Source organism: Streptomyces sp. NPDC001843 (assembly GCF_042891955.1).
Taxonomy (GTDB): Bacteria; Actinomycetota; Actinomycetes; order Streptomycetales; family Streptomycetaceae; genus Streptomyces.
In genome coordinates this window covers 112982-506144 of record NZ_JBIATQ010000005.1, presented here as the reverse complement: position 1 = coordinate 506144, position 393163 = coordinate 112982, and the positions used below count along the sequence as shown (strand labels likewise).

Genomic DNA, 393163 nt, shown 5'->3' with positions numbered 1-393163 from the left:
GCGGAAATACCCACCGATCCGAGCGTGCAGCGCGTCCAGACCAGCCGCCCAGCGGTGCACCTCGTCAATCGTGACGTCCCCACCCATGCACAGTCCAACGAGAGTCCGGACCGCCGGTCACGGCAACTGCGGCTGCAGTACTAACCGGCGATCGTCGGCTATGTTGCGCCGCCCGCGTCGGTCTGAGGGCTCAGCGCGAACGGCCGGGTGGACGCGGAGCAGGGGCCTTCGCCACACCGGCTGGACGGCTGGCGGCGGCCGGGCGGACCGGCGGGAGAGGGCCGGCCTCGCCAGTGAGCCGGTCGTCGCACCACTGCAGGGCCTCGCCCACCGTGTCGAAGCCGCCCTCGCGCAGGGTGTGCGTCCACGTCTCGGTGTCGACCTCTTCGACCACGACACGGAACGGCGACGGGGCACGCTCGTTCAGGGCGCGCAGGGCCACGACGACGACCATGTCGTCCGGGTCGTCGCTGGTGTAGGAGTAGCCCATGGCGTACTGGTCGCCGTCGCCGGCGAGGCGTCGCTCCAGCGCTCGCGTGGCCTCGTCCGCCGGCGGCGGGCCCATCTCGGGGTCGAGGCCGATGGCGTCGTGCGGGCAGCCGCGGTGGATGAGCCAGGACTGCGCCATCGCGGGCAGCGGCAGCGGGACCTGCTCGAAGCTGAACGTCTGCTTCTCGTAGTCCCGTTGCAGATGCACGGCGAGCACCTGGGGCATGCCGGGGTGTCCCCAGGTCGCTGTGCGGTCGAACAGGACGTAGTAGCTGTGCGGCCCGTCGTGGTGTTCGGCGAGGGGGACGAGCATGTCCTCGTGGACGCCGACCTTGCGGTAGAAGTCGAGGTACTTCTCCTCGTCGGCGTCGAGGTCGTCCAGATCGAAGTCGGCTTGGGGAATGGACTTCCGGACCGGCTCCGGTTCGGTGGGAGACAACAAGGGACCTTTCGGTGGAGTTCAGCGCCGCCGCGCCGGGGTGGACGGCGATGTGCCGGGTCGAGCTGGGACCTTCCGCGCCTGCGTCGTGGCGGTCCCGCGGGCGGCGAACAGCGCGGCTCGTCCGGCGTCGGTGAGCACGACCGGCTGGCTGGCAGGTACGGGGTGGCCGGTGCCCCGGGGCGACCAGGCCGGCGTCCTCCAGCCGCCGTAGCTTGGCGTGGAGGATGCGGGTGCCGGAGGCGGCTGTGACGGACATCCGGCCGGTCAGCAGATGTTCGTAGAGCCTGGCGCCGCCGACGATGGCGAGCAGCACTGCCTGGTGGTCCATCGAGAGCTGCTGCGCGTCGGGCGCGGCGGACGCTGCCGCGGTCTCGATGGGCTCCAGGGCGGCGAGCACCGCCCGGGCGGCGGCGTCCCGCGCGTCGGCAGCCTCTTCCAGCTGGTCCACGGTGCGGTCGATGCGCGTGAACAGGGCGCCGTCGACGTCGAACTCACCGCTGAAAAGGCGGTTGAGGACGCGCAGGGAGAAGATGACGCCAGTCTGGGTCTTGGCCAGCTCCTGGTGCCGTTCGACCAGCAGGGCGTGCTGCTCGTCCAGGACGCCGCGGTCGCGGTGGGCCCACAGGGTGTCGATGTCGTGCCCGGTGGCGGCTTCGAGGCGATGGTCGAGCGGGGAGACCGCACGCCGGGTGGGTGTCGGCGCGGGTTCAAGGGGCATAGGCGACGCTCCGTGCGTTCAGCGGGTGGGATGGTGCGCGGGGTTCGGTGCGGGACGGGACAGACCCGGCGTCGCGGTGGGCGGCGGAGCAGGCCGGGGCACGGGCGCGCGAGGGGTCAGCTGCGGGGAACGGGAGCGTGCCGCGTGGGTGCGGGCGCTCAGCGGTCGGCGAGTCATGCCCAGACGGCGGCCGACCTCGTCGTAGACGTCGTTGCCCGCTCGCGGCCGGATCGCGACGACGTGGATCTCCTTGTGGTGGGCGGATTCCGCGGGCGCCGGGCGGACTCCGTAGACGACGCGCCAGTCCTTGCGCGAGTCCACGAAAAGCTTCCTGAAGCCCTCCAGGTCACCGTCGAGGCGCAACCCGAAGCGCTGCGCGTTCACGACTTCCTGCAGGTAAGCGAGGGTGAGGTCGCGTACGTCGCTTGGGGCCTGGAGGAGATCGGTCAGCGCGCGCGGGTCGAAGCTCAGTCCGAAGGCGGGCTGCCCCTGTCCCGCGGTCATGACGTCGGCTCGTCCGACTTGGCGGGCCCTGCGGCTTCCGCCGTGGCCGCCGTCTCCGTGCGTACGGAGGGCGGCGGGCCAGGCAGGAGACGGTGTGCAGGCCGGTCGGGAGAGGTCATGCAGGCCGACAGCGGGCCGCCCGGTGCACGGATCGCGGCGACGGCATGAGTGAGGAAGTCCCGGTGCCACACGAACAGGCCGGAGAGCCCGGATTCGGGGTCCTTGTGCTGCTGGTAGGCGAGCCACAAGGCATGCAGCCAGGCCACGACGTCGTCGTGCTCCTGCCACTGCAGGCACCAGGGCGCCGCGGTTGTGACCTCCGCCCCGTAGACCGGGAGGAAGAAGTCGTCAACCCAGTCGGACAGGGCGTCGAGTTCGTCCTCGCGTTCCTCTCCGTCCAGTTCCAGGATCGGACGGGGCTCCGATGGAGCAGCGGTTGGCGAGCCGCCGAGTCCCGGCATGCCGAACGCGGCGAACGGTGATCCACTCGGCGACGGGGCGGACGCGAGGTGGTCGAGTTGCTGAGCCTGTTGCGCCGACTGCTCCATGAGCCGCCGCACGCTCGCCTCGATTCCCTCCAGCTGCGGATCCGGAATACGAATCGGCTCCAACTCTCCATCGTCGGCGGGCTTTGTGGATTCGGGCATTGAGAAGTTCGGCCTTCTACGAGACGCGGAATGAGGGAAGTGCGGGGGCGCTCTCGCGCGCCGCCGCCGGCGGATTGCACGTTGCTTCAGCGGTATTCCGCCGACGCTGCGCGTGGGGGCTGGTCACGTGGCGACGGCCAAGGGCCCGTCTCAGGCTGTGAGAACCACGTCGTCCTGCGCGAGGGACTGGCGGATCGTCTCGGTGAGCCGGTCGGCCGCGATCGACGCGTAGTGCTCGGTCTTCTCCACGCCGATGAAGTCCCGGCCTTCCAGCATGGAGGCCACGCCCGTGGAGCCGGAACCGGCGCAGAAATCGAGGACCGTGCCGCCCTCGGGGCTGATCTTGACCAGCTCGCGCATCACCTCGACCGGCTTCTGTGTGATGTGCTGGCGCTTCGCACCCGAGGGCTGTGACGCCGAGTACATACCGGGCAGATAGACGGGGTTGCGGGAGCCGTCAATCGCCCCCTTGCTGGCCCAGACGATGAACTCGCAGTTCTGGGTGAACCGGCCCTTCTGGGGCCTGGCCTGCGGCTTGTGCCAGGCCAGGACACCGCGCCACAGCCATCCGGCAGCCTGGATCGCGTCCGTCGTGGTCGGGAGTTGGCGCCAGTCGGTGAACAGCAGGGCGGTCCCGCCGGTCTTGGTGAGGCGGTGGGCTTCGGTCATGATCTGCGTCAGCCAGAAGCCGTAGCTGCGCTGATCCATGTTCTCGCCGGTGAAGTCAGCGAGGCCGTTCTTGGAATCGGCGGAGGTGTATTTCTGCTTCGCGGAGCGCGTGGTGCGCTCCTTCGCGGTCCGGCCTCCGCTGTTGTACGGCGGGTCAGTGATGACGGAGTCGACGCAACCGTTCGGAAGGCCGGAGAGAACGGCCAGAGCATCGCCCTGGTGAAGGGAAAAAGGCAAAGAGGAACCCCGATTCGGGTGCGGATACGCGGAGGGAAATAGCCGCCTCGCATAGGAGTCCTCGCGGGCCGGAAGAGGGTGTGCAGAAGCCCAGGGCCGTAGACTGAGGAGGGCGAGGGGGGGTCCAAAAACTGTAGAGGCGAAACCGCCGACGACCAAGAAGTGCCCTGTCGAGGTATCGGTTTCCGGCACCTCACGCCGGCTATTTGGTCAACCGCCGATCCGCGCCTACTGTTTTTGAACCGCCCGGCGCACACCGCCGCTGGCTACTCCTCTGCCACACCTCACGGAGGTACCCCTTGCCTCGGCACACCTAGCTCACGGCCCGGCCACACGGAGCGAGCGGCAACTCGCCCCGGACCGGCCCGTCCCGATCGCCCACCCCGTCTGCCGCGCCCTTCCGAGACGCCTCGCGCACGCGGTACGCCGGACACCGCACCCCCAAGGACACGTTCATGACGTCGCGCTATCCACCCATGCCCGAAACCGCTGACCGGCGAGCGGTCCGCTCGGGTTGAAGGGGCTCGCCGCCGGCATCGGTGTCGTCTTCCTCTCCCCGATCCTGATCGCCGGCACCGGCATGATGTTGGCCTCCTCGGCCGACGCCGTGCAGAGCAGCGGCTCCTTCAACAACTGCCTGACCGACATCGACAGCGACAAGGTCGCCGAACAGGTCACCACGATCCTCGACGGCGCCTCCGGCAAGGACGTGCACGTCGAGGGCCTGGATCTGCCCGTCGAGCAGGTCCCCAACGCCCAGACCATCGTGGCCGCCGGCCTCTCCCTCGACGTCCCCAAGAAGGGACAGATCATCGCGCTGGCCACGGCGATGCAAGAGAGCCGACTGCGCAACCTCTCCTACGGCGACCGCGACTCCCTCGGCCTCTTCCAGCAGCGCCCATCCCAGGGCTGGGGCAGCGCCGAACAGATCCGCGACCCCACCTACGCGAGCGAGCAGTTCTACGAGCGCTTGCTCAAGGTGAGCGGGTGGCAGCAGATGGCCCTCACCCAGGCCGCACAAGCCGTGCAGAAGTCCGGCCTGCCGGACGCATACGCGCAGTGGGAGAAGCTGGCCACCGCGCTGCAAGGTGCCATCGCCAAGACCTTCCCCGGCGGCGGTGACGCGGAGGGCAAGGACACGGACCAGGACCAGGACCAGGACCACCAGCAGTCGGCCACGACCGGCTGCGCGCCGGGCCAGGACGGTTCCGGGTTCGACCGCATCCCCGAGGGGAGCGTCCCGAAGGGGTACTCGATCCCCAAGGATGCCGATCCGAAGGCGCGCAAGGCCATCGCCTGGGCGATGCAGCAGCTAGGCACGCTCTACCAGTGGGGCGGATCCTGCACGAACTCGCATGGCCCCGACCCCATGGGCCGCTGCGACTGCAGCTCGCTGATGCAGCAGGCGTACGCCCTCGCCGGCGTCACGCTCACTCGCACCACGTACACGCAGGTGGGCGAGGGCAAAGCGGTCTCGCCCGCCCACCTCAAGCCCGGTGACCTGATCTTCAGCCGCGGCAGCGCCGCACGGCCCGAGCACGTCGGCATGTACATGGGCGAGGGCCTCGTCATCGAGGCACCCCGCACCACCAAGCCGGTCCGGATCACCCCGATCAAGGACTGGACGATCCTCGCCGCCCGCCGCGTCCTCTGACGCCGCACCCGCCCGGCTTCGCCCCCGGGCGGTCCGGCCTTGGGCCACTTCCACGCCCTTCGCGCACCTCCTCCTCCGCTTTCACCTTCCCTGTCGGCCCTGGCTGGGCCCGCGTATGCAAGGAGCCCCACCACCCCTATGTCCGTCCCCCTCGCAGACCGCGTCATCCAGCTCGCCTTCGACCCAGGAATCTCGCCCAAGGGCGGTGGCCTGCCCGGCCTGAGCGTGCTGAAGAACGTCGTCAACTCGATCAACATGTTCGGGATCATCGCCGTCGTTGGCGCCCTCGCCGTCTCGCTGGGCGTATGGGCCTGGGGTCACCACACCGGTGGTCACCAGGCCGAGGCCAACGGGAAGAAGGGTGCCGTGGTCGCCGCTGGCGCCGCCCTCGGTCTGGGTGCCGCGAACGGCATCGTGGCCTTCTTCTCCGGCCTGGGCTCGCAGGTCCACTGATGCGGAAACGATCCTCCTTCCTCTCACTGTCCTCGTACGGCTCGGGGTGGTCGGCCCACCGACGCATCGCGATCGTCGCCGCCGCCGTCGCCGTCCTGCTCGCCATCGCCGGGGTCGTTGCCATGCTGACCGGGGGCGGGGCCAGCCAACAGGCTCCGGACACCGCGGCGCCTGCCCCAACCGGCAGCCCGTCCTCCTCCGAGGCCGCGCCGAAGCCTTCATCCGGATCCGGGTCGGTGCCCAAGCCGCCGCAGATCTCCGAGCCGGTCGCCTACGCCAAGGCAGCGGCCCGCATGCTGTGGTCCTACGACACCCGTGACACCAGCCGCGACGAGCAGCTCGCCGGCATGCGCGCCTGGATGACCACCGAGACCAAGTACGCCGACTGGGCCTCGCTCTCCGGCCAGGTTCCCGACCCGGTGCTGTGGTCGAGGATGGCCGACCAGGACCAGCACGCCACCGCCCACGTCACCGAGGGCCACTATCCCGGTGCGTTCAAGCAGGCGCTGGCCGAGGACCCGTCCGCGATCACCGAGGCGTACATCTACGTCATCACCGTCAACGGCAAGCAGACGCTCAGCTGGAAGAAGGGCGGTGGCGGGGCCGAGGAACGGGCCGTGACCCTCGCCGTCCAGTGCCGCCCGAACCACGACTGCACCCTGGCCGCCATCGCTCCGAGCGTCACTCAGTGACCCGCGCCTGAGACGAGAAAGGAGGAGTAACTCCCCGTGGGTTTCTGTGATTACCCCCTGGCTGACAAGTTGTGCGCGGTCGGTGACGCGGTGGATTTCGCCTCGGACCCCGGCAAGGCCATCGGTGAATGGATGGCGAAGTCCGCTGGCGAACTGGCCGCCGCAGCAGCCGATCTGGCCGCCGAGGCGGTCGACACCACCACCAAGGTCGACCTCAATGCCGGATGGTTCCGTGACAACTACGAGACGCTGCTGCCACTGGGCCTGGTCCTGCTGGTCGCCACGTTCTGCGCACAGCTGGTCCGGGCCGCCATCCGGCGCGACGGGCAAGCGCTGACACAAGCGTTCACCGGCACCATGAGCGGCGTCCTGTTCGCGTTCGGCGCCATCGCCCTGACCACGGTGGCCGTCGAAGTGGTCGACGCCGTCAGCGACGGCCTGTTCAAGACCGCGCACCTGAACATCGAGTCGGCCGTGCGCCGCATCATGAAGGTCAACCAGATCGGGGGACTCTCCGGCCTGGGCTGGCTCGTCCCGGTCGTCGCCGGGCTCGGCGCCGCCATCGGAGCCTTCCTCTACTGGTGCGTGATGATGGTCCGGAAAGTCGGCATCCTCGTCATGGTCACCCTCGCCGTCTTCGCGTCCGCCGGCGGCGGCTGGGAAGTCGCCCGGCGCTGGCGCAAGGGCTGGATCGAAGCCACCGCCACCCTCGTCGTCTCCAAGCTCCTGATGACCGTGATCTTCGTCCTCGGAATCGCCGCCATGGGCAAGACCGAAGCCAAGGACGGCATCGCCGCCCTCGCCGACGTCATGTCCGGCATCGTGATCATGATCCTGGTGCTGCTGTGCCCGTATGCGGTCTTCAAGTTCGTGCACTGGGCGGCCGACGGGACCGACGGGGAGTCCATCCACCGTGCCGGCGGCGCCGGTGCGCAGATCGCGAAGGCTCACGCCGAGAAGGCCGGCCGCAGGGCCGTCGCCGCGGCGGCCACCGCCGGAACCGGTGGCGCTGCCGCCGGCGCGGGTGCCGCACCGCAGGGCCCCGACGGCGGCGGCGGGTTCCCCGGCGACATCGCTGCCAACCCGACCGGCGGAGGCGGCGAGGACAAGGAGGGATCGCAGAGCGGCGGAACGGGTGCGTCGCCAGGCGGCGACGCGGTCAAGTCCGGCCTGGAGAAGGCCGTTCAGCCCGCGCCGACGAGCATGTCCGACGACACCAGCGGCCAGGTGGGCGGCAGCCCGCGGCCGGGCGGATCCGGCGCGAGTACCGCGTCAGGGCAGAGCGGCGGATGGCAGTCCACCCCGCCGACCACGACCCCGCCGCCGCAGGGCGAACCCCCGTCCTCCGGAACTCAGAACGCCCCGTCCAGCGGGGCGAGCGGGCCGCCGCCTCCGAGCGGCCTCTGATTCCCTGACCGACTCCCGGGGGCGGGACGTGCACGCGCCCTCCCGTCCCCGGGTTCAACCCGCGCCTCCAGGACCCGCCCCTTGACTGATATCTCCGTCGCCCCGGTCACGGTGAAGTTCCCGCACCGGAGCCGCCGCGGCATCCTCCTCGGCCTCTCCCTGCACCAACTCGTCCTCGTCTCCTGCACGCTGGCCCTTCTGCTGATGACGGTGATCTCCACCGGCTTGCTAGGCGCCATCGCCCTGGCCCCGCTGTGGGCGGCATCCGGCGCACTCGTCGCGATCCGCCGGCACGGCCGCTCCCTCATCGACTGGGCACCGATCGTCACCCGATACGCGCACCGCCGTCGTACCGGCCAGACCCTCTGGCTCGCCCGGCCCGTAACCCGTCCCCGGCAGGACGGCGTCCTCCACCTGCCCGGCACCGCCGCTTCCCTCAAGGTGGTCACCCCCGGCGACTCCGCCAACGGCGCCGCAGCCGTCCACGACCCGCACCAGCAGACCCTGACCGCCATCGCCCGCGTCACCAGCCGCGCCTTCGCCCTCCTCGACCCCGCCACCCAGAACCACAACGTGAGCAGCTGGGGCCGCGCGCTCGCCGGCATCGCCCGCACCGGGCACATCGCCACCGTCCAGGTGCTAGAACGCACCGTCCCCGACAGCGGCGACACCCTCGCCCGCCACTGGACCCACCACGGGCAGCCCCAGACCCCCGTCGCCGGGCAGATCTATTCCGAACTGGTCGCCTCGGCCGGCCCCGCCGCCGCCCCGCACGAGACCTACCTCGCCATCTCCCTCGACCTCAAGGCCGCCCGACGCCTGATCTCACAGGCAGGCGGAGGGCTGCCCGGGGCGTTCACCGTCATGGGGCAGACCACCGCCTCCATCGCGCAGGCCGCCCGCAACGCCGGGCTCCAGGTCACCGGCTGGCTGAGCGCGCGGGAAATCGCCGCCGTCATCCGCACCGCCTACGACCCGAAGGCCCTCGCCGGGCTCCAACAGTGGTCCGAGACCGGCCGCGCCGAGGCCGACCCCGCAGCCGCCGGTCCCGTCGTCCAGTTCGAGGAGTACGACCGCCTCGCCACCGACAGCGCGCGGCACGCGACGTACTGGGTGGAGAACTGGCCGAGGACCGAGATGGGAGCCGGATTCCTGCACGGGCTGATGTTCACGGCCGGCGTGCGCCGCAGCCTCTCGCTTATATACGTGCCGCAGGGCCTCGAGTCGGCACTGCGGGACGTCCAGCGCAAGAAGGCCGCGATCATCGCCGACGCCAACGAGCGCGCACGCCGCGGACAGGTCGATTCCGAAGAGGACTCCGTCGAGTACGCCGACGTCAAAACCCGCGAACGCCAGCTCATCGCCGGGCACGCGGATGTAGCACTGACCGGCCTGGTCACCGTCACCGCCGAGACCGACGCCCTCCTGGACGCCGCCTGCGCACAGATCGAGACCCACGCCGTCACCTCCGGCGTCGACCTTCGTCGGCTCAACTACCAGCAGCCGGACGCCTTCGCCCTCACCGCGCTCCCGCTCGCCCGCACCGCCCTGTGAACCAACCGCGCCCGTGTGCACCCTGCCCCACCGCACTCCGGGCACCCGCGACGGGGCGCCCCCCACTGCCCTGCCTACAGGCAGGAAGGACCACCACCTTTGACCTCTCCTACGCGCCCCGACGACGCGCACCCCTACCTCCGCGCCGCGAGCGCCGGCATCCGCCACCACGCACGGACCTTGGCACCGTCGGACGCGGACACGCCCAAGCCCGGAGATCGTCTGCACCTTGACGTGCTGCACGCCCACCTCACCGCTCTGCTCCAGCTTCTGGACCGGCTCGCCGACAACACCCAGCCCCCACACCCGGCCGCCGGACGTCACCTGGCCACCGCCCAAACCAGGCTCTGGCAGGCCACCAGCGAAGTCCACGCCGCCTTCCACCTGCTGCCCGGCACACCCCAGGCCGACGCCGAGACAAGCGCCTGCCATCCACAGCGGCTCCCCGAGGGCCCGCCCGTGCTGACGATCTGCCAGCGCCACCTCGCCGCCGGCCACGTCGTCCGCCGCAAGACCACCCCCACCGATCTCCGCCCGCACACCACGGCCTGCGTGCGATGAGCACCACCCGCAGAATCGAGGGCCCCCGATGAGCCACCGGCCCGCCCGTCGCGCCCGCCGCGCGTCCGCCAGCCCGCTGTTCACCCCCCACGGCACCGACCGCGCCAGCCGCAAGGCCGCCCGCCGCCAGCTCGCCGAGGCCACCGCCAAAGCCCGCGCCCAAGCAGGCGCCCACCAGAGTGACAGCCCGCCCGCCGAGCACCAGATGCCCGCCGCGCTCTACCCAGCGGGCGGACGCCCCGGGCCCGCCTCCGCGCGCGGGAACCGGCTGAAGCTGCCCGCCCACCGCATGACCACCGCGGTCGCGGCCGGCGCCTATCCCTTCCTCGCCGAAGGCGGACTCGGCGCCGAGGGCATCTACATCGGCCGCGACGTCCACGCAGAAGCGTCGTTCGTCTTCGACCCGTTCGCTCTGTACGGCAAGGTCGAGGGATTCACCAACCCGAACCTGCTGCTCGCCGGCGTGATCGGCCAGGGCAAGAGCGCCCTCGCGAAGTCCTTCGCGCTACGGTCGGTCGCCTTCGGATACCGCGTCTACGTACCGTGCGACCCGAAAGGCGAGTGGACGCCGGTCGCCGAGGCCCTCGGCGGCCGGTCCGTCGCCCTCGGTCCCGGACTGCCCGGACGCCTGAACCCCCTTGACGCGGCACCGCGCCCGGAGAGCGTGTCCAAGGCCGACTGGGTCGGCGAGATCCGCAAGCGGCGCCTGCTCCTGCTCGGCTCCCTTGCCCGCACCGTCCTGGGCCGGGACCTGATGCCCATGGAGCACACCGCGCTGGACGTCGCCCTCGACGCCGTCGTCACCCGCACCGCCGACACGCACCGCACCCCGCTCCTCGGCGACGTCGCCGCCACCCTCAACAACCCCCACGCGCTCGACGAGACTGCCGGGATGATGTCGGGCCAACTCGGCGACACCGCCCGCGACCTGGCCCACGCCATGCGGCGCCTGGTCCACGGTGACCTGGCCGGCATGTTCGACGCACCCTCCACCGTCGCCTTCGACCCGAGCGCACCGATGCTCACCATCGACCTGTCCCGCCTCGGCGGCTCCGGGGACGACACCGCCCTCGTCCTCGCCATGACCTGCGCGAGCGCATGGATGGAATCCGCCCTCTCCGACCCGAACGGCGGCCGGCGCTGGATCGTGTACGACGAGGCATGGAGGCTGATGCGGCACGTCGGCCTGCTCCAGCGGATGCAAGCCCAGTGGAAGCTCTCCCGCGGTCTCGGCATCGCCAACCTCATGGTGATACACCGGCTCAGCGACTTGCTCACCGCAGGTGACGCCGGATCACAAGGCCGGGCCCTGGCCGAGGGACTCCTCGCCGACTGCAGCACCCGGATCATCTACCGCCAGGAGACCGACCAGCTCCACGCCGCGGCCTCCCTGCTCGGCCTGACCTCCGTCGAGATGGACGCCATCGCGCACCTCAACCGAGGGCGCGGTTTGTGGAAAGTCGCAGGTCGGAGCTTCATTGTGCAGCACCTCCTGCACAGCCACGAACTGGCGCTCTTCGACACCGACGCCCGCATGCACTGAGGATCAAGAGGCCCGTGAAGCCCGACTTCCAACGCGACCTGATACCGACCGACGAGATGCTCCAGCTCATCGGCGCGCTCAACGCGATGAAGGACTCTGTCCTGGTCTGCCAACCCGACCGGCACTACCTCACGAACCGCATGGTCATCGACCATGCCTCGGCCCGCGCCTTCCTGCGGCACACCTCGGAATCCCTTCGTGACGCGGCCATGGAACTCGACGACCACCTCGGCTTCCAACGCTTCCTCGCGACACTCACCCGTCAGGACGGTCCGCCGGCGCCTCCGCCACCCAGGCCGGGCGGTCGCCACCGCTGACCGCGCCTACCCCGGAGCCGATCCACCCACGTCCCCAAGGAATGCTCTGAACCGCCCCTCTCATTTCAGCAACGCCGACTGGGCCAAATACCAGCAGTTTCAGGCCGAGCACGACGACCTCATGGCGCAAGTCGCCGACCGTGAAGCCCAGCTGAAACACGACCTGAAAACCGCCTACGACGAGTACGAACTCGACGTCAGTCCAGTTCCGAAGCCGGAAACCGACCTCGCTCGCCGAACGCCTCCGCCACACCGAACGGCGTCCCGCAGGAGAAGCCGTGGCCGCTGACGAGGTGAACGCCACGGACACCCGCGCGGCTCCGCTCGCGCCACTTCCCGACCACCGCGACGTGAACATGCCGTGGTGGCAGGAGCTGTGGCGTCGCCACGCGCACATCACCACGCCGCTGCGAGCGCGCGGACTGCCATGCGACATCGAGTTCGGCCTCAGCGCTTACATCGTGCGCGTCTCGCTCCCCGACGACAGCCACCTGATCATCAGTCCGCCGCAGGAACCACCCTCCAAGCGCCCGCCCGGAGATCCCGAGGGCTGGATCGCGACCCGCGAGCACCCCGACGACCAGACCCTGTTCGAGGTCCTCCACGACTCGGCCCCCGCCGACGACCCCGGCGCTCGCCAGCGGCCCGAAGCCCGCCACGGCGGCAGCGCCCAACCCCTGATCGACGCGATCGACCACCGCCTCGCCCAGCTCGGACTGCTACCGCACCCCTTCCTGCCCCACGAAGGCCCCCACGTGCACCCCGCCCAACCAACGCCCCCGCCCCCGGCCCGGGACATCCCCGGCACACCAGACCGTGGCCCCGTCTACGGCGACGCGCTGCGCGCTCTGACCGACCGGCTCAACGGAGCCGAGTCGCACGCGGATGCCGCTGCCCTGCTGCATCAGATCCTGGAACCCACCGACGGCCTGCTGGCACAGCTCGGCGATTTCTTCGAAGCAGCCGGCGAGAAGGCCAAGGAAGCCGGGGAGGACGACGGCTTCGACCTGTCCTACGACTTCGCCGACGCCGCCGCCGAGATCCGCAGCCTCGCAGAGCTCCTGCACGTGGCCGAGGACCGGATGCGGGCCCTCACCCCGCTCGCGCCCGCACCGCGGCTGCCCTCCACCCCGGCTCGTGCACCGTTCCTTCCGCCGCGAACCCTCCCGTCAGCGCCGCCGCGGCACACGCGCTGACCCCACACCGCCGCCTTCCTGGCGCCCACCACCAGCACGGCCCTTCCTCCGGCGTCGCCGAAGACTGCCCCAACGACCTTTCGACGCGCTAATTCTTCCCGCCCCGCAGATCCCTGGAGCCCTCATCCGCACCGCTCGCCGTACCCTGCCCCTCCTAACCGGCACCGCCTGCCTGGCCCTGGCCCTCACCGGCTGCGCTGGCGAAGACGGCCCCGCCCATGCCCGGCAAACGCCCAGCGCCAGCACCGCCCCGAATCCCGTGCCCGCTCTCAGAGCCGCCCAGGCCCGCGACGTCATCACCCGCTATTCGAAGATCAACAACGAGGCCAACGCCGACCGCGACCGGCGCCTGCTCGACACGGTCGAGGACGGCCCGCTGTACGCGATGTCCGTCTCGGACTACACCGAGACCGAAGGGCTCCCCACGGCGGACCGCAAGCCGTACAAGCCATGGTCCTACGACTCCGCGGACGCCAAGCTGTACATCCCGCGCGTGGGAGCCGGACAGGACCGCTGGTTCGCCGCCGCGCTCTCGGACCAGAAGGGCAAGGCCCCATCGCGGCTGGCCGTGTTCGCCGAACGCCCCCAGCACAAGCGCTGGGAGATGGTCTCCGTCGTCGACCTCGACAGCCCGGACCTGCCGGACATCGCCCTCGACCACGACGGATACGCGACGGCCGTCGCCTCCGACGGCAACAAGCACCTCGCCGCGGACGCCAAGCTGCTGCGCGCCGCGGTCCTCGACAACTTCGCCACCGGAGGCACGAACACCGGAACGAAGGTCTTCGCACCGACCAAGGCGAGCAAGCGGCAGATCGAAGTCCACGACAAGACAGGCACCCGCTACGGAACCCAGGGCACCACTGTCTTCGCCGGCGCCGCCAACCGCTACGCGGACGCCTACGCCCTCAAGACCACCGACGGCGGCGCGCTGATTCTCTTCTCCCACATGCACACCCAGACCGACGCCGTCGCACACTCCGGCCTGCAGATCAACCCCGGCAAGGACGACCGGGCCTGGCTCCACGACGTGCCCCGCACCTCCATCACGTACACGTTCGTGTGCAACGACGCTGCCACCGTCCCCGCGAAGGCCGAGCCCTCCCGCCTGACCGGCTACACCTGCGCCCGCACCGACGTCTCCGGCCCGCCGGTCCCGTCCTCTTCGGACCGCGCGTAGACGCACCCGCCCGCTACCGTGGCGGCCATCGAACATCCCCCCGCTCGCTTCGGGGAACCTCCTGTCCACACCTCCGTCATCGCCCGCCCCACCCTCGGTACGGGTGGCTATGCATCTCAGCGGCGTCGTTTTGAGGTGTCTGTGGGAGTCACCTCCTGACCGCGTTTTCGATGTCGCTTTGTTTTGAAGTCACCGAGGGGCTTGCGGTGGACGGTGGAGCGTGCCGCCTGCCCCATTGCCTCGGCCCTCAGTACGCCCCCCTCGGCCTACGGCACCATGCGCCCCCCTCGGCCTACGGCACCATGCGTCGCCCAGGGCCTGAACCGTTGCCCATGTCACAGCAAGGTCACGGGAAGGTTGGGTATTAGACGAAACCGGGCGAGACCGGAAAGGGAAAGCAAGGTGGACTGGGGACGGTTCGCGCAGCAGATGGCGTCGATGGCACGGGATCTGCTGGCTCAGGATTCGGTGGCGGCCACACTGGAACGGATCACCGCTTCGGCCACCGAGCTGGTCGACGGCTGCGACGAGGCCGGCATCCTCGTGCTGCACGGCACGAAGGTAGAGACTCTCGCCCCTACCAACGAGCTGGTCATCGACAGTCACCGGCTCCAAGAACGCCTGGCACAAGGCCCCTGTTTCGACGCCGCTCGCAACTCGCAAGGCGAGCGGGTCTACCGCATCGCCGACCTCACCGCCGAGGAGCAGCGGTGGCCCGCCTACGCCCCCCTGGCCCACAAGCTCGGGGTGGGCAGCATGATGGGCTTCCTGCTGTTCACCGAGGACCAGGACCTCGGTGCCCTGAACCTCTACTCCCGCGAGCCCGGTGCGTTCACCGCCACCAGCGAGACAGCCGGCCTACTGCTGGCCTCCCACGCCGCAGTCGCCTTCTCCAGCGCCCGCACCCACGCCCAGATGGAACAAGCCGTCGCCACCCGCCACACCATCGGCGAAGCCATGGGCATCCTCATGGGCGCCCGCCACGTCACCGAAGACCAAGCCTTCGACGTCCTGCGCCGCTACTCCCAAGAGAAGAACGTCAAACTCCGCGAGGTCGCCCACCGCATCTGCGAACAAGGCACCCTCTGACCAGCGGGCAGGAGCCGCTTCCCCGGCTCTCGGTCTGAGAGCCCGGAACCAGCTCCTCCGAAAGGAATTGCAGCTGCACCCAGTCCTTGCCGCCGAGTCGTTTGTCCGGCCGCCGCCCGACCTGGACGACAGCCCGAGCAGGCGATGAGGGGCTGCCGCAACGGCCACGGGTGTGAGTGGTACTGGAGTAACGCTGAGATTGATCACCGCCGGGAGCTGCTTCGATTGGGTCCGCAGCAGCCGATGGCATGATCCGATTTCTTCGGAGCAGGCGAGGCGGGTGCCGTCCGTTCGTCCCCAGCTCGTTGGACTGCCCTGAAGCTGGCGGGCTTCCATCTCGTCGATGAGGCGGACGACGCCGCGCCGGGGCTGAGAGTGAGCGAGGCGCCCGGAGGCGTGCTGGTGAGCTGGACGACGGCGCACGGGTTCACCGCGCTGGCAGCAGATCAGCGTGGGGCGTCCAGCGACGGGATGCGGGTTGTGGTGCAGGCCGCGGTGGCGGGCCTGCTGGTCCAGTGCGGGCACACGGTAGTGGAGACGTCGGACGGGAACGGCATCGTGGTGCTGGCGGACGGGCCGGCAGCCGGCGCGTACCGACTGCCCGAGGTCTCACCCCGTCACAGCTGACGGCCGGCAGCATCCCCGCCGGGGTCATCGGCCAGCACGATCGCCGTGGTGATCCGCCGTTCCCCGGGCGGGCTGCCCAGGCCCTTACCGACCGGTACCTCCCCACCTACGGGCAGGCCGTCCACACCCGCCAGACGGCAGCCATCGCTGCCGTGCTCGAGGACATCCGCTCCGAGCACGGCACCTGGCAGGCCATGAACGCCTCCGGACGATACGGCGCCGCCGCCCTCGGCGCCGCGACGGAGTTGTTCCTCAACCACCCCTGGCGCCGTTTCCTGGCCGTCGTCGACCACGCCCCGACGCTGCTCGACCGGTGCCGACCCGCGAGCAGCCCGTGGCCCGACGACGCCGCAGCCCTCTCCTGCAGCCCGGCCCACGCGCCGCGCCCTCTGACCCTTCCGCCCACGCCCCGAGGAGAACCCCGCCCCCTTGCGACCCGGCACCCACTTCACCTTCGGCGACCACGAGGAACACGGCTTCGTGGCCTCCTTCACCTCCTCCCTGCCCGCACACCTCGCCCACTGGTACCTGGAGCGCGAGCAGTTCGAGCCCGTTCCCGGAGAACCCGGCCTGTACCGGCTCAGCGAGCCCGAGCGCGACGGAGTCCGCCGCACCCGCCAAGCCGTCCACGACCTGCGCCGCCAGGGCTACACGGTGCAGGCCGACATCCGCCTCGACCCGTCCCTCTCGGCCAGCCCGCCACGCCCCGTTCGGCCCAACGGACTCCCGGAGCGCCGCAGCCGTCTCGCCCAGGCCGCCGCCGGCCGAACGACGCAGCGCTCAGGACCACCCACCACCTCCCCGGCGGCGGCCCGGCCGATCCCGCCGAAGCCCACGTACGCTCCGACCGTCCATTTGACGGCCGCGACCGGCGGGCGGTCTCGATGACACCCGCGAGCAGTCCGGCCCCCGACCGCCCCTTGCCGAGAGCTCCCGAACTGGCCAACGGGCATGCGACTTCCGCTTGCGGATGGTGGTCATCAACTGCGAGACCGAGGCCGCGCTCGACATGACACGCGGCCGCTACGGCCGTACCGTCCACGTACGCCGCAGCAGCCGCGCGGCCCACCGCGACAAGGCGGCCGTGTCGGCGTACGCCATCCACCTCGCCTCGCACGCCCGAGGCCCTCCTCGATGCCGCCCGCCTCGTGCTAGACGAGCTGCCACCCGCCAGGCATCTGACCGGGTGGCGGGCTGCTGGACAGCCTGGCTGCCTCCGCCGCCGAGATCCGCCGGGCCCTCGACCGGCTGGCTGCCCCCGGTTTCCAGGCCGAACGCACTCAGAGGGCGGTGCCCCGGGGAGGTCGAACGGTCCTTCCCCGTTCTCGGGACTGAGGGCTGGTCGAAGCGGTGTCACGGACGGCGCTTCGCCGGTGGTGGAGAGCGGCAGGGGCCTCACTAGCTCCTCGATGGGCAGAAAGAAGCGCTTTGAGCTGTTACCTCGCGTACCCAGGACAGGCTCTGTCCGCCTTAGCGGGCGGCGGGGCGGGGTTCCGGGCTTCACACAACATTTCCGTGCAAGGAGTCGCTGTCGCGGGCGTATCTGTGTGACGGTGGGGAAGACAACGAGACTGACCGGCATCCCTGGGTGCAGGTCTTTTGGGGAGATCGGGCGTTGCCTCCACCCCGGGCACCCAACCCCCGCCATCGTCGTACACCCCCAAGGGGGTGCTTCGCCTTTGGGCTCGCAACCCCCGGAAAGGGGGGCACGCCCCGCATGAACATCACCACCACCATCGACGGCGCCTCCGCACGCATCTGCCTCCGCGGGGAGATCGACTTCGACACCCTGCCCCCGCTGCGCGCCGCGTTCGACGCGCTCCCCCCGCAGGTGACCGACCTGCAGTGGGACCTGACCCTCACACCCTTCATGGACGTCGCCGGCCTCCACCTCTTCTTCGACCCCACCACCGGCGGCGGCCCCCAGCGCCGGGCGACCGTGACCGGCCTGCGCGCTCAGCCGCTACGTCTGCTGCTCACCGCGGCCGAGGTGAATCCCTCCGCCTTCGACCTCTTTCGGCTCCTGCCCGACGTACCCCCCGGTCGACTTCCGGCCTGCGGCCATGTGAGCGCCCCCAGCGCGGCTCTGTAGCTGGAGGCATACAGGGGGAGGACTCGGCGTTACCACATCTGGATCAAGCTGCGAGCGTCCCGGACCTCCGAACAGCGGCTTATCTCCTAGGCTGACGACCCAGTTCAAGGCGCGCGTCCACCACCCGAGTGGCCGGACCCGTGTGGCCGGCTACGTCACGGTCGTCGCCGACGACCGTGACGACCCTGCCGGCCACGGCGAGCTGCGCGAGGTCTCCCCGCACACCAGCATCAAAGTGCTCACGGTCGCGGAAACCCGGACGCCTGGGCGCTGGGGCAGATACTGCCAAAGCCGGTGGGCCAGGAGCTGGACGCGGCAGGCGGCGGCGCTCACATCGAGGCCGCGGAGCAGCCCGGGTAGAGCGGTCAGGCGTTCAGGGCCTGCTCGATGGTCGGGTGGCAAGGGATGACCGCGTCGACGCCGACCAGCTGCAGGACGCGCAGGACGGCGTCCTGGGCGCCGGCTATGCGCAGCCACCCCTGCCCTCCACTCACCTGCTGGTAGGCGGCGACGAAGATGTTGATGCCGCTGGAATCCATGAAGGTCACGCCGCTGAGGTCCACCACGATCCGCGGCAGCACTGTGCTGTCCTCGCCCAGCAGGGCTTCGCTGAGGACGTCCTTGACGTCGTGGTCGATCTCGCCCCGCAGGGTCACGACACGGACGCCGTCGACCACTTCGGGTTCGACGAAGAGCCGGTCAGGCCCATTGGCCTTCTGGTTGTCGGTCACCGTCTCCTCGACTGCATTTAGGCTTGCCCGGACAGAGCGTGCCCGCACGATTCTGCCGCACCGCCCCGGCGGGATGCGCTCAGGCAGCTGTGCCGAACGACACTCCTGTGGCATGCATGATGCCGCCGCGGGTACTGGCGCACGTCAAGGAGGAGTGAGGGCGACACGTGGGATCCGATGCTGATGGTGACGGCTGTACGGGGCAGGATGAGCACCTGATGCGCGCCGGCTACGCCCTGGACGGAGACGCCGGCTGCATCGCCGACGCCCGCCACCACGCCGTTGCCTTCCTCGACCAGGCCCAGGCCGACCATCACCTGCCCGTGCCGGCACGGGCCAGGGACTTCACCCAGCTGGTGGTCAGCGAGCTGGTCACCAACGCCCTCAAATACGCCCCCGGCCCCGTCCTGATGGAACTGCGCATCAACGCCCACGCCGTGGACGTCGTCGTATGGGACAGCGACCCCACGGTGCCCGCTGCCCGGGCGGCCGATCCCGGCAGGATCGGCCAGCACGGCCTGGAGATCGTCAAGGCCGTCACCGACGACCTGTTCATCGAGCAAGAGCCGGTCGGCAAGCACATCACGGCCCGTATCGCCCTGTCCGACACACCCAGCAGCGCCACAGCCGCCCGCAGGCGGACCTAGCGTCACGCTCGTGGCGTGCGAGACGAGGTCGCGCCGCTCATCCCCGCCGCCTTCTCCACCGGCACCTCCCTGGGTGGCCTCTCTACGGGCGTCGCACCTGGAGTCGGACCACCGCCGACCGGCTGATCATCTCCAGCGCCGCGTTTCTCGCCGGGTGGCTCCCGCTCGTAACAGCTGAATCGCTCGCACAGCCAAAGCGCACGTAGTCTAGAAGTACAGGCAGTCGCGCTCGCACGACACACAGGGCGCGTAATGGCAGTAGACATCCATTTCACGGCGTTCTTCGACGCCACCCCAAGCCCGTACCTGGTGCTGGACACGGACCTGGTGATCCACTACGCCAACCCGGCGTTCATGCAGAGTACCGGGCTGACGCGGGACGAGCTGATCGGGAAGAACTTCTTCGCCGCCCTGCCGGAAAACCCCGGCGCCCCCGCCGAAGACGCGGAACACAACCTCAAGACGTCACTGCTCCAGGTCCTGACCACCGGGAAGGCGGAAACCCTGGTGCTGCAGCGCTACGACGTTCCCGCCGCCGAGCAGCCAGGCGGGTTCGAGGAGCGCTGGTGGACCGATATCCACACCCCGATCTCCGGGCCCGACGGCGAAGTGAAATGGATCATCCAGCAGGCCGAGGACGTCACAGCCTTCGTCCACTCACGCCGGGCCCGCGAACTCATCTAGGAGTTCACCGAGCGGGAGAAGGGCATGGCAGCCGAGCTGTACGTGCGGGCCCTCGAACTGCACCGGCTGAACCAGGAACTGCGCCATGCCCACGCCCGCGAACAGCAGGTCGCCGTCACCTTGCAGGAAGCCATGCTCTCCGTCCCCGACCTGCACCGACACGACGACAACATCGCCGTGCGCTACCTGCCGGCGACCACCTCACTGAACGTGTGCGGCGACTGGTACGACATCGTCGACCTGCCACCCGACCGCTACGCCGCCGCGGTCGGAGACGTCGTCGGCCACGGCCTGCACGCCGCAGCCATCATGGGCATGCTCCGCAGCGCCCTGAGCGCAGCCATGCGCGCCATCCCCAGCCCCGCCCAGGCCGTGGAAGCCCTCGGCCTGTACGCCCGTTCCCTGGACGGCGCCATGGCCGCCACCGCGGTCCAGGTACTCATCGATCCCCGCACCAGGCTGATCATCTACAGCAACGCCGGCCACCCACCGCCCGTCCTGCTCCATCCCGACGGGACCTGCGAGCTGCTGGACAAGGCCACCGATACGCCGCTCGGCGCCCGCGAGCACCACGTCCCCCGCCCCCAGGCCGGCCTGTCCTACAAGCGGGGGGACACGCTGATGCTGTACACCGACGGCCTTATCGAACGCCGCGACGAAGACATCGACGCCAGCCTGACGCGCCTGACCACCGCCCTCGCCCAGGACATCGCCCTCGCCCCCGACGAACTGGCTGACGCACTGCTGGCCCGACTCGACGTCGCCGCTGGCATCCCTGATGACATCGCCCTCGTCATCATCCGCCTATGACCCCGTGCTGACTGTCGACAGCGCTCGACACCGACTCTGACAGGGATCAGAAACAGCTACTGACCACTGTTGCCCCTCGTCCCGGCGGGCCGGACCAGCGAGGCGTACGCGTGGCTGATCCTCGGCGGTCGGCGTCGGACAATCCGCGGGTACCGCCCTGGCCGGACACCTCGCCGAGCAGCCGCTCGCCAGCGCTGCCCTCCCCGCCACCGGCGCGGCCTTCGCCCTCGCCGTCCTTCTCGCCGCGCACCGACAGCTCCGCCCCACCGGGTGTCGGCCGCGCGGCCGACACCGCCGCCCGCTCCGAGGCCGGCACAAGACGCCCTGATCAGGGCGCACACCCACCACCTACCAACCCCTTTGAGGAGACCGACTTATGGCCGTGCGTACGCACTGGACCGTGGAGCACGCCTGCTCCCACCGCGTGGATCACGACCTGTCCAATCGCCCTGCCGACAAGCGGGCAGGCTTCGCCCGCTGGCTCGCGTCGAAGGACTGCACCAACTGCTGGAAGGCGGCGCGCGACGCCGACTCCAAGTCCAAGGAGGAGTGGCTCTCGACCAAGCGGACCGAGGAACAGCAGGCAGCCGTCGCGTGGGCGAAGCAGTTCGACATGCCGCAGCTGGAGGGCCCGGAGAAGGCCCTGGATTGGGGCGAGCGCTCCCGCCACCAGCTGATGACGGCCGCGCACACCGCGTCCGTCGTCGAGGGCACTTGGGACGAGGCGGACTGGGCGGAGCTGGAGGAGAAGGCCCGCTCCATCACCCGTGCCGGATGGTGGATCGACCAGCGCGACGCGGAAGGCACTGACCTGCTCGAACTCCTCGACGCGGCCCGTGAGGCGGACCGCGGGACGGAGAACCCGTTCCGCTGACGGCGGGGAAACATAGCCGGAGAACGCCGGTTAGCCAAACCGGCGTTCCTCCGGACTATTGATGCTCCCACCCCGCCAGCAATCGCGCGGAAGGAACTCATGTCCCAGCCCCCGCACACCTCAGCGTTCGCACCGACGCCCGACCCGCTCACCCCCGACCGGGACATCACCCACGCCCACTTCCAGGCCGGTGACACCGTCATCGTCCTGAAGGGGGTGGCCGGCGGAGAACTGTGGGGCGACGCGATGCGCGTCGTCGCCCCGTCCTGGCACACTCCGACCGACGAGGACGGGTGGCGGCTGCGTGATGCCACGGGCGGCGCCCAGTCCTACGTCACCGCCCACCCCCGCTACCTGGTGCACCTCTCACGCCGCTGCCCGGACTGTCTGATCTATCTCCGGGCCATGGAGGACACCCTCCTCGCCCGGTTCGCCGACCGCGACGAGCTGATCGACTGCGGCTGGTACACCACCACCGCCCTGGGCCAGCTCGTGCACATCGCCGACATGCGGAGCGGCCGGTGATCCCCCGCCCTCACGAGCGGACCCACCGGCCCCACGACCCGCTCGAAGAGGCGCTGGGGCGGCCTGTCTCACCAAACGAGGGCCTGACGGAGCACACGATCGTCGCCCACTGGCCCGGCCTGGATTACTTCACCCTGGACGACGAGCAGAGGATCTGGACGTCCGTCCAGTGGGCCGAGCACCTCGAAGACCCCTACCTGGAGCATCCGTTCGCCGCCAGCCCCGACGACGACCGGCGGGCGATCCTCCACCTCGACATCCGCCTTCAACCGGACGACCGGGAACTGACCGGCCCGGAGTGGGCCGGGGTCGCTCAACGGCTCGCGCGGGCCGCCGGCATCGAGATCCCCGGCAAGGAGCACGGCTGCCGGTGGATCGCCGTTCAGGCCCACCCGGGCGCCTCGACCTGATCGCCAACCTGATCCACCTCGACGGCGCGTGGCACGCTCCTCCCGCGGACAAACTGCGGCGCCTGGCTCATGAGGCACGCCGCATCGAACAGGACCTCCACCTGATCCCTGTCCGATCCGCCCCCCCTTCGCGGCCCGCCGTCCGCGCGGCGCTCACGGCGTCGGCCCAGCTCGCGACCATCCTCACACAGCTCGCTGACGAACAGGCCGGCCCTCTGGCCGCAGTACGCGGACTCGTCGAGCACACCTCGCACCGGATCGCCCCCCATCCGGGAGCAGCCAGCACCGATACGGCACACCGCCTGGAGCTGATCGCCCGCCGCCTCTACGCCATCCAGCAGGACCTGCACACCACCGCAACCCGCCTGGTCCAGCCCCATGCCGTCCCGGCCCCGGCCGCCGTCCGGCACAACGCCCAACGATCGCCGTAGGAGAAACGTCTCCTTGCTCCGCACCGACCGCTTCCTGGACATCCGCCGCGACCCGCACTCCGACGAACTCCTCGCCCGCGGCGGCGACTCCGAGGCGCACGGCATCCTCCAGCGCGCGGGCTTCGTCGCCGTCGTCCGCGTCCACGAGACGTACCACCGTGTCCCCAGCGGCCTGACGGAGGACGAGGAGTCCCGTCTCGTCACCGACGCCGTCGCCCGCCTGCGAGCAGCCGGATACCACGTCGACTGCGACGCGGACTACAACACCGACTCGCGTCCGGCCAGCTACCCGCCGCTGGGCTCCTCCGTCGCCCACGTCGCCGAGTGGATCCGCGATGCCACCACCACGGACGAGGCGGCCGATGCGCTGACCGAGCTGACCGCCGTCCACGACGGCGTCCTCTCCGCGCTGGAGGAAGTCCTCGCCGCCACCGCCGACTTCCACGACGGACTCGGCCAGGCGGCCAACCCATACATCGCCCGGCGGCTGCGCTACCTCGCTGATGAACACCTTCGCGTCATCCGTACCGACCTCTCCGAGACCCGCAACCAGCTCGCCGACCGGCATGCCGCGCACACCGGCCGTAGCACCTGCACCGGGGAAGTCCCGTCAACCGAGCAAGAGCGCTCCCCCGTGTGCGCCTGCCCGCCACCGCCGCGCAGCCTCCTGGTAACGCCGCCCCCGATGGCTGCCGGACTGCGACGCTGACTCCCACCTCGCCCAAGGACACCATGCACGACCACGCCACCTCCGAGCGCCTCGCCTCGTACGCCGACGTCCTCGCCGGCGAACTCCCCGACAGTTGGACCAGCTCCCACCTGCTGGCCGACGCCAAGGACGACCTCGCCGAACTCACCGACCGCATCTGGGACCTGGACATGGTCGCCGTCTCTCTCTCCGAGCACCCCCTGCAGCAGGCCGCCGTCCTGAGCCGACAGGACGGTGCGCAGCTCGTCCTTCTGGACCGGTACGGCGAGCGCGACGGCTTCCTCATCGCCGCCATCGCCCCGCGGGCCCTGCCCGACGAGGCGTACCGCGCCGTACCCGAGCCCAACGGCATCGTCCTGGCCGATGACCCGTTCCTGAGCGCCGAGCAGGTCGCCGGCGACCTGCTCGCCCGCTACGACAGCGCCCTCGCCCAGGTCCGCCACAACGCCCTCGGCGGCATTCAGCCCTCCCAGCCGGACCGGGTCGTCCTGACCTGGCAGCCTGACGGCAGCATCGCCACCGCCCCCGCCGACGACCGCACCGGCGCTGTCCTCATGGCCCACGACTTCGTCCACGACCCGCAGAGTGGCATCTACCGCCTGAGTGGCGACGACACCCAGGCCCAAGCCCGCGCCCTGCGCGAGATCGGCCCGCGCCTCGACGCGCTCGGCATCGGCACCGCTCTGCAGCATCCCGCAGGCCGGACCGCGCCCACCGCCTCCACCGCTTCCGTGCCGTCCGTCCCCGCAGGTCCCCGCACGCCGGCCACCCGGTCTCGGTGAAGCAGGTGGAGCCCCTGCATGCGAGATCAACTGCACGCCCGGCGTCTTCGACGAATCCGCCTACGGGCAGGCCGTACAGGACCTCCGCACCCGAGCGGGCTTCCCTTACGCGCGGCAACAGGCACCGGTCGGCTCCCTCCTCGCCTGCAACCCCGGCCCACCCCACCCCGTAAGGCGCCTGGGCGGTCCCGGCACCGCGCCGGGACCGCCCACCTCACCACCCGAGACCCGGAGAAACCCGTAGCAACCCGCACACCCCCACCGATCAGTAACCGGCTCAAGCCCCGGCTCGCCACGGCCCTCTTCCGCCGCTATCTGCGCGCCTGCATTCCGACCGGCCTCAACAACACCTCCCCGCTGGCCGGCGCTCGCCCGGAGGCCGTCCTCGCCGAGACACAGCGCGTCGGGCACCGCCACCACCACTGACCGTCCACCGCCCCGGAGGAGCATGTCCCACCCCACGCCCTACCCGGTGAGACTGGCCGACGAGATCACCCGTCAGCTCGGCCAGCTCGCCGATCACCTTTCTCAGCTTCCCCCGCCCCAGGCCGCGCAGGTCATCGCCCGCGTGCTCGACCCGGACACCGGAGTCCTCGGCGGCGTCACCCACCTCGTCGCCACCGGCAGCGTGTTCGCCAAGGACCAGGCAGAGCGAGGGGCGCTTCCCGCGGAGGTGTGGCTCGCTCTGGGCCGTGCCTCGAACGAACTCGGCGACATCACCCTCGACCTGGACGAACACAAAGACACCCTCCAGCGCGTCGGCGCCCAGCCCGCCACTACGGCGGCGAAGCCCCCGGCACCCGCACCGCTCGTCGTCCGGCGCCGCCGGTGAAGAAGAAGCAGTGGCAGGGCTGGGAACCCGGCGAGCAGGCCGAGCAGCACTACCTCATCCAGCCCCGTGCCCTGGCCGGCGGCGGCGACGTCCGGCACGTCTCGGAGTTCCTGCGCGGCTCCGGCTGGCGGGACAAGTCCAAGACGGGCGGCCCCCTGCACATGGAGAGCCCGGACAGCACCGTCCGCATCACCTACGACCGCTACGTCCTGCCCGGCGGGTGGACCATCCACGGCAGAGCAGACGGAACGAACGGCGAGTGGTCCGCCCACTTGGGCCGGCAAACGCCAGTGGAGATCGTCGCCGGCCTGACCGACGCCCTCACCCGCCCCCGCTCCGCCCACGCCCCCAATGTCTGGGCCCTGTTGCAGCAACAGAACTGGCGCACGCGCTTCGAGGGCCAGGACTACATGGCGACGAGCCCCGACGGCACCGCGTGGATGCAGTACCGGCAGAGCCCCGACGGGGCGCCGATGTGGTGGACCGGAGCGCAGGACAAGCAGGGCAACGGCTGGACGGCCAACTTCGCGCCGAACACCCCGATGCACCTGGTGCAAGCTTTCTCCGCCGAACTCGCCAGCCCGGACCCCGTGATGCGCCCACGCGGACGGGTGCCGCACAGCGCGCAGATTCGTACCTGGTCGGTGTCCGTGAAGCCCTCCCAGCTCAGCGCGTGGCAACAAGCCCGCATCACGGCCGCCCTCGCCGCCACCTGGGCCCGCAACAGCGCCCGAAGCACCCGGCCGCGCACCACCGCCCGTCCCTACACCCCGGCCGACGGCGCACGCACCCGCCGCTGACCGCACCAGTCCCGTCCCAAGGAGCCCGATGCCCCCACTCACCCCGGACACCATCCGTACCCTGACCGAAACGCTCGCGGACCTCACCGACTACCTGCGCGAGAACCCCGACACCGCAGAAGCCCTCACACTCGTGGAGCCCCTCCTCGACGAGTACACGGGCCTGCCCGTCCAGTTCGCCGACACGCTGCGCGCCCTCGCCCGCGCCGTACAGGAGAACCCGGACACGCCGCGCACGGCGCAGGGCGACCTTCTGATCACCGAGCTGCGCACGGCCGCGTGGGAGCTGGCCGACCAGCACACCCTCCACTACGTGCTGGACGATCTCCGTGACGTGTGCGGCAGTTCGCCGACGAGCGAGCAGGGATGCTGCTGGTGCCGCTGAGCGAACGGCAGCTCGCCGCCTTCGTCGACAAGCACGCCGTGCAGATCCCGTACGACACCAGCCCCCGCCACCTCGCCGGCCCCGGAGACGCCCGCCACGTCACCCACGGTCTGGCCGCCGCCGGATGGAACGCCGTCTCCGACCCCCTGAGCGCCGAGATCATCCTGGCGAGCCCTGACCTACGCCACCGGCTCCAGTTCGACCCGCAGTCCCGCACCTCGGCGTGGTGGCGGCTACGGGCGGAGCCCGTTGGCACCGAGCCCGGCTGGTACGCCGAGTTTGGCGAACTCGTGCCCGCCGAGGTCCTCGCCGCCTTCACCGACGCCCTCATCGCCCCGCCGCCACAACAGCCGGACCCGTGGCAGCAGGTGACCTCGGCAGGATGGCACCACGAGCCACACGGCGCGCGCTCGCCGGACTCCATGTGTCACATCGAACTCCGGCCATTGAGCGAATTCCACGACCAGCCGTCGTGGCACATCGAGACCCGCGAGCCCGGCCACGGGGAGTTTCCCGGCCCGCGTATCTGGCATGCCTACCTCGACGAGAACACCCCCGCTCACCTGGTCAGCGCGTTCCTCACCGCGCTGACCGACCGCAGCCCGCTCCATCGCGGCATGTTCGAGCGCACCGGCCACTACAGCGCCGTACAAGAGCCCAGCGCGCTACGCCCGCAGCAGGTGGTCGACGCCTACGCCACGCGCATCAAACACCTTCGCGCCCGGACACGCTCCGCCCGCCGCCAGCAGACGAAACCCGCGACGGCCCCGGCCCACGCCAGCACCGCGCAGCCGGCCGCTCGCCGCTGAACCGACAGGACCCCTCCTCATCTCCCGAGACCACCACACACACCGCGACTTCCTGCGCCACCTCGACCACTACGTGCGGGACAGCCAGAAGATCCTCGCCGCCTGGGACGCATACTCCGACGAGCACACCGACCTCGACGGCTGGCCCTACGACGACCACGCCTACGGCATGCGCAAGAACCAGCGCGACGCGGACACCGCCGAGGCGTTTGAGACGCTCCGCTACGGCGCCCGGCACCTGCTGGCCACGGCCGAGACACAGCTGGCCCAACTGCCGGACAACACGGTCCAGAGCCGCTGGTTCTACCAACTGGACGTCCTGCACACGGCCCTCGACCGGCTCGACGAACTGCACGAGCAATGGCTGCTCACCCGCGACGCCCTCACCACCACCGCCAAGCCCGGCACCGTCGAATTCGACGACGCCCTCGCCGAACATCACGCCCAATCCTGGAGCTACCTCGACGACTGGGCCACCCACGGCAAAGTGCTCCGGGAAGTCAACACCGCCGCCCGCAAGGCCCGTTCGCCCCTGGTCCCCACACAGGCCCTCGCAACCGCCCGGCGAACCGCAGCACGGAAGTGACCATGCCCCCGACTCCCGAGATCGTCGAGGTCGACTTCATCACCCCGCGCCACCTCGCCGGCGACGACCCCGCCTGGATCACCGTCCCCCTCCACCGCGCCTGCGGTGGAGTTACGGCGACACCCCCTGATGCCGCGCGTCCTGCTCTCCAGCCCCGACCAGCAAGCCCGGCACGCACCAGAAGGTCTGGCAGGCCCGCCTCGGCGCCCACCCGCCGCCATACCTCGTCGCCGCGCTCACCGTCGCGCTCGCCGACCCGAAGCGGGTGCACCGCGCCGACAGCGGGCGCAGTCCGTCGACGCTCGACCCGGACGGCGTCATCCGCCGGACGCCCGACGTACTCGCCGTGTATGTCGCCGTCGCGCTGGAAGACCGCGTCCACTCCCTCGCTGCTCGGCACACCACCACGCCGACAGCCCCGAGCCCCTCGCGGGCAGGCGCCGCCCATGCACGGCCTCAGCCGCTGACCCTCCCCTCCCCGCCCGGAAGCACGTAGCCCTTGCCCCCTTCCTCCTCCAGCAGCAACACCGACGGATACGACCTCGTCCTGCGCCTCCTCCTCGGCGTGCTTACCGTCGTCGTCCCCCTGTCCCACCTGGCCTGGCTGTCCGGCAACATCACCGCCTACCTCACCGGCACTAGCTGGGCCCCGTACCAACCGACCAAGGCCCTGCTCCATCCCGAGCAGGTCTGGCCCGCCGCAGGAGAAACACCCCTGCTGATCGGCGCCCGCATCGTCCCCGTTCTCCTGTTCCTCGCCCTCGGGGCGGGGGCGGGTCTCCTGTGGGCCCGGCACAAGAACCGAAGCGGCGGCCGGAAGAGGATCACCGACATGGCCAAGGCCAGGGACATCGAGCCGCTGATGGCCAAGGCGATCACCGACAAAGCCCGCTCCCTGCGCCCCAGCTTGAAGGACAGCAAGCACATCGACGCGAAGGACACCGGCATCCTCCTCGGCAACCTGCAGGGCAGCCGCCACGAGGTACGGATGGGGTTCGAGGACGTCGCCGTCGCGATCATGGCGCCCCGTTCCGGCAAGACCACCTCGCTCGCCATCCCCTCCATGCTCGGCGCACCCGGCCCGGTCCTGCTGACGTCGAACAAGGCCGCCGGCGACGCCTTCACCACTGCCTACGAGGCAAGGGCCCGGGCGGGGACGGTGTGGACCATGGACCCGCAGCAGATCGCGCACGCCGCCCGCGAGATGTGGTGGAACCCCCTCGCCAGCGCGAAGACCCTGGACGGGGCGAACCGGCTCGCCGGACACTTCCTCGCCGCAAGCGTCGATGCGTCCCAGCAGAGCGACTTCTGGTCGAAGGCCGGCAGCAACATCCTGTCCCAACTGCTGCTGGCCGCAGCGCTCGGCGAGCGCCCGATCACCGACATCATGCAGTGGCTCGCCTTCCCCGCCGACCGCACACCGCTCGACATCCTGCGCGACCACAACTTCGCCGCCGTCGCCGCTCAGCTCAAGGGCACGGTGGAGGGCCCGCCCGAGACCCGGGACGGCATCTACGAGACCGCTCGGCAGTACGCCTCCGCGCTCCTGAACGCGGAGATCGCCGCATGGGTGACCCCGCAGAAGGACGTCCCGGAATTCCGTCCGGAGCAGTTCGTCACGTCCACCGACACCCTGTTCCTGCTCAGCAAGGACGGCGGAGGCGGAGCCTCGGCGCTGATCGCCGCGTGCGCGGACTCGGTGATGCGGGCCGCGACCGCGCAGGCCGAACGTGCCGGCGGGCGCCTGGATCCGCCCATGCTGGCGATCCTCGACGAGGCTGCCAACGTGTGCAAGATCAGCGACTTGCCGGATCTGTACTCCCACCTCGGCAGCCGCGGGATCATCCCGATCACCATCCTCCAGTCCTACCGCCAGGGCCAGAAGGTGTGGGGAGACGCGGGCATGGACGCCATGTGGAGCGCTTCCACCGTCAAGGTGATCGGCAGCGGCATCGATGACCCCGACTTCGCCGACAAGCTGTCCCGCCTCATTGGCGACCACGACGTGGAGACCACGTCAACGTCGCACTCGGAGTCCGGCAAGAGCACGTCGGTGTCGATGCGGCAGGAGCGGATTCTGCCCGCTGACGCGATTCGCGCCCTCCCTAAGGGCACCGCCTTGTGCTTCGCCACCGGCATGCGCGCCGCCATGCTCGATCTTCGGCCGTGGTACCGGGAGCCCGGCGCGGAGGAGCTGTCCACGGCCTCCGCCCGTGCGTCGCAGGCGATCACCGCCCGCGCCGTCGCGAAGCACACGCCAACCCAGTCCGACTTCGGGAAGACCGTGTGAGCGACACCCCACTTCACCTGGTGCCGGTCCGCTCACGCCAGGCGAAAGAGTTCGTGCGGACCTGGCACCGCCCCCCACCGCCGCCTGCAGGGCAGATCTCGCCGTCGGTGCCGCCGACGAGACCGGCAACCTGCGCGCCGTCGCCGTCGGCCACTCGCCCCCACCCTCACCGCCGCCCGGCCCGCCATCAGCCTGCGTGTGCCAAGGCGGCACTCGCAGTAACCCGTTGACCGTGGCCCTCGCCCCTCCCCCCTTGCTACACACCCCGCCATTCCAGTCCGTCCCCGCGAGCCCACTGCCGTACTTCCCGGCCTGCAGCCCGCCGAATTCCTTGGATCACCGTGCCAATGCTGGACGTCCCCGACGTATTCATCGGATCCACCGACGACGGGCATACCTTTGTCATCCTCAACCGCCGCATCCGCGACGCCGACCGGCTGCTTACCGAGGCCGGCTTCCGCACACGTGAACTCCTCAGCCGCATGCTCTACCTGCTGCCACCGGGTACCGCGCAAGACGTACACCAGCGGGCCGGCGTCGCGATGTACAGGCTCCTGGCCCACACCCATGACCTCGTCGACCTTTCCTGGACGACCCGCTGGAGTCCCAACCAGCCTGCAGGCGGACCAGACCTGCACTTCCAGTTCGGTGACGGCACGGTTGCGGTGACCGCCTCGACCACCACCGCCCGGTCCCTGCTGGAGCAACACAGTTTCGTCCCCGCGGCAGACGGCGCGTCCTACCGCCCGCGGGACGGGCTGGACGAACGCGGACTGCTCGGCGCCGTCACCGCTGTCGAGGCGCACGCATACGCCCACGGCCTCAACGCCCGTGTCCGCCTGGGCATCCCCACACCAGCCGACCTCCCCGCCAGCGCCCGCCGCCGCTCTGCTGCCGCCGCCGGTCCGGGGACTGCGCCCTCGGCCCGTCGCCGCACCCGCTGACCTGCGGCGACAGTCCACCCTCCGAGAAAGGCACCTCCTGGCCACCACCGACCCCCTCCGCACCCTTCTCACCCAACCGCGATGCGCGCTCGGCGTGTTCGTTCCCGCCGGACTGCATCCGCCCAGAGCCGAGCGCCGTCAGCTCGACCAGATCGCACGAGCCGGTGCCGACGTGTTCGAGATCGGCCTCGCCCACCATGACGCCAGCCTCGACGGGCCCGTGATCCAAGCGGCCTACCGCCGCGCGCTGAGTCGCGGAAACGTCCTCGCTCGCGCCCTCCGCGCGGTCGAGCACGCCGCTGGCCTTCGGCCGACCGTCGTTATGACCTACTGGGACCCCGTCAGCCGGCACGGCCCCGAACACCTGGCCCGTCTGTTCGCTGACGCGGGTGCCGTGGGCGCGATGGTCGTAGACCTGCCCGACCACCAAGCACAGCGCTGGCAGGCCGCAGCGAAGGACGCAAACCTTCACACCCCACGCCTCGTGCCGCGCCAGATCGATGACACCGGCCTCGCCACCGTGGCCGCCGGTGCGTCGGGATGGCTTTACGCGCCCGCCAGCACCGCTCCAACCGGCTACCGCGGCCCGCTAGACGTCCCGTCGCTCGCCGACTTCACGACACGCCTTCGCGCCGCGAGCCCCCTGCCCGTCGTGTCGGGGGTCGGGATCTCCACCCCAGCCCTCGCGGCACGCGTCGCGCCACTGGTAGACGCCGTCGTCATCGGCACCCCCGTCGTCCGCGCCCTGATGACCGCCCCCGAGCGAGCCTCCGCTTCGACCGCCACGTTCGCCGGGGCCCTGAACCCGCACGCCACCACGGAGACCCGTGCCTGACTCCACCAACCTGGCCTCGGTCCTCACCCGAATCTCGTCCGACGCGTCGGACCTGCACCACGCCCTGTGCGTCCACCCTGCCAGCCACGGCGCATCCACACTGGCCGCGCGGATCACCGACGCCCAGCAACTCGCTGACACCGCCCTGCGGCTGTACCTCACCCTCAGCCCACAGGCGTCGCGGCCCTCACCTACGGACCTGCTGCTCCTTCACCAAGTCGCGCAGATCGCCAAGGCCGCCCAGGACGCCGCCGCCGAAATGACCGCTGCCCTTGCCCGCGGCGTGGAGAACGAGCGCCGCCAGGCCGGCGCCACGTCAGGACGGGTCGTCCTGATCGGGCCAACACCGCAGCAGTTCATCAAGTCGGCCGCCGACCTCCTCGACCACATCGCCTCCCTGTGCCACGCCATATCCCGCGACCGGCCGGAATCCTCCTGCCACTGACGCGACAGCCACGATTTGGGCACAGGCCCTCCCGTTTCCCCACCCCCAGGACAGCCCATTCCAGATCAGCCCCGATTCCGCGCCCTCTCTCTCGGCGCGGGAGTTCAGTCCAGCACTCTCCTCGCCCTATCAGCCGAGGGCATTCTCCCCAGAGTCGACTACGCAATTTTCGCCGACACCGGATGGGAACCCGAAGCGGTCTATGCACACCTTGACCGCCTGGAAGAGGCGATAGCCGTACCGGCCGGAATACCCGTACTCCGCGTGTCGACCGGAAATATCCGCCACGACGCCTTGAACCCGGATCACCGGTTCGCCTCCATGCCGCTCCACATTCTCAATCGGGACGGGCGACCTGGGATGACCCGACGGCAGTGCACCGGCGAATATAAGGTAAAGCCGATCAAGCAGAAGGTTCGCGAACTGCTCGGATACCCCTACCCGACCCGCATCCCGAAGGACGTCTTCGTCGAGCAATGGGTAGGAATCTCGATTGATGAATTCCACCGCGCGAAGGACGCGGACGTCAAGTACATGCGCAACCGGCATCCGCTTCTGGACATGTCCTGGAGCAGAGCCGAATGCGTGCGATACCTGACCTCGCTCGGTCTCGCCGATACGCCAAAGTCGAGTTGCCTAGGATGCCCGTTCCATGGAAATGCGCAGTGGAGGCACATCAGGGACACCTCGCCGTCCGAGTGGGCGGACGTCGTCGAATTCGACGCGGCCATCCGGCAGGGCAATGCCCGTGCCAATGCGTCAGGCAGCCGACTGCTCGGCGAGGCGTTCCTGCACCGCTCCCGCGTCCCGCTGAGCCAGGCACCGATCGACCACGTCACCGCAGCCGAGCGGGCCGCCCTGCGGATCGGTGCGGACGAGGCAGACGTCCTGGAGAACGGTGTCGAGGACGGCTGCTCGCCCTGGGCGTGCCGCGGCGACGCCGATGCGCTGACGCAGGACGACTTCGGGCTGGCCACGTGATACTCGACCTCTTCGCGGGGCCGGGCGGCTGGAGCAGAGCACTGCACGTCCTGGGCGTGCGCGACGTCGGGCTGGAATGGGACCAGTGGGCGTGCAAGACCCGTGCTGCGGCGGGGCAGTTGACCATCCGCACCGACGTGGCCATGTATCCGACCTGGCCCTTCATCGGCCGCACCCGCGGCGTGATCGCTTCCCCGCCGTGTCAGGCGTGGAGCATGGCCGGCAAGCGCCTTGGCCTGCTCGACCAGCCACTGGTGCACACGGCGGTCGAGGACCTGGCCTCTGGACGCGATACCCGCGAACGCCTCCTGGCGGCGTGCCGCGACGAGCGCTCCCTGCTCGCAGCCGAGCCGATGCGCTACCTGCATGCCCTGAACGCGGTCGGCGAGCCCGAATGGGTCGCCATGGAGGAAGTGCCGGACGTCCTGCCCCTGTGGAAGCAGTACGCGGCCGTACTGCGCGGGTGGGGTTTCTCCGTCTGGTACGGCATCCTCAACGCCGCCGACTTCGGCGTCCCGCAGACCAGGAAACGAGCGATACTCCTGGCCTCCCGCGTCCGTACGGCACAGCCGCCCACGCCCACGCACGCCCAAGTCGCCGAGGCGGAATCGCTGTTCGGCCCGGGCCGCGCCCGCTGGGTCAGCATGGCCGAAGCCCTGGGATGGGGCGCGACCGACCGGCCCGTCCCCACCGTCTGCGCAGGCGGCGGGCCGGGGGGCGGTCCCGAGCCGTTCCCGTCGGGCTCCCGCAAGACGCTGTCCGACGCCCGAGAGCGCGGCACCTGGATGCCCCGGCCGGACAGGGTGGTCCTGCAGTCCCGACGTGAAGGCGCGGGGTGGGCAGCCCGGCATGGCACACGCGAGAACCGTGCCGCCGACGCTCCGGCGCCCACGTTCACCGCCGAGGCCCACCGCTGGTCTTGGTCCCTGCGCAGCAACAACCAGGCCAACGCCACCGTCCGGTCCATCCAGGAACCAGCCGGCACCCTGTTCTTCGGGCACCGCGCGAACGAGTGCACCTGGGTCGCCGAACCCGCCACACCTTCGGCCAAGGACACGGATGCGCCAGCCGTTCCCGAGCCGATCAGGATCACCGCCCGCGAGGCCGGCCTCCTGCAGACCTTCCCCGCCGACTACCCCTGGGCCGGCAACAAAGGCCAAGTCTTCGGACAGATCGGCAACGCCGTTCCCCCGCTACTCGCCGGCCACCTCCTCGCCCCGCACCTCGGCGTCACCCTCGACCCCGACGACTTCACCCTCGCCGCCTGATGCCCCACGCCTCCGAACCCGACGAAGACGACCTCGACGCCATCCCACCGCCCCAGCCCGTGTTCCACGTAGAGCAGGCCGTCCTGGGAGCCCTCCTCCTCGACCCGCACCGCCTGGATGACGTGAGCGGCATCGCCGCCGACTCGTTCTCCACCGTCGCGCACGCCGCCCTGTACGCCGCGATCACCACGCTGCCGCGACCCGACCTCGCCGAGCATGCGAAGAACACCAAGTGGCTCGACCGCGTGCTCGCCACCAGCCGGGAGCAGGCACGCGGGCTGACCGCCTCCTACCTGCACACCCTCGTCCAGGTATGCCCCTGGCCCCGCCACGCCCCCGCCTATGCCCGGATGGTCGAGGCCGAGCACACCCGCCGCCGCCTGCAGACGGCCGCCGGACGCCTCGTCCGCACCGTCCACGATGTCTCCCTCTCGCATGCCGTCCAGACGGTGCTCGCCGAGGCCGACGCGCTCGCCGCGGTCGTGGACGACATCGCGAACCGCTTCCCGCCCCGCGCAGGCGTGCTGCCCCGCACCACGGCACCGCCGCCGCGCACCGCACCTGACCCCGCGGAGGCCGTCGAGGAGGAGCAGCTCCTGCTCGCGACCGCCACGGCCTACCCCTCAGACATCGACGCCGTTCCGTGGCTGCTCCCCGACGATCTCACCCTGCCACTGCACGCCAGCCTGTGGCAGTGCCTGACCGCCCTGGCCCGCCGCCACGAGCCCGTCGACCCCGTCACGGTCCTGTGGGAAGCCCAGCAGCGCGGCCTGCTGGACGACGGCAGTGAACCGGGCGAGGTCCTCCGCATGCTGGCCGAGCCGGCCGGTTCCGTCGAGCACTGGGGCGAGCGCGTCCTACAGCGCTCCCTCCTGACCACAACCGAGCACGCCGGCCGACGCATCGAGGCGTATGCCGCCGACCCAGCGAACACCCCTTTTCAGCTCGTCGTCGGCGCCCGCCGCGTCCTCGCCGACATCTCCGCCGTCCGCACCCGCTGGCAGCACGCCACCGGAGCCACCCCGCCACAACGGCTACGTCCCGCGCCCACCACCCGCGCCGGCCCGCCGACCACCACGGCCGCGCACGCCGCCCGCTCCACACGAGCCACCCGATAGCACCTGCGTACGCCGGTGGCCGGACCCGAAGGCCCGGCCACCGGCAGAACAGACGAGACCCACGTGACTGCCACCATCGACGCCCACGTCCGCCTCGACACCCACCCCACTCACCCAAGCGCCGTGCAGGCCGTCCTGACCGGCACGCAAGCCCGCATCGCCCTTACGGCTCTGGAGGCTGCGGACTGGAGCGTCGCCGCCACCAACGTCCTGGTCCTTGCCCGCATCGATCATGAGGAGCCCTACTGGGCCGACGACGCAGCCAAGCACCTGATCGCCGAAGGCATCACCGTCGAGATCACCCCGCGGCTCCAGGAAGCCATCAACGAGGAATGGACCTGGGCGAACTATCCGATGCCGTGGTGCACCCGCAGCGAAATCCGCGAGGTCTCCAACCAGGCACAGAAGATCCACGACGACATCCGCAACGGCCAGCTCCTTATCCACGCCCACGCTCACGACGGCCACACCACGGTCGCGGTCGGCACCTACCTCCACCGGGGCGGCAAGTCCGTCTACCTGCACGGCGAGGACCACCTGCGTCAGGTCGCAGACACCTTCGACTCGCCCGCAGAGGCACTGACGGCCTTCGAAAGTGTCCATGCAGCCGCGATGCGCCCCGGCCCGGCGCCCCTGACCGACACCGAACGCGCCGCCATCGAAGCGCGCTCCGTCTTCGACGTCACCACGGCCAAGTCCGAGCCTTCCCGACCGGTGCCGGAGACCGTCCCCGTCTACCTGGCCGATGCCGGCGACCACGACGCGCTCCTCGACACCTTCCTCGACGCGCACGACGAGTTCGAGAAGTGGCGGACCTGGTCGGACGACACGACCCACGCCATCCACGAGTCGCAGACCCTGCGCATCGAACGCGTCCACGAAGCCCCCGCCCACGAGACTGCCTGGACCGTGGCCGCCTACGAGACTCCCGTCTCCGACCGCATGTGGGTCCTCACCGCGACCGGCACCACCCCCGCCCCGGTGCTGCAGGATCTGTTCACCCACCTCGCCGACGGAAATGGCTGGGACACCGCTATCGGCGCACCGGTGAACGAGAAGATGGTCACCGCAGCCACCCAGCCGCTCTCAGACACCGGATGGAAGCACACCGTGGACGGGCGATGGATTCGCTGGACATCCCCCGACGGGGCCGCGGGCGTCCACTTCGACGCCTTCGCCGCACAGCACCCGAATCAGAACCTGGCCACCTGGACCATCTGGGCCGGCCCCGGTCCGGACCGGCCCACCTGGGCCATCACCGCGTCCCCGCACACCCCGAGTTCGCTGCTGGCGGGCCTATCCGAGGCCCTCGCCCAGGAGACCGGCACGCGCCAGGTCCAGCTGGGCCGCGAGCACAGGGCCCGTCTCGCCGCCAGTGCGCCGGCGGTTCCGGCGGTCACGGCAGGCCGCCCCGCCAGCCGTGCACGCTGATCATCAGCCCACACGAGCGGGACAACATAGCGCGGGATCGCCGGTTGGCCAAACCGGCGATCCCGCGCACCACAGATAGTCCACCGCCGCCCCGCGCCCGGACGTCGAAAGGCCCCACCGACGACCGCATACACAACACGAAGCGCAACCCGCCAGGAGACAGGCGGCGGCATCCGATCACGCAGCCGCGTAGCTCGCCCGGAACAGATCCTGCGCCCGCTCCACGTCCCTCGGCGTACGGAGCTGGACCTCCAGGTCACCCGTCCCGTGGTGACCGAGACCGGACACGTCCCGGGTGAAACCCGGAACGAGGTCGACCTCCTTCGGATCGACCTTCAGGTAGACCAGCAACTTGCTGCGCTGCGGCGGGCACAGGCAGGCGAAGTTCCGCAGCCGCTGATACGCCCGGTAGGTCTTGCGTTCAACCCGGTTCACGCCGTCCCCGAGCCCGAGCAGGACCTCGTCGACCGCGCCCGCCAACTCCATCATCGCCGCGCCCTGAACGTCGGTCGCTGCCCGGGCAACCGGCTGGCGCCGTGCCCGGCGGGCCACCTGAATGCCTCCGCTCACGGAGGCCACGATCTCAAGCCCGAGCAGGTCACTGCCGAAGAGTCGGTAGCGGACCAGGTCGATAGACCGCCGGTGCTCACGCACGGCATGCGCGTCGTAGCGCGTGAAGTCGCCTGCGATACAGATCAGACGAGGGCCGCTCCACAGGACCTGGGACGCGGCCGTCACCCCGAGCCGGTCGCGGACCAGGTACTCGAACTCGGCACGGTGGTCCATCAGCCACGCCAGGTAGAACAGACCCTGATTGATGGCGCCGGCGTCGACGCCGCGCTTGTACTCGACGATGACCGGCGATCCGTTCTCGTCCAGCCCGAGCGAGTCGATCCGGCCCCCGTGGACCGGACCGGTCGTGTACTCGCTCGCCAGGAACCGGACGCCCAGCAGCGTCTCCATGTGCATCTCGACGAGGCCCTGCACATCGGCCTCGATCTCAGCAAGACGCGGCATGACCTCGGTCATGCCGCTATTCATCGCGTCCGTGCGGAACAGCTTCAGGCCCGCCACCTTCCCCTCCTCGGCTCGGAGATCACCAACGCCGATGAGGTGCGGGATTGTTTCTGCGAGAGGCTTTGGGGGCGTGAAGATAGTGTGAGACCAATACGTCCTCCGCGACCCGGGGGACAGCGCCCTTTACGCAGGTCAGCCGCCGTCGCTCAGTGAATAGAGCACGTGCCTTACGAGCCCCCTGCGTCACATCTCGTCCACGATGAGCCCTCTGCCGCTACAGCCACTTTGCCACCTAAACAACAGTTACGGACCTCCTGCTCATATATCCGAGCCTTTGTCATCAATCGTCCCTTTTTGGCGAGTTGCTAGGTAGACCCATGCTGCCGCGCTGCTCCGCGACACCTGATTGCCTGATCTTTCTCCCTGTGATGTAGGTCCAGGTAGCCTTCTACCTGCTCATCAGCAGGTAGGGAGACACGTCACTCATGTACGAGCGCGGGATGCGGGTACGGCTCCGAGATCGCGTGTGGGAGGTCGAGGCTGTCCGCGGCGCAGGCAGCGAGACATTTCTGGATCTACGCCTGGCCGATGAGCGCCCCGGGCCACGCCACCTGACGGTGCTTGCCAGTAAGGAACCGACAATCAGCCTGGAGGCGCCGACCAAGCTACGCTTCGAGCCAGGTAACGCCGTCCTGCTTAATGAACTGCATGACGCGCTGGCCCTCACTATGGCCCACGGCCGCGGAGATCTTCTGGCGGTCGAGCACGGCCGGATCGATGTGGAGCCCTACCAGCTGGTGCCCGTCCTCGTCGGCATGCGTCAGCCGCGCGTACGCCTGCTGGTCGCGGATGATGTCGGTCTGGGCAAGACCATCGAGGCCGGCCTCTTGCTGATGGAGCTGGCCCGCCGTGGCCGCGCGGACCGCGTACTGATCGCCTGCCCAGCAGGGCTCCAAGACCAGTGGGTCGAGGAAATGCGTTACCGCTTCAACCTCAGCTTCGCCAAGGTCGATAGCAAGAAGTGGCTGGAGGTCCGCCGGGACAATCCGACCACGGTCAGTCCATGGACCGCCATCCCGTACGCGGTGTCATCGATCGACTACCTGAAGAACAACGTCGGGGCCATTCATGCCGCGCCCCCGTTCGATGTGGTGATCATCGACGAAGCCCATCACGTCGCCCGCGCTTATGCGGGCGAGGGGCGCTCCAGCGCCACCGACCGCAGCCGACTGGCCCGCGGACTGGCCGACCACAGCCGAGAGCTGCTCTTGCTGTCGGCCACGCCGCATAACGGGTACCAGGAGTCTTTCGCCAGCCTGCTCCAGCTCCTGTCTCCGCACCTGGCCGCCGATGACGGGCGGCTGGATCCCGAATTGGTCCAGCCCTACATTGTGCGTCGACTCAAGGACGACGTCACCCGCGGCGAACCGCCACAGCCCATCAGTCGACGCCTTCCACCACAGCCCATCGAGGTCCGCCCAACCAGCCGAGAGAAGGAGATCCACCAGCGGCTGCGCGGGCACAGCAAACGCACGCTGCACGCCCTGCGCGGCACGGACTCCTACTACGTGCAGGCATTCGCCCTGGAGGTGCTGCGCAAGCGCGCCCTGTCCAGCCCCTACGCGCTCTTGCAGAGCCTGCGCCGGCGAGCGGAGAGCCTCGGCATCACGCCGGTCGATCATGCCGGTCGGCAGCGCATGGACGTACTGCAGCAATACCGCGGGGACACCGCGCTTCCGGAAGCAGACCTGCGGGCCGCCGAGGAACTGGCACTGGAGGGCGTGGCCGCGCATCTCCCGGAGGACCATCTGCGCGAGGAGCAGCGCCTGGTCGGCAGGCTCCTGGACATGGTCGAGGCTCTCAGCCCCGGCGATGACAGCAAGCTCACCCGCCTACAGGGCTGGCTGGAGGGCTTCCGTGCCGGACGGCGGGGGGAGAGGGTCATCCTCTTCACCGAGTACCGCGACACACTGGACTACCTGGAGAAAAACCTGGGCCACGGGCCGTTGCTGCGGATCGACGGCTCCATCCCGCTGGCAAAACGTCGCGAAGTGCTGGAGAAGTTTTCCGCCACGCCCGGAGCAATCCTGCTGGCCACCGATGCCGCCGGCGAAGGGCTCAACCTGCAGGACGCCTGCCACGTTGTAGTTCACTACGAACTGCCATGGAACCCAAACCGGTTGGAACAGCGCAACGGCCGCGTCGACCGCTACGGCCAGCCGCACGTCGTCGAGATCAGCTACCTCTATCTGGCCGAGACTCGTGACGAGGAAATCCTTCAGCGGCTTCGCGACAAGCTTTCCACCATCACCAAGCAGCTCGGGTCCAGCAGCGACGTTCTGGGCGTCGCTGGCCGAAGCGACGTGATCGATGGTCTCCTGGAAGACATCGACGCTGGAGAACTGGAACAACGCCTGGAACGGGCAGTCCAGCAGGTCCGTGACTACCTCGAGCGCAGCGGTGCCCTCGTGCTTATGCAAAGCATGAAGAACGAGAAGCAGGTCGAGGGCGAGACCACGGCCGCCCTCGAACAGGCCCGCTGGCTTCTACCGGACTTCGACGAGTTCCGGCAACTGGTGGCCTCCGTGGTGAGGCAGTGCGGCGGCTCTGTTACGGGCAACGGTGACATCGTGACCATCGAGCCCGGACCTCTCCTCAAGCAGTATCCGCTCGTCCCCCAAGAGGCATTTCAGGCCACCTTCAGCCGCTCCGTCGCCCTTGAGCCTGAGCACCACGGAATTGCCTTCCTCACGCCAGCTCACCCCCTGGTACGGGCAGTCCTGCAGCGCGTCCGCACCCGCCTTTATGACGAGCGCGCCGCCAACCGCGTCGCCGTGCGGCCCGTGGCTGAGGGCCATGGCGGGTGGCTATTCACCTATGTCGCCCGAATCACCTCCGACGACGGTCGTGTCCTGGAAGAGCCGCTGGTACCCGTCTTCGTCCCTCGCAACGCCGATGGCACACCCGCCGCGCCCAGCCAGGACCCGACGGCAGACCTGCGCCGCCTGCGCCAGCGCCCCGCGACCTCGGGCAGCCTCGACATCATCGACAAGGCCCGTCAGGAACTAGCTCCTGGTTTCGACACCGCTGCCCTCGTCGGGCAGCAAGAAGCCTCTCGTCGAATCGCCGTCCGCGCCCAAGTCATGCGAGAACAATTGAGCGACCAATCTCAACGCCTACACGCCGACCTTGACCGCTGGCACTCGGCAGAACTCGCCGAGGCCGAGAGGCGTTTCGCCACGAGCGCGGGTGACAGTGTCCAGTTTGGCCTCTTCGCTGACACCGGACACGGTGCCTTTCACACCCTCGAAGAAGCCCGAGCCGCCGTCGACGACGAGTTTGGCCGACGCCGCAAGACTCTCAGCCGCGGCTACCAGGTTGCCGATGTCACCCCCGGTGAAGCAGTTGGCTGCATCGTGTGCGTGGAGGTGCCCGCATGCTGAACATCACCGTCGCGGGCACCACCCTGTCCACGTACTACCTTTCGGACCCGGCACTCTTCCTGCGCGAACAACACGACCGGGTCGGAGCCGACGACGCGGCAGACGGCATCCGTCACGCCAAGCGTGAGCTGCGGCGCCTGGTCGCCGATATCGACGAGACCAGCACTGCTGGAGAAACCCGCAAGCGCATGCTCACCTGGCTGTCGTGTTACGGCTGGAGCTTTGCCGGCAGCCTCCCGACCATAGAAGAACCCGTCCCCGGCCGCGCCAGTGCTCCCGACGGCCAACCCGGTTCAGCCGATCTCGTCTCCGTGCTGATCACCCCACCCGGGCAGCACCTGGATGCCTCGCCCACGGGCCGCCGCGCAGGCAAGCTGCGGCCCCAGCGTCAGGCCGAAGTGTGCGCACGCGAGCACCAGCTACCCGCCGTCCTGCTCAGCAACGGCAGCGAACTGCGTGTGATCAGACGCGATCCCGGGCTCGGTGGGGAAGCCAGCTACCTCTCAGTGGATCTCGCCGGCCTAGCCGAACTCGGTGATGACCACGAATGGCGTGTTCTGTGGGCCCTGTTGCGGCCCGAAGCCTTCGTCCCCGACCACACCGGCGAAATCCTGTGGAAGCGGGTCGAGGACGCCAGCTCCGACACCGCCACTGCCGTTAGTGAGAATCTTTCCGGCGGCGTGCGCACGGCCATCAGCGCCATCGCCAACGGCGCTCTTTACCACTGGCGGCAACGCCAGCAGCCCGTCCCCGAGCCACGCAACCTCTTCGCCGACGCCCTAAAGATTGCGTACCGGCTGCTGTTCGTCGCCTACGCAGAGGACCGGGGCCTCCTGCCCGTCGGCACCCCCTCCTACGACCGGGGCTACTCCCTGCGCGGCCTCCGGCGGGAGATCCTCACCGACGCCGGCTGGGCACCCGATGGCGGTCTTCTGTGGAACTCTCTTCAAGCGTCGTGGTCCCTGCTGCGTGACGGCGTCGACGCTGGCGAACTTCAGATCACCGGCTTCAATGGGGGCCTCTTCGACCCAGCCAAGTGCCCGCTGCTCGACGACCCGGCCATGACCATCGGTGACACCTTCGTCCGAGACGCGATCGACGCCCTCTCTTGGACCGAGGCCGAACGCCCCACCAGCAAAACAGCCGTGGGACGACGAGCAGTCAACTACCGCGAGCTTGGCGTCGAACAGCTGGGGAGTATTTACGAGGGGCTGCTCTCGTTCGAGCCTCAGATCGCCGACTCCCACAAGGCCCTTGCCCGCATTGGACGAGGACAGTCGGCCATCGTGCAGGTACTCGACGCCGAGGAGCTACCCAAGGGCGCCGAGACCCTAGAGACGTACGATCCCGGCACCTTTTACCTCTTCGAAGCCAGCGGTCAGCGCAAGGGCTCTGGTTCCTACTACACCGCCCGTCCGCTGGCTCACTTCGTCGTTGGCGAGACCCTCCGGCCCCTAGTCCAGGACGCCGCTCCGGAAGACATCCTCAACCTGCGGATCTGTGATCCCGCCATGGGATCGGGTGCCTTCCTCGTCCCGGCCGTGCACCAGTTGACCGAGGCTTACGGTGAAGCCTTGGCCCGAGAAGGCGAACTACTCGACCATAAATTGGACGACGCCGAGCGCGCCGCCTATCGTCGCCTCATCGTTGAACGCTGCGTCTATGGCGTGGATCTGAACCCGATGGCGGTCGAGCTGGCCAAGGTTTCCCTCTGGCTCACCACAGCGGCAGCAGGTAAGCCCCTGTCCTTCCTCGATGCGCATCTGCGCTGCGGTAACGCGGTGGTCGGAGCCGAGTTCGGCAGCTGGTCTGGCGTTCCTGCGCCAGCACAAGGCGGGCGATTCCAGCGCGCGGGTACGGAAGTCGGTGACCTTCAAGACTCACTGTTTGCCGTAGAGGAACCCGACCTCGCCTCTTTGGTGCGAGTACGTCAGGCTCTGGCAGCAGGACCTTCGGAAGACCGCCTCCAGATCCGTTCCAAAGAAAAGCGGTTCGAGCGTCTCATTGAAGGCGCTGATTTCACCAGGCTGCAAGCCCTCGGCGACTGGTGGGTGGCCCCCTACTTCTACAGCGAAGAACTCAAAGGAAACAGCGGGCAGTGGCTCGCATCCCACGATGCACTGAAGAGAGGAGAACCACTTCGCGAACATCTCACACATATCCCAGCCGATGTGCGATCCAGAGTCCGCCCCTTCCACTGGGAAGTCGAATTCCCTGAAGTCTTTTTCGGCGGCAACGGAGAACGCCGTCCCGATGCAGGCTTCGACGCCATACTTGGCAACCCGCCGTGGGAAGGCATCACTTTCAAGGCCGCAGAGTTTTACGGTAGGTTCGATCCTTCCTATGCACTACTCAAGAAGAAGGATGAGAAGCTCGATCGCCAACGTGAACTCGACAAGCGTCCCGAGATTTCGGCAGCTCGCGCTGAATTGGATGCCACGCTCGCTGGGGTAAAGAGCTTCATCAAGCAATCCGGCATCTATCGGATGCTCTATGCCCACGGAACCACGTTCAACTACTACCGCACCTTTTTGGAGCGGGAGCTCTCGTTGCTCGCCCCTAGCGGTCGGCTAGGCGTCGTCATCGACTCCGGAGTAGTGTCGGACGCAGCTACTGGCGGGCACCGCCGTGAGCTGCTTGACCACTGCTCCGTGGAGCACTTTGTGCTTTGCGACAACGTCAAGGGGATCTTCCCCATCCACAAAAGCGAACAGTTCCTTCTCCTCGTTGCCGAAAAGGGAGGAGGGACTGATCCGCTGCCTTTCACGAGCAACGTTTCCCAGCTCGACCACCTTCTCGACCTAGAGAACCGCACCCTCCCAATTACACGATCCACAATCGAAGCCCTAGCTCCCGAGACCTTGGCCATCCCCGACGCTCGCGATCCAGCACTTCTCGACGTACTGGCCACAATCTATTCCGGCCGTCCTTACCTACTGCAAAAGATGCCTGAGGGTGACTGGGAAATCGATTGGGGCCGGGAGCTGGACCTACACGACGACCGTCAAATCCTTTCCGCCACCGGGACCGGCATGCCGCTGCGCGAAGGTAAGCACATCCACCAATACGTACACGACTTCGCGGAGCCAACCTATTATCTTAAGGAAGAGATAGGCGAAGCCGCATTGGTTGCGCGGGCGCGTAAGCGCGCCAAGAAGAAGGATGTTCGCTCACTAGCACGCAGGCGGGGTGAACACTGCCTTCTTGAACCTGGGCCTCGCACTGGCGTCCTCGAGCTTCCTTCCGATCACTATCGTCCGTGCTTCCGAGAGACCGCACGAGGAAGCGATGAGCGCACACTGATCGCTACGGTCTTGCCGCCAGGAACAGTGGTCACACATGCTCTGCACTATTTCTACCGTTCCACCTGGGACGCTGCCGCGAACGGCTATCGGACCGTCCTCAACGCCCAGGCGATGGTTTACGTGGTAGCCCTGCTCAACAGCCTGACACTGGATTTCGTCGTACGCCGAAAAGCCAGCGCCCACGTAACAAAGTCAATCATGGCAACACTCCCGATCGCCGATGTCCCCCTGAGTGCCGGTCCTGGGGCAAGGATCGTGGATCTTTCGGGCCGCCTTACCTGTCGCTCCGCCGAATTTATAGAACTGGCCGAGGTACTGGGGGTGGAGTGCGCCCCGCTGCCCAAGGGCGAGGAGTACGTTTTGCGGGCAGAGCTCGATGCCCAGGTGGCCCAGCTCTACGGGCTGTCGGCGTCACAGCTGGAGCTGATCCTGGCTGACTTCCGGCAGAGCGCTGACACGGAGGGCAGTCCGGTACGGCCCGGCGAGGAGTACAAAGCGCTCGTCCGCGAGCACTTCGCGCGCTTGGCTGGCTGATCTTGGCCGCCAGTGCATGACGCGTTGTCAGTGGTCGGCACTACGCTCGATTCAAGTCGCAGGCGCGCTCCCTCCGTTCGGGAGCGTCCGCACTGCGGTGGGCGATCGACAACGGGTGTGGGTAGGAAGGGCGAAAGATGAATCCGCTGGAGCTGGCTGATCGGTTGCGTGAGGACTACCGGCGGTTCACCTGGACCACCTATCCCATCGCCGACTCTGGGCTGCGGTCCCGCCTGGAGCGGCTGGTGGATGACGAGGCGCTGCTGTGGCGCGGCCCGTACCTGTCTGTCCAGCCGCGCTTCCAGTTGGACGCTACGTTGTCCGACCTCGCGACGAGCATCAGCTTGCCGCCTGAGGTCACGACCGCCTTTCCTCGGGTAGAGCGACTGTTCACGCATCAGGTAACTGCGGTGACCCGGATCCGCCAGGGTTTGAACACGTTGGTGGCCACCGGTACCGGTTCGGGCAAGACCGAGTCCTTTCTCATCCCAGTTATCGCGCATGCCTACGAGAACAGGCACCGTCCCGGGGTGAAGGCGATTGCGCTGTACCCGATGAATGCCCTGGTTAACGACCAGGAGGACCGGATCAAGGCGGCGTGCGAGGCGCTGGGCCTGACGTATGGGGTCTACACGGGCGCGACGCCTACGCACGACCGGGCCCGGATGCAGGAGACGCCCCCGGACATCCTGCTGACCAACTACTCCATGCTGGAGTACATCCTGACGCGCCGGGAGGATCGGGAACTCTTCCGAAACGGGGTGCTGCGCCATCTGATCCTGGACGAGATCCACACCTACCAGGGCGCACTTGGCACCGAGATCGCCGGCCTGGTGCGGCGGCTTCGCGGTCATGTCGCCGATGAGGGGCTGATCTGTGTTGGCCTGTCCGCGACTGTGAGCGCGGGAGGCGACCACGCGGTCGATCTGCAGCGCACCGCAGAGTTCGCGAGCAGCTTGTTCGCCGCTCCCTTCGACGTGGACGGCATCATTGAAGAGACGGCCGTGCCACAGCCGGAGCCGGACGTGAGCCTGATCGGTCCGGCACCGGACCGCGACCAGCTTCGCCAGGCTCTTGCCGACGGCGGAAATACGTCGCGGCTGCGGGCCGTGCTGGGCGATCCACAGGCAAGTCCGGTGCTGGACCTGCTGCGAGCGCACCTGTCCGAGCCCAGCACGGTTGATGAGCTGATGGATCTTCTCGCGAGTCTGCCGCAGCGGCAGGGCGCAGACCGGGCAGCGCTAGAAGACGAAGTAGCCGGTTGGCTGCTACTCGGGGCGGACACCCACACCCCGGAGGGCCCGCCCGTCCTGGAGGCCAAGGTCCACCTGTTCCTGCGGAGCCTCCCCACGCCGGTGCGCTGTGCCGGGGAATCCGAGCATCTGTTGCTGGACGGTGCAACGACGTGTAGCCACGAAGGCTGTGGTGCGAAGGCCACGACCCCATTGGGGGTGTGCCTGGGCTGTGGTCAGGACTACGACCTGGAGCGGGATGACCTCGACGGCCCGGTCGCTCGCTATGTGGCCCGCCGTTTGACGGCCGATGAACCTTTGCAGGTTCCGCAGACCGGTGACCGGAACTGGTACCCGGCGCGCCGGTGCATGAGCTGCGGCAAGGACGCCAACGGTGCGACATGCCAGGGATGCGGAGCCACGACCCGCGAGGTCATTGTCGCGGTTCCAGAGCCCGATCGGCCACTCACACGGTGCCCGGTGTGCGGGTACCTCCGCTCGCATGGCGCGGTGCAGGAGTTCACTGCGCGTACTGCCGCCGCGGTCACTGCCGCCGCGTTCAGCCTGCACACGGGGCTGGCAGCGCAGAGCGATGACGAGATGCTACGACGCCTGCTGATCTTCGCCGACTCGCGGCAAGACACCGCATTCCAGGCAGGCTACCTGCGCGACCGATCCAGGGCCGTACAGGTGCGCCGCCTGATCGTGGAGAGCGTGTCTGACCGCGTCCGTAAGGAGGAGCCACCCGCGAGCTTCAACAGCCTTGTCGAAGACGTCTTCCGGCGCGGCCAGGACTCCGGTCTCTACGAAGACCCGGCGGGCAAGGACGCCCGCCGTCGGGCTCTGCGCGTGTGCGAGTGGGATCTACTCGGGGAGCTCGCCAGTGATGAGCGCCGGCCACCGACTCTGGAACGCCTCGGACTGGTCACGATCGGTTATCCGGGCCTGGAAGCGCTGAGCGATGAAGCACTCAAGCCGCTCACCGACACGTTGGGCGCGGACACCGCCGCGGCTCGCTGGCTTCTGGCCCGCATGCTAGATCTTGTGCGCACCCGCGGTGGGCTCGGCCATGACCTGCTCCAAAAGCGCCTGGACGCCAAGACGGAGGCCGAGCTCGTCGAGGCTGGCGCCACCATGGGGTTGGGACAGTCCGTCACTGGCTACGGCGAGACCAACATCAGGGTTCCGGGTGCCAATCCCCTGGCCATGAGCTCCAAGGGCGCGGCCGCACGTCTGGTACGGACCGCGTTCTCGAGCGTGACAAGCTCCGATGCGATCGAGCGGGGCGTGCGCAAGGCCGTGGACGTGCTGTCCGAGCACGAGCTGCTGAAAGGCACCCAGGTTGGCAGCGGCCGGCAGCGGGTCGTGCTGCGGCAGGTTCCGCCCCAGGCTGTGGAAATCAAGCCCGCCAGCGAGACCACTTACCGGTGCCGTGCCTGCCGGGCCGTGCAGCCTGGCCCTTCGCCGCAGAACAGGTGCGCGACGTTCAACTGCAAGGGCAGCATGGAGCCGTGGCAGGGCGACCCGGATGACCACGAGCGGCTGCTGGCCGCAAGCGACGCTCCGCTGGTCATTAAGGCCGAGGAGCACTCTGGGCAGGTGCCGCTGGAGGACCGCGAGCAGATTGAGGAGCGGTTCAAAGAGGGCGATCTCAACCTTCTGGTGTGCACCATGACGCTGGAGCTGGGCGTGGACCTGGGCCAGCTCCTCGCCGTCATCCTGCGGAACGTGCCCCCGCGTCCGAGTAACTACGCCCAACGCGCCGGCCGAGCCGGGCGACGGGAGGAGCGGGTCGCGCTCGTCGTTACCTTCGCCGGGGGCATGCCTCACGACAGCTACTACTATGCCCGGCCGGTGGAGATGATCCGCGGTGCCATCCGCCCGCCGGCGTTCCTGCTGGACAACCAGCGCGTGCTCAAGCGCCACGCCCGAGCCATGGCACTGGAGCTGTGCGGACAGAACCTCCCCCAGTGGATGCGGGGCCTGGTCACCGAGGACACGGACGGAAACCTCCACGGCATAGACGAAGTCAAGACCGCCCTCACGGCAAGGCGCGACCGCATCGCGGCCAAGATCTTCGCCGCCTTCCGCCTCGGCCTCGCCGAGGGCGACCTCCCTTGGCTCACCGAAAACTGGGCGAACGAGGTGGTCGACTCCTGGATAGACGACCTCAACGCAGACGTCGAGCCCTACCGCATCCGCCAAAAAGGCCTGCTGGAAGAGTGGATGCAGGCCGCCAGCAAGCCGGGAAACAAGGAAGCCTCCCGCGCACTCACCAGCATCAACGCCAGCCTTGAGGCCATGCGCAGCGGCGACCGCAACCGCGCGTACGTTCTGTCCTACCTCAGCTCCGTTGGCTTCCTTCCCTCCTACGCCTTCCCCACCGACACCACCAGCCTTGCGCTGGAACGCGAGACTGCCGAGCTGTCCCAGGACTCGGTCCAGGCGCTGAAGGATTACGCTCCCGGTCAGCTGGTCTACGCCCGTGGCGACAAGTGGCTCGTTGACCAAGTCGACTTCCGCCGCGCCAACCTGATCAACTCCGACGGCATCGGCGCTCTCGACCACATCAACCTGTGCAACCGCTGCGACACCGTGAACGCCCCGACCAGCGCGCACTGCCTGTCCTGCGACAGCGACGACCTGAGTCCTCAGCTCAGCGTGCCGATGCGCGCCATGCGCGCCTCACGCCGACAGCGGATCTCCGCCGATGAAGAGCACCGTTCCCGCTCCCCCTTCGAAGTCACCCACCACCTCGGCGCCCCCAACACCGCCGAGACCTACCTCTTCGAACGCGAGGGCCTGGTACTACAGTGGGAGCGCGGCGCGGATCTGACCGTCCTCAACCGCGGGCGCGTTACCAGAAACCAGAGCACCAGCGAGCGCTTCGTCATCTGCACCGGGTGCGGCTTGTGGTTCGACGCGATCCCAGGCGCCACCCCGACCCGCGCACAACGAGACCGCAAACAGTTCCACGACAAGATCTGCAGTAACCAGCGGCTCGAATACAGCATTCTGCAGGTCGACCGCCGCGTCGACTGTCTGCAGGTCCTCCCCGACCTAGAGGCACTCGACATCCGCCCGGACCGGCTCGAGGAGTTCCTCGCCAGCATCCGCGCCGCCCTGGATCTTGGCTGCCGCGTCATGCTCCAGGCCGGCGACGACGAAGTCGCGGGCTTCGACTGGCCCCGACCCGATCCGGAAAGCGACGAGGCCACCTTCCGACTCGCGGTTCTGTACGAAGACGTGCCCGGTGGTGCCGGTTACCTGCGCCAGCTCGCCGCCCGCTTCGGTGAAGTGGCCGCCGCCCTAGTCCCTGTGCTGGAGGGCTGTTCCTGCGAGCGCTCCTGCTACGCCTGCCTGCGCTCCTACGGCAACCAGTTGGAAGAAGACCTGCTCGACCGTCATGTGGCCGGTGACTTCCTGCGTCGCTTCGCTAATGCTCCGGCAGTGGACGGGCGTCGGGTGCCCGGCTACACGGACGCCTTCCACGGCCGCCCGCGGTCCGCAATCGAGCGGCGTCTGGCCATCGCGTTGATGGCCCTTGGAGCACCTCGCGGCCACGCCCAGTACAACTGGGGAGACCGTGGCTCCTCTGATGGAACGCCTCGCCCCGTTACGGTGGCCGACTTCGCCTGGCCCGACCAGAAAGTCGCCGTCTTCTGCGACGGCTGGAAGCACCACCACACCCCGGAGCGTCAGGCATCGGACAAGGCCAAGCGGGACGCCATGCGTGCCGATGGCTGGACCGTTCTGTCCTACTGGGGCGGGCAGATCGTCCGCAACGCCGAGCAGTGCGCCATAGAAATAATGGAGCGCCTCACCACTGAGTTCTGATCAACTCAATGGCCCCGGGAGCAACCGCCTTGAGGCGGTTGCTCCCGGGGCCGTCGCGTCAGGAGGGGCCAGCCACCGACCGGCTTGGCGCAAGAACCAGCGGAATCTCCTCGCCAATCCTCCCAGCCAAGCCACGGGCGAGACCAAGGGCATCAAGTTTTGCAGCCACCGGCTTGAGGGCCATCCGCATGGCGGAGAGCCGCTCCCTTTCGAATTCCTGGCGCGTAGTAGCGGGACCACGAGATTATCGCAGCACCGCGCAGCGATTCGAATACACGGCCGAGTAACCGAATTACTGTTCGCATTAAAGGAGTGTGTTGTCGGTGGGTTCCGGTATACCGGTCGACTATGAGTGTTACTCAGGATGCCGCGTCCTCCTTCGCCCATACGCAGCCTCGATCGGTTGACGGTGACTCCTCAAAGGACGACCCAGCGGCTGCTGCGGTGCCTGCGTCGCGTGACGCTGGCCCCGGCGAAAACAGAGACCCGCGGACCGCTCAGGACGATTACCTGCTGGTGGAGTTGTTGTGTGCCGCCTTGGCGAAAATCCGCCTCGAACGGCAGCGGGCCGGCATTCAAGCTACTGGCACGGACGGGTCGGGGCCGTTGCCACGTGCATGGCGTGATGCGCGGGGGCGCCTGTGGTGGAAGGCGCAGACACTGGGTTTGGAAGGGCCCGGCAACGACCTGGAACTGTTCGACTGGTGCCGTCGTCCGCTGGGATCGTGGCCTGTACCGCTGTCCCTAACCGAGGTCGATCTGGAAGCGGTGCTGCTGGAAGGCGATTCTCTGTCCGAATTCGCCGAGCAGGCGGCAGACCTGGTCCAGCACGCTGACGTCGAGGCGGAACTCGTTCAGAATCAGGTCTTTGCCGCCCTGATGCTGTGCGCACGGGTGAACGGTGGAGACGACGATGCTGTCCAGCGGGTCTACCGTCGGCTGCGACGCCTGTTGATCGACCATCCGGTGCTCAGCGACCGCGAGGTCCAGACGCTGGCGCGAAAACTACCAGCAGCGGATTCCGACCATGACTCGTTCCTCGCGAAGTTCATCCGCATCGCCTACGTTCACCACCCGGTCCAGGCGCCGGGTAAGGTTCGCCTGCGGCGCTGTGCCGACTGCCGTAATCCATTGGATGACAGGGCCCTTGGTTGTGGGACTCCCGGCTGCACGGGGGTGGCAGAGCGCTACGAAGTGGCGTGTCTGGGTGGCTATTGGACACAGCACCGGGCAACCCGCCAGTTCTTCCACGACCCGGGACTGCTGGAGGGCCGGCTGCTGGACCAGGTGAGAGAAATCGCCCACGAATGCCTGTGCGTCGAAGACTGGCCGTGCCTGGACGCGTGGGATATGGCAGTGACGTTCAAGGCCAAGGAGCCAGGTGCAGAGGCGGAGTGCTGGGCCGTCGACGCCAAGGACTGCTCAAGCCCAGCTCTGCTCGCCCGAGGATTTCGCTGCGATCCCCGCGTGCCAGCGCGGAGGCACATCATCGTCATCCCAATGCACCGCCTCAGAACTCCCGGCTACTGCGCGGATCTCGAGCGCGAACTGCAGGGCCGAGTTACCGGCGTCGAGGTCCTCGACGAGAAGACGTTCTTGCGGCAGGTCACCGTCCGTGCGCGCCAGGCAGGAGGAACGCGATGAGGGACACCCGTGCCTGGAGCAAGTCCCTGGTCAAGGAATTGGCGGACGACAGTGTGCGCCCCCTCCTCGGCCCACTCAAGCCCTGGGAGGTCTGCGCCCTTGAGGTGGGCCTCTCCTTCCTGGACGACCATCTGCCCGGCCGAGGCATCGGCGCGCTGTGGCCGGTGCTGTCCGGGTACATGCGCCTGGATGAGGACCTAGGCCCGCAGATCCGGACTCTGCGGGAGTTGATGGGCCCGCTCGCCAAGACCGGGACCATGCGGGAGAAACTCGATCAGTACGTGAAGCTCCCGGCCCAGGTACGCGGCTTTGAACCCTGTGACATGCCCGGCCACAAGCCGGAGTTGTCGACCGTATTCACACGCCGGCCCACCCCGTACGCCGCGGGCCGACATGACCTCTACCGTCAGACGCTGCAGAAGATCGCCCCCTACCAGACGGCCTCCCCGTACCGGCCAGCACCGCCTGGTTCGGTGTGCTTCTTCGAGCGGGCCGACGGCAGCAGGGAACAGATCCGCGTCCCCGAGACGCTCATCCCGGCGCCCGCTCCAGCCGTGCTGCCCGCAGCGGCCTCCCGGGCCCAGGAGCCCATCGCCCTCACACGAGAGGACTTCCGGTGGGCTGCCGAACAGATCGACAAGATCCTGGAAGCCCATCCGGAGATCGAAAACCGGGACTTCGTCAAACGGTTCGAGCAGATGGAAGCCCTGCAGGCCGACCACATCGAAGGCCATCTCTGCGACCAGCGGTGGTGGATGACCATCGACCGCTTGTGGCATGTGGTCGGCCTGATGAACAGTGGTAAGTCCACCTTGCTGGACCTGATCGCCTTCATCGTCGCCCACCGCGGCGGCAAGGTCGGGTTCGTCCTTGCCTCCGGCAGCGACGTGTTCGCCAAGGTCAGTTTCCTGCAAGCCCTGGGCATCGCGGCTGTGCCCATCTTCGGACGCACCCGGGAAGGCGTCCACAAGGACCGGTTCTGGCGCTCACTCCTCCACGACGGCGAGAAGACCTTCCCCACGGGTCTGGACCCTGCCGCGGCGTTCGCCGACGACCAGTGCTACTTGGAGGAGCTGCGGCTGACCAGTAGGGCCAACCGGGCCCCGCTGCCACGTGAGGATCGACCCTGCACAGGCCGGCTCACCGTGGCCGGCGAGAGCGGGCGTCGAGACTGCCCGCTTCTGTCCCGGTGTCCGTCGCATACGGCGGCACGCATGGTTGCCGATGCACAGGTGTGGGTGACGACCGCAGCGGGACTGGCGTCAACGAGGATGCCGCAGTCCCAGATCGAAGTCCGCGTCGCTGAAGCGGCCCAGCACCACCTGTCCGTCTTGCTCGTGGACGAAGCCGACACCGTGCAGCAGCAGTTCGACGACCGGTTTCTGCTGCACGAGATCCTTTCCCAGCCCGGCAGGGGCTGGAGTCACCGGGTGGGGGACCGAATCGGCCAGCGGCTTGAGCACTCCTGGTTCCTCGACCTCCTCGACCCGGAGGTGACGGCCAGCGACAAGCACTTCCGTCGGCACGATCAGGCCCTGACCGAGCTCTACCGGCTGGTCATCGCACCTGATGCGGATGCCCTGCGAGCTGTTATCGCCGAGGGACCGTTCACCGGGTACAGCCTCCTGCGGCGCCTGGCCCGCAGCCTTCATGGCCTTGGTGAACGAACCGACTTCACGGACAAGGCGGAACTGGAAAAAGCCGCCGACGAGTCTTTTGAAGAGCACTTCGCCTCGCTGCTCTCCGCTCCGTTCCAGGCTCCTGCGGCGAACTGGGCGGAGCTGATCGAGGCGATGACGGCAGCCCATGACACTCGTGTCTCGGCCCAGGAGGCCGCGGAGGCGTGGATCACCACCCACCAGCCCGCCATCGGCGAGGCGGATGTCCGAGGCGCGCTTGCGGAGTGGGCACAATTGCTGCAGGCCGGGGTGTGGGCCGCGCGGATCACTACGTCCTTCTTCGAAGTCGCCCAACGGCTGCCCGCCATTAGCTCCTCCCCGATCGGCGACGGGGAGGACTTCTGGAGCCGGCAGCCGCCGCGTGACCTGATGCCGTTCGTGCCCGAACAGGCTGCCGGGAACCTGATGGCGCTTCAGTGGCAGCCCAACCCCGGTGGTGATAGTGGATCGTTCAGCATCCTTTGGCTCCGCGGGGTTGGCCGCTGGCTGCTCTACCACCTCCATGATCTCCTGACGGTCGAGGGCATCGAGGGGCCACATGTCGTCCTTGCCTCCGCCACCAGCTGGATGCCCGCCTCGCCCCGCTTCCACCTGGACGTCGCCCCGAACCTGGTACTACGAGAGCCGGAAAAGGCCAGGGCTGCGCTGAAGCAGAGCAAGATGTTCTTCCGGCCACCGCGCTATCCCGACGGTCGTCCCGTCTTTACCTCGGGCACCGGCGGCAACCCCGCCCTCCACGCCCATGCCCTGTGCACGGCCGCCGACTGGATCTGCAACCCACCCCCCGGTGCGCGCGAGTCCCTGCTCCAGCAAGCCCGTCTGCGTTTGGCCCCCGACCGTCAGCAAGTCCTGTTTACCGTGCAGAGCACCCGCGACGCCCAGACCGTCGCCGACTACATCAACCACAAAACCCCGTACACGGCCCTGCACGTCATCCGCGACGACGACCCGCCCACCCGGCACAGCATCCCAAGGCGCCGCCTGCACGCCTTTGCCGCGTCCGGCGCCGACATCCTGGTTGCTGCCGAAGGCGCCGTCCAACGCGGCCACAACATCCTCAACGCCCGCCGCGTCGCCGCCCTCGGCGCGGTTTTCTACCTGGCCCGCATCCACCCGCCCGCCGACGACGCCACCTTCCCGCTTTCCCTGCTCAGCCGCGAGGCGATGCGCCGCCTCCGCGACCCTATTGAACTGGCCGACCCCCTGATCGATCCAGTCGACCTCGCGCGCAAACTCCGTTACGGCGAGCGCCGCCGATGGCAGCAGCGAGTCGGAGAGCCGGTGCTGTTCTCTCGCCTCACCGACCCGGTCGAACACGCGGCGTTCGTCGGCAACTTCCTCGTCCCCCTCCACCAAACGATCGGCCGCGGCATCCGCGGTAACGAACCGGTACTGGTGTACCTCTGCGACGCCGCCTTCGCGCCCCGCACCGCCACGCTCGACGAAACCGCCGCCGACACTCCGCGAACGAGCGTGATCGTCGCCACCCAGCAACTCCTACACGGCTGGCTCACCGATCCAGGCCCTACCGCCAGCCCGGCAGAACGCCTAGACCAAGCACTCGCCCACGCCTGCTGGGGCCTGGCCTCCCATCTCCTCGACAACATCGACTGGGGTCACCGCTGATGCCTGCCTACCGCGCCACCCAGGCCACCGTACTCACCTTCACCACCGGGGCCAGCTGGCCCATCACGGGCTACCGCGCGACCTGCCCGCCAGGGATGCTCAGCCTTCTCCAAGCAGCCTGGGAAGCCCGCCCAGGCCGCCGAACGCGCAACGGACCCGACAACCTGCCGACCAAGTCACTGAGGGACCTGCTCACCCTTATCGACCCAGACATCACCTCCGTGCACTGGGATCCACGCCATCCAGCCTGGCTTCGCGCGCGCACCAAGATCGACCCAGACCTGCTGCTGATCGCTATGTCGGCATGGGCCTCCGCTCACGTCGCACCCAACGTGCCGGACACCGACTGGTACGGCCGTCTTGAAGGCGCCGGCCAGATCGAATGGATGCCAGAAGACCTCGACCTGGCCCAGCACGGCCTCCACCCCAACGGCACCGCCAACCCTCCACCGCACGTCTTCGACCTCCTGCCCAGCCTCGTCGCCGAACACCTCACCACCACCGAACTCCGGCTCCTGAACCACCACCGTGATCTCCGCCTCGGCCCTACCCAAGCCGACGGCCGCCGCACCCTGCACCTCGGCCAACCCGAGCTCCTCATCGATGAAGACGGCGCGGCCGGCGCCAGCGTGGACGTCCTCACCTTCCACCTGGAAACCGTGCCCGGCGTCCCCGAAGTCCACCTCCACGTCGACCTGGGGATGACCCGCTTCGCGACGAACGCCATCGACTACATCCCCCGCCGCGGAAACGGGGACCCCACCGCCAGCGTCCTGCTCTCCGCCAAGGAGGGCTTCATCCACCGCCGCGAACGTCCCATGCTCCTGCAGAGCTCCGTCACCATCCGCCGACGCGGACAGGACAGCCTCTGGACCTGGCAACCGGGCGTCCCCAGCATCCTCGCCCGCCTCACCCACCACGAGCCACCCAGCCTCGACGAGCTGTGCAACGCCCCGGGCAACGCCGCAGCTCAGCCCTTCGCTGCCCACCTCGTCCACAGCACCGGCATGACCTACCGCCATCCGGACCAGGACGGCACCCCGCCGGCTCGTGCCACCCACGAGCACCCCGTCGGCCACGGCTACCAACCCCGCGACCACATGGAGGTTCTCACTCATGTCGCCCGACAGCTGGAGGACAAGGGCCTGGTCCCGCTGATGCCCACGCCCAAGGCGCGGACCCGTGCAAAGACGCGCCTGCCGATGCAGCTGCCCGAATCCCCCACGTACGAGATCGAAGTCTGGGCGTCCTCTGACCGCACCTGGCAGTGCCTGCAGACCGCCGCCAGCAAACTCGACCTGGCCCCCGCCACCGCAACAGCGGATCGCACCAGTTTCACCGGGCCGATCAACCTCACCCTCCACCGCCGCGACCCGCAAGACCTCACCGCCGGCCTGCCGCGCTCCACCGAGTCGGACCCAGCAGCCCGGCGAGCCGCCTACGAAGCCAGCGAGGCCGAGCGCACCACCCGAATCACCCGTGCATTCCCCCGCCTTGCCCACCCCATCGCCTGCATCGTGGAGATGGAAGGCGCGGCCTACTTCACCCGCACACGCCAACGCGACCCCAAGCCCCTCTTCAAGAAGGTGCTCCCAAGCCTCCGCCGCAACGTCCAGGGACTGCGCCCCATCCCGCCAGCAAACCTCAATCCCAGCAAAGCAACCCTCGCCAAGCGCTTCCCCGGCACCGACTTCTCCACGACCGACATCGAGCGCGCCACTTCCGCTCTCCGGGACGCCCTCCGCCAGGCGGGCCACCTGCCCAAACTCCCCGCCCCACCCGGCGTGAACGGCCCCTTCGAGCTGATCACCGTATGGCTTTCCCCGGCCGGCGAGCGGATGCTCGTGCCCATGCTGATCCGACAGCACACCCACGAGGAACCCACGGCACAGCTCATGACGACGGCCGGCAGCCCCGCCGATCACCCCATGCCGCTGACCGCACTACCGGAAGCCCTCGCGGCCGGACGCGGACGCGTACCCCGTACCGCACGCGCGGCCCTCGCCGACTTCCTCACCAACGCGCTGTCGCTGGACTCCACCGCCGACCGCCTGCTGCTCGTACGTCGCGCCCGGACGAGCGACAAGAACATCTGGCCCTGGCTACAGGACGGCCGCATCACCTTCGACCAGCTCGTGCTGCCGGGGATCGACATCACGGTCCCCAACGCGGACCCAGTCCGCCGCAAGCCGGGGGACCAACCGGGCCTGCGCATCATCCGGCTACGCGAGCGCAGCGACCGCTCTGCGGTACCCAGAGCCTTCGGCATCACCCAGGAAATGGTCAGCGCTGGCGACGACACCGACGAACTGATCCCTGTCACCCGACACGGACGATTCTCCGGCCTGGTCGAAGTCGGGGAACGCGCCTTTTGGGGCATTAACCCGCGCTCCGACCAGAATCAGACCCCCCTGACCCTCACCAAGCTCGATCCGGTCCAGACTGCCAACCGGACCTGGACCTGCTCCAACCCCAACTCGCTGGAGATCGTGCCTGCCTTCCTCCAGGACGGCGACAACCCGGCCGACTGGGCCATGTACGTCCATGCTCAGCGACGCCTCCACGCCCACACCACCATCGCCACCACCTGGCCCGCAATCATGCACCTAGCCGAACTGATGGAGGAATACATCTCCTGACCTCCCCGGCCGAGCCCGCCGTTGCTCGGTCATACACAGGCCGGGCACACCAGAAGACCACCACGACAAATGGCCTGCAAACGCGGCGGCGCGGAGGTGTGGCGGGCACCTTCCGCACATGTGCCTTACTCTCAGCCAGTCGCGGCGAGACTTCAGTCAGGTCGCGACTGGCGGTATGAGCACCAGCTCGGATGCGTCTGGAGCCGACTGGGAATCGCCCAAGGTCAGATCCGACCTCGTAGCGTCAGGAAGACAGCAAATCCGCAGGCAGCCGCACCGGCGGTGTGGCCTCGTAGAACGACCTCAACGGGGCCGTGACCGTGCTTGTTCGTAGCTCGTCGGACAGCAGGGTCTTGTCGAGTTCCAGCGGGAGATCCGGGCCCGTCGACACGGTTGTGACCAGCCAGCGCAGCAGCGTGTTGTGGGCTACGCGCCGCAACTGGTGCAATTCCTTTGTGTCGGCGTCGCCGGTGTCGTCACCGTGGGCGTACTTCGAGCGGCGCCCATAGGCCCTGCCCACGAGCCCTCTTGCTCTTCTGGTCAGCACCCGCCAGCACCGTGCTGATCAGCCCGTCCACGGCTGTTGCGAACGCGTTCAACCGTGGCAGGTCCATCTTGGTCACCCGCCACAGGCCGGTGTTACGCCTCTCGTACTCGATCTCCCTACCCGTGTCGTCGACGTGGATGGACCACGGGCACGGTGCCACCGTGGAGGTCTGCTCCGCGTTCTCGTTCGACGATGGACCAGGCGTTCATACGGAGCATGCCGCTGCTCAACAACAGCAAGGTCAGCAGCGGTCGCCAGTGCAGCAGTTCGGGCCGGGTGTGCATACCCAACAGAGGGAAGCGGTAGCCATTGACCAACGCCCTTTCATTGGACGTGGTTGGAGGACGAGCGCCCCCTCCAGAACGCTCTCGGCAGCGGGCGCATCCTCAACAGAGTCGGTAATAGAGTGCAGCGGCGGGCGCAGGTGACCCAGTTCGTCACGCCGGAGGGTGCGGAGGGTGCACTCACCGAGCGGGATGTCTGTGCCGACCGGGGCCTGGCCAACGAGGAACAGCCACTCTTCAAAGGCCCCCCGGGGCGCAGTGCAAAAAGTAGAGAAGCGCGCCGCCACCTGATCATCGTCGATGTCCGCACCGAATGAAACCCTGCTGTACCTGAGCGGGCTGAGCCGAGTGGCCCACGCCGTCGGCCAGCGGGGCCAGCGCGGCCACACAGTTCCTCACGCATGGCCAGGCCGGGAGGCCGACGAGGGGCCGCCAGTCCGACTCGTGTGTTCCCAGTGCCCTGGCCTCGCGTACCTGAGTCAGCCACCTCGTCAACTCGACTCGCAGTTTCGAGGTTTGGTCCATCTGCATCTGGCCGACTGTAGCGGGGTGCACCCGTGGAGCAGGATGGTCCCAAGCACTGGTTTGGTGCACACCTCAACCACGCGACCTACGGCACCAGTGAGTAGCCCTCGCCGACCCGCCTGGGTCGGCAGTCGCCTCGGCGGTGAGAAACAGCGCTCGGGCGGAAGCCGGGTCGATGCTCGGCCGACCATTCGGATGGCGGGCGTTGACATTCGGCTGGTCAAGCCGTCCGGGCCTGGGCCAGGTCGGCGAGGGATGCGGGCGCGCCCTGACGTTGGCGCATCCTTTCCCGCACGTTGAGGAGGTGTATTCGGCCTAGGCTGGCGTCAGGTCCTTCAATGCGCCCTGAAGGGCCGCCCCGGTCACCGGTGCCGCCTCAGCAACCTTCCGGAGGTCTTCACCGGTCAAGTACCGGTAGCTCTGCGGTGGATGGAACGGTCCCGAGGCTCGCAGCGCGGCCAGTGGTACCGGGTCCTCGAAGGTGATCGGTTCCTTGAGCAACAGACCGCTGGCCTGAGTCGCTCCACTCATGTACTCGTCGTACTCGCGACGACTGATCCCGGCACTCGTGCGGCTGGCCGACCAGACCTCCCGCGGGGAGGCCACTTGCACGGAAGCGATCCGAGCCATGCCCACGATGGCCATCGTGGGCGCGGTCGCATAGAGGAGTACTGGAGTTCCGGGCGGGACGGCGACGCGCTGCCGGCGGACCTCGACCGTCTTGGTTCCGGCCAGGATCGCCGTGGCGAACCGAGGGTGGACGGACAGCAGCATCGCGCGCTCCGGATCACTCACGTCTTTCGGTGCCCCTCTTCGTACATGGCCTGGAACAGTGCGTTGCTGATCTTTGACAGTTGCATCGGCGGTACCCACCGTAGCCCCAGTCCCTTGGCCAACGCGATCACTCGTGCATGCGTCACCTGTACGGGAAAGATCTCCGTGTCCGAAAACCTCAACGCCATGGCCTTGCCCGACACATCGGCTGCGGCACGCACTTCGGCATGACCATATACGCCCAGGTGTTCGAATTGCGAGAAGAGGGTGTCGGGGTCGTCGATGACCACCTCGTCGAGGCGCGAGCAGCCGATGACCATCTTGCCCTGGTGCCCGGAAGCCCCCTCGCTGACGTACCACAGGATCCGGGCGGGAACGCTCTCTCCGCGGTGTCCGGACGAGCGGTAGTAGACATGCTCGCGGCTGATGCCCAGTACGTCGTCACGGGGAACGAGCATGGCCGGAACGTCGAAGAGCTCCGTGGACCAGCGCGGCTTGATGGGCGCGATGAAGGAGGGAAGGGCCGTGTCGATCAGTTTGGCCGGCCACCACACCCGCTCGGCCACGCTCGCGATCTCGGGCGACACACGATCATCCAGTCGTGGCGTCGACCGCCTCATCCGCCCCGCGATCTCCGCAGCCTTCTCCGAGACCGCCTCAGCAGGTCCGCAGACGTCGACCAGAAGTGCGGTGAAGCCGCTCTCGTCCTCGGTGAAGCCGTCGGCGCCGGCAGCCGCCATAGCCGTCGGAGACAGGAACGGATCGGTGATACGGACCGCCTGTGCCCCCCGCTCCCGGCCAAGGCGCTTGAGCATGAACAGCAGTTGCCGTGCAAGTGTCTCCTCCAGCGGGTGCGACGCCGTACGGAGGAACGCGACGTTCAACGTGCGGCCGTCCATCGCCCAGACGTAAAGGGCCACCGGGTGCCCTTCTCCATCCCGGAGCAACTCCCTGCGCCACAGCACCCCGTCATTGGCGAGGCTTTTCAGCCGCTCCGCGAAGCCCGTTCCACGGTCGCCCTCGGCCTGGTCGAAGAAGGCGACCAGCTCTCCTTCACCGCCTGGCGCGATCTCCTCGGCGGAGAAGGCAGTGCCCATGAGATCCGCAGGACGGTACACCTGGGCCTGGCGCAATTCGTCCACATGCAGCGTGACCACCGCCGGGGAGACGACCTTGACCCGTGCGACGTCCCAGGCGATGTCCGCTAGAGCCGCCAGTGCGGGATCGCGCGTCACCAGCACCTGGATCCCGGCACACGACGTCTCGGCCACGTAGCGCAAGCGGGCGCGCTGCCGATCATCGAGGGGAACATCAGGCAGCTCCTTCCTCGCTGCCGCGGCCAGCTCCTCCAAGCGGATGGCAACGGCAGCGCTGTCGGGAGACAGTGACCGCAACTCGGCAAGACCCGCACGCTGATGGTTGCGTTCCTCACGCTCCTCGACATCGCGTACATCATGCAGAAGCTGCGGAGTGAACGCGAGCTCGATCAGGTCGGCGAGCCATCCCGCTTCGAGAGCACGCGCCTCAGCAACAGCGCGCTCCGCTCCCGTACCGCGCAGCCCGGCGAACATGCCGTGGTCGACGGTCACCACCAGCAACGCATCACTCTGGGCCTCGGTGAACAGATCCTCGTGCCCCAGGTCGAGCCACCAGGTGTCCAGAGTCTCCTTGTCCTTGCCCCGCCCCAGACTCTCACCCTTGGGAACAAAGCCAAGCGCCGTCCACATACCGCTGAGCCCGTAGTCGCGCCGGCACTTCGCACGAATACCGAGCCGATGAGCATGCCGCGCGCGGATCGCCTCGATCAGCTCACGAGCGACACCCTTGCCCCGGTGCTCCTCCGCCACGCACAAATGAGCCAACCGCACATACAGACTCCGTTTGGGCAGCCCGAAGAGCGCATAGCCGACGACCTCCTCGTCATCCAAGGCCACCAGCAGGCCGCCGTCCTCGGCGTGCTTACGGTAGGCAGGCGGCGTGAGCAGACCCAGATACTTCGTGTAGCGGTCGCCCAAAGCGATAACCATGTCCAGCAACTCCGACTGATCCGCAGACACCGGCAGCACTCTGATCGCCATGTTCCCCCTCCGGTTCCCTCAACCGACAATGCCCCAGGACGGCATACTGCCCAACAGCGTCCGTGCCGAGCCACTGATTGATCAAAACCGACTAACTGACGGGAATCCATCTACTCTTGTTTCGTTCGAACCGGTTGCCAGGCGGCGGTGACTTTCGCGTCTGGCTGTGGCATGACCGGCACCGACGGTTGCTCGCCGGCCGCAGCGGTGACTGAAGGCCCCGACCGAAGCCACCGGGCTGACTCGCCAGCAGCGCACGGAGGTCGAGCTGACGGCAACGGCGAAGATCGCCGCCCGCACGGACACCCAATGCGCTCGCACAATGGCGGCTCATCGCTCCCCGGCGAAGAGCCGACCTGGACCGGTCGCTCCAGGTCCCGTTGTGATTCAGCCAAGGTTGAAGCGGAGCCTCAGCTGGGTGCTAACCAGTTCGTAGCCTGCGAGGTCCGGAGCGCCGAATGGGTTGGGCAGCACGGTGATGGCGCGGCGGTCGCGGTCGAAGACATGGGAGACGTACACGATGAAGTACGTCTCTCCTGGGGCCAGCCGGGAAGCGCGTCGCACCTCCGACTCGCCCAGGATGATCTCTCCGCTGTCGCCCGTGGACGCCTTGACCTCGTAGAGGTAGGTCTCGTCGCCGTCGTGGATGAGGAAGTCGTAGCCGAGCCGGTCGTCCCCCGGCTGTGCCCCGGCGAGTCCGTGCACGCGCAGGCTGGACTTCCATGAGTCCTGTGGTTTGACTCCGAACTGCTTGTGCAGCCAGGCGGCCACCGCTGCCTCACCCGCGACGCCCACTGGCATGGTGCGGTCCTGGTCGTTGCCCGTGGCCTGGTAGGAACCGCGCTGCGGTCCCGTTCCGGGCTGTGACGGGGTGCGCGGCCGGGGAATGCGGGGGGCGAGCGTGGTCACGGCCGTGGCCGAAGTGGCGCGTTGTTCCGGTGTCAGGTCCGCGGCCACCTCACGGGCCAGTGCGGCCAGGTCGTCGGGGCCCGCCGGGACGAGCCTGCCGTTCAGGGCCACTTGGGGGCCGGGCACGGGTGCTCCGGACTGGCCTGTGCCCGCGGCCGTGCCGCTGTTCCCGGCAGGCGCCGACGAGCGCGTCGGGGGCAGCCCGAGTTGGGCGCGCCTGTCCGACAGGGGCATGTCCGTCGGCCAGTGGCCGTGGTGGCTGAGCCAGGTGATCAACGCCTTCGTGGATAGGACCTCGAAGTCCAGCAGTCCTTCGTCGTCCAGCGCTCGCAGCACCTCCTGCGGGGGCGGCGGCACCACGGTGTGGCTCGTCGGGTGCAGACGCTGCCATTCCTGGATCAGCTGCCGTAGACGCGGCAGGTGCTGGTGGACGGCGGTGGTGGATGCTTCGCGGACCTCGGTGAGCGGCGGCAGCGCGCGGGACGTCGGCGGTTGTGCGGGGAGCGATCGGGTCAGCCAGGCGTCGGCGTGAGCTTGGAGGAGCTGGTCGGTGAGGTCCCAGAGTGTCGTGTGCCAGGTCGGGTCCGGCGCGAGTGTGGGCAGGCCCCGCAGGCGCACGTAGGCGGCCAGGGACCGGCCGGAGCGGTGGACGTCGGCGTGGGCGTCTCTGATCCGCTCGGCGAGTGCGGGACGGTTTCGCTGGAGCCAGGTCGCGAACTGCCGTTCGTGCCGGTCGGTGTTGTCGATCTGCGGCAGACTCAGTGCGCGCCAGGCTCGGTTGGCCTCGGCCAGGGTTACGGACAGGGCCCTCAGCTGCCGTTCCGGATCGTCGTCGTCGAGGAGCCGCATGAGGCGTTCCGCGTCCGGTGCGCCGGCGCGGGCGGTGAGCCAGGTCAGGAGGGCTGCACGGTCGGGGAAGTCCTCGACGCGCTGTTGGAGTTCCTCCGCGAGGTCGAGGTCGAGGCAGGCGAGGAGCGGCACGAGCCGCGCGCTGCCGGAGCGCTGCGAGGCCCGCTCGGCGAGGACGGCGCGCAGTTGGTGCTGCCGCAGCTCCAGGACGTCCGCGAGATCCTCCTCGGACACGTCGTCCGTCTTCAGGCCCCGCTCCTCCAGCCGGGTCAGGGCCTTCCACAGGATGTCCGCGAGGTAGGGCGCACGGATGAGGGCGGCCAGGGCGGGGGCGGCGGTACGGAGCACCCGCCAGCCGGTGCGCGGCCCACTGTGCACGACGACGACACAGGGCCGGTCGGGGTGCGGGTGAAGCAGGGCGCGGTGTGTGCCGTTCTCGGTGAGACGGTGTCCGGCGATCCAGACGACGGCCTCGTCGGCCACGGTCACCTCGCAGCGGCGCAGCAGCCCGGTCGACTCGGCCACGGTCACAGGCTCCGTCCGGGACGCGCGCTCCTCGTCGAACTCCACCAGGGCCGCGACCAGGGTGAGCAGCCAGGGGCCCGCGTACTGGGTCAATGGCAGGCGCGTCGCCTCACGGACGGGCAGCCCGTCGGCCTGGATGTCGTGTGCGGCGTCGCCGCACCGTTGGACGTCGAACGTCGCCCCCTGGTCGAGGAAGGCGTGGACCCGGGCGCCCAGCGCCCTGTCCCTGATCGGGATCACAGGTACCGGGACGCGGTCCAGGAGTGCCCGGTTCTGGGCGCCGTCCGGGTCTGGGACGAAGACCGTCTCGTCCGTCTCCGCCGGGTCCAGCGGTTCGAGGGCACCAGCCCGGTGGACCAGCAGCCGGTGCGGTGGCGTGGCGGGCCCGCCGTCGGCGGTGCGTGTGCCGCCGTCCGCGGGCAGCAGCTGGGCCCAAGCCTTCTCGTACTCCTGCCCGATCTCGTGCGCGTGCCTGCCTTCACGCAGGTGCGGGCCGGCCTGCACCAGGTTGGGCAGATGGCTGAGCCGGTCGAGCGCGGTGCCGGGGTCGTCCCAGGAGCGGATGCCGAGCAGGCCGAGGCGTGTCACGAGCTTGGCGGACCGCCTGCTGCGCAAGGTGGCGGGCACCACGCTGAGGAGCGGGGGCGGGGACTGCGTGCCCTGCCACCACCAGGCCCGGCCCGCCGTGGCGAACACGGTCCCCTCAGCGGGGGTGCCCGGGGCGGTGGTCTGCGGGATCCACGGCGCTTGGGCTAGGAAGGCGGCCAGCGGGGTGGGCCAGTGGGTCCCCGCGGAGTCGGTGTGGCGTACGAAATGCATCTCCAGCGCGGAGTCCGGCCAGGAGAAAGCGAGGCCGTGCACGATGAGTTCCGCGTAGAGCCTGCGGTCCTCCTCACCGAAGGCGGCGTAGTCGTCCTGGCCGGGTAGCACGGCCGCGGAACGGGCGTGTGAGTGGTAGGCCACCTTGAGGTAGCCGACCCGCCGCCGGTTCGGCCAGCGCTCGGCGGTCGTCCGCCACTGTGGCAGCAGATCCCGTCGGTTCGGAACCCAGAAACGGGCGGGCCAGTTGAGATCCTGGCCTCGCACTTCGGTGCGGAAGACCTCGTGCCGGGGACGCAGGCCGTGGGCGACGCCGTGCTGTTCGAGGAAGCGCCGCATGGCCTCGACTGGGAGCGTGTCCCCGCACAGCTCCTCGGGGCGCGGGAGGAGCCGCTGTTCCGTCTGGGTGAGTACGGACGACAGTCCCCGGACGCGCTCCAGGAACCGGGTCAGAGTGTCATCGATGGAAGAGTGCTCACCGGGCCATCCCGGCCCGAACATGGCACGGCTCGCCTCCTGCCAGCCGCCCCGGGTCGGTACCCGGAGCCCCTTCAGCTGCGGAGCCTTGTGCCCCTCGGTCTCCAGCGCGTGGGAGACCGCGCAGGCGTAGCGAAGGCAGGCCAGGCGCACGCCGTCCTCGACTCCGCCCTCTCCGTCCGCCCTCAGTGCCGCGGCCACGACCTCGAGCACCCGCTCGGCGCCGTACTCGTGGACGAGGCCGGCGGTCCTGAGCCAGGTGCGGCCCTGCGCTCTGCGCTTGCGGCCCTTGCCGGTCCAGGCGATGCCCTCGTGCACGAAGTGCAGACGGCCGGACAGCCCGTCGGGCAGGGCCGGAAGGGAGCCGCCCCGCGGGGACTCCCGGTCGAAGAAGACGCCTTCCGCGCTGGCTGGTGCCAGCGCGGGCCCGGACGTGAGGATGATCCGCTTGCCGGTCAGGGCCGAGCCGCCGGGGAACTCCTGCGAGAGGTCGTAGTAGAAGTCCGCCCACCATCCAGGGTCGAAGGGGGCACGGGCGGCGGCCTCGGCGAGCCTCTCCGCCCAGGAGGCCAGGCGCTCCGGCGGCGGTTCGAGGCGCGTGCCCACACTCCTCGCGAGAGACACCAGCCGCCGCAGCCGTACGGAATGCAGCTGCGGGTCGAGGAGATCGATGACCCCGCTGGCGGCGACCGCGTGCGGGGTGAAGGCCGTGGCGTGCTCCTTGCCTTCCCACAGCACTGCCCGGTGCAGGGAGGTGCGCGTGCCGGACGCCGTGGCGATCACAGGGATGAACGGGACCTGGGCGATGCCGTGGCCCAGCCGCTGGAAGGCGGAAGTGAGCCGGGTCAGTGCCGTGGGCGACCGCCAGCACATCAGGTCGACCAGCGCTCCGGCGGGAACGGGGGCCCGTCCCTCGCCGGTGGCGAGTACCGCGCGGGCACACGTCTCAGCCACGGTGTCGAGCAGCAGGCCGTTCCACGGCACCGCCTCGTTATACGAGCGCCGGTTCATCTCGGCGAAGAACGGGGCGTGGACGAAGCCGCGCACGGGCGCCGGGATCTGCTCGCCCATCGGCAGGAAGGTGTACAGCCGTCCCTCCCGCAGGGGATCGGCGACCGGTACGGCGACGCGAACCTCGGCCTTCTTCTCCCAGGCCATCCAGTCTCGTCGCATCCCGCTCTTCTCGATCGACGCCGTGAGCGCCTCCCGGGCGCGGTCCGGGTCGGCCTTCCCGCAGACGACGATCAGTCGCATCCGCCGGCGCAAGGTGACCTGCTGCACCTTCAGGCCGCGTGCCTGGTGAAGCACCTCCACCTGGCGGTCATACGTCTTACCCCGGGTTTTCCCTGCGACCCGCCGCTCCAGCCGGACACGTTCCAGGCGGTCAAGAAACAGCTCGAACGGGGCGCTGCCATCCATGAGTTCCCGCATCTGTGCCCCGGCGGCCGAGCGCGCGTCGGCCGACTTCAGCGGCAGACGGACGACGGTGACGAAGCCCCGGCGCACGAAGTTGTGGACGCTCTTCGGTGCCTCCTCCAGAAAAACCGGCACCTTCAGAGTGAGCAGGTTCTCCTTCAAGTAGTCGGCGAGGTCAACGCGTTCGGGTGCCACCTCCCGAGCGAGCGCGTCGTAGTCGTCAAGCCGGGCGAACCGGAAGGTGAACCCGTCGGGGACCCGGGATCCCTCCCTGGCCACGCTGTAGACCTCGGGGGCGTCGCACAGGTGCAGCACGCTTTTGAAGCCCACGCCCTTGTGGCCAATCCCGGCGTCGGCACGCTTGCTGGACAGGGCGATGCTGCACAAATCCTTGAAGTTCTTGCCGCCGAACGGCTTGCCGCCATTGGCCACATAGAGGGTGCCGTGCTCACCCTCGTCCTCGTCCAGCCGGATCTCGATACGTCCGTCGGCGGCGCCGGCCAGGTGCGCGTCGTGCGCGTTCTGCAACAACTCGATGAGCACCCGGCCCTCGTACTCGGGCGCGATGATCGTCTCGGCCACCGCCTTGGCCTCGCGTGCCGCGTCCCGGCCGTCGTCCCAGTCCCGCAGACAGCCCCGCACCTCGATCAGTGCCTTGTCGTGAACGCGCTTGCGCACCGCGGTCCTACGGCGCTCCCGCACCCGCTCCGCCGACCCCCGCCGACCCCCCGCTGCCATACCGCTGCTCCCCACCCCGTGCGCCTCCCGCCCCGCTCTGCCGGTGATCCTACTGAGCGGGAAGGAGCCCTGAAGGGCGTTTGACGCGAGCGGCCCTGTTGACTCCGCAGCACCTGCAAAGCGGCGCAACATAGCGCGGGATTGCCGGTTAGCCAAACCGGCAATCCCGCGGATCATTAATGGCCCACCGCCAACACCTGCTCGCATGTCGGAAGGAATCGCGAAGATGACACCAGATCGACTCCGAGAGCCAAGATCCCTGGTCCCCCTTCAGCGCAACGACCCCGTCACCGATCGCCGCGCTCTCTCAGCTGGAATCGGTGTAACCGCTACCGGCCCTTACCGCTGTGCCGTTTTTGCCAGCTGACTCCGCAGTACGGGACCCCAGCCACCGACTCCAAGAATAGCGATACCGCCTGAGCAAGGAGAAACACTTCGAAATGCATCAAGAAAGCAAAGCGCCGTCAGGCCCCCGCTACAGCCCTATCCGCATTCGGGCTACCTGGGACGGAACAGGGAGCGTGGAAGATGCATCAAGGGCACTGGGATTCTCACGAGCGAAGGGCTACAACCTTGTTCGTCGCGGAGAGTTCCCCTGCCGCGTGCTGCGCATCGGCCGTACGACACGTGTCGTCACCGCGTCCCTGCTCCGCGTGCTCGAGAGCGGGGTGCCTGAATACAACGGTACCCACGCCGACCGCGACACGTCGTAGCACGATTCGCAGAAGCCCCCTCGGGGTGCTTCCCGAACGGCTTCGTCGTATCAAGGACCGCGTCGGCAGCTCGCACAGGAGCACGTCCGGCGCATCCGCGACCGGGACCTCGCCGACTACGACCGTCTGGAGGCCATCGCTGTCGCCCACGCCGCCGAGCAGGAGCTGAGCAAGGCGTGGTGGAGGGCGGCCTGCTGGATGCTCCGGCTGGCCCTGGCCGTCCGGGATGCCGACGCGAGAACCTGGTCGCCGAGGAGGTCCTCGATGATCTGCCACGCAGCCAGAGCGCGGTCGCCGACATCCTGCGCGAGGCCAGCCTTCTCCGTCCACGTCGACGCCGCCGTCCCGCCGAAGCCGCACCGCAGCTGTCGGCACTGCGACTGCTGGGGCTTCCGCTCCGTCTGCTCCGGCTGCAGCAGCTGGAGCACGTGGCCAGGCCGGCACCCGGTCGGCGACTGCCGCCGCTGCGGACGCCGCAGCGCCCCGCTAATGCTGGACGGCATCTGCCGGGCCTGCTGCCTGCACATCGACCGTCACGCCCCGACGCCCGGACCGAGACATGGACCCAGCTGTGGTTCGGCGGCGACCTCGCACTCAGACTCGCGCTCCGCCCCGGAGCGCTCGGCTATCCGGCGCCGCACGACAGGGCCCGGCAACGAGCCGCCGCTGCACGTCCGCCGGCACGAGCAATCTCGCCCCACCTGGTCAACCCGGCACAGACCGTCCTGTTTCACGCCGACGTACTGGACCTGCATCGCCGTCGGGGAACTGGACCGCCTGCCCTCCCTCACCTCCACGCGCTCGGCCGGCGTGAGACCCGATGCCTCCTCCTGACCGATCTCGACCTCGCTCGCGGTCGCCTGACGGCCCGGCGGGACCTCCGGCACACCGTCTACCTCGACGAAGTCACCCACATCTTCGCGAGTGACTGGCTCCGCGACCGCCACCGACGGTGGCCCTTGACGGCCAATCCCTACCTGCTGGTCAGCCAGCAGACCGTGGCGGACGACCGGCTGCCGCCCGTCTCCACCATGGTCATGAACGACATCTTCCGGCCGCTCGGCCTCACTCTGTCCAAGCTCCGCCAGGACCGCATCTTCGACGAGGCCAGCCAGACCGCCGACCCCGTCCACCTCATGCGCGTCTTCGGCATCGCCGCCGAGACCGCGATGAAGTACATCGACACCGCCCACCCAGAACGCCGGTCCACCCTCTGGCGATAACCATTCCTTGCCAGGAAACCCAGTTGGAGAGCTCGCTAGTCCGCTGCCAAGGTGGTTCCCGTGACCGAGAGCACCTTCTACTCCGACCGCGCTGGGCACGGCAGACCGCGCGTCAGCGAAATCATCACCACCGAGGCCTGGGCAGGAATCACAGTCCTGATCCAGCAGCGGATCAACGATGGCTCGCTCGCACGGGCCTTTCCCCGGTACGACTGTCCGGACGACCGCGGTCGCAACACCATCACCGGTGCGGACGAAGAGAAGTTCCTCCACTCTCTCAAAGCCCATGTCCCCAAGCTGGTCGAGCCCCCGGCGCCGCCTGATGAAGAGCAGCACACCGAGTCCGACGAGATCTTCTTTGACCGGCCCTCTCCAAGGGCTCACACCCAGGCACCGACTCGAGCTCCGCTTGATCCAGACAAGGCACCGGACACCGCCACCGCGCTGGATGTGGTCGACTTCGTCGCTCTCCACATCGAACAGCCGAGCCACAGCAAGCCCCATAGCTGGTGCTTCGAACACACCGACTACACCTTCGATACACAGCGAGCCAACCTGCACTTCAACGGCGGCCTGACGCCGGGACAGGAGCAGTTCCAACGCGACGTTAACCTGCTGTTCGCCAGGAACGGGATCGCCTTCGCCATCGGTGACGACATGCGCGTCCGACGGCTCGGGCCGCCCGAGGCGCGTCCGCTGGTCTCCGATTTCAGGCCCGACACCGGAGACCCACAGCTCGATGACAAGCTCAACGACGCGATGGCCCGGTTCTTGTCCAGGAACCCGCTCGACCGGCGGGACGCTCTTGAGAAGCTCTGGGACGCCTTCGAGCGGCTCAAGACTCTCGAACTCGGCGGGGACAAGAAGAAGGCATCCGCGGAACAGCTTCTGGTCCGTGCTGTCCCTGGCTTCGAACCGTTTCGCGACCTTCTGGAGACCGAGTTCAGGACACTGACGAGCACAGGCAACAACTTCACGATCCGGCACCACGAGCACGGCAAGCACGATCTCCCCGACGGCTCTGCCGTCGACTACCTGTTCGTCCGGCTTGCCTCGCTCATCTCTCTGGTCCTGCGCAACACCGGCCGCATGGATACCCAACAGGAGGCGAAATCGGCGGCAGGAACCCGCATCGACTGAACGGGTAGGCTTCCGACGATGCGTGGGTTCCACCCTGTCCACGTCCAGGAATCCGCGAACCCACGCGCTTCCAAGCCGGGAAGCATCGCCTACCACCACATCTCGGACACCTACATCGCGTTGTTCACGCACTTCATCCCGTGCGAGGTGTGGGAGGCCGTCTACATCATCGAGGGCCTGCTCAAGAACGCCTCCAAGGTCAAGCCCACCACCGTGCACGCGGATACCCAGGGCCAGTCTCTGCCTGTCTTCACCCTCACCCATCTGCTGGGCTTCGACCTGATGCCGAGGATCAGGGACTGGAAGGGGCTGACCTTCTACCGGCCCAGCAAGACCACCGAGTACGTGCACATCGACGCGCTGTTCGGCGAGGCAGGGAGGAACTCAATCGACTGGGAGTTGATCGCGTCCCAGTTCCGGCACCTGATGCGGGTGGCGGTCTCCGTGCGCGAGGGCGTCGTCTTATAGAACCGGGCAGATGTCCCCCAGGATGTTGCCCAACGGGTGTGGCTCTATCACCGACGCCCCTATAACGCGGGGGCGCGGGAAACCGGTCTGACCAGGTTAAAGACCTCGCGGGCGGCATACCGCTTGAGGCATCGGATGATCTCGCGTCGGGTCTTGCCCTCCTGGGTGCGGCGTTCGTAGTACGCCTGGGTGCGCGGGTCGTGGCGCAGGCGGGTGAACACGATGCGGTGCAGGGCTGCGTTCGCCTGCCGGTCGCCGCCGTGGTTGAGGCGGCGCGTGATGCGCCGCCCGGAGGAGTACTCGATGGGGCTGACTCCGCAAAGGGCAGCAAAGGACGCCTCGGTGTTCAGCCGCTCGGGATTGTCCCCCATGGTGATCAGGAGTGTGACGGCGCTGTCCGGGCCGATGCCCATCGGTAAGAGCAGCTGTGGGGCGTGGCGTTCGACGAGCCGGGTCAGGCGCTGGTTCAGCTCATCGATCTGCCCGGTGAGCTGCTCAACGCGCTCGGCGAGCATGCGCAACGTCAGGTGGGTGGCCTGGGTCACCGCGTCCTCGTCTCCCCCACCGCCGGGTAGGCCGAGGCGTGCGCAGGTGCGGAACAGCTCGCGGTTGCCCAGACTGGACAGCCGTTCCCGCAGGGCGGGATCGGCGATTACCAGGACGGCTTTGAGCTGGTTGATCGCCTGGGTACGGGCCTTGACCGCGGAGTCCTTGGCGAGTTTGTAGATCCGGGCGCTGTGCACCGGACCGTCGCCGGACTTGGCCCGGGCCCGGGCGCGGCCACTGAGCACGGCCCGCGCGGCGGCCTGCGCGTCGAGCGGGTCCGACTTCCCCAGTAGCCGGCGGGCTGAGCGGTCGGGGCGGTTCACCTCGAACACCTGGATCTGCTGGGCCAGCAGGTAGCGGGACAGGCCCGCGCCAAAGGTGCCGGTGCCCTCCACACCGGCCCGGCGCACCGTCCCCCGCTTGCGGGCCCACACGAGCAGCTGCCGATAGCCGGCCGCCGTCGCGGGAAAGGACTCCGTTCCCAGGATCTTCCCGAGCGGGGAGATCACGGCGGCAACATGCACCTCGCCGTGCGTGTCCACGCCCAGGACGACCTCGCGCCGAACGGGCGGATCCGTGCTCGAGGAGGTGCTGCGCTGTCTGGTCGTCATGATGGTTGGCCTCCCGCGTGGTGACGTGATGGGTGGATGGCACCGGCCTGCTCGGGCGGTCTGGACCGTGATGGCGCCTGAACTCGGCAAGGCCCCTATTGGGACACGCCCTGTGGCTCGGTGGCAGGCAGCATCCCGCAACGGCAGCCGACAGGTCCGTGACTGGACACTTCGGTCATAGATCTCACGAGTCAGACCCCCGCCCGGGACGGCACTGCGCAACCGTCCCATCGATGCCGGTACAGCGGCGTGACTCGATCACTGCCGGATGACTTCGGCCGAACGGATGCTCAACCTGACTGAGCGGGCTGACAAAGCGTTGACTCTCGTCCACTCCTGACCGGTATTGGCAGGGAGACGTCACGCAAGGAGGTGGTGCTCACCGGCTGCGGCAGCTGCGGCTCCACCGGCGCCCAGCGCAACCTGCTCGGCTTCAAGGACGGCATCGCCAACCCCGACGTCGCCTCGTTCCGAGAAAGCAACCGTCCCATATGGGGAGGGGGCGGCGCCGACGAGCCCGCCTGGGACAGGGGCGGCAGCTACCAGGTCATACGGATCATCCGCGTGCTCGTCGAGTTCTTGGACCTGTCTACCTCACCGAGCAGGAGAAGATGTTCGGCCGCCGCGAGGACACCGGCGCCCCGCTCGACAGCGTCAAGGAGACCGATGTCCCCAACTACGCCAAGGATTCGCACGGCAACCCGATCTCCCTCGACGCCCATATCCGCCTCGCCAACCCACGCACCGCCGCCACGGACGACTCCCGTATCCTGCGCCGCGGCTACAACTACGACCGCGGAATCGACGATGTCGGCAACCTCGGCATGGGCCTGGTCTTCTGCTGCGCCGGGCGGGAAGTGTGACGGCCGCCGCCCGGCGCCCCGATCACCTCACCCACTCGCACTCACGGTCATCTGGGCGCAGATCGTTTCGTGTCAGGGTCGGCTTCCCGAGTGGCGGCCCATGCGGAGAGCAGGCGCAGTCCTTCTTCGGAGGGTGAGCCGGGTTCGGCGGTGTAGATGGTGAGGGTGAGGCCGGGTTCTGCGGCCATCTCCAGGCCCTCGTAGGCGAGGGTGAGGTCGCCGACGGCGTGGTGGTGGAAGCGTTTGGTGCCGGTGCCGTGGTGGCGGACGTTGTGGGCGCCCCAGCGGGTGCGGAAGTCGTCGCTGCGGGTGGACAGCTCGCCGACGAGATCGTGGAGGTCCTTGTCGTGGGGGTTGCGGCCGGCTTCGGTGCGCAGGATGGCGACGGAGATGTCGGCGGCCTGGTCCCAGTCCGGGTAGAAGCGGCGCGAGGCGGGGTCGAGGAACTGGAACCGGGCCAGGTTCGCCTGGTTGCCGGCCGTGGCGTAGACGTCGGCGTAGAAGGCGCGGGCGAGCTGGTTGGTGGCGAGCAGGTCCATGCGGCCGTTGCGGACGAACGCGGGCCCCGCGGTGACGGCGTCCAGCACCCATTGCAGGCTGCGGTGCGACGTCCAGGCCCGGGTGGTGCGGCGGCGTGGCCGGGTGAGGGCGTCGGAGCCGTCGGCGGCCTGGGCGAGATTGAGCAGGTGGGCGCGTTCGGCGTCGTCGAGCTGGAGGGCGCGGGCGACGGCTTCGAGTACAGCGGGGGAGACGCCGGCGAGGTTGCCGCGCTCGAGCTTGGCGTAGTACTCCACGCTCACATCGGCCAGGGCGGCGACCTCGCTGCGGCGCAGTCCGGGAACCCGGCGGCGGATGCCGGATGGCAGGCCCGCCCGCTCGGGAGTGATCTTCGCGCGCCGCGAGGTGAGGAACTCGCGGACCTCCTCACGGTTGTCCATGCCTTCGACGGTACGTCCCGCCCGCCGCCGTAGGGGTGCACTGCCAGTACGCCCCTTGAGGGTGCCTCGCTCCGCGGCCCGGGAGCGGGTTACCTGGATGGCGTGGTGCTTCCGCCCGCTCCGTCCCGGCGGGACGAAGCGGGGAAAGCGCACCCGGTCCTGCACTCTGCGGCGGCCCCGGACATCCGGCGGCCGCACGCCATGGCACGCAAAGGAATCCCTCTCATGCGCGGCGCAGTGATCCACGCCCCCGGCGACGTCCGTTTCGAGACCCTGGACGACCCGAAGATCCTCCACCCGACCGACGCGATCATCCGTACGGCCGTGACCTGCGTATGCGGCTCCGACCTGTGGCCCTACCGCGGCGCGGAGCCGATCGGCGACCCGCATCCCATGGGACACGAGTACGTCGGCTTCGTCGAGGAGATCGGGTCCGAGGTCACCGCCGTCAAGCCGGGCCAGTTCGTCGTCGGCTCCTTCGCCACCTCGGACAACAGCTGCGCGAACTGCCGGAACGGCTTCCCGTCCAACTGCCTGCACCGCGAGTTCATGTCCACCTGCCAGGCCGACTACGTGCGCATCCCCAACGCCCAGGGCACCCTGGTCGCCACCGACGAGATCCCTGACGAGCGGTTCTGGCCGGGTCTGCTGGCCGTCTCCGACGTGATGGGCACCGGCTGGTGGGCCGCCGACGCCGCCGAGGTCGAGCCCGGCTCCACCGCCGTGGTCGTCGGCGACGGCGCGGTCGGGCTGTGCGCGGTGATCGCCGCCAAGGAGATGGGTGCCGAGCGCATCATCGTCATGAGCCGGCACGAGACGCGACAGAAGCTCGCCGAGGAGTTCGGCGCCACCGACATCGTCACCGAGCGCGGCGACGAGGGCGTGGCCCGGATCAAGGACATGACCGGTGGAATCGGCGCCGATGCGGTGCTGGAGTGTGTCGGCACCGCCCAGGCCATGCGGCAGGCCCTGCACTCGGCACGCCCCGGCGGCAACGTCGGCTTCGTTGGCGTCCCCCACGAGGTCGCCATCGACGGCCAGGAGCTGTTCTTCTCCCACGTCGGCCTGCGCGGTGGCCCCGCTCCGGTGCGCCGCTACCTGCCCGACCTGATCGACCGCATCCTGACCGGAGCGATCGACCCGGGCAAGGTCTTCGACCTCACCCTGCCTCTGGACCAGGTCGCCGAGGGCTACCGGGCCATGGACGAGCGCCGCGCCATCAAGGCACTCCTCAAGCCCTGACCCACCCACTCCGTCCTCCCGAACAGGAAGCAAGGAGCAAGCAACCGTGCAGATCACCCGCAGCTCGATCGACACCGTCAAGGGCCCCGCCGACTGGTTCACCGGCGACGTCTACATCGACCCCGTCGCCGCCGCACCCGAGCCCTCACGGGTCAGCGCCGCCCTGGTGCACTTCATGCCCGGCGCCCGCACCCACTGGCACCGCCACCCGCTCGGCCAGACCGTCTTCGTCACCGAGGGCATCGGCCTGTGCCAGCGCCGCGGCGGACCCATCGAGGTCATCCGGCCCGGCGACCGCGTCCTGTTCGAGGCCGACGAAGAGCACTGGCACGGCGCCGCGCCGAACCGGCTGATGGTCCACCTGGCCATCAACGAGAGCGACGCCGACCACGACGTCGTGCACTGGCTCACCCCCGTCACCGACGAGGAGTACGCCGCCGCACCGGCCACCAGCTGAACCTCGTACCGGGCCGTCGCATCCGACCGGCGCTCGCCTTCGGCACTGCCGCGCTCAGGATGCTGCGGCTGCTCACTCGCCCCAGCGGAGTTGGGAGGAACAGGCCCGTGCTTCGCGCCCTCCTCGCACTGTCCTGCTCGCCATCCTGGTCTGGCCCATGACGGCGTGCGACGATCCCCCGCCGCCTGCTGCGCCGTCCTCGCACCCGTCGACTTCCACGCGAGGCACATCGTCCGCACCGTCCGACAGGATCAACGCCATGCGCATTCGCCTGACGATCGACGGCCACAAGGCCGACGGCACCTTGAACGACAGCCCCGCCGGCCGCGACCTGGCCGGCCTGCTCCCGCTCACCCTCGCGCTGGAGGACTTCCACGGCACGGAGCGGATCGGCTACCCGCCACGCAAGCTCACCACCGACGGCGCCCCCCAGCCGTCCGCGGCGAAGGCCCGCGATCTGGCCTACTACGCGCCGTGGGGCAACCTGGCCGTCTTCTACCAGGACGGCCCGGCCCCCTCGGCCGACCTGCTGATCCTCGGCCACCTCGACGCCCCCGTCGAGCAGCTGGCAAGAGCCGAGCGGATCACCGTCGAGCCCGCCAGCTGAAGACCCTTTCCACCTGGCCATCCCTTCCACGACCACGGAAGTCGTCATGCCCCACACCGCTGCTCCTGCGCCGGGCAAGCCAGCCTCCCGGGGAGCCCTGCCGCTCCGGACCTGGCCGCCTCCGGCACCGGTTCACTGGGCGGGCACCGCGATCGGCGGCCGGCGCCCCATGACCGCGACGATCCCTGATCCTTCTGATGGCCCTGACCGGGTTCACGGTCAACCCGGTCGTCACCGCCCTCGCGGTCCGCTTCGCCGGGGACGCGCCCACCCTGACCTCGACGCCGACCACGTCCGCCTACAACGCCGGCTCAGCCCCGGCAGGCCAGGCCCTCGCCCCTCCCTCGGCGTGACCGGCCCCGCACTGGTCGGGGCGCCCTTAACGGGCCATACCTCGCTACCGCTGATCGCGCCGGTCACCGACGCGAAGCCCGGAGCGAACCGGATCGTCGCACGAGCACCCCCGACACTCGGCCCCCCGCACCACGGCAGGCCGCCGAAAGGACATCGACGCGATCCTGAATCCGCCCGGCCCAACACTCGCTTCGTCCAGCAGGAGGAACCCCGTGAACCCCACCTACGACTTCACCGGCCAAGTCGCCTTCATCACCGGCGCCAGCTCCGGCATGGGCCTGGCCACCGCCCGCGCCTTCGCCGCCTCCGGCGCCGCCGTCGCCCTCGCCGACATCGACGAGACGGCCGTGAACGCGGCGGCGAAGGACCTCACCGACGCGGGCCACCAGGCCCTCGCCCTGGTCTGCGACGTCAGCGACGAGGACCAGGTCGCCGCTGCCGTCGACCGCACCGTGGCCACCTTCGGTCGCCTCGACATGGCCTACAACAACGCCGGCATCCAGATCCCGCCCACCGACGCCGCCGACGAGTCCCTCGAGCAGTTCGAGAAGGTCCACGCCATCAACCTGCGCGGCGTCTGGGCGTCCATGAAGCACGAACTGCGCCACATGCGCGCGCAGGGCGGCGGCGCCATCGTCAACTGCTCCTCCCTCGGCGGCCTGGTCGGCATCCCCGGCCGCGCCTCCTACCACTCCACCAAGCACGGCGTGATCGGCCTGACCACAAGCGCCGCCCTCGAATACGCGCCCCGCGGCATCCGTATCAACGCCATCTGCCCCGGCACCATCGACACCCCCATGGTCAGCGACATGATCGCCAGGGGAGAACTCGACCGCGCCCAGGCCGAAGCCAACCAACCGATCAACCGGCTCGGCACCGCCGACGAGATGGCCCAGGCCGTCCTGTGGCTGTGCAGCCCCGGCGCGAGCTTCGTCGTCGGCGTCGCGCTCCCCGTCGACGGCGGCTACACCGCCCGCTGACAGCCCATGGACCCACCGTGAGCAGCGGCCGCCATCAGCGGCGCCGGAACCCGGCCGCTTTTCCTTCAACTCCCGCAAGGACAGCCTGCGGGGGTTCGCCTTTCACCTGGCATGACCTGCGCGACCAGCCGGGTGATGCCCTGCCAGAACACGCGTCAAGTGAACGTCATGACCTCCAGCCCATCCCCCTCCTCGGGTGGAACAGACCACCATGCCCGGCCAGCGCATGCGGTCGTAAAGCTGCCGCTGCACATGGCCTGATCCGGGATGACCCGTACGACCTGAGCAACCTCGCCGGCGCGTGGACCTGTACCGCACCGCCCTGCACAGTGCCTGCACGACGACCGCGCCACCTCAACCGGAACCACTCCCCCAGGTGTGGCCCGTGCTGCGCGAACTCGTCGGTCGCACCATCCGCACCGTGCGGGAAGACGCCTTCGCAGGCGGCTCCTGGCGGATGTGACTGCCCCTTGGCTCGCCATATCGCCTGGTCCACACCGGCGAGTACGCAGTGAGGAAGCACCACCTCGTGAGCCGTCCCCGCCAGCACGTCGAGGAGGGCGGACTCGTTCGCCTGGTTCGCCCAGCACGGGAACGCCTGCGACCCGGGCAATGCCGCCCTGGCCGGCTTTCCACCGCGCGGTCCCGCGTGCCTGGCGTTCGACGTGGCGCCGCGGGTCAGTCGGGCAGGGGCTCGGCGTAGTGGCGGCAGCCGTGGCGCTTGAGGTATGTCGTACAGGCGGTGTTCCAGCGCCTCAGGGCTGCTGTGCTCAGCGTCGGGGCGGATGGCTCCCGGGATGATCAACTGGGTGGTGTGAATGTTCTCCGAGGCGAGGGCGTCGTGCAGCATGCGGGCGTAGGCGCTCTCGGCGGCGAAGGCGATCGAGGTGCCGGCGCGGTCCGGGTGGGGGCGTGCGGCGCTGCCGCCGTTGAACAGAAGGGTGCCGCCGCCGAGTCGCGCATGCCGAGCAGGACGGTATGCACGCGGGGACGGGGCCCTTGACGGAGAAGCGAGGGGCGCGTCGAGGTCGTCGGCAGTCCTGCCGACGACCGGCTTCGTGAAGTCTGCGCGGGGTACCAGGCTGTACTGCAGGATTTCGATGGACCCCAGGGGTGGCTGCCGCCGCGTACAGGGCCGCGTCCAGGGACTCGATGTCGAGGACGTCGCGGTGAAGATGCCGTCGCCGGCCAGCTCGGCGGTCAGCCCGTCCAGCTTCCCGGCGCTGAGGGAGGTGAGGGCGAGGGGGTGTCCGGCGGTTCCGAAGCGGCGGTCGGTGGCGAGCCCCAGGCCGGCGCCGACGAGGGCGAAGGTCGTCATGGTGAGTCCTTGTCGATGGAGGGGCTTCGCTCGGGCTTGGGAAGGACCTTGCCTGCACGGCGCTCGGATCGCCGCGCGCACTGCTCTATGCCGAGCCCCACATGCCAGGGCAGGAGCGAAATGCGGAGACAGGCATCCAGGGAGGGAGACATCCCGGGTGGAAACCCTCCCTCCTTCCTCTGGTGCGTTCGGTGTCACGCTGAGCGGCATGACCGGCAATGTTCCCCTACAACGAGCTGGGAGAATTTCTCAAGAAACGTCGCGCCGAGCTGAGCACGCGCACTGTGGGCCTGCCCGACAACGGCGGCCCCCGCCGGGTCGCCGGGCTGCGCCGCGAAGAGGTCGCCCAGCACGCCAGCATCAGCACCGGCTACTACACGCATCTCGAACAGGGCCGTATGCAGGCGTCCGCGCCCGTGCTGGACGCGCTCGCCCGGGTGCTCCGTCTCGACGACGAACGGGGCTTTCTCTTCCAGCTCGTCGGCAAGACCACCACCCACACCGGCAGGAGGCGGCGGCAGAAGATCCAGCCGCAGTTGCAGCGCGTGCTGGACGGCGGGCGCGCGGGGTCAAACCCCGGGCACCGTGCCCGCCGGCTGCTCTTCCACGCGTTCCCGCGCGGCACCGTAGGCCCGGGAGATGCCGCTGCCCAACGCATGGACACCGGCCACATCACGGGCCGCCATCCCGGCGATCTTCTCGACCACACCCTCGGCGATCGTGGTTTGACCCCGCGCGCCCGGGTCGCCGCGCTTCACGCCGGCGTTCTTCCTGGTCCCCTCGCCCATGGACTCCGCTCCGGATGCCTCGGGGCGGTTCTGCTGTCCGCTCTCGGTCATGGCCGGTCGTCCCTTTCCCAGAAGAGGTGACAGCCGCCCGCTTTTCCACCTCAGGTCCGTTTGGCTGGCACTGCTCCAGGGATACGGCAGACGTGGGACCGCCCCACCGAACAGGTGGCATGAGCAGCCGCAGCAGGGTGGTTCCGGCAGTCTGGGCACAGCAGGTCAGCGGAAGAACGCGGTAAGAGAAGGGGTGAGAACCGATGACGGATGACGGATGGCCCCAGGCCGTACGGCAGCAACTCGGCCTGGGCCGACTACTGCCGCTCGGCGGGCCGGAGGACGGGTCCTGGATCACCGAACGAGCCGCTGGCGGGGTACTGAGCCGCGCAGCCTCCGGAGTATCCGGGATTCGGCCGGGCACGCTGCGGATTCGCCTGGCCGACCCGGAAGCAGCGCCGGAGCCAAGTGTCCCGGCGCCCCGGACTGCACTGCCGCCCGGACCGCTGCGGATCGAGGCGGATTTCTCGGCGCAGGCGCGGCAGCCCCTGCCCCAGGTCGCGGAGCAGCTGCGGCATACGCTGTTCGCAGCGGCTGTTGAACGTCTCGGGCTGGTAGTGGCCGAGGTCGATCTGCATGTGACGGACCTGCTGGAGGTGCCGCGGTCGGCGCAGCAGCCGACCGCGGCCGAAGCCTGCGAAAGTGCAGCGGGAGAAACCAGTGCCTCGCACGTCGCGGTCACCAAGCCCGAGCACCCGTCGCCCGGGCCGGTGCCTGTGCGGGACCCGGCAGCGGAGCTGGCCACCGTTGCCATGGCTGTCCCCGGTGTGACCCGCCTCGCCCCCGTTCCAGGAGTGCCCGGGCCCGTGGCCAGGGGAGGTCTTGCGTGCCCCGTCCGGATCGAGGACAGCGACGAGCCCCCAGGCAGACACGTCCAGATCCATCTGGCGGTCGCCGAGACTCATCGCGCCCTTGATGTCTCCCTCGCCGTCCGGGCGGCGGTGGCCGCGGCAGCGGAAGGGGACGCCCCCGGTCCGGTGACCGTCGCCGTCCTGGTGACAGCGGTGGAGCCGGGTCAGGTCCTGCCGACATGATCTACAGGATGAACACGGAAACCGCGTCTCAACCGGCACCACGCCCCTCCCAATCACGTGGGCAAGGATCCGGACGTCGAGGTGGGCGCGTTGGGGTGGAGACAGGCCCAGGCCGTCGAACGCGAGGGCTTCGCACTTTTGTGACGAAACGTCAGGCAAGGCTTTTCTCGATGCCGTTGCTGGAGGGCTTCGCGCTGAAGGTCGCCAGCATCATGGGCCTCAAGCGGCAGCCAGCACGTGGGGGCTGTCGAGCGGTCGCTGCTCGCCGCGCACCTGATCGGTTACGCGGACCTGCTGTCGTCGGCGATGCCGGTGGGTGTCGCCGCGGTCTTCGCGCTGCTGCATCACGCGCTGTTCGGGCTGCACCTGGGCTGCTCCTTCGCGCCGAACCACAAGGGTATGCCGATGCCTGAGGCGGACGGCGAACGGCGGGGGCATCTACGCTGCCAGGTGCTGACCTCGCGCAATGTGCGGGGCGGACGGGTGACCGACTGGTCCCTGGGCGGTCTGAACTACCTGGTGGAGCATCACCTCTTTCCGAGCATGCCGCGCCACAGCCTGCGCCTGACCCGGCCTGTGGTGCGCGAGCGACGCTGCCACCGACTCGGCGTGCCGTACACCGAGGCGGGCCTGATCGACTCCAATGTCCGCGCTGCGGCATACGCACGCGGTCGGCGCTCCGCTGCGGGCAACTCGATAAGCGGCGGCCGACTGCGCCACGGCGTGGCCTGTTGCGCAGTCGGCCGGCGGAGGGTCAGGTGCTGAGCAGGCGGTCGAAGAAGGACCGGTACTGCTGCAGGGCTTTGCGCAGGTCCTCGGTGGCGACCTCCTCGCCGCGGTGCCATTGACCTTCCAGCCCGTGCTTGTGGTCGGCGAATGTGGTGGCGAGCAGCTGCATCACCTCGGCGACGAGCGCGTCTGCCGCACGCACCGACTGCTGCGGGTCATCGACGAATCCCTGCTGGATCTCCTGCCACCTGGTCCGGAGGTCCTCTGTCTCCTGGGGTCCGAGAAGCGGGGCGGTATCGGGCTTCTGCGCGGACGCGTCGTGTCCGCCGGCTGCGGCGTCCGGCTCCCCTTCGGCCGCGTCCGTGATTCTGGTCCTGGGCGCAGCCCGGTCGGCTGCGGGGGCTGCCGTCAGGTCATCGTCGGGGGGTTGTTGCGGTGCATCTGTCCGGGGCCGGGCGATGTCCTCGGTGGACAGACCCTCTTGGCCGGGCTCGGCATACTCGTCGCGCCCGAATGGTCCTTCTCTCTGCATGTCCCTTCACCTCCATGCGGTGGTCACGCTCCCGGCTGCTGGGCACTATCGGCGTTCCTTGTCCGCCGAAGCGGTGCCGCCGTCGTGCAGCAGTTCCTCGAACAACGCCCGGTAGTGGACCATCGCGCTCCGCAGTTCTTCGGTGGAGGTCTCCCTGCTGCCGGCGCGCTCGTTGATCTCGTGGGCGATGCGGTAGTGCTGCAGCGTTTGGGCGTGTTCGACCGAGAGATCCCGCTTTTGCTGCTCGTAACCCTCGGTCGGGTAGCCCCGCTCGCTCATGAGCGTGATCACGAGCCGGTCCGCCTCGCCCACGGCCTGGTCGGGACGGTCGACGAAGTGTTCCTGCACGCTGGTCCAGTCCCGGGCGTACCGGTCCCGCACCGTCGAGGGCAGTGGCCTGATCTCCAGCGTTTCATGCCGCTCCTCCCTCGCCCTCAGGTCGCGGTCGGCCGCGCCACGGCTCTGCTTCGCCTCGACCGTGCGCTCGTATTCCGGCCCGAAACGTTCCCGCAGCCGCTGGCGCCGGATCGTGGTCCGCAGGACCAGCGCGACCACGACCAGGATGACCACGACAGCCACGATGATGACGATGGTCGACATCGCATCCTCCACTCCTTACAGCCCACGACCGGCAGCCATGTTTCAGAAACAACTGAGCCGCATGCAGCTCGGCGCCCCCCGCACGACAGGCTTCAGCGGCCCCTGGTGACGTACGCGGTGCGCCGCACTCTCACCGGGACTTCCCCACACGATCTTGATCTCACGGGTGAGCACGCAACGATGCGTGCCACACACGGCCGTCGTTACACCACCAGCAAGCGGCTCTATGACGCGCGGGACTTCATCGCCGTGCGGGTGTCGAGGCCCTCTACCAGTAGTGCCGTCGCCCGCGGACCCCATGCCCCACAGCGCCCAGGAGCAACAAGATCAGTCCAATGACGAGCAGGATGATCCCGATGGTCCACAGTATGGCGATCTTGGCCAGGAACCCGATGACGAGCAGAATGACTCCCAGGGCGATCACGGTGTCCTCCGATCTCGCACAGTGCTCTCCCTCTCACTGTGGCGCTCGCCTGCCCCCACGGCAACCGCTTCCAAATCCCGCTGACCTCCTGATGTTTCAGGCCGTCCGGGCGAGATGCCTTCGCTGTGGCGGTCGCCGGTCTCCGGTCTCCGGTCTCCGGTCTCCGGGGTGGAACCGGGTGGATGGGTGGGGTGTTCCCGGCCGGAGGCCGGGTGCAAGCTGATCACGGGGATCGATAATCATTCCCGTTTTGATCGTGATCGCCAAGGTCGCGGCGGAGCCGTCGGGCCAGGCGGCCCGCAGCGGCGTTCGCCGAGACCATGTGGCATTTCGGAGTGCCATCCGAGGAGGTGCTGACCGGCGCAGCGGGGAGTAGTGCACTGGCCGGTTCACCAAGCCCGCCCCGGCTGGGTGCTCTTCGAGCGCCAATACGGCGCGACCCACCAAGCCCTCGCTCGCTACGGCCACCTGGAAGATCGAGCGGTGTCCCGGTCGATGGTCTCCAGCGAGTGGGCAGCCAGCCCCGGGGAATCCTGCCGTCCCTGCCGCGGTGGCTTGACGGACGGCGCGGTTCTACCGTGGGTGTAGCAGGTAGATCCTTGGAGCGGGTCATGATCGTCGTCCTCGGACTCATCGTCTTGATCGCCGCGGTAGTCGTCGGCCTGGCCGGTGTTCTCACCAACCGCGGCAGCGGGCATGAACTCACCGGCGGATTCTCGGTATTCGGCCACGCCATGACCGGCTCGACCGGCACGCTGTTCTTGTACGGCATCGTCGTCGGAGCGGCGGCCCTGTTCGGGCTGAGCCTGCTCTTGACCGGTGCACGCCGCCGCTCTTCTCGCCGGAGCAGCGCATCGCGCCGCGGAGGCAACCAGTCGCGCCGCGAGACAACCTTTGCCGGGAGGGGCCGCGACGACCAGGGCGACCAACGCGAGCCCGCCCGCGCGGAGAACGCGAACGCGCAGGCGGACTCAAGCCACGGTGATCGCGCTCCCGCCCCGGACGGCAGTCGTCGGAGCAGACTGCACCTGGCCGGGCACCGATCCGCCCCCCAGTAGACCGCCCCCACGCGCAGACCGGTGGCCGACCCGGCAACATGGATCTTCCTGCCACCGGACCCCAGCAGACAACTCACCCAGAGTGGCAACCCATGAGTATCGCGAAGAAGCTCGCGCACAAAGCCGAAGCAATGAAAGGCGGCGCCAAGAAGACGACCGGTCGCGCCACCGGCAGTCGGCGCCTGCAGGCCGAAGGCCGCGGAGACCAAGCCAAGGGCAACATCAAGCAGGCTGGGGCGAAGATCAAGGACATCTTCAAGCACTGACCACTCCACCCCGGCCCGGCGAAGTACGGGTCGACGGTTCCAGCCGGGCCCGGCGAAGGTAGGGGGCGACGGTTCCAGTAGGGGCCGTTCCGCCAGGGGTGGACGCCGTGCAGAGCGGGGACTTTTGCTGTCTGCGGGGAGCTTTGGTGTCCGCCAGTGGGTGGGTGATCGTTTCCGCCGCCGGGGAGATCAAGGTACCGCCGCCACGTGCTGCTTCTCCCGCCGTGGGTTCGCTGAGAGCAGGTGTTCACCATGGATTGGCTGACAAGGCTTCCTGGCATCGCACGGCTGATGCGTACGCACGTGTGGCGGGCGTACGAGCGGCTGGCCAAGACCCACTGGGCCCGGCTCGCCGCCGCCATCACCTACATCAGTTTCGTCGCCCTCTTTCCGCTGATCACTGCGGGCGCGGCGATCGGCGCCAAGCTGCTGAGCAAGGACCAGCTCAGCAAGCTCCAGGACAAGATCGCCGGCCAGGCACCGGGCCTCTCCAACCTGCTGAACCTGAAGGGCCTCGTCGCGCACGCCGGAACCGTCGGGCTCATCGCCGGCGCGCTGCTGCTCGTGATCGGCATCAACTGGGTCGGCGCCCTGCGCGGGTGCCTGCGTGCGGTCTGGGAAAAGGAGCAGGACCCGGGAAACCCGATCCTGCTCAGGCTCAAGGACACCGGGGTGCTGGTCGGTCTCGGCGTGGTCGGGCTGATCGCGATGGGCAGTTCGGTGTTCGCGAACAGCGCGGTCGGCTGGGCCGCCGACAAGGTCGGGATCGAGGGCGGGGCGGGACGGGCGCTGCTGTTCTTCGCCGGCCTGGCGATCGCCCTGCTCGTCGACTTCCTGCTCCTGATCTACGTGCTCACCCGGCTGCCGCGGGTGCATCCCGGCCGGCGTGCGGTCGTGGTCGCCGGTCTGATCGGTGCGGTCGGCTTCGAACTGCTCAAGCTGCTGCTGACCGGCTATTTTCAGGGCGTCGCAGGGAAGAGCATGTACGGCGCCTTCGCCGTCCCGGTCGCCGTCGTGCTGTGGATCAACCTCATGGCCAGGCTGCTGCTGTACTGCGCCGCTTGGACGGCAACGGGCACAGCAGCGGAGTCCAGCGGAGCAGACGCAGGTGAGGGCCCGGTTCCCGGGACCAGACCCGCAGTGACCGACGAGCCCCAGCGGGCAGCGGAAGGCGGCGGTCCACCAACAACACCGCGCAGGCCCTGATGCCGAGCGGTCCTCGACCCGCCCCGGCGGTGAGTACCCGCCGGCACCCACCGAAGGGGATTGGGCTCCTGCCAGATCCTGCTTCATTCCCACGACGAGGGCGCGCCAAAAATCCGCCGCAACGGCCACACTGGGGCAGCATGCCGAAGGGCCAGGGGGTGGACGGGCCGCCGACGACGAGTCGGTGAGCGCGTTCACAGAGTGTCGCAGTACTCGTGACTCACATTGAGTCCGAGCAGGTTGACACCTTCCGGTTCACCCGATCGACCTCTTTCCGATGGTCCGATCAGATGCTACGGAGTTGCATGGACGAGCGGGGTGGGGTCCGGCCAGCAGCGCGCTACCCGGCTCGCCCCAGACGAAGCGACCCACGGCCCACCGGGGTCTCAACCAGGGCAGAGGCCGATGTACGAGATAATCGCCGACCCTGCAACGACCGGTGCCGGAGTCATCTGGCACGTCAGGACCAAGAGCGATGCCCGCACCACACTGTGCGGACAGGAGGTCGCACAAACCGTGCGTGCCAGACCCGTCCTCGATGACACGCCGGCCGAACGCTACTGCTCGCCGTGCATGGCCGTCGTCCGCGCGAGGATGCGGTCTGATGCACGCTGATCGGGCGCACGCCTCACCGGCGTCGGGCGTCCGGGCGTGAGCAGCTCCGGGCTCCGAGGTCCCGTCTCATCCTCGCCGTTTCAGGGCACGTGCCACGCGCGGGAGTTCCTCGTGCAGCAGCCGGCCTACCAGGGCACCGCCGAAGACGACGACGCCCACACCGACCAGCCAGGACTGGATGACCAGGACGGTTCCGACGGGGCCGTAGGTGACGGCGTTGGACACGATCAGCGGCGAGTAGACGAGCCGGGAGAAGACCCTGAGACCGAGCAGCCCGACCATGGTGGCCACTGCGCCGGGCAACAGAGCGCGCCAGCGAACCCGCCCGCCCAGCAGTATGCGCTGCGACCACCAGAAGAACAGGACGGCGCTCAGCGATGCAACGAACGCGCCGGCCAGGGATTCAGGTCGCAGCGTGGTGGTGGCGGAAGCGAAGAGATAGCCGATGAGTACGCCGAGCCACACCACATGGCGCCACCTGGCCCACCAGCGGGCCGGGGGCAAATCCCAGACCTTCTCATAGCCGGACTGAACCGCTACCCCGAAGGCCAGGCCGAAAGCGGCGAGGACGGCGATTCCGAACGCGGTCGTGGTCCGCAGAGCCTGACCGGGACGAATGAACAACTGCTCCACATGTTCCCTGGAGGTCGTCGACACGCCGAGTCCTTCCCCCAGCCACTGCGCGAATCCCCGCCCATGCTTTGGATCGGCCGAAGAGACAATGATCAGCAGCGGCACCAGCGTGAGGAACCCCAGCGCCGCGAAGCCCAGCGAACGCTGCCCCAAGCCCAGGTCGCTACTCCGCCGCCATCCACGTCCAATTGGTGAATGGCTGATCACGCGGCCCAGCCATTCGAGCAGAGAGGAACGGCCCGCAGCACCCGGGGTCTTCATCGGCATGCCTGTCGACTACCACGGTCGACCCCGGTGCCCCGCGAGGGCGCGACGCAGCTGCCCGAACGGCTCAGGACGAGGCCCCGATCCAGGAAGCCGGTATCCGTGAGTGCGCAACCACAACATCGTGGATCCCAGGGGCCACAACATCGCCAAACGGCCCGTGATGATCATGCTCTTCGCCGCGATCACCGCCCTGCTGTACTGGGCGGCACCCAACGTCAAACGCACGTTCCGGTGGATCAGCCCGGCAGCCTCATTCCCATCGCCCTCTGGCTCATCGCCTCCGCCACGTTCGCCTCCTACGTGGCGCACTTGAGCAGCTACCACAAGACCTACGGCGAATTGGCCGCGATCATCATCTTCCTGGTCTGGATGTGGATCTCCAACCTTGCCATCCTGCTCGGCCCGGAATTCAACGCCGAACTCGAACGCGCCGGGCCATCGACAGCCCGCCCGGGGAAAAGTCCTACGTCGAGAGCCCCGCGACACCCGCAAACTCTGGCAAGCACCCCTGGCTGGTGTGCCGGTCTCAGGGATGTGGGTACCCGGCTGCCGCCTCGCTTCCGGCACACCGACGGACGCGGCCCATCAGCCGGGAAGGACACACCGACAGCATGACCACGCATACCCCGCCCCGTCGCCCGCCTCCCCCCGCAGGCGGCAGTGATTTCGCCCGGCTGTCCAAGAAGATCGCCGAGGCCGGCCTGATGAACAGGCGTCCCGGCTACTACACCGTCCGCTCCGTCGCCGTGGCCGTCGCGTATGCCGGTGGTTGGAGCGCGTTCGTCCTCATCGGCGTCGACTGGTGGACTCTAGCGGTCGCCGCGTTCCTCGCCGTGATGTTCGGACAGGTCGCTCTGCTCGCCCACGACGTCGCCCACCGCCAGGTCTTCCGCCGGCGCCGGCCCAGCGAGACGGCCGGCCGCATCGCCGGGGCCGCGATCGGGATGGGCTATGGATGGTGGCAGGACAAACACACCCGCCACCATGCCAACCCCAACCACGAGGGCCTCGACCCCGACATCGCCCCCGACCTGCTCGTGTGGTCCCCAGACCAGGGCCGCCTCGCGACCGGACTACCGAGGCTCATCGGCCGCTGGCAGGCGTTCCTCTTCTTCCCCCTGCTCGTTCTGGAAGGACTCAACCTGCACGTCTCGAGCGCGCGGGCACTGTCCAACCGCGCACTGAAGAACCGCGCCCTGGACGGCACGCTGCTCTACGGGCACATCGCCGCCTATCTGACCGCAGTGTTCCTCGTCCTTCCGCCCGGCATGGCGATCGCGTTCCTGGCCGTCAACCAGGGCCTGTTCGGCCTCTACCTCGGTTGTCTGTTCGCCCCCAACCACAAGGGCATGCCGATCCTGACCGGCAACGATCGCCCCGACTTCCTGCGCCGCCAGGTCCTCACCGCCCGCAACGTACGCGGCAGCTGGTTCACCGACCTCGCCCTGGGCGGACTGAACCACCAGATCGAACACCACCTGTTCCCCAGCATGCCCAGCCCCCACCTGCGCACGGCCCGGCCCATCGTCCGCCGCTACTGCCAGGACCTGGGAGTCGACTATCTGGAAACCGGACTGATCGCCTCCTACCGGCAAGCACTCGCCAGTCTCCACCGGGCAGGAGCGCCACTGCGGCGAGCCCGTATCAGCAGCGCCCGAGCATGACGCACCGGCGCCAGCGGCGTACTCCAGAGCCTGGTCCCGGTGCCCGGCTGCAGTGATCCGGTGAAGCGCAACTGCCGGAACAGCCCCGTCGGCTTCCCGGCTGGCCGGGTCGCGCAGAAGTAGACCGGGATGTTGGTGGCCACGGTGAAGGCGTGGTGGGCGGCCATCTCGGAACCCTGGTCCCAGGCCAGTGATTGACCAGGTGCCGGGGCAGCGTCTGGATGGTGATCTGCAGGGCCGTGTTGACGTCTTCGGCGCCGCTGCCCTGGGGAGGTGGACGAGCAGCACGTAGCGGGTGGCCCGCTCGACGAGAGTGCCGAGGATCATGAACCATGGGGTGGGAGAAACACGGCCGACGAGAAGCAGCCTGCCGGTGTGGCTTGCGCCGCCCGGCCCGTGCGCAGGGCTCCGGCCAGCTCACGGCGCAGTTCCCCGCGGCCCTGGACGTAGAGGGCCTGGTAGATCGTCTCGTGAACCACGTGCATCTCCGGCCGGTCGGGAAACCGTCTTCGAAGAGCGTGACAGATCTGTTCCGGGCTCCACCGCATCGCCAGGTGAGCCTGGATGAAGTCCCGCAGTTCGGTGCTCTGGCCGATCTTGCCGGCCTTGGGACGGGGCCGGCGCTGGTCGGCCCTGCGCTGGGCGGCGTGGGAACGGTAGGCCCACCGGGTGCGGTCGCCGCGCAGCGGCGTGCCGCTACGGGACGATCACACACAGCCGGACGAAATCTGAGGAGATGCCCCTCGCGGGGAAGGAGGATACCGCCCCAGCCGTACGGGTTTCCGTCGATGCCGGCACGAGAGGCAGTCGATCAGGCGACACTGCACGAGCGGCAGCACTACCGCGAGGCGATCATGAAGATCCTGTACGAGGCCATCCTATGAGGACGGTGTCGTCGCCGACCACGCGGTCCGGAGTGTGCCAGCGCACGTCGTACATGCAGCCGAGGGGTTCCAGGAGGCGGATGACGGCGGCAGAGGGGTCGAGTTGGCCGCGGTCGACGCCGTGGCGAGCGCTGGTGGGGTCGGTGTGGTGGAGGTTGTGCCGGCTCTCGCCGAAGGACAGCAGGGCGAGGGGCCACAGGTTCGTGGCCCGGTCTGGCGCCGGGTGCGGAACGGGCGCTCACCGATCAGGTGACAGAGGGAGTTCACGCTCCAGGTGACGTGGCGAAAAGCGCGATGCGCACAAGTCCCGCCACAGCAGGGCGGTACGTTGTCCAGCCACGTACCGCCGATGGCCCAGCCCACCGCGAACGGGAGGGCGAGCATGAGGACGCACAGCGCCGGGCAGGCGCGGGCGACGGCGCAGATGTCGCGGTCGGCCAGCAAGTCGGGAGCGTACCGGTCGGCGGGTGTGCCGCCCGCGCCGTCCGGTACGCCGTAGCCGACGCAGCCACCACCGACACATCCGGCCCGGCCACCACCGCCGTCCTCATCACAGAAACCGCAGCCTAGCCAGGCGTCAACGGCAGCTCGACACGTTGGGCCTCATCCGGTCCCGCCTCTCCGGCCTCACCCTCGGGCGCAGGTCACACCACAGCACCGCCTGACCGGACGTACAGACACCCCCTCGGCCTTGCTCTACTGTCGGCGCCCCAGCACTCTCCGGATCAGCAGGAAGGCCGCAACGGCGATTAGGGCCATCCCGATGAGGATCACGAGGACCCCGACGACGACCAGGACCGTCCCAAGCAGGATCAGAAGCGCCCCGATGGTGAGAAGAAACATCGCGAGAACGGTCACGGTCGCCTCCTGTCCCCCTCCGACTCTGGCCCTTTCCGCCCCTCCATCGCAAACACATCCGGACAAATACACGAATGTCCTCCCCTCGGCAGTGCCCGCCTGCTGGGGTCCGGCCCATTCACGGGCCGGCCTCGGTCTGCCGTGGAAGCGCGCGGATCGCTCCACAAGCCTGTTCTGTCACGGCGTGAGACCTGCCTGGCAGGGAACCCGCATTGCTGGCCCAGGACGGACAGGCGCAGTACTTCGAAGCCGGGCAGGGGCTCCTCCTTGGCGCCGGTTCGAGCACCGTCGGCAGCCGACCGAACGCCGCGCAGTCGCTGCCGCCGGGTTCCACCCTGCTGCTCTACACCGACGGCCTGATCGAAATCCCCGGTAGCGACCTCGACACCGGCCTCACCCGTCTGCGCCGCCACGCCCTTGCTCTCGCCCACGAACCGCTCGACACCCTGTGCGATCAGCTACTCGACCACATGCCACCCGGCAACACCGACGACGTGGCCCTGCTCGCCCTGCGGATGCCGTCCTGAATCATGACGTGTGCAACTGCAGGCGTGGACATTGATCTTGAAGGGATCTGGTGTGACGTGGACGCGACCGCTTCCAGTACCGGCCGCACGACCACGCACCGAGTTCACCGACGCTGGGTCGGTCGCGTGGACGCGGTTCGCGATCCGCCCGGCCTCGGAGAGACATGCCGTGCCGTAGACACTCCTCAAAGACGATTGGATTTGCAGGAGCGAAGGGTGCCTCCCGGTTGGGCGCGGAGAGTCCCTGGGTGACAGGCTGTGCCTCGGCCGGCAGAGCGGCGGCGTCGCCCCCTGCTTGCTTCGCGTGCTCAGGAGGGGAGAAGCCGGGCGCAACGGTGCCCTCGACGGACGTTGCACGCACCTATATGAGAAGCCCCGTCGGACCGCACCGGCGAGGCTTCTCGTCGAACACGGCTATCACATGCCCCTATAACGCGGGGGCGCGGGAAACCGGTCTGACCAGGTTAAAGACCTCGCGGGCGACATACCGCTTGAGGCATCGGATGATCTCGCGCCGGGTCTTGCCTTCCTGGGTGCGGCGTTCGTAGTACGCCTGGGTTCGGGGGTCGTGGCGCAGGCGGGTGAACACGATGCGGTGCAGGGCGGCGTTGGCCTGCCGGTCGCCGCCGTGGTTGAGCCGTCGCGTGATGCGCCGCCCGGAGGAGTACTCGATGGGGCTGACTCCGCAAAGGGCAGCAAAGGACGCCTCGGTGTTCAGCCGCTCGGGATTGTCCCCCATGGTGATCAGGAGAGTGACGGCGCTGTCCGGGCCGATGCCCACCGGTACGAGCAGTTGCGGCGCGTGGCGTTCGACGAGTCGGGTCAGGCGTTGGTTCAGCTCGTTGATCTGCCCGGTGAGCTGTTCGATGCGTTCGGCGAGCATGCGTAATGTCATGTGGGTGGCCTGGACCACCGCGTCCTCGTCTCCCCCACCATCGGGTGGGCTGAGGGTCGCGCAGGTGCGGAACAGCTCGGCATTGCCCAAGCTCGACAACCGTTCCCGCAGGGCGGGGTCCGCGATCACTAGGACGGCCTTGAGCTGGTTGATCGCCTGTGTGCGGGCCTTGACCGCGGAGTCCTTGGCGAGTTTGTAGATCCGGGCGCCTTGCACGGGTCCGTCGCCGGACTTGGCCTGGGCCCGGGTGCGACCGCTGAGCACGGCTCGCGCTGCGGCCTGCGCATCGAGCGGGTCCGACTTGCCGAGCAGACGGCGGGCTGTGCGGTCAGGCCGATTCACTTCGAACACCTGGACATGCTGGGCCAGCAGGTAGCGGGACAGGCCCGCGCCGAAGGTACCGGTGCCCTCCACACCGGCCCGGCGCACCGTCCCCCGCCTGCGGGCCCACACGAGCAGCCGACGGTAGCCGGCCACCGTCGCCGGAAAGGACTCGGTGCCAAGGACCTTCCCCAGCGGGGAGATTACGGCGGCGACGTGAACCTCACCGTGCGTGTCCACGCCGAGCACGACTTCTCTCCGCACGGGAGGATCCGTACTGGAGGAGGTGCTGCGTTGTCTGGTCGTCATGGTGGTTCGCCTCCCGCAGGGTGACACGCTGAGTGGATGGCACCGGCCCGCTCGGGCGGTCTGAACCGTGATGGCGCCTGGAACTCGGCAAGGCCCCTATTGGGACACGCCCTGTGGCTCGGTGACAGCAGAAGCCAGCCCGCAACGACGGTCGACAAGCCTGTGACTGGACACTTCGGTCAAAGATCTCAAGAGTCAGACCCCCGTCCGGGACGGCATCGCGCAACCGTCGCATCGATCCCGGCGTATCGGCATCTACCGACCACAGCCGGATGGCTTCGCCCGAACCAATGCCCAACCTGGCCGGAGCAGGCTGAGAATGAGTTGACTCCCCGCCCACTCGCGACCGGCAATGACAGACAGCCGTCTGGGCCGCCTTACGGTCGCCCTCCATCGGCCATCGCACGAACGGCTTCGAGCCCTCATTCTGGTGCACGGTTGTCCGCAAGTCATGGCGCGGGCTGCCAAAGAGGCTGCCTAGCAACTCGGCAAAGGCACCGGCGAGTGCTTGGGAACTCGGTCTACTCGAGTAACGGGGAACAGCAGCACCGCACGAAGGGGCGCCCGCGTGGAAGGCATGGCGCATGTGGGCGCTGCCGGACCCGATGCTCGCGGCCCCCGTCACCGACCCGGCGCCGCCCGATGGGTGGGCCGCCGAGGAGAAGTGGGACGGTTCTCCAGACACCTCGTGATGTCTCATTCGCGTTGGCACCGTTCACCCAGGTCACGACTGGTCCTTCGTGCGTGCGGCTGAGGCTTGCCGGGTGTCTGCGCCGCTGCTGACGTGCCGCTGGGTCTCCTGGGGGCCGTGCCAGTCCAGGCAGACGGCGGTGGCATCGTCTTCGAGCCGGCCGTCGGCGGCGTCCCGGACCGCGGACGTCAGCGCCAGCGCGGTCTCCCTCGGGTGCAGATTCCGGGTGCACCCCAGCAGGGCGGGCAGATCGACCTTCTCTCCGTGACGTTCGAGCATGCCGTCGGTGAACATGAGCAGACGGTCACCGGGCCGCAGGTCGAGGTCCTGCACACGGTACGGGTGGGGAGTCAGCTCAGACAGCCCGAAGGGATGGTCCACCTCGCAGGCAATCGTCTCCACAGCCCCGTCGCGCATGCGCAGCGGCCAGGGATGACCGGCGTTGACGAACCGGGCCCGCCCGGTATGGAGATTGATGCGCAGGAGCTGCCCGGTGGCATGACCGTGGCCGTGTTCGATCAGTGCCTGGTCTGCCCGGTGGGCCTGTTCGCCCAGGCCGGTGCCCGCCCGGCGGGCACCGCGCAGGGCGCCCACCAGGACCGTGGCGGCCAGGGCGGAATCCATGTCGTGGCCCATGGGATCGGTCACCGACACGTGCAAGGTGTCGCGGTCCACGGTGTAGTCGAAGGTGTCGCCGCTGAGGTCCTCGGAGGGCTCCAGGTTCCCGCACAGGGTGAACTGTGCGGCCTCGCACGACAGCGACAGGGGCAGCAGCTGGTACTGGATTTCAGCCGCCAGGGTGGCCGGCTTGGACCGTTTGCCCCAGGTGTAGAGATCGGTGAAGCGGCCGTTGGCGATCACGATGTAGGCCAGGATGTGGGCGGCTTCCCCGACTGCGTCGAGCACGTCCTCGCCAGGGCCGGTCGGCAGGAGCAGTTCCAGCAGCCCGATCGCATCCCCGCGGTTGGTGACGGGCACGATCACCCGCTGCCCCTCGCCGGTCGCGTCCTGATACAGGCGCTGGGTACGGATCACCTCCTCGTAGACACTGCCGAACAGGGGAACCCGCTCGGCCTGCCGCCCACCCTGAGTGGGAGCGGTGGACAGCCGAGCCACCGCCTTCCCTGTCAGGTCCACGATGAGGAAAGAGACCTTAGTGGCCTCGAAACGCCGCCGCAGGTCCTCCGCGATCACGTCGACGGCGTCCGCCGGCGCCGCTGTCTCCGCTGCTGTCAGCAATCGGGTGAGCCCACTTTGTCCACCGCTCACGACCGCAGTCCCTTCCGCAACCCCCCACCAGCTTGGTAATAACCGCAGTGAGCGTCAATCCGTGAACAGTCACGCTCCGGCGTTCGCCCGCGGACGGGGCCGCCACGGCTGCTCTGTACAAAAGCGGCTCGACGGGCCCATGTCCTAGGAGACACGCCAGAGTCTGGATAACGATCGCTGGAGAGCGCTGCTCTCTCTGGATGCCGGGCGTTTGGTGTTGCGCTCGCGCAGGGACAGGAACCTCGCACCTTCCTTCCCCGAGGTTCGTTCCGGGCACGGTCCAGCTGCCGACGCGACGGCCCTGGACGGCGAGCTGGTCGTACGGGAAATCCAGCAGGCTCGCCTTCGAGCGACTCCAGGGTCGCCTCCAGCGGCGCGGTGCCGGCACTGCCCGGCTCGCCGAGCAGTGGCCCGCCCACTTCGTTACTGGAGTACGCGCAGGTTCCTGGGGGGACTCTGAGTGCGATCGCTTGCGTCTTAGCAGGCCGGAGACCTGTGTTCGACATGTCCCTCCGTGGCTGGATTTTCCGTAGAAACTCGCAGAATCCGCGAGTGGCACTCGTAATCTGCGTGATCGTGGATGAATCCGGAACCCGTCGCGTAACGGCGGTGCTAAGGCCGACGGACGAGCATGGCGGGGCCGGTCTGGCTGAGGTCTTCCAGCTGCATCGTGTTCGAGGCGAGCGGACTGGGATGTCGGAGCGGGACTACTTCTTCGACACGCTCGCCGAGTACCAGTGGGCGCGCGATGCCGCAGGCTTGGTGCCGGAATCGGTCGACAAGCTCGTGAAGCCCGTGATCGAAATCTGTGAGTACCTGGATCTCGCACCGTGGCGCCTGCAGCCGCGGGACCTGGACCGCTACTTCGCCGGACCGGGCAAGCGGGCGCGTTCCACCGTGCGCAGCAAGATCAACTGTATCGACGGGTACTTCGCGTTCCTTGAGCAACGGTATGCCGGTGAGATCAGCCGTCGTTTCGGCGTGGTCGTGGAGTCACCCGTCGATCCGTTCAACCGGCCACGCCACCGTGGCGACTTCGGGCTGCGGGTGCCGCCGTCGCAGCAGGCCATGCGCGAGTTCTTCGCCGCGTGGCGGCGTGCCCTGCCGCAGGCGCGCAAGGAGGCGGTCGCGTGCCGCGACTATGTCATGGCGAAGATCGCCTATTTGTCGGGGGTACGGGCGGCGGAACTGTGCGGGGTGTGCATGCGCGATGTGCACTGGGAGTCGGGCCAGTGGGGCCGCTTCCTCGTGCAGGGCAAGGGAGCCCGCGGGTCAGGGCCACGGCAGCGCGAGGCCTTTATGTTCGAAGAGGGGCGGGAACTGCTGTGGTGGTACGTGGAGGAGGTGCGCGGGTTGTTCCGCGATGACCCTGAGCACCCCTCGGCGCCACTATTCCCCTCCGAGCGGTTGCCCGTTGCGGTGGCAGCGCTGAACATGCCGGTCGCACCGAAGATGGTGCCCTCGACGTTCCGACGGGCGCTGAGGACGGCCTCGGCAGCACATCTTCCCGGCCCGGTGGATGAGTTGTTTCCTCATTTGCTGCGTCACGCGTGCGCGACGCACAACTATGAGCGGGGGATGTCGCTGTGGGAGGTGCAGCGATTGCTGGGCCACTGGTGGAGTACGACCACGGTCCGGTATCTCCTGACAGCGCAAGGCGATCCGGAACAGGCGGCGCGGCGGGCGTCGGCCGAACGGGCAGGGCAGCGGCTGGTGGCAGACACAGGGAGCCTTCGGTGAAATGGAATCTGCGCTGGGTGGCGGCGCGGCAGGACATCTGGCGTCCGACGGACTTGCTGGTGGCTTTTCGACGGGTTGGCTTCCACCCGTCGTTGAGCAAAGTGTCCGCCTTGTGGGGCGGCACGCCGGTCACGGTGCGGCTGGAAGACCTGGATCTGATCTGTCAGGCACTGGGATGCACGGTGGCCGATCTCCTGGAGGCCGAACCGGCCGCCACCGGCGCTGGGGAGGCGGGGGTAATTACCCGGGCGGCCGCAGGTGAAGAAGGCGGCTCTGGCCCGGTGCGTCCGATGCCGCGACGCGATGGCCCGCGACGCCTGCAGCCCCCGAACTGAGCCGCGCGAATGGAGCGGATGAGGCAGTGCGAGGACTGCCTGGCATTGGCCCCGGGCTCGTCCCGGCGCAGCTGGCGGTGCCGCGGGTGCCAACTGTGGCGTCGCCAGTACCCGCAGCGCGGGGTGTGCCCCCGCTGCCGGTACCAACAGCACCTCGGTCAGGACGGACTGTGCCGCGGGTGCGTGCTGAGCGTGCGCGACGAACAGGCCACAGACACCGTGCTCGATTTTCCGGCTCCGACACAGCTTTGGCTGCTGTTTCCCGGCGCGGCGCGGGAGGCTTGGCGCCTGGGCCGGCTGGCCGCTGAACGACCTTTGGAGTCCCGCCGATGTGTGCTGCCGGCGGTCATGCCCGGACAGCAGGTGCTGTTCCCAGTGCTCCGCCGGCTTGGCGCGCCGGAACTGGTCGATCTGGCCGGAAGGCGCTGGCCCGAGGAGGAGGCGCTCAAGCAGCACACGCTGGTGCTGGCGCGGCAGCGCGGCGTGGGCCGGGAGTGGTGTGCGCAGGTGGGGCAGCGGCTGCGTCTGGCGCTGGCTGTGCGGGATGCCGAGGGCGAGAGGAAGGTCTCGCGCGAGATCCTCGACCAGGGCCGCGGGATGCAGTTCGGTGCGGCCGCCGCACAGGAAGTCCTGGAATACGCGGGCCTGTGGCACGGCCCGACGCAGGTGACCGACCAGATGCGCCCGCACCGTAAGGGAGTGCCCGCCGGCATCGTGACAGGCTGCGCGGATTGCGGCAGCTGGGGTATCACCACCCGCCTGTGCAATGCCTGCGTCGGCTGGCATCGTGGTGAGCACCGCTCGATGGGCCGGTGCTCCCGCTGCGCCCGCGACGGCCTGCCTGTGCACCCGAAAGAGGGCCTTTGTCGTGGGTGTCTGGCGTTCGTGCGAAACGTGCGTCCGACGCCCGCGGGCTTCACCCAGCTCACCTTCGCCGGATCGCTTGCCCACCAGCTGGTGGGCAAGACAGCGAAGCCGCCCCTGACGCCGGCCGTGGAGCACGACGGTCACGCCGCCTCGCTGTCCACCTGTGATCACGTGATCCAGGGGCAAACCACCCTACTGTCCGTCCCACGCGATTGGAGAGCCGTTCACGCTGTGCCTCACGGCGCCTTGCCGCCGCTCAGCTCCGAAGCAGTAGTGCTGCTGGAGCAGTTCACGGTCTGTCTTCCCGCCACAGCCGGGGGACAGCAGAATCACGCCCACTCCATCGAGCTCCTGCACCGCGTGCTGGCCTACACCGGCATGGCGGAACCCATCGCCGAGCGGGACGTGCGGACGCTCGCGGCCCTGGGGCCGAAAGTCTCCCTGCACCGGATCGTGTTCTTTCTGCACGAGCGCGGCCTGCTCGAACCCGACCGCCAGCGGGCAACAGCCGCCGCCCCTTCGCTTGCCCGCCTGGACAAGGCCCGCATGGACGCCCGCCACCGCCAGGCCATCGAAGACAAGCTCCAACGGCTTCCCGACGCCATGGCTGGCCAGGTGCGGACGTGGATCGCCGTCCGCCGGGGAGAAGGTCGCCGGCCCCACCCTCCCGCCGACTACACACGCATCCGGCGCGACCTGAACGTCGTGCTTCCGGTCCTGACCCTTTGGAGCCAGGACGGGCTGGATCTGCGGCAGATCACCACAGGGGACGTGACGTCCGCGCTCAGCGACCGACGGGGACACCAAGCCCGCGGTGTCCACCACGTCTTGCTCAGCATCTTCCGCGCCCTCAAACAAGAACGCGTCGTCTTCGCGAACCCGCTCGCCAGGCTCTCCCTCACCACACCCGTGCGCCTTCCCGAACCACTTCCCAGCGACCGGCTGCGCGGCCTGCTGGACGTGATCGACAGCGCGATGGGGCGCCTGGCCGTCGGCCTGGTCGCCGTCCACGCCATCAAGGTCACCGACGTCGCCCAGCTCCCTCTGACCGCGCTCGACCTCGCCCACGCCACTCTCCACCTTCGCCTGCGTGGACAGCCGCACACGGTCTACCTCGACACACTGACCCGCCGCCTGGTGGACGACTGGCTCCACGAGCGGCAGCAGCAGTGGCCCGCCTCTCCCAATCCACACCTGCTGGTCACGACGCACTCAGCGCACCACCCCGCCCTCCCACCCGTCAGCTACTGCGCCCTGCGCCACGCATTCGACCGCACCGGAATCACCCCTCGCCAGCTGTGGAGCGACCGAGTACTGGACGAGGCCCGACAAACCGCCGATCCCGTACACCTGGTGCAGTTGTTCGGTATCCATCCAGGCACCGCTGTCCGCTACGTCCACACCGCGCATCCCGACAAGGCGCTGCCCCGGATCCGCTGACCGGGCAGCGCTGTCCAGCCCCTCTACAGCCGCATGCCTTGACCGGGAGTGTCATGAATCAGGTGTGAGCCTCCACGAAGGAGTCACCTGATGAGTACGACGATGGATCACCGGATCGAGACCTCCAGCAGCGTGTCGCTTGCCGTGGCCGCCAGCAGTGTTGAGGGTGCCGACGTGAAGTCGATGCCGGTATCGCCGAACGGTCTGTCCAGCGAACTGCTGGAGGAGCTCGCCGCGCTCGCGGCTGAGAAGGTCCGCGGGGAAGGGCTGCGGCTGATGGGCGACGGTGGACTGCTGCCCGAGCTGGCCCAGCACCTGATGCAGGCCGCCCTGGAAGCCGAGATGGACGAACACCTGGCCGCCGAGGCCGGCCGGACCAGCGGGCGCGGGTCCCGCTCGGGCGGCAACATGCGCAACGGCTACCAGGCCAAGGAGGTCATGACGGAGGTCGGCGCGGTGACGGTGCAGGTCCCCAGAGACCGGCTGGGCACCTTCCGGCCCCGGATGCTGCCCGCGCACCCGCACCGGCGCGCTGGACGACCTGGTGATCCCGCTGACCGCAAAGGGCCTGACCTCCGGCGAGATCGTCTCCCACCTCGCCCAGACCTACGGGATGACGACCACGAAGGAGCCCATCTCCACGATCACCGACAAGGCCCGACCGCCGAGCGCCGCTGGGGTGCCGGAGCAGGTCTCTCCCCCGGAACTCCCGATCTGCCCTCGCACTCCCCCTGTTGGTCAAACGCTGGCAGGACACCGATGCAGCGTTGGACGACCGCTGGGGGATGTGTGGGCAAAGGTGTTGGAAATTAACCCGAAGTGGGGCGATCTCCGCCCCTTGGGACCCGCACATCCACAGCGGCGCCTCACCGAAGCGGGGGACCGCCCACAGTCCAGCGGGTGCCGACAAGGTGCCGGGGCGTCATGCGCTGCCCAGCGGCTGGTGGCAGAACTTCCTCCAGCGCGGTTCGGGGCCGTGCGCCAACCGTGCGGGCGGGGTCATCCCGCGACGACTGCCATCCGGTCGCTGATCTCGTCGGCTGTGGTGAGGACTTTCTGGGCGATCTCCGTCTCGGCTTCCGGGTAGATCCGGGAGGCGAGGGCGGCGACGCTGACTGCGGCGACGACTTGTTTGTTCTCGTCGCGGATCGGGGCAGCGATGCCAACCACGTCGGGGTCGAGTTCGCCGCGGGTGACGGAGTAGCCGAGGCGGCGGATCCGGCCGAGGCGTTCCATCAGGGCGTCGACGTCGGTGAGGGTGGCCGGGGTGAAGCGGCGCAGTACGGCGTTCTCCAGCAGTCTGCGGGCTTCTTCTTCGGGGCTCCAGGCGAGCAGGACGAGGGCGGAGGCGCCGGCGTTGATGGGCAGGGCGCTGCCGCGTTCGTAGGAGATGCGCACCGCGCGGGTGCTTTCCGCGCGGTCGACGCAGACCACCAGGTCCCCGGTGCGCCGGGTCAGCAGCACGGTCTCGTGCACGTCCTCGGCAAGCGTCTCCATCGACGGCTGCGCGACCTCGGAGAGGCCGTAGCTGCGGCGGGCCAACCGGGCGATCTCCAGCACCCGCAGGCCGAGCCGGAAGCCGCCGCCGGGGGCTTCTTCGAGGAAGCGCCCGTTCACCAGGCTCTGGAGGTAGCGATAGGCGGTGGAGCGTGCCACGCCGAGGTGATCGGCAACGGCGGTTCCGGAGATGACGAGGTGGACGTCGTCGAACATGGCCAGAATGTCGAGTGCCCGGTCGGCCGTGGAGTTGCGGTCGCGGTAACTGGGGGACGCGTTTCCTGACATGCGAGACACTGTAGCGGATGGTCGCGGGCCGTTGCGGGCCGCGCCCATCCGCCCGCCTGTCCGGTCTACAGCCGGTCCTTGACGACGGTGTTGCGCAGCTCTCCGATGCCTTCGACCGCGGTGACGAGTTCCTGTCCGGGGCGCAGGAAGACCTTCGGGTCGCGGCCGGCGCCGACGCCGCCCGGGGTGCCGGTGAGGATCAGGTCGCCAGGCAGCAGCGTGATGATGGTGCTGACGTAAGCGATGGTGTCGGCGACGTCGAAGAGCAGGTCGGCGGTGTTGGACTTCTGCATGGTGTGGCCGTCGACGCTGCAGGAGATGTCCAAACCGGAGGCGCCGAGCGGGAGTTCGTCCGTGGTGACGAGGACGGGGCCGACCGGGGTGGTGGCCTCGAAGGTCTTGCCGGAGAGGAACTCCCTGGTGCGGTGCTGCCAGTCGCGGACGGTGACGTCGTTGGCGACCGTGTATCCGGCGACGTGCTCCAGGGCCTTCTCGCGCGGCACGTGACGGCCGGGGCGTCCGATCACCACCCCCAACTCGGCCTCCCAGTCGAGGTCGTCGCTGACGGGCGGCATGTGGATGTCGTCGTGTGCGCCGATGAGAGCACCGTCGTACTTCGCGAAGAGGGTGGGGTGGGCGGGGGTGGGGCGGCCCATCTCCTTGATGTGGGTGGCGTAGTTCAGGCCGAGGCAGATGATCTTGTTGGGGTGAGGGACGAGCGGGGCGAGCGACACTTCGGCCAGGGGCAGGCGCTCGCTGTCCGCGGTGGCCGCCCGCTGCGGCCAGTCGTCTCCTGCGGCGAGCAGCGCGCCGACGTCGGAGAAGGGAAGCAGGACGAGTTCGTCTCCGTCCTGCCGGGCGGCGGCGGCGGTCCCGTGGTCGTGGGCGACACGGACGGTGCTGAGCCTCATCGGCGTACTCCTGGGGAATCAGGCTGGATCTCGGGGTCGGGAATGGTGAGGGCCGGGAAGGGGGAGGTGAAGTGCCGAAGCTTCGCGTCGACGTACTCGGCCTTATCCGGGGTGAACACGGCGGCCACCAGACGGTCGGGGCGTACGAGGACGAAGTGCCCGGCCAACCCGGTGAAGAGGGCGTCCAGCTGACCGTCGGCGTCGGCGATCTCTGCCCGGCCGGCACGGTCGCGCGGTGCGCGGTCGTCCAGGAGGACATCCACGGAGACGGCGTCCGGGAGACCGGTCCGTGCTACGGCGGTCCAGTCGGCGTCGGTCACGCCGACCCCCAGCAGGCTCCAGCCCTGTCCCAAGACGTCATCGAGCCGTATGACGTGGTGGTCCTGTCCCCGCAGCACCCGCGGCTGCGGCAGCATCGTGCCGACGAGCCCGCGGCCCGGTCCGTCGATGCCGACGACGGCGCCCGATGTCGCGCGGGTGTCGGGGCGGTAGCGCATCTCTGTGAGGTAGCGGCGTCCGGGTGGTGTGTACATGGCAGTGCGTATCAGCAGGTCGCGCAGGAGGGCGCGGGGGCGGCTGGTGGTCATGACGATCCGGCCGAGGCGTACGGAGAGGTCGATCACGGCCCGGGCATGGGGACGCCGCTCGGTGTCGTAGGTGTCGAGCAGCCTGTCGTTCGCCCGGCCCGCCAGGACCTCGCTGATCTTCCAGCAGAGGTTGGCCGCGTCCCGGACACCGGAGTTGAGGCCCTGCCCCGCGAACGGCGGCATCATGTGCGCGGCGTCGCCGAGCAGGAAGCAGCGGCCGTCGCGCAGGCGGTCCGCCAGCAGCGCGTGGAAGCTGTACGCGACCGCGCGCTCGACCTGCTCGGATGTGATCTCCCGGTAGGGCGCGAGGAGTTCGCGCACCAACGAGAACGGCGGCGGGGTGCCGGCGTCGCACTCGCCCGGCTTCAGGCGGAACTCGTAGCGGCAACGTCCGTCCCGTCCTGCGACGATGACGACGGGGCGGTCGGGGTCGCCGTGGTGCATGCCGAAACGCTGGTCGTGCGTGTCCTGAAGAGTGTCGACCACCAGCCACACGTCCGGGAAACTGCGACCCTGCATCGGGATGGACAGCAGGTCGCGTAGGGTGCTGCGGCCGCCGTCGCAGCCGAGGACGTAGGACACGTCCAGTTTCTCGACCGGCCCGTCCTCCCCGCCCGTACGCAGCATGACGCGCACCAGGTCGGAATGCTGGGTGACGACATCTGTCAGGCGGGTGTCGAAGCGGACGTCGACGGTGGGGAGGCGGCGCAGTTCCTCGCGCAGCACTCGTTCCAGGTCGGGCTGGGCGAAGGGGTTCTTGAAGGGATGTCCGTAGCGCTGGTCGCTGGTGCCGCGGGCGTGGAAGAGCATTCGCCCACCGATGCCGAAGTACCTCGTCCCGGTGCCCGGCACCAGGATCGGGTAGACGGCCTCGTCGAGACCATCGGCCGACTGAAGGGTGCGCAGCGACTCGTCGTCGAGGCTGATCGCCTTGGCGTCGTTGCTGGTGGTGGTGTTGCGTTCCACCAGCAGCACCCGTACGCCCCGGGAGCCCAGCAGGTGGGCGGCCGTCAGTCCGGTCGGGCCTGCGCCCACGACGAGCACGTCCGGTGGTGGCGGTGTCATGAGGGACCTTCCGTCGTTCCGCCGGCTACTGGACCGGCTGGTAGGCCGGGCCGCCCTCGCTCAGCAGCCGCTCGACCTCAGCGAAGATCTCCTCGGGGGACAGGTCGAGATCGAGGGTCTTGCGGAACGGCTGGCGTACATCACGCTCCAGCCGGAGGTAGACCTCGTTGCGGTTGCCCTCGGGGTCGAAGAAGTAGATGCCGATCGCGTTGCCGTGGGTGACCTCCTGCTGGACCTCGATGCCCTCGGCGCGGAACCGGTGGTGGAAGTCGATGATCGACTCCAGGGAGTCCACGCGCCACGACACCTGGTGGGTCAGCTTGGCACCGGCGGGTGCGGTTCGGCCCCGCTGCAGGACGAACTCGTGGTGCTCCTCCTCGGGGCACGAGGAGAAGAACACGATGCCCTTCTCCTCGTCCTCGTCGGTGACGGTCAGACCCAGCACCCGCTCGTAGAAGTCGCGCATCTTCTCCAGGTCGTCGACCCAGAAGCCGGTGTGCCCCAGTCCGGTTATAACCATGATGCGTCTCCTTTTGCAGGACTAAGGTTTCGTTTTACAGGACGTTAGATCTCCAGGCGGCCGAGGTCAACCGCGAGGAAACAGCGTCTGCCTCTTGACGTCACACGCCCTTTCAGTGCAGCGTCCTGCATAACGAGATACACGTCCGAATAAGCGGGACGTCGGCACTGCTTTTGGGAGCTGCCGGGACCGCTGAAGTCACTACTGGAGGCGCGCCTCATGGCCCATTCCGATGCCGGGCGAGCCAGCTCGGCCACCGTCGTCCGGGCTGCTCGCCGGGATCGACGTCCCGTCGAGGCACTGCGAAGTCACTGACCGATAAGGCCCGGCCGTGACCCGCGCGGGCGCCCGCAGCACGGCCGTCCACCGACCCGCGGGCCCGACTCACCCCGAGGAGATCCCCGTGTTCCGCTTCTATCGCAGCACCACGTCCCGGACGGCCGGGCTGCACGGCGTCGCGCTCCTGATTCCGCGGGCCGTGACCGGGTGGCTGTTCGTCCTGCACGGCCTCTACAAGTTCGGCCTCACCTTGGCGGCTGGAAGGTCGGCGTCCTCCAGCCTCTCGGGCTGCCGGTACCAGGCCTGCCGAGCGGGCCCCCCGGTGTTCGAGATCGCCGTCGGCGTCCTGCTGATCGTCGGGCTGGAACACCGGTGTCCTCGGCCCCAACGGCGTCGGGGGAGCCGAGATCGACTTCACGTACCTCGTGGTCGGCTTGCTGATCTTCGCCGCCGGACCGGGTGCGCCGGCTCTGTCTGGAGCCTTCCGCAAGGTAAGACCACGGCTGTGACCTGAGACACCGCGCAACACAATTTTCGCGATACGACACATAACCTTCGCGTCACGACGCGCTACTCGAACGGGACACCATGACGCTTTTGGACAGCAGCACCTGGGACGGCCGCATCTTCTCCGGCTCGGGCGAGTGGATCAGCGGCTCCGGCGAGGTGTACGACGCCGTCGAGCCCGCAACGGGCAAGAGACTGGCGCGTGTCGGCTCTGCCACGCGGGCCGACGTGGACAAGGCGGTGGAGCAGGCGGTGCGGGCCCAGCGGGAGTGGGCCGCTCGGCCGTACTCGGACCGCGCGGCCGTGCTGCGCCGAGCCGCGCGTCTCTTCGAGGAGCACCAGCAGGAGATCGAGACCTGGCTGATGCGCGAGTCCGGAGCGATCCGGCCGTTCGCCGCCCTGCAGGTCACCAGCGGTGGTGCGGAGGAGTGTCACGAGGCCGCCGCCCTCGCCGGGGCGCCCTACGGTGAGCTGCTGCGTTCCGGGCAGCAGCGGCTGTCCTTCTCCCGCCGTGTCCCTGTCGGCGTGGTCGGGGTGATCGCCCCGTTCAACGTCCCGGTCATCCTGGCCATGCGGGCGGTCGCTCCGGCGCTGGCCCTGGGCAACGCGGTCGTTCTCAAGCCGGACCCGCGGACCGCGATCAGCGGCGGTGTCGTCTTCGCCCGGGTCTTCGAGGAGGCGGGTCTGCCGCCCGGTCTGCTGCACGTCCTGCCCGGCGGCGCGGACGTCGGCGCGGCCGTCGTCGAACACCCGCAGATCCCCGTCATCGCCTTCACCGGCTCCACCCGGGCCGGACGCGCCATCGGCATCGCCGCGGCCGAGCACCTCAAGCGGGTCCACCTGGAGCTGGGCGGGAACTCCGCGCTCGTCATCATGGACGACGTCGACCTGGAGAAGGCCGCCTCGGTGGGCGCCTGGGGATCCTTCGTGCACGCCGGCCAGATCTGCATGGCCAGCAGCCGCCACCTCGTGCACACCTCGGTCGCCGACGACTACACCGCCCTGCTCGCCCAGCACGCCGACGCGCTCCCGGTCGGCGACCCGGTCGGTGAGAACGTCGCCCTCGGACCGGTCATCGACGCCGGCCAGCGCGACAACATCCACCGCATCGTCACCGAGACGGTCGAGGCGGGCGCCCGGCTGGCCGCGGGCGGCACCTACGAGGACCTGTTCTACCGGCCGACCGTGCTCACCGACGTACCGCTCACCGCACCCGCCTACGCACAGGAAATCTTCGGCCCCGTGGCGCCCGTCGTCCCCTTCCAGGACCTCGACGAGGCGGCCCGCCTGGCCGCCGGCACCGAATACGGGCTGTCCCTCGGCATCCTCACCCGGGACGTCATGAAGGGCCTCGCCCTGGCCGAACGCGTGCCCAGCGGGCTGGTCCACATCAACGACCAGACCGTCAACGACGAGGCGCTCATCCCGTTCGGCGGGGTCGGCGACTCCGGCACCGGATCCCGCCACGGCGGCGCCGCCGCCAACCTCGAAGCCTTCACCGAACAGCAGTGGGTCACCGTACGGGGCGAACTCCCGCAGTACCCCTTCTGACCACCCCAACCCCCAAAGCTGTACGGAGAGTTCCATGCCCATGGACCCCATCACCGTCGTCCCCCGGCAGACGCGGAAAGCCGACGCGAGAGCCGACTGGCCCACCGACAACAAATTCCTCAACGGACCCTTCGCGCCCTGGACGGAGGAGAGCGAGGGGTATGACCTGGAGGTGGACGGCGAGATACCGGCCGACCTTGCGGGCGCGCTGTTCCGCGTCTCCTCCAACCCCCGCTTTCAGCCCCGCAACACCGACCTCTACCACTGGTGGGAGGGCGACGGCATGGTGTGCGGCATCTACCTGCGCGAGGGCCGGGCCGCCTACCGCACACGTTGGGTGGAGACCGACTCGATGAAGGTCGAGGTGGAGGCCGGAGAAGCGATCTACAGCGGCTTCGTCAACGGCGGCACTCCCGCTCGACTGCCCGAGGGAGCCCCGCCCGCCAAAAACGTCGCCAACATCAACGCAGGCCTCTTCGACGACCACCTGATCGTCTACTTCGAGGGCGGACTGCCGCACGCGCTGGACCCCGAGACCCTGCGCACCATTGGCACGTACGACTTCCACGGCGGCATCGACGTGCTGTGCACCGGCCACTACAAGACCGACCCGGACAGCGGCGACATGCTGTTCTTCGCCGCCGTCGGACCGACGATCACCTGGTACCGCGCCGACGTGAAGACCGCCGAGATCATCGACTCGCACTCCTTCGACATCGGTGTGCCGGTCCTCATGCACGACTTCACCGTCAGCGACACCTACGCCGTCTTCTTCGTCACCCCGGCCCAGTTCCGCCTCGACCTGGTCGCGCAGAGCAGGCCCGGCGTGGTCTGGGACGAGGACTCCCTCGAACACGGCGTGCAGATCGTCCTGATGAACCGCCACACCCACGAGGTCACCTGGCACGAGCTCGGCGGCCACTGGGCCAACACCCACTTCTTCAACGCCTACGAGCAGGACGGTCGGCTGGTCATCGACGGCCACCGCATCAGCCGGCTCGGCACCCCGATCGACCGCATCGGTACACCGGTGACCTCCCACGAGTGGTTCCCCCCGGCCCAGCCCTACCGGTGGCGCGTCGACCTGGCGACCGGAAAAGCCACCGAGGAGATGATCAGCGGCGTCCTCGGGGAGTTCCCCAAGATCAACGACGCGTACACGGGCCGCCCCAACCGCTACGGCTACTTCGTCACCACTCGCGGCCTGGCCGACGACATCATGTCCGACGGACTGGCCCGCCACGACTACCTCCTGGACCGCACCACGGTCGTCGAAGGCCCGGACGGCCTCACCAGCCCCGGCGAACCGGTCTTCGTCGCCCGCGAGAACGCCCGCGCCGAGGACGACGGCTACCTGCTCTCCCTGTGGTGGAATCGCAGCACCAACCTCAGCGAACTGCTGATCCACGACGCCGCCGACCTGCGCCGCACCCCGCTGGCCCGGGTCAAGCTCCCCAGCCGAGTGCCCTTCGGCTTCCACGGCAGCTGGGCCGACCACGCCACCCTGGACCGCGCCATCGCCGTCCACCGCGGCAACGACTGACGGCCATGCGAGACCTCGCGGGCAAGACCGCCTTCATCACCGGCGGAGACAGCGGGATCGGTCTCGGCGTGGCACAGTCGCTGTGCCACGCCGGAATGAACGTCATCATCTGCGGAGTCGTCCCGGAGACGCTTCAGAGCGCGCAACGCGAGCTCGCGCGCATCGGCAAGGCCGAGGCCATCGAGCTCGACGTACGCGACCGGGAGGCGTTCGCCGCCCTCGCCGACCGACTCGACCGTGGCTACGGCGGCGTGGACGTGCTGGTCAACAACGCGGGCGTCGGATTCCTCGCACCGGTGGCCGAGGCGACGTTCGAACAGTGGGACTGGGTGCTCGACATCAACCTCACGGGCGTCTTCAACGGCATACGGACCTTCCTGCCGCGCATGCTGGCCTCCGGCCGCCCCGGGCACATCGTCTCGACCGCGTCGATCGGCGGTCTGCTGGGCACACCCGGAGCGCTCTACGTGGCCGCGAAATTCGGTGTGGTGGGGCTGATGGAGGCGCTGGCAGCCGAACTTTGGGACACCCCGGTGAACGTCTCCGTCCTGACGCCGGGAATCGTCCGAACCAACATCCACAAGGGACCGCCACCCCCCGGCGAGCCGCGGCCGCACGCGCCGGGCGCCACCGCGGAGGCCGATCTGCACGAGACGGCGATTCAGCCGCGGGAAGTCGGCGAGCGGGTCCTGCAAGCGATCCGAGAGGAAAGGCTCTACGTGCTGACGCATGCCGAGCATCGGGAACTGCTCGCCCGCCGGTTCGACGCGATCCTCGCATCGGTCCCCACCGACCAGGGGGACCCGCGCCGTGCCGCGGTGGAGAGGACGGTCCTCGCCAACCCCATCTACGACGAGATCCTGACCGCGGCGGAGGCCCGACAGTGACGACGCACGACATGGAGGGCTCGGTCGTGCTCGTGACCGGTGCCGGCTCGGGCATCGGGCGGGCGGCGGCGGAGCTGTTCGCCGAGCGCGGTGCCTCCGTCGTCGCGGCAGACCGCTCCGAATCCGGCGCGGACACCGTCGCCACCATCACCGCGGCCGGCGGCAAGGCCGTCTTCGTCCAGGTGGACGTCTCGGTCGAGAAAGAGGTCGAGAACATGGTGGCCACGGCGGTCGACACCTACGGTGCCCTGAACGCCGCGTTCAACAACGCGGGCATCGCGCCGCCGGTCGGCCCGATCGAGCAGCTCAGCAGCGACAGCTGGGAGCTGTCCGAGGCGGTGAACCTGCGTGGCGTCTGGCTGTGCATGAAGCACGAGCTGGCCGTCATGGTGCGGCAGGGACACGGCGCGATCGTGAACACCTCGTCGGTCGCCGGCCTGGTGGGCAACCCCGGTGGCGGGGCCGCGTACTCCGCCTTCAAGCACGGCATCGTCGGGCTGACCAGGTCCGCGGCCGCCGAGCACGGCCGGCACGGGATCCGCGTCAACGCGATAGCCCCGGGCATCACCCGCACCGGAATGCTGCGGCACCTGGAGGAACACGAGAACCTCGACGCCGCCGCCGTCGCCGCCGGGACCCCGCTCGGCCGCGTGGCCGAGCCGCGGGAGGTCGCCGAAGCCGCGTACTGGCTCGCTTCACCGAAGTCGAGTTTCGTCACCGGCCATGTCATGGCCGTCGACGGCGGCGAAACCTGCGTCTGACGCCCGGCGTCAGGAAAGGAAGCAGCATCCATGACTCGTGTGACCGGCGGCGACCTCGTCGTCCGTATCCTCCAACAGGCCGGTGTCGACCGGATGTTCGGCATCAACGGCGCGCACATCGACTCCGTGTACCAAGCCGCGCTCGACCATCGGCTGCCCATCGTGGACGTGCGGCACGAGATGAACGCGGGCCATGCGGCGGAGGGCTACGCCCGGGTGCGCAATGCCCTCGGGGTCGCGTTGCTCACTGCCGGCGGCGGGTTCACCAACGCGGTGACGTCGATGGCCAACGCACACCTGGACCGCACTCCCGTGCTCTACCTCGCCGCGTCCGGACCGCTCGCCGACGACCAGACCAACACCCTGCAGGCGGGCCTTGACCAGGTTGCCATCGCGACGCCCGTCACCAAGTGGGCGCACCGGGTGACACGTGCGTCGCTGATCCCCCGCATCCTGGCCCGCGCGATCCGCACCGCGCTGTCCGCGCCCCGCGGGCCGGTGCTCGTGGACATCCCCTGGGACGTGCTGACCGAGCAGATCGACCTGCCCGACCTGGCGACGGAACTCCTGAACGGGGCCGATCATGGGCCCGGGCTCTCACAGGCCGGGGCGCAGCAGATCCTCGGGATGCTGTCGGAGGCCCGGCGGCCCGTGATCATCGCCGGATCCGAGGTGCCGAGATCCGGCGCCGACGCCGAGCTACGGGCCTTCGCCGAGCGACTCGGCGTACCCCTGATGTCGGACTACGAGGGCCTTGGCGCGATCACGCTCAGCCCCGTGAACTTCGGTCTGCTGCAGGGGCTGAACGGGCTGCCGTCCGGAGCAGAGCCCGACCTGGTGATCATGGCGGGGCTCCGGTTCGGCCTCACGACTGCGCACGGCTCGGGTGCGCTGATCCCGCGCGGCGCGCGGGTGGTGCAGATCGATCCCTCCGGTGGCGAGCTGGGACTCCTGCAGCCGGTCGCGCTGTCGGTCGCCGCAGATCCGCTGCCCGTGTTCCAGGATCTCAACCGGGAACTCGCGGCCGGGCAGGCCACCGGTCCGGATCTGGCGGGCTGGCGGAACACCCTGCGGGCGCATCTTCAGCGGCGGCGCGAGGCCGTGGCCGCGCAGGTCGTCCACGACGAGCGCATCCACCCGTACGACACGGTACGCGCCATCGCCGCGGCGGTGCCCGAGTCGTCGGTGGTCGTCGCCGACGGCGCGCTCACCTACCTCTGGCTGTCGGAGACGATCTCCGAGACGCCGGTGTCCGCGTTCCTCTGCCACGGCTATCTCGGCTCCATGGGAGTCGGGATGGGAGTAGCGCTGGGAGCACAGGCGGCCGCTCGTGACACGAACGTCGTGCTCGTGACCGGTGACGGGTCCGTCGGCTACAGCCTCGGCGAGTTCGACTCGATGGTGCGCGCCGGGCTCGGAGCGGTCGTCGTCGTGCTCAACAACCGGGCGTGGGGCGCCACTCTGCATGCGCAGGAGATCATTCACGGCAAGGACAGGGTGGTCAACAACCGGCTGGAGAACGGCTCCTACGCCGCCGCCGCGATCGCGCTGGGTGCGGACGGCCACCAGGTCCGCACACTCGACGAACTCGCGCCCACCCTCGCCAAGGCTCTGCAGAGCGGGCGGCCGTCCTGCGTGGAGGTGCACGTGAGTCTCGACCCGATCCCGCCGGAGGAACGGGTGATCATGGGCGGCAGCCCGTTCTGAGCGTGCCCCTGCCACCACGCCCGCAGCGCGGGAAGTGGTGCGACAGCGGCCGGGAGCGGACCACGCTTCCGATACGTCATGGAGCCGGTCGACTGTGCCGGCTCACGATTCATCAGGGACTTGCCATGTTGTTCGACTTCGGCCAACCGACCGACGGCCTCATCCAGATGGCGTTCGTCGTCGAGGACCTCGACGCGGCGATGGCTCGGTTCAGCGAGAGCTTCCGGGTCGGGCCGTGGACGGTCCTGCGCGACTTCGCGGGCGAGAATCCCCGCTACCGGGGTGAACCCGCCCAGGCACGCGCGCACGTGGCGCTCGGTTTCGGCGGGCACATGCAGTACGAACTCATCCAGCCCGTCGACGACCTGCCGTCCGTGCATCGTGACGTGATCACCCAACGGGGATACGGCTTCCACCATTTCGGCTACGCCACGACCGCCTTCGACGAGGCGGTGGAGGCGATGCACCGGAGAGGGTACGAAACCGTGTTCACGGCCTCCGTCGGGTCGGACTCCCGTGTCGCCTATTTCGACACCCGCGACATCCTTCCCGGCATGACCGAGCTCATCGAAGCGAGCCCGGGCCTCAACGAAGCCTTCACCGACATGTACAGGGAATCCCTCGGCCAGGTCAGTCGGCCCCGGTGAGCCTCCCGTTCATCCGGCTCGCCGAAGTGAACGTGAGCTCTGCGGCGAAGTGACCGAAGACGGTGTCGTCACCGTAGTCGGCCGGCCAGGTCTGACCGACGCCGTCCCCCGGAGCTGTCCTGGGCGGCCGGCTGCGAGGTGCCGCCGGAACCGTCGGCGGCGGCGAAGGAAGCGGCCGCACCCGCGGCCAGGACGAGGGGCAGCCGGACGGCGGCAAGCGATGTGCGGGACGGCTGCATCGGAATTCGTCCACCCGTAAAGGTGAGTTCGAAGAGGTGGGCCGGCGGCATGAAGGCGCTGCGCGACCACGAGGGCTGAGGCGCGCCCCTGAGGCGAGGGCCGCAGGTTGGCGAGGCGCTCCAGGCGCGAGTTCCGCGGGCGCGCTCGCAAGTAATCCTGAAAGACCGGACCTTGCTCCTGATAACCCGGACCTCTCTAGCATCAATGAGAGGCTCTGGCGGCCACCGGGGAGTCGCCTCCTCTGGCGATGCGCGGGATCGCAGTGTCCCCCACAGGGGGTGGTGCCGGATAACCGCCTGTGCCGTGCGATGACGTGCCGGCCGCAGATCGAAGCGTCTATCGTCCGGTATCCCTTGGCCTGGAAGCCAGCACCCCGGACCGTCTGTCGGATCCGTCGGCCAGTCGGCGGCCCGTTACGGCGCCGATGCGCTGCCTGCCGACCCTACATCGCGACCCTCGGTGGTGGTGACGCACCTCTTCTGAATGTCCCGTAAATTAGGACTAGCGTTTCGACATGAGGGACCGTACGCTTCGCGGAAGTTACGGTCAACCACTCGCCGCGTGACATCGGGGGCATTCCCGGCGCGGCGGTGAGGAGTCACGGCATGAACAGACTGGATGCTGAGACGACCCCCCACGCCGGGGGTGGCGATGCCGATGTGTCGTCCCCGCCAGGGGCCGAACCTCGTACCGCAGCCTCGTCCGCAACCCTGCGAGGCACCTCGCCCGGAGCCCCTCTTCAGGTGCGAGGACTCGCCAAGCGTTTCGGCGGTGTCACGGCTCTCGACGGCGTCGACCTCTCGGTGGCGTCCGGAGAGGCAGTCGCTGTCATCGGTCCCAACGGCGCGGGCAAGAGCACACTGCTCAAACTGATCTCCGGAGTTCACCGCCCGACCGAGGGCGAGGTCTGGCTGGGAAAGCAGCGACTGGACCGGATGCCGGTGCACCGCATCACCCGCACCGGTGTCGCGCTGGCCCACCAGGTCCCGCGGCCCTTCCACGGACTGACCGTCCGGGACAACGTACGCATCGGAGCCATGGCGGGCCGACCGCACCTGCACTCCGACGAGATCGACGAGATCCTCGCTCAGTGCCGACTGGACACCAAGGCGTCCCGTCCCGCTGACTCCCTGCGGGTCCTGGACCTGAAGCGACTGGAGGTGGCGCGGGCCCTGGCCACCCGTCCCCGGTTGCTCATGTTCGACGAGGTCGCGGCGGGGCTCGTCGGCCGCGAGCTGGACGAGGCGATCGACCTGATCCGCCAGGTCCACGCCCAGGGCATCACCGTGCTTCTGGTCGAGCACATCGAGCGGGTGGTACGAGAACTCGTCGACCGTGTCTTGGTCCTCAACTGGGGCCGCCCCATGGCCGAGGGCGCACCCGCCGAGATCGCCGCCAACGAGGAAGTGCGTGCCGTTTACCTCGGCGACGGCGACGAGACGCGGACGCCTGCCGCCCGACGTGCGGCCACCCCCACGGCATCGGATGCCGCTGTTGTACTCGCTCTCGAATCGGTCAGCGCCGGTTACGGCGACATGCTCGCACTGCGGGACTTCTCGGTGCGCGTCCAGGCCGGGCAGATTGTGACCGTGCTGGGTGCCAACGGGGCCGGCAAGTCGACTCTGTGCGCCACGATCATGGGCGCCGTCGAGGCGAGGTCGGGATCCGTGCACGCCCTCGGCCAGGACATCACCGGCATGGCCACCCACCACCGGGCGCGCCTGGGCATCGCCCACTGCCAGGAAGGCCGCCGTATCTTCACCGGCCTCACCGTCGCCGAGAACCTGATGCTCGGTGCCCCGCTGGCACTGGCCAGGGATGAGGTACGCGGTCGTATGGAGCGTGTCCACGCGATCTTCCCGGTGCTGGCCGAACGCGCCGACCAGCCGGCCGGGACCATGTCCGGCGGCCAGCAGCAGATGCTGGCCGTGGGACGGGCCCTCATGGCCGACCCTCAGGTGCTGATCTGCGACGAGATCTCGCTCGGGCTCGCACCGGTGGCCATCGACGCCCTGTACAGGGCGCTGGCCGAGATCAACTCCCAGGGCGTCGCGATCGTGCTGGTGGAGCAGAACGTCAAGCGGGCGCTGGGCATCGCCGACCACGCCGTCGTGCTCTCCCGCGGACGTGTCTCCTACAGCGGCAGCCCCGAGGCCCTGCTCAGCGACCAGGCCCTGGACGCCGCCTACTTCGGCACCGCCGACGACGCATCCGCCGCCGGCTCCTCCCCACCCCCCGTCCCCTCCGCTCCCCATCCGCTCAGCGCATCCGAAGGAGACCTCTCGTGATCAGATCCACCACCCGCCGCATCCACGCACTCGGCGCGGCCGCACTGCTAGCCGCGACCGCGGGCTGTGCGGGCAACGCCTCGAGCAGCAGCGGCGGCAAGAACGACGACGGCGGCCCCATCGTCATCGGGACCAGCATCTCGCTGTCCGGCACCACCGTCCTCAACCAGATCCGCGACGGCTACCTCCTGGCCGTGCAGAAGGTGAACGCCGAGGGCGGCCTGGAAGTGGGCGGCAAGAAGCGGAAGGTCGAGCTGAAGGTGCTCGACAACCGCACTGACACCAACACCATGGTCCAGCAGGTGCGTTCCCTGGCGCTCACGGACCACGTCGTGGGGCTGCTGGGCTCGTGCTGCCAACAGAACATCGACATGCAGGGCCAGGCCGACGCGCTGAAGGTGCCGCTGGTGATGGGCGCCCTCCCCGTCGAGCTGTTGCCCAAGGGCAAGGGCTACACCTGGGACTCCTTCCAGTCACTCGCCGACGGGGCCAAAGACTTCTACACCGTCGCCACCGGGGCCAAGACCGACAAGAAGACGCTGATCGTCACCAACAATGACGCACAGGGCATATCCACCGGCAAGCTGTGGGGTGCCACCGGCACGAAGGCCGGTTTCACCATCGCCGCCACCAAGGCCGTCCCCACCGGCACCACCGACTTCTCCGACGTCATCAAGGCCGGGAAGTCCTCGCACGCGCAGGTGCTGATCGCAGCCATGGCCCCTCCGGACTGCTTCGCGATGTGGAAGCAGATGAAAGCCCTGGCCTACAAGCCCAAGGTCGCCGTCGGCGTGCAGTGCGCGCAGACGCCCGGCTGGGGCTCCCTCGGCAAGCTCGGCGACGGCACCCTCGTCCAGCTGAACTGGTCCGACACGGCCGGCCTGCCGGAGACGAACCTCATCGTCAGCAAGTACGGCAAGAAGTACACCAACCTCACCGACCTCGGCTCGGTCGCCCTCGGACTGCACGAGGCGACCATCCTCCTGGACGCCATCAAGTCCGCCGGAAGCACCGACGCCGACGCCATCAACAAGGCACTGGCCAAGAGCACCACCGTCTCCGCGCAGGGCCCCGTGAAGTTCGTGGACAACAAGAGCGTGACCCCCACCTTCATCGGTCAATGGGAAGGCGGCGCCATCAAGCAGGTCTGGCCGGCCAAGGGCGGTTCCCCGCTCGCCTCGCTGACCGGGCTCGGCTGAGGCCCGGCATGAGCGCGCCACGACCCGCCACGAGCGTGAACGAACGGAGCACATCGTGACCCTCGACGTCCTGGCCGCCGGTATCCTCTCCGGCGGCCTCTACGCCCTGATCGGACTAGGCATCTCCCTGGTGTTCGGCGTACTGGGCCTGATGAACCTGGCCCACGGCGAACTCGTCATCGCTGGCGCCTACTTGGCATCCCTGCTGGTGGTGGACTCCGGCTGGGACCCGTTGCTGGCCCTGCCCCTCGCCATGGCGGGCGTCGCCCTGATCGCCTATCCCCTCCAGCGGTATCTGCTCACCCCTCTCCTGAGAGGGGACAAGAGCGCGCCGCTGGTGGGCACCTTCGGGCTGTCCCTGCTCGCCCAGGCACTGTTCCAGGGCGTGTTCGGCACCCACCCCAAGAGTCTGCCCGCCTCCTACGCCGACTCGGGCATCTCCGTCCTCGGCCTGCGGATCCAGACGATCTATCTCATTGCCTTCGCGCTGACCACCGTCCTGTGCGCCGCCACCCACCTCGTCCTGACCCGTACGCGTGCCGGAAGCGCGGTCCGGGCGGCCTCGGCAGACCCGGCCACCGCCGCCGTGCTCGGCATCAACGTGTCGACGGTGTACGCCATGACCTTCGCCGGAGCCGCGGCCCTGGCCGCAGCCGGAGGAGTCCTGACCGGCGTCGCCCAGAGCTTCACTCCCACCAGCGGGCTGCCACTGCTGCTGACCGGCATGGCCGTGATGGCCCTGGCCGGCATCGGCAGCGTCGGCGGGGTCCTCCTCGCCGGCATCGCTCTCGGCGTCCTGCAGTCGGCCAGTGTCCAGCTGTTCGGCGGCGGCATGCGCGACGTCGTCGTCTACCTCGCCTTCTTCCTCGTCCTCGCCGTACGCCCCCAGGGCCTGTTCCGAAAGGCGGCCACCGGATGAAAACCCCGTCCGTCCCAACAGGCGCATCGAAGGCCCTGTGGCCCGCGGCCTCCCTCGCGGCCCTCACCGTCGCCGCTTTTGCGCTCGCCCCGGCGCTCTCCCTGGGACAGCTGGACCTGAGCGTCACCCTGCTGACGTATCTGACCATCACCCAGGCCTGGAACGTCCTCGCTGGCTTCAGCGGCCAGATCTCCCTCGGCGCCGCCGCGTTCATGGCGACCGGCGGCTACACCACCGCCCTGACCCTGGTCCACACCGGCCTGCCCTGGCCCGTCGCTTTCCTCGGCGCGGGCGTCGGCGCGGCACTGCTCGCCCTGCTGCTCGCCGTACCGCTGCTGCGGCTGCGCGGCGACTACTTCGCCGTGGGCACCCTGGCCGTCTCCATCGCCATCCAGGCCCTGCTCAGCAACTGGAACTGGGCCGGCGGTGCCAGCGGCCTCACTCTCCCCACGGAGCGGATCCCCAGCGGCGGCAACCTGTACCAGATCACGGTCCTCGTCACCGCCCTGGCCATGGCGCTCACGCTCTACGTCCGGCACAGCGCCTTCGGACTGCGGCTCACCGCCGTACGCGACAACGAGCCGGCCGCTGCGGGCCTCGGTGTGTCCGTCTACTGGCACCGGCTCGCCGCACTGGTCCCCACCAGCGCGCTCACGGGGCTGGCCGGAGCAGTGATCGCCTTCCAGTTTGTCGTCATCTCCCCAGACGGCGTGGCCAGCGTCAACTGGAGCCTGAACGCCGTCCTGATGTCCGTGGTCGGCGGCGCGGGCACCGTGCTCGGACCTGTCGTCGGCGTGGGTGTCGTCTACTACGGGCTGACCCGTCTGCTCCAGGACCAGCAGACGCTGTCCCTGGTCATCGAAGGTCTCCTGCTGGTCCTGATCGTGCGGTTCGCCCCGCAAGGAGTCTGGCCCCTCGTCTGCCGCGCGGTACGGTTCCCGGCCGCCCGTCGGCGGGTCTCGCCGGCCACTGCGGAGACCGGCTCTGACAGCAGCCCCCAGAGGGTGTGTCAACCTTAACGGCTCTGGCCCGTAGTCGATGGTAACGCGGAGTAGCCGTCAGGGCAGGAGGATGCGGTGGCGGAGGAGGTGGAATCCGGCGCGTCCGTGCATCTGTCGCATGATCCTCTTGGTGCGGGTGTTGACGCCTTCTGTGCGGCCGTTGTGGTAGGGCAGGGTGAGGCCGGCGTTCACGGCGGCCCGGTCGATTCGAGACCATTGGTGAAGCTGCGCACGTGAGGCAGGCCGATGGCCCGGGCGGTCGTGATCCATCCGATGAGTTTCACGTCGTTGCCCTCGGCTGGTTTCAGCAGGGTGGCGAAGCCGCGTACGAGATCGGCGAGTGCGGTCATCTCCGGGCAGGCCGCAGAGATCTTCTCCAGCAGGGCCGTTTCCTTCGGGCGCAGGTTTTCGGGATCGGTGAGCAGGAGGCGGCTGGCGTGACGTGGGGTGGTGACGGGCGGTCGCCTTCGGCGCGGCCCTGGTTGACGTAGCGGACCAGCAGATTGGCGCTGCCGGTGTAGCCCAACTCCCGGATTTCTTCAAGGAGGTGGGTGACCGGGACGGCGGGATCTTTGGCACGGCGCCGGCGCAGGTGCTCGCGGTAGGGGTCGACGAGGGTGGGCCGGTAGGCGGGGCGATGCGCAGGGCCTGGGGTTCGGGCATGCGGGCGTAGCGTTTGACGGTTTTCAGGGCCAGGTTGAGGCGGCGGGAGCAGTCGAGCAGGCCGACGCCCTGGCCGAGGAGATCGGCGCAGACTGGCTTCCTCGGGGAGCCAGCTACAGATCCGCAATCCAGGGGTGCCCCGGGTGTACGCGGTCGAGTAGCTCGGCCAGGGTCTCGCGCTGAGCCGGGGACATGTGTGGGACGGTCGCGTTGAAGTCTGATTGATCTTTGCGACGGGCGTGCTTTGCCTTGAACAGCAGGACCAGTTCGGGCGCCAGATACGGGATGCCGTCTCGGGTGCGGTGGATGACGTCGCTGTAGGGAAGCCGGATCCTCTCATCTCGTCGGCAGATCCAGGTGTCGCCGTCGTGCGGTTCGCGGAACACGTCGAGCAGGTAGTTGCCGGTGGCCGGATCGCGGAGCCAAGTCTGATGTACGGCGGCCAGCACCTCCGGTATGGCGTCCTCCCAGATCCGGCCACTGCCTACCGCGTCGAAGACGTATCCGGGGAAGCGGTAGCGGACCTCAGGAAAGCGCGCGGCCGGAATCGCGATCTCGATGTCCCCATGAGCGCGCGTTTGCCTGCCACGGAAGAGGTCCAGCGCCCAGCCCGCGGCCACGTACCAGGGCGTGCCGATCCCGGCCAACTGCTGCGCAACCTCACTCGGGGTCCAGCAAGACGACCACTTGACGTGGAGGGCGTCGATCTCGCCGGGTGACAGTTCAATCCCGCCGCTGGGCAGTTGCTCGCTCACCGCAGGAATCTATCAGCGGTCTCCAAGGGAGCCCCAGGCCAAGATCGATAAAACAGGCCAGCGGCACCCGGAGCCGGACATGGTGCATGCTCTAACCCGTCCGCGATATCGCCGAGATCACCGGCCAACACGCGAGTTCCCCTCCACGCAGGGCCGAGATTCTGCGAACCGGTGCGCTTCCGCCTTCGACTTGTTGCGCCTGGCGGGCACCGACACGACCAGGTGGCCGTACGCGGGCGCCAGGGCGGCTGCTCCGGAACGCCTTTTTGCCGAACAGAACCTCACCACGCCGTGGGCGCTGTGCCCGTCGTTCCCCCCGCTGACCTGGGGATTCACGAAACTGCGGACAGGGCCTGAAAGCGGCCAGGGCAACTTGTCGCCCCAGCCGGACGGGAGCCGACCGCAGGTCCACCGCGGCCCGGTCGGTGAGGCGGGGAGCAAGGCTGCGGCTCAACCGGGCGAGGGCCTCGTCCACCTCCAGAGTCTGACCGAGCACGTCGGGACCAGCCGTCCGTCACCACGCAGGCACCTGTCGTCGTCCCCGCGTGCCGCACGCCTCCCGGCCAGCGCCCACAACAGCGGGCAGCGCTCCCGCGGGACGAGGGCACCTCCCGGGTCACGATGGCACAGATCGTGCGTGGAACTCCCCGTCGCCACCCGCCACACCAACGGCGGGGCCATGGGCGCCATCGCGGGGCGCCGTCACTGCGGTCACGTCAGCGGCTCCCCCGGCTCGTTGGCTGAACCGGAGGAGCCTGAGTCGAGCCGGCCCCATGGATGCGCTGCTGAACGCGGCCCACCTCCGGGTCCCCCTCCCGAGTCCCCCGCACCCGAATGCCTGCCGCGATGTCCGACAGGCGCTCAATCGGAGCCGCGACCGGTCGTGCGCAGAACCCCGGGAGGAGGGGATGCTCTGGGACGCCACGATCAGGACGTCTTTTTCCGGCTGCGGTTGATGCACTCCGAACGCACGGCCGTCCGCGTCGGCACCGGGGAGCCTCGAACCGACTCTGAAGACGGTCAGCCGAGCCAGGACGACACCACCCGGCCTCGTGATCCTGCCCCGGCGTCTGGTGGTCGAGCAGTCCTTCGCCCGATCAGGCGCGCCCGCAGGCACCGCGACCATGGACGGAACATCCCTCGATCCGAGCGGTACTGATCGTCGCAGGGCAGGGCCCACCGTCATGGCCGAGTTGAAACCTGAGTGAGCTCCGCTCCAACGGCCGCTGCGCGCCGTGGAACGGGATGCACGAAAACGGCAACCTGGGGTAATAGTCGAACTGTCGTCCTCGCAATTCCGTACGGCACCGGCGACCCGGACGGGAAACCCGAGGTCTGGGATGTGACCATGATGGAAGACTCTTCGAACGGCACCCCGATGCGGCTCGAGGGGCACTTGGTTCCGGCACGGACACCGCTCCTGAACAAGATCAGCGAGTTGCAGACGGAAATCGGTCAGCTGCAGGAGGCCGTCGTCTCCCACACCGTGGTGGACCAAGCGATCGGTGTGGTCATCACCCTCGGTGGCCTGCGTCCCGAGCAGGGCTTCCAACTGCTACGAGAGGTCTCACAGCACACCAATACAAAACTGCGGCAGGTCTCCGAACTGATCGTGGAGTGGGTACACAGCGAACAGCTGCCCGATGAGATCCGCACCTCCCTGGACAAGGCACTGGCCACCGCACGGTCCATCTGAACGCAGCACAGCTCTGCCGCCCGCGTTCCGAGCCGGACGGCAGGGCGGGCGGACGGTTGAATGCCAGCTCACTTCCGAACCCGCACGCGACGCGACCTCCGCTCAACGCGTCCCCGAACCCATCTGACCAAAACGTCGCACGCCAGACTTACCGGCGGTCGCTGATGACGCACGCTCCGGAGCACTCGCCGGCGTGCCCGCAAGGGCCCCACGATCACGGAGTCTCCCCCGAGTCGCGCGAACGGTTGCGTGGTTGCCGTGTGCAGCGGATCGGACGCCTCCTGCGCGGCCGGCAGCCGCCCGGCCGACAACAGGAGCGGGCCGGCGCCGCGAAGCACCCGGGACAGCGGGCCCGTCGCCGTCTCCGGCACCGGCGGCAACGGTCCCGTCAGGCCGGTCAGGGCCGCGTCGGGGTCAAACAGACCCGCTCGGCGGCGCCGTCCTCGTCCACCAGACCGGCCGCGGACCAGTCGGCCAGTTCCGGCACCAGCACGCGGCACACCCGTCTGAGCCCCTCGACTGCGTCCAGCGTGCTCGACAGCGCCGCCGCGCTCCGGGTGGCGAACGCCAGCTGGTCGAGCGCCGCTCGCAGCGCCGCGTCCGCGTCATCCTCGTCCATGGCGACCACCTGCCCGCCTGGTGGCCCCGCGGCCGCTTCCGCCCTGGGAAACCAGCTTGCCGAACGACGGTTCGTGGGGCCTGTGCTCGCGCCGCCGCTCATGCCGCGTCGCGCCAGGCGGCGACACCGGTCACCGTGACCGCGACGGTGACCGGCTCCGCGGCAGCGTGGGTGGCGAGGTGGGTGACGAGGGCGGCTGTCACCCGGTCGTGGATGTTTCGGGCGATGTCCAGCGCCCGCCGACCCTCCGTCAAAACGCAGCGCACCTCGATGTGCCATCCCGCCCCGTCCGGCGCCCGGTCGGCCCGTATGCCGGCCTCGGGTGGCGTGGTGTCCGCCCGGGTGGGCGCGGCGGCTGCCGCGAGGCGCCGGGCGAGGCGGGGTTGCAGGGCGGCCACGCCAGGAACCGCGAGGGCTGCCTCGGCCGCGACGCCGAGGAGCGCGGTGGTGCCGGTGGCGGTCATCATGCGCCACCGCCCGTCGGGAGGCGGGGACCTGGGGTCGGCCCCGGTTCCAGAACGTCGGCCACGGTGATGTCGACGGCTGTCACCGTAAGCCCCAGGTCCTGTCCGGCCGAGTGGAGGACCGTTCGGCGTACCTGGTGGACCCGGTCGGGCAGCGGGCGGTCGAGGGCGGCGGCCAGAGTCATGGTCACCCGCACGTCGGTGCCGTTGCCCTCGGGTACGAGCCGGCAGGTCGCGGCCCTGGCACCGGGGACCGTGTCCGCGGCCCGCCTCAGCACCTTCGCCGCGGCGCTCTCGGCGATCCGCAGGTCCCGGTCGGGGTCGGCCAGGGGCAGCAGCCGCCCGAACCGGACCTCTGCCCTGACGACGTCCATGACCCGGTCGGCGAGTGCGTGCAGGCCCGGAGGGTCCTCGTCGCGCAGCGTCCGGGCGGCCGCGTTCACCGTGGCCAGTCCCTCGACCGCCTCTCGGCAGTATGGACAGGACACCGGGTGCGGGTCCGCGGCCGGTGGTGCGTCCCGCGCCTGTTCCCAGACCCGGCTGAGCAGGCGGCCGCAGGGCAGTACCTCGTCGCCTGCGATCGGGGACACGTCGGCGGCGGCCCAGCCGTTGCGGGGCCCGTCGGCTCCGGGCGGTTCGGGAGGCCGCGTGTGCGGGTCGTCTAGCGCCATGAGCCCATCGCCTCCTGCAGGGATCGGCGTGCCCTGAACAGTCTGCCGCGTACCGTCTGCTCGTCGGTACGCGTCACGTGCGCTATCTCCTTGTAGGGCAGGCCCTGCACCTCCCTCAGGATCCAGCAGACCCGCTGTCCGGCGTCCAGCTCGGCGAGCGCGCGGAACAGGGCGGCCATGGCCGCGTCCTCCTCGGCGGTCCGGGCGGGCTGGCTCCACGCGTCGCCCGCCGCGGGTTCGGCGACGGTGTCCAGGGAAAGAGGCGGCGGCCGTCGGTGGCACATGGTCTGGCAGCGGTTGACGGTGATCCGGTACATCCAGGTGTGGAACTCCGCCCTGTGGCGGTATTCCGGCAGGTGGCGCCAGGCGCTGACGAAGGCGTCCTGAACGGCCTCTTCTGCGTCCTGGGGGTTGCCCAGCATGCAACGGGCCAGGGTCAGGAGGGACCGGCTGTGCCGCTGGACGAGAACGGCGAAGGAGTCCTCGTCCCCCTCGGCCGCCCGTACCGCCAGCAGGCGGTCGGGCAGGTCGCACCCCAGTCGTGGGGAAGCAGTGCGTTCGATCATGACGCTCCCACGCAGGCTCGGAACGATCGTGTACCCCTGATACGAGTTGTGACGCACATCACATGCCAGACGCGTGAGGATTGTGCCGCCCGGTATGTCCAACGTTCGACGGGCACCATTCCGGTGTCCGGCCGACCGATCGAGGCGACCGCCATGACGGACAACATCACCAGCGTCGGCGGGGGCAGCCGGCCCGAAGCGGACGTGAGCGCGCTCAAGGGCCGCACCGGGGCCGGGGCTCCGGCCGAGACACGGGGCAGGACCACCATCGCGGACGGTGTGGTGGCCAAGATCGCGGGCATGGCCGCCCGCGAGGTACCGGGCATCCACAGCCTGGGCGCGGGGATGGCCCGCGCCTTCGGCGCCATGCGCGAACGCGTCCCCGGCGCAGGCGGAGGCGGAGGCGGAGCGGTCACCCGCGGCGTCAAGGTCGAGGTCGGGGAACGGCAGGCCGCGGTGGACCTGGACGTCGTCGTCGAGTACGGCGTCTCCATCGTCGACGTCGCGGGCGGCGTACGCACCAACGTCATCAGCGCCGTGGAGCGGATGACGGGCCTGGAGGTCGTCGAGGTGAACATCGCCGTCGACGACGTCCATCTGCCTGACGACGAGGAGGAACAGACCGAACCGAACGAGGGCCGCGTGAGGTGACCGCTGCCAGGAGCACCGCCGTGTCCTCGGGCCCGAGCGGATGATCACGGCGAGAGGGACGCTCGCGAGACGGGTGAGTGCGAGATGAACACAGCAACGACGGGACTCGCGGCCGGCATGGCCCTCGGCTTCGCCGGCTACTTCGGCGGCTTCTGGGCGTTTCTGCTGGTGCTGGTCCTGGGCGCGGCGGGGCTGATCGTCGGCCTCGTCGTACAGGGCGACCTGGACCTCCGGACACGGAGGCAGCGGTGAAGACCCAGCCCGGTTCCCCCGGTGAGGGGTCGGGCCCGCCGGCGCCGGCCGCCGGGCTGCCGCCCCCGGCCGAGCGGGGCGCCACCGTCATCCCGGACAGGGTGGTCGCCCGTATCGCCGCGCAGGCCGCGCGCGCGGCGCAGGCGCGGCGCGCCGCGGTACCGCCCGATCGGGGCGGACCTGCGGCACCCCACGCCTCCGCCGCCGTCCGTACCGGATCGGTGCGCCTGCATCTGACCATGGACCTGCCCTACCCCACCGACATCCCGCGTGTCTGCGAGCGGATCCAGCGGGACGTCGCCGAACGGGTCGCCCAGCTGACCGGGCTGCGAGTGGGAGAGGTCCTCCTCACCGTCCGGCGGCTGGTGACCGCCACCGACTCGAGCCGGGGGCGGGTCCGGTGAGCGGCCGGGCGGCCCGGGTCAGCCGTGCAGGAAGGGCGATCGTGATGACATCCGGTCCACATCCCCCGGGCCGCGGCTCCGCGTCGTCCGGGCACCGTGCCGCAGTGCCGCTGACGAAGGAGCCCGACCCTCCCGAACGCGACGTGTCCACCTCCGACCTCACAGCCGGTGAGCGCGAAGGAGGACACCGAACACATCGCAAGTGGTCCGCGCGCCGCGTCACGGCGGCGATGGTCGCCGCGGTGATCCTCGTGGCCGCGGTCGCGGCGCTCGTCGACGTCGTCGCCGTACGGGTGGGACGTCCGGCGGCGGCCTGGCGGCGGCACCTGGCCGACGAACTGGCGACCCGCCCGGTGGACGACGTGTGGATGCTGACGGGGGCCGCCGTGGCCGCCGCCGTCGGCGTCTGGCTGATCGTCCTGGCCCTCACCCCCGGTCAGCGACGCTGGCTGCCCCTGCGCTCACCCGCCGGCTGCCCGCGATTGCGGGCCTTCGTGGACCGCAACAGCGCCGCCGTCCTGCTGCGCGACGCCGCCATGCGGGTCCCCGGAGTCGGCGCGGCGCACGTCATGGTGGGCCGCCACCGCATCAAAGCCCGCGCGGACGTCCGCTTCCGAGACCCCCGACAGGTGAAGGACGACCTCACCGCCGTCCTCGACGAGGAGCGCGACCGGCTCGCCCTCGCCCGTCCTCCCCGCATCGCCGTACGGACGCGGCGACGCACCCGCTGACACAAACCCGGAGCACCGGAGCCCGCCATGACGCCGCGATCCGCCCTCAACCGCACCCTGCTGGCCCTCGCCGGACTGGTTTTCCTCGGCGGCGGACTGCTCATCCTCTTCGCCGGGCTCGACCTCTACCGGCGGCACGATCTGGCCCCACCCGCCGGCTGGCCCCTGACCACCCCGGCCGACGTCCTGCTCGGCTCCGCCGACCGGGCACGCTGGAGCAGCCAGGGCTGGTGGTGGTGGCCCGCGGTCATCGCCGCCCTCGTCCTCACCGCCCTGCTCGCCCTGTGGTGGCTGCTCGCCCAGCTGAGCCGACACCGCCCCGGCTCACTGCCCGTCGGCGGCACACCCCCGCAGGAAGGCGTCGAACTGCGCGACCGCGCACTCAGCGAAGCGATCGCGAACGAAGCCGGCGCCCTGCCAGGGGTAGGCCATGCGGCCGTAGTCATCACCGGCCGACCGGCCCGCCACCGCACCCGCATTGACCTCACCCTCACCCCCGAGGGCACGCCCGGCGCCACTCTCGGTGCCCTGTGCGAAGGCCCGATCGGCACCGCGCGTCGGTCCACCGGCCTCATCTACATGCCCGCCGAGGTCCGCCTACAGGTCAGCCGCCACGGACCACACCGTGTGGAGTAAGGAGGAGATCGGCCGTTCCCGCCGACGCCCTTGCGGCCCATAGCAGTTCGCGGGCGCGCCGGCACCACCCCCCGAAGGAGACATCATGATCATCCTGGGCGTCATTCTGCTCGTCGTCGGCTTCCTCACCGGCCTGTCCATCCTGTGGACCATCGGGATCATCCTGCTGGTCGTCGGAGCCATCCTGTGGATCCTCGGCGCGATGGGACACGCCGTCGCCGGCCGACGCCACTACTGGTAGGCGGGATCACCGCCCTGCAGGGCAGTCATCCATGCTGCGGGCAGGCCGGCAGACGGCGCGGACCCCACCAAGATGTTCGCGGCGGCGGACGGCGACGGCGAAGAGGTCGATCCGCCTGAGGCCGCCGCCGGTGCCGGCCAGCCGCCGCGGCTCGGACGCGGGGCGCCCGGTGGCCGTTGTGCCGGTCCTCGCCGCACGAGCGCACGGCCGACTCGTTGGGGAGTCGGTGGATCGGCCCCCACGGTCCGGGCGGAAGTTCCCCACCGCGTCGGCCGGTGAGTCTCCGTCGGGAGTTCGTATGCACAGCACCTTCGTGAGGATCCGCCCGAACGTCCCCCGGGGCCACGGCGATGACGGGCGGTGAGCGGCAAGGACCCGCGGAAGGCTCCACCCGGTCGGAGTGCTTCGGGGAGGAGTTTCTGGGAGTCCTGCTGGACCAGGGGCACGAGTTGCCGCCGCACCAGCTCGGTCCGCTCGTCGCACGGCAGATCGGCAGGCTCGACGGCCGCGAGACCTCTATCTTCCTGCAGGACTACGGCCAGGTGTGGCTCGTCCCCCTGCCGGGCGACGGGCTGGCGGCCGGGGAACCGCAGCCGATCGACGGCTCCGACGCCGGACGCGCCTTCCGGGAAGCGCGTCCCGTCGAGGTTTCGCAGGCCGACGGTGTGCGGGTCTATCTGCCCCTGCTGGACGGTGGCGACCAGGTGGGCGTCATGGCCGTCACCCTGGACCGTCTCCAGGACGACGAGCGACGGCTGCTGCGCAGGCTCGCCTCACTCGTGGCCGACATGCTGGTGACCAAGCACGGTTACACCGATCTGTTCTTCCGGCTGCGGCGCAGAGAACCGATGAGTGTGGCGGCGGAGATCCAGTGGTCGCTGCTGCCACCGCTGGCGATGTCCACGCCCCGGGTCGAGCTGGCCGGGATGCTGGAACCCGCCTACGACGTGGCCGGCGACAGCTTCGACTACGCCCTCAACGGCGATGTCCTGCATGTGGCCATGGTCGACGCGATGGGCCACGGACTGGACGCCGCCACGATGGCCACGGTGGTCATCGGAGCCTACCGGCATGCCCGGCGCAGCAGCGTCGGCCTGTCGGAGATCTATACGTTCATGGACCGGGCCGTCGCCGATCAGTTCGGCCCCGACCACTTCGTGACCGCTCAGATGATGCGGCTCAACACGGCAACGGGCAGGCTTCAGTGGGTCAACGCCGGACATCCCGCTCCTCTGTTGATCCGTGGACACCGTGTCGTACGACGGCTGGAGGGCCCGACGACGCTGCCCGTCGGTTTCGGCGGTCACGAGCCCCGGATCAGTGAAGTGGCTCTCATGCCCGGCGACCGGATCCTGTGCTTCACCGACGGACTGATAGAGGAGCGCGATGTCGGCGGTGAGGAATTCGGTGAGGAGCAGCTCATCGGGTGGGTGAACCGCCTTGAGCCCACGGCCCAGCAGATCCGGACGGTGGCGCGCTCCCTCTCCCACACGCTGCAACGGGCGCGGGGCGGGATCACGACGGACGATGCGACGCTCCTGCTGATCGAATGGTGCGGGACCGCCACCGACGACCTCGCCCTCCCGGAGTGAGCCGGCCTCCCACCCCCAAGGAAAGGCCGACGGCACGCAGCCTTTCCCCCACCGCCGATCTCTCACACTCCTGCTGCCGCGGTGGGCACGTGACGGGTGACCGGTCCGTCAGGAGTGCGTGAGGCGGGGTGGGGGGCGTCGTGTCCGCCTTCGGAGTCCCAGACCGCCTCCCGGAGCGAGTCCGAGTCGGCCGCTGCCTCTGCCGCGGCCCGGAAACGTTCGGCCTCATGGATCAGGCCGGTCGCCGTGAGGCTCCGCGACGGGTCGGTGGCCGTGGCCATGAGCCGGGCTGCGGTGGCCGGGGCTGTCTCCGGTGGGATCACCAGCAGGTCCCAGCGGCCGAAGGTGTGGGACAGCAGCAACAGCTTGTGCGGGTCCTGCCCGGCGTTGGACCAGCCGACGCGCACCATGTGGCCGTGCGCGGGCACTTCACCCGGGATGACCGGCCACAACGTGCGGCTCACCGCTATCCGGGTGATCCGCCCCCACAGCGGGTCGAGACATTCGACGAGCGCCGGGAGCTCCTCCGTCAGGTTGCGCGAACGGGGCCACCAGGCACCGTCGATCAGGGCCGGAGGGGCGCCGGCCCGCGCCAGCGTGAGTCGGAGCGGTGACGAAGAAGGGGCCCGGTCTCCGACTGCGGGTGTGAACGGAATGGTCGCGGTCATGACGCGGACCCAACCCCGGGCCGGTCACGGCCGGCCCGGTTGCCATGAATCGCCGAGAACGACCCGGCGTGGAAGCCGGTGTACGAGATGCTCTCGGTAATCACCAGGATACTCCTCGCCGAGGCCCGGCGGACTGGCGGGGAGTGACGGGCTGAACGGAACGACACACGTCACAGAGCCAGGGGAGTGCTGGGCCGGGGCATGCGGGCCGTCGGGCGTGAGACCGGTCCGGGAGCCGGCATACGAAGGGCCCCGGCGCCCTCGGCCCACTGCCGCCGGTATCGACAGCCGCTTCACCGAATGCGGCGGCGTCTCCACAACCGCCCCGGCGTGTGCGGAGTACCGTGGACAGCACCGAGGGCATTTCGCACACCGGCTTCCACGCCGGGTCGTTCTCGGCGAGAGACGAAACCCGGGTCGCCGCCAAGGCGGCCCGGAGACGGGTCCGCATCATGTCGGCGACCTTGCACCAACTCCTGCCACACCACGAGCCCGTCGCAGCCCCGGCCGCGCGTCTCGCGCTGAAGACCGACGGCCCGTCGCGCGGCCTCCTGGACGGTGCCTGGTGGCCCCGCTCCCGGGACCTGCTGAGCGAGCTGCCCGCACTGACCGATGTGCTGGACCCTCTGTGGGGCCGCATCACCCGCATCGCCGTCAACCCGAAGTACTGGCCGGTCATCCCGCACGAGATCCCCGTGGGCGGTCATGTCGTCAAGGTCGGATGGTTCACCCCGGAGATCGACCCGCACAAGCTGCTGCTGCTCTCCTACGGCACCGGCCGCTGGGACCTGCTGGTCATCCCGCCCGAGACCGAGACGGAGTCGGCGGCCCGCCTGATGGCGGCCGCGTCCGACTACGACGGCCCACCGCTGACCGCAAGCGCTCTCATGGCCGCGGACGAGACCCGGCACGCCGTCTCCGCCGCCGACCGGCCACTCGAACCCGACGAGGCAGGGAAGTACGGGGAGGACGGCCCCGCCTCAGCGGCCGTTCCGGCACGGACGGATCGCGCCAGTCGCCTGGTCATCGGCATGTGAGACGGCCGCCACGACCGGTGCCTTCCTGGGCTTCGGCCCTGCCTCCGCGAGCCGGCGCAGGCACATGCAGGGGTCTCGACCGGCGGATCCCCGCCCCACGTGGTCCTCGTCCCGAGGAGCAGTACATGCAAGCCCTGATCGTTCTCATCGTCGTGATCGGTCTTCTGGCCGTCCTGGCCCTCGCCCTGTCCGTGAAGGTCGTCAAGCAGTACGAGAAGGGAGTGCTGTTCCGCTTCGGCCGACTCGTCGGAACACGCTCCCCGGGGCTGCGGTTCATCATCCCGTTCGTCGACACCCTGCACCGGGTGTCGCTGCGGGTCGTCACCATGCCGATCCAGTCCCAGGGCATCATCACCCGGGACAACGTGAGCGTGGACGTGTCGGCGGTCGCCTACTTCCGGGTCGTCGACGCCGTGAAGTCGGTCGTCGCCGTGGAGAACGTCAACGCGGCGATCAACCAGATCGCCCAGACCACCCTGCGGAAGGTCGTCGGCCGGCACACGCTCGACGAGACGCTGTCGGAGACGGACCGTATCAACCTGGACATCCGCCAGATCCTCGACGTCACCACCGTCGACTGGGGTGTGCAGGTCACGCTGGTCGAGCTCAAGGACATCCAGCTGCCCGACACCATGAAGCGCGCCATGGCCCGCCAGGCCGAGGCCGAGCGGGAGAAGCGAGCGAAGATCATCAACGCGGAGGGCGAGTCCCTGGCCGCAGCCGCGCTCGGCGACGCCTCGGACACCATGATGGCCCACCCTCTGGCGCTTCAACTGCGCAATCTCCAGAGCCTGGTGGAGATCGGTGTCGACCAGAACACCACCGTCGTCTTCCCGGCCCCCCTCATGAGCACGATCGGCGAGCTCGGCTCCTTCCTCGCCCGGGAAACCGCTGCCGCCGCACCCGCCGCGGCAGCGCCACCGGCCGGCACCGGCCGCACCGACAAGTCCCTCAGCCCGGCAGGCAGCGCGCCCGGCACCGCGGCGTGAAGCCGACTACGGCCCGAGCGATCCGTGGCACCAGGGAGGATTCGTGACCGTCGCCTGTCGCGCGCGTCCTCCGGGCACCGGCTGATGATGGGGGTACGGCCGAACACGCGGAGCTGATCATGACGGGTTGGCGGGTCAGGGACTACACCGAGGACGATCTCGAAGCGGTGATCCGTGTCGACATGCAGAGCGGCACGACCGAGGAGCCGCCGCTCTTCCCGCTCTCGGACGCCGTGACGGCTCTCCAGACCCGCCACCCGGCTGTGGTGGCCACGGCCGACGACGTGCTGATCGGCGCCGCGGTGAGCAGGCTAGAGGGCGAACGGGCATGGATCCTGCGCATCTGCCTGGCGCCCGGCTGGCGGCAGCACGGGCTGGGCAGCGCCCTGGTCACCGCCCTTGAGCAACGGCTCTTCGCCGCCGGCGTCCGAGCGGTGCACGCCGTCCTGCCCGAGGGCGAGACCGGTGCCACCGCCCTGCGCAACTGCGACTTCGGCGCCCGCCCCGGACTGGTGTTCTTCGAAAAGCGCGGGCCGGTGACCCCGCAGTCGGCCGGCACACTGTCCTCGCTCGGAGCGGAGCTGCCGCCAGGGGGACTGTGGCAGAAGGTCGCGGGGATGCAACGGGAGAAGCGGCTCATCGAGCGGCGCCTGGTCCTGCCGCTGGCCCATCCCGAACTGGCCGCCCAGCACGGAGTGGAACTGCCACGGGCGGTGATGCTGTTCGGCCCACCCGGGACCGGCAAGAGCACGTTCGCGCACGCGATCGCCAGCCGCCTGGGATGGCCTTTCCTCGAACTGTTCCCCGCCCGTCTGGCCGCCGAGTACGGCCTGGCGACCGGGCTCAACCGGCGCTTCGACGAGATCGCCCGGCTCGACCGCGTCCTCGTCTTCATCGACGAGGTCGAGGAGATCGCCGGCGAACGCGGCGGCGCGGACGCGACCGCTGTCGGCGTCGTCAACGAACTGCTCAAAGCGATCGTCCGGTTCCGTAGCCAGGACGGGCGGCTGCTCGTCTGTGCCACGAACAACGTGACCACGCTCGACTCCGCGTTCCTACGCCACGGCCGCTTCGACTACGTCCTCCCGATCGGCCCTCCCGACCACACCGCCAGGACCGCACTGTGGGAGAGCTACCTGGCCCGAGCGGGGGCGCAGGCCGACAGCGCGGTACTCGCTTCCGCCAGCGAGGGGTTCACCCCCGCCGACATCGCCCACGCTGCGCGAACCGTCTCCCAGGCCCAGTTCGAGCGCACCTTCGACACCGGAACCCGGACCACCCCCACCACCGACGACTACCTGGACATGATCCGCGACACCAAGCCCACGGTCAGCGCCGCCACGGCCCAGGAATTCGCCCAGCAGACCGAGAAGTTCGCCCGCATTTAGGGTCCATGCCGACGGGGAGTGAGTCGATCCGCGACGAACGTGTCAGAGCGGCGTAGGAGGCGTGTCGCCGCCCGTATCGATGAGGATCTGTCCGGCCTCGGTGACGTTGTCGGCCCGTACGGCCCTGGCCATCGCGGCGCGTGCCGCGTCGGGCGACGTGCCCGGAGGGACCAGCATCAGGGAGAAATGGTCCCGGTCGCCCCGGGTGACGAGGACGGTGCCGTCACCGACCGGGAAGGAATCGATGTGGACGACACGGCCGTCGACCATCACCCGGGTCGGCAGTCCGTCCCAGGCGCTCCCGTCCAGACCGACCCGGGTGATGGGCCCGAGGTGCTCGGTCAACGCGGAGATCAGCGAGGGGAGCTCGGCACCTATGTCCCGGGACCGCGGCCACCATGCGCCGTCCAGTATTCCCTCGCGCGCGTGCGTCGTCTCCAGCCTCAGCAGGGCCGTCCCCGGTCTCACGGACCGGTGAACGGCGTCCGGCAGGAGCCGGGGGAGATGATCGGAGGTGTCCGAGTCGGCCATGATGTCCGCCCGTCGTAAAGGTCAGTGCGACCGCAGAGCATGCGACCGCCTACGACCCTGCTCGCTCACCGTACTCCGCACGACGCTCGCGCGAGCACCTCACCGCACGGCGCGGTTACGGAGACGGGCAACGGCTCCGGCGTATACCCGCCGGAGCCGCCCTTCCGGGTCATTGCACGTGAGCGTGCGCCGACCCACTTTCCACGTTACGCCAAAGGGACTAATCCGACATGAAGGATCCTTGCGAAGGTTCGCTTCGGTCCGAGAACGCGACGCGGCGGCTCAGCCACGCCCTTCCTCTTCCGTCTCCATCTGCCGGATCCCCTGGTGCGTCAGCGTGATCATCGCGGGCGTGTTGCCCCTCCCCCAGTCCACGACGACCCAGCCTTCGCCCGCCAGGTACATGCAGGCAGCGGCCATGTCCTGCTCAGGGATGCCGAGGTCGGTGCGGAGCTTCGCCCCATCGACGCCCAGGAGGCGATTGCCCTCGGCGGCTTGGTACAGAGCCTGCATGATCCTCTCGCGGTACGCCTTCCGGTCTCGCAATATCGCCATGACGCGCCTTCCTCTGCCGTCCGTCGGGCCGAAGTCGATGTCATCCGCGGCAGCCGTCGCGGTGGGGCGCATCGCAACGCTCGCGTCCACCGTCGACCGACGGCGCCTCCGGGGCCGACGCCCGACCCCCGGCAGAACATCGCTGTAGTGGAAGGCAGCGATCCGTTCGTCGTGCTGACCGTTGAGCTGGTGGATCAGAACGACTCCGACGGCGATCAGGACGACCAGCACGGCCACGGCGATGACGAGCACGGGATCTCACCTCCGCCGACCGGCGGGCGAAGGCCCCGCCGAGCCGATGGGCCGGGGCAGGGACGACGGGCGACCTGCTCCGCCGTCGGTCTCCCAGGCTTCCTCCCTGTTTCGTGCATCGATCCTGTCTGCCGCTTGCTCCCGGGCCGGGACATCGATGCCGTCGCCGGCCATCAGCTGCGCGGCGGCGTCAGCACCGGTTTCCGGCGGAATCACCAGCACGTCCCGGTGGCCGTCAGCGGAGAAGAGAGTGAGTCTGTGCGGATCCTGCTCCTCGGTGGACCAGTCCACCCGCACGGTGCGCCCGGCGTCGGACACCCAGTGCGGCAGGACGGGCCAGTAGGCCGGGTGCACGGTGACACCCGTGATACGACCCCAGAGATCGCCCAGTGCGGCCGTCAGGGTGGGCAGCTCACGGGTGAGGGCACGGGAGCGAGGCCACCACATGCCGTCCAGCCCGCCCGGCGCGGGTCTCAGGGACAGCCGGGCCGCCGGCGACGGCGTGCGCCTGCTCGATGTCGTACGGTCAATGGTCACGGCCATGGCGCGGACCTGTCCCCGGGCTCGTGGGTGCGGCCCGGTGCTGTCGATCACCGGAAACGGCACCCGCAGCGGAGCCGGTGCGCGAAAAACTCCCGGTGTCTTCACACTACTCCGCTCACCGGCCCGAAAAGCCCGCCATGACCAGGTAGTTTCCTGCCTTCGGGACCTGGTCGCCGGTGCCGATGCCGGTCAGAGCCAGTCCTTGCGCTTGAACGTCAGATACAGCAATGCGGACAGGAGCACGATGACGGCGGCGGAGGTGATGAAGCCCGACTCGTGGCCGAAACCGGGATAGGGGAGGTTCTGGCCGTAGTAGCCGGTGATCGCGGTGGGAACGGCGATGATCGCGGCCCAGCTCGTCACCTTCTTCATGATCAGATTCATGCTGTTGGCCTGGACCGAGAGGTTCGTCTCCATGACCGAGGCCACCAGGTCCCGCAGTGATTCCGTCCACTCGGTCGCACGCAGCACGTGGTCGTAGACGTCCTGGTAGTACGGGACGAGAGGGTCGGTGATCAGGTGCAGGCCGGGGCGCATGAGCCCGTTGACCACCTCGCGCATCGGAAGCACGACGCGGCGCAGCCGGACGAGCGATTTGCGCAGTGCGAAGACCCGGCGCTGCACGGCTTCGATCTCACGGCGCCCGGCCGCGAAGAGCAGGCCCTCCAGCTCCTCGATGCCGTCGTCCAGTTGCTGGACGGCGGCGAAGTGTCCGTCCACGAGATGGTCGAGCAGGCCGTGCAGCAGGAATCCGACGCCGTGGCCGGCCAGATCCGGGCTCTCGTCCCAGCGGGCGACGACGTCCTCGATGTCGAGGCCGTCGTCCTTGCGGACGGTGATCATGGCCTGGCCGGTGAGGAATACGGCGATCTCGCTGTACGTCAGCTGCGCACCGTCCGGGCTGACGGCCACGGCATAGGCGCTGAGGAACTCGTGGGTGCGATAGCGGTCGAGTTTCGGCCGCTGTCCACGCTGGGCGGCATCCTCCAGAGCCAGTTCGTGGATGCCGAACTCCTGACCGAGCATGGTGAGTTCAGCGGCTCCGGGCCGGTGCAGGTCCAGCCACAGGACCGACCCCGGATCAGCGAGATGCGCAGGGACGTCACTGACGGGAAAGTCCTCCAGGACCAGAGTGCCGTCGTGATACAGCCGGGTACGCGTCACCATGGCCCGAGGCTAGTGTCTTATACCCCTTTCATGCCGCTTCGCCCCGATTGCCAGCGCGGCAGGTTCATCGACAGCGGCCACCCTCCGGGGAGGATCTCACGACGTCAAAGCCCGGCGACATCCGCAGGCTCCGACCGACGAGCACCAGGGTGCCGGTCCGAAGGCAGGAATGCGGGTACCCGGCTACGGCATCGCATCCGGCGTACACCGCCCGACCGGATGCGGCCCGTCAACCGGGAAGGACACGCCGACAGCATGACCGCGCACACCCCTCCCCGTCGCCCGCCTCCCCCCGCAGGCGGCAGTGATTTCGCCCGCCTGTCCAAGAAGATAGCCGAGGCCGGCCTGATGAACCGGCGCCCCGGCTACTACATGGTCCGGTCCATCGCCGTGGCCGTCGCCTACGCCGGGGGCTGGGGGGCGTTCGTCGTCATCGGCGCCGGCTGGTGGACCCTGGCGGTCGCCGCGTTCCTCGCCATGATGTTCGGCCAGGTGGCTCTGCTCGCCCACGACGTCGCCCACCGCCAGGTCTTCCGCCGGCGCCGGCCCAGCGAGACGGCCGGCCGCATCGCAGGGGCCGCGATCGGGATGGGCTACGGATGGTGGCAGGACAAGCACACCCGCCACCACGCCAACCCCAACCACGAGGACCTCGACCCCGACATCGCCCCCGACCTGCTCGTGTGGTCCCAGGACCAGGCCCGCGCCTCGACCGGACTGCCGAGGCTCCTCGGCCGCCGGCAGGCGTTCCTCTTCTTTCCCCTGCTCCTGCTCGAAGGGGTCAACCTTCATGTCTCCAGCGCGCGAGCACTTGGCAACCGCGCCCTGAAGAACCGCGCCCTGGACGGCACGCTGCTCTACGGGCACACCGCCGCCTACCTGACCGCAGTGTTCCTCGTCCTCCCACCCGGCATGGCGATCGCGTTCCTGGCCGTCCACCAGTGCCTGTTCGGCCTCTACCTCGGTTGTCTGTTCGCCCCCAACCACAAGGGCATGCCGATCCTGACCGGCAACGACCGCCCCGACTTCCTGCGCCGCCAGGTCCTCACCGCACGCAACGTACGCGGCAGCTGGTTCACCGACCTCGCCCTGGGCGGCCTGAACCACCAGATCGAACACCACCTGTTCCCCAGCATGCCCAGCCCCCACCTGCGCAAGGCCCGGCCCCTCGTCCGCCACTACTGCCAGGACCTGGGAGTCGACTACCTGGAAACCGGACTGATCGCCTCCTACCGGCAAGCACTCACCAGCCTCCACCGAGCAGGAGCGCCACTGCGGCGAGCCCGTATCGGCAGCGCCCCAGCATGACGCACCGGCGCCGGCGGCGTACTCCAGAGCCCTGTCCCGGTGCCCGGCTGCGGTGATCCGGTGAAACGCAACTGCTGCGCCGCCTCACGGCTCCCCTCATTGATGGGCGCAATCGCAAATCCAGCGTCCCGTGAGCATCACAAGAGCACGAACTGTGCGCGGAGCCGAACGCGGTCATTGCGCGCAAGCAAAAAGCGCGGTGCGCACAGGTCCCGCCCACAGCAGGCGGTTGAGCCACGTACCGCCGATGGCCCAGCCCACCGCGAGCGGCAGGGCGAGCGTGAGGACGCACAGCGCTGGGAAGGCGCGGGCGACGGCCCGGATGTCGCGGTCGGCCAGCGGTCGGGAGCGTAACGGTCGGCGGGTGTGCCGCCCGCGCCGTCCGGGCCGCCGTAGCCGACGCAGCCACCACCGACACATCCGGCCCGGCCACCACCGCCGTCCTCATCACAGAAACCGCAGCCTAGCCAGGCGCCAACGGCAGCTCGACGCGTTGGGCCTCATCCGGTCCCGCCTCTCCGGCCTCACCTCGGGCGCAGGTCACACCACAGCACCGCCTGACCGGACGCACAGACACCCCCTCGGCCTTGCCATTTCTACTGTCGGCGGCCCAGCACTCTCCGGATCAGCAGGAAGGCCGCAACGGCGATCAGGGCCATCCCCATGAGGATCACGAGGACCCCGACGACGACCAGGACCGTCCCAAGCAGTATCAGAAGCGCCCCGATGATGAGAAGAAACATCGCGAGAACGGTCACGGTCACCTCCTGTCCCCCCTCCGACTCTGGCCCTTTCCGACCCTCCATCGCAAACACATCCGGACAAATACACGAATGTCCTTCCCTCGGCAGTGCCCGCCTGCTGGGGTCCGGCCCATTCACGGGCCGGCCTCCGTTCTGCCGTGGAAGCGCGCGGATCGCTCCACAAGCCTGTCCTGTCACGGCATGAGACCTGCCTGGCAGGGAACCCGCATCTAGACAATGAGCCTGGGGTCTGCCGCACGATCGGGTGACATCTGAACTGGCTTGCCCTGTGGGGTAGGTGGGAAGGATGTCGCTGTGCCCAAGCCCTATCCGGAGGAGTTCCGCCAGGACGTTGTGCGGGTCGCGAGGAACCGCGGGCCGGGTGTGACAGTCGAGCAGGTGGCCACCGACTTCGGAGTCCATCCGATGACGTTGTGGAAGTGGATGCGTCGCGCGGACATCGACGACGGGACCAAGCCCGGAACGACCAGCCAGGAGAGCGCCGAGCTTCGGCAAGCGCGTCGGCGGATCAAGCTGCTGGAGCAGGAGAACGAGGTCCTGCGCAGGGCCGCGGCCTACCTGTCGCAGGCCCATCTGCCGGGAAAAGGATCTACCCGCTCGTGAAGGAGCTGGCCGGGGACGGGGTGCCCGTCACGGTCGCGTGCCGGGTGCTGAAGCTCGCCAGACAGCCCTACTACCGCTGGCTGGACCAGCCGGTGTCCGACGCCATGCTGGAGGAGGCGTATCGCGCGAACGCGCTGTTCGACGCGCACCGTGACGACCCGGAGTTCGGCTACCGCTTCCTGGCCGACGAGGCGCGCGGCTCCGGAGCCGTGATGGCGGACCGGACTGCATGGCGGATCTGCCGGGACAACCGCTGGTGGAGCGTGTTCGGCAAGAAGCGCGGCAAGGGCAAGAAGGCTGGCCCGCCGGTGCACGACGACCTCGTCCGCCGTGACTTCACCGCGACCGGTGCGAACCGGCTGTGGCTCGCCGACATCACCGAGCACGCCACCGGCCAAGGCAAGCTCTACCTCTGCGCGATCAAGGACGCCTTCAGCAATAGGATCGTGGGCTACTCCATCGACGAGCGGATGAAGTCCCGCCTGGCCGTGACCGCCCTCGACAACGCCGTGACCCGGCGTGGAGACGTCGACGGCTGCATTCTGCACAGCGATCGCGGATCGCAGTTCCGCTCCCGGAAGTTCGTCCGGGCGCTCAACCGCCACCGGATGGCCGGGTCGATAGGGAGAGTCGGAGCTGCCGGCGACAACGCGGCCATGGAGTCATTCTTCAGCCTGCTGCAGAAGAACGTCCTCGACCGCCGTGTCTGGGCCACCCGCGAAGAACTCCGGATCGCGATCGTGACCTGGATCGAGCGGACCTACCACCGGCGCCGCAGACAAGCCTCAATCGGCCGGCTGACCCCCATCGAATTCGAGACCGTCATGACCACGCCGGCCCTCCAAGCCGCGTGACTGCACCTGTCACCCGAACCTGCATCAGGCCCATTCGTCGAAACTTGGGAGAAGCGTGAAGCGCATAAAGCCAGACGTAGCCAGGCTCGTCGCCTGGCGCGCACTACAGACTGGAGTGGAACCATCCCAGTTCAGCTGCCGGTGGCCAGCCAGCCGATCCGGCCTCCCGCACTCACTGACCCGGTCGCACTGGGAGGGGCCGCACCCCTCGTACGGACGGATGAGCGGGTGCGATCGCAAATCGGACACCCGAGAGAGTCACAGGCACGCGGACCGTACGAGTCACCGACCATCGCGCGCAGCCAGCGCGTTCGATCTCGACACAGGAGCCGCACCGGAGTGCTCCGATGCGGCTTCGCCGTCTCACGGATCCGCGCAGAGTCCCGGCAGGACGGACCTCGGTGGAGCCTCGCGGACGCCCCTATAACGCGGGGATGTGGGAAACCGGTCTGACCAGGTTGAAGACCTCGCGGGCTGCATATCGCTTGAGGCATCGGATGATCTCACGTCGGGTCTTGCCCTCCTGGGTACGGCGTTCGTAGTACGCCTGGGTGCGCGGGTCGTGGCGCAGGCGGGTGAACACGATGCGGTGCAGGGCAGCGTTGGCCTGGCGGTCTCCGCCGTGGTTGAGCCGGCGCGTGCTCCGCCGGCCGGAGGAGTACTCGATGGGACTGACTCCGCAAAGGGCAGCAAAGGACGCCTCGGTGTTCAGTCGCTCGGGGTTGTCCCCCATGGTGATCAGGAGAGTGACGGCGCTGTCCGGGCCGATACCCACCGGTACGAGTAGCTGTGGGGCGTGGTGTTCGACGAGCTGGGTCAGGCGTTGGTTCAGCTCATTGATCTGCCCGGTGAGCTGTTCGATACGCTCCGCGAGCATTCTCAGGGTCATATGGGTGGCCTGGGCCACCGCGTTCTCGCCGTCTTCGCTGTCGTCTGGCCCGAGGCGTGCGCAGGTGCGGAACAGCTCGCGGTTGCCGAGGCTGGACAGTCGTTCCCGCAGTGCGGGATCGGCGATGACCAGGACGGCTTTGAGCTGGTTGATCGCCTGGGTACGGGCCTTGACCGCGGAGTCTTTGGCGAGCTTGAAGATCCGGGCGCTGTGCACCGGACCGTCGCCGGACTTGGCCCGGGCCCGGGCACGACCGCTGAGCACGGCCCGCGCGGCGGCCTGAGCGTCGAGCGGGTCCGACTTCCCGAGCAGCCGGCGGGCCGAGCGGTCGGGCCGGTTCACTTCGTACACCTGGACGTGCTGGGCGAGCAGGTAGCGGGACAGGCCCGCTCCGAAGGTGCCGGTGCCCTCCACTCCGGCACGGCGCACCGCCCCCCGCTTACGGGCCCAGACGAGCAGTCGGCGGTAGCCGGCCGCCGTCGCCGGAAAGGACTCGGTGCCCAGGACCTTCCCCAGCGGGGAGACCACGGCTGCGACGTGAACCTCGCCGTGCGTGTCCACGCCCAGGACGACCTCGCCCCGATTGGGAGGATCCGTGCTGGAGGGGGTGCTGCGCTCTCTGGTCGTCATGGTGGTTCGCCTCCCGCGTGGTGACGTGCTGGGTGGATGGCACCGGCCCGCTCGGGCGGTCTGAACCGTGATGGCGCCTGATCGTCGGCAAGGCCCCTATAGGGACACGCCCTGTGGCTCGGTGACAGCAGGCACCATCCCGCACCGGCAGTCGACACGCCTGTGACTGGACACTTCGGTCATAGATCTCATGAGTCAGACCCCCGCCGGGGACGGCGCTGCGCAACCTTCCCACCAGTACCGTCACATAAGCATCGTCCGATCACTCTCGGAAGACTTTGCCCGGACCGGTGACCAACTGCTACCGCAAGACGTGAGGAGGGCCTGCTTCCTCGTCCGCTCGCCACTGGCACTGACAGACACCGAGTTAACCGCCGCACCGGCGCGTGCGCGGAGTCAAGACGGCGGCTGCGCGGGCGGATCGCAGGCCGTCCAGTGCGGGCTGCTCGCTTGGCTGCCCATGCGGGCAGCGCTGCTCCTGTCTGCGACCGAGGCGAAACGGGTCAAGCGTCCAGGTCACTGGACGCCGTTCGGGGAAAGAGCGGCCTGCAACGTGCTCAGTGTCTCGGCGAACTGCGCCGGGCCGATTCGGAGGCCGCCGATCCGATCTGTCTTCGCAGCTCGACTTCGAAGACCTTGACAGCCCCGCTCACCAAGTCCCGCACGCCTGGTGGCAGCTCGATGAGCATGGAGCGCCGGTCGTCCGGGTGCGGGTGACGCCGGCAGTATCCGGCCGCCTCGATACGGTCCACCACCTTGGTGGTGCCGCCGGCCGTGATGGCGAATTCCTGGACGATGTCGTGGGTCCTGCACCCAGGGTGCCGGGCGAGGAACCGCATGCCCAGGAACCCGGTGAGGGCAGGCCGTAGTCCGCGCGCAGCCGGTGTCCAGGGTGTTCCACAGCTTGGTCTCGAACCACACCAGGTCCTCATGCAGCCGCTTGAAGTCGGTCAACGGGCGCCTTTCGCTGGGGGGCACGGGTGTGCTCAGCGGGTGGAGGCGGCGCGGTCGAGCCACTCGCGGGCAGGCCGCGCGCTTGCTGAGGGTGAGTCCGGAGACCGTGCGGCGGTGGGGCGGGCGCCGGTCGGCTGCCGATGGGGCGGACGGGGCTAGGAACCGTGGATGCGAGGCCTGAAACTCTGCCCGTAACCGGTTCAGCCGAGGGTGAGCAGTTCCTCGTGGAAGCCGCCGAACTCCCGCTCGTCGTCAATGAGATGGATTTCCAGGATCCAGTGGCAGCGACGGCCGGCCTTGTCGGTGCGCCGCAGCGGGGTGTCGTTGGCGGGAGTGATGTACGACTCCGTGTCCGCGCCGTCGATCCACTCGTGCGGGAACTCGCCCACCAGGTGCCCGGCGTGCCAGCCGCCCAGCTTCCACCCGGCCTCCTTGGCCAGCCGCTCAACCTCGGCGTGCAGGCGAGCGCCGGTGATGTCGGGATCGGCCTCGAAGAAGCGCTTGCCGGCCGCGAACACGTTCGGCAGGTCGCCGGCCAGCCGGTGCTTGACCGGGTCGTCGCCCAGGACGAACGTCCGCCCGAAGTCGGCCTCGTATTCCTCGAAGATCGGCCCGAAGTCGGCGAAGACGATGTCGTCCGTGCCGATCGCGCGGTCCGGCGGGTTCTCCCGGTACGGCTTGAGCGTGTTCGGCCCGGACCGCACGATCCGCTTGTGCCAGTGCCGGGTCGTGCCGAACAGCTCATTCGCCAGGTCCCGGACGCGGTCGCTGACCGCCCGCTCGCTCTCGCCCGGCGCGATGAGCCCGTGCTCCTCGATCTCCGTGAAGAGCCGTGCGGCCTTCCCCTGGGCGTCCAGCAGCCGTGCGGCACGCGTGAGTTCGTCATCAGCCATGGTCGCGAACGTATGGTTGCCCATCCTTGGCGGGCAACCGAATAGAACGCGTGGAGAGGCGGGCTTCGAGCACGTGAACGGGACGATGCGTGACAGACTCAGGTCGATTCCGGTGTTCGAGGGTGTGGGTGCGGCCGCAGCCCGCTTCGAGCAGGACGGTGTCCCGGACAACCCACTGCCCGCGATCGGTGAGTGGATTTTCGCGGCGGCCGCGGCCGGACAGCTGGAACCGCACGCCATGAGCCTGTGCACGGTCGACGCGTCGGGGGTTCCCTCCAGCAGGGTCCTGATCGTCAAGGACATCGACGACGAGCACCTGTACTTCGCGACCCCGTCCGACAGCCGCAAGGGCCTCGACATCGCGGCGAATCCACACGTGGCGGCCCACTTCCACTGGCCCCTCGTGGGGTGGCAGATACGGATCGTGGGGACCGCGGCCGACCAGGGCCGTGCCGCCTCCGAGGACGACTTCGCCGAACGGGGCCGCGGCTCCCGGCTCGCCGCTCACCTGCACCGGCCCGGCCCTCTCCCGGACCGGCGGGCCGCCTCGCCGAGTTCGAACGCCTCGACTCCCGCTACGGGGAGGAGGTGCCGTGTACGCCGACCTGGACGCTGTACGCCGTCACCCCCACCGAGGTGGAGTTCTGGGAGGCGAGCGTCGACCGGGTCCACCACCGGCTGGTCTACCGCAGGGACACACCCGGCGCGGGCTGGCGGCGCGAGCTGCTGTGGCCCTGAGACACCCGGCGGTTCGTCCAGGCGGTGCCCGCGCGCACCGCACCGAGCAGCCGCCAGGGACCGGGGCCGGGGCCGACTGCGTAGCCGTCCATGGCCGCGGTGTCGAAGCCGGGCAGTGGCTGGTCCGTGCGCAGCCCGCCGTCGGCCAGCGTCAGTCCGGCCGCCCCGGCGAGGGGGACGTGCCGGGCGGGCAGGGGTGCCGGGGCGGTGTGGGCCAGGTCGCGGGTGCGCGCCCCCGGCACGTCGCGGTACGAGGTGGTGGTCACCGGTTCTGCGTCTGCGGTGAGGACGGTCATGCCGGTCAGCCTGCCGCTTTGCCTCTGACGGCACGTCGGGTTGCCGGCGTGCTCCCGTCCGCTCATCCGCGGCCGGAAGGGGCGGTGAGGCGGCCTGGGCTCACGATCAACCGGATCGCGCCGTGGAACTGGGGCTGGGTGCGCAGCTGCCCGTACTTCTCGTCCCGGGCTCCGGAGGCCAGTACCTCCATCGCGCGTTCCGCGACGCCCGGTTCGAGGAAGCCCCATGCGGACTGGGCGAGGCGGACGGCCGGGTCCAGGAAGGGCTCGGGGCGGGCGTAGTACGCCTCGGTGAAGCCGTCGGCGCAGTCGGCGGGGACAGGCACGGCGTGAACCTCGTGTCCGGGCCGAGTGCGTCGGTGATGGTGTCGATCGCCGGGTAGCGGGCGGCCTCCGCGCGCTGGAGTTCGGGAACGTGGTCCATCAGCCACAGCCGTCCCAGCTCGGCACGGTCGAAGGTCAGCACGGCCACCGGTCCGCGCGCGACACGGCGCATCTCGCGCAGCCCGGCCACCGGATCCGGCCACTGGTGGACGGTCACCATGGCCATGGCGGCGTCCACCGAGTCGTCCTCGAACGGCAGGTGCTGGGCGACACCGTGGATCGCCGGTGCCAGGTGCGCCGGGCGCTGGGCGCGCATCGCCGCCGACGGCTCGACGGGCAGGACGTGCCGGTCGGACGGTCCGTATGAGCCGGTGCCCGCACTGACGTTCACCACTGTGCGGGCGTCTCCGAGGGCGGCGTGCACCCGGGCCGCGATACGCGGATCGGGGCGGCGTATGCGGGAGTATCCGGCACCGACCAGCGCGTAGTCCGTGTCACCCGTCAGCTGCGGCATACCAACTCCGTCTTGGCCCGAAGGGTGTGGACGTCATCCGATGCGCACGGCGCGGGCCAGGAACTGCCGGGGCGCGTCCTCGTAACAGGTCGGTGCCCAGCCCGCCGCGTCGAGCGAGGGGCGCAGGTTCTCCTCGGCCAGCGGGTCGTCCGGGTCGAGGGGGCGGCCGGAAGTGAAGAAGGTGCGGGTCGCGGTCAGGGCCGCGCGGTCGGCGACGAGGGCGGCGAAGCCCGCTCCGAGCACAGGCGAAAGTCGATTGGGTCGATTCCGATCGGTGCCGTACAGTTCACGGTACCGACGCGGGGTGGAGCAGCTCGGTAGCTCGCTGGGCTCATAACCCAGAGGTCGCAGGTTCAAATCCTGTCCCCGCTACTCAAACGTGAAGGCCCGGTATGCACCGGGCCTTCACTGCGTGTGTGCCGGGTCGGACCTGGCTCTCCGCGAACAGGGCACCGCGGTCGCAGAAGGCGTCAACGCACTGGGCTGCACCGACGGCGTACGCCGCCTCAGCCACCGTGCTCACAAAATCGCGGATCTGCCGCGAGGAGGCAATCCGCTTACACGGCGCAGCCTGCCGTCCTGCCGGGAGGTGCATCGACGGATAAGACCACGCCAGCCATGGACAGACAGCAGGACCATGGGCATCGCTGTTGTCGTGGCCGGCTTTCGGTCGTCCCGATCAGTGCTGCGATCCCGGTACCTGGCCGCCTCGCGCCGATGCGGCGCCCGCGCTCAGTAGCGGAGGACGGCAAGGGCGCCGTCAATAGTTGGTGAGGCGGAAGGAACAACCGACGGCCCTGATGCGGTGTCGGACGGTCAGGAGCACGGTGATGCCCAGAAGGAGTGGCCTCGTGTCGGCGGGCATCCCGTTCACAGCTGTGCTTCGCCGTCGGGGGGCGGGAACGGCCAGGACGGCGGTGTCGACGTTCATCCCGGGGCCGAAGGCGGTGAGGGGGCTGCGGCGCGCTCACCCAGCACGTGCCGGCACTGTCGAACTCCCGCCGGATGACTTTCGCGGGATCTGCCTGTCACCCGGCAGACACAGATGGTTCACCGGGCAGGCATGGGTAACCCGGCAGATGGCCCCCACCGGCTGCGCAGAGCACTGGTCGGCGGCGGCCCGAAGCCACCCGCGCTGGAGGAACCTCGTGAACGGCGAATCGACCATCCCATCCTGCGAGACGCGCTTCCCCGCAGTCAGGGCGAGCATCACCGCGGCCCGGCACTGGGTCCGCGACTGCGTGGACGGTTTCGGCGGCCCGCTGCGCCAGCACCGGATGATCGAGACCGCCGAACTGCTCGTCTCGGAACTGATCACCAATGCCATCCGCCACGGCTCCGGTCCGCCCATGATCCAGCTCACCTGGAATGGGCGGTGGTTGCGCATAGCCGTCAGCGATTCCAGCGACCGCTGGCCCCGCAAGCGCGCTACTGCGAACACCGAGCCCGGCGGTTTTGGCATGCAACTACTCGACCGACTCGCCCGACGCTGGGGCGTCACCGCGGCTCACCCCGGCAAAACGGTTTGGGCCGAACTCAGCCTCGACTCCTGAGCACGGTGGCCGAGCTGACCACCAACAGCGTCGTCCCCGGCGCCGGCTCGGGCACGCTGCGGATCCGGGCCGAGAGCGACCGGATCGGCTGCGAGGTCCACGACGGCGGACTCGCGCCACATATCGCCGTCCTCCTCCCCTGCCACCCCACCGCCGAGCATGCCCCGGCCCCAGTAGGGACTCAGGAGTAGGCCGTCGTTGCTGCGGGGTCGGGGCTCGGTCCGGCCGGACGGCTGCGATTGCTGTGCCAGTCCAGTATCAGGACCGTGGCGTCGTCCTTGAGGTTGCCGTGGCAGGCGTCGAGCACCGCGGCGGTCAGGGTCCGGACGGCTTCTCGCGGGTGCAGCGCGCGGGTGTCGTGGATGACCGAGGCCAGGTCGACGGCCGCGGCACCGCGTTCCTGCATTCCGTCGGTGAGCAGGACCAGGCGGTCCCCGGGTCTCAGGAGTAGTTCCTGTAGGCGGTAGGTGGTGGGTGCCGCCACCCCGAAGGGCAGGTTGACGGCGAGTTCCACCTCTTCAACGGCGTTGTCACGCAGCAGCAGGGGCCGGGGGTGGCCGGCGTTGACCAGTTCGCACAGGCCCGTTGCGAGGTGGACGCACAGCAGCTGTCCGGTGGCCAGCCCGCGGCTGTGGCTCAGCAGGGCCTCGTGGGCGTGGCGAGCCTGCTTGAGGGCGTCACAGCCGCTGCGACGTGCCCGCCGCAGCGCGCCGACCAGCAAGCTGGCCAAGAGAGCGGAGTTCGTGTCGTGACCCATGGCGTCGGTGATCGACAGGTGCAGAGTGTCGCGGTCCAGCGTGTAGTCGTAGGTGTCGCCACCGATGTCGTCGGCCGGGACCAGTCCGGCGGCCAGAGTGAACTGGGCCGCCTCGCAGCAGGAGGCCGAGGGAAGCAACTGGTGCTGGATCTCCGCCGCCAGGCTGGTCTCGGTGGTGCGCCGACCCTGGTGGTACAGATCGGTGAAGCGGCGGTCCGTGACGATGATGTAGGCCAGCGCGTGGGCCGCGTGACGGACCTGGCGCAGCACGGTGTCGTCTGCGGACTGCAGGCTCATCTCCAGGACGCCGATGCAGTCGCCGCGGTTGGTGACGGGCGTGATGACGCGTTGCCCGCCTTGGCCGTCCGGTTCCACATGCTGGCGCTGACTTTGCAGAACGCTGTCGTAGACGCTGCCCTGCAGGTCGATCGGCTCGCCTGGGTCGGCGGCCTTGTCACCGGTCGCGGCGAGGCGTACCAGCCGCTGGCCGATGAGGTCGACGAACAGGAAGGACACGGCCTCGGCACCGAACCGCTTCTGCAGGTCGTGTGCCACCACGTCGACGGACTCACCGGGCGGGGCCGCTTCCGCAGCGGCCAGCAACTCGCCCAGTTCCAGGTCTCCACCCTTCACAGCAACCTCCTGTCGGTTGCCGCACCTTCTTCCCCGAGCCTGTGCAACCTCACATATTCCGCCCATTTTGCCTGGTCAGAGCGGGATTCCAGATCGGTGCGAGCGCATCCCGCCTTCGTCAGGCGACGTTCGTACGGGGGCCGCTCATCCCAGAAGCCGGCACCCGCCTGTCCGACCGAAAGATCATCAAGGGGCCGTTAGCCGCCTGACGTCGCGACCGCCTCCGACGGCGGGAGACGGGGGCAGGTGCCGGCACGGCCGGGTTCGGGGGGATGTTTGTTCGGGCGTGATCGGTGCAGACGATGAGCTGACACAGTCTTTATTTGACGAAGTGAAGAGGCATCATGGGCATCATCGCGTGGATCATTATCGGCCTGCTCGCCGGCGCCATCGCCAAGGCTTTGATGCCGGGCAAGGACCCGGGCGGCATCATCGTCACCATGCTCATCGGCATCGTCGGCGGTCTGCTCGGCGGCTGGCTCGGCAAGGTCGTCTTCGGTGTCGACTCCATCGACGGGTTCTTCGATCTCTCCACCTGGATCGCCGCGATCGCCGGCTCCGTCATCCTGCTCGCCCTCTACCGCCTCGTCACCGGCAACCGGCATTCGCACCGTCACGCGACCCGTTGAAGGCCCAACGGCTCCGGACACACCTGGACGGCTCCCTTCCTGTTCGCAGGGCGGGAGCCGTCCCCGTGTTTCCAGCCGGGCCACCGTGGCTCGGCCGTCGGTTGCCGGCATCCTGGGTCCACCGCGTCCCCCCTCCGTCCGAACCGGCGTCTGTGCAGGTCGGTGGCATGATCGTGCTTCTCGTGGGCAGGCGACCGGCTGTCCTGCGTCTCAGCTGCACTCGTGCCGCCCGTCTCTACGGCGAAGGGTAGGGGGCCTCAGTCCACGTCATACCGACCAGGTGGCCGGCATCGGGGGGGGACGCCGTCAGCGGCTCGCTGGCGCTGTCGGGCGGCAACGCGCACCTGTGCTCCCCGCTGATCCGCTGGGACTGCACACCGCCGTTCACCATCACTCCTGGCACGGCCACCAGCGACAAGCAGGGTGCCTGAAAGCTTCCGGCTCACCCGGGTCTGCCGGGCAGGCCGTCGCTTCACCCTTGCCGCTGTCCCGCACCTACCCGGCGGGCGGCGACCACCGTGCCGCGGGCTCACCGCGGGCGGCCCGGGAAATGCGGAGGGCCTGGGCGAAGGTCCTCTCGTCGTAGGCCGGGGACTCCCTGTCCTGGCGCGTCCTCGGCCTCTGCTTCAATGCCCCTGGCGGGCGACAGCCGCACCGTCCGTGCTCCGGCCGGCCGGTGTCCCGCGGGGACCTCGCCGACGGTCGGCGAGCCGAGAGAAGGGCCCCCAGACGTGGACGAATTGATCAGAGTGGCCGTCGGCCCGGTGGAGCGCGGCCCCGCCGTGAGCGCGGTCGGCGCCGGGACGAACCACTTCTCCGCGCCCGAGGTGAGGGAGGCCGCCACGGACACGGTCGGCAAAGGCCGCGCCCGCCCGGTGCTCCCGCCGACGCGAGTGACCGGCAATGCCAGGGGCGTGCCGGTGCTCGCGCCGTCCGCTGCCCATGTCCTCGACGTGAGCGGGGCGGCCACGCCGCGGCCGGTCCGGCCCACCGGGGAGCAAGCCCTCGCCACGCACCGCGGCCATGGGGGTACGGCATGACGGCCGCCGCCGAGCGCAGCGCGGTACTGCCGCCCGAGCGCTCCCAGCGGCTCAGACGGCGCCTGGAGCGGCTGATCGGGGTGGCCGCGACCGAAGGAAACGAGCTCGTGCCGCTGCGCAACGGGGACCGGATATTCCCCGCCATGCTGGAGGCGATCAAGGGCGCCCGGTACACCATCGACATGATGACCTTCGTCTACTGGCGCGGTGAGATCGCGCACGAGTTCGCCGGCGCCCTCGCCGACCGGGCCCGCGCGGGCGTGCGGGTGCGACTGCTGCTGGACGGGTTCGGGGCCAAGGAGATCGAGCGGGAGCTGCTGGAGCGGATGGGCGCCGCCGGGGTACAGGTGGCCTGGTTCCGCAGGCCGCTGTGGCTGTCGCCGCTGAAGCAGAACCACCGCTGCCATCGCAAGGCGCTCGTCGTGGACGAGCACACCGCTTTCACCGGCGGCGTCGGCATCGCCGAGGAGTGGTGCGGCGACGCCCGCCATCCGGGTGAGTGGCGCGACACCCACGTCCGTCTGCGCGGTCCCGCCGTCGACGGCGTCGCCGCCGCCTTCGCGCAGAACTGGGCGGAGTGCTGCGACGACCTGTACGACGAGCGCGACCGCTTCGCCGAACACGAGCAGCACGGCACCAGCGTCGTCCAGGTCGTGCGCGGCTCCGCGAGCCTGGGCTGGCAGGACATGCAGACCCTGCTGCGCGTCGTGCTCACGTCCGCCGAGCGCCGCTTCCGCCTGGCCACCGCCTATTTCGCGCCCGACACCTACTTCGTCGGCCTGCTGTGCGCGACCGCCCGGCGCGGAGTGGACGTCGAGATCCTGCTTCCGGGCCCGCACACCGACCAACGGGCCTGCCGACTGGCCGGTCAGGGCCACTACGCCCGTCTCCTCGACGCCGGAGTGAGGATTTTCGAGTACCAGCCGACCATGATGCATGCCAAGATCATTACGGTGGACGGGATCGCCTCGCTCATCGGCTCCACCAACTTCAACCGGCGTTCCATGGACCACGACGAGGAAGTCATGCTCGCCGTCCTCGACGAGGAGTTCACCGCCACCCTCGACCACGACTATGACGACGACCTGACCAGCGCCGCCCCGGTCGACCCGGGCCGCTGGCGTCGTCGCGCGGCCGTGCAACGACTGCGCGAGACCGCCGTCGTGCCCGTACGCCGCTTCCTGTGACGGGTTGCGCGGTCCCTTGGCCGGCTTCGGGCCTTCGTGGCGGGTCGGGAACCAGCGGGGCGGTGATGCGCTCGGCGTAGGCGCGCACCTCGGGCAGGTAGCGCGACAGCGTGTTGCCACGGACAGTCGACGTACCACTGGGCTCGCGCCAACCGGTCACGCCGTGTACCGGATCCTGCCCCTGCACCCACGTAGCAGCTACCTGCCCGGCCTCCGGGCGTAGACCGTGGGTGCGACGTCTTCGGCTCTCCGATCCGGCGAACGCCAGCGGTCGAGTGCCATGCGCAGGGCCGCGTCCGCCTTGTGGCCCTGCGGAGCATCACCGGGGGCGCGGGTCGACTCGCCCGACCCGAAATGAAGAACAACCCTGGCCGGCCGGAGTTCCACGAACCGGAGGGTAGTCCTCGGCCTGACTCCGCCACCGCGTCATCGCTGTCGTGGGTCGAACCGCGCAGTCCGCCTCCGTCCGGCACTGCCCCGTCACCTGCCTGGCGCCGTCGTACCGTCAGTTCCGCGCACTGTTCCTGCCAGTGGCTCGTTGGGACACGCGAGACACCGATCGGCTCCGGCCCGCTGACCACTGCGGCAGACGGTAAGGGCCCGGTGTCCCGAAGCCGGGATGCCGGTCCCTTACCGGGGCGCGCGATCAGGCGGGGCGGATGTTCTCAGCCTGCGGCCCCTTCTGGCCCTGCGTGACGTCGAACTCGACCTTCTGGCCCTCCTGCAGCTCGCGGTATCCCTGGCTGGCGATGTTGGAGTAGTGGGCGAAGACGTCGGGGCCGCCGCCCTCCTGCTCGATGAAGCCGAAGCCCTTCTCGCTGTTGAACCACTTCACTGTGCCCTTGGCCATGACTGTCCCCTTTCCGGGAAACCGGGCACGCACTCTGCGCGACCGGGAGGTGATCGCCCTGGTCCGGAGAGGCGCTGCACAGCAAGAACGCCCGTGAGGCGATCACGGGCGAACGGAACTTCGGAACCACGACTGCTGATCACAACGCTATAACGGCATGACGGAAGCCGCTAGCGAAGACGGGCCAGCCGGGCCGAGTTCGATGGGGCACCACACCGGCTTCCTGCATGGCGGGCGGGGGCGGCGGGCGCTTCGGGGACACCGCCATCTGTCTGCCCGGCGAAGGAAGCCGCCTCGGGGCCAAGGCTTCCGCGTAGCCGGATGGCGTCCGATGTGTGGCTGAGCGAGGCCAACTTCGACAGGAGCAAGAACCTTCGCGTGCACGCCAGGCCATGGGAGGGGGCGGCGGTACCCCGCCATGGTGCGAGACCGCCGCCCCATCCCTCCCAGCCCTTGCTTCATCTATCGAAACTCGATAGATTCCCATCGCAAGTCGATGGAAGGATGGGCCATGGGAAAGCTGACAGTGAGTGCGCTGCGCGCCGTGCTCGTGGTCATGCTCGCCGGCACCGTGTTCGTACAAGCCGGGATGGTGTGGGCGCTGGTCACCAGGAGCGATCCGGAGGACGGGTCGCTTCCGCTGACCCCGCTGCGCGTGATCACGATCCTGGGCATGGTCTCGGTCCAGGTCGCCGTGGTCTGCGTATGGCGGCTGGTGGCGATGGTGCGACGCGGAACCGTGTTCTCCCACGCCGCCTTCCGGTACGTGGACGGCGTGATCGGCGCGATCGTGGCGGCTGCCCTCGTGTGGTTCGCGGTCACGGCCGTCAATGCGCCGGGTCAGCGGGACGACCCGGGCGTCACCCTCATCATGGGCGGGGTAGGCGTGGCCGTCCTGGGGGTCGCGCTCATCGTGCTTGTGCTGCGGATGCTGCTCGCCCAGGCTGTCGCGACCGCGTGCGCGGTGCTGGCCGGAGCGACCTCCCTGCTGGCGGTGGGTGAGTGGATCACCGACGCCCCGCCGTCCGTCCTGGATCGCCTTGGCGTACGACCCGATCCGCTGTCCCCAAAGCGGTGCGTGCCAGCGGAGGCGACGGTGCGGCGGCTGCTGGCCCGCATCGACGGCGACGCGTTGGCTCCGCACCCCGCGCCATGGCGACCTGGCGCAACCTCGCCATCGGCGCCCTTCGCCTCGCCGTGAAGAGCAGCATCGCCGCCGGCCTCCGGCGCAACGCCCGCGACGCCAGTCGACCGCTCGCCCTCCTCGGACCCACGTGATCACGAAACGGACGTCACACGACTACGCCGAAGCCCTGGCCTCGGGGCCCTCTCAGCCCACTTGCTCCTGAGCACCGAGGGCGCCCGAGTCTCGACTACTGCGAGTGCACCAGTGCCGAGGCCCGCCGGGAGGCAGCGAACGCCGGAAAACACGACAGGATGCACGAGATCTTCTCCAGCACCGGGCGAACGGTTCGGCCACGGAAAGTGGTGTGGTACCGCTTTCACCACTCCCTGTCCCCGATCGCCGGCGTGATCCGATCGTGCCGAGGCACCCACTGCGGGTGCCCCGCTCCGCCGGGAAAAGGAGATCGCACAGGCAAGGGATCACCTGTCCCGCTCTCCGGGTACCGTCGCGAACTCGCGGCCGAAACCGTGGGGGGACCGGGTGACATGGCGGCGGTGCACCCCGCCCGCGACGCGCGCACGGGCATGCGCACGTCGCGGGGTACTGCACGGGACGCGCGAATGGATAGCGCGAGTGCCGGTGAAGCGGTCAGATCGCGGGACTCATCGACTCAGCCGCCGCTCTTGCGCCTGAACGACCGCTGGCTCGCAGCCGGGCCATGCGCCGAACGCACCTTCGACGCATCGGACTTGGCGGCGGTATCAGCGGCGTCCGCCTGCGCACCGCGCTTGCGCGCCAGGGCTTCACGGAACTTCCGCTTGAGGTCGTAGTTGCCGTCGCTGTCCGGCGCCAAAGGGGACGTCTCCGGGGCAGCCGGCTCCGAACCTTCCGTAGATACGGGCTCTGCGGTCATGGTGACCTCCTGGGTTCGGGGATGGGCAAGCACAGCTTGTCATGCCGAGCGCAGTGCGAGGCCCCGACGACGTCGTCCTGCTGCGTTTCGGCGGGCATCCCTCTCGCGGCCGAAGGCGTTGACTTCGTAGGTGAGGCGCACAGGACGGCTTCGGGCCGGACCGTGGGTTGTCGATCCCGTGGCCAGGCTGCCAGGGGGGCTCTCAGCCGTTGCGACGCACGAGGGCGGCCCTGCGGGCCTCGGCGAGTTTGCGGGCCTCGCCGGCCTTTCGGGACGTGCCGCGGGCGCCGCGGGAGGTGCCCTTGCTGGTGCCGAGGCCGCGGAAGGGGGCGTTGGTGTTCTTGGGCCGGGGGACGGCGGGCCCGCCGTCGAGCGGGATCCCGGAGGGAGTCCTGGCGCCGGTGATCCGGCTCAGCTCCGCCTCGCCCGAGCACACCTTGGTGACGGTCGGCTCGATGCCGGCCCCGGCCATCATGCGGCTCGTCTCGCGGCGCTGGCCCGCCAGTACGAGCGTGACCACGCTGCCGGACCCACCAGCGCGGGCGGTGCGGCCCGCCCGGTGCACATAGTCCTTGGCATCGGTGGGCGGGTCGACATTGACCACGAGATCGAGGTCGTCGACGTGCAGGCCACGGGCCGCGACATTGGTCGCCACCAGAACGGTGATCTGGCCGTTCTTGAACTGCGCCAGGGTCCGTGTGCGCTGTGGCTGGGACTTGCCGCTGTGCAGGGCCCCGGCGTGCACCCCGCTGGCCCGCAGATGCCGGGTGAGCTGGTCGACGGCATGCTTGGTGTCGAGGAACAGCAGTACGCGGCCGTCGCGGGCGGCGATTTCCGTGGTGACGGCGTAGCGGTCAGGGCCGTGGACGACCAGCACGTGGTGCTCCATCGTCGTGACCGTGCCCGCGGCCGGGTCGACCGAGTGGACGACGGGGTCGTGGAGGTAGCGGCGGACCAGTTGATCGACGTCGCGATCGAGAGTGGCCGAGAAGAGCATCCGCTGACCGTCGGGGTGCACCTGGTCGAGCACGTCGGCAACCTGCGGCAGGAATCCCAAGTCGCACATCTGATCGGCCTCGTCCAGCGCGGTGATTCTCACCCGTCCCAGGCGGCAGGCGTTGCGCTCGATCAGGTCGTGCAGGCGTCCGGGGGTGGCGACGACCACCTCGGCTCCCTGGCGCAGCGCGGTGACCTGCCGGCCGATCGACGTTCCGCCGACGACCGTGGCGATCCGCAGCCGCAGTGCCTGGGCGTACGGCGCCAGCGCCTGGGTGACCTGTTGGGCCAACTCCCGGGTAGGCACCAGGATCAGAGCAAGGGGCTGCTTCGGTTCCGCGCGCCGCCCGGCCGTCCGTACGAGCAGCGGCAGGCCGAAAGCGAGCGTCTTGCCTGATCCGGTGCGCCCGCGTCCCAGGATGTCGCGCCCCTCGAGGGCATCGGGCAGTGTGGCGGCCTGGATCGGAAAGGGGTCGCGCACCCCGAGTTCGCTCAGTGTCCGCAGCACCTCCGTCGGCAGTTCCAGGCCGGCGAAGGTGACGGCCGGGGGTGACGCCGGGGTCGTTGCCTCGAGCTGGGCGGGACTGCCGTGCACGATGCCGGAGTCATTGGGATGCTTCATGAAGAGCCTTCCGCAAGGGAACGTACCGAGGAAGGCCCGGCAGGTATGAACAGCCCCCGCACAAGCCGAGCGGAACCGGCAGAATCGCCCACCGCGACGACCACGCAAACGCGTGAGACTAACACATGGCATAACTTTGCCCAGCGCAGTGGTCTGACCTCCAGCGCGTTGCGGTTCTACGCCGACTCCGGGCTGCTGCCCCCTGCCGGACGTCGACCCGATCTCGGGCCACCGCTACTACAGCGCTGACCAGGTGGCCCGGGCGACCGTGCTGCGCCAGTTCCGTGAGATTGCCTGCCCCGCGCTGGTGTCGAGGCGGTACTGGGTTCCGGGGCTGCCGAGGTATCCCGGCTCGCGTCACTGGGCGAGGTCACCACCCGAGTGACGGTCTAGGAACTGCTCCTGCGAGCCCTGGAAGAACACCCCGGCGAGCGCATCGCGCTGCACCGCAGTGACGGTCACGGTACCGCTGTCGGTCCCCACCACGACGCCGCCGGCGTCGACGTAGCTCACCGAGACCAGCTGTACGCCCGAGCCGACGGCCGTGAACGTCGCAGGGCCGGCGACTCCGGCCACCACCGGCAGTGTCTGGGGGTGGCGCCGTCGTAGGCGAAGACGGCCGAGGTGGCCCCGGCGGGCGCGCCGGTGACGATGGCCACGAAGGTCGAGCAAGCCGCCACCGTTGAGGGAATGATGGTTACTGCCATGAGAGCAGCCCCTTTTGCGGAGAGTCGGGTGTGGGCTGCCGCATACGGCCGCACGCCTTGCTGGCGCGGTTCAGGCATTCACCTGTCGGGCGCCCATGCGTGTGGACAACGATCCAGCGATCGCCGTCTGACACCACGACAGAGGATGGGCACCCACAGTCGGTTACTCCAATTACAGTCACACAAGCCAAATCCCGACCATATGCAGGAATCGGATTAACTCGAACGGTCTAACATTCGCCCTATCAAATACCACACTGAACACAGCAAAAACACCGTGATCAGAAAGCACATGACCGGCAGCATCCCCCTCATGTCACGTAGGTCCCTCGGGTGGTTGGTTGCGGTGAACCTTTACCGGTGACTGGCCTGATCTGTCTTCCGGGCACCGGCAGTGGCAGACCGATGCCTGTCTTCCTCCCAGGGAGGAGATTGGCCGGTCACCGGGTCCGAACCGAGGTGCGGTGGCGGATGTGCGCTGCTCACGCGGTGCCGGACCCCAGCCACCTGCCGCAAGCGCGGCGGGCACCAGGCCGGCTGCCAGCCGCGAACCCATCGTTCGACCTCGGCTGCTTTCTCCGATTCCGTAGGAGTCGCGCATCCTTGGGCGAACGGCTGAGTGCGCGTGTCGGAGAGCAGATCGAGTGCGACGCTGGACCAGGAGCGTTTTCCCATCCTCCCAGTCTTGAAGGACGTTTTCTTCCGGCGGGCAGGAGGAAATCGCTGCACTGAATTGGGCATGCAGTGGGGCGATTCCCGGCGCCAACGGCACCACGATCACGGCCGAGTCGTCACACGACCATGAACAGCCCGCCGACCAGAGGCCCGTGCGCCCCCCTGGGACAGGTGTCGTCTCAGACACCTCCAGACCTCCCGCGTGGTGACGTGCTGGGTGGATGGCACCGGCCTGCTCGGGCGGTCTGAACCGTGATGGCGCCGGATCGCCGGCAAGCCGACCCGTCACCCGATCAGTGGCCACGCTGAAAAGCTCAGTGAACATCGCCCGGAGATTGTGTGAGCAAAGGCGCGCCACCGAGACCGCGGCGTGCCCGTACAGCCGGGCGTCCGCCCTGGTCGCAGGGGTCGGGCGGCCCCGACCCCGCTGAAGCACCGGGTGGGGGCTCGATTGCCTGTGCGAAGTTACTTGCTCATACCGGTCTATGCTGGCGCCGGGCTGCGCAGGGTGTCGGCCGATTGCCTTTCCGTCCAGCAGTTTTGACAGGAGCGGGGCGCGCCACCGCTCGTAGAGACGTTCGTACAGGGACACGCGAAATTGATCAGGCACTTGTTGGGCAGACGAAAGATCGCGAACCAGAAGAAGGGCGCGCTCGCCGGCCTCTCGGTGCCGCAGAGTGCGGGCCTCCTCAGCTTCCGCGTCATCGACCCGGTCGGTGAGCCCCTGGGACAGGCGCAGTACACGCTGAACGACAGCCAGGGGCGCAAGGTCGTCGCAGGGGAGACGGACCCGTACGGCTGGGGCGTCGTCGTGGTCCCCGTCGGCGAGTACCGCATGTCGGTCTCGGCGGACGGCTTCGCCGCGCACCTGGGACACGCGTCCGTGCGAGAGGGGGGTGCGCCCGTTGCGCTCGGCGACCTCACCCTGCATGCCGCGCCCACGCTGCCCCTGCCCGAACCGGGCGAGTGGGAGATCGAGGCCGCGCACACCCGAATAGGCTTCACCGCCCGCCACATCGGTCTCGGCCGCGTGTACGGCGGCTTCGGCAACTTTGCCGGGGCCATCAGGGTCGGCAGCACCATGGAGCACACCGCGATGCACGTCGTCATCGACGCGGCATCGATCGACACCAACGTCAAGATGCGTGACAACCACCTGCGGTCCGGGGACTTCCTCGATGTGGAGAACTTCCCGACCCTGGAGTTCTACAGCGACCGCTTCGTGCACCGCGGCGGCCAGAACTGGGTGATCACGGGCGGTCTCACCCTCCATGGGGTGACCCGCACGGTGACCCTCGACGCGCAGTACAACGGCGTGCGGGTGGGCATGGAGGGCGAGACCCGCGCCGCCATCCACGCCACGACCGAACTGCACCGCGAGGACTACGACATCAACTGGCAGACCATGCTGGCGCGCAACATCGCCGTGGTCGGCTCGAACATCAAGGTCGACCTGGACATCCAGGTCGTCCCCAAGGGCACCGAGCTGCAATTCAAGTAACGCAGAGGTGAACGCTCACCCTCCCCTCGCCGTGGAGGAGGTCACCGTCACCGTGTTCGGAACCGCGTTCTCACACATCGACGCTCTGACGACCTCGTTGGGGAACCGGTAACGACTGCTGTGGTCGGCAAGACCGGAGCACCGTGCCCGATGCCCTGGCCCACCCAGGCAGGTTGCGGTAGCCATGGTGCTCCAGACTTTGGCGTGTCGCATGAGACATCAACTCGGCGCTCGGTGCACCTTTCGGTGACGAGCCAGGATCACGGGTGGAAGCCCGCAGGGACTGTGCGTTTACCGACTCCCCGAGCGGCCCAGGAGGGTGGGACGTGGAGACATCCCACCCCGGCTGGGTCTCATCGGATGTGCTTCGCCGGCTTGGTGGCGGCGTTGAGCAGGTACTCCAGCGGGCCGCGGCGGAAGAAGCGGGACCAGATCGCGGCGAACAGGATGGCTCCGAGGACGAACATGAGCAGCGGTACCCAGGATTGCTGGGTGTCGGTCCCGGCGGGCACGGACAGCGCTGACTGTGCGACGAAGTGGCCGACGTAGGCCGTCAGGGACATGGTGCCCACGGCGATCACGGGTTTGGCCAGGCGGCGCAGTCGCGGCAGGCGGTCCATCGCCACCGTCGCGCCAATGATCACGAGGATCGCGACGCCCACAGCCACACGGCGGGGTGGCACCCACCAGTCGGCAGGGACATCACAACCTTCTGCCGGATACCCCACGACCGGCCCGGTCTCCAGCCTGAGCGGCATGACACATCACCCGGACTCCCCGCCGACCGACGCACCGTCCCCCGCGGGCGAGCGCAGTGAGCCCTCGACGGGCGCGCCCGGCGTGGGCCGGATGATCGGGCTGGACCTGGCCCGCGGCCTGGCCGTCTTCGGCATGTACGCGGTCCACGTGGGGGCCGCCCCGAGCCAGGGCGGTGTCATCGGCTTCCTGATGGAGTTGGCGCAAGGCCGCTCCTCCGCCCTGTTCGCCGTGCTGGCCGGCTTCGCGGTCGCCCTCATCACCGGGCGCCGCACACCGAAGACCGGCCTGGCCGGCCGTCAGGCCGTCGCCAAGGTCGTCATCCGGGCCGTGATCCTGTTGGCCCTGGGCACGGCCCTGACCATGACCGGCACCCCGGTCGTGCCGGTCCTCGCCTTCTACGGGCTGTTCTTCCTGCTCGTGCTGCCGCTGTACAGGCTGAGCGCCAAGCCGCTGGCACTGATCGCCGCAGCATGGGCCCTGGTGGGCCCCCACTGCTGTACGCGGTGAAGCCGTTGGTCGGCGGCCGCGCGTTCCCCACCATCGGTCACGCCGACGGCATCGTCTCGCTGCTCTTCACCGGCGGCTATCCGGCCCTGACCTGGGTCCCGTTCGTCCTCGCCGGCATGGCCGTCGCCCGCCTCGACCTGGCCGCCACCGCCGTACGCATACGCCTCGCGCTCACCGGCGTCGCCCTCGCCGTCACCGGTTACGGCGGCTCCTGGCTGGCGCTGCGTTTCGTGCCCGGTGCCGCCCAAGCCGTCCGGGAAGCCGCAGGGCGAGCAGGCATGTCGTCCGTGCCGTCCGCACCGCCCGGCAGCGACGGCGTCTTCGGCGACACCCCCGCAGGGATGCTGGTCGCCTCCCCGCACAGCGAGGCGACGCTGTCCATCGTGGGCAACACCGGCGTGGCGATCCTGGTGATCACCGCGTGCCTGGCCGCCATGGACACCTTCCCCCGGCTGCGCCGGCTGTCGGGGCCGTCAGCGCCGACAGGGACGGGGTGGGCAGCCACCGGGCTCGTGTCAGCTCGCGGATCTGGCCGACGCCACCGCCCTGACCAGTACCTTCTCCGACGCCCTGCACTGGAGTGCTCACGCGGGGCGGCCCCGATGACGTTCCACGGACCTGACCGACTACACCACTTCGCGGGACCATCCATGGGCGCACGCGTCCCGGTGCGGACGGAGTTCTGTGGCGGGCCTGCCGGCCGCCACTTGGCGGGGAAACCTCCGCCAGTCGGGGGATGGGGCCGGACGGTCGGCAGCAGCAAGACTGGCGGAAGTCGGGTGCTGGAGACTGCCCCGGCCCCGTGGGGGCCTGGGGAGGTCCCGGGGCGGCCGAGGCATCCCCCGCGCATCGGCCGCCCCGTCCCATGACGTTGTGCATGGCATTGGCGCCGGTCACCGCACTCGCGGCGACGGGCTCCACTGCGTTTCGGGCCTTGGCTCTTGCTTCCACGGGCCACTGCTGTGCCTGACGCCAGGTTCGGCCATGGGCCGACCCGGCCCCGCGGCGTGGCTTGGATCAGGTGGTCCGACTAGGGGGTGTTTTGCTCCCCGTCGATCACGCATTGCCCGCCTCGGCGTTCTCGCTGCCGGGGCCGCTCTCCTATTTTCCTGCCTCCCAGGTTGCGTGAGTGCAAAGCCAAACTCGGCGGCTAGTGGCACCGTAGGCCCCGGACCTGAAATCGGGCGGGGTTGCGCCGCGTGCGGCTGACGGCCCCGAGGGTGCGGGCAGAGCGGACGCCCTTCAAGTGCTCGATTGCCTGGCGCCAGGGCGCGTACGCGTGCTCGATACGAACGCGCTTCACGGCGACGATGGTCGCGCTGGAGCATTCGTCTGGTTCATTTCGCCGATCATCCGCCACAGGCGCAGCGCCCGGCTTCGGTGTTGGCGCGCCATGTGGTGGAGGCCGGCGGCGGCGTCCAGGTCGCCGATCAGTTGCCAGCATGTGGCCTCGTCCTGGCGGTCGCCGTGCCGGTGGAACAGGCCCGCCGCGCGCTCCAACGCCGCGCTCGCCTGGTCCCGGTCGTCTTGACCGGCGTGCACGCGGCCGACTTCCAGCAGCGTGTACGCGGCGCACCGCTCGTCGGCCAGTTCCTCGAAGGTGGCCAGCGCCTGCCCCAGGCAGCGCAGCGCCTCGTCCGGATCACCGCGCCGATCGTGCAACCGGCTGAACCGCCGCAGCACCACAGCCACGCGGTGCTCGTCATCAAGGTCTCTGGCCAGGCGCAAGGCTCCGGTGAACCAGGACTCCGCCTCTTCGAGTTGACCCTGCATGAGTCGCATCACGGCCATGGAGCAGGACAGCTGCGCCTCGATGTGCCGGTCGCCTTCACCGACCGCGATGGCCAGCGCTCGCTCCACACGTTCGAGTGCTTCGTCGTCACGTCCCTGCACCCGGCTGACCGTACTGAGCGTCGCCACCGACAACGCCTCGCCGAGCTTGTCCCCACCGTCCCGGCACAGCTCGATGGAGGACTCCAGGGCGCGGGTGGCTCGGTCGAACTCGTCTTGGTAGATGTGCAGCTGGCCAAGTCCGCGTAGCAGCACCGATGCCCCGCGCGCGTTGCCGGCGGCCTCGGCCGCGTCCAACGCGAGTCGGTGCCCGTGCTGCCAGTCCTGATAGAGACACCGGTGGTCGTAGTAGGTCGCCGTGCCAGCCGCCAGCTCCCAGGCCAACTCGTCCAGGCCCCAGTCCACGGCCAGTTTCACGGCGCCGAGCAGGTTGTCGCGCTCCGCGTCGAACCAGCCGAACGGATCGGCCATGAGCCGGTCCACGAGCGCCTCGGGCAGTGACCGGCGCGGCGCCGAACCGGGCGCGGCGGCCAGCAGCCCGCCCGGCAACCGGTCGGTGCCGCGCCTGACCAGATCGAGCCAGACGGAGAGCACCCGGATGATCGCGTCCCGCTTGTCCTCCGCCGGCAGCGGGGCGGCGATCTCCACGGCACAGGTCCTGATCAGGTCGTGCAGCCGGTAGCGCGGCTGGCCGATGGCATCGGTGGCGGTCAGCCGCACCAGGCTGGCGTCGACGAGGGTTTCCAGCACCTCCTCGCCGTCCGAGCGGTCCAGCAGCGGGCCGACCACCCAGCCGGGCAGGGTGTAGGCGCCGAGCAGACCCAGCAGGCTCAGCGCGCGTACCGCGTCGGCCGGCAGCAGCCGTAGGCTCAGTTCGACGCTGGCTCGCACACTGAGGTCCCCGATCCTCAGCTCGGCCAGCCGCCGGGACTCATCCTCGATCCGTTCCCGCAGCACCCGCAGCGACCAAGCCGGACGGCCCGTGAGCTTGCCGCTGGCGATCCGGATCGCCAGCGGCAGGTTGCCGCAGCAGTCGAGGATCGCGTCGGCCTCCCCCGGTTCCCGCTCGACCCGCCGCCGCCCGACAATGCCCGTGAACAACTCCCGCGCCTCGGCCGGGCTCAGTACGTCCAGGTCGATGTGCCGAGCGCCGGGAAGTTGCGTCAGCAGAGTGCGGCTGGTGATCAACACGGCACAGCCCTCGGCGCCGGGCAGCAAGGGCAGCACCTGATTGGCGTGACCGGCATCGTCCAGCACCACCAGCATGTGACGGTCCACCAGCAACGATCGGTAGAGCGCGGCTCGTTCGGCCAGGCCGTTCGGGATCGCGCTGCCGGCGATCGAGAGCGCACGCAGTGCTTCGGCCAGCATCAGCCCCGGGTCCCGTGGCTCGTCCGATGTTGCCGCGAGGTTGAGGTAGAGCTGGCCGTCGGGGAAGTTGGCGCTCGCCAGCCGCGCAGCGTGCGTCACCAGGCAGGACTTGCCGACACCGGGGCCGCCCACGATGACGGCCACGGGGGCCCGGTTCGGCACCGACCCGTCGAGCAGTCCGGCGATCTCGGCCAGTGCCTCGGCCCGGCCCACGAAGTCGGGCACGTCGAGGGGAAGTTGACGCACCGGCAACGCCATTGCCGACCCGGGGGCCGCCGGGGCAGGACTCTCCGGTGGCGTGGCCGAGGGGGCAATTGCTGGGATCGTAACCGTCAGGGCGGGATCTGCGGTCAGGATGCGCTGATGCAGCGCCTGCAGCGGCGGGGTGGGGTCGACGCCAAGTTCGTCGGCCAGTGTCCGGCGCAGCCGCTCGTACACCTGCAGCGCCTCGCCCTGCCTTCGACACCGGTAGAGGGCGACCATCAGGTGTTCGGCGACCTGCTCGTCGTAGGGGTGCTCGCGGAGCAGATCGGTCAGTTCATCGATGACCTCTCGATGACGCCCCAGGTCGAGTTCGATGGCCAGGCACTGTTTGTGCGTGGCCGCGCGTTTCTCGTTCAGCCGTGCCGCATCCATCTCCAGGGCTTGGCTGGGAGTGTCGACCAAGGCGCTTCCGCGCCAGCAGGCGAGCGCCCGCCGCAGCGCCACTGCTGTCTCCAACGGGGCCGTGTGCTGTTCGGCAAGATGTCGCTGGTGGTCGAACTCCAGTAGGTCGAGCTGATCTTGAGCCAGGTGGATCTCGTAGCCGCCGCGTCGCGTGCTGATCAGGGTGCCGGGTGCTCCGCAGGCGACGAGGTTGCGGCGCAGCCCGGAGACAGCGTCCTGGACCTGGCGGACCGCAGTGGCGGGCTCGTTCGTGTCCCACATCACGGCGACGAGCCGTTCCATGGCGACGATGTTGTTGGCGTCGATCAGAAGTGCTGCCAGCATCTTGGCCTGCCGGGGCCCGTTCAGCAGGACCGTGCGCCCGGCGATCTGGGCGTGCAACGGCCCCAGTAAGCCGAATCTCATGCTCCCCCTGGTACGTGACGATGAGCGCCCATCCCCCTGGCTGACCTCGCCCTAGGACGAATCTAGGACGGCCGACGGATCGGTGTCCATAGCGTCTTCGCAGCACGGCTCACCGAAGACGCGTGGGCAGGCAATGGGTGCGGAGGGTGCCTTCGCCCGGTACCTCGGCAGCATCCGGGCCGGTATGCCGGGATCAGAAGCAGCCTCCCCGCTTCGCAGGGTGGCCCGGCCGGCGAACTCCGCCGCGCCCGCGGCCGCACACGCACCGCCGCACAGTCCGCACGCACCACTGCACGGCTCCATACGCACCGCCGCACCACTTCCGATCGGCGAAACGATAGAAGGAGCACTGATCGATGATGCTTCGCAAGTGGAAGACCTTCGGCGCACTGGCAGTCGCAGGTTGCTGCGCCACGATCGGCCTCACCACGGGCACCGCTGAGGCGCAGACGGTGATAACGACCAGCAACGTCATGGGCGACCCCCTCCCGTACAACGACTCCGGCAGAACCGGCCAATACCAGTTCGTGGCGAACAATTGGGACAGCCGCTACCAGCGCTACCAGCAGTCGTTCGTCTGGGTGTCCGGGCAGGACGGCGGCAAGGACAGGGCTCACTGCCTCCGGGGCAACGGCGGTGGAAACTGGTACGAGTCCTCGATCGTCGCGCGCAACGGTACGAACTCCTCGCACTACGACTGCACCAACAACGGCACCTACAACCAGGGTTTCGACCAGGTGGGCGTCAATCTGAGCAACTGGTGACAGGCGCCTGAGCAGGCGGCGGAAGCCCTGGTGCGCCCCCGTTCGGAGCGCACCAGGGCACGCCAGTGGAAGGAGGAGGCCCGGACGATGCTGGGCAAACACAAGACGCTTGCCGTCGCGCTGACCGTGATCATTGCCGCGATGGTCGCGGCGGGGTTCGCGTATTTCCCGTCCGACGACCGTCAGACGGCCCGGGCGACGGCCAACACCCGCCGTTTCGTGCTGATCCTGGCAGGTGCTTCCGGCCAGTCGGAGTCGGAAGAATTCGACCTTGAGGTTGCCGCTCGCACGGAGGCCCTGACATCCACATGCATGAAGTCGCACGGCTTCCGGTACCTGCCCAAGGACCCGCACAGCGTGGTCGATGTCGAGGACGCAACAGACTTTTCGAGCCTCGACTACGCACGCAAGCACGGGTTCGGAATATCCCTGTTCCCCCACTTCACCCCTGAAGCCCCGGCAGCCAAGAGCTACCTGAAGACCCTTTCCGCTGCTTCCCTCAAGGCTTACGATGCGGCCCTTCCGGGATGCGTCGACAGCTCACAGCGCACGACCGAAAAGGAATACGGAATCCCGGAGGCGAACTCCGAGTGGGCCCGGGTGGACGGTGAGGTGCAACACGACGGACGTTACCGATCGGCACTTGAGACGTGGAGATCCTGTGCGGCGGCGGCCGGCCATCCGGCGCAATCCCGTCTCGCGCTCATCGCGGACCTGCGCAAGGAATACACGTCCGTTATGGCCGGGATTCAGAAGGGGGACCAAATGCTATCCCAGGACCAGTTGGCGGCACTGGCCACTCAGAATCCTACGTGGCGGAAGTTCCATCAATCGGAACTCAATGCCGCCGCGGCGACATTTCACTGCTCGCAAGCCGCCGATCGGAAATATGTGTCCATATTCCTCCAGTACCTGAACCGGAACAGTTGAGGGCGGCGCGCCAGAGATCTTCAATGGTGCGGGTTGCATCGGGCCGTGACGGTTGTCGTGGTCCGCGCCGTGCCGGGAGGATGAGGTATCCCGATAGCGGTGGATCGACGGCTGAGGAACGGGCTCGGCCTGAGCAAGTCCGGCTCGCGGCTGCCGACCTGATCGAGTGCGGGGCCAGTGACCGGCAGGTGGCCCGACGGTTCAGGGTGACCCGGATGTCGGCGAACCGCCGGCGGCGGGCGTTGGCTTCGGGCGGCCGGCATGGCCCTTGCCTCCAACGGTCCGGCGGCGCCCGCTGCAAGCTCGACCCGCGACAACTCCGCCTGCTGGAGACGGTGCTGGATGCTGGCCCTGCAGCATTCGGCCGGCCTGACCGGCGCTGGACGCCGGCGCGGATCGCTGGCGTCGTGCGTCGCCGGTTCGGCGTCGAGTACACCCTGGCCGGGACGGACCTGCCGCTGCACCGCATCGGCTGGAGCGTGCAGGTCCCTTCCCGCAAGGCCACCGAGCGGGACGAGGCGAAGATCGCCGCCACCACTGCCCCTGCGCGAGCGGAGCACCACAGCGGCTCGACCACGTGATGGCGAAGGCGGTCAGAGGCGGCGACGCCCCCACCGTCGCCGCCAAGGCGATCGTCGCGGCAGCGACCGATGCGAAGCCGAAGCCGCGCTATACCGCCGGTCCTCTGGCCGGACGCGCTCGGGTTCTGCGCCGCTTCACCCCCGCTGGGGTCTTCGACAAGCGGATCCGCAAGATGAACCAGCTGGCCGGCTGACGCACAAATTTCCCCGTCCACGCTGCTCAAACGGCTGCGGTCGGGGTCGCAGAAGCGCCACCTCGCCGGCGCCCCGATGAGGACGGCGGGTGACGGTGGCGACGAACAGGGTCGAGTCGTTCAACCGGATCTCGCAGGCCATCGCCGAGATCGTCCGCCAGATGCTTCAAGGGGCTGGACGATCACACCGGAGGAACCCCGTGAGGACCTGGCCAAGACGTACTTTGACGCTGCGAGACGTGCGAGCGCTTCCGGTGGGGACCGGCCCGGGAAGTCAGGTCGTGCGGCGACTGGAGCAGCCGCCGCGTCCAACGCGGTGTGCACGGCCGTAGCCCCCGAGCCCGGCGCCAGGAGTAGTGCGCGGGAGAGCCGCCACTTGACCGGATGGTGCCTCCGTTTTACTGTGGAAGCCGTACGGAGGTAGCCTCCGTTTTACGGTAGTGCCAGGAGGGCGTTATGAGTGCCGGTGGACAGCAGGGGCGCAAGCCTCGCGCGGACGTCCAGCGCAACCGTGCCGCCCTCCTGGAAGCGGCGCAGCGGCACTTCCTGAAGTACGGGGTCGGCACCTCTCTGGAAGCGGTGGCCAAGGAGGCGGGCGTCGGACCCGGCACCTTGTACCGGCACTTCCCCACCCGGGAAGCGCTGCTGGCGGCCGTGCTGCAGACGCGCTCCGAGGAACTGGTGGCCCGCCAGGAGGAGATCGCGCGGCTCGCCGACGCCGACGAGGCGCTGGAGCAGTGGCTGCGCGCGCTGGAGGAGTACTTCAGCGCGTTCAGCGGACTGCCAGAGCCGCTCATGGCCGCGGCCAGGGCGCAGGATCCGGACAACCCGCTCACGCTCCCCTGCGACACCGTCATCTCCGCGACGGAGGAGTATGTGCAGGCCGCTCAACGGACGGGGTCCGTCCGCGAGTCGGTGAAGGGGTACGACCTGTTCCTCGCGGCCATCTCCGTCGCCTGGCTCAAGGGTGCCGGTGCCGCGGAGGAGGAGTCGCTGGACCGCGTTCGCGCGCTCATCGCCGCCGGCTACCGCGAACGGGACACCCAGGCGTAGGGCCCCCCGCTGCCGATCACCGGGCGCCCGGAAAGCTCCGGGCGGTGTCCGACGTCTCCACCACGCAGTGATCACTTTGCACCCCCTCCATCTCTGGGAGTGGTGCAACCTATTGAAGGACAAATCATGAGAATTACTGTCATCGGCGCTGGTGCGATCGGCGGCAATCTCGCCCGCAAGCTCCGCGAAGCCGGTCACGACGTCCAGGTGGCCGACGCCCGCGGGCCCGAGGCCGTCGCGCCCGCCCTGCTGGAGACCGGCGCCCGTGCCGTGGCACTCGAGGACGCCGTCGAGGACAGGGACGCCGTGATCCTGGCCATTCCCTTCGGAGTGGCGGGACAACTGGCCGACCTGTTCGCCTCCGTCGCCGCCGAGACGGTGGTCATCGACACCTCCAACTACTACCCGCACCTGGGCGGGCGGATCGAGGCGGTGGAGGACGGTGTGGTGGAGAGCGTGTACACCTCTGAGCTCCTTGGGCGCCCCGTGGTCAAGGCGTGGAACGCCGGCCTGGCCGAAACCCAGCGAACGAAGGGTGTCCCCGCGGGCACCCCGGGCCGCATCGCCCTCCCGGTCGCCGGCGATTCCGAGGAAGCCAAGCGCGTGGCCATGCGCCTGGTGGACGACACCGGCTTCGACCCCTACGACGCGGGAGCACTGGCCGACTCCTGGCGTCAGCAGCCCATGGGCCCCGCCTACTGCACCGAGCTGACCCTGGATGAGCTTCCGGCGGCCCTGGCCGCGGCCGATCGCGTCAAGGACGCGGCCGTCCGGGACAGCATGGCCGAACGCTTCGCCGCCCTCGGCGCCAATCCCACCCTGGAGGACGTCGTCGAGATGAACCGCGCCGCCCACCGGTGACGACGCCTGCCGTCGGCCGCGGCGCACACCCCGCACGAGAGGTCCCCCTACCGCTCCTCCCGCACGGAGCGCATCACGGCCGGTTCGGCATGCCAGCGCCCCGCTTGCTCGCCCTGATCTCGACACACAAGGAGCGCGGCCCCCAGCGGCTCTGCATGCCGGCCACCGTGCAGGCGAAGCCGGGTGCCCTGCGAACCGGCACACCGCGTCATTCCGAAGAAACGCGGAACTCGAATTCGGCACGGTCCCACGGCACGGCGGGCGGGTTCGCGAGCGCGGTCCCGGTCCGCACCGCACCGGCGCGGTGGTAGAAGTCCTCGGCGGGAGGATGCGAAACGACCTTGACACGGTCGAGCCCGGCGGCACGGGCCTCGGACTGCATGTGCGCGACGAGCAGCCGTCCAATACCCCGTCCTTGCGCGTCGTCGGCGACGAACAGCAGGTCGAGCTCCGGTGGAGCGAGGACGAGCGAGTAGAACCCGAGGACCCGGCCTCCATGCTCGTCGGCGCCGACGGCCACAAAGGTGCGGTGGGCCTCGATGTAATCAGGCCCGACCCGGTAGCCCGCGACTGCGGCTGCGTACTTGCCCGCGTAGGCGTCTGAGCCGCGCACGAGCCGTGTGAGCCGTTTGGCATCCCGCGCAACGGCCCTTCGTATCACGATGGGCCGGCTGCTCCGGGAGTTGCGTGAACTCATCGGGAGAGTATTTCGCACCAGGGCGTGCCGTCGTACGGCGGGTCGGCCGCTGGGGGCAGCATTCCGGCTGGGCAGTATTCCTGCACCGCTCTCGGGAACCGCCTGCCCAGGCCCCGATCGCCCCAGTCACTGCCGCCGCATCGGCCGCCCGCCGACGGCGACTTGGACGCCAGGCCAGGAGACGCTGAACTCTGCACCAGTAAAGGGATGCGATGCGACCTGGTCGATTGCATCAGGTTCCCGGGCCGTGTTGCGCATCGGCCGTACAACGCGTGCCGTCGCCGTGTCCTTGCTTCCGGTGGCTCCCACCAACTGCATCGACTCCCCCAGACCAGCACCTCCTGACCCGGCATTACGCGCTCATCTCGGGCTGGCCTGGACACCCACAGAAGACTGCAAGAGGAGAACCCCAGCCGGTGCGCGGCTGGGGTCCTCGAGGCGGTGAGTATCGATCAGCGGGGCGGGTCAGCGCTGCAGGGTGAGGAGGCCCGGCCGCCACGGCAGTTGGTCGTAGGGGCCGTTCGCGGAGGGGGACTTCCCCTGGTAGAGGAACTGCAGGTTGCAGGGGTCGATGGTCATGGTCTGGTCGGGGTTGTTTCGGACCAGGTCACCGTGGCTGATGTCGTTGGTCCAGTTGGCACCGCTGTTGGCCTTGCCCGCGAAGGGGTTGCTCTCGCTGGCGGCCTGCGGGGTCCACGAACCGCTCAGGCTGGAGGCCGTGAACGAGCGGAAGTAGCGCTGCTCGTTCGCACCCCGAGCCTCGACGATCATGAGGTACTGGTTCTGGCCCTGGACCTTGTAGACCTGCGGCGCCTCGAACAGGTTTTTCACCGAGTCGCTCATGACCGTCGTGTACGACGAGCCGAAGTTGCCCGGGAAGTTCCCGATCGGCATGCTCGCCCGGTAGATCTTGCCGTTGTCACCGGCGAAGAACAGGTACATGTTCTGGCCGTCGGCGATCAGGGTCTGGTCGATCGGAGCGGCGCCGGGGATGCTGCCGGTGAACAGCGGCTGCGGCGCGGACCAGCCGTTGGGGTTGGTGGGGTCGCTCGACGTGCGGTAGATGAAGGGCCACGCACCCCACTGGTAGGCCAGCACCCAGATGTTCTTGGGTGCGAAGTAGAAGAGCGTGGGCGCCACGGCGGACTGGCTCATCCCGGTCTGACCGGCCGACGCCATGTCCGACCAGTTCGTGAAGGGGCTGAAACTCATCGAGCCGTAGGAGGATCCCGACACGTTCGACGCGTAGACCAGGTGCTTGCCGTTGTACACCACGTTGGTGAAGTCCTTCAGCGAAACCCACCCGTTCTTCGGCTGCGCCAACGCACCCGTCGATGTCCACCGGTACGTCGACGGAAGGGAACACGTGCCGCCCCCCGGCGGGGTCGACCCGGACAGGCCGGTCCACTTCTGGTTGCCGCCGCCGTTGCACGTCCAGATCTGCACCGCCGTGCCGTTGGCCGTACCGGCGCCCGTGACGTCCAGGCACAGCCCGGACTCCACTCCGACGATCGTGCCGTCGGAGTTCACCCGCCACTGCTGGTTCGCACCGCCGCTACAGGTCCAGATCTGCACCCGGGTACCCGCAGCGGTGGCGTGGCCGGGGACATCCAGGCACTTGTTGCCGTACACGGTCAGCTGGTTGCTGTCCGTCAGCGTCCACTGCTGGTTGGTCCCGCCCGAGCAGTCCCGGATCTGCAGGTACGTGCCGTCGGTCTGATCGGCGTTCGGCACGTCGAGACACCGGCCGGAACCGACGCCGCGCAAAGCGCCGTTGGTGGCCGCCTGAGCCGGGTTGGCGACGAGCGTCGCCGCCAGCACGACCAGGGCCGCAACCGCGGTGGCGAGCACCGCGGGCACATGTCCGCGGCTGAGACTTCGTCTGCGCATGGGGTCCTCGCAGTCCTTGGGTTCAGGGCGTGGAGAGTTCGAACCGCGTGACGCGGACCGAACCACCGAGCGCCTGGGTGGCGTGGTTGAAGAGGGCGAACCGGTAGCCCATGAAGAACCGCCAGTCGTTGCCCATGGAGAAGTCGGGTCCGAGGCGGGTGAAGGTGGTGCCGTCGGTGCTGTAGGAGAAGGTCCCCGGGCGTGCCGCGCCGGGACGGATGTCCGCGCTCGCGCGCAGCCAGATACGGCTGCCCGGGACTGCCGCGCCCGCGAGCTCCCGACCGGTGCCGGTGGTGTTCCAGCTGCCGTCCATGGCCAGCCCGCCGACCATCACGACGCGCGTTGCTCCGCCATCGCGTTTGAGGCCGATCCAGGCCGAGGAGTCACGCAGCAGCGCGAGTCCGGCCCGGTCGCCGTCACGCATCGCGGAGTGGTCGAGCTGGACCGTGGCGGTGGAGGTGGGGCCCTGGATGCGGTGCGTGAGGGTGTTACGGGCCCAGTACAGGTCGTCGGTGACCGTCGCGGTCCGCAGGGTGAGACCGTTGTCGACCGACCACTTGCTGTTGTCCGGGTTGTGGTTCCACTCCCACCTCGGCTTGAGGGAGGTGCCGTCGAAGGTGTCGACACCGGTCATGGGGGTGACCTGGCGGGGCGGCGGCGGCACGGCGGGACTGGGATAGGAGGTGCCCCATGCGCCGTTCACCGACTGGACGACGGGCCAGCCGTCCCGGGTCCAGGTGACGGGTGCCAGCGCGGGCACCCGGCCGCCGGGGTAGGCGTCGACGAATGCCAGGTAGTACCAGGCGCCGTTCTGCGTCTGCACCAGACCGCCCTGGTGCGGGACGCCACCGCCGGGGATCGGCCCGCGCAGGTCGAGGAGCACCTGCCGCATCGTGTACGGACCGAAGGGGCCGCCCGAGGATTTCAGGATGTACTGCCCGTTCGCGGGGCGGGTCAGGAAGATGTAGTACTGCCCATTGATCTTGTAGAAGCGGGAGCCTTCCAGGGTGCCGACGCTCGACGGGGCCGTGAACACCTGCTGCGTGCGGACCTGGGTGCGGCCGTCGGGGGAGAGCTGGGCCACGCTGATCGTGGTGTTGCCGTACGCCACGTACAGGGTGTCGTCGCTGTCGACCAGAAGTCCCGCGTCGTAGTAGGGCGTACTGATCGTCGTCAGCCGGTTCCACGGGCCCTCGACGGCCGTCGCCGTGTAGATGTACGTCCGGGCGAAGTCGATCTGGCCCAGCCAGTAGAACGTCCTGTTGCTCGGACGATAGGCCAGCGATGACGCCCAGATCCCTCTGACATAGCCACGGGCCCCGTTCAGGTCGTACTTGGCGCCGAAGTCCAGGACCGGCACCGAGTGGCCGGCGATCTCCCAGTGCACCAGGTCGTACGAGCGCAGGACGGGCGCGCCCGGCGAGTAGTGCATGGTCGAAGCCGAGGCGTAGTAGGTGTCTCCGACGCGGATGACGTCGATGTCCGCGAAGTCCTGCCAGATCACCGGGTTCGTGTACTCCCCGGCGGCGGGCGCCGCCCCTGGGGCGGGAGCGGCTGCGGCGCGGAAGGCGCCCGCCAGTGGGAGAACCGCGCCGGTGGCGAAGCCGGTGGCAGCCGCCAGCGCGCGACGACGCGATAAATAGTGATGAGGCCATGACATATGCATGTACGGCGTACTCCTTGCGGCTCGGGCCTTTGCGGTGGGTGTGATCCGGAGGTGCCCTGCTGTGCGAGTGGAGCGGCCTGGCTTGTTCGCAGTTACGAACAACAGTCGAGGTGTCGAGCAACCTGGATGATTAGGGAACCAGTGAACCGCGTCAATACCTCTCGCATGATTCGCGAACGACGTCGAAACATTCGCCCATCTGGACGGCACTTTGGTGCGGAAAGTCGGTCCGGTTTCGTGGATGGTGTTGACATCGGCGGGTGTCGCTCTACCATCCCTGCCAGCCCGACTTTCCGAATGATGTCCGAACTTTCGAACCCTCTACAGGTGATCGTCTCGTGGGGTTTCCGGCGACAGCGGCCGTCCGTGACTCACATGCCGTGCGACGCACCGAGGCCGGTCAACGCGCCGACCGGATCGAGATCGGGCGTGCCGCGCGGCCACCAGTCGTTCCGGCCCGGTTCGGATTCGTACGCGTACCACAACCCGTCCCGACCGAAACGGAGTTGGACGTCTCCCCGCGGATGGGTGAGGTGGTTGCGCCAGGGGCGGAAGGCCGGGAGGTCGGCGGCGAGCAGGAGCGGGCGGGCCCGGTCGAAGCGGCCCGCCGGCGGGTCCCAGGGCTCCTCGAGGACGGTGAGTCCGTCCAGCCCGCCCTGCCGCCAGGCGGCGACCGCGCGTGCCAGGTCGGCCGGGGTGCGGCCGGTGGCGGCGGCCAGTGCGGAGTACAGCGTGCGGGTGGCGGCGGTCAGCCCGGAGCCTGGGCGGGCGGCCGCCTGGCGCACCGCGTCCTGCCAGAGGGTCAGTTCACCGACCGGGTCACGGCCGGTGGTCAGCAGGGCGTGGGCGCGGGCGGCGGCGTCGGTCGCCAGCTGGTCCAGCGCGAACGGGTCGGGGCCGCCCGGCGCCGCCGGATACACCGGGGGCTGCTGCGGATGCGGCGGCACGGGCAACGGCGGGGGCAGCGGGGGGAGTTCGCGTGGCGTGAGGACCTCGGTGGCGCGGACGCCCGGGAGGGACTCCGGCTGCCGTTCCCGGGCGGCGCGGGCCGCTCGGGTGGCGCTGCGGCGGGACAGCGCGTCGAGCAGGTCGCGTTCGCCCCGGCCGCGCAGCAGGAGCAGCACGAAGGGGTCGGCGTCGAGCAGCCGGGCCGTCTGGTAGCACAGCGCCGCCGCGTGCTTGCAGGGGTGGCCGGAGTCGGGGCAGCTGCAATAGGGGGCCAGGTCGCCGGGGCCGGGCAGCAGGGGGACACCGCAGTCGGCGAGGGAGTGCGGCAGCTCCTTGTCGAGCAGGGCGGCGATGTGGCCCGGACGGTCGGCGGCCGCGTCCAGGAACCGCTCCCAGTCGGCCTCCTCCAGCGTGCGCAGCCGGACCTGCACGCGGTAGGGCCGCGGGCGGCTGCCGCGTACGTACGCCAGGACGAGGCCCGGCGTCACGGTGATCGCGTCCACGTGCCCCTGCTCGGCGTAACCGCGTCCCCGCGCCAGCCGCTTGATGTCGAGCGCGCCCTCTTCCAACGCGTCGGCCCACGCGTTGCCCCACCAGGTCTCGGCGAACCGGCCGTCCTGCGGCGAGCGGGGCGGGAAGGCGGGGAAGGTCCGGCGCAGGTCGTGGTCGCGGTGCGGGGTGGCCATGGTGTGGGGGACGGGCGGCGGGGGCGGCGCGGGAGACTCCGGCGGGGTGGGGGCAGGTGGGCGCTGGGGCGTGCCGCCCTGGGGCGTGGGGGTGTCCGAGTGCGCCGGGGTGTCCGGGGTCGGTGCGCGGTCCGGCAGGCCGGCCGGTGGGGCGGGCGCGGCCGTTCCGGCCGCCGGGTCGCCGGTGTCGGCCGTCTCACCGGGTCCGTCCGGCTCGTCCGACATCGTCGGCATCCGGAAGGCGGTCGCGAGGAACTCCCGCATGTCACGGGCCCTCTCGCTCCGCTCGGCGGGCGAGAGCGCGGGCCGGCGGGCCGGGGCCGCGGCCGCTCGGGGCGAGCGCCGCGGGGACGAAGAGTCCGCCTCGGGTGTCCCGGTGTCCGCCGCGGACTCCCGCGCGGCCCGGCGAGCGGCTCGCAAGGCGTCCCGGGCGACGTCCCCGGGGCGTCCGCCCTGTCCCGCCGCACCGCGTCCGCCCGGAGCGGTGAGAGGGGCAGTGCGCTCGCCGGTCTCCGGCACCGCGTCCTCCGGCGGGCCGGGGAAGTCCCCGCGCGGCGTCGATCCGGCGCCCTCCAGTTCCGCGCCACGCCGGGCGGCGACGGCGGAGCGCAGCGCCGCCCGTGCGGCGTCTGAGGGCCTCGGCGTCAGCCGCTCGTCCGCGGTTTCCCCAGAGCGGATCGCGCCCTCGGGCGCCTGCGAGCCTTCCGGGACCGTGACCTCGGGTACCTGTCCCGCCACCCGGCAGGCATCCCCAGGAGCCGACGGCTCCACCCGGACCTCGCGCTGGGACCGCTCGGCTTCCGACCGGACCCCCGCCTCCGGCCGGACCGCGCCCCCGGGCGCCTCGGGTGCCGCCGGGGCCCCGGGCGGGCTGTCGGGTGTCTCCGGCTGTGCGGTGGGGGCACATTCGCCGGGCGCGGCTCCGCCGCGCCGCTCACGTGCCTCCCGCAGGGCCCGGCGTGCGGCGTCGGCCGGGCGGACCGTCCCGCCCGTCATGACGGCCTCCTCAGGGACACCAGGTCGGACAGTTCACGGTCGGTCAGTTCGGTCAGGGCCGCCTCCCCGGAGCCCAGGATCGCGTCGGCGAGGGCCCGCTTGGCCTGGAGCATCTCGGCGACGCGGTCCTCGACCGTGCCCTCGGTGACCAGGCGGTGGACCTGGACGGGCTGGGTCTGGCCGATGCGGTAGGCGCGGTCGGTGGCCTGCTCCTCGACGGCCGGGTTCCACCAGCGGTCGAAGTGGATGACGTGGCCCGCGCGGGTGAGGTTCAGGCCGGTCCCCGCGGCCTTGAGGGAGAGGACGAGGATCGGCGTCTCACCGCTCTGGAAGCGGTCCACCATGCGTTCCCGCTCGGGGACCGGTGTGCCGCCGTGCAGGAGGTCGACCGGGATCGCGCGGGCGGCGAGGTGGGCGGTGATCAGGCGGGCCATGCCCACGTACTGCGTGAAGACCAGCGCCGAGCCGTCCTCGGCGAGCAGGGTGTCCAGCAGTTCGTCCAGCAGTGCCAGTTTGCCGGAACGCCTGGACAGCCCCTCGGGGTGTGCCTCCTCCTTCAGGTAGAGCGCGGGGTGGTCGCAGATCTGCTTCAGGGCGCCCAGCAGTTTCAGCACCAGGCCCCGGCGCGCGATCCCGCCCGCGGTCTCGATGGCCAGCATGGACTCCCGCACCACCGCCTCGTACAGCGCGGCCTGTTCGCGGGTGAGCGGGACCGGGTGGTCGGTCTCCGTCTTGGGCGGCAGCTCCGGGACGATCCCCGGGTCGGACTTCTTGCGGCGCAGCAGGAAGGGGCGGACGAGCCGGGCGAGACGGGCGACGGCCTCCTCGTCCTCGCCGTTCTCCACCGCGCGTGCGTGCCGGGCCCGGAAGGCCTTGAGGGGGCCGAGGAGGCCGGGGGTGGTCCAGTCGAGCAGGGCCCAGAGTTCGGAGAGGTTGTTCTCCACCGGGGTGCCGGTCAGTGCCACGCGCGCGGGAGACGGGATGGTGCGCAGCGCCTTGGCGGTCGCCGAGTACGGGTTCTTGACGTGCTGGGCCTCGTCCGCGACGACCATGCCCCACGTCTGTTCGGCCAGGCTCGGTGCCGTGGAGCGCATGGTGCCGTACGTGGTGAGGACGAACCCCCCGTCGAGTGCGTCGAGGCCGTCCAGGGTGCGGTCCGGGCCGTGGAAGCGGCGGACGGGGACGCCGGGCGCGAACCGGGCGATCTCGCGCTGCCAGTTGCCCAGCAGGGAGGCGGGGCAGATCACGAGGGTGGGTTCGGTGCGGGCCCGTTTCAGGTGGAGGGCGATCACCGTGATGGTCTTGCCCAGGCCCATGTCGTCGGCGAGGCAGCCGCCGAGCCCTAGGGAGGTCATCAGCTCGAGCCAGGCGAGGCCGCGGAGCTGGTAGTCGCGGAGCGTGGCGTCGAGGCCCGCGGGCGGCGCGGCGGGCCGGATCCCGGCCGTGAGGCGGTCGCGCAGGGCGGCGAGCGCGCCGACGGGCACGGCCTGGACGGTCTCGCCGTCGACCTCGGCGCTGCCGGTGAGCGCCACGGACAGGGCGTCCACCGGGTCGAGCAGGCCCAGTTCACGCTTGCGGGCGCGGCGGACCAGGGCGGGGTCGACGAGCACCCAGCGGTCGCGCAGCCGGACGACCGGGCGGTGTGCCTCCGCCAGTGCGTCCATCTCGCCCTCGGTCAGCGGGTCGCCGCCCAGCGCCAGCTGCCAGCGGAACTGCAGCAGTTCCTCGCTCTCGAAGAACCCGGTTCCGTCGGTCGCCGAGCCCGGCGCCGGACGGACCACGGCGGCGGCGCTCAGGTCCTGCGCGAGGTCCCTGGGCCAGTGCACGGCGACCCCGGCCGCGGCGAGCCTGGTCGCCGCCACGCCGAGCAGTTCGCCGAGCTCGTCCTCGGACAGGGCGAGCACGTCGGGCACCTCCCGCTCGGCGAGCCGGTCCAGCGGCGGCCAGACCCGGGCGGCGCGGCGGACCGCGAGAGCCGCGTCCACGCGCGCGCGTGGCCCGAACGCGCTGTCGGCCTCCCCCGCCCACAGGGCCGTCGCGTCGGCCACCAGCGTGGGGTCGGCGAGGCTGTGCACCTGGACGATCGCCGCGCCCGCGCCTCGCGCACCCGTGTCGTCGGCGTCGCCGTCGAAGAGGTCGTACGCCGACAGGTCCAGACGCAGTGAGATCCGCACGCCCGCGTCCATGCCGGCGGCGACCTCGGCGGCCCAGTCGTGGGCGTCGGGCAGCGACTGGGGTTCGCGGGCGGCGAAGGGTCTGCCGGAGGTGTGGGGCGCGGCCGGGGTGCGGGGCAGGGTGTCCGCGACCGCGTCCAGGAAGGAGCGCATCAGCGCCTCCGGCTCGGGCAGCCGCAGCGGGCCCGGACCGGGCAGTGGCACGGCGTGGCCCTCGGCGGGCAGGGCGGCGGCCACGGTGCGCAGGTGGGCGATGTCGCCGGGTTCCAGGGGGCCGGCGCGCCAGGCGTCGTGCCCGGCGGGGGTCAGCCCGGGCAGCAGACGGCCGCGGGCGGCCAGCCCCAGGGCGTGCAGGGCGGCGGCTCCCCAGCAGGCGGTGGCCGGGTGGGCGGCCGGGTCGTGGCGGGCCCGCACCAGCAGCGGAAGAGCCTTGTCGAGCGGCAGGGACAGGGCGGGCACCTGCCTGCGGCGCACGGCCGAGCCGTGCCGTCGTACGACCGTCAGCTCGTCGCGTCGGACATCCGCCCTCTCCCCGGACTCCGTGGGCTGCGAGGACTCCGTGGCCGGGGGATGGTCGTCGCCCGGGTCCCAGAAGGCGATCCGGCCCTCGCGCGGGAGGGGCGCGGGCAGATAGACGGCCGCGAGCCGCAGCGGGACGCACTCCCCGGTCCCGGCGCGCCCGGCAACCGCAACCGTGCCGCTCATACGTTCTGCCACCTCTCGCCGCCGCGTCGGATCCGTCGTCTTCGACTGTACGGGCGGGGTCTGACAACCGGCCCCGGCGGCGGGTCGGTGCCGCTCGTCAGGGGACGGTGCGGGAGACGACGTACACCATCGGCAGGTTCGGATCGGAAAGGTTCACGACCACGTCCTGGGTGGGTGCCGGGTTCTTCTGCTTGTGGGTGAGGCCCCACCAGGGGCCGGGGCCGGTGAAGGTCCAGCCGGTGATCTTCCGGTCGCGGGCGCCGATGCTGACGTCGCCCTTCTTCAGGTCGTCCCGGCTGACCTGCATGCCCTCCAGGAAGCTGTCCAGGCCGGCGCTGTTGGTGCGGAACTGCACGTAGAGACGGCTGGTCTTCCAGTTGTTCGTCTCGTAGTAGGCGATCCGGTCGGCCGGGTGCGGGACGGGCACCCGGTAGAGGCGGCGCTGCACCTTCGACGGCCAGCCCGCGGTGAGGCCGGTCGCCGAGTACTTCTTCTCCTTGTCCTTGCCGCTGTCCCGGCTCTGGTTGGCGGAGATCACCAGGTAACCGGCCGGGACGCCGATGAGCAGGACGATGATCAGCAGGGTGAGTGCCCTGCGCCTGACCCGGTGGCGCGGGTCCTCGGGCGGGCGGCGCGGCTCGTCCGGGGGCGCGGCCTGGCGGGGCAGCGACGCGGTCATGCGGTGTCCCGGGTGCCGCGGGCCTGGGCGTACCGCTCGTAGCGTTCGTACCGCTCCACCCGGCGCCGCTTGGCGCGCCGGAAGCGCCGGGCGACCAGGCGGGCCAGGTCGGCGGCGCCCACCATGCCGGCTTCCGGGCCGAGCTGGGCGCGGGTGATGCGGGCCTCGGGCCGGTAGCCGCGACCGGTGAGATGGCGCTTGAAGGCGTCCCGGGCCGGGCCGATCAGCAGGTCGTCGGCGGCGCTGACACCGCCGCCGATCACGAAGCAGGACGGGTCGAGGGCGGCGGCCAGGTTGGCGATGCCCACGCCGAGCCACTGTCCGATGTCCTGCAGCAGCTCGATGCACATCGCGTCGCCCTCACGGGCCAGCTCGGTGATCATCGGGCCGGTGATGTCGCCGATGTTCCCCTTGACGTGCTCGATGATCCCGTACGCCACCGGGGAGTCTGCGGCGGCCAGCTCGCGCGCCTCGCGGACCAGCGCGTTGCCGGAGCTGTACTGCTCCCAGCAGCCGCGGTTGCCGCACGGGCAGCGGTGGCCGGAGGGTACGACCTGCATGTGACCGAACTCACCGGCGACGCCGTACTTGCCGCGCTTGACCTGACCGTCCTCCAGGATCGCGCCGCCGATGCCGGTGCCCAGCGTGATCATGACCAGGTGGTCCTCGCCGCGGCCGGCGCCGAAGCGCCACTCGGCCCAGGCGGCGGTGTTGGCGTCGTTGTCCACGAGGACCGGCACCGAGAGCCGTCCCGACAGGCGGTCGCGGAGGGGCTCGTTGCGCCACGACAGGTGGGGGGCGAACAGGACGCGGTTGCGGTCGGCGTCGACCCAGCCGGCGGCGCCGATGCCGACCGCGTGCACGTCGTGCCGGTCGGACAGGTCCAGGACCAGTTCGGCGATGGTGTCCTCGACGACCTTCGGGCTCTTGGACTTGTCCGGGGTCTCCGTGCGGACCTTCTCCAGGATGTTGCCGTCGGCGTCCACGACGCCCGCCATGACCTTGGTGCCACCGATGTCGATGCCGACCGTGGGCACTCGGGGCGCGGTCAGGAGGGACCGGCGTTCCCGCGTACCGGCCGTGCGCAGGACGGTGGCTCGGCGGGAGCCGATGGGGGCGGTGAGGTCGCGGTAGGTGCTCATCGCCGCCGATTCTGCCTCACGCGCGCGTGCCGTGCCGTACTGGGGAGCGGTGGGGCGGCCCGGCCGTTTCCGGCGCACGGGTGCCTGCGGCCGGGCGCGCCCGGCAGCAGGAGCGGCGCCCGCCCCGAGTGCGGCCGTCCGGGCCGTGAGCGCCACGGACCCCGGGGGCCGCGTGGTCACATTGTCCGGACATCGGGACCGGTCCGGCCGCCGGGACGTCAAGGTCGCACGAGCAGCTGGAACTCGAAGGAGTAGCGCGTGGGACGGTAGGTGTGGTCGCCGAACTCGACCGCGCGGCCGGTGTCGTCGAAGGTGGTGCGCCGCATCGTGAGCAGCGGGGCGCCCTCCGTCTCGGCCAGCCGCTCGGCCTCCTCGGCCGTGGCACCCCGGGCGCCGATGGACTGCCGAGCGCTGTGCAGGGTGATCCCGGCGGACCGCATCAGACGGTACAGGCCGGTCGCCTCCAGCTGCGCGGTGTCCAGGTCGAGCAGGCCGGGCGGCAGGTGGTTGACCAGGTACGCCATGGGCTCCCCGTGCGCCAGGCGCAGCCGCTCGACGCGGTGCACATCGCTGCCCTCGACGACCCCGAGCGCCGCCGCGACCTCGGCGGACGCCGGGACGACGGTGTTGACCAGCACCTTGGTCGCGGGGCGCTGCCCGGCCGCCTCCAGGTCGTCGTAGAGGCTGCTGAGCTCGAGCGGGCGCTTGACCTGGCTGTGCACGACCTGTGTGCCGACACCGCGGCGGCGGACGAGGAGCCCCTTGTCGACGAGGGACTGGATGGCCTGGCGGACGGTGGGCCGGGACAGGCCGAGCCGTGCGGCGAGCTCGATCTCGTTGCCGAGCAGGCTGCCCGGGGTGAGTGCTCCGTGCTCGATCGCGGCCTCCAGCTGCTGGGACAGCTGGAAGTACAAGGGCACCGGCGAACTCCGGTCCACACTGAGGTCGAGCGACACGGTGGGGTCCACATCTGGTTTCGGCACGGGCAGAGCGTAGCCCCGTGGATGGTTGACGGGAAGTCGTGTAGTCCGGTTGTCCGGACATGCGCATTGACAGCGTACGGTGTCGCCCCTCACTTTGTTTTCATGCGCATCGGGGTCATCGGTACGGGCCGCATAGGCACCATCCACGCGAAGACGCTCAGCCGCCATCGCGAGGTCGGCTCCCTGATCCTCACGGACGCTGAGCCGGCACGGGCCCAGGAGCTCGCGCACCGCCTCGGCGAGACGGCCGCGCCCGGGATGGACGAGATCTTCAGGTGGGGCGTGGACGCCGTGGTGATCACGACGGCGACCTCGGCACACGCCGAACTGATCGGTCGGGCAGCGCGGTCGGGGCTGCCGGTCTTCTGCGAGAAGCCGATCGCGCTCGACCTGCCGGGCACTCTGCAGGCGCTGGCCGAGGTCGAGGCGGCCGGCACGGTCCTGCAGATGGGTTTCCAGCGGCGGTTCGACACGGGCTACGCCGGCGCCCGCGAGGCGGTCCGCTCGGGGCGGCTCGGGCGGCTGCACACCGTACGGGCACTGACCTCCGACCAGTCCCCGCCCCCCGCCGACTGGCTGCCGCTGTCCGGCGGGCTGTACAGGGACACGCTGATCCACGACTTCGACGCGCTGCGCTGGGTGACCGGGCGGGAGGTCGTCGACGTGTACGCGACCGGGTCCGACCGGGGTCCCGCGATGTTCCGGGAGGCCGGGGACGTCGACACGGGTGCCGCCCTGCTCACGCTCGACGACGGCGTACTCGCCACGGTGACGGCGACGCGGCTGAACGGCGCCGGCTACGACGTCCGCATGGAGCTGGCCGGGGAACTCGACCAGATCGTCGTCGGCCTGGACGACCGTACGCCGATCGCCTCCACCGAGCCGACCGGGCCGCCGGCCGCGGACAAGCCGTGGACCGGCTTCCTGGAGCGTTTCGGCCCCGCGTACGAGGCCGAGCTGTGCGCCTTCGTCGACGTCGTCCGCGGCGAGCGCGCCAACCCCTGCGACGGCCGCGAGGCCCTGCAGGCGCTGCGGGTGGCCGAGGCGTGCGAACTGTCCCGCCGGGAGCACCGGCCGGTGCGGCTGGCGGAGATACCGGGCGTGCGGGAGCCGGTGACGTGGTGACACGCCGGTGCGGCTCCGCTACCAGCGCACCGGCAGACTCCGGACCCCGCGCATCAGGGGGCCCGGCAGCCAGTGGCCGGGTGAGCCGTCCAGCGCCAGGCCGGGGGCGCGCTCCAGCAGGGCACCGATCGCCGTGCGGGCCTCCAGGCGGGCCAGGGGCGCGCCCAGGCAGTAGTGGATGCCGTGCCCGAAGGCGAGGTGGCCGCGGGCGTTGCGGCGGATGTCGAAGCGGTCCGGGTCGGGGAAGCGGGCCGCGTCCCGGTCGGCCGCGGTGAGGCAGATCATCACCGGCTCCCCCTGCCCGACGCGGGTGCCGCCGATCTCCAGGGGTTCGGCGGCGTACCTGAAGGTCGCGTTCTCCACCGGCCCCTCGTAGCGCAGGATCTCCTCGACGGCACCGTCGAGGAGGGTCATGTCGGCGCGCAGCGCGGCGAGCTGGCCGGGGTGGGTGAGCAGGGCCAGAACGCCGTTGGTGATGAGGTTGACGGTGGTCTCGTGGCCGGCGATCAGCAGGACGAAGGCCATGCCGCGCAGTTCCTGCGGGGACAGCCGGTCGCCGTCCTCCGCCGTCGTACGGATCAGCTCGCTCAGCAGGTCGCCGTCCGGTCCGGTGCACCGCTTGTCCTCGATCAGTTCGGTGAGGTACTCGGCGAGCCGGGCGAAGGCGTCGCGCTCGCTCTCCGCGCTGGTGGGGGCGACGGCTTCGGTCGACAGCTTCCGGAACTCCGCGCGGTCCATATGGGGGACGCCGAGCAGTTCGCAGATCACGGTGATCGGCAGCGGGTAGGCGAGGCAGTCCACGAGGTCGGCCCGGCCGCGCGGCAGCATCGCGTCGAGCAGTTCGCCCGTGATCTCCGCGATTCTCGCCCGCAGTTCCGCCACCCGGCGTGCGGTGAACGCGCGGGTGACGAGCGCGCGCAGGCGCGTGTGCTGCGGCGGGTCGGTGGCCAGCAGGTACTTGCCGACGAGTTCCTCGTCGAGGAACGTCATCCCGATCCTGCTGCCGTCCTTGGACAGCCGCGGGTCGGCCAGCGCCGAACGTGCCTCCTCGTGCCCCACGACGAGCCAGGTCTCGTAGTCCTCGTCGGGCGGCGGTAACCGCACGCGGTGCACCGGGCCCAGCTCCCGCAGCCGCGCGTACACCGGATGCGGGTCGTCGCGGAACCCGTCCCCGAACTCCGCCAGTTCGATCACCGTGGTCATGGCCTCCCCTTCCGGACTGCTCCCTCGAGACCTCCCGGTACCCGGATAACGCCCGGCGGGCGCGATTGGTGCCTGAGTGCCGGGGCGGGGTGGCGGTCACATGTGCGGGGCCAGCCGGAGGAGCACGGCCGTGTCGGGGCGCGGGAGGCTGACGGCGAGTTCTCCCTCGGCCGCGTTCCACTCCGTTTCCGCGTCGGCTGTCCCCGGGTGGAGCACGGCCGGGCGCAGGGGAACGCCGCGCAGGTGGGGGATGGTGAGCGTGCGGTGTCCGGCGCCGGGCCCCCTTCGCCACACCGTGAGGAGGGTGGACTCACTCCCCCGCAGTCCGTGCGCGATCCAGGCGTCCTCCCAGGCCGGCAGGCCGAGCGGCCAGAAGGGGCGGGCGCCCGGGATGTCCGGCCGGATCTCCTTGTACACGCGGATCGCCGCGCGTACGAGGTCCAGCTGGTCGTCGTTCATGCGGTCGAGGAAGCCGGAGAGATGGATCCGGCCCAGCAGGGCCCCGGTGAGGGTGAAGGCGATCCGGTCGGGGGTGTCGTCGGGCTGGGGGTATGCCCACACGGCCGCCTGCTCGGGCGTCACGGCGGTGGCGGCCGCGGCGGCGATGGGCGGGTAGCGCAGGGGGTCCTGCTGGTCGCTGGTGGACTGGAGCTGGGCCACGGCCAGTTGCGCGTAGTCCATGCGCAGCCCGCCGGAACCGCAGTTCTCCAGGACCAGGCCGGGGTGCCGGTCCAGTAGGGCGGACATCCAGTCGAGGTGGGCACGGTGGTGTCCGAGCAGTCCGGCGCCGGGGCTTTCGAGACCGCTCTCCGTACCAGGGCCGATGTTGATGTTGTAGTCGAGTTTGAGGTAGCCGACGCCCCATTCGCCCACCAGCCGGTCGACGACCGCGTCGAGGTGGGCGCGTGCCGCGGGGTGGCGCAGGTCCAGGTGGTGCCGGCCGTGTTCGGTGACGCGGATGCCGCCGCGCCGGAAGAACGCCTCGGACGGCAGGGTGCGCGCCAGCGGACTGCGGACGCCGACGACTTCGGGCTCGAGCCACAGTCCGGGGGTCATGCCGTGTCGCCCGATGGCGTCCAGGACCTCCTGGATGCCGCCGGGGAAACGGCCCGGGGCGGGCTCCCAGGCGCCCACGGCGTCCCACCAGCCCTGGGCGTCGTCGTCGTACCAGCCCGCGTCGACGACGAAGACCTCGGCGCCGGCGGCTGCCGCCGCCTCGATGAGCGGCATCAGCTTCTCGGTGGTCGGGTCACCCATGAGGGTGTTCATGTAGTCGTTGTAGATCACCGGGAGCGTCCGCTGGTCGGGGTGCTCGCGGCGGATCCGCCTGCGGTAGCCGGTGAGTTCACCGAAGGCGGCGTCGAGGCCGCCCTCCTCGGTCCGGACGAGGACCGCGGGGACCGTGTGGAACTCCTCGCCGGGTGCGAGGGTGTGGTGCCACTGGTGATGGGCGTCGTCGGGACCGAACAGGGCGAGGTAGGCCGCGCCTTCACGTTCGCCGGTCTCGAACCGCCACCCCGCGCTGGACTCGATCTGCCAGAGCCAGGCGCCGCCGTCCCGATCGGTCAGCGCGCCGACGGGCAGGTGGCGGCCGGTCGACCAGCTGCCCTGCGAGGAGCGCTCGAAACAGCCGCGCCCCTCGTGCCCGTGGGCGGACCTGTTCAGCGGGACGACCTGGTCGCGGAAGGCGGCCCGGCGCCAGCGGCATTCGGCGAGCCACTCGTTGTCCGCCCAGTGGAGTGTCAGGCCGTCGAGGCCGCCGTCCTCGTCGGAGATGCCGCCGAGGGTCAGGGTGGTCACGCTCTCCAGCCGCAGCGGTACGCCGCCCTCGTTGGCCAGGCGCACCCGTGAGCGCAGGAAGCCGGTCCCGGGGCGGACCTCGAGGACGACATCGGCGACCAGACCGGTCAGGGCGTCCGCCAGCCGGATCGTCGTCCGTTCCATGCCCCCGTCCTGGACGGTCGTATGGTCCCGGTAGGTGAGGCGGTCGCCGATCGCGGTCTCGATGAAGCGCTCGCCCGACCACAGGCGGCCGTGGCCGGTGGCGGTCGCTTCGACGAGCGGGACCAGCCCGGCCCAGTCCTGCTCGGGCCTGCCCAGCCTGACCGAGCCGGTCCCGTCCACGACGGCGTGCAGCTCGAGCTCCGGATGCGACCAGACGTGGGATCTCTCGACTGTTCCGACGGCAGCGGTCAAGGCTTTCGCCCCTTCTGGGATGGTTCGGTTCCGTGGCGGTGCCACCAGTGCGCCGCCGGGGCTCTAGGGGAGTTCGTAGGAGCCGTACTCGGGACGCCCGGCGAAGTCGTACGACTGGACGGAGACGCCCGCTGCCGTCACGCGCCCACCGGTGTGCCGGAAGGCGGTGGGCACGGCGCCCTCCGGGAAGAGGCGGCGGCCGGCGCCCAGGACGACGGGGAAGGTGAGCAGATGGATCGTGTCGACCAGGTCGAGGCCGAGCAGGGACTGGACGAGGGCGCCGCTGCCGTGGACCTGCAGCTGGCCCTCGGTGCTCTGCTTGAGGTCGGTGACCTCCTCGGCGAGGTCACCGGTGAGCGTGGTGGTCCGGGACCAGCCGGAGGTGTCGAGGTCCGTGGCGGAGACGACGTACTTCGGCAGGCCGTTCAGCCGGCCCGCGATCGGGTCGTGCGGGTCGGTCACCTTCGGCCAGTAGGAGGCGAAGATGTCGTAGGTGCGGCGGCCGAGGAGGAACGCGCCCGCCCGGTCGAAGACCTCGGTCATGAACCGGCCGAAGTCCTCGTCCCCGTACGGAACGCTCCAGCCGCCCTGCTCGAAGCCGCCGCTGGGATCCTCCTGGGGGCCGCCGGGCGCCTGGTAGACGCCGTCGAGGGTGACGAACGTGGTGACGACGAGCTTGCCCATGTCGGGTGCCTTCTTCCTGGGGTCGGGTCAGCTGTCATCACTTCAGACCGCACCGGGGCCCGCAACTCATCACTGCGCTGTCCGGGTCTCACCCCGCGTTCGTCGAGAACAGTCCTCCGGTCGGCCCCTGCTTGTCGCCGCCCTGCGCCTTCTTCAGGGCGTTGGCGAGGCCCTCGATGGTCAGGGACTGCAGGATGACCCGGCCGCTGCCCTCCAGGGTGGCCAGGGACAGGCCCTCGCCGCCGAAGACGGCGTTCATGATCCCCTGGCGGTTCAGGCCGCCTACCCGCTGGACGCCGTACCGGATGCCCTCCTCGAAGGCGACGACACAGCCGGTGTCGACCTCGATGCGGCCGCCGAAGTCGGCCGGGTCGAGGTCGATGAAGTTGCCCGCGCCGGCGATGATCACCGTTCCGTACCCGGTGAACTTCTCCAGGACGAAGCCCTCGCCGCCGCTCATCCCGGTCCGTCCGCCCTGGAAGGCGATGCCGAAGTCGACGGTGGACTCGGCGGCGACGAAGGCGTCCTTCTCCGCGAACCACGCGCGCGTCCCGTCGAGTTCCAGGGCACGCATCTCGCCGGGCAGCACGCCCGCGAAGCCGACGGTGCCCTCTCCCCCCTGGGCGGTGAAGTACTGGAACGCCAGCGACTCGCCGGCCAGCATGCGCTGGCCGACCTGCATCGCGGTGCCCATGGCCTGGCGCAGCATGCCGCCCATCCCGCCGCTCCCGCCGCCCTGGGACCGGCCGCCGTTGTCCGACGGTCCGCTCAGGCGGGTCTCCATGGTCACGTTGGCCGTCTTGAACAGGAACTTCCCGGCCTCGCAGTACACGGTCTGGCCGGGGCTGAGATTGACGACCGCCATCTGCATGGCGTTGCCGACGATTTCTTGCTGAAGGGTCACGACGGGAGAACGCGAGAGGTGGAGGGAAGAGTTCCGGCCACGCGAGATCGGTGTCCGATCACCGCCAGCGGTTTCCCGGCGGGGCCGCTGGGATGGACCCATGACATCCACGACCACGCAGCACGAAACCCTGAACGGCAAGGTGGCCCTGGTGACCGGCGGCAGCCGGGGCATCGGTGCGGCCACGGCCCTGCGGCTCGCCCGTCAGGGCGCGGACGTCGCCGTGACGTACGTGAACGGCAAGGAGGCGGCGGCCGACGTCGTACGGGCCGTCGAGGCGCTGGGGCGCCGGGCGGTGGCCCTGCGCGCGGACTCGGCGGACGCTCAGGAGGCGGCGGACGCCGTGGAGCGCACGGCACGGGAGCTGGGCGGGCCGGACATCCTGGTGAACAACGCGGGCATCGGCGTGCTCGGCCCGCTGGACGGCCTGCCGCTCGCCGACGTGGACCGGGTGCTGGCCGTCAACGTGCGCGGGGTGTTCCTGACCTCCCAGGCGGCCGCCGCGCGTATGACGGCCGGGGGCCGGATCATCACGATCGGGACGTGCATGTCGCAGCGGGTGCCGGGGCCCGGCGGGACGCTGTACGCGATGAGCAAGTCGGCGCTGATCGGGCTGACCAAGGCACTGGCACGGGAGCTGGGGCCGCGCGGGATCACGGCGAACATCGTTCATCCGGGGCCGATCGACACCGACATGAACCCGGCGGACGGGCCGTACGCGGCGGACCAGGCGGCGATGACGGCGCTGGGCCGGTTCGGGCGGGCGGAGGAGGTGGCGGCCACCGTCACGCACCTGTCCGGAGCCGCCTACGTCACGGGTGCCGAGTTCTCCGTGGACGGGGGGCACGCGGCCTGAGCCGGGGCCCCTGGGGGCTGAGGTTTCCTGGTCCGGCGTTCAACCGCCCAGTTCCCGGTGGAGCGCCGCCAGCTCCGTCGCCCCCTTCTCCGTCAGTGAGCCGAACAGCCTCAGCCGGGAGATCCCCCCGTCCGGGTATATGTCCACGCGCGCGTGCGTGCCGACCGCGGGGGTCGGGAGGACGAAGCGGTGGTTGGTGTCGGGCTGGAGGCGGGTTCGGGGCAGGGCTTGGTGCCACTCGCCGTGCTCGCCGTCCTTGAGGGAGACGGATGCCCAGCCCGCGCTGTTGCCCTTCAGATACGCCGTGTCGATCTCGACGGCGCGGATCCGCGCCTGGGCGGTCAGTCGGTAGCGGATCCAGTCGTTGCCGCGGTCGCGGCGGCGGCGGGTCTCCCAGCCGTCGTCCATCTTGTGGGAGCGGCCCGGCCGGATGGTGTTGCCGGCCGGGGAGTAGAAGAGGTCGGAGGCGTCCTCGACCCGGCCGCCGTTCTCCAGGGCGACCACGTCGAAGGTGCCGAGGACGTGCAGCCACTTCGGGTCCGGGACGACCTCGCCGTACACGCGCAGTCGGGCGATGCCGCCGTCGGGGTGCTGGTTGATCCGCAGATGCGTGACCCGCTGCTCCACGGACACGGGGAAACCGTTCGCCGCGTGGCCGCCCACCGGGGTGCGCGGGACGAGCGTCGTCCACTTCACGTCCGCGGACAGCAGGTGCTCCGGGGACGGGGAGCCGGGCACCGAGGTGCCCTCGATCGACACCGCCTGCGGGTAGTTGCCCCGGAAGTGGGCCGTGTCGACGACGATGCCGCGGACCACGCCGGGCGCGCCCAGGCGGACCAGCGCCCAGTCGTGGTCCTCGGCGGTGGGCCAGGGCTGCTCGGCCGAGACACCGCGGCGGCGGCGGGTCTCCCAGCCGTCCATGATCTTGCCCTTGTGCCCGAAGCGTTCGGGGTCGAACTCGGCCCGCCCGGGCAGCAGCAGGTTCTCCCGCTGGGCGAAGAACTCGTCGTTGGTGGCGATGACACCCGCGCCGAGCCGCCGGTCGGCGAGATCGGCGTGGTGGGTGAACGGGAAGTCGGCGGTGCGGTAGTCCGCGTACGGGTCACCGCCCCGGTAGGGGTCCGCGTCGCCGGTGAAGGTGGCAGTCGCCGTCACGTTGATCAGGGTTCCTTTCGGTGCCGGCCGCCGGTGCGGGCGGGGATCAGCGGGGACGGGTCAGCAGTCGGCCCTTCGGCTCCGTGAACTCGCCGTCGTGGAAGATGCGTTCGCCGCGCAGCCAGGTGGACTTCACCACGCCGTGCAACGTCCGGCCCGTGTACGCCGTGACGCGGTTGCGGTGCTGCAGGGCCGCGGGGTCCACGGTGAACGTCTCGTCGGGGGCGAGGACGGCGAAGTCGGCGTCGCGGCCGGCTGCGATGGCCCCCTTCCGGTCGAGGCCCACGAGGGCCGCCGTGCGGGTCGACGTCCAGTGGACGACGTCCTCCAGGCCGTGACCGCGCCCGCGCGCCCCGGTCCACACGGCCGCCAGGCTGAGCTGGAGGCCGGAGATGCCGCCCCAGGCGGTGGCGAAGTCGCCGGTCTTCAGGTCGGCGGTCGACGGCGAGTGGTCGGTCACCACGCAGTCGACGGTGCCGTCGGCCAGCGCCTGCCACAGCAGGTCCTGGTTGGCGGCCTCACGGATGGGCGGACAGCACTTGAACTCGCTCGCGCCGTCGGGGACCTCCTCGGCGGTCAGGGTGAGGTAGTGCGGGCAGGTCTCGGCCGTGACGCGGACGCCGTCGGCCTTGGCGGCGGCGATCAGCGGCAGTGCGTCGCCGGAGGACAGGTGCAGCACGTGCACGCGCGCGTCCAGGCGCCGGGCCTGGCCGATCAGGCTCGCGATGGCAGTGTCCTCGGCGTGGCGCGGCCGGGAGGCGAGGAAGTCGGCGTACCGGGGGCCGCCCCGCTGCGGGGCGGCGTCCAGGTGGCGCGGGTCCTCGGCGTGCACGACGAGCAGCCCGCCGAATCCGGCGATCTCGGCCAGCGACCGGGCGAGCCCGTCCTGGTCCAGGTGGGGGAACTCGTCGACGCCGGACGGGGACAGGAAGGCCTTGAAACCGAGGACGCCGGCTTCGTGCAGCGGGCGCAGGTCCTTGACGTTGTCGGGCAGGGCGCCGCCCCAGAAGCCGACGTCGACGTGTGCCTTGCCGGCGGCGGCCCGCTGCTTCGTGCGGAGGTGGTCGACCGTGGTGGTCGGCGGGAGGGAGTTGAGCGGCATGTCGACGAGGGTGGTGATGCCGCCGGCCGCCGCCGCGCGCGTGGCGGTCCAGAAGCCCTCCCACTCGGCGCGGCCGGGATCGTTGACGTGCACGTGGGTGTCGACCAGCCCGGGGAGCAGGACGTCGTCGCCGAAGTCCTCCAGGGCGGCGCCCTCGGGCAGGGGTTCGTCGTGGGGCAGGACGGCCGTGATCGTGCCCCGGGCGACCGCGACCGAGGCCGCGCGCGTCCCCTCCGGGGTGACCACGCGTGTCGAGCGCAGCACCAGTTCGGCCTCGGACACCCGGACCCCTCTCCGTCGCCGACGACTCCCGGAAATCGGGATGTACACCCACGTAAAGGTCTTCAACGTTCTGTTGAAGGAGTCTTCACTCCCGTTCCACCTCAGTCAAGAGGCACACTGCTGCCCGGCGCCACCGGCCAGGTCGGTCTGGACTGTTCCGCAACACGGAATTAATGTTCCGGAATACAGAATGCCGCCCGAAGCCGCCCGAAGGGAACAGTCCGTGCCGCCGTCCAGCGCCAGCAGCACCGGCTCCGCCAAGTCCGCGAGCGGCGGGGTTCAGTCCCTCGAGCGCGCCTTCGATCTGCTGGAGCGGATGGCGGACGCGGGCGGCGAGGTCGGGCTCAGTGAACTCTCGGCGAGCAGCGGGCTGCCGCTGCCCACCATCCACCGCCTCATGCGCACGCTCGTGGCCGGCGGGTACGTACGCCAGCAGGCGAACCGGCGCTACGCCCTGGGTCCGCGTCTGATCCGCCTGGGCGAGTCGGCCTCCCGGCTGCTCGGCACCTGGGCCCGCCCCCACCTCGCCCGTCTGGTCGAGGAGACCGGCGAAACGGCGAACGTGGCGCTGCTCGACGGGGACGAGATCGTGTACGTGGCACAGGTGCCGTCGAAGCACTCGATGCGCATGTTCACCGAGGTGGGACGGCGCGTCCTGCCGCACTCGACGGGCGTCGGGAAGGCCCTGCTCGCCGATGTCCCGGACGACGAGGTGCGCGCCCTGCTGGCCCGCACCGGCATGCCGGCCGCGACGGAGAAGACCATCACGACGCCGGAGGGCTTCCTGGCCGCCCTGGCGGACGTGCGCCGCCAGGGCTACGCGGTCGACGACAACGAGCAGGAGATGGGGGTCCGCTGCCTCGCGGTCGCCGTCCCCGGCTCCCCCACCGCCACCGCCGTCTCCATCTCCGGCCCGGCCGGCCGCGTCACCGAGGCGGCCACGGAGCGGATCGTGCCGGTGCTGCGGCAGGTCGCGGCGGAGCTCTCCCGGTCCCTGTCGTCCTGAGCGGGACCCGCACGTCAGACGCGCGGCGCCTCACCGAACAGGTCCACGGCGGCGCGGACCTCCGACAGCCCCCGCGAGAGGGCGCTGACGGAGCCGACCGCGCTGGCGATCAGTAACAGAGAGCGGCGCAGCCGCGGTATCTCCGGCACGCCGCCGGCCGCCATCGCGGCCAGCGCGGCGAGTTCGTCCTCGGCGATCGCCCGGTCGGGGAACTCCACCGGGTGTGCGGCGAGTTCACGCCGCAGCCGGGACACCGCGGTCCGCAGTCCCGTCACTCTCGGATCCTCGTCGCTGCCGGTCACTGGCGTCTGCCCCAAGCTCCGCAACACAGCCCTCCCCCTCGCGCTCCGTCGTGCGCCCGCGCTTCCCATGCCCCCGGCGCACGCCCCCCGCGGCACTGGACGCGGGCCAGTAAACGCCAACCGGTGCGGGCTGCGCCAGCGTGCGGACCGAAATTCAGTCCTTGGAAACCGGCCGCTCCCCTCGAAGTCGGGTATCCAGGACGCATGACGGAGAACCACCATCGGGTCGCCGGGCTGCTGCTGGCCGCGGGCGGCGGGAGACGGCTGGGCGGACACCCCAAGGCGCTGCTCGAACACCGGGGCCGGCTCCTGGTGGAGCACGCGGCCGGAGTCCTGCGCGCGGCCGGCTGCGCACCCGTGCACGTGGTCCTGGGGGCCGGCGCGGACGTCGTACGGCAACGGGCGGACCTGTCCGGATGCATGCTCGTCGACAACCCGGCATGGCAGGAGGGCATGGGCACGTCGCTGCGGGCGGGACTGGACTCGCTGGCCGGCAGCGGCGCGCGGGCCGCGCTCGTCCTGCTCGTGGACCAGCCGGGCATCGGGCCGGAGGCGGTCGCGCGGGTGCTCGGCGCCTACCGGGACGAGACCTCGCTCGTCTCGGCGGCGTACGACGGTGCGCGCGGCCACCCCGTACTGCTCGGCGCGGCGCACTGGGCGGGCATCGCGGCGACCGCGACGGGCGACCGGGGGGCGCGCGCGTATCTACGGCAGCGGTCCGGGGCCGTCGGGCTCGTCGAATGCGGGGACGTGGCACGGCCGTACGACATCGACACGGAGGCCGACCTCGCCCGCCTCGAGCGATCGACGGATCATTGATGTTCCACGATGAGGAAACTAGTATCCATTCTCCAGAAGGGTCGCCGGTCGTTTCAGATGGTTCCACCTGAAGGAGTGACAGCTCATGTCCGCACCAGCGCCGTCCGGACCGGTCGTCGTCGACGCCGACCCCCTGCCCCGGCAGGAGGAGGTCCTGACCGCTGCGGCGCTCGCCTTCGTGGCCGAACTGCACCGGCGGTTCACTCCGCGCCGCGACGAGCTCCTCGCCCGCCGTGCCGAGCGGCGGGCCGAGATCGCCCGCACCTGTACGCTCGACTTCCTGCCCGAGACCGCCGCGATCCGCGCGGACGACTCCTGGAAGGTGGCCCCGGCCCCCGCCGCCCTCGAAGACCGCCGGGTGGAGATCACCGGCCCCACCGACCGCAGGATGACCGTCAACGCGCTCAACTCCGGGGCGCGGGTCTGGCTCGCCGACTTCGAAGACGCCTCCGCCCCCACCTGGGAGAACGTGGTCCTCGGGCAGCTCAACCTGATCGACGCCTACACGCGGAACATCGACTTCACCGACCCCGGGTCCGGCAAGTCGTACGCGCTGCGCCCCGACGAGGAGCTGGCGACCGTCGTGATGCGCCCGCGCGGCTGGCACCTGGACGAGCGTCATCTCGTCGACGCCGACGGCCGCCGGATCCCCGGCGCGTTCGTCGACTTCGGGCTGTACTTCTTCCACAACGCACGGCGCCTGCTCGAGCTCGGCAAGGGGCCCTACTTCTACCTGCCGAAGACCGAGTCGCACCTGGAGGCCCGCCTCTGGAACGACGTGTTCGTCTTCGCGCAGGACTACATCGGCGTCCCGCAGGGCACCGTCCGCGCCACCGTCCTGATCGAGACGATCACGGCCGCGTACGAGATGGAGGAGATCCTCTACGAACTGCGCGACCACGCCTCGGGGTTGAACGCGGGCCGCTGGGACTACCTGTTCTCCATCGTCAAGAACTTCCGTGACGGCGGGCCCAGGTTCGTCCTGCCGGACCGGGCCGCGGTCACGATGACGGCCCCGTTCATGCGCGCGTACACCGAGCTCCTCGTCCGCACCTGCCACCGGCGCGGCGCGCACGCGATCGGCGGCATGGCGGCGTTCATCCCCTCGCGCCGGGACCCGGAGGTCAACAAGGTCGCCTTCGAGAAGGTCCGCGCCGACAAGGACCGCGAGGCGAACGACGGCTTCGACGGCTCCTGGGTCGCCCACCCCGACCTGGTCCCGATCGCCATGGAGTCCTTCGACAAGGTGCTCGGCGACAGGCCGCACCAGAAGGACCGGTTGCGCGAGGACGTCCACGTCGAGGCGGCCGACCTGATCGCGATCGACTCCCTGGACGCCAGGCCGACGTACGACGGCCTCGTCAACGCGGTCCAGGTCGGGATCCGTTACATCGAGGCGTGGCTGCGCGGCCTCGGCGCGGTCGCCATCTTCAACCTCATGGAGGACGCGGCCACCGCCGAGATCTCCCGCTCGCAGATCTGGCAGTGGATCAACGCGGGAGTCGAGTTCGAGCACGACGGGACCACGGTGCGGGCCACACCGGAGCTGGCCCGGAAGGTCGCCGCCGGGGAACTCGCCGCGATCCGCGCGGAGACGGGCGAGGAGGCGTTCGCGGCCGGGCACTGGCAGCAGGCCCACGACCTGCTGCTGAAGGTCGCCCTCGACGAGGACTACGCGGACTTCCTGACGCTGCCGGCGTACGAGCAGCTGACGGGCTGACCTTTCCGGCGACGGCTCACCCCAGGTGGACCGACCAGTCCTGTTCCGCGGCCGGCTTGCCGTGCAGGTCGGGGACCCGCTTGAGCCAGTTCGGCCGGCCCTGCTGGGTGCGTTCCGCTCGGCGTGCCTCCTCGGCGGCGAGTTCCGCCCGGGTGGGGAAGCCGGTCGGCAGCCAGGCCGCGGAGGCCCGCACGCGCGCGTGGAGGTGGTCCACGTACGCCGCCCGGACGTCGTCCGGCGTCGCGAAGCCCTCCTCGCCGGCCAGCCAGGCGTCCGGGACCTCGGCCGCGACGTCCCGCAGCAGCTCCCGGGTGACCTTCCCGGCCAGCTCTGCGTCGGCGGCCCGCACATCGGGGGCGTAGCGGCCGAGCGCGTGGTGGCGGAAGTCGTACGCCTTCGCGGGGTCGGAGGCACCCCAGCGGTGGTGGAAGATGAGCGCGGCACCGTGGTCGATGAGCCACAGGCGCGGCGGGACCGTCCCGAGGGTCGGCCAGACCATGAGGTTGGAGCTGTGGACCGTACGGTCGACGTTCACGGTCAGGGCGTCCAGCCAGACGATCCTGCCCGCCTCGACCGGGTCCACCGGGAAGGTCTCGGCGACCTCGGGGGTGAAGTCCCTGGCACCCGGCAGGTAGTCCATTCCCAGGTTGGTCCCGGCGCTGGCGCCGTGCAGTTCCCGCACCTCCTGGTGGGGTTCGTGGGCGGCGATCGCCGGATCGAAGTGGACGAGGACGAGTTCGGGGAAGCGCAGGCCCAGGGCACGGGCCAGTTCCCCCACGATCACCTCGGCGACGAGGGCCTTGCGGCCCTGCGCGGAGCCGGTGAACTTCACGACGTACGTGCCCAGGTCGTCGGCCTCGACGACGCCGGGGACGGAGCCGCCGGAGCGCAGGGGTGCGATGTAGCGGTTGGCAGTGACCTCTCTCAGCATTTTCCAAGGTCCCATCGCCGGCATGAAGTGAACATAGTAACCAGGAGTGACAGTCGGGCGGTCGAGACCGTCGGCCGTCGCCCGCCGGGTGAGCCGATCGTCAGCGTTCGGCCCGGGGCTCCCCGGCGGTCCAGTCCCAATCGGTGATCGTGGTGCGCAGCAGCCGGGCGGTGGTCGACAGGTGGCTTCCGGTACCCCAGTAGAGGGTGACCGTGCGACGGCAGTCGGGGCTGTCGACGGGGATCCAGGCGCCGGGGGCGTGCGGGAAGCTGCGGCCGGCGAAGGCGGGGACGAGACCGATGCCCAGTCCCGCGCTGATCAGGTGGGCGATGGCGCTGTGTTCGTCGCTCTCGCAGACGATCTTCGGAGTGAGGCCCCGGGCGGCGAAGAGCCGGACGAGCAGCCGGCGCAGCCAGTGTCCCTCGCGGGCGGTGACGAAGGGCTGGTCGGCGAGTTCATCGATGGTCACGGACGTACGGCCCGCCAGTGGGTGATCGAGTGGCATGCCCACACCCACCGCCTCGTCGAACAGTTGCACCGCCTCCAGGCCCTCGGCGTGGATCGACTGCGAGGCGACACAGAAATCGACCTCTTGGGCACGCAGGCGACGGGCCATCTCCTCGGGTGGCGACCAGTGGAGCTCGATCTCGACGGCGGGGTGCGCGCGCTTGAAGGCCGCCAGTGGCCCGGTGAGGGTGAGGAAGGTCTCCGACGCCAGTCTCACGGTGCCCAGGCCCTCGCGGGTGGCCTCGACGACGGCACGCCGCCCCGCCTCGAGTTCACCCAGGGCGCGTTCGACATGATCGCGGAAGATCTTGCCGCTGTCGTTCAGCCGGAGGCGACCGCCCCGATCAAACAGAGGTACGCCCAGTTCGCTCTCCAGCCGGGCGATGGTCCGGCTCAGCGACGGCTGGGCGATGCGAAGTTCCTCGGCGGCCCGGCTGAGGTGCTCCAGGCGTGCCACCACCAGGAACTGCTTGAGGGGGCTCAGCTCCATCATGCCTCCTGATGCATAGCACCATAGCAATATTCATCTTGGACAAGATAACGCACGAGTCATAGCGTCAAGCCGTGAGCCACCGGGATCTCACCCCGAAGGGAACGGCTATGACCGCACAGCACGAGGTGGACGAGGCCAAGATCCGCCGGCACATCGGCAAGATCGCCGAAGGACTCCAGGACAAGGATCTCGAGGGCCTGAAGCGGCTCTACGCGACGGACATCGTCTCCTTCGACGTCCAGCCCCCGCTTCAGCACGTGGGAGTCGAGGCGAAGCTCAGGAACTGGGCGCCCGTGTTCACGTCCTTCGAGACCGTGACCTATGAGGTCCGCGATCTGACACTCACCGTGGGCGACGAACTGGCCTTCGGGCACGCCTTCGCCCGCCTCGGCGGCACGCTCGAGGACGGGACGCCGATCAGCGGTATGTGGGTCAGGGTCACCTACTGCCTCCGGAAGATCGACGGCACATGGCTGATCGTGCACGACCAGGTCTCGGTACCGCTCGACGTCTCGACCGGAACCGGAGTGATCGACCTCGAGCCCTGATCCCACCACCCCCGCCGCGTCGCCACGACACCACATCCATGGAGGAAGATCATGAACCCCGTCCCCGCGACGATCGAGATCCCGGGTTACCAGGTCGGCACCTGGAAGGCCGACCCGGTGCACTCCGAGATCGCCTTCACCGTCCGGCACCTCATGATCAGCAAGACACGTGGCCGGTTCACCTCCTACGACGTCACCCTGGTCACGAGCGAGGACCTGCTGAGCTCTTCGGTCACCGCGACGATCGACCTCGCGTCCATCGACACCGGCAACGAAATGCGTGACAACCACCTTCGCACCGCCGACTACCTCGAGATCGAGAAGTACCCCACGATGAGCTACCGCTCGACCGGCGTCCGCCGGACCGCCGACGGTTGGGCCGTCGACGGTGAGCTGACGTTGCACGGCGTCACACGGCGGGTACCAATGGCCGTCGAGGTGAACGGGTTCGGCCCGGACCCGTGGGGCGGACAGCGGGCCGGCTTCTCCGCCACCGCGGAGATCGACCGGCACGACTTCGGCATCGACCTCCGCACCCCGCTGGAAGCCGGTGGCGTCACGGTCGGCGACAAGGTGTCGATCAGCCTGGAGATCCAGGCCGTTCTCCAGAAGCCGGACGGCGTACCCGCCTCCGACGGCGAGTGAGGAGCGCGGCTCATGGTCACAACCGGCAGACTCCGCCGGGCCGCGTCGGCCCGATCCGATGCCGCGCATGGCAGACGGTCCTCTGCATGGACATTACGTGCGGTGGTCAGCGCGCACACCGTCGCGCTCTTCGGTCAGCCCGTGTTCGCCGGCGTCTATCTGAGCGGTGACTACGACGCCCTGCGCTGGCACGCGCTCGGCGCCGACGTCGTCACCTCCCTCGGCTACGTTCAGTTGGTCGCGGCGATCGCGGTCTGGGTCCGGCTGCGCCAGGTCTGGCCGTTCGCCGCCACGCTGGCGTTGGTGGCGGCCGAGACGGTGCAGTACTTCGCCGGCCTGGACGGAGCGCTGTGGCTGCACCTCCCCCTGGGCGTGCTGACCGTCGTGGCGCTCGCCGTGCTGTTCATCGCCGTATGGCGGCAGCCCCTCCTGCAGCCGGCCCCGCACACGGCTTCGGCCCAGCGCGAGGAGGACATCAGTGTCTGAGATGCATGAGGCTCGTGAACTCGGCAGGCGCCGGGTCCTCGGCATCGGCGGCGCGCTCGGGCTGACGGCGGTCACCGGACTGGCGACCGCGGCGCGCCTGGCACGCCGCCCGGCCGCCACCGGCGACCAGTTGCGAAGCGGTGTCCCGCTGCCGCCCGCGTTCCAGGTGCCGTTGCCGCTGCCGTCCGTCCTCGAGCCGGTCGGCGCCTCGGGCGGCGTGGACCGGTACGAGATCACCCAGCGGGAGGCGGCCCTGGAAATCCTGCCCGGCGTCAGGACGCCGATGTGGACCTACGGTGGGACGTTCCCGGGTCCGACGATCGAGGCGCGCCGCGGCCGCCCGGTCACGGTGACGCATCACAACGAGCTGCCCGTACCGACAGTCGTGCACCTGCACGGCGGACGGACCCCGGCCGCCTCCGACGGCTATCCGACCGACCTCGTCCTGCCGAAGAACTGGCCGGAACCCTCGACCCACACGATGCACGGCATGCGCGGCACGCACGGCACGAGCGGCATGGACGACATGCGGGGCATGCACGATCCGAAGGCCGTGGTGACCAGGCTGACGCGGGACTACACGTTCCCGATGGACCAGCGGCCGACGCTGCTCTGGTACCACGACCACCGAATGGACTTCACCGCCCCCGCGATCTGGCGCGGCCTCGCCGGGCTGCACATCATCCGCGACGATGCCGAGGACTCGCTCGGTCTGCCCTTCGGGCCGCGCGAACTGCCGCTCATGATCGCCGATCGGGCGTTCGACGACCACGGCAACCTGCGCTACCCCTCCCTCGACCCGGCCCTGCGCGAACAGCCAGGTGTGGAGGAGGCCTACCTCGCGGGAGTCCTCGGCGACGTGATCCTGGTCAACGGCGCCCCGTGGCCCGTGCACGAGGTCGACGCCGTCCGGCACCGACTGCGCGTCCTGAACGCGTCCAACGCCCGCCACTACGACCTCGAAGCGGTCACCGACGACGGACGCCGCCTCGACCTCGTCCAGGTCGGCGCCGACCAGGGGCTGCTCACCACGCCGGTCACCCACCGCTCCCTGCCGATCGCCCCGGCTGAACGCTACGACGTGGTCGTGGACTTCGCGGGCGTCCCGGTCGGCGGCCGCGTCCGGATCGTCAACCGGCTGGGCTCCGGGCGCACTCGGGACGTCATGGCCTTCCGGGTCGCGCGCAAGGCCGCCGACCACAGCCGCATCCCCCGCCGCCTCTCCCACGACCTGCCGGCCTGGCGCCGGTCGGACGCCACGCGGACACGCGACTTCTCCTTCCGCGCCGGACGCATGCGCGGAGGCCACGGATGGCTGATCGGAGGGCTCCCGTTCGACCCGTCCCGCTCCGACGTCACCACCCGGCTCGGCGACATCGAGGTGTGGCGGCTGATCGCGGACGTCCACCACCCCGTCCACCTTCACCAGGTCGGGTTCCGGGTGCTGGCGCGCAGCGGAAGCAGGCCGCTCCCCCACGACGCGGGACTCAAGGACACCGTCTCGCTCCGCCCGGGTGAATCGGCGGAGATCATCACCCGCTTCGACGGCTATCGCGGCCGCTACCTCTTCCACTGCCACAACGCCGAACACGAGGACATGGGAATGATGGCCAACCTCGAGATCATCTGACTCCCGGGTCGCATGGAGTCAGGTACGGGCCAGCGGGTTGGGCAGCGGCAGGTAGCGGGCGTCCGCGCCGTCCGCCCCGGTCCAGCGCAGCAGCAGGTTGGTCTTGCCGGGCAGGGTGGGCGAGGCGAGCAGCGCGGGGATCTCCGGGAGGTCGTGGGCGGCGAGGGCGCGGCGGGCGGCGGGCCACGGGTCCAGGCCCGGGTGGTGCTCGGCCAGGGCGGCGGCGATCTCGGTGAGGTGGTTGACGACGAGGCAGTACACCAGCCGTTCCCAGCCGGCCGCGCGGGAGACGTCGGGCAGCAGTTTCACGCCCTCGGCGTCCCGGAACAGCGCCTGGACCGGCATGCCGGAGGTGTCGACGGCGACCAGGGTGTTCTGCAGGTGCGCCTCCAGCACCACGCCGTGCTCGGCGAAGGCGGTCAGGGCCGGGGGGACGACCTGGTGCAGGTAGGCCTCCCACCAGGCCGCCGGGTCGGCGGCGTGTGCGAGGGGGTTGCCGTCGAAGCCCTCGACGAGTCCGGCGGCGAGCAGCGGGGTCGCGCCGGGGAGCAGGTGGTCGCGCAGGCCGTCGCGGACCAGGACGGCGAGTTCCTCGAAGGCGAAGGCGGCGGTGCGGTAGCCGCGGTCACCCATCCAGGCCGCCGGGCCGGTCCACACGGTGAAGGCGTGGGTCACGGCCGTGTCCGCACGGCGCAGTTTCGCCAGGTCGTGGCGCCACAGGCGGCGGATGTCGTTGGTGATGCGCACGTCCAGGCTGAACTTCAGGTGGAGGTCGCGGCGCGGCTCGTAGACGGTGCGCACCGCCGCCGTCGGCCAGACCGGGAACGGGGCCGTGCCCAGGCGGATCAGGCGGCCGTCGGCGAAGGCCGGTTCGAGGCCGGGGCCGGTGAGGTCGAGCTGCCAGGGGTGGGCGGGCAGCAGCCGGTAGCCGGGCGGGGCCGTGCCGAGGGTGTCGAGCGGGGTGGTGTCGCCCTCCTCGGCCACCTGGTCCTCGCGCACGCCGAGCAGCACCAGGGGGAACCGGGCGTGAGCCTCCGGGGCGTAGGGCAGCCATGCGGTGACGGGGCCCCCGCCGCGCGCCTTGGGCGCGGGATGGTGAGGATGGCCTGTGATGAGGGACTGTTCCGAACGCAGGTACGGGTCGGTGGGCGGCGTCGTCCGGGCGCGCGCGGCGAGCAGCGCGGCGACCGCCTCCCGGCTGTCGATCATCTCGGTGGGCAGGTCGTCGTTGGTCAGTCCGGTGTGCCGCCGCAGTTCCTCGGCGACCAGTTTGACCAGCTCGGCGTGGCCGACGCGCCGCCAGGTGCCCTCGTTGCGCACCTCCGGCTCGGCGGGCCGCCGCTCGCCGCGCACCCGCAGCAGGCGGCCGGTGCCGGGCAGCCGGTACACCCGCCGCTCCCCCGTCGTGGCGAGCGGTTCGGCGACCTCCCGCAGCAGACAGTTCAGCAGGGGCGCGGACGCGTACGCGTCGGCACTGGGGTGCATGTGGTCCACGCGATCCATTCGTTCTTCGTGCGGGGGCGGCTTAGCCCCGGGGTCCGATCGCGATCAGTATGTCTGTCGTCCCTGGCATTCCCGCCCGTTCTACTCCGTACCCGAGGAGCCGACCGTGTACCGCCCGCCCGTCTCCCAGCACCGCCCTTCCGAGGAAGGCCCTTCGGGCTCCCCCGCCGCCGAGGCCGAGATGGCCGAGGAACTGGCCGCCGTCCGGCCGGATCTGGTGCCCCGGTACACGGCCGCGCTGCCGGGTGCGCGGGCGGCGGTGCTGACCCGCCTGTGGCGGGCGCTCGCGCACGAGCCGCTGCCCTGGGTCACCCGCCGGGCGGCCGGGCCGGGAGGCGTGACGCTGTCGCTGGCCGACGGGCGGGCGCTGCGCGGCCCGTACGCGGACCCGTACGCGACCGACGCGTACGCCGGCGTCGTCCACCTCGACGGTGTGGCGTACGACGACCCGGCCCGGCTGATGACGGACCTCGCGGTGCCGCACTGCACCGCCTTCGCCGCCGAGCTGGGGAACAGTGCCGCGTCGATGGCGCTCTCCCGGGCGGGGGCGCCGAACCCCTCGGGGGATTGGCCGGGGCAGGACTGGGAGTGGGAGCAGCGGGTGGTCGACGGGCACCCCTTCCATCCCAACTGCCGGTCCCGGCCGGGTTTCTCCGTGGCCGAGCAACTCTCCCACGCGCCGGAGCACCGGCCGGTGGTGGAGCTCGGGACGGTCCCGGTCCCGGCCCGGGAGTGCCTGGTGGCCGGGGCGTGGCCGGACGAACTGCGGGACGGGGAGCGGCTGCTGGTACCGGTGCACCCGTGGCAGGCGGCACACGTGCTGAGGCGCCCGTACGACCCCTGGTCCCCCGCCCATCCCCTGATGTCGCTGCGCACCCTCTCGCTGCCCGGGGCGGTGCACGTCAAGACCGCGCTGAGCGCCCGGCTGACGTCCTCGGTGCGGGACATCTCGGCGTACTCGGTGGAGGTGTCGGCGACGCTGTCGGCGTTCGCGGAGGACCTGGCGGCCCGTACGGACGGCCTGTTGCACGTGACGCGGACCCTGGGCGCGGTGACCGCCGGCTCCCCCGACCTCGCGGCGGTGCTGCGCGAGTCGCCGCAGGTGTACGCCGCCGCGGGCGAGCGCGTCCTGCCGGTGGCCGCCCTCGCCGGCACGGATCTGCCCCGATCCCCCGCCTGGCTGGCCGACTTCGCACGCCTCGCCCTCCGGGTGGGCCTACGCCTGCTGGAGCTGGGCGTGGCCCTGGAGGCCCACGGCCAGAACCTGCTGGTCGTCCTGGCCCCCGACGGCGGCCCTCGCCGCCTGGTCTACCGCGATCTCGCCGACATCCGGATCAGCCCGGACCGGCTGGCCCGCGGCGGTGTCCGAGTGCCCGATCTGACGGGCCGGCTGATCACCGATGACGAAACGGCCCTGCGTCGCAAGCTGTTCGGCTCCCTGGTGGCCGGCGCCCTCGCCGGGACGGCCGGTTCCGGTGCGGCCCTGGGCGCGGCGCTGGAGGCGGCCGTACGGGATCTGACGCCCGGTCCGGACGTGACAGCCCTGCGTGAAGAGCCGGTTCCCGCCAAGGCGTTGACGCTGATGCGGTTGTCCCCCCGGACGCCCGGCGACCAGTGGGCGGCCCTGCCCAACCCGCTCGTTTTGGAGCACGGCACCCGAGATCAATAAGATCCGCCGATGATCAGAAGACAACGGCTGGCGGCAGGGATCTGTGCCCTGCTCGCCGCGCTGACGGCAGGGCTCGCTTTCCCCGCCGGGGCGGTGGCCGACGAGACGGACGACAAGGCCGCTCCCAAGGTGGAACTCGTGCTGGACGTCAGCGGTTCCATGCGTGCCCGGGACATCGACGGCGGGTCGCGGATGGCCGCGGCGAAGCAGGCGTTCAACGAGGTGCTCGACGCGACGCCCGAGGAGGTCCAGCTCGGCATCCGGACGCTGGGCGCCAACTACCGCGGCAATGACCGGAAGACCGGTTGCAAGGACACCGCGCAGCTCTACCCGGTCGGTCCGCTGGACCGGACCGAGGCCAAGACGGCGGTGGCCACCCTGACGCCGACCGGCTGGACCCCGATCGGTCCCGCGCTGCTGAAGGCGGCCGGAGATCTCGACGGTGGTGACGGTACCCGCCGGATCGTCCTGATCAGCGACGGCGAGGACACCTGCCAGCCGCTGGACCCGTGCGAGGTGGCCCGCGAGATAGCCGCCAAGGGCATCGGGCTGACCATCGACACGCTGGGGCTGGTGCCCGACGCCAAGACCCGTGAGCAGCTCAGCTGCATCGCGGACGCCACCGGCGGCACCTACACCGACGTGCGGCACAAGGAAGAACTCAGCGACCGCGTCGGTCAGTTGGTGGACCGGGCGGCCGATCCGGTGGTGACGCCGGTGGCCACGGAGGGCGCGAAGCAGTGCGCGAGCGCGCCTTCGTTGAAGTCCGGCCTCTACACGGACCGCGAGGAGTTCGGGCAGCAGCGCTGGTACAAGGTGGACGTCGACCCCGGCCAGGAGCTGCGCGCCTCGGTGAGCGTGGCCGACGACCGGGCGACCAACCCGGACTACGGCGTGCTGCTGCGGGCGGTCACGGTGCACGGCCGCGAGATCGTGCGCGGCGAGGCCGCGGGCAACGGCCGTACGGACGTGATCTCGACGGGGCTGCGCTACCCGAGACCGGAGAGCGACGACGAGGACGCTCCCGCCGAGACCGTTTGTCTGCAGGTCACCAACTCCTACTCGGCGCCCGCCGGTGTGAAGACCACGCCCGGTATGCCGCTGGAGCTCACCGTCGACGTCGTGGACGGTCCGGACAAGGCGAGCGACGTGGCCTCCTTCGGTCTCGGTCGCGGCTGGTGGCTGCTCGGCGTGCTGGTGCTCATCGGCTTCGTCGCGGGTCTGCTGTGGGGCTGGCTGTCGCGCTGGCGGGTCGCGGTCTGGAGGACGAACTGATGCGCATCACACGTGTACTGAGTGCCGCGTTGCTGGCCCTCGGGGCCACTCTGGGCCTGGCCGCGGGCCCCGCGGTCGCCGACTCCTCGCCGTCCCCGAGCGCCTCGGACGACGGCAAGGCGCCCACCCAGGCGGGCACCTCGTTCCGTACGGCGACCGAGATCGACCAGGGTGAGCAGGCGACCGCCAGCGGTTCCACCGGCGACTACCTGTACTGGTCGTTCCCGGCCGACTCCGGTCAGCGTCCCACGGTGAAGGCGAAGGTGAAGCTGCCCGGCACGCAGGCCGCGCAGACCTGGCAGATCGACGTGTACGACGGTCTGCGCCGCCGTCAGTCCTGCCAGTACGGCGCCCAGACCCGCACCGCCGCGCAGGGCGCCTCCGCCGTGGAGCTGGCCTGCGTCCTGCGCACGGTGCGCGCCTGGTCGGAGCCGTGGGCGAACGACCCGCTGCCGGGGGCGTACTACATCCGGCTGACGGTCCTCGACCTGGGCTCCTCCGACCTCGGCAAGCCCGTGAACGCCGAGGTCCGCGTCGACTCCAAGGACATCGGCGGCTCGGCCGCGGTGGACGGCTCGCTGGGCAAGCCGCTGGTCCCCGGGATCTCCGCCAAGTCCCAGGGGGGCGAGGACGGTTCTGGGAAGTCGGCCGTGCTGTCCGCCGTCGAGCCGGACGACGGCTGGTCCTCCGGCTGGTGGTCCGACCGCTGGGTGTGGACCGCGGTGGGCGGTGTGCTGGCCGCGCTCGCCGGTATCGGCGGATACGCGCTGACCCGCGGCTCGGGACGGCCCCCTGGGGTGCCACCGAACGCCTGATCCACCCGGGAGGGCCCGCCACCGGCGGGCCCTCCGCTCTTTCTCACGCCTCCCGCAGCGCCTTGGCCACCGCGCCGTCCCCGGTCACCTCGACCCGCCCGTCCCGCACCGCCTCCCCCAGCCCCAGCTCGCCGCGCGCGAGGGCCGTGCAGGTCCCGGCGTCCGTCACGAGCCGGGCGTCGGGCTCACCGGGAGCCGGTCCGTCGCCGTACACCGGCCCGTCCCCGGCGCCGGGGTGCAGGTGGAAAACACCTTCGTCCAGCCGGACTTCGACGAGCCCCGCCTCCCCCTCCAGCTCCCGCAGCAGCGGCAGCGCGAACCAGTGGGCGCGCACCGCGTCGGTGGGCCGCCGCTCCCCCAGCTCGGGCCCGCCCCACTCGCCCAGCGCCTGCAGCACCGGCAGCAAGTCCCGCCCCTGCCGGGTGAGTTCGTACACGTAGGCAGCCCCTGGTGGAGGCAGCCGGCGCCGTGTCGAGAGCCCGTCCCGCTCCATGTCCTTCAGCCGCGAGGCGAGTACGTCCGTGCTGACGCCGGGCAGGTCGGCGTGCAGGTCCGTGTAGCGGCGGGGACCGGCGAGCAGCTCCCGGACGATCAGCAGGGTCCAGCGGTCGCCCACGAGGTCGAGGGCGCGGGCGGCTGAGCAGTACTGGTCGTAGCTTCGGCGAGGTGACATGTCCCGCAGTCTAGACATGTCGTTGGACTTTCCAAGCGGGGACTTGGTAAAACCAAGCAACACACCGAACCGGAGGGGCGAGCGCGCATGGAGTTCCGGCAGTCGAACAAGCTCAGCGAGGTCTGCTACGAGATCCGCGGCCCGGTGATCGAGCACGCCGACGCGCTGGAGGCGGCGGGGCACAGCGTGCTGCGCCTGAACACCGGAAACCCCGCGGTCTTCGGCTTCGAGGCGCCGGAGGAGATCCTCCAGGACATGATCCGCATGCTGCCGCAGGCCCACGGCTACACGGACTCGCGCGGCATCCTCTCCGCCCGCCGGGCGGTCGCCGGGCGCTACCAGGCCCTCGGCCTGGAGGTCGGCGTCGACGACGTGTTCCTCGGCAACGGCGTGTCCGAGCTGGTGTCGATGGCCGTACAGGCCCTGGTGGAGGACGGCGACGAAATCCTCATCCCGGCCCCGGACTTCCCCCTCTGGACGGCGGTCACGACCCTGGCCGGCGGCAAGGCGGTGCACTACCTCTGCGACGAACAGGCCGACTGGTACCCGGACCTGGACGACATGGCGGCGAAGATCACCGACCGCACCAAGGCCGTCGTCATCATCAACCCGAACAACCCCACCGGCGCGGTCTACCCGAAGGAGATCGTCGAGGGCATCCTCGACCTCGCCCGCCGGCACGGCCTGATGGTGTTCGCCGACGAGATCTACGACCAGATCCTGTACGACGACGCCGTGCACCACTCGGCCGCCGCGCTCGCCCCCGACCTGGTCGTCCTCACCTTCTGCGGCCTGTCGAAGACCTACCGGGTGGCGGGCTTCCGCTCCGGCTGGCTGGTGGTGACCGGCCCGAAGCAGCACGCGAAGGACTACCTGGAGGGCCTGACCATGCTGGCCTCCATGCGGCTGTGCGCCAACGCGCCCGCACAGTACGCCATCCAGGCCGCGCTCGGCGGGCGGCAGTCCATCCGCGAACTGACCTTGCCGGGCGGGAGGTTGTACGAGCAGCGCAACGTGGCCTGGGAGAAGCTCAACGAGATTCCGGGCGTGTCCTGCGTGAAGCCCAAGGGAGCGCTCTACGCCTTCGCCCGCATCGACCCCAAGGTGCACCCCATCCACGACGACGAGAAGTTCGTCCTGGACCTGCTGCTGCGCGAGAAGATCCAAGTCGTCCAGGGCACCGGCTTCAACTGGCCCACGCCCGACCACTTCCGCATCCTGACCCTGCCGTACGCGGACGATCTGGAGGCGGCGATCGGACGGATCGGGCGGTTCCTGAGCGGGTACCGGCAGTAGCCGGGCCGGCAGGCCGTCATGCGGACCTGACCGTGATGTCTGCGTCGGATGTGCTCAGGTCCAACGCGTACTTGGCGGACGGGTCGGTGGGCACGGAGATGTGAGGGCTGCCGCTGGTGACGTTGGTGGATACCCGATAGGGGCCGGTGGGCGCGGTGACGGTGACGTCACCATCGGAGGTCTTCACCCACACGTTCTGCGCCACCGCCGGGCTGATGGAGACCGAGCCGTTGGACGTCCTGGCCCTGACCCCGCCGCCTCTGAGGCCCTTCGCCTCGACCTCGCCGTTCGAGGTGCGCAGGTCGACCGGCCCGGTCGCGCCGTCCACGGTCATGTCCCCGTTGGTGGTGGACACCTTCACCTCGCCCACGGCGGACAGGTCCACGTCCCCGTTCGTCGTCGAACCGGTCACCGGCAGGTCCGCCGGCACGTCGACGGTGTAGTCCACCGAGCAGTGCCGACCGCAGCCGGCGAGCACCAGGACACCGTTCTCGACACGGTAGGTCGGTGACGTCGGCTTGTCGCCCCGGTAGGTGACCTTGCGGTGGACCGACACCTTCGTGGCGCCCTCGGTGCCGCGCACCTCGAGCCCGCCGTCCTGGTCGTCCAGTCGCACCCCGGTGATCTTCCCCGACACGGCGTGGTCGTCCTTGAAGGTCTTGTCGTCGAGCGCACCGCACGCCCCGAGCACTCCTGTCGCGATCACGGTCACGGACGCAGCCGCGAGTAAGCGGAGCCGCTGGTGCATGAGTGTCTCCCCGTGTGCACAAGTCGCCGAGCGCGTCGGCGGTGTGGTCGAATCACCAGGTCGGACTCATGATCGAATCCGCCATGGCGGCGACGCTACAACGCGCGCGACGAGCCCCGCCATGGGGATATCCCCCCATGTCGCGAGGGCCCATGAGGCGGACGCCGCGCAGGTCAGTCAGTCACCTGTAGATCTTGCCGGGCTCGGCCTTGGACGGAGCGAGCAACTGGGAGACGGTCACGAAGGTGTAGCCCTGCTTGCGGAGCGCCTTCAGGATCGAAGGCATGGCCGGAACGGTGCCCTTGTGCAGCGGGTGGAGCAGGATGATCCCGTCTCGGTCGGCGCCGTCGAGCACGCGCTTGGTGATCAGCGCGGAGTCGTCCGTCTCGTAGTCCTTCGCGGTCACCGTCCACAGCACCTGCGCCATTCCCAGTTCCTTCGCGACCTTGGAGACGCGGTCGTCGGTGCGGCCCTGGGGCGGGCGCATCAGCGTCGGCTCACTGCCGGTGAGACCCGAGATGGCCCGTGCCGTGCGGCGCAGCTCCTCGCGGATCTGCGCATCGGAGACATCGGTCAGTACCGCGTGCGTCCAGGTGTGGTCCCCGATCTCGTGGCCGTCCTTGGCGATCCGCCGCACCACATCCGGGTACTTGTGGATGCGCCGGCCCTCCAGGAAGAACGTCGACGGCGCCTTGTACTTCTTCAGGAGGTCCATCAACCGGTCGGTGGGTTCGCCCGGGTTGCCGTCGAAGGTGAGCGCGATGCACTTGACCTTCCGGCAGTCCGACTGCCCCGCCGGTACGCCTGCTGAGGGCGCGGCCCGGTCACGTTCCTCGCGCGGAGAGAGCGTCTCCATCTTGTTCGCCTGGATGACCATGACGACGGTCACCGTCACGGCCGCCACAACGGCCAGGGTCAGGAGTATGAGCAGGCGAGGCCGTCTCTTCAGGATCTTCACGTCAAGGAGAAGATCTCAACACCAAAAGGGTTGCCCAGCGGTCTCGATAGTGAGGCAGAACACGTGCGTGCAGCGCTTTCAAGCGAGCTGCGGCGCGACCTCGGCCCCTTGCGTTGTGAGATGACCTCAAGTCCAAAGCCCGATGATCAAGGCAACGGCGGTGACGGTGCTGAGGAACGCCGTGGGGTGACGGCCCGATCCGAAGGCGCCCCCGGCCCGCGCCACGCCGTACTTGGTGGAGCCAAAGGCGCCTCGCCGTACGGCCCTTGGGAGCTCTACCTCAGCCAACCTGCCCCGTCGGCCGCACCGTGATGTGGTTGATGTCCACGTCCGCGGGCTGGTTGACGGCGAAGACGATGGTGTCCGCGATCTGCTCGGCGGTCATCGTGGCGGCTGCCTCGGGGGTGCCGCCCCGGGCCTGCCAGAAGGGGGTGTCCACGATGCCGGGGGCGACAACGGTGACGCCGACTCCGTCCTGGCCGACCAGGAGGCGGGTGTTCTCGGCGAGGGCGTGGGCGGCCCACTTGGTGACGGAGTAGAGGTTGCCGGGAGTGTGGCGGACGCCGGCGACCGAGCCGATGATCACGATTCGGCCCTTGGAGGCCCTCAGGTGGGGCAGGGTCTCCTGGATCAGCAGGGCGGGGCCCAGGACGTTGGTGAGGATCATGGCGCGCATGTCCTCAGGGGCGTGGGTCTCCAGGTTGCCGGGCAGGGAGAAACCGGCGTTGGCTATGACATTGTCCAGCCGGCCCCAGGTGTCCAGCACGTGGCGGACGGCGGCGGCGACGTCATCTGCTTCACCGGCGTCGCCGGTGATCGTCAGCAGCCGCTCGCCCGCCCCCGCGATGGTGGCGAAGGCGGCCAACTTGCCCACGTCGCGTCCGGTGACGGCCACGCGGTGGCCCTGCTTGAGCAGGGCGCGGGCGGTGGCGGCGCCGATTCCGGTCGAGCCACCCGTGATCAGCGTGACGGGTTCCATGGGACGGCCTCCTCGGCGACGGGGTCATCGGGGCAAAGCGCCTGCACTCTACCCAGCGGTCTTCGACGCTCGCTCCCGGCTTTCTCGGACGGCTTGGCCTCCACGGCCCGGCATCCGATCGACCAGGGGCCGTCCGACGCTGCTGCCGTACGCGGACGACCTGGAAGCGGCGATCGGGTGGATCGGGCGGTTTCCGAGTGGTTGTCGGCAGTAACGGAACGACAGTTGACCTCAACCGTGCTTCAGGTTCTACGGTCAAAGTCATGACAGAGATCATTCCCCAGCGCTACCACCGCTCGGTGGTGCCGCACATCATGGTGTCCGACGCGGACGCCGCCATCGCCTTCTACACCACCGCCTTCGGGGCGGTCGAGGAGTTCCGGCTCGCCCATCCGCAGGGAGGCATCATGCACGCCGAGATCCGGATCGGCGAGTCCGCGCTGATGCTCGGTGACGTCTCGGAAGGGCCGTTCACCGCTCCGGCCGCGCTCGGTGGCACCTCGGTCGCCCTGCACGTGTTCGTATCCGACGTGGACGAGCTGGCGAAACGGGCGGTGACGGCGGGCGCCGAGCTGGTCCAGGCACCCGCCGACCAGTTCCACGGCGACCGTACGGCGATCCTGCGGGACCCCTACGGCCACCTGTGGGTGTTCCTGACCCACCTGGAGAACCCGTCGGAGGAGGAACTGCTCCGCGGCCTGGCGGCATCCGACCACGGTCGCCCGTAGCAGGGCGGCGGCACGGCGGTCAGCCCAGGGCGACCTCGCACCAGACCGTCTTGGTGTACGGGTCCTGGCAGGTCGTGCCCCAGTGGGTGGACAACGCCTCGACGAGGAGGAGGCCCCGGCCGGACTCGCTTTCAGGTGAGGTCGACCGGAGGGTGCCGGGGGCGGGTGGGCGGCTGTCGGCGCGGGCGTCGGTCACCTCGATACGGACCGTGGGGCCCTCCCGGTGGAGGGTGATCCGCAGCCGGAAGTCCCGGCCCGGCACCCGGCCGTACACAACGGCGTTCGTGGCGAGTTCGGCCACCAGCAGTGTGGCGGTGCGGTTGGCCTCGCAGTCGTACGGCCAGCCCCATGCATGGAGCCGCTCGGCCGCGAGGTGGCGGGCGAGACGCGCGCCCTTGGGGGTGGCCGAGAGACGGATGGTGAAGTGGTGCGTGGGGACGGTGCGTTCATCCGTTGTGGGGGCGATATCGGCGTTCATGTCGCCCAGAGTGGTCGGCTCTTCCTACCTTGAACAGCAACGACGCCAGTACGGAGCGTTGCTGTCCGGTCACCGTCCGGGCTTGTCCGGAGGGTGACGCGTGACGCTGCGGTCCTGTGGGGCGTTGGGTAGCGGCTGGATGTGGAGGTGGGTGCATGGAAGCGCACGGCGGCGAGGACGAGGAGTCGGCGGCCGTACTGCGGACGGTCGGCAAGGTCGTCAAGATGTGGCGGGAGCGGAAGGCGCTCACCCAGGCCGAGTTGGGGGCGGCCATCGGGTACAGCGAGGAGCAGGTGTCCTCGGTCGAGCGGGGGCGGCGGGCACCGAAGCCGCAGTTCCTCGAGGCGGCCGACCGGGTGCTGGACGCGGGCGGGATGATCGCGGGGCTGAAGAAGGACGTGGAGGAGGCCCGGTACCCGAAGAAGGTGCGGGATCTGGCGAAGTTGGAGGGGGAGGCGGTTGAGATCTGCGCCTACGACAACTCCGTCGTCAACGGCCTCCTACAGACCGAGGAGTACCTGAGGGCCGTGTTCGGCTCGCGGCGACCCGCTTTCTCCGAGGAGGAGGTGGAGCAGCTTGTTGCCGCGCGGCTGGCACGGCAGACGATCATCGACGCAAAACAGATGACCCCCGCCTTCAGCTTCGTGCATGATGAGGCTGCGCTGCGGAGGCGGGTCGGGGGCAGAATGGTGCTACGCCGACAGCTCGAACGGCTGTTGGACATCGGGCAAAGGCGGAATGTGGAGATCCAGGTACTCCCCATGGATCGCGAGGACAACGCCGGTCTCGGCGGACCTTTCCACCTCCTGCGGCTCAGGGAGGGTGCCACGGTGGGGCACAACGAGGTACAGCGGACCAGTCGACTGATCTCGGAGCCCAAGGAGGTCCAGATCCTGGAGCTGCGCTATGGAGTCATCCGCGCCCAAGCCCTTCCGCCGCGAGAGTCCCTGGCCTTCATCGAGAAAGTCCTTGGAGAGACATGAGCGTGCAGCCCCCGGCCGGTCACGGCTCCGAGTTGGAATGGTTCAAAAGCAGCTACAGCACCGACGACGGGCCCGCCTGCGTCGAGGTCGCTTCCGCCCTGGGCACCATCCACGTACGGGACTCGAAGCACAGGCAAGGCCCCCAACTCGCCTTCGGCCGGCAGGAATGGGCCGCCTTCGTCTCGTACGCCGCTGATCACTGACCCTCAACCTGCCAGCGGTGACCCCACACGGTGAGCCGTGCCGTCGGCGTCCACGTACGCGAACTCCCGGAGGTTGTAGGGCGTGTCGGCCGGCTCGACGAAGCGGCCCTCGACACCGGAGGCCTTCCACTCCGCGTAGACGGCGTCGGCGTCGCTCACGTAGAGGTAGAGGACGGCTCCCGTGCGGTGAGGGTCGTGCTCGGACCACTCCGAGAGGTGGACCGACACCGAGCCCCGCTCGACGAAGCCGTAGCGATCCGGACCCTCGTAGCGTTGCGCCGTGAAGCCCAGACGGCGGTACCGATCCAGAGCGGCATCAAGGTCCCGGACGGGGACGACGGGGGCGACGCTGCTGAAGACGACTTCCGGCATCCGGGCAGTCTCGCAGACAGACACCCCCGAACGCAGCGGCGAATCAGGCCCCGTGGGCGCACCGGTCCAGTTCCTCACCGATGGCCGTGCGCAGCCCGTCGTGTCGCGGGCCGAGCCGGTGGCGCTCGTCGCTCCACGTCTCGCGTGGGTACAGCCACACCGGGAGCCCGACCAGGTCGGCCGGCTCCCATTCGTAGCGCGGCCACACGTGCGCGTGGAGGAAGTCGTCGGTGTTGCCGAGGATCTCCAGGTTCACGCGCCGGAAGGCGGGGTCCAGCCGTCGGCAGGCCCGCTCGACGGCCTCGCCGAGCCGGTCCATGTCCGCCAGGAAGTCCAGGCGCCGATGCCTGGGCAGGTCCGACAGCCGCCGCACCGCCGGGTCGTCCGCCAGCAGCACCGTGTACCCGGGAAGGAACTGGACGTCGCCGATCACGGCGAAGCCCGCGTCCAGGCGCCGCAGCACCGTGGGGTTCTCGCCCCGGAGGGCGCTGCCGATCCGGTCGTTGCGCCAGTCGTCGCTCATGACCCGCGACTTTATCGGGCCGCGGCGGCCGTCTGGCCCAGCCGGACCTGCGGCTCGCGGGTGGCCTGTGGCACGGTGCTGACAGGCGAGCGGGAAGGGCGCGGGCGTGGGTGATCTCTTTCTCGTCCGGCACGGTGAGACCGAGTGGTCGCGGTCCGGGCGGCACACCGGGTGGACGGACGTGCCCCTGACCGAGCAGGGGCGGGAAGAGGCGCGGCGGCTGGTGCCGCTGGTCCGGGAGCTGCGGATCGGGGCGGCGTTCGTCAGTCCGTCGCGGCGGGCGCGGGAGACCGCCGAGCTCATCGGGGTGGACGACGCCCGAGTCGATGCCGATCTACGGGAATGGGACTACGGCGGGTACGAGGGTGTCACCACCCCGGAGATCCAGCACACCCGGCCCGGCTGGTTCCTGTTCACCGACGGGGTCGCGCCGGGGCCGCCCGAGCACCCCGGTGAGACCCCGGAGCAGGTCGGGGAGCGCGCCGACCGGATGCTGGCCAAGGTGGACGCCGCCGACACCGACGTGCTGCTGGTGGCGCACGGTCACTTCCTGCGGGTCCTCACCGCCCGTCGGCTGGGGCTGCCGCCGCGGGACGGGGCGCTGTTCCAGTTGGCGACCGGGACACTGTGCCGAATGGGCACGGAGCACGGGCGGCCGGTGATCGCGGGATGGAACATCAGGCCGCAGACGTAGAGTGCCGATGCAACCCAGCTCCTACCGCTGGCCTCCGCCGAACCCTGGCTGACGCGCCTGACGCGGCAAGCGTCGGCAACCTGGGTTTGATCAGGCGCTCGGCTTGCGGCGCCGGCCCCGGACAGATGCACCAAGGGTGAAAGCGCGCGACTTGCCCGTTCTGCAAGGGCGGCTACTGACACTCTGCTGACGGTGGTGACCGGTCAGCCCGTCGTACCGCGCAGTCGGGGGCGCAGGTTGCCACACGGGGTGGCAGACATGCTGAGGGGGACGGCGTGAAACGGGCGCGCGAAGTGCCACGTCACGTGGCATGCGTGATGGACGGGAACGGCCGGTGGGCGGCGCAGCGGTCGCTGCCGCGCACGTCGGGGCATCGTGCCGCGGAGACCACGGTGATCGACGTCATCGAGGCGGCTAGGGCGGCGGGTGTCGAATGGTTGAGCCTGTACGCCTTTTCCACCGAGAACTGGCGCCGGCCGAACGCCGAAGTCGACTTCCTCATGCAACTGGTGCGCCGCGTGGTACGAAAGCACGCTCCGCTCCTGCACGCGCGCGGGATCCGCTGCCGCTTCCTGGGTGTCACGGACCCGCGGATTCCCCCGGCACTGGCCCGGGACTTCGCCGACCTGACGACCCTGACCGGTGACAACCGGGGCATGACGCTGACCGTCGCGTTCGATCACGGGGGGCGCAGGGACATCGTCGAGGCCGCACGGTCGCTGATCCACAGCGGAATACCGGCCGAGGCCGTGACCGAACAGAGCTTCGCCGCCCATCTGCCCTTCCCCGACACTCCCGACGTCGACCTGGTCATCCGGACCTCGGGTGAACAGCGCATCTCCAATTTCATGCTCTGGCAGGTCGCCTACGCCGAATGGGTGTTCCCGCCGGTGCTGTGGCCCGACTTCCGCGCGCCGCACTTCCTTCAGTGCCTGCACACGTACCGACAACGCGATCGCCGCTTCGGCGGCGTGCTGCCGAACCAGAACGGAGAAGTGTGACCGTGAGCAACGCAGACGGCGGCCACCCCAGCGGCGGAACCGGCGACGGCGCCACCGGCCAGGGGAGCGGCTCCCAGGAGGTGCCGGACACCGCCCAAGACGCGAGTCCCCTGTTCGGCCCGGGCTCGCAGTTCGGCGAACTCTGCAACGACCCGCGCTGGGCCCTGGCCATGATCCGGGCCACCGTGCTGGAAGCCGCTCACCCGCAGATCGGCGCGGCCCTGCTCGACAGCTCCACCTTCGTCGCCCATCCCTGGCGCCGGTTGCGCAACACCCTCCTGAGCCTGCAGCGCATGTTCGGCGCCGACGACCACGTGCGGCTCAGGGAGGCGGCACGGCTCAACCGCCTGCACGGACGGCTGAACGGAACCGACGCACGAAACCGGCCCTACGACGCGATGGACCCCGGTGTGCGGGCCTGGGTGGTCGCGACGCTGTTCGAGAGCACCGTCACCATGTGCCGGCTGAGCGGACAGCCCCTCGAACAGGCCGTCATGGAGCGGCTGTACCGCGAGTTCCAGGCGTTCCTCGGCGTGTTGGGGGACGCCCCCGGCCAACTGCCGGACAGCCTGAACGAGTTCTGGATCTACTACGACCGTGTGGTCGAGGAGGAGCTGGAGAACACGGAGGCGATGCGCGTCATCCTCTACAAGCTCTTCGACCACCTCCCGGCTCCGCCTCTGCTGAGCGGCCTGCCCACCCTGTGGGCGACGGGCCGCGCCCTGGCCGGTCCGGTCATCGGAGCGATCACTGTGGCGTCCCTCCCGGAGCCCTTCCGCCGACGGGCCGGACTGCCGGAAATGCCCGGCGCCCAGACTCTGATGCAAGGTGCCTACCTGGCCGTCGGCCTGACCCGTTTCCTCCCTGAGGACTGGATCCGGCCAGAACGTGTCGCCGACCTGCTGGCCCTCTCCCCCGGAAGTGACGACCCGCGAGCAAGGACGATCAGCGCCCTGGCCGACCGGATGAAGCGAGCCGGGGCCCTGCTCAGGCTCATCACCCCCCTCACGGCGCCACCGGAGCCCGCGGCACGAACCGGGACGCAGCGCAGCGCAGAGGAGTTCTTCCACGAGGTCCTGGACCAGACCGGCGACGGCCATGTGGACTGGCCGGACCTCGCCGCCATGGCCCGCGAGCTGTCCAGCCGCCTCGACCTGGACGAGCCCGAGGAAACCAGGCTCTACAACGCCTACGCCGAGTGGTGGCGCGAGCTCCAGTCCGGCCTCGACGCGGACGGAGACGGCCGCATCAGCGCACAGGAGTACGCCACGGCGGTTCCGTCCCTGGCCGGGCCCGCGCTGATCAGGGTGGCCGAGGTCCTCTTCGACGTCACCGACGTGGACGGCGACCAGAGCATCGACGCGGACGAATACCGGGCACTGTTCCGGACGGCGTTCCACCGCGACACCACCGGCTCCGACGGAACGTACACCCGCAGTGCGTTCGTCAAGGACTTCCTGTCCTTCATGGCCGGCCAGCAGCGTTCTACCCCTTACGACCCGCTGCTGGCCGAAGCCTGACCACCGACCGGGCCCGCGACGGCCCGGTCATGCAGTGGCCGAAGCCGACCGTGGCCCCGCGGTGCCGTACCGGCGCTGACGGTTGCCGTATTCGGTGATGGCTCGCCACAGGTCTCGCCGGTCGACGTCCGGCCAGTAGTCGGACGTGAAGTGGAGTTCGGCGTAGGCGGCGTGCCAGGGAAGGAAGTTGGAGGTGCGCTGCTCGCCTCCGGTGCGCCAGAGCAGGTCGACGCTCGGCATGTCGGGGAAGGGCAGGTGACGTGCGACGTCGTCCTCACCGACGAGGTCGGGGTCGAGGTCGCCGGCCCGCGCCGCTCGGGCGAGGGCCGCGGCGGCGCGGGTGATCTCGTCCCGGCCGCCGTAGTTGAAGCAGAGGGTGCAGACCAGGCCGGTACGGGTGCGGGTGGTGGCCTCCTTGTGCCGCAGGGACTCGACGAGGTCGGCCGGCAGTTTCTCCGGGCGGCCGGACCAGCGCAGGCACATGTCCAGGTCACGGAAGGGGTCGTCGTGCAGCTCCTGCTGCAGGGTGTTCATGAGGCCCGTGACCTCCTCCGTGTCGCGCCTCCAGTTCTCGGTGGAGAACGCGTACACGGTCAGGTGGGGCAGGCCGATCTCCAATGCGCCGTAGACGATGTCGTGCAGGGCGGCGACGCCGGCGCGATGGCCTTCGGAGCGGGGCAGGCCGCGGTGTTCGGCCCAGCGGCCGTTGCCGTCCATGATGATGGCCACGTGGGTCGGCATGGTCTCGGCGCTGATCCGCGGGGGCCGGCAGCCACTGGGGTGGCTGGGCGGTTGCTGGAACGTCCTCGCCCCCGGAGACAGGGGCGCCGTAGTACGGGATCCGCTTGCCGTGGGACGTCGTGGGGCGGGAACGGTGACCGGGGTCAGGCTCCAGGCCAGGGCCGACCTGACGCGCGCGGGAACGAAGATGCGTCCACGCGTCGCAAGCGAGGGACGCGCCTCGGAGCGGAGCAGGGCCGGGCCTGCCGACTCGACGGCGTCGAGCTGGGCGAGGAGCAGGTCGGCCAGCGTCCTGACCAGGGTGGCGGGCCCCGGGTGCATTCCGTGGGTCAGGCCGGGCTGGGTCACCCAGCGGCGGGCGATGCCCGTCAATTCGGTGACCAGCGCCGCCGCTCCCTCGGTCCACCGGCGGTGCCGCAGGTAGCGCCCGGCGTCGCGCAGCCGGGCGGCGAGTTCCCAGAACCGCTGGTAGGTGTCCCAGTCGAAGCCCTGGTAGGGCTCGTCCAGCAGCAGCACCTGCGGATGGTGCATGAGGGCCAGGGTCAGGTTCAGTTTTCTGTCGCGTCCCGCCGCTGAGCACCCCGGCGCGTACGTCGGCGTACTCGGCGAATCCCAGGACGTCCATCGCCTCCTCGGCATGGCCCAGGTCGGCCAGGCCGAAGGCGGTTCTGAAGAACTCCAGGTGCTGCCGAACGGTGAAGGCGTCGTTGAGGACGGCGTGCTGCGGGCAGTACCCGAAGCGGCCGCTGTGCCGGACGGTGCCGCGGCAGGGGCGCAGCTCCCCGGAGAGGATCCTGAGCAGAGTCGACTTGCCCGCGCCGTTCTCGCCGACGATTCCGACCAGCGCGCCGTGCGGCAGATCGAAGTCGATCCCGCGCAGCACCGTGCGCCGACGATAGGAGTGATGTAAGTCCCTGACCTTCACGCGGTCGCCCCGCTCAAAGCCCCTCCAGGCAGGTCGACTGTGGACAACCGGCACCGCCCCGAGAAGCACCAACAGGGTTGCGCGGTATGTGCGTTGCCGCCGCCCCGCTCGAGCGACACACAGACCGTACAGCCGCAGAAACGACGATTCAGTCGTCGGCGAGTCAATCCCCTCAATCGGGTGACAGCAGACGGTCGGGACCCGAGTCGGACTGACCGGATGCGCCGGCGGAAGGTTGCCGATCGAGTCGGCTGTCCGTGCCCGGTCGTAGGCTGCCAAGTGAGCCGATCGCCGGGGAGGAGCACGACGTGAGCCGTTCGCCGACCGCCGCGCAGCGGCGGGTGATCGATGCCGCCGATCCCGTCACCGGGCGGCTGAGGGGTACGGAGGCCCAGCTCGCGGGGCTGGTCGCGCGGGGGCTGGCCTTCCGGCATCCGCGGCCGCCGCACGACCACTTCCTGACGCCTGCCGGGCACCGGGTACGAGAAGCGGTGCCGGAGGAGGGCGGCGAGGCGGTGGTGCGGTCCGCGGCCGCGGGTGGTGGGGTTTTCGCGGCCCGCGTCGGAGGGGACGACGAGGAGGCCGCCGGGCCGTCCCGGGTGCGCGAGGTGAACAGCGCGTGGCAGGGACTCGTCGAGCTGCGCCGGATGACCAACCCGGACGGGGCCACGGACCGGCCGTGCTCCTGGGAGCGTACGCATCTGGTGCGGGCCGCCGCGCTCGCCCTGGAGGCGGCCGGGCACCGTCCGGCGGGCCGGGGCAGCGACGGCTACCGGGTGCGCGAGACCCCGCAGCCGGAGGCGGTCGCCGTGTACGCGCCGGACGGGGAGGCGCTGCGGGCCTGCGCGGCCACTCTGGAGCGGGCCGGCTGGCAGGCCGGGGAGTACACGGAGCCCCGGACGAGGGCGCGTTATCTGCTGGCATCGCCACGACGGGCGTGAGGCGCATGCCAGGATCGGTCGACCGGTAATCCGAACGCGAGAAGGGAAAGCAGTGACCGAACCGTTTTCCGTCCGTGTGACCGTCCGCGGCTACGAGACCGACGTACAGGGTCACCTCAACCAGGCGGTGTACCTCAACTACGCGGAGCACGCCCGCTGGACGCTGCTGAAGGCCGCCGGAATCAGCCAGGCCGAGCTGATGGGCCGGAGTGTGGGCCCGGTGGCGCTGGAGACCACCATCCGCTACCGGAGCGAACTGCTCGCCGGCGACGAGGTCGACGTGACGTGCGAGTTCGAGTGGGGCGGCGGCAAGACCTTCCGGATCCTGCAGGAGGTCCGCAAGACCGACGGCACGGTGGCCGCCGAGATCACGGCGGTGGGCGGGATGATGGATCTGAAGGCCAGGAAACTGGTCGCGGACCCGCGGGAGCTCTTCAAGGAGCTGACCGCGAACCCCGGCCTGTTCGGCCTGTAGGCCGCACCGCACCGCCTACGCGTCGAGCAGCTCCGGCCGGGTGCTGCCGGCCGGGCTCCTGCTGATCGCGGGGGGCATGGCCCTGCTGGGCCGCGCGCCGGCCGACGGCTCGTACCTCTCCGATGTCCTGCCCGCGCTGCTCCTGCTGTCCGCCGGTTTCGCCGCCGCGATGCCGGCCCTGACCGGAACGGCCATGTCGGCGGCGCGGGAGGAGGACGCGGGCCTCGCCTCCGGACTGTTCAACACCACACAGGTGGTGGGCGGTTCCCTGGGGCTGGCGGTGCTGTCCACGCTCGCGGCGGGCCGCATCGGGGAGCTGGTCGACCGGGGCGCGGACCTGGTACCCGCCACCGCGGAGGGCTACCGACTGGCGTTCCGGGTCGCCACGGGCATCGCGTCGCAGCGCTCACGCCGGCGGCGGTCGCCCTGCGGACGCCGCGTCAGGACGGTGCGAAAGCCGGCCTGTGATCCTCGGCCCACTCCCGGTAGGTGCGCGCCGGGCGTCCCAGTGCCTCCGGCAGGTCCTCGGTGACCACGGCGTTGCCGCCCTCCTCGATGAACCGGGCGGCGGCCGCCAGGCTGTCCGCGTATCCCTCGCCCAGGCCCGAGGCGAGCAGCAGTTCACGCCGCTGCTCCGGCGTCGGCTCCTGGAGGCGCACCGGACGACCGAGGACCTCCCCGAGGATGGTGGCCTGTTCACTGGGCCTGAGCGTCTCGGGGCCGGTCAGGGTGTACGTACGGCCCGTGTGCCGCCCGTCGAGCAGGGCGGCCACCGCGAGTTCGGACACGTCCCGGGGGTCGACGACGCCCTGCTCGCCGTCGCTCATGATGTTGGGTGCGGGGGCACCCACCCGGACGGCTTCGGCCCAGCTCAGCGTGTTGGAGGCGAAGGACGAGGGGCGCAGGACGGTCCATTCGAGGCCGCTCGCACGGACGGCCTCCTCGCCGGGCCGGTGCCAGGTGCCGAACAGGCCGTACCGGGGGTCCCCGGTGCCGATCGCGGAGAGTTTCACGAGCCGCCGCACCCCCGCCGCCTTCGCCGCTTCCACCAGCCCCCGGTCGTGTTCGGCGTCGTCCGGCCCGAACACGCCGACCAGGAAGGCGGCCTCCGCGCCCGCCATCGCCGCCTCGACCGAGGACCGGTCGCGGTGGTGGCCGGGCGCGGTCTCCACGCCCGAGGGCACCCGGGCCGCCGCCGGGTCGCGGGTCAGGGCACGTACCTTCTCGCCGCGCGCCGCGAGCTGTCGTACCACTTCACTGCCGATGGTGCCCGTGGCACCCGTCACGAGGATCATGTCCACCACGATGCGGTGCGCAGGTCCCCAACTCTTGGAAATTCCGGCACGGTTGGTGGACCCGGACGGTCCCGCGTCGCGCTTACGGTGGAGGGGTGACGAACACGGTGTTGCGAGAGGTCCTGCCCACGCCCGAGGTGCTGCGTCCGTGGGTGGCGGGTATCGGATCCGTGTCGGTGGCCGCCGGGCAGGCCGAGCCGTACGTCCATGTGCCGGACACCGCCACCAAGGTGGTCCTGCGGGTCGGCGCGGACGGCCGTCGAAGCGTCCTGGTCGTGGGACCGCAGGCCCGCGCCTCGTACCACCTGACCAAGCGCTTCGCCTCGTGCGTCGAGGTGCGGCTGGCACCCGGCACCGCCCGGCCCCTGCTCGGTGTCCCCGCGGTCGAACTCATGGGACGTGCGGTGCGCCTGGACGAACTGCCGGCCGGCGCGGCCCGCCGGCTGGCCGACGAGCTGCGCCGGCTGGACCCCGACGAGGCGGTCGGTCACCTGACGGAGGTACTCCCCGAGCGGCTCGCCACCGCCGCCGACCGCTCGCGTACCGAGCTGGTCCGGGCCGGGGTCGACGCGTTGTCCTCCCGGATCGGACGGGTCCCCGGTCCAGTGACCGAAGTGGCCCGTGAATTCGCCGTCAGCGAGCGCCAGTTGCGCAACCTCTTCGCCGAGGGCGTCGGCCTCTCCCCCAAGCACTACGCGCGTGTCGACCGGGTCCGGACGGTCCTGCGCCGGGCCGGAAGCGTCGCCTGGGCCGAACTCGCCGCCGCCACCGGCTACTACGACCAGGCGCACATGACGTCCGACTTCCGCACCCTGATGGGCGTTCCGCCCCGCTCCTACTTCACGGGCCGGCTCCCCGAGGCCACGCCCTGCGCGATGCCCCGGCGCGCCTCATGACGTGGCCGGGGCCACACGGGTCGGTACCGGTACCTGGTTGAAGCCGTAGTACAGGGCGATCAGTCCGTGCGCGGCCAGGGTCAGCGGCGCCGAGACGAAGGCCAGGCCGACCGTCACCGGATAGGCCAGGGACCCCAGGGCGAACCGTACGCGCGTCGCCCTGGCCGCCGGGACGTCGACGCGGGCGTCGAAGAGGTGCCCGGTGCGGGTGAGGTGCCACCACAGGGCCTGGAAGGTGAACGCCATGGCGACCATCACCAGGCTGTAGACCGCCGCCGCCACGTGTGAGGCGCCCTCCTCCCGGAGGTACTCCGCGAGCATCGCCGTCGGCCAGGGCACCGCGGCCACCACCATCAGCACCAGCAGGTTCAGGAACATCAGCGTGCGGTCGACGCGGGCGACATAGCTGAAGAGCTGGTGGTGGTTGACCCACATGATGCCGATGACCAGGAAGCTCACCACATAGGCGGCGTACGACGGCCACTGCGCGCCGAGCGCGTGCCAGAGTCCGCCGTGCGCACCGGCGTCGGGGACTTTGATCTCCAGGATGAGCAGCGTGATGGCGATGGCGAAGACACCGTCGCTGAAGGCCTCGACACGGCCGGACTCGTTCATGGCACACAGGGTGCACCATCGGGGACGAGGTCCTCCCCCGCTTTCTCAGCCCCCCGCTTTCTCAGCCCCCGGCGGCGATCCGGGCGAGCCGCTGGGCCTCCTGACGGGTGGAGCGGGCGATCGCGTCCTCGTCGACGGTGAGGAGGCGGCCGTTCTCGACGATCTGCCGGCCGTTCACGAAGGACGCGGTGACCGGGGCGGCCGCGCCGAGGACCAGCGCGGTCACGGGGTCGGCGATCGAGGCGTGGGCGAGGGTGTCGAGCTTCCACAGCACCAGGTCGGCGAGTTTGCCGGGCTCCAGGGAGCCGGTCTCGGCGGCGCGGCCGAGCACCTGGGCGCCGCCGTACGTGCCGAGGCGCAGCGCCTGCCGGGCGTTCAGGGCCGCTTCGCGGTGCTTGCCGAGGCGGTTGACGAGGAGGGCGTTGCGCAGTTCGGTGTGCAGCTCGCCGGACTCGTTGGAGGCGGTGCCGTCGACACCGAGGCCGACCGGGACACCGGCCGCGAGCATGTCCGGGACCCGGGCGATACCGGCGGCGAGGCGGGCGTTGGAGGAGGGGCAGTGGGCGACGCCGGTCCCGGTGCGGGCGAAGGCGGCGATGTCGGAGTCGTTCATGTGGACGCAGTGCGCCATCCACACGTCCTCGCCGAGCCAGCCGGTGGACTCGAGGTAGTCGGTGGGGCCCATGCCGAACTGTTCCTGGCAGAACTTCTCCTCCTCCACGGTCTCCGAGCCGTGGGTGTGCAGCCGTACGCCGAGGCGGCGGGCCAGTTCGGCGCCTTCCTTGAGCAGTTCGGTGGAGACGGAGAAGGGCGAGCAGGGGGCGACGGCGACCTGGGTCATCGCGTCGGAGGAGGGGTCGTGGTGCTGCCCGACGGTCGCCTCCGTCGCGGCGAGGGCGCCTTCGAGGGTCTCGACGGCGAAGTCCGGGGGCAGGCCGCCGTCCTTCTCGCCGCGGTCCATGGAGCCGCGGGCGAGGGTGAAGCGGACGCCCGTCTCACGGGCGGCGCGGATGATCGCACCGGACAGGTCGCCGGCAGTCTTCGGGAAGACGTAGTGGTGGTCCATGGCGGTGGTGACACCGCCGCGGGCCATCATCGCCAGCGAGCCCTGGGCGGCCGCGTACACCATCGGCTCGTCGATGCGGGCCCACGTCGGGTACAGCGCGACCAGCCAGTCGAAGAGGTTGTGGTCCGTGGCCAGGCCCCGGGTGATCCACTGGTAGAAGTGGTGGTGGGTGTTGACCAGGCCCGGGGTGACCAGGTGCCCGGTGGCGTCGACGCGGCGTACGACGTTCTCCAGGCCCTCCGGGGCCCTGCCCGCGCCGAGCGACTCGATGCGGTTGCCGGCGATGACGACGTGTCCCTCGGCGTACTCGGTGTCATGGGCGTCGACGGTGGCGATCGCGGCGTTCTCGATGACGACGCGCTGGGCTGCTGCCATGGTCAGGTCCTTCAGAGGTTCGTGAGGTCCGTCGGGATCTTCGCCTCGCAGCCGTCCCTGAGGACGGTGGCCTCGATCAGGCCGTAGGGGCGGTCGGCGGCGAAGTACACCGCACCGTCGGCGGTGTCGTTCTCCAGCCCGAACGGCGCGAGGTCGACGAGGAAGTGGTGCTTGTTCGGCAGCGAGAAGCGGACCTCGTCGATCTCGCCCCGGTTGTCGATGACGCGCGCGCCCATGGCGTAGAGGGTCTGCTGCAGCGAGAGGGAGTACGTCTCGGCGAAGGCCCGGAGCAGGTGCCGCTTGGTCTGCTCGTAGGAATCGTCCCAGTCGGGCGCCTCCTGCTCGTCGTCGGTCCAGTGGTAGCGCCAGCGGCCGGACACCTCCGTGGCGAGGACGCGGTCGTGCGCTTCGGGAAGCGTCGTGTACTTGTCCTTCACGAAACCCCAGAACTCGGAGTCGGTCGAGTTCAGCACGGTGAGGTCCGTCAGCCCGGAGACCACCTCCCACGCCTCGCCGTCGTAGGTGATCTGCGCCAGCCGGGTCTCCTGGCCCCTGCGGACGAAGGAGTGCGCGCCCTTCCCGGAGTGCTCGATCCGCTCCCAGGCGTACTCCTGGATGCGGATGCGGGCCCGGTGGATGGGTTCCTGCGAGGTGACGAAGTGGCGGGCGAGATGGATGCCGAACTGCTCGGCGGACTCGATGCCGTGCTCCTTGGCGAACGCGTACACCGTGTTCTTGGTGGTGTCGGTCGGCAGGACGTTGGCGTTCGAGCCGGAGTAGTGGACCTCCTCCATGTCGCCGCTCAGCGACACCGACACGCCCAGGTCCTTGATGTGGTGGGTGGCGCCGTCCCGCGTGATCTTCACGACCCGGTTCTCGGCCTTGCCGTACTGGTTCTGTCCCAGGATGGGCATCTGGCTAGCTCCCTCGGTATACGGAGTAACCGAACGGGTTGAGCAGCAGCGGCACGTGGTAGTGCTCACCGGGCCGCACGGCGAAGGTGACGACCACTTCGGGGAAGAACACCGCCTGCCCGTCGTCGGACTTCTCCGGGTACGACTCCAGGTACGGCTCCACGGCGAAGTCGAGCCGTACGTGGCTGGTCCCCTCCGGCGGCGCCGGAAGGTCCCGGCACCGCCCGTCCGCGTCGGTCACGGAGCCGCCGAGCGCCTGCCACCGCGCGTCGCGGCCCGCGCGGGCGGCGAGGTGGACGGCGACGCCCGCGGCGGGGCGGCCGGCGGAGGTGTCCAGGATGTGCGTGGACACGGAGGCCGTGGTGCTGGTGCTGGTGCTCATGCGATCAGGCGTCCTCTTCGACGAGTCGGGCCAGCCGGATGCGGTTGATCCTGCCCAGTTCGGCGCGGACGATCTCCCGTTCCTGCTCCGGCGCGTTGCCGATCCGCTCCTTGAGCGCGTCCCGCATCTGCTCGCCGGTCAGGCCGGTGGCGCAGATGAGGAAGACGTGGCCGAACCTGTCCTGGTAGGCCAGGTTCAGTTCGAGCATCTCCGCCTTCAGCTCCTTGGTGGTGCCCTCCATGCCGCTCTGCTCCCGGGCGGAGGCCGGATCGCCCGGCTTCGGACGGCCGATCGGCGGATGCCCGGCCATCGCCTCCCCCAGGTCCGCGGCGCTCAGCCCGGCCGTGGCGGCGTCGCCGGCGGCGTAGAGGTCCTCGGCCGTGGCGTACGGGCGGGCGGCCAGCAGCGTCGTGGCCCACGCGGTGGCGGCGCACACCTCGTGGAGGGCGGCGAAGGCCGCGTGCTCCTCCAGCGCGTTGAACCGGGCCAGGCCCGAAGGCATGGAAGTCGAAGTCACCGGAGCCTCCGTGGCAGCGACGGGCCTATGTGCGGAACGGGCTGCCGACAGCTAACGCCCCTCGGAATCATCGCGTCAACAGTTTGTTGAAAATTCCGGGTTACGAGACCGCCGCTCAGCGGCGGTTGAGGTAGTTGTAGACCGTGAAGCGGCTCACCCCGAGGGCGCTGGCGACGGTCTCCACGCCGTGCCGTACCGAGAAGGCGCCGCGTGCCTCGAGTACCCGTACGACCTCCTGCTTGTCCTTGCGGTCCAGGTCGGCCAGCGGCTTGCCCTGCTTGCGCTCCATGGCGGCCAGGATGTGGTCGAGGGAGTCGGCGAGCTGGGGCAGGCGTACGGCGACGACGTCGACGCCCTCCCAGGCGAGCACCACGTCGTCGGGGCCTGCCTCGTCCGGCGGCAGCAGTTCCCCGCCCATCGCGTCGACCAGCGGCTTCACGGCCGTGATGAACGGCTCGTCCCCGCTCACGTGTCGCTCTTCCCGGTCACGTCACCCTCTCCGATCACGTTGACCTGGAGCGAGATCCGGGTGGCGCCGGCCTCCATGGTCCTGCGCAGCAGCGTGTCCACGGCCGCGAGGACGGCGTCCGCGCCTCCTTCCACCGTGTTGCCGAAGGGGCCGACGTCCACGGAGTCCAGCCCGGCCGTCTCCACGACCTCCCGGGCCACCAGCGCGTGCGCGGGTGTCTCGTCCAGGTCGAAGGGTTCGGTGGTGAACTCCACTCTCAGTCGCACTGTGCCCCCAAACACCCCTTTGACCTGTACTTGTACCCCGAACACCCATTGCGGGGGCACATCAGGGCACGATGCGACCCTAGCCGACCGGAGACGTTTTGAGAGGGGCGTAGCAACGATGACGAACGGCGATGCCGTCGTACTCGACGACCCGGTGGGCGAGTCGCTGCGTGGTCACCACGCGGTTCTCGCCCGCCGGCTCGGTCGGGGCGGGTTCGCCGACATGTTCAGCTGCCCGGCGACCCCGCCGAAAGGCTCCGGCCGCGCGGATGGACGGAGATCAGCGCCGTCTGCACGGCTCCCGAGGCGCGCGGCCGAGGCCACGCCGTCCGCCTCGCGAGCGCGCTCGTCGCACGGACACTCCGCCGGGACGAACGCCCCTTCCTGCACGTGGCCGAGGCGAACACCGGTGCGATCGCGCTCTACGAGCGGCTCGGCTTCACAAGCCGGAGGGAGGTGACCTTCCGCGGGTTCCGTACTCCGTGACGGCTCCGGGGCGAGGGTCACCGCGATGCCCTCCCCTTGCGCAGGAACCGCCGCAGCCGGGTCAGCGGCCAGGTGTTGATCACCTCGTCGGCGGTGAGCCAGCCGCGCTGCGCGGTGCCGATGCCGTAGCGCAGGTTGGCGAGGTGGAGGACGGAGTGGGCGTCGCTGTCCACGGCGAACCGCACCCCGTGCCGCCTGGCCCGCAGGATGTCCTCGTCGCGCAGGTCCAGCCGGTCCGGGTGGGCGTTGATCTCCAGGGCCGTGCCGGTGCGGGCGCAGGCGGCGAACACCGCGTCGAGGTCGGCGTCGACACCCTGCCGTTTGCCGATGATCCGGGTGGTGGGGTGGCCGATGACGTTGACGTACGGGTTCTCGCAGGCGCGTACGAGCCGGCGGGTCATGGCCTCGCGGTCCTGGTGGAAGTGCGAGTGCACCGAGGCCACGCACAGGTCGAAGCCGGCGAGGAACCGGGCGGGCCAGTCCACTTCGCCGTCGGGGCCGATGTTCAGTTCGGCGCCGTGCAGCAGCCGGAGGCCGCCGCGTGCCCCGCGGGTGGGGTACGCGCCGTCGAGTTCCCGGACCTGCTCGCGCTGGGCCAGCATCCGCTCGTCGGTCATGCGCTGCATGGCCATGTCGGGGCCGTGGTCGGTGATCGCATAGTAGGCGTAGCCGCGCCGGGCGGCCGCCTCGGCCATCTCCTCCAGCGGGGCGAGCCCGTCGGTGAGGTCGGTGTGGCTGTGCAGGTCGCCCCGGACGTCCGCCTCGGTCACCAGACCGGGCAGCTCGCCGCGCAGCCCGGCCTCGATCTCCCCGCGGTCCTCGCGCAGCGTGGGCGGGATCCACGGCAGGCCGAGCCGGGCGTACACCTCTTCCTCCGTCTCGGAGACGACCTTCTCTCCGCTCTCGACGTCGAAGACGCCGTACTCGGAGAGCTTCAGCCCCTGGTGGACGGCCAGTTCCCGGGTGCGGATGTTGTGGGCCTTGGAGCCGGTGAAGTACTGCAGCGCCGCTCCCCAGGAGTCCAGCGGCACGACACGCAGATCGACGGCGAGGCCTTTGGCGGTGCGCACGGACGTCTTCTTCTCGCCGTGCGCGATCACTTCGGTGACGTACGGCAGCTCGGTGAACGCCCGCATGACCGGCGCCGGCGTCCCTGAGGCGACGAGGACGTCTATGTCGCCGATCGTCTCGCGCAATCTGCGCAGCGACCCGGCGTACGCGCACCGCAGGCAGCCCGTCAGCTCGGACAGCGCGGCCACGATGGAGTCGGCGAGGTCGGATGCCACGTCGAGCTGGACCCGGTCGCCGGAGGACCGCAGGAGTTCGATCCCGTGGAGGATGTTCTCCTCGGTCCTCGGGCCGAAGCCCTTCAGGTCGCGCAGCCGCTCCTGGTGGACGGCGTCGGCCAGCTCGTCGACCGAGGAGATGCCCAGCTCCTCGTACACCGTCAGCGCCTTCTTCGGTCCGAGCGTGGGGATGGCCGTCAGCCGCCGGACCCCGGCGGGGATCTTCGCCCGCAGTTCCTCGACGGCGGACACGCTGCCGCTGTCGAAGTACTCGAGGACCTTGTGGGCGATCGACTTGCCGACGCCCGGGATCTCCTGGAGGCCCTTGAGGTCGAGCGTGGAGACGTCGGCGTGGTGGCCGCCGATCGCGCGGGCGGCCTTCTCGTGGACGCGTGCCCTGAACGCGTCCCCGCCGGTGATCGAGATCAGGTCCGCGTACTCCTGCAGCAGCGCGGCGACCTCGTCGTTGGACCGAGCCACACCTTCAGGGTAGGCAGGCGGCGACGGACGCGCCGCCCTCCCGCGTAGAGCTGACGAGAGCAGTCCGCGGTTCACAGGGAGGGGTCACGACGTGGCAGGGCACAGGGTCAGGGGCGCGCGGGGTACGGCGGTCGCGGCGGCGGCGATGGCGGCGCTGACCGCCTCACAGGCGCCGGGGGCGGTGCCGGCACGGGCCGACATGCCGGTGGGGCGGCCGGCGGCCGGGTACGGACAGGACGTGTCCGGGGGCGGCCCGTACCGTACGGAGCTGCCGCCGCTGACGCGGAAGCACCCGGGTGGAGCGTCGGTGCCCGGCGCCGCGGCGCTGCCCGCGATCGTCTTCGCGGCCTACCGGCACGCCGAGGCGGAGCTCGCCCGGACCGCGCCCGGCTGCCGGCTCCGGTGGCAGTTGCTGGCGGCGATCGGCCAGGTGGAGTCGGGGCAGGCGGACGGCGGCCGGGTGGGAGCGGACGGCACGACCGTCACACCGATCCTGGGCCCGCGGCTGGACGGCGGCGCCTTCGCCGTCGTACCGGACACGGACGGCGGCGCCTACGACGGGGACGGGACGTACGACCGCGCGGTCGGGCCGATGCAGTTCATCCCGTCCACCTGGGCCCGCTGGGGCGCCGACGGGAACGGTGACGGGCGGGCCGACCCGGACAACGTGTTCGACGCGGCGCTGGCCGCCGGGCGGTATCTGTGCGCGGCCGGGAGGGACCTGTCCGATCCGGCCGGACTCGACCGGGCGGTGCTCGGCTACAACCACTCGGAGGCGTATCTGCGGACGGTGCGGGCCTGGTACGCGTACTTCCTGGAAGGTCACCTCGTGGTACCGGACCGCCCGGCCACGGTGGCGTCGCGGCCCCCGGCCCGCCGCGCCGCCCCTCGGCCGGAATCCACCCCGAAGGCGGAACCGTCGCCCCGCCGCAGGGCCACCCCGTCCCCGGCACCCTCCGCCCCGGCCTCACCGGCCCCCTCCAACTCCCGTCCGCCGACCGGGAAAACGGCGAAACCGCTGGTCCCCGTACCCGACCCGGTGACCGTTCTGCCCACCGGCGACCTGCTGCCCAGCGGCGGTCCGGTGCCCCGTGTCGGCAGGGAATCGATGGGCCTCACCCCCTCCACAACCGCGCCTACCGGGCGGTAATGTCGCGCTCACCCGCCGGACGGGACGATTCCGGCGGGGGAGCGCGAAGGGGCCCCTCATGGCGAGTGACATGCCTGCGGAGACGCCGGCCGCCGACGAGCGCTGGCAGCGCATGTGGAGCCACCGCGAGCACCTGCTCAAGGTGGCCCGGCGCCGGTCGATGAGCCAGGAGGACGCCGAGGACGCGGTGCACGAGGCGATGCTGCGCGCCGCCGAGCGGCCCGACCTGGACGACGAGCGGCTCGCCGCCTGGCTGACGACCGTCACGATGCGGCTGTGCGTGGACCGCTACCGGCAGGTCAACCGTGAGGCGGAGGTGCGCACCAGCCCGACGCTGATCACGCCCGGGCCGGTGCCGGTCGAGGAGGCCGTGTGCGACCGGGCCGAGGCCCGATGGCTGGCCGTGCGCAGCGGGGAGCTGCCCGCCCGGCAGGCGGAGGCGCTGTGGCTGAAGTCCGAGGACCTGGACGTGGGCCAGGTGGCCGTCAAGATGGGCCTGAGCTACCGGACCGTCGAGTCGCTCCTCGCCCGGGCCCGGCGGACGCTGCGGAACTCGCTGGCCGCGACGCTCGGGGTCGCCGTGTTCCTCGCCGGGCGGGTGCGGCTGCGGGCGGGCGGCAAGGCGGTGGCGGTGGCGTCGACGGCGGCGACCCTGGCGGTGGCCGGGTTCGTGCTGCCGTACGCGATGCACGGTGACCCGCCGCCGGGTACGACGCCGCTGCCCGCCGCGTCTCCCGCGTCCGGGACCACCCCCGAGGCCGTACGGCCCGGCGGCTCCCGGCCGCCCGTCCCGGCCGTCCCGGCCGTCCGGGAGTTGTCGGCCACCGCGACGCCTCGCGGGGCGGCGCCGTCGGCCGGCGCCCCCGGGCGATCGCTGCTGCCGCTGTCGGTGCCACCCCTGCCGGCCGCCTCGCTGTCACCGGTGCCGACCGTTCCCGAGGTGCCGAGCGTGTCGAAGCTCCCGAGCGTGCCCGCCCTGCCCGCCCTCCCGGGCGCGTCCGCGGCGCCCACGACGCTGCCGGCGCTCCCGAAGGCCTCCGTCACTCCCTCTGTCCCGATCTCCGTACCGCCCCTCACCCCACTGCCGTAGGCAGCCGAAAAAAGTTCCCCTCTCCCGCGACGGACCCCCGCCCCCTCCCCGTAGAGCAGATGTCGGAGCTGCTCCACGGGCCGAGAGGTGGACCGGATGGGTGTCGAGATCTGTGTCGAAGGGCTGACCAAGTCCTTCGGTCACCAGGTCATCTGGCAGGACGTCTCGCTGACGCTGCCCGCCGGGGAGGTCTCCGTCATGCTCGGCCCGTCGGGCACCGGCAAGTCGGTCTTCCTCAAGACGCTCGTGGGCCTGCTGAAGCCGGACCGGGGCTCGGTGACGATCGCGGGACGGGACATCACCCGGCTCCGCGAGCACGAGCTGTACGAGGTGCGGAAGCTGTTCGGCGTGCTGTTCCAGGACGGCGCGCTGTTCGGCTCGATGAACCTGTACGACAACATCGCCTTCCCGCTGCGCGAGCACACCCGGAAGCCGGAGAGCCAGATCCGGCGCATCGTGCTGGAGAAGATGGACATGGTCGGGCTGATCGGCGCGGAGGGGAAGCTGCCCGGTGAGATCTCCGGCGGGATGCGCAAGCGGGCCGGTCTCGCCCGCGCCCTCGTCCTCGATCCGGAGATCATCCTGTTCGACGAGCCCGACTCCGGCCTCGACCCGGTGCGCGTCGCCTATCTCAACCAGCTCATCGTCGACCTCAACGCCCAGATCGACGCGACCTTCCTGATCGTCACGCACGACATCGCCTCGGCCCGCCAGGTCCCGGACAACATCGGCCTGCTGTTCCGGCGGGAACTCGTCATGTTCGGGCCGCGCGAGGAACTGCTGACCAGTGACGAGCCGGTGGTCCGGCAGTTCCTGAACGGCCGGATGCAGGGCCCCATCGGCATGGCGGAGGAGAAGGACGCGGCCCAGGTCGAGCAGGAGCTGGCCGAGCTCGGCGACGGCGGCACCGCACAAGCCCCCGGCAGCCAGGCACTCCCTCCCCGCCTGCTGCCGGGACCGGCCATCACCCGGCCGCCCCGCTGGGAGGCGATCGCACGGCACGAGGCCGAGCTGCGCCACCGGAAGGCGGTCGCCGGGGCATGAGACTGTCACCGACCGGAGCTCTCCGGCAGTCGGGGAACCTGTTCGCGATGGCGTTGGACGTCATGCGCACCATCCCCCGACGGCCGTTCCAGACAAGGGAGTTCATCCAGCAGGCCTGGTTCGTCGCGAGCGTCACCATCCTGCCCACGGCCCTCGTGTCCATCCCGTTCGGCGCGGTGATCGCGCTGCAGATCGGCAGTCTGACCCGGCAGCTGGGCGCCCAGTCGTTCTCCGGGGCCGCCTCGGTGCTGGCGGTGCTGCGGGAGGCGTCGCCGATCGTCACGGCGCTGCTGATCGCGGGCGCCGGCGGCACGGCGATCTGCGCGGATCTAGGGGCGCGGAAGATCCGCGACGAGATCGACGCGATGCAGGTGCTGGGCATCGACCCGATCCACCGGCTGGTCGTGCCGCGCGTACTGGCCTCGATGGTGGTGGCGGTGCTGCTCAACGGCCTGGTGTCGGTGGTCGGCGTGGCGGGCGGCTACTTCTTCAACGTCGTGCTGCAGCACGGCACACCCGGCGCCTACCTGGCGTCGTTCACCACCCTCGCCCAGCTCTCCGACCTGTGGGCGGCGGAGATCAAGGCGCTGGTGTTCGGGGCGATCGCTGCCGTCGTCGCCTCGTACAAGGGGCTCACCGCGAAGGGCGGCCCGAAGGGTGTGGGCGACGCCGTGAACCAGTCCGTGGTGATCACCTTCATGTTGCTGTTCGTGACGAACTTCGTGATGACCGCGGTGTACTTCCAGGTCGTCCCGCAGAGGGGCTGAGGCATGGCACTGCTGAAAGAACTGGAGGAGCTGGGCGGCCAGCTCTCCTTCTACGGCCGCTCGCTGGCGTGGACCGGCCGGACGCTGCGCCGCTACAAGAAGGAGATCCTGCGGCTGCTCGCCGAGGTGAGCTTCGGCCGCGGCGCCCTCGCCGTGGTGGGGGGCACGGTCGGGGTGATCGCCTTCCTGTCGTTCTTCACCGGCACGGAGGTGGGCCTGCAGGGCTACGCCGCGCTGAACCAGCTCGGCACCTCGAACTTCGTGGCGTTCCTGTCGGCGTACTTCAACACCCGGGAGATAGCCCCGCTGGTGGCGGGACTCGCGCTGTCCGCGACGGTCGGCGCCGGCTTCACCGCGCAGCTCGGCGCGATGCGGATCAGCGAGGAGACCGACGCCCTCGAGGTGATGGGCGTGCCCTCGCTGCCGTTCCTGGTGACCACCCGGATGATCGCCGGTTTCGTCGCCGTCATCCCGCTGTACGTCATCGGGCTGCTGTCCTCGTACCTGGCCGCCCGCACCATCACCACCGGCTACTACGGGCAGTCGGCGGGCACCTACGACCACTACTTCCACCAGTACCTGCCGCCGGTCGACGTGCTGTGGTCGTTCGGGAAGGTGCTGGTCTTCGCCGTCCTGATCATTCTGGTGCACTGCTACTACGGCTACCACGCGAGCGGCGGCCCGGCGGGCGTCGGCGTCGCGGTGGGCCGCGCCGTGCGGACCTCGATCGTCGCGATCAACGTCCTGGACTTCTTCCTGTCGCTGGCGATCTGGGGCGCCAACACGACGGTACGGATCGCGGGGTGAGCCGGGTGAGAGTACTGAGACTGCGGTTGTACGGCGTGCTGTTCATCGCCGTGCTCGCCCTGCTGCTGTCGCTGTCGGTCGCCGTGTACCGGCAGGTGTTCACCCCCGCCGTACGGATCGAGCTGCGGGCCGACAGCCTCGGCAACCAGCTCGAGCCGATGGCCGACGTCAAGCTGCGCGGGCTGCTGGTCGGCGAGGTGCGCGGGGTGCACGCCGACGGCAGGAAGGCGACGCTCGACATCGCGCTCAAGCCGGAGTACGTCGCCGACATCCCCGCCGACGTGCACGCGCGCCTGCTGCCGAAGACGCTGTTCGGCGAGAAGTACGTCGACCTGGTCGAGCCCGCGCACTCCGCCTCCCCGGCGGTTCGTCCCATCCGTGCCGGTGACGTCATCACCCAGGACCGCACCCGCGTGGGCATCGAACTGCAGCAGCTGATGAACGACCTGCTGCCGCTGCTGCGGACCGTGCAACCCGGCAAGCTCGACGCCACGCTGTCCGCCTTCGCCACCGCCCTGGAGGGGCGTGGCGACCGGATCGGCGACAACCTCACACGCGTGGAGGCCTATCTGCACCGCCTCAACCCCCATCTTCCCACGCTCACCGAGGACTTCGCCCGGCTGGCCGACGTGGCCGAGGTCTACGGCGACGCCGCTCCGGACCTGCTGTCGATCCTGCGCGACACGGTCACCACCAGCCGCACCCTGGTCGAGGAGCGCGAGCACATCGCGTCCGCGCTCACCACGACCACCGGGATGGCCGCCACCGCCGGGGACTTCCTGGACGCGAACGGCGACCGGTTGATCACCCTCGGCCGGGTCTCCCGCCCCACGCTGGAGCTCTTCGCCCGCTACTCCCCCGAGTACCCCTGCCTGTTCGCCGGCCTGGTCCGCGAGGAGCAGGCCTCCGAGCAGGCGTTCCGGGGCGGCGAGATGCACATCACGCTGGAGGCGGTGCGTCCGCAGGGGGCGTACCGGCCGGGTGAGGAGCCCCGCTACGCCGACCGGTCCGGGCCGAACTGCCGTGACCTGCCGCATCCTCCCGTGCCCGCGCCGGGTGTTCACCTCGACGACGGTTCGAAGCAGCCGGGTTCGTCCGGTCCGCCCGGCGTCTCCGCCACCCGGGCCGAGCAGCGTGCCGTCGGCTCGCTGGTGTCTCCGGTGCTGGGTGTGCCCGCCGACGAGGTGCCGCCGGTCACGACGCTGCTGTTCGGGCCGCTGGCCCGCGGGACGGCGGTGAGTGTCGCATGAGCACCGCAGGAGCCCGGCAGACCGCCGCCCCACTGATCAAGTTCTCTCTCTTCGCGCTGGTGACGATCCTGGCGACGGCGCTGCTCGCCGCGACCATCGTCAATGTCTCCTTCGCCCCCGAGCACACCTACCGAGCGGTGTTCAGCGACGTCACCGGGCTGGAGAGGGGCGACGACATCCGGGTGGCCGGAGTGCGGGTCGGCGAGGTGAAAAGCATCGGGATCAAGGACCGGACGCTGGCGGAGATCACCTTCAGCGTCGGCGCGGACCGGCCGCTGCTGACCAGCACGCACGCGGTCATCCGGTACCGGAACCTGGTGGGGCAGCGGTACGTCGCCCTGACCGAGGGTGCGGGCGACGGCACCCAGCTGAAGCCCGGGGCCACGATCCCGCTCTCGCGCACCCAGCCGGCCCTGGACCTGAACGCGCTGCTGAACGGCTTCAAGCCCCTGTTCGCCGCGCTCAGCCCAAGGGACGTCAACCAGCTCGCCAGCGAGATCATCAGGGCGCTGCAGGGCGAGGGCGGCACGGTCGACAGCCTGCTGGTGCACACGGCCTCCCTCACCACGACGTTGGCCGACCGGGACAAGCTGATCGGCTCGGTGATCGACAACCTGAACACGGTGCTGGGCACGCTGGACAAGCGGGGCGCCCGCTTCTCCGAACTACTGGTCCAGTTGCGGCGGGTGGTCTCCGGTCTGTCCGCCGACCGCAAACCCATCGGTGAGTCGCTGGTGAACATCGGCGACCTGACGGACGCCACCTCGGGGCTGCTGAAGGACGCGCGGCCGCCGCTGAAGGACGACATCGCCGGGTTGGCCGGCCTCACCGGAACGCTGAACGACAACGAGAAGACGGTGGAGGGCGTGCTGAAGCGGCTGCCGGACAAACTCAACGCCCTGACGGGGGTCGCGTCCTACGGCTCCTGGTTCAACTTCTACCTCTGCGACTTCGACGGCCGGATCGTGCTGCCGAAGACGAAGCAGGTGCTCACCCCGGATCTGCGGGTGGCGAGGGCGAGGTGCGGAGCATGACCGGTACGAAGCGCATGCCCCGCACCAAGCGTCCGGAGCCGCTGATCAAGGTCCGCGTCGACCCGCCGAAGCTGCCCAGGCCACGGCTGCCTCGCCGGGTGCCCCGACCCCGCGGACCCGAGCCGTTGGTGAGAGTGCGCGTCGATCCGCCGCGGATCAGGCTTCCCCGGATCCGTCGGCCCCACCCGGTTCCCTTCCGTGACCGCAACCCCGTGGTGATCGGTGCCGTGGGTCTCACCGTCCTCGCGCTGCTGGCCGTGGCCGCGTTCAACGCCGACAGCCTGCCGTTCATCGGTGACGGCAGGACGTACAGCGCGGCCTTCTCCGAGGCGGGCGGTCTGAAGCCCGGGGACGAGGTGCGGATCGCCGGGGTGAAGGTCGGCAAGGTCGAGGACGTCGACCTGGACGGCGACCACGTCAAGGTCACCCTCAAGGTGAAGGGCGATCCGGCGTTCGGCACCGAGACCGGTGCGGCGATCCGGGTCAGGACGATCCTCGGCGCGAAGTACCTGGCGCTCCTCCCCAAGGGACCGGGGCAGTTGAAGCCCGGCAGCGAAATCCCCCTGGGACGGACGGTCGCCGCGTACGACGTCGTACAGGCGTTCAGCGACCTGACCACCACCTCGGAGAAGATCGACACCGGGCGGCTGGCGAAGGCCCTGGACACCATCTCCACCACCTTCCAGGACTCGCCCCCCGAGGTACGCGCGTCCATCAAGGGCCTGTCGAGGATCTCCCGGACGGTGGCCTCGCGGGACAAGGCGCTCGGCGAACTCCTCCGCCACGCGAAGGGCACCACGGGTGTGCTGGCCGACCGCTCCGCGGACCTGACCGCGCTGGTCGACGACGGCGACAAGCTCTTCCAGGAGATCAGCAGGCGGCGCACGGCGATCCACAAGCTGCTGAAGACCTCCGCCGCGCTCGGCATCGAGCTCTCCGGCGTGGTCCAGGACAACGACAAGGAGATCGGGCCCGCGCTTAGGGGCCTGAAGCAAGTGGTGCAGATGCTCGAACGCAACCAGGCCGGTCTCGACCGCAGCGTCAGGCTGCTCGCGCCCTATGTGCGGGTGTTCACCAACACCCTCGGCAACGGACGCTGGTTCGACTCCTACGTCCAGAACCTCGTCGCCGCTCCGGTGGCACCGCGGACGGGAGGCACCCGATGAGAAGGATGCGCGGACGCCTGGCCCTGCTCACCGCGCTGGCCCTGGTCGCCGCCCTCGCCTTCGTCCTGTGGCCGCGGCCCGCGAAGACGCACGTCACCGCGTACTTCCCGCGCACCGTCGGCATCTACCCCGGCTCGGACGTCCGCGTCCTCGGCGTGCGGATCGGCCAGGTCGGGAAGATCACCCCAGAGGGCGACCGGGTGCGGGTGGAGCTGGAGTACGACGCCGGGCGCAGGGTCCCCGTCGACGCCAGGGCGGCGATCATCAACTCCTCGGTGGTCAGCGACCGTTACGTGCAGTTGCTGCCGGCGTACCGGAAGGGCCCGGCTCTGCGCGACGGCGCCGTCATCCCCGAGTCGCGCACCGCGGTGCCCGTCGAACTCGACCGTGTCTTCGACAGCCTGCACACGACCGCCGACGCGCTCGGTCCCCAGGGTGCCAACAAGGACGGCTCCCTGTCGCGGCTGCTCAAGGTGAGCGCGGACAACCTCGACGGGCAGGGCGGGAATCTCAACCGGACGGTCCAGGACCTCTCGCAGGCGGTCACCACACTGTCCGACGGCCGCACCGACCTGTTCGGCACGGTGCGCAACCTGCAGGTGTTCACGGCGGCGCTCGCCGCCGACGACCAGAACGTGCGGTCCTTCAACACCAGCCTCGCGGGCGTCGCGAAACAGCTCGCGGGCGAGCGCGAGGACCTCGCTGCGGCGCTCACCAACCTGGGGACGGCGCTCGGCGACGTCGCCGCCTTCGTGAAGAGGAACAAGGAGTCGCTGACCTCGAACGTGCGCGGCCTCAGCAAGGTGACCAAGGTGCTCGTCACGGAACGGGCCGCGCTGGACGAGCTGTTGCGGGTGGCCCCCACGGGTCTGTCGAACCTGAACAACGCCTACAACCCGTCCGCCGGCACCCTCGACACCCGCGACAACGCCCAGCAGGCGCAGGATCCGGCGTCCGTGCTGTGCTCCGTGCTGAGGACCACCGGCGACACGGGCGGCAAGAACCCCGACTGCACGGAGCTGAAGCAACTCTTCGACTCCCTGCCCGCGTTGCCGAAGACCGGCGCGGTGACGGGGACGACCGACCGGACGCTCGGCGGGATCCTGGGGGCGGGGGCATGAACCTGCGGCGCAAGGGCGGCTCGATCGTCTGGGCGGCGGCCGGTTCGCTGCTGCTGTCCGGCTGCGCCTTCAACGGCTGGTACGACATTCCGCTGCCCGGCGGGGCCGCCGACGACGGCCACGCGTACCACGTCACCGTCGAGTTCCGTGACGTCCTCGACCTGGTGCCGCAGTCGGCGGTGAAGGTCGACGACGTCACCGTGGGAGCCGTGGAGAAGGTGCAGCTGGACGGCTGGCACGCGCGGGTGCGGCTGCGGATCGCCGACTCGGTGAAGCTGCCCGCCAACGCGGTCGCCGAGCTGCGGCAGACCAGTCTGCTCGGCGAGAAGTACGTGGCGCTCGCCGCCCCGGCCGGTACCGCCGCGGTGGGCCGGCTCCAGGACGGCGACCGCATCCCGCTGTCCCGCAGCGGCCGCAACCCGGAGGTCGAGGAGGTGCTGTCCGCGCTGTCCGCCCTGCTCAACGGCGGTGGGGTGGCCCAGCTGAAGACGATCACCGTGGAGCTGAACAAGGCCCTGGACGGCCGGGAGAACCGGGTCCGGTCCCTGCTGAAGGAGCTCGACACCTTCATCGGCTCCCTGGACGACCAGCGCAGGGACATCGTCCACGCGATCGAAGCCGTCGACCGGCTCGCGGGGCGGCTCGGGAAGGAGAAGAAGACCATCGCCGAGGCCGTCGACACCATGCCGCCCGCGCTGAAGGTCCTCGCCGGCCAGCGGCGCGATCTGACGAAGATGCTCACCGCCCTGGGGAAGCTCGGCAAGACCGGCACCCAGGTGGTCACCGCCTCGCACGACGACACGGTGGCCGACCTCGAGCAGCTCCGGCCGATCCTGCAGCAGCTGAACAAGGCGGGCAGCGACCTGCCGAACTCCCTCGAGCTGCTCACCACTTACCCGTTCCCCCGCAACGCCGCGGACGCCGTCAAGGGCGACTACGTCAACCTGCACATCACCGCCGACCTCGACCTGTCCGACCTCTACGGCAATCTGGCGAGTGGCGACTCGGGGAAGGGCAAGGGTGGTTCGAAGAAGCCCGGGGCCCCCGGCGTGCCGGATCTCCCGGGCGTCCCGCACCTGCCGAGCGTCCCGACACCGAGCGCGCTGCCGAGCACACCGAGCCTGCCGTCGGCGCCGTCCGTGCCGTCGGCCCCCTCCGGCGGCGGGCCGAGCGGGCCGCTGTGCCCGCCGGTGTGCACCAGCGCCTACACCACAGGCGCGAGACCACCAGAGGGGATCGACCTCGCGCTCGCCGAGCTGATGCTGAAGGGGGTCCAGCCGTGATCACCCGTACCGTCAAGGCGCAGTTGGTCGCCTTCTGCGCGCTCACCGCCGTCGGGGTGGGCTATGTCGGCGCCGAGTACACCGGCCTGGCCGACGACGTCCTGGACCGCGGCTACACGGTGCGGGCGGACTTCGCCGACTCCGGGGGCGTCTTCCCCGGTGCCGAGGTCACCTACCGCGGGGTGCCGGTGGGCCGCGTCGGCGCGCTGGGACTGACCGGCGCCGACGGCGTCTCCGTCGCCCTGGATATCGACGACGGGGCGCCGCGGATCCCCGCGGACACCCTTGCCGTGGTGGCGAACCGTTCGGCGGTGGGCGAGCAGTACGTCGACCTGCAGCCGCGTACGTCCAAGGGTCCCTATCTCCTCGACGGCAGCACCATCCCGCGCGACAGCACCCGTCTGCCGCTGCCGACCACGGACCTGGTGCTCAGCCTGGACCGGCTGGTGAACTCGGTCGGCAAGAACGATCTGCGGGTCACCGTCGACGAGTTGGGCAAGGCGTTCTCCGGCACCGGCCCGAACCTGAGCCGGCTGGTGGACTCGGGCAACGCGCTCGTGGAGTCGGCGTCCGAGTCGCTGCCGGAGACCGTCTCGCTGATCGACGACTCGCACAAGGTCCTGAAGACACAGGCCGACCAGGGCTCGTCGATCAAATCGTTCGCACACGATCTGGCCCTGCTCACCGCGCAGCTGAAATCGAGCGATGGCGACCTGCGGAAGCTGATCGGCAACGCCACCCCGGCCGCCCAGCAGGTCGACTCGCTGCTGAGCTCCACCGGGCCCCGGCTGTCGGTCCTGCTGGCCAACCTGATCAGCGGCGGCCAGGTCACCCTGGCCCACCTGCCCGGCGTGGAGCAGGCCCTCGTCACCTTCCCGGCGCTGGTGGCGGGCAGCTACACGGTCGTACCGGGCGACGGCACCACGCACTTCGGGCTGGTGCTGAACGTCGACGACCCGCCGCCATGCACCCAGGGGTACGGCACGAGCCGGCGGGACCCCGCCGATACGAGCACGCGCGCGGCGAACACCGACGCGCGCTGCACGGCCCCGCGCGGCGGCAGGACGTCGGTGCGGGGCGCGCAGAACGCCCCCGGCGCGCGGACCGCGTCCGGCGGGGCGAACCAGGCGGCGTACGTCACGCCGTACGACCCGGAGACCGGCACCGCGACCGGTCCGGACGGAAGGCCCGTCGAGATCGGCTCGACGGGCGGCCAGCAGACGGTGTTCGGAAAGGAGTCGTGGCAATGGCTGCTCGTTGGACCGATGGAGTGAGCAGGCGCCTGTCGGGCAGAGCCGTGCCGGTGGGGCTCGCCCTGGCGACCGCGCTGACGGCCGTGCCGGCGGTCTGGCTGGGCCTCGCCCTCCACCAGCAGCACGAGACGGCACAGCGGCGCCAGGACGTGCTGGCCGCGGCCCGTCAGTCGGCGCTGAACTTCACCTCGCTCGACTACCGGCACTACGACCGGGACAGCGCGAACGTCCTCAAGGGCGCCACCGGCGACTTCAAGAAGCAGTTCACCGCGCAGACGGCGCAGTTGACCAAGCTCGTCGCCGAGAACAGGTCCGTCTCCGAGGGCCAGGTCCTCGACGCCGGCATCATCCGGTCGGACGCCCACTCGGCCCGCGTTCTGGTGGTCGCCGACAGCAAGGTGACCAACACCGCCGCGCCCAGGGGGCAGGCCCGCACCTACCGGCTGCAGCTGGAGCTGGTGCACCGGGGCGGGCGCTGGCTGACGTCCGACGTCGAGTTCGTGGGCTGACAGCCACCACCAGTGAAGGAGTCCGACCATGGCGATCCCGACCACCCGAAGCCGCGGCCCGGCCGCCCCGGCCCGCCGTAGGATGACCGCGGCCGCCCGCGCCGCGGCCAAGCGGGTCGAGCAACGCAGCCCGGGCGTCCGGGACGCCCCGCCCGAGCCGTCACCGAGGTCCCCCGAGGGCGGGGCCGCGCCGCCTCCGTCACGGCGGTGGCTGCTCACCGTGGTGCTCGGCGCCCTCCTCGTCATCGCCCTGGTCGTGGTCTGCCTGCTCGGGTGGCAGTACCGGGAGGGACGGCGCGCGGAGGCCGCGCGGGACGCGGCGCTCACCGCCGCGCGGAAGGCCGCACCGGTCGTGCTGTCGTACGACTACCGGCACTTGGACCAGGACTTCGCCCGCGCCCGGGAGCGGCTGACCGGGCACTTCCGTGACGAGTACCGGAAGACCACGACGACTGTCGTCGGGCCGACGGCCAGGAAGTACCACGGGGTGGTGCGGGCGACGGTCGCCGAACCCGCTAGCGGTGGCGTCCCCGCGGCCTCCGTCGTGTCGGCCTCACCGGACCGCGCCGTGGTGCTGCTCTTCGTCAACCAGGTCACGCAGAGCACCCAGGTCTCGGGCTCCCGCCTGGATCTGAACCGGGTACGGATGACGATGACCCGCACGTCCGGGGGCTGGAAGGTGAGCGCCGTCGACGCGCTCTGAGTACCCCTCGTCTCTGGGCGGGCTGGAGGGAGAGCTGCGCCAGGTGTGCCGTCTCGGGACGTTCAGCGGTCGCCCGGCCCCGTTCGCAGCAGGGCCGCTCCTAGGGGGGTCAAGGTGTGCAGGACCGTGTTCGCGTGGCGGTGGCTGGTGATCAGGCCGGCGTCGCGCAGTACGGCGGTGTGATGGCTTGCCGTCGTGGGTGTCACGCCGGCCCGGCGGGCGGCCTCGGTGGTGGTGGAGCCGGTCGCGCTGGCTCTCAGGATGGCGGCGCGGGTGGGGCCGAGCAGCACGTTCAGCGGTGGTGAGTCGGCGTGCGGGGTCGTCGCCGGCAGGTGGTGGAGGGGGTAGAGCAGAACGGGCGGGAGTCCGGGGTCGGCCAGGGCGACGGGCGCGTGCCAGCAGAAGTAGGAGGGGATCAGCAGCAGTCCCCGTCCGTCGAGGTGGACGTCGCGGTGGTCCGGATACGGGTCGATCTCCAGGACCGGTGGCCGCCAGCGGATCGTGGGGCCCAGTCCGGTGAGCACGCCCTCGGTCCCGGCGTGGAACAGGGTGTGGGCGTGCCGGGCCCGCTCGGCGTGCAGGCATTCCTGGATGCGGTCCTCGTGGGGGGCGATCACGGCACGGTGGTAGGCGCGCAGGGCGCCCACCAGTTGCTCACGCATGTCCTGCTCGCCGAGCCGGTGCACCCAGGCCGGGGCACCGACGGCCCGGGTGAGTGCCTCGACCTCCCGCACGACCCGTTCGTACGGCGTCGCCAGCACCGCCTCCAGCCCGGCGTCCAGTCCCTGGGTGCCCTCCGGCGGCGTCAGGAAGTCGGGGAAGTAGCCGGCGCGCGGGAAGAGCGGCAACAGGAAGGTCTTCACGGTCCGTTCGAGCCCGGTCCGGCGCAGCGAGGCGCGTGAGGTACGGAACCAGTGCGCGTAGGCCCAGCGGCCTTCGCGGGTCTGGAGCCGGTGCAGACTGACCGCGATCTCCCAGAGCGCATGCGGTTCGGTCGCGACTCTGACTCTGGTGAGGTCCTCGGACGTGAAGTGAAAGCGGAGCATCCGTTTCCCCGTGCGTCACCGTTGCCGACCTGCGAACTGTCAGTGCACTCGCACGAGCATGACAGTGACATGCCGAGCGTGAAACATGGATTCCCGCCAGCCGTAGGAGCCTCGGCACCGTCCACCAGAAAGGGCACGGGATGTCCTCGTACGAGCAGGAGCACGACCGGAAGTCCAGCCGCACACCCCGCCGGGGCCGCAGGGCCCTCGCCGCCGCCGCGCTCACCTTCGCCACGGGCGCCCTGGGCCTGATCGCACCGAACACCGCGAGTGCCTCGACGCAGGCGGCGTGGGACTGTCCGAGCGGCAATCTGTGTGTGTGGACCGGCAGCAACGGCACGGGCCACCGGTGCAACTGGTTGGACGCCGACCCGGACTGGTGGAACGGCAGCATCCAGTGTTCGTGGTCCGACACCCAGAACGTCGGGTCGGCCAAGAACAACGGCACGTCGTCCTCGTACAACTTCGTCGTCCTCTACACGGGCGCCAATTACAGCGGTGACTACTACTGCCTCGCGCAGCACGGCGACACCTGGTCGGACGTCGGCATCAGGTTCCGCTCCCACCGCTGGCGGACCACCTGCGGCTGACCGGACAGCACGCGTCGGCGGGCCCCGGCACTCCGGGACCCGCCGACGCGTGCCGCCCGGCGTGCGGATCGGTGCCGCACGCAGCAGCCTGAAGACATGGCACATTCACCGACCCCGCATCCGCACATCGTGGTGCACTCCCCGGCCCTGGACGGCTCGCGGCGGGTCACCGAGGGTGACGTGACCCTGGGGCTCGCCTCCCATCTGGACGACGTGATCGAGATCCTGCGGCTGGCCGACCTGGACCGTGCCGAGGTCGAGGAGGGCGACCTCGTCGAGTGGCAGGGCGGCGGACCGGACGACTGGCCGGGACTCTCCGAGTACGACGTGTAGGAGCGGTTCTGCGGCGGACGAGACAGGGCCATTCGGCGGACAAGCGGGTCCGGCTGGACGACGATGGGGTCATGTCCGAGAGTGTGCCGGTGCGCTGCCCGGCCTGCCGGCGTGAGCACGTCTACACCGCGCCTTCGTACCCTTGCGCCTGCGGGGCCCCGGTCAGCCCGCCGCTGGCCAGGGGGGCCACGCCCGTCACCGTCGTGCACCGGGCCTGGGACGACGACTGGGTCACCGTGCGCTGCGCGTCCTGCGGCCGCCACGACCAGTGGCCGCACCCGGAGCTGGGCTGCCCGTGCGGGACCGTGCTGCGCCTCCCGGTCTCCGGTGTGCCGTCGGCGACCGGACCCCGGCCGGGCCCCCTTCCGGCCCCCCGCCCGCCGCTCCGTCCGATGACCATCCGCACCCCGCGCGACGCGGTCACCGCCGCCGCGCTCTACCTGCGCCGGCTCGGCTACCGCGACATCCGCCGCGCCGACCGGCGTCCCCCGTCCGGCGTCGGTCTGGCCGCCCCCGGGCTGCTGGCCCAGGTCGACCCGATCGTGCGCGCGGCCTCGCTGCGGGACGTGGAGTGCCTGTGGCTGACGGCCATGGCACAGGCCGCGAGGTGCGTCTACTTCTCCCTCGCCGGGTACGCCGACGCCGCCCGGGACCGCGCCGACGGCCTCGGCGTCCCCTTGTTCGTGCTGGACCTCACGGGCACCCCGCAGCCGGTGAACCCGGTCGCCGACGACCTGGACGCCACGGCCGTCTGAGGGCCGGAGAGCTACTGCCTTCCGTACCTCTCCCGCAGCTCCACCTTGCGGACCTTCCCGGACACCGTCATCGGGAAGGTGTCGAGGATCTCCACCCGGCTCGGCACCTTGTAGTGCGCGAGCCGTCCGGCACAGAAGCCGCGCACGTCCTCCAGCGTCGGCGGGTCGGCCGGGTCGCGCGGGACGACACAGGCCAGCACCTCCTCCCCGTACGTCTCGTGCGGCACGCCGACGACCTGGACGTCCCGGATGCCGGGATGGGTGTAGAGGAACTCCTCGACCTCGCGCGGGTAGACGTTCTCGCCGCCCCGGATGATCATGTCCTTGATACGGCCGACGATCTCGACGTACCCGTCCTCCCGCATCACCGCCAGGTCCCCGGTGTGCATCCAGCGTCCCGCGTCGATCGCCTCGGCGGTCTTCTCCGGCTCGTTCCAGTAGCCGAGCATCACGCTGTAGCCGCGGGTGCACAACTCCCCTGCCGTGCCACGCGGTCGGGTCACCCCGCTGACCGGCTCGACGATCTTCACCTCCAGGTGCGGGAGCACCCGGCCGACCGTGCCCGTGCGGTGTTCCAGGTCGTCGTCGATCCGTGTCTGCAGCGACACCGGGGAGGTCTCGGTCATGCCGTAGCAGATGGAGACCTCCGCCATGTGCATCTCGGCGACCACCCGTTTCATCACCTCCACCGGGCAGGGCGAGCCCGCCATGATGCCGGTGCGCAGCGAGGAGAGGTCGTACGTCGCGAAGTCGGGGAGGTTCAGCTCCGCGATGAACATGGTGGGCACGCCGTACAGCGAGGTGCAGCGCTCCGACTGGACCGCCTCCAGCGTGGCCTTCGGGTCGAAGGACGGTGCCGGGATCACCATGCAGGCGCCGTGCGAGGTGGCCGCCAGATTGCCCATGACCATGCCGAAGCAGTGGTAGAAGGGGACCGGGATGCAGATCCTGTCCTGCTCGGTGTAGCGGATCAACTCTCCCACGAAGTAACCGTTGTTGAGGATGTTGTGGTGGGAGAGGGTGGCCCCCTTGGGGAAGCCCGTCGTGCCCGAGGTGTACTGGATGTTGATGGGGTCGTCGCAGGACAACTCGGCCGCCCGCGCCAGCAGTTCGGGACGCCGGTCCGGTGTCCCGCGCCGGAGCACCGCGTCCCAGCTCGGGTCGCCGATGTAGACGGTCTCCCGCAACTTGGGGCATCTGCCGCGCACTTCCTCGACCATCGCCCGGTAGTCACTGCTCTTGTGGCTGAGGGAGGAGAACAGCAGGGAGATCCCGGCCTGGTTCAGGACGTACTCCACCTCGTGGGTGCGGTAGGCCGGGTTGATGTTGACCATGACCGCGCCGATCCGGGCGGTGGCGTACTGGACCAGCACCCACTCGGCGCAGTTGACCGCCCAGAGGCCGACCCGGTCACCCTTGGCGACGCCGCTCGCCAGCAGCGCGCACGCCAGCCGGTCGACGTCGGCGGCGAAACCGGCGTACGTCCAGCGCCGCCCGGACGCCACGTCGACCAGTGCCTCGCGGTCCGGCCAGGCGGCGACCGCCCGGTCCAGGTTCGCCCCGATGGTGTCGCCGAGCAGGGCGGTGGCGCCGGTCCCGTGCGTGTACGACGGTTCGCTCACCGGAAGTCCTCCTCGCGGTACTCCCTGTCCGAACCCGCGGCCGTGGCCTCGCGCAGCTCGATCCGGCGGATCTTGCCGGAGACGGTCTTGGGCAGCTCGCCGAACTCCAGCCGGCGGATGCGCTTGTAGGGGGCGAGGACCTCACGGGAGTGCTCGAAGAGCACCTTCGCGGTGTCGGCGCCGGGCTGCCAGCCCTCGGCGAGGACGACGTACGCCTTGGGCACGGCCAGGCGTAGCTCGTCCGGCGCGGGCACGACGGCCGCCTCGGCCACCGCCTCGTGTTCCAGCAGGGCGCTCTCCAGCTCGAACGGGCTGATCTTGTAGTCGGAGGCCTTGAAGACGTCGTCGGAACGCCCGATGTACGTCAGATATCCGTCCTCGTCGCGGGACGCGACGTCGCCTGTGCGGTAGTAGCCGCCGGCCATCGCCTCCGCCGTGCGGTCCGCGTCGCCGTGGTACCCGGCCATCAGTCCGACCGGCCGGGCGGACAGGTCGAGAGCGATCTCGCCCTCGGGCGCGCCGGGGGCGCCGGAGACCGGGTCCAGCAGTTCCACCTTGTAGCCGGGGCTGGGCCGGCCCATGGAGCCGGTCTTCAGGGGCTGGCCGGGGCTGTTGGACACCTGCACGGCGGTCTCGGTCTGGCCGAAGCCGTCCCGGATGGTGACGCCCCAGGCCTGCCGCACCTGCTCGATGACCTCGGGGTTGAGCGGCTCACCCGCGGCGGCGGCCTCGCGGGGCGGGGTGGCGAGCTGACCGAGGTCGGCCTGGATGAGCATGCGCCACACGGTCGGCGGGGCGCAGAACGTGGTCACCCGGGCCCGGTCCATCTCGGCCATCAGCCGGGCCGGGTCGAAACGGGTGTAGTTGACGATGAAGACGGTCGCCTCCGCGTTCCACGGGGCGAAGAGGTTGGACCAGGCGTGCTTGGCCCAGCCGGGCGAGGAGATGTTCAGGTGGACGTCACCGGGCTTCAGGCCGAGCCAGTACATGGTGGCCAGGTGCCCGATCGGGTACGAGGTGTGGGTGTGCTCGACCAGCTTGGGCTGGGCGGTGGTGCCCGAGGTGAAGTAGAGCATCAGCGGGTCGTCGGCGAGGGTGGGCCCGTCGGGGAGGAACTCGGCGGGCGCGGTGTACCCGTCCTCGTACGGCTCCCAGCCCTCCTCGGGCAAGCCGCCGACGGCGATCCGGGTGTAGGCACCGGGCACCTCGGCGAACTTCGCGGTGTCCTCCGCGCGCGCGATCACATGCCTGACCCGGCCCCGCTCGACACGGTCGCGCAGATCGGCGGGGCCGAGCAGCGGGGTGGCGGGGATGACGACCGCGCGCAGCTTCATCGCGGCCAGCGCCGTCTCCCACAGCTCGGTCTGGTTGCCGAGCATGACCAGTACACGGTCCTCGGCCTCGACGCCACGCGCCCGCAGTCGGTTCGCGACCCGGTTGGAACGCTCGGCGAGCTCCGCGAAGGACAGCCGGGTCTCGGTGCCGTCCTCCTCGACGATGTGCAGGGCGGTGCGGTCGTTGCCGTACGCGATGACGTCGAACCAGTCCAGCGCCCAGTTGAAGTGCTCGGGGCGCGGCCAGTCGAAGCCCTCGTACGCCGTGGCGTAGTCGTCGCGGTGCTCCAGCAGGAAGTCCCGCGCACTGCGGAAGAGCTCCGTCGCCGTCATCTGTCCTCCTTCTTGCCGGACCATTGCCGGGCGGCTCTCTGGCATCGTGTAATCCGTGATGCAGGTCTCACTACCCCCGAACGGGGGTGTGGACTGCACGATGCCGCGACGAAGGGGCGAAGAGGTGACAGCAGACGCCGCCGGAGCGGTGGAGATACGCGGTGCGCTGGCCCGGCTGCGACGTGCGACCGGGCTCCCGGTCGCCTTCGGCGGCCTGGTCGACGCGGGCCGGCCGCGGATGCGGATCAGCGAACTGAGCGGCACGGCCACCGTGGCCCTGCGCTCGCTGGCGGTGACCTCCGGCAACGGGCTGGGCGGCAAGGCGGTGGCGCTGGCCCGGCCGTGCGCGGTGACGGACTACTCCGTCTCCCGGCAGATCAGCCACGAGTACGACATCCCGGTGGCCGCCGAAGGCCTGCGTTCGGTGCTGGCCGTGCCGGTGGTGGTGCGGCGCCGGGTGCGGGGCGTGCTGTACGGCGCGCTGCGCACGGCCCAGCCACTGGGCGACCGGACGCTGAGCGAGGCGGTCGCGGCGGCACGGGACGTGGAGCAGGCGCTGGTGGTCCGGGAGGAGGCGCGGGGCCTGCTGGCCGCGGCCCGGCCGGAGCCCGCGCCCGGTGCGAGGCAGGTGAGCCGGGAGCAGGTGCGCGAGGCGCACGCCGCGCTGCTCGCGCTGGCCCCGCGGATCACCGACCCGGAGCTGCGGGCCGAGCTGCTGGCGGCCTGCGGCCTGCTGACCGGGCCGAGTCCGGCCGCCGGCCCGAGCCTGGCCCCCCGCGAATTGGACGTCCTGGCCTGCGTCGCGGACGGTGCGACCAACGCGGCGGTGGCCGGGCGGCTGGGCCTGCGACCGGAGACGGTCAAGGGCTATCTGCGTTCGGCCATGCGCAAACTGAACGCCCACACCCGCGGCGAGGCGGTCGCCACGGCCCGCCGCACCGGTCTGCTGCCCTGACCTGTCGGCGGCGCACCATGAGCCCCCTTTCTATTCATGCGGCCGTGCTTTGAATTTACTTATGCCTGGCCGCTGTAATTACCCTCACCACGCCTTCCGCCAGTATTTCGGGGTTTGTTGCCTAGAATTTGGCCCGGACACGACACACGAGGGGAGCGGTGACCGTGCGACGGGACTTCCAGGAGCCTGCTCGATGCCGCCCCGACCTGGTCATCGCCCGGGAGGAACTGTTCACGGCCGCCCACGAGCAGCTCACCCGAGGCGGCAGCGTCCTGCTCCACGGCCCCGCCGGAATAGGGAAATCGACCGTCCTGCGGGCGCTGGCGGCGGAATACGGCGGTGCCGCCCACACCGTGTTGCGCTGCTCGGCCACCGAGTCCGAATCCCACCTCCCCTTCCTCGCGCTCGCCGACCTCCTCGGCCTGGTCCTCGACCGGGTGTCCGCCCGGCTGCCCTCCGCCCAGGCCACCGCCTTGGAGTCCGCGCTCACCGGCCGCGGCGAGTCCAGCCTCCAGCGCGACGGCCTCGCCCTGCGGCTCGCCGTGCTGTCCGCGCTGCGCGCGCTGGCCGCCGAGGGCACCGTCCTCGTGGTCGCCGACGACCTGCAGTGGCTGGACCCGGCCAGCGCCGAACTCCTCGGCTTCGCCGCCCGCCGCCTGGGCGACACCCCGGTCCAACTGCTGTGCGCGGTGCGCACCGAGGGTCAGGAGTACGACCGTCATCTACGCGCGTCCCCGCCCGACACCCTCGCCGTCCGGCTGGGCCCCCTGACCCGCACCCAGGTCTCCGCCCTGCTCGACCACCGCGGCTACTCGGGCCTGCCCCGCTCCACCGTCCGCGAGATCCACCGCACCAGCGGCGGCAACCCGCTCTTCGCCCTGGAGCTCGGCCGCGCCATCGCCGAGAACCCCACCCCGCCGAGGCCCGGCGAGCCGCTGCCGGTGCCCACCTCGCTGCGCGCCCTGGTGCTCAGCCGCCTCGACATGCTCTCCGTGGAGGCCCGCCGCACGCTGCTGGTGGCGAGCGCGGGGGCGCGGCCCACACCCGCCCTGCTGCACGCGGCCGGCCGGGAGAACGCCGAGGCCGAGTGCGCCCAGGCCGCCGAACTCGGCCTGCTGGCCACCGAGCCGGAAGACCCCGCCGTACGGTTCGCGCACCCGCTGATCTCCGCCGCCCTGTACGCCGAGGCCCCCGCCCACGAGCGGCGGGCCGCGCACGCCGCGCTGTCCACCGCCGCCCCGGACCCGATAGAGCGGGCCCGCCACCTGGCGCTGGCCACCACCGGCACCGACCCGGAGACGGCCGCCCGGCTCGCCGAGGCCGCCGCGCTGTCCCGGGACCGCGGGGCGCCGTCCGTCGCCGCGCAGCTCGGTCTGCTCGCCGCCCGGCACACCCCCGCCGACGGCCTGCCCGGCCCGGACGAGCGCCGGTTGCAGGCCGCCGAGGACGCCATCACCGCCGGGGAGGTCGACCTCGCCCGGGACATCGCCCGCGAGGTGCTGACCCGGGCGACCGTGCCCGCCGACCGGGTGCGGGCCTGGATGGTCGTGATCGAGACCGCCGGCCACACCATGACCGAGGTCGACGCGGTCTTCCCGCAGGCCCTGGCCGACGCCGGCGACGACCCGCGCCTGCTCGCCCTCGTGCACTACCAGATGGCATGGCGGGCGCTGATCGTGGAGGGCGACTTCACCGAGGCCCGCCAGGCCGCCGCGCACACCGCGGAGCTCGCCGAGCGTGGCGGCGACCGGCGCACCGAGCTGCTGGCGCTGGCCTTCCTGGCGCAGATCGAGACCCTGATGGGCCATCCGGCGGCCCCCCTCACCATCAAGCGCGCCATGAAGGAGCCGCAGGACCCGAGGGTGGCGTGCCATCACAACGGCGCCGGCAGCGCCCGGTTCCGCTGGCTGGTCATGGGCGACCAGCTGGCCGAGGCGCGAGCGACGGTCACCGCCCTGCTGCGCGAGGTGCGACGGCGCGGCTCGGTGGAGAGCGAGGTGCACTTCCTGCGCGGGCTCGCCGAGACCGAACTGCGCTCCGGGCACTGCGGCCGGGCACTGGAGCTGGCCCGCGAGAGCCTCGCCCTGGCCCGGGACTCCGGGATCGGCGAGACGGCCTCCGGCATGCTCACCTCCCTCGCGGAGGCCTCCGGCGGCGATGTCGACCGGGCGCTCGCGCTGGCCCGGGAGGCGGTGGAGCACGCCGAGCAGGACGGCGACCAGATGTACCTGTCCCGGGCCCTGGGCGCACTCGGCTACGCCCAGCTGGTGGCCGGGGACCCGGCGGGCGCGGTGCGCTCGCTGCGCCGGGTGCGGGAGCTGGAGGGCGCCCTGGGCATCACCGACCCGGCACGCGGCCGCTGGCACGGAGACCTCGCCGAGGCTCTCGTGCGGATCGGCTCGCACGATGAGGCACAGGACGTCATCGAGGTCACCCGCGCACACGCGCTGCGGCTCGGCCGGGAGAGCGTGCTCGCGGTGCTGGACCGCGCCGAGGCCCTGGTCCGCGCCGCCCAGGGCGAACGCGACGCGGCGATCGCCCAGTTGACGTCGGCCCAGGACCGGCTCGCCAAGCTCGGCCACGGCCTGGAGGAGGCCCGGGCCGCCTTCCTGCTGGCCCAGCTGCGCGCCGCACGGCCGGGACCGACGGCGTACGACGAGGCCGCCCGGCTGTTCCGCCGGTGCCGGGCACTGCCCTGGCTGCGCCAGGTGGAGGCGGCCGTCAGCGCGCCTGAGCCCGATCCGGAGCCGGTGGTCGCCCCGCCCGCCGCGCTCGACGCGCTGGAGGGACTGGCCTCGATGGAGCGTCAGGTCGCGGCCCTCGTCATGGAGGGCGCCACCAACCGGGAGATCGCCGCCCGCCTGTTCATCAGCGTCAAGACGGTCGAGGCGACGCTGACCCGGGTCTACCGCAAGCTGGGGATCCGTTCGCGGGTGGACATCGTCCGATTGGCGGCAGGACGCCGCGCGAAGTGACAACCCGCCAGGTTTACTGAGCCGGACCGAGGGTTTTCCCTGCCCCACTCCACTAGGGGGTTCCCTCATTGGGAGGAGGCTGTTCCGGGTCCTAGCTTGAACCCATGCCGCTCGCCCGGGCATACGGGGGTCGGTCCCGCGACCTTCGTGCTTCACCCCACCCGCGCGTCCCCCCACCGGCAACCCCACTGAGGAGACTCATGTTCGGGCTCAACCGCGCAAGAAAGACCGCCGCCGTCGTCGCGGCGACCGCTGCCGCCGCCGCGACCGCACTGCTCGCCGCCCCCACCGCTGTGGCCGCCCCCGAGCCCATCGTCGGTGGCACGACGACCACGACGACGGCGTACCCGTTCATGATGCAGATCACCGACGCCTCCGGTAACCAGTTCTGTGGCGGCACCCTGGTGGCGGCGAAGAAGGTCGTCACGGCCGCGCACTGCATGGTCGGCGAGACCACCGGCGGCGTCCGGGTGGTCGGCGGCCGGACGTACCTCAACGGCACCAACGGCACGGTCAGCAAGGTCAGCAAGATCTGGATCAACCCGGACTACACCGACGCCACCAACGGCGACGACGTGGCCGTGCTGACCCTGTCGACGTCGATGTCGTACACCCCGGCGTCGTACGTCTCCTCCTCCCAGACCGGTGTGTACGCGGCCGGGACCACGGCCCGCATCCTCGGCTGGGGCACCACCTCGGAGAACGGCAGCTCCTCCAACCAGCTGCGGACCGCGACCGTGCCCATCGTGTCCGACTCGAGCTGCAAGAGCTCCTACGGTTCGGACTTCGTCCAGACCGACATGGTTTGCGCCGGATACACCTCCGGCGGTGTGGACACCTGCCAGGGCGACAGCGGCGGTCCCCTGCTCATCGGGGGCGTCCTGGCAGGGATCACTTCCTGGGGAGAGGGGTGCGCGGAGGCCGGTTACCCGGGTGTCTACACCCGGCTGACCACCTTCTCGAACCTGGTGACCGCGCAGGTCAACTCGTAACCGGGAAAGCTTCCCGAGCATCCCTCGGGTAGATGACAGGGGGGCGCTGCGGGCCTCCACGAGCGGCCCGCAACGCCCCCCTTTCCATGGTCCCGGGCGGCCTCACCGCCCTACGACGGTGCCGAAGCGTATGTCGTACGACTCCCCGGGGTGCATCGTCTCCAGCATCCGGCTCCCCTCCTGGGCCACCTCCTCGCGCTGAGCCCCGGTCAGCGGGCCGAGGAGCTCGACGACCAGCGCCTCGCCGTCCAGCTTCCACAGGCCGGCCAGGAAGCCGTCAACGAGCAGGACGCGGTGGGCCTGGTTGCCCTGCCAGTTGCGTCCCCGGTGCTCCGGGGGGACGACGCGTGTGCGGTCGGCGTGGGACAGGAGCAGGTTGTCGAACTCGGGCAGGAAACGGGGCGGGGCCGGGGTGTCCGGGTCGGGGCGCGGCGCGTCGGGCAGGTCGAAGAGTTCCACGCCGCCCACGTCCCGGAAGGTGACGAGCCGTGGGCGCAGGCGTTCGAAGGCCGCGCCCAGCCGGGTGAGGCCCGCCCAGGTCTGCATGTCCTGCACGGATGCCGGCCCGAAGGCGGCGAGGTAGCGCAGTACGACGGCGTCCGGGGCCGGGGAAGGCTCGGCGGGACGGCCCAGCCAGTGCTCGGCGGTGGTCAGGGCGACCTGGCCGCTGTGCCCCCACAGGCCGCGCGGGGTGACCTGGACGAGCGGCAGCCTGCAGCGGGCGGCGACGGCGAGGGCCCGGGCGTCGGCGTGGGGCCATCGGGCGGACAGGGCCTCGCGCAACTGTGCCATGGTGCGCGGCTCGGCCTCCACCAGATCACGGGCGAGCGCGGCGAGTTCGTCCAGGTCGACTCCGGTGAGCCCCTTGCGGAAGGAGTTCAGCTCACGGTCTCGGGCCGGCTGCACCAGCGGGCGCAGGGTGAGGCAGTCGTCGGCCGTATGGGTGTGGATGGTCGAGCGCAGCGTGACGACTCGGGCGACCGTGCGGTCCGCCATGAGCCGGGAGAGGTCCTCGGGCAGGAACCCGTCGAGCCGGGCGGCGAGCGCGTAGTAGGGCGGTTTGACGTTCTGCGCCTGCAGCCCCACCAGATGCTCCACGGCATCCCGGGCGGACAGGGCCGAACGGCGCAGCAGCAGTTGCCGGTCGAGGGTCGCGCGGCTCAGGGCGCGGGGGCCGAGCACCGGGGCCGGCGCGGTCGTCGTCCTGTTCGTGCTCCGCTTCGTCATGACCGCACGCTAACGCCCATCGCGGACACCCTCGGTCCGCAATCGCTCGGCGACTCCCACCGGTTTCCGCACCGCGCATCCGGCCCCGGTCGGCGGGCCGTGGGTATCCTGCTGGCTGATCACGCCGACGCAGGCCTACCGAGAGGCAGCTCTCGATGCACGAGCGACGCGCCCTCCCCGTCTCGAGGACCCTCCGTAGATCCGTCTGGCGGCGCGGCCTGCCCCCGGAGGAGCCGGCGGCCGGGGAGTCGCCGGCGCCGTCCCCCGGGCCTGCCGCCCCGGCCGAGACCGCGAGCGTCGTCCAGGCGGCCCTGTACCGCGACGGGGTGCGCGTCGGCACCCCCGAGACCCTTGCCGACACCTATCACGAGTTGCGCGAGCAGCCGTCGGGCATGGCGTGGATCGGGCTCGCCCGCCCCACGGAGCAGGAACTCCATTCCCTCGCCGCGGAGTTCGGTCTGCATCCGCTCGCGGTCGAGGACGCGATGGAGGCGCACCAGCGGCCGAAGCTGGAGCGGTACGGCGACACGCTGTTCGTCGTGCTGCGCGCGGCCCGCTATCTGGACGCGCCCGAGGAGGTCGACTTCGGCGAGCTGCACGTCTTCGTGGGCCGCGACTTCGTCATCACCGTCCGGCACGGCGCCGCCCCGGACCTCTCCGCCGTCCGCCGCCGTATGGAGGACTCCCCCGAGCTGCTGCGGCTCGGCCCGGAAGCGGTGCTGTACGCCATCCTCGACGCGGTCGTGGACGGCTACGCGCCGGTCGTCGCGGGCGTCCAGAACGACATCGACGAGATCGAGACGGAGGTGTTCCGCGGCGACCCCGAGGTCTCCCGCCGTATCTACGAACTCTCCCGCGAGACGGTCGAGTTCCAGCGCGCGACCCGGCCCCTGGTCGGCATGCTGCACGCCCTGATGGCCGGCTTCGCCAAGTACGGGACGGACGAGGAACTCCAGCGCTACCTCCGCGACGTCGCCGACCACGTCACCCACACCAGTGAACGCGTCGACGGCTTCCGCCAGGCCCTCACCGAGATCCTCACGGTGAACGCCACCCTGGTCTCCCAGCAGCAGAACGCGGAGATGCGGGCGCTCGCGGAGGCGGGCTTCGAGCAGAACGAAGAGGTCAAGAAGATCTCGAGCTGGGCGGCGATCCTGTTCGCGCCCACGCTCGTCGGGACCATCTACGGCATGAACTTCCGGCACATGCCCGAGCTGGGCTGGTTCTTCGGGTATCCCTTCGCGATCGTCCTGATGGGGGTCGTCTGCACCGCCCTGTACGTCGTCTTCAAGCGGCGGGACTGGCTCTAGGCGGGGCTCCTGCCCCCCTCAGGATCCGGTGGCGCACACCGACCCCAGCCAGGTCAGGTCCGACTCGCTGCTGAGCGCGACCAGGTTCCTGAGCAGGGAGTCCAGGCGGCGCGGGTCGGCCAGGAAGTCGATGGTGGCCCGGGCGAAGGCGTCGCGCACCGAGGGGGGCATGGCGTCGGAGGCGTCGAAGCAGTGCATGGCCTGCTGATCGCGCAGGGTGTGGGCGAGCGAGCGGCGCTGCTTGTCCGGGTAGTCGCTCTCCTTGACACCGGCGTTGACGGAGAAGCCGGTCCCCCCGCGACTCCACTGCCGCTGTGCCTCGGCGGACGCCAGGTAGCGGATGAGCTCCCGGGACTGCGGAGTCGAGTTCAGCAGGGCGACCAGGTCACCGGAGACCTCCCAGTCGTGGGAGTCGGCCTTTCCGCCCAGCAGCGGGGAGGACGACCGGTACACGCCCTTCCTCTTCTGCCAGCCCTTCTTGGCGCCGACGAAGGAGCCCTGGTGTTCCAGACTGCACTTCCCCTCGCCGGCCAGGGCGGACGCATCGCCGTAGTCGGTCTCCAGAGCGCGCCCGACGAGGTCCGGGTCACCTTCGGCGCGGACCATGTTCCTCCAGGCGTTCCAGGCTTTCCGCACGGGCGGGGAGGTCCAGGGGAGCGCGCCGCTCGCCCACTGGTCGTACGTCCGCGAGCCGTAACGCTGGAGGAGGATGTCCTCGATCCAGTCCGTGCCCGGCCAGCCGCTGGTGGCGCCGGAGCCCATCCCCAGGCACCACTGGCCCGGCTCATGGGCGGCTCTCACGAGCTGCTTCTCGCTCGTCCCGCTGGGGTACCAGACGATGCTCTTGAGATCCGCCTTCAGCGGGAACCAGTAGACCTTGCCGCCGAACGAGGGGGTCCAGGAGGCGCCGAAGGCGTTCTTGGGTATCAGATCGCCGACGGGCTTGAGCCGGCGATCGTGATAGTAGGAGGCGAGTTCGCCGGGACCGGTGAGGACGGCGATGTCGGGCTGGGTGCCCGCTTCCACGTCGGCGCTGAGCACCTGGCTCTCGGCGGAGCTGCCCTGGTAGTCGACGTGGATGTGATGCCGCTTCTCGAAGGGGGCGAGCACGTCCGCCTGGAACCGCCGCGCCTCGGCGCCGGTCCAGTTGGCCAACAGGGTCACCGTCGGTTCCTTGCCGAAGTGGCGCACGGCCACGACCGCGGCGACCGCGACCAGGGCCAGACAGCTCGCCACGGCGACGACGGTGCGGACCATGCGGCGGGAGGGGCCGCGCCGGCGGGCGGGGACGGCCGAGGTGCGGCCGTCGTCAGGGGCGCTCACCGGGGGACGAACCGGTAGTCGTTGAGGTGGCGTCGCAGGACCGAATCGGTCAGTGCCATGAGCACGATCCCTCCTATGAGGATCCACACGGCTGCCGCCGCACGGAAGCCGGTGTTCGCCAGGTGGTCGGCGACCTGCCGCCCCACCTCGGGGATGTCGGACCCGTGTCCCCCCGGGAGCCGGTGGCGTGTGTCCGCCATACCCTGGTGCGTCCACAGGGTGAAGAGCACCAGCGTCACGGTCCCGCCGCCGAGGAGGGCTCCGGCCGCCAGCAGGGGCCTGCTGTACCGGCGGTGGAACCGGCGGCGCAGGAAGACCTGGGTCTCCAGCAGCGCGGCGGCCAGGGTGAGCACGAGCAGCAGGGCGACGCTCCAGCCGAGCCAGAGCGACCAGCCGAAGCGGGTCTGGCTGTTCACCATGGCCAGCTGCCGCTTCTGCAGCGTCTCCAGCCGGGGCAGGATTCCGGTGTCCTTGTCGCGCAGCATGCTGCGGGCGTAGTGGAGGTATGCCCTTCGTAGCGGGCTGCCGTCGGGCTCGCCCAACGCCTTGTAGACGTTGCCGGTGTAGCCGGCGATCAGTCCGGTGACCGTGTTCAGGGTCTGCCGGCCGGACGCGCCGCCCACCACGTCGGCGGCGGCTGCTGCCAGGCTCTGCGAGGCAACCGAGATCTGCGTCTGCATCTCATCGATGGAGGGAGTGCGGGACTTGGCCTCGTCGTCGGCATTCGTGAGCGCGAAGTGTGCCGTGTCGATGGCCAGTACGGCGGGCGCGCTGTCGGTGCGCAGCGGGTCGGCGTCGCCGTGCACCCCCTCGTAGGAGAGGAACAGGGCGAGGGTGAGCGCTGCGCTGAGGCCGAGCAGCAGCCGGTGGCGCAGGGTCAGCTCGCGGGCCGTCGTGCTGCCCGCGCCGCCACCGCGGTGGCCGCCGATCCGGTCGAGGAGGCGGGACAGGGCGGCCGGGGCGGGCTGTTCCACCGTGTCGCGGGCCGGTGTCGCCGCCCTCATGCGGACTCGCCCAACGGCCTGCCGCACTTGCCGCCGCAGAAACGGGACCCGGTCGGGCCGAGCCAGCCGCAGTGCGGGCACTCCATCAGCCCGCCGGCGCCGTCAGCGGCCGGTCCGGGGCCGACGGGAGGGTATTCAGGGGCGCCCTCCGGTTCGTGCGAGGTGGTCCTGGCGCTGGAGAGGAGCTGATGCTCCCAGTCGACGCCCTTCAGTCCGTCGCGGACATGGACCTCGTGCGGGGGTTCGGCGTCCCGGTCGGCGACCCGCAGCAGCTCGTCCCGCAGCCGCGCGTCGCCGAGCCGGTCGGCGAGCGAAAGGGCCCTGGCGAGTTCCTCACCCGCCCGCGCACGGCCGTCCGCGCCCCGCCGCCAGGCCCGGTAGGCCTCGGCGACCGCCTCGTAGCACTGCCGGTAGAGCCGATGGCGCTCCACACCGGGGTGGGGCGCGGAGACGTCGTCGGGGTTGTCGCTCCAGTTGACCAGGATCGGCTGCGGGGCGGGCAGCCGTACGGAGGGCTTCGTGCCGGGTACGAGCAGTTCGACGGCGGCGAGCTGGAGGTCCTCGCCGAGTTCCCGGCCGGAGGGGTCGGCGGTGAGGACGACCTGGTACTGCCGGACCTCGTCGGTCCAGCCCCGGGTGACGTAGTCGGTGCCGCCGGCGTCCGGCTCGGCGCCGGCGGGGCGGAGCTCCTGTTCGCTCGGCACCACCTGTTTGACCTCCCGGATCTCGGTGCCCCGGGCGGGGGTCAGCCGGATGCGCACCTCGGGGAGCGCGGTGCCGAGCACTCTGCCCATCAGCTCCTCGTACGCCGCGGGCAGCTCGGACTCCTCCCGGACCGCGGCCGCGTGTCCCTGGAGCCGGCCGGCGATGTGCAGCAGGAGCTCCGCGTCCCAGTCGTCGCCGATGCCCCAGACGTCACAGACGAACTGCTGCTCGCAGGCGCGGAGCACGGTCTCCAGCCGTTTGTGCGTCCTGCGTTCGTCGTGCTCGTTGCGTCCGTCCGTGAGCAGCAGGACGTGCTTGACGGGCGCCTGCTGCTCCTGCAGCAGCAGCCGGGCGAGGTCGAGCCAGGGGCCGATGGCCGTGCCGCCGTCCGCGTCCAGCAGCCGTACGGCGTACTCGGCGGCCGCGCGCTCCCGCGGGTCGGCGACGGCCAGCACTCCGGTGCCGGAGGGATGGACCACGGTCGCCTCGTAGCGCCCGGACAGCACCGCGAAGGCGGCGCCGTCGGGCAGCAGCCGGACGGCGGCGACCGTGGCGTCCTTGGCGGCGTGCAGTTTCGTCTCGGGGTGCAGCATCGACTTCGAGGTGTCGATGATCAGGACCTGGGCCAGGGCGGCGCCCAGCCCCTCGCGCCGGCCGGACGCGGGGCCGCCGGTGCTTCTGACCCCGACCTCCAGGATGGCGTGCATCTCCGCACGGCCGGGCGGGCCGGCCGATGCCGGCACGGTGGACAGGTGCTTGTTCTGGCCGACCTTCAGAGTCACCTCTACGGCGCCGGTCTCGCTCATCGCGGAACTCCCCCTCGGTCCACGCTCGTTCGGTACACGCTCATGCGCTGCGCGCTCATGGCGCTCGGTCAGAAGTTGGTCATCGGACGGACGGTGTTGGCCAGGTCCAGCAGCCGGCCGTGCTCGTCCGCGGTGTGCGCCTGTCCGGCCAGCCGGCGGAAGGACTGCTCCAGCAGTTCCCGGAGCGCGTTCTCGGTGCCGGACCCGAACAGCGTTCCGGCCGGGAAGTCGGGCCCCCAGCCCTGCTCTGGCCAGCAGCCGAGGACGTTCTCCCGCACCTCGGCGACCAGCCGTGCCCGGGACGCGCCGTCGCTCTCTCCGCCGTCGAGGCGGAGCAGGGGCAGCCGCCGGGCCGCGTCCCTCAGGTCGGCGACGGACGGCGGGCGGCCCCGCAGGGTGCCGGCCCGGATGCGTACGGCGGCGACCCGGGCGGTTTCGTAGTGCCGGGAGGTGGAGGGGACGTCGTCGAGGACCCGTACCGCCTCATCGCGCCGGCCGGAGGCCAGATGGCCGCGGGCCAGTCCGAACGCGGCCGGGGCGTGGCCGAAGTCCCTTTTCCACACGGCCTCGTAGAACCTCATGGCCCGGTCGGTCTGGGCCTCTCGGTTCAGCTCCTCACCGCCGGCCGCGTAGGTCTCGGCGTGCCGCTCCGCGCAGTAGCCGAGGGCGAGCTTGGGCACGTACTCGCCGGGCAGCGCCTGGAACACCGCGTCGAAGCGCTTGCCGGCCGCCTTCACGTCCGATCCGCTGAGGTGCAGGACACCGCGGTGCCAGGAGATCCGCCAGTCGTATCTGGCGTCCTGCTCGCCGAGCTGGGTCGCGGCCTCGGCGAGCCATTTCTCGGCCTTGTCCTGCCGCCCTGCGCGGAGGTAGGCGCGGCACAGCCACAGCGCGGTCTCGACGGTGCCGAGCCGGGACTCGCGCCGCCACTGCTCGGCGACCCGGTCGGGGGCGTCCGGCGGGAAGGTGTCCAGCAGCAGGGCCGCGCCGTCGCCGGGGTCGGGGACGGGCTGGGGCAGGGCGCCGGCCACCTCGGCGGCGGGCGGTGCGCTGAAGGAGAGTCCGCGCGGGGGGCCGCCACCGGTGCGGTCCGTCCAGTGACCGAGTGGGGGAATGGCACCGAGACCGGCGTCGAGCACGGCGTCCGTGAGCGAGAACCGGGTGGAGCTCTCGGGCAGTTGCTCACCGAACTGCAGTGAGCGGAACTCCCTGAGTACCTCCCACAGTTGGCGGGACATCTCGGCCGCCGAGTGGAATCTGGCCCGGGGTTCGCCGTGGGTGGCCCGCTCGATGATCAACCGGAAGGAGTCCGCGGCGAGGCCGGGAGCCGGCTCGGCGCTGCGGGCCAGTTCGCCCAGGGTCCTGCCCACCGTGTAGAGGTCGGTGTCGACGTGCCAGCCGCGCTTCTTGATCTCCTCGGGGGGCGGCGCGTAGTGCTTGGTGTACACGGGTCTGGAGTGGTGGTCGCCGATCGCGCGGACCGCGCCCAGGTCGACGACCTTTATCTCCCGTCCGAAGTGGACGACGTTGGAGGGCTTCATGTCGCAGTAGAGCAGCCCGCGTTCGTGCATGTACTGCAGCGCGCCGAGGATCTTGCAGCCGTAGGTGAGGACGTGGTCGAGGCGGGGGCGGCCGTTGAAGACGTGGGTGAGGTCGGCGGAGTCGAAGAGCCGTTTCAGGGAGCGGCCGGCGATGTAGTCCATGACCAGGTAGCCGCTTCGGGGGCGGTCGGGGACCTGGTGTTCGGTGTAGGTGATGAGCCGGACGATGTCGGGGTGGTGCAGCTCGGTGAGCGAGCGCTGTTCCTCGACCGCCTTGTGACGGGCCAGGGCGTCGTGGACGTTGAGGAGGCCCTTGAGCACCACGTGCATGCCCTGCGCCTGGGTGTCCGCGGCGAGGTGGACCCAGGAGAGGCCGCTGTCCGGGAGGGAGCCCAGGATCCGGTAGTGGTCGACCTCGTCGCCGGGGTTCAGTTCGGGCAGGAAGGAGTAGGGCGTGCCGCACCGCGGGCAGCGGCCGGTGAGCCGGGGCTGCTGGCCGCCGTAGCCGACGCCGACCGTCATGGTGCAGCCGTTGAAGCCGCACGGGCGGCCCTCGGTCGGTGGCAGGTGCTCCTCGGCGAGGAGTTCGTCCAGGTCCGGGACCGGAACGTCGGGCAGTACGACGAGGCCGTGCTGGTCGAGTCCGCCGGTGCCGGCCACGGCGTGGACGGGGGACAGGGTCTGGCGTGCACGGCGCTTCCCGGCCGGGGGGCGCGACGGGTCGCGGGGTTTGTCCTGTCCCCGTTCGCGGGGCGGGCTCGTGTCGCGGTGGCCGCAGGTGCCGCAGAAACCCGTGGCCATGATGCGGCCCGTGCAGCCGGGCCGGTTGCAGGTCGTCACGACGCCCCCTTCCCGCCGGCGCTGCCGGGACCGGGAGCCCCGCCCGCGCCGCGCAGGCGCCACGGTCCCCGGGCGGCGGGGGCGGCCGGGGAGACGCCTGCCGCACTCGCGCCGCCGTGCGCACCCGGGACGCCTCGACCCGGGTCCGGGTCGGCGCCGCGGTCACGGGCCGTGTCGTCGGCGTCGGCGTCGGCGTCGGCGAGGGCGTCGGCGGGGGCCGCCACCCCGGGGCCGTCACCGGTGCCGCCCGGTACCGCCTCCCCGTCCGGACGTCCGGCCCCGAAGGCGACGAACGCCTCGACCGCGGCCTCGGCCTCCTCGATGTCGCAGGGTGTGCGGCGCAGCAGGCGCAGGGCGGATTCGTAGAGCCGGTAGGCCTCCAGGTCCCGGGGGATGTCCGGCGGCCCGGGTCTCTGCCGCCACAGGGCCCAGACCCCGGCGACCCGGCCGCGCAGTTCGTCACGGCGCCTCAGACGGGAGTCGAGGGCGTCGACGGCCTGCTCCAGGCGCCGTCTGCGGCGGCGGGCGGCCGCCTCGTAGACGAACAGGTCCTCGGCGTGCCGTGGTTCGGGTACCTGACGGGCCGCCACCTGTTCGCGCAGGACGAGGGTGCGCCGGAAGCCGTCGTCGGCCCGGGCGATCAGCTCCTGGGTGCCGGGCTGCGGCAGCACGCGGTCGAGACGCTCGTGCAGGGCCGGGCCGAGCCGGTCGGTGATCCGGTCGAGTTCGGCGCGCATCCTGCTCCAGCGCTCCGGCAACGGCCGCCGCACCAGGGTCTCCTCGGCCTGTGCGGCGAGCCCGTCCTCTTCGCGGAACACCAGCAGCAGCCGGGCCCCCTGGTCGGCGAGCCGCTCCAGCAGGCCGAGCAGCGGGGCGGGCTCGGCCGCCATGTCGACGCCCACGAGGACGGCGGCGAGCGGTGTGCGCGCCTCGGCGATCTGCTGCGGCAGACCGCCGAGCGGATCCATGGGGACACCGAGCCGTTCGGCGACGCGTTCGCAGACCTGGTCGACGGTCATGCCCTGGACGCCGAGGGCCAGGTCGTGGCTGCCGGCCGGGGGAACCGTGGCAGGCGGGTCGTCGGAGAACCGGCTGGTGTTGCGCCGGGTGCGCAGTTCGCGGTCGGCCAGCGTGATGGCCCGGCCCAGGGTCCAGGCCCGGCGGCCGCTGGCCGGGACGACGGTGACCAGCACCGGCCATCCCTCGCCGCGGAACCAGCCCGCCAGTTCGGTGGCGAACTCCACGTCCAGTTCGCCGGTGCCCTGCTTGGGGTGCAGCCCGGGGTCGACGGCGGACCGGCCGGCGGTCCAGGCGCCGACCTGAGGGAGGTGGCGGAGGATGGTCTCGGCGGGGCTCATGTACGTGAAGAGCGAGGGACGCCCCTCGTCGACGCTGAGCACGATGCCGATGACCCGGCCCGTCGCGAGGTCGACGACGCCCCCGCCGCTGAATCCGGGGCTGGCCAGTTCCCCGGGGGTGTCGGGACGGAGCTGGACCTGACCGTCCCGGCCCCGGCCGCCGACGACGGTGCCGCCGTGCCACCGGCCGCCGTCGTCGCCCCACGGGAAGCCGTACATCCGGACGCCCTGCCGTGCGGTGGCGAGACGGTGCAGCCGGGTGGCGTCCTCGGCGGGTCTGGGTTCGGCGAGGCGGAGCAGGGCGAGGTCGCCGGCGCGGTCGCCGAAGGCGTCCGTCTCCTCCGGGATCCACTCCCGCTCGCTGACGGACGCCGACACCGCCGGAACGGTGTCGGCCGCGGCCCCGACGAAGCGGACGACGTAGTGCCGTCCCGGCTCGACGACATGGGCGCAGGTGAGCACCCGGTCGGGGCTCAGCAGCACCCCCGCGCCCACCACGTGTCCCTCCGCGTGGTGGATGCGGGCGATCCACCGCGGTGTGCGTAAGTCCAGTTCGACGGCTCGCTCCCCCGTGCCTGCCATGTCTTGTGAGGTTACTCCCGATGACTCTCAGGTACCACTGATGTGCACAGAGTCCCCGCAGACGGAGGTGACGGCGGACGACGCCGGACAGCGGGAGACCGGCGGGTCAGTGCGCGTGCAGGGCGTCGAGCACCTCGGCGTCGGTCATCTGCCCGAAGTCCTCGTACCACTGGCCGACGGCGGTGAAGGAAGCCGGCCGGTGCACGCAGACCACGTCGTCGGCCTCGTCGCGCAGCAGGTCCAGCGAGGCGGGGGGGCCGACGGGCACGGCCAGGACGAGGCGGGCGGGCGCCCGGCGGCGTACGTGTCGCAGGGCGGCGCGTGCGGTGGAGCCGGTGGCCAGCCCGTCGTCGACGACGATCACGGTGCGTCCGGTGAGGTCGGGCGGCGGGCGGCCCTGCCGGTAGCGCCGCTCGCGGCGGTGCAGTTCGGCGCGTTCACGCGCCACCACCGGGGCGAGCGCCGCCTCGCTCAGGCCGAGCCGCCGCACGGTCTCCTCGTCGAGGAGCGGCGGGTCGTCCCCGGCGATCGCGCCGACGCCGAACTCCTCGTGGAAGGGGGCGCCGATCTTGCGTACGACGAGTACGTCGAGGGGGGCGTCCAGCGCCCGCGCGACCTCCTCGGCCACCGCGACGCCACCGCGGGGCAGGGCCAGGACGAAGGGGTCCGGCAGGGTGCCCTGCTCCTGCTCGACGCGCAGCCGTGCGGCCAGTTCCCGTCCGGCCTGTCTGCGGTCCTGGAAGCGCATCTGTCTTCCTCTCGCGGGGCTGGGTCTTCTCCTTCCATGGTGGCTGCAAATCGCCGTATACGGGACATACGAGGTGTACCGGCGATGGAGCCGGCGGTTCCCTACGATCGTGCCGTGGTCACCTTCCTCCTCGAACGCACGGCACCGCTTCCCGCCGACGAGGCGTGGCGCCGGCTCACTCGGTGGTCGCGGCACGGCGACGCCGTCCCCCTGACCCGGATCAGCGTGGTCACGGACCCGCCGACCCGTGAGGGCACGCTGGTCGTGGCGCGTTCCGGGGTCGGACCGCTCGCCTTCGACGACCCCATGGAGGTCACCGTCTGGCGCCCGCCGCGGGACGGCGAGCCCGGACTGTGCCGCCTGGTCAAGCGGGGCCGCGTGGTGCTGGGCTGGGCCGAACTGGAGGTGCACCCGGGCCCCGGCGGCCGTACGCGCGTCCTGTGGCGGGAGGAACTGCGGGTACGCGGACTGCCCGCCGCCTTCGACCGGCCCCTGGCCGCGGCGTCCCGCGCGGTGTTCGGACGGGCGGTGAACGCGCTGCTGCGCAGGCCGTGACGGGGCTCCCCCCATCAGTGCGGGGCTAGGCCACCTCGCCGATCCGCCGGGTCGGTGCCGGGTTCGTGTCGTGGTGGATCGGTGTGTGCGCGCCGGTCAGCGGCACGCCGGTGCCGCCGCGCCGGTGCGCGACGATCTCCGCGGCGATGGACAGAGCGGTCTCCTCCGGCGTACGGGCGCCGAGGTCGAGCCCGATCGGTGAGTGCAGACGGGCCAGTTCCAGTTCGGTGACACCGACCTCGCGCAGGCGCTCGTTGCGGTCGAGGTGGGTCCGGCGGGAGCCCATCGCGCCGACGTACGCCACGGGCAGACGCAGCGCCAGCTTCAGCAGCGGTACGTCGAACTTCGCGTCGTGAGTCAGCACGCACAGGACGGTACGGCGGTCGACGTGCGTGCGCTCCAGGTACTGGTGGGGCCACTCCACGACGATCTCGTCCGCCTCGGGGAAACGGGCCCGGGTGGCGAAGACGGGACGGGCGTCGCACACGGTCACGTGGTGGTTCAGGAACTTGCCGACGCGGACCAGCGCGGACGCGAAGTCGATCGCGCCGAAGACGATCATCCGGGGCGGCGGGACCGACGACTCGACCAGTACCGTCAGCGGGGCCCCGCAGCGGGAGCCCTGTGCGCCGATCTCCAGGGTGCCGGTACGGCCCGCGTCCAGGAGGGCCGTCGTCTCGGCGGCCACCGTGCGGTCCAGCTCGGGCCGCCCGCCGAAACCGCCCTCGCGGGAGCCGTCGGCCCGCACCAGCAGCGCCCTGCCGAGGAGTGCGGCCGGGCCCGCGACGATCCGCGCCACCGCCACCGCCTCCCCGCGCGCGGCGGCGGCGAGCGCGGCCGCGGCCACCGTACGGACGGGGTCCCCCGCCCGCACCGGCGTGACCAGGATGTCGATGACTCCGCCGCAGGTCAGGCCGACGGCGAAGGCGTCCTCGTCGCTGTACCCGAAGCGCTCCCGCACGGGCTCGCCGTCCTCCAGGGCCTGCCGGCACAGGTCGTACACGGCGCCCTCCACACAGCCGCCGGAGACCGAGCCGATCGCCGTGCCGTCGGAGTCCACCGCGAGGGCGGCGCCGGGCCGGCGCGGGGCGCTCCCGCCGACCGCCACCACGGTGGCGACGGCGAAGTCACGGCCCTGTGCGACCCACCGGTGCAGTTCCTCGGCGATGTCCAGCATCTGTCGGTTCTCCTCGATCGCGGCGGCTCTCCATCAGGTTGGAGGGTGAAACGGCCCGGGAAGATGCCTCAGCACACTCACCTGCTCGACTCTCGTCGGATCATGTACCCGTGAGGTGTTCCGGACGGACCGGCGTCCGGTTCAGCTCCAGCCCCGTCGCGTCGCGGATCGCCGCGAGGACGGCCGGGGTCGACGACAGGGTGGGGGCCTCGCCGACGCCGCGCAGCCCGTACGGAGCGTGGTGGTCGGCGAGTTCGAGGACGTCGACCGGGATGGCCGGCGTGTCCAGGATGGTCGGGATCAGATAGTCCGTGAAGGAGGGGTTCCTGACCTTCGCCGTCCTCGGATCGACGATGATCTCCTCCATCACCGCCACGCCCAGACCCTGGGTGGTGCCGCCCTGGATCTGGCCGGTGACCGACAGCGGGTTGAGCGCCTTGCCGACGTCCTGGGCGCAGGCCAGCTCGACGACCTTCACCAGGCCGAGCTCGGTGTCGACCTCGACGACGGCCCGGTGCGCGGCGAAGGAGTACTGGACGTGGCCGTTGCCCTGGCCGGTGCGCAGGTCGAAGGGCTCGGTCGGGCGGTGCCGCCACTCGGCCTCGACCTCGACGACCTCGCCGTCGAGCACGTCCGCCAGGTCGGCGAGGACCTCGCCCGCGTCGGTGACGACCTTGCCGCCCTCCAGGAGCAGCTCGGCGGTGGCCCAGGCGGGGTGGTACGTACCGAACCTGCGGCGGCCGAGGTCCAGGATCCTCTCGCGCACCAGCGCGCAGGAGTTCCTGACGGCGCCGCCGGTGACGTAGGTCTGGCGTGACGCGGAGGTGGAACCGGCGCTGCCCACCCGGGTGTCCGCCGGGTGGATGGTGACCTGGGCGACTCCCAGCTCGGTCCGGGCGATCTGCGCGTGCACGGTGACGCCGCCCTGGCCGACCTCCGCCATCGCCGTGTGCACGGTGGCGACGGGTTCGCCCGCGACGACCTCCATACGGACCCGGGCGGTGGAGTAGTCGTCGAAGCCCTCGGAGAAGCCGACGTTCTTGATGCCGACCGCGTAGCCCACACCTCGTACGACGCCTTCGCCGTGCGTGGTGTTGGACAGACCGCCGGGAAGCTGCCGTACGTCCGCGCCCTCGCTGCTCTCCCACTGGCGCTCCGGCGGCATGGGCATCGCCTTGACCCGGCGCAGGAGTTCGGCGACGGGAGCGGGCGAGTCCACCGGCTGGCCCGTCGGCATGAGCGTGCCCTGCTCCATGGCGTTCAGCCGGCGCAGCTCCACCGGGTCCATGCCGAGCCGCTTCGCCAGCTTGTCCATCTGCGCCTCGTACGCGAAACACGCCTGGACGGCGCCGAAGCCGCGCATGGCCCCGCAGGGTGGGTTGTTGGTGTAGAGGGCGAGGGCCTCGACGGCGACGTCGTCGACCCGGTACGGGCCGACGCCGAGGGAGGCGGCGTTGCCCACGACGGCCGGGGATGAGGACGCGTACGCGCCGCCGTCGAGGACGATCCGGGCTCTGACGTGCGTCAGCCTGCCGTCCTTGGTGGCGCCGTGCTCGTAGTACAGCTTCGCGGGATGGCGGTGGACGTGCCCGAAGAAGGACTCGAAGCGGTTGTAGACGATCTTGACGGGTTTGCCGGTGCGCAGGGCCAGCAGGCAGGCGTGGATCTGCATCGACAGGTCCTCGCGGCCGCCGAAGGCGCCGCCGACGCCCGCCAGGGTCATCCGGACCTTGTCCTCGGGCAGACCGAGGACGGGTGCGATCTGGCGGAGGTCCGCGTGCAGCCACTGGGTGGCGATGTAGAGGTGGACGCCGCCGTCCTCCTCGGGTACGGCCAGCCCGGACTCCGGGCCGAGGAAGGCCTGGTCCTGCATGCCGAAGTGGTACTCGCCCGTCACGATCACATCGGCCCGCTTCGCGGCCTCGTCGGCGTCGCCGCGGACGATCGGCTGGCGGTGCACGATGTTGGGGTGCGGGACGTGGCCGATGTGGTGGTCGGTGCGGTTGTCGTGGACGAGGACCGCGTCCGGTGCGGTGGCGGAGGCCTCGTCGGTGATCACCGGCAGCTCGCGGTACTCGACCCTGATCTTCGCGGCGGCGCGGCGGGCGGTCTCCGGGTGGTCGGCGGCGACGATCGCGACCGGCTCGCCGTGGTGGCGGACCTTGCCGTGCGCGAGGACCGGGGTGTCCTGGATCTCCAGGCCGTAGTTCCGTACGCCGGTCGGCAGGTCGTCGTAGGTCATGACGGCGTACACGCCCGGCGTGGCCAGGGCCTCGGCCGTGTCGATGGAGACGATCTCGGCGTGGGCGACGGTGGAGCGCAGGATCTGGCCCCAGAGCATGTCCTCGTGCCACATGTCGGACGAGTAAGCGAACTCGCCGGTGACCTTGAGGGTGCCGTCGGGGCGGAGCGTGGACTCCCCGACGCCGCCCTCGGTCCGCGCGTCCTGGGTGATCTCGGTGGGAGCGCCGTTGGGCATCGGGGTCAGACCGCCTCTCCCTGCCGGGCGGCCGCCAGGCGGACCGCGTCCATGATCTTCTCGTAGCCGGTGCAGCGGCACAGGTTCCCCGAGAGGGCCTCGCGGATGTCCTCGTCGGTCGGGTCCGGGTTGCGCTCCAGCATCTCGTCGGCGGCGACCAGCAGGCCCGGGGTGCAGAAGCCGCACTGGACGGCGCCGGCGTCGATGAAGGCCTGCTGGATCGGGGCGAGCCGGGGGCCCTCGCCGGTCCGGGAGTCGGTGCACCCGCCGGTCCGGGAGTCGGTGCCCGCCGCCCGCGTCGTACCGCACGACCGCTGCTCGGCGTGGTCCGCCAGCCCCTCGACCGTCACGACCTCACGGCCCTCCACCTGCCCCGCCGCGACCAGACAGGAGCACACCAGTACGCCGTCCAGCCGGACCGTGCAGGAACCGCACTCGCCCTGCTCGCAGGCGTTCTTCGAACCGGGGAGGCCGAGGCGCTCCCTGAGCACGTACAGCAGGGACTCGCCCTCCCAGACGTCGTCGGCCCGGTGCGGACGTCCGTTGACGGTGAATTCGACGCGCATCAGGCGGCTCCCTCCGTGCCACGGCGGGCGCCGCGGTACGACTCCCAGGTCCAGGTCAGCGTGCGCCGGGCCATGACGCCGACCGCGTGGCGGCGGTAGCTCGCGGTGCCCCGGACGTCGTCGATCGGGTTGCAGGCGGCGGAGCACAGGTCCGCGAACCGCTTGGCGACCGAGGGCGTGATGATCCTGCCGTTGTCCCAGAAGCCGCCCTCCTCGAGCGCAGCGTTCAGGAACTCCTCGGCGGTCTTCGCCCGTACGGGGGTCGGGGCGGCGGAGCCGATGCCGGTGCGCACGGTGCGCGTCGCGGGGTGCAGTGCGAGGCCGAAGGCGCAGACCGCGATGACCATGGCGTTGCGGGTGCCGACCTTCGAGTACTGCTGCGGGCCGTCGGCCTTCTTGATGTGCACCGCCCGGATCAGTTCGTCGGGCGCCAGCGCGTTGCGCTTCACACCGGTGTAGAACTCGTCGATCGGGATCAGCCGGGAGCCGCGCACCGACTCGGCCTCGACCTGCGCGCCCGCCGCGAGCAGCGCGGGGTGGGCGTCACCGGCCGGGGAGGCGGTGCCCAGGTTGCCGCCGACGCCGCCGCGGTTGCGGATCTGCGGGGAGGCGACCGTGTGCGAGGCGAGGGCCAGGCCCGGCAGTTCGGCCCGCAGGTCCTCCATGATCCGGGTGTAGGGGACCGAGGCGCCCAGCCGCACGCTGTCCTCGCCGACCTCCCATTCGTAGAGGTCGGTGACGCGGTTCAGGTCGAGGAGGTACTCGGGTCTGCGGTGGTCGAAGTTGATCTCGACCATCACGTCGGTGCCGCCCGCGATGGGCACGGCGGTGGGGTGCTCGGCCTTCGCGGCGAGCGCCTCCTCCCAGCCGGCGGGGCGAAGGAAGTCCATGACCGGCTCTCTTCCTCGTCTCGGTCGTACGGTTCGAGCCAGATCGGGTGCGGTGGGCCCGGCTCGCACTTGAGCTGTTCACGCTGGACGGGGCCAGTACACCGCGCTGTGCTCCGACGGGGTCAGTCACGGAAACCATGAAGGAGTTCGCTGGCCAGAGCGATCGTCTTGTAGATTCGTATGAACCGAGGTCATCGGCAACCTCTGCGTCTTCCCGTGGAAACATCACCGGGCCCGGACCCCACGAGACCCACCAGACCCTCCAGAATCCATCGTAGTTTTCGAGACACAGAACGGCGGACGAGAATGCGGCTGCGCGCACTGCTGGACACCGACGCGCTGGGCCTGCGGCTGCTCGGCGGCGAGGACGAGCTGGACCGCGCCGTCCGCGGCGTGATGACCACCGACCTGCGGGACCCCAGCCGCTACCTCTCCGGCGGTGAGCTGGTGCTGACGGGTCTGGCCTGGCGCCGGGACGCCGCGGACTCCGAGCCTTTCGTACGGATCCTGGTGCAGGCCGGCGTGGCCGCCCTCGCCGCCGGTGAGGCCGAGCTCGGGGACGTCCCGGACGACCTGGTCGTGGCCTGCGCCCGGCACCGGCTGCCGCTGTTCGCGGTGCACGAGTCGGTTGCGTTCGCGACGATCACCGAGCACGTCGTACGGCAGGTCTCCGGTGAGCGCGCCGGGGACCTCGCGGCCGTGGTGGACCGGCACCGCCGGATGATGACGTCCGGCCCGGCCGGCGGCGGCCCGGACGTCGTCCTGGACCTGCTCGGCTCGGACCTGGACCTGCGCGCCTGGGTGCTGTCGCCGACCGGCCGCCTCATCGCGGGCCCCAAGACCCCCGGCCCGGCGCTGCCCGCCGATATGTGCGCCCGGCTCGCCGCCGAGCACCTCGCCGCCCAGCGCACCGGCCGCCGCGGGCCGCACCGGACCGCGCTGGGCCATACGACGTACTCCCTCTTCCCGATCCGCAGCGGCGGCCGCTCCCCGCAGGCCGCTCGGGACGTACGCGAGACGGTGCTGTCGGACTGGCTGCTGGCCGTCGAGGCCGACGCCGGTGACTGGCCCGGGGAGCGCCTGGACCTGCTGCAGGGCGTCACGCAGCTGATCGCGGTGGAGCGGGACCGGCGGGACGCGGCGCGCACGGTCCGGCGGCGGCTCGCGCAGGAGGTCCTGGAGCTGGTGCAGACGGGTGCGCCGCCCGCCGAGATCGCGGCCCGGCTGCGGGTCGCGGCGCCGGTGCTGCTGCCGGGCCTCGGCGCGGCCCCGCACTGGCAGGTGGTGGTGGCCCGCGTCGAGTGGGACGGCGGGGAGGTCGACGGCGGACAGGTGGCCCAGTCGCTGCTGGAGGAGGTCCTGGTGGATCCCCGGACGACCGGGCCCGAGCCCTCCGACCGGATCGCCGTCGCGCACTCCGGTGACGAGGCGGTCGCGCTGGTGCCGCTTCCGGCGGTGTCCGTCGAGCACGACGGCTCGGAGGCCGGGGTCCTCGCCGAGGCGCTCCTGGAGTCCGTGCGGCAGCCGCTGTCGGCGGGGCTCGACGACGACGGGCGGGTCACACTCGGCGTCAGCGCGGCCGTGCACTCGGCGGAGGGGCTGCGTGGGGCGCTGGAGGAGGCCCGGCACGCCCGGCGGGTGGCGGCGGCCCGCCCGGGCCGGGTGTGCGCGGCGGGCCACCAGGAGCTGGCCTCGCACGTATTGCTGCTCCCCTTCGTCCCGGACGACGTACGCCGGGCGTTCACCGCACGGCTCCTGGACCCCCTCCGGGACTACGACCGCCGGCACCGGGCCGAGCTGATACCGACCCTGGAGGCGTTCCTCGACTGCGACGGCTCCTGGACCCGCTGCGCCACCCGGCTGCACCTGCACGTCAACACGCTGCGCTACCGCGTGGGCCGGATCGAGCAGTTGACGGGGCGTGACCTGTCCCGGCTGGAGGACAAGCTCGACTTCTTCCTGGCGCTGCGGATGAGCTGAGCGCGGCAAGTGATCCGGGAGCAGATCACTCCCGTCACTTTGTGAAAACTTTCACCCAGCCCCTTGGCCCGGCCGTCGATCGGTGCTGGAATGCGGCCACCACTCAGAAGCTCGATGGCGTGCTCGAGGAGGGCAACGTGGCGCACTCCGCCATGTCTGGGAACGGAACGACCGCCGGTGACGATCCTCTCCAGACCGCGGTATGGCGGTTGCGCTCGCGGGCCTGCTGGGCCGACGCGGCGGCCCTGCTCCGGCCGGACACCGCCGCCGCCGCGCTGCAGCGCGCCGGGCTGCTCGTGGAACGGTGCCTGTACACCGAGCGGGGGTGGCAGGAGGCGGAGGACGCGCTGCGCACCGCCGAGGCGCTGGCCCGGGACGACGAGGCGCGGGGGGCCGCCGCCTGCGAGCGCGGGCAGCTCGCCTACGCGGCCACCCTGCACGGGGTGCGCGACCGGGCCGACGAGGCGCGGGCCGCGCTCGGCCGGGCCGCCGCGCTGATCCCGCCGGACGCTGCCGGCCGGGCCCTGCTGGACTTCCGGCGCGGGCTGATCGCCGAGAACCTGGCCCGTTCACCGCAGGCGGCCCGCGCCGCCTACCGCCGGGCCCACGTCGGCGCCGCCGCGCACTCCGATCCGCTGCTGCTGTCCTTCACCTGGCGGCATCTGGCGGGACTCGCCCTGCGGGACGGCGAGTTGGCGGAGGCCCGGCACGGTTTCGCCGAGTCCCTCCGCATCCGCGAGGAGCTCGGCTACCTGGTGGGCACGGCCCCCGCGCTGGCCTCCCTGGCGGACACGGAGACCGAGCCGGAGGCGTCCCGCCTGCGCGAGGAGGCCCGCCGTCTGTTCCGCCTGCTCGGCGGCGTGCCCACGTGGCTGGCCCGGCAGCTGGCGCCGCCGACGCCGGGGGTGGCCACCGCCTGAGGGGAAACTCAGAGCCGCCTGAGAGGTTGCTGTGCCAGGCTGGCGCGCCCGAGCCCCGGAGGGAACGCCCCGATGAACCTCATCAACGGACTGCCCGCGCACGTCCTCCTCGTCCATGTCGTGGTCGTACTGGTGCCGTTGACCGCGCTGGCCCTGGTGGCCAGTGCGCTGTGGCCGCCGGCCGCCCGCAGACTGGGCGTGCTGCTGCCGCTGCTCGCGCTCGTGTCGCTGGTCAGCGTTCCGCTGACCACGCACGCCGGTGAATGGCTCGAGGCGCATGTCGAGAGCAACGCGCTGGTGCGGCGGCACACCGAACTGGGCGACGGGCTGCTGCCCTGGGCCCTCGGACTGTTCGTGCTGGCGGCGGTGGTGTGGTGGGCGGGCCGGCGGGCCGGTGCGGCGTCGGCCGGTGCCGTGGAGGGCGACGGCGCGGGGATTGCCACCCGGTGGGCGGCCTCGCCGGTGCGGGTCGTCGTGGCGGTGCTGTCGCTGGCCGTTGCCGCGGGCGCCGTGGTCGACGTCTACCGCATCGGCGACTCCGGCGCGAAGGCCGCGTGGCACGACAGCTTCTCCAAGACCGCGAGCCACTCGGGGGACGGGGACTGACGGGGGGCTGACGGGGTTTTTCGCCCCCTCCGCCCCTACCCTTTCCCGTCCCAGGGGCTCCGCCCCTTCAGCCCCGCCAGGGGGCTGTGCCCCCTGGGACCCCCGCGGGGCTCCGTCCCCGCACCCCGCCAGGCCTTCGGCCCCGGACCCCGCCAAGCCTTCGGCCGCGGACCCCGCCGGGGCTTCGCCCCCGGGCCCCACCAGGGGTTCGCACCGGGGCTCATCGGCCTGGACGGCCTCGCTGTCGAAACTCCCCGGGGGACCCCGAGAGGGGCTGGGTGGGGCAGGCCAGTGTTCGGCCCTGCCTGACGAAGTGGGCGTGCCCTCAGACCGCGCCCGCGAAGTGTTCCCCCACCAGGGCCCGCACGGTCGCCAGGTCCTCGGCGATCAGCGCGTCCAGCAAGGCCGTGTGCTCGGCCGCGTCCGCGACGAGGTCGGCGCGGCCATGCCGTACGGGGCCGCCGACGAGGGGCCACTGCGCCCGTCGGTGCAGATCCTCCGCGATCTGCACGAGCTGCTCGTTCCCGGACAGGCCCAGCACCGCCCGGTGGAAGGCCCGGTCGGACTCGGCGTACGTCGCCGGGCACCCCGAGGTCGCCGCACGGGCCGTCTCCTCGGCCAGCGGTCTGAGCTCGGCCCAGCGTTCCGCGGGCACCGTGCGGGCGAGCCGCATCATCACCGGCACCTCGATCAGCGCCCGGACCTCGGCCAGTTCGGCCAGCTCCCGCGCGCCGCGCACCGCCACCCGGAAACCCCGGTTGGGCACGACCTCCACCGCGCCCTCCAGGGTCAGCTGCTGCATGGCCTCCCGTACGGGCGTCGCGGAGACCCCGAACCGCTCCCCGAGCGCTGGCGCGGAGTACACCTCGCCGGGCTTCAGGTCTCCCGCCACCAGCGCGTGACGCAGGGCGTCGAGGATCTGGCCGCGCACCGAGGACCGCTGCACCGCCGAGCGGGGCCGCGGGACGGGCGGCTCGCCGTGCGTGTGCTCGCCGCGTGCCACCGGGGGACGTGGGTTCTCCCATTGCCGGTCCACGTCCTGCGCCCGGGTCTGCCGCGGCACGCGGGCCCCGTCCCGGAGGCCCGGCACGCCCGTGTCGCCGGAGCCCTGCACGCCCTGCTTCACGGGGTCCTCCTCCGGCTTGTCGGCACTTGGGGTCATTACGACGAGTTGTTACTCGTCCGTCAAGCACCTTAGGCGCACGGGGCGACAGTTCAAACTTCCCCACCTGTCAGTAAGGTTAGGCTTGCCTGGCTTCAAATGCCGTTCGCCCGCCCGTCCCCCGAATCGGTGGTGCCCCGTGCCCGTCCCGGCCTCGCCCTTCTCCGCCGCCTACGCCCGCCTCGCCGAGGTGTACCCGGGCCTGACCGTCACGGAGCTGGGCCCCGAGGAGCCCGCCCCGCGCGGCGGCGACTGGATCCGGACCGCCTCGCTCACGGACGACGGGGCGGACCTCGCGGCCTTCCTGGCCTGGGACGAGGCGCAGGTGCTGCGGGACTACGGACAGCGGGCCCGGCCCGACGTCGTGGCGAGCTTCGGGCTGCACCGCTACGCCTGGCCCGCCTGCCTGCTGATCACCGTGCCGTGGTTCCTGAACCGGCGGGTGCCCCGGCTGCCCGTGACCCACGTCTCGTACGACCGCACCGCCGGCCGCATGGCCGTCCGCCCCGCCTCCTTCGCCTGTCTCCCGGGCGATCCGGCGGCGGCGTCGCCCGGCGCGGTCGTGGTGCCGGACGAGGAGGCGCTGCGGGCCGAGGTGCGGGCGGCGGCGGCCGAGCACCTGGAGCCCGTGCTCGCCGGGTTCGGACCGCGGATGCGGCGGCGCGGGCGAGCACTGTGGGGCATGGCGACCGACGAGCTGGTCGAGGGGCTGTGGTACGTCGCCCACCTGCTCGGCGAGGAGGAGCGGGCCGTGCGGGAGCTGGAACTGCTGCTGCCGGGCGCCACCCGGCCGTACGTCGGCTCCGCCGCCTTCCGCACCCTCGCCGGCCCGGACGGCGACCCCCTGCCCACTCGGGACCGGGCGAGCTGCTGCATGTTCTACACCCTGCGCCCCGAGGACACGTGCGCCACCTGCCCGCGCACCTGCGACACCGACCGCATCGCCAAACTGACCTCAGCCGCCGCCGCTTGAGGCACCCTCAGGGTGGGACCGGTTTTCCGGTCCACTAGGATCACCGCGGTCGGAGCACCCACAGGGATCCGCCGCACGTCCCGCAGACGGGCAGGTGATTCACACATTCCTCACCCGTCACGGGAACTTTCCGCGGAACCATCCGCACGGGTACTCTTATTCGAACGCAACTCCCGCCCCTCAAGCGGCAGTTCGAGCAGAACGCTGCCCTGCGCATCCCCTTGCACCTCCTTGGCGGCCTCTTGCCCCGAAACCCCCTGAGGGCCGGTGGGGTTGGGCCACTATGGCGGGCGTTACGCCCTATCCCAATGCAAGGGACCCCAGATGAGACTGACCGACATATCGCTGAACTGGCTGCTACCCGGCGCCGTGCTGCTCCTGGGCATGCTGGCGGCGGTGGCGGTGCTCGCGCGCGGCAAGCGCTCCTCCGGGGAGAACGCGAGCGCGGACGACTCGTGGGAGCGCAGCGAAGAGCGCCGCAGGCGCAAGGAAGCCATATACGGCACGGCCTCCTACGTCCTTCTGTTCTGCTGTGCGGCGGTCGCCGCCGCCCTCTCCTTCCACGGCCTGGTCGGCTTCGGCCAGCAGAACCTCGGTCTGACCGGCGGCTGGGAGTACCTGGTCCCGTTCGGCCTGGACGGGGCGGCGATGTTCTGCTCCGTGCTCGCGGTGCGCGAGGCCAGCCACGGTGACGCGGCACTCGGCTCCCGCATCCTCGTATGGACGTTCGCCGGCGCCGCCGCCTGGTTCAACTGGGTGCACGCCCCGAGGGGCGTCGGCCACGCGGGCGCCCCGCAGTTCTTCTCCGGTATGTCGCTGTCGGCGGCGGTGCTCTTCGACCGCGCCCTGAAGCAGACCCGCCGGGCCGCGCTGCGCGAGCAGGGCCTGGTGCCGCGTCCGCTGCCGCAGATCCGTGTCGTCCGCTGGATGCGGGCACCCCGGGAGACCTACAAGGCCTGGTCGCTGATGCTCCTGGAGGGCGTACGCAGCCTGGACGAGGCGGTCGAGGAGGTGCGCGAGGACAAGCGCCAGAAGGAGGAGACGCGCCGTCGTCGCCGCGACCAGCAGCGGGTCGAGCGCGCCCAGCTCAAGGCGATCAGCCGCGGCCACCGGGGCTTCGCCGGCCGCGGGGGCGGCCGCCAGGTGGAGGCCCAGGCCACGCTGGAGCGCGTCTCCGACCAGGTCACCGCGGAGCCTGCCATATCCACGCCCGAGCCGCTGCCCGTTCGCTCACGGCCCTCCCTTCAACCGGCCCGCACAGGGGCTGACCCAGTGACGGTCGACCTGACCGCGGAGGACGACACCATGGCCCTGCCGCGCCTCGACTCCCTGGAGCGCAAGCTCAAGGACCTCGAGCAGCAGTTCGGCTAGCCATCAGGAGCCGGACCACCGGGGCGGGGGCGTGACCTTCAAGGTCACGCCCCCGCCCCGTTCATGACCCGGTGCCGTTCACGCGGCCTCCGCGTCGAGTTCGAACCACACCGCCTTTCCCACCCCGTGGGCCCGTACGCCCCACGCGTCCGCGAGGGACTGCACCAGGAGCAGGCCCCGGCCATGCGTGCCGTCGTCGGCGTCCGGCATGCACAGGCGGGGCCTGCGGGCGACGAAGTCCCGTACCTCCACGCGTAATCCGTGTTGTCCGACCACGGCCGTCAGTAAGGCCTCGTGGTCGGTGTGCACGAGCGCGTTGGTGACGAGTTCGCTGGTGAGCAGTTCGGCTATCTCGGAGCGCCCCGGCTTTCCCCAGTGCGTGAGGAGTTCGCGCAGCGCCCTGCGGGCCTCGGGTACCGCCCGCAGGTCCGCCCGTCCCAGTCTCCGCCTCAGTTGGGGCGGTCGCGTCCGTTCCGTCTCGTCGGCATCTTCCCCCGCCTGCCTCGTGGAGGAGACCCCGATGGTCACGGGTCCGCCTCCTCGTGCCTGCCTCTTCATGTCCCCCGCCCGCACGCCGTCGCCGTTGCCCCTCCTGGTCGAACACGTTCACGGGGATCCATGCCCCATGAGCCGATGGGCAGTCATGTCGTGTCCCTGATGACCAGCGGTTCGGCCACGGGTCCACCGCGGCTGAGGCGCGGCTCGAGCGCCGGGGCAAGCGCGTTCCGGGCGAACCTGCCCCTCCAGTACGTCACGGGCGTCCCGGCACGCCGGAGTCGGGCACCCGCTTCCCGTCCCGGCGACCGCGGTCGGCCCCGTGAATCTGGCCGGAATCCACCGGTCGCCGGGCGCCTGGCCGGGCACGGCGGCCGTCACGGAACCGGGGTCATGCCTCCCACACCGCGGCCACCGTGCGGTCGTCGGCGTAGCCCTTCACCCGTACCTGGGTGTCCGCGAGGAACTCCGCGAGGCCGGGCGCGGCGCGGCCGGACCAGCGTCGTGCCAGATAGGCACAGAGGGCGGCCTCGCCGCGCAGCGGGTCGGCGAGGCCCTCGGTGCACATCAGCAGCGCGTCACCCGGCCGGGCGACGGAGGCGCGGAAGCGGAACGGTTCGCGAGGCGGCTGCGGGGCCGGTTCGAAGGGGCTCGGCGGTGTCGGTATGCCGAGGTCCATGGTGAGCCGGTCGCCCTCCGGCGTCTCGGCCGGCGGCGAGCCGAAGCCGACGACGGGCTCGCCGGCCGTGGCGGCGGCGGTGACCTGCGGCTCCATGTCCTGCCACTGGCCGCCGCGCAACCGGAACAGTCCGCCCGCGCCGACGCCGAAGAACACGCGCGTACGGCAGTCGGGATGGGCGGGCAGCAGCAGGCACCGCAGGGTGGCCCCGTACTCCTCCGGGTCGACGCCCTGTTCCGTGGCGCTGGCGCGGAGTCTGCCGAGGCTGCGGTCGGTGAGCCGGTGCAGGCCTGACTTGAGGTCGCCGCGTCGGCCGGCCCGGATGTCCTCCACCAGCCTTGCGTGACTGCGTCCGACGGCCCGCCCGATCCACTGACATGCCTCGGCCGCCGCCCGGTGCGCACCCGGCGTGGCGCGGGCTCCGGTCGCCATCGCCACCAGGACCAGAGCCTGTTCCCCGCTGCCGAACCGCGCGGTCAGCAGCGAGTCACGGCGCGGCTCACCCCTGAACCGCGCGGAGTCCCCGCGCACGGACGCGGCCCGCAGTGTGCAGGCCCCGTAGCGCGCCCCGTCCAGCACGGTGTCCGCGACCAGTTCGGCCAGCTCCTCCGGGTCGGCGGCGGGCAGCGCGGTGGGTTCGGGGTCGTAGGTCGGCGGCCCGGAGCCGACGTAGTCGACGCCGACGGGGGGCGGCGGCTGGGCGGGGAGGTCGAGGTGGGTGGCGGGGTGAGGGTCCGCGGGGGCGTCCACGGTGCCCTCCGGGGCGGAGGGGGTCACGGCGAGCTCGGCCGGCTCGGCGGGCTGCGGTGGTGCCGAGGGCGGCGGCGGTTCGGCGGGGGCGCGGGACGCGGTCGCCGCCGGGGGCTCCTCGTGCGGCGCCTCCGTGAACCCGGGAGGCTTTGGACCGGGCGGGAGGGTGGTGGGGGCGGGAGGTGTGGCGGGGAGCGGGTTCCACGGGGGGCGCTGCGGCGGGACCGCGTTCCCGCGGGGCGCCTCCGGTGGTGCGGTTGCCGCCGTGGGCCGGTCACCGGAGTTCTCGTCGGGCCCGCCGGGGCCTCCGTCCGTGCCCTCCTCCCGCACACCGGTTCCACCCGGCGGGTCGCCGACCGCTCCCGCCGCCGAGGCGAAGCGGTCGTCCAGGGAATCGGCCTCGGCCGTGGGGCCCGTGTCCGGGGCCGACTCGTCGTACAACTGCCGCCACCAATCGTCTTCATGACGGGTCGGCCTGCCCCCCTGCTGCTTCATGCCCCCAATTGTCCACCGCCCGGGCCGGATGAAAACGGGGCATCCGGAAAATCCGGCGCGGCTTCCGGCCTTGCGTGACGCGCCGAGTGAACCGTCGAACGGCCGTACGTGGGAGGCGAGTTGATGAAGGGAGGTGCGGTGGTGCCGAGTGGGTCACCTCATCCGAGGACCAGGCCCGCCAGGTCGACCGTGTGGGCCAGCGCCCGTGCGCCCGCGTCGTCGAAGTGCAGGTGGTCCCCGGAGTCGTAGGCGGGCAGGATCCGCTGCGGCCGGCGCGGATCGCGGACGGCCGCGTCGAAGTCGGCCACGGCGTCGAAGGTGCCGCCCGTCCGGATGAAGGCGTTGACCTGCTCCCGTACCGCCTCCCTCGCCGTGGTGAAGGCCGGATGACCGCCGTACGGAGTGAGGGTGGCCCCGACGACCCGGATCCCGCGGGCGTGCGCGCGGGCCACGATCGTCCGGTAGGCCTCCTCGAAGGCCCGGACGTCGCCGGCCTGGGGGGTGCCCCTGATGATGTCGTTGATGCCCTCCAGCAGGATCAGCGTCCGCACCCCGGCCCGCGTGAGGGCATCGGCGTCGAGCCGGGCCAGGGCACTCGGCCCTGTGCCGTCGAGCAGCAGACGGTTGCCGGCGATCCCGGCGTTGAGCACTCCCGGGCGGCGGGGCGGGGGCAGCGTGCGCAGGCGCTCGGCGAGCAGGTCGGGCCAGCGGTGGTTGGTGTCGGGGGTGGTACCGGTGCCGTCGGTGAGGGAGTCTCCGAACGCGACGACACTGCCGGCGACCGGGCCGCGGACGTCGACGCCGGTGACGTAGTACCAGTGTCCGGTGGTGACCGTGTACGCGCTGCCGTCCTCGTCGGCGGCCACGCCGTCGCGGCCGCTGCCGTTGTCGCCATCGCCGCCGCCGTCGGGGGCGATGTAGCCGTCGCCGTCGCCGTCGGGGGCGATGTAGCCGGTTTGAAGGGCGGTGCGGTGGTAGGTGGCGGGGCCCGCGGCGGTGGGGCGGACGGTGACGAGCAGATCGGCGGCGGCCGGTACCGCCAGCCGCACCGGGTCGGTGACCAGGTCCCGGCCCGGCGGGACGGTGACGGCCCGGGAGCCGTGGAAGGTGGCGGTGCGCATCGAGCCGGGTACGGCGTCCGGGCCCCCCGCCCGCCGCAGGGCGACCGTGACCGCGCCGAGGGTCAGGGGCGCGGTGCCGAGCCGGTTGCTCACACGGATCCGCAGAACCCGCCCGCCGACACTGAGGTGCACCACGTTGCGGATGGCGGCACCGGGAAGCGCGGCCCCGGTGCCGGTGGGCGCGGCCTCCCAGCTGCCGGTCCAGGCGCGCCGGACGGCGAAGTCCCGGGGAGGGGCGGAACCGGCCCCGGTCGCCGCGGTCGCCGTCCCCATCAGCGTGACGACCGCCGCCGCGAGGACCCGCCCGCCCTTGACCATGCCCGCGCCCGCCCTTCCCACCGATCCGCCGGAGGCGACCGTGCCACACGCCGGACACGCACTGACGGAGCATCACCGGGGGCCCACCCGCACGGCCGAGCGCGGGGCGGACCGACGGTCCTAGGTCGCAGAGCCGATGCGCCGGGCGGGTCGGCGTGTTTGGCTGGCGGCATGACCGAATTCAGCGCGGCCGAGCGCGCCTATCTCCGATCGCAGCGGCTGGGGCGGCTGGCCACCGTCGACCCGCACGGTCAGCCGCAGGCGAATCCCGTGGGTTTCTTCCCGCAGGACGACGGCACGATCCTGGTCGGCGGTTTCGCGATGGGCCGCAGCAAGAAGTGGCGCAACCTGCAGCGGAATCCCAAAGTCGCCCTCGTCGTCGACGACATCGTCAGCCTTGAACCCTGGCGGGTCCGCGGCGTCGACATCCGCGGCGAAGCCGAACTCCTCACCGGTCCCCACGACTTGGGCCCGCACTTCAGCGAGGAGGTGATCCGCATCCATCCGCTGCGGGTCCACAGCTGGGGGCTGGAGGACCAGGTGCCCTAGAAGCCCCGCTCCCCCGCCGCCGCCAGGTGCTGGACGGCGTACGACCGCCAGGGCCGCCAGTGGTCCGGGAGGTCGGTGCCGGGCGGGGACACGTCGGGGTCGCCCAGGGCGCGGACGCGGACGGCGGCGACGACCGCCGGATCCATGCCGGGCAGGGCGAGCAGCGCCGCCTCGGTGTGGTCCCGGTCGGCGCCCGGGTCGAGCCGTAGCCGGCCATCGGCGAGCGCGGCGGCCAGCGCCCCCAGGGTGCCGTGCGGCTCGGCCTCGGCGAGCACGTCGGGCTCCGGGAAGAGATGGGTGAGGCTGCCGCAGGGGGCGTCCAGCGCCTTTCCGTACCGCAGCACGAGGCGTTCGGCCTCCGCCCGCCCGACCAGCGCCCGCACCGCGAGCTCGGCCGGGTCGGCGGTGCCGGGCGAGCGCAGGCCCGGCCGGGCGGCCACCAGCGGGGCGAGCCTCGGGTCGGCGCCGAGCCGCTCGTCGACGGCGTACGGGTCGGCGTCCAGGTCGAACAGCCGCCGCAGCCGCTGCACGGCGGTCGTCAGGTCCCGCAGGTCCGTGAGGTGCAGCCGGGCGTCGAGCCAGCCGCCGGGATGGCCGGCCGGCCGTGTGCCCGGCCCGCCCGTGCGCTCCTCCACGGCGACGACACCGGTGCCGTACGGCAGCCGCAGCGTGCGCCGGTAGGTACGGCCGCCGGGCGGGCCGCCCACCTCTTCGACACCCGGTACGGCCTCCCGCTGGAGCAGGTCGAAGACGGCACCGGACCGGTACGGGCCCCGGTACGCCAGCCGCAGCGGGATCCCCGCGCCCGGTGTGGCCGCCCGGCGGCCCCGGGCCGGCCCCCTCGGCGCGGCGGCCCGCAGCTCGCTCGGCGTGGCGGCGTACACCGCGCGGATCGTGTCGTTGAACTGCCGCACGCTGGCGAAACCGGCCGCGAACGCGATCTCGGTGACCGGCAGCCCGGTGGTCTGCAACAGCACGCGCGCGGTGTGCGCCCGCTGGGCGCGGGCCAGCGCGACCGGGCCGGCGCCCAGCTCGGCGGTGAGCTGCCGCTGCACCTGCCGGGCGCTGTACCCCAGTCGTGCGGCGAGCCCCGCGACGCCCTCCCGGTCGACGACACCGTCGCCGATCAGCCGCATCGCGCGGCCCACCACGTCGGCGCGCACGTTCCACTCGGCGGACCCGGGCACGGCATCCGGCCGGCACCGCCGGCAGGCCCGGAACCCGGCTCCCTGCGCGGCGGCGGCCGTCGCGAAGAACCGCACGTTGTGCCGCTTCGGGGTCACCGCCGGGCAACTGGGCCGGCAGTAGATCCCGGTGGTCTCGACGGCGAAGAAGAACTCCCCGTCGAACCGGGCGTCCCGGCTGCGGACGGCTTCGTACCTGGTGTCGTCGTCCGTCATGTCCTTCAGTGTGGGCGAGAGCAGGGCCCGTGGCTGGCGGAAATCGGACATGTGCCTGATCCCGCCGCCTGTCAACCACCACCCCGGCCGGCATCATCCAGCCCGTCCGGCGCCAGAGGACGAGGCCGTTCAGGCCGAAGCGGGGCCTGGGGGCGGCAGCCCCCAGCGACGGCAAGGGAAAACCGCGCCTCCTACCGCCACCCCCTCCGCTTGGCCTCCATCGCGGCCTTACCGGCGGCACCCTTCCGTTTCCAGTCCCGCCGAAGCTCCGCACGGACCCGCGCATCGGTCTTGGCGACGATCCACTGGTTCTCCCGGACGAGCTTGCGGTAGCTCTCCAGCCGCCGTACCGGCAGTTCCCCGGAGTCGACGGCGGCCAGCACCGCGCATCCCGGTTCACTCTCGTGCGCGCAGTCGTGGAACCGGCATTCCCCCGCCAGTTCCTGGATCTCGGTGAACACCTGTCCGACGCCCGTCTCGGCGTCGAACAGTCCCACCCCGCGCAGCCCGGGCGTGTCGATCAGCACGCCCCCGCCGGGCAGCGCGAGCAGGTTGCGCGTGGTCGTGGTGTGGCGTCCCTTGCCGTCCACGTCCCGGGCGGCCCGGACGTCCATCACGTCCTCGCCGAGCAGCGCGTTGGCGAGCGTGGACTTGCCGGCCCCCGACTGCCCGAGCAGCACGGACGTACCGCCGGCGACCAGCGCGACGAGCATGTCCAGCCCTTCTCCGTGCAGCGCGCTGACGGTCAGCACCGGCACGCCGGGCGCCGCCGTCTCCACGTCCTGCACGAGGTACGACAGCGCCACGGGGTCCGGCACCAGGTCGGCCTTGGTCAGCACGACCACCGGTTGCGCCCCGGACTCCCAGGCGAGGGCGAGGAACCGCTCGATCCGGCCGAGGTCGACCTCGAGGGCGAGCGAGACGGCGACGACGGCGTGGTCGACGTTGGCGGCGAGGATCTGCCCCTCGGACCGCTTGGAGGAGGTGGACCGCACGAAGGCGGTGCGGCGCGGCAGATACGTCCGTACGTAGCGCGGGTTGCCGCCGGGGTCGACGGCGACCCAGTCACCGGTGCACACGACCCGCATCGGGTCGTGCGGGGTGACGAAGGCGGTGTCGGCCCGCACGACCCCGTCGGCGGTGATCACGTCGCACTGGCCCCGGTCGACCCGGACCACACGGCCGGGCAGCAGGCCTTCGGACGCGTGGGGGGCGAACTCGTCCGCCCAGGCCTCGTCCCAGCCGTAGGGTACGAGGGAGGCGACAGCTGAGCTGGAAATCAAGGGTGACCCTTCACAAGGGCGGCCCCGGCTTCCGCGCACGCGCGCGGAGAAGAAGGTGTCGGATCAGCCGGTGGCCACGGAGGTGGACTTGACGAACTTCCGGATGCGGGCAGCGCCCATCACAGAGACAGCCATCGGTCACACCTCCACGACCATGCCGAACCACCGCGACAACTCGACCAGCTGCCGCGCGAACACTGACGACCCTAGAGGTGAACGGGCAGGCCTCGCCAACGAATTACTCCCCCTGCTCTGCAGTGCCGGCTAGCCGATCCTCACCGGGGGAGCTCCGCAGCCGGCACCCGGGGCCCACCGACAGCACCGCCTCCGCCTTGCGGAATCGCTCGGCCGTGACCGACCGTTCTGCTGGACTACCACCTTGACCGGGGCCCGTCCGCAGGCGCGTAGGGCCGTTCGTCCAGCCGCCACCACGTTGCCGGGAAGAGCCATCCATGACCACGAAGCACCCGACGATCCGGGCACTCCGGGGAATCGACGCGTCGCCCTGGGCCGATCTGAAGCACAACCACGGGACCGCAGAGGACGTCCCGGGACTGCTGCGCGACATCGCCGCCGGTGACAAGGACGGGAGAGAGGGCGAAGAGGCGGCATACGAGCTGCTCGACCGTCTCTTTCACCAGGGCGGCTGGATCTGCCCCGCCGCGACGGCCGCACTCCCGTACGTGTTGGCCCTGGCCGCGGTACCGACGGTGCAGCAACGACTGACCCTGCTCGAACTGATCGAGAGGCTGGCTGATACGGCGGCGACCGCAGAGCCCCGCTTCGTGGATCCGAACTGGTCGGACGCCTGGGCACAGTCCCGGCCCATCGTCGTGGCTCTGTCCGCCGACCCGGCCCCCGAGGTGCGCCGCGCGGCTGTCGCCATCCTGGCCGTGGCGCCCGAACCGGTCACGCCCACCCTGATGCTGCTGCGGGAGCGCTGGGAGCAGGACGACGATCGGACGACCCGGCTCGCGGCACTGGTCGCGCTGGGCCAGGTGGCGGCGAGCGCCTCGCCGGACGAGCTCGGCCGGGTGGCCTCTCTCCTCGACTCCCTGCTCACCACAGGGGAGCCGGCCGTGAGGCTGGCCGCACTCCACGCTCTCGGATCCGTGGACCCCGACGCGCCCGGCCGCCACCTCGACCTGCTCATCGACACGCTCACCGCACTACAGGCAACGACCGAGCTGCCCGCAGCCTGGGCGGGCGCGACCCTGACCGGCCTCACCCGTAAGAGCTACAACCTGGTGGCCGACAAACCTGAGGCAGCCGCCACCTTCGTCACCCGACTCGCAGCGCCGTCCAGGCCGGTGGAGCTTCGCGCCGCTGCGCTGGAACGCGCCGGTCTGCTGCTGGCGCAGCGGCACTCCCCGGCCACGGACCTGCTACCGGTGCTGGCGCAGAGCCTGGAGGCGGCGGAACCCGAGATCCGGGTTCAGGCCGCACACCTGCTCGCAGCCCTGGGCACCGTCTCGGCCCCCTACACCGAGCAGTTGGCCGCCCACCTGGCCGACCACGGGTCCCGGCCGTCACGGCGAGCCGCGGACACGGTCGCGGACAACGCCCTGTGGGCGCTGAGCCGATGGGGAGATCCGCGCTGTCTGCCCGGACTCGTCGACCGACTCTTCGCGCGCAGGGCGGTCTTCGCGACGCACGGGTCGCACTACTCGCCCGGCTTCCTCTACTTCCCCACGCTCCCGGGCATGCACGAGGTGCTGATGCCGCTGCGCGCTCACGCGGATGAGCTGCTGCCCGACCTCCGGGCGCTGCTGCGTCGAGTCCACGCGTCCGACGACCACGAGGCGGTACGCGCGTGCGCGCAGGTCCTCGCCGCCTGGGGGCCGGCGGCGCTTCCCGCCCTGCCGGAGCTGACTGGTCTGTTGGCCCACCCGCAGGTGCGGCGCTTCGCCGCCGAGGCGCTCGCGTCCATCGGCCCCGGGGCCGCCGAAGCTCTTCCGGAACTGCGTCGCGCGGAAGCGGGCATCGCGGCGGGGACGCGCGCGGAGGCAGCAGAACGACAACTGTTCGTGTGGGCACGGGCCAGGCTCGGCGACGACCCGCAGCCCGCCCTGGAGTTGCTCGGAGCGGCCCTCGAGGAGGACAGAGTGTTCCACGCCGCGATCCGGCACATGGGGGACCTCGGTCCGCGAGCCGTCGGCCAGGCCGACCGTCTGCACCGCCTCATGGAGAGGGCGCATGCCGAGAGCTGGGAGAAGGTCGAGGCGGCGATCGCGCTGTGGAAGGTCACGGGCGCGCCGGAACCCGGCCTCCAGTCGCTCGAACAGGCCGTCCTTCCTCTGGCCCAGGGCCGGTACCTGCCGGTGATGCGTCGAGCTGTGGAGGGACTGGCCGGCATCGGCCGGCTGGGTGCCGAGACGCGCTGCGCGCTCGAGGCCGCCCTGACCCTCGACCGTCGACTGACCTCGTCGGGAAGCTGGCGGAGTTTCGTCGAAGACGAGCAGATCCGCCAGGCCGTGCACCAACTGCTCCTCACCGTCGACTGATCGGCCCTGAGGGTACGCCTCCCGTCGGCTTCGACACGCTTTGCGACAGTCGGCTCACGGTGCTGTGCGGACGGTGCCGTACCGGGCACGGAATGGTTGCGGCATGGGCTTCGCACCACGCCGGCGCCGGGGCTGGGGCAGCATGACGGCCCATGAGCAGAGACCGTTACGTCGACTTCCTGCGCGCATGGGCGATCGTGCTGGTGGTGCTCGGCCACTGGCTGATCACCGCCCTGGTCCGTGAGCCCGGTGGGCAGATCACCGCGCCGGAGCTGCTGGCGGCCGTTCCCTGGACCCAGTGGCTGACCCTCGCCTTCCAGATCATGCCGCTGTTCTTCCTGGCCGGGGGCCATGCCGCGAGCGGTTCCTGGTCGCGTGCCCGGGCTGCGGAGGCCACAGCCTCCGGGTGGCTGGGGCGGCGAGCGCTGCGGCTGCTGCTTCCGGCGGGTGTCTACAGCGGCTTGGTGCTGCTCGCCGTCGGTATCTGTTCGGTGGCCGGTGTGGACGCGGACACGCTCCAGCTGGTGGGATGGGCGATGGCGATGCAGTTCTGGTTCCTGCCCGTGTATCTGCTGCTCAGCGCCCTGACACCGGCTCTGCATGCGGCGCACCGACGCTGGGGGCTTCTCGTTCCGTCGGCGGTGGGGGGTGTCGCCCTGGTGGTCGACACCCTGGTGGTGACGGTGCACGCGCCGTATGTCGGGCTGCTCAACTACGTACTCGTGTGGGGTGTCGCCTATCAGCTGGGCTTCTCCTGGCGTGACGGCCTGCTGACCGGGCGCCGGCTCGTGCCGCTCACCATGGCGGCGGGCGGCGGACTGGCCTTCGCCGCGCTCGTCGCCCTGGGGCCGTTCCCCGTCAGCCTGATCCTGGTGACCGGGCAGACCCCCAGCAACACCAACCCGCCGTCGGCGGCGATGCTGGCGTGGGTGGTGGCCCAGGTCGGCATCTGCCTCCTCGTGGCTCCTCCGGTGCGGCGGCTGCTGGACCACGAGCGGGTGTGGCGCCTGGTGCGCCCCACGGGCGCGGCCAGCATGACGCTGTACCTGTGGCACATGCTGCCCGTGCTGGCGGTCGCCGCCGCCTTCTACCTGACCGGCCTCGCCCCCGAGCCGACGCTCGGTTCCGCGGCGTGGTGGGGACTGCGGGCGCCGTGGCTGCTGGTACTCGGCGTCGTGCTGGCCTGTGTCGTGTCCGCGCTGACACCGTTGGAACGCGGGCTGGCGGTGCTGTACGAGCGGACCAGTCCGGATGCCGGCCTGCGCCGTGCCTGGCCGCTGTGGCTCGGCCTCGCCATGAACGTCACCGCTCTGGGCCGCTTCGCCGTGCGCGGCTTCGCGCCCGACGGCCGGTTCCCCGTGCTGCCGGCGACGGGCCTGGCGCTGGGCACGGCGCTGGTGATGCTCACTCGGTGGACGGCGGCACGCCGGCTCGGGCAGCCCGAGGCGGAGCAGACTCCGAGCCGTGTGTGAGAGCGTCCGGGTACGGTGCAACCGAATGATGAATTGCAAAATTTAGCAATTGCCTAGATGCTTTGCTGGCTGTGTCCGCAGCCAGCCGCGGCCACAGCCTTTCGCGCCTGCCCGAACGGGGCTCGCAGAAGAGGACGAGGGAGCGTGTCCGTGTCGCTGCACCAGGCCAAGGGGATCGAGCTGCCCCTCCACACCGCCGGTTTCCGCGTCACCGGACCGGAGACGTGATGTCCGTACAGCTGGCAGCCCTGCCCCACCGGCACGTGCTCACGCTGCCCGCCGAACCGGCCGCCGTACGCATCGCCCGCGAGACGGCCGAGCAGGCCTGGACCGAGTGGGGCGTCGGGCCGCGACACCCAGTGGTGGACCCGGCCCTGCTGATTCTCGCCGAGCTGATCACCAACAGCGTCCGGCACGCCGCCACCCTCTCCCCCACGGTGACCGTGATCTACGCGGCCGGCCCGGACTGCCTGGTGCTCGGCGTCCATGACCGCCACCCCTACCAGCCGCTGCTGTACGGGGCGGTCACTGGCACCGGGAAAGGCGGCCTGGCCGCCGTCATGGAACTCACCCTCGCCCGGGGCGGCACAGCGGTGGTCCGCGGCGACGCCGACGGCGGTGGCAAAGGAATCTGGATCACTCTCCCCCTCTGAACGGGACGGCCGAGGCCGCCCAGCGTCCGGCACACGCCGCGGAGGTGTGGATTCGGCGTGGTCGGTGCGGCAGGCGAGGATGGGGCACATGTTGTCGACGAATGGGCGCATGCGAGAGGCCGCGGCCCGGCCGGTGGGGCCGTGCCGCTGTGCCGGGGAGGGGACGGCACGGTGAGCACGCCGCTGTACCGGTTGAAGGCCGAGTTCTTCAAAACCCTCGGCCACCCCGCCCGCATCCGCGTCCTGGAACTGCTGAGCGAGCGCGAGCACGCGGTGGCGGAGATGCTGCCCGAGGTGGGCATCGAGCCGGCGCACCTGTCCCAGCAGCTGGCCGTGCTGCGGCGGGCGAACCTGGTGCGGACACGGAAGGAGGGGTCGAACGTGTACTACTCGCTGGCCAGCCCGGAGGTGGCGGAGCTGCTGCGGGTGGCGCGCTCGATCCTGTCGGGCGTGCTGGCCGGACAGGCGGAGCTGCTCGCCGACCTGAAGGCGACCCAGCCGGAGAGGAGACCGCCGTCCTGACGACGCCCCTCGGACGCTGATCGCTTTCCCGGCGACGGGACACCACCCGTTCCCCGCGACCGCCCGGTCCCGTACCGGGACGCATCCAGCAGGTCGATACAGCAGGAATATGTGTCAAAGTGGACGAGTGAGACAGGAGAGGGTGCCTGTCATGTCCTCATGTTTCGAACGCCGCAGTCCCGCCACCGACTCCCTCACCATCAACCTGGGGAGCGAGGAGTACGCGGACCTGTTCGACCAGGCCCCGGTGATCTTCGCTGCTCTCCGTGGCCCCGGACACCTGCTGGAGGCGGCGAACCCGGCGTTCTTCGAGACCGTCGGCTGCGACCGCGACCGCGTCGGCGAGCCGATCGCGCAAGTGGCTCCGGAACTCGCCGCGCAGGGCGTCATCGACCGGCTCGACGAGGTCTACCGCACCGGTGTCCCGTACCGGACCCGGAACGGACGGCTGCTGCTGGGCGGCCCGGGCAGGCAGCGGGAAGGGTTCTTCGACTCCACCTACGAGCCCCGCCGGGACGCGATGGGCGGCACGGACGGGGTGGTGGTGATCGCGGTCGAGACCACCGCGTACCACCACGCGCGTCTCCTGGCCGCCGAGCAACGTGTGCTGCTGGAGCAGATCGCGGGCGACGCCCCGCTGGACGAGACCCTTGCCCGCATGGCCACGGCGATCGAGGCGCTCTCCCCGGACCTGATCGTCTCGGTACTGCTCGTCGACCCGGACGGACAGCGGCTGCGGCACGGCACCGCTCCGCGCCTGCCCGACTTCTACAACGAGGCGATCGACGGCACACCCATCGCCGAGGGCGCCGGCTCGTGCGGCACGGCCGCCCACCGGCGCCGACCGGTGACCGTCACCGACATCGCCACCGATCCGCTGTGGCGGGACTACCGCGAACTGGCGTCGCGGGCCGGGGTCGCGGCGTGCTGGTCCACTCCGATCCAGGGCGCGGACGGCCGGCTGCTGGGCACCTTCGCGATGTACCACCGCACCCCCAAGGTGCCCGCGGACAAGGACGTGGCGCTCAGCGCGGCGTTCGCCCGCATCGCCGCGCTGGCCGTCGAACGCCACTCCGCGATGGAGGCGAGCCGGGCCGCCCAGGAGCGCGAGAGGGAAGCCCGGGAGGATCTGGCCTTCCTGCTGGAGGCCAGCACCGCCATAGCGAGCGAGACGCACTATTCCGACAGTCTGCAGCGCATGGCGCGGCTGACCGTTCCGGCTCTGGCGCCGCTGTGTTCCGTCCATGTGGTCGAACGCGCCCAGCCGCAGCGCATCGCCATCGCCACGTCGACCCGGGACGGGGAAGAGCTCCTCGCGTCCCCCGCACTGCGTGCCGAGGTGGACGCCGCGGTTGCCCGCGTGCTGGCCTCGGGCGCCACCGAGACCGTGCGCACCGGGGACCGCTGCTCGCAGCTCGGCGTCACGGGTTACGTGTGCGTGCCCCTGGCCACCCGGGGCCGCGCCTTCGGAGTGCTGACTCTCCTGGTCACCGGGCGGCCCTTGGACCGTCGCACGATCGCCCTGGCGCAGGAGCTCGCCCGCCGGACCGCGTCGAGCGCCGACAACGCCCACCAGTTCACCGACCGCGTCCGGCTGGCACGCGATCTGCAGGCGGGCCTGCTGCCTCCGGAGCTGCCCAGGATTCCCGGGGCCACCCTGGCGGCCTCGTACCATCCGGCGGGTGAAGGGCTCGATGTCGGCGGCGACTTCTACGACGTCTTCCCGCTGCCCGGCGACCGTTGGGCGCTCATGATCGGCGATGTGTCCGGGCGCGGCGCGCTGGCCGCCACGACCACCGGAATCGTCCGCCACACCGCACGCGCCGCCGCTCGTCTCCTGAACGACCCGGTGGCCGTGGTCGCCGCCATCAACGACGCATTGGCTCGGAGCACCACCGATGAGGACCAGTTCGTCACGCTGGTCTACGGCGAGTTGCGACGCACCGCCTCCCACCTCGCGCTACGCCTGATCCGCGCGGGCCACGTCCCGCCGCTCGTGCGCCGCGCCGACGGCACGGTCGTGGAGTTCGCCGAACCGGGCCGGCTGCTGGGCATCGGTCCCGACCCCGGCTTCCGGGCGTGCGGTGTCGAACTGCACCCGGGTGACAGCCTGGTCCTGGTCACCGACGGCCTCACCGAGGCACGTTCGGCCGACGGCGAGTTCTTCGGTGAGGACCGTCTGACCGGTGCGCTTGCCGCCGTCCGGGCCGGCCGGCCCACCGCCGCCGCCCTCATCGAGTCCGTCACCGCCGCGGTCACCGCGTTCGCGGGCAATGCCACTGTCGACGACCAGGCCATACTGGTCGTCACCGCGACCTGACGGTCCGGGCCGGCGGGGTCCGCCCGAGCACGTCACCGCGCGCAGCTGCTGCCGTTGAGCGTGAAGTCGTACGGCTCCGCGTTCTTGCCGTGCCAGGAGCCGAGGAATCCGAAGGACAGGCTGCCGTCCGCGGCGACCGACTTGTTGTAGTCGGCGGCCTCGGCGGTGACGCGGGAGCCGTGCTGGTCGAGGTTCGCGTCCCACATCTGACCGACCGTCTGGCCGTTGTGGAAGGACCATGCGACGCGCCAGCCGGACAGGGCCTCGGTGGTGGTGACGGTGACGGTGGCCTGGAAACCGCCGGGCCACTGGTTGACGAGGTCGTACTGGACCCGGCAGACGGGCGCGGCGTCGGAGTCGGAAGGGTGCGGACTGGGACTGGCGTGGGCGGTGGAGGAGGAGGTGCCCTGCGGTTCCGGGTCGGAGTCCGCGGGGTCGGACTTGGTGACCGGGCCACGCGTGGTGGCGGCGGCGGAGCGGGATGCGGAGGCCGAGGGCAGCGGGCCGGCGGTCGGCAGGGAGGGGCTGGGGTCGGCGACCGGCTGTCGGTCGTCGTGGGCGGCCGCGCCGGTGTCGTCGGAGGAGCCGAACGGCATCATCGACACGCCGAGCGCCAGCAGCGACAGCAGCACCGCGGCGCCGAGCAGGCCGTGGCGCACCACCCGGCTGCGCTCGGTGCCGTCCGTGGGCTCCCCGCTCTCCAGGGCCTTCTTCTTGGGGCGGTCCGTCCCTTGGCGCACCTCCACCGCGCGACGCCTGCGCTCCAGGTAGGCGAGGCCGCCCCAGCCGATCACACCGCCGGCCAGGGCCGCGGGCGCGCCGCCGCCGTGCAGCCGCAGGCAGGCGGCGGCTTCCGCGCACTGGACGCAGGTGGCGAGGTGCCGGGAGAGGTCGCCCGGCGTCTCGGCGGCGGGTGAGCGGGTGACCGCGTCGAGGAGACGCGCGTAGCTGCGGCACTGCGCGTCCATCGGCGAGTCGACGTGGGCGCGGTGGCAGCGGTCCCGGAACAGGGCACGTACCTGGTCCAGTTCGAGGGCCGCGGCGGCCGGGTCGAGGCCCAGGCGGCGGGCGACGTCGGGCAGCGGCATCGCCTCCACCTCGGCCAGCCACAGCAGCGACGCGTCCGCCTCCTGCATGTCCTTGAGACCGCGCAGGGCGACCGGGCGCATCAGGGGCGGTCCGGTGTAGCGGGCCGCCTTGTCGGAGTTGAGCCACAGCCTCAGGTCGGGGTCGAGCCGGTGGCCGAGGCCGCCGGCCTCCCAGGCCGCCGCCGTGGTGCGTACGGCGGTGAGCAGCAGGGGGATCATCGGCAGCCGGGCCGACCTGCGACCGGCACCGCGCCCGGTTGCCGCATCGGCGGCCCGGGCCTCCTGTATGCCGAGCGCGAAGGCGTCGGTGGCCAGCTGGTTGGCCGAGGCCGCGCCGGAGGTGCACAGATCGGCATAGGAGAGCACCGCGTCCCAGTACTCGGAGAACAGCGCGGCCTCGGCGGCGTCCTGAGGCTTCGGCAGGTCGGGCATGGGTCTCCTGCATCCACGAGCGAGGTCAACTCACCATGTATTCAGCGGAGTTGGGGGAACCTCACGGCAGGGCCCGAGCTTTTCACGTCGTCGACACAACTGACAAGCGGCATATTCAAAACCGGTTGCCGATGACATCGCGACAGGTTTTCCCTACGCTCCGTCACCAACGGTTGCCCGGTCCTCAATCGCCGTACCCGGTCGCCGGACCGCGATCCACGACCCCCGCCCCGCGTGTCAGCCGATGATACGGACACCGACAACCGGTACGGGCGCGGGGTCGTGGATCGCGGTCCGGTCGCCGGAACGCCGCCGCGTCCGCCGTGACCCACATCTCCGGCGTCTTGTACGGACGCGACCGCGTTTCGACTCAACCGTCCGTCGCGGGAGTTCTACGCCTCCACCGGTTCCTGTGCCGGAAGGCTGTCCATGAAGGAGCTGACGGAGAACACGGCGCGGCCGGGGCCGGGCGGGCCGTAGCCGGGCGGGGAGGACAGGCCGAAGTCGTCCATCGTCTGCCGGTAGGCCTGCAGCAGCCGGATGTGGTACTCCAGCGGTGCGCCCTGCGGGTTGGCCTTGCCGAGCGGGGTGGTGGGCTCCGGGCACCAGGTGGTGAAGCGGGGCGTGATGCCGTGCGACATGAAGAAGCGCAGGCCCTCGGTCGTCGACGCGATCGCCTCGTCGACGGTGGTGAAGCCGAACGGCTCGGCCATCTCCACCCCCGCGACGAAGTTGGGGATGACGTTGCGCGCGCCGAAGACCTCCGCCGAGTCCAGGATCCGCTTGTGCCACTCGTCGCGGCCGACGTAGCGCTCCTTGCCCGGGCAGTACAGCTCGAACAGACGGCGGTCCCAGACCTCGTAGTTCGGGTGGTAGATCTGTACGCCGTAGTCCTTGAACCGCTGCACGTCGTCGCGCGGCAGCGCCTGGGCCACGACCTTGCCGATCCAGCGACCCGGGAAACGCTCCTCGATGGCCTTGGCGTAGTGGCCGTAGAAGTCGGCCTCGTCGCGCCCGGCGACCGTCTTGGTGATCGCGCCGCCGGTGAGGGTGTAGGCGGTGGACGCCTTCTGGGTGTCGTAGCGGTCGATGATCTCCAGGGCCTCGAGGACCTCTTCGACGTCCTTGACTCCTGTATACGGTCGACCGGCCGCCTTGTGCTGGCGCCAGTTGTGGTTGATGTCGCAGTACTGGCACTCCTCCTTGGCGCCGAAGTACTGGCAGACCCGGAAGACGGTGAGGTAGATCAGATAGCCCCACTGGATGGTCGGGGCGACCTCCATCACGGACTTCCCGTTGGACAGGGTGTGCCGGTAGTACTCCGGCATCGGCGGCACGCCGACGTCCGCGATCCTTCGGCCGTCCAGGTACAGCCCGAGCATCCCCTCGTCGTCGGCGGCGACCCGGTAGGGGGAGGCCGGGTTGACGCGTACGGAGACGACGGTGCGGCGCAGGTCGTACGGGCCTCCGGTGAGGATGATCTCCTCCGGGGGGCGCCTGAGCGCGGCCTCGCCGAGCTCGGGCAGGGTGCCGTGGTCGAAGGAGAAGATGAAGTACGACTTCGGCTTGACCTCGCCGCTCTCGTTGTCCGACAGCGCGGACGCGTCGAAGGCGACCCCGCCGCGGAGCAGGTCCTCCTTGAAGACGGCTTCCCGCGGCACGTGCGGGAACCGCTCCATCAGATCCTCGACCAGCGCGGTGCGGCTGCCCATCCGTATCTCCTCCCGGCGTACGCGTTCGACTCCTCACGGTATGCCCCTGCCTGTACGGCTGTCCGGCCGGGTCCCCCCAAGGGCGTAGCGGTCAGCCGGTGCCGGGGCGCCGGGTCGAGTCCCGCAGCACCACGTGCGTGCCCAGCACCAGGTGCTGGCCGTCGGGCAGCTCGTCGCGGTGCAGGGCCAGGCGGACCGCGGCGCGGCCCAGCTCCTCCTGGGGGACGTGGACGGTGGTGAGCGCGGGGTACACGTCGCGGGCGACCGGGATGTCGTCGTACCCGGCGACCGCGATGTCCTCGGGGATGCGGCGGCCGGCCTCGCGAAGGGCCTGGATCACCCCGGTGGCGATCATGTCGGTGGCGGCGAAGACCGCGGTGAACCCGCTGGCGGAGGCGAGGAGTTCGTGGGTGGCCCGGTAGCCGTACGAGCGGGAGAAGGCGCCGTCGACGATCAGTGCGGGGTCCGGGGTGAGACCGAGGAGTTCGTGGGCGCGGGTGAAGCCGCGGATGCGCTGGCCGCTGGTGGACAGGCCGGGGACCCGGCCGAGGTAGGCGATGCGCCGGTGACCGGCCGAGAGCAGATGGGTGGTCAGGGCGAAGGCGCCGCCCTCGTTGTCGTAGTCCACGACCGTGGCGGGCACGCCCGGCCCGAGCGGCGGGCGGCCGACCAGGACCAGCCGCGAGCCCGCCCGGTCCAGGGCGTGCGCGAAGTGGGTCATGCGGTCCTGGTAGGCCTTGTCCTCCCAGGCGCCGCCGACCACGATCACCGCGTCGGCCCGCTGCTCCCGCATGGTCTCGACGACGGCGAGGATGCGGCGCGGGTCGCCGTGCGTGGTGCACAGCATGCACAGGCGGCCCTCCTCGGAGGCCTGCTCCTCGACCCCGCGGGCGATGTGGGCGTAGAAGGGGCCGGTGACGTCGTCGACGACGAAGGCGACCGTCTTGTTGGTGGCGCCGCCCAGGGCACGGGCGTGCGCGTTGACCACGTAGTCCAGTTCGCGCATGGCCTTCAGGACCCTGGCGCGGGTGGCCTCGGCCACCGGGTAGGTTCCGCCGAGGACGCGGGAGACGGTCGAGGCGGAGACCCCGGCGCGCGCGGCGACGTCCCGCACGGTCGAGGCGTCCCCGGCCGCCGTCTGCGTCCGCTTCGCCGTCGTCACGCCGCCCGCTCCAGCACCGTGTGGTCGATCGCGTGGACCAGCTCGTCCCCGCTCACCAGCCGTGCGGCCTCGTCCACGACCGTCTGTCCGAGGCGGGCCACCTCGTTGCCCTGGGAACCGGCGAGATGGGGCGTGATGAAGGCGTTGGGCAGGTCGAACAGCGGTGAGTCGGCGGGCAGCGGCTCGGGGTCGGTGACGTCGAGGACGGCGCTCAGCCGTCCGCCGCGCAGCTCCGTGACCAGGGCGTCGTGGTCGACGAGCGCGCCCCGGGCGGTGTTGATCAGGACCGCACCGTTAGGCATCAGGGCGAGCTCGCGGGCGCCGATGAGATGCCGGGTCTCCGGGGTCTGCGGGGCGTGCACGGTGACGATGTCCGAGGTGCGCAGCAGCTCGTGCAGCGGGACGAGGGGGACGCCGAGCCGTGTGGCCTCCACCTCGTCGACGTAGGGGTCGGACAGGCTCACCCGCAGGTCGTAGGGGCGCAGCAGCTCGATCAGCCGGCGGCCGATGCGCGAGGCGCCCACGATGCCGACGCGGCGGCCGTAGTTGCCGATGCCGGGGAGGATGTCGCCGTACGGGAACTCGCGGCGGGTGCGGAGCTGGTCGCGGTAGCCGAAGACGTCCTTCCCCGCGAGCAGGATCATGGCGAGGGTGTACTCGGCGACGGGCAGCGCGTTGGCGCCGGCGGCCGAGGAGACCGCGATGCCCCGCTGCCAGACCTCCGGTGTGGTGAAGCCCTTGACCGAGCCGGCCGCGTGCAGCACCGCGCGGAGCCTCGGGGCCGCGTCCAGGACGGCCGCGTCCAGTCGAGGGCAGCCCCAGCCGGTGATGAGCACCTCGGTGCGGGCCAGCGCCTGACGGATCCGTGGATCGGCGAAGTCCTGCGCCACCAGAGTGGGATCGATTTCTACGCACTCGCGCAGCCGCGCGAGCACCTCCGGCGGGAAGATGTGCGGCACGTTCTGGTCCGTCATGGCGAACAATGCCTGTGGACGCTCGGGCAAGGAAGTGGCCTTCCGGCTCGGTGACGCATGGATAGCAACCGGTCTCTACGGTAGGCGGCGGCGAATGAGAGGGTCAATGGAAACGCACTCACCGGGAGGGGCAGGGATGACTCAGTCGGTCACCAACTGGGCGCGCAACATCACCTACACGGCCAAGGAGTTCCACCGTCCGCACTCGCCGGCCGAGCTCGCGGCCCTGGTCGCGGGCAACGCGAAGGCGCGGGTGCTGGGCAGCGGGCACTCCTTCAACACGATCGCCGACCCGGGTGCCGACGGCATCCTGCTGTCGATCGCCGGTCTGCCGCCGGTGCTCGACGTGGACACCGCGGCCCGTACGGTACGGGTCTCGGGCGGCGTCCGGTACGCGGAGCTGGCCCGCGCCGTCCACGCGCACGGCCTCGCCCTGCCCAACATGGCGTCCCTGCCGCACATCTCGGTGGCCGGTTCGGTGGCGACCGGCACCCACGGCTCCGGCGTCGGCAACGGGCCGCTGGCCTCGGCTGTGCGCGAGGTGGAACTGGTCGTCGCGGACGGCGCGACGGTGCGGTTCGCGCGCGGTGAGGACGGCTTCGACGGGGCGGTGACCTCTCTCGGGGCGCTGGGCGTGGTCACCCTGCTGACGCTGGACCTGGAACCGGCCTACGAGGTCGAGCAGCGGGTCTTCACCGAGCTGCCACTGGAGGGGCTGGACTTCGAGGCGGTGGCGGGGTCCGCGTACAGCGTGAGTCTGTTCACCGACGCGCGGGCGGCGGGCTTCCGGCAGGTGTGGGTGAAGCGGCGCACCGACCAGGCGGCGGTGGACTTCCCGTGGGCCGCGCCGGCCACCGAGGCGCTGCATCCGGTACCGGGGATGCCGGCGGTGAACTGCACCGAACAGTTCGGGGTGCCGGGGCCGTGGCACGAGCGGCTGCCGCACTTCCGCGCGGAGTTCACGCCGAGCAGCGGGGCGGAGCTGCAGTCGGAGTATCTGCTGCCGCGGTCGGCCGCACTCGATGTGCTGTATGCGATCGACGGGATCCGGGATACGGTCGCCCCCGTACTGCAGACCTGTGAGGTGCGGACGGTCGCCGCCGACCGGCAGTGGCTGAGCCCGGCCCACGGGCGGGACTCGGTGGCCGTGCACTTCACCTGGATCGAGGACGCGGCGGCGGTGCTGCCCGTGGTGCGGCGGGTGGAGGAGGCGCTGGCCGGCTTCGATCCGCGGCCGCACTGGGGGAAGGTGTATGCCATGTCCGCGGACGATCTCCGTCGGCGGTATACACGTCTCGGCGACTTCCTGGCGCTCGCGAAGTCCCTGGACCCGAGCGGCAAGTTCACCAACGCCTTCGTCCGGGACGCCCTGGGCGCCTGACCGGGTAGCGGGCAGACTTTATAAAGCCCCTTTCCTAACCCCTTGTCGAAAGCCTCGGCCACCCCATAGCCTTGCGCCGCGCCGGTGCCGATGCCGCCCGGCACGGCCTGGCAGCGATGGGAGGGGCAGCCTTCGTGAAGCGCACGTCACGGGACATCCGCACCGCGAACCGCTACGAGGTGTTGCGCCAGATCATCGCCGAGTCTCCCACCTCCCGCCAGGAGCTGGCGGCCGCCACCGGGCTGAGCCTGGCCACGGTCGCCACCCTGGTCGGCGAGCTGCTCGACCTCAGGATGATCACCGAGGTCGGTTTCGAGGACTCGGCGGGAGGCCGCCCCCGGGGACTCGTGGCCGTCAACGCGTCGGGGGGCGCGTTGATCGGCGTGGACATCGCGGAGACGTACGTCCATGTGGAGCTGTTCGACCTCGCGCTGAACGTGCTGGCGCGCGCGGAGGAGGACATGCGCCCGGGCGAGAGCCGCCCCGAGCAGGTGGTCGGCCATGTCGCCGCCGCGGTCGGCTCGGTGGTCGCGCAGGCCGGGGTGGAGGCGGCACGCGTGCTCGGGGTCGGGGTGAGCGTGCCGGGGCAGGTGGACCGGGACACCGGAATCGCCGAGTACGCGCCCAACTGGGACTGGCACGACGTACCACTGCTCGACCTGCTCTCCGAGCACATCGCCTACCCCCTCTACCTGGACAATCCGCTGCGCGCCTGCGCGGTGGCCGAGCTGTGGTTCGGGGCCGCGCGCGGGCGCGGGAACGCCGTGGTGGTGAACCTCGGCACCGGAGTCGGCGCCGGTCTCGCGCTCGGCGGCGGACTGCACCGGGGGGTCAGCAACAGCGCCGGCGAGTGGGGTCACACCACGCTCGTGCTGGACGGGCGGCTGTGCCACTGCGGCAACCACGGCTGTGTGGAGACGTACGTGGGCGCGCCCGGCATCATGCAGAACCTGCGCGAGCTCAGCCCGCAGAGCACGCTGCTGCACCCCGAGGACCAGACGGCCACCGTCGACGCCCTGGCCCGGGGGGTCGCCGCACACGACCCCGTGGCCGTCAAGGTCGTCCGTGACACCGCCCGCTATCTCGGTGCCGGTATCGCCGATCTGGTCAACCTGCTCAACCCCGAGGTGGTCGTGCTCAGCAGCTGGGTCGCCGCCCGGCTCGGTGAGCCGCTGCTCGACGAAGTGCGCGAGGCCGTCGCCCGGCACGCGCTCAGGCGGCCGCTGGCCGCCACCGAGATCGTCCTCTCCCCGATCCCCACCGATCCGGTGTGCCTGGGCGCGGCGACGTTCGCGCTGGAGGGCGCGCTGCAGTCCGTCGGGCAGAGGACCCACGCAAAGCGCACCACCCCCGCAAGGAGCCGTACCGCCCCACCTTCATGACGACGGAAGGGATGCACGTGCCTCACCCCCGCACCAAACCCACCCGCTCGAGGAGACCGCTCCTCCTGACGGCCGCAGCCGCACTCGCCGTCACCGGACCCCTGGTGTCCGCTCCCGCCGCCTCGGCCGCCACCCCCACGGCGGCCGAGGTCTCCCCCCACGCCGCCCAGACCATCGACGACATCGGTGCCTCCGGCGCCTGGTGGGTCAACGACCTGCAGCACTTCTCGCCCAAGGTCCAGGCCCGGGTCGCGAAACTGCTGTTCTCCTCCAAGGGCCTGTCCCTGAGCTCGTACCGCTACAACATCGGTGGTGGCGGCGTCGCCGTCACCACCCCGGCCCGGGCCGCCGAGGACTTCCTGAAGTCCGACGGCGGCTACGACTGGAGCAGGGACAAAGGCGGCCGCACGTTCCTCCAGTACGCCGCGAAGTACGGCGTCAAGGACCTGATCGGGTTCGTCAACAGCGCGCCCGCCCGGTGGACGACCAACGGGCAGAGCTGCGGTGGGCAGCTGAAGGCCGAGAACGAGACGGACTTCGCCAAGTACATAGCCGACGTCACCGACCACTTCGCCGGCGAGGGCGTGCAGCTGGACTACATCAGTCCCTTCAACGAGCCGGACAACAGCTTCGCGGACTGCGGCCAGGAAGGCATGCCCGTACCGGTCGACCAGCGTGACGACATCGTGCGCGCGCTGGGTGCAGAGCAGAGGGCACGGCACCAGAAGACCGGCATCATCGCGGACGAGTCCAGCAAGACGACGCAGTTCACCTCCGAGCTCCCGCAGTGGATGTCGCAGCCGGACACCGCGCAGTACGTGTCCGCGCTGGCCCACCACACGTACAACAACCCCGACGACGGCCAGCTCGGCAACGTCTACGAGACGGCCAAGGCGGTCGGCAAGAAGTCCTGGGCCACCGAGATCTGCTGTTTCGGCAAGGGCTCGACCGGCTGGAACCAGGAGTACGACCCGACCATCGACAACGCCCTGTTGATGTCCCGGATCATCTACAAGGACTTCGCGAGCTCCCACGACTCGGCGTTCCAGTGGTGGGTGGCGCTCGCGAGCGGGTACGGCACCGATCCGAACACCAGGAACGACGAGGGCTGGAACGACGGCCTGATCTACTACGACCCCGACTACGCGACGAACGGCAACCAGAGCCTGTACTTCACCAAGCGGTACTACGCGCTCGGCCAGTACAGCAAGTTCGTGACACCGGGGTCGGTGGCGCACGACGTGACCGGGGCGCCGGCCGGGGTCGAGGTGTCCTCGTACGACCGGAACGGCAAGTGGGTGGTCGTGGTCAACAACCACAACACCACGGACACCACCCTGAACCTGCACTTCAACAGCAAGGCACCGAAGCGGGCCAGGGAGGCTGTCCGTACGTCGGCCACCGAGAACTGGGCGGACGTCGCCAAGCCGTCCGTCAGCGGCGGCACGGTGTCCGCCACCCTCGCCGCACGGTCGGTGACGACGTACGTCTTCGACCAGAAGGGGCACGACAGCTCGGCCGTGACCGGCGCCTGGCAGGGCAAGCAGTCGGGCAAGTGCCTGACGGCGAACGCCTCCGGGGCCACGATCAGCACCTGCACGGGCGAGGCCGGGCAGTCGTGGTCCTACGACGCCAGGGGCGCCCTGAAGGGCTCGAACGGGTACCTCACGGCCGGGAGCGCCGGTCTGACGACATCGGCCGCCTACACCGGTGACGTGAACCAGCGCTGGCTGCTCAACGCCAACGGGCAGATCCTCAGCGAGGCGTCGGGCAAGTGCCTGGACGTCAGCGGGCAGTCGACCGCGGACGGCGGCAAGGTGATCCTCTACAGCTGCAACGGCGGCAGCAACGAGGTGTGGCCCAGGCAGTAGCCGCCCCTTCCCCATGACCGAGGGCCGCCGGCATCCCTGACCCGGCGGCCCTCAACGCCTTTGCCGTCTCACCTTGTTCGTAATGCCGAACCGTACACAACGCTTCGAGCAGACTTCGTCCAACCCCTTGCCGAAGCCTTAGCCGAAGGTTAACGTCCCGCACCGCAGGCACAGCAATTCCAGCCAACGGGCGCTGAAGCAAAGAGCCGCAGCACCACGCGACAAGACAAGGACGTCAGCATGTCGGCAATGAGCAGCAGTAACTGGGACCGCCGATCGATCTTCAAGGCCGCCGCGGGCCTGGCCGCCGCCGGCACGCTGGCCGCGTGCGGCAGCAACAACGGCCGGAGCGGCGGCAGCGGCTCGGGCAAGCAGCTCACCCAGTTCTTCCACGCCTACGGCGAGGCGGGCACCCAGCAGGCTCTCAAGCGGTACGCGGCGGCCTACAAGGACGCGAACGTGACCACGCAGTGGATCACCAGCGCCGACTTCGAGAACAAGCTCTTCGCGACGCTGCTCACCAAGAACGCGCCCGACCTGTTCGAGTTCCACCCGCAGATCCAGATGGTCAAGAGCGGCCAGGTGGCGGACCTCAGCGACATCATCGACCCGGTCAAGGACGACTTCAACGCGGCCGACATCAAGTCGCACACGGTCGACGGCAAGATCTACGGCGTCCGGATGATCGACGACCCGCAGTTCTTCTTCTACCGCAAGTCGATGCTGGAGAAGGCGAACGTCAAGGTCCCGACGACGTTCGACGAGCTGATGGAGGCCGCCGCCAAGCTCACCACCGGCAAGGTCAAGGGCCTCTACATCGGCAACGACCTGCACGCGGTCATCAACCCGATGATCTGGTCGGCGGGCGCCGACACCCTCGACGAGAAGAACCAGATCGCCTACCACACGCCCGGCGTCGTCGAGGGCATCAAGAAGATGCGCAAGCTGTTCACCAGCGGCCACCTCCTGCTCGGCGCCCCGACCGACTACTGGGACCCGTCCGCGCTCAACCAGGGCCTGTGCGCGATCCAGTTCTGCGGAATGTGGGCGATGCCCCAGTTCCAGCAGGCGCTCGGCGACGACTGGGGGATCTTCCCCTTCCCGAAGGTCACGGACAACGGCAAGCAGTCGGTCTACAACGGCGGCTGGTCGATGTTCGTCAACGCCAAGGGCAAGAACGTCGACGCGGCCAAGGAGTACGTGAAGTGGCTGTGGATCGACCAGAAGAAGTACCAGGAGGACTGGGCCACTTCGTACGGCTTCCACATCCCGCCGCGCAAGTCCATAGCCGCCACCGCCACCAAGCTCAAGTCGGGCAACGCGGCCGAGGGCGTCAAGCTCTTCAACGAGTTCGGGCACTTCGACAACATCGGCTGGACCCAGGCCATGATCACCGCGCTGGAGGACGTCTTCGCCGACTCCGTCCGCAAGGGCGGTGACCCGGAGGCGGCCCTCGACAAGGCCGACAAGGCGGTCAACCGCGAGCTGAAGAAGCTCTTCGGATAGACCGCGGACGGAAAACAACCATGTCGACGACCACGACGCGCGACCTCGCGCGCCCCGCCCCGGCGAAGCCTTCCAAGGCCAAGCCGCGGCGGGGTCTGCGGGCCAGCAGCACCTTCAACTTCTGGCTCTTCTCCGCCCCGTTCCTGATCGGGCTGGCGATCTTCGTCTACGTCCCGATCGGCTGGAGCGTCTACCTCAGCTTCTTCGACGCCCGCTTCACCGTCACGCCGAGCAAGTTCATCGGCTTCGACAACTACCACTTCATGCTGACGAACGACGACTTCGTCGGCTCCCTGGGCACCTTCACCGTCTTCGCCGCGTTCATCGTGCCCACCACCTGGGCGATGTCACTGGGCCTGGCCCTGCTGGTGAACCGGCTCCGGTTCATGCGGGCGTTCTTCCGCTCGGTCTTCTTCCTGCCCACCGCCTGCAGCTATGTCGCCGCCTCGCTGATCTGGAAGATGTCCATCTTCAACGGCGTCCGCTTCGGCCTCGCCAACACGGTCCTCGGCTGGTTCGGGATCGACAACATCGCCTGGCTGATCACCCCCGACCCGCCCTGGTACTGGCTGGTCATCGTCACCGCCCGCCTGTGGCTCCAGTCCGGCTTCTACATGATCCTGTTCCTGGCCGCACTGCAGAACATCCCGCAGGAGCTGTACGAGGCCGCCGCCATCGACGGCGCCAAGCCCGGCTGGCAGACCTTCCGGCACATCACGCTGCCCCAGCTGCGCGCCACCTCGACCGCGGTGATCCTGCTGCTGCTCGTCGCCGCCTACCAGGCCTTCGACGAGTTCTTCAACCTGCTGGCGAAGACGACCTGGGGCCGTCCGCCGCTCGTTGAGCTGTACTACCGCGCCCTGGGCGAGAACCAGGACTACGGGGCCGGCAGCGCCGGCGCCGTCATCCTGACCGTACTGATCTGCGTGGTCACCCTGTTCCAGGGCAAGATCATGGGCTTCGGAAGGGGGGAGGAGTCCAAGTGACCACCACCGCACCAGAGACGGGCAGGACCGCGCCGCCGTCGAACAAGCCCCGCCGCACCAGGCGCGGGGGCGGCGTCATGGGCAACACCGGCCTCTACATCGCCGTCAGTGTCGCCGCCTTCCTGTTCCTGATCCCGTTCTACATCATGGTCCGCAACGCTCTCACCACGGACCCCGAGATCACCGGGGAGCACTGGCAGATCTTCCCCACGCACCTGCAGTGGGGGAACTTCAGCGAGCTGTTCAACGACCCCATGGTGCCCTTCGGCCGGTCGCTGCTGAACTCCGCGATCGTCGCCGTCCTGCACACCAGCGGCGTCCTGCTGATCTGCTCCCTCGCCGGCTACGCCCTGGCCCGCATCCCCTACAAGCACGCCAACAAGGTGTTCTACGCGGTCCTCGGCACCCTGATGGTCCCGACCGCCGTGACCTTCGTCCCCAGCTTCGTGCTGGTGTCGTCGCTCGGCTGGGTGGACAGCTACCGGGGTCTGATCATCCCGGGTCTGTTCAGCGGTTTCACCTGCTTCCTGTTCCGGCAGTACTTCCTCGGGTTCCCGAAGGAGCTGGAGGAGGCGGCGCGCGTGGACGGACTGGGCTACTGGGGCGCATACTGGCGTGTCGTCGTGCCGAACTCGCTGAACTTCTTCGCGGCGATCGCCACCATCACGTTCATCAGCGGCTGGAACTCCTTCCTGTGGCCGCTGGTCATCGGTCAGAGCCCGGACTCGTGGACCGTCCAGGTCGCGCTGTCGAACTACATGACCAACCAGACCGTCGTCTTCCACACGATCTTCATGGCCACCGCAATTTCCATCCTGCCCCTGTTGTTCGTCTTCCTCTTCCTCCAGCGCTGGCTGGTCCAGGGGATCGCACAGACCGGTATCAAGGGCTGAGCTAGGAGACCGATGTCTTTCCGTACCACCACCGACTACGTCGAGGACGTCTCGCCGGGCGGCGGCAGCCTGCCGCCGCGCGCCTGGTACGCGTCCTCGGACGCGAAGTCCCTGTCGCTGAACGGCAACTGGCGTTTCAGACTGTCCGCGACGGTCGACGCCGAGGACGACTCCTTCGCGGCGCGAGGGTACGACGCCGGTGACTGGGCGGAGGTGTCGGTCCCCGGCCACTGGGTCCTCCAGGGGCACGGCTCCCCCATCTACACCAACCACCTCTATCCCTTCCCGGTCGACCCGCCGCGGGTACCGACCGAGAACCCGACCGGCGACCACCTGCGGTTCTTCGACCTCCCCGAGGACTGGGACCTGGAGGCCGGCGGGGCGGTGCTCCGCTTCGACGGTGTCGAGTCCTGCGCCCGCGTCTGGCTGAACGGCACCGACATCGGCGAGTTCAAGGGCTCGCGGCTGCCGCACGAGTTCGCGGTCGGCCATCTGCTGAAGCCCGCCGGCAATGTGCTGGCCGTCCGCGTCCACCAGTGGTCGGCGGGCTCCTACCTGGAGGACCAGGACCAGTGGTGGCTGCCGGGCATCTTCCGTGACGTGACGCTGCTGCACCGCCCGGCGGGCGCCGTCCTCGACTTCTTCGTGCACGCCTCCTACGACCACGTCACGGGCGAGGGCACCCTGCGCGTCGACTCCGACGTCGACGGGCGGGTGACCGTGCCCGCCCTGGACATCGATGTCGCGACCGGCGAGCCGGTGACGGTGCCGGTCGAGGCGTGGACGGCGGAGACGCCGAAGCTGTACGACGGTGTCCTGGTCACCGAGGGCGAGCGCGTCCCGCTGCGCATCGGCTTCCGCACGGTCGTCCTCCAGGACGGCCTCATCAAGGTCAACGGGAAGCCCATCCTCTTCAAGGGCGTCAACCGTCACGAGTGGCACCCCGAGAAGGGCCGCGCGCTGGACCTGGAGACCATGCGCGAGGACGTGCTGCTGATGAAGCGGCACAACATCAACGCCGTCCGCACCTCCCACTACCCGCCGCACCCGGCCTTCCTCGACCTGTGCGACGAGTACGGGCTGTGGGTGATCGACGAGTGCGACCTGGAGACCCACGGCTTCACCGAGCAGGCCTGGCGGGACAACCCCGTCGACGACGACCGCTGGACCCCGGCCCTGCTCGACCGCGCCGCCCGCATGGTGGAGCGCGACAAGAACCACCCGTCCGTCGTCGTCTGGTCCCTCGGCAACGAGGCGGGCACCGGTCGTGGCCTGACCGCCATGGCCGAGTGGATCCACGGCCGGGACTCCTCGCGGCTGGTGCACTACGAGGGCGACATCGACTGCCGTGACACCGACATGTACTCGCGGATGTACGCGAGCCACGCCGAGGTCGAGTCGATCGGCAAGGAGCTGGACGGCGGTACGCACAAGCGCCGTGAACTGCCCTTCATCCTCTGCGAGTACGGGCACGCCATGGGCAACGGCCCCGGCGGCATCGCCGACTACCAGCGGATCTTCGAGTCCTACGACCGGCTCCAGGGCGGTTTCATCTGGGAGTGGATCGACCACGGCATCGAGGACGAGCGGTACGGCTTCGCGTATGGCGGCGACTTCGGCGAGGAGCTGCACGACGGCAACTTCGTCTGCGACGGGCTGCTCTTCCCCGACCGGCGGCCCTCCCCCGGTCTGGTCGAGTACAAGAAGGTGATCGAGCCGGTCCGTATCGGTGGCGACCTCGCCGACGGGACCGTACGGATCACCAACAAGCACGACTTCGCCGACCTGTCCGGGCTGGTTTTCGAGTGGTCGTACCAGGTGGACGGCGAGACGGTCGAGTCGGGCCCGCTGTCCGTGCCGGTGCTCGCCGCCGGTGAGTCGGCCGACGTGAAGCTGCCTCAGGCGCCCGCGGCGGGGATCGGTGAGACGCAGTGGACGGTAAGGGCGCTGCTCGCCGCCGACACGGCGTGGGGTCCGAAGGGCCATGTGGTGGGTTGGGGCCAGTTCCCCGTCTCCGCCCGGCAGGTGCCGTCGGTCGCCGCGACCGCCGGGCCGGTGAGCGGCGAGGAGCTGATCACCCTGGGCCCGGCCTCTTTCGACGCCCGCACCGGGGCGCTCCGGGCGGTCGGCCCGGTCGAGGTCACCGGGCTGCGTCTCGACGTGTGGCGGGCGACCACCGACAACGACGACGGCGCGGCCTGGCAGACCGACATCCGCCACGCCGAGCTGTGGCGCAAGTTCGGCCTGCACCGCATGCGGCACCGCCTCGACGCGGTGGAGGCCGGTGAGAACGCCCTCACCGTGCGGACGCGGGTGGCGCCGGCCGCCTGGGAGGTGGGACTGTCGACGGTGTACCGGTGGACGTCGGACGGAGATCGTCTACAGCTGACCGTCTCCGTGACGCCGGAAGGCGACTGGACCCAGCTGCCGCTGCCCCGGCTCGGTATCCGTTTCGGGCTGTCCGGCGCGGACACCGACGCGGTGAGCTGGTTCGGCGGCGGTCCCGGCGAGGCGTACCCGGACACCCGGGCGGCGTCGATGGCCGGCCGCTGGCAGTCGACGGTCGACGGTATGCAGACCCCGTATGTCCGTCCGCAGGAGAACGGTGCCCGAGCCGACGTCCGCTGGGCGGAGCTCGGCGGGCTGCGCATCGAGGGCGACCCGGAGTTCTTCTTCAGCGCCCGGCGCTGGACCACCGAGCAACTGGACGCCGCCGCCCACCGCACCGATCTCACCCCGGGCGAGACGGTCTGGGTCCACCTCGACCACGGCCAGCACGGCATCGGCACCGCCTCCTGCGGCCCTGGCCCGCTGCCGCAGTACCACCTGATCGCCGAGCCCGCCGAGTTCTCGTTCGTCTTCTCGGAGACCGACGGACCGACAGGGTCCTGAGACACCGGCAGGGCTCTCAGGGCCACCGCCCGCACCCGCGTACGACCATGCGCCCGTAAAACCAGTGGCGCATGTGACGTACGCGGGTGTGGGCTTGTTCCGTCCCCCGCTGTTTCCCGCTGTTTCCCGCCGCCGAAGGAGACACGTCTGGCCATGAATGTGACCGGTAACATCGAGGTCCGCGGTCTCTCCCGCACCTTCCACACCACCGTCCGCCGCCCCGGCTTCACAGGTGCGCTCAGGTCCCTGGTCAACCCCGAGCGCGTCGCCAAGCACGCCGTCTCCGACATCTCCTTCGACGTCGCCCCGGGCGAGCTCCTCGCCCTGCTCGGCCCGAACGGTGCGGGCAAGTCCACCACCATCAAGATGCTGACCGGCATCCTCACCCCCACCGCCGGCGAGGCGCGGGTCGCGGGCGTGGTGCCGTACGAGGAACGCGAACGCAACGCCCGCAACATCGGGGCGGTGTTCGGGCAGCGCACCCAGCTGTGGTGGGACCTGCCCGTGCGGGAGTCGTTCGCGATCCTGCGGGACATATACGAAGTGCCCAAGAAGGAGCACGCCGCACGGCTCGCGGAGTTCGACGAGCTGCTGGAGCTGTCCTCGTTCTGGGACACCCGGGTGCGTCACCTCTCCCTGGGCCAGCGGGTGCGCTGCGACCTGGCCGCCGCCCTGCTGCACGATCCGCCGGTCGTCTTCCTCGACGAGCCGACCATCGGCATGGACGTGGTGGTCAAGGAACAGGTGCGCGAGTTCCTCCGGTACCAGGTCGCCGAGCGCGGCCGTACCGTGCTGCTGACCACGCACGACATGACCGAGGTGGAGCGGCTCGCCGAGCGGGTCGTACTGGTCAACCACGGGCGGCTGGTGCTGGACGGCACGCTGGACGAGATCCGCAGGAGGTTCGGCTCGACGTGGCAGGTGCGGGTGACGCTCGCGGATCCGCACGCCGAGATCGTGCCGCTGCCCGGTGTGGCGGTGGTGCGGCGCGAGGGTCCGCAGGTGGTGTTCGGCCCCGAGGGCACCGACGGCTCCGCCGCGCCGACGGTGCACCAGGCGCTGAAGCTGGTCGTCGAGCGGTACGAGGTGACGGACATAGCCCTGGACGAGGCCGACCTGGAGGACGTCATGCGGGCCGCCTACGCGCACGCCGAGGCGGTGTGACATGGCGATCCCCGTCGCCTGGCGCGCCGCGCGCGTCACCCCGCTCGGCGAGCTGTACACCCCGCCCCGCGTCACCGCCGCTCTGCTCAGACTGAGCGTCCAGGTGGTGCTGGTGGCGTCCCTGTGGCGCGGCCTGTACGCGCACACCGGTACGACGGCCGGGCTCACCCGCGACCAGGCGGTCACCTACGCCGTGCTGGCCGTGCTCGCCTCCCGCCTGCGGGAGCTGGACCAGTACGCGGCCCGGGACTCGGTCGTGCAGCACCTGCACTACGGCACCATCGTGTACTGGTACATGCGTCCGCTGTCGCCCCACCGCTACTACGCGCTGCGCGCGCTGGGCGAGCAGCTGTACGGCTTCGTGTGGGCCTTCGCCGGATACCTGGTGTGTCTCGCGGTCGGCGTGGTCGAGCCTCCCCGGTCGGCCGCCGTGGCCGGGGTGTTCGCGCTGAGCCTGCTGCTCGGGCAGTGGGTGCTGCACTACGTGATGCTGCTCATCGACCAGTTGTGCTTCTGGACGCTGCGCAACGACGCCGCCATCCTCATCCTCGTCTTCGCGCAGAACCTGCTGTCCGGCGTGTACGCGCCGCTGTGGTTCTTCCCGCACTGGTTCGTGGTGCTGAGCGGCTTCCTGCCGTTCCAGGCCACGCTGAGCGTGCCGCTGTCGCTGTACGTGGGCCGCATCCCGCTGGCGGACGCGGGCGCCCAGCTCGCCGTCCAGGCCGGCTGGGTGGTGGCCCTGCGGTTCCTCACCCGGTTCCTGTGGCGGCGGGCCGGCCGCCGTGTCGTCTCGCAGGGAGGCTGACCGTGAACGCCGTACGGATCGCCTGGCGCATCACGCGTCTCAACTTCCGCGCCCAACTGGAGTACCGCACCGAGTTCCTGATGATGATCGCGATCGGCGCGGTCTGGCAGGTGTCGGTGATCGTCTTCGCGACGGTGCTGCTGACCCGGTTCACCGGCATGGGCGGCTGGGACAGCTCCGACGTCCTCCTCATCCCCGCCACCCGCATGCTGGCACACGGCCTGTTCGTGCTGATCCTAGGCCGGATGCACGGCTTGGGCCGGCACATCCAGGAGGGGAGGATCGACGGATACCTGCTGCGGCCCATGCCGGTCCACCGCCAGATCCAGCTGCAGTTCTTCCCGACGAACGCGATCGGCGACCTGACGGTGGCCACGGGCCTGATGGTGGGCGCCCTGGGCCGCAGCCACCTGGACTGGACGGCCGGCCGGACCACCTACCTGATCCTGGCCGTCCTCGGCGGGATGCTCATGGAGGCGGCCCTGTTCACGGTGGTCGCCGCGGCCTCGCTGCGCTTCCCGGCGGCCGGCTACTGGGGCTTCTGGCTGGAGGAGCTGCTCGGCACCTTCGGCAGCTATCCGCTGAACGTCCTGCCGAGGGCGGTGGGCGGGTTCCTGACGTACGGCCTGCCGCTGGCGTTCGTCGCCTACTTCCCGGCGGCGGTGCTCACGGGCCACGGCCACCAGACCGGGGCCCCGTACTGGCTGGCCGCCGCGTCACCGCTGCTGGGCGCCGTCGCCTACCTGTTGTCCCGGCTGCTGTGGCGGTGGAGCCTCAACCACTACACGGGGGTGAACGGATGACGGACGGCACCTTGCCGCCGCCGTACGCCGACGAAGCCGCCCGGTGGAGCCGGCTGGCCGCCCTGCTGCCCGATCCGGTGGACGTGGACGTGGTGCAGGGCTGCTGGGACATCGGTGAGCAGGAGGACGGGCTCACGGTGCTGGTGGAGAAGATCCACGAACAGGGCTTGGCCGTGGACGAGTCGGCGCGGGCCGAGCTGGCGGTGATGGCCGAGCAGTGGGGGGTGTGGGACCAGCTCGGCCCGGACATCGCCCGGTGCGGACCGGCCGCGGACGCCGCCCGGCTGCGGGTGTTCCCGGACGACGCCGGGGAGCCGCTCCCCGCCGGGTCCGTACTGACGGACCTTCCGGCGCCGGGCCTGTTCCTGGTCCCGTGGATCTGCTGCGCCCGCTGCGGCCGGGTCCTGGCCCGGGGCCACCGGCTGGAGGAGTGGGGAGAGCTGTCGTACCTCCCACTCTGCTACGTCGTGTTCACCCCCGGCGGCACTCCCGCGCCCACGGTGCACGACCACGAGGAGCGCGGCGCCGCCTGGTCGGCCCTCGCGGCCGTGACTGCGGGCTGTCCGGTGCGGCGGCACCAGGACGTCACGCACAAATGTTGAACAGTTTTCTCAACTGGCCTTCAAAAACGGGTCCGTTGACATGAACATGGGCCCCATGCGACCCATGAGACAACTCCTCGGCACCCTCGCGGCGGGCGCGCTCGCCCTGGCCGGGCTCACCGCGTCGGCCGGCACCGCGCAGGCGGAGACCGCTGCCGCCTCCGGCACCTTCAACGTGCTGACCTACAACGTGGCCGGCCTCCCCGAGGGCCTCAGCTCCAGCCATCCGGCGACCAACACGCCCCTGATCTCGCCTCGGCTGGCGCCCTACGACATCGTGAACGTCCAGGAGGACTTCAACTACCACGCGGCCCTGTACGCGGGCGACAACCACCCCTACCGCACCGCGACCAGCGGGGGCGCGGCCTTCGGTGACGGTCTCAACACCCTGTCCCGCTACCCCCTCGACGACTTCGAGCGCGTCAAGTGGAACAGCTGCACGGGCACCAACTGCCTGACCCCGAAGGGCTTCACGCTGGCCCGGGTGCGGCTGGCCGAAGGCGTCTACGTCGACCTGTACAACGCCCACCCCAACGCGGACGACACCGACGACGCCCTCGCCGCCCGCCGTGCCAACATCGCGCAGCTCTCCGCCTTCATCCGGGCCAACTCCGCGGGCAACGCCGTCATCGTCATGGGTGACACCAACACCCGCTACACCCGCACCGGCGACAACATCCGCACACTCGTGGACGACAACGGGCTCACGGACGCGTGGGTGAAGCTGATCAAGGGCGGTACGGCCCCGGCACAGGGCGCGGACCCCCTGCTGTGCCCGACCTCCGCGCCGTCGAACGACTGCGAGGTCGTCGACAAGGTCCTCTACCGGAGCAGCGACCTCGTCTCCCTCTCCGCCACCCGTTACAACGACGAATGGGCGTCCTTCCTGGACTCCTCCGGCGGCAACCTCTCCGACCACTTCCCGCACACCGTCGACTTCTCGTACACCCTCAACTCCAGGCTGCGGGCGAGCGACTTCTTCGGCGGTCCCCACGGCACCGCCTTCAACGACGCCGACGACCTGCCCGCCACTCCCTCACCGCGCACTCTCACCCTGCGCGGCGGCTCCCGTCTCGACGGCGTGTCGCTGACCCACGACGGCGGTACCGCCCTGTCCCACGGCGGTACGGGTGGCACGGCGGCCTCGCTCACCCTCTCCTCCGGCGAGCACCTCACCTCCGTGAAGCTGACGGAGGGTCAGAAGGACGGCCACACCCGGATCTTCTCCGCCGCCTTCACGACCGACAAGGGCCGCACCCTGTCGTCCGGGACGGCGGCAACGGACACCACCACCCTCACCGCCCCGTCCGGCTGGCAGATCGTGGGCTTCACGGGCCGCGCGGGACAGGAGATCGACAAGCTGGGCGTGCTGTACGCACCGATCGGCTGAGGCCCGCACGGAGGGGCCATCCACCAAACCTAGATGCCCTAGGATGCAACCTAGGCATCCAAGGAGGTGGTGGCCCATGGTCCGGGCGGGACTCACCGTCGAGCGACTTGTCGCGGCGGCAGCCGAACTCGCCGACGAGGCCGGTTTCGAGAACGTCACCCTGTCGGCGCTGGCCCGCCGGTTCGGGGTGAAGGACGCGAGTCTGTACTCGCACGTGAAGAACCTGCAGGATCTGCGCACCCGGCTCGCGCTGTACGCGGGCGGCGAGATGGTCGAGCGGATCGCGGCGGCCGTGGCCGGGCGGGCCGGGAAGGACGCGCTGGTCGCCTTCGCGGGGGCGTACCGGGAGTACGCCCTCGAGCGGCCCGGCCGGTACGCGGCCACCCAGATCCGCATCGACCAGGAACTGGTCGCCGACTCCCCCGCCCTGCGCCGCACCGCCGAGGTCACCTACGGCATGCTCCGTGCCTACGACCTCGACGAGCCCGACCTCACCGACGCCGTACGCCTGTTGCGCAGCACGTTCCACGGCTACTGCGTCCTGGAGTCCACCGGCGGCTTCGGCGCCCCCCGTGACGTACAGGCCTCCTGGGAACGGGCCGTCGACGCCCTGCACATCGCCCTCGCGCACTGGCCCCGGGAGACGGACCGAGAGAAGGACCGAGAGAAGGACCGCGATGACTGAGCCGCACTACGACATCGCCGGCAGCGGACCCGTACTGCTCGTCGTCCCCGGCGGGGCCGGGCATCCGATGGGGCTCGGCCCGGTCACCGAGCGGCTGGCCGAGCGGTTCACTGTGGTGACGTACGACCCGCTCGGTCTCGCCCACGGACGGCTCGGCCGCCCGGTCGCGGACCAGCGGGTGGCGGACTGGAGCGAGGGGGCGTACGCCGTGCTGGAGGAGGTGCTCGCGGCGGGCGAGTCCGCGTACGCCCTCGGGATGAGCTCCGGCGCGATCGCGGCCCTCGACCTGCTCGCCCGGCACCCCGGGCGGCTGCGGCACGTCGTCGCGCACGAACCGCCGTGCGTGACGCTGCTGCCGGACGGGGCGGAGCAACGGGCCCGGCTGATCGAGGGGTTGCGGGCGGGACAGACGTCGGCCGAGGGACCCATGGCGGTGTTCCTCGCCCACGTCCTGGAGCCGTTCTCCGCGTACGCGCCGGCCTTCACCGCGTCCCCCGGCCGCCTCACGGTGGCCGCCGGGGCCGGCTCCCGGGGCCAGGTCCTTCACGACACCGCCGCGTCGGTGGCCGAGCGGACCGGCGGGACCTTCACCGAGTTCCCCGGCGGGCACCTCGGCGCACTCGAACATCCCGTGGCGTTCGCCGACCGGGTCACCGGGGCGCTGATCCCGTCCCGCTGAGGGCGCGGTCAGCCCGGTCGGCGCACCAGCGCCTGTACGTCGTCGTACGAGGGTGCCGTGCCGTGCGGTGCCCGGCCGCCGCGGATGTCGGTCATCGCGTCCAGCGCGGCGCCCAGTGCCCGGCGGTAGAGCAGGGAACCGAGGCTGACGCGGCTCACCCCCAGGTCGGCGAGGCGGGCGACGGCGGGCCCGGCCGGCGAGTAGAGGATGTTGAGGGGGACGTCGAGGTGCCGGACCAGCTCGGTGATCCCCCGCGGGTCGGTCAGTCCGGGGACGAACACCCCGTCGGCACCGGCTTGCCGGTAGGCGTCCAGGCGGGACAGCGTGCCCTCCCCGTCGCCCAGCCAGTACGTGTCCGTCCGCGCGTTCACGAAGAGACCGGGGGCGGCCGACTTCACCGCCGCGATCTTCGCCGCGTGCCGGTCGGACGGCCCGTTGCCGTCCTCGAGGTTGATGCCGACGGCGCCCACGGCCCACAGCTCGCGTGCCAGTTCCCCCACCTCGTCGGGGTCGTCGCTGAAGCCGCCCTCCGCGTCCACGGACAGCAGGAACGGCTCGGCGCCGAGGCCCAGGGCGAGCCGCAGGGTCTCCTCGCGGGTCGCGGCGGCACCGTCGGGCAGTCCCGCCGCCGCCGCGACACCGAGACTGGTGGTGCCGATCGCGGGGAAGCCCCGGGCCGCGAGGGCCACCGCCGAGGCGTGGTCCCAGGCGTTCGGCAGAAGCAGGGGTTCGCCCGGGCGGTGGAGTGCGGCGAACGCCGTCACGACAGGTCACCGATGGCGTCGGCGTAGTACGTGGACCCGGCGAGGTGGTGGGCGAGTTCGCGGAAGCTCCAGCCCTCTCCGGGCGAGGCGTCGAGCTGCTCCACGGTCAGTGCGTCCAGGCGGTGCGCCCAGATCCGGGCGAGGCGGGTGAGGCGGCTGCGGGCCTCGTCGAGGTCCTCGGCCGTGAAGGGCGCGAGGTCGGCCGCAGTGGTGATGGCGGAGGCGTGCCAGTGGTCGGGCTGCGGCTCGGCGCCCGCCAGCCGGGACTCCAGTTCGGCCAGGTGGTCGACCAGGTGGTCGGCCACTCGGCGGATCGCCTTGTGCGGGGTGTAGACGCGGTCGTCGACGTGGGCGACGGTCCCGTCCCACGCGGTCCAGGTGGCGGCCAGGGCGAGCACGTGGTCGACCATGGCGGTGACGGACCGCGCGGGGGTGCCGGGTGTCGCGTCGGGTGTCGTGTCGGGTGCGGTGTCGGTCATGCTCCGAACGCTAGGCGCGCGTCTCTTCGGTGCCGGCCGAAGTGTGCGCGCCGACGGGTCCTACTGCGCGCGCTCCCCCGCGCTGCGCTCCACGCAGAACTCGTTCCCCTCGGGATCGACGAGGACCGCCCAGCCGCTGCCGTCCGGCTTGCGGTGGTCGTCGACCAGCTGGGCGCCGAGGGCGAGCAGCCGTTCGACCTCCGCGTCACGGGTGCGGTCCTGCGGCTGGATGTCGAGGTGGACCCGGCTCTTGACGTTCTTGGCGTCCGGCACGGCGACGAAGAGCATCCCCGCACCCTCGATCAGCACCTCCTCGTCACCCGGGTGGTCCTCCTCGTGCAGGGGCAGTTCCAGTACCTGGGACCAGAAGGCGGCGAGCGCGTAGGCGTCGGCGCAGTGGACAGTGATGTGACGGATTCTGGAAGTCATGGGCATGGATTGTCGTGGAGGTCCGTGCAAAAGCTAAACGAATTTGACGACCCGTCGCCCGTCTGACGCCCTGACAGATGCCTGCATCAGCTCGGCCATCCGGCGCATGACCTCCACGGGCAGCGCCGGATTGCGGGCAGCCGTCTCCGCGTTGCCGGTGCCCCGCAGCAACCGGGTCAGGATCCGGACCGGCAGACAGGGGTGGAGGGCGGCCGCCTGCCGTACGTGCTCGTGGGGGTCCTCGAGCAGCCGCGCGGCGGCCACGGCCGGCAGCCGCGGGTCGGTCGCGGCACGGTACCGTACCTCCTCACTGGTGTCCCGGCTCAGTCGCTCCACCAGGTCCGGCGTCGACTCCGGATCGTCCAGGGCCAGCCTCCGCATCGGGCCGGTCCGCTTCCACGGTCACGGTCGGCTCGGCCTCCCAGCGGATGACGCGCCGCCATGCGGCCGGGGGCGGCAGCACCTCCTCGACCACCCGGTCCCCCACGACCTCCAGTCCGGCCCGCTCCAGCAGTTCGACGAACTCGTCTCTCCCACCCATGACGCTCATACTGCCGCAGCCGCCGAAGCGGCTCAGGCTTCCGGCACGACCTCCACCCCGGAGCCGACCCAGCGAACCCGGACCGCGGGCCCCTCGCTCCAGCGGACCGTCAACTCCCCCGTCCGGTCCGCCCGCACACTCACCGTCTCCGCCAGCGGAGCGGGCTCCGCCTCACCGGTGAGACGAGCCAGAGCGACGAAGAGCGTCCGGCCCTCGCCGGTGACACCGGTGAGGGTGTCGTCCAGGCCGACGGCAGGCAGGATCTCGGCCCGGACACCGTCCCTCCCCCACGCTCGGATCTCCTCGCCCGGAGGGACCGCCCATCCGGTCACGCACACCTCGGTCCCGGGCCGCGCCCCCGTGACCATGAAGGCACGCACCTCCACGGCTTCGCGCGCCAGCACCACGCCCGTCACCCGCGCTCCCCCGCCCGCCGTGTGCCGCGACGCGACCCAGCCGTCGCCCACGCCCAGCGGTTCGATGCCGGTGCGGCTCGAGTCGCCGCCGACGGTCACGCTGTTGTCGTACGACGCCGAGGGCCGCGTCACCGTCGAGTACGCGAGCCGCGTGTAGTACGGGTCGTAACGGACGTCCTCGCTGCCGTGGTTGTGCAGGCGCACCAGACCGTCCGAACGCGTCGACTGCAGCAGCCAGTTGGGGGCCGCGACCGGTGTCACCTCGTCCGCGCGCTCCGCCGGACCCGGTTCCTCGGCCGCCGTCCACACCGGGTGCTCGGGCGGCAGGAGCAGGCCCAGGAAGCCCTTGCTCGCCCAGTAGGGGGAGGCGGGGCCGGAATAGCCCTGCAACACCGTCTCGTCGGGGCCGTGCCAGCCGAGGGTCAGCAGGCCCCGCTCGTCGACCGCGCCGCGTTCGAGGAAGTACTTCAGCGCGCCCGAGGCCAGCCGCCGGGTCTCCCCCGGCGTCAGCGGTGTACGTCCGGTCAGCGCGCCCAGCCACAGCGGGGCCGTCGTCGCGAAACGGTAGGTGAGGGAGCGGCCCTGGTGCATCGGGGCACCGTCGGCGCCGAACAGGCGGGCGTAGTCGGCGAGATGGGTCTCGAGCCGGCCGCCGTAGAGGTCGAGCAGGGCGGGGTCGTCGGCGAGAAAGGCGTGCAGCACCGGGTAGAGGTGCATCGCCCAGCCGTTGTAGTAGTCGAACTTGCGGCCGTCGCCGTCGGTGTACCAGCCGTCGCCGACGTACCACTGCTCGATGCGCTCCAGACCGTGGTCGATCGCCTTGCGCGCGGTGTCGGCCTCGTGGCCGATGTCCGCGAGGAAGCCGCCGACCGTGACCGGGAACAGTTCCCAGTTGCACGGCCAGGGTTCGGCGGTGAGCGCGTCGGCGAGCCAGGCCGCCGCCCGCTGCCGTACGGCGTCGTCCAGCCGGTCCCACAGCAGTGGGCGGGTCAGGCGCAGCGCGAGCGCGATCGAGGCGGCCTCGACCAGGGGCTGGCCGCGGTCCTCTATGCGGGGCCAGACGCCCGCGGTGCCCGCGGCGAGTCCTTCGGCATAGCGGCCGAGCGCGTTCTCGTCGCGGCGGAAGGCGGCCAGCAGGAGGGTGCGGGCGTAGCCCTCCAGACCGTCGGAGAGACGGCCGGACCAGCTCTCGCGTTCGCCGGGCAGGTGGTACAGCGCCCGGTCGGCGGTGGCGTACGGCTGCACTGCGGCGAGCAGGGCGTCGGCGGCGGCCTCCCAGTGCGCGCGGCTGTAGCCGGTGCGGGGGCTGAGGGAGCGGTCGTCGGCGGGCAGGTGCATCAGGTTCCTTCCAGGGCCGGGCGCCAAGGGCCGGAGGCCGGGGCCGGGGGCCGGGGGCCGGGGGCCGGGGGTCCGGGCCTGGGACGCCCCGGTTCCGGTCGGGGCGCCCCAGTGTCACTGTTCCACCCGCACCCTGCCCGTGGGGACCAGGTGCTGGGCGAGGAGTTCGTCGCGGACCAGGCCGGCGTAGACCGTGGCGCCGTGCGCGGAGGTGTGCGTGTTGTCCTTCTTCTCGTTGTACAGGTACAGCGCCTTGGAGCCCTCCACGCCCAGCGACTCCACCAGCGCCTTCGTCTTCGCGGTGAGGTCGATCAGCGGGACGTGCTCGGCGGCGGCGACCCGGCGGATCACCTCGGGGTGGTTGACGCCGAGGCCGTTGACCAGGAGGGCGGTGTCGTTGTTCAGGGTGCCGTCGGAGTTGAACCAGCGGCGCACGATCGGGGTGACCAGGACCGGCCGGCCGCCCTTCTCGCGCACGCCCGCCACCAGTGTTTCGAGGTTCGCCCGGTAGGTGGCTTCGTCCGTCGTCTTGTCGTTGTGGGCGAGCTGGATCAGGACCAGGTCGCCGCGGCGGATCAGCGGCTGGACGGTGCCCCACAGTTGCGGGTTCTGCAGATAGGTGACCGTGCTTTCCCCGGAGTCCGCGTGGTTGGCGACGGACAGGCCCTTGCCGAGGTACTGCGGGAGCTGCTGGCCCCAGCCGGAGTACGGGTCGGCGGGCTGGTCGCAGACGGTGGAGTCACCGATGAGGAGGATCTGGCGGGGGTGCCTGGCGGGGGTCACCCTGATGCCGGCGAGCGCGGGTGCCGAGCCACCGAACGCGAGGTCCAGGCCAGGGGTGCCGTCGGCGCCGGTCGGCTCGCCCTCCGGGGTGCGGACGTCGACGGTGAAGGCGCGGGTGGCGCGTTCACCGGCGGCGACGGAGGTCTCGGGCAGCAGGGCGCGCCGGGTCTCGCCGGTGACCGCCGTGCTGGAGGCGGTCGCGCCGCCGAGGACCACCTTCACGTCGTAGGTGCCGGGCGGGACGTCGAAGTGGCAGGCGGTGGCGGTGCAGTGCGCGATGCCGAGGGGCGGCTGCCGGTCGTGGGCGTGGGCGGGCGCGGCCGACAGCAGGGCCGTCAGGGCCGTCGCCGCGAGCGCGGCCGTACGCACACCGGTGAAACGTCTCACTCCTGGCTCCTCCGTCACGGCGACACACCTGGCCGCTGGACCGTACCGCTCCTCGCAAGCGCTTTCTAGATCTCCGGCGATTTTTCCGAGACAGCCGACTGCCTCTCGGTGAAAGCCCTTTCGCGAAATCGATTCAACTGTCACTCTGCCAGACACCCGCACCCCCACACCTCTGAAGGAGGCACCCCCATGTCCGGATCCGTGAACAGACCGGTCGGACGCCGTACCTTCGTGCTCGGCACGGCCGCCGCCGGTTCGGCCGCCCTCGCCGGACCGCTTGCGGCCTCCGCGTCCGCCGCTTCCGCCGCTTCCGCCGCCGGCTTCGGCTACCGCGACGACGGTTCCAGCTACGTCGTCGACACCGGCGCCAACCTGGTCTTCAAGGTCAGCAAGACCAACGGCGACCTCACCTCGCTGGTCTACCGCGGCACGGAGTACCAGGGCTACGGCGGCAAGAACTCCCACATCGAGTCCGGCCTCGGCACGTCCACGGTGACCGTCGAGCAGTCGGGAACGACGATCCTCATCTCGGTCGCGCACGGCACGCTCAAGCACTACTACGCGGCCCGCAGCGGCGAGAACAACATCTACCTGTGGACCAACAAGGCGGACTCCTCGGTCAGCGCCACCCGGTACATCGTGCGCGTCAAGGCCGGCCTGTTCCCCAACGACCAGCCCGACTCGTACACGTACACCACCAGCACCGTCGAAGCCTCGGACGTGTTCGCCAAGTCCGACGGGCAGACCCGCTCGAAGCACTACTCGAAGCTGCGGGTGATGGACTACGACTACATCGGCTGGGCCACCGGCGGCGTCGGCCTGTGGATCGTGCGCAGCAACCACGAGAAGGCCTCCGGCGGCCCGTTCTACCGCTCCCTGCTGCGCCACCAGAGCGCGGACGGAGGCGGCCTGTACGAGATCCTGTACTACGGCGAGAACCAGACGGAGGCCGAGCGCTACGGTCTCCAGGGCCCTTATGTCATCGCCTTCACGGACGGCGGGGCGCCCTCCTCCGCGCTGTTCCCGGGGACATTGACCACCTCCTGGGCGGACTCGCTGGGCATCTCCGGATACGTGCCGGCGAGCCGCCGGGGCCGGGTGGCCGGCGTCGGCATCTCCGGGCGGAACACGGCGTACCCGTACACCGTGGGGCTCGCCAACTCGGCGGCGCAGTACTGGGGGTCGGCGCGGGCGTCGGACGGCCACTTCTCGGTCGGCGGTGTACTGCCGGGTGCATACACGCTGACTGTCTACAAAGGCGAGCTGGCGGTGTACAGCACATCGGTGACCGTGACCGCGGGCACGACGACCACGGTCAACACCCTCACCGTCCCCTCCTCCAACGACCCGGGCAACGCGAGCGCGATCTGGCGGATCGGCGACTGGAACGGCACGCCGAGCGGCTTCAAGAACGCGGACCTGATGACGTACGCGCATCCGTCCGACGTGCGGGCCGCGTCCTGGACCGGCAACGTGGTCATCGGCAGCGGCACGGAGACCTCGGCGTTCCCCTGCTACCTCTGGAAGGACGTCAACAGCGGCATCGTCGTCTACTTCAAGCTGACGGCCGCGCAGGCCGCCGCCGCGCACACCCTGCGCATCGGCGTGACGACCGCCTACGCGAACGGCCGCCCCCAGGTCGTCGTCAACGACGCCTGGACGTCGGCCGTCCCCTCGCCGCCCACCCAGCCCAGCACCCGGTCGCTGACCGTGGGCTCCTATCGGGGCAACAACCACACCTTCACCTACAGCGTCCCGGCGTCCGCCTGGCTGACGGACACCGGCGCGTACAACACGCTGAAGATCCACGTGGTGAGCGGCTCGGGGACGACGTCCTATCTGAGCGCGGGCACCTCGATCGACGCGATCGACCTGCTGGCCTGAGCCGCCGGCGTCATGATCCGCGTGTCCACTGCTGGTTGGTACCGCCGTTGCAGGTGTACGTGATGATCGCGGCGGAGTCGGCGGTGGACGCGCCGGACACGTCCAGGCACTCGCCGGTCGCACGCGACTTGACGTTCACGTAGGAGCCGGAGGTGGTCAGCGACCACTGCTGGCCGGTGGCCGAGCCGCTGCAGTTCTCCTGGGTGACGGCGTTGGCGTTCTCCTGCACGCACAGGGAGCTGTTCCTGACCACGAGCTGGTAGTAGCCGCTGCCCACGGACTTGAACCAGTACTTCTGGTTGGTGCCGCCGTTGCAGCCGTACTGCTTGATCTGGGCGCCCTGCCACAGCGACTGACCGGTCACGTCGGCGCACTTGCCGCTGTGCCGCGCGATCAGCGTGTTGTACGTGGCGCTGGTCCCGCCGACCGTCCCGGCGGCCGTGTCGACGGTGACCTCCGGGTACCAGGACATGGACATCGAGGTGGAGGTCGGGAAGGTCAGCGGCGACCACACGTAGCGGGAGTCGTTGACGGTGCCGCCGAAGGAGTTGCCCCAGCGGTCGCCCATGTAGAGGTACGACGTGCCGGACGTCCCCTGCACGGGAAGAACGTATGCGGTCTGCGATCCGTAGGCCGTCGAATCGCCGACGTCTCTCATCGAGGTCCATGGGCCGGCGAGGGAGGTGGCGGTGGCGTACTGCTGCTGGTTGGGGTTCCAGCCGGTGGCGCCCGAAGTGAGCATGAAGTAGACGCCGTTCCGCCTGAACAGGGCGGGTGCCTCACGGTGGCCACCCGGCCAGGGGTTGGCGACCAGGCTCGCGATGCCGGTGTAGTCGGCGGTCAGCCGGTAGATGTGCAGGTCGTAGTTCTCGTTGGCGGCGGAGACCATGTAGGCCGTGCCGTCCGTGTCGACGAACGTGGTGATGTCCCGGGACATGTACGAGCCGAGCGGGCGGAAGCTGCCCTTGTAGGTGTACGTCCCGTCGACCGTGTCGGAGACGGCGACGGCCGCGCGGGCCTCGCTGTAGTCGGTGCCGTTCTCCTTGTGCATCCACATCACGAACTTGCCGGTCGACGCGTTGTAGACGACCTTCGGCCGCTCGATGTAGGCGGTGCCCAGCTCCGGGGCACTGGACCGGGTCAGGACGTGGTTCCTGAACTCCCAGTTCTTCAGGTCGGTGGAGCGGTAGGCGTCGACGTACTTGAAGGTGTTGTCGGAGTTGCGGTCCTCGCCGAACCAGTAGTAGTACGAGCCGACCTTGATGACTCCGCCGCCGTGGGCGTGCACCGCGTTGCCCGAAGTGTCCGCGAACTGCGTGCCGTTGGTGATCGTCTCGGCCGCGGCCTGTGCGGGCCCGGCGGTCGCCAGTGCCGCGGCGAGGGCGCAGCACAGGGCCAGGAGGATCGCGTACGCGCGTCTCATCTCAGGAGCCCTCCTTCACGGTGTCGGCGACGGGGACGCCGAAGTCCGGGGTGCCGTCCGGCTTCCAGCCGAGCTTCTGGATCCGGGTGTGGCGGTTGGGGTCGTTCAGCGGGTCGCCGGTGATCTCCTTGTACTGGCGGGCGTGGTAGACGAGGACGTCGGTGCGCCCGTCCTCGGCGACCGTGAAGCAGTTGTGGCCCGGGCCGTACTGCTTGGTGGTGTCGTTGCTGGTGAAGACCGGGGTCGGCGACTTGGACCAGCTCGCCGGGTCCATCAGGTCGCTGTCGGCGTCGGCGGTGAGCATGCCGACGCAGTAGTGGTAGTCGGTGGCGCTGGCGGAGTAGGTGAGGAACAGGCGGCCGTTGCGCTTCAGGACGTACGGGCCCTCGTTGACCTTGTAACCGACGCACTCCCAGTCGTACTCCGGGGTGGAGAGCCGGATCTGGGGGCCGGTGAGGGTCCAGGGGTCGGACATCTCCGACAGCCACAGCGCGGTGTTGTTGTCCATACCGGGCTCGTGCTGGGCCCAGGCGAGGTAGCGGCTGCCGCGGTGGGTGAAGGTGGTGGCGTCCAGGGAGAAGGTCTCCCAGGCCGTCTTGATCTGGCCCTTCTCCACCCAGGTTCCCTTGAACGGGTCGCGGTGCGCGTTCTCCAGGACCCAGATGCGGATGGCCCACACGTCCTCGGCGGGCGCGGAGGCGAAGTAGATGTACCACTTGCCGTCGATGCGGTGCAGTTCCGGCGCCCAGATGTGCGCGCCCATCGGGCCGGTGGTGTGTGCCCGCCAGATCACCGACTCGGCGGCGGTGGAGAGGTCGTTCAGGGTGCGCGAGCGGCGCAGGACGATGCGGTCGTACTCGGGCACGGTGGCCGTGAAGTAGTAGGAGCCGTCGGTGTGACGGGTGACGTGCGGGTCGGCGCGCCGGGGCACAAGGGGGTTGACGTACGGGGCCGCCTTCCGGTGGGCGGCAACGGCGGGCGCGCCGGACGCGGCGGCCAGGAAGGCGCCGGCCGCGGCGCCCTTCAGCACCACCCTGCGGCTGGGAACTCGGGGCAGGTCGTGATCGCGGCTCATGCGGACTGCCTCTCGGTGGGGGACGGGGCACGGTTCGAGATGGCGAACACCAGTTGTCATTACGAACGCCGAAAAGGTAAGGGTGAGTTACCGGGAGGTCAACGGGTCTGACGGGACCGGGGGTAAGCGATTTCTGCGAGAGGTCCCGGAGCTTCTGCGAGCTGTCGCGCAGCCGCTCGAGTGGTCCCGCAGCGAATTTCTGTTATCGGCCCCCGGCTACGGACGTCTCCGCACTGTGCACAGCCATCTCCACACCACAGCAGCGATCACCGGCGCCCTGGCGGCCGTCGTCCTCATGGTCGGCGCTCCCCCGGCCGCGGCCGGCCCCCGGGACGCCACCGCCGATGTCCTCGCGGGCCGGGACGTCACACTCAGCGGCGACACCGTGGTCACCGTGCCCGCCGGAACCACGACGTACGGCGGTGTCTTCCGCGGCGAGGGCACCCTCACCGTGCGCGGCAGCGGAACACTGGTCCTCACGAAGGACAGCGACTTCACCCTGCCCAGGTCCCGGCAGCGGCAGGTCGTGCGCACACAGGGCGGCAACCACCCGTACGTCACCGTCGCCCACCCCGACCCGCCGGCGATCACGGTCGAGCGCGGGGCGACCCTGCAGTACGGCGACGGCGGCACGACCGGACTGATCGGCCACTTCCCCTACAACACCCCGGCGTTCCGCCTCAACCAGGACAACATCCGGGTCGACGGCCGCCTGCGGCTGTCCCTCAGGAGCGCCTACAACCTGGGGACCATCAGCGGCTCCGGCCTGATCACCCAGCCGAGGTTCCTCTGGGGCACCTGGGACCTCTCCGGCACCCATCCCTTCTCCGGGGTGATCGACAACGGCACGCAGCTGAACGCCGGACGACCGGAGTACGCGACCTCGCTGCCGAACGTGCGCAAGGTCCTCAACCAGGGCACCTGGACCGTGGACACCCCGCTGGGCCAGACCGTCACCATGGGGATGGACTTCTACCAGCGCGAATACGGCAGCGACATCAACGTGCAGTCACGGCCGGGCAGCAAGGTCGTCCTCACCGGCCAGTACAGCTGGTCGGACCAGGGCGGCGACACCAACCCCTCGCTGAGCGACCCGGCCCTGAACTGGACGCCCGCACGGAAGAACGTCAACAAGCGCGGCACCAACATCAAGGGCGCAAACGTCCAGTGGGGTGACGGCACCACGAACAAGATCTTCATGCCGGGCACCGCCGAGACCGTCTACATCAATCTGCTGGCGGCCCGGTCCCGTTCCCTGCTGACGTTCGACTACAACGGGCCCGTGACGCTGGGCGCTCCCATCGGCGGCGGCAAGTTCCACGACACGCTGGCCGCCCCCGGCGCCGGCGACATCGTCGTCAAGGGCACGAAGGGCAACGACGTCACCTTCGCCGCCGTCCAGTACTACAACGGCTCGACGACCGTGGAGAAGAACGCCGTGCTGCGGCTGGGCAGCGGCAAGTCCGGTGGCGACGGTGGACTGTACACAAAAGGCGACCTCTACAAGATCGTCGACAATGGTTCACTCGTACTGAACAACAGGAGCAGGGCTCTGGCGCTGTCCCGGATCAGTGGCAGCGGCTCCCTCACCCAGTCCGGTGCCGCGACGACCACGCTCACGGGCCGCGCGGTGACGTACACGGGCCCCACGACCGTCACCAGAGGCACGCTGGCCCTGCGCTCCGGAGCGACCCTCACGCACAGCAGGGCCGTCAAGCTTGCCTCGGGCGCACGGCTGGACCCGGGCGCCCCGGGGCTGCGGGTGGCGACCGCGCTCACCGGCAAGGGCACGGTGAAGGGTTCGGTGACCAACGACGGACTGGTGGCCGGCGGACTGACGGTGACCGGGGACTACACCCAGCACGCGAAGGCCGAACTGGTCGTCCGGGGCAGGCCTTTGAAGGTGGCGGGCAGGCTACGCCTGGCCGGGGCCCTCGACATGGCGGCCGCCGGGACCGCCCCCGCCCGGGAGATCACCCTGATCGACAACACGGGTCGCGCCAGGACCACCGGCACCTTCGACGGGCTGGGTGAAGGGGACCGGCTGAAACTCGCCGACACCGTCTACCGGATCAGCTACCGGGGCGGTGACGGCAACGACGTCGTCCTGACGGCCGCCTCCCCCGGTTCCGCTCCCTCGGTTCGTGTCGAGGCGGCGGGGTCCACCAGCGGCCCGGCCACGGCCGACACCCGCAACACGAGCGCCACGGCCGAGGGTTTCGGCTGGTGGCCGTACGTCCTCGCGCTCGGCCTGCTGGGCGGCCTGGTGTTCCCGGCGGGTCGGCGCATCCGGCGCAGGGGCGGACGCGGCGGCGGACGGCACGCGGCTCACTGAGGCCCGGCGCCGGGCTGTGCGGGCTGCTCCGCCGGCTCCCGGCGGCCGCGCAGCCACACGTACACCGGGATGCCCGCGAAGAGAAACAGCACGCCCTGGTAGACGGCGGCGTAACCGGCGCCCGCGATCAGCCAGAAGGAGAAGGCGAAGGACAGGGCCGCGACGATCAGGTCACGGGTGAGGCCGGCGGGGCGGACCCGGTCGCGGGTACCGCGGGCCAGCCAGTACAACTGGGCCGCCGCCGACAGCAGGTACGGGACGCAGCCGGTGAAGGTCGTGATGAGAACGAGGACGCGGAAGGTGGTGTCCGGGCCCGCCGTGTAGTTGAGGGCGATCAGGAGCGTGCCGAGGACCGCACAGGCCCACACGCCGAAACCGGGTACCCCGCCCCTGCCGATCCTGGCGAAGGGGGCGGGGAAGAGTCCGTCGCGGGCGGCGGCGTACGGCATCTGCGCCGCCATCAGGATCCAGCCGTTGAGGCAGCCGGTGATGGAGGCGACCGCCACCAGGGCGATCGCGGTGCCGCCCCAGTGGCCGCCCGTGATCGCGTTCACGGCGTCGGCGAACGGCGCCCCCGAGTTCACGAGCCGGTCGTGCGGGACCAGGCCGAAGACGGCGACCGTGCCGAGGAGGTAGACGAGGGCGGAGCCGAGGGTACCGAGGACGCTCGCGCGGCCGACCGTGCGCTCCGGGTCGTCGACCTCGCCCGCGCTGACCGCCGCCGACTCCACACCGAGGAAGCTGTAGAGCAGCAACGCGGCGGAGGCGGCGACGGCGCCGGGGACGCTGTCACCGGAGGCGTTGAACGGGCCGAAGTTGTCGGTGTCGACGAAGAACAGGCCGACGGTGGCGACCAGCAACAGGGGTACGAACTTCAGGACGGTGGATACGATCTGCACCGCGCCGACCCAGCGGGTCCCGGCGAAGTTCGCCGCCGCCGGAAGCCAGAGCGCGGCGAGGGCGACGAGACCCTCCGCCAGGTGGTTGCCGTGCAGGGGTACGAGGACGTCGACGTAGCCGACCACGGCGACCGCGAGGGCGGCGATGCTGACCCAGCACATCGTCCAGTACGACCACGCCGACAGGAAGCCCGCGAACGGGCCGAAGGCGTCGCGCGGATACACGTACAGCCCACCGGTGACCGGGCTGCGCCGGGCCAGCCTGCCGAAGAGCAGCGCGAGGAGCACGGCGGCGACGGACAGGACGAGGAAGGCGAGCAGGCTGACCGTGCCGTACGGGGCGACGGTCGCGGGCAGCGCGAAGATGCCGCCGCCGATGATGTTGCCCATGACGAGGGCGGTGGCGGCGGTCAGGCCGAAGGCGCGGCGGCTCGGAGCAGGGGAGAGCTCCGGCCGGGTGGTCCCGGTGGGACTGGGGGAGGTCATGGCGGTTCCGGGGTGGCAGGTGCGGGGAGGTGCGTGATCGTAACCCGGCATCCCACATGGTGGGCGATCTGTTCACGTACTGGACACACTCGGCTGTCCGGGTCCTCGTGGACTAGCGTCGGGGCATGACCAGCGACACCCCTCCCCCGCTCACCGAGGCCCTCGCCGCCGGCACCGTCGTACTCGACGGCGGCATGTCCAACCAGCTCGAGTCCGCCGGGCACGACCTGAGCGACGAACTGTGGTCGGCACGGCTGCTCGCCGAACGGCCCGAGGCGATCACCGAGGCGCACCTCGCCTACTTCGAGGCGGGCGCGAACGTGGCGATCACCTCGAGCTACCAGGCGACCTTCGAGGGCTTCGCGAAGCGCGGGATCGGCCGGGAGGAGGCGGCCCGGCTGCTCACGCTGAGCGTGGAGCTGGCCCGGGAGGCGGCCCGGCAGGCCCACGCCGAGGGGGTCGCGGGCCCGCTGTGGGTGGCGGCTTCCGTCGGCCCGTACGGGGCGATGCTCGCGGACGGCTCCGAGTACCGGGGCCGGTACGGACTGAGCGTGGCCGAGCTGGAGCGCTTCCACCGGCCCCGCCTGGAGGTGCTGGCGGCGGCCGGGCCCGATGTACTGGCCCTGGAGACGGTGCCGGACGCGGACGAGGCGGCGGCGCTGCTGCGGGCGGTGCGTGGATTGGATACGCCCGCCTGGCTTTCGTACACCGTCGACGGTGGTCGGACCCGCGCCGGACAGTCCCTGGAGGAGGCGTTCGCCCTGGCCGCGGACGCGGACGAGGTGATCGCGGTCGGCGTCAACTGCTGCGCGCCCGAGGATGTGGAGCACGCGATCGAGACCGCCGTCCGGGTGACCGGCAAGCCGGTGGTGGTGTATCCCAACAGCGGCGAGGCCTGGGACGCCGGGGCGCGGGCGTGGAACGGCCGTGCAAGCTTCACCGCCGAGCAGGTCGAGGCCTGGCGCAGGGCGGGCGCTCGGCTGATCGGCGGCTGCTGCCGGGTGGGTCCGCGGGCGATCACGTCGATAGCACAGGCGGTGGGCGCGGCCTGACCGGGGCCGTGCCGATCCGCCCCGCGCCCCTTTGGGCTTCGGCCCCCCGCGGTGGAACCGGTTGCCGGTATGTTGCCACTGTCCCCGGGAGCGGGGAGAGGGGCTAGGGACATGACCAGAAAAAACGGGGACGCGGCGCGGAGCACGATCCGGGACGTGGCGGCGCGGGCGGGGGTGTCCGCGTCGACGGTGTCGCGGGTGCTGGGCGGGGACTACCCGGTGAGCGCGGCCACACGTACGCGGGTGCTGCGGGCGGTGCGCGAGATGGACTACGTCGCCGACGCCCGCGCCAAGGCCGTCGCCGGAGCCGGAACGCCGACGCTCGCCTTCGTCCTGGAGGACATCACGGGGCCGTCGTTCGCGCACATGGCGCACGGCGTGGAGCGCGAGGCGACCCGGCTCGGGCACCTGTGCCTGGTGTGCAGCACGGACGGGGACATCCGGCACGAGCTGGAGTTCATCGAGATGATGCGCGCCCAGCGGGCCGCCGCCGTCATCCTGGTCGGCGGCGCCGCGGACACCCCCGAGTACCGGATGCGCACCCGCCGGATCGCCGACTCGCTGGCGTCGGCGGGCTCCCGGCTGGTGCTGTGCGGCCGGCCGCCGCTCGGCCCGGGAGCGCCGGTGACGGTCATCGAGTACGACAACGAGGGCGGCTCCTACGCCCTTGTCGCGCACGTCCTCGCCCAGGGCCACCGGCGGGTGCTGTTCCTGGGCGGCAAACCGGACCACACCACGGCGCAGGGCCGTGAGCGCGGCTATCTTGCGGCTCACCGCGCCCGCGGGCTGGAACCCGACCCCGAGCTGGTGCTGCACGGCGACTTCACCCGCGACTCGGGCCACCGCCTGATGCGGCAGGCCCTGCGGCGGCGGCTCGACTTCACGGCGGTCGTGGCGGCCACCGACATGGTGGCGGCGGGCGCGCTGACCGCGCTGCACGAGGCCGGCCTTGACGTGCCGGGCGACGTCTCGCTGGCCGGGTACGACGACATCCCGTTCGCCCGCGATCTGTATCCCGCCCTGACCACGGTCCACGTGCCCTACGAGGAGCTGGGCCGCCTCGCCGTGCGGACCGCCCTCGGCCACACCGCCGACTCGGCCGACGAGCATCTGCTGCTGGGCACGCACGTGGTGGTGCGGGGCTCGGTGGCGAAGCCGGCAGGCGCCGCGGACCACTGACGGGTCGACCGTGCGGGCTGCCGACTGCTCGACCCGGTGGTCCGTCGGCGGGTCAGTGCAGGCGGGCGCCGATCGACCGGCGCAGTCGGCGCACCGTCGTCGCGAGTTCCGCGCTGCGGGCGGCGTGTGGGCCGTCGACGGGATCCGGTGTGCGGTCGGCGATCGACCACAGACCGACCTCGGAATCCAGCGGCCCGTATGCGGTATACGGTTCACCGTCGCCGAGGATCCGGACCGGATGGGCGGCATCCCAGGCCTCCCACCCCGGATCCCCGTCGGTCGCGAACCGCACCCATGCCGCGTGCATCGTGTCGCACAGTTCCTGCGGTGCGCCCTCCCCGGCGAGGCGGGCGGACTCCGGCACGTCCCCGGTGTCGAAGACGAAGCCGAGCTCCAGCCCGTGGCAGGCGCCGAGTCCGGGCAGGTTGGAGGGCCAGGCGAACTCGTAGACGTACGAGGACGCGGGGCGGGCGTCGGCCAGGCGATGCAACGGGACGCGCAGCAGGTGGTCGGTGACCAGCTGGCCGACGAGCTCGGAGGGCGAGGCCTTCGGGTGCAGGGCGCGGTAGCCGCGCGGCACCTCGTGGCCGCAGTGACAGCGGGCCATGGCACCGGCCAGGGCGACCGCGCCGAGCCGGTCGACGTGCTCCACCAGCCCGCCCGGCACCAGCCACAGCCGGTACTCGTCCCGGGTCAGCCCATGAGGAGGTCGACGCCGCGCGCGGCTTCGCCGTCGAGGAGGGCCCGCAGCGGGTCTCGGGGCACGAGGTCGCCGTCGACGACGATGCCGAAGGCCGGACCCCCCAGCACCGGGCTGCTGAGTCGGCCGACCTCGGCCTGGGTAGCGCAGCAGCAGCTCCCGGTCGACGGCGGCGAAGGCCTCGGCCGTGGCGGGGATCTTCAGCCGGTTCGCCATGCGGCGCACCATGCGCCGCACCTTGTCGCGTTCGGCGGCCTCCGGGGCCCCGCTCTGCAGCACCGCCCGCCGCACCAGGCCCTGCGCCTGGGGTGCGGCGAGCAGGGCGCCGGCGCTGATGGCCCCGGCCGACTGCCCGGCCAGGGTCACCCGTCCGGGGTCGCCGCCGAAGGCCTCGATCGAGGCGTGCACCCAGCGCAGGGCGGCCAGCTGGTCACGCAGTCCGGGGTTGGCGGGCACGTCCGGGAACAGGCCGTAGCCCTCCACCCCCAGCCGGTAGTTGACCGAGACGAGGACGACGCCGTCGCGCGCGAAGGCACGCCCGTCGTACACCGGAACGGCCGAGGATCCCCTGGTCAGGGCGCCACCGTGCAGCCACACCAGGACGGGGAGCCGGGCGCCGGGGCCCGGCTCGGGGGTCCACACGTTGAGGTTGAGACAGTCGTCGCCGGGTACGACCGGGTCGGACAGGTACTGCGCGAACGCCTCCGAGTACGGCGGTTTTGGCGCCGTTGGTCCAAACGCGACCGCGTCGCGCACCCCGTCCCAGGGTTCGGGTGGCCGGGGCGGGCGGAACCTGCCGGGACCGAAGGGCGGGGCGGCGTACGGGATGCCGCGGAAGACGGCGATCCCGTGTTCGTACCTGCCGCGCACCGCCCCGTACGGTGTGGTGACGACGGGTCCCGTCCGGTCAGCCGTCATGTGCCCACCAGCCCTTCGCGGCGCTCGTGCACCGGTGACACCACAGCACCACATCACTGCCGGTTATTCCGCCGCACGGGACGCCGAGACGGCTATTTGGCGTACATGAGGGTGCCGAAGCCCAGCTGGTCGTAGCCGCCGCTGGTGGAGCCGTAGTCCCCGCCGCCGCCCTCGGGCGCGACGGAGGCCGCCATCTGGGCGATGTACTTGTCGTCGAGGTTCAGACGCCGGTTGTAGTGGTAGTGGAGCATCGCCCACACCGGGCGGGCCTGGCCGCGGGACGCCGAGGAGATCGCCGTCTGGGACTGCTGGGCGCAGCTCTGGCCGGTGCCCCAGGTGTAGGTGGTGAACGGGACCTCGGAGCCGAGGTTGTACTTGGCGACGTACTGGGCGGCCTTCATGAAGCGGCGGCTGTCGTACGAGTACAGGTCGTCGCCCTGGTTCCAGGCCATCTCGCACAGGGCGCCCATCTGCCCCATGCCCATGACGGTGTGCCCCTGGTCGCGGCCGGACTCCTGCCACTGACCGAGGCCGTAGCCGTCGGAGTCGGTGTACAGGTAGGGCACCGCGTGGGCGAGGGAGCCGTTGCCGGCGCCGGACTTGAAGTAGGTGACGGCCTGGTCGTACTTGGCGGCGTCGTCGGTGAGGATTGCGATGGCCATGACGGAAGCCATGTTGCACAGGTCCCAGTTCGCCCAGTAGTTGGTGATGCAGGCGTCGTTGTGGCCGGTGAGGAACTGGTTGTTGAGCGGATGGAAGACGTTCACCATCATGTCCTGGAAGGCCGTGAGGTCGAACCCGCTGTGGCCGCGAATGAGTTCCGCGGCGTTGGCGAACTGCCAGCCGTAGATGCCGGCGGCGAGGAAGCGGTCGGCGTTGCCGGTGAGGGTGGTGAGCGTGGACGCCCAGGCGTTGAGGATCCGCACGGCGCAGTCGCCGTGCGCGGCGGTGCCGGCGACGTTCCAGCGCAGGGCGTTCTGATAGGCGGCGGCGATGTCGTTGTACAGAATGCCGTAGTTCTCGCCGGTGCCGCCGCGGATGATCGTGGCCTGCGGGTTGGGTGTCCAGGTGGACTGGGCGTGGGAGTTCGCGGTCAGTCTGTTCCAGCCGGACAGCCAGGGGTCGTCGCCGGCGGCGACGCGGACCTTGGCCCGGTTGATGTCGCCCCAGTTGTGGATCATTCCGGGGTGGGCGAAGGACGCGGGGGCGGCGTCCGCCGTGGTGGCGGCGGACGCGGTGCCGAGGGCGAGGGCGGCGGTGAGACCGCCGGCGGTCTTCAGCAGACCGCGGCGGCTCAACTCGTCTCGCTGGAGCGGGGTGTGGGGGGAGGTGCGGCTCATGGCGGTGGTGCTCCAATCCGTGGGGGGATCAGCCGGGGTCGATGCTCACCTCGTCGAACTCGGTGGTGGCGAGGGCCAAGGGGTTGCGGGAGCAGACCACGAGGCCCACGTAGTAGGGAGCGTCCCCGAACCCGGTGATCCGGCCGGAGGCCAGGGAGGTCCAGGTGGCGCCGTCATCGGTGGAGACGGCCGCGGCGAAGTCGGTCCCGGTTCGCTTCAGCCGCAGCAGCAGGGGCAGTCGGACGGTGGTCGTGCCGGTGAACGCCGAAGCACCGGCGACGGTGGGGCGCAGCATCAGCTGGGCGGTGTTCCCGCCGGTGACGATCACCCCGGCCGCCTGGTCGAACGGCGACAGGGACTTGGCCATCAGCAGGCCGACCCGGTCGGCGGTGGCTCCGGTGCGGGAGACCAGACGGGCGGTGAACTCGTGGTCGCCCGTGACCGGCTGCCGGACGAACTGGCCGGTCATGCCCTGGCCGTTGACGGTGAGGTCGGTTCCGGCGCCCCGCACGACGAAGGTCCCGTCCTGGTGGGCGGTGCTGCCGGGGGTGCGGACGGCGACCACGCCGAGGGTGCCGAAGTCGCGGTCGTCGAGGACGACGTCGCCCAGGTCGCCGTAGGTCCAGGGGGTGGGCGGGGGTGTGCCGACCGTGAGGGTGAGGGTGCCCGTTCCTTCGCCGGCCGCGTTGCCCGCAGTGGTGGTGACGGTGAACTCGCCGGTCTCAGTGGGGGTTCCGGAGACGAGGCCGGTGCGTTTGTCGACGCGCAGGCCGTCGGGCAGTCCGTGGGCGGTGAAACGGACGGGCTGGTGCGAGGCCCGCAGCAGAAACCGGAAGGTGTCCCCCTTGTTCGCGAACGCGGTGTTCGGGGAGGTGAGTTCAGGTATGGACGGTGTCGGCATCGTGGCGGAGGCGGGCTTCGAGAGCGGGCCGCGTCCGGCGCTGTTGGTCTTGGCGACGGCGTAGTGGTACGTCGTGCCGGGGGTGCCGGTGGCGTCCGAGTACCGGATGCGGGCACCGGTGCCGACCGGCCCGACGCCGGTGGCGACGGTGAGGTAGGGGCCGTCGGCGTCGGTGGCGCGCAGCACCTTGTAGCGGGCGGAGAGGTCCGGGTCGGTCCAGGCCAGTTCGACGGCGTCGGCTCCGGCGCTCGCCCGGAGGTCGGCGGCGGCCCGGGTGGGGCGCGGCACGGACCAGACCTCACCGGAGGCGGAGACGACGCTGACGTCGTCGAAGGCGCCGGTGCCGGTCTCCGCGTAGTCCTCGTCGACGCCGAGACAGGAGGTGAGAACGAGGCCGGCGTATGCGGTGTGCGACAGATCGCATTCCGTCGACCCCACTTCGGTCCACCGGATCCCGTCCGGTGAGATCGCCCCGGTGCAGCGGCGCCCCTTGCGGCTCACCCGCACCCAGTAGGGCGCCCGCAGCCGGTAGCCGTCGCCCGCTCCCTCGACGTACGGGGCCTCGAGCGGGGTCGCCGACTGGGGCAGCTCGCCGAGGTTCGAGATCGGGAAGGAGGCGTCGACCGTGATCGCCGTCTGCTGGGAGAGGGGCACCGGGGTGCTGCCGGTGGCGGAGATGCCGGCGCCGGCCGTGGGCCGTACGGTCCACACCCCGCTCCAGGTGTGCAGTGGCAGGCCCTGGATCAGCATGGCGGCGTGGGCGGCGGCCGGGTCGAGGGAGTCGCGGACGGTGACGCCGATCTTGGAGTACTGGGAGCTGAGCGGCCATACGATCCGTGCGGTCACCGTGCCGTCGCCCCGCAGCGGCAGGTGGACGGAGCGGTAGGTGTCGGCGGTGCCGCTCGCCTCCAGCACGAACCGTTCACCGTCGAAGGCGGCGGAGCCCGGGATCCTCACGTCCCCGAGGTCCTGGGTGGACCAGGGCTCCGGGAGACCCGGTGCGGCCGCGGCGAGGGCCGAGTCGCCGCTGGCGCCCAGGGAGTTCGCCGCGGTGACCGTGTAGTAGTAGGTCCGGCCGGGGCGGGCGTCCGCGTCGGTGTACGCGGGCTTGCCGACGCCGGTGGCGATGGTGTCGTACGGGCCCTCGGGGCGGGTGGCCCGCCGGACGGCGTACGTGCTCGCCCACGCCGACGGCAGCCAGGTCACGGTGATCGCCTTGCCGTCGCCGGCCGCCGTGACGCCCGCCGGGGCGGTGGGCACCGTGGGGTCGGGCGCCTTGGTGCCGGCGTAGGCGAAGGTGCCCCAGCTGGGCAGGTCGTCGTTGCTGCCCTCGACGACTCGGGCGCCGCCGGTGCCGCGGAAGACGGCGGCCTCGGTGTACGGGGTGTCGAGGCCGAGAACACCGGCGTAGTGGGCGTAGGCCATCTCGTAGATCGGCGGCAGGGTGCCGCGGCCGGTGGCGGAGACGACGGTCTTGATGTACTTGCCGGTGCGGTCGAGGTCCGGGGTGAAGGGGACGTCGCCGCCGAGGTTGTAGCGGGCGGCGTACTCGAAGTTCGCGAGGATGCGGCGGTCTTCGTAGGCCCACAGGTCGACGCCCTGGTTCCAGGCGACCTGGGCGATGTCGCCCGTCAGACCGACCGCGAGTTGTTCGTGGCCCTGGTCGCGCCCCGACTCCTGGCCCTGGCCGGCGGCGGTGACGACGCGGTGCGGGACGCTGCCGTTGCCGGCGCCCGCGGCGGCGAACCGCAGGGCGTCCTCGAAGAGGGTGCGCTGCTCGCAGAACACACCGATGGCCAGGATGGACTGGAGGGCGGTCAGGTCCCAGTTGCCGTTGGCGTACAGCATGTAACCGGACACCGCCGGATACCAGACGTCGAGGAAGGACCGCTCGCAGCGGGCGATGTCCGCCTGAGCCCATCCTTCGTAGCCGGTGTGCCGCAGCAGTTCGGCCGCGTTCACGAACTTGAAGGCCTGCAGGCCGGCGCCGAGCGGTCCGTCGGCGCCGGTGATCGCGGTGAGCGAGGCCGACCAGGCGTTCAGGATGTCCCGGGCCTTGTCGGCGTGCGCGCGATCGCCGGTGACGGCCCAGATGAGGGCGTTCTGGTAGGCGGCCGCCGAGTCGGCGACGGCCTGGTTCTGGAAGTTGGTGGGGCCGCGGCCCCAGGAGGTGATCTGGCCGGTGTTCTGGATGGTGTATGCGGTCTGCGAGCGCGCGTGGGCGGCGAGTGCGAGGTAGCCGTCGTATACCGGCGACTGTCTGCCGTCGACCGCCGACTTCATACGGGCGAGGTCGGCGGGGCTGTGCAGCAGTCCGGGGTGGGTGAAGGCCCGGGTGCCGGAGGCGTTCTCGGCGGCCCGCGCCAGGCCGGGCACGAGCAGTCCGCTCGCGCCCGACGCCAGCAGCAGGGCCGCGGCACCGCCGAGGAAGCCGCGGCGGCTCGGTGCGGGGTCGGTCATGACGCGGCCGCCGCCGCGGCCTCGGCGGTGGTGATGAACTTCAGGTTCGTCACGTGCTCGTTGTAGAACCACTGGACGGCGTCGGTGGTGTAGTACCAGCTCGGCTTCTTCATCGAGTCGGCGACGACGACGCCGTTGATCACCAGGTTCTCGAAGGTGACGTTCTTGATGGCGTGGTCGGCGTCGTAGCCCAGGAACAGCGACGGGTTGGCGTGCGTGCCCGTGTAGCTGAGGTTCTTGACGTAGACGTCCTCGATGCCGCGGCCGACCGAGGTGTTGTACTTCGGGTTGAACATCACCTTCATGTAGATGACCTGGCCCCAGCGGAAGTCCTCGATGCGCACGTCCTCGATGCGGACGGATCGGATCAGGTTGGAGTCGCCGGGGTTGAGGGCGATGCAGCCCTGGTAGTTCATCTGCGGTTCGCGGTGATCGAGGATGTCGAGGTTTTTGATGACCAGGTTCTCGATCGTCTCGGGGGCGTCGGTGTTGCCGTGCGTGCCGACGTTGATCGGGTGGGCGACATCGGCCCACAGGGTGCAGTTCTGCACGGTGATGTCGCGGGTGTCGCCGTAGTAGTTCCAGCGGTGACAGTAGATCGCGATGCAGTCGTCGGAGTTGCGCATGAAGCAGCCGTCGAAGACGACGCCGCTGGAGGAGAAGACGTCGAAGCCGTCTCCGTTTCCCTTCGAGCTGAACGCGCGCGCCTTCTTGACGTGGACGTTCTCGCTCTCCCCGAAAGTGCCCGCGTAACCGGCCGGGTTGAGGATGATGACCTCCTCGACACGGATGTTCTTGCTGCCCTCGCAGAGGATGGCGCCGCCGGGGTTCGCGTAGAGGACACCCCGCCCGGTGATGCCGGCCTTCTCGACGTTCTTGAAGTACACCTGGGCGGTCAGGACCGCGCCGCCGGCGAGGTGGACCGTCTTGCCGCTGGGAACCGTGAGGACGTTGCCGGTGACGGAGTGCACACCGGGGCCGAAGTAGATGACGTCCGGGTCGTCGGCGGAGGGCGGGTTGGGGTCGATGTGGTTGCTGATCAGGTGCAGACAGTCGAAGGTCAGGTCGTTGACCTGCACCACGACGTCACGCGGCTCGTCGAGTGTGAACCGCAGGGTGTCGCCGAGGAGTTCGGGCTTGATACCGAGGGCGTCCGGTCTCACCCGGGCCTTGGTGGTGCCGCCGGGGAGGTAGGTGATCTCGACCTCGACCGAGCCACTGAAGTCGAAGTACACCATCGACGAGCTGTACACCTTGCCCGAACCGGTGGTGGGGTTGATCTCCTCGAACTGCGGCCGCCAGATGTCCAGGGTCTGCCAGTCGCCGTCGGGGGCGGTGCGGACCCGCACCTTGAAACTGGTATTCGTCGGCATGCTCGCCGGGCGCTGGTAGGTGACCAGCTTCGGCGCTGCGTTGCTGTCGTCCGCCCGGGCCGCCGTGGCCATCTGCCCGGACAGGCCGGCGGCGAGCACGGTGGCGCCGGCCGCCTGGAGTGCGGTGCGGCGTGACAGGGACGGGTTCATGCATGGCTCCTTACGAGGTGAAAAAGGCCGTGCGGGTGTTACTTGAGACGGAGTGGACATCCCCGCGACGAAGCCGCGTCGGGTGAGACAACCGGTTGCTATAACGGTGAGGGGAGCTTCTTCCCGTATGACAGGCACGTCAAGGGGCGCGGCGAACTTTCGAAAAACCCATCGGTAGCAACCGGTTGCTTCCGCGTACCGGTTGCTATCCGAAGCGCGTTCGACGGATCGCACGTCGTAAGAATCCGGCTCATACCCCTTGCTAGGAGTCGGCAGGCCGTCCTACTGTCCCGTGGAAACCGGTTTCTACAGTTTCTGGAACGACAACTTCCGAAGGAACACGGTCACATGAACTCCACCAGCCCCGGTAGACGGTCCAGGAGCAGGTTCGTCCGCGGTGCCGCCGCCGGTCTAGCGCTGACAAGTACGCTGCTCACGGGCTGCGGCGGATCCGGTTCCGGCGACTCCAAGTCGGCCTCGGGTCCGGTCACCCTCCCCTTCTGGGGCTGGGCCAACGGGCAGGAAGCGGTCGCCAAGGCCTTCAACGCCTCCCACAAGGACGTCCAGCTCAAGTACACGAAGGTCACCGACCAGCTGACCATGCAGAAGCAGCTGACCAACGCCGTCAAGGCGGGCAACGCGCCGTGCCTGGTGCAGAACACCGCCGAGTACGTGACCAGCTGGGTCTCCCAGGGCGCGCTCGCCGACATCACCAAGTACGTCCAGGCGGACAAGGGCAAGTTCAACCCGGGCTCCTGGTCGGCCGCGCAGGTGCAGGGCAGGATGTACGGCGTGCCGACCAGCTCGGCGCCGAACTTCACCATCTACCGCACCGACATCTTCACCAAATACGGCCTGAAGCCGCCGACGACCTGGGACGAGTTCATCGCCGCGGGCAAGGTGCTGAAGAAACACGGCATCGAGATCACCAACTTCGCCGGTGAGGACCCCAGCACCCTGGAAGTGATCGCCATGCAGGCCGGGGCGCACTGGTACGCCATCGACGGCAACTCCTGGAAGGTGGACTTCCAGGACGCCGGCACCCTCAAGGCCGCGAAGGTGATCCAGGAGATCATCGACAACGACCTGGACTCCAAGCTGTCGTTCGCCGACTACGCGGCCGTGCAGCGCAACTACGACAACGGCGGCACCGCGACCCGGCAGATCTCCACCTGGCAGATGGCGGGCATGGTGCAGAACTTCACCAAGTCCTTCGGCAAGTGGGCGCTGTCCCCCTGGCCGGCGTTCACCGGAGAGCCCGCCAAGACCCCGGCCGGCACCAACCTGACCGGCAGCGTGACGCTGGTGACCAAGCAGTGCAAGGAGCAGCGGCAGGCCGCCGAGGCCGCGCTGTGGATGTCCACCGATGCCGGCGCGGTCAAGACGATGGCGAGCCCGACGACCGGCAACGGTGTGATGCCCGCGCTCGCCGACAGCGGCAGTTACGTCGACGAGTCGATCTCGCCCAAGCTGCTCGGCAAGAACTACGAGCCGGCGAAGAAGGTCGTGACCGACAGCCTGAACACGGTCACCACCGACTGGACCTTCGGCCCCGACTGGACGGCGATGTTCACCGAACTGCAGAGCGGCTGGGCGAAGGTGGTCAGCAAGCAGGAGAAGGTCACCGATCTGCTGACGCACATGCAGGAGTGGACGGTCAAGGACCTGAAGTCCCGCGGCATCAGCGTCAAGGGCTGAGGCGGCGTCCGATGGTCCGCTCCCAGCGCTGGAAGGGCGCCGCGTTCACGGTGCCCTTCCAGCTCGGCTTCGTCTTCGTCTACCTGATCCCGATCGGGTACGCGGTGTACCAGTCGCTCTACCGCGAGCACCAGTCCGGGCTCGGGCTCGGCGGCGCCACGGAGGAGTTCTCGGGTCTCGCCAACTACCGGGAGGGCCTGGCCGATTCGGCGTTCCTGAACTCCGTGCTGCGGGTGATGCTCTTCGCCCTCGTGCAGATCCCGGTGATGCTGCTGGTCAGCCTGGTACTGGCGCTGTTCCTGGACGCGCTCTCCTCGCGGGTGGCGAGCCGGTTCCGGATCCTGCTGCTGGTGCCGTACATGATCCCCGGGGTGGTCGCGGCCGTCGTGTGGATCAACCTCTACAGCCCCGACGTGGGTCCGCTGACCCCGCTCGGCCATGCGATCGGGCTGTCCTGGAACTTCTTCGCGCCCTCGATGGTCTGGCCGTCCATCGGCAACCTGCTGACCTGGCACGGCATCGGCTACAACATGGTGATCATCTACTCGGCGCTGCAGGGCGTGCCGCGCGAGCTGTTCGAGGCGGCCCGGCTGGACGGCGCCTCCGAGCCGCGGATCGCGCTGAGCATCAAGGTGCCGTACGTGCGGGGCGCGCTGGTACTGACCGGCATGCTGTCGATCATCCAGATGCTGCAGATCTTCAACGAGCCCGCGCTGTTCCGCAACGTCACACCGCAGACGGTCGGCGACAGCTTCACGCCGATCATGGTCATCTACAACCAGGCGTTCAACGCGGGCAACTACCACTACGCGGCGGCGCTCTCGGTACTGCTGGCGCTGATCCTCGGTGTCGCCTCCTTCCTCTTCTACCGGCTGACCTCGAGGGAGGCCGACTGATGCTGATGACCGAAAACCGCCCGCGCGCGGTCCGCCGGATCGCCGTTCCCGACCGGGCCTCGCGCTCGCGCGGCGGGCAGCGTTTCCTGCTGGCCGGACTGGTCCTGGCCTGCGCCTACAGCCTGTTCCCGGTGTGGTGGCTGCTGGTGGCCGCCACCAAGGACCGTACGGGGCTGTACCAGAGCAACGGGCTGTGGTTCTCCGGCATGCACCTGTGGGAGAACCTGCACCAGCTCTTCACCTACGAGGACGGCATCTTCCTGCGCTGGACGGCCAACTCGTTCCTCTACGCCGGCGTGGGCTCCCTCGGCGGCACGCTGATCGCGCTGGCCACCGGCTACGGGCTGGCCCGGTTCGACTTCCCGGGCCGGGGTGCGGTGTTCGCGTGCGTCGTCGGGTCGTTCCTGGTCCCGATCGCGCTGTTGACCCTGCCCCTGTATCTGCTGTTCTCGAAGATCGGCCTTGTGGACACGCCGTGGGCGATGCTGATCCCCTGCCTGGTCAATCCGTTCAGCGTGTACCTGGCCAAGGTGTACACCGAGGCGACGGTCCCCTTCGAGCTGCTGGAGGCGGCCCGTATCGACGGGGCGGGCGAGCTGCGGATCTTCTTCCAGATCGTGCTGCGGATGATGACCACGGGCGGCGCGACCGTGTTCCTGCTCGCCTTCGTCAACACCTGGAACGCCTTCTTCCTGCCCCTGACCGTGCTGCGCGGCGAGAAGAACTGGACCCTGAACCTGGGTCTGTACAACTGGACCGGCAAGCGCCTGGAGTCCGGCGTCGACCTGACGAGCCTGGTGCTCACCGGGGCCCTGCTGTCGATCGTGCCGATGGCGGTCATGATGGTCGCGATGCGCCGCTACTGGCGGACCGGGGTCACGCTGGGGGCCCTGAAGTGACCGTGCTGCGCAATCCGGTGATCCGCGGTTTCGCCCCGGATCCCTCGCTGGTCAGGGCGGGCGACTGGTACTGCCTGGCGACCAGTTCGTTCGAGTGGTTCCCCACGATCCCGCTGTACCGCTCACGGGACCTCGCCCACTGGGAGTACGCGGGCCAGGTCGAGGGCGCGGCCCCGGGCGGTTCGCTGGCCGGGGTCCCGGACTCCGGGGGGATCTGGGCGCCCTCGCTCAGCTGGGACGGTGAGCGGTTCTGGGTGGTGTACTCCGTGGTGCGTTCGGTCGGCACTCCGTACTTCGACCTGGACACGTACGTCAGTACGGCCACCGAGCTCACCGGGGAGTGGAGCGCCCCGCGCCGGCTGCCCAGCCACGGTTTCGACCCCGCCCTGTACCACGAGGAGGGCCGCCTCTGGCTGCTCAACCTGCAGAACGACCACCGTCCCGGCGGGCGGCGCTTCGCCGGGATCGTGGCCGTGGAGCTGGACCGCGACAGCCTCTCCCCCGTCGGCCGCACGCACCTGCTGCTGCGGCACGACCGCCTGATCGAGGGGCCGAAGCTGCTGAAGCGGGACGGCTGGTACGTCCTGGTGCTGGCGGAGGGCGGCACGGGGTTCGAGCACGGAGTGCGGGTGGCCCGCTCCCGGACGCTGACCGGCCCGTACGAGCTCGACGACCGGCCGCTGCTGACGGCACGGGACGAACCGGCGGGACCGCTGCAGAAGGCGGGGCACGCCGAGTTGGTCGAGACCCCGGGCGGAGAGTGGTTCCTCAGCCATCTGACGGCGCGTCCGCTGCGGACGCCGGACGGTCCGCGCTGCCCGCTGGGCCGGGAGACCGCGATCCAGGCCGTCGCCTGGGACGAGGACGGGTGGCCCCGGCTGCGGCGCGGCGGGTGGCAGCCGGCCCTGGAGGTGACCGTGCCGGAGGTCCCCGCCGAGGACGGTGGGCCGCAGGCTCCCGCCGAGCACGGTGGGCCAGAGGCCCCCTGGCTCACCCTGCGCGCGCCCGCCGACCCCACGTGGACGGACACCACGTCCCGTCCCGGCTGGATCCGGCTGCGCGGGCGGCACGGGCCCGACTCACTGTGGGCGCACAGTCTGCTCGCCCGGCGGATCACCGAGCACCGCGCGGAGGCCGAGGTGACCGTCGAGGCGAGGCCGGCCGGTTTCACCCAGGCGGCGGGGCTGCTCCTCTGGTACAACACCGCGGCCTACCTGGCGCTGGACCTGACCTGGGCGGAACCCGAGGGCGAGGCGCAGTGCGGACAGCAGTGGCGGGGTGCGGGCCGCACCGTGCTCAGCCTGGTCGCGCGGGACGAGGACGACACCCGGCGGGTTGCGATGGTGGAGGTGGGGACGGACGCGCCGCTGACCCTGGGGGTGACCGTGGACGGTGCCGAGGCCAGGTTCTGGTACGTCGACGGGGACGGCCGTGTACCGGTCGGTCCGGCTCTGGACTTCGGCCGGCTGTCCGACGACCACGGTTCCCGGCTGCGGTTCACGGGCGCGACGGCCGCGATTCACGCGGTGGATCTGGTCGACGCCGCCTTCACCGCGGACTTCACCGGGTTCCGGCTCACGTGCACACCTGACCGACCGGTTCCGCTGTTCGAGGTTTCGAAAGTCCCGCCCGCTGTGATCCCGTGAATTCCCATGTCTTCCCGCCGTGTTGACGCGCACCTATGGTAGGAAGCGCTTTCTGCCCGGTCGGTGCTCGGGCCGCGGAAGCAGCGTTGGTCGCAACTTTCGATGGCCCTCGGGCGGGCCGGGGAGGCGGGTTCGGCGATGGTCCGTACGGGGAGCGCGAGCGTGGCGGCCGGTCCGACACTGGCCGTGGTGGCCCGCGAGGCGGGAGTGTCGGTGCCGACCGCGTCGAAGGTGGTCAACGGCCGGGAGGACGTGGCGCCGGAGACCCGCCGCCGGGTCACCGAGGCGCTGGACCGGCTCGGCTACGTCCGCAGGCCCCGCTTCGACGCGGCGAAGGTGCCCGGCCTGGTCGATCTCGTGGTGCACTCGCTGGACAACTCCTGGTCGGGTGCGGTGCTGCACGGCGTGGAGGAGGCGGCGCACGAGGCGGGCCTGGAGGTGGTGGTCTCCGCCGGGCTGAACCGGACCCGGGGCGGCCGCCCGGAGCGGGGCTGGCTGGACAAGCTCATCGCGCGCGGTTCCTCCGGGGTGCTGTTCAATCTGGCGGAGCTGTCGGCTTCGCAGTACGCCTGGCTCGACCAGCACCGCATTCCCTACGTGATGATCGACCCGGTGCACGAACTCCCGCCCGGTGTCGTCTCGGTGGGGGCGCAGAACTGGCAGGGCGGGGTGACGGCGACCGAACATCTGCTGGGGCTCGGCCATGAGCGCGTCGCCGTGATCGCGGGACACCGGCGCACGATGTGCAGCAGCGCGCGGGTGGCGGGGTACCGCTCGGCGCTGGCGTCGGCCGGGGTGCGCCAGCGTGCCGAGTACGTTCGTCACGCGGGCTTCGACGAGACCACCGCCCGGCTGCACACGCACGAACTGCTGGACCTGCCCGAGCCGCCGACGGCCCTGTTCGTCTGCTCGGACCGGATGGCGCTCGGGGCGTACGCGGCGCTGGCCGAACGGGGTCTGCGGGTGCCGGACGACATCAGTGTGGTCGGCTTCGACGACCTGCCCGAGTCCCGCTGGGTCGCCCCGGCGCTGACCACGGTCCGCCAGCCCCTGGCGGAGATGGCGGCGACGGCCCTCAGACTGCTGGTGCGGATGATGCACGGCGAGCGCCCGGAGGGGACACGCACCGAGCTGTCGACACGGCTGGTGCTGCGGGAGAGCACGGCGGCGCCGTCCGCCCGTTCGTGACCTCGTGTACGGCCGGGGCCGGTTCCCCGTGACGGGGCCGGCCCCGGCCGGCGTACCTGGAGCCGTTCCATCCGGGCGGGCCTCGAGGCCCGCCCGGCAGCGGACCGCGAACGACCCGCGGTAGCCCAGCGCGGACAGGTACTGCCCGATGAGCAGGCGGGCGAACTGCGGCTCGTTCACGGGACGCCGGGAAAGGGCGGCTTGACGACGGCCTGGACGGCCGGGGCGAGGCCGCCTTCGATCTCGTCCGACGTCTGCGACCTGCGCCGCGAGGATCTCGTGCGTCCGCGCCGCGGCCTGTTCATCGGTGACCGCCGAACGCAGCAGGACCTGCGGTGCGTCGTCGACCGGGTCGCCCTCCCAGCGTTCGAGGAAGTGCCGTACCAGGGCCTGGGCGAGCTCGCCCGCCGGGACGCCCGTGAGGTCCGGCAGTCGCAGGTCGATGGCGAGTGTCGCGTCGAACAACTGTGCCTTGCTGCCGAAGTGGCGCATGACCATGGGCGGGTCGATGCCTGCGTCCGAGGCCACGGCTCGGATGGTGGTGCGCTCGTAGCCCTGGGCTGCGAATCGTTCGCGTGCGGCGCGCAGGATCGCGGCCTTGGTGCGACCCGAACGCCCGTCGGTGGTGCTGGTCTCGACGCCCTGAGTCATGCCAACGACTGTAGGCCAACGCATGTTGACTTTCCAGTGTGGAGCGGCGCATCATGTCAACGAACGTTGGCCAACAAATGTTGGCAGGCGTTGGTCATTCACCGGCTCAGAAGGGGACCCCGCCATGAACACCACCGCACTCCCTGACCGTACGGAGGTCGCCATCGTGGGCGGCGGCCCGACCGGGCTCGCGCTCGCCGTCACGCTCGCGTCCGCCGGCGTCGACTTCGTCGTCCTGGACCGACTGGCCGAGGGCGCGAACACCTCGCGCGCCGCTGTCGTCCACGCCCGGACCCTGGAGGTCCTGGACGAGCTGGGCGCCTCCGAGGAGCTGATCGCGCGAGGCGTTCCGGTCACCCGGTTCGCCGTCCGCGACGGCTCCCGTCGGCTGCTGACCGTGCCGTTCGACCGGCTGCCCACGCCCCACCCGTACACGCTGATGGTTCCCCAGTACGAGACCGAGAGCGTGCTGCTGGACCGGCTGCGCGCGCTCGGCGGTGGCGTGCACCGCCCCTACGAGGTCGCTTCCGTCGTGCAGGACGAGGAGGGTGTGACGCTCACCATGAGCAGCGGAGAGACGCTGCGTGCCGCATACGCCGTGGGGGCGGACGGTATGCACAGCACCGTGCGGGAAGCGGCGGGTATCGGGTTCACCGGCAACGCCTACGCCGAGTCCTTCGTGCTCGCCGACGTCACGATGGACTGGGCCCCCGGCCCCATCGAGGTCTCGCTCACCTTCGGCACCGCGGGACTCACCGTCGTCGCCCCGCTCCCCGGCGGTCACTACCGGGTCGTCGCCACCGTGGACGACGCGCCCGTCACACCGGACATCGACTTCGTCCAGCGTCTGCTCGACGACCGGGCACCCGGCCAGGCCGAGGTCACCGGACTGGCGTGGTCGTCGCGGTTCCGGGTGCACCACCGGGTCGCCGACCGCTACCGGGCCGGGCGCCTGCTGCTGGCGGGCGACGCCGCCCATGTGCACAGCCCCGCCGGCGGTCAGGGCATGAACACCGGCATCCAGGACGGTCATGCCCTCGGCCGGGCGTTCGCCGGCGGGCAGCTCGACGGCTACGAGGCGCAACGCCGCCGCGTCGCACAGCGGGTGGTCGCCTTCACGCACCGGATGACCCGCCTGGCCACCACGCGCAACGCGATGGCTCGCGGGGCGCGCAACATCGCACTTCCCCTGCTCGGCCACACGGCCATGCCCCGGAAGCTCGCCACCGAACTCGCCGAGCTCAACTACCGGTAGGGCAACCGTTGTCCGGGGCCCCTCAGGTCGCCGTCTCTTCGAAGGCCAGTACGTCGTGGCCGGTGTCCCAGAGCAAAGTCAGCAGCGCGCGGACCGACGCCTGGTCGACGTTGTCGACGACCAGCACGGTGCCGTCCGCGCCGGGCGTCGACACCTGGTCGAACCTGGTCCGGATCAAGTCCAGCAGCGTGCGGGAGATCGGTCCACGCAACGTCAGCTCGTAACGGGGAGGGGCCATGCGTACAGGGAACACGCGGCCCGAACGGCAGCGCACCACCCGCCCCGGACAAGCACCCGGGGTGGGGTCAGATCAAGCCGAGTTCGCGTGCGGTCGTGACGGCGTCGTGCCGGGAGGCGACGCCGAGCTTGCGGTAGAGGCTCTTGTTGTACGCCTTGACCGTGTTGATGGACAGGAACAGGGCTGCCCCGATCTCCCGCTGGGTCGCCGGCCCCTGCAGCGCCCGCAGGATCGACAACTCGCGATCGGTCAGTTCCTCCGCGAGAACACCGGAGCGTACGGCGGTGCGGGCGCCGGCCCGGCCCAACCGCGCCTCGCTCTCCTCGAGCCGGCGCTTCGCGTACGCGCTCACCGGCTCCTCGTCCACCACCTCACGGGCTCGCGCCAGTGCGGCGCGGGCGGCGGGCCGGTCCCCGCGGGCGAGTTCGGCGTCGGCGAGGTACAGCAGGCCCAGGAAGAGCACGGTCGGCCGCGGGTGCAGTTCGGCGAGGGCGACGGCGCGGCGCAGCCCGGCGGCGGCCGTCTCCATGTCGGCGTTCTGGTAACTGCGCCTGGCCTGGGCGATGCGCAGCGGGGCCAGTCCCGGCGTACTGGTCTCCCGCCCGTCGCGCTCGACGGCGTCGGCGAGCACAGCGGCCTCGCGCAGGACCCGGTCGCAGTCCTCGCCGCGGCCGGCTTCGACGAGGCTGATCGTCAGCGTGCCGGCGCCCTGAAGCATCAGCGACGGCGGCCACGCCTTCCGATGGGTCGGTGACGACCACAGGTGGAGCAGCAGTGAGGCGGCCTCGTCGAAACGGCCGTCGCGGGCCAGCATGGCTCCCAGTGCCGCCCGTACGGTCGGATGCCCGGCTGCGCCTGATTCGGTTTCCTCGTGCAGTGCCTGCTGCACCATGGCGACGGAGTGCGCGGCCTCGGCATCCGGCATGCCGAAGCCCGCACGCACGCAGAGCACGGCGCTGCGGAAGCTGTGCCAGCCGGGGACGGCGATGTCGGGGGCACCACCTGCCTCGCAGACGTCCAGCCAGCGGTTCACCCGGTCCTGGTCGCCGCAGAGCGCCGCCGTGTAGGCCAGTGAGAACGCCAGTGCGGGGCCCACCGCGCGGATGGGCAGCCGCTCGCCGAACTGCAGGTAGGTCGCCGCGGCCCCGCGTGGGAAGAACCAGGTCTCCGCGTTGCGCAGCATCAGCTCCGCGGCCTCGTCGTCGCGGCCGGCGCGCAGCAGGTGGTGCACCGCGTCGTCGATGCGGTCCTGGTCGGCGAACCAGGCCGCGGCATGACCGAGCACCTCCCGCGGGTCCGTGGTGGCCTCGCGAGCCAGGACTTCACGGAGCAGGTGATGGCACCGGTACCACTGCCGTTCGTCGTCCAGGGCGGCAACGAAGAGGTCCGCCCTCACCAGATCGGACAACACCTCGGCTGATCCGGTCACCTGCAGTGCGGCGTCGCACAGCGGACCGGAGAGCCGTTCGAGCGGTGCTGCCCTGACGAGCAGGTCGCGATGGCTCGGCGCGAGGCCCGGCAGCACCTCGGCCGCGAAGTAGTCCAGCAGATGCCGGTCATCGGCGCGGGCCTTCGCCGGGTTCGCGCGCAGTGCGAGGGCAGCCAGCTGCAACCCTGCCGCCCACCCCTCGGTCCGTTCCCACACGGCTGCTGCCGTCGCCTCGTCGAGGTCGTGCCCCGACACCGCCGACACCAGGGCCGCCGCCTCGTCCGGCGAGAACCGCAGCTGCGCCGCCCGCAGCTCGGTCAGGTCGCCACGGGCCCGCAGCCGCGCGAGCGGCAGCGGCGGGTCCGTGCGCGCGGCGATCACGATCCGCAGTGAGGCGGGCAGATAGGCCACGAGGTATTCGACCGCCTCGTGGATCTGCGGGTCGGTGAGCAGGTGGTAGTCGTCGAGCACGAGTACGTGCGGCACCTCTGATGCGGCCAGCTCGTTCAGCAGCATCGGCAGCGCGAGGTCGACCGGGGAGACGTCCGCCGCGTCCAATGCCTGCAGCGGGCCCGTGCTGATCGCGTCGCCGGCGTTGTGCAGCGCGGTGAGCACGTAGCTCCAGAACCGGACGGGTTCGTCGTCGCTCTCGTCGAGCGAGACCCACGCGATGCGGCGCTTTTCCTCGGGGTCCGCCGCCCAACCGCTGAGCAGACTCGTCTTGCCCCAACCGGCGGGCGCCACCACCACGGTCAGCCGGGTCTCGGCCAGACGCAACTGCCGCCGCAGGCGTTCGCGCGGGACCGCGCCGGCCCGGGCCGGTGGGACCGACTGCTTCACGGCCAGCAGTGGCCGCGTGCGTATGTCCGACGTCACGACACTCCTGACCTGCGGCCCGGCACCGCAACCCGACGCCGATTCTGCCAGCTCCACCACCCCGGGTACATCTTGGGGCGGGGTGGTGCGCCAGCACCCTGTCCGACGCGATTGTCCTGCCACAACCCGGGGCCGCGCGACAGGAGAGACGCAATGGCCACGAACACCGTCACAGACGAACCCCCAGAGCTGGCCATGACCCGCAGGGACGCGCTGAAGCTGGCCGGCCTCGGCATCGGCTCGGTCGCCGGCCTCGGCTTGGGCGTCGGCGGACTGCGGGCCGCCACCAACGGCGCCTTCAGCGCCGGGGCCGGTGATCCGTACGGCCTCTGGCACGACTGGACTTCGATGTCCGGCGTCGAGCGGGTGGTCGCCGGCGGCGTCCTGGCATGCAACCCGCACAACACCCAGCCCTGGCGCATCGCCGTCGACGGAGACACCATCGACGTCCACTCCGACCCCAGCCGGCGCATGCCGCTCAATGACGCCGGCGGCCGCGAACACTTCGCCGGGCTCGGCTGCGCCGTCGAGAACATGGTGATCGCCGCCGGACCGGCCGGATTCACCGCGAAAGCAACCCTGTTTCCGGACGGCACCGCCTCCGACCACGTCGCGCGGATCGTGCTGAGCGACGGCGGCGACGGGCAGGACCGCGACCTCGCCGCCGCGATCCCGCACCGGCACACCAACCGCGGCCCGTACACATCCGCGCCCGTAGACCTCAGCGGCTTCACCGAGCAGAGCTCCCGCGTCAACGGCGCGAGCATGCTGTGGATCACCGACAAGGCGGTGCGTGAGCAGTTGGGCCGGCTCTACGTCGAGGCCACCGAGGCGATCACCGCGGACACCGCCCAGTCGACCGAGGCGTTCACCTGGTTCCGCAGCTCGCGCAGCAGCATCGACAAGCACCGCGACGGCCTCACCCTCGACGGTCAGGGACTCGGCGGACTGACCCTGTTCGCCGCGAAACTGCTGCCGGCGCAGTCCCGCAAGGACGGCGACGCCTACTGGGTCAAGGCCACCCGCGAGGTGCACACCGCGACCGCCACCGCCTACGGCGTCATCACGGTCGACGACGTCGCCGAAAGAACCGCCCAGGTCAACGGCGGACGGCTACTGGCCCGGATGCACCTCACCGCGACCACTCTCGGCCTCGGCCTGCACCACATGAACCAGATCACCGAGCGCATCGACCGCGACCACGCGGCCGGCAACCCCGATGTCTTCTCCGCCCGCTGGGCCGCCCTGCTCGGCCGCCCCGCCTCGACCGGCCTGCTGTCCTTCCGCATCGGTCACCCCGAGCGCACGCCGGGCCTCAGCCCGCGCCGCAGCCTCGACGACGTCGTGACGGGCTGACCCCTTCGGGGGCCCATGCGTCCCACGAGCCGCCCGTCCATCAGTTCCCAGTTTCGTTCAAAGGAGATTCCCATGCCCGGTTCCCCCGTTTCGGACCCGGCCGCCGGACCGGTGCGCGCACTGCGCCCCGGTGCCGTTCTGGCCGTGACCTGCCTGGCCCTGGCGACCGTCGTATCGGCCATGGCATCGCTGAGCGTGGCGTTGCCCGACATCGCCCGGGAGACGCACGCCAACCAGACCCAGCTGTCCTGGATCATCGATGCCTACAGCCTGATCTTCGCCTCGCTCCTGCTGCTCGCCGCGACCCTCGGCGACCGATTCGGCCGTCGCAGGGCATTGCTCGGCGGCGTCGGGCTGTTCGCGGGAGTATCGCTCGCCGCGACCTTCACGACCGAGCCGGGCGTCCTGATCGCCCTTCGTGCGGTGCTCGGTGTGGCCGCCGCATTCGTCATGCCCGCCACGCTGTCCACGATCACCAGCACGTTTCCCCGCACCCAGCAGGCGCGTGCCATCAGCATCTGGGCGGCGGTCGCGGGCGCCAGTGCCGCACTGGGTCTTTTCGCCTCCGGGGCGCTGCTCGAGGTGTGGTCGTGGCGATCGGTGTTCTGGCTGAACACCGTGATGGCCGGGCTGGCGTTCGTCGGCACCCACGTCTTCGTGCCGGAGTCCGCGGAACCGGGCCGGCAGCGTGTGGACGTGGTCGGAGCGATTCTCACGGTGGCGGGACTGGGGGTGCTGGTCTACTCGGTCATCGAGGCGCCCGAGCACGGTTGGGGCAGCACGCGCACCCTGGCGGGCATGGCCCTCGGGCTCGCTCTACTGGTCGTCTTCGTCGCCTGGGAGCTGAGGCACCCACACCCCCTGCTCGATCCGCGGCTGTTCCGCCACAAGGCGTTCGCGGCCGGATCGATCTCGACCACTCTGCAGTTCTTCGCGTTCTTCGGGTTCATCTTCGTCACCATGCAGTACCTCCAGCTGGTACGGGGTGACAGCGCCCTGATGGCCGCGGTGAGCGTGCTGCCGATGTCCGCGGCGATGATCCCCAGTGCCCGTCTCAGCCCGCGCCTGGTCGCCCGGCGAGGTGCCCGGGCCCCCTGGACCGCCGGCCTCCTCCTGGTCACCACCGGCCTGGTCGTGCTGGCCCAGCTCGACGCCGGCAGTTCGTACTGGCTGGTCGTCGGCGGGCTCCTGCCGCTCGGTGCCGGCATGGGTCTGGCCACGACGCCGGCCACCGCGGCGATCACCGACGCCCTGCCGCCCCGTCTGCAGAACGTGGGGTCCGCCGTGAACGACCTGTCACGCGAACTCGGCGGCGCCCTGGGCATCGCCGTCCTCGGCAGCCTCATGAGCGCCCAGTACCGCGACGAGCTCGACACCAGCGGGCTCCCCGCCCCGGTCGCGCACGCGGCACGCTCCTCCCTCGCCGCCGCCAACCACATAGGCCACGCCACGGGCAACCCCGCACTGATCGAACGGGCCCGCGACGCCTTCGCCTCCGGGATGCACCTCGCACTCATCAGCGGCGCCGGAACCACCGTCCTGGCCGCCGTCGTCGTCACCCTCCTGCTGCGCCGGACCGGCAATGCGGGCAAGGTCGCCGTCCAGACGCAGACCGACGGCACGGACCGCGACACGGCGAAGGCGACGACGTAGCCACCATCCGACCTGCCGGACACATCCACCACGACGCGCGGCGCGAGCGACCACGATCTGTCCCTCGCGCCGTACCGAGAAGGGAACCGACGTGACTTCGCTGCGCACAGAGACGCATCACCGACCCGGCCCTCCCCGACTGCCGGAGCCCCTGCAAGCCCTCAACCGCGCCTTCGCTCTCCTCGGCACACGCGGCACCGGGCTCATCATCACGGCCCTCGCCAAGGGGCCGGCCGACCTCCACCTGATTCGCGAGCGCGTCCCCGGCCTCAGCGACGGCCTGCTCACCCGGCGCCTGCGGGAGATGACCGCCCTCGGCCTGGTGGCCCGAACCGCCCACCCGGGCACACCCACGAGCACCTCCTACACGCTCGCCTCCCACGGCAAGGCGCTCCTCATCCCCCTGGCCGCCCTGACAGTTTGGGCAGAGGACCATCTCCCCGCGAACGCCTCGGGGGAAGCTCGTTCTTCGCAACGTGACCGGGGGGCCTCGGAGCAGCAGGCCGCGCAGGACGGCCACGGCCGATAGCGCCTCGCCGTGACCACCGGGGTGCGTGCGCCCTGCGAACCGACGGATCGGCGACGGTGACATCCCTCTGGTCCGACGTCGTTTCCCAACCGCTGTGCACAACTCGGAGATTTCCGAGAAGCATCGCACCGCGTCTCCAGGCCGAATTCCCGGAGGAGAAAGAAGCAGTGTCCGGCCATCCGACGCGATCCGCTAGGCGCGGTGCCACGCCAACAACAACCTGACTCGCTGAACCCTTTGAGGGAGAGAACATGAGCGCACACGAAAACGTGGACCTGGGTCATACGGTGGCCGGCTGGACCGGGACAGCCGTCGCGCTGGCCGGCTTCTGCGTCGCAGGTCTCGGAGTGATCGCTGTTTCCGCGGCGTTGATCATCTCCGGTACGGCAGTGATCGCCCTGGCCGCCGCCATCACCTGGCTTCTCCACCTGGCAGGCTGGGGGAAGCCCAGCGGCCCGCGCCCGGCCGACCAGTGGGACTGGCGGGTGAAGGACCTCGGCGCCCGGCAGGGACACCCGGACTGCCTCGGGTGCCGCATGGCTGGGAGACGGGTCGAGGCGGTCGCGAGGCTCGCAGAGCCGACGTCCACAGCGGCCACCTCGCCGCCGCGCCAGAGCCTGCACAGCTAGGGCACGCGGGGCGCAGAGCCTTCGGGCGCTCGCGGCGGGCACTCCGACCGCCTCTGCTGCCGCACCTGTCGGTTCCTTCAGTTCACGAAAGGCCGTACTGTCCGAAACATGCGCTATTTTCATGTTGATGTCTTCAGCGCCCAGCCTTATAGCGGCAACAGCCTGACGGTGTTTCCCGATTCGACAGACCTCAGTGGAAGTCAAATGGCGCGCATTACCCAGGAAATGCGCCACTTCGAATCGGTCTTTCTGGCCCGGGAAGGATCCAGTGACCGGACCTGGCGTGCGCGAGTGTTCGACGTTGCCGAGGAACTCGACTTCGCCGGCCACCCTCTCATCGGGGCGGCCTGCGTCCTGCACGCTCTGCACGGTGGCGATGCCACCGAGATCTGGCACCTGCGGCTGAAGGCCAGAACGGTCAGCGTCACCACCCGGCGCCGCGCGGTGGGCCGGTACACCGGCGTGCTGGACCAGGGCCTTGCCGAATTCCTCGAACGCCCCCACATCCCCGCACTGGCCTCCTGGTTTTCCTTGGACGCCGACGACCTGGACCCGGACCTGCCTCCGGAGGTGCTCTCCACGGGCTTGCGTTACCTGATGATCCCCGTACGCGGCGATGCGTTGGAACGTGCCCGGATCACGCGGGACCTCGAAGGGCCCCTCGCTGCGGTCGGCGCCCAGTTCGCCTACCTGCTCAACGCCGCCGCCCTGGAAGGACGTCACTGGAACAACGACGGCGTCCTCGAAGACGTGGCCACCGGTAGTGGAGCCGGCTGCGCCGCCGCGTACCTGCGCCGCCACGACCGCATCGGGAACGGAGAGACTGTCACTCTGCACCAAGGCCGCTTCACCGGCCGCCCCAGTCAGATGGCGATCAGCGCCCATGGCGAAGGACGGGACATCCACTCCGTCACGGTGGGCGGCGATGTGGCGTTCGTCGCGGCAGGGCGCCTCGCGGAGTCGCCCTGCGCACCGGCCGGCCCGGACGGTGACGTCCCCTTCAAGCCCAGCCGACTTCCCGACGCGCCCTGACCGCACGCACCCTCGCAGGACCCTCGGTCACGGCTACCCGTCGGGCGAACTGCTCTTTCGAGCGAGACGGCCGGGCACCTCCCGCACGGGGTGCCCGGTCGTCGTCTGCCGTGGGCCGCTCAGTCGTGGCCGGCGTGGTGGCCGGCGCCGACGATGGCCTCCATCAGGTCGACGGCGCTGCCGTCGTGGTCGCTGCCGGCGGTGCCGCTGCCGGTGGAGACGTTGCCGGTGCGGTCGACCTCGAGGATCGAGTCGGCGTGCGAGTTGTCGATGACGGTGATCAGACCCCCGTTCGCGGCGGCGGGCGGGGCGGCGGCCCCGAGGAGGGCCACCGCCAGTGCCATGGCCTTGCGGAGGCGGGGTACCGTGCGGCTCACACGCCCACACCCTCGGGGGCCGGCCGGTGGCGGGCGATGTTCCGCTCCAGCAGACGGGTGGCGGCCCTGACACCGACCCCTCGGGCGGGGTCCACCTCGGGCAGCCGTCCGTCGGCCGCCTTCAGACCCGCGAGTGCGGAGTCCATCGCCTCGTGCGCGGCGAACAGGCACGGGGTGCTGTAGATCGCGACGTCGACGCCCAGATCGGAGAGCTCGCTCAGCGACAGGCGCGGTGACTTGCCGCCGGCGATCTGGTTGAACAGCAGCGGCTTGTCGCCGACGACCTCGCGGATCCTGCGGATCCACGCCACGCTGCGCACCCCGTCGACCAGGACGACGTCGGCGTCGGTGGCGGCCAGCCGCTCGGCCCGGTGCAGGATGTCGTGCTCGTCGGTGGCGTCCGTCCGGGCCACCACCACGAGGTCCTGGCGGGTGGCGAGGACCTTCTCCAGCTTCTCCAGGTACTCCTCCAGCGGCAGCACCTGCTTGCCGTCGGCGTGCCCGCAACGGCGGGGCCGCTTCTGGTCCTCGAGGATCACACCGGAGGCGCCGATCCGCTCCAGGCCCTCGACCACGTGACAGGCGACCTCCGCGTCGACGTACCCGTCGTCGATGTCCACCAGCAGGTGGTGGTGCGGGAACGCGCCCCGCAGCCGCTGGACGAACGCGAGCATGTCCGGCCAGGCGATGAACCCGATGTCCGGCAGCCCGTAGTACGAGGCCGCGAAACCGAAGCCCGAGACGAACATCCCGTCGTAGTGCTCGGCGGCGATCGACGCCGAGTACATGTCGTACACGCCGATCAGTGGGGTGGTCCCCGGCCCGGCGATCCGCTCGCGCAGCTTCTTCCCGTGAGTCAAGGTCCGGCTCCTCGTGTGGGTGGGTGGCGCGGCTGCCGGCGCGGCGCCGCGTCGCGACATCCCTTTACTAAGGCAAGAGCATCTCTTGATATTTGCGTGGCATTGCCTATGGACGGGCTTTACTCACTCGGATGGAGCAACGGGTTCACCGCAGAAACGTCACGCGATCCCGCAGTGGCTGTCTTCGACTCCGACGCCGCTCTCCGACGACCTCGCCCTGAGCCTGATGGCGAACACCTTCGTCACCCTGTTCCGGCGTCGGCGGCTGCTGGACGAGACCACCGCGTGACCGCACGACCACGGCTACCGGACCGTCGCCCGGACGCCGGACCATGGAAGCGGACCTGCACCGGGATGTCGCGGCGGCCCTGGACTTCCCCGGCCACCACGGCCGCAACCTCGACGCGCTCAACGACTGCCTGCGCGACGTCGAGGCGTACGAGTGCGGGACCACCCGGGAGGCGACCGGCCTCGTCCTCGTCCTCACCCGCTACGACCGCTTCACGCGGGCTCAGCCGCGAGCGGCACAGGTGGTCCTGGACATCGTCGCGGACCGCGCCCGCGGTGCCGCGCTCTTCGGGCACCGCATCATGGCCCTCGTCCAGAGCGACGACCCGGACATCGCCTTCGAGCCGGTGGGTGCCATGGCGGTGATGTGGAACGGCGCGGAGGCGCTCGACAGCAGCCGCCGCGCGTGAACCGACTCCGGCGGCCGGCCGTCGGCCCGCGGGTGTCCGATTCGTTCAAGACCGGCCGGCCGGATCCTGCCTACGGTGGTCGCATGACTCCACGTTTCGCAGTGCTCGGCGTGGTGGCCTCCGATCTGGCCGCCTCGCTCGCGTTCTATCGCCGTCTCGGTCTGGTCTTCCCCGACGGCGCCGAGGATCAGCCGCACGTCGAGGCCTAGTTGCCCGGTGGGCTGACCCTCGCCCTGGACACCGAGGACACCGTCCGCTCCTTCCACCCGGGCTGGCGGCCGCCGGCCGACGGGGGCCGGGTCGCGCTCGCCTTCCGGTGCGCGACGCCGGCCGAGGTCGACGCCGTGTACGAGGACCTGGTCGGGGCCGGGTACCACGGCGAGCTCAAGCCGTGGGACGCCTTCTGGGGGCAGCGGTACGCCACCGTGCACGACCCCGACGGCAACGGCGTCGACCTGTTCGCCCCGCTACCCGCGGCCCAGTAGCTCTCGGAGCGTCGTCCCCGCCAGGTCCCGTACCTCCCGGGCCAGGTGCGGCTGGTCGGCGTACCCGGCCCGCACCGCCGACTCGGCGAACGGCACCCCGGCGCGGACGAGGGCGAGCGCCCGGCGCAGCCGCAGCACCCGGGCCAGCGTCTTGGGGCCGTAGCCGAAGGCGCTCAGGCAGCGGCGGTGCAACTGGCGGGCGCCCAGGCCGAGTCCGTCGGCCGTGGCGGCGACCGGGCGGCCCGCGTCCAGCGCCGTGACCAGCCGCCCGAGCAGGGGATCGGGCGGGCCCGCCTCGGCCGCCCGCTCCAGCGCGATGTCCTCCAGGGCCCACGCGGGATCGGGCGCGGCGTCGACGCGGGCGCTCAGGCGCCGTACCCGGTCGGCGGGCCACAGGTCGGCCAGCTCCACGCGCAGGTCGCGCAGTTCGTACGCCGGTACGCCGAGCAGAGCGGGCGCGGTGCCCGGGTGGAACCGGACGCCCGCCCAGCGGCGCGGCCGGCCGCCCGGGACGTACGCGTGCGTGTCGGGGCCCGCGACCAGCAGGCGTCCCTCGTTCCACAGCAGGTCCATGCAGCCGTCCGGCAGCACGGGCCGCACGGCGCGGTCCTCCAGGGAGCGGCGCCACACCACCGCTCCGGTCAGCCGGGACGCCCGTTCCTGGTACACGTGCGCCAGGCTACGCCGCGGACGCCGCCGGGCCGGGGCACCCGGGTCACTTCTCGGGCGGGCCGGTCTCCCCTGCCGTCTTGTGGGCGTTGTGCTGGCTCCTCACATGCGCGCGCAACCGTGCCGTCACGTCCTCCGGGGGCAGGAAGCGCGACCAGCGCTCGGGGAACTCGGACGGCATGTCGGGGTCGTCGGGGTCGCTCTCGAGGGCTGCGGCGGCCCGGGCGACGTACTCGGCGACCTGGACCTCGCGCAGCCGCTCCTGGGCGGCGCGGGCGGCGGCCGTGGCGGCGGCCGGCCAGACCCGGTCGATGGCCGCGTTGACCGCAGCGCCGACGAGCACGGCGAACGCGGACACACCGATCCACAGCAGCACCGCGACGGAGGCGGCGAGGGAGCCGTAGATCGTGGCGCCCTCGATCGTGCTGGTGAGGTAGATGCGCAGCAGGAAGCTGCCCAGCACCCACATGGCCAGGGCGACCAGGGCGCCGGGCACGTCCTCGATCCACGGGGAGCGCACGGGCACCGAGACGTGGTAGAGCGTGGTGAGGAAGGCGATCGAGAGGACGATCACCACCGGCCAGTACAGGACCTGCACCAGCGTCTCCGACCAGGGCACGATCCCCACCACGGCGTCAGGCCCCGCCACCATCAGCGGCAGCGCCACCGAGCCGATCAGCAGCGCCACGATGAAGAGCAGAAAGGCCATGATCCGGGTCTTCACGATGCCCCGGACGCCGTCGAGGCCGTACATCACGGTGATGGTGTCGATGAAGACGTTCACCGCACGCGAGCCCGACCACAGGGCGAAGAGGAAGCCGATGGAGATGACGTCCGGGCGGCCGCCCTTCATCACGTCGTGCAGGATAGGCTCGGCGATCTCCTTGACGCCCTTGTCGGACAGCACGGTCCGGGAGGCCTCCAGGAGGTTGTTCTCCAGGGACTGGATGGTGTCGGCGCCGGTCCAGGCGTCCACGTAGCCGAGCAGCCCGATCAGGCTCAGCAGCAGCGGCGGCACGGACAGCAGCGTGAAGAACGCCGCCTCGGCCGCCAGGCCCAGGATGCGGTACTCCATGCACGAGTTGACGGTGTCCTTGAGCAGCAGCCAGGCGGTCCTGCGCTTGGAGACGTTCCGGTAGAGGACTCTGGCCCGGTGGAGCCGTCCGCCGGGCCGCTCGATGGGTTCACTTGCTGGCTGCACGCCCTAACGGTATCCGCCGGGACGGACCCCTCTCACCTCGCGGGCGGCGCCTCGCGGCAGGCGGGACCCGGGGGCGGGCCCGGGAGCCCGTCGGGTTCGGGGCTCCGGTGCGCCCGGCGGCCGTGACTGTGTCACTCTGGGGCCATCACCGCCGTCGCCCCGGGTAGGTTCGCTGACATGGCAGGCACCAGCACGCACTCCGTGACGAACCAGCCACCGCCGCTGGTCGGACATGACCTCTTCACCACCGACCGGGCGCTGAGCGAGGCGGTCGAACGGCACACCGACCCGGGCCTCGTCGACGAGGTCCGCGACGAACTGTCCGGGCTCGGCAGGACCTCGGGTTCGGCGCAGGTACAGGAATGGGCGGTACTGGCCAACGAGAACCCGCCCAGACTGCGTACCCACGACCGCTACGGGCACCGTGTCGACGAGGTCGAGTTCCATCCGGCCTGGCACCGGCTGCTCGGCAAGGGCGTCTCCGCGGGACTGACCACCGCCTGGGTGCGCCCCGCCGGGCACGTGCGGCGGGCGGCCGGGTTTCTGATCTGGTCCCAGGTCGAGGCGGGCAACGGCTGCCCGCTGTCCATGACCCACGCGGCGGTGCCCGCGCTGCGCACCGATCCCGGGCTCGCCGCCGAGTGGGAGCCCCGGCTGACGTCCACGATCTACGAGCGGGAGCTCAGACCCGCCCACCTCAAGGCCGGGGTGGTCTTCGGGATGGGCATGACCGAGAAGCAGGGCGGCAGCGACGTACGGGCGAACAGCACCGTCGCGACCCCGCTCGCCGAGGACGGCACCTACTCGCTGACCGGGCACAAGTGGTTCTGTTCGGCGCCGATGTCGGACGGGTTCCTGGTGCTCGCTCAAGCACCGGGCGGGCTGACCTGCTTCCTGGTGCCCCGGGTCCTCGAGGACGGCACCCGCAACGTCTTTCTCATCCAGCGGCTCAAGGACAAGCTGGGCAACCGGTCGAACGCCTCCAGCGAGGTGGAGTTCGACGGGACCTGGGCGCGCCGCGTCGGCGAGGAGGGGCGGGGGGTGCGGACCATCATCGAGATGGTCGCCGCGACCCGGCTCGACTGTGTGCTCGGCTCGGCGGGGCTGATGCGGCAGGCGGTGGCGCAGGCCGTGCACCACTGCACCCACCGGGAGGCCTTCGGCGGCAAGCTGATCGACAAGCCGCTGATGCGCAACGTCCTCGCCGACCTCGCGCTGGAGTCGGAGGCCGCTACCGCGCTGGCGATACGGCTCGCCGCCGCCTACGACGACGCGAGCGAGCCGGAGCGGGCGTTGCTGCGGCTGGCGGTGCCGGCCGCCAAGTACTGGGTGACCAAGCGGTGTACGCCGGTGGTGGTGGAGGCCGCCGAGTGCCTGGGCGGCAACGGCTACGTCGAGGAGTGGGGCATGCCCCGGCTGGTGCGCGAGTCGCCGCTCAACTCCATCTGGGAGGGGGCGGGCAACGTACAGGCGCTGGACGTGCTGCGGGCGCTGCAACGCGAACCGGGGGCGCTGGACGCCTTTCTGGTCGAGGTGGGCCGGGCGCGTGGTGCCGACCACCGGCTGGACGGGGCGGTGAAGAACCTGCTGGTCGAACTCGGCGAGCTGGAGGGCGTGGAGGGGCGCGCGCGGCGGCTCGTGGAGCGGCTGGCGCTGGTACTGCAGGGGTCGCTGCTGGTGCGGTTCGCGCCACCGGAGGTCGCCGACGCGTTCTGCGCCTCCCGGCTGGGCGGCGACTGGGGCGCGGCCTTCGGCACGCTGCCGAACGGGCTGAATCTGGCCGCCGTGGTGGAGCGGGCCCGTCCGGTCTCCTGAGGGCGGCTGATGCGGGAGTGGTGCTGCGCCGACACGGCACCACTCCCGCTCACGGCCCTTGCGGGCCACGGCGCCATCAGGGCGGCGCTGCTCAAGTTTCGGCCACCGCCGGGTCCGGCCACCAGGGTTGCAAGGGGTTGCAACTTGTCGGGGTCTGTGCGCGGACTGTGTCCCTCCGCTGTGTACCAACGGGCACCATGGGACGGGCGGTCGGGCCGGAAAGCGCCGTCCGGACCGCCTGGCAACCGCTTGCCCGCAGCACGTCGCACAGCTTTCCGGGAGGACTTCCGTGGCCGACTCGTCGATGACCGTGGCGCGACTCGCCGCCATGGACGTGTCGCGAGCGGCGCGGGTCCTGGGCGAGGTGCGCGCGGCCGCGCTTTCCGGGCGGCGCACGCCGCTGTCGCCGCGACCGGTGATCGAGCAGTCCTGGGGTCGCATGCTGCGCGGCGGGCTGGATCCCGACCACGGTTCCCGCAGCGTACTGCTGGCTCCGGAGGAAGTGCTGCGCAGGCGGGAGGAGTCGGCGCTGCGGCACGTGCTGCCGGTGCTGCGGCAGGGGCTGTTGACGGTCGCCGACGTCGCCCGGCACATCATGGTGGTGACCGACGCCGAAGGCCGGGTGCTGTGGCGGGAGGGCAGTGCGGCCGTGCTGCGCAAGGCCGACGGTCTCGGTCTGGAGGAGGGCGCGGACTGGCGGGAGGACGTCGTCGGCACCAACGGCGTCGGCACCACGGTGGTGGTGCGCCGGCCCGTGCAGGTCTTCGCCGGGGAGCACTTCGTGCGCTCGCACACCTCGTGGACCTGCGCCGGCGCCCCGGTCACCGACCCCCGCGACGGCCGGCTGCTCGGCGTGGTGGACATCAGCGGTCCGCTGGAGACGATGCACCCCGCGACGCTGGCCTGGGTGGACTCGGTGGCCAAACTCGCCGAGGCGCGGCTGAGGGAGCTGCACCTGACCTCGCTGGAGCGCCTGCGCGCCGAGGCGGCGCCGGCGCTGGCCCGGGTCGGCGGGCGGGCGGTGGTGGTGGACCGGGACGGGTGGACCGCCGCGGTCACGGGGCTGCCGTACAGCCCGCGGGTCGGGCTGCCCTCGGCGCTGTCGGCGGGCCGGCGGTGGCTGCCCGCGCTCGGCCTGTGCACGGTGGAGCCGCTGGGCGACGGCTGGCTGGTGCGCGCCGCCGACCAGCCGCCGCCCGGCGCCGCCCGGATCGTGCTGGACCTCACCCGGGCGCGGCACTGGACGGTGACGGTCTCCGGCCAGGCGGGTTCCTGGTCGCGGGAACTGAGCCCCCGGCATGCCGAGTTGCTGTACCTGCTGGCCCTGCACCGCACCGGGCGCAGCGCCGCGGGACTGGCCGCGGACCTGTTCGGGGACCCGTCCCGCACGGTGACGGTACGGGCCGAGATGTCACGGGTGCGGCGGTACCTGGGGGCGTTCCTGCAGCACCGGCCGTATCGTTTCTGCGAGGAGGCGGAGGTCGAGGTGCTGCTGCCCGAGGACCCGTTCGCACTGCTGCCCCACTCGACGGCGCCGGCCGTGATCGGGAGCCGGACTTCGCCGCTCACGCCCTGAATGGCCCTTGAATGGCGGTGGATCCTACCGTATTTGGCGTATCCGGCATATCCGAGGATGCATCTTCCGCATATTTGCGAGGTCTTCGACCCGCGCCGCCCCGACTGCCGTAGCATCCCCCTACGGGCCACCCCACCTGCTCCTCGGTCAACGCAATGACCATCAGGCGCAGTTGGCCCGCCTCGGGAGGAGACATGAAGCAACGCGGCAGACACCGCCGGCGCAGACGAGGTGCGGCGCTGCGCGCGGTCCTCGCCGGGACCGCACTCGCGCTCACCGCGGCGGCCACCCTGATCAGCGCTTCACAGGCCACGGTCGCCGACGACCCCGGCGCCCTGACGCCACTGGCCTCCTCCGCGCGGACCGGCGCGCTGCGGCTCGAGGAGCACCCCGTGCGGGCCCGCTCGCTGGACCGGCTCTCCTCGTCCATGGGCCGTCCGGTCGGTGTCGGCACGGTCCTGCGGAGCGCGGACCGCACCCTGCGCGAGTCGGCCGACTGCGGCTCCGAGGAGCGCGAGTCACTGCCCGTCGCCCCCGCGGCCACGACGGCGTACTGCTGGGATCCGGCCGACACCGCCGACACCGGCTGGCGGCCGGCTTCGGTGACCACGTCCGGTGACGCGGACGACGACGGCCTGTGGGGCACCGACCGTGTGATCCTCGCGGGCTGGACGCACAGCACGACGTCCGGGCCCGTCCACGAGCGGGGCCTCGCCCGGGTCGCCTTCGTCGACGCCGACGATCCCCGCCACCCGGCCTACCGCTGGGTGCTGCTGGTCGTCCCGGTGGACGGGGGGCGCGACTACCGCGGCCTGACCTCCCCCGTCGCCGGCATGGTCTGGTACGGGGACAAGCTGCTCGTCACCTCCGGCCCGAAGTCGGCCGAGGCGCTCTACGTCTACGACCTGAACCGCATCCAGCGCACCAGCGTGGACGGCCCGGCGGTCGGCCGGGTGCCCGGCGGCTGGTCGGCCGACGGTTACGACTATGTGATGCCGGCCGTGGCCTCCTACCGCTTCACGGCCGGCCGCTGCACCGGCACGGAGCACGGCACACCCTGTCCGGGCAGTCTCTCGCTCGACCGGGGCACGTCCCCCGACAGCCTGGTCGTCGCCGAACGGACCCCCGCCGGCGGCGACCGGCAGTCCCGTCTGTGGCGGTACTCCCTCAGCGCCGTCCCGGCGCACGGCGGGCCGCTCGCCACGGACGCGGCCGGCCGGGTGGACGCGGTCGACGCGTACTGGACCGGGGCGGCCGGCGTCCAGGGGGTGCTGTCGTACCACCCGGTCGGGGCGGCCCGGCCGACCTGGTACATCACGCACCCGCCCCGCGACCTGGACGGCCACGGCACCCTCTGGGCCCAGGACGCCGACGGCGCGAGGTCGGCACGCTGCGGCTCCGACGCCACGCGCCACTGCTGGGCCGAGGAGGCAGGGTCCCTGTCCTACTGGCCTCAGACGGGCGAGGTGTGGTCGGTCACGGACCGCATGCTGTTCTCCGTGCCCCTGACCGCCATCGACAGTGCGCTGGGGTAGATGATTCCCTGACCCCCATGAGCAGCATCACGGTCACCACCTGGTCCCTGGAGCAGACGTCCCCGGCCGACCTCCTGCCGGCCGCCGCCCCCGACGGCGATGTCCGGATCGTCCGCTCCGAGGTCCCCTCCCCCGAGTTCAGCCGCTTCCTGTACGCGTCGGTCGGCGGTGACATCCGCTGGACCGACCGGCTGAGCTGGAGCTACGACCGGTGGCGGGAGTACCTGGAGCGGCCCGGCGTGGAGACGTGGGTCGCCCACGACCGGGGCACTCCGGCCGGTTTCGTGGAGTTGGACCCGCAGGACGAAGGGGTCGTGGAGATCACGTACTTCGGCCTGCTGCCCGCCTTCCGCGGCCGGCGCATCGGCGGCCATCTGCTGGCCCATGGCACGGCCCGGGCGTGGGACCTCGCCGAACGGTGGAGCGGGCGGGCGCCGACGAAACGGGTGTGGCTGCACACCTGCAGCAAGGACGGCGAGTTCGCCATGGACAACTATCTGCGGCGCGGCTTCCGGCTGTTCGACACCAAGGTGGAGGAGGAGCGCGAGGTGCCGGCTCCGGGGCCCTGGCCGGGGGCCTGACGACAAGACGTACGGCCGCCGCGGGCCTTGGGACGCATGACACAGATCACAGCGTCCATGATTCGAGACATGCGTGTCCACATCGCGGATAAAGGTGGACTGGTCAGAGATCCCCATGACACGCTTTCGTCATGTCCGGAACTGGAATCGCCTTGGTGAGTCGGCGGCACGTCGACCTCGGCCGCATGTCCAGCGCCATCTGTCCGGCGCGCTGACAGCTCCAGCGACCCGACATTCACGACTTCCCTCTCCTCCTGCGCAACGACGCGCACGTATGCCCGTATCACCATACGCGCAGGTAAGAGCCGCTTTCCGCCTGTCCCGAAGGACGTACCCACCATGGCCGCCACCCCACAGAACCCTGACGCCTCCGCGCCCCGACGCAAGGTGAGCCGTCACCGCGGTGAGGGTCAGTGGGCCGTGGGTCACTTCACCCCGCTCAACGGCAACGAGCAGGTCAAGAAGGACGACGACGGTCTCAATGTGCGGACACGCATTGAGACGATCTACTCCAAGCGCGGCTTCGACTCGATCGACCCCAGCGACCTGCGCGGGCGGATGCGCTGGTGGGGGCTGTACACCCAGCGCAAGCCCGGGATCGACGGTGGCAAGACCGCGATCCTGGAGCCGGAGGAGCTGGACGACGAGTACTTCATGATGCGCGTCCGCATCGACGGCGGGGCGCTGACCACCCAGCAGCTGCGGGTCATCGGTGAGATCTCCCAGGAGTTCGCGCGCGGCACCGCCGACATCACCGACCGGCAGAACGTCCAGTACCACTGGATCCGCGTCGAGGACGTGCCCGAGATCTGGGAGCGGCTGGAGGCCGTCGGGCTGTCCACGGTCACGGCCTGCGGTGACACGCCCCGCGTCATGATCGGCTCGCCGGTCGCGGGCATCGCCGAGGACGAGATCATCGACGGCACCCCGGCGCTGGAGGAGATGAAGCGCCGCGTCCTGAACAACAAGGCGTACTCCAACCTCCCCCGCAAGTTCAAGACGGCCATCTCGGGTTCGCCGCTGCTGGACGTCGTCCACGAGATCAACGACGTGGCGTTCGTCGGCGTCCGCCACCCCGAGCACGGGCCGGGTTTCGACGTGTGGGTCGGCGGCGGACTGTCGACCAACCCCAAGCTCGGGGTGCGGCTCGGCGCCTGGGTTCCGGTCGACGAGGTGGCGGACGTCTACGAGGGCGTGCTGTCGATCTTCCGTGACTACGGCTACCGGCGGCTTCGTACGAGGGCTCGCCTGAAGTTCCTGGTCGCCGACTGGGGCGCGGAGAAGTTCCGGCAGGTGCTGGAGGACGAGTACCTCGGGCGGAAGCTCGTCGACGGCCCGGCTCCCGAGCAGCCGGTCCAGCAGTGGCGCGACCACATCGGAGTGCACCGGCAGAAGGACGGCCGCTTCTACGTCGGTTTCGCCCCACGGGTCGGCCGGGTCGACGGCACCACGCTGACGAAGATCGCCGACCTCGCGGAGGCGCACGGCTCCGGGCAGGTCCGGACGACCGTCGAGCAGAAGATGATCGTCCTCGATGTCGAGGAGGACCAGGTCGACTCGCTGGTCGAGGCCCTGGAGGCGCTGGACCTCAGCGCCAGGCCCTCCCCGTTCCGGCGCGGCACCATGGCGTGCACCGGCATCGAGTACTGCAAGCTCGCCATCGTCGAGACCAAGCAGCGCGGCTCCCAGCTGATCGACGAACTGGAGCGCCGGATCCCGGACTTCGACGAGCCGATCACCATCAACCTCAACGGCTGCCCCAACGCCTGCGCCCGTATCCAGGTGGCGGACATCGGTCTCAAGGGACAGCTCGTCCTGGACAAGGACGGCAACCAGGTCGAGGGCTACCAGGTGCACCTCGGCGGCGCCCTGGGCCTCGAGCCCGGCTTCGGCCGCAAGGTGCGCGGTCTGAAGGTCACCGCGGAGGAGCTCCCCGACTACGTCGAGCGCGTCCTGAGGCGCTTCCAGGCCGAGCGCGAGGACGGCGAGCGGTTCGCCGCCTGGGCCGCGCGCGCCGCAGAGGAGGCCCTGTCGTGAGTGAGCGCGCCGCACCTTTCTACTGCCCCTACTGCGGCGACGAGGACCTTCGTCCCAGCGAAGCCCCGGAAAGCGGTCACGGCGCCTGGGAATGCGCGGCGTGCAACCGCGCATTCCAGCTGAAGTTCCTCGGGCTGCTGGCCCGGGGGCTGCAGCGAGCCGACGATGGAGGGGATGACCGGATATGACGACGGCTCAGGAAACACGTACCGCCGAGGAACTGAAGGCGCTCGCCGAGCAGGCGGGCCGCGACCTGGAGGACGCCTCCGCGCTGGAGATCCTCCAGTGGGCGGTGGACACCTTCGGCAAGGGCTTCTGCGTCACGTCCTCCATGGAGGACGCGGTGGTCGCCCATCTGGCGTCCCGCGTGATGAAGGGCGTGGACGTGGTGTTCCTCGACACCGGCTACCACTTCCCGGAGACCATCGGGACCCGGGACGCGGTCGACGCGGTGATGGACGTCAACGTCATCACGCTCACCCCGCGGCAGACGGTCGCCGAGCAGGACGCCGAGTACGGTCCGAAGCTGCACGACCGCGACCCCGACCTGTGCTGCAAGCTGCGCAAGGTGCAGCCCCTGGAGGAGGGCCTCAAGGGTTACCAGGCCTGGGCGACGGGTCTGCGCCGCGACGAGTCCCCGACCCGGGCGAACACCCCGGTCGTGGGCTGGGACGACAAGCGCCAGAAGGTCAAGATCTCGCCGATCGCCCGCTGGACGCAGGACGACGTGGACGCCTACGTCGCCGAGCACGGCGTACTGACCAATCCGCTGCTGATGGACGGCTACGCCTCCGTCGGCTGCGCCCCGTGCACCCGCCGGGTCCTCGAGGGCGAGGACGCGCGTGCCGGGCGCTGGGCGGGCCGCAGCAAGACCGAGTGCGGGCTGCACGGCTGACATGACCGAGATTTCCACGCATTCTCCGACGAGTCCGACGAGCAGGGAGACGCACGTGACGACCGGAGCCACTGTCTGGCTCACGGGTCTGCCGAGTGCCGGCAAGACCACCATCGCGTACGAGCTGGCCGGACGGCTGCGCGAGGAGGGCCACCTCGTCGAGGTGCTCGACGGCGACGAGATCCGCGAGTTCATCTCGGCGGGCCTCGGCTTCAGCCGCGAGGACCGGCACACCAACGTGCAGCGCATCGGCTTCGTCGCCGAGCTCCTGGCCCGCAACGGCGTCAAGGCCCTGGTGCCGGTGATCGCGCCGTACGCGGACAGCCGGGACGCGGTCCGCAAGCGGCACCAGGAGAACGGCACGGCGTACCTGGAGGTGCACGTGGCGACCCCGGTCGAGGTGTGCTCGGTACGCGATGTGAAGGGGCTGTACGCCAAGCAGGCCGCGGGCGAGCTGTCGGGGCTCACGGGCGTCGACGACCCGTACGAGGAGCCCGATTCGCCCGACCTGCGCATCGAGTCGCAGCACCAGAGCGTTCCGGAGTCCGCGGCCTCCGTGCACGCCCTGCTCAGCGAAAGGGGACTGGCATGACGACCGTCACCACGGTCAAGGGGGGCGGCGAGGGCACGGACAGCCCGTACGCCCTCTCCCACCTGGACGCGCTGGAGTCCGAGGCGGTGCACATCTTCCGCGAGGTGGCGGGTGAGTTCGAGCGGCCGGTGATCCTGTTCTCCGGCGGCAAGGACTCCATCGTCATGCTGCACCTGGCGCTGAAGGCGTTCGCCCCGGCAGCGGTGCCCTTCTCGCTGCTGCACGTGGACACCGGGCACAACTTCCCCGAGGTCCTGGAGTACCGCGACCGCACGGTCCGGCGGCACGGGCTGCGCCTGCACGTGGCCTCCGTGCAGGACTACATCGACCGCGGTGTGCTCAAGGAGCGCCCCGACGGCACCCGCAACCCGCTGCAGACGGTGCCGCTGACGGAGAAGATCCAGAGCGAGCGGTTCGACGCCGTCTTCGGCGGGGGCCGCCGGGACGAGGAGAAGGCCCGGGCGAAGGAGCGGGTGTTCTCGCTGCGCGACGAGTTCTCCCAGTGGGACCCGCGCCGGCAGCGGCCCGAGCTGTGGAACCTCTACAACGGCCGGCACGCGCCCGGCGAGCACGTCCGCGTCTTCCCGCTCAGCAACTGGACCGAGCTGGACGTCTGGCAGTACATCGCCCGCGAGGGCATCGAACTGCCCGAGATCTACTTCGCGCACGAGCGCGAGGTGTTCCAGCGGGCCGGCATGTGGCTGACGGCGGGCGAGTGGGGCGGCCCGAAGGACGGGGAGACGGTCGAGAAGCGCCTGGTGCGCTACCGGACCGTCGGCGACATGTCCTGCACGGGTGCCGTCGACTCCGACGCCACCACGCTGGACGCCGTCATCACCGAGATCGCCGCTTCCCGGCTGACCGAACGTGGCGCCACCCGCGCCGACGACAAGATGTCCGAGGCCGCGATGGAAGACCGCAAGCGCGAGGGGTACTTCTAAGCATGACCACGACCACGGAACTCTCCGCCGCCACCCTGCTGCGGTTCGCCACCGCCGGTTCGGTCGACGACGGCAAGTCCACCCTCGTCGGCCGCCTGCTGCACGACTCCAAGTCGGTCCTCACCGACCAGTTGGAGGCCGTCGAGCACGCCTCCCTGAGCCGCGGCAAGGACGCCCCCGACCTGGCCCTCCTCACCGACGGGCTGCGCGCCGAGCGCGAGCAGGGCATCACCATCGACGTGGCCTACCGCTACTTCGCCACCCCGCGCCGCCGGTTCATCCTCGCCGACACGCCCGGCCATGTGCAGTACACCCGCAACATGGTCACCGGCGCCTCCACCGCCGAGCTGACGGTGATCCTGGTCGACGCCCGCAACGGCGTCGTCGAGCAGACCCGCCGGCACGCCGCCATCGCCGCGCTGCTCCGTGTCCCGCACGTGGTCCTCGCCGTCAACAAGATGGACCTCGTCGAGTACCAGGAGTCCGTGTTCGCCGCGATCGCCGAGGAGTTCACGGCGTACGCGACCGAACTGGGCGTCCCCGAGGTCACCGCGATCCCGATCTCGGCGCTGGCCGGGGACAACGTGGTGGAGCCGTCCGCGAACATGGACTGGTACGGCGGACCCACCGTCCTGGAGCACCTGGAGACCGTCCCGGTCAGCCACGACCTGGCGCACTGCCACGCCCGGCTGCCCGTGCAGTACGTGATCCGGCCGCAGACCCCCGAGCACCCGGACTACCGGGGCTACGCGGGCCAGATCGCGGCCGGTTCGTTCCGCGTGGGTGAGCAGGTGACGGTCCTGCCGTCCGGCCGCACGACGAAGATCTCCGGGATCGACCTGCTCGGCGAGCCGGTCGACGTCGCCTGGACCACGCAGTCGGTGACCATCCTGCTCGAGGACGACATCGACGTCTCGCGCGGTGACCTGATCGTGCCGACCAAGGACGCCCCGGCGACCACCCAGGACGTCGAGGCCACGGTCTGCCATGTCGCGGACGCCCCGCTGACCGTCGGTCACCGGGTGCTGCTCAAGCACGGCACCCGCACGGTCAAGGCGATCGTGAAGGACATCCCGTCCCGGCTCACGCTCGCCGACCTGTCCCTGCACCCGCACCCGGGGCAGCTCGTCGCCAACGACATCGGCCGGGTCAAGGTCCGCACCGCCGAGCCGCTGCCGCTCGACTCCTACTCCGACTCGCGGCGCACCGGCTCCTTCATCCTGATCGACCCCAGCGACGGCACCACGCTCACCGCGGGCATGGTCGGCGAGTCCTTCGCCGCCCCCGAGCCCGTCAAGGACGAGCCCGACGACGACGGCTGGGACTTCTGACATGAGGACGACCGACGTCTACTCGACGTTCGCGAAGGAGGGCGGCCGCGTCGGCAGCGGCGCCCTCGGCAGCGGGCAGGGCGGAGTGGCGCGATGTGTGCGATGACGTACGCGCACTGCCTGCGCGCCCCGTCCCCCCACCCGACGTCCCGGAAGCGACGAAGACCCTTGCCGAACTCCCGGCCACGACCTGAGAGACCGTGACCGCCGGGCCTACGAGAGGAACGCCTCCCGTGCCTGACAACCGCTCACCCCGTTCGACGCTCCTTCGCCGCGGTATAGCCGTGGTCGCCGCGCTCCCCCTGCTGACCCTCGCAGCCTGCGGCTACGGCTCCAAGTCCGAGGGCACCTCCGCCAACCAGAAGGTCGCCGCCGGCGCCAAGAAGATCGACGGCCTCGGCTCCGTCAAGATCGGCTACTTCGGCAACCTGACCCACGGGACCGCGCTGGTCGCCCGTGAGCAGGGCATCTTCCAGAAGGAACTGGGCGCCACCAAGGCCGACTACGCCACCTTCAACGCCGGCCCCTCCGAGATCGAGGCGCTCAACTCCGGTTCCATCGACATCGGCTGGATCGGCCCGTCCCCGGCGATCAACGGCTACACCAAGTCCGACGGCAAGAGCCTGAAGATCATCGGCGGTTCGGCGTCCGGCGGTGTGAAGCTCGTCGTGAACCCGAAGAAGATCAAGTCCCTGAAGGACGTCAAGGGCAAGAAGATCGCGACACCCCAGCTCGGCAACACCCAGGACGTGGCGTTCCTCAACTGGATCGCCGACCAGGGCTGGAAGGTCGACGCGCAGAGCGGCAAGGGCGACGTCACGGTCGTCCGCAGCGACAACAAGGTGACCCCGGACGCCTTCAAGGCCGGCTCCATCGACGGCGCCTGGGTGCCGGAGCCGACCGCCTCGAAGCTGGTCGCCGAGGGCGGCAAGACGATCCTCGACGAGTCCACGCTGTGGCCCGGCAAGAAGTTCGTGATCACGAACATCATCGTGCGGCAGTCCTTCCTCAAGCAGCACCCGAAGGCCGTCGAGGCCGTGCTGAAGGCTTCCGTCGAGGCCAACAAGTGGATCAACGCCAACCCGGACAAGGCCAAGGCCGCCGCGAACAAGCAGCTGGAGGCCGACTCGGGCAAGGCGCTCCCCGCGAACGTCCTGGACCCGGCGTGGAAGTCGATCCAGTTCACCGACGATCCGCTGGCCTCCACCCTGAACACCGAGGCACAGCACGCGGTCAAGGCCGGCCTGCTGGACAAGCCGAACCTCAAGGGCATCTACGACCTCACCCTCCTCAACAAGGTCCTCAAGGCCGAGGGTGAGAACACCGTGGACGCCGCCGGTCTCGGCACCAGCTGACGCAAGTCCCCGATGAGTTCCCAGGAGGTGACGAACATGGCCACGACCCTTGCCAAGGCCGCGGAGTCCGTCGAGTACGCGGCTCGTCTCGACCACGTCTCGAAGTCCTTCGCGACACCGGGTGGGCAGCAGCTCGTCCTGGACGACATCAGCATCGATGTCGCACCCGGCGAGTTCGTCACCCTCCTGGGGGCGTCGGGCTGCGGCAAGTCCACGTTGCTGAACCTGGTGGCGGGCCTGGACGGGCCCACCGCCGGTGACATCACCACGGACGGCCGCCCTGCCCTGATGTTCCAGGAGCACGCCCTCTTCCCGTGGCTGACCGCGGGCAAGAACATCGAACTCGCCCTGAAACTCAGGGGTGTTCCCAAGCCCGAGCGGCGCGGCAAGGCCGAGGAGCTGCTCGAACTGGTCCGGCTGAAGGGCGCGCACGGCAAGCGCGTCCACGAACTGTCGGGCGGTATGCGGCAGCGTGTGGCGCTGGCCCGGGCGCTGGCGCAGGAGAGCAACCTGCTGCTGATGGACGAGCCGTTCGCGGCCCTGGACGCCATCACGCGGGACCTGCTGCACGACGAGCTGACCCGCATCTGGGCGGAGACGGGGGTGTCGGTGCTGTTCGTCACGCACAACGTGCGCGAGGCGGTACGACTCGCCCAGCGGGTGATCCTGCTGTCCTCCCGCCCGGGCCGGATCGCGCGCGAGTGGTCGGTCGACATCCCGCAGCCGCGGCGCATCGAGGACGCCCCCGTGGCCGAACTGTCCCTTGAGATCACCGATGTACTGCGTGGGGAGATCCGCCGTCATGGCCAGCACTGAGACGACACCGGTCAAGGACGCCGGGAGCGTCGAGGCGGGCCTGGACGCCCTGGAGACGACGGCCACGGGCCGCCCGCCGTTCCGGAAGACCTTCGTCGACAAGATCCTGCCTCCGGTCATCGCGATCGCCGTGGTCCTGCTGGTCTGGCAGGGGCTGATATCGCTGAAGATCGTCGACAACCCCAGCAAGCTGCCGGCGCCGTCGGCGGTGGCGCAGGCCTTCAAGAACGACTGGCTCAAGGGCGATCTGCTCGGCTACATCTGGACCAGCGTCTCCCGCGGTCTGCTGGGCTTCTTCTTCGCGCTGCTGATCGGCACCCCGCTGGGACTGCTGGTGGCGCGGGTGAGGTTCGTGCGCGCCGCCATCGGTCCGATCCTGTCCGGCCTGCAGTCGCTGCCGTCGGTGGCGTGGGTGCCGCCGGCCGTGATCTGGCTGGGTCTGAACAACTCGATGATGTACGCGGTGATCCTGCTCGGCGCGGTCCCCTCGATCGCCAACGGCCTGGTGTCCGGCGTCGACCAGGTGCCCCCGCTCTTCCTGCGCGCGGGCCGCACCATGGGCGCGACCGGCCTCAGGGGCGTCTGGCACGTCACGCTGCCCGCCGCGCTGCCCGGCTATGTGGCCGGCATGAAGCAGGGCTGGGCGTTCGCCTGGCGCTCGCTGATGGCCGCGGAGATCATCGCGAACTTCCCCGACCTGGGCGTGGGCCTCGGCCAGCTGCTGGAGAACGCCCGCACCGCCAGCGACATGGCCATGGTGTTCGAGGCCATCCTGCTGATCCTGTTCGTCGGCATCGCCATCGACCTGCTGATCTTCAGCCCGCTGGAGCGGCGGGTGCTGCGCGGCCGCGGCCTGCTGGTGAAGAGCTGATCCCCCATGCGTGCACCGGTCCTTCTCGTCATCGCCCACGGCAGCCGCGACCCGCGGCACGCCGCGACCGTGCACGCCCTCGTGCGGCGGGTGCGGTCGCTGCGGCCGGGGGTGCGCGTGGAGACCGGGTTCCTGGACTTCAACGTCCCCTCCGTCAACGGGGTGCTGGAGTCCCTGGCGGCGGAGGACGTCCGTGACGTCGTGGCGCTGCCCCTGCTGCTGACCCGCGCCTTCCATGCGAAGGCGGACATCCCGGCGGTCCTGCGGGACGCGCCGCCGCGGCTGCGGATCCGGCAGGCGGAGGTGCTGGGCCCCTCCCCGCTGCTGCTGGCGGCGCTGGAACGCCGGTTGCACGAGGCGGGGCTGGCGCCCACCGACAAGTCCTCGACCGGGGTCGTGCTGGCCTCGGCGGGGTCCACCGACCCGGAGGCGATCGCAGTGATCGCTGACATCGCGCGGGAGTGGCGGCGCACCGGTTGGTGCGCCGTGCGGCCTGCGTTCGCCTCCGCATCCCTTCCGCGCACTCAGGACGCCGTGCGCGAACTGCGGGAGCTGGGCTGCGCGAAGGTCGCGGTCGCCCCCTACGTCCTGGCCCCCGGCTTCCTGCCGGACCGTATCGCGCGGGGCGCGGCGGAGGCGGACGTACTGGCCGGCGTCCTCGGTCCCGCCCCGGAGGTGGCCCGGGTGCTGCTGGAGCGGTACGACGCGGCACGCGACCCGGCGCGGCTGGCCGTCGGCGCCTGAGCGTCCGCCGCACCACGCCGTCCGTACCACGCAACGGGCCGGTGTCACCGGGAGCCGGATTCGCCGAAGGTCCGCGGTCCGGCGCTCCCCTGTGACGCCGGCCCGCGGACGGTGCCGGGGCACGGCCTTCCGGTCGTGGCCAACCTTCTTGTCGTGCCCGGCACTTGGTTCTGCGTTTCCCCCGTCGGAAGTGTCACAGCGGCGGGGATTTCCGCTGCGGCGTCAGGGTTTCGTGGTCGCCGTGACGGTAGCGGCGGGCCCGGTGCCCGCCGCGGTCACCGCCGCCACGGTCACGGTGTACGAGGTGCCGGGGCGCAGTCCGCCGAGCACCCGGAACATGCCCTTGGCGGAGGCCTGGGTGACCAGGACGTCCCGGCCGGTGACGTCGACCGGGTCGCGGCCGTCCGAGACGGTCACCCGGTAGCCGGTGACCTTGGCGTCGCCCGTCGCGGTGGGCGGCGTCCAGGCGAGGGTGGCCGCGGTGGACGCCGTGCGCAGCTTGGCCCCGGTCGGGGCGGCCGGCAGGACGGTCGTCGCCGTCGGTGAAAGGGGCGCCGAGGCTGGGGACGGGGCGCCGGCTCCGTACGCGTTGCGCGCGGTGACCGTCACCGTGAACGGACCGCCGGACGAGGGCAGCCGGCCGATGCGGACCAGGGCGGTGCGCCTGAAGTCGGCGGCACTGACAGTCTGTTCGGCGACCTGCCGGCCCGTCGTGTCGTAGGCGCGGGCCGTGTACGACGTCACGGGTGAACCGCCGTCCGCGAACGTCGGGTTGAAGGTGACGTACAGCGCGTCCGCGCCCGCGGCGCTGGTGCCGACCCTGGAGGGCGCCTCGGGGACGGAGAGCGCGCCGACGCGGCGGCTCAGCAGGTGCCGGTAGGGCGGTTCGAGTCCCGCGTTGCCCAGTACCGCCGCCGGTACGTCGGACGGCGACGCCATGATCTTGTTTCCGGTGGTCACCAGCCCCTTGTTGTCCCCGTCGGCGGTGCCCTCCTCCCACCAGTTGTCCTTGACCAGGGTGGGGTCGTTGTTGCCGAGGTCGTCCCGGTAGTCGGTGTGCCGGGAGGCGACGTTGGCGTAGGAGGCGTGGTAGAGGACGTTGCCCTCGACGGTCTCGTAGGTGCAGCCGTTGTCGGTGTAGACGCTCTTGCCCAGGCCCCACTGGTCGTGGATGACGTTGCCGGTGACCTTCTCGCCGTCGGCCAGGGAGGTGCCGGTCAGTCCCTGGGTGTAGATGCCGCCGCCGTCGTCGAGCATCTGCATGTAGTCGAAGATCAGGTTGTCGCGTACCGCGTTGTCGTGGCTCGGGTTCGGCGTGGCCGGGTCGCCGATCTTGTCGGGCCAGCCGCCCCAGCCCATCGACACGGCGCTGTAGCCGACGTGGTCGATCTGGTTGTGGGCGATGGTGTCGTGCTGGGTGTAGCCGCCCAGGATGGCGACGCCGCCGTGGTACTCGCGTGGCAGCCCGTAGAGGTGATTGTCCGTCACCTGTACGCCGGAGGCGGGGGTCTGGCCGTCCACTCCGCCGATCTCCAGGCCGTTGCCGGAGATGTCGGTGAAGACGCTGCCGGTGACGGACGAGTCCTTGCTGCCGGCTCCCAGGTCCAGCCCGGAGGCGCCGAGGTGGGCGAAGACGTCGTCGGAGAACTCGATGCGCTGCCCGTGGGTGAAGGACACGTTGCCGGGCATCTTCGTCCAGGACGCGAACGGGCACGTGCCGCCCTCGACGTACTGGCACAGTCCCTGGGTGGCCCAGCCCTTCTCGCCGGTGATGGTGTAGCCGGCCTGGATCTCGGAGAAGCCTTCGGGCCGGGAGGGGGTCAGCCAGGTCGCGTAGCTGAACTGGATGCCGCGGAAGGCGATGTCGTGGACGGGGGCGTCCGCCGTGCCCCGCCCGTCGACCAGTTTCTCGGCCGCGGCGGCCTCGACGTCGGACCGGGTGAGGTCCTCGCCCTTGCGCGGCAGGTAGTAGACCTTCCGCGCGCTCCTGTCGAGGTACCACTCGCCGGGCTGGTCGAGGAGTTCGTAGGCGTTCTCGACGTAGGACGCCTTGCCGCCGTTGGTGAGGTGTCCCGGGCCGACCATGCTGACCGTGCGGCCGGGGATGTCGGGGAACTCGACCCGCTTGTTGGAGTTGTCCCAGCAGGGCTGCGCCATGGTGATGGTGGTGCCCTCGGCGGCGGCGATGCGGCAGCGCGGCTCGGTCCACTGGCCCAGGCCGTTGCGCTCGACGTTCCACAGGGCCTCGCCGCTGGTGTACACGAACTCGGCGTCTAAGGGGTGCTTCCAGTGGGCGATGGTGTCGGAGGAGGCCTCGTAGCCGGCCGCCGTCTGGGTGAGGCTCACCGGTACGGCCCCGCGGGCCCGCTGGGCGCGCACTCCGTCCACGTACAACTGCCGTGTGTCGGTGAGCCCTCGGGGTGCGGGTGCGGACCACAGGCCGGTGCGGCCCTTGACCGGTTGCCATCCGGTGACCCTGCTCCCGCCGCTGACGACCGTGCCGTCACCGCCCTGCCAGACGACCCGGTGGCCACCGGTCCCCGAGTCGCGGGCGTCGAGCACCAGCGGCTCGGTCTGCCGGTACGTTCCGGGCGCGAGGTGGACCGTCAGGTCGCCGTGCAGGTCCGCGACCCTGGCGCGGACCAGGTCACGGGCACGCTCCAGGGTGCGGACGGGATGCTTGACGGTCCCGTTGGCATGGTCGTCGCCGACGGGAGACACGTATACATCGGAGGTCACGGCGGCTTGGGCGGCGGCCGTGACCGAGGGGGATCCGAGCAGGAGGGTTGCGGAAATCAGGAGTAATGGTGTGTGTCTGCGGAGTGCGGGCATGTACCTCTCCCATGCGGGAAGCGTGTGCCGTCCCGGGAAAGGTAGGAGCATTGATGAGTCACCGTCAATGAGTCGGTCACGAAGAAGGCGACTCAGGACACCTTCACGATGCCCGCCTCGGCCTCGTCGGCCAGCCGGGTGAGCTCCGCGAGCGACATGGATCCGGCCGTCCTGCGCTCCCGGGCGAACTGGTTGGCGAGCCGCTGCAGCAGCTCGTTCAGCGGGGTCGGCACACCGTGCAGGCGGCCCAGCAGGACGATCTCGCCGTTGAGGTAGTCGGCCTCGATGGTGCCGGTGCCGCGGGTGAGGGACTGCCAGGAGGAGCCGCCGCCGCGCGGGGCGCCGTCGAGCGGTACCAGGGTGACCTTGTCACCGCGGGCCGCCCGCTGCTCGTCCTCGCTCGCGTACGGGATCCCGGCGGCCCGCAGCACGGCCTCGCCCTCGGCCCGGACCCTCGCGTACAGCGCCCGGCCCGCCTCGCTGTCGACCGGCCCGCCGACCGCCTCCAGCGCGTTGCCGAGGTTGCCGAGCAGTTTCGCGTACTGCCACCGCGCCACGTCCTCGGCCACCGGCGCCTCGAAGTGGCACTTCTCCAGATCGGCGGCGATACGCCGGAGGCGGTCGTCCGCGCCGTGCGGATGACGGCCGAGGTGCAGGATCCCGGTGAGCGGGGCCCCGGCGGCGGAGACCACGCCCGGCTCGACGAAGGTGGACGGCAGCCAGACACAGACGCCGTACACGTGCCGGAACCGGCGCAGGGCCAGGCGCGGGCCCTCCACCCCGTTCTGCGCACACAGCAGCGGCAGCCGCTCGGCGGCCGTCCCGCCGCCCTCTACCGGAACCGGGCCCCAGGCCTCCAGGGCGGCCGTGCTGTCCTGCGTCTTGACAGCCAGTATCAGCACGTCGTCGGCGCGCAGCTCGCCGAGCCGCTCCGGTCCGTCCACGACGGGCAGCCGGTACGTCAGCTCGCCCTCCGGCACCCGCAGCCGCAGCCCGCCCTCTCGCAGGGCCTCGTGGTGCGCGCCCCGCGCGACCAGCACGACCTCGTGGCCGCCCTGGGCCAGCCGTCCCCCGACGGTCCCGCCGACCGCCCCTGCCCCGATGATGATGTAGCGCATGCGACGAGCCTGGCACACGGGCCTGGTCGGTCCGCCGCCAGGGATCAAGCCTGCGGTGCCGTCAACTCCACCAGCTTGACCACCGTGTTCCAGTTCCGGCTCGTGGCGATCACTCCCCTGGTGACCCGCGGCCGGGACAGGGCCTCGGCGAGTTTGGAGCGGCCGAGGCCCTCCGGGGCGTACAGGTACAGGCAGCGGTCGCCCAGGCGGAACTCCTCGGGGAGGTGGGCGGCCCGGTCGATGTCCGCGAAGCGTTCGGCGGTGACGGACGTGGAGAAGTAGGTGACGTGCAGTTGCTTGGGCTGAAGCTCGGCCGCGGGGAACGGGCAGGCCTCCAGCACCGCCTGCAGATAGCCGTGGTCGCGGACGATCACGTCGACCCGGAAGCCGAAGTGCCGCTCGATCGCCTCCGTCAGCTCCGCGGCCAGGGACTCCTCGTCACCCTGCCCGGTGGTGAAGACGGCCTGGCCGCTCTGCAGATGGGTGCGTACGCCGTCGTGACCGAGGCCGGTCATGAGCTGCCGCAGTTCGGCCATCGGGACTTTTCTGCTGCCGCCCACGTTGATTCCGCGCAGCAGCGCCGCATACGTCGTCACCCGGACACCATAGAGCGGCCCTCGGCGGCAATACAGAGTGGATCTCTGCCGACGGGACGGACACCCTGATCAGCGCCCCCGAGACGCACAGATAGATGTAGGGGACCGATGTCCTCCCCTGCGACGAGGGGACGTCGTCGTACTTCACCGGGCAGCACGACGAGATGGGCTTATCCGGACCATACCTTCGTAGCGAACGCAGGCACGGAGGAGAAAAACAAGGGGGAGGGCCCGTCATGGGTAACGGAGACACGCGGGTGCGGGGCCTGGCCGCCCGCGCCGGCGGCTGGAGCGCGCGGCATCGCTGGGCGGCCGTCGGTATATGGGTGCTGTTCGTCGTCCTGGCGATGGGGCTCGGCTCCGCGGCGGGCCGGGTCGACGTCGACGACAGCGACCAGCTCAAGGGGGAGACGCACACCGCCGCGTGGATCATCGACGACGCGGACATCAAGGAGCCGGCCGGGGAGACCGTCCTCATCCAGTCGAAGGACCGCTCCCTGAAGGCCACGGACGCCGAGTTCCGGGCCACCGTCGCGGACGTGGTGAAGGCCGTCGGCGCCACCGGCAAGGTCACCGGCGTCACCTCGCCGTACGACACCCGGACGATCTCGAAGGACGGGCACAGCGCGCTGGTGCGGTTCGACATGCGCGGCGACGCGGACACGGCCGCCGACCGGGTCGAGCCGGTGCTGAAGGCCGTCGACGGGGTGCAGAAGGAGCACGGATCGCTGCGGATCGAGGAGATCGGCGGCGCCAGCATGAACAAGCAGTACAAGGACGCCTTCGGCGACGACTTCCAGAAGGCCGAGTACTCCGCGGTGCCGGTCGCCCTCGGCATCCTGCTCATCGCGTTCGGGGCGCTGGTCGCGGCGCTGCTGCCGGTGGCGCTGGCGATCACCGCGATCATGGCGACGATGGGCCTGATGGGCATCGTCAGCCATCTGCAGCCGATGAGCGACACCGCCAACTCCGTGATGCTGCTGGTCGGTATGGCGGTCGGTGTCGACTACTGCCTGTTCTACCTGCGCCGGGAGCGCGAGGAGCGGGACGCCGGGCGGGACCCGGGCACCGCGCTCAGGATCGCCGCCGCCACCAGCGGCCGGGCGATCATCGTCTCCGGTGTCACGGTGTGCGTGGCGATGGCGGGCATGCTGTTCACCGGGCTCGCCTCGTTCGAGGCGATGGGCCTGGCCTCGCTGATGGTCGTGGCGGTCGCCATGGTCGGCTCCGTGACCGTGCTGCCCGCGCTGCTGTCGCTGCTGGGCGAGCGGGTGGAGAAGGGGCGGATCCCGTTCCTGCGCCGCCGCAGGACCGGTGGCAGCTCGGAGAGCCGGTTCTGGACGGCCGTGCTGCGCGGTGTGCTCGCCCGGCCGCTGGTCTCCGTGGTCGTGGCGGTGGGCGCGCTGCTCGCCGTGGCCGCGCCCGCGCTCGGCATGAAGACCTCGCAGCTCACCCTGGACCAGGAGTTCGGTGACTCGCTGCCCATCGTGCAGACCTACAACCGGCTCAACGATGCCTTCCCCGGCGGTTCCGAGCCGGCCGAGGTGGTCGTGAAGGCCAGGGACATCAACGCGCCCGAGGTGCGGCGGGCGCTGGCCGACTTCAAGGAGCAGGCGGTCGCTTCGGGCGCCTCGCTCGGCCCGGTCGACATCAAGCTGCACGACGCAAAGAACGTCGCCCTGGTGTCCGTACCGCTGGTCGGCGGCTCGGACATGGACAAGGCGACCAAGAGCCTGGAGAAGCTGCGGGACGAGGTACGGCCCGCCACGCTCGGCAAGGTCGACGGCGTCCAGGCTCCGATCACCGGAAACGTCGCGGGCAACCACGACTTCAACGACCAGCTGATGGGCTCCGTCGCCCCGGTCTTCGCGTTCGTGGTGGTCTTCGCCTTCCTGCTGATGCTGCTGTCGTTCCGCTCGCTGACCGTGGCGATCACCTCGATCCTGCTGAACCTGCTGTCGGTGGGCGCGGCGTACGGCATCCTCGTCGCCGTCTTCCAGCACGGCTGGGGTGCCTCGCTGGTGGGCGCGGAGGGCGTCGGCGCGGTCGTCACCTGGCTGCCGCTGTTCCTCTTCGTGATCCTGTTCGGTCTGTCCATGGACTACCACGTGTTCGTGGTCTCCCGGATCCGCGAGGCCCGGATGCGCGGCCGCAGCACGAGGGACGCGATCCAGCACGGTGTGGTCACCACGGCCGGCGTCGTCACCAGTGCCGCGGTCATCATGGTCGCCGTGTTCGCGATCTTCGGCACGCTGTCCATGCAGGACATGAAACAGATGGGTGTGGGCCTCGCCACCGCCGTGCTGATCGACGCGACGGTCATCCGCGGTGTGCTGCTTCCGGCCGTGATGGCGCTGCTGGGCGAGCGCAACTGGTACCTGCCCAAGTGGATGCACCGGCTGCCGGACCTCACCCACGACGAGTCGCCCGTGGCGGTGGCGGCTCCGGTACGGCACGAGGACGAGCAACTGACTGTCTGATTCCGCCCGTTGACTGTGGGCCCGTCGGTTTCCGGGGGAACCGACGGGCCCACTCCTGTGCTCTGGTCGTGCGGACGACGCACGTCCACCACGGGGGAGGACAGACATGGACAGGCGCAACCTGCTGAAGGCCGCGCTGGCCGCTCCGGCGGCCGGGCTGCTGACCGCTGCTCCGGCGATCGCGGCACCGGCGGCGTTCGACGTGCTCATCGGGGACGTCGACTCGGGGAAGATCTACCTCTTCGACCGTAACAAGCCGTTCACGGACGCCAACATCAAGTGGTCGCTGAACCCGGTGGGTTCGGGCCATCCGATGGAGCACCGGTTCCGGAACACCAGCGGCGACGGCCAGATCCTGCTCGCCGTGACGGGCACGGCCGGCAGCGGCAGGGCGAGCATCTACCGGCGCCGCGACAAGAAGCTGCTGTGGTCGGCGGACATCCCGAACTACCCGCACTGCATCGAACGGGCACAGGGCAGCGGCGTGGTCGTGGTCGCCGGGCGCAGCAAGGGCGCGGGCGGCGGCACGGCCACCGGCGGCAGCCTCCACGTGTTCCGTCCGACCGACAGCCACAGCTCCTCGCTGGTGAGCGCGGGTGCGCCGATCCCGTTCTTCCAGGCGCACGGTCTGCTGTGGGACCCGCGGCTGGAACGGATGTGGGCGGCCGGCGGCTCGGTACTGACCGCGTACCGCATCGTGACGACGGCGAACTCGGCGAAGCTGGTGGAGGACACCGCCCGCCGCATCACCTCGTTCCACCACCCGCACGACCTCCAGCCGGACTACCAGCGCCCCGGCCGGCTCCTCGTCACCGACACCAACGGCGTCTACTCCGTCGACAAATCGACGATGACACCGACCACGCTGCACACCCGGGGGCTCGTCAAGTCGTACGTGCACCACTCCTCGGGCGAGCAGATGTGGACGGGAGCGGTGGACGGCGGCAACGCCTTCGGCACGAAGTACGTCCACTTCAACGTGAGCGGGGTCGCGCGGGCGCGGGCCGGGGCGATCGTCTACAAGGCGCGCATCGACACGACCGCCTACCTCTGACGGCGCCCGTTCACCGCTGGTAGCGGGCCAGCACCAGGTTGCCGTCCTTCTCCAGCCGGTGGCGCAGTTCGGCGAGGCCGATCGCTCCGCTGTAGTACTCCTGGAAGGCCGGGGTCGCCACCTTGTCCTTCCACTCGGGATAGCCGCGGACGGACTGGGCGGGCGCCGGGCTGAGGTGGGCCGCGAGGGCGGTGCCGGTGGCCCAGCCGTCCTTCCTGGTGTGCAGGGCCGGGTCGGCGAGGGCCCGGGTGCCGGTGGGCAGCATCCAGTCCCCGAGGGCCAGCCGCACCATGTTCCTCGGCCGCAGCAGGAAGTCGACGAACGCGGCGGCCTCTCTCTTGTGCGGGCTGTCCGCGGCGATGGACAGGGTCTGCGGGCTGACGCCCTGGGTGAGTCCGTCGGCGCCGGCCGGAGCGGGCAGCACCGTCCACTGGAAGCCCTTCGGGGCCTGCTGGGCGATCTGCTGCCGGTAGGAGAAGCCCAGCGGAACCATGGCGTACTTGCCGCCGAAGAAGCCGGGCAGCGTGTCCGAGCCGCCGCTGCCCAGCGTCGAGGCGGGGGCGCTGTGGTCCGTGCCGACCTGGTCGTGGACGGTGCGGGGCACCACCTGGTCGGCGGCGTCGAAGCGGACGGTCACCTTGCCGTCGCCGCCGGTACCGTCTCGGTGGAAGAGCCGGCCGCCGGCCGACAGCGACAGGTTGAGGGTGGCGGAGACGGGCTCCTTCAGCGGCCAGGCGACGCCGTACTTCCCGTCGCCGCTGAGCCGCTTCGTCACCTGCCGGAACTCGGCCCAGCTCCAGGGCCGGGCCGGCGTGGGCATCCGTACACCGGCCCGCCTCAGCCGGGCCGTGTCGGCGATCAGCACGCGGGGTTCCTGAAGGAACGGCACGCCGTAGATCCCGTCGCCGAAGGTGGCCGTCTCCCAGGTGCGCCGGGGGATGTCGGACTTCAGGCGGGCGGACAGCAGGCCGGTCAGGTCGGCGAGGTAGCCGCCGTAGGCGAAGTCCGCGAGGTCGTCGGAGGCGTCGTGGATGACGTCCGGGGCCTCGCCGCCCTCGAAGGAGGTGAGCAACTGGTCGTGGACGCTGTCCCAGCTGCCCTGGACGTACTCGACCCGGACGTCCGGGTGGGCCGCGTTCCACTCCTTCACCAGTTCCTTGTTGGCGGCGACGGACTCCTGCTGCCAGGCGAGTGACTGGAAGCGCAGGGTGATCCGGCCGCCGGTGTCCGTGCCGCCCGAGGAGCAGCCCGCCAGCAGCAGGAGGAGGGCGACGACCACGGCGGTCAGCGGAGTGCGCATCAGCTCTTCACCGCCCCGGTGAGCATGCCGCCCGTGATCCGCCGCTGGACGAGGGCGAAGACGCCCAGCGAGGGCAGGGTGGCGAGGAACGCGGCCGCCGCCAGCGGGCCGAGGTCCGCGACCCCCTCGGCACCGATGAAGTGGGTGAGGACGACCGGCAGGGTCTGCTTCTGCGGGGTCTTCAGCAGCACCAGGGCGAAGAAGAACTCGTTCCACGCGGTGACGAACGCGAACAGTCCCGTCGCCACGATCCCCGGCGCGAGCAGGGGCGCCGTCACCGACACCAGTGTCCGCACCCGCCCCGCGCCGTCGACCGCCGCGGCCTCCTCCAGCTCGGCCGGGACGGCCCGGACGTATCCGACGAGCATCCACAGCGCGAAGGGCAGCGCCCACACCACGTACACCAGCACCAGCCCGGCCAGGGAGTCGATCAGCCGCAGGTGCTTCAGCACCAGGAACAGCGGAATGATCACCAGGACGAACGGGAACGCCTGGCTGACCACCACCCATCCCGTCGCCGCCCTGGACAGCAGGGTGCGGCGGCGGGCCATGACGTACGCCATCGGGGTGGCGACCACTACGGCGATCACCGCGGCCCCGGCCGCCGCGAGCAGGGAGTTGAGTCCGGCGCGCAGCAGCGGCTGCTCGTCGAAGGCCTGCCGGAAGTTGGCCAGCGTCGGATCCCTCGGGATCCAGGCCGGGTGCGCACTGCCCAGTTCGCGCGGGGACTTGAACGCGGTGGACAGCAGCCACAGGAGGGGGAAGGCGAGGAAGACGAGGTACGCCAGCAGGGCGGTGTACTGGCCCACTCGGGCTCCGGTGCGGGTCCTCACGCGTCCTCGCCTCCCCGCAGCCGGCCCACCAGAAAGACGGCGAGGAGCACCGAGATCACCGCGACCATCACACAACCCATCGCCGCCGCGTAGCCGAACTGGCCGTAGCGGAAGGCCTCTTCGTAGGCGAACAGCATCGGCAGCCGGGTCTTGCCGCCCGGGCCGCCGCCCGTCAGCACGTAGACCAATGCGAAGGAGTTGAAGTTCCAGATCAGGTTCAGGGCGGTGATGGCGAGCGCGATCGGTCTGAGAGCGGGCCAGGTGACCGTGCGGAACCGGCGCCAGGCGCCCGCGCCGTCCACCGCCGCGGCCTCGTGCAGTTCGCGCGGAGTGTTCTGCAGTCCGGCGAGCAGGGCGACCGTCGTCTGGGGCATGCCGGCCCACACGCCGACGACGATCACGGCGGGCAGGGCGCCGCCGAGCCAGTCCCGCCCGTCGCCGAGTCCCAGGTCGCGCAGGGTTTCGTTGAGGATGCCGGCGTCCGGGTTGTAGACCAGCCGCCACATGATGCCGACCACGACCTCGGGCATGGCCCACGGGACGATGGCGAGGGCCCGGGCCAGCGGGCGCAGCGGTAAGTCCTGGTTCAGGAGGAGGGCGAGGCCCAGCGCCAGCAGGAACTGCGGCACGGTCACCCCGACCGCCCACACGAGCCCGATCCGGAAGGACTCCCAGAACAGGGTGTCGTGCAGCAGGTCCCGGAAGTTGAGGCCGCCGATCCACTGCGTGGGCGCGGTCCGGCCCGACTGGGCGTCGGTGAACGCCAGCAGGATGCCGTACAGCAGGGGCCCGACGCTCAAGGCCAGGACGGGGATGAGGGCGGGCAGGACGAGGAACCAGGCGCCGCGGTCACGGGCGCGCCGGGGCGGCCGTCCGGCCTCCACCACCAATGCCACGGAATCAGCCCCTTTGCGCGACTCGGTTGGCGTGTTCATGGTCGTGAAGGCGTGGTGTTCCGTCAAGGGACCGCGCACAGGGTCCGACCTGTGGGAATGGGAGACTGGCCGAGACCAGGACCGGGCAGGCCAGGACACGGAGGCGGACGATGGACGAGACGCGGGCGCGGGACGTACTGGCCGCGGCAGGGGTGCTGCCGGGCCCGGCACGGGACGCGCGGCTGCTCGCCCTGGGCGAGAACGCGGTGTTCGCCACCGGTGACCTGGTCGTCAAGGTGGGCCGCGACGCCGAGTTGCTGGACCGGGCGCGGCGGGAGCTGGACATCGCGGCCTGGCTGGACCAGGCGGGTGTGCCGGCGGTGCGGGCGGCCGAGCCGAAGGCGTTGCTGGTGGACGGGCACCCGGTGACCGTGTGGCACCGGCTGCCCGAGCCCGTACGGCCGGCCGAGCCACGGGATCTGGCCGAACTCCTGCGGATCGTGCACGCACTGCCCTCCCCCTCCTTCACCCTTCCGCCCCGGGATCTGCTGGGCGGTGTGGAGCGCTGGCTGCGGCTCGCGGGCGGGGCGATCGACCCGGCGGACGCGGCGTACCTGCGTGAGCGACGGGACGGCTTCGCGGCGGCCGCGGGCGCGCTGACGCCCCATCTGCCGCCGGGACCCATCCACGGCGACGCGCTGCCGCGCAATGTCCATGTCGGGCCCGACGGCCCCGTCCTGGTCGACCTGGAGACCTTCTCCGCCGACCTGCGTGAGCACGACCTGGTGGTCATGGCCCTCTCCCGCGACCGCTACGGCCTGCCCGCCGAAGGCTACGACTCCTTCACCGCCGCCTACGGCTGGGACGTGCGGGAATGGAACGGCTGCGGGGTGCTGCGCGGCGCCCGGGAGACGGCGAGCTGTGCGTGGGTGGCGCAGCACGCGCCGAGCAATCCCAAGGCGCTGGCGGAGTTCCGGCGGCGGGTGGCGTCGCTGCGGGAGGGGGACGAGACGGTGCGGTGGTATCCGTTCTGAGGGGCTGGGCGGAGCTACGCCGGTCGGCTCTCCGCAAGTTCCCGGAGGGGCCACGTCCCGTCCACCACCGCGTCCGTCTGGCCCTTGCCGCGCAGGAAGTTCTGGAAGTCCGCCGCCCATTCGGCGTACCACCCGACCTGGCGGCGGTGCAGCTCCGCCGGGCCGAGGGCGGCCACCTTGGGGTGGCGGTCGGCTATCGCCGAGGCCAGGCGGGCCGCGGCCAGGGCGTCGGCGGTGGCGTCGTGGGCCGTGTCGAGCACGACACCGTACTCCGCGCAGACCGCCTCGAGGTTGCGTTTGCCGCGGCGGTAGCGGTCCACCTGGCGGTCGATGGTGTACGGGTCGATCACCGGGGCCGGGTCCGGGCCGCCGAGGCGGTCGGAGAGCGAGGGCAGCCCGTACCGCCGTAGTTCGGCGGAGAGAAGCGTGAGATCGAAGGCCGCGTTGTACGCGACGACCGGCACGCCCGTCTTCCAGTAGGCCGTCAGGACGTCGGCGACGGCGTCGGCGACCCGGTCGGCCGGCGCTCCCTCGGCCGCCGCGCGTTCATTGCTGATGCCGTGCACCGCCACCGCGTCGGCCGGGATCTCCACGCCCGGGTCGGCGAGCCACTCCCGGCGTCCCATGGGCCGCCCGGCCCTGACCTCGATCACGGCTGCCGTGACGATGCGCGCCTCGCACGGATCCGTCCCGGTCGTCTCCAGGTCGAAGCCGATCAGCAGCTCCCGGTGCCAGCCCATGGGCGGCCCCCCTTCTCGGTGGTGCGTTCCCCCGTTGATCTCTCAGTGGCTCCACCCTCGCACGCGCCACTGACAATCCGAGGGCCGCGTTCCGCCTGCCGGCCGGGCGGTTCAGGACACCGGCCGCGAATCCACCCAAGCCAGCTCGAACTCCTCACGGTATGTGGCGAAGAGCCCGCCTTCGCCCACGTCGCCCGACTTGACCACCCGGTTGCCGCCGCGCAGCACCAGGACGGGTGACTCCATTCCGCGTGCGCCGCGCAGGTAGGACTGCACCACGGCGATGCCGTCGGCGCCGTCGCCGTCGACGAGGTAGGCGGTGAAGCGCGGGGTCTCGTCGTAGACCTGGATGGCGAAGGCGTCCGGATCGCGCAGCCGGGAGCGCACCCGGCGCATGTGCAGGATGTTCATCTCGACGGAGCGGCTGAGTTCGCCCCTTTTCATCCCGAGTTCGCGCTCGCGCCGCTTCACGGCGCTGGAGGCCGGGTTGAGGAAGAGCAGCCGGACCCGGCAGCCGGACTCGGCCAGGCGGACCAGTCGTCGTCCGGAGAAGTTCTGCACGAGCAGGTTGAGGCCGATGCCGACTGCGTCGAGCCGGCGGGCGCCGCCGAAGAGGTCCTCGGCCGGGAACTGGCGCATCAGCCGCACCCGGTCGGGGTGCACGGCGACCACGTCCGCGTACCGGTCGCCGACCAGGCTCTCCACCGCGTCCACGGGCAGCCGGCGCGCGGACGGCACGTCGCCGCCCGCGCCGAGCATCTCCAGCAGCCGTGCGGAGGCCCGTTCGGCCTGGTTCAGCACGGCCTCGGACAGTGCCCGGTTGCGGGAGACGACGTTGCGGGTGACCTCGAGTTCGTCCAGGGCGAGTTCGACGTCCCGGCGCTCGTCGAAGTACGGCTCGAAGCACGGCCAGTGCTGCACCATCAGCTCGCGCAGCTGGGGCAGCGTGAGGAAGCTGAGGACGTTGTCGTCGGCCGGGTCGAGCAGATAGCCCTTGCGCCGGCTGACCTCGCGCACGGCGACCGCGCGCTGCACCCACTCCTGCCCGGCGGGGCCGGCCGCGGCGACCACCCACTCGTCGCCGTGGACGGGTTCGTAGACGGGCCGCAGGACGGCAGCCACGACGGCGCGCAGCCGCTGTTCGACGAGGTTCAGCCAGATGTAGGCCCGCCCGGCCCGCTGGGCGCGGGTGCGCACCTCGAGCCAGGCGTCGGCACCCCAGTCCAGTTCCGGCCCGATGGAACCCGCCGCGTCCATCGGCCGCGCCAGGGACACCACCGCGGGCGGGACGTCCGTGGAGTTCCCCTCGTGACCCTCGTCACCAGGGGGCAGCTCCAGCCCTCCCGAGCCCACCCGTGCACCGCCTTCCGCTCCCCCGAGCTCTCCCCATGCCAACGATCAAGGAAGCGTACTCCGCAAGCGGTCGGCGGTGCAGCCGGATGGACAGGTCGATTCTCAAGTGCGCGGGCGCCAGTGCCCGTTCTGCCACGCGAGCTCGTCCGGAGTGAGCGGATTCATAGCGGTGACGTCGCGCGGGGCGATGGAGAATCCCTGCCAGTGGACCGGCATGGGCTGCTGGTCCTCGTCGCGGGCTATGTGGTGGAAGCCGACGTTCATCCAGACGATGGGGTGGGTGAGCGTCTGGCCGTTGACCCACTTGTCGACCGACCTGCCCGCGCCGGCGGGGCAGTTGCCCGGGTTGTTGGTGGCGAACTGCTCGCACTTGTTGTACTCGGTGAAGTACACGTCGTGCTGGGTGAAGCTGCGGCCCGGGTACTTCGTGGTGGGGCCGGGGACGATCTCGTAGGAGCGCGCGTGGCCGTCCTTGTTCTTGCCCGTGGCGCTGACCATCCGCCACCAGCGGTAGGGCTTGGCGTCGCCCGCGAGTTCCTTGGTGACGTTGGTACGGGTGGTCCTGGCGGTCGGGGCCTCCTGGCCGCGGGCGGGCGCCTTGACGGCCGAGTCGTACTGCTCGACCTTCGTCCTTGAGGAGCCGTCCAGGCCGAAGTCCAGCCGCCAGAAGACGTTGTGGCTGTGGCTGGTGGCGTAGGCCTTGGCGCCCTTGCCGATGGGCCAGCCGCGGCCGTCGCCGGCGTCGTAGTCGTCGAAGGAGAGGCTGCCGGTGGCGCCGACGTTCATGTTGACCGTGCCGTCGTCCTGGAAACGCCACTCGGTCATGTACTCGTACCAGCCGACCTGGTTGACCGTGTAGACGAGCAGGTCCTTGCCCTGGGCCTGGAAGACCTTGTTCGCGGTGTCGCCCTGCATGCGGTAGGCGTGGCCACGGGAGCGGGTGGTGGTGCACAGGCCGTTGACGTTCGGGTGCTGCGGGTCCCAGGAGTCGGGGACCTTGACGGTCTTGATCGTGCCGCCGGGGCACTCGCCGGGCGCCAGGTTGACCAGGCCCTGGGCGAAGCCGAATCCCGTCAGGTCGTCGTACTCGACGCTGCCGTCGTCGTAGGGGACGTCGATCTGGGCGAGGCGGGCGCTGTTGAGGACCTTGATCGGCTTGGCCTCGCCCTTGGGCTGGTAGGAGACGTTGTCCAGAACGAGGCCGGCCTTGCTGTCGTAGCGCCAGCACATCCGCCAGGTGGTGCCGCTGGAGAGCTTCTGCTCGATCTTGTAGGCGGCGCTGCAGTCGGCGGCCGCCGCCGGGGCGGTCCTCGGCTGGGCCACGGCCGGTCCCGCGCCGGCCGTCGCGCCGGCGGCCAGCGCGGCCACGGTGACGCCGACGGCGGCCCGCTTGCGGGCACGACTGACTCTGTTCGTGTGCATGAAGAGGTGACTCCCTCGCAGGAGGTGCAGGTTCGGAGGACGGGCGGACGACGTGTCCGAGAAGGGGCGGCTCAGCCGCGGTCGAGCTTGGCCACCTTGCGGGCGCTCAGGTCGATGATCAGCGACCTGGCGTCGATCCACGGGCCGTTCTTGACCTTCGGGAACAGCCGCACGCAGCGGTGTTCGCCGCACTTGTCGAGCACGGCGGGCTGGGCGCCCGGGGCGGCCCGGTAGACCGCGCCGTTGAACAGCAGCTGGTCCGGGGAGGTGAGCTCCTTGCCGGTGGCGTCCTTGTAGTCCGCCTTGAGGCCGGCGCCCAGCGGATCGGCGATGAGCAGCCTGGCCGCCTCGACGTTCTCGGCCCGGCTCAGCGGCGGCTGGACGCCGTGCTGGGTGCCGGTCTGCTCGACCTTGCCGGTGTCGAGGTTCACGGTCCTCGTGACGAGGGTGTCGTTCCGGTAGTCGTAGAACGTCACGTCGGCCCGGCGCGGTGCGTTCGCGTCGTCGACCTCGTCGGACTCCGGATCGGCGAGGTCCACCGTGAGACGCTGCGGCCCACGGCCCCCGTCGACGTTCTCGCCGGAGCCGAGTGACTGCCCGGCCGCGGCGATCTTCCCGGCCCGCCGCAGCTCGTCGTCGGTCAGCGGGTCACCGCCGACGCCCTTCTTCCCCTCGGCGGGGGCCTGCTGGACCACGCCCGGCCGGCCGGCACCGTCGGCCTGAACCTGACCCTGGCCCGGCTGCTGGGCGGCCCGGCTGCCGCCGCCGCTCGTCCCTCCCGACTCGTCCGCCCCCGCCGTGCCCGGCAGGGTGACGGCGACCATCACGGCGGTCCCGGCCACCGCTATGGCCGTGCCGGCCACCACCTTGCCCAAATGGCGGCGCACTGTCTCGCGCACGTCTTCCCCTTACTCCCCCAGATCGTCGGGAGTACGTTCCTGCCCCACTGTTTCGGCATACGGCTCACAAAACGGCGCCGTATCCACTGGTCGGCCGGTAAGAGGGACGTAAGTCATAGGTGGTTCCATCACTTTCCGGGAGACTCGACAGGCAAGGCGGCACCGGCCACGCGGCACACCTGGGAGAGTCGTATCCATGCAGGTCTGGCCTGGAGAGGCATATCCGCTCGGCGCCACGTACGACGGCGCCGGGACCAACTTCGCGGTCTTCACCGAAGCCGCGAACCGAGTAGAGCTGTGTCTGCTGCACGACGACGGCTCCGAGACGGCGGTCGAACTACGGGAGAGTGACGCGTTCGTGCGGCACGCGTACCTGCCGGGCGTGATGCCGGGGCAGCGGTACGGGTTCCGGGTGCACGGGCCGTACGACCCGGCGCGCGGGCTGCGCTGCAACTCGGCGAAGCTGCTGCTCGACCCGTACGCGAAGGCGATCAGCGGCTCGATCCGGTGGGGCGAGGAGGTCTACGGCTACCACTTCGGCTCCCCCGACAGCCGCAACGACCTCGACTCCGCGCCGCACACCATGACTTCGGTGGTGATCAACCCGTACTTCGACTGGGGCGACGACCGGCGGCCGCGCACCGAGTACCACCACACGGTGATCTACGAGGCCCATGTGAAGGGCCTGACCATGCGCCACCCCGGTCTGCCGGAGGAACTGCGCGGCACGTACGCGGCGCTCGCCCACCCGGCAATCATCGAACACCTGACCGAGCTCGGGGTGACAGCCCTGGAGCTGATGCCCGTACACCAGTTCGTCAACGACCATCGTCTGGTCGACATGGGCCTGAACAACTACTGGGGCTACAACACCATCGGCTTCTTCGCCCCGCACAACGCGTACGCCTCCTGGGGCGACCGCGGCCAGCAGGTCCTGGAGTTCAAGTCGGCGGTCCGGGCGCTGCACGAGGCCGGGATCGAGGTGATCCTGGACGTGGTCTACAACCACACCGCCGAGGGGAATCACCTGGGCCCGACGCTGTCCTTCCGGGGCATCGACAACCCCTCGTACTACCGCCTGACCGACGACCGCCGCTACTACATGGACACCACCGGCACCGGGAACTCCCTGCTCATGCGGTCCCCGCACGTGCTCCAGCTGATCATGGACTCGCTGCGGTACTGGGTCACCGAGATGCACGTCGACGGATTCCGCTTCGATCTCGCGGCGACCCTGGCGCGGCAGTTCCACGAGGTGGACCGGCTGTCGTCGTTCTTCGACCTGGTGCAACAGGACCCCGTGGTCTCCCAGGTGAAGCTCATCGCCGAGCCGTGGGACGTGGGCGAGGGCGGCTACCAGGTGGGAAACTTCCCGCCGATGTGGACCGAGTGGAACGGCAAGTACCGCGACACGGTACGGGACCTGTGGCGGGGCGAGCCGCGGGCGCTCGCGGAGTTCGCCTCCCGGCTGACCGGCTCCTCGGACCTCTACCAGGACGACGGGCGGCGCCCGCTGGCCTCGATCAACTTCGTGACCTGCCACGACGGTTTCACGCTGCACGACCTGGTGTCCTACAACGACAAGCACAACGACGCCAACGGCGAGGAGAACCGGGACGGGGAGAGCCACAACCGGTCCTGGAACTGCGGGGTGGAGGGTGACACCGACGACCCGGGCGTGCGGGAGCTGCGTGCCCGGCAGATGCGGAACTTCATCGCGACGCTGATGCTGTCCCAGGGCGTGCCCATGATCAGCCACGGCGACGAGTTCGCCCGCACCCAGCGCGGCAACAACAACGCCTACTGCCAGGACAACGAGCTGTCCTGGGTGGACTGGCCCGAGGACGGGGAGGGCGGCAGCGAGCTGCTCGACTTCACGCGCGCGCTGGTGTGGCTGCGCCGGGAGCACCCGGTCCTGCGGCGGCGGCGCTTCTTCCACGGGCGGCCGGTGGAGGGCACCCACGACGAGCTGTCCGACATCGCCTGGTTCACCCCCGACGGCCGGGAGATGACCCAGAACGACTGGGACTCGGCGCAGGCCTCGGCACTGACCGTGTTCCTCAACGGAAACGCGATCTCCGAACCCGGGGCGCGCGGGGAGCGCATCACCGACGACTCCTTCCTGCTCATGTTCAACGCCTCGCCCGAGCCGCTGGAGTTCGTGGTTCCGGTCAACCACGGGCGGCAGTGGCAGGTGGTGGTCGACACGGCCCGCACGGAGGCGGCGCCCCCGGACGCGAACGCCAAGATCCAGGCCGGGGACCGCCTCACCCTTCCGGACCGCAGCATGACGGTGCTGCGGCGGCCGGCGCAGTAGCGGTCACGCGCGCGTGGACAGGTGCGGTGCCGGTGACACGAAAGGCGGCAGGCTGGGTACGTAGGTCTGCATGACATCAGAGCGCCCCGACCCAGCGGTACCGACCGCCACCTACCGGCTCCAGCTGCAGCCCGAGTTTCCCTTCGGGGCCGCGGCGGCGGCCGTACCGTACCTGGCGTCGCTCGGTGTCTCGCACCTGCACCTGTCCCCCGTCCTGGAGGCCGTGCCCGGTTCCGCCCACGGCTACGACGTGGTGGACCACGCGCGCGTGCGCGAGGAACTGGGCGGCGAGGAGGGGCTGCGGGCGCTGTCGGCGACCGCCCGCGAGCACGGACTCGGCCTCGTCGTGGACATCGTGCCGAACCACATGGCCATGGCGCCGTCCCACAACCGCGCCCTGTGGGAGGTGCTGCGCGAGGGCCCCAAGTCGCCGTACGCGCGCTGGTTCGACATCGACTGGGACGCCCAGGGCGGGCAGCTGCTGCTGCCGGTCCTCGGGCGTCCGGTCGGCGAGGAACTGGGCCATCTGGTGGTCGAGGGCGACGTGCTGCGCTACCACGACCACGCCTTTCCGCTCCGCGAGGGCACCGCGGACCTGCCGCTGCCCCGGCTGCTGGACGAGCAGTGGTACCGGCCGGTGTGGTGGCGACTGGCCCGCACCGAGCTCAACTACCGGAGGTTCTTCAGCATCTCGGAGCTCATCGGGGTGCGGGTGGAGGACCCGGAGGTCTTCGACGCCACGCACGGCAAGATCCTCCAGCTGCTGCACGAGGGCGTGGTCGACGGGCTGCGGATCGACCACCCGGACGGCCTGGCCGACCCCGAGGGCTACCTGCGGCGGCTGCACGAGGCGACCGGCGGGCGCTGGACGGTCGTCGAGAAGATCCTGGCCGACGGGGAGCACCTGCCGGCCGGCTGGCCGGTCGCGGGCACCACCGGGTACGACGCCCTGAGGCACGTCGACGGCCTGTTCACGGACCCCGAGGGGGCGGCCGACCTGCTCGCGCAGTACCGGCGGTTCGCGGTCCCGCAGACCGACCGGGGCGGCAACTGGGCGGCCACGGCGCGGCGGGCGGCGTACAAGGTGCTCACGCACGAGCTGGCCGCCGAGACGGACCGGCTGACCCGGGTGGCGAGCCGGCTGTGCGCGAGCTCGGCGGATCCGGCGCTGCGCGACCGCGCCCCCTGGGCGCTGCGCACCGCGCTGGAGGAGCTGCTGGTCCGGCTGCCGGTGTACCGGCCGTACGCCTCCCAGGACGCGGCCGCCGTGGTCACCGAGGGGGCCGCCGAGGAGGCCCGGAGGGCCTTCGTCGTGCCCGAGGAGGGCGATGCGGTCGACATCGTGCGCGAGCTGCTGACCGGCCCGGCCGGGGTGGACCCGGCCCTCGCGGAGTTCCGGGCCCGGTTCGCGCAGACCGCGTCGGCACTGCGCGCCAAGTCCGTCGAGGACACGGCGTTCTACCGCTACGTTCCGCTGTTGTCGGCGACCGAGGTGGGCGGCGAACCGGGCAGCCCGGGCGTGTCCCCGCAGGACTTCCACGCGTACTGCGCGCGCGTGCAGCGCGACTGGCCGTCCACCGGCACCGTGGTGTCCACGCACGACACCAAGCGCAGCGCCGACGTGCGTGCGGCGCTGGCCGTGCTCACCGAGTGCCCGCAGCGCTGGGCGGCCCTGCTCGCGGAGCTCACCCCGGAGGGGGGCGCGGCGGTGCCGGACGGGCAGCTGGCCTGGGCGGCCTGGCAGACGGTGTTCGGTCTCGGCCCGGCGGACACCGAGCGCGTCCAGCAGGCCCTGCTGAAGCACGCCCGGGAGGCCGGGCTCTACACCAGCTGGACGGAGCAGGAACCGCCGTACGAGGAGGCGGTGGCCGCGTTCGTGACGGCCGGGCCCTGCGGGGCGCCCGGCGAGCGGGTGACCTCCTTCCGGGCCTCGCTGGGGGCGCACATCCGGGCGAACGTCCTGGGGACGGCTCTGGTCCACCTGACGATGCCTGGGGTGCCGGACCTCTACCAGGGGACGGAGGGCGAGTACCGGGCGCTGGTGGACCCGGACAACCGGCGGCCGGTGCGGTTCCCGCCCGAGGACCCCGGGGACAAGGGTGCGCTGACGGCGGCGGCGCTGCGGCTGCGTGCCCGGCGGCCGGAGGTCTTCGGTGCCGCCGCGACGTACGCGCCGCTGGCCGCGGAGGGCACGGCCGCCGACCACTGCCTGGCGTTCACGCGTTCCGGTCAGGTGGTCACCGCCGTGACCCGGATGTCGCTGCGGCTGGCCGAGACGGGCGGCTGGGGCGACACCCGGTTGCCGCTGCCACCGGGCCGCTGGGCCGACGCGTTGAACCCGGAGCGGCGGTTCGAGGGCCACGCACGCGTGGCGGAGCTGTTCACGCCGCTGCCGGTGGCGCTGCTGGAGCGCGTCGGGGAGGCCTGAGCCGCACGCTCACCACGTCCCGCCCGCCGCCCCGGGCTGATGCCCCTCTGGCCGCCCCCGCAAGGCTCCCGCTCGATCTGCTTGACAGCTCACCTGTGCCGTGCGGCACTGGGAGGGCGAAGCCGGGCTGGACGAGTCGGGGGTGAGTCCGCTGCCGGAGTTGCGTTATCCCAGTGTGGCCGAACTGGTCTCGTCGGCGGGGGCGTTGGCCGCCGACCAGCCCGGTGTGTGTGCCCTGCGGCAGGTGGGCCTGTCCCGGGCGGGCAGACCGCTGCACCTGCTGTCCGTGGGGCACCGGCGGCGGGCCGTCCTCGTGGTGGCCGGCGCCCACGCCAACGAGCCGACGGGCGGCTCCACGATCCTCGCTCTGGCCGAGCGGGTGGTGCACGAACGGGAGCTGAGGGCGGACACCTCCTGGCACTTCCTGCTGTGCGCCGACCCGGACGGCGCGAGCCTCCATGTCACCCCGGCGCCGCGCAGTCTGCTCGACTACCACCGCGGCTTCTACCGGCCCGCCCAGCCGGAACAGCCGGAGTGGTCGCCGTCCGTGCTGCCGCCGGACCGGCTGCCTCCCGAGACACGGGCGCTGACCGGCGTGATCGACGAACTGCGCCCCTATCTGCAGGTCACGCTGCACGGCACCGACCTGGGCGGTAGCTGGGTGCAGCTGACCAGGGACGTGCCCGGTCTCGCCGAGCCGTTCGCCAAGTCCGCGGCGCAGCTGCACATCCCGGTGGAGACGGGTGCCTCGGACGCGGCGGGCTGGCCCGCCTCCGGCCCCGGCGTGCACGTGATGCCCGATCCGGGCTCGGGCCTCGCCTACCCGAGCATGCCGGACGACGCCCGGCGCAGCACCTGGTTCCGCGTCCACCGCTACGGCGGCCTGACGGCCGTGGTCGAGGTGCCGATGTGGGCCAGCGACCTGGTGGACGACCCGGCGCCGCACCCCGCGCCGGCGGCGGCGATGCGGCGGCTGGCTCGCCGGCTGCTGCGGGACGCGCTGGAGGTGGAACGGGTGCTCGCCGAGGCCCTCCCCCGGCTGGAGGACACCGACGTGCCCCTGCTGCGGGCCGCCAGATGGGCCCTGGAGGTGGTACCGGGCCTGGCCGCGGACTGGACCGGCACCCCGCCGGCCGGCAGCACGATGGCCTACGTCGGCAGCGTGGACGCCTTCGGCCGCCGGCTGCCGCTGCGCGCGGCCGCGATGCTGCTGCGGGTGCTGCGGGAGGCGGACGACCGGGC

At 70.6% G+C, this 393163-nt stretch carries 338 protein-coding genes, 1 tRNA gene and 21 pseudogenes (1 of these 360 only partly in view); 215 read left to right on the top strand and 145 right to left on the bottom strand.

Translation table 11 applies throughout. The features are described 5' to 3' along the window. Positions 1-190: 190 nt before the first annotated feature. The 4 genes from ACFYZQ_RS16530 to ACFYZQ_RS16515 form a co-directional block, all read right to left on the bottom strand. Entirely contained in the window at positions 191-931 is a 741-nt protein-coding gene (locus tag ACFYZQ_RS16530; RefSeq protein WP_389147347.1) for a hypothetical protein, read from the bottom strand. Between the two features lie 736 nt (positions 932-1667). Next, positions 1668-2153 (bottom strand): hypothetical protein, encoded by a 486-nt coding sequence (locus ACFYZQ_RS16525; protein ID WP_389147344.1) that lies wholly within the window; start codon positions 2151-2153, stop codon positions 1668-1670. Further along, positions 2150-2701, bottom strand: a complete 552-nt coding sequence (locus tag ACFYZQ_RS16520; protein WP_389147416.1) for a DUF4913 domain-containing protein — start codon at positions 2699-2701, stop codon at positions 2150-2152. Before ACFYZQ_RS16520 ends, ACFYZQ_RS16525 begins: the two co-directional genes overlap by 4 nt. 249 nt (positions 2702-2950) lie before the next feature. Beyond that, positions 2951-3706, bottom strand: coding sequence for a DNA-methyltransferase (locus ACFYZQ_RS16515; RefSeq protein WP_389147341.1), 756 nt, complete (start codon positions 3704-3706; stop codon positions 2951-2953). Between the two features lie 514 nt (positions 3707-4220). Between ACFYZQ_RS16515 and ACFYZQ_RS16510 the strand changes: the two genes are divergently transcribed. From ACFYZQ_RS16510 to ACFYZQ_RS16455, 12 genes are all read left to right on the top strand, one after another. Then, on the top strand, positions 4221-5360 hold the full coding sequence (locus tag ACFYZQ_RS16510; protein WP_389147338.1) for a C40 family peptidase: 1140 nt from the start codon (positions 4221-4223) through the stop codon (positions 5358-5360). A gap of 138 nt (positions 5361-5498) precedes the next feature. Beyond that, a complete protein-coding gene (locus tag ACFYZQ_RS16505; RefSeq protein ID WP_389147335.1) occupies positions 5499-5813 on the top strand; it encodes a DUF6112 family protein in 315 nt (104 codons plus the stop codon). Then, entirely contained in the window at positions 5813-6505 is a 693-nt protein-coding gene (locus ACFYZQ_RS16500; RefSeq protein WP_389147332.1) for a hypothetical protein, read from the top strand. The genes ACFYZQ_RS16505 and ACFYZQ_RS16500 overlap by 1 nt, the downstream gene beginning before the upstream one ends. A 36-nt stretch (positions 6506-6541) precedes the next feature. Next, the gene (locus ACFYZQ_RS16495; protein ID WP_389147329.1) at positions 6542-7912 is read left to right on the top strand and encodes an ATP-binding protein; all 1371 of its coding nucleotides are present in this window, start codon (positions 6542-6544) and stop codon (positions 7910-7912) included. Between the two features lie 81 nt (positions 7913-7993). Then, positions 7994-9466: an SCO6880 family protein gene (locus ACFYZQ_RS16490; RefSeq protein ID WP_389147326.1), complete on the top strand. Its 1473-nt coding sequence runs from the start codon at positions 7994-7996 to the stop codon at positions 9464-9466. Positions 9467-9565: 99 nt separating this feature from the next. After that, a complete protein-coding gene (locus ACFYZQ_RS16485; RefSeq protein ID WP_389147323.1) occupies positions 9566-10027 on the top strand; it encodes a DUF6238 family protein in 462 nt (153 codons plus the stop codon). A gap of 28 nt (positions 10028-10055) precedes the next feature. Beyond that, positions 10056-11570, top strand: coding sequence for a VirB4 family type IV secretion system protein (locus ACFYZQ_RS16480; protein ID WP_389147320.1), 1515 nt, complete (start codon positions 10056-10058; stop codon positions 11568-11570). Positions 11571-11584: 14 nt separating this feature from the next. Further along, complete coding sequence (locus tag ACFYZQ_RS16475; protein ID WP_389147317.1) at positions 11585-11887, top strand: hypothetical protein; 303 nt, start codon at positions 11585-11587, stop codon at positions 11885-11887. Positions 11888-12165: 278 nt separating this feature from the next. Beyond that, positions 12166-13083 (top strand): hypothetical protein, encoded by a 918-nt coding sequence (locus ACFYZQ_RS16470; RefSeq protein WP_389147315.1) that lies wholly within the window; start codon positions 12166-12168, stop codon positions 13081-13083. Positions 13084-13342: 259 nt separating this feature from the next. Continuing rightward, positions 13343-14263: a hypothetical protein gene (locus ACFYZQ_RS16465; protein ID WP_389147312.1), complete on the top strand. Its 921-nt coding sequence runs from the start codon at positions 13343-13345 to the stop codon at positions 14261-14263. A gap of 402 nt (positions 14264-14665) precedes the next feature. Further along, positions 14666-15352, top strand: coding sequence for a GAF and ANTAR domain-containing protein (locus ACFYZQ_RS16460; protein ID WP_389147309.1), 687 nt, complete (start codon positions 14666-14668; stop codon positions 15350-15352). Positions 15353-15727: 375 nt separating this feature from the next. Then, a complete protein-coding gene (locus tag ACFYZQ_RS16455; protein ID WP_389147306.1) occupies positions 15728-15979 on the top strand; it encodes a hypothetical protein in 252 nt (83 codons plus the stop codon). Here ACFYZQ_RS16455 and ACFYZQ_RS16450 read toward each other — a convergent pair. Continuing rightward, positions 15970-16272, bottom strand: a complete 303-nt coding sequence (locus ACFYZQ_RS16450) for a hypothetical protein (RefSeq protein ID WP_389147303.1) — start codon at positions 16270-16272, stop codon at positions 15970-15972. The genes ACFYZQ_RS16455 and ACFYZQ_RS16450 overlap by 10 nt on opposite strands. Positions 16273-16408: 136 nt before the next feature. Between ACFYZQ_RS16450 and ACFYZQ_RS16445 the strand changes: the two genes are divergently transcribed. Together ACFYZQ_RS16445 and ACFYZQ_RS16440 are read left to right on the top strand one after the other, a co-directional pair. Further along, a complete protein-coding gene (locus ACFYZQ_RS16445) occupies positions 16409-16867 on the top strand; it encodes a hypothetical protein (protein WP_389147300.1) in 459 nt (152 codons plus the stop codon). 829 nt (positions 16868-17696) lie between these two features. Beyond that, positions 17697-18071 carry a lipid asymmetry maintenance protein MlaB gene (locus tag ACFYZQ_RS16440; protein ID WP_389147298.1) on the top strand — a complete coding sequence of 125 codons (375 nt, stop codon included), beginning with the start codon at positions 17697-17699 and terminating at the stop codon, positions 18069-18071. Between the two features lie 365 nt (positions 18072-18436). On the opposite strand, the gene ACFYZQ_RS16435 is transcribed toward ACFYZQ_RS16440, so the two are convergent. Beyond that, complete coding sequence (locus ACFYZQ_RS16435; protein WP_389147295.1) at positions 18437-18802, bottom strand: STAS domain-containing protein; 366 nt, start codon at positions 18800-18802, stop codon at positions 18437-18439. 167 nt (positions 18803-18969) lie between these two features. Here ACFYZQ_RS16435 and ACFYZQ_RS16430 point away from each other — a divergent pair, with 167 nt between their 5' ends. The 20 genes and pseudogenes from ACFYZQ_RS16430 (at position 18970) to ACFYZQ_RS16335 (ending at position 37398) form a co-directional block, all read left to right on the top strand. Beyond that, complete coding sequence (locus tag ACFYZQ_RS16430; RefSeq protein ID WP_389147292.1) at positions 18970-19449, top strand: ATP-binding protein; 480 nt, start codon at positions 18970-18972, stop codon at positions 19447-19449. Between the two features lie 252 nt (positions 19450-19701). Further along, positions 19702-20943: pseudogene (locus ACFYZQ_RS16425) on the top strand (PP2C family protein-serine/threonine phosphatase). Between the two features lie 376 nt (positions 20944-21319). Continuing rightward, positions 21320-21817 (top strand): hypothetical protein, encoded by a 498-nt coding sequence (locus tag ACFYZQ_RS16420; protein ID WP_389147289.1) that lies wholly within the window; start codon positions 21320-21322, stop codon positions 21815-21817. Positions 21818-21916: 99 nt separating this feature from the next. Further along, positions 21917-22342 carry a hypothetical protein gene (locus tag ACFYZQ_RS16415; protein WP_389147287.1) on the top strand — a complete coding sequence of 142 codons (426 nt, stop codon included), beginning with the start codon at positions 21917-21919 and terminating at the stop codon, positions 22340-22342. Further along, positions 22339-23183 (top strand): annotated as a pseudogene (locus ACFYZQ_RS16410) (relaxase/mobilization nuclease). The gene ACFYZQ_RS16415 and the pseudogene ACFYZQ_RS16410 overlap by 4 nt, the downstream one beginning before the upstream one ends. A 13-nt stretch (positions 23184-23196) precedes the next feature. After that, positions 23197-23892 carry a hypothetical protein gene (locus tag ACFYZQ_RS16405; RefSeq protein ID WP_389147284.1) on the top strand — a complete coding sequence of 232 codons (696 nt, stop codon included), beginning with the start codon at positions 23197-23199 and terminating at the stop codon, positions 23890-23892. A 23-nt stretch (positions 23893-23915) separates the two neighbouring features. Then, on the top strand, positions 23916-24674 hold the full coding sequence (locus ACFYZQ_RS16400; RefSeq protein ID WP_389147281.1) for a hypothetical protein: 759 nt from the start codon (positions 23916-23918) through the stop codon (positions 24672-24674). Positions 24675-25122: 448 nt separating this feature from the next. Continuing rightward, the gene (locus ACFYZQ_RS16395) at positions 25123-25506 is read left to right on the top strand and encodes a hypothetical protein (RefSeq protein WP_389147279.1); all 384 of its coding nucleotides are present in this window, start codon (positions 25123-25125) and stop codon (positions 25504-25506) included. Then, positions 25503-26306 carry a DUF317 domain-containing protein gene (locus ACFYZQ_RS16390; RefSeq protein WP_389147277.1) on the top strand — a complete coding sequence of 268 codons (804 nt, stop codon included), beginning with the start codon at positions 25503-25505 and terminating at the stop codon, positions 26304-26306. The genes ACFYZQ_RS16395 and ACFYZQ_RS16390 overlap by 4 nt, the downstream gene beginning before the upstream one ends. Before the next feature lie 28 nt (positions 26307-26334). Then, positions 26335-26691 (top strand): hypothetical protein, encoded by a 357-nt coding sequence (locus ACFYZQ_RS16385; RefSeq protein ID WP_389147274.1) that lies wholly within the window; start codon positions 26335-26337, stop codon positions 26689-26691. Continuing rightward, entirely contained in the window at positions 26682-27500 is an 819-nt protein-coding gene (locus ACFYZQ_RS16380; RefSeq protein WP_389147413.1) for a DUF317 domain-containing protein, read from the top strand. The genes ACFYZQ_RS16385 and ACFYZQ_RS16380 overlap by 10 nt, the downstream gene beginning before the upstream one ends. A 73-nt stretch (positions 27501-27573) precedes the next feature. Continuing rightward, entirely contained in the window at positions 27574-28086 is a 513-nt protein-coding gene (locus ACFYZQ_RS16375; protein WP_389147271.1) for a hypothetical protein, read from the top strand. A gap of 499 nt (positions 28087-28585) precedes the next feature. After that, positions 28586-30376, top strand: a complete 1791-nt coding sequence (locus ACFYZQ_RS16370) for a type IV secretory system conjugative DNA transfer family protein (protein ID WP_389147268.1) — start codon at positions 28586-28588, stop codon at positions 30374-30376. Positions 30377-30723: 347 nt separating this feature from the next. Continuing rightward, positions 30724-31320, top strand: coding sequence for a hypothetical protein (locus ACFYZQ_RS16365; RefSeq protein WP_389147265.1), 597 nt, complete (start codon positions 30724-30726; stop codon positions 31318-31320). A gap of 94 nt (positions 31321-31414) precedes the next feature. Continuing rightward, positions 31415-32155 carry a tryptophan synthase subunit alpha gene (gene trpA, locus ACFYZQ_RS16360; protein ID WP_389147262.1) on the top strand — a complete coding sequence of 247 codons (741 nt, stop codon included), beginning with the start codon at positions 31415-31417 and terminating at the stop codon, positions 32153-32155. Then, positions 32148-32600: a hypothetical protein gene (locus tag ACFYZQ_RS16355; protein WP_389147259.1), complete on the top strand. Its 453-nt coding sequence runs from the start codon at positions 32148-32150 to the stop codon at positions 32598-32600. Before trpA ends, ACFYZQ_RS16355 begins: the two co-directional genes overlap by 8 nt. Positions 32601-32657: 57 nt before the next feature. Beyond that, a complete protein-coding gene (locus ACFYZQ_RS16350; protein WP_389147410.1) occupies positions 32658-33581 on the top strand; it encodes a hypothetical protein in 924 nt (307 codons plus the stop codon). Continuing rightward, entirely contained in the window at positions 33578-34849 is a 1272-nt protein-coding gene (locus ACFYZQ_RS16345; RefSeq protein ID WP_389147257.1) for a DNA cytosine methyltransferase, read from the top strand. Before ACFYZQ_RS16350 ends, ACFYZQ_RS16345 begins: the two co-directional genes overlap by 4 nt. Beyond that, entirely contained in the window at positions 34849-35967 is a 1119-nt protein-coding gene (locus ACFYZQ_RS16340) for a DnaB-like helicase N-terminal domain-containing protein (protein WP_389147254.1), read from the top strand. Before ACFYZQ_RS16345 ends, ACFYZQ_RS16340 begins: the two co-directional genes overlap by 1 nt. Before the next feature lie 63 nt (positions 35968-36030). After that, on the top strand, positions 36031-37398 hold the full coding sequence (locus ACFYZQ_RS16335; RefSeq protein WP_389147252.1) for a DUF317 domain-containing protein: 1368 nt from the start codon (positions 36031-36033) through the stop codon (positions 37396-37398). A 177-nt stretch (positions 37399-37575) separates the two neighbouring features. Here the strand turns inward: ACFYZQ_RS16335 and ACFYZQ_RS16330 are convergent, their stop codons facing one another. After that, positions 37576-38472, bottom strand: coding sequence for a DUF5655 domain-containing protein (locus ACFYZQ_RS16330; protein ID WP_389147249.1), 897 nt, complete (start codon positions 38470-38472; stop codon positions 37576-37578). 428 nt (positions 38473-38900) lie between these two features. On the opposite strand from ACFYZQ_RS16330, the gene ACFYZQ_RS16325 reads away from it, so the two are divergent. From ACFYZQ_RS16325 to ACFYZQ_RS16300, 6 genes are all read left to right on the top strand, one after another. Beyond that, on the top strand, positions 38901-41858 hold the full coding sequence (locus ACFYZQ_RS16325) for a helicase-related protein (RefSeq protein ID WP_389147246.1): 2958 nt from the start codon (positions 38901-38903) through the stop codon (positions 41856-41858). Continuing rightward, entirely contained in the window at positions 41852-45697 is a 3846-nt protein-coding gene (locus ACFYZQ_RS16320) for an Eco57I restriction-modification methylase domain-containing protein (protein WP_389147243.1), read from the top strand. Before ACFYZQ_RS16325 ends, ACFYZQ_RS16320 begins: the two co-directional genes overlap by 7 nt. Positions 45698-45834: 137 nt before the next feature. Then, positions 45835-50766 carry a DEAD/DEAH box helicase gene (locus ACFYZQ_RS16315; protein WP_389147241.1) on the top strand — a complete coding sequence of 1644 codons (4932 nt, stop codon included), beginning with the start codon at positions 45835-45837 and terminating at the stop codon, positions 50764-50766. Positions 50767-51114: 348 nt separating this feature from the next. Next, the gene (locus ACFYZQ_RS16310; protein WP_389147238.1) at positions 51115-52410 is read left to right on the top strand and encodes a hypothetical protein; all 1296 of its coding nucleotides are present in this window, start codon (positions 51115-51117) and stop codon (positions 52408-52410) included. Positions 52411-52448: 38 nt separating this feature from the next. After that, positions 52449-55715, top strand: a complete 3267-nt coding sequence (locus ACFYZQ_RS16305) for a hypothetical protein (RefSeq protein ID WP_389147235.1) — start codon at positions 52449-52451, stop codon at positions 55713-55715. After that, positions 55715-58354 (top strand): pPIWI_RE module domain-containing protein, encoded by a 2640-nt coding sequence (locus ACFYZQ_RS16300; RefSeq protein ID WP_389147233.1) that lies wholly within the window; start codon positions 55715-55717, stop codon positions 58352-58354. Before ACFYZQ_RS16305 ends, ACFYZQ_RS16300 begins: the two co-directional genes overlap by 1 nt. 244 nt (positions 58355-58598) lie before the next feature. Here ACFYZQ_RS16300 and ACFYZQ_RS16295 read toward each other — a convergent pair whose 3' ends face one another. Beyond that, positions 58599-58874 carry a hypothetical protein gene (locus ACFYZQ_RS16295; RefSeq protein WP_389147229.1) on the bottom strand — a complete coding sequence of 92 codons (276 nt, stop codon included), beginning with the start codon at positions 58872-58874 and terminating at the stop codon, positions 58599-58601. 451 nt (positions 58875-59325) lie between these two features. On the opposite strand from ACFYZQ_RS16295, the gene ACFYZQ_RS16290 reads away from it, so the two are divergent. Next, positions 59326-59502 (top strand): hypothetical protein, encoded by a 177-nt coding sequence (locus ACFYZQ_RS16290; protein WP_389147227.1) that lies wholly within the window; start codon positions 59326-59328, stop codon positions 59500-59502. A 523-nt stretch (positions 59503-60025) separates the two neighbouring features. Here the strand turns inward: ACFYZQ_RS16290 and ACFYZQ_RS16285 are convergent. From ACFYZQ_RS16285 to ACFYZQ_RS16275, 3 genes are all read right to left on the bottom strand, one after another. Further along, positions 60026-60484 (bottom strand): ASCH domain-containing protein, encoded by a 459-nt coding sequence (locus ACFYZQ_RS16285; RefSeq protein ID WP_389147224.1) that lies wholly within the window; start codon positions 60482-60484, stop codon positions 60026-60028. Positions 60485-60501: 17 nt separating this feature from the next. After that, positions 60502-62562, bottom strand: a complete 2061-nt coding sequence (locus tag ACFYZQ_RS16280; protein WP_389147222.1) for a GNAT family N-acetyltransferase — start codon at positions 62560-62562, stop codon at positions 60502-60504. A 387-nt stretch (positions 62563-62949) separates the two neighbouring features. After that, a complete protein-coding gene (locus ACFYZQ_RS16275) occupies positions 62950-68295 on the bottom strand; it encodes a sacsin N-terminal ATP-binding-like domain-containing protein (RefSeq protein WP_389147219.1) in 5346 nt (1781 codons plus the stop codon). A gap of 440 nt (positions 68296-68735) precedes the next feature. On the opposite strand from ACFYZQ_RS16275, the gene ACFYZQ_RS16270 reads away from it, so the two are divergent. Next, entirely contained in the window at positions 68736-69008 is a 273-nt protein-coding gene (locus ACFYZQ_RS16270; protein WP_389147216.1) for a helix-turn-helix domain-containing protein, read from the top strand. Between the two features lie 116 nt (positions 69009-69124). On the opposite strand, the gene ACFYZQ_RS16265 is transcribed toward ACFYZQ_RS16270, so the two are convergent. After that, the gene (locus ACFYZQ_RS16265; protein ID WP_389147213.1) at positions 69125-69436 is read right to left on the bottom strand and encodes a hypothetical protein; all 312 of its coding nucleotides are present in this window, start codon (positions 69434-69436) and stop codon (positions 69125-69127) included. Between the two features lie 531 nt (positions 69437-69967). Here ACFYZQ_RS16265 and ACFYZQ_RS16260 point away from each other — a divergent pair. The 3 genes and pseudogenes from ACFYZQ_RS16260 to ACFYZQ_RS16250 form a co-directional block, all read left to right on the top strand. After that, the gene (locus ACFYZQ_RS16260; RefSeq protein WP_389147210.1) at positions 69968-70231 is read left to right on the top strand and encodes a hypothetical protein; all 264 of its coding nucleotides are present in this window, start codon (positions 69968-69970) and stop codon (positions 70229-70231) included. Positions 70232-70291: 60 nt separating this feature from the next. Beyond that, positions 70292-71371, top strand: a complete 1080-nt coding sequence (locus tag ACFYZQ_RS16255; RefSeq protein ID WP_389147208.1) for a hypothetical protein — start codon at positions 70292-70294, stop codon at positions 71369-71371. Positions 71372-71428: 57 nt separating this feature from the next. Then, positions 71429-71833, top strand: a pseudogene (locus ACFYZQ_RS16250) (Tn3 family transposase); the annotation flags it as partial. A gap of 65 nt (positions 71834-71898) precedes the next feature. Here ACFYZQ_RS16250 and ACFYZQ_RS16245 read toward each other — a convergent pair. Next, on the bottom strand, positions 71899-72996 hold the full coding sequence (locus ACFYZQ_RS16245; RefSeq protein WP_389147205.1) for an IS110 family transposase: 1098 nt from the start codon (positions 72994-72996) through the stop codon (positions 71899-71901). A gap of 405 nt (positions 72997-73401) precedes the next feature. Between ACFYZQ_RS16245 and ACFYZQ_RS16240 the strand changes: the two are divergent. Next, positions 73402-73856 (top strand): annotated as a pseudogene (locus ACFYZQ_RS16240) (Dyp-type peroxidase); the annotation flags it as partial. A gap of 50 nt (positions 73857-73906) precedes the next feature. Here the strand turns inward: ACFYZQ_RS16240 and ACFYZQ_RS16235 are convergent. Further along, positions 73907-74797, bottom strand: a complete 891-nt coding sequence (locus tag ACFYZQ_RS16235) for a helix-turn-helix transcriptional regulator (RefSeq protein WP_093498187.1) — start codon at positions 74795-74797, stop codon at positions 73907-73909. A gap of 225 nt (positions 74798-75022) precedes the next feature. Here ACFYZQ_RS16235 and ACFYZQ_RS16230 point away from each other — a divergent pair, with 225 nt between their 5' ends. The 5 genes from ACFYZQ_RS16230 (at position 75023) to ACFYZQ_RS16210 (ending at position 78437) form a co-directional block, all read left to right on the top strand. Continuing rightward, entirely contained in the window at positions 75023-76039 is a 1017-nt protein-coding gene (locus ACFYZQ_RS16230; protein ID WP_385843003.1) for a zinc-dependent alcohol dehydrogenase family protein, read from the top strand. Positions 76040-76085: 46 nt separating this feature from the next. After that, the gene (locus ACFYZQ_RS16225; protein ID WP_093498189.1) at positions 76086-76496 is read left to right on the top strand and encodes a cupin domain-containing protein; all 411 of its coding nucleotides are present in this window, start codon (positions 76086-76088) and stop codon (positions 76494-76496) included. A 259-nt stretch (positions 76497-76755) separates the two neighbouring features. Beyond that, positions 76756-77103 (top strand): cyclophilin-like fold protein, encoded by a 348-nt coding sequence (locus ACFYZQ_RS16220; protein ID WP_058079689.1) that lies wholly within the window; start codon positions 76756-76758, stop codon positions 77101-77103. Between the two features lie 197 nt (positions 77104-77300). Continuing rightward, positions 77301-77456, top strand: a complete 156-nt coding sequence (locus ACFYZQ_RS16215; protein ID WP_256215702.1) for a hypothetical protein — start codon at positions 77301-77303, stop codon at positions 77454-77456. A 213-nt stretch (positions 77457-77669) separates the two neighbouring features. Beyond that, positions 77670-78437 (top strand): glucose 1-dehydrogenase, encoded by a 768-nt coding sequence (locus ACFYZQ_RS16210; RefSeq protein WP_389147199.1) that lies wholly within the window; start codon positions 77670-77672, stop codon positions 78435-78437. Between the two features lie 166 nt (positions 78438-78603). Here the strand turns inward: ACFYZQ_RS16210 and ACFYZQ_RS16205 are convergent, their stop codons facing one another. Beyond that, the gene (locus ACFYZQ_RS16205; RefSeq protein WP_389147197.1) at positions 78604-79755 is read right to left on the bottom strand and encodes a hypothetical protein; all 1152 of its coding nucleotides are present in this window, start codon (positions 79753-79755) and stop codon (positions 78604-78606) included. 208 nt (positions 79756-79963) lie between these two features. On the opposite strand from ACFYZQ_RS16205, the pseudogene ACFYZQ_RS16200 reads away from it, so the two are divergent. Continuing rightward, positions 79964-80309 (top strand): annotated as a pseudogene (locus tag ACFYZQ_RS16200) (helix-turn-helix domain-containing protein); the annotation flags it as partial. Positions 80310-80360: 51 nt separating this feature from the next. Here the strand turns inward: ACFYZQ_RS16200 and ACFYZQ_RS16195 are convergent. Further along, positions 80361-80594: pseudogene (locus ACFYZQ_RS16195) on the bottom strand (Asp23/Gls24 family envelope stress response protein); the annotation flags it as partial. 203 nt (positions 80595-80797) lie between these two features. On the opposite strand from ACFYZQ_RS16195, the gene ACFYZQ_RS16190 reads away from it, so the two are divergent. Both ACFYZQ_RS16190 and ACFYZQ_RS16185 read left to right on the top strand, forming a co-directional pair. Beyond that, positions 80798-81628, top strand: a complete 831-nt coding sequence (locus ACFYZQ_RS16190) for a hypothetical protein (RefSeq protein WP_389147195.1) — start codon at positions 80798-80800, stop codon at positions 81626-81628. 33 nt (positions 81629-81661) lie between these two features. Continuing rightward, positions 81662-82328, top strand: a pseudogene (locus tag ACFYZQ_RS16185) (fatty acid desaturase family protein); the annotation flags it as partial. 54 nt (positions 82329-82382) lie between these two features. Here the strand turns inward: ACFYZQ_RS16185 and ACFYZQ_RS16180 are convergent. From ACFYZQ_RS16180 to ACFYZQ_RS16170, 3 genes are all read right to left on the bottom strand, one after another. Then, positions 82383-82889: a hypothetical protein gene (locus ACFYZQ_RS16180; RefSeq protein ID WP_385843008.1), complete on the bottom strand. Its 507-nt coding sequence runs from the start codon at positions 82887-82889 to the stop codon at positions 82383-82385. Between the two features lie 45 nt (positions 82890-82934). After that, positions 82935-83489 carry a hypothetical protein gene (locus tag ACFYZQ_RS16175; protein ID WP_359378584.1) on the bottom strand — a complete coding sequence of 185 codons (555 nt, stop codon included), beginning with the start codon at positions 83487-83489 and terminating at the stop codon, positions 82935-82937. A gap of 268 nt (positions 83490-83757) precedes the next feature. Next, complete coding sequence (locus tag ACFYZQ_RS16170) at positions 83758-83913, bottom strand: DUF6131 family protein (RefSeq protein ID WP_093498193.1); 156 nt, start codon at positions 83911-83913, stop codon at positions 83758-83760. A gap of 611 nt (positions 83914-84524) precedes the next feature. Here ACFYZQ_RS16170 and ACFYZQ_RS16165 point away from each other — a divergent pair. From ACFYZQ_RS16165 to ACFYZQ_RS16155, 3 genes are all read left to right on the top strand, one after another. Continuing rightward, positions 84525-84971 (top strand): hypothetical protein, encoded by a 447-nt coding sequence (locus ACFYZQ_RS16165; protein WP_389147191.1) that lies wholly within the window; start codon positions 84525-84527, stop codon positions 84969-84971. Between the two features lie 92 nt (positions 84972-85063). After that, complete coding sequence (locus ACFYZQ_RS16160) at positions 85064-85237, top strand: CsbD family protein (protein WP_381143684.1); 174 nt, start codon at positions 85064-85066, stop codon at positions 85235-85237. 252 nt (positions 85238-85489) lie between these two features. Next, positions 85490-86443, top strand: a complete 954-nt coding sequence (locus ACFYZQ_RS16155; RefSeq protein WP_389147187.1) for a YihY/virulence factor BrkB family protein — start codon at positions 85490-85492, stop codon at positions 86441-86443. A gap of 681 nt (positions 86444-87124) precedes the next feature. Here the strand turns inward: ACFYZQ_RS16155 and ACFYZQ_RS16150 are convergent. Then, positions 87125-87958, bottom strand: a complete 834-nt coding sequence (locus tag ACFYZQ_RS16150; protein WP_389147184.1) for a YhjD/YihY/BrkB family envelope integrity protein — start codon at positions 87956-87958, stop codon at positions 87125-87127. 139 nt (positions 87959-88097) lie between these two features. Here ACFYZQ_RS16150 and ACFYZQ_RS16145 point away from each other — a divergent pair. Continuing rightward, positions 88098-88451: pseudogene (locus tag ACFYZQ_RS16145) on the top strand (YihY/virulence factor BrkB family protein); the annotation flags it as partial. 118 nt (positions 88452-88569) lie between these two features. After that, positions 88570-89622 (top strand): fatty acid desaturase family protein, encoded by a 1053-nt coding sequence (locus ACFYZQ_RS16140; protein WP_389147181.1) that lies wholly within the window; start codon positions 88570-88572, stop codon positions 89620-89622. Between the two features lie 113 nt (positions 89623-89735). Here the strand turns inward: ACFYZQ_RS16140 and ACFYZQ_RS16135 are convergent. After that, positions 89736-90284: pseudogene (locus ACFYZQ_RS16135) on the bottom strand (transposase); the annotation flags it as partial. A gap of 918 nt (positions 90285-91202) precedes the next feature. Next, positions 91203-91364, bottom strand: a complete 162-nt coding sequence (locus ACFYZQ_RS16130; protein WP_389147178.1) for a hypothetical protein — start codon at positions 91362-91364, stop codon at positions 91203-91205. 206 nt (positions 91365-91570) lie between these two features. Between ACFYZQ_RS16130 and ACFYZQ_RS16125 the strand changes: the two are divergent. After that, positions 91571-91891 (top strand): annotated as a pseudogene (locus ACFYZQ_RS16125) (SpoIIE family protein phosphatase); the annotation flags it as partial. Between the two features lie 427 nt (positions 91892-92318). On the opposite strand, the gene ACFYZQ_RS16120 reads toward ACFYZQ_RS16125, so the two are convergent. Together ACFYZQ_RS16120 and ACFYZQ_RS16115 are read right to left on the bottom strand one after the other, a co-directional pair. Further along, positions 92319-93416 (bottom strand): IS110 family transposase, encoded by a 1098-nt coding sequence (locus tag ACFYZQ_RS16120; protein ID WP_389147175.1) that lies wholly within the window; start codon positions 93414-93416, stop codon positions 92319-92321. A 724-nt stretch (positions 93417-94140) separates the two neighbouring features. After that, positions 94141-95376 carry a PP2C family protein-serine/threonine phosphatase gene (locus tag ACFYZQ_RS16115; RefSeq protein WP_099054838.1) on the bottom strand — a complete coding sequence of 412 codons (1236 nt, stop codon included), beginning with the start codon at positions 95374-95376 and terminating at the stop codon, positions 94141-94143. A gap of 552 nt (positions 95377-95928) precedes the next feature. On the opposite strand from ACFYZQ_RS16115, the gene ACFYZQ_RS16110 reads away from it, so the two are divergent. The 4 genes from ACFYZQ_RS16110 (at position 95929) to ACFYZQ_RS16095 (ending at position 100571) form a co-directional block, all read left to right on the top strand. After that, the gene (locus ACFYZQ_RS16110) at positions 95929-97116 is read left to right on the top strand and encodes a site-specific integrase (RefSeq protein ID WP_234359978.1); all 1188 of its coding nucleotides are present in this window, start codon (positions 95929-95931) and stop codon (positions 97114-97116) included. Continuing rightward, the gene (locus tag ACFYZQ_RS16105) at positions 97113-97451 is read left to right on the top strand and encodes a helix-turn-helix transcriptional regulator (RefSeq protein WP_079078746.1); all 339 of its coding nucleotides are present in this window, start codon (positions 97113-97115) and stop codon (positions 97449-97451) included. The genes ACFYZQ_RS16110 and ACFYZQ_RS16105 overlap by 4 nt, the downstream gene beginning before the upstream one ends. A 192-nt stretch (positions 97452-97643) precedes the next feature. Beyond that, positions 97644-99758 (top strand): hypothetical protein, encoded by a 2115-nt coding sequence (locus ACFYZQ_RS16100; protein WP_389147171.1) that lies wholly within the window; start codon positions 97644-97646, stop codon positions 99756-99758. A 90-nt stretch (positions 99759-99848) separates the two neighbouring features. After that, positions 99849-100571, top strand: a complete 723-nt coding sequence (locus tag ACFYZQ_RS16095) for a transposase (RefSeq protein ID WP_389147168.1) — start codon at positions 99849-99851, stop codon at positions 100569-100571. 186 nt (positions 100572-100757) lie between these two features. Here the strand turns inward: ACFYZQ_RS16095 and ACFYZQ_RS16090 are convergent, their stop codons facing one another. The 4 genes from ACFYZQ_RS16090 to ACFYZQ_RS16075 all read right to left on the bottom strand — a co-directional run bounded on the left by ACFYZQ_RS16090 (position 100758) and on the right by ACFYZQ_RS16075 (position 104626). Beyond that, positions 100758-101543, bottom strand: coding sequence for an IclR family transcriptional regulator (locus tag ACFYZQ_RS16090; RefSeq protein WP_067246250.1), 786 nt, complete (start codon positions 101541-101543; stop codon positions 100758-100760). A 65-nt stretch (positions 101544-101608) separates the two neighbouring features. After that, positions 101609-102454 carry a fumarylacetoacetate hydrolase family protein gene (locus tag ACFYZQ_RS16085; RefSeq protein WP_389147165.1) on the bottom strand — a complete coding sequence of 282 codons (846 nt, stop codon included), beginning with the start codon at positions 102452-102454 and terminating at the stop codon, positions 101609-101611. Further along, a complete protein-coding gene (locus ACFYZQ_RS16080) occupies positions 102451-104106 on the bottom strand; it encodes a bifunctional 3-(3-hydroxy-phenyl)propionate/3-hydroxycinnamic acid hydroxylase (protein ID WP_351483709.1) in 1656 nt (551 codons plus the stop codon). The genes ACFYZQ_RS16085 and ACFYZQ_RS16080 overlap by 4 nt, the downstream gene beginning before the upstream one ends. A gap of 25 nt (positions 104107-104131) precedes the next feature. After that, positions 104132-104626: a VOC family protein gene (locus ACFYZQ_RS16075; RefSeq protein WP_389147161.1), complete on the bottom strand. Its 495-nt coding sequence runs from the start codon at positions 104624-104626 to the stop codon at positions 104132-104134. 867 nt (positions 104627-105493) lie between these two features. On the opposite strand from ACFYZQ_RS16075, the gene ACFYZQ_RS16070 reads away from it, so the two are divergent. The 10 genes from ACFYZQ_RS16070 (at position 105494) to ACFYZQ_RS16025 (ending at position 118173) form a co-directional block, all read left to right on the top strand. Then, on the top strand, positions 105494-106963 hold the full coding sequence (locus ACFYZQ_RS16070; RefSeq protein WP_389147158.1) for an aldehyde dehydrogenase family protein: 1470 nt from the start codon (positions 105494-105496) through the stop codon (positions 106961-106963). Between the two features lie 34 nt (positions 106964-106997). Continuing rightward, positions 106998-108506, top strand: coding sequence for a carotenoid oxygenase family protein (locus ACFYZQ_RS16065; protein ID WP_389147155.1), 1509 nt, complete (start codon positions 106998-107000; stop codon positions 108504-108506). A gap of 5 nt (positions 108507-108511) precedes the next feature. Next, a complete protein-coding gene (locus ACFYZQ_RS16060; RefSeq protein ID WP_055543000.1) occupies positions 108512-109393 on the top strand; it encodes an SDR family oxidoreductase in 882 nt (293 codons plus the stop codon). Then, positions 109390-110154: an SDR family NAD(P)-dependent oxidoreductase gene (locus ACFYZQ_RS16055; protein WP_389147152.1), complete on the top strand. Its 765-nt coding sequence runs from the start codon at positions 109390-109392 to the stop codon at positions 110152-110154. The genes ACFYZQ_RS16060 and ACFYZQ_RS16055 overlap by 4 nt, the downstream gene beginning before the upstream one ends. A gap of 30 nt (positions 110155-110184) precedes the next feature. Beyond that, a complete protein-coding gene (locus tag ACFYZQ_RS16050) occupies positions 110185-111861 on the top strand; it encodes a thiamine pyrophosphate-binding protein (RefSeq protein WP_055543001.1) in 1677 nt (558 codons plus the stop codon). 125 nt (positions 111862-111986) lie between these two features. Next, positions 111987-112508, top strand: a complete 522-nt coding sequence (locus tag ACFYZQ_RS16045) for a VOC family protein (protein WP_055543002.1) — start codon at positions 111987-111989, stop codon at positions 112506-112508. Positions 112509-113491: 983 nt separating this feature from the next. Continuing rightward, a complete protein-coding gene (locus ACFYZQ_RS16040; RefSeq protein WP_067246261.1) occupies positions 113492-115036 on the top strand; it encodes an ATP-binding cassette domain-containing protein in 1545 nt (514 codons plus the stop codon). Then, a complete protein-coding gene (locus tag ACFYZQ_RS16035; protein WP_389147147.1) occupies positions 115033-116235 on the top strand; it encodes an ABC transporter substrate-binding protein in 1203 nt (400 codons plus the stop codon). The genes ACFYZQ_RS16040 and ACFYZQ_RS16035 overlap by 4 nt, the downstream gene beginning before the upstream one ends. 55 nt (positions 116236-116290) lie before the next feature. Continuing rightward, a complete protein-coding gene (locus ACFYZQ_RS16030; protein ID WP_055542293.1) occupies positions 116291-117154 on the top strand; it encodes a branched-chain amino acid ABC transporter permease in 864 nt (287 codons plus the stop codon). Next, a complete protein-coding gene (locus tag ACFYZQ_RS16025) occupies positions 117151-118173 on the top strand; it encodes a branched-chain amino acid ABC transporter permease (protein ID WP_389147143.1) in 1023 nt (340 codons plus the stop codon). Before ACFYZQ_RS16030 ends, ACFYZQ_RS16025 begins: the two co-directional genes overlap by 4 nt. A 39-nt stretch (positions 118174-118212) precedes the next feature. Here ACFYZQ_RS16025 and ACFYZQ_RS16020 read toward each other — a convergent pair. Together ACFYZQ_RS16020 and ACFYZQ_RS16015 are read right to left on the bottom strand one after the other, a co-directional pair. After that, positions 118213-118902, bottom strand: a pseudogene (locus ACFYZQ_RS16020) (transposase); the annotation flags it as partial. Positions 118903-118931: 29 nt separating this feature from the next. Next, the gene (locus ACFYZQ_RS16015; RefSeq protein WP_389147140.1) at positions 118932-119573 is read right to left on the bottom strand and encodes a nucleotidyltransferase domain-containing protein; all 642 of its coding nucleotides are present in this window, start codon (positions 119571-119573) and stop codon (positions 118932-118934) included. Positions 119574-120921: 1348 nt separating this feature from the next. Here ACFYZQ_RS16015 and ACFYZQ_RS16010 point away from each other — a divergent pair. Further along, positions 120922-121269 carry an ANTAR domain-containing protein gene (locus ACFYZQ_RS16010; protein WP_308437751.1) on the top strand — a complete coding sequence of 116 codons (348 nt, stop codon included), beginning with the start codon at positions 120922-120924 and terminating at the stop codon, positions 121267-121269. Between the two features lie 397 nt (positions 121270-121666). On the opposite strand, the gene ACFYZQ_RS16005 is transcribed toward ACFYZQ_RS16010, so the two are convergent. The 4 genes from ACFYZQ_RS16005 to ACFYZQ_RS15990 form a co-directional block, all read right to left on the bottom strand. After that, positions 121667-121888, bottom strand: a complete 222-nt coding sequence (locus ACFYZQ_RS16005) for a hypothetical protein (RefSeq protein ID WP_389147136.1) — start codon at positions 121886-121888, stop codon at positions 121667-121669. A gap of 98 nt (positions 121889-121986) precedes the next feature. Then, the gene (locus ACFYZQ_RS16000; RefSeq protein ID WP_389147133.1) at positions 121987-122355 is read right to left on the bottom strand and encodes a hypothetical protein; all 369 of its coding nucleotides are present in this window, start codon (positions 122353-122355) and stop codon (positions 121987-121989) included. Further along, positions 122352-123023: a hypothetical protein gene (locus tag ACFYZQ_RS15995; protein WP_389147130.1), complete on the bottom strand. Its 672-nt coding sequence runs from the start codon at positions 123021-123023 to the stop codon at positions 122352-122354. Before ACFYZQ_RS15995 ends, ACFYZQ_RS16000 begins: the two co-directional genes overlap by 4 nt. Then, on the bottom strand, positions 123014-123589 hold the full coding sequence (locus ACFYZQ_RS15990; RefSeq protein ID WP_171151366.1) for an RNA polymerase sigma factor: 576 nt from the start codon (positions 123587-123589) through the stop codon (positions 123014-123016). The genes ACFYZQ_RS15995 and ACFYZQ_RS15990 overlap by 10 nt, the downstream gene beginning before the upstream one ends. A 153-nt stretch (positions 123590-123742) precedes the next feature. Between ACFYZQ_RS15990 and ACFYZQ_RS15985 the strand changes: the two genes are divergently transcribed. The 7 genes from ACFYZQ_RS15985 (at position 123743) to ACFYZQ_RS15955 (ending at position 128096) form a co-directional block, all read left to right on the top strand. Next, positions 123743-124240 carry an Asp23/Gls24 family envelope stress response protein gene (locus tag ACFYZQ_RS15985; protein WP_135790982.1) on the top strand — a complete coding sequence of 166 codons (498 nt, stop codon included), beginning with the start codon at positions 123743-123745 and terminating at the stop codon, positions 124238-124240. 84 nt (positions 124241-124324) lie between these two features. Continuing rightward, complete coding sequence (locus ACFYZQ_RS15980) at positions 124325-124492, top strand: hypothetical protein (RefSeq protein ID WP_030645371.1); 168 nt, start codon at positions 124325-124327, stop codon at positions 124490-124492. Beyond that, positions 124489-124896, top strand: coding sequence for an Asp23/Gls24 family envelope stress response protein (locus ACFYZQ_RS15975; RefSeq protein ID WP_388995467.1), 408 nt, complete (start codon positions 124489-124491; stop codon positions 124894-124896). Before ACFYZQ_RS15980 ends, ACFYZQ_RS15975 begins: the two co-directional genes overlap by 4 nt. A gap of 104 nt (positions 124897-125000) precedes the next feature. Continuing rightward, positions 125001-125627: a DUF6286 domain-containing protein gene (locus ACFYZQ_RS15970; RefSeq protein WP_389147128.1), complete on the top strand. Its 627-nt coding sequence runs from the start codon at positions 125001-125003 to the stop codon at positions 125625-125627. Between the two features lie 27 nt (positions 125628-125654). After that, positions 125655-126263: an alkaline shock response membrane anchor protein AmaP gene (locus ACFYZQ_RS15965; RefSeq protein ID WP_389147125.1), complete on the top strand. Its 609-nt coding sequence runs from the start codon at positions 125655-125657 to the stop codon at positions 126261-126263. An 85-nt stretch (positions 126264-126348) separates the two neighbouring features. Further along, positions 126349-126504, top strand: coding sequence for a DUF6131 family protein (locus ACFYZQ_RS15960; protein ID WP_099054839.1), 156 nt, complete (start codon positions 126349-126351; stop codon positions 126502-126504). A 350-nt stretch (positions 126505-126854) separates the two neighbouring features. Then, positions 126855-128096, top strand: a complete 1242-nt coding sequence (locus ACFYZQ_RS15955; protein ID WP_389147123.1) for a PP2C family protein-serine/threonine phosphatase — start codon at positions 126855-126857, stop codon at positions 128094-128096. 62 nt (positions 128097-128158) lie between these two features. Here the strand turns inward: ACFYZQ_RS15955 and ACFYZQ_RS15950 are convergent, their stop codons facing one another. Further along, entirely contained in the window at positions 128159-128764 is a 606-nt protein-coding gene (locus ACFYZQ_RS15950; protein WP_055707165.1) for a DUF5994 family protein, read from the bottom strand. 344 nt (positions 128765-129108) lie between these two features. Here ACFYZQ_RS15950 and ACFYZQ_RS15945 point away from each other — a divergent pair, with 344 nt between their 5' ends. The 3 genes from ACFYZQ_RS15945 (at position 129109) to ACFYZQ_RS15935 (ending at position 132178) form a co-directional block, all read left to right on the top strand. After that, positions 129109-129801: a DUF5994 family protein gene (locus ACFYZQ_RS15945; protein WP_389147120.1), complete on the top strand. Its 693-nt coding sequence runs from the start codon at positions 129109-129111 to the stop codon at positions 129799-129801. Positions 129802-129926: 125 nt separating this feature from the next. Then, positions 129927-130790, top strand: a complete 864-nt coding sequence (locus ACFYZQ_RS15940) for a slipin family protein (protein ID WP_067246285.1) — start codon at positions 129927-129929, stop codon at positions 130788-130790. A 119-nt stretch (positions 130791-130909) separates the two neighbouring features. Further along, positions 130910-132178, top strand: coding sequence for an ATP-binding protein (locus ACFYZQ_RS15935; protein WP_389147118.1), 1269 nt, complete (start codon positions 130910-130912; stop codon positions 132176-132178). A 42-nt stretch (positions 132179-132220) separates the two neighbouring features. Here ACFYZQ_RS15935 and ACFYZQ_RS15930 read toward each other — a convergent pair whose 3' ends face one another. From ACFYZQ_RS15930 to ACFYZQ_RS15915, 4 genes are all read right to left on the bottom strand, one after another. After that, entirely contained in the window at positions 132221-132709 is a 489-nt protein-coding gene (locus ACFYZQ_RS15930) for a DUF5994 family protein (protein WP_389147115.1), read from the bottom strand. Positions 132710-132991: 282 nt separating this feature from the next. Next, a complete protein-coding gene (locus tag ACFYZQ_RS15925) occupies positions 132992-133264 on the bottom strand; it encodes a hypothetical protein (protein WP_389147407.1) in 273 nt (90 codons plus the stop codon). 258 nt (positions 133265-133522) lie between these two features. Next, the gene (locus ACFYZQ_RS15920; RefSeq protein ID WP_350834323.1) at positions 133523-134059 is read right to left on the bottom strand and encodes a DUF5994 family protein; all 537 of its coding nucleotides are present in this window, start codon (positions 134057-134059) and stop codon (positions 133523-133525) included. A gap of 189 nt (positions 134060-134248) precedes the next feature. Continuing rightward, positions 134249-135226 (bottom strand): magnesium transporter CorA family protein, encoded by a 978-nt coding sequence (locus tag ACFYZQ_RS15915; protein WP_389147112.1) that lies wholly within the window; start codon positions 135224-135226, stop codon positions 134249-134251. A 255-nt stretch (positions 135227-135481) separates the two neighbouring features. On the opposite strand from ACFYZQ_RS15915, the gene ACFYZQ_RS15910 reads away from it, so the two are divergent. Beyond that, positions 135482-136534: a fatty acid desaturase family protein gene (locus ACFYZQ_RS15910; protein WP_389147109.1), complete on the top strand. Its 1053-nt coding sequence runs from the start codon at positions 135482-135484 to the stop codon at positions 136532-136534. A gap of 596 nt (positions 136535-137130) precedes the next feature. Here the strand turns inward: ACFYZQ_RS15910 and ACFYZQ_RS15905 are convergent. Continuing rightward, complete coding sequence (locus ACFYZQ_RS15905) at positions 137131-137292, bottom strand: hypothetical protein (RefSeq protein WP_189894897.1); 162 nt, start codon at positions 137290-137292, stop codon at positions 137131-137133. A gap of 300 nt (positions 137293-137592) precedes the next feature. Here ACFYZQ_RS15905 and ACFYZQ_RS15900 point away from each other — a divergent pair. Then, a protein-coding gene (locus tag ACFYZQ_RS15900; protein ID WP_389147106.1) for an IS3 family transposase occupies positions 137593-138755 on the top strand; the annotation gives its coding sequence in 2 pieces (ribosomal slippage) (positions 137593-137877 and positions 137880-138755; 1161 coding nt in all). A gap of 421 nt (positions 138756-139176) precedes the next feature. On the opposite strand, the gene ACFYZQ_RS15895 is transcribed toward ACFYZQ_RS15900, so the two are convergent. The 3 genes from ACFYZQ_RS15895 to ACFYZQ_RS15885 all read right to left on the bottom strand — a co-directional run bounded on the left by ACFYZQ_RS15895 (position 139177) and on the right by ACFYZQ_RS15885 (position 142121). Further along, complete coding sequence (locus ACFYZQ_RS15895; protein WP_389147103.1) at positions 139177-140274, bottom strand: IS110 family transposase; 1098 nt, start codon at positions 140272-140274, stop codon at positions 139177-139179. Between the two features lie 557 nt (positions 140275-140831). Then, the gene (locus ACFYZQ_RS15890) at positions 140832-141113 is read right to left on the bottom strand and encodes a MarR family winged helix-turn-helix transcriptional regulator (protein ID WP_389147100.1); all 282 of its coding nucleotides are present in this window, start codon (positions 141111-141113) and stop codon (positions 140832-140834) included. 315 nt (positions 141114-141428) lie between these two features. Further along, a complete protein-coding gene (locus ACFYZQ_RS15885; protein WP_389147097.1) occupies positions 141429-142121 on the bottom strand; it encodes a M24 family metallopeptidase in 693 nt (230 codons plus the stop codon). On the opposite strand from ACFYZQ_RS15885, the pseudogene ACFYZQ_RS15880 reads away from it, so the two are divergent. Together ACFYZQ_RS15880 and ACFYZQ_RS15875 are read left to right on the top strand one after the other, a co-directional pair. Beyond that, a pseudogene (locus tag ACFYZQ_RS15880) lies at positions 142027-142548 on the top strand (pyridoxamine 5'-phosphate oxidase family protein); the annotation flags it as partial. The gene ACFYZQ_RS15885 and the pseudogene ACFYZQ_RS15880 sit on opposite strands and share 95 nt — an antisense overlap. A 161-nt stretch (positions 142549-142709) precedes the next feature. Continuing rightward, complete coding sequence (locus tag ACFYZQ_RS15875; protein WP_389147094.1) at positions 142710-142859, top strand: pyridoxine 5'-phosphate oxidase C-terminal domain-containing protein; 150 nt, start codon at positions 142710-142712, stop codon at positions 142857-142859. Here ACFYZQ_RS15875 and ACFYZQ_RS15870 read toward each other — a convergent pair. The 4 genes and pseudogenes from ACFYZQ_RS15870 to ACFYZQ_RS15855 form a co-directional block, all read right to left on the bottom strand. Then, complete coding sequence (locus ACFYZQ_RS15870) at positions 142805-143155, bottom strand: hypothetical protein (RefSeq protein WP_389147091.1); 351 nt, start codon at positions 143153-143155, stop codon at positions 142805-142807. The two genes, ACFYZQ_RS15875 and ACFYZQ_RS15870, sit on opposite strands and share 55 nt — an antisense overlap. Before the next feature lie 62 nt (positions 143156-143217). Beyond that, positions 143218-143481 carry a hypothetical protein gene (locus ACFYZQ_RS15865; protein ID WP_389147419.1) on the bottom strand — a complete coding sequence of 88 codons (264 nt, stop codon included), beginning with the start codon at positions 143479-143481 and terminating at the stop codon, positions 143218-143220. 212 nt (positions 143482-143693) lie between these two features. After that, positions 143694-143795, bottom strand: a pseudogene (locus tag ACFYZQ_RS15860) (SAM-dependent methyltransferase); the annotation flags it as partial. Positions 143796-144026: 231 nt separating this feature from the next. Beyond that, positions 144027-144236, bottom strand: coding sequence for a hypothetical protein (locus ACFYZQ_RS15855; RefSeq protein WP_389147089.1), 210 nt, complete (start codon positions 144234-144236; stop codon positions 144027-144029). Positions 144237-144291: 55 nt separating this feature from the next. Here ACFYZQ_RS15855 and ACFYZQ_RS15850 point away from each other — a divergent pair. The 3 genes from ACFYZQ_RS15850 to ACFYZQ_RS15840 all read left to right on the top strand — a co-directional run bounded on the left by ACFYZQ_RS15850 (position 144292) and on the right by ACFYZQ_RS15840 (position 145737). Beyond that, a tRNA-Met gene (locus ACFYZQ_RS15850) sits at positions 144292-144365 on the top strand. A gap of 776 nt (positions 144366-145141) precedes the next feature. Further along, positions 145142-145546 (top strand): ATP-binding protein, encoded by a 405-nt coding sequence (locus ACFYZQ_RS15845; protein WP_389147086.1) that lies wholly within the window; start codon positions 145142-145144, stop codon positions 145544-145546. Positions 145547-145551: 5 nt separating this feature from the next. Then, the gene (locus tag ACFYZQ_RS15840) at positions 145552-145737 is read left to right on the top strand and encodes a hypothetical protein (protein WP_389147084.1); all 186 of its coding nucleotides are present in this window, start codon (positions 145552-145554) and stop codon (positions 145735-145737) included. Here the strand turns inward: ACFYZQ_RS15840 and ACFYZQ_RS15835 are convergent. Further along, the gene (locus ACFYZQ_RS15835; RefSeq protein ID WP_389147081.1) at positions 145728-146936 is read right to left on the bottom strand and encodes a PP2C family protein-serine/threonine phosphatase; all 1209 of its coding nucleotides are present in this window, start codon (positions 146934-146936) and stop codon (positions 145728-145730) included. The two genes, ACFYZQ_RS15840 and ACFYZQ_RS15835, sit on opposite strands and share 10 nt — an antisense overlap. Positions 146937-147280: 344 nt before the next feature. Here ACFYZQ_RS15835 and ACFYZQ_RS15830 point away from each other — a divergent pair, with 344 nt between their 5' ends. From ACFYZQ_RS15830 to ACFYZQ_RS15820, 3 genes are all read left to right on the top strand, one after another. Further along, on the top strand, positions 147281-147565 hold the full coding sequence (locus ACFYZQ_RS15830; RefSeq protein WP_389147079.1) for a GlsB/YeaQ/YmgE family stress response membrane protein: 285 nt from the start codon (positions 147281-147283) through the stop codon (positions 147563-147565). A gap of 731 nt (positions 147566-148296) precedes the next feature. Next, a complete protein-coding gene (locus ACFYZQ_RS15825) occupies positions 148297-148605 on the top strand; it encodes a hypothetical protein (protein WP_389147076.1) in 309 nt (102 codons plus the stop codon). Then, a complete protein-coding gene (locus tag ACFYZQ_RS15820) occupies positions 148602-149792 on the top strand; it encodes a phosphatidylserine/phosphatidylglycerophosphate/cardiolipin synthase family protein (RefSeq protein ID WP_389147073.1) in 1191 nt (396 codons plus the stop codon). Before ACFYZQ_RS15825 ends, ACFYZQ_RS15820 begins: the two co-directional genes overlap by 4 nt. A 646-nt stretch (positions 149793-150438) precedes the next feature. On the opposite strand, the gene ACFYZQ_RS15815 is transcribed toward ACFYZQ_RS15820, so the two are convergent. After that, positions 150439-150642, bottom strand: a complete 204-nt coding sequence (locus tag ACFYZQ_RS15815) for a cold-shock protein (RefSeq protein WP_014670069.1) — start codon at positions 150640-150642, stop codon at positions 150439-150441. Positions 150643-151153: 511 nt separating this feature from the next. Between ACFYZQ_RS15815 and ACFYZQ_RS15810 the strand changes: the two are divergent. Together ACFYZQ_RS15810 and ACFYZQ_RS15805 are read left to right on the top strand one after the other, a co-directional pair. Continuing rightward, a pseudogene (locus tag ACFYZQ_RS15810) lies at positions 151154-151594 on the top strand (DUF2975 domain-containing protein); the annotation flags it as partial. Further along, on the top strand, positions 151571-151843 hold the full coding sequence (locus ACFYZQ_RS15805) for a transposase family protein (RefSeq protein ID WP_389147405.1): 273 nt from the start codon (positions 151571-151573) through the stop codon (positions 151841-151843). The pseudogene ACFYZQ_RS15810 and the gene ACFYZQ_RS15805, both read left to right, overlap by 24 nt. A 595-nt stretch (positions 151844-152438) precedes the next feature. On the opposite strand, the gene ACFYZQ_RS15800 is transcribed toward ACFYZQ_RS15805, so the two are convergent. Continuing rightward, positions 152439-152681: a DUF5302 domain-containing protein gene (locus ACFYZQ_RS15800; RefSeq protein ID WP_389147070.1), complete on the bottom strand. Its 243-nt coding sequence runs from the start codon at positions 152679-152681 to the stop codon at positions 152439-152441. 202 nt (positions 152682-152883) lie between these two features. Beyond that, positions 152884-154299 (bottom strand): DEAD/DEAH box helicase, encoded by a 1416-nt coding sequence (locus tag ACFYZQ_RS15795; RefSeq protein ID WP_389147067.1) that lies wholly within the window; start codon positions 154297-154299, stop codon positions 152884-152886. Between the two features lie 135 nt (positions 154300-154434). Here ACFYZQ_RS15795 and ACFYZQ_RS15790 point away from each other — a divergent pair. Then, positions 154435-154653, top strand: a pseudogene (locus ACFYZQ_RS15790) (MerR family transcriptional regulator); the annotation flags it as partial. Positions 154654-154656: 3 nt separating this feature from the next. On the opposite strand, the gene ACFYZQ_RS15785 reads toward ACFYZQ_RS15790, so the two are convergent. Further along, positions 154657-154875, bottom strand: coding sequence for a hypothetical protein (locus ACFYZQ_RS15785; RefSeq protein ID WP_389147064.1), 219 nt, complete (start codon positions 154873-154875; stop codon positions 154657-154659). 1419 nt (positions 154876-156294) lie between these two features. Here ACFYZQ_RS15785 and ACFYZQ_RS15780 point away from each other — a divergent pair. Further along, positions 156295-157182 (top strand): YceI family protein, encoded by an 888-nt coding sequence (locus ACFYZQ_RS15780; protein ID WP_389147402.1) that lies wholly within the window; start codon positions 156295-156297, stop codon positions 157180-157182. 353 nt (positions 157183-157535) lie between these two features. Here the strand turns inward: ACFYZQ_RS15780 and ACFYZQ_RS15775 are convergent. Beyond that, a pseudogene (locus ACFYZQ_RS15775) lies at positions 157536-157847 on the bottom strand (DUF418 domain-containing protein); the annotation flags it as partial. Between the two features lie 91 nt (positions 157848-157938). On the opposite strand from ACFYZQ_RS15775, the gene ACFYZQ_RS15770 reads away from it, so the two are divergent. Next, a complete protein-coding gene (locus tag ACFYZQ_RS15770; protein WP_389147061.1) occupies positions 157939-158448 on the top strand; it encodes a heparan-alpha-glucosaminide N-acetyltransferase domain-containing protein in 510 nt (169 codons plus the stop codon). Further along, entirely contained in the window at positions 158445-159317 is an 873-nt protein-coding gene (locus tag ACFYZQ_RS15765; protein ID WP_389147059.1) for a hypothetical protein, read from the top strand. The genes ACFYZQ_RS15770 and ACFYZQ_RS15765 overlap by 4 nt, the downstream gene beginning before the upstream one ends. A gap of 430 nt (positions 159318-159747) precedes the next feature. Here the strand turns inward: ACFYZQ_RS15765 and ACFYZQ_RS15760 are convergent, their stop codons facing one another. Continuing rightward, positions 159748-162681, bottom strand: a complete 2934-nt coding sequence (locus ACFYZQ_RS15760; protein ID WP_389147056.1) for a BTAD domain-containing putative transcriptional regulator — start codon at positions 162679-162681, stop codon at positions 159748-159750. Positions 162682-163037: 356 nt separating this feature from the next. Between ACFYZQ_RS15760 and ACFYZQ_RS15755 the strand changes: the two genes are divergently transcribed. From ACFYZQ_RS15755 to ACFYZQ_RS15730, 6 genes are all read left to right on the top strand, one after another. After that, positions 163038-163445, top strand: a complete 408-nt coding sequence (locus tag ACFYZQ_RS15755) for a hypothetical protein (protein WP_389147053.1) — start codon at positions 163038-163040, stop codon at positions 163443-163445. Between the two features lie 87 nt (positions 163446-163532). Next, positions 163533-164375 (top strand): hypothetical protein, encoded by an 843-nt coding sequence (locus ACFYZQ_RS15750; RefSeq protein ID WP_389147050.1) that lies wholly within the window; start codon positions 163533-163535, stop codon positions 164373-164375. 23 nt (positions 164376-164398) lie between these two features. After that, positions 164399-164956, top strand: a complete 558-nt coding sequence (locus tag ACFYZQ_RS15745) for a winged helix-turn-helix domain-containing protein (RefSeq protein ID WP_389147047.1) — start codon at positions 164399-164401, stop codon at positions 164954-164956. Beyond that, positions 164956-165150 (top strand): hypothetical protein, encoded by a 195-nt coding sequence (locus tag ACFYZQ_RS15740; protein WP_389147045.1) that lies wholly within the window; start codon positions 164956-164958, stop codon positions 165148-165150. The genes ACFYZQ_RS15745 and ACFYZQ_RS15740 overlap by 1 nt, the downstream gene beginning before the upstream one ends. A gap of 456 nt (positions 165151-165606) precedes the next feature. Continuing rightward, positions 165607-166203 (top strand): TetR/AcrR family transcriptional regulator, encoded by a 597-nt coding sequence (locus tag ACFYZQ_RS15735; RefSeq protein WP_389147042.1) that lies wholly within the window; start codon positions 165607-165609, stop codon positions 166201-166203. 126 nt (positions 166204-166329) lie between these two features. Beyond that, the gene (locus tag ACFYZQ_RS15730; RefSeq protein WP_389147039.1) at positions 166330-167064 is read left to right on the top strand and encodes an NADPH-dependent F420 reductase; all 735 of its coding nucleotides are present in this window, start codon (positions 166330-166332) and stop codon (positions 167062-167064) included. 208 nt (positions 167065-167272) lie between these two features. Here ACFYZQ_RS15730 and ACFYZQ_RS15725 read toward each other — a convergent pair whose 3' ends face one another. The 8 genes from ACFYZQ_RS15725 to ACFYZQ_RS15690 all read right to left on the bottom strand — a co-directional run bounded on the left by ACFYZQ_RS15725 (position 167273) and on the right by ACFYZQ_RS15690 (position 179603). Next, positions 167273-167761: a GNAT family N-acetyltransferase gene (locus tag ACFYZQ_RS15725; protein WP_389147037.1), complete on the bottom strand. Its 489-nt coding sequence runs from the start codon at positions 167759-167761 to the stop codon at positions 167273-167275. Between the two features lie 465 nt (positions 167762-168226). Continuing rightward, complete coding sequence (locus ACFYZQ_RS15720; protein WP_389147034.1) at positions 168227-169651, bottom strand: non-reducing end alpha-L-arabinofuranosidase family hydrolase; 1425 nt, start codon at positions 169649-169651, stop codon at positions 168227-168229. Between the two features lie 22 nt (positions 169652-169673). Continuing rightward, positions 169674-171317, bottom strand: a complete 1644-nt coding sequence (locus ACFYZQ_RS15715; protein WP_389147031.1) for a glycoside hydrolase 43 family protein — start codon at positions 171315-171317, stop codon at positions 169674-169676. 371 nt (positions 171318-171688) lie between these two features. Next, complete coding sequence (locus ACFYZQ_RS15710) at positions 171689-173947, bottom strand: SWIM zinc finger family protein (protein WP_389147028.1); 2259 nt, start codon at positions 173945-173947, stop codon at positions 171689-171691. Next, entirely contained in the window at positions 173944-176826 is a 2883-nt protein-coding gene (locus ACFYZQ_RS15705; protein ID WP_389147025.1) for an SNF2-related protein, read from the bottom strand. Before ACFYZQ_RS15705 ends, ACFYZQ_RS15710 begins: the two co-directional genes overlap by 4 nt. Positions 176827-176923: 97 nt before the next feature. After that, positions 176924-177505 (bottom strand): sugar kinase, encoded by a 582-nt coding sequence (locus tag ACFYZQ_RS15700; RefSeq protein WP_389147022.1) that lies wholly within the window; start codon positions 177503-177505, stop codon positions 176924-176926. Then, a complete protein-coding gene (locus ACFYZQ_RS15695; RefSeq protein ID WP_389147019.1) occupies positions 177502-178647 on the bottom strand; it encodes an ROK family glucokinase in 1146 nt (381 codons plus the stop codon). The genes ACFYZQ_RS15700 and ACFYZQ_RS15695 overlap by 4 nt, the downstream gene beginning before the upstream one ends. Positions 178648-178865: 218 nt before the next feature. Further along, positions 178866-179603: a GntR family transcriptional regulator gene (locus ACFYZQ_RS15690; protein ID WP_389147399.1), complete on the bottom strand. Its 738-nt coding sequence runs from the start codon at positions 179601-179603 to the stop codon at positions 178866-178868. Positions 179604-179732: 129 nt separating this feature from the next. Between ACFYZQ_RS15690 and ACFYZQ_RS15685 the strand changes: the two genes are divergently transcribed. Then, positions 179733-180755 (top strand): Gfo/Idh/MocA family oxidoreductase, encoded by a 1023-nt coding sequence (locus tag ACFYZQ_RS15685; protein ID WP_389147016.1) that lies wholly within the window; start codon positions 179733-179735, stop codon positions 180753-180755. A gap of 18 nt (positions 180756-180773) precedes the next feature. Here ACFYZQ_RS15685 and ACFYZQ_RS15680 read toward each other — a convergent pair whose 3' ends face one another. From ACFYZQ_RS15680 to ACFYZQ_RS15665, 4 genes are all read right to left on the bottom strand, one after another. Then, positions 180774-181958, bottom strand: coding sequence for a cytochrome P450 (locus ACFYZQ_RS15680; RefSeq protein WP_389147013.1), 1185 nt, complete (start codon positions 181956-181958; stop codon positions 180774-180776). A 96-nt stretch (positions 181959-182054) separates the two neighbouring features. Then, positions 182055-184154, bottom strand: coding sequence for an alpha-galactosidase (locus ACFYZQ_RS15675; protein ID WP_389147010.1), 2100 nt, complete (start codon positions 184152-184154; stop codon positions 182055-182057). 63 nt (positions 184155-184217) lie between these two features. Continuing rightward, positions 184218-184838, bottom strand: coding sequence for a dihydrofolate reductase family protein (locus tag ACFYZQ_RS15670; RefSeq protein ID WP_389147008.1), 621 nt, complete (start codon positions 184836-184838; stop codon positions 184218-184220). Between the two features lie 88 nt (positions 184839-184926). Further along, a complete protein-coding gene (locus ACFYZQ_RS15665) occupies positions 184927-185742 on the bottom strand; it encodes an AIM24 family protein (protein WP_389147005.1) in 816 nt (271 codons plus the stop codon). Between the two features lie 100 nt (positions 185743-185842). On the opposite strand from ACFYZQ_RS15665, the gene ACFYZQ_RS15660 reads away from it, so the two are divergent. Continuing rightward, the gene (locus ACFYZQ_RS15660) at positions 185843-186598 is read left to right on the top strand and encodes a 3-oxoacyl-ACP reductase family protein (RefSeq protein WP_389147002.1); all 756 of its coding nucleotides are present in this window, start codon (positions 185843-185845) and stop codon (positions 186596-186598) included. 39 nt (positions 186599-186637) lie between these two features. Here the strand turns inward: ACFYZQ_RS15660 and alc are convergent, their stop codons facing one another. Further along, positions 186638-187753, bottom strand: a complete 1116-nt coding sequence (alc, locus tag ACFYZQ_RS15655) for an allantoicase (protein ID WP_389146999.1) — start codon at positions 187751-187753, stop codon at positions 186638-186640. Between the two features lie 46 nt (positions 187754-187799). Continuing rightward, positions 187800-189137 (bottom strand): allantoinase AllB, encoded by a 1338-nt coding sequence (allB, locus tag ACFYZQ_RS15650; protein WP_389146996.1) that lies wholly within the window; start codon positions 189135-189137, stop codon positions 187800-187802. Positions 189138-189360: 223 nt separating this feature from the next. On the opposite strand from allB, the gene ACFYZQ_RS15645 reads away from it, so the two are divergent. After that, positions 189361-190143, top strand: a complete 783-nt coding sequence (locus ACFYZQ_RS15645) for an IclR family transcriptional regulator (protein WP_389146993.1) — start codon at positions 189361-189363, stop codon at positions 190141-190143. A gap of 14 nt (positions 190144-190157) precedes the next feature. On the opposite strand, the gene ACFYZQ_RS15640 is transcribed toward ACFYZQ_RS15645, so the two are convergent. Further along, complete coding sequence (locus ACFYZQ_RS15640; protein ID WP_389146990.1) at positions 190158-190472, bottom strand: DUF5955 family protein; 315 nt, start codon at positions 190470-190472, stop codon at positions 190158-190160. Positions 190473-190649: 177 nt separating this feature from the next. Here ACFYZQ_RS15640 and ACFYZQ_RS15635 point away from each other — a divergent pair, with 177 nt between their 5' ends. Together ACFYZQ_RS15635 and aceB are read left to right on the top strand one after the other, a co-directional pair. Beyond that, a complete protein-coding gene (locus ACFYZQ_RS15635) occupies positions 190650-191264 on the top strand; it encodes an NTP transferase domain-containing protein (protein ID WP_389146988.1) in 615 nt (204 codons plus the stop codon). 85 nt (positions 191265-191349) lie between these two features. Next, complete coding sequence (aceB, locus tag ACFYZQ_RS15630; protein ID WP_389146985.1) at positions 191350-192984, top strand: malate synthase A; 1635 nt, start codon at positions 191350-191352, stop codon at positions 192982-192984. A gap of 16 nt (positions 192985-193000) precedes the next feature. Here aceB and ACFYZQ_RS15625 read toward each other — a convergent pair whose 3' ends face one another. Further along, positions 193001-193915 carry a HipA family kinase gene (locus tag ACFYZQ_RS15625; RefSeq protein ID WP_389146982.1) on the bottom strand — a complete coding sequence of 305 codons (915 nt, stop codon included), beginning with the start codon at positions 193913-193915 and terminating at the stop codon, positions 193001-193003. A gap of 100 nt (positions 193916-194015) precedes the next feature. Then, entirely contained in the window at positions 194016-194915 is a 900-nt protein-coding gene (locus ACFYZQ_RS15620) for a LysR family transcriptional regulator (protein ID WP_389146979.1), read from the bottom strand. Between the two features lie 107 nt (positions 194916-195022). On the opposite strand from ACFYZQ_RS15620, the gene ACFYZQ_RS15615 reads away from it, so the two are divergent. The 4 genes from ACFYZQ_RS15615 (at position 195023) to ACFYZQ_RS15600 (ending at position 198224) form a co-directional block, all read left to right on the top strand. Next, a complete protein-coding gene (locus tag ACFYZQ_RS15615) occupies positions 195023-195463 on the top strand; it encodes a YybH family protein (protein WP_389146976.1) in 441 nt (146 codons plus the stop codon). Between the two features lie 51 nt (positions 195464-195514). Further along, the gene (locus tag ACFYZQ_RS15610; RefSeq protein WP_389146973.1) at positions 195515-196108 is read left to right on the top strand and encodes a YceI family protein; all 594 of its coding nucleotides are present in this window, start codon (positions 195515-195517) and stop codon (positions 196106-196108) included. Positions 196109-196210: 102 nt separating this feature from the next. After that, a complete protein-coding gene (locus ACFYZQ_RS15605; RefSeq protein WP_389146971.1) occupies positions 196211-196594 on the top strand; it encodes a hypothetical protein in 384 nt (127 codons plus the stop codon). 1 nt (position 196595) lies between these two features. After that, positions 196596-198224 (top strand): multicopper oxidase family protein, encoded by a 1629-nt coding sequence (locus ACFYZQ_RS15600; RefSeq protein WP_389147396.1) that lies wholly within the window; start codon positions 196596-196598, stop codon positions 198222-198224. Between the two features lie 18 nt (positions 198225-198242). Here ACFYZQ_RS15600 and ACFYZQ_RS15595 read toward each other — a convergent pair whose 3' ends face one another. Continuing rightward, positions 198243-199727, bottom strand: a complete 1485-nt coding sequence (locus ACFYZQ_RS15595) for an IucA/IucC family protein (RefSeq protein WP_389146968.1) — start codon at positions 199725-199727, stop codon at positions 198243-198245. 181 nt (positions 199728-199908) lie between these two features. On the opposite strand from ACFYZQ_RS15595, the gene ACFYZQ_RS15590 reads away from it, so the two are divergent. From ACFYZQ_RS15590 to ACFYZQ_RS15580, 3 genes are read left to right on the top strand one after another with little or no spacing between them, the layout of a single operon-like run. Then, positions 199909-201396 carry an IucA/IucC family protein gene (locus ACFYZQ_RS15590; protein WP_389147393.1) on the top strand — a complete coding sequence of 496 codons (1488 nt, stop codon included), beginning with the start codon at positions 199909-199911 and terminating at the stop codon, positions 201394-201396. Between the two features lie 9 nt (positions 201397-201405). Next, the gene (locus ACFYZQ_RS15585) at positions 201406-202671 is read left to right on the top strand and encodes a VWA domain-containing protein (RefSeq protein WP_389146965.1); all 1266 of its coding nucleotides are present in this window, start codon (positions 201406-201408) and stop codon (positions 202669-202671) included. Beyond that, positions 202671-203486: a hypothetical protein gene (locus ACFYZQ_RS15580; RefSeq protein WP_389146963.1), complete on the top strand. Its 816-nt coding sequence runs from the start codon at positions 202671-202673 to the stop codon at positions 203484-203486. Before ACFYZQ_RS15585 ends, ACFYZQ_RS15580 begins: the two co-directional genes overlap by 1 nt. A gap of 43 nt (positions 203487-203529) precedes the next feature. Here ACFYZQ_RS15580 and ACFYZQ_RS15575 read toward each other — a convergent pair whose 3' ends face one another. Next, positions 203530-204159, bottom strand: coding sequence for a winged helix-turn-helix transcriptional regulator (locus tag ACFYZQ_RS15575; RefSeq protein WP_389146961.1), 630 nt, complete (start codon positions 204157-204159; stop codon positions 203530-203532). A gap of 87 nt (positions 204160-204246) precedes the next feature. Between ACFYZQ_RS15575 and ACFYZQ_RS15570 the strand changes: the two genes are divergently transcribed. Then, entirely contained in the window at positions 204247-205455 is a 1209-nt protein-coding gene (locus tag ACFYZQ_RS15570) for a pyridoxal phosphate-dependent aminotransferase (protein WP_389146958.1), read from the top strand. Positions 205456-205471: 16 nt separating this feature from the next. Here the strand turns inward: ACFYZQ_RS15570 and ACFYZQ_RS15565 are convergent, their stop codons facing one another. From ACFYZQ_RS15565 to ACFYZQ_RS15555, 3 genes are all read right to left on the bottom strand, one after another. Continuing rightward, positions 205472-206203 (bottom strand): DUF4097 domain-containing protein, encoded by a 732-nt coding sequence (locus ACFYZQ_RS15565; RefSeq protein WP_389146955.1) that lies wholly within the window; start codon positions 206201-206203, stop codon positions 205472-205474. 181 nt (positions 206204-206384) lie between these two features. Next, entirely contained in the window at positions 206385-207161 is a 777-nt protein-coding gene (locus ACFYZQ_RS15560; RefSeq protein ID WP_389146952.1) for a polysaccharide deacetylase family protein, read from the bottom strand. A gap of 280 nt (positions 207162-207441) precedes the next feature. Then, complete coding sequence (locus ACFYZQ_RS15555) at positions 207442-208140, bottom strand: SDR family oxidoreductase (RefSeq protein ID WP_389146949.1); 699 nt, start codon at positions 208138-208140, stop codon at positions 207442-207444. A gap of 263 nt (positions 208141-208403) precedes the next feature. Between ACFYZQ_RS15555 and ACFYZQ_RS15550 the strand changes: the two genes are divergently transcribed. Continuing rightward, the gene (locus ACFYZQ_RS15550; protein WP_389146946.1) at positions 208404-208868 is read left to right on the top strand and encodes a VOC family protein; all 465 of its coding nucleotides are present in this window, start codon (positions 208404-208406) and stop codon (positions 208866-208868) included. A gap of 19 nt (positions 208869-208887) precedes the next feature. Here the strand turns inward: ACFYZQ_RS15550 and ACFYZQ_RS15545 are convergent, their stop codons facing one another. Next, a complete protein-coding gene (locus tag ACFYZQ_RS15545; RefSeq protein WP_389146943.1) occupies positions 208888-209346 on the bottom strand; it encodes an ATP-binding protein in 459 nt (152 codons plus the stop codon). Positions 209347-209501: 155 nt separating this feature from the next. Here ACFYZQ_RS15545 and ACFYZQ_RS15540 point away from each other — a divergent pair, with 155 nt between their 5' ends. Together ACFYZQ_RS15540 and ACFYZQ_RS15535 are read left to right on the top strand one after the other, a co-directional pair. Further along, on the top strand, positions 209502-210329 hold the full coding sequence (locus ACFYZQ_RS15540; RefSeq protein ID WP_389146940.1) for a helix-turn-helix transcriptional regulator: 828 nt from the start codon (positions 209502-209504) through the stop codon (positions 210327-210329). Next, positions 210326-210532 (top strand): DUF397 domain-containing protein, encoded by a 207-nt coding sequence (locus tag ACFYZQ_RS15535; protein ID WP_389146937.1) that lies wholly within the window; start codon positions 210326-210328, stop codon positions 210530-210532. Before ACFYZQ_RS15540 ends, ACFYZQ_RS15535 begins: the two co-directional genes overlap by 4 nt. Positions 210533-210535: 3 nt before the next feature. Here ACFYZQ_RS15535 and ACFYZQ_RS15530 read toward each other — a convergent pair whose 3' ends face one another. Both ACFYZQ_RS15530 and ACFYZQ_RS15525 read right to left on the bottom strand, forming a co-directional pair. Beyond that, positions 210536-210904, bottom strand: coding sequence for a bleomycin resistance protein (locus tag ACFYZQ_RS15530; protein WP_389146935.1), 369 nt, complete (start codon positions 210902-210904; stop codon positions 210536-210538). 43 nt (positions 210905-210947) lie between these two features. Beyond that, positions 210948-211427 (bottom strand): HIT family protein, encoded by a 480-nt coding sequence (locus ACFYZQ_RS15525; RefSeq protein ID WP_389146932.1) that lies wholly within the window; start codon positions 211425-211427, stop codon positions 210948-210950. Positions 211428-211533: 106 nt separating this feature from the next. Here ACFYZQ_RS15525 and ACFYZQ_RS15520 point away from each other — a divergent pair, with 106 nt between their 5' ends. The 3 genes from ACFYZQ_RS15520 to ACFYZQ_RS15510 all read left to right on the top strand — a co-directional run bounded on the left by ACFYZQ_RS15520 (position 211534) and on the right by ACFYZQ_RS15510 (position 214642). Beyond that, positions 211534-212121: a histidine phosphatase family protein gene (locus ACFYZQ_RS15520; RefSeq protein ID WP_389146929.1), complete on the top strand. Its 588-nt coding sequence runs from the start codon at positions 211534-211536 to the stop codon at positions 212119-212121. 275 nt (positions 212122-212396) lie between these two features. After that, on the top strand, positions 212397-213122 hold the full coding sequence (uppS, locus tag ACFYZQ_RS15515) for a polyprenyl diphosphate synthase (RefSeq protein WP_389146927.1): 726 nt from the start codon (positions 212397-212399) through the stop codon (positions 213120-213122). Positions 213123-213202: 80 nt separating this feature from the next. Beyond that, on the top strand, positions 213203-214642 hold the full coding sequence (locus tag ACFYZQ_RS15510; protein WP_389147390.1) for an oxygenase MpaB family protein: 1440 nt from the start codon (positions 213203-213205) through the stop codon (positions 214640-214642). Positions 214643-214669: 27 nt separating this feature from the next. On the opposite strand, the gene uppS (ACFYZQ_RS15505) is transcribed toward ACFYZQ_RS15510, so the two are convergent. Together uppS (ACFYZQ_RS15505) and ACFYZQ_RS15500 are read right to left on the bottom strand one after the other, a co-directional pair. Continuing rightward, complete coding sequence (gene uppS, locus ACFYZQ_RS15505; protein ID WP_389147387.1) at positions 214670-215383, bottom strand: polyprenyl diphosphate synthase; 714 nt, start codon at positions 215381-215383, stop codon at positions 214670-214672. A gap of 423 nt (positions 215384-215806) precedes the next feature. After that, a pseudogene (locus ACFYZQ_RS15500) lies at positions 215807-216308 on the bottom strand (ATP-binding cassette domain-containing protein); the annotation flags it as partial. A 308-nt stretch (positions 216309-216616) separates the two neighbouring features. Here ACFYZQ_RS15500 and ACFYZQ_RS15495 point away from each other — a divergent pair. The 3 genes and pseudogenes from ACFYZQ_RS15495 to ACFYZQ_RS15485 form a co-directional block, all read left to right on the top strand. Beyond that, entirely contained in the window at positions 216617-217249 is a 633-nt protein-coding gene (locus ACFYZQ_RS15495) for a hypothetical protein (RefSeq protein WP_389146925.1), read from the top strand. Between the two features lie 52 nt (positions 217250-217301). Beyond that, a complete protein-coding gene (locus ACFYZQ_RS15490; protein ID WP_389146922.1) occupies positions 217302-217724 on the top strand; it encodes an acyl-CoA thioesterase in 423 nt (140 codons plus the stop codon). A gap of 37 nt (positions 217725-217761) precedes the next feature. Further along, positions 217762-218192: pseudogene (locus ACFYZQ_RS15485) on the top strand (MFS transporter); the annotation flags it as partial. Here the strand turns inward: ACFYZQ_RS15485 and ACFYZQ_RS15480 are convergent. Beyond that, positions 218165-219019 carry an NAD(P)H-binding protein gene (locus tag ACFYZQ_RS15480; protein WP_389146919.1) on the bottom strand — a complete coding sequence of 285 codons (855 nt, stop codon included), beginning with the start codon at positions 219017-219019 and terminating at the stop codon, positions 218165-218167. The pseudogene ACFYZQ_RS15485 and the gene ACFYZQ_RS15480 sit on opposite strands and share 28 nt — an antisense overlap. A 95-nt stretch (positions 219020-219114) precedes the next feature. On the opposite strand from ACFYZQ_RS15480, the gene ACFYZQ_RS15475 reads away from it, so the two are divergent. Next, complete coding sequence (locus ACFYZQ_RS15475; protein WP_389146917.1) at positions 219115-219915, top strand: helix-turn-helix domain-containing protein; 801 nt, start codon at positions 219115-219117, stop codon at positions 219913-219915. Here ACFYZQ_RS15475 and ACFYZQ_RS15470 read toward each other — a convergent pair. From ACFYZQ_RS15470 to ACFYZQ_RS15440, 7 genes are all read right to left on the bottom strand, one after another. After that, the gene (locus tag ACFYZQ_RS15470; protein WP_389146914.1) at positions 219910-220530 is read right to left on the bottom strand and encodes a TMEM175 family protein; all 621 of its coding nucleotides are present in this window, start codon (positions 220528-220530) and stop codon (positions 219910-219912) included. The two genes, ACFYZQ_RS15475 and ACFYZQ_RS15470, sit on opposite strands and share 6 nt — an antisense overlap. A 61-nt stretch (positions 220531-220591) precedes the next feature. Beyond that, complete coding sequence (locus ACFYZQ_RS15465; protein WP_389146910.1) at positions 220592-221971, bottom strand: 8-oxoguanine deaminase; 1380 nt, start codon at positions 221969-221971, stop codon at positions 220592-220594. An 11-nt stretch (positions 221972-221982) separates the two neighbouring features. Continuing rightward, the gene (gene pucL, locus ACFYZQ_RS15460; RefSeq protein WP_389146907.1) at positions 221983-222885 is read right to left on the bottom strand and encodes a factor-independent urate hydroxylase; all 903 of its coding nucleotides are present in this window, start codon (positions 222883-222885) and stop codon (positions 221983-221985) included. Positions 222886-222889: 4 nt separating this feature from the next. Then, on the bottom strand, positions 222890-223267 hold the full coding sequence (uraH, locus tag ACFYZQ_RS15455) for a hydroxyisourate hydrolase (protein ID WP_389146904.1): 378 nt from the start codon (positions 223265-223267) through the stop codon (positions 222890-222892). A gap of 4 nt (positions 223268-223271) precedes the next feature. Further along, on the bottom strand, positions 223272-223784 hold the full coding sequence (gene uraD / locus ACFYZQ_RS15450) for a 2-oxo-4-hydroxy-4-carboxy-5-ureidoimidazoline decarboxylase (RefSeq protein ID WP_389146901.1): 513 nt from the start codon (positions 223782-223784) through the stop codon (positions 223272-223274). A gap of 115 nt (positions 223785-223899) precedes the next feature. Beyond that, entirely contained in the window at positions 223900-224202 is a 303-nt protein-coding gene (locus ACFYZQ_RS15445; RefSeq protein ID WP_389147385.1) for a helix-turn-helix domain-containing protein, read from the bottom strand. Positions 224203-224249: 47 nt separating this feature from the next. Beyond that, a complete protein-coding gene (locus tag ACFYZQ_RS15440) occupies positions 224250-224519 on the bottom strand; it encodes a thiamine-binding protein (RefSeq protein ID WP_389146898.1) in 270 nt (89 codons plus the stop codon). A 231-nt stretch (positions 224520-224750) separates the two neighbouring features. Here ACFYZQ_RS15440 and ACFYZQ_RS15435 point away from each other — a divergent pair, with 231 nt between their 5' ends. Next, a complete protein-coding gene (locus ACFYZQ_RS15435; protein WP_389147382.1) occupies positions 224751-225005 on the top strand; it encodes a GNAT family N-acetyltransferase in 255 nt (84 codons plus the stop codon). Positions 225006-225022: 17 nt separating this feature from the next. Here the strand turns inward: ACFYZQ_RS15435 and polX are convergent, their stop codons facing one another. Beyond that, a complete protein-coding gene (gene polX / locus ACFYZQ_RS15430) occupies positions 225023-226771 on the bottom strand; it encodes a DNA polymerase/3'-5' exonuclease PolX (RefSeq protein ID WP_389146895.1) in 1749 nt (582 codons plus the stop codon). A 91-nt stretch (positions 226772-226862) separates the two neighbouring features. Between polX and ACFYZQ_RS15425 the strand changes: the two genes are divergently transcribed. The 13 genes from ACFYZQ_RS15425 to ACFYZQ_RS15365 all read left to right on the top strand — a co-directional run bounded on the left by ACFYZQ_RS15425 (position 226863) and on the right by ACFYZQ_RS15365 (position 239948). Further along, entirely contained in the window at positions 226863-227921 is a 1059-nt protein-coding gene (locus tag ACFYZQ_RS15425; protein WP_389146892.1) for a lytic transglycosylase domain-containing protein, read from the top strand. Positions 227922-227979: 58 nt separating this feature from the next. Then, positions 227980-229011, top strand: coding sequence for a sigma-70 family RNA polymerase sigma factor (locus ACFYZQ_RS15420; protein WP_389146889.1), 1032 nt, complete (start codon positions 227980-227982; stop codon positions 229009-229011). A gap of 96 nt (positions 229012-229107) precedes the next feature. Then, positions 229108-230055, top strand: a complete 948-nt coding sequence (locus ACFYZQ_RS15415; protein WP_389146886.1) for an ABC transporter ATP-binding protein — start codon at positions 229108-229110, stop codon at positions 230053-230055. After that, a complete protein-coding gene (locus tag ACFYZQ_RS15410; RefSeq protein WP_389146883.1) occupies positions 230052-230822 on the top strand; it encodes an MlaE family ABC transporter permease in 771 nt (256 codons plus the stop codon). Before ACFYZQ_RS15415 ends, ACFYZQ_RS15410 begins: the two co-directional genes overlap by 4 nt. Positions 230823-230825: 3 nt before the next feature. Beyond that, on the top strand, positions 230826-231629 hold the full coding sequence (locus ACFYZQ_RS15405; RefSeq protein ID WP_389146880.1) for an MlaE family ABC transporter permease: 804 nt from the start codon (positions 230826-230828) through the stop codon (positions 231627-231629). Positions 231630-231634: 5 nt separating this feature from the next. Further along, positions 231635-232879 carry an MCE family protein gene (locus ACFYZQ_RS15400; protein WP_389146877.1) on the top strand — a complete coding sequence of 415 codons (1245 nt, stop codon included), beginning with the start codon at positions 231635-231637 and terminating at the stop codon, positions 232877-232879. Continuing rightward, positions 232876-233913 (top strand): MCE family protein, encoded by a 1038-nt coding sequence (locus ACFYZQ_RS15395; protein ID WP_389146875.1) that lies wholly within the window; start codon positions 232876-232878, stop codon positions 233911-233913. The genes ACFYZQ_RS15400 and ACFYZQ_RS15395 overlap by 4 nt, the downstream gene beginning before the upstream one ends. Beyond that, a complete protein-coding gene (locus ACFYZQ_RS15390) occupies positions 233910-235079 on the top strand; it encodes an MCE family protein (RefSeq protein ID WP_389146872.1) in 1170 nt (389 codons plus the stop codon). The genes ACFYZQ_RS15395 and ACFYZQ_RS15390 overlap by 4 nt, the downstream gene beginning before the upstream one ends. Continuing rightward, a complete protein-coding gene (locus ACFYZQ_RS15385; RefSeq protein ID WP_389146869.1) occupies positions 235076-236200 on the top strand; it encodes an MCE family protein in 1125 nt (374 codons plus the stop codon). The genes ACFYZQ_RS15390 and ACFYZQ_RS15385 overlap by 4 nt, the downstream gene beginning before the upstream one ends. After that, on the top strand, positions 236197-237483 hold the full coding sequence (locus ACFYZQ_RS15380; protein ID WP_389146866.1) for an MCE family protein: 1287 nt from the start codon (positions 236197-236199) through the stop codon (positions 237481-237483). The genes ACFYZQ_RS15385 and ACFYZQ_RS15380 overlap by 4 nt, the downstream gene beginning before the upstream one ends. Further along, positions 237480-238757: an MCE family protein gene (locus tag ACFYZQ_RS15375; RefSeq protein ID WP_389146864.1), complete on the top strand. Its 1278-nt coding sequence runs from the start codon at positions 237480-237482 to the stop codon at positions 238755-238757. The genes ACFYZQ_RS15380 and ACFYZQ_RS15375 overlap by 4 nt, the downstream gene beginning before the upstream one ends. Further along, positions 238730-239245, top strand: a complete 516-nt coding sequence (locus ACFYZQ_RS15370) for a hypothetical protein (RefSeq protein WP_389146861.1) — start codon at positions 238730-238732, stop codon at positions 239243-239245. The genes ACFYZQ_RS15375 and ACFYZQ_RS15370 overlap by 28 nt, the downstream gene beginning before the upstream one ends. 28 nt (positions 239246-239273) lie before the next feature. Continuing rightward, complete coding sequence (locus ACFYZQ_RS15365) at positions 239274-239948, top strand: hypothetical protein (protein WP_389146859.1); 675 nt, start codon at positions 239274-239276, stop codon at positions 239946-239948. Positions 239949-240010: 62 nt separating this feature from the next. Here ACFYZQ_RS15365 and ACFYZQ_RS15360 read toward each other — a convergent pair whose 3' ends face one another. Beyond that, positions 240011-240994, bottom strand: coding sequence for an ArsR/SmtB family transcription factor (locus ACFYZQ_RS15360; protein WP_389146856.1), 984 nt, complete (start codon positions 240992-240994; stop codon positions 240011-240013). A 140-nt stretch (positions 240995-241134) separates the two neighbouring features. On the opposite strand from ACFYZQ_RS15360, the gene ACFYZQ_RS15355 reads away from it, so the two are divergent. The 3 genes from ACFYZQ_RS15355 (at position 241135) to ACFYZQ_RS15345 (ending at position 242672) form a co-directional block, all read left to right on the top strand. Continuing rightward, complete coding sequence (locus tag ACFYZQ_RS15355) at positions 241135-241584, top strand: peptidase inhibitor family I36 protein (protein WP_389146854.1); 450 nt, start codon at positions 241135-241137, stop codon at positions 241582-241584. Between the two features lie 96 nt (positions 241585-241680). Further along, positions 241681-241917: a hypothetical protein gene (locus tag ACFYZQ_RS15350; protein ID WP_389146851.1), complete on the top strand. Its 237-nt coding sequence runs from the start codon at positions 241681-241683 to the stop codon at positions 241915-241917. Between the two features lie 71 nt (positions 241918-241988). Beyond that, entirely contained in the window at positions 241989-242672 is a 684-nt protein-coding gene (locus tag ACFYZQ_RS15345) for a hypothetical protein (RefSeq protein ID WP_389146848.1), read from the top strand. 11 nt (positions 242673-242683) lie between these two features. Here ACFYZQ_RS15345 and ACFYZQ_RS15340 read toward each other — a convergent pair whose 3' ends face one another. Further along, positions 242684-244294 (bottom strand): AMP-binding protein, encoded by a 1611-nt coding sequence (locus tag ACFYZQ_RS15340; protein WP_389146845.1) that lies wholly within the window; start codon positions 244292-244294, stop codon positions 242684-242686. Further along, positions 244291-245961: an AMP-binding protein gene (locus tag ACFYZQ_RS15335; protein ID WP_389146842.1), complete on the bottom strand. Its 1671-nt coding sequence runs from the start codon at positions 245959-245961 to the stop codon at positions 244291-244293. The genes ACFYZQ_RS15340 and ACFYZQ_RS15335 overlap by 4 nt, the downstream gene beginning before the upstream one ends. A 124-nt stretch (positions 245962-246085) precedes the next feature. Between ACFYZQ_RS15335 and ACFYZQ_RS15330 the strand changes: the two genes are divergently transcribed. The 3 genes from ACFYZQ_RS15330 (at position 246086) to ACFYZQ_RS15320 (ending at position 250883) form a co-directional block, all read left to right on the top strand. After that, on the top strand, positions 246086-246916 hold the full coding sequence (locus ACFYZQ_RS15330; protein WP_389146839.1) for a response regulator transcription factor: 831 nt from the start codon (positions 246086-246088) through the stop codon (positions 246914-246916). 158 nt (positions 246917-247074) lie between these two features. Further along, positions 247075-249891, top strand: a complete 2817-nt coding sequence (locus ACFYZQ_RS15325) for an AAA family ATPase (protein ID WP_389146836.1) — start codon at positions 247075-247077, stop codon at positions 249889-249891. A 200-nt stretch (positions 249892-250091) separates the two neighbouring features. Beyond that, entirely contained in the window at positions 250092-250883 is a 792-nt protein-coding gene (locus ACFYZQ_RS15320; protein ID WP_389146834.1) for a S1 family peptidase, read from the top strand. A gap of 102 nt (positions 250884-250985) precedes the next feature. On the opposite strand, the gene ACFYZQ_RS15315 is transcribed toward ACFYZQ_RS15320, so the two are convergent. Beyond that, complete coding sequence (locus ACFYZQ_RS15315; RefSeq protein WP_389146831.1) at positions 250986-252110, bottom strand: winged helix DNA-binding domain-containing protein; 1125 nt, start codon at positions 252108-252110, stop codon at positions 250986-250988. 155 nt (positions 252111-252265) lie between these two features. On the opposite strand from ACFYZQ_RS15315, the gene ACFYZQ_RS15310 reads away from it, so the two are divergent. Continuing rightward, a complete protein-coding gene (locus tag ACFYZQ_RS15310) occupies positions 252266-253420 on the top strand; it encodes a magnesium and cobalt transport protein CorA (RefSeq protein WP_389146828.1) in 1155 nt (384 codons plus the stop codon). A gap of 18 nt (positions 253421-253438) precedes the next feature. On the opposite strand, the gene ACFYZQ_RS15305 is transcribed toward ACFYZQ_RS15310, so the two are convergent. From ACFYZQ_RS15305 to ACFYZQ_RS15280, 6 genes are all read right to left on the bottom strand, one after another. Further along, positions 253439-254743 (bottom strand): ABC transporter substrate-binding protein, encoded by a 1305-nt coding sequence (locus tag ACFYZQ_RS15305; protein WP_389146825.1) that lies wholly within the window; start codon positions 254741-254743, stop codon positions 253439-253441. Further along, the gene (locus tag ACFYZQ_RS15300) at positions 254740-255747 is read right to left on the bottom strand and encodes a hypothetical protein (RefSeq protein WP_389146822.1); all 1008 of its coding nucleotides are present in this window, start codon (positions 255745-255747) and stop codon (positions 254740-254742) included. Before ACFYZQ_RS15300 ends, ACFYZQ_RS15305 begins: the two co-directional genes overlap by 4 nt. Continuing rightward, entirely contained in the window at positions 255744-257258 is a 1515-nt protein-coding gene (locus ACFYZQ_RS15295) for a VWA domain-containing protein (RefSeq protein WP_389146820.1), read from the bottom strand. The genes ACFYZQ_RS15300 and ACFYZQ_RS15295 overlap by 4 nt, the downstream gene beginning before the upstream one ends. Positions 257259-257326: 68 nt before the next feature. Further along, positions 257327-259639, bottom strand: a complete 2313-nt coding sequence (locus tag ACFYZQ_RS15290) for a tetratricopeptide repeat protein (protein WP_389146818.1) — start codon at positions 259637-259639, stop codon at positions 257327-257329. Next, positions 259636-261579 carry a serine protease gene (locus ACFYZQ_RS15285; protein ID WP_389146815.1) on the bottom strand — a complete coding sequence of 648 codons (1944 nt, stop codon included), beginning with the start codon at positions 261577-261579 and terminating at the stop codon, positions 259636-259638. Before ACFYZQ_RS15285 ends, ACFYZQ_RS15290 begins: the two co-directional genes overlap by 4 nt. A 106-nt stretch (positions 261580-261685) precedes the next feature. Next, complete coding sequence (locus tag ACFYZQ_RS15280; protein WP_389146812.1) at positions 261686-262327, bottom strand: phosphoribosyltransferase; 642 nt, start codon at positions 262325-262327, stop codon at positions 261686-261688. 114 nt (positions 262328-262441) lie between these two features. Between ACFYZQ_RS15280 and ACFYZQ_RS15275 the strand changes: the two genes are divergently transcribed. Next, positions 262442-262882: an SRPBCC family protein gene (locus tag ACFYZQ_RS15275; protein WP_389146809.1), complete on the top strand. Its 441-nt coding sequence runs from the start codon at positions 262442-262444 to the stop codon at positions 262880-262882. A gap of 25 nt (positions 262883-262907) precedes the next feature. Here the strand turns inward: ACFYZQ_RS15275 and ACFYZQ_RS15270 are convergent, their stop codons facing one another. The 4 genes from ACFYZQ_RS15270 to ACFYZQ_RS15255 form a co-directional block, all read right to left on the bottom strand. Continuing rightward, positions 262908-264059 (bottom strand): XdhC family protein, encoded by a 1152-nt coding sequence (locus ACFYZQ_RS15270; protein WP_389146806.1) that lies wholly within the window; start codon positions 264057-264059, stop codon positions 262908-262910. Between the two features lie 100 nt (positions 264060-264159). Next, a complete protein-coding gene (locus ACFYZQ_RS15265; protein ID WP_389146804.1) occupies positions 264160-266538 on the bottom strand; it encodes a xanthine dehydrogenase family protein molybdopterin-binding subunit in 2379 nt (792 codons plus the stop codon). Between the two features lie 5 nt (positions 266539-266543). Then, the gene (locus tag ACFYZQ_RS15260) at positions 266544-267104 is read right to left on the bottom strand and encodes a (2Fe-2S)-binding protein (RefSeq protein WP_389146801.1); all 561 of its coding nucleotides are present in this window, start codon (positions 267102-267104) and stop codon (positions 266544-266546) included. Continuing rightward, a complete protein-coding gene (locus ACFYZQ_RS15255) occupies positions 267104-267994 on the bottom strand; it encodes an FAD binding domain-containing protein (protein ID WP_389146799.1) in 891 nt (296 codons plus the stop codon). Before ACFYZQ_RS15255 ends, ACFYZQ_RS15260 begins: the two co-directional genes overlap by 1 nt. 306 nt (positions 267995-268300) lie before the next feature. Between ACFYZQ_RS15255 and ACFYZQ_RS15250 the strand changes: the two genes are divergently transcribed. The 3 genes from ACFYZQ_RS15250 to ACFYZQ_RS15240 all read left to right on the top strand — a co-directional run bounded on the left by ACFYZQ_RS15250 (position 268301) and on the right by ACFYZQ_RS15240 (position 271500). Further along, positions 268301-269974, top strand: coding sequence for a PucR family transcriptional regulator (locus tag ACFYZQ_RS15250; RefSeq protein WP_389146796.1), 1674 nt, complete (start codon positions 268301-268303; stop codon positions 269972-269974). 152 nt (positions 269975-270126) lie between these two features. Next, a complete protein-coding gene (locus tag ACFYZQ_RS15245) occupies positions 270127-270894 on the top strand; it encodes a hypothetical protein (protein WP_389146794.1) in 768 nt (255 codons plus the stop codon). 72 nt (positions 270895-270966) lie between these two features. Next, complete coding sequence (locus tag ACFYZQ_RS15240) at positions 270967-271500, top strand: DUF2231 domain-containing protein (protein WP_389146791.1); 534 nt, start codon at positions 270967-270969, stop codon at positions 271498-271500. Between the two features lie 325 nt (positions 271501-271825). On the opposite strand, the gene ACFYZQ_RS15235 is transcribed toward ACFYZQ_RS15240, so the two are convergent. Next, complete coding sequence (locus tag ACFYZQ_RS15235; RefSeq protein WP_389147380.1) at positions 271826-272626, bottom strand: GntR family transcriptional regulator; 801 nt, start codon at positions 272624-272626, stop codon at positions 271826-271828. A 175-nt stretch (positions 272627-272801) separates the two neighbouring features. Here ACFYZQ_RS15235 and ACFYZQ_RS15230 point away from each other — a divergent pair, with 175 nt between their 5' ends. Further along, positions 272802-273635, top strand: coding sequence for a (2Fe-2S)-binding protein (locus tag ACFYZQ_RS15230; RefSeq protein WP_389146789.1), 834 nt, complete (start codon positions 272802-272804; stop codon positions 273633-273635). A 324-nt stretch (positions 273636-273959) separates the two neighbouring features. Beyond that, positions 273960-275006, top strand: coding sequence for a DUF2637 domain-containing protein (locus ACFYZQ_RS15225; RefSeq protein WP_389146786.1), 1047 nt, complete (start codon positions 273960-273962; stop codon positions 275004-275006). A 78-nt stretch (positions 275007-275084) separates the two neighbouring features. On the opposite strand, the gene ACFYZQ_RS15220 is transcribed toward ACFYZQ_RS15225, so the two are convergent. From ACFYZQ_RS15220 to ACFYZQ_RS15210, 3 genes are all read right to left on the bottom strand, one after another. Further along, positions 275085-275534 carry an ATP-binding protein gene (locus ACFYZQ_RS15220; protein ID WP_389146783.1) on the bottom strand — a complete coding sequence of 150 codons (450 nt, stop codon included), beginning with the start codon at positions 275532-275534 and terminating at the stop codon, positions 275085-275087. Positions 275535-275892: 358 nt separating this feature from the next. Beyond that, positions 275893-277425: a protein phosphatase 2C domain-containing protein gene (locus tag ACFYZQ_RS15215; RefSeq protein WP_389146780.1), complete on the bottom strand. Its 1533-nt coding sequence runs from the start codon at positions 277423-277425 to the stop codon at positions 275893-275895. Between the two features lie 158 nt (positions 277426-277583). After that, positions 277584-278864 carry an SGNH/GDSL hydrolase family protein gene (locus ACFYZQ_RS15210; protein WP_389146777.1) on the bottom strand — a complete coding sequence of 427 codons (1281 nt, stop codon included), beginning with the start codon at positions 278862-278864 and terminating at the stop codon, positions 277584-277586. 171 nt (positions 278865-279035) lie between these two features. Between ACFYZQ_RS15210 and ACFYZQ_RS15205 the strand changes: the two genes are divergently transcribed. Continuing rightward, entirely contained in the window at positions 279036-279413 is a 378-nt protein-coding gene (locus ACFYZQ_RS15205; protein WP_389146774.1) for a PPOX class F420-dependent oxidoreductase, read from the top strand. On the opposite strand, the gene ACFYZQ_RS15200 is transcribed toward ACFYZQ_RS15205, so the two are convergent. Both ACFYZQ_RS15200 and rsgA read right to left on the bottom strand, forming a co-directional pair. Then, positions 279410-280813 carry a bifunctional transcriptional activator/DNA repair enzyme AdaA gene (locus ACFYZQ_RS15200; protein WP_389146771.1) on the bottom strand — a complete coding sequence of 468 codons (1404 nt, stop codon included), beginning with the start codon at positions 280811-280813 and terminating at the stop codon, positions 279410-279412. The two genes, ACFYZQ_RS15205 and ACFYZQ_RS15200, sit on opposite strands and share 4 nt — an antisense overlap. Before the next feature lie 191 nt (positions 280814-281004). Next, on the bottom strand, positions 281005-282096 hold the full coding sequence (rsgA, locus tag ACFYZQ_RS15195) for a ribosome small subunit-dependent GTPase A (protein ID WP_389146769.1): 1092 nt from the start codon (positions 282094-282096) through the stop codon (positions 281005-281007). Positions 282097-282548: 452 nt separating this feature from the next. Here rsgA and ACFYZQ_RS15190 point away from each other — a divergent pair, with 452 nt between their 5' ends. From ACFYZQ_RS15190 to ACFYZQ_RS15170, 5 genes are all read left to right on the top strand, one after another. Further along, on the top strand, positions 282549-284600 hold the full coding sequence (locus ACFYZQ_RS15190) for a HEAT repeat domain-containing protein (protein WP_389146767.1): 2052 nt from the start codon (positions 282549-282551) through the stop codon (positions 284598-284600). A 152-nt stretch (positions 284601-284752) separates the two neighbouring features. Further along, entirely contained in the window at positions 284753-286072 is a 1320-nt protein-coding gene (locus tag ACFYZQ_RS15185; RefSeq protein WP_389146765.1) for an acyltransferase, read from the top strand. Positions 286073-286299: 227 nt separating this feature from the next. Then, positions 286300-286725 carry an ATP-binding protein gene (locus ACFYZQ_RS15180; protein WP_389146762.1) on the top strand — a complete coding sequence of 142 codons (426 nt, stop codon included), beginning with the start codon at positions 286300-286302 and terminating at the stop codon, positions 286723-286725. A 171-nt stretch (positions 286726-286896) separates the two neighbouring features. Beyond that, positions 286897-287247, top strand: a complete 351-nt coding sequence (locus ACFYZQ_RS15175) for an ArsR/SmtB family transcription factor (protein ID WP_388795439.1) — start codon at positions 286897-286899, stop codon at positions 287245-287247. Positions 287248-287398: 151 nt separating this feature from the next. Further along, positions 287399-289567, top strand: coding sequence for a SpoIIE family protein phosphatase (locus ACFYZQ_RS15170; protein WP_389146759.1), 2169 nt, complete (start codon positions 287399-287401; stop codon positions 289565-289567). A gap of 32 nt (positions 289568-289599) precedes the next feature. Here the strand turns inward: ACFYZQ_RS15170 and ACFYZQ_RS15165 are convergent, their stop codons facing one another. The 4 genes from ACFYZQ_RS15165 to ACFYZQ_RS15150 form a co-directional block, all read right to left on the bottom strand. Continuing rightward, on the bottom strand, positions 289600-291087 hold the full coding sequence (locus ACFYZQ_RS15165; protein ID WP_389146756.1) for a cellulose-binding domain-containing protein: 1488 nt from the start codon (positions 291085-291087) through the stop codon (positions 289600-289602). A gap of 392 nt (positions 291088-291479) precedes the next feature. Then, positions 291480-292799 (bottom strand): radical SAM protein, encoded by a 1320-nt coding sequence (locus ACFYZQ_RS15160; protein WP_389146753.1) that lies wholly within the window; start codon positions 292797-292799, stop codon positions 291480-291482. Positions 292800-292890: 91 nt separating this feature from the next. After that, a complete protein-coding gene (locus ACFYZQ_RS15155; protein WP_389146750.1) occupies positions 292891-293961 on the bottom strand; it encodes a LacI family DNA-binding transcriptional regulator in 1071 nt (356 codons plus the stop codon). Then, a complete protein-coding gene (locus tag ACFYZQ_RS15150; RefSeq protein WP_389146748.1) occupies positions 293958-294965 on the bottom strand; it encodes a hydroxyacid dehydrogenase in 1008 nt (335 codons plus the stop codon). Before ACFYZQ_RS15150 ends, ACFYZQ_RS15155 begins: the two co-directional genes overlap by 4 nt. A 106-nt stretch (positions 294966-295071) precedes the next feature. Between ACFYZQ_RS15150 and ACFYZQ_RS15145 the strand changes: the two genes are divergently transcribed. The 14 genes from ACFYZQ_RS15145 (at position 295072) to ACFYZQ_RS15080 (ending at position 311974) form a co-directional block, all read left to right on the top strand. Further along, positions 295072-296316: an FAD-binding protein gene (locus ACFYZQ_RS15145; protein WP_389146745.1), complete on the top strand. Its 1245-nt coding sequence runs from the start codon at positions 295072-295074 to the stop codon at positions 296314-296316. 134 nt (positions 296317-296450) lie between these two features. Beyond that, positions 296451-297698 (top strand): ROK family transcriptional regulator, encoded by a 1248-nt coding sequence (locus ACFYZQ_RS15140; RefSeq protein WP_389146742.1) that lies wholly within the window; start codon positions 296451-296453, stop codon positions 297696-297698. Between the two features lie 11 nt (positions 297699-297709). Continuing rightward, on the top strand, positions 297710-299569 hold the full coding sequence (locus ACFYZQ_RS15135; RefSeq protein ID WP_389146739.1) for a glycoside hydrolase: 1860 nt from the start codon (positions 297710-297712) through the stop codon (positions 299567-299569). Positions 299570-299809: 240 nt separating this feature from the next. After that, positions 299810-301075 carry an ABC transporter substrate-binding protein gene (locus ACFYZQ_RS15130; RefSeq protein WP_389146736.1) on the top strand — a complete coding sequence of 422 codons (1266 nt, stop codon included), beginning with the start codon at positions 299810-299812 and terminating at the stop codon, positions 301073-301075. 20 nt (positions 301076-301095) lie between these two features. Next, positions 301096-302061 (top strand): carbohydrate ABC transporter permease, encoded by a 966-nt coding sequence (locus ACFYZQ_RS15125; protein WP_389146733.1) that lies wholly within the window; start codon positions 301096-301098, stop codon positions 302059-302061. Next, positions 302058-302954, top strand: a complete 897-nt coding sequence (locus ACFYZQ_RS15120; protein ID WP_389146731.1) for a carbohydrate ABC transporter permease — start codon at positions 302058-302060, stop codon at positions 302952-302954. Before ACFYZQ_RS15125 ends, ACFYZQ_RS15120 begins: the two co-directional genes overlap by 4 nt. Positions 302955-302966: 12 nt before the next feature. Beyond that, a complete protein-coding gene (locus ACFYZQ_RS15115; protein ID WP_389146728.1) occupies positions 302967-305846 on the top strand; it encodes a glycoside hydrolase family 2 TIM barrel-domain containing protein in 2880 nt (959 codons plus the stop codon). Between the two features lie 159 nt (positions 305847-306005). Then, on the top strand, positions 306006-307010 hold the full coding sequence (locus ACFYZQ_RS15110) for an ATP-binding cassette domain-containing protein (RefSeq protein WP_389147377.1): 1005 nt from the start codon (positions 306006-306008) through the stop codon (positions 307008-307010). A gap of 1 nt (position 307011) precedes the next feature. Next, positions 307012-307815 (top strand): ABC transporter permease, encoded by an 804-nt coding sequence (locus tag ACFYZQ_RS15105; protein ID WP_389146725.1) that lies wholly within the window; start codon positions 307012-307014, stop codon positions 307813-307815. Between the two features lie 2 nt (positions 307816-307817). Continuing rightward, on the top strand, positions 307818-308618 hold the full coding sequence (locus ACFYZQ_RS15100) for an ABC transporter permease (RefSeq protein ID WP_389146722.1): 801 nt from the start codon (positions 307818-307820) through the stop codon (positions 308616-308618). Beyond that, positions 308615-309220 (top strand): hypothetical protein, encoded by a 606-nt coding sequence (locus ACFYZQ_RS15095; protein ID WP_389146719.1) that lies wholly within the window; start codon positions 308615-308617, stop codon positions 309218-309220. The genes ACFYZQ_RS15100 and ACFYZQ_RS15095 overlap by 4 nt, the downstream gene beginning before the upstream one ends. 64 nt (positions 309221-309284) lie before the next feature. After that, positions 309285-310610 (top strand): jacalin-like lectin, encoded by a 1326-nt coding sequence (locus tag ACFYZQ_RS15090; RefSeq protein WP_389147374.1) that lies wholly within the window; start codon positions 309285-309287, stop codon positions 310608-310610. A 76-nt stretch (positions 310611-310686) separates the two neighbouring features. Continuing rightward, positions 310687-311295, top strand: a complete 609-nt coding sequence (locus tag ACFYZQ_RS15085) for a TetR/AcrR family transcriptional regulator (protein ID WP_389146716.1) — start codon at positions 310687-310689, stop codon at positions 311293-311295. Continuing rightward, the gene (locus ACFYZQ_RS15080) at positions 311288-311974 is read left to right on the top strand and encodes an alpha/beta fold hydrolase (RefSeq protein WP_389146713.1); all 687 of its coding nucleotides are present in this window, start codon (positions 311288-311290) and stop codon (positions 311972-311974) included. The genes ACFYZQ_RS15085 and ACFYZQ_RS15080 overlap by 8 nt, the downstream gene beginning before the upstream one ends. 8 nt (positions 311975-311982) lie before the next feature. Here the strand turns inward: ACFYZQ_RS15080 and ACFYZQ_RS15075 are convergent, their stop codons facing one another. The 7 genes from ACFYZQ_RS15075 to ACFYZQ_RS15045 form a co-directional block, all read right to left on the bottom strand. Then, a complete protein-coding gene (locus tag ACFYZQ_RS15075; RefSeq protein ID WP_389146710.1) occupies positions 311983-312738 on the bottom strand; it encodes an isocitrate lyase/phosphoenolpyruvate mutase family protein in 756 nt (251 codons plus the stop codon). Beyond that, a complete protein-coding gene (locus tag ACFYZQ_RS15070; protein WP_389146707.1) occupies positions 312735-313217 on the bottom strand; it encodes a hypothetical protein in 483 nt (160 codons plus the stop codon). Before ACFYZQ_RS15070 ends, ACFYZQ_RS15075 begins: the two co-directional genes overlap by 4 nt. Positions 313218-313277: 60 nt before the next feature. After that, complete coding sequence (locus tag ACFYZQ_RS15065; protein WP_389146704.1) at positions 313278-313646, bottom strand: VOC family protein; 369 nt, start codon at positions 313644-313646, stop codon at positions 313278-313280. Positions 313647-313679: 33 nt separating this feature from the next. Continuing rightward, positions 313680-314027, bottom strand: coding sequence for a hypothetical protein (locus ACFYZQ_RS15060; protein WP_389146701.1), 348 nt, complete (start codon positions 314025-314027; stop codon positions 313680-313682). Further along, positions 313954-314187, bottom strand: coding sequence for a hypothetical protein (locus ACFYZQ_RS15055; protein ID WP_389146699.1), 234 nt, complete (start codon positions 314185-314187; stop codon positions 313954-313956). The genes ACFYZQ_RS15060 and ACFYZQ_RS15055 overlap by 74 nt, the downstream gene beginning before the upstream one ends. Positions 314188-314219: 32 nt before the next feature. Continuing rightward, positions 314220-315941 carry a DUF2264 domain-containing protein gene (locus tag ACFYZQ_RS15050; RefSeq protein ID WP_389146696.1) on the bottom strand — a complete coding sequence of 574 codons (1722 nt, stop codon included), beginning with the start codon at positions 315939-315941 and terminating at the stop codon, positions 314220-314222. Between the two features lie 114 nt (positions 315942-316055). Further along, positions 316056-317111 (bottom strand): rhamnogalacturonan acetylesterase, encoded by a 1056-nt coding sequence (locus ACFYZQ_RS15045; protein ID WP_389146693.1) that lies wholly within the window; start codon positions 317109-317111, stop codon positions 316056-316058. 189 nt (positions 317112-317300) lie between these two features. Between ACFYZQ_RS15045 and ACFYZQ_RS15040 the strand changes: the two genes are divergently transcribed. Beyond that, positions 317301-318995: a rhamnogalacturonan lyase B N-terminal domain-containing protein gene (locus ACFYZQ_RS15040; protein ID WP_389146690.1), complete on the top strand. Its 1695-nt coding sequence runs from the start codon at positions 317301-317303 to the stop codon at positions 318993-318995. Between the two features lie 10 nt (positions 318996-319005). Here the strand turns inward: ACFYZQ_RS15040 and ACFYZQ_RS15035 are convergent, their stop codons facing one another. Then, positions 319006-320418 (bottom strand): RICIN domain-containing protein, encoded by a 1413-nt coding sequence (locus tag ACFYZQ_RS15035; protein ID WP_389146687.1) that lies wholly within the window; start codon positions 320416-320418, stop codon positions 319006-319008. A 1-nt stretch (position 320419) separates the two neighbouring features. Further along, positions 320420-321493: a family 43 glycosylhydrolase gene (locus tag ACFYZQ_RS15030; protein ID WP_389146684.1), complete on the bottom strand. Its 1074-nt coding sequence runs from the start codon at positions 321491-321493 to the stop codon at positions 320420-320422. 295 nt (positions 321494-321788) lie between these two features. Between ACFYZQ_RS15030 and ACFYZQ_RS15025 the strand changes: the two genes are divergently transcribed. Continuing rightward, entirely contained in the window at positions 321789-323828 is a 2040-nt protein-coding gene (locus tag ACFYZQ_RS15025; protein ID WP_389147372.1) for an autotransporter-associated beta strand repeat-containing protein, read from the top strand. On the opposite strand, the gene ACFYZQ_RS15020 is transcribed toward ACFYZQ_RS15025, so the two are convergent. Then, entirely contained in the window at positions 323822-325213 is a 1392-nt protein-coding gene (locus tag ACFYZQ_RS15020; RefSeq protein WP_389146681.1) for an APC family permease, read from the bottom strand. The two genes, ACFYZQ_RS15025 and ACFYZQ_RS15020, sit on opposite strands and share 7 nt — an antisense overlap. Before the next feature lie 125 nt (positions 325214-325338). Between ACFYZQ_RS15020 and mmuM the strand changes: the two genes are divergently transcribed. Both mmuM and ACFYZQ_RS15010 read left to right on the top strand, forming a co-directional pair. After that, positions 325339-326265, top strand: coding sequence for a homocysteine S-methyltransferase (mmuM, locus tag ACFYZQ_RS15015; protein WP_389146678.1), 927 nt, complete (start codon positions 325339-325341; stop codon positions 326263-326265). A 111-nt stretch (positions 326266-326376) separates the two neighbouring features. After that, positions 326377-327444: a LacI family DNA-binding transcriptional regulator gene (locus ACFYZQ_RS15010; RefSeq protein ID WP_389146675.1), complete on the top strand. Its 1068-nt coding sequence runs from the start codon at positions 326377-326379 to the stop codon at positions 327442-327444. A 52-nt stretch (positions 327445-327496) separates the two neighbouring features. Here ACFYZQ_RS15010 and ACFYZQ_RS15005 read toward each other — a convergent pair. From ACFYZQ_RS15005 to ACFYZQ_RS14990, 4 genes and pseudogenes are all read right to left on the bottom strand, one after another. After that, positions 327497-329062: pseudogene (locus ACFYZQ_RS15005) on the bottom strand (carboxylesterase/lipase family protein). Between the two features lie 92 nt (positions 329063-329154). Continuing rightward, complete coding sequence (locus ACFYZQ_RS15000; RefSeq protein ID WP_389146672.1) at positions 329155-330402, bottom strand: alginate lyase family protein; 1248 nt, start codon at positions 330400-330402, stop codon at positions 329155-329157. 28 nt (positions 330403-330430) lie between these two features. After that, a complete protein-coding gene (locus ACFYZQ_RS14995) occupies positions 330431-333763 on the bottom strand; it encodes an alginate lyase family protein (RefSeq protein WP_389146669.1) in 3333 nt (1110 codons plus the stop codon). Next, complete coding sequence (locus ACFYZQ_RS14990; RefSeq protein WP_389146666.1) at positions 333760-335286, bottom strand: glycosyl hydrolase family 28 protein; 1527 nt, start codon at positions 335284-335286, stop codon at positions 333760-333762. The genes ACFYZQ_RS14995 and ACFYZQ_RS14990 overlap by 4 nt, the downstream gene beginning before the upstream one ends. Before the next feature lie 348 nt (positions 335287-335634). Between ACFYZQ_RS14990 and ACFYZQ_RS14985 the strand changes: the two genes are divergently transcribed. The 5 genes from ACFYZQ_RS14985 (at position 335635) to ACFYZQ_RS14965 (ending at position 341613) form a co-directional block, all read left to right on the top strand. Further along, positions 335635-336984, top strand: a complete 1350-nt coding sequence (locus tag ACFYZQ_RS14985; RefSeq protein ID WP_389146663.1) for an ABC transporter substrate-binding protein — start codon at positions 335635-335637, stop codon at positions 336982-336984. An 11-nt stretch (positions 336985-336995) separates the two neighbouring features. Next, positions 336996-337880 (top strand): carbohydrate ABC transporter permease, encoded by an 885-nt coding sequence (locus ACFYZQ_RS14980; protein WP_389146660.1) that lies wholly within the window; start codon positions 336996-336998, stop codon positions 337878-337880. Continuing rightward, positions 337880-338779 carry a carbohydrate ABC transporter permease gene (locus ACFYZQ_RS14975; protein ID WP_389146657.1) on the top strand — a complete coding sequence of 300 codons (900 nt, stop codon included), beginning with the start codon at positions 337880-337882 and terminating at the stop codon, positions 338777-338779. The genes ACFYZQ_RS14980 and ACFYZQ_RS14975 overlap by 1 nt, the downstream gene beginning before the upstream one ends. Continuing rightward, entirely contained in the window at positions 338776-340425 is a 1650-nt protein-coding gene (locus tag ACFYZQ_RS14970) for a family 43 glycosylhydrolase (protein ID WP_389146654.1), read from the top strand. The genes ACFYZQ_RS14975 and ACFYZQ_RS14970 overlap by 4 nt, the downstream gene beginning before the upstream one ends. A gap of 138 nt (positions 340426-340563) precedes the next feature. After that, the gene (locus ACFYZQ_RS14965) at positions 340564-341613 is read left to right on the top strand and encodes a LacI family DNA-binding transcriptional regulator (protein ID WP_389147369.1); all 1050 of its coding nucleotides are present in this window, start codon (positions 340564-340566) and stop codon (positions 341611-341613) included. A gap of 300 nt (positions 341614-341913) precedes the next feature. Here ACFYZQ_RS14965 and ACFYZQ_RS14960 read toward each other — a convergent pair. Further along, positions 341914-342264: pseudogene (locus ACFYZQ_RS14960) on the bottom strand (TetR/AcrR family transcriptional regulator); the annotation flags it as partial. A 124-nt stretch (positions 342265-342388) separates the two neighbouring features. Between ACFYZQ_RS14960 and ACFYZQ_RS14955 the strand changes: the two are divergent. After that, entirely contained in the window at positions 342389-343519 is a 1131-nt protein-coding gene (locus ACFYZQ_RS14955; protein WP_389146651.1) for an FAD-dependent oxidoreductase, read from the top strand. A gap of 22 nt (positions 343520-343541) precedes the next feature. On the opposite strand, the gene ACFYZQ_RS14950 is transcribed toward ACFYZQ_RS14955, so the two are convergent. After that, positions 343542-343757, bottom strand: coding sequence for a hypothetical protein (locus ACFYZQ_RS14950; protein ID WP_389146648.1), 216 nt, complete (start codon positions 343755-343757; stop codon positions 343542-343544). Between the two features lie 67 nt (positions 343758-343824). Further along, positions 343825-346062, bottom strand: a complete 2238-nt coding sequence (locus ACFYZQ_RS14945; protein ID WP_389146645.1) for a LuxR C-terminal-related transcriptional regulator — start codon at positions 346060-346062, stop codon at positions 343825-343827. Between the two features lie 153 nt (positions 346063-346215). Between ACFYZQ_RS14945 and ACFYZQ_RS14940 the strand changes: the two genes are divergently transcribed. The 5 genes from ACFYZQ_RS14940 (at position 346216) to ACFYZQ_RS14920 (ending at position 351261) form a co-directional block, all read left to right on the top strand. Next, positions 346216-347418: an Acg family FMN-binding oxidoreductase gene (locus ACFYZQ_RS14940; protein WP_389146642.1), complete on the top strand. Its 1203-nt coding sequence runs from the start codon at positions 346216-346218 to the stop codon at positions 347416-347418. 72 nt (positions 347419-347490) lie between these two features. After that, a complete protein-coding gene (locus ACFYZQ_RS14935; protein WP_389146639.1) occupies positions 347491-349071 on the top strand; it encodes an MFS transporter in 1581 nt (526 codons plus the stop codon). Between the two features lie 91 nt (positions 349072-349162). Then, positions 349163-349600, top strand: coding sequence for a winged helix-turn-helix transcriptional regulator (locus ACFYZQ_RS14930; RefSeq protein WP_389146636.1), 438 nt, complete (start codon positions 349163-349165; stop codon positions 349598-349600). Positions 349601-349851: 251 nt separating this feature from the next. Then, positions 349852-350229 (top strand): HGxxPAAW family protein, encoded by a 378-nt coding sequence (locus ACFYZQ_RS14925; protein WP_389146633.1) that lies wholly within the window; start codon positions 349852-349854, stop codon positions 350227-350229. A gap of 108 nt (positions 350230-350337) precedes the next feature. Further along, positions 350338-351261 carry a PhzF family phenazine biosynthesis protein gene (locus tag ACFYZQ_RS14920; protein ID WP_389146630.1) on the top strand — a complete coding sequence of 308 codons (924 nt, stop codon included), beginning with the start codon at positions 350338-350340 and terminating at the stop codon, positions 351259-351261. A gap of 119 nt (positions 351262-351380) precedes the next feature. On the opposite strand, the gene ACFYZQ_RS14915 is transcribed toward ACFYZQ_RS14920, so the two are convergent. Together ACFYZQ_RS14915 and ACFYZQ_RS14910 are read right to left on the bottom strand one after the other, a co-directional pair. Next, on the bottom strand, positions 351381-351638 hold the full coding sequence (locus ACFYZQ_RS14915; RefSeq protein WP_389146627.1) for a hypothetical protein: 258 nt from the start codon (positions 351636-351638) through the stop codon (positions 351381-351383). Further along, the gene (locus tag ACFYZQ_RS14910) at positions 351635-352498 is read right to left on the bottom strand and encodes an oxaloacetate decarboxylase (protein ID WP_389146624.1); all 864 of its coding nucleotides are present in this window, start codon (positions 352496-352498) and stop codon (positions 351635-351637) included. The genes ACFYZQ_RS14915 and ACFYZQ_RS14910 overlap by 4 nt, the downstream gene beginning before the upstream one ends. A 332-nt stretch (positions 352499-352830) precedes the next feature. Here ACFYZQ_RS14910 and ACFYZQ_RS14905 point away from each other — a divergent pair, with 332 nt between their 5' ends. After that, positions 352831-353196, top strand: coding sequence for a barstar family protein (locus tag ACFYZQ_RS14905; protein WP_389146622.1), 366 nt, complete (start codon positions 352831-352833; stop codon positions 353194-353196). 83 nt (positions 353197-353279) lie between these two features. Further along, positions 353280-353681 (top strand): annotated as a pseudogene (locus ACFYZQ_RS14900) (VOC family protein). Here the strand turns inward: ACFYZQ_RS14900 and ACFYZQ_RS14895 are convergent. Continuing rightward, positions 353664-354350, bottom strand: a complete 687-nt coding sequence (locus ACFYZQ_RS14895; RefSeq protein WP_389146619.1) for a helix-turn-helix domain-containing protein — start codon at positions 354348-354350, stop codon at positions 353664-353666. The pseudogene ACFYZQ_RS14900 and the gene ACFYZQ_RS14895 overlap by 18 nt on opposite strands. A 46-nt stretch (positions 354351-354396) precedes the next feature. Beyond that, positions 354397-355551: a YihY/virulence factor BrkB family protein gene (locus ACFYZQ_RS14890; RefSeq protein ID WP_389146616.1), complete on the bottom strand. Its 1155-nt coding sequence runs from the start codon at positions 355549-355551 to the stop codon at positions 354397-354399. A 177-nt stretch (positions 355552-355728) separates the two neighbouring features. Between ACFYZQ_RS14890 and ACFYZQ_RS14885 the strand changes: the two genes are divergently transcribed. The 15 genes from ACFYZQ_RS14885 (at position 355729) to ACFYZQ_RS14815 (ending at position 370640) form a co-directional block, all read left to right on the top strand. Continuing rightward, positions 355729-357366, top strand: coding sequence for an acyl-CoA dehydrogenase family protein (locus tag ACFYZQ_RS14885; RefSeq protein ID WP_389146613.1), 1638 nt, complete (start codon positions 355729-355731; stop codon positions 357364-357366). 304 nt (positions 357367-357670) lie between these two features. Next, positions 357671-358942, top strand: coding sequence for a GAF domain-containing protein (locus ACFYZQ_RS14880; protein ID WP_389147366.1), 1272 nt, complete (start codon positions 357671-357673; stop codon positions 358940-358942). Between the two features lie 194 nt (positions 358943-359136). Further along, entirely contained in the window at positions 359137-360477 is a 1341-nt protein-coding gene (locus ACFYZQ_RS14875) for a hypothetical protein (RefSeq protein WP_389146610.1), read from the top strand. A gap of 17 nt (positions 360478-360494) precedes the next feature. Continuing rightward, positions 360495-361058, top strand: coding sequence for a GNAT family N-acetyltransferase (locus ACFYZQ_RS14870; protein ID WP_389146607.1), 564 nt, complete (start codon positions 360495-360497; stop codon positions 361056-361058). 131 nt (positions 361059-361189) lie between these two features. Continuing rightward, positions 361190-361273 carry a putative leader peptide gene (locus ACFYZQ_RS14865; RefSeq protein WP_310591794.1) on the top strand — a complete coding sequence of 28 codons (84 nt, stop codon included), beginning with the start codon at positions 361190-361192 and terminating at the stop codon, positions 361271-361273. Positions 361274-361397: 124 nt separating this feature from the next. After that, on the top strand, positions 361398-363095 hold the full coding sequence (locus tag ACFYZQ_RS14860) for a nitrite/sulfite reductase (RefSeq protein WP_389146604.1): 1698 nt from the start codon (positions 361398-361400) through the stop codon (positions 363093-363095). Further along, positions 363092-363283 (top strand): hypothetical protein, encoded by a 192-nt coding sequence (locus ACFYZQ_RS14855; RefSeq protein WP_389146601.1) that lies wholly within the window; start codon positions 363092-363094, stop codon positions 363281-363283. The genes ACFYZQ_RS14860 and ACFYZQ_RS14855 overlap by 4 nt, the downstream gene beginning before the upstream one ends. Continuing rightward, on the top strand, positions 363280-363990 hold the full coding sequence (locus ACFYZQ_RS14850) for a phosphoadenylyl-sulfate reductase (RefSeq protein ID WP_389146599.1): 711 nt from the start codon (positions 363280-363282) through the stop codon (positions 363988-363990). Before ACFYZQ_RS14855 ends, ACFYZQ_RS14850 begins: the two co-directional genes overlap by 4 nt. Before the next feature lie 55 nt (positions 363991-364045). Further along, a complete protein-coding gene (gene cysC, locus ACFYZQ_RS14845; RefSeq protein WP_389146596.1) occupies positions 364046-364582 on the top strand; it encodes an adenylyl-sulfate kinase in 537 nt (178 codons plus the stop codon). After that, positions 364579-365523 (top strand): sulfate adenylyltransferase subunit CysD, encoded by a 945-nt coding sequence (gene cysD / locus ACFYZQ_RS14840; protein WP_389146593.1) that lies wholly within the window; start codon positions 364579-364581, stop codon positions 365521-365523. The genes cysC and cysD overlap by 4 nt, the downstream gene beginning before the upstream one ends. Positions 365524-365525: 2 nt before the next feature. After that, the gene (locus ACFYZQ_RS14835) at positions 365526-366854 is read left to right on the top strand and encodes a sulfate adenylyltransferase subunit 1 (protein ID WP_389146590.1); all 1329 of its coding nucleotides are present in this window, start codon (positions 365526-365528) and stop codon (positions 366852-366854) included. A 233-nt stretch (positions 366855-367087) separates the two neighbouring features. Further along, positions 367088-368209, top strand: coding sequence for an aliphatic sulfonate ABC transporter substrate-binding protein (locus ACFYZQ_RS14830; protein WP_389146587.1), 1122 nt, complete (start codon positions 367088-367090; stop codon positions 368207-368209). Positions 368210-368221: 12 nt separating this feature from the next. Further along, positions 368222-369025 carry an ABC transporter ATP-binding protein gene (locus tag ACFYZQ_RS14825; RefSeq protein WP_389146584.1) on the top strand — a complete coding sequence of 268 codons (804 nt, stop codon included), beginning with the start codon at positions 368222-368224 and terminating at the stop codon, positions 369023-369025. Next, positions 369012-369896, top strand: a complete 885-nt coding sequence (locus tag ACFYZQ_RS14820; protein ID WP_389146581.1) for an ABC transporter permease — start codon at positions 369012-369014, stop codon at positions 369894-369896. Before ACFYZQ_RS14825 ends, ACFYZQ_RS14820 begins: the two co-directional genes overlap by 14 nt. Before the next feature lie 6 nt (positions 369897-369902). Further along, the gene (locus tag ACFYZQ_RS14815) at positions 369903-370640 is read left to right on the top strand and encodes a sirohydrochlorin chelatase (RefSeq protein ID WP_389146578.1); all 738 of its coding nucleotides are present in this window, start codon (positions 369903-369905) and stop codon (positions 370638-370640) included. Positions 370641-370862: 222 nt separating this feature from the next. Here the strand turns inward: ACFYZQ_RS14815 and ACFYZQ_RS14810 are convergent, their stop codons facing one another. The 3 genes from ACFYZQ_RS14810 to ACFYZQ_RS14800 all read right to left on the bottom strand — a co-directional run bounded on the left by ACFYZQ_RS14810 (position 370863) and on the right by ACFYZQ_RS14800 (position 375186). Continuing rightward, entirely contained in the window at positions 370863-373361 is a 2499-nt protein-coding gene (locus ACFYZQ_RS14810; protein ID WP_389146575.1) for a fibronectin type III domain-containing protein, read from the bottom strand. A gap of 203 nt (positions 373362-373564) precedes the next feature. Continuing rightward, positions 373565-374590, bottom strand: coding sequence for a ketopantoate reductase family protein (locus ACFYZQ_RS14805; protein WP_389146572.1), 1026 nt, complete (start codon positions 374588-374590; stop codon positions 373565-373567). A 44-nt stretch (positions 374591-374634) separates the two neighbouring features. Continuing rightward, complete coding sequence (locus tag ACFYZQ_RS14800; protein WP_389146569.1) at positions 374635-375186, bottom strand: DUF1697 domain-containing protein; 552 nt, start codon at positions 375184-375186, stop codon at positions 374635-374637. A gap of 236 nt (positions 375187-375422) precedes the next feature. Here ACFYZQ_RS14800 and ACFYZQ_RS14795 point away from each other — a divergent pair, with 236 nt between their 5' ends. After that, positions 375423-377666 carry an MMPL family transporter gene (locus ACFYZQ_RS14795; RefSeq protein ID WP_389146567.1) on the top strand — a complete coding sequence of 748 codons (2244 nt, stop codon included), beginning with the start codon at positions 375423-375425 and terminating at the stop codon, positions 377664-377666. Between the two features lie 106 nt (positions 377667-377772). Continuing rightward, positions 377773-378720 (top strand): DUF6528 family protein, encoded by a 948-nt coding sequence (locus tag ACFYZQ_RS14790; RefSeq protein ID WP_389146564.1) that lies wholly within the window; start codon positions 377773-377775, stop codon positions 378718-378720. A gap of 10 nt (positions 378721-378730) precedes the next feature. Here ACFYZQ_RS14790 and ACFYZQ_RS14785 read toward each other — a convergent pair whose 3' ends face one another. The 3 genes from ACFYZQ_RS14785 to ACFYZQ_RS14775 are packed head-to-tail and all read right to left on the bottom strand — an operon-like array spanning position 378731 to position 381788. Continuing rightward, complete coding sequence (locus ACFYZQ_RS14785) at positions 378731-380020, bottom strand: ABC transporter substrate-binding protein (protein WP_389146561.1); 1290 nt, start codon at positions 380018-380020, stop codon at positions 378731-378733. Next, entirely contained in the window at positions 380020-380853 is an 834-nt protein-coding gene (locus ACFYZQ_RS14780) for a carbohydrate ABC transporter permease (RefSeq protein ID WP_389146558.1), read from the bottom strand. Before ACFYZQ_RS14780 ends, ACFYZQ_RS14785 begins: the two co-directional genes overlap by 1 nt. Then, on the bottom strand, positions 380850-381788 hold the full coding sequence (locus ACFYZQ_RS14775) for a carbohydrate ABC transporter permease (RefSeq protein ID WP_389146555.1): 939 nt from the start codon (positions 381786-381788) through the stop codon (positions 380850-380852). Before ACFYZQ_RS14775 ends, ACFYZQ_RS14780 begins: the two co-directional genes overlap by 4 nt. Positions 381789-381898: 110 nt before the next feature. Here ACFYZQ_RS14775 and ACFYZQ_RS14770 point away from each other — a divergent pair, with 110 nt between their 5' ends. After that, positions 381899-382762 (top strand): phosphotransferase enzyme family protein, encoded by an 864-nt coding sequence (locus ACFYZQ_RS14770; RefSeq protein ID WP_389146552.1) that lies wholly within the window; start codon positions 381899-381901, stop codon positions 382760-382762. Between the two features lie 14 nt (positions 382763-382776). Here ACFYZQ_RS14770 and ACFYZQ_RS14765 read toward each other — a convergent pair whose 3' ends face one another. The 4 genes from ACFYZQ_RS14765 to ACFYZQ_RS14750 form a co-directional block, all read right to left on the bottom strand. After that, positions 382777-383502 (bottom strand): 3'-5' exonuclease, encoded by a 726-nt coding sequence (locus ACFYZQ_RS14765; RefSeq protein WP_389146549.1) that lies wholly within the window; start codon positions 383500-383502, stop codon positions 382777-382779. A 111-nt stretch (positions 383503-383613) separates the two neighbouring features. Continuing rightward, positions 383614-384855: an SAV2148 family HEPN domain-containing protein gene (locus ACFYZQ_RS14760; protein WP_389146546.1), complete on the bottom strand. Its 1242-nt coding sequence runs from the start codon at positions 384853-384855 to the stop codon at positions 383614-383616. A 102-nt stretch (positions 384856-384957) separates the two neighbouring features. After that, positions 384958-386277: a copper amine oxidase gene (locus ACFYZQ_RS14755; protein ID WP_389146543.1), complete on the bottom strand. Its 1320-nt coding sequence runs from the start codon at positions 386275-386277 to the stop codon at positions 384958-384960. Positions 386278-386348: 71 nt separating this feature from the next. Then, entirely contained in the window at positions 386349-387176 is an 828-nt protein-coding gene (locus tag ACFYZQ_RS14750; RefSeq protein ID WP_389146541.1) for a Tat pathway signal sequence domain protein, read from the bottom strand. A gap of 196 nt (positions 387177-387372) precedes the next feature. Between ACFYZQ_RS14750 and glgX the strand changes: the two genes are divergently transcribed. The 3 genes from glgX to ACFYZQ_RS14735 all read left to right on the top strand — a co-directional run. Further along, positions 387373-389493, top strand: coding sequence for a glycogen debranching protein GlgX (glgX, locus tag ACFYZQ_RS14745; protein ID WP_389146538.1), 2121 nt, complete (start codon positions 387373-387375; stop codon positions 389491-389493). A 70-nt stretch (positions 389494-389563) separates the two neighbouring features. Beyond that, entirely contained in the window at positions 389564-391921 is a 2358-nt protein-coding gene (treY, locus tag ACFYZQ_RS14740; protein ID WP_389146534.1) for a malto-oligosyltrehalose synthase, read from the top strand. Positions 391922-392063: 142 nt separating this feature from the next. Continuing rightward, positions 392064-393163, top strand: partial view of a M14 family zinc carboxypeptidase gene (locus tag ACFYZQ_RS14735; protein WP_389147363.1) — the 5' portion only. 151 nt of this gene lie beyond the right edge of the window; 1100 of the gene's 1251 nt are visible here — the first part of the coding sequence; its start codon is at positions 392064-392066; its stop codon lies off the right edge, out of view.

What these genes read in the sequence shown, in the direction of transcription:
- ACFYZQ_RS14790 (WP_389146564.1), top strand. Translation starts at nt 377,773, where the DNA reads ATGGACAGGCGCAACCTGCTGAAGGCCGCGCTGGCCGCTCCGGCGGCC.
- ACFYZQ_RS15575 (WP_389146961.1), bottom strand. Translation starts at nt 204,159, where the DNA reads ATGTCACCTCGCCGAAGCTACGACCAGTACTGCTCAGCCGCCCGCGCC.
- ACFYZQ_RS16065 (WP_389147155.1), top strand. Translation starts at nt 106,998, where the DNA reads ATGCCCATGGACCCCATCACCGTCGTCCCCCGGCAGACGCGGAAAGCC.
- ACFYZQ_RS15625 (WP_389146982.1), bottom strand. Translation starts at nt 193,915, where the DNA reads ATGCTGAGAGAGGTCACTGCCAACCGCTACATCGCACCCCTGCGCTCC.
- ACFYZQ_RS15250 (WP_389146796.1), top strand. Translation starts at nt 268,301, where the DNA reads ATGCGGCTGCGCGCACTGCTGGACACCGACGCGCTGGGCCTGCGGCTG.
- ACFYZQ_RS15470 (WP_389146914.1), bottom strand. Translation starts at nt 220,530, where the DNA reads ATGAACGAGTCCGGCCGTGTCGAGGCCTTCAGCGACGGTGTCTTCGCC.
- ACFYZQ_RS16205 (WP_389147197.1), bottom strand. Translation starts at nt 79,755, where the DNA reads ATGACGACCTTCGCCCTCGTCGGCGCCGGCCTGGGGCTCGCCACCGAC.
- ACFYZQ_RS15205 (WP_389146774.1), top strand. Translation starts at nt 279,036, where the DNA reads ATGACCGAATTCAGCGCGGCCGAGCGCGCCTATCTCCGATCGCAGCGG.
- ACFYZQ_RS15300 (WP_389146822.1), bottom strand. Translation starts at nt 255,747, where the DNA reads ATGAGGGCGGCGACACCGGCCCGCGACACGGTGGAACAGCCCGCCCCG.
- ACFYZQ_RS14775 (WP_389146555.1), bottom strand. Translation starts at nt 381,788, where the DNA reads ATGAACACGCCAACCGAGTCGCGCAAAGGGGCTGATTCCGTGGCATTG.
- ACFYZQ_RS15585 (WP_389146965.1), top strand. Translation starts at nt 201,406, where the DNA reads ATGATCAGAAGACAACGGCTGGCGGCAGGGATCTGTGCCCTGCTCGCC.
- ACFYZQ_RS15010 (WP_389146675.1), top strand. Translation starts at nt 326,377, where the DNA reads ATGACCAGAAAAAACGGGGACGCGGCGCGGAGCACGATCCGGGACGTG.
- ACFYZQ_RS15600 (WP_389147396.1), top strand. Translation starts at nt 196,596, where the DNA reads ATGCATGAGGCTCGTGAACTCGGCAGGCGCCGGGTCCTCGGCATCGGC.
- ACFYZQ_RS15590 (WP_389147393.1), top strand. Translation starts at nt 199,909, where the DNA reads ATGGCCGAGGAACTGGCCGCCGTCCGGCCGGATCTGGTGCCCCGGTAC.
- ACFYZQ_RS15885 (WP_389147097.1), bottom strand. Translation starts at nt 142,121, where the DNA reads ATGGCTGATGACGAACTCACGCGTGCCGCACGGCTGCTGGACGCCCAG.
- ACFYZQ_RS15770 (WP_389147061.1), top strand. Translation starts at nt 157,939, where the DNA reads ATGACACATCACCCGGACTCCCCGCCGACCGACGCACCGTCCCCCGCG.
- ACFYZQ_RS14885 (WP_389146613.1), top strand. Translation starts at nt 355,729, where the DNA reads ATGGCAGGCACCAGCACGCACTCCGTGACGAACCAGCCACCGCCGCTG.
- ACFYZQ_RS15985 (WP_135790982.1), top strand. Translation starts at nt 123,743, where the DNA reads ATGACGGACAACATCACCAGCGTCGGCGGGGGCAGCCGGCCCGAAGCG.
- ACFYZQ_RS15060 (WP_389146701.1), bottom strand. Translation starts at nt 314,027, where the DNA reads ATGCGGAGGCTGGCCCTGGACGATCCGGAGTCGACGCCGGACCTGGTG.
- ACFYZQ_RS15525 (WP_389146932.1), bottom strand. Translation starts at nt 211,427, where the DNA reads ATGAGCGACGACTGGCGCAACGACCGGATCGGCAGCGCCCTCCGGGGC.
- ACFYZQ_RS15295 (WP_389146820.1), bottom strand. Translation starts at nt 257,258, where the DNA reads ATGAGCGAGACCGGCGCCGTAGAGGTGACTCTGAAGGTCGGCCAGAAC.
- ACFYZQ_RS14980 (WP_389146660.1), top strand. Translation starts at nt 336,996, where the DNA reads ATGGTCCGCTCCCAGCGCTGGAAGGGCGCCGCGTTCACGGTGCCCTTC.
- ACFYZQ_RS15125 (WP_389146733.1), top strand. Translation starts at nt 301,096, where the DNA reads ATGTCGACGACCACGACGCGCGACCTCGCGCGCCCCGCCCCGGCGAAG.
- ACFYZQ_RS14940 (WP_389146642.1), top strand. Translation starts at nt 346,216, where the DNA reads ATGGCCACGAACACCGTCACAGACGAACCCCCAGAGCTGGCCATGACC.
- ACFYZQ_RS15180 (WP_389146762.1), top strand. Translation starts at nt 286,300, where the DNA reads ATGTCCGTACAGCTGGCAGCCCTGCCCCACCGGCACGTGCTCACGCTG.
- ACFYZQ_RS15040 (WP_389146690.1), top strand. Translation starts at nt 317,301, where the DNA reads ATGTCCGGATCCGTGAACAGACCGGTCGGACGCCGTACCTTCGTGCTC.
- ACFYZQ_RS14985 (WP_389146663.1), top strand. Translation starts at nt 335,635, where the DNA reads ATGAACTCCACCAGCCCCGGTAGACGGTCCAGGAGCAGGTTCGTCCGC.
- ACFYZQ_RS16325 (WP_389147246.1), top strand. Translation starts at nt 38,901, where the DNA reads ATGTACGAGCGCGGGATGCGGGTACGGCTCCGAGATCGCGTGTGGGAG.
- ACFYZQ_RS16050 (WP_055543001.1), top strand. Translation starts at nt 110,185, where the DNA reads ATGACTCGTGTGACCGGCGGCGACCTCGTCGTCCGTATCCTCCAACAG.
- ACFYZQ_RS14925 (WP_389146633.1), top strand. Translation starts at nt 349,852, where the DNA reads ATGAGCGCACACGAAAACGTGGACCTGGGTCATACGGTGGCCGGCTGG.
- ACFYZQ_RS15270 (WP_389146806.1), bottom strand. Translation starts at nt 264,059, where the DNA reads ATGCTGGACATCGCCGAGGAACTGCACCGGTGGGTCGCACAGGGCCGT.
- ACFYZQ_RS15890 (WP_389147100.1), bottom strand. Translation starts at nt 141,113, where the DNA reads ATGCGGTTCCTCGCCCGGCACCCTGGGTGCAGGACCCACGACATCGTC.
- ACFYZQ_RS15035 (WP_389146687.1), bottom strand. Translation starts at nt 320,418, where the DNA reads ATGAGACGCGCGTACGCGATCCTCCTGGCCCTGTGCTGCGCCCTCGCC.
- ACFYZQ_RS16320 (WP_389147243.1), top strand. Translation starts at nt 41,852, where the DNA reads ATGCTGAACATCACCGTCGCGGGCACCACCCTGTCCACGTACTACCTT.
- ACFYZQ_RS15930 (WP_389147115.1), bottom strand. Translation starts at nt 132,709, where the DNA reads ATGGCCGACTCGGACACCTCCGATCATCTCCCCCGGCTCCTGCCGGAC.
- ACFYZQ_RS15530 (WP_389146935.1), bottom strand. Translation starts at nt 210,904, where the DNA reads ATGCCGGAAGTCGTCTTCAGCAGCGTCGCCCCCGTCGTCCCCGTCCGG.
- treY (WP_389146534.1), top strand. Translation starts at nt 389,564, where the DNA reads ATGACATCAGAGCGCCCCGACCCAGCGGTACCGACCGCCACCTACCGG.
- ACFYZQ_RS15315 (WP_389146831.1), bottom strand. Translation starts at nt 252,110, where the DNA reads ATGACGAAGCGGAGCACGAACAGGACGACGACCGCGCCGGCCCCGGTG.
- ACFYZQ_RS16315 (WP_389147241.1), top strand. Translation starts at nt 45,835, where the DNA reads ATGAATCCGCTGGAGCTGGCTGATCGGTTGCGTGAGGACTACCGGCGG.
- ACFYZQ_RS14860 (WP_389146604.1), top strand. Translation starts at nt 361,398, where the DNA reads ATGGCCGCCACCCCACAGAACCCTGACGCCTCCGCGCCCCGACGCAAG.
- ACFYZQ_RS15925 (WP_389147407.1), bottom strand. Translation starts at nt 133,264, where the DNA reads ATGGCGATATTGCGAGACCGGAAGGCGTACCGCGAGAGGATCATGCAG.
- ACFYZQ_RS15050 (WP_389146696.1), bottom strand. Translation starts at nt 315,941, where the DNA reads ATGCACCTGCCCGCCGACGACCGCTCCCTCAGCCCCCGCACCGGCTAC.
- ACFYZQ_RS15815 (WP_014670069.1), bottom strand. Translation starts at nt 150,642, where the DNA reads ATGGCCAAGGGCACAGTGAAGTGGTTCAACAGCGAGAAGGGCTTCGGC.
- ACFYZQ_RS15680 (WP_389147013.1), bottom strand. Translation starts at nt 181,958, where the DNA reads ATGACCACGGTGATCGAACTGGCGGAGTTCGGGGACGGGTTCCGCGAC.
- ACFYZQ_RS16180 (WP_385843008.1), bottom strand. Translation starts at nt 82,889, where the DNA reads ATGCAGAGAGAAGGACCATTCGGGCGCGACGAGTATGCCGAGCCCGGC.
- ACFYZQ_RS14770 (WP_389146552.1), top strand. Translation starts at nt 381,899, where the DNA reads ATGGACGAGACGCGGGCGCGGGACGTACTGGCCGCGGCAGGGGTGCTG.
- ACFYZQ_RS14755 (WP_389146543.1), bottom strand. Translation starts at nt 386,277, where the DNA reads ATGCACACGAACAGAGTCAGTCGTGCCCGCAAGCGGGCCGCCGTCGGC.
- ACFYZQ_RS15145 (WP_389146745.1), top strand. Translation starts at nt 295,072, where the DNA reads ATGACTCAGTCGGTCACCAACTGGGCGCGCAACATCACCTACACGGCC.
- ACFYZQ_RS15800 (WP_389147070.1), bottom strand. Translation starts at nt 152,681, where the DNA reads ATGACCGCAGAGCCCGTATCTACGGAAGGTTCGGAGCCGGCTGCCCCG.
- ACFYZQ_RS15080 (WP_389146713.1), top strand. Translation starts at nt 311,288, where the DNA reads ATGACTGAGCCGCACTACGACATCGCCGGCAGCGGACCCGTACTGCTC.
- cysD (WP_389146593.1), top strand. Translation starts at nt 364,579, where the DNA reads ATGACGACCGTCACCACGGTCAAGGGGGGCGGCGAGGGCACGGACAGC.
- ACFYZQ_RS16415 (WP_389147287.1), top strand. Translation starts at nt 21,917, where the DNA reads ATGTCCCAGCCCCCGCACACCTCAGCGTTCGCACCGACGCCCGACCCG.
- ACFYZQ_RS16090 (WP_067246250.1), bottom strand. Translation starts at nt 101,543, where the DNA reads ATGTCAGGAAACGCGTCCCCCAGTTACCGCGACCGCAACTCCACGGCC.
- ACFYZQ_RS15670 (WP_389147008.1), bottom strand. Translation starts at nt 184,838, where the DNA reads ATGGGCAAGCTCGTCGTCACCACGTTCGTCACCCTCGACGGCGTCTAC.
- aceB (WP_389146985.1), top strand. Translation starts at nt 191,350, where the DNA reads ATGTCCGCACCAGCGCCGTCCGGACCGGTCGTCGTCGACGCCGACCCC.
- ACFYZQ_RS16140 (WP_389147181.1), top strand. Translation starts at nt 88,570, where the DNA reads ATGACCACGCATACCCCGCCCCGTCGCCCGCCTCCCCCCGCAGGCGGC.
- ACFYZQ_RS15720 (WP_389147034.1), bottom strand. Translation starts at nt 169,651, where the DNA reads ATGCGCAGACGAAGTCTCAGCCGCGGACATGTGCCCGCGGTGCTCGCC.
- ACFYZQ_RS15595 (WP_389146968.1), bottom strand. Translation starts at nt 199,727, where the DNA reads ATGGATCGCGTGGACCACATGCACCCCAGTGCCGACGCGTACGCGTCC.
- ACFYZQ_RS15130 (WP_389146736.1), top strand. Translation starts at nt 299,810, where the DNA reads ATGTCGGCAATGAGCAGCAGTAACTGGGACCGCCGATCGATCTTCAAG.
- ACFYZQ_RS14875 (WP_389146610.1), top strand. Translation starts at nt 359,137, where the DNA reads ATGAAGCAACGCGGCAGACACCGCCGGCGCAGACGAGGTGCGGCGCTG.
- ACFYZQ_RS15550 (WP_389146946.1), top strand. Translation starts at nt 208,404, where the DNA reads ATGACAGAGATCATTCCCCAGCGCTACCACCGCTCGGTGGTGCCGCAC.
- ACFYZQ_RS15055 (WP_389146699.1), bottom strand. Translation starts at nt 314,187, where the DNA reads ATGGGTGGGAGAGACGAGTTCGTCGAACTGCTGGAGCGGGCCGGACTG.
- ACFYZQ_RS16150 (WP_389147184.1), bottom strand. Translation starts at nt 87,958, where the DNA reads ATGCCGATGAAGACCCCGGGTGCTGCGGGCCGTTCCTCTCTGCTCGAA.
- ACFYZQ_RS15225 (WP_389146786.1), top strand. Translation starts at nt 273,960, where the DNA reads ATGAGACTGACCGACATATCGCTGAACTGGCTGCTACCCGGCGCCGTG.
- ACFYZQ_RS15565 (WP_389146955.1), bottom strand. Translation starts at nt 206,203, where the DNA reads ATGCACCAGCGGCTCCGCTTACTCGCGGCTGCGTCCGTGACCGTGATC.
- ACFYZQ_RS15320 (WP_389146834.1), top strand. Translation starts at nt 250,092, where the DNA reads ATGTTCGGGCTCAACCGCGCAAGAAAGACCGCCGCCGTCGTCGCGGCG.
- ACFYZQ_RS15350 (WP_389146851.1), top strand. Translation starts at nt 241,681, where the DNA reads ATGGCACATTCACCGACCCCGCATCCGCACATCGTGGTGCACTCCCCG.
- ACFYZQ_RS16480 (WP_389147320.1), top strand. Translation starts at nt 10,056, where the DNA reads ATGAGCCACCGGCCCGCCCGTCGCGCCCGCCGCGCGTCCGCCAGCCCG.
- ACFYZQ_RS15020 (WP_389146681.1), bottom strand. Translation starts at nt 325,213, where the DNA reads ATGACCTCCCCCAGTCCCACCGGGACCACCCGGCCGGAGCTCTCCCCT.
- ACFYZQ_RS15385 (WP_389146869.1), top strand. Translation starts at nt 235,076, where the DNA reads ATGAGAAGGATGCGCGGACGCCTGGCCCTGCTCACCGCGCTGGCCCTG.
- ACFYZQ_RS16400 (WP_389147281.1), top strand. Translation starts at nt 23,916, where the DNA reads ATGCACGACCACGCCACCTCCGAGCGCCTCGCCTCGTACGCCGACGTC.
- pucL (WP_389146907.1), bottom strand. Translation starts at nt 222,885, where the DNA reads ATGCCCATCCTGGGACAGAACCAGTACGGCAAGGCCGAGAACCGGGTC.
- ACFYZQ_RS16395 (WP_389147279.1), top strand. Translation starts at nt 25,123, where the DNA reads ATGTCCCACCCCACGCCCTACCCGGTGAGACTGGCCGACGAGATCACC.
- ACFYZQ_RS15745 (WP_389147047.1), top strand. Translation starts at nt 164,399, where the DNA reads ATGGTGCGGGTTGCATCGGGCCGTGACGGTTGTCGTGGTCCGCGCCGT.
- ACFYZQ_RS15620 (WP_389146979.1), bottom strand. Translation starts at nt 194,915, where the DNA reads ATGATGGAGCTGAGCCCCCTCAAGCAGTTCCTGGTGGTGGCACGCCTG.
- ACFYZQ_RS16155 (WP_389147187.1), top strand. Translation starts at nt 85,490, where the DNA reads ATGGATTGGCTGACAAGGCTTCCTGGCATCGCACGGCTGATGCGTACG.
- ACFYZQ_RS15405 (WP_389146880.1), top strand. Translation starts at nt 230,826, where the DNA reads ATGGCACTGCTGAAAGAACTGGAGGAGCTGGGCGGCCAGCTCTCCTTC.
- ACFYZQ_RS15135 (WP_389146739.1), top strand. Translation starts at nt 297,710, where the DNA reads ATGCACGTGCCTCACCCCCGCACCAAACCCACCCGCTCGAGGAGACCG.
- ACFYZQ_RS16500 (WP_389147332.1), top strand. Translation starts at nt 5,813, where the DNA reads ATGCGGAAACGATCCTCCTTCCTCTCACTGTCCTCGTACGGCTCGGGG.
- ACFYZQ_RS15685 (WP_389147016.1), top strand. Translation starts at nt 179,733, where the DNA reads ATGCGCATCGGGGTCATCGGTACGGGCCGCATAGGCACCATCCACGCG.
- ACFYZQ_RS16190 (WP_389147195.1), top strand. Translation starts at nt 80,798, where the DNA reads ATGACGGATGACGGATGGCCCCAGGCCGTACGGCAGCAACTCGGCCTG.
- ACFYZQ_RS14955 (WP_389146651.1), top strand. Translation starts at nt 342,389, where the DNA reads ATGAACACCACCGCACTCCCTGACCGTACGGAGGTCGCCATCGTGGGC.
- ACFYZQ_RS15915 (WP_389147112.1), bottom strand. Translation starts at nt 135,226, where the DNA reads ATGGTGACGCGTACCCGGCTGTATCACGACGGCACTCTGGTCCTGGAG.
- ACFYZQ_RS14870 (WP_389146607.1), top strand. Translation starts at nt 360,495, where the DNA reads ATGAGCAGCATCACGGTCACCACCTGGTCCCTGGAGCAGACGTCCCCG.
- ACFYZQ_RS14965 (WP_389147369.1), top strand. Translation starts at nt 340,564, where the DNA reads ATGGTCCGTACGGGGAGCGCGAGCGTGGCGGCCGGTCCGACACTGGCC.
- ACFYZQ_RS16440 (WP_389147298.1), top strand. Translation starts at nt 17,697, where the DNA reads ATGAACATCACCACCACCATCGACGGCGCCTCCGCACGCATCTGCCTC.
- ACFYZQ_RS16165 (WP_389147191.1), top strand. Translation starts at nt 84,525, where the DNA reads ATGATCGTCGTCCTCGGACTCATCGTCTTGATCGCCGCGGTAGTCGTC.
- ACFYZQ_RS16505 (WP_389147335.1), top strand. Translation starts at nt 5,499, where the DNA reads ATGTCCGTCCCCCTCGCAGACCGCGTCATCCAGCTCGCCTTCGACCCA.
- ACFYZQ_RS15555 (WP_389146949.1), bottom strand. Translation starts at nt 208,140, where the DNA reads ATGGAACCCGTCACGCTGATCACGGGTGGCTCGACCGGAATCGGCGCC.
- ACFYZQ_RS16285 (WP_389147224.1), bottom strand. Translation starts at nt 60,484, where the DNA reads ATGCTGCTGTCCGTCCACCCTCGGTTCGCCACGGCGATCCTGGCCGGA.
- ACFYZQ_RS16075 (WP_389147161.1), bottom strand. Translation starts at nt 104,626, where the DNA reads ATGGTTATAACCGGACTGGGGCACACCGGCTTCTGGGTCGACGACCTG.
- ACFYZQ_RS14835 (WP_389146590.1), top strand. Translation starts at nt 365,526, where the DNA reads ATGACCACGACCACGGAACTCTCCGCCGCCACCCTGCTGCGGTTCGCC.
- ACFYZQ_RS15355 (WP_389146854.1), top strand. Translation starts at nt 241,135, where the DNA reads ATGTCCTCGTACGAGCAGGAGCACGACCGGAAGTCCAGCCGCACACCC.
- ACFYZQ_RS16235 (WP_093498187.1), bottom strand. Translation starts at nt 74,797, where the DNA reads ATGGACAACCGTGAGGAGGTCCGCGAGTTCCTCACCTCGCGGCGCGCG.
- ACFYZQ_RS15000 (WP_389146672.1), bottom strand. Translation starts at nt 330,402, where the DNA reads ATGAGCCGCACCTCCCCCCACACCCCGCTCCAGCGAGACGAGTTGAGC.
- ACFYZQ_RS15830 (WP_389147079.1), top strand. Translation starts at nt 147,281, where the DNA reads ATGGGCATCATCGCGTGGATCATTATCGGCCTGCTCGCCGGCGCCATC.
- ACFYZQ_RS15200 (WP_389146771.1), bottom strand. Translation starts at nt 280,813, where the DNA reads ATGACGGACGACGACACCAGGTACGAAGCCGTCCGCAGCCGGGACGCC.
- ACFYZQ_RS15820 (WP_389147073.1), top strand. Translation starts at nt 148,602, where the DNA reads ATGACGGCCGCCGCCGAGCGCAGCGCGGTACTGCCGCCCGAGCGCTCC.
- ACFYZQ_RS16160 (WP_381143684.1), top strand. Translation starts at nt 85,064, where the DNA reads ATGAGTATCGCGAAGAAGCTCGCGCACAAAGCCGAAGCAATGAAAGGC.
- ACFYZQ_RS15940 (WP_067246285.1), top strand. Translation starts at nt 129,927, where the DNA reads ATGCAAGCCCTGATCGTTCTCATCGTCGTGATCGGTCTTCTGGCCGTC.
- ACFYZQ_RS16120 (WP_389147175.1), bottom strand. Translation starts at nt 93,416, where the DNA reads ATGACGACCAGACAACGCAGCACCTCCTCCAGTACGGATCCTCCCGTG.
- ACFYZQ_RS15480 (WP_389146919.1), bottom strand. Translation starts at nt 219,019, where the DNA reads ATGATCCTCGTGACGGGTGCCACGGGCACCATCGGCAGTGAAGTGGTA.
- ACFYZQ_RS15210 (WP_389146777.1), bottom strand. Translation starts at nt 278,864, where the DNA reads ATGGTCAAGGGCGGGCGGGTCCTCGCGGCGGCGGTCGTCACGCTGATG.
- ACFYZQ_RS16245 (WP_389147205.1), bottom strand. Translation starts at nt 72,996, where the DNA reads ATGACGACCAGACAGCGCAGCACCTCCTCGAGCACGGATCCGCCCGTT.
- ACFYZQ_RS16310 (WP_389147238.1), top strand. Translation starts at nt 51,115, where the DNA reads ATGAGTGTTACTCAGGATGCCGCGTCCTCCTTCGCCCATACGCAGCCT.
- ACFYZQ_RS15245 (WP_389146794.1), top strand. Translation starts at nt 270,127, where the DNA reads ATGTCTGGGAACGGAACGACCGCCGGTGACGATCCTCTCCAGACCGCG.
- ACFYZQ_RS14995 (WP_389146669.1), bottom strand. Translation starts at nt 333,763, where the DNA reads ATGACCGACCCCGCACCGAGCCGCCGCGGCTTCCTCGGCGGTGCCGCG.
- ACFYZQ_RS15545 (WP_389146943.1), bottom strand. Translation starts at nt 209,346, where the DNA reads ATGAACGCCGATATCGCCCCCACAACGGATGAACGCACCGTCCCCACG.
- ACFYZQ_RS14880 (WP_389147366.1), top strand. Translation starts at nt 357,671, where the DNA reads ATGACCGTGGCGCGACTCGCCGCCATGGACGTGTCGCGAGCGGCGCGG.
- ACFYZQ_RS15710 (WP_389147028.1), bottom strand. Translation starts at nt 173,947, where the DNA reads ATGACGGGCGGGACGGTCCGCCCGGCCGACGCCGCACGCCGGGCCCTG.
- ACFYZQ_RS15950 (WP_055707165.1), bottom strand. Translation starts at nt 128,764, where the DNA reads ATGACCGCGACCATTCCGTTCACACCCGCAGTCGGAGACCGGGCCCCT.
- ACFYZQ_RS15390 (WP_389146872.1), top strand. Translation starts at nt 233,910, where the DNA reads ATGACCGGTACGAAGCGCATGCCCCGCACCAAGCGTCCGGAGCCGCTG.
- ACFYZQ_RS15740 (WP_389147045.1), top strand. Translation starts at nt 164,956, where the DNA reads ATGGCGAAGGCGGTCAGAGGCGGCGACGCCCCCACCGTCGCCGCCAAG.
- ACFYZQ_RS14850 (WP_389146599.1), top strand. Translation starts at nt 363,280, where the DNA reads ATGACGACGGCTCAGGAAACACGTACCGCCGAGGAACTGAAGGCGCTC.
- ACFYZQ_RS16525 (WP_389147344.1), bottom strand. Translation starts at nt 2,153, where the DNA reads ATGACCGCGGGACAGGGGCAGCCCGCCTTCGGACTGAGCTTCGACCCG.
- ACFYZQ_RS15750 (WP_389147050.1), top strand. Translation starts at nt 163,533, where the DNA reads ATGCTGGGCAAACACAAGACGCTTGCCGTCGCGCTGACCGTGATCATT.
- ACFYZQ_RS15090 (WP_389147374.1), top strand. Translation starts at nt 309,285, where the DNA reads ATGAGACAACTCCTCGGCACCCTCGCGGCGGGCGCGCTCGCCCTGGCC.
- ACFYZQ_RS15065 (WP_389146704.1), bottom strand. Translation starts at nt 313,646, where the DNA reads ATGACTTCCAGAATCCGTCACATCACTGTCCACTGCGCCGACGCCTAC.
- ACFYZQ_RS16095 (WP_389147168.1), top strand. Translation starts at nt 99,849, where the DNA reads ATGAGTACGACGATGGATCACCGGATCGAGACCTCCAGCAGCGTGTCG.
- ACFYZQ_RS16220 (WP_058079689.1), top strand. Translation starts at nt 76,756, where the DNA reads ATGCGCATTCGCCTGACGATCGACGGCCACAAGGCCGACGGCACCTTG.
- ACFYZQ_RS15085 (WP_389146716.1), top strand. Translation starts at nt 310,687, where the DNA reads ATGGTCCGGGCGGGACTCACCGTCGAGCGACTTGTCGCGGCGGCAGCC.
- ACFYZQ_RS15345 (WP_389146848.1), top strand. Translation starts at nt 241,989, where the DNA reads ATGTCCGAGAGTGTGCCGGTGCGCTGCCCGGCCTGCCGGCGTGAGCAC.
- ACFYZQ_RS14785 (WP_389146561.1), bottom strand. Translation starts at nt 380,020, where the DNA reads ATGCGCACTCCGCTGACCGCCGTGGTCGTCGCCCTCCTCCTGCTGCTG.
- ACFYZQ_RS15700 (WP_389147022.1), bottom strand. Translation starts at nt 177,505, where the DNA reads ATGACCGCGTCGCTGCCCCGCCAGGCCGCGCCCCCGGACGAGCCGCGC.
- ACFYZQ_RS16005 (WP_389147136.1), bottom strand. Translation starts at nt 121,888, where the DNA reads ATGGACGAGGATGACGCGGACGCGGCGCTGCGAGCGGCGCTCGACCAG.
- glgX (WP_389146538.1), top strand. Translation starts at nt 387,373, where the DNA reads ATGCAGGTCTGGCCTGGAGAGGCATATCCGCTCGGCGCCACGTACGAC.
- ACFYZQ_RS15335 (WP_389146842.1), bottom strand. Translation starts at nt 245,961, where the DNA reads ATGACGGCGACGGAGCTCTTCCGCAGTGCGCGGGACTTCCTGCTGGAG.
- ACFYZQ_RS14920 (WP_389146630.1), top strand. Translation starts at nt 350,338, where the DNA reads ATGCGCTATTTTCATGTTGATGTCTTCAGCGCCCAGCCTTATAGCGGC.
- ACFYZQ_RS15980 (WP_030645371.1), top strand. Translation starts at nt 124,325, where the DNA reads ATGAACACAGCAACGACGGGACTCGCGGCCGGCATGGCCCTCGGCTTC.
- ACFYZQ_RS15240 (WP_389146791.1), top strand. Translation starts at nt 270,967, where the DNA reads ATGAACCTCATCAACGGACTGCCCGCGCACGTCCTCCTCGTCCATGTC.
- ACFYZQ_RS16230 (WP_385843003.1), top strand. Translation starts at nt 75,023, where the DNA reads ATGCGCGGCGCAGTGATCCACGCCCCCGGCGACGTCCGTTTCGAGACC.
- ACFYZQ_RS15445 (WP_389147385.1), bottom strand. Translation starts at nt 224,202, where the DNA reads ATGGGCGGGGAACTGCTGCCGCCGGACGAGGCAGGCCCCGACGACGTG.
- ACFYZQ_RS15095 (WP_389146719.1), top strand. Translation starts at nt 308,615, where the DNA reads ATGACGGACGGCACCTTGCCGCCGCCGTACGCCGACGAAGCCGCCCGG.
- ACFYZQ_RS16520 (WP_389147416.1), bottom strand. Translation starts at nt 2,701, where the DNA reads ATGGAGCAGTCGGCGCAACAGGCTCAGCAACTCGACCACCTCGCGTCC.
- uppS (WP_389147387.1), bottom strand. Translation starts at nt 215,383, where the DNA reads ATGCCGACCCACGTGGCCATCATCATGGACGGCAACGGCCGCTGGGCC.
- ACFYZQ_RS15265 (WP_389146804.1), bottom strand. Translation starts at nt 266,538, where the DNA reads ATGCCCAACGGCGCTCCCACCGAGATCACCCAGGACGCGCGGACCGAG.
- ACFYZQ_RS15695 (WP_389147019.1), bottom strand. Translation starts at nt 178,647, where the DNA reads ATGAGCACCTACCGCGACCTCACCGCCCCCATCGGCTCCCGCCGAGCC.
- mmuM (WP_389146678.1), top strand. Translation starts at nt 325,339, where the DNA reads ATGACCAGCGACACCCCTCCCCCGCTCACCGAGGCCCTCGCCGCCGGC.
- ACFYZQ_RS15910 (WP_389147109.1), top strand. Translation starts at nt 135,482, where the DNA reads ATGACCGCGCACACCCCTCCCCGTCGCCCGCCTCCCCCCGCAGGCGGC.
- ACFYZQ_RS15935 (WP_389147118.1), top strand. Translation starts at nt 130,910, where the DNA reads ATGACGGGTTGGCGGGTCAGGGACTACACCGAGGACGATCTCGAAGCG.
- ACFYZQ_RS15955 (WP_389147123.1), top strand. Translation starts at nt 126,855, where the DNA reads ATGACGGGCGGTGAGCGGCAAGGACCCGCGGAAGGCTCCACCCGGTCG.
- ACFYZQ_RS14865 (WP_310591794.1), top strand. Translation starts at nt 361,190, where the DNA reads ATGTCCGGAACTGGAATCGCCTTGGTGAGTCGGCGGCACGTCGACCTC.
- ACFYZQ_RS15360 (WP_389146856.1), bottom strand. Translation starts at nt 240,994, where the DNA reads ATGCTCCGCTTTCACTTCACGTCCGAGGACCTCACCAGAGTCAGAGTC.
- ACFYZQ_RS15030 (WP_389146684.1), bottom strand. Translation starts at nt 321,493, where the DNA reads ATGAGCCGCGATCACGACCTGCCCCGAGTTCCCAGCCGCAGGGTGGTG.
- ACFYZQ_RS15730 (WP_389147039.1), top strand. Translation starts at nt 166,330, where the DNA reads ATGAGAATTACTGTCATCGGCGCTGGTGCGATCGGCGGCAATCTCGCC.
- ACFYZQ_RS16215 (WP_256215702.1), top strand. Translation starts at nt 77,301, where the DNA reads ATGGCCCTGACCGGGTTCACGGTCAACCCGGTCGTCACCGCCCTCGCG.
- ACFYZQ_RS15380 (WP_389146866.1), top strand. Translation starts at nt 236,197, where the DNA reads ATGAACCTGCGGCGCAAGGGCGGCTCGATCGTCTGGGCGGCGGCCGGT.
- ACFYZQ_RS16365 (WP_389147265.1), top strand. Translation starts at nt 30,724, where the DNA reads ATGCTGGACGTCCCCGACGTATTCATCGGATCCACCGACGACGGGCAT.
- ACFYZQ_RS15540 (WP_389146940.1), top strand. Translation starts at nt 209,502, where the DNA reads ATGGAAGCGCACGGCGGCGAGGACGAGGAGTCGGCGGCCGTACTGCGG.
- ACFYZQ_RS15755 (WP_389147053.1), top strand. Translation starts at nt 163,038, where the DNA reads ATGATGCTTCGCAAGTGGAAGACCTTCGGCGCACTGGCAGTCGCAGGT.
- ACFYZQ_RS16080 (WP_351483709.1), bottom strand. Translation starts at nt 104,106, where the DNA reads ATGACACCGCCACCACCGGACGTGCTCGTCGTGGGCGCAGGCCCGACC.
- ACFYZQ_RS15795 (WP_389147067.1), bottom strand. Translation starts at nt 154,299, where the DNA reads ATGAAGCATCCCAATGACTCCGGCATCGTGCACGGCAGTCCCGCCCAG.
- ACFYZQ_RS15990 (WP_171151366.1), bottom strand. Translation starts at nt 123,589, where the DNA reads ATGATCGAACGCACTGCTTCCCCACGACTGGGGTGCGACCTGCCCGAC.
- ACFYZQ_RS16275 (WP_389147219.1), bottom strand. Translation starts at nt 68,295, where the DNA reads ATGGCAGCGGGGGGTCGGCGGGGGTCGGCGGAGCGGGTGCGGGAGCGC.
- ACFYZQ_RS15965 (WP_389147125.1), top strand. Translation starts at nt 125,655, where the DNA reads ATGACGCCGCGATCCGCCCTCAACCGCACCCTGCTGGCCCTCGCCGGA.
- ACFYZQ_RS15070 (WP_389146707.1), bottom strand. Translation starts at nt 313,217, where the DNA reads ATGACCGACACCGCACCCGACACGACACCCGACGCGACACCCGGCACC.
- ACFYZQ_RS15995 (WP_389147130.1), bottom strand. Translation starts at nt 123,023, where the DNA reads ATGGCGCTAGACGACCCGCACACGCGGCCTCCCGAACCGCCCGGAGCC.
- ACFYZQ_RS14825 (WP_389146584.1), top strand. Translation starts at nt 368,222, where the DNA reads ATGAGTTCCCAGGAGGTGACGAACATGGCCACGACCCTTGCCAAGGCC.
- ACFYZQ_RS15185 (WP_389146765.1), top strand. Translation starts at nt 284,753, where the DNA reads ATGAGCAGAGACCGTTACGTCGACTTCCTGCGCGCATGGGCGATCGTG.
- ACFYZQ_RS15395 (WP_389146875.1), top strand. Translation starts at nt 232,876, where the DNA reads ATGAGCACCGCAGGAGCCCGGCAGACCGCCGCCCCACTGATCAAGTTC.
- ACFYZQ_RS15805 (WP_389147405.1), top strand. Translation starts at nt 151,571, where the DNA reads ATGCTGCTCGCCCAGGCTGTCGCGACCGCGTGCGCGGTGCTGGCCGGA.
- ACFYZQ_RS15570 (WP_389146958.1), top strand. Translation starts at nt 204,247, where the DNA reads ATGGAGTTCCGGCAGTCGAACAAGCTCAGCGAGGTCTGCTACGAGATC.
- uraH (WP_389146904.1), bottom strand. Translation starts at nt 223,267, where the DNA reads ATGAGCACCAGCACCAGCACCACGGCCTCCGTGTCCACGCACATCCTG.
- ACFYZQ_RS15715 (WP_389147031.1), bottom strand. Translation starts at nt 171,317, where the DNA reads ATGCATATGTCATGGCCTCATCACTATTTATCGCGTCGTCGCGCGCTG.
- ACFYZQ_RS16280 (WP_389147222.1), bottom strand. Translation starts at nt 62,562, where the DNA reads ATGGCGATCAGAGTGCTGCCGGTGTCTGCGGATCAGTCGGAGTTGCTG.
- ACFYZQ_RS16045 (WP_055543002.1), top strand. Translation starts at nt 111,987, where the DNA reads ATGTTGTTCGACTTCGGCCAACCGACCGACGGCCTCATCCAGATGGCG.
- ACFYZQ_RS16025 (WP_389147143.1), top strand. Translation starts at nt 117,151, where the DNA reads ATGAAAACCCCGTCCGTCCCAACAGGCGCATCGAAGGCCCTGTGGCCC.
- ACFYZQ_RS15215 (WP_389146780.1), bottom strand. Translation starts at nt 277,425, where the DNA reads ATGAAGCAGCAGGGGGGCAGGCCGACCCGTCATGAAGACGATTGGTGG.
- ACFYZQ_RS15535 (WP_389146937.1), top strand. Translation starts at nt 210,326, where the DNA reads ATGAGCGTGCAGCCCCCGGCCGGTCACGGCTCCGAGTTGGAATGGTTC.
- ACFYZQ_RS15635 (WP_389146988.1), top strand. Translation starts at nt 190,650, where the DNA reads ATGACGGAGAACCACCATCGGGTCGCCGGGCTGCTGCTGGCCGCGGGC.
- ACFYZQ_RS15895 (WP_389147103.1), bottom strand. Translation starts at nt 140,274, where the DNA reads ATGACGACCAGAGAGCGCAGCACCCCCTCCAGCACGGATCCTCCCAAT.
- ACFYZQ_RS15870 (WP_389147091.1), bottom strand. Translation starts at nt 143,155, where the DNA reads ATGACCGTCCTCACCGCAGACGCAGAACCGGTGACCACCACCTCGTAC.
- ACFYZQ_RS15465 (WP_389146910.1), bottom strand. Translation starts at nt 221,971, where the DNA reads ATGGCAGCAGCCCAGCGCGTCGTCATCGAGAACGCCGCGATCGCCACC.
- ACFYZQ_RS15170 (WP_389146759.1), top strand. Translation starts at nt 287,399, where the DNA reads ATGTCCTCATGTTTCGAACGCCGCAGTCCCGCCACCGACTCCCTCACC.
- ACFYZQ_RS16385 (WP_389147274.1), top strand. Translation starts at nt 26,335, where the DNA reads ATGCCCCCACTCACCCCGGACACCATCCGTACCCTGACCGAAACGCTC.
- ACFYZQ_RS15115 (WP_389146728.1), top strand. Translation starts at nt 302,967, where the DNA reads ATGTCTTTCCGTACCACCACCGACTACGTCGAGGACGTCTCGCCGGGC.
- ACFYZQ_RS15310 (WP_389146828.1), top strand. Translation starts at nt 252,266, where the DNA reads ATGCACGAGCGACGCGCCCTCCCCGTCTCGAGGACCCTCCGTAGATCC.
- ACFYZQ_RS15760 (WP_389147056.1), bottom strand. Translation starts at nt 162,681, where the DNA reads ATGAGATTCGGCTTACTGGGGCCGTTGCACGCCCAGATCGCCGGGCGC.
- ACFYZQ_RS15190 (WP_389146767.1), top strand. Translation starts at nt 282,549, where the DNA reads ATGACCACGAAGCACCCGACGATCCGGGCACTCCGGGGAATCGACGCG.
- ACFYZQ_RS14795 (WP_389146567.1), top strand. Translation starts at nt 375,423, where the DNA reads ATGGGTAACGGAGACACGCGGGTGCGGGGCCTGGCCGCCCGCGCCGGC.
- ACFYZQ_RS15165 (WP_389146756.1), bottom strand. Translation starts at nt 291,087, where the DNA reads ATGCCCGACCTGCCGAAGCCTCAGGACGCCGCCGAGGCCGCGCTGTTC.
- ACFYZQ_RS15105 (WP_389146725.1), top strand. Translation starts at nt 307,012, where the DNA reads ATGGCGATCCCCGTCGCCTGGCGCGCCGCGCGCGTCACCCCGCTCGGC.
- ACFYZQ_RS15025 (WP_389147372.1), top strand. Translation starts at nt 321,789, where the DNA reads ATGGTCGGCGCTCCCCCGGCCGCGGCCGGCCCCCGGGACGCCACCGCC.
- ACFYZQ_RS14765 (WP_389146549.1), bottom strand. Translation starts at nt 383,502, where the DNA reads ATGGGCTGGCACCGGGAGCTGCTGATCGGCTTCGACCTGGAGACGACC.
- ACFYZQ_RS16300 (WP_389147233.1), top strand. Translation starts at nt 55,715, where the DNA reads ATGCCTGCCTACCGCGCCACCCAGGCCACCGTACTCACCTTCACCACC.
- ACFYZQ_RS16270 (WP_389147216.1), top strand. Translation starts at nt 68,736, where the DNA reads ATGCATCAAGAAAGCAAAGCGCCGTCAGGCCCCCGCTACAGCCCTATC.
- ACFYZQ_RS16000 (WP_389147133.1), bottom strand. Translation starts at nt 122,355, where the DNA reads ATGATGACCGCCACCGGCACCACCGCGCTCCTCGGCGTCGCGGCCGAG.
- ACFYZQ_RS15280 (WP_389146812.1), bottom strand. Translation starts at nt 262,327, where the DNA reads ATGCGCTTCCAGGACCGCAGACAGGCCGGACGGGAACTGGCCGCACGG.
- ACFYZQ_RS14950 (WP_389146648.1), bottom strand. Translation starts at nt 343,757, where the DNA reads ATGGCCCCTCCCCGTTACGAGCTGACGTTGCGTGGACCGATCTCCCGC.
- ACFYZQ_RS15160 (WP_389146753.1), bottom strand. Translation starts at nt 292,799, where the DNA reads ATGGGCAGCCGCACCGCGCTGGTCGAGGATCTGATGGAGCGGTTCCCG.
- ACFYZQ_RS16010 (WP_308437751.1), top strand. Translation starts at nt 120,922, where the DNA reads ATGATGGAAGACTCTTCGAACGGCACCCCGATGCGGCTCGAGGGGCAC.
- ACFYZQ_RS15260 (WP_389146801.1), bottom strand. Translation starts at nt 267,104, where the DNA reads ATGCGCGTCGAATTCACCGTCAACGGACGTCCGCACCGGGCCGACGAC.
- ACFYZQ_RS15660 (WP_389147002.1), top strand. Translation starts at nt 185,843, where the DNA reads ATGACATCCACGACCACGCAGCACGAAACCCTGAACGGCAAGGTGGCC.
- ACFYZQ_RS14820 (WP_389146581.1), top strand. Translation starts at nt 369,012, where the DNA reads ATGGCCAGCACTGAGACGACACCGGTCAAGGACGCCGGGAGCGTCGAG.
- ACFYZQ_RS16420 (WP_389147289.1), top strand. Translation starts at nt 21,320, where the DNA reads ATGGCCGTGCGTACGCACTGGACCGTGGAGCACGCCTGCTCCCACCGC.
- ACFYZQ_RS16085 (WP_389147165.1), bottom strand. Translation starts at nt 102,454, where the DNA reads ATGAGGCTCAGCACCGTCCGTGTCGCCCACGACCACGGGACCGCCGCC.
- ACFYZQ_RS14975 (WP_389146657.1), top strand. Translation starts at nt 337,880, where the DNA reads ATGCTGATGACCGAAAACCGCCCGCGCGCGGTCCGCCGGATCGCCGTT.
- ACFYZQ_RS15725 (WP_389147037.1), bottom strand. Translation starts at nt 167,761, where the DNA reads ATGAGTTCACGCAACTCCCGGAGCAGCCGGCCCATCGTGATACGAAGG.
- ACFYZQ_RS15610 (WP_389146973.1), top strand. Translation starts at nt 195,515, where the DNA reads ATGAACCCCGTCCCCGCGACGATCGAGATCCCGGGTTACCAGGTCGGC.
- ACFYZQ_RS14935 (WP_389146639.1), top strand. Translation starts at nt 347,491, where the DNA reads ATGCCCGGTTCCCCCGTTTCGGACCCGGCCGCCGGACCGGTGCGCGCA.
- ACFYZQ_RS15255 (WP_389146799.1), bottom strand. Translation starts at nt 267,994, where the DNA reads ATGGACTTCCTTCGCCCCGCCGGCTGGGAGGAGGCGCTCGCCGCGAAG.
- ACFYZQ_RS15580 (WP_389146963.1), top strand. Translation starts at nt 202,671, where the DNA reads ATGCGCATCACACGTGTACTGAGTGCCGCGTTGCTGGCCCTCGGGGCC.
- ACFYZQ_RS16175 (WP_359378584.1), bottom strand. Translation starts at nt 83,489, where the DNA reads ATGTCGACCATCGTCATCATCGTGGCTGTCGTGGTCATCCTGGTCGTG.
- ACFYZQ_RS14815 (WP_389146578.1), top strand. Translation starts at nt 369,903, where the DNA reads ATGCGTGCACCGGTCCTTCTCGTCATCGCCCACGGCAGCCGCGACCCG.
- ACFYZQ_RS15705 (WP_389147025.1), bottom strand. Translation starts at nt 176,826, where the DNA reads ATGAGCGGCACGGTTGCGGTTGCCGGGCGCGCCGGGACCGGGGAGTGC.
- ACFYZQ_RS15615 (WP_389146976.1), top strand. Translation starts at nt 195,023, where the DNA reads ATGACCGCACAGCACGAGGTGGACGAGGCCAAGATCCGCCGGCACATC.
- ACFYZQ_RS15735 (WP_389147042.1), top strand. Translation starts at nt 165,607, where the DNA reads ATGAGTGCCGGTGGACAGCAGGGGCGCAAGCCTCGCGCGGACGTCCAG.
- ACFYZQ_RS14990 (WP_389146666.1), bottom strand. Translation starts at nt 335,286, where the DNA reads ATGAACCCGTCCCTGTCACGCCGCACCGCACTCCAGGCGGCCGGCGCC.
- ACFYZQ_RS15410 (WP_389146883.1), top strand. Translation starts at nt 230,052, where the DNA reads ATGAGACTGTCACCGACCGGAGCTCTCCGGCAGTCGGGGAACCTGTTC.
- ACFYZQ_RS16340 (WP_389147254.1), top strand. Translation starts at nt 34,849, where the DNA reads ATGCCCCACGCCTCCGAACCCGACGAAGACGACCTCGACGCCATCCCA.
- ACFYZQ_RS15370 (WP_389146861.1), top strand. Translation starts at nt 238,730, where the DNA reads ATGGCTGCTCGTTGGACCGATGGAGTGAGCAGGCGCCTGTCGGGCAGA.
- ACFYZQ_RS16060 (WP_055543000.1), top strand. Translation starts at nt 108,512, where the DNA reads ATGCGAGACCTCGCGGGCAAGACCGCCTTCATCACCGGCGGAGACAGC.
- ACFYZQ_RS15365 (WP_389146859.1), top strand. Translation starts at nt 239,274, where the DNA reads ATGGCGATCCCGACCACCCGAAGCCGCGGCCCGGCCGCCCCGGCCCGC.
- ACFYZQ_RS15420 (WP_389146889.1), top strand. Translation starts at nt 227,980, where the DNA reads ATGGCGAGTGACATGCCTGCGGAGACGCCGGCCGCCGACGAGCGCTGG.
- ACFYZQ_RS15285 (WP_389146815.1), bottom strand. Translation starts at nt 261,579, where the DNA reads ATGGCAGGCACGGGGGAGCGAGCCGTCGAACTGGACTTACGCACACCG.
- ACFYZQ_RS14905 (WP_389146622.1), top strand. Translation starts at nt 352,831, where the DNA reads ATGGAAGCGGACCTGCACCGGGATGTCGCGGCGGCCCTGGACTTCCCC.
- ACFYZQ_RS15920 (WP_350834323.1), bottom strand. Translation starts at nt 134,059, where the DNA reads ATGGCCGTGACCATTGACCGTACGACATCGAGCAGGCGCACGCCGTCG.
- ACFYZQ_RS16070 (WP_389147158.1), top strand. Translation starts at nt 105,494, where the DNA reads ATGACGCTTTTGGACAGCAGCACCTGGGACGGCCGCATCTTCTCCGGC.
- ACFYZQ_RS15960 (WP_099054839.1), top strand. Translation starts at nt 126,349, where the DNA reads ATGATCATCCTGGGCGTCATTCTGCTCGTCGTCGGCTTCCTCACCGGC.
- ACFYZQ_RS15415 (WP_389146886.1), top strand. Translation starts at nt 229,108, where the DNA reads ATGGGTGTCGAGATCTGTGTCGAAGGGCTGACCAAGTCCTTCGGTCAC.
- ACFYZQ_RS14805 (WP_389146572.1), bottom strand. Translation starts at nt 374,590, where the DNA reads ATGCGCTACATCATCATCGGGGCAGGGGCGGTCGGCGGGACCGTCGGG.